This window comes from Olivibacter domesticus, from assembly GCF_900109575.1.
Classification (GTDB): domain Bacteria; phylum Bacteroidota; class Bacteroidia; order Sphingobacteriales; family Sphingobacteriaceae; genus Olivibacter; species Olivibacter domesticus.
Map to the genome: position 1 here is coordinate 1,700,405 of NZ_FOAF01000001.1, position 461,373 is coordinate 2,161,777.

398 protein-coding genes and 3 tRNA genes (2 of these 401 only partly in view) are annotated in these 461,373 nt (G+C 37.4%); 184 read left to right on the forward strand and 217 right to left on the reverse strand.

All coding sequences use genetic code 11. The annotated features are described in order from the left end of the window. Positions 1–415 carry the beginning of a helix-turn-helix domain-containing protein gene (locus tag BMY50_RS07520; RefSeq protein ID WP_093321375.1) on the reverse strand. Its footprint begins 479 nt before the window's first position, so only the first 415 of its 894 coding nucleotides appear in the window; the start codon lies at positions 413–415; its stop codon lies beyond the left edge, outside the window. A gap of 293 nt (positions 416–708) precedes the next feature. Here BMY50_RS07520 and BMY50_RS07530 point away from each other — a divergent pair, with 293 nt between their 5' ends. The 6 genes from BMY50_RS07530 (at position 709) to BMY50_RS07555 (ending at position 5,878) form a co-directional block, all read left to right on the forward strand. After that, positions 709–1,692 carry an aldo/keto reductase gene (locus BMY50_RS07530; RefSeq protein WP_093321379.1) on the forward strand — a complete coding sequence of 328 codons (984 nt, stop codon included), beginning with the start codon at positions 709–711 and terminating at the stop codon, positions 1,690–1,692. Positions 1,693–1,703: 11 nt separating this feature from the next. After that, entirely contained in the window at positions 1,704–2,816 is a 1,113-nt protein-coding gene (locus BMY50_RS07535; protein WP_093321383.1) for an alpha/beta hydrolase, read from the forward strand. Positions 2,817–2,871: 55 nt separating this feature from the next. Continuing rightward, positions 2,872–3,522 (forward strand): flavodoxin, encoded by a 651-nt coding sequence (locus BMY50_RS07540; RefSeq protein ID WP_093321387.1) that lies wholly within the window; start codon positions 2,872–2,874, stop codon positions 3,520–3,522. A 70-nt stretch (positions 3,523–3,592) separates the two neighbouring features. Next, the gene (locus BMY50_RS07545; RefSeq protein WP_202907763.1) at positions 3,593–4,312 is read left to right on the forward strand and encodes a carboxymuconolactone decarboxylase family protein; all 720 of its coding nucleotides are present in this window, start codon (positions 3,593–3,595) and stop codon (positions 4,310–4,312) included. A gap of 5 nt (positions 4,313–4,317) precedes the next feature. Beyond that, the gene (locus tag BMY50_RS07550; RefSeq protein WP_093321390.1) at positions 4,318–5,379 is read left to right on the forward strand and encodes an alpha/beta hydrolase; all 1,062 of its coding nucleotides are present in this window, start codon (positions 4,318–4,320) and stop codon (positions 5,377–5,379) included. Between the two features lie 7 nt (positions 5,380–5,386). Further along, the gene (locus BMY50_RS07555) at positions 5,387–5,878 is read left to right on the forward strand and encodes a cupin domain-containing protein (protein WP_317040814.1); all 492 of its coding nucleotides are present in this window, start codon (positions 5,387–5,389) and stop codon (positions 5,876–5,878) included. A gap of 226 nt (positions 5,879–6,104) precedes the next feature. Here the strand turns inward: BMY50_RS07555 and BMY50_RS07560 are convergent, their stop codons facing one another. The 3 genes from BMY50_RS07560 to BMY50_RS07570 all read right to left on the reverse strand — a co-directional run bounded on the left by BMY50_RS07560 (position 6,105) and on the right by BMY50_RS07570 (position 9,107). Then, on the reverse strand, positions 6,105–7,022 hold the full coding sequence (locus tag BMY50_RS07560; protein ID WP_093321394.1) for a helix-turn-helix domain-containing protein: 918 nt from the start codon (positions 7,020–7,022) through the stop codon (positions 6,105–6,107). A 282-nt stretch (positions 7,023–7,304) separates the two neighbouring features. After that, the gene (locus BMY50_RS07565; protein WP_093321396.1) at positions 7,305–8,105 is read right to left on the reverse strand and encodes an SDR family NAD(P)-dependent oxidoreductase; all 801 of its coding nucleotides are present in this window, start codon (positions 8,103–8,105) and stop codon (positions 7,305–7,307) included. Positions 8,106–8,363: 258 nt separating this feature from the next. Then, entirely contained in the window at positions 8,364–9,107 is a 744-nt protein-coding gene (locus tag BMY50_RS07570; RefSeq protein WP_093321400.1) for an SDR family NAD(P)-dependent oxidoreductase, read from the reverse strand. Positions 9,108–9,214: 107 nt separating this feature from the next. On the opposite strand from BMY50_RS07570, the gene BMY50_RS07575 reads away from it, so the two are divergent. Together BMY50_RS07575 and BMY50_RS07580 are read left to right on the forward strand one after the other, a co-directional pair. Continuing rightward, positions 9,215–9,553: a winged helix-turn-helix transcriptional regulator gene (locus BMY50_RS07575; protein WP_093321404.1), complete on the forward strand. Its 339-nt coding sequence runs from the start codon at positions 9,215–9,217 to the stop codon at positions 9,551–9,553. A 205-nt stretch (positions 9,554–9,758) separates the two neighbouring features. Then, positions 9,759–10,157, forward strand: a complete 399-nt coding sequence (locus BMY50_RS07580) for a hypothetical protein (RefSeq protein WP_093321407.1) — start codon at positions 9,759–9,761, stop codon at positions 10,155–10,157. Positions 10,158–10,253: 96 nt separating this feature from the next. Here BMY50_RS07580 and BMY50_RS07585 read toward each other — a convergent pair whose 3' ends face one another. Next, positions 10,254–10,988, reverse strand: coding sequence for a DUF72 domain-containing protein (locus BMY50_RS07585; RefSeq protein ID WP_093323675.1), 735 nt, complete (start codon positions 10,986–10,988; stop codon positions 10,254–10,256). A 206-nt stretch (positions 10,989–11,194) separates the two neighbouring features. Between BMY50_RS07585 and ligD the strand changes: the two genes are divergently transcribed. After that, positions 11,195–12,151: a non-homologous end-joining DNA ligase gene (gene ligD, locus BMY50_RS07590; protein ID WP_093321414.1), complete on the forward strand. Its 957-nt coding sequence runs from the start codon at positions 11,195–11,197 to the stop codon at positions 12,149–12,151. Here ligD and BMY50_RS07595 read toward each other — a convergent pair whose 3' ends face one another. The 4 genes from BMY50_RS07595 to BMY50_RS28315 all read right to left on the reverse strand — a co-directional run bounded on the left by BMY50_RS07595 (position 12,152) and on the right by BMY50_RS28315 (position 15,070). Next, positions 12,152–13,771, reverse strand: coding sequence for an alpha-amylase family protein (locus BMY50_RS07595; RefSeq protein WP_093321419.1), 1,620 nt, complete (start codon positions 13,769–13,771; stop codon positions 12,152–12,154). Between the two features lie 96 nt (positions 13,772–13,867). After that, positions 13,868–14,065, reverse strand: coding sequence for a KTSC domain-containing protein (locus tag BMY50_RS07600; protein ID WP_093321422.1), 198 nt, complete (start codon positions 14,063–14,065; stop codon positions 13,868–13,870). Between the two features lie 19 nt (positions 14,066–14,084). Continuing rightward, complete coding sequence (locus tag BMY50_RS07605) at positions 14,085–14,882, reverse strand: universal stress protein (protein WP_093321425.1); 798 nt, start codon at positions 14,880–14,882, stop codon at positions 14,085–14,087. Positions 14,883–14,893: 11 nt separating this feature from the next. Beyond that, positions 14,894–15,070 carry a DUF6496 domain-containing protein gene (locus tag BMY50_RS28315; protein WP_202907764.1) on the reverse strand — a complete coding sequence of 59 codons (177 nt, stop codon included), beginning with the start codon at positions 15,068–15,070 and terminating at the stop codon, positions 14,894–14,896. A gap of 290 nt (positions 15,071–15,360) precedes the next feature. On the opposite strand from BMY50_RS28315, the gene BMY50_RS07610 reads away from it, so the two are divergent. From BMY50_RS07610 to BMY50_RS07625, 4 genes are all read left to right on the forward strand, one after another. After that, positions 15,361–16,104 (forward strand): nucleotidyltransferase, encoded by a 744-nt coding sequence (locus tag BMY50_RS07610; protein ID WP_093321429.1) that lies wholly within the window; start codon positions 15,361–15,363, stop codon positions 16,102–16,104. A 2-nt stretch (positions 16,105–16,106) separates the two neighbouring features. Beyond that, positions 16,107–16,844 carry a metallophosphoesterase family protein gene (locus BMY50_RS07615; RefSeq protein WP_093321432.1) on the forward strand — a complete coding sequence of 246 codons (738 nt, stop codon included), beginning with the start codon at positions 16,107–16,109 and terminating at the stop codon, positions 16,842–16,844. Positions 16,845–16,932: 88 nt separating this feature from the next. Then, positions 16,933–17,388, forward strand: a complete 456-nt coding sequence (locus BMY50_RS07620; protein ID WP_139202231.1) for a hypothetical protein — start codon at positions 16,933–16,935, stop codon at positions 17,386–17,388. Positions 17,389–17,472: 84 nt separating this feature from the next. Beyond that, positions 17,473–17,545: transfer RNA gene (locus BMY50_RS07625), tRNA-Gly, on the forward strand. 75 nt (positions 17,546–17,620) lie between these two features. Here the strand turns inward: BMY50_RS07625 and BMY50_RS07630 are convergent. After that, on the reverse strand, positions 17,621–20,677 hold the full coding sequence (locus BMY50_RS07630; RefSeq protein WP_093321439.1) for an AAA family ATPase: 3,057 nt from the start codon (positions 20,675–20,677) through the stop codon (positions 17,621–17,623). Next, positions 20,674–21,897: a metallophosphoesterase family protein gene (locus BMY50_RS07635; protein WP_093321442.1), complete on the reverse strand. Its 1,224-nt coding sequence runs from the start codon at positions 21,895–21,897 to the stop codon at positions 20,674–20,676. The genes BMY50_RS07630 and BMY50_RS07635 overlap by 4 nt, the downstream gene beginning before the upstream one ends. Before the next feature lie 289 nt (positions 21,898–22,186). Here BMY50_RS07635 and BMY50_RS07640 point away from each other — a divergent pair, with 289 nt between their 5' ends. From BMY50_RS07640 to BMY50_RS07655, 4 genes are all read left to right on the forward strand, one after another. Next, positions 22,187–23,020 carry a sulfite exporter TauE/SafE family protein gene (locus tag BMY50_RS07640; protein WP_093321445.1) on the forward strand — a complete coding sequence of 278 codons (834 nt, stop codon included), beginning with the start codon at positions 22,187–22,189 and terminating at the stop codon, positions 23,018–23,020. A gap of 1 nt (position 23,021) precedes the next feature. Further along, entirely contained in the window at positions 23,022–23,411 is a 390-nt protein-coding gene (locus BMY50_RS07645; protein WP_093321449.1) for a DUF1634 domain-containing protein, read from the forward strand. Between the two features lie 100 nt (positions 23,412–23,511). Further along, positions 23,512–24,489 (forward strand): 2-hydroxyacid dehydrogenase, encoded by a 978-nt coding sequence (locus tag BMY50_RS07650; RefSeq protein ID WP_317040815.1) that lies wholly within the window; start codon positions 23,512–23,514, stop codon positions 24,487–24,489. Between the two features lie 117 nt (positions 24,490–24,606). Then, the gene (locus BMY50_RS07655) at positions 24,607–26,349 is read left to right on the forward strand and encodes an aromatic amino acid hydroxylase (protein WP_093321455.1); all 1,743 of its coding nucleotides are present in this window, start codon (positions 24,607–24,609) and stop codon (positions 26,347–26,349) included. 20 nt (positions 26,350–26,369) lie between these two features. Here BMY50_RS07655 and BMY50_RS07660 read toward each other — a convergent pair whose 3' ends face one another. Both BMY50_RS07660 and BMY50_RS07665 read right to left on the reverse strand, forming a co-directional pair. Further along, positions 26,370–27,254 carry a flavin reductase family protein gene (locus tag BMY50_RS07660; protein WP_093323677.1) on the reverse strand — a complete coding sequence of 295 codons (885 nt, stop codon included), beginning with the start codon at positions 27,252–27,254 and terminating at the stop codon, positions 26,370–26,372. Between the two features lie 91 nt (positions 27,255–27,345). Next, complete coding sequence (locus tag BMY50_RS07665; RefSeq protein WP_093321458.1) at positions 27,346–28,347, reverse strand: fumarylacetoacetate hydrolase family protein; 1,002 nt, start codon at positions 28,345–28,347, stop codon at positions 27,346–27,348. 276 nt (positions 28,348–28,623) lie between these two features. Here BMY50_RS07665 and BMY50_RS07670 point away from each other — a divergent pair, with 276 nt between their 5' ends. Then, on the forward strand, positions 28,624–29,781 hold the full coding sequence (locus BMY50_RS07670) for a homogentisate 1,2-dioxygenase (protein WP_093321461.1): 1,158 nt from the start codon (positions 28,624–28,626) through the stop codon (positions 29,779–29,781). A 37-nt stretch (positions 29,782–29,818) separates the two neighbouring features. Continuing rightward, on the forward strand, positions 29,819–30,943 hold the full coding sequence (gene hppD / locus BMY50_RS07675) for a 4-hydroxyphenylpyruvate dioxygenase (protein ID WP_093321464.1): 1,125 nt from the start codon (positions 29,819–29,821) through the stop codon (positions 30,941–30,943). Between the two features lie 78 nt (positions 30,944–31,021). On the opposite strand, the gene BMY50_RS07680 is transcribed toward hppD, so the two are convergent. Both BMY50_RS07680 and BMY50_RS07685 read right to left on the reverse strand, forming a co-directional pair. Next, positions 31,022–31,219, reverse strand: a complete 198-nt coding sequence (locus BMY50_RS07680) for a cold-shock protein (RefSeq protein WP_093321467.1) — start codon at positions 31,217–31,219, stop codon at positions 31,022–31,024. A gap of 243 nt (positions 31,220–31,462) precedes the next feature. Further along, positions 31,463–32,098, reverse strand: coding sequence for a peroxiredoxin (locus BMY50_RS07685; protein WP_093321470.1), 636 nt, complete (start codon positions 32,096–32,098; stop codon positions 31,463–31,465). Positions 32,099–32,339: 241 nt separating this feature from the next. Here BMY50_RS07685 and BMY50_RS07690 point away from each other — a divergent pair, with 241 nt between their 5' ends. After that, complete coding sequence (locus tag BMY50_RS07690) at positions 32,340–33,119, forward strand: DUF3050 domain-containing protein (RefSeq protein WP_093321473.1); 780 nt, start codon at positions 32,340–32,342, stop codon at positions 33,117–33,119. On the opposite strand, the gene BMY50_RS07695 is transcribed toward BMY50_RS07690, so the two are convergent. The 4 genes from BMY50_RS07695 to BMY50_RS07710 all read right to left on the reverse strand — a co-directional run bounded on the left by BMY50_RS07695 (position 33,109) and on the right by BMY50_RS07710 (position 37,466). Then, the gene (locus BMY50_RS07695) at positions 33,109–33,870 is read right to left on the reverse strand and encodes an MBL fold metallo-hydrolase (protein ID WP_093321478.1); all 762 of its coding nucleotides are present in this window, start codon (positions 33,868–33,870) and stop codon (positions 33,109–33,111) included. The genes BMY50_RS07690 and BMY50_RS07695 overlap by 11 nt on opposite strands. Next, positions 33,867–34,085 carry a hypothetical protein gene (locus BMY50_RS07700; RefSeq protein WP_317040816.1) on the reverse strand — a complete coding sequence of 73 codons (219 nt, stop codon included), beginning with the start codon at positions 34,083–34,085 and terminating at the stop codon, positions 33,867–33,869. Before BMY50_RS07700 ends, BMY50_RS07695 begins: the two co-directional genes overlap by 4 nt. A gap of 76 nt (positions 34,086–34,161) precedes the next feature. Then, complete coding sequence (locus BMY50_RS07705; protein ID WP_093321486.1) at positions 34,162–34,812, reverse strand: LolA family protein; 651 nt, start codon at positions 34,810–34,812, stop codon at positions 34,162–34,164. 50 nt (positions 34,813–34,862) lie between these two features. Further along, positions 34,863–37,466, reverse strand: a complete 2,604-nt coding sequence (locus tag BMY50_RS07710) for an FtsK/SpoIIIE family DNA translocase (protein ID WP_093321490.1) — start codon at positions 37,464–37,466, stop codon at positions 34,863–34,865. Between the two features lie 158 nt (positions 37,467–37,624). Here BMY50_RS07710 and BMY50_RS07715 point away from each other — a divergent pair, with 158 nt between their 5' ends. The 3 genes from BMY50_RS07715 to BMY50_RS07725 all read left to right on the forward strand — a co-directional run bounded on the left by BMY50_RS07715 (position 37,625) and on the right by BMY50_RS07725 (position 42,750). Beyond that, positions 37,625–38,359 (forward strand): DUF4397 domain-containing protein, encoded by a 735-nt coding sequence (locus tag BMY50_RS07715; protein WP_093321494.1) that lies wholly within the window; start codon positions 37,625–37,627, stop codon positions 38,357–38,359. A 251-nt stretch (positions 38,360–38,610) separates the two neighbouring features. After that, positions 38,611–40,854, forward strand: coding sequence for a glucosylglycerol-phosphate synthase (ggpS, locus tag BMY50_RS07720; RefSeq protein WP_238383690.1), 2,244 nt, complete (start codon positions 38,611–38,613; stop codon positions 40,852–40,854). 108 nt (positions 40,855–40,962) lie between these two features. After that, on the forward strand, positions 40,963–42,750 hold the full coding sequence (locus BMY50_RS07725) for a DEAD/DEAH box helicase (RefSeq protein ID WP_093321503.1): 1,788 nt from the start codon (positions 40,963–40,965) through the stop codon (positions 42,748–42,750). 114 nt (positions 42,751–42,864) lie between these two features. Here BMY50_RS07725 and ggt read toward each other — a convergent pair whose 3' ends face one another. The 6 genes from ggt to BMY50_RS07760 form a co-directional block, all read right to left on the reverse strand. After that, positions 42,865–44,574 (reverse strand): gamma-glutamyltransferase, encoded by a 1,710-nt coding sequence (ggt, locus tag BMY50_RS07730; RefSeq protein WP_238383691.1) that lies wholly within the window; start codon positions 44,572–44,574, stop codon positions 42,865–42,867. A 24-nt stretch (positions 44,575–44,598) separates the two neighbouring features. Beyond that, entirely contained in the window at positions 44,599–45,603 is a 1,005-nt protein-coding gene (locus tag BMY50_RS07735; RefSeq protein WP_093321513.1) for an NAD(P)H-dependent glycerol-3-phosphate dehydrogenase, read from the reverse strand. Positions 45,604–45,845: 242 nt separating this feature from the next. Continuing rightward, positions 45,846–47,288 (reverse strand): RagB/SusD family nutrient uptake outer membrane protein, encoded by a 1,443-nt coding sequence (locus BMY50_RS07740; protein WP_238383692.1) that lies wholly within the window; start codon positions 47,286–47,288, stop codon positions 45,846–45,848. Positions 47,289–47,342: 54 nt separating this feature from the next. After that, complete coding sequence (locus BMY50_RS07745; RefSeq protein WP_093321521.1) at positions 47,343–50,423, reverse strand: SusC/RagA family TonB-linked outer membrane protein; 3,081 nt, start codon at positions 50,421–50,423, stop codon at positions 47,343–47,345. A gap of 308 nt (positions 50,424–50,731) precedes the next feature. Then, positions 50,732–51,082, reverse strand: a complete 351-nt coding sequence (gene gldC / locus BMY50_RS07750; protein ID WP_093321524.1) for a gliding motility protein GldC — start codon at positions 51,080–51,082, stop codon at positions 50,732–50,734. A 295-nt stretch (positions 51,083–51,377) separates the two neighbouring features. After that, positions 51,378–52,697, reverse strand: a complete 1,320-nt coding sequence (locus BMY50_RS07760; protein WP_093321532.1) for a DEAD/DEAH box helicase — start codon at positions 52,695–52,697, stop codon at positions 51,378–51,380. 169 nt (positions 52,698–52,866) lie between these two features. Between BMY50_RS07760 and BMY50_RS07765 the strand changes: the two genes are divergently transcribed. The 3 genes from BMY50_RS07765 (at position 52,867) to BMY50_RS07775 (ending at position 57,004) form a co-directional block, all read left to right on the forward strand. Beyond that, positions 52,867–54,204, forward strand: a complete 1,338-nt coding sequence (locus tag BMY50_RS07765) for a dihydroorotase (protein ID WP_093321535.1) — start codon at positions 52,867–52,869, stop codon at positions 54,202–54,204. 89 nt (positions 54,205–54,293) lie between these two features. Beyond that, the gene (locus tag BMY50_RS07770) at positions 54,294–55,382 is read left to right on the forward strand and encodes a S66 peptidase family protein (protein ID WP_238383693.1); all 1,089 of its coding nucleotides are present in this window, start codon (positions 54,294–54,296) and stop codon (positions 55,380–55,382) included. 134 nt (positions 55,383–55,516) lie between these two features. Beyond that, the gene (locus BMY50_RS07775; RefSeq protein ID WP_093321539.1) at positions 55,517–57,004 is read left to right on the forward strand and encodes a M14 family zinc carboxypeptidase; all 1,488 of its coding nucleotides are present in this window, start codon (positions 55,517–55,519) and stop codon (positions 57,002–57,004) included. 137 nt (positions 57,005–57,141) lie between these two features. Here the strand turns inward: BMY50_RS07775 and BMY50_RS07780 are convergent, their stop codons facing one another. The 4 genes from BMY50_RS07780 to BMY50_RS07795 all read right to left on the reverse strand — a co-directional run bounded on the left by BMY50_RS07780 (position 57,142) and on the right by BMY50_RS07795 (position 64,337). Next, positions 57,142–58,596: a RagB/SusD family nutrient uptake outer membrane protein gene (locus BMY50_RS07780; RefSeq protein WP_093321543.1), complete on the reverse strand. Its 1,455-nt coding sequence runs from the start codon at positions 58,594–58,596 to the stop codon at positions 57,142–57,144. Positions 58,597–58,719: 123 nt separating this feature from the next. Further along, positions 58,720–61,902: a SusC/RagA family TonB-linked outer membrane protein gene (locus BMY50_RS07785; RefSeq protein ID WP_093321547.1), complete on the reverse strand. Its 3,183-nt coding sequence runs from the start codon at positions 61,900–61,902 to the stop codon at positions 58,720–58,722. Between the two features lie 79 nt (positions 61,903–61,981). Next, positions 61,982–63,115 (reverse strand): dipeptide epimerase, encoded by a 1,134-nt coding sequence (locus BMY50_RS07790; RefSeq protein WP_093321552.1) that lies wholly within the window; start codon positions 63,113–63,115, stop codon positions 61,982–61,984. A gap of 31 nt (positions 63,116–63,146) precedes the next feature. Next, positions 63,147–64,337, reverse strand: a complete 1,191-nt coding sequence (locus tag BMY50_RS07795) for a C40 family peptidase (protein WP_162276556.1) — start codon at positions 64,335–64,337, stop codon at positions 63,147–63,149. A 204-nt stretch (positions 64,338–64,541) separates the two neighbouring features. Here BMY50_RS07795 and BMY50_RS07800 point away from each other — a divergent pair, with 204 nt between their 5' ends. After that, a complete protein-coding gene (locus BMY50_RS07800) occupies positions 64,542–65,567 on the forward strand; it encodes a N(4)-(beta-N-acetylglucosaminyl)-L-asparaginase (RefSeq protein WP_093321560.1) in 1,026 nt (341 codons plus the stop codon). Between the two features lie 131 nt (positions 65,568–65,698). Further along, on the forward strand, positions 65,699–66,418 hold the full coding sequence (locus BMY50_RS07805; protein ID WP_093321564.1) for a copper homeostasis protein CutC: 720 nt from the start codon (positions 65,699–65,701) through the stop codon (positions 66,416–66,418). A gap of 36 nt (positions 66,419–66,454) precedes the next feature. Here the strand turns inward: BMY50_RS07805 and gap are convergent, their stop codons facing one another. Genes gap through pfkA form a run of 3 tightly spaced genes read right to left on the reverse strand, consistent with a single transcriptional unit; the run spans position 66,455 to position 69,295 of the window. Then, entirely contained in the window at positions 66,455–67,450 is a 996-nt protein-coding gene (gene gap, locus BMY50_RS07810; RefSeq protein WP_093321568.1) for a type I glyceraldehyde-3-phosphate dehydrogenase, read from the reverse strand. Between the two features lie 5 nt (positions 67,451–67,455). Further along, entirely contained in the window at positions 67,456–68,304 is an 849-nt protein-coding gene (locus tag BMY50_RS07815; protein ID WP_093321572.1) for a hypothetical protein, read from the reverse strand. Positions 68,305–68,308: 4 nt separating this feature from the next. Then, the gene (pfkA, locus tag BMY50_RS07820; protein WP_093321577.1) at positions 68,309–69,295 is read right to left on the reverse strand and encodes a 6-phosphofructokinase; all 987 of its coding nucleotides are present in this window, start codon (positions 69,293–69,295) and stop codon (positions 68,309–68,311) included. A gap of 317 nt (positions 69,296–69,612) precedes the next feature. On the opposite strand from pfkA, the gene BMY50_RS07825 reads away from it, so the two are divergent. Beyond that, positions 69,613–70,311, forward strand: coding sequence for an NUDIX hydrolase (locus BMY50_RS07825; RefSeq protein ID WP_093321581.1), 699 nt, complete (start codon positions 69,613–69,615; stop codon positions 70,309–70,311). A gap of 55 nt (positions 70,312–70,366) precedes the next feature. On the opposite strand, the gene BMY50_RS07830 is transcribed toward BMY50_RS07825, so the two are convergent. Continuing rightward, a complete protein-coding gene (locus BMY50_RS07830) occupies positions 70,367–71,221 on the reverse strand; it encodes an N-acetylglucosamine kinase (protein ID WP_093321584.1) in 855 nt (284 codons plus the stop codon). A 336-nt stretch (positions 71,222–71,557) separates the two neighbouring features. Between BMY50_RS07830 and BMY50_RS07835 the strand changes: the two genes are divergently transcribed. Further along, positions 71,558–72,148, forward strand: coding sequence for a riboflavin synthase (locus tag BMY50_RS07835; RefSeq protein WP_093321586.1), 591 nt, complete (start codon positions 71,558–71,560; stop codon positions 72,146–72,148). Positions 72,149–72,151: 3 nt separating this feature from the next. Here the strand turns inward: BMY50_RS07835 and BMY50_RS07840 are convergent, their stop codons facing one another. After that, positions 72,152–73,318 carry a tetratricopeptide repeat protein gene (locus BMY50_RS07840; RefSeq protein ID WP_093321589.1) on the reverse strand — a complete coding sequence of 389 codons (1,167 nt, stop codon included), beginning with the start codon at positions 73,316–73,318 and terminating at the stop codon, positions 72,152–72,154. A gap of 228 nt (positions 73,319–73,546) precedes the next feature. Here BMY50_RS07840 and BMY50_RS07845 point away from each other — a divergent pair, with 228 nt between their 5' ends. Then, positions 73,547–74,371: a phytanoyl-CoA dioxygenase family protein gene (locus tag BMY50_RS07845; RefSeq protein WP_093321593.1), complete on the forward strand. Its 825-nt coding sequence runs from the start codon at positions 73,547–73,549 to the stop codon at positions 74,369–74,371. 23 nt (positions 74,372–74,394) lie between these two features. Then, positions 74,395–75,993: an alpha-amylase family glycosyl hydrolase gene (locus BMY50_RS07850; RefSeq protein WP_093321597.1), complete on the forward strand. Its 1,599-nt coding sequence runs from the start codon at positions 74,395–74,397 to the stop codon at positions 75,991–75,993. Here BMY50_RS07850 and BMY50_RS07855 read toward each other — a convergent pair. After that, positions 75,990–76,865, reverse strand: coding sequence for an AraC family transcriptional regulator (locus BMY50_RS07855; protein WP_093321602.1), 876 nt, complete (start codon positions 76,863–76,865; stop codon positions 75,990–75,992). The genes BMY50_RS07850 and BMY50_RS07855 overlap by 4 nt on opposite strands. 225 nt (positions 76,866–77,090) lie before the next feature. Here BMY50_RS07855 and BMY50_RS07860 point away from each other — a divergent pair, with 225 nt between their 5' ends. Genes BMY50_RS07860 through BMY50_RS07870 form a run of 3 tightly spaced genes read left to right on the forward strand, consistent with a single transcriptional unit; the run spans position 77,091 to position 80,391 of the window. Further along, complete coding sequence (locus BMY50_RS07860; RefSeq protein WP_093321606.1) at positions 77,091–78,209, forward strand: alcohol dehydrogenase catalytic domain-containing protein; 1,119 nt, start codon at positions 77,091–77,093, stop codon at positions 78,207–78,209. 4 nt (positions 78,210–78,213) lie between these two features. After that, the gene (locus tag BMY50_RS07865) at positions 78,214–79,014 is read left to right on the forward strand and encodes an alpha/beta hydrolase (protein WP_093321611.1); all 801 of its coding nucleotides are present in this window, start codon (positions 78,214–78,216) and stop codon (positions 79,012–79,014) included. 15 nt (positions 79,015–79,029) lie between these two features. After that, positions 79,030–80,391 carry an MFS transporter gene (locus BMY50_RS07870; protein ID WP_202907766.1) on the forward strand — a complete coding sequence of 454 codons (1,362 nt, stop codon included), beginning with the start codon at positions 79,030–79,032 and terminating at the stop codon, positions 80,389–80,391. A 4-nt stretch (positions 80,392–80,395) separates the two neighbouring features. Here the strand turns inward: BMY50_RS07870 and BMY50_RS07875 are convergent, their stop codons facing one another. The 8 genes from BMY50_RS07875 to BMY50_RS07910 form a co-directional block, all read right to left on the reverse strand. Next, positions 80,396–81,679, reverse strand: coding sequence for an MFS transporter (locus BMY50_RS07875; RefSeq protein WP_238383694.1), 1,284 nt, complete (start codon positions 81,677–81,679; stop codon positions 80,396–80,398). A gap of 108 nt (positions 81,680–81,787) precedes the next feature. After that, a complete protein-coding gene (locus tag BMY50_RS07880) occupies positions 81,788–84,106 on the reverse strand; it encodes a family 65 glycosyl hydrolase domain-containing protein (protein WP_093321617.1) in 2,319 nt (772 codons plus the stop codon). A gap of 57 nt (positions 84,107–84,163) precedes the next feature. Continuing rightward, complete coding sequence (pgmB, locus tag BMY50_RS07885; protein ID WP_093321620.1) at positions 84,164–84,838, reverse strand: beta-phosphoglucomutase; 675 nt, start codon at positions 84,836–84,838, stop codon at positions 84,164–84,166. Between the two features lie 48 nt (positions 84,839–84,886). Beyond that, positions 84,887–86,728: a glycoside hydrolase family 13 protein gene (locus BMY50_RS07890; RefSeq protein ID WP_093321623.1), complete on the reverse strand. Its 1,842-nt coding sequence runs from the start codon at positions 86,726–86,728 to the stop codon at positions 84,887–84,889. A gap of 44 nt (positions 86,729–86,772) precedes the next feature. After that, positions 86,773–87,510 (reverse strand): SusE domain-containing protein, encoded by a 738-nt coding sequence (locus tag BMY50_RS07895; protein WP_162276557.1) that lies wholly within the window; start codon positions 87,508–87,510, stop codon positions 86,773–86,775. Between the two features lie 49 nt (positions 87,511–87,559). Beyond that, entirely contained in the window at positions 87,560–89,152 is a 1,593-nt protein-coding gene (locus BMY50_RS07900; RefSeq protein WP_093321633.1) for a RagB/SusD family nutrient uptake outer membrane protein, read from the reverse strand. A gap of 19 nt (positions 89,153–89,171) precedes the next feature. Then, complete coding sequence (locus BMY50_RS07905; protein WP_093321638.1) at positions 89,172–92,150, reverse strand: SusC/RagA family TonB-linked outer membrane protein; 2,979 nt, start codon at positions 92,148–92,150, stop codon at positions 89,172–89,174. A 291-nt stretch (positions 92,151–92,441) separates the two neighbouring features. Next, positions 92,442–93,461, reverse strand: a complete 1,020-nt coding sequence (locus BMY50_RS07910; protein ID WP_093323684.1) for a LacI family DNA-binding transcriptional regulator — start codon at positions 93,459–93,461, stop codon at positions 92,442–92,444. Positions 93,462–93,588: 127 nt separating this feature from the next. Between BMY50_RS07910 and BMY50_RS07915 the strand changes: the two genes are divergently transcribed. After that, on the forward strand, positions 93,589–93,882 hold the full coding sequence (locus BMY50_RS07915) for a hypothetical protein (protein ID WP_093321642.1): 294 nt from the start codon (positions 93,589–93,591) through the stop codon (positions 93,880–93,882). Positions 93,883–93,933: 51 nt separating this feature from the next. Here BMY50_RS07915 and BMY50_RS07920 read toward each other — a convergent pair whose 3' ends face one another. Beyond that, positions 93,934–95,448, reverse strand: a complete 1,515-nt coding sequence (locus BMY50_RS07920; protein ID WP_093321646.1) for a RagB/SusD family nutrient uptake outer membrane protein — start codon at positions 95,446–95,448, stop codon at positions 93,934–93,936. A gap of 19 nt (positions 95,449–95,467) precedes the next feature. Beyond that, positions 95,468–98,470 (reverse strand): SusC/RagA family TonB-linked outer membrane protein, encoded by a 3,003-nt coding sequence (locus BMY50_RS07925; protein WP_093321651.1) that lies wholly within the window; start codon positions 98,468–98,470, stop codon positions 95,468–95,470. 779 nt (positions 98,471–99,249) lie between these two features. Between BMY50_RS07925 and BMY50_RS07935 the strand changes: the two genes are divergently transcribed. The 3 genes from BMY50_RS07935 to BMY50_RS07945 all read left to right on the forward strand — a co-directional run bounded on the left by BMY50_RS07935 (position 99,250) and on the right by BMY50_RS07945 (position 103,189). Next, positions 99,250–101,730: a penicillin acylase family protein gene (locus tag BMY50_RS07935; protein WP_093321658.1), complete on the forward strand. Its 2,481-nt coding sequence runs from the start codon at positions 99,250–99,252 to the stop codon at positions 101,728–101,730. Between the two features lie 97 nt (positions 101,731–101,827). Then, complete coding sequence (locus BMY50_RS07940) at positions 101,828–102,172, forward strand: hypothetical protein (protein WP_093321662.1); 345 nt, start codon at positions 101,828–101,830, stop codon at positions 102,170–102,172. 30 nt (positions 102,173–102,202) lie between these two features. Then, positions 102,203–103,189: a LuxE/PaaK family acyltransferase gene (locus BMY50_RS07945; RefSeq protein ID WP_093321667.1), complete on the forward strand. Its 987-nt coding sequence runs from the start codon at positions 102,203–102,205 to the stop codon at positions 103,187–103,189. Positions 103,190–103,226: 37 nt separating this feature from the next. On the opposite strand, the gene bshB1 is transcribed toward BMY50_RS07945, so the two are convergent. Genes bshB1 through BMY50_RS07960 form a run of 3 tightly spaced genes read right to left on the reverse strand, consistent with a single transcriptional unit; the run spans position 103,227 to position 105,123 of the window. After that, positions 103,227–103,949 (reverse strand): bacillithiol biosynthesis deacetylase BshB1, encoded by a 723-nt coding sequence (gene bshB1 / locus BMY50_RS07950; protein ID WP_093321673.1) that lies wholly within the window; start codon positions 103,947–103,949, stop codon positions 103,227–103,229. 49 nt (positions 103,950–103,998) lie between these two features. Continuing rightward, a complete protein-coding gene (locus tag BMY50_RS07955; RefSeq protein ID WP_093321679.1) occupies positions 103,999–104,484 on the reverse strand; it encodes a glutathione peroxidase in 486 nt (161 codons plus the stop codon). After that, a complete protein-coding gene (locus tag BMY50_RS07960) occupies positions 104,485–105,123 on the reverse strand; it encodes a DUF4294 domain-containing protein (RefSeq protein WP_093321684.1) in 639 nt (212 codons plus the stop codon). Positions 105,124–105,264: 141 nt separating this feature from the next. Between BMY50_RS07960 and BMY50_RS07965 the strand changes: the two genes are divergently transcribed. From BMY50_RS07965 to BMY50_RS07980, 4 genes are all read left to right on the forward strand, one after another. Further along, on the forward strand, positions 105,265–107,478 hold the full coding sequence (locus tag BMY50_RS07965; protein ID WP_093321688.1) for a RelA/SpoT family protein: 2,214 nt from the start codon (positions 105,265–105,267) through the stop codon (positions 107,476–107,478). A gap of 134 nt (positions 107,479–107,612) precedes the next feature. Further along, positions 107,613–108,116 (forward strand): Fur family transcriptional regulator, encoded by a 504-nt coding sequence (locus BMY50_RS07970; protein WP_093321692.1) that lies wholly within the window; start codon positions 107,613–107,615, stop codon positions 108,114–108,116. A gap of 133 nt (positions 108,117–108,249) precedes the next feature. Beyond that, positions 108,250–109,524: an adenylosuccinate synthase gene (locus BMY50_RS07975; RefSeq protein ID WP_093321697.1), complete on the forward strand. Its 1,275-nt coding sequence runs from the start codon at positions 108,250–108,252 to the stop codon at positions 109,522–109,524. Between the two features lie 3 nt (positions 109,525–109,527). Then, positions 109,528–110,829, forward strand: coding sequence for an anthranilate synthase component I family protein (locus BMY50_RS07980; protein WP_093321701.1), 1,302 nt, complete (start codon positions 109,528–109,530; stop codon positions 110,827–110,829). Positions 110,830–110,876: 47 nt separating this feature from the next. Here BMY50_RS07980 and BMY50_RS07985 read toward each other — a convergent pair whose 3' ends face one another. From BMY50_RS07985 to BMY50_RS08000, 4 genes are all read right to left on the reverse strand, one after another. Then, positions 110,877–111,680: a M48 family metallopeptidase gene (locus BMY50_RS07985; RefSeq protein WP_093321705.1), complete on the reverse strand. Its 804-nt coding sequence runs from the start codon at positions 111,678–111,680 to the stop codon at positions 110,877–110,879. A gap of 54 nt (positions 111,681–111,734) precedes the next feature. Beyond that, entirely contained in the window at positions 111,735–112,382 is a 648-nt protein-coding gene (gene plsY, locus BMY50_RS07990; protein WP_093321709.1) for a glycerol-3-phosphate 1-O-acyltransferase PlsY, read from the reverse strand. 51 nt (positions 112,383–112,433) lie between these two features. Further along, on the reverse strand, positions 112,434–113,294 hold the full coding sequence (gene nadC / locus BMY50_RS07995; protein ID WP_093321714.1) for a carboxylating nicotinate-nucleotide diphosphorylase: 861 nt from the start codon (positions 113,292–113,294) through the stop codon (positions 112,434–112,436). A gap of 98 nt (positions 113,295–113,392) precedes the next feature. Then, positions 113,393–113,788, reverse strand: coding sequence for a DUF4783 domain-containing protein (locus BMY50_RS08000; RefSeq protein ID WP_093321718.1), 396 nt, complete (start codon positions 113,786–113,788; stop codon positions 113,393–113,395). 228 nt (positions 113,789–114,016) lie between these two features. On the opposite strand from BMY50_RS08000, the gene gpmI reads away from it, so the two are divergent. Continuing rightward, positions 114,017–115,537: a 2,3-bisphosphoglycerate-independent phosphoglycerate mutase gene (gene gpmI / locus BMY50_RS08005; protein WP_093321722.1), complete on the forward strand. Its 1,521-nt coding sequence runs from the start codon at positions 114,017–114,019 to the stop codon at positions 115,535–115,537. 88 nt (positions 115,538–115,625) lie between these two features. Then, the gene (locus BMY50_RS08010) at positions 115,626–116,165 is read left to right on the forward strand and encodes a hypothetical protein (protein WP_093321725.1); all 540 of its coding nucleotides are present in this window, start codon (positions 115,626–115,628) and stop codon (positions 116,163–116,165) included. Positions 116,166–116,257: 92 nt separating this feature from the next. Here the strand turns inward: BMY50_RS08010 and BMY50_RS08015 are convergent, their stop codons facing one another. Beyond that, entirely contained in the window at positions 116,258–116,926 is a 669-nt protein-coding gene (locus BMY50_RS08015; RefSeq protein ID WP_093321728.1) for a tetratricopeptide repeat protein, read from the reverse strand. 372 nt (positions 116,927–117,298) lie between these two features. Between BMY50_RS08015 and lon the strand changes: the two genes are divergently transcribed. Then, on the forward strand, positions 117,299–119,755 hold the full coding sequence (gene lon, locus BMY50_RS08020) for an endopeptidase La (protein ID WP_093321731.1): 2,457 nt from the start codon (positions 117,299–117,301) through the stop codon (positions 119,753–119,755). Between the two features lie 41 nt (positions 119,756–119,796). Here lon and BMY50_RS08025 read toward each other — a convergent pair whose 3' ends face one another. The 10 genes from BMY50_RS08025 to BMY50_RS08070 all read right to left on the reverse strand — a co-directional run bounded on the left by BMY50_RS08025 (position 119,797) and on the right by BMY50_RS08070 (position 128,916). Then, entirely contained in the window at positions 119,797–121,230 is a 1,434-nt protein-coding gene (locus BMY50_RS08025; RefSeq protein ID WP_093321736.1) for a Glu/Leu/Phe/Val family dehydrogenase, read from the reverse strand. Between the two features lie 60 nt (positions 121,231–121,290). Next, positions 121,291–121,512 (reverse strand): CcmD family protein, encoded by a 222-nt coding sequence (locus BMY50_RS08030; RefSeq protein ID WP_093321739.1) that lies wholly within the window; start codon positions 121,510–121,512, stop codon positions 121,291–121,293. Positions 121,513–121,670: 158 nt separating this feature from the next. Next, positions 121,671–122,336, reverse strand: a complete 666-nt coding sequence (gene ccsA / locus BMY50_RS08035) for a cytochrome c biogenesis protein (RefSeq protein ID WP_093321743.1) — start codon at positions 122,334–122,336, stop codon at positions 121,671–121,673. 23 nt (positions 122,337–122,359) lie between these two features. Continuing rightward, the gene (locus BMY50_RS08040) at positions 122,360–123,019 is read right to left on the reverse strand and encodes a heme exporter protein CcmB (RefSeq protein WP_093321746.1); all 660 of its coding nucleotides are present in this window, start codon (positions 123,017–123,019) and stop codon (positions 122,360–122,362) included. A 90-nt stretch (positions 123,020–123,109) separates the two neighbouring features. After that, positions 123,110–123,508: a hypothetical protein gene (locus BMY50_RS08045; protein ID WP_093321749.1), complete on the reverse strand. Its 399-nt coding sequence runs from the start codon at positions 123,506–123,508 to the stop codon at positions 123,110–123,112. A gap of 39 nt (positions 123,509–123,547) precedes the next feature. Then, positions 123,548–124,684, reverse strand: coding sequence for a sugar phosphate isomerase/epimerase family protein (locus tag BMY50_RS08050; RefSeq protein ID WP_238383695.1), 1,137 nt, complete (start codon positions 124,682–124,684; stop codon positions 123,548–123,550). Positions 124,685–124,764: 80 nt separating this feature from the next. Then, entirely contained in the window at positions 124,765–125,577 is an 813-nt protein-coding gene (ispE, locus tag BMY50_RS08055; protein WP_093321756.1) for a 4-(cytidine 5'-diphospho)-2-C-methyl-D-erythritol kinase, read from the reverse strand. A 48-nt stretch (positions 125,578–125,625) separates the two neighbouring features. Next, entirely contained in the window at positions 125,626–126,570 is a 945-nt protein-coding gene (locus tag BMY50_RS08060; protein ID WP_093321759.1) for a T9SS type B sorting domain-containing protein, read from the reverse strand. Between the two features lie 10 nt (positions 126,571–126,580). Then, entirely contained in the window at positions 126,581–127,261 is a 681-nt protein-coding gene (locus BMY50_RS08065) for a hypothetical protein (RefSeq protein ID WP_093321762.1), read from the reverse strand. A 32-nt stretch (positions 127,262–127,293) separates the two neighbouring features. Then, positions 127,294–128,916 (reverse strand): immunoglobulin domain-containing protein, encoded by a 1,623-nt coding sequence (locus BMY50_RS08070; RefSeq protein ID WP_093321766.1) that lies wholly within the window; start codon positions 128,914–128,916, stop codon positions 127,294–127,296. 290 nt (positions 128,917–129,206) lie between these two features. Between BMY50_RS08070 and BMY50_RS08075 the strand changes: the two genes are divergently transcribed. The 7 genes from BMY50_RS08075 (at position 129,207) to BMY50_RS08105 (ending at position 136,857) form a co-directional block, all read left to right on the forward strand. After that, positions 129,207–130,028, forward strand: coding sequence for a thymidylate synthase (locus BMY50_RS08075; RefSeq protein ID WP_093321769.1), 822 nt, complete (start codon positions 129,207–129,209; stop codon positions 130,026–130,028). Between the two features lie 12 nt (positions 130,029–130,040). After that, on the forward strand, positions 130,041–130,538 hold the full coding sequence (locus tag BMY50_RS08080; protein WP_093321772.1) for a dihydrofolate reductase: 498 nt from the start codon (positions 130,041–130,043) through the stop codon (positions 130,536–130,538). 276 nt (positions 130,539–130,814) lie between these two features. Beyond that, positions 130,815–133,847, forward strand: coding sequence for a protein translocase subunit SecDF (gene secDF, locus BMY50_RS08085; RefSeq protein WP_093321775.1), 3,033 nt, complete (start codon positions 130,815–130,817; stop codon positions 133,845–133,847). A 215-nt stretch (positions 133,848–134,062) separates the two neighbouring features. Beyond that, positions 134,063–134,497, forward strand: coding sequence for a MarR family winged helix-turn-helix transcriptional regulator (locus BMY50_RS08090; protein ID WP_093323687.1), 435 nt, complete (start codon positions 134,063–134,065; stop codon positions 134,495–134,497). A 24-nt stretch (positions 134,498–134,521) separates the two neighbouring features. After that, entirely contained in the window at positions 134,522–135,526 is a 1,005-nt protein-coding gene (locus BMY50_RS08095; protein WP_093321778.1) for an NAD(P)/FAD-dependent oxidoreductase, read from the forward strand. 73 nt (positions 135,527–135,599) lie between these two features. Next, positions 135,600–135,923 carry a 2Fe-2S iron-sulfur cluster-binding protein gene (locus tag BMY50_RS08100; protein ID WP_093321784.1) on the forward strand — a complete coding sequence of 108 codons (324 nt, stop codon included), beginning with the start codon at positions 135,600–135,602 and terminating at the stop codon, positions 135,921–135,923. 76 nt (positions 135,924–135,999) lie between these two features. Then, positions 136,000–136,857 (forward strand): beta/alpha barrel domain-containing protein, encoded by an 858-nt coding sequence (locus BMY50_RS08105; protein WP_093321787.1) that lies wholly within the window; start codon positions 136,000–136,002, stop codon positions 136,855–136,857. A 74-nt stretch (positions 136,858–136,931) separates the two neighbouring features. Here the strand turns inward: BMY50_RS08105 and rplT are convergent, their stop codons facing one another. From rplT to thrS, 4 genes are all read right to left on the reverse strand, one after another. Then, positions 136,932–137,276 (reverse strand): 50S ribosomal protein L20, encoded by a 345-nt coding sequence (gene rplT / locus BMY50_RS08110; RefSeq protein WP_093321790.1) that lies wholly within the window; start codon positions 137,274–137,276, stop codon positions 136,932–136,934. Positions 137,277–137,376: 100 nt separating this feature from the next. Beyond that, the gene (gene rpmI, locus BMY50_RS08115; protein ID WP_093321795.1) at positions 137,377–137,577 is read right to left on the reverse strand and encodes a 50S ribosomal protein L35; all 201 of its coding nucleotides are present in this window, start codon (positions 137,575–137,577) and stop codon (positions 137,377–137,379) included. A 72-nt stretch (positions 137,578–137,649) separates the two neighbouring features. Beyond that, positions 137,650–138,216: a translation initiation factor IF-3 gene (gene infC, locus BMY50_RS08120; RefSeq protein ID WP_093321798.1), complete on the reverse strand. Its 567-nt coding sequence runs from the start codon at positions 138,214–138,216 to the stop codon at positions 137,650–137,652. Between the two features lie 13 nt (positions 138,217–138,229). Next, complete coding sequence (gene thrS, locus BMY50_RS08125) at positions 138,230–140,155, reverse strand: threonine--tRNA ligase (protein ID WP_093321803.1); 1,926 nt, start codon at positions 140,153–140,155, stop codon at positions 138,230–138,232. A gap of 152 nt (positions 140,156–140,307) precedes the next feature. Here thrS and BMY50_RS28115 point away from each other — a divergent pair, with 152 nt between their 5' ends. Beyond that, positions 140,308–140,469: a hypothetical protein gene (locus tag BMY50_RS28115; protein ID WP_162276558.1), complete on the forward strand. Its 162-nt coding sequence runs from the start codon at positions 140,308–140,310 to the stop codon at positions 140,467–140,469. Between the two features lie 3 nt (positions 140,470–140,472). Here BMY50_RS28115 and xylA read toward each other — a convergent pair whose 3' ends face one another. Continuing rightward, entirely contained in the window at positions 140,473–141,801 is a 1,329-nt protein-coding gene (gene xylA, locus BMY50_RS08130) for a xylose isomerase (RefSeq protein ID WP_202907767.1), read from the reverse strand. A gap of 37 nt (positions 141,802–141,838) precedes the next feature. Next, entirely contained in the window at positions 141,839–143,320 is a 1,482-nt protein-coding gene (locus BMY50_RS08135; RefSeq protein WP_093321814.1) for a xylulokinase, read from the reverse strand. Positions 143,321–143,673: 353 nt separating this feature from the next. On the opposite strand from BMY50_RS08135, the gene BMY50_RS08140 reads away from it, so the two are divergent. From BMY50_RS08140 to BMY50_RS08155, 4 genes are all read left to right on the forward strand, one after another. Beyond that, positions 143,674–144,708 carry a LacI family DNA-binding transcriptional regulator gene (locus BMY50_RS08140; protein WP_093321818.1) on the forward strand — a complete coding sequence of 345 codons (1,035 nt, stop codon included), beginning with the start codon at positions 143,674–143,676 and terminating at the stop codon, positions 144,706–144,708. A gap of 74 nt (positions 144,709–144,782) precedes the next feature. Continuing rightward, positions 144,783–146,078: a TolC family protein gene (locus tag BMY50_RS08145; RefSeq protein WP_093321821.1), complete on the forward strand. Its 1,296-nt coding sequence runs from the start codon at positions 144,783–144,785 to the stop codon at positions 146,076–146,078. Next, positions 146,075–147,172 (forward strand): efflux RND transporter periplasmic adaptor subunit, encoded by a 1,098-nt coding sequence (locus tag BMY50_RS08150; RefSeq protein ID WP_093321826.1) that lies wholly within the window; start codon positions 146,075–146,077, stop codon positions 147,170–147,172. Before BMY50_RS08145 ends, BMY50_RS08150 begins: the two co-directional genes overlap by 4 nt. A gap of 69 nt (positions 147,173–147,241) precedes the next feature. After that, complete coding sequence (locus BMY50_RS08155; RefSeq protein ID WP_093321829.1) at positions 147,242–150,331, forward strand: efflux RND transporter permease subunit; 3,090 nt, start codon at positions 147,242–147,244, stop codon at positions 150,329–150,331. Between the two features lie 27 nt (positions 150,332–150,358). On the opposite strand, the gene mgtE is transcribed toward BMY50_RS08155, so the two are convergent. After that, complete coding sequence (mgtE, locus tag BMY50_RS08160; protein WP_093321832.1) at positions 150,359–151,738, reverse strand: magnesium transporter; 1,380 nt, start codon at positions 151,736–151,738, stop codon at positions 150,359–150,361. A 338-nt stretch (positions 151,739–152,076) separates the two neighbouring features. Between mgtE and BMY50_RS08165 the strand changes: the two genes are divergently transcribed. From BMY50_RS08165 to BMY50_RS08175, 3 genes are all read left to right on the forward strand, one after another. After that, positions 152,077–152,415: a hypothetical protein gene (locus BMY50_RS08165; RefSeq protein WP_093321835.1), complete on the forward strand. Its 339-nt coding sequence runs from the start codon at positions 152,077–152,079 to the stop codon at positions 152,413–152,415. Between the two features lie 200 nt (positions 152,416–152,615). Beyond that, positions 152,616–154,244, forward strand: coding sequence for a SulP family inorganic anion transporter (locus BMY50_RS08170; RefSeq protein ID WP_093321839.1), 1,629 nt, complete (start codon positions 152,616–152,618; stop codon positions 154,242–154,244). A gap of 2 nt (positions 154,245–154,246) precedes the next feature. Then, positions 154,247–154,909 carry a carbonic anhydrase gene (locus tag BMY50_RS08175; protein WP_093321843.1) on the forward strand — a complete coding sequence of 221 codons (663 nt, stop codon included), beginning with the start codon at positions 154,247–154,249 and terminating at the stop codon, positions 154,907–154,909. 85 nt (positions 154,910–154,994) lie between these two features. Here the strand turns inward: BMY50_RS08175 and BMY50_RS08180 are convergent, their stop codons facing one another. From BMY50_RS08180 to BMY50_RS08240, 13 genes are all read right to left on the reverse strand, one after another. Next, positions 154,995–155,921 carry a bestrophin family protein gene (locus BMY50_RS08180; protein ID WP_093321848.1) on the reverse strand — a complete coding sequence of 309 codons (927 nt, stop codon included), beginning with the start codon at positions 155,919–155,921 and terminating at the stop codon, positions 154,995–154,997. 30 nt (positions 155,922–155,951) lie between these two features. Next, positions 155,952–156,446 carry a hypothetical protein gene (locus tag BMY50_RS08185; protein ID WP_093321853.1) on the reverse strand — a complete coding sequence of 165 codons (495 nt, stop codon included), beginning with the start codon at positions 156,444–156,446 and terminating at the stop codon, positions 155,952–155,954. A 179-nt stretch (positions 156,447–156,625) separates the two neighbouring features. Beyond that, a complete protein-coding gene (locus BMY50_RS08190) occupies positions 156,626–157,993 on the reverse strand; it encodes a sensor histidine kinase (RefSeq protein ID WP_093321857.1) in 1,368 nt (455 codons plus the stop codon). 15 nt (positions 157,994–158,008) lie between these two features. After that, positions 158,009–158,695 carry a response regulator transcription factor gene (locus BMY50_RS08195; RefSeq protein WP_093321861.1) on the reverse strand — a complete coding sequence of 229 codons (687 nt, stop codon included), beginning with the start codon at positions 158,693–158,695 and terminating at the stop codon, positions 158,009–158,011. Positions 158,696–158,839: 144 nt separating this feature from the next. Then, positions 158,840–159,145, reverse strand: coding sequence for a 30S ribosomal protein S10 (gene rpsJ, locus BMY50_RS08200; protein WP_093321868.1), 306 nt, complete (start codon positions 159,143–159,145; stop codon positions 158,840–158,842). Positions 159,146–159,214: 69 nt separating this feature from the next. After that, entirely contained in the window at positions 159,215–161,323 is a 2,109-nt protein-coding gene (gene fusA, locus BMY50_RS08205; protein ID WP_093321871.1) for an elongation factor G, read from the reverse strand. A 168-nt stretch (positions 161,324–161,491) separates the two neighbouring features. Next, positions 161,492–161,959 (reverse strand): 30S ribosomal protein S7, encoded by a 468-nt coding sequence (gene rpsG / locus BMY50_RS08210; RefSeq protein ID WP_093321874.1) that lies wholly within the window; start codon positions 161,957–161,959, stop codon positions 161,492–161,494. Positions 161,960–161,978: 19 nt separating this feature from the next. After that, positions 161,979–162,392 (reverse strand): 30S ribosomal protein S12, encoded by a 414-nt coding sequence (rpsL, locus tag BMY50_RS08215; RefSeq protein ID WP_002993550.1) that lies wholly within the window; start codon positions 162,390–162,392, stop codon positions 161,979–161,981. 111 nt (positions 162,393–162,503) lie between these two features. Then, a complete protein-coding gene (gene rimK, locus BMY50_RS08220; protein WP_093321879.1) occupies positions 162,504–163,433 on the reverse strand; it encodes a 30S ribosomal protein S6--L-glutamate ligase in 930 nt (309 codons plus the stop codon). Between the two features lie 92 nt (positions 163,434–163,525). Next, on the reverse strand, positions 163,526–163,966 hold the full coding sequence (locus tag BMY50_RS08225; RefSeq protein WP_093321884.1) for an ATP-dependent zinc protease family protein: 441 nt from the start codon (positions 163,964–163,966) through the stop codon (positions 163,526–163,528). Positions 163,967–164,005: 39 nt separating this feature from the next. Further along, entirely contained in the window at positions 164,006–165,181 is a 1,176-nt protein-coding gene (locus BMY50_RS08230) for an AIR synthase related protein (protein ID WP_093321888.1), read from the reverse strand. A gap of 144 nt (positions 165,182–165,325) precedes the next feature. Next, positions 165,326–167,515 carry a glutamine synthetase III family protein gene (locus tag BMY50_RS08235; protein ID WP_093321894.1) on the reverse strand — a complete coding sequence of 730 codons (2,190 nt, stop codon included), beginning with the start codon at positions 167,513–167,515 and terminating at the stop codon, positions 165,326–165,328. Between the two features lie 568 nt (positions 167,516–168,083). Then, positions 168,084–169,073 carry a cation diffusion facilitator family transporter gene (locus BMY50_RS08240; RefSeq protein ID WP_202907768.1) on the reverse strand — a complete coding sequence of 330 codons (990 nt, stop codon included), beginning with the start codon at positions 169,071–169,073 and terminating at the stop codon, positions 168,084–168,086. Positions 169,074–169,301: 228 nt separating this feature from the next. Between BMY50_RS08240 and BMY50_RS08245 the strand changes: the two genes are divergently transcribed. After that, a complete protein-coding gene (locus BMY50_RS08245; RefSeq protein ID WP_202907809.1) occupies positions 169,302–170,498 on the forward strand; it encodes a pyridoxal phosphate-dependent aminotransferase in 1,197 nt (398 codons plus the stop codon). A gap of 59 nt (positions 170,499–170,557) precedes the next feature. Here the strand turns inward: BMY50_RS08245 and BMY50_RS08250 are convergent, their stop codons facing one another. The 3 genes from BMY50_RS08250 to BMY50_RS08260 form a co-directional block, all read right to left on the reverse strand. After that, on the reverse strand, positions 170,558–171,766 hold the full coding sequence (locus tag BMY50_RS08250; protein ID WP_093321898.1) for a Gfo/Idh/MocA family protein: 1,209 nt from the start codon (positions 171,764–171,766) through the stop codon (positions 170,558–170,560). Positions 171,767–171,772: 6 nt separating this feature from the next. After that, positions 171,773–173,143: a 3-keto-disaccharide hydrolase gene (locus BMY50_RS08255; protein ID WP_093321902.1), complete on the reverse strand. Its 1,371-nt coding sequence runs from the start codon at positions 173,141–173,143 to the stop codon at positions 171,773–171,775. Positions 173,144–173,427: 284 nt separating this feature from the next. After that, positions 173,428–174,672: an ABC transporter permease gene (locus tag BMY50_RS08260; protein WP_093321906.1), complete on the reverse strand. Its 1,245-nt coding sequence runs from the start codon at positions 174,670–174,672 to the stop codon at positions 173,428–173,430. A 253-nt stretch (positions 174,673–174,925) separates the two neighbouring features. On the opposite strand from BMY50_RS08260, the gene queA reads away from it, so the two are divergent. Both queA and BMY50_RS08270 read left to right on the forward strand, forming a co-directional pair. After that, positions 174,926–175,975, forward strand: a complete 1,050-nt coding sequence (gene queA / locus BMY50_RS08265) for a tRNA preQ1(34) S-adenosylmethionine ribosyltransferase-isomerase QueA (protein ID WP_093321910.1) — start codon at positions 174,926–174,928, stop codon at positions 175,973–175,975. 59 nt (positions 175,976–176,034) lie between these two features. After that, positions 176,035–176,730, forward strand: coding sequence for a 2-C-methyl-D-erythritol 4-phosphate cytidylyltransferase (locus BMY50_RS08270; protein WP_093321913.1), 696 nt, complete (start codon positions 176,035–176,037; stop codon positions 176,728–176,730). Positions 176,731–176,732: 2 nt separating this feature from the next. Here the strand turns inward: BMY50_RS08270 and BMY50_RS27925 are convergent, their stop codons facing one another. Further along, positions 176,733–176,885 (reverse strand): lmo0937 family membrane protein, encoded by a 153-nt coding sequence (locus BMY50_RS27925; RefSeq protein ID WP_139202232.1) that lies wholly within the window; start codon positions 176,883–176,885, stop codon positions 176,733–176,735. A 506-nt stretch (positions 176,886–177,391) separates the two neighbouring features. After that, a complete protein-coding gene (gene fbaA / locus BMY50_RS08280) occupies positions 177,392–178,471 on the reverse strand; it encodes a class II fructose-bisphosphate aldolase (RefSeq protein ID WP_093321919.1) in 1,080 nt (359 codons plus the stop codon). A gap of 247 nt (positions 178,472–178,718) precedes the next feature. On the opposite strand from fbaA, the gene accD reads away from it, so the two are divergent. Beyond that, positions 178,719–179,561 carry an acetyl-CoA carboxylase, carboxyltransferase subunit beta gene (gene accD, locus BMY50_RS08285; protein WP_093321922.1) on the forward strand — a complete coding sequence of 281 codons (843 nt, stop codon included), beginning with the start codon at positions 178,719–178,721 and terminating at the stop codon, positions 179,559–179,561. A 48-nt stretch (positions 179,562–179,609) separates the two neighbouring features. Here accD and BMY50_RS28120 read toward each other — a convergent pair whose 3' ends face one another. The 3 genes from BMY50_RS28120 to glmM form a co-directional block, all read right to left on the reverse strand. Continuing rightward, a complete protein-coding gene (locus BMY50_RS28120; RefSeq protein WP_162276559.1) occupies positions 179,610–179,783 on the reverse strand; it encodes a hypothetical protein in 174 nt (57 codons plus the stop codon). An 88-nt stretch (positions 179,784–179,871) separates the two neighbouring features. Continuing rightward, a complete protein-coding gene (locus tag BMY50_RS08295; protein ID WP_093321931.1) occupies positions 179,872–181,008 on the reverse strand; it encodes a cysteine desulfurase family protein in 1,137 nt (378 codons plus the stop codon). A gap of 85 nt (positions 181,009–181,093) precedes the next feature. Then, entirely contained in the window at positions 181,094–182,476 is a 1,383-nt protein-coding gene (gene glmM, locus BMY50_RS08300; RefSeq protein ID WP_093321936.1) for a phosphoglucosamine mutase, read from the reverse strand. Positions 182,477–182,673: 197 nt separating this feature from the next. Here glmM and BMY50_RS08305 point away from each other — a divergent pair, with 197 nt between their 5' ends. After that, positions 182,674–183,255 (forward strand): phosphatase PAP2 family protein, encoded by a 582-nt coding sequence (locus BMY50_RS08305; RefSeq protein ID WP_093321940.1) that lies wholly within the window; start codon positions 182,674–182,676, stop codon positions 183,253–183,255. After that, positions 183,255–183,977: a ZIP family metal transporter gene (locus tag BMY50_RS08310; protein WP_093321945.1), complete on the forward strand. Its 723-nt coding sequence runs from the start codon at positions 183,255–183,257 to the stop codon at positions 183,975–183,977. Before BMY50_RS08305 ends, BMY50_RS08310 begins: the two co-directional genes overlap by 1 nt. Before the next feature lie 25 nt (positions 183,978–184,002). Here the strand turns inward: BMY50_RS08310 and BMY50_RS08315 are convergent, their stop codons facing one another. From BMY50_RS08315 to BMY50_RS08350, 8 genes are all read right to left on the reverse strand, one after another. Continuing rightward, positions 184,003–184,452, reverse strand: a complete 450-nt coding sequence (locus BMY50_RS08315; protein WP_093321950.1) for a MarR family winged helix-turn-helix transcriptional regulator — start codon at positions 184,450–184,452, stop codon at positions 184,003–184,005. Positions 184,453–184,512: 60 nt separating this feature from the next. After that, positions 184,513–185,460: an MBL fold metallo-hydrolase gene (locus BMY50_RS08320; protein WP_093321954.1), complete on the reverse strand. Its 948-nt coding sequence runs from the start codon at positions 185,458–185,460 to the stop codon at positions 184,513–184,515. Positions 185,461–185,465: 5 nt separating this feature from the next. Next, on the reverse strand, positions 185,466–186,065 hold the full coding sequence (gene coaE, locus BMY50_RS08325) for a dephospho-CoA kinase (RefSeq protein ID WP_093321959.1): 600 nt from the start codon (positions 186,063–186,065) through the stop codon (positions 185,466–185,468). 9 nt (positions 186,066–186,074) lie between these two features. After that, positions 186,075–187,022 (reverse strand): CdaR family protein, encoded by a 948-nt coding sequence (locus BMY50_RS08330; protein WP_093321962.1) that lies wholly within the window; start codon positions 187,020–187,022, stop codon positions 186,075–186,077. A 131-nt stretch (positions 187,023–187,153) separates the two neighbouring features. After that, positions 187,154–187,501: a preprotein translocase subunit YajC gene (gene yajC / locus BMY50_RS08335; protein ID WP_093321966.1), complete on the reverse strand. Its 348-nt coding sequence runs from the start codon at positions 187,499–187,501 to the stop codon at positions 187,154–187,156. Between the two features lie 28 nt (positions 187,502–187,529). Beyond that, entirely contained in the window at positions 187,530–188,012 is a 483-nt protein-coding gene (locus tag BMY50_RS08340; RefSeq protein WP_093321971.1) for a DUF1573 domain-containing protein, read from the reverse strand. Between the two features lie 27 nt (positions 188,013–188,039). Beyond that, positions 188,040–188,987, reverse strand: a complete 948-nt coding sequence (gene nusB, locus BMY50_RS08345) for a transcription antitermination factor NusB (protein ID WP_093321975.1) — start codon at positions 188,985–188,987, stop codon at positions 188,040–188,042. A gap of 53 nt (positions 188,988–189,040) precedes the next feature. Further along, on the reverse strand, positions 189,041–190,123 hold the full coding sequence (locus BMY50_RS08350) for a Glu/Leu/Phe/Val family dehydrogenase (protein ID WP_093321979.1): 1,083 nt from the start codon (positions 190,121–190,123) through the stop codon (positions 189,041–189,043). A gap of 197 nt (positions 190,124–190,320) precedes the next feature. On the opposite strand from BMY50_RS08350, the gene BMY50_RS08355 reads away from it, so the two are divergent. Continuing rightward, on the forward strand, positions 190,321–192,108 hold the full coding sequence (locus BMY50_RS08355) for an ABC transporter ATP-binding protein (protein WP_093321982.1): 1,788 nt from the start codon (positions 190,321–190,323) through the stop codon (positions 192,106–192,108). 82 nt (positions 192,109–192,190) lie between these two features. Here BMY50_RS08355 and BMY50_RS08360 read toward each other — a convergent pair whose 3' ends face one another. Continuing rightward, entirely contained in the window at positions 192,191–192,727 is a 537-nt protein-coding gene (locus tag BMY50_RS08360; RefSeq protein WP_093321986.1) for a tetratricopeptide repeat protein, read from the reverse strand. A 210-nt stretch (positions 192,728–192,937) separates the two neighbouring features. Here BMY50_RS08360 and ung point away from each other — a divergent pair, with 210 nt between their 5' ends. Beyond that, the gene (gene ung, locus BMY50_RS08365; RefSeq protein ID WP_093321990.1) at positions 192,938–193,609 is read left to right on the forward strand and encodes a uracil-DNA glycosylase; all 672 of its coding nucleotides are present in this window, start codon (positions 192,938–192,940) and stop codon (positions 193,607–193,609) included. Between the two features lie 98 nt (positions 193,610–193,707). Here ung and BMY50_RS08370 read toward each other — a convergent pair whose 3' ends face one another. From BMY50_RS08370 to pyrF, 7 genes are all read right to left on the reverse strand, one after another. After that, positions 193,708–194,178 carry an Lrp/AsnC family transcriptional regulator gene (locus BMY50_RS08370; RefSeq protein WP_093321993.1) on the reverse strand — a complete coding sequence of 157 codons (471 nt, stop codon included), beginning with the start codon at positions 194,176–194,178 and terminating at the stop codon, positions 193,708–193,710. A 122-nt stretch (positions 194,179–194,300) separates the two neighbouring features. After that, positions 194,301–194,720, reverse strand: coding sequence for a SufE family protein (locus BMY50_RS08375; protein ID WP_093321998.1), 420 nt, complete (start codon positions 194,718–194,720; stop codon positions 194,301–194,303). 20 nt (positions 194,721–194,740) lie between these two features. After that, positions 194,741–195,964, reverse strand: a complete 1,224-nt coding sequence (locus tag BMY50_RS08380) for a cysteine desulfurase (RefSeq protein ID WP_093322004.1) — start codon at positions 195,962–195,964, stop codon at positions 194,741–194,743. A gap of 23 nt (positions 195,965–195,987) precedes the next feature. Next, positions 195,988–197,298, reverse strand: coding sequence for a Fe-S cluster assembly protein SufD (gene sufD / locus BMY50_RS08385; RefSeq protein ID WP_093322009.1), 1,311 nt, complete (start codon positions 197,296–197,298; stop codon positions 195,988–195,990). Between the two features lie 39 nt (positions 197,299–197,337). Then, positions 197,338–198,108 carry a Fe-S cluster assembly ATPase SufC gene (sufC, locus tag BMY50_RS08390; RefSeq protein ID WP_093322014.1) on the reverse strand — a complete coding sequence of 257 codons (771 nt, stop codon included), beginning with the start codon at positions 198,106–198,108 and terminating at the stop codon, positions 197,338–197,340. Between the two features lie 70 nt (positions 198,109–198,178). Continuing rightward, the gene (sufB, locus tag BMY50_RS08395) at positions 198,179–199,630 is read right to left on the reverse strand and encodes a Fe-S cluster assembly protein SufB (RefSeq protein ID WP_093322019.1); all 1,452 of its coding nucleotides are present in this window, start codon (positions 199,628–199,630) and stop codon (positions 198,179–198,181) included. Between the two features lie 187 nt (positions 199,631–199,817). Next, positions 199,818–200,654, reverse strand: coding sequence for an orotidine-5'-phosphate decarboxylase (gene pyrF, locus BMY50_RS08400; protein WP_093322022.1), 837 nt, complete (start codon positions 200,652–200,654; stop codon positions 199,818–199,820). Between the two features lie 472 nt (positions 200,655–201,126). Between pyrF and rho the strand changes: the two genes are divergently transcribed. Further along, a complete protein-coding gene (rho, locus tag BMY50_RS08405) occupies positions 201,127–202,671 on the forward strand; it encodes a transcription termination factor Rho (RefSeq protein WP_093322026.1) in 1,545 nt (514 codons plus the stop codon). Positions 202,672–202,832: 161 nt separating this feature from the next. Beyond that, a complete protein-coding gene (gene pssA / locus BMY50_RS08410; protein WP_093322030.1) occupies positions 202,833–203,540 on the forward strand; it encodes a CDP-diacylglycerol--serine O-phosphatidyltransferase in 708 nt (235 codons plus the stop codon). Here the strand turns inward: pssA and folK are convergent. Further along, positions 203,535–204,029 (reverse strand): 2-amino-4-hydroxy-6-hydroxymethyldihydropteridine diphosphokinase, encoded by a 495-nt coding sequence (gene folK, locus BMY50_RS08415; RefSeq protein ID WP_093322033.1) that lies wholly within the window; start codon positions 204,027–204,029, stop codon positions 203,535–203,537. The genes pssA and folK overlap by 6 nt on opposite strands. A 155-nt stretch (positions 204,030–204,184) precedes the next feature. Here folK and sppA point away from each other — a divergent pair, with 155 nt between their 5' ends. The 7 genes from sppA to BMY50_RS08450 all read left to right on the forward strand — a co-directional run bounded on the left by sppA (position 204,185) and on the right by BMY50_RS08450 (position 211,887). Next, positions 204,185–205,951, forward strand: a complete 1,767-nt coding sequence (sppA, locus tag BMY50_RS08420; RefSeq protein WP_093322038.1) for a signal peptide peptidase SppA — start codon at positions 204,185–204,187, stop codon at positions 205,949–205,951. 168 nt (positions 205,952–206,119) lie between these two features. Beyond that, entirely contained in the window at positions 206,120–207,796 is a 1,677-nt protein-coding gene (locus BMY50_RS08425; protein WP_093322043.1) for a DNA polymerase/3'-5' exonuclease PolX, read from the forward strand. A 17-nt stretch (positions 207,797–207,813) separates the two neighbouring features. Next, on the forward strand, positions 207,814–208,425 hold the full coding sequence (locus BMY50_RS08430; RefSeq protein WP_093322048.1) for a DUF4254 domain-containing protein: 612 nt from the start codon (positions 207,814–207,816) through the stop codon (positions 208,423–208,425). Positions 208,426–208,524: 99 nt separating this feature from the next. Continuing rightward, positions 208,525–209,553 (forward strand): glycosyltransferase family 9 protein, encoded by a 1,029-nt coding sequence (locus tag BMY50_RS08435; protein ID WP_093322052.1) that lies wholly within the window; start codon positions 208,525–208,527, stop codon positions 209,551–209,553. After that, positions 209,546–210,037, forward strand: coding sequence for a SixA phosphatase family protein (locus tag BMY50_RS08440; RefSeq protein ID WP_093322056.1), 492 nt, complete (start codon positions 209,546–209,548; stop codon positions 210,035–210,037). Before BMY50_RS08435 ends, BMY50_RS08440 begins: the two co-directional genes overlap by 8 nt. A gap of 58 nt (positions 210,038–210,095) precedes the next feature. Beyond that, the gene (locus tag BMY50_RS08445) at positions 210,096–210,965 is read left to right on the forward strand and encodes an aldose 1-epimerase family protein (protein ID WP_093322061.1); all 870 of its coding nucleotides are present in this window, start codon (positions 210,096–210,098) and stop codon (positions 210,963–210,965) included. A gap of 88 nt (positions 210,966–211,053) precedes the next feature. Further along, a complete protein-coding gene (locus tag BMY50_RS08450) occupies positions 211,054–211,887 on the forward strand; it encodes a mechanosensitive ion channel family protein (protein ID WP_093322065.1) in 834 nt (277 codons plus the stop codon). 43 nt (positions 211,888–211,930) lie between these two features. Here BMY50_RS08450 and BMY50_RS08455 read toward each other — a convergent pair whose 3' ends face one another. The 9 genes from BMY50_RS08455 to BMY50_RS08495 form a co-directional block, all read right to left on the reverse strand. Further along, positions 211,931–212,215 carry a hypothetical protein gene (locus BMY50_RS08455; protein ID WP_093322068.1) on the reverse strand — a complete coding sequence of 95 codons (285 nt, stop codon included), beginning with the start codon at positions 212,213–212,215 and terminating at the stop codon, positions 211,931–211,933. Between the two features lie 495 nt (positions 212,216–212,710). After that, positions 212,711–214,186: a cardiolipin synthase gene (cls, locus tag BMY50_RS08460; RefSeq protein WP_238383696.1), complete on the reverse strand. Its 1,476-nt coding sequence runs from the start codon at positions 214,184–214,186 to the stop codon at positions 212,711–212,713. Between the two features lie 87 nt (positions 214,187–214,273). Beyond that, on the reverse strand, positions 214,274–215,059 hold the full coding sequence (locus BMY50_RS08465; RefSeq protein WP_093322072.1) for a GLPGLI family protein: 786 nt from the start codon (positions 215,057–215,059) through the stop codon (positions 214,274–214,276). Between the two features lie 67 nt (positions 215,060–215,126). Further along, the gene (locus BMY50_RS08470; RefSeq protein WP_093322077.1) at positions 215,127–217,907 is read right to left on the reverse strand and encodes an outer membrane beta-barrel protein; all 2,781 of its coding nucleotides are present in this window, start codon (positions 217,905–217,907) and stop codon (positions 215,127–215,129) included. A gap of 128 nt (positions 217,908–218,035) precedes the next feature. Then, the gene (locus tag BMY50_RS08475) at positions 218,036–219,910 is read right to left on the reverse strand and encodes a M1 family metallopeptidase (protein ID WP_093322082.1); all 1,875 of its coding nucleotides are present in this window, start codon (positions 219,908–219,910) and stop codon (positions 218,036–218,038) included. A 25-nt stretch (positions 219,911–219,935) separates the two neighbouring features. Continuing rightward, entirely contained in the window at positions 219,936–221,957 is a 2,022-nt protein-coding gene (locus BMY50_RS08480; protein ID WP_093322086.1) for a M3 family metallopeptidase, read from the reverse strand. Between the two features lie 108 nt (positions 221,958–222,065). Beyond that, positions 222,066–222,290, reverse strand: coding sequence for a hypothetical protein (locus BMY50_RS08485; RefSeq protein ID WP_093322089.1), 225 nt, complete (start codon positions 222,288–222,290; stop codon positions 222,066–222,068). Positions 222,291–222,296: 6 nt separating this feature from the next. Beyond that, the gene (locus tag BMY50_RS08490) at positions 222,297–222,683 is read right to left on the reverse strand and encodes a hypothetical protein (RefSeq protein WP_139202233.1); all 387 of its coding nucleotides are present in this window, start codon (positions 222,681–222,683) and stop codon (positions 222,297–222,299) included. 28 nt (positions 222,684–222,711) lie between these two features. Then, on the reverse strand, positions 222,712–223,260 hold the full coding sequence (locus BMY50_RS08495; protein ID WP_093322097.1) for an RNA polymerase sigma factor: 549 nt from the start codon (positions 223,258–223,260) through the stop codon (positions 222,712–222,714). Between the two features lie 400 nt (positions 223,261–223,660). On the opposite strand from BMY50_RS08495, the gene BMY50_RS08500 reads away from it, so the two are divergent. Then, entirely contained in the window at positions 223,661–223,897 is a 237-nt protein-coding gene (locus BMY50_RS08500; RefSeq protein WP_139202234.1) for a hypothetical protein, read from the forward strand. Positions 223,898–224,014: 117 nt separating this feature from the next. Here BMY50_RS08500 and BMY50_RS08505 read toward each other — a convergent pair whose 3' ends face one another. Beyond that, positions 224,015–224,881, reverse strand: coding sequence for an SMP-30/gluconolactonase/LRE family protein (locus BMY50_RS08505; protein WP_093322106.1), 867 nt, complete (start codon positions 224,879–224,881; stop codon positions 224,015–224,017). 67 nt (positions 224,882–224,948) lie between these two features. After that, entirely contained in the window at positions 224,949–225,773 is an 825-nt protein-coding gene (locus BMY50_RS08510; protein WP_093322110.1) for an alpha/beta hydrolase, read from the reverse strand. A gap of 523 nt (positions 225,774–226,296) precedes the next feature. On the opposite strand from BMY50_RS08510, the gene BMY50_RS08515 reads away from it, so the two are divergent. The 3 genes from BMY50_RS08515 to BMY50_RS08525 all read left to right on the forward strand — a co-directional run bounded on the left by BMY50_RS08515 (position 226,297) and on the right by BMY50_RS08525 (position 228,262). Further along, entirely contained in the window at positions 226,297–226,782 is a 486-nt protein-coding gene (locus BMY50_RS08515; protein WP_162276560.1) for an anthrone oxygenase family protein, read from the forward strand. 48 nt (positions 226,783–226,830) lie between these two features. Continuing rightward, the gene (locus BMY50_RS08520) at positions 226,831–227,631 is read left to right on the forward strand and encodes an MBL fold metallo-hydrolase (RefSeq protein ID WP_093322118.1); all 801 of its coding nucleotides are present in this window, start codon (positions 226,831–226,833) and stop codon (positions 227,629–227,631) included. A 289-nt stretch (positions 227,632–227,920) separates the two neighbouring features. After that, a complete protein-coding gene (locus BMY50_RS08525; protein WP_162276561.1) occupies positions 227,921–228,262 on the forward strand; it encodes a helix-turn-helix domain-containing protein in 342 nt (113 codons plus the stop codon). 108 nt (positions 228,263–228,370) lie between these two features. Here the strand turns inward: BMY50_RS08525 and BMY50_RS08530 are convergent, their stop codons facing one another. Then, positions 228,371–228,754 carry a helix-turn-helix domain-containing protein gene (locus BMY50_RS08530; protein ID WP_093323701.1) on the reverse strand — a complete coding sequence of 128 codons (384 nt, stop codon included), beginning with the start codon at positions 228,752–228,754 and terminating at the stop codon, positions 228,371–228,373. 325 nt (positions 228,755–229,079) lie between these two features. On the opposite strand from BMY50_RS08530, the gene BMY50_RS08535 reads away from it, so the two are divergent. After that, on the forward strand, positions 229,080–229,679 hold the full coding sequence (locus BMY50_RS08535; RefSeq protein WP_093322126.1) for a GNAT family N-acetyltransferase: 600 nt from the start codon (positions 229,080–229,082) through the stop codon (positions 229,677–229,679). Between the two features lie 136 nt (positions 229,680–229,815). On the opposite strand, the gene BMY50_RS08540 is transcribed toward BMY50_RS08535, so the two are convergent. From BMY50_RS08540 to BMY50_RS08560, 5 genes are all read right to left on the reverse strand, one after another. Next, positions 229,816–230,265, reverse strand: a complete 450-nt coding sequence (locus BMY50_RS08540) for a hypothetical protein (RefSeq protein WP_139202235.1) — start codon at positions 230,263–230,265, stop codon at positions 229,816–229,818. Between the two features lie 155 nt (positions 230,266–230,420). After that, positions 230,421–231,170, reverse strand: coding sequence for a DeoR/GlpR family DNA-binding transcription regulator (locus BMY50_RS08545; RefSeq protein WP_093322136.1), 750 nt, complete (start codon positions 231,168–231,170; stop codon positions 230,421–230,423). A 5-nt stretch (positions 231,171–231,175) separates the two neighbouring features. Then, positions 231,176–231,835: an HAD family hydrolase gene (locus BMY50_RS08550; RefSeq protein ID WP_093322141.1), complete on the reverse strand. Its 660-nt coding sequence runs from the start codon at positions 231,833–231,835 to the stop codon at positions 231,176–231,178. A gap of 70 nt (positions 231,836–231,905) precedes the next feature. Further along, positions 231,906–233,108: an MFS transporter gene (locus tag BMY50_RS08555; RefSeq protein WP_093322146.1), complete on the reverse strand. Its 1,203-nt coding sequence runs from the start codon at positions 233,106–233,108 to the stop codon at positions 231,906–231,908. Between the two features lie 148 nt (positions 233,109–233,256). Then, complete coding sequence (locus BMY50_RS08560) at positions 233,257–234,009, reverse strand: SDR family NAD(P)-dependent oxidoreductase (RefSeq protein WP_093322150.1); 753 nt, start codon at positions 234,007–234,009, stop codon at positions 233,257–233,259. A gap of 342 nt (positions 234,010–234,351) precedes the next feature. Here BMY50_RS08560 and BMY50_RS08565 point away from each other — a divergent pair, with 342 nt between their 5' ends. Continuing rightward, complete coding sequence (locus BMY50_RS08565; RefSeq protein WP_139202236.1) at positions 234,352–235,230, forward strand: cold-shock protein; 879 nt, start codon at positions 234,352–234,354, stop codon at positions 235,228–235,230. A gap of 196 nt (positions 235,231–235,426) precedes the next feature. Here the strand turns inward: BMY50_RS08565 and BMY50_RS08570 are convergent, their stop codons facing one another. Then, positions 235,427–237,859 (reverse strand): TonB-dependent receptor, encoded by a 2,433-nt coding sequence (locus BMY50_RS08570; protein ID WP_093322159.1) that lies wholly within the window; start codon positions 237,857–237,859, stop codon positions 235,427–235,429. A gap of 143 nt (positions 237,860–238,002) precedes the next feature. Further along, positions 238,003–238,890, reverse strand: a complete 888-nt coding sequence (locus tag BMY50_RS08575; protein WP_202907769.1) for an NAD-dependent epimerase/dehydratase family protein — start codon at positions 238,888–238,890, stop codon at positions 238,003–238,005. Between the two features lie 211 nt (positions 238,891–239,101). Between BMY50_RS08575 and BMY50_RS08580 the strand changes: the two genes are divergently transcribed. Next, complete coding sequence (locus tag BMY50_RS08580; protein WP_093322162.1) at positions 239,102–239,734, forward strand: ABC transporter ATP-binding protein; 633 nt, start codon at positions 239,102–239,104, stop codon at positions 239,732–239,734. Then, positions 239,734–240,861 carry a hypothetical protein gene (locus BMY50_RS08585; protein WP_093322165.1) on the forward strand — a complete coding sequence of 376 codons (1,128 nt, stop codon included), beginning with the start codon at positions 239,734–239,736 and terminating at the stop codon, positions 240,859–240,861. Before BMY50_RS08580 ends, BMY50_RS08585 begins: the two co-directional genes overlap by 1 nt. Positions 240,862–240,884: 23 nt before the next feature. Here BMY50_RS08585 and BMY50_RS28125 read toward each other — a convergent pair whose 3' ends face one another. Continuing rightward, a complete protein-coding gene (locus BMY50_RS28125) occupies positions 240,885–241,052 on the reverse strand; it encodes a hypothetical protein (RefSeq protein ID WP_162276562.1) in 168 nt (55 codons plus the stop codon). 463 nt (positions 241,053–241,515) lie between these two features. On the opposite strand from BMY50_RS28125, the gene BMY50_RS08590 reads away from it, so the two are divergent. From BMY50_RS08590 to BMY50_RS08620, 7 genes are all read left to right on the forward strand, one after another. Continuing rightward, complete coding sequence (locus BMY50_RS08590; RefSeq protein ID WP_139202237.1) at positions 241,516–241,731, forward strand: RNA polymerase sigma factor; 216 nt, start codon at positions 241,516–241,518, stop codon at positions 241,729–241,731. After that, a complete protein-coding gene (locus tag BMY50_RS08595; RefSeq protein ID WP_093322173.1) occupies positions 241,707–242,108 on the forward strand; it encodes an RNA polymerase sigma factor in 402 nt (133 codons plus the stop codon). Before BMY50_RS08590 ends, BMY50_RS08595 begins: the two co-directional genes overlap by 25 nt. Positions 242,109–242,218: 110 nt before the next feature. Further along, positions 242,219–243,193, forward strand: coding sequence for a FecR family protein (locus BMY50_RS08600; protein WP_093322177.1), 975 nt, complete (start codon positions 242,219–242,221; stop codon positions 243,191–243,193). Between the two features lie 94 nt (positions 243,194–243,287). Continuing rightward, on the forward strand, positions 243,288–246,632 hold the full coding sequence (locus tag BMY50_RS08605; protein WP_093322181.1) for a SusC/RagA family TonB-linked outer membrane protein: 3,345 nt from the start codon (positions 243,288–243,290) through the stop codon (positions 246,630–246,632). A gap of 26 nt (positions 246,633–246,658) precedes the next feature. Further along, the gene (locus BMY50_RS08610) at positions 246,659–248,200 is read left to right on the forward strand and encodes a RagB/SusD family nutrient uptake outer membrane protein (RefSeq protein WP_093322186.1); all 1,542 of its coding nucleotides are present in this window, start codon (positions 246,659–246,661) and stop codon (positions 248,198–248,200) included. Positions 248,201–248,321: 121 nt separating this feature from the next. Continuing rightward, a complete protein-coding gene (locus tag BMY50_RS08615; protein ID WP_093322191.1) occupies positions 248,322–250,103 on the forward strand; it encodes a metallophosphoesterase in 1,782 nt (593 codons plus the stop codon). A 270-nt stretch (positions 250,104–250,373) separates the two neighbouring features. Beyond that, on the forward strand, positions 250,374–250,940 hold the full coding sequence (locus tag BMY50_RS08620) for a Crp/Fnr family transcriptional regulator (RefSeq protein ID WP_093322196.1): 567 nt from the start codon (positions 250,374–250,376) through the stop codon (positions 250,938–250,940). A 41-nt stretch (positions 250,941–250,981) separates the two neighbouring features. Here the strand turns inward: BMY50_RS08620 and BMY50_RS08625 are convergent, their stop codons facing one another. Then, positions 250,982–251,983, reverse strand: coding sequence for a S41 family peptidase (locus BMY50_RS08625; protein ID WP_093322200.1), 1,002 nt, complete (start codon positions 251,981–251,983; stop codon positions 250,982–250,984). A 254-nt stretch (positions 251,984–252,237) separates the two neighbouring features. On the opposite strand from BMY50_RS08625, the gene BMY50_RS08630 reads away from it, so the two are divergent. Beyond that, positions 252,238–253,092 carry a retropepsin-like aspartic protease gene (locus BMY50_RS08630; RefSeq protein ID WP_093322205.1) on the forward strand — a complete coding sequence of 285 codons (855 nt, stop codon included), beginning with the start codon at positions 252,238–252,240 and terminating at the stop codon, positions 253,090–253,092. A gap of 9 nt (positions 253,093–253,101) precedes the next feature. Here BMY50_RS08630 and BMY50_RS08635 read toward each other — a convergent pair whose 3' ends face one another. The 4 genes from BMY50_RS08635 to BMY50_RS08650 form a co-directional block, all read right to left on the reverse strand. Beyond that, positions 253,102–254,409, reverse strand: a complete 1,308-nt coding sequence (locus BMY50_RS08635) for an alpha-L-fucosidase (RefSeq protein WP_238383697.1) — start codon at positions 254,407–254,409, stop codon at positions 253,102–253,104. A 325-nt stretch (positions 254,410–254,734) separates the two neighbouring features. Then, on the reverse strand, positions 254,735–255,772 hold the full coding sequence (glk, locus tag BMY50_RS08640; RefSeq protein WP_093322212.1) for a glucokinase: 1,038 nt from the start codon (positions 255,770–255,772) through the stop codon (positions 254,735–254,737). 242 nt (positions 255,773–256,014) lie between these two features. Next, positions 256,015–257,325 carry an alkaline phosphatase family protein gene (locus BMY50_RS08645; protein ID WP_093322217.1) on the reverse strand — a complete coding sequence of 437 codons (1,311 nt, stop codon included), beginning with the start codon at positions 257,323–257,325 and terminating at the stop codon, positions 256,015–256,017. Positions 257,326–257,415: 90 nt separating this feature from the next. Then, positions 257,416–258,915, reverse strand: coding sequence for an MFS transporter (locus tag BMY50_RS08650; RefSeq protein WP_093322221.1), 1,500 nt, complete (start codon positions 258,913–258,915; stop codon positions 257,416–257,418). An 87-nt stretch (positions 258,916–259,002) separates the two neighbouring features. Here BMY50_RS08650 and BMY50_RS08655 point away from each other — a divergent pair, with 87 nt between their 5' ends. Beyond that, positions 259,003–259,389 carry a winged helix-turn-helix transcriptional regulator gene (locus BMY50_RS08655; protein ID WP_093323706.1) on the forward strand — a complete coding sequence of 129 codons (387 nt, stop codon included), beginning with the start codon at positions 259,003–259,005 and terminating at the stop codon, positions 259,387–259,389. A 39-nt stretch (positions 259,390–259,428) separates the two neighbouring features. On the opposite strand, the gene BMY50_RS08660 is transcribed toward BMY50_RS08655, so the two are convergent. Continuing rightward, on the reverse strand, positions 259,429–259,980 hold the full coding sequence (locus tag BMY50_RS08660; RefSeq protein ID WP_093322225.1) for a DUF922 domain-containing protein: 552 nt from the start codon (positions 259,978–259,980) through the stop codon (positions 259,429–259,431). Between the two features lie 152 nt (positions 259,981–260,132). Here BMY50_RS08660 and BMY50_RS08665 point away from each other — a divergent pair, with 152 nt between their 5' ends. Then, entirely contained in the window at positions 260,133–260,963 is an 831-nt protein-coding gene (locus BMY50_RS08665) for an SGNH/GDSL hydrolase family protein (RefSeq protein WP_093323709.1), read from the forward strand. Positions 260,964–260,966: 3 nt separating this feature from the next. Then, positions 260,967–262,178 (forward strand): exo-beta-N-acetylmuramidase NamZ family protein, encoded by a 1,212-nt coding sequence (locus BMY50_RS08670; RefSeq protein ID WP_093322229.1) that lies wholly within the window; start codon positions 260,967–260,969, stop codon positions 262,176–262,178. A gap of 71 nt (positions 262,179–262,249) precedes the next feature. On the opposite strand, the gene BMY50_RS08675 is transcribed toward BMY50_RS08670, so the two are convergent. Continuing rightward, positions 262,250–262,462, reverse strand: a complete 213-nt coding sequence (locus BMY50_RS08675; RefSeq protein WP_093322233.1) for a hypothetical protein — start codon at positions 262,460–262,462, stop codon at positions 262,250–262,252. Between the two features lie 581 nt (positions 262,463–263,043). Next, positions 263,044–263,796, reverse strand: coding sequence for an acyl-CoA desaturase (locus BMY50_RS08680; RefSeq protein ID WP_093322238.1), 753 nt, complete (start codon positions 263,794–263,796; stop codon positions 263,044–263,046). A gap of 201 nt (positions 263,797–263,997) precedes the next feature. On the opposite strand from BMY50_RS08680, the gene BMY50_RS08685 reads away from it, so the two are divergent. After that, positions 263,998–264,480 (forward strand): acyl-CoA thioesterase, encoded by a 483-nt coding sequence (locus BMY50_RS08685; RefSeq protein ID WP_093322242.1) that lies wholly within the window; start codon positions 263,998–264,000, stop codon positions 264,478–264,480. Positions 264,481–264,620: 140 nt separating this feature from the next. Further along, on the forward strand, positions 264,621–267,029 hold the full coding sequence (locus BMY50_RS08690; RefSeq protein ID WP_093322245.1) for an ABC transporter permease: 2,409 nt from the start codon (positions 264,621–264,623) through the stop codon (positions 267,027–267,029). Positions 267,030–267,041: 12 nt separating this feature from the next. Here BMY50_RS08690 and BMY50_RS08695 read toward each other — a convergent pair whose 3' ends face one another. Beyond that, positions 267,042–267,680, reverse strand: a complete 639-nt coding sequence (locus BMY50_RS08695; RefSeq protein ID WP_093322249.1) for a CatA-like O-acetyltransferase — start codon at positions 267,678–267,680, stop codon at positions 267,042–267,044. A gap of 73 nt (positions 267,681–267,753) precedes the next feature. On the opposite strand from BMY50_RS08695, the gene BMY50_RS08700 reads away from it, so the two are divergent. Further along, a complete protein-coding gene (locus tag BMY50_RS08700; protein ID WP_093322253.1) occupies positions 267,754–268,731 on the forward strand; it encodes a helix-turn-helix domain-containing protein in 978 nt (325 codons plus the stop codon). A 7-nt stretch (positions 268,732–268,738) separates the two neighbouring features. Next, entirely contained in the window at positions 268,739–269,176 is a 438-nt protein-coding gene (locus BMY50_RS08705; protein WP_093322257.1) for a DinB family protein, read from the forward strand. A 7-nt stretch (positions 269,177–269,183) separates the two neighbouring features. Here BMY50_RS08705 and BMY50_RS08710 read toward each other — a convergent pair whose 3' ends face one another. After that, positions 269,184–269,861, reverse strand: a complete 678-nt coding sequence (locus BMY50_RS08710; RefSeq protein ID WP_093322261.1) for an ATP-binding cassette domain-containing protein — start codon at positions 269,859–269,861, stop codon at positions 269,184–269,186. 463 nt (positions 269,862–270,324) lie between these two features. On the opposite strand from BMY50_RS08710, the gene BMY50_RS08720 reads away from it, so the two are divergent. The 3 genes from BMY50_RS08720 to BMY50_RS08730 are packed head-to-tail and all read left to right on the forward strand — an operon-like array spanning position 270,325 to position 273,984. After that, a complete protein-coding gene (locus BMY50_RS08720; RefSeq protein WP_202907771.1) occupies positions 270,325–271,794 on the forward strand; it encodes a sensor histidine kinase in 1,470 nt (489 codons plus the stop codon). Next, on the forward strand, positions 271,791–273,290 hold the full coding sequence (locus BMY50_RS08725) for a TlpA family protein disulfide reductase (RefSeq protein ID WP_093322270.1): 1,500 nt from the start codon (positions 271,791–271,793) through the stop codon (positions 273,288–273,290). Before BMY50_RS08720 ends, BMY50_RS08725 begins: the two co-directional genes overlap by 4 nt. 1 nt (position 273,291) lies before the next feature. Beyond that, positions 273,292–273,984, forward strand: coding sequence for a LytR/AlgR family response regulator transcription factor (locus tag BMY50_RS08730; protein WP_093322274.1), 693 nt, complete (start codon positions 273,292–273,294; stop codon positions 273,982–273,984). Positions 273,985–274,350: 366 nt separating this feature from the next. Here the strand turns inward: BMY50_RS08730 and BMY50_RS08735 are convergent, their stop codons facing one another. Next, a complete protein-coding gene (locus BMY50_RS08735; RefSeq protein WP_093322278.1) occupies positions 274,351–276,255 on the reverse strand; it encodes a glycoside hydrolase family 172 protein in 1,905 nt (634 codons plus the stop codon). Positions 276,256–276,554: 299 nt separating this feature from the next. Here BMY50_RS08735 and BMY50_RS08740 point away from each other — a divergent pair, with 299 nt between their 5' ends. Continuing rightward, on the forward strand, positions 276,555–276,845 hold the full coding sequence (locus tag BMY50_RS08740; RefSeq protein WP_093323714.1) for a hypothetical protein: 291 nt from the start codon (positions 276,555–276,557) through the stop codon (positions 276,843–276,845). Between the two features lie 107 nt (positions 276,846–276,952). On the opposite strand, the gene BMY50_RS08745 is transcribed toward BMY50_RS08740, so the two are convergent. Further along, a complete protein-coding gene (locus tag BMY50_RS08745) occupies positions 276,953–277,864 on the reverse strand; it encodes an EamA family transporter (RefSeq protein WP_093322283.1) in 912 nt (303 codons plus the stop codon). A gap of 363 nt (positions 277,865–278,227) precedes the next feature. Between BMY50_RS08745 and BMY50_RS08750 the strand changes: the two genes are divergently transcribed. Beyond that, entirely contained in the window at positions 278,228–279,211 is a 984-nt protein-coding gene (locus BMY50_RS08750; RefSeq protein WP_093322288.1) for an NAD-dependent epimerase/dehydratase family protein, read from the forward strand. 30 nt (positions 279,212–279,241) lie between these two features. Here BMY50_RS08750 and BMY50_RS08755 read toward each other — a convergent pair whose 3' ends face one another. Beyond that, positions 279,242–280,147: a hypothetical protein gene (locus BMY50_RS08755; RefSeq protein ID WP_093322292.1), complete on the reverse strand. Its 906-nt coding sequence runs from the start codon at positions 280,145–280,147 to the stop codon at positions 279,242–279,244. A gap of 6 nt (positions 280,148–280,153) precedes the next feature. After that, positions 280,154–280,732: an O-methyltransferase gene (locus tag BMY50_RS08760; protein WP_093323716.1), complete on the reverse strand. Its 579-nt coding sequence runs from the start codon at positions 280,730–280,732 to the stop codon at positions 280,154–280,156. 188 nt (positions 280,733–280,920) lie between these two features. On the opposite strand from BMY50_RS08760, the gene BMY50_RS08765 reads away from it, so the two are divergent. The 4 genes from BMY50_RS08765 to BMY50_RS08780 all read left to right on the forward strand — a co-directional run bounded on the left by BMY50_RS08765 (position 280,921) and on the right by BMY50_RS08780 (position 283,637). Beyond that, positions 280,921–282,039 carry a Gfo/Idh/MocA family protein gene (locus tag BMY50_RS08765; RefSeq protein ID WP_093322296.1) on the forward strand — a complete coding sequence of 373 codons (1,119 nt, stop codon included), beginning with the start codon at positions 280,921–280,923 and terminating at the stop codon, positions 282,037–282,039. Between the two features lie 147 nt (positions 282,040–282,186). After that, complete coding sequence (locus BMY50_RS08770) at positions 282,187–282,453, forward strand: hypothetical protein (protein WP_093322301.1); 267 nt, start codon at positions 282,187–282,189, stop codon at positions 282,451–282,453. A 267-nt stretch (positions 282,454–282,720) separates the two neighbouring features. Further along, positions 282,721–282,942 (forward strand): hypothetical protein, encoded by a 222-nt coding sequence (locus BMY50_RS08775; RefSeq protein WP_093322305.1) that lies wholly within the window; start codon positions 282,721–282,723, stop codon positions 282,940–282,942. A gap of 209 nt (positions 282,943–283,151) precedes the next feature. Continuing rightward, the gene (locus BMY50_RS08780) at positions 283,152–283,637 is read left to right on the forward strand and encodes a CinA family protein (RefSeq protein ID WP_093322309.1); all 486 of its coding nucleotides are present in this window, start codon (positions 283,152–283,154) and stop codon (positions 283,635–283,637) included. A gap of 39 nt (positions 283,638–283,676) precedes the next feature. Here BMY50_RS08780 and BMY50_RS08785 read toward each other — a convergent pair whose 3' ends face one another. Further along, entirely contained in the window at positions 283,677–284,927 is a 1,251-nt protein-coding gene (locus tag BMY50_RS08785; protein WP_139202238.1) for a carboxypeptidase-like regulatory domain-containing protein, read from the reverse strand. Further along, positions 284,917–285,492, reverse strand: a complete 576-nt coding sequence (locus BMY50_RS08790; protein WP_093322318.1) for an RNA polymerase sigma factor — start codon at positions 285,490–285,492, stop codon at positions 284,917–284,919. The genes BMY50_RS08785 and BMY50_RS08790 overlap by 11 nt, the downstream gene beginning before the upstream one ends. 79 nt (positions 285,493–285,571) lie before the next feature. On the opposite strand from BMY50_RS08790, the gene BMY50_RS08795 reads away from it, so the two are divergent. The 15 genes from BMY50_RS08795 to BMY50_RS08865 all read left to right on the forward strand — a co-directional run bounded on the left by BMY50_RS08795 (position 285,572) and on the right by BMY50_RS08865 (position 305,858). Continuing rightward, positions 285,572–287,455, forward strand: a complete 1,884-nt coding sequence (locus tag BMY50_RS08795) for a YfbK domain-containing protein (protein ID WP_093322323.1) — start codon at positions 285,572–285,574, stop codon at positions 287,453–287,455. 372 nt (positions 287,456–287,827) lie between these two features. Continuing rightward, positions 287,828–287,898, forward strand: a tRNA-Cys gene (locus tag BMY50_RS28130). 181 nt (positions 287,899–288,079) lie between these two features. Beyond that, positions 288,080–288,170, forward strand: a tRNA-Ser gene (locus BMY50_RS08800). 248 nt (positions 288,171–288,418) lie between these two features. Further along, positions 288,419–289,153 (forward strand): class I SAM-dependent methyltransferase, encoded by a 735-nt coding sequence (locus BMY50_RS08805; RefSeq protein WP_093322327.1) that lies wholly within the window; start codon positions 288,419–288,421, stop codon positions 289,151–289,153. A gap of 374 nt (positions 289,154–289,527) precedes the next feature. Continuing rightward, positions 289,528–289,752: a hypothetical protein gene (locus BMY50_RS08815; protein ID WP_139202239.1), complete on the forward strand. Its 225-nt coding sequence runs from the start codon at positions 289,528–289,530 to the stop codon at positions 289,750–289,752. A 292-nt stretch (positions 289,753–290,044) separates the two neighbouring features. Then, positions 290,045–290,878 (forward strand): DKNYY domain-containing protein, encoded by an 834-nt coding sequence (locus tag BMY50_RS08820; RefSeq protein WP_093322337.1) that lies wholly within the window; start codon positions 290,045–290,047, stop codon positions 290,876–290,878. A 147-nt stretch (positions 290,879–291,025) separates the two neighbouring features. Continuing rightward, the gene (locus BMY50_RS08825; protein ID WP_093322341.1) at positions 291,026–291,799 is read left to right on the forward strand and encodes a helix-turn-helix domain-containing protein; all 774 of its coding nucleotides are present in this window, start codon (positions 291,026–291,028) and stop codon (positions 291,797–291,799) included. Positions 291,800–292,037: 238 nt separating this feature from the next. Continuing rightward, the gene (locus BMY50_RS08830; protein WP_093322344.1) at positions 292,038–294,620 is read left to right on the forward strand and encodes a phosphatidylglycerol lysyltransferase domain-containing protein; all 2,583 of its coding nucleotides are present in this window, start codon (positions 292,038–292,040) and stop codon (positions 294,618–294,620) included. A 138-nt stretch (positions 294,621–294,758) separates the two neighbouring features. Next, the gene (locus tag BMY50_RS08835; RefSeq protein WP_093322349.1) at positions 294,759–295,436 is read left to right on the forward strand and encodes a response regulator transcription factor; all 678 of its coding nucleotides are present in this window, start codon (positions 294,759–294,761) and stop codon (positions 295,434–295,436) included. A 10-nt stretch (positions 295,437–295,446) separates the two neighbouring features. Continuing rightward, positions 295,447–296,769 (forward strand): sensor histidine kinase, encoded by a 1,323-nt coding sequence (locus tag BMY50_RS08840; RefSeq protein ID WP_093322354.1) that lies wholly within the window; start codon positions 295,447–295,449, stop codon positions 296,767–296,769. A 132-nt stretch (positions 296,770–296,901) separates the two neighbouring features. Beyond that, on the forward strand, positions 296,902–298,281 hold the full coding sequence (locus BMY50_RS08845; RefSeq protein ID WP_093322359.1) for a TolC family protein: 1,380 nt from the start codon (positions 296,902–296,904) through the stop codon (positions 298,279–298,281). An 83-nt stretch (positions 298,282–298,364) separates the two neighbouring features. Beyond that, complete coding sequence (locus BMY50_RS08850; RefSeq protein WP_093322362.1) at positions 298,365–301,649, forward strand: efflux RND transporter permease subunit; 3,285 nt, start codon at positions 298,365–298,367, stop codon at positions 301,647–301,649. A 4-nt stretch (positions 301,650–301,653) separates the two neighbouring features. Continuing rightward, the gene (locus BMY50_RS08855) at positions 301,654–302,766 is read left to right on the forward strand and encodes an efflux RND transporter periplasmic adaptor subunit (RefSeq protein WP_093322366.1); all 1,113 of its coding nucleotides are present in this window, start codon (positions 301,654–301,656) and stop codon (positions 302,764–302,766) included. A 201-nt stretch (positions 302,767–302,967) separates the two neighbouring features. Next, on the forward strand, positions 302,968–303,354 hold the full coding sequence (locus BMY50_RS08860; RefSeq protein ID WP_093322370.1) for a hypothetical protein: 387 nt from the start codon (positions 302,968–302,970) through the stop codon (positions 303,352–303,354). A 158-nt stretch (positions 303,355–303,512) separates the two neighbouring features. Continuing rightward, a complete protein-coding gene (locus BMY50_RS08865; protein ID WP_093322373.1) occupies positions 303,513–305,858 on the forward strand; it encodes an ABC transporter permease in 2,346 nt (781 codons plus the stop codon). Positions 305,859–305,873: 15 nt separating this feature from the next. On the opposite strand, the gene BMY50_RS08870 is transcribed toward BMY50_RS08865, so the two are convergent. The 3 genes from BMY50_RS08870 to BMY50_RS08880 all read right to left on the reverse strand — a co-directional run bounded on the left by BMY50_RS08870 (position 305,874) and on the right by BMY50_RS08880 (position 307,784). Continuing rightward, positions 305,874–306,053, reverse strand: coding sequence for a hypothetical protein (locus BMY50_RS08870; RefSeq protein WP_093322379.1), 180 nt, complete (start codon positions 306,051–306,053; stop codon positions 305,874–305,876). Between the two features lie 73 nt (positions 306,054–306,126). Then, entirely contained in the window at positions 306,127–306,810 is a 684-nt protein-coding gene (locus tag BMY50_RS08875) for an ankyrin repeat domain-containing protein (protein ID WP_093322383.1), read from the reverse strand. 104 nt (positions 306,811–306,914) lie between these two features. Continuing rightward, a complete protein-coding gene (locus BMY50_RS08880) occupies positions 306,915–307,784 on the reverse strand; it encodes a helix-turn-helix transcriptional regulator (RefSeq protein ID WP_093322386.1) in 870 nt (289 codons plus the stop codon). 140 nt (positions 307,785–307,924) lie between these two features. On the opposite strand from BMY50_RS08880, the gene BMY50_RS08885 reads away from it, so the two are divergent. Continuing rightward, the gene (locus tag BMY50_RS08885; RefSeq protein WP_093322389.1) at positions 307,925–309,307 is read left to right on the forward strand and encodes an amidohydrolase family protein; all 1,383 of its coding nucleotides are present in this window, start codon (positions 307,925–307,927) and stop codon (positions 309,305–309,307) included. Here BMY50_RS08885 and BMY50_RS08890 read toward each other — a convergent pair. The 4 genes from BMY50_RS08890 to BMY50_RS08905 are packed head-to-tail and all read right to left on the reverse strand — an operon-like array spanning position 309,294 to position 315,790. Next, the gene (locus BMY50_RS08890) at positions 309,294–310,100 is read right to left on the reverse strand and encodes an arylamine N-acetyltransferase family protein (protein ID WP_093322393.1); all 807 of its coding nucleotides are present in this window, start codon (positions 310,098–310,100) and stop codon (positions 309,294–309,296) included. The genes BMY50_RS08885 and BMY50_RS08890 overlap by 14 nt on opposite strands. A gap of 16 nt (positions 310,101–310,116) precedes the next feature. Then, positions 310,117–311,505 (reverse strand): efflux transporter outer membrane subunit, encoded by a 1,389-nt coding sequence (locus BMY50_RS08895; protein ID WP_093323719.1) that lies wholly within the window; start codon positions 311,503–311,505, stop codon positions 310,117–310,119. Positions 311,506–311,509: 4 nt separating this feature from the next. Beyond that, entirely contained in the window at positions 311,510–314,641 is a 3,132-nt protein-coding gene (locus BMY50_RS08900; protein ID WP_093322397.1) for an efflux RND transporter permease subunit, read from the reverse strand. 21 nt (positions 314,642–314,662) lie between these two features. Beyond that, the gene (locus BMY50_RS08905) at positions 314,663–315,790 is read right to left on the reverse strand and encodes an efflux RND transporter periplasmic adaptor subunit (RefSeq protein ID WP_093322402.1); all 1,128 of its coding nucleotides are present in this window, start codon (positions 315,788–315,790) and stop codon (positions 314,663–314,665) included. A gap of 497 nt (positions 315,791–316,287) precedes the next feature. On the opposite strand from BMY50_RS08905, the gene BMY50_RS08910 reads away from it, so the two are divergent. Beyond that, positions 316,288–316,917, forward strand: a complete 630-nt coding sequence (locus tag BMY50_RS08910; protein ID WP_093322406.1) for a helix-turn-helix transcriptional regulator — start codon at positions 316,288–316,290, stop codon at positions 316,915–316,917. Between the two features lie 105 nt (positions 316,918–317,022). Here BMY50_RS08910 and BMY50_RS08915 read toward each other — a convergent pair whose 3' ends face one another. Together BMY50_RS08915 and BMY50_RS08920 are read right to left on the reverse strand one after the other, a co-directional pair. After that, on the reverse strand, positions 317,023–317,601 hold the full coding sequence (locus tag BMY50_RS08915; RefSeq protein ID WP_093322410.1) for a phosphatase PAP2 family protein: 579 nt from the start codon (positions 317,599–317,601) through the stop codon (positions 317,023–317,025). 190 nt (positions 317,602–317,791) lie between these two features. Next, positions 317,792–318,364, reverse strand: a complete 573-nt coding sequence (locus tag BMY50_RS08920; protein WP_093322413.1) for a YceI family protein — start codon at positions 318,362–318,364, stop codon at positions 317,792–317,794. 471 nt (positions 318,365–318,835) lie between these two features. Between BMY50_RS08920 and BMY50_RS08925 the strand changes: the two genes are divergently transcribed. After that, the gene (locus BMY50_RS08925) at positions 318,836–320,416 is read left to right on the forward strand and encodes a calcineurin-like phosphoesterase C-terminal domain-containing protein (RefSeq protein ID WP_093322417.1); all 1,581 of its coding nucleotides are present in this window, start codon (positions 318,836–318,838) and stop codon (positions 320,414–320,416) included. A gap of 91 nt (positions 320,417–320,507) precedes the next feature. Here the strand turns inward: BMY50_RS08925 and BMY50_RS08930 are convergent, their stop codons facing one another. Further along, positions 320,508–321,473 (reverse strand): hydrogen peroxide-inducible genes activator, encoded by a 966-nt coding sequence (locus BMY50_RS08930; RefSeq protein ID WP_093322422.1) that lies wholly within the window; start codon positions 321,471–321,473, stop codon positions 320,508–320,510. A gap of 106 nt (positions 321,474–321,579) precedes the next feature. On the opposite strand from BMY50_RS08930, the gene BMY50_RS08935 reads away from it, so the two are divergent. Both BMY50_RS08935 and BMY50_RS08940 read left to right on the forward strand, forming a co-directional pair. After that, positions 321,580–322,572, forward strand: a complete 993-nt coding sequence (locus tag BMY50_RS08935) for an alpha/beta hydrolase (protein ID WP_093322427.1) — start codon at positions 321,580–321,582, stop codon at positions 322,570–322,572. 57 nt (positions 322,573–322,629) lie between these two features. After that, on the forward strand, positions 322,630–323,046 hold the full coding sequence (locus BMY50_RS08940) for an OsmC family protein (protein ID WP_093322430.1): 417 nt from the start codon (positions 322,630–322,632) through the stop codon (positions 323,044–323,046). Positions 323,047–323,138: 92 nt separating this feature from the next. Here BMY50_RS08940 and BMY50_RS08945 read toward each other — a convergent pair whose 3' ends face one another. Then, a complete protein-coding gene (locus BMY50_RS08945; RefSeq protein ID WP_093322434.1) occupies positions 323,139–324,491 on the reverse strand; it encodes a sugar porter family MFS transporter in 1,353 nt (450 codons plus the stop codon). Between the two features lie 361 nt (positions 324,492–324,852). On the opposite strand from BMY50_RS08945, the gene BMY50_RS08950 reads away from it, so the two are divergent. Genes BMY50_RS08950 through BMY50_RS08960 form a run of 3 tightly spaced genes read left to right on the forward strand, consistent with a single transcriptional unit; the run spans position 324,853 to position 332,255 of the window. After that, a complete protein-coding gene (locus tag BMY50_RS08950; protein ID WP_162276563.1) occupies positions 324,853–327,846 on the forward strand; it encodes a SusC/RagA family TonB-linked outer membrane protein in 2,994 nt (997 codons plus the stop codon). A 13-nt stretch (positions 327,847–327,859) separates the two neighbouring features. After that, positions 327,860–329,380: a RagB/SusD family nutrient uptake outer membrane protein gene (locus BMY50_RS08955; RefSeq protein ID WP_162276564.1), complete on the forward strand. Its 1,521-nt coding sequence runs from the start codon at positions 327,860–327,862 to the stop codon at positions 329,378–329,380. 28 nt (positions 329,381–329,408) lie between these two features. Then, positions 329,409–332,255: a sugar-binding domain-containing protein gene (locus BMY50_RS08960; protein ID WP_093322447.1), complete on the forward strand. Its 2,847-nt coding sequence runs from the start codon at positions 329,409–329,411 to the stop codon at positions 332,253–332,255. Between the two features lie 89 nt (positions 332,256–332,344). Here the strand turns inward: BMY50_RS08960 and BMY50_RS08965 are convergent, their stop codons facing one another. The 3 genes from BMY50_RS08965 to BMY50_RS08975 all read right to left on the reverse strand — a co-directional run bounded on the left by BMY50_RS08965 (position 332,345) and on the right by BMY50_RS08975 (position 339,063). Further along, positions 332,345–334,552 (reverse strand): alpha-galactosidase, encoded by a 2,208-nt coding sequence (locus tag BMY50_RS08965; protein ID WP_093322452.1) that lies wholly within the window; start codon positions 334,550–334,552, stop codon positions 332,345–332,347. Positions 334,553–334,768: 216 nt separating this feature from the next. After that, positions 334,769–335,716, reverse strand: a complete 948-nt coding sequence (locus BMY50_RS08970) for an aldose epimerase family protein (protein ID WP_093322456.1) — start codon at positions 335,714–335,716, stop codon at positions 334,769–334,771. Then, on the reverse strand, positions 335,713–339,063 hold the full coding sequence (locus BMY50_RS08975) for a DUF5107 domain-containing protein (protein ID WP_093322460.1): 3,351 nt from the start codon (positions 339,061–339,063) through the stop codon (positions 335,713–335,715). Before BMY50_RS08975 ends, BMY50_RS08970 begins: the two co-directional genes overlap by 4 nt. 115 nt (positions 339,064–339,178) lie before the next feature. Here BMY50_RS08975 and BMY50_RS08980 point away from each other — a divergent pair, with 115 nt between their 5' ends. Then, positions 339,179–340,069 (forward strand): AraC family transcriptional regulator, encoded by an 891-nt coding sequence (locus tag BMY50_RS08980; RefSeq protein WP_162276565.1) that lies wholly within the window; start codon positions 339,179–339,181, stop codon positions 340,067–340,069. A gap of 252 nt (positions 340,070–340,321) precedes the next feature. Here the strand turns inward: BMY50_RS08980 and BMY50_RS08985 are convergent, their stop codons facing one another. Further along, entirely contained in the window at positions 340,322–341,761 is a 1,440-nt protein-coding gene (locus tag BMY50_RS08985; protein ID WP_093322466.1) for a sialate O-acetylesterase, read from the reverse strand. A gap of 539 nt (positions 341,762–342,300) precedes the next feature. On the opposite strand from BMY50_RS08985, the gene BMY50_RS28585 reads away from it, so the two are divergent. The 5 genes from BMY50_RS28585 to BMY50_RS09010 all read left to right on the forward strand — a co-directional run bounded on the left by BMY50_RS28585 (position 342,301) and on the right by BMY50_RS09010 (position 344,722). After that, positions 342,301–342,678, forward strand: coding sequence for an SDR family NAD(P)-dependent oxidoreductase (locus tag BMY50_RS28585; protein WP_262496897.1), 378 nt, complete (start codon positions 342,301–342,303; stop codon positions 342,676–342,678). Positions 342,679–342,740: 62 nt separating this feature from the next. Beyond that, positions 342,741–343,106 carry an SDR family oxidoreductase gene (locus tag BMY50_RS28590; protein ID WP_262496898.1) on the forward strand — a complete coding sequence of 122 codons (366 nt, stop codon included), beginning with the start codon at positions 342,741–342,743 and terminating at the stop codon, positions 343,104–343,106. Positions 343,107–343,158: 52 nt separating this feature from the next. Then, complete coding sequence (locus tag BMY50_RS09000) at positions 343,159–343,734, forward strand: dihydrofolate reductase family protein (protein WP_162276566.1); 576 nt, start codon at positions 343,159–343,161, stop codon at positions 343,732–343,734. A gap of 9 nt (positions 343,735–343,743) precedes the next feature. Then, positions 343,744–344,181 carry a VOC family protein gene (locus BMY50_RS09005; protein WP_202907772.1) on the forward strand — a complete coding sequence of 146 codons (438 nt, stop codon included), beginning with the start codon at positions 343,744–343,746 and terminating at the stop codon, positions 344,179–344,181. Between the two features lie 16 nt (positions 344,182–344,197). Further along, positions 344,198–344,722 (forward strand): hypothetical protein, encoded by a 525-nt coding sequence (locus BMY50_RS09010; RefSeq protein ID WP_093322476.1) that lies wholly within the window; start codon positions 344,198–344,200, stop codon positions 344,720–344,722. Positions 344,723–344,838: 116 nt separating this feature from the next. On the opposite strand, the gene BMY50_RS09015 is transcribed toward BMY50_RS09010, so the two are convergent. Together BMY50_RS09015 and BMY50_RS09020 are read right to left on the reverse strand one after the other, a co-directional pair. Continuing rightward, a complete protein-coding gene (locus BMY50_RS09015; protein WP_093322481.1) occupies positions 344,839–345,528 on the reverse strand; it encodes a response regulator transcription factor in 690 nt (229 codons plus the stop codon). A 42-nt stretch (positions 345,529–345,570) separates the two neighbouring features. Beyond that, complete coding sequence (locus BMY50_RS09020; RefSeq protein WP_093322484.1) at positions 345,571–347,061, reverse strand: sensor histidine kinase; 1,491 nt, start codon at positions 347,059–347,061, stop codon at positions 345,571–345,573. A gap of 178 nt (positions 347,062–347,239) precedes the next feature. Here BMY50_RS09020 and BMY50_RS09025 point away from each other — a divergent pair, with 178 nt between their 5' ends. From BMY50_RS09025 to BMY50_RS09040, 4 genes are all read left to right on the forward strand, one after another. Next, positions 347,240–348,133: a GLPGLI family protein gene (locus BMY50_RS09025; protein ID WP_093322487.1), complete on the forward strand. Its 894-nt coding sequence runs from the start codon at positions 347,240–347,242 to the stop codon at positions 348,131–348,133. A gap of 60 nt (positions 348,134–348,193) precedes the next feature. Then, positions 348,194–350,869, forward strand: a complete 2,676-nt coding sequence (locus BMY50_RS09030; protein ID WP_093322492.1) for a TonB-dependent receptor — start codon at positions 348,194–348,196, stop codon at positions 350,867–350,869. A 47-nt stretch (positions 350,870–350,916) separates the two neighbouring features. Further along, positions 350,917–351,582 carry an O-methyltransferase gene (locus tag BMY50_RS09035; RefSeq protein ID WP_093322498.1) on the forward strand — a complete coding sequence of 222 codons (666 nt, stop codon included), beginning with the start codon at positions 350,917–350,919 and terminating at the stop codon, positions 351,580–351,582. A 135-nt stretch (positions 351,583–351,717) separates the two neighbouring features. Next, a complete protein-coding gene (locus BMY50_RS09040; RefSeq protein ID WP_093322501.1) occupies positions 351,718–352,491 on the forward strand; it encodes a GIN domain-containing protein in 774 nt (257 codons plus the stop codon). A 26-nt stretch (positions 352,492–352,517) separates the two neighbouring features. Here the strand turns inward: BMY50_RS09040 and BMY50_RS09045 are convergent, their stop codons facing one another. From BMY50_RS09045 to fabF, 5 genes are all read right to left on the reverse strand, one after another. Then, the gene (locus BMY50_RS09045) at positions 352,518–354,239 is read right to left on the reverse strand and encodes a M14 family zinc carboxypeptidase (RefSeq protein ID WP_093322504.1); all 1,722 of its coding nucleotides are present in this window, start codon (positions 354,237–354,239) and stop codon (positions 352,518–352,520) included. A 67-nt stretch (positions 354,240–354,306) separates the two neighbouring features. Next, entirely contained in the window at positions 354,307–355,794 is a 1,488-nt protein-coding gene (locus BMY50_RS09050) for an arylsulfatase (RefSeq protein WP_093323726.1), read from the reverse strand. A gap of 45 nt (positions 355,795–355,839) precedes the next feature. Next, positions 355,840–357,909: a sulfatase-like hydrolase/transferase gene (locus BMY50_RS09055; protein ID WP_093322508.1), complete on the reverse strand. Its 2,070-nt coding sequence runs from the start codon at positions 357,907–357,909 to the stop codon at positions 355,840–355,842. Between the two features lie 157 nt (positions 357,910–358,066). Further along, a complete protein-coding gene (locus BMY50_RS09060) occupies positions 358,067–358,969 on the reverse strand; it encodes a LysR family transcriptional regulator (protein WP_093322513.1) in 903 nt (300 codons plus the stop codon). Between the two features lie 52 nt (positions 358,970–359,021). Next, positions 359,022–360,266 (reverse strand): beta-ketoacyl-ACP synthase II, encoded by a 1,245-nt coding sequence (fabF, locus tag BMY50_RS09065; protein ID WP_093322517.1) that lies wholly within the window; start codon positions 360,264–360,266, stop codon positions 359,022–359,024. A gap of 114 nt (positions 360,267–360,380) precedes the next feature. Between fabF and BMY50_RS09070 the strand changes: the two genes are divergently transcribed. Together BMY50_RS09070 and BMY50_RS09075 are read left to right on the forward strand one after the other, a co-directional pair. Then, positions 360,381–360,800, forward strand: a complete 420-nt coding sequence (locus BMY50_RS09070; protein WP_093322521.1) for a winged helix-turn-helix transcriptional regulator — start codon at positions 360,381–360,383, stop codon at positions 360,798–360,800. A 154-nt stretch (positions 360,801–360,954) separates the two neighbouring features. Next, positions 360,955–361,587, forward strand: a complete 633-nt coding sequence (locus tag BMY50_RS09075; RefSeq protein ID WP_093322526.1) for a porin family protein — start codon at positions 360,955–360,957, stop codon at positions 361,585–361,587. 13 nt (positions 361,588–361,600) lie between these two features. Here the strand turns inward: BMY50_RS09075 and BMY50_RS09080 are convergent, their stop codons facing one another. After that, positions 361,601–362,176: a 2'-5' RNA ligase family protein gene (locus BMY50_RS09080; RefSeq protein WP_093322529.1), complete on the reverse strand. Its 576-nt coding sequence runs from the start codon at positions 362,174–362,176 to the stop codon at positions 361,601–361,603. Between the two features lie 463 nt (positions 362,177–362,639). Between BMY50_RS09080 and BMY50_RS09090 the strand changes: the two genes are divergently transcribed. Continuing rightward, positions 362,640–363,461, forward strand: a complete 822-nt coding sequence (locus BMY50_RS09090; protein WP_093322538.1) for a DUF4349 domain-containing protein — start codon at positions 362,640–362,642, stop codon at positions 363,459–363,461. A gap of 20 nt (positions 363,462–363,481) precedes the next feature. On the opposite strand, the gene BMY50_RS09095 is transcribed toward BMY50_RS09090, so the two are convergent. The 7 genes from BMY50_RS09095 to BMY50_RS09125 form a co-directional block, all read right to left on the reverse strand. Beyond that, complete coding sequence (locus BMY50_RS09095; protein ID WP_093322542.1) at positions 363,482–364,606, reverse strand: ABC transporter permease; 1,125 nt, start codon at positions 364,604–364,606, stop codon at positions 363,482–363,484. Positions 364,607–364,631: 25 nt separating this feature from the next. Next, entirely contained in the window at positions 364,632–365,741 is a 1,110-nt protein-coding gene (locus BMY50_RS09100; RefSeq protein WP_093322547.1) for an ABC transporter permease, read from the reverse strand. Between the two features lie 74 nt (positions 365,742–365,815). After that, complete coding sequence (locus tag BMY50_RS09105) at positions 365,816–366,562, reverse strand: ABC transporter ATP-binding protein (protein ID WP_093322550.1); 747 nt, start codon at positions 366,560–366,562, stop codon at positions 365,816–365,818. Positions 366,563–366,583: 21 nt separating this feature from the next. Further along, positions 366,584–367,516, reverse strand: a complete 933-nt coding sequence (locus tag BMY50_RS09110; RefSeq protein WP_093322553.1) for an ABC transporter ATP-binding protein — start codon at positions 367,514–367,516, stop codon at positions 366,584–366,586. A gap of 19 nt (positions 367,517–367,535) precedes the next feature. After that, on the reverse strand, positions 367,536–368,450 hold the full coding sequence (locus BMY50_RS09115; protein WP_093322557.1) for an HlyD family secretion protein: 915 nt from the start codon (positions 368,448–368,450) through the stop codon (positions 367,536–367,538). Between the two features lie 28 nt (positions 368,451–368,478). Further along, positions 368,479–369,840, reverse strand: coding sequence for a TolC family protein (locus tag BMY50_RS09120; RefSeq protein WP_238383698.1), 1,362 nt, complete (start codon positions 369,838–369,840; stop codon positions 368,479–368,481). 250 nt (positions 369,841–370,090) lie between these two features. Next, complete coding sequence (locus BMY50_RS09125; protein WP_093322561.1) at positions 370,091–370,690, reverse strand: TetR/AcrR family transcriptional regulator; 600 nt, start codon at positions 370,688–370,690, stop codon at positions 370,091–370,093. A gap of 202 nt (positions 370,691–370,892) precedes the next feature. On the opposite strand from BMY50_RS09125, the gene BMY50_RS09130 reads away from it, so the two are divergent. After that, positions 370,893–371,492 (forward strand): YdeI/OmpD-associated family protein, encoded by a 600-nt coding sequence (locus BMY50_RS09130; protein WP_093322566.1) that lies wholly within the window; start codon positions 370,893–370,895, stop codon positions 371,490–371,492. Between the two features lie 13 nt (positions 371,493–371,505). Further along, entirely contained in the window at positions 371,506–371,961 is a 456-nt protein-coding gene (locus tag BMY50_RS09135; protein ID WP_093322570.1) for a YciI family protein, read from the forward strand. A gap of 282 nt (positions 371,962–372,243) precedes the next feature. Here BMY50_RS09135 and BMY50_RS09140 read toward each other — a convergent pair whose 3' ends face one another. The 5 genes from BMY50_RS09140 to BMY50_RS09160 all read right to left on the reverse strand — a co-directional run bounded on the left by BMY50_RS09140 (position 372,244) and on the right by BMY50_RS09160 (position 376,563). After that, positions 372,244–372,750, reverse strand: a complete 507-nt coding sequence (locus BMY50_RS09140) for an ExbD/TolR family protein (protein WP_093322575.1) — start codon at positions 372,748–372,750, stop codon at positions 372,244–372,246. A gap of 185 nt (positions 372,751–372,935) precedes the next feature. After that, on the reverse strand, positions 372,936–373,721 hold the full coding sequence (locus BMY50_RS09145) for a cold-shock protein (protein WP_093322578.1): 786 nt from the start codon (positions 373,719–373,721) through the stop codon (positions 372,936–372,938). A gap of 141 nt (positions 373,722–373,862) precedes the next feature. Continuing rightward, positions 373,863–374,693 carry a restriction endonuclease gene (locus BMY50_RS09150; protein ID WP_093322582.1) on the reverse strand — a complete coding sequence of 277 codons (831 nt, stop codon included), beginning with the start codon at positions 374,691–374,693 and terminating at the stop codon, positions 373,863–373,865. Positions 374,694–374,825: 132 nt separating this feature from the next. After that, positions 374,826–375,677 (reverse strand): NmrA family NAD(P)-binding protein, encoded by an 852-nt coding sequence (locus BMY50_RS09155; protein ID WP_093322586.1) that lies wholly within the window; start codon positions 375,675–375,677, stop codon positions 374,826–374,828. Positions 375,678–375,747: 70 nt separating this feature from the next. Then, positions 375,748–376,563: a helix-turn-helix transcriptional regulator gene (locus BMY50_RS09160; protein ID WP_093322592.1), complete on the reverse strand. Its 816-nt coding sequence runs from the start codon at positions 376,561–376,563 to the stop codon at positions 375,748–375,750. A gap of 357 nt (positions 376,564–376,920) precedes the next feature. Between BMY50_RS09160 and BMY50_RS09165 the strand changes: the two genes are divergently transcribed. From BMY50_RS09165 to BMY50_RS09175, 3 genes are all read left to right on the forward strand, one after another. After that, positions 376,921–377,115 carry a hypothetical protein gene (locus BMY50_RS09165; RefSeq protein ID WP_093322597.1) on the forward strand — a complete coding sequence of 65 codons (195 nt, stop codon included), beginning with the start codon at positions 376,921–376,923 and terminating at the stop codon, positions 377,113–377,115. Positions 377,116–377,244: 129 nt separating this feature from the next. Further along, positions 377,245–378,417 (forward strand): HlyD family secretion protein, encoded by a 1,173-nt coding sequence (locus BMY50_RS09170; protein WP_093322601.1) that lies wholly within the window; start codon positions 377,245–377,247, stop codon positions 378,415–378,417. Positions 378,418–378,466: 49 nt separating this feature from the next. Further along, positions 378,467–380,632 carry a peptidase domain-containing ABC transporter gene (locus tag BMY50_RS09175; protein ID WP_093322605.1) on the forward strand — a complete coding sequence of 722 codons (2,166 nt, stop codon included), beginning with the start codon at positions 378,467–378,469 and terminating at the stop codon, positions 380,630–380,632. A 39-nt stretch (positions 380,633–380,671) separates the two neighbouring features. Here the strand turns inward: BMY50_RS09175 and BMY50_RS09180 are convergent, their stop codons facing one another. Then, positions 380,672–381,853 (reverse strand): acyltransferase family protein, encoded by a 1,182-nt coding sequence (locus BMY50_RS09180; protein WP_093322610.1) that lies wholly within the window; start codon positions 381,851–381,853, stop codon positions 380,672–380,674. A gap of 223 nt (positions 381,854–382,076) precedes the next feature. Here BMY50_RS09180 and BMY50_RS09185 point away from each other — a divergent pair, with 223 nt between their 5' ends. Next, on the forward strand, positions 382,077–382,877 hold the full coding sequence (locus BMY50_RS09185; RefSeq protein WP_238383699.1) for a patatin-like phospholipase family protein: 801 nt from the start codon (positions 382,077–382,079) through the stop codon (positions 382,875–382,877). A gap of 36 nt (positions 382,878–382,913) precedes the next feature. Next, positions 382,914–383,435, forward strand: coding sequence for a DinB family protein (locus BMY50_RS09190; protein ID WP_093322617.1), 522 nt, complete (start codon positions 382,914–382,916; stop codon positions 383,433–383,435). Here the strand turns inward: BMY50_RS09190 and BMY50_RS09195 are convergent. Beyond that, positions 383,422–383,901: a DinB family protein gene (locus BMY50_RS09195; RefSeq protein WP_093322621.1), complete on the reverse strand. Its 480-nt coding sequence runs from the start codon at positions 383,899–383,901 to the stop codon at positions 383,422–383,424. The genes BMY50_RS09190 and BMY50_RS09195 overlap by 14 nt on opposite strands. A 99-nt stretch (positions 383,902–384,000) precedes the next feature. Between BMY50_RS09195 and BMY50_RS09200 the strand changes: the two genes are divergently transcribed. Then, positions 384,001–384,570: an AAA family ATPase gene (locus BMY50_RS09200; protein ID WP_162276567.1), complete on the forward strand. Its 570-nt coding sequence runs from the start codon at positions 384,001–384,003 to the stop codon at positions 384,568–384,570. A gap of 114 nt (positions 384,571–384,684) precedes the next feature. Here BMY50_RS09200 and BMY50_RS09205 read toward each other — a convergent pair whose 3' ends face one another. Both BMY50_RS09205 and BMY50_RS09210 read right to left on the reverse strand, forming a co-directional pair. Further along, positions 384,685–385,005: a heavy metal-binding domain-containing protein gene (locus BMY50_RS09205; RefSeq protein WP_093322633.1), complete on the reverse strand. Its 321-nt coding sequence runs from the start codon at positions 385,003–385,005 to the stop codon at positions 384,685–384,687. A gap of 121 nt (positions 385,006–385,126) precedes the next feature. After that, positions 385,127–385,756 carry a hypothetical protein gene (locus tag BMY50_RS09210; protein ID WP_139202240.1) on the reverse strand — a complete coding sequence of 210 codons (630 nt, stop codon included), beginning with the start codon at positions 385,754–385,756 and terminating at the stop codon, positions 385,127–385,129. A 395-nt stretch (positions 385,757–386,151) separates the two neighbouring features. Between BMY50_RS09210 and BMY50_RS09215 the strand changes: the two genes are divergently transcribed. After that, positions 386,152–386,592, forward strand: coding sequence for a nuclear transport factor 2 family protein (locus tag BMY50_RS09215; RefSeq protein ID WP_093322642.1), 441 nt, complete (start codon positions 386,152–386,154; stop codon positions 386,590–386,592). 1 nt (position 386,593) lies between these two features. Here BMY50_RS09215 and nfi read toward each other — a convergent pair whose 3' ends face one another. Both nfi and BMY50_RS09225 read right to left on the reverse strand, forming a co-directional pair. Then, the gene (gene nfi, locus BMY50_RS09220; RefSeq protein WP_093322646.1) at positions 386,594–387,310 is read right to left on the reverse strand and encodes a deoxyribonuclease V; all 717 of its coding nucleotides are present in this window, start codon (positions 387,308–387,310) and stop codon (positions 386,594–386,596) included. Position 387,311: 1 nt separating this feature from the next. Next, positions 387,312–388,520, reverse strand: a complete 1,209-nt coding sequence (locus BMY50_RS09225; protein ID WP_093322649.1) for a DUF763 domain-containing protein — start codon at positions 388,518–388,520, stop codon at positions 387,312–387,314. Between the two features lie 141 nt (positions 388,521–388,661). Here BMY50_RS09225 and BMY50_RS09230 point away from each other — a divergent pair, with 141 nt between their 5' ends. Continuing rightward, entirely contained in the window at positions 388,662–389,117 is a 456-nt protein-coding gene (locus BMY50_RS09230) for a VOC family protein (protein ID WP_093322654.1), read from the forward strand. A gap of 124 nt (positions 389,118–389,241) precedes the next feature. On the opposite strand, the gene BMY50_RS09235 is transcribed toward BMY50_RS09230, so the two are convergent. Together BMY50_RS09235 and BMY50_RS09240 are read right to left on the reverse strand one after the other, a co-directional pair. Beyond that, positions 389,242–390,666: a sugar MFS transporter gene (locus BMY50_RS09235; protein WP_093322658.1), complete on the reverse strand. Its 1,425-nt coding sequence runs from the start codon at positions 390,664–390,666 to the stop codon at positions 389,242–389,244. A gap of 122 nt (positions 390,667–390,788) precedes the next feature. Then, a complete protein-coding gene (locus BMY50_RS09240) occupies positions 390,789–391,739 on the reverse strand; it encodes a TIGR01212 family radical SAM protein (protein WP_093322662.1) in 951 nt (316 codons plus the stop codon). 102 nt (positions 391,740–391,841) lie between these two features. On the opposite strand from BMY50_RS09240, the gene BMY50_RS09245 reads away from it, so the two are divergent. Both BMY50_RS09245 and BMY50_RS09250 read left to right on the forward strand, forming a co-directional pair. Then, positions 391,842–392,027 carry a hypothetical protein gene (locus BMY50_RS09245; RefSeq protein ID WP_093322666.1) on the forward strand — a complete coding sequence of 62 codons (186 nt, stop codon included), beginning with the start codon at positions 391,842–391,844 and terminating at the stop codon, positions 392,025–392,027. Positions 392,028–392,266: 239 nt separating this feature from the next. After that, on the forward strand, positions 392,267–393,067 hold the full coding sequence (locus tag BMY50_RS09250) for a Rossmann-fold NAD(P)-binding domain-containing protein (protein WP_093322671.1): 801 nt from the start codon (positions 392,267–392,269) through the stop codon (positions 393,065–393,067). A gap of 8 nt (positions 393,068–393,075) precedes the next feature. On the opposite strand, the gene BMY50_RS09255 is transcribed toward BMY50_RS09250, so the two are convergent. The 6 genes from BMY50_RS09255 to nagA form a co-directional block, all read right to left on the reverse strand. Continuing rightward, a complete protein-coding gene (locus tag BMY50_RS09255; RefSeq protein ID WP_093322677.1) occupies positions 393,076–394,002 on the reverse strand; it encodes an alkaline phosphatase in 927 nt (308 codons plus the stop codon). Positions 394,003–394,183: 181 nt separating this feature from the next. Continuing rightward, positions 394,184–395,173, reverse strand: coding sequence for an acyl-ACP desaturase (locus BMY50_RS09260; RefSeq protein ID WP_202907773.1), 990 nt, complete (start codon positions 395,171–395,173; stop codon positions 394,184–394,186). A 264-nt stretch (positions 395,174–395,437) separates the two neighbouring features. Then, positions 395,438–396,751 carry a PepSY-associated TM helix domain-containing protein gene (locus BMY50_RS09265; protein ID WP_317040822.1) on the reverse strand — a complete coding sequence of 438 codons (1,314 nt, stop codon included), beginning with the start codon at positions 396,749–396,751 and terminating at the stop codon, positions 395,438–395,440. A gap of 24 nt (positions 396,752–396,775) precedes the next feature. Further along, positions 396,776–398,014: a DUF4374 domain-containing protein gene (locus BMY50_RS09270; RefSeq protein WP_093322690.1), complete on the reverse strand. Its 1,239-nt coding sequence runs from the start codon at positions 398,012–398,014 to the stop codon at positions 396,776–396,778. A 48-nt stretch (positions 398,015–398,062) separates the two neighbouring features. Then, a complete protein-coding gene (locus tag BMY50_RS09275) occupies positions 398,063–400,447 on the reverse strand; it encodes a TonB-dependent receptor (RefSeq protein ID WP_093322694.1) in 2,385 nt (794 codons plus the stop codon). A gap of 182 nt (positions 400,448–400,629) precedes the next feature. Beyond that, complete coding sequence (nagA, locus tag BMY50_RS09280; RefSeq protein ID WP_093322698.1) at positions 400,630–401,742, reverse strand: N-acetylglucosamine-6-phosphate deacetylase; 1,113 nt, start codon at positions 401,740–401,742, stop codon at positions 400,630–400,632. Positions 401,743–401,937: 195 nt separating this feature from the next. Between nagA and BMY50_RS09285 the strand changes: the two genes are divergently transcribed. The 4 genes from BMY50_RS09285 to BMY50_RS09300 are packed head-to-tail and all read left to right on the forward strand — an operon-like array spanning position 401,938 to position 406,728. Continuing rightward, on the forward strand, positions 401,938–402,729 hold the full coding sequence (locus BMY50_RS09285) for an N-formylglutamate amidohydrolase (RefSeq protein ID WP_093322701.1): 792 nt from the start codon (positions 401,938–401,940) through the stop codon (positions 402,727–402,729). Between the two features lie 10 nt (positions 402,730–402,739). Continuing rightward, the gene (locus tag BMY50_RS09290) at positions 402,740–404,584 is read left to right on the forward strand and encodes a flavohemoglobin expression-modulating QEGLA motif protein (protein WP_093322704.1); all 1,845 of its coding nucleotides are present in this window, start codon (positions 402,740–402,742) and stop codon (positions 404,582–404,584) included. A gap of 58 nt (positions 404,585–404,642) precedes the next feature. After that, a complete protein-coding gene (locus BMY50_RS09295) occupies positions 404,643–405,632 on the forward strand; it encodes a glutathione synthetase (RefSeq protein WP_093322707.1) in 990 nt (329 codons plus the stop codon). Positions 405,633–405,684: 52 nt separating this feature from the next. Next, positions 405,685–406,728, forward strand: coding sequence for a ferredoxin--NADP reductase (locus BMY50_RS09300; RefSeq protein WP_093322711.1), 1,044 nt, complete (start codon positions 405,685–405,687; stop codon positions 406,726–406,728). Between the two features lie 72 nt (positions 406,729–406,800). Here the strand turns inward: BMY50_RS09300 and BMY50_RS09305 are convergent, their stop codons facing one another. Next, positions 406,801–407,136, reverse strand: coding sequence for a DMT family transporter (locus BMY50_RS09305; protein ID WP_093322715.1), 336 nt, complete (start codon positions 407,134–407,136; stop codon positions 406,801–406,803). A 285-nt stretch (positions 407,137–407,421) separates the two neighbouring features. Between BMY50_RS09305 and BMY50_RS09310 the strand changes: the two genes are divergently transcribed. The 3 genes from BMY50_RS09310 to BMY50_RS09320 all read left to right on the forward strand — a co-directional run bounded on the left by BMY50_RS09310 (position 407,422) and on the right by BMY50_RS09320 (position 412,162). Then, positions 407,422–409,482 carry an ATP-binding protein gene (locus tag BMY50_RS09310; protein WP_093322719.1) on the forward strand — a complete coding sequence of 687 codons (2,061 nt, stop codon included), beginning with the start codon at positions 407,422–407,424 and terminating at the stop codon, positions 409,480–409,482. A 71-nt stretch (positions 409,483–409,553) separates the two neighbouring features. After that, entirely contained in the window at positions 409,554–411,542 is a 1,989-nt protein-coding gene (locus BMY50_RS09315; protein WP_093322722.1) for a tetratricopeptide repeat-containing sensor histidine kinase, read from the forward strand. Beyond that, the gene (locus BMY50_RS09320) at positions 411,539–412,162 is read left to right on the forward strand and encodes a response regulator (RefSeq protein WP_093322726.1); all 624 of its coding nucleotides are present in this window, start codon (positions 411,539–411,541) and stop codon (positions 412,160–412,162) included. Before BMY50_RS09315 ends, BMY50_RS09320 begins: the two co-directional genes overlap by 4 nt. 73 nt (positions 412,163–412,235) lie before the next feature. On the opposite strand, the gene pbpC is transcribed toward BMY50_RS09320, so the two are convergent. From pbpC to BMY50_RS09355, 7 genes are all read right to left on the reverse strand, one after another. Beyond that, positions 412,236–414,614, reverse strand: coding sequence for a penicillin-binding protein 1C (gene pbpC, locus BMY50_RS09325; protein WP_093322729.1), 2,379 nt, complete (start codon positions 414,612–414,614; stop codon positions 412,236–412,238). Between the two features lie 149 nt (positions 414,615–414,763). Then, entirely contained in the window at positions 414,764–420,271 is a 5,508-nt protein-coding gene (locus BMY50_RS09330) for an alpha-2-macroglobulin family protein (protein WP_093322733.1), read from the reverse strand. A gap of 462 nt (positions 420,272–420,733) precedes the next feature. Next, a complete protein-coding gene (locus BMY50_RS09335) occupies positions 420,734–421,180 on the reverse strand; it encodes a DoxX family protein (protein WP_093322737.1) in 447 nt (148 codons plus the stop codon). Between the two features lie 304 nt (positions 421,181–421,484). Then, the gene (gene cysM, locus BMY50_RS09340) at positions 421,485–422,357 is read right to left on the reverse strand and encodes a cysteine synthase CysM (RefSeq protein ID WP_093323732.1); all 873 of its coding nucleotides are present in this window, start codon (positions 422,355–422,357) and stop codon (positions 421,485–421,487) included. A gap of 37 nt (positions 422,358–422,394) precedes the next feature. Beyond that, positions 422,395–423,204 carry a serine O-acetyltransferase EpsC gene (gene epsC, locus BMY50_RS09345; protein WP_093322740.1) on the reverse strand — a complete coding sequence of 270 codons (810 nt, stop codon included), beginning with the start codon at positions 423,202–423,204 and terminating at the stop codon, positions 422,395–422,397. Between the two features lie 153 nt (positions 423,205–423,357). Next, positions 423,358–425,640, reverse strand: coding sequence for a glycosyl hydrolase family 95 catalytic domain-containing protein (locus tag BMY50_RS09350; protein ID WP_093322744.1), 2,283 nt, complete (start codon positions 425,638–425,640; stop codon positions 423,358–423,360). Positions 425,641–425,672: 32 nt separating this feature from the next. Next, positions 425,673–428,099 (reverse strand): glycosyl hydrolase family 95 catalytic domain-containing protein, encoded by a 2,427-nt coding sequence (locus BMY50_RS09355; protein ID WP_093322748.1) that lies wholly within the window; start codon positions 428,097–428,099, stop codon positions 425,673–425,675. Between the two features lie 313 nt (positions 428,100–428,412). Here BMY50_RS09355 and BMY50_RS09360 point away from each other — a divergent pair, with 313 nt between their 5' ends. Together BMY50_RS09360 and BMY50_RS09365 are read left to right on the forward strand one after the other, a co-directional pair. Then, complete coding sequence (locus BMY50_RS09360; RefSeq protein ID WP_093322752.1) at positions 428,413–429,048, forward strand: hypothetical protein; 636 nt, start codon at positions 428,413–428,415, stop codon at positions 429,046–429,048. Continuing rightward, positions 429,045–429,893 (forward strand): alpha/beta hydrolase, encoded by an 849-nt coding sequence (locus BMY50_RS09365; protein ID WP_093322757.1) that lies wholly within the window; start codon positions 429,045–429,047, stop codon positions 429,891–429,893. Before BMY50_RS09360 ends, BMY50_RS09365 begins: the two co-directional genes overlap by 4 nt. A 122-nt stretch (positions 429,894–430,015) precedes the next feature. On the opposite strand, the gene BMY50_RS09370 is transcribed toward BMY50_RS09365, so the two are convergent. Continuing rightward, entirely contained in the window at positions 430,016–431,116 is a 1,101-nt protein-coding gene (locus BMY50_RS09370; RefSeq protein ID WP_093322762.1) for an NADH:flavin oxidoreductase, read from the reverse strand. Between the two features lie 16 nt (positions 431,117–431,132). After that, a complete protein-coding gene (locus tag BMY50_RS09375) occupies positions 431,133–431,435 on the reverse strand; it encodes an ArsR/SmtB family transcription factor (RefSeq protein WP_093322766.1) in 303 nt (100 codons plus the stop codon). 270 nt (positions 431,436–431,705) lie between these two features. On the opposite strand from BMY50_RS09375, the gene BMY50_RS09380 reads away from it, so the two are divergent. Both BMY50_RS09380 and BMY50_RS09385 read left to right on the forward strand, forming a co-directional pair. Next, positions 431,706–432,158 (forward strand): hypothetical protein, encoded by a 453-nt coding sequence (locus BMY50_RS09380; RefSeq protein ID WP_139202241.1) that lies wholly within the window; start codon positions 431,706–431,708, stop codon positions 432,156–432,158. Positions 432,159–432,410: 252 nt separating this feature from the next. Then, positions 432,411–432,932: a GNAT family N-acetyltransferase gene (locus tag BMY50_RS09385; protein ID WP_093322776.1), complete on the forward strand. Its 522-nt coding sequence runs from the start codon at positions 432,411–432,413 to the stop codon at positions 432,930–432,932. A 243-nt stretch (positions 432,933–433,175) separates the two neighbouring features. Here the strand turns inward: BMY50_RS09385 and BMY50_RS09395 are convergent, their stop codons facing one another. Then, positions 433,176–434,324 carry a lactonase family protein gene (locus tag BMY50_RS09395; protein WP_093322788.1) on the reverse strand — a complete coding sequence of 383 codons (1,149 nt, stop codon included), beginning with the start codon at positions 434,322–434,324 and terminating at the stop codon, positions 433,176–433,178. A gap of 200 nt (positions 434,325–434,524) precedes the next feature. Here BMY50_RS09395 and mnmE point away from each other — a divergent pair, with 200 nt between their 5' ends. After that, positions 434,525–435,910, forward strand: a complete 1,386-nt coding sequence (gene mnmE / locus BMY50_RS09400) for a tRNA uridine-5-carboxymethylaminomethyl(34) synthesis GTPase MnmE (protein ID WP_093322792.1) — start codon at positions 434,525–434,527, stop codon at positions 435,908–435,910. 71 nt (positions 435,911–435,981) lie between these two features. Here the strand turns inward: mnmE and BMY50_RS09405 are convergent, their stop codons facing one another. Beyond that, positions 435,982–437,349: an alginate export family protein gene (locus BMY50_RS09405; protein ID WP_093322795.1), complete on the reverse strand. Its 1,368-nt coding sequence runs from the start codon at positions 437,347–437,349 to the stop codon at positions 435,982–435,984. A gap of 404 nt (positions 437,350–437,753) precedes the next feature. Continuing rightward, a complete protein-coding gene (locus tag BMY50_RS09410; RefSeq protein ID WP_093322797.1) occupies positions 437,754–438,338 on the reverse strand; it encodes a Crp/Fnr family transcriptional regulator in 585 nt (194 codons plus the stop codon). Positions 438,339–438,651: 313 nt separating this feature from the next. On the opposite strand from BMY50_RS09410, the gene BMY50_RS09415 reads away from it, so the two are divergent. Continuing rightward, positions 438,652–439,278 carry a hypothetical protein gene (locus BMY50_RS09415; protein ID WP_238383700.1) on the forward strand — a complete coding sequence of 209 codons (627 nt, stop codon included), beginning with the start codon at positions 438,652–438,654 and terminating at the stop codon, positions 439,276–439,278. Between the two features lie 30 nt (positions 439,279–439,308). Here BMY50_RS09415 and BMY50_RS09420 read toward each other — a convergent pair whose 3' ends face one another. After that, positions 439,309–439,863 carry a hypothetical protein gene (locus BMY50_RS09420; protein ID WP_093322802.1) on the reverse strand — a complete coding sequence of 185 codons (555 nt, stop codon included), beginning with the start codon at positions 439,861–439,863 and terminating at the stop codon, positions 439,309–439,311. A gap of 84 nt (positions 439,864–439,947) precedes the next feature. Between BMY50_RS09420 and BMY50_RS09425 the strand changes: the two genes are divergently transcribed. Continuing rightward, positions 439,948–440,502 (forward strand): DUF5655 domain-containing protein, encoded by a 555-nt coding sequence (locus BMY50_RS09425; RefSeq protein WP_093322804.1) that lies wholly within the window; start codon positions 439,948–439,950, stop codon positions 440,500–440,502. A gap of 294 nt (positions 440,503–440,796) precedes the next feature. Then, positions 440,797–441,738 carry a terpene synthase family protein gene (locus BMY50_RS09430; protein WP_093322807.1) on the forward strand — a complete coding sequence of 314 codons (942 nt, stop codon included), beginning with the start codon at positions 440,797–440,799 and terminating at the stop codon, positions 441,736–441,738. A 56-nt stretch (positions 441,739–441,794) separates the two neighbouring features. Here BMY50_RS09430 and BMY50_RS09435 read toward each other — a convergent pair whose 3' ends face one another. From BMY50_RS09435 to BMY50_RS09445, 3 genes are read right to left on the reverse strand one after another with little or no spacing between them, the layout of a single operon-like run. Next, positions 441,795–442,310: a YdeI/OmpD-associated family protein gene (locus BMY50_RS09435; protein WP_093322809.1), complete on the reverse strand. Its 516-nt coding sequence runs from the start codon at positions 442,308–442,310 to the stop codon at positions 441,795–441,797. 52 nt (positions 442,311–442,362) lie between these two features. Continuing rightward, positions 442,363–443,724 (reverse strand): efflux RND transporter periplasmic adaptor subunit, encoded by a 1,362-nt coding sequence (locus BMY50_RS09440; protein ID WP_093322812.1) that lies wholly within the window; start codon positions 443,722–443,724, stop codon positions 442,363–442,365. Positions 443,725–443,750: 26 nt separating this feature from the next. Beyond that, a complete protein-coding gene (locus BMY50_RS09445) occupies positions 443,751–445,118 on the reverse strand; it encodes a TolC family protein (protein ID WP_093322814.1) in 1,368 nt (455 codons plus the stop codon). 95 nt (positions 445,119–445,213) lie between these two features. On the opposite strand from BMY50_RS09445, the gene BMY50_RS09450 reads away from it, so the two are divergent. Further along, complete coding sequence (locus tag BMY50_RS09450) at positions 445,214–445,822, forward strand: polysaccharide deacetylase family protein (RefSeq protein ID WP_093322817.1); 609 nt, start codon at positions 445,214–445,216, stop codon at positions 445,820–445,822. A gap of 173 nt (positions 445,823–445,995) precedes the next feature. Here the strand turns inward: BMY50_RS09450 and BMY50_RS09455 are convergent, their stop codons facing one another. The 3 genes from BMY50_RS09455 to BMY50_RS09465 form a co-directional block, all read right to left on the reverse strand. Continuing rightward, the gene (locus BMY50_RS09455) at positions 445,996–446,811 is read right to left on the reverse strand and encodes a DUF4249 domain-containing protein (RefSeq protein ID WP_093322820.1); all 816 of its coding nucleotides are present in this window, start codon (positions 446,809–446,811) and stop codon (positions 445,996–445,998) included. 5 nt (positions 446,812–446,816) lie between these two features. Next, the gene (locus BMY50_RS09460) at positions 446,817–449,138 is read right to left on the reverse strand and encodes a TonB-dependent receptor (RefSeq protein WP_377533764.1); all 2,322 of its coding nucleotides are present in this window, start codon (positions 449,136–449,138) and stop codon (positions 446,817–446,819) included. A gap of 154 nt (positions 449,139–449,292) precedes the next feature. Then, positions 449,293–450,231, reverse strand: a complete 939-nt coding sequence (locus tag BMY50_RS09465) for a lipid A deacylase LpxR family protein (RefSeq protein WP_162276568.1) — start codon at positions 450,229–450,231, stop codon at positions 449,293–449,295. 279 nt (positions 450,232–450,510) lie between these two features. Between BMY50_RS09465 and BMY50_RS09470 the strand changes: the two genes are divergently transcribed. The 4 genes from BMY50_RS09470 to BMY50_RS09485 all read left to right on the forward strand — a co-directional run bounded on the left by BMY50_RS09470 (position 450,511) and on the right by BMY50_RS09485 (position 454,926). Beyond that, a complete protein-coding gene (locus BMY50_RS09470; RefSeq protein WP_093322826.1) occupies positions 450,511–451,224 on the forward strand; it encodes a 3-keto-disaccharide hydrolase in 714 nt (237 codons plus the stop codon). Positions 451,225–451,380: 156 nt separating this feature from the next. Beyond that, entirely contained in the window at positions 451,381–452,274 is an 894-nt protein-coding gene (prpB, locus tag BMY50_RS09475) for a methylisocitrate lyase (RefSeq protein ID WP_093322828.1), read from the forward strand. Between the two features lie 9 nt (positions 452,275–452,283). Then, complete coding sequence (gene prpC / locus BMY50_RS09480) at positions 452,284–453,426, forward strand: bifunctional 2-methylcitrate synthase/citrate synthase (protein ID WP_093322830.1); 1,143 nt, start codon at positions 452,284–452,286, stop codon at positions 453,424–453,426. A 48-nt stretch (positions 453,427–453,474) separates the two neighbouring features. Further along, on the forward strand, positions 453,475–454,926 hold the full coding sequence (locus BMY50_RS09485; protein WP_093322832.1) for a bifunctional 2-methylcitrate dehydratase/aconitate hydratase: 1,452 nt from the start codon (positions 453,475–453,477) through the stop codon (positions 454,924–454,926). On the opposite strand, the gene BMY50_RS09490 is transcribed toward BMY50_RS09485, so the two are convergent. Together BMY50_RS09490 and BMY50_RS09495 are read right to left on the reverse strand one after the other, a co-directional pair. Beyond that, entirely contained in the window at positions 454,913–455,422 is a 510-nt protein-coding gene (locus tag BMY50_RS09490) for an FUSC family protein (RefSeq protein WP_093322835.1), read from the reverse strand. The genes BMY50_RS09485 and BMY50_RS09490 overlap by 14 nt on opposite strands. Before the next feature lie 19 nt (positions 455,423–455,441). After that, complete coding sequence (locus BMY50_RS09495) at positions 455,442–456,401, reverse strand: hypothetical protein (RefSeq protein WP_093322837.1); 960 nt, start codon at positions 456,399–456,401, stop codon at positions 455,442–455,444. An 87-nt stretch (positions 456,402–456,488) separates the two neighbouring features. Between BMY50_RS09495 and BMY50_RS09500 the strand changes: the two genes are divergently transcribed. From BMY50_RS09500 to BMY50_RS09520, 5 genes are all read left to right on the forward strand, one after another. Then, positions 456,489–457,208, forward strand: a complete 720-nt coding sequence (locus BMY50_RS09500) for a porin family protein (RefSeq protein ID WP_093322840.1) — start codon at positions 456,489–456,491, stop codon at positions 457,206–457,208. Between the two features lie 146 nt (positions 457,209–457,354). Next, the gene (locus BMY50_RS28135; protein WP_162276569.1) at positions 457,355–457,525 is read left to right on the forward strand and encodes a hypothetical protein; all 171 of its coding nucleotides are present in this window, start codon (positions 457,355–457,357) and stop codon (positions 457,523–457,525) included. A 182-nt stretch (positions 457,526–457,707) separates the two neighbouring features. Further along, a complete protein-coding gene (locus BMY50_RS09505; RefSeq protein ID WP_093322842.1) occupies positions 457,708–458,145 on the forward strand; it encodes a soluble adenylyl cyclase-like protein in 438 nt (145 codons plus the stop codon). Positions 458,146–458,732: 587 nt separating this feature from the next. After that, positions 458,733–459,104: a nuclear transport factor 2 family protein gene (locus BMY50_RS09515; protein ID WP_238383701.1), complete on the forward strand. Its 372-nt coding sequence runs from the start codon at positions 458,733–458,735 to the stop codon at positions 459,102–459,104. 58 nt (positions 459,105–459,162) lie between these two features. Beyond that, complete coding sequence (locus BMY50_RS09520; RefSeq protein WP_202907774.1) at positions 459,163–459,918, forward strand: M15 family metallopeptidase; 756 nt, start codon at positions 459,163–459,165, stop codon at positions 459,916–459,918. A gap of 88 nt (positions 459,919–460,006) precedes the next feature. Here the strand turns inward: BMY50_RS09520 and BMY50_RS09525 are convergent, their stop codons facing one another. Both BMY50_RS09525 and BMY50_RS09530 read right to left on the reverse strand, forming a co-directional pair. Beyond that, on the reverse strand, positions 460,007–460,228 hold the full coding sequence (locus BMY50_RS09525; protein WP_093322846.1) for a hypothetical protein: 222 nt from the start codon (positions 460,226–460,228) through the stop codon (positions 460,007–460,009). Between the two features lie 196 nt (positions 460,229–460,424). After that, entirely contained in the window at positions 460,425–460,826 is a 402-nt protein-coding gene (locus BMY50_RS09530) for a nuclear transport factor 2 family protein (RefSeq protein WP_093322848.1), read from the reverse strand. 194 nt (positions 460,827–461,020) lie between these two features. Between BMY50_RS09530 and BMY50_RS09535 the strand changes: the two genes are divergently transcribed. After that, positions 461,021–461,373, forward strand: partial view of an AraC family transcriptional regulator gene (locus BMY50_RS09535; protein ID WP_093323738.1) — the start only. The gene runs 664 nt beyond the window's last position; the window shows 353 of its 1,017 coding nt (coding positions 1–353); its start codon is at positions 461,021–461,023; its stop codon lies off the right edge, out of view.

A 461,373-nucleotide genomic window follows, 5' to 3' on the forward strand; every position in this document is an offset into this window, starting at 1 on the left:
CCAGAATGATCTTGCGTTCCTGCTCAGACAAATGTAAGGCCTCGCTGACGGCATAGGAAAAAAAGGTGTAATCAGCCATTTTCTTGCCCAGTGAGGTGCCATGTAAAAGATCGGGATGGAAAACGAGCGCTGTGCCTTGTGGCTGATAGTATTCTTCCTTGTATTCACCTATAACCTGTCCGGGAGCCAAGAAGATCAAAGTCCCTTCTTCGTAATCATAATTTTTTAAGCCATAGCGGAGATCGCCGCATTTTACACTCTTTAAAAAAATGGTATAGAAATCGTATTGCAAACGGCGAAATTGACGCGGTTCGGCTTTACCCAGATCAACGATGCTGACCAAGGGATTCAACGTTTCGTTATTATTGAACGCGTTATATTGCTTGATGTTTTTAAAATTTATGATAGCATCCATAAAGCTAATTGTTTGTTATATACAAAACTAATAAACGATGAGCTAAGTTCTTTATCCATAACATGGAAACAGTAATATTGGTATCAAAAACAGTAATCTGTATATTGAATGGTTATAAATCTCTGCCGACATTTGTAACATAACTTTAAAATGTGAAACGGCTGTTCAAGATGCGACTGGAACCGGCTACCGCATAATTGATACCGCAGCCTCTTATCTAAATGAGGCGACCGTAGGTAATGCCATTAAAAATAGCTGAATTTCTAGAGATATAGTCTATAAAAAACAAAATAATGGAAAAACGAAAACTGGGAAATAGCAGACTGGAAGTATCTGCATTGGGATTGGGTTGTATGGGACTGAGCTTTGGCTATGGTCCGGCCACTGATAAACAGGACGCTATACAATTGATCAGAGCAGCATTTGATGATGGCATAACCTTCTTTGATACCGCAGAATGTTATGGGCCATTTGATAATGAAGCATTATTGGGTGAAGCGCTAGCACCCTTTCGTGACCAAGTGGTAATTGCCACTAAATTTGGATTTGAGGATGGGGATTCGAAAAAAGGACTGGACAGTAGCCCTGCAAGGATAAGAGCAGTGGCAGAAGCGTCTATGAAAAGACTTAAAACCGATTACATTGACCTGTTTTATCAGCATCGGGTTGATCCGAATATTTCTATTGAAGAAGTTGCCCAAACTATCGGGGAGCTGATAGGCGAAGGAAAAATAAGGCATTGGGGCTTATCGGAAGCAGGAGCAGACACTATCCGCAAAGCACATGCTGTTCAACCGCTTGCCGCCCTACAAAGCGAATATTCTCTGTTCTTCCGTGAACCTGAAAAGGAAATTATTCCTACACTGGAAGAACTAGGGATAGGTTTCGTGCCATTCAGCCCTTTAGGAAAGGGCTTTTTAACGGGAGCAGTTGACGATAAGACAAAATTTGACCCTACAGATTTTAGGAATATTGTTCCCCGTTTCTCGGAAGAAAACCGTAAAGCCAATCAGTCATTGATAGATTTAATAAAGTCTATTGCTGCCGGCAAAGGTTCAACGCCCGCTCAGACAGCACTTGCATGGTTACTTGCTCAAAAGCCCTGGATCGTGCCCATTCCGGGAACAACCAAGTTGCACCGTTTACAGGAAAACATAGGAGCGGTGGATGTCCGTTTAAGCAAGACTGAATTGAACAATATAGAAGCAGCACTGAAAAATATTGAAATAGTGGGTGCGAGATATCCTTCGCAATTACAGGACAGAGTTGGTAAATAAAATATAACAGTATGGGAAATAGACGTAATAACAGAAAAGTCTGGTTTTTTGCAGTATCTTCAATATTGCTCGGTATCACCTTTTGCCTTTCATCTTGTACCACAAGCAAAGAAAACAACAGTAACAGCTTGGTTATTAAAGAGCAGGGTAGTTTTATGGTTGGCGGCACAAAAACCACTGAAACAGACACATTCGATCTGGACAGCGCTTTGAAACCACAAGGACAAACCTTTCACGGCGATCATGCCTATGCGTTTTATCAAATTCCCGAAGAGGCTCATAAACTTCCACTGGTTTTTCTTCATGGCGCTGGACAGTCCAAAAAAACATGGGAAACAACACCTGATGGACGGGAGGGTTTTCAGAATATTTTTCTTCGAAGAAAGTTTTCAGTTTATCTACTTGACCAGCCGAGGCGTGGCGACGCGGGAAAGAGTTCTGTGGAAGTAACCATTAAGCCTACGGCAGACGAGCAATTCTGGTTCACACAATTCAGGCTTGGTAATTATCCCTACTATTTTCCAAATGTTCAGTTTCCTAAAGATACTACTTCGCTTGAACAGTTCTTTAGGCAGATGACCCCCAATACGGGAAGTTTTGATGCCGGTGTTATTTCAGATGCTGTTTCTGCTCTGTTCAATAAGATAGGTGATGGTGTTCTGGTAACCCATTCACAGGGAGGTGGTCCGGGTTGGATGACAGCTATTAAAAACGATAAAGTCAAGGCAATCGTAGCTTATGAACCGTATAGCGTTTTTATGTTTCCCGAGGGGGAATTACCACAACCGATAAATTCAACCGGACTTTTCGGTGCGTTAAGCGGTGTGGAAATACCCTTGGCGGACTTTGAAAAACTAACCCGGATGCCGATTGTGATCTATTACGGTGATAACATCGCAAAGGAACCAACTAAGGTATGGAACATGGACCATTGGCGCTCTGGCCTTCAAATGGCAAGGCTCTGGGCAGCGGCAATTAATAAACATGGAGGGGATGCTAGCGTAGTACATCTACCAGAGCTGGGCATTAAGGGTAATACTCACTTTCCTTTTTCAGACCTGAACAATGTAGAGGTAGCCGATGCATTGTCCAAATGGTTAAAGGATAAGGGGCTCGACAAGTAATAGGGATACAAAAAAATGATAGCAACTAGAGAATTGCATATAAAAGAAAGACGAGATGAAAAGTTTAACAACACATTGGTTAATGATATGTACGTTCTTGTTTGCAATAACATCCTGTTCGGCAACCGAGCCGCCATCCGCGGCAAAGGAAGAGCCATCAATAGAAAAAGATGATTCTCTGCAAGATAAGAAAATATTGATTGTTTATCTGTCACGTACAAAAAACACCAAAGCTGTTGCAGAGATCATCCAACAAAAAGTGGGTGGCGACTTGGTCGCGCTTGAATTGGAGACGCCGTATCCAGAACATTATCAAACAACGGTAGATCAGGTAGCTGATGAAAATGCCAGAGGTTATCTCCCACCATTGAAAACGAAGATTGACGATATAACAAAATATGATGTGGTCTTTGTAGGATTTCCTACTTGGGGGATGCGATTGCCACCGCCCATGAAAAGTTTCCTCACTCAATATGATCTAAGTGGAAAAATGGTGGTTCCCTTTAATACGAATGCCGGTTATGGTGTCGGTAGCAGCTTTGAAACGGTAAAAAAATTATGCTCACAAAGCAACATTCTTGAAGGCTATTCAACTAAAGGCGGGGTGGAAAGGGATGGAATTTTATTCGTGATGGAAGGAGACAAAGAGAAAGAGGTGCAAGTTGAGGTACAGGACTGGCTAAAGAAAATAGGTTTGGCTAGATGATTTATATTATTAAGTCTGCCTTAACAGAAACTGGTTTGAATATTTAAATATTAATAAAATGGGAATGACCATGAATAAGATTTCAAAACTGATGCTATTTATAATGATAGTCATTGCTACAGTTACCGTGCATGCACAAACAGGTGCAGACCAAAATCTAAGCACGAAGCAACAGGCCATTGTGCGCATTGCAGCCCTCACCGGCAGAGGCAGTCTGGAGCAATTAAAAGAAGAGCTGAATGCAGGGCTTGAAGCAGGATTGACAGTCAATCAGATCAAAGAAGTTATTGTTCATGTCTACGCATATGCCGGTTTTCCTCGTAGTATCCGTGGATTACAGACTTTTATGACCGTGCTCGACGAGCGCAAATCCAAGGGTGTAAATGATGTGATGGGTAATGAAGCTTCTCCTATAGAGGATGACAGTAGCAAATATGATCGGGGTAAAGCTATTCTGGATACACTTTTAGATTCTCCCCAACGCGGTCCCCAAACAGGCTACTCGTCATTTGCACCCGTAATTGAAATCTTTCTGAAAGAACATCTGTTCGCCGATATTTTCGAACGGGATGTGCTAACATATAAGGAAAGAGAGTTGGTAACGGTTTCTGTGCTCGCTGCTATCGGCGGTGTGGAGCCTATGTTACAATCACATTTGAAAATCTGCCTGAACGTAGGCTTAACGGCAGATCAGCTGCAACAGTACGTTGGCATTATCAAAACATCCATTGGTAAAAAAGAGGCGAACTCAGCAAAGTCCGTCTTGAATGGAGTATTAAAAAACAAATAAATCTTATGAAACGGTCATCATTAATAATTGCATTGGCAACTTCAATAATAACAACAGATATGGCAAATGCACAATCAACTCAGAAAAGGTATGAATCAAATCCTTTTACGCTGGTATATGACGGTGCCATTACCAAAAATGAAAAAGGAAAAGTAAACATTCATCCGGTAAAATATAAACTGAACGGTATTGAAATCGCTGCCAATGTCTATACACCGTTAAATTACGATCCGTCAAAGAAATACCCCGCGGTAGCGGTAGCACATCCTAACGGGGGTATAAAGGAGCAGACTGCCGGATTATACGCACAGCGTCTGGCAGAGGCTGGTTATATAACCATTGCTGCCGATGCAGCGTACCAGGGAGCAAGCGGCGGTGAGCCACGCCATACTGATAAACCTCAATACCGGACCGAAGATATTCACGGCATGGCTGACTATATTTCACGATATCCAGGTGTTGATGCCGAGCATTTAGGTGTTTTAGGTATTTGTGGTGGCGGTGGGTATACTTTAAAAGCAGCCCAATCGGATAAACGATTTAAAGCCGTTGCAACCCTGAGTATGTTCAATTCGGGAGAAGTAAGACGTAACGGGTTTCAGAATTCTCAATTAAACACCGTTCAGGAACGCTTAAAACAGGCATCAGATGCGCGTGCGCAGGAAGAAGTAGGTGCTAAACCCGTATATTCAGGTGTGGCAAGTATTACAGATGAAGAAATAGCCAAAACGCCGACCGACCTGTATCGTGAGGGATATGAATACTATTACAGAACCCATGCCCACCCCAATTCAACTTTCCTATATACCACGGCGAGCTTAATGGATCTCATGACATGGGATGCCACCGATCAGATCGAATTAATTACACAACCTTTACTTATGATTGCAGGAAGCAAAGCCGATACGAAATATATGACAGATGAGGCATTTTCCAAGGCAGCCAATGCAAAAAACAAGGAACTATTCCTGATTGACGGTGCTACACACATTCAAACCTATTGGAAACCAGCGTATGTTTCGCAGGCTGTGAATAAATTACTTGAATTTTATAAAACTAATCTATAAAACTTGAATGATGAAATATAATCTTAAATACATGTTACCGTTTGTAGCTGTTTTATTTACAGCATGCAACGGCAACAACAACGTGGAAGAGGCAAAGCAAAAAAACACACTTCTTTTCCCGAAGGGAAATAAAAATACAACAGCTAATTTCAAGGGAGAAGTATGGGTAGCGTCATTGATAGAAGCAGATAGCTTAACTCAAACAGCGGTAGGGAACGTAACATTTGAACCGGGAGCAAGAAGTAAGTGGCACATGCATCCGGCAGGACAAATATTATTAGTAACCAATGGTGTAGGCTATTATCAGGAAAAGGGAAAGCCCAAACAAATACTTCGCAAAGGCGATGCTGTCAAATGCCCTCCAGACGTTCCGCATTGGCACGGCGCAAGTGCAGACACTGCTTTCGTTCAAGTGGCTATAACTGGAAGGGAAAAAGGTCCTACCGTATGGTTGGAAGCTGTTAGTGACGATGTATACCATAATGGTGATAAAGAATGACAGCTCCAGACAGAGAACAGCTAGCGTTTGTTTACAAAAAGCCAAATATGGCTCTCAAAAACATCCGTTCTGTTATCATCTCGTCATAAACGTCATGCTTTATAGTCTTTAACTGTTCATCCGTAGGACTGATACAGGTGAACATAAATTCGAAGCTTGAAAAAGGTACACTAAATTTGCTATCACTTATCTTCACACGGTTACAAAAAACGACCAGAAGTTATACTTAATTAAAAGATTTCCTAAAATCTAAAGGAGATAAGTTTGTTTTTGCCTTGAATAGTTTGGTAAATGATGATGGATGCCCAAATCCCAATTCATACGCAACTTCACTTACTGACAAATTTGTAGTTGATAGTTTTTCTTTCGCTACTTCGATGACTTTCTGATGGATCAGGCTTAACGCCTTTTGCCCCGTTAGGGATCGTACCATATCGCTTAAATAGCTTGGTGAAACATTCATCTTTTCCGCAAGATACTGTACCGTTGGTGTGCCGGCATTCAGCGTCTTGTTGCTGATAAAATAATCATCCAGAATATCCTCCAATGTTTGGACTAAATCACTGTTAATTGATTTTCTTGTAATGAATTGCCTTTTATAAAACCGATTAGCATAAGTAAGAAGTAACTCAATTTGAGAAATGACTACATCCTGACTGAGTTCATCTATTCTATTGCTTAATTCTTCCTCTATCTCTTTTAAAATAGTTTCTATCGTAGTTTTTTCCTTTTCGGATAGATGGAGTGCTTCGTTGGTATTGTATGAGAAAAAGCCATATTGCTTAATTTTTTTTGCCAATGGATAGCTCAATAAAAAATCAGGATGCACAAGCAGGGTGTATAGAGACCATTCTTCTGCAAAGTCATAACTACATTTGCCAATAATTTGATTAGGTGTTATAAAGGTCATACCGCCTTCAGCGTAATCATAATGACACTGTCCGTATTTGGATAAACCACTTAACCCAATGCCAAAAGAAATACGGTAAAAATTCGACAGAACGGAACCTGTAAATTTGTTTTCGGGGGTGCTGTTTTTTGGCCAATTAATAAGACTGATAAGTGGATGTTGGGGTGCAGGAAGATCGTGATCCCGATGTATATCGGATAACGATCTGATATTAATTGAATTTGACTTTTTCATCTGTATATAATTATTTATGAGTGAAGTTTCTCATTGGCATAAATGAGCTCGTTACACTCGGTTTGTTTTTTAAAGGTGATGAAGCTATCATGATTTATTTTTCACTTTTTGTATGTTTTTCAGCAACGTTCAAGAGAACGCTACGCTTAGTTCATTCCACTATGTGATTGGCAAATCATGATGGTTTCATATTGAATAAATTTACAAATTAAACCGATAGCTACGCTACCGGTTCATTATGCTATTTGAAACCACTAGCAGGGCTAGTGAACCTTTATTTAATTATAGCCTGTATCCACCACTAGCCTCGATCACTTGACCGGTTATCCAACCGCCTTGATCAGAAGCTAAAAAACCAACGACTGCGGCAATGTCTTCGGTTTCCCCAAAGCGCCCTAACGCTGTATCTGTTTCGATAGCCTTCACAATATCACTATTTTCGCGAACTGCCGCGTTCATATCTGTACGTGTCCAGCCTGGTGCTATAGCATTTACCGTAATTTTTCTAGCTCCAAATTCGATCGCGAGTGCGTGAGTCAGTGTATTGACTGCTGCCTTTGCTGCCGAATAAATGGGAACGGATGACTGCGGACGTGTGGCCAGACCGGAAGACGTATTAATGATACATCCACCGTCGGAAAGTCTGCTTTGTGCCGACTGAACAACAAAAAACGGAGCTCTTGCATGAACTGCAAACATGGTATCCCAACCTTCCGGCGTTGCGTCTGTAAGGCTTCCCCAACCGGCATTACCGGCATTGTTTACCAGGATGTTCAAGGTATTACTACCTGTGCGTGCAATAAACTCACTATCCAGTTTTTCAAAAAATGCAGGGATAGCATTTGCATCTACAAGATCTGCATGAAGCGCAAAAGCTTTGCCTCCAGCTTTTTCGATACCTGCAATGACTTCCTCAGCCGCATTTTTACCTGAATTGTAAGTAATAGCTACTAAAGCCCCATCTTGTGCAAGCCGTTCCGCTATTGCACGCCCTATTCCACGTGACCCACCAGTAACTAATGCTGTCTTATTGGTTAAAGCCTTTTGGCCGATACCATTTTCTACTTTGTTTTCTTGTGACATATTATTTTAATTTTTTTGTTATGACAAATTTCGGAAGTCACAGGTTCTTACATTTTGCCATATTGAGGAATTTCATTGCCGAATTAAAGATTCTAAAAGATTTTAAATACGGATTCTAACGGATTTTTAAATTGAAAAAATAATACTAATACTCTACATACCAGTATTTTACAAACAAATGACCGGAATATTATATATCTTCCGGTCATTGTAAAATTTTATGGCTATTGCAATATCAAATACTTAACAACATGGGGTTTATTTCAAATGATATTGGATAAATCCACCATCGACTGCAATATCTGCTCCATTGATATATGTTGCTCCTTCTGATGCTAAGAACAGCACGGTATTCGCAATTTCATCGGCCTTGCCAAGCCTTTGAAGAGCTGTTGATGATGCAAGGTACGCCAAAGCTTCACCGGGGGCTACAGAATCCAGACCGGGTGTTTGGATGGGGCCTGGGCTTACAAGATTTACACGTATTTTTCTGTCAGCAAGCTCGTTTACCGCAACATGGGCAAGTTTATTCAATGCTGCCTTCGTAGCAGAATAAGCTGCTGTCGCAATGGCCGCTCCGGTGACAACGCCAGAAGAAGTTAAAATAATTGAAGAGCCATCAGCTAAGTGTGGAATCAGTTTTTGAAGTGTAAAGAAATGTCCTTTTACATTTGTGTTAAATTGCGCATCAAAGTCTGCCTCAGTAATTTGTGCAATTGGCGCAAATATGGCAATGCCAGCATTAAGGTAAAGCACATCCAGTTTCACGCCACTTTCTGCAACAGCTTGTTCCAAAACAGTTATTCCCTGTAGGATGGAAGTATCCGATACTACGATTTTTAAATTTGAACTGTTGATTTCTTCGGCAGCTTTTTTCAGACTTTCTTCACTCCTGCCGGTGATCCATACATTTGCACCTTCTCTGATAAATGCTTTTGCAGTTGCCAGTCCGATTCCCTGGCTTCCACCTGTTATTACTACATTTTTGTTTGTAAAATTCATTTTTAAAATTTTTTAATTTATTTACTAAACAAAAGTAGCATATGTAGATTTATTTTATTTACTTTGTTACCAAAAGTAACAGTAACTTTCGAGTAACTAAGTAAATTATGACAGAAGAACTTTGCCACAAAAGAGACATCATGGCAATACATGACGCGATGGATGTACTCAATGGAAAATGGAAAATCTCCATTATCTCATCGATGTGCTATTACAACGAGAGAAGATTTTCCGAAATACTGAATGACCTGAACGGCATTTCAAACAAACAGCTGAGTAAGGAATTAAAAGACCTGGAACAAAATAAACTCGTTAAACGAACGGTATTAGATACGCAACCTGTAACTGTGCAATATAACCTTACAGAATATGGATGGTCTTTACAGAATCTCATTTATGACCTTGCAGATTGGGGAAAGGAGCATCGAAAGGTAATTATTTCGTAGCCCAATGCATAAAAGAGGTGCTTGCCAGCCATTGTACAAGCTTAGGCATAGAGAATGCAATTATCTAAATCATTTCATTGCCACTATCTGATTGTTCAGCGTCCATTTTTGTCGGTTCAATCGTTTATAACCAGGTGTTTTACCTAGTTGATTTATTTTTGTATGGTAATAAATTAAATATTTTATAATTTGAAAAAATACAAAAATGAAAAAAATAGTTTTAATCTTTCTTCTCGGATTTCTTATAATAAATAAGACCTATGCACAAAAGTATTTCGGAAAAAGTTATCCATCCACTCAAAATGTTGACGAATATTTTGATAGTGCGGATGTAAAAAAATCACACACCGTTATGGGGAAAACTGAGCTTGCACAAGGTTTTCGCTCTTTAGAAAAATCTCAGCAAAAAATCATCGATTTGGCGAAAAAGAAAGGAGCAGATGGTGTTATTTTTTCAATTGAAGAAGAGGTTTATGGCACGGCTAGTTCTAGCGGTGGAAGTGTAAATAACAAAAAGAAGAATAAAACAACCGTCTCTTCAAGCAGCACTACTACCGATTTGAAACAAAAGAAAATTTTAGCAACGTTTATTAAGTACAATTAAGATGGATTTAAAGTAACCATATCTTAATTAGTGGGCATTATTGTTTTTTAGGGTTTTCAAATCCATTGAAAGGTTGGATAGTTCATTTACTCTACATTACAAGTTTATTATTTCATCAATTTTCTGCGCATTAAATGCAGCATAGCCTGATTGATCATTATCAAAATACATATAAACATCTTTCCCTCCTTTTCTCCATTCGTTGCAATGTTTTGCCCATTTTTTTAAAGTGGCAGTGTCGTAACTACCTTGGTATTTATCTCCCGGCCCATGCAGGCGGATGTAAACAAAATCAGCCGTGGTAATTAGGGGTGAAACATGACCGGCTAACTCGTAGATACAAAAAGCAACTTTATATTTTCTTAGTAATGCATAAATGTCGTCATCATACCATGTTTGATCTCTAAACTCAAATGTAAAACGGTAACGCATGGGCAGGTAAGCGAGAAAGTCGGCTAAACGCTCTTTATTGATTTTCCATCTCGGTGGAAGCTGAAATAGTATCGGGCCCAACTTGTCCTTTAAATAATCGGCATGATGGAAAAATTGGTCAATAGCTGTTTTATCGATTTTGAGCTTTTTAAGATGCGTTATATAACGGCTTGCTTTGACGGAAAACACAAATTGAGCGGGCACCCCTTTATACCAATTTCCGAAAGTTTCTTCGCTGGGTAACCTATAAAATGAATTATTAAGCTCGACCGTATCGAATTTTTTCACGAAATACCTCAACTGTTCTGTCTCTTTTGTATCTTCCGGGTAAAACGTGCCGATCCAATGCTTATAATGCCAACCGGAAGTACCTATATGGATTTTACCTTGTTTTGTCATAGGTAAGCCCTTTTTATTAAAATTTGCCTGCAACAACTACTTAAAAGATAAACAATAGCCATTCCAAAAATGTTCTTGGAAGAGTATAACACGAAAATGATTTTAGTCGATAAAGCGAATCTTTATGTGTAGAAAAAGATAAGCGAAAACACTGCTTAAAAAAATAAGTCAGCGCGAAAACAGCTAAAAGCATAACTAACAAGCAAATGAAAACACGTACCAAAACTTCCAATTTTCTACCTGAGGGTACAAAGCAAGTAGAGATGACTGTTGATGGACAGCAATTAAAATTCACCAATCTTGATAAGATATATTGGCCAGATGAAAAAATCACAAAAGGTGATATGCTTAACTATTATGCTGCTATAGCGCCTTATATATTGCCTTATCTAAAAGATCGTCCACAATCGTTGAACCGTAATCCAGATGGAATAAAGGCAAAAGGATTTTATCAAAAGGACGTGGATGGAAAGGTAGCTGATTGGATTGAGACATTTCCTTATGACAGTGAGTCGACCGGTGAAACTATTGATTTTTTGGTTTGTAAAGATAAAGCCACGTTGCTTTATATGGCCAATTTAGGTTGTATTGAGCTAAACCCTTGGCATAGTAGAATAGCTAAACCGGATAATCCTGATTATTGTTTGATAGATTTGGATCCGGATAAGAACGCCTTTGACGAAGTAATAGAAACGGCGCTGATGGTGAAAGATGTATTGGATAAAATTGGAACAACATCCTATGTAAAAACATCCGGTTCGTCTGGTATGCACATCTTGATCCCTCTTGGGGCTAAATATAGTTTTGAACAATCGCGCTTGCTAGCAGAATTAATAGTGGGTATTGTGCAGGCTCGCCTGCCTGCGTTAACGAGTACGGAACGTTCGCCTGCTAAACGGAAAGGAAAGATATACCTTGATTATTTACAGAACCGCCAGGTACAAACAATGGCCGTGGCTTATTCATTGAGACCAAAGCCTGGAGCAACCGTATCGGCCCCGCTGGCATGGGAAGAAGTGAAAAGTGGCTTAAAAATGACTGACTTCACTATTAGGAATATGACAGACCGCGTAGCCGAAAAAGGGGATTTATTAAAAGGGTTACTAGGTAAAGGGATTGATTTAAAAAAGGTATTGAAAAAGTTAGAAGAACTCGACGGATAGTTAAAACAGGGACAGCCAGCAATAAGTATAGGGGGGAAATGTTAATTTTAATAAATGCGTATTTAGATCTATTGTTGCCTCTCCTATCAGCTTATCTGCTGCTTCCGTATCTATTGAAATTTGTGCTTCTGCTACTTGATAAGATAAATTATGCGTAATCAAAAGCCGTTGTTTATCTAATGAATATAGATAAGCCATAACCTGTGGATGATCCGTTTCTAGGAGTTTGAACGTTCCATAATTAAAGGCCAAATGACTCTTTCTCGTTTTTACCATTGTCTTCACTTGCTCTAAAATAGAAGAAGGAATACCATACTGACTACTAACATTAACTGATGGATAACCATAGGTGCCACTATCTATTATTGGCCATTTTAATTTTTGCGAATCAGCATTGGAAAAGCCTCCGTTACTACTAGTATCCCACTGCATAGTTGTACGCACCGTTTCTCTTTCAGGAAGTGCTAGATTATCGCCCATCCCTATTTCTTCGCCATAACGAATTACAGGACTACCAGGTAGAGTAAGTAAAAAACTCATTGCCAAATTGATTCTGGCGGAATGGTTATTTACCATAGCTGGAAGGCGGCGCCTAATGCCCCTATTGTAAATACGCATGTGTTCACAGGGCGCAAAGAGTTCAAAAACACGTAAACGCTCCTCGTCCGTGAGACGTTCTAGATCTAACTCATCATGATTACGAATAAAATTCAGGTACTGATCGGAACCACTGGGAAAAGGGAGTCGCTGGAATGCACGTTCCAGTGGTTTGGCGCAATGTTCTGCCATTGCTAAAAAAAGGTAGTTGTTTAGAAAAAAATTAAACAGGCCATTGATTTTTTTTCCTGCGCCAAAGAATTTAGGATAGTCTTCAGGTTCCACATCTGCTTCTCCGATTAGCACCGCATCGTCCCTATATTGCCTCATTGCCTGCTTCCATATTTCTAAAATCTCGTAACTATTATCCTCAAAACGTGCATTTCCCTTGTTTTTCAGCATATGTGGTACCGCGTCAATTCGAAACCCCGCAATACCAGTTTTCATCCAATAGTGGATGATGGTGAGGATTTCTTTTTGGACAAGCGGATTGGATACATTCAGATCTGGTTGATGTTTATAAAAAGTATGATAGTAATAACTGTTTGCTTCTTCACTATACTCCCAGTTGCTATCTTCTTTTGTTTTAAACACCACATCTTTCCTATCTTTTTCGGGCTTTTCTTTCATCCATATGTAGTAATTGTGGTACGGTGAGTGTTCTTTTATCGCCTGCTTAAACCAAGGGTGTTCTATACTGGTATGATTTACGACCAAATCAATTAGTATGTTAATATTATAGGCACTCGCCTTATCTACTAGTGTCTTAAATTCATTGATTGTACCAAGCTTAGGATCAACCTGATAATAATCAGTTACATCATAACCACCATCTCGGTTACCAGAATAATAAAAAGGCACAATCCATAGACAATTAATTCCTAAATCAGCTAAATATTCAAGTTTTGACATAAGTCCTGTTAGATCCCCCAATCCATCTCCATTACCGTCCTTATAACTGCGAACATCTAAGGAATAAATGATTGCTTCCTTCAGCCAATTTGGCTTATATTGCTTACTCATAAATTAAAAACAGCTGTTTAAAGTTTTTTGTTTTTTACTAACCGAATTAGCCATCCTTTATCACTTCCTAATGTTATACTTGGAAATTAAGGCAAGCTAAAGTTTCCTCTTGAAGCGATAATGGCCTTTAACGCGCCGGTTAAAATAAGTACCTTTTGACTTCACATGTTTCATTTCTTCATAAATGACTGGAGGGACATCATAATAGGCATATATTAACCCCGATACAAAAGTAATTCTTAATACCAATGTGTCCGGATTGTAGGTAAACGAAGCAATTACTGAGGAAGGCATTCTTCAATATTTTGTTACGCTAACTACACTTGATAAAAAGCGTAGGGGTAATAAGTGGATGATTGATAAACTCTTTTAAAATATTTTTGGAAAATAACGTTTCAATAAAACTTTTAGCTATAGAAGTGATTACCAGTAGATCTAGATGATAGGCTGTGATGACGGATTCAACACCAGAAAGGACATCGTCTGCGTGATAGGTAATAAACTTAAAATTGTTTGAACTAACGTTTCCCGCCACATCTAATTCCCACTGTTGCATCTGCGCATTAACCTGCTCAGCATTTTTGGTATAAATATGAAAAGCAATAATTGCTATTAAATGATTAAATAAATCATCAACCACTTGTAAACTTTCTATCTCGCTTGGATGAAAACTCGACATCAAACCAATATGTCTTAAATTTTTTAATTTGTTTATGTCTGGAATAGTCAATATAGGCGTACTGCATTTTTCCATGAGAGAAGAAAGTGGGCCCACCACTGTACTGTATTGCAAATTTTTTATATCGTCATGAACTAAAATAATGAGCGTTATTTCTTCTGTAGCCGTAATATTTACTACCACATCAGAAAGATCTCCCTGAACAGCCTCTCCTTGAATCATGGAATTAGAAAAAATCGTCCTCATAGAGGTTAATAATTCTTCCATTGATTGATCCGGATCTCTTTCACTTGAAATTTCTTCTTGTGAGAAAGGATGTACGAAGTATATTGCCCAACTAAAATTTTGAGCAATGTTTAACACCTCAGTGGCTATTTCTTTCGTTTGTTCAGTGAGATCTACTGGCACTAATACGGTGTTACTTGATATCATAATGATAATTATTACGATTTCTTCTTAGGTACCTTAGCTCCTTCTTTTCTAGCTTCGGATAAACCAATAGCGACCGCCTGTTTTTTTGAAGTCACTTTCTTTCCACTCCCGCTTTTTAACTTACCTTCCTTCATTTCGTGCATCGTCTCTTCGACTTTTTCGCCGGCTTTCTTTGAATACTTTGCCATAACTCTTTCATTTTAATTCAAAATACTGAACAATTAACTTAGGGCATATGTTTTAATAATAATTATTAATAGAGAACCCCTTCCGCATACATTAAATCAAAAAAACGTGCCTTTAAAGAATGAAAATTTTATACCCCAATAGCAGAAAGTAAAAAGCAGATTAGGCCGGAACAAAATATCGCTAAATCTGATGTCTATATGAGCAGATAAGTGCACAGAAAGATATTGGTTTTTTATGATGTGGAACAATTTCTCATCTAAAGCTGTTAATAAACAACATAGAGATTGTTATGATTGAAACACCAGAGCAAAAAGATATATCAAATGCGTTTTTTAAGGAGGCGTTAGAACTACTTAACAGCAGCGGCAGTAATTTCATGCTCGGTGGCGCTTTTGCGATGTTTAATTACACCGGGATATTTAGAAACACCAAAGATCTTGATATATTTTGTAAATCAAGCGAATACCCAAAAATACTCAAACATTTTGCAGCCAATGGTTATAAAACGGAACTTACGGACGTGCGCTGGTTGGCAAAAATTTATAAAGGAGACTTTTTTATTGATATCATCTTTGATACCGTCAATAATATCTGTACAGTTGATGATAGTTGGTATGAACGGGCCGTCATGGGCGAGTTTATTGACGTTCCGGTAAGATTCATTCCTGCGGAAGAGCTAATATGGTGTAAGATGTACGTACAGAATAGGGAGCGGAACGATAATGCCGATATTAATCATACCATTTTAAAATATGGCAAACACCTTAATTGGGAACATCTATTATATCGTTTAGATCAACACTGGCATCTATTACTAGCACAGATACTAACTTTTCAATTTGTATATCCTGCCGATTATACGGATATCATTCCAAAATGGCTTTTTGATGAGTTGATGCACCGAGCAGAAGAACAATATGAATTACCACCACCTGTTGAAAAGGTATGTCGAGGTCCATTAATTGACCAAACCCAATACCAAGTAGATATTAAGGAGTGGGATTACAAAAGCTATACGATAACTACCGTTTAATTATGACTAAAAAAAATCAAAAAAAAATTGCCGCTTTAGCTGATATACATATAAGAACCACGGATAAGGGACGATGGGCAGATTGTTTTACGGAGATTTCAAAAAAGGCAGATATTATGCTTATTTGTGGAGATTTGACAGACACCGGAGATGAGGACGAAGCGCGTGTATTAGCAGAAGAACTAAAATCTTGTAGTATCCCCGTAATTGGCGTATTAGGAAACCACGATTATGAGAAAGGCAGGCAAAAGCTGATCAGGCAAATACTGCAAGAAAATAACATGATTGTATTGGATGGTGAGGGTGTTGTGATAGCGGATATTGGCTTTGCCGGTATTAAAGGCTTCGGAGGTGGTTTTGATAATTATATGCTATCGATGTTTGGAGAAAATGAAATGAAGGCCTTTGTACAAGAAGCTGTCGACGAGTCACTACAGCTTGATCGCGCACTGGCCAGATTAGATCAAGACAATCCCGGCATTATGAAGATCGCATTATTACATTATGCTCCTATTAAGGAAACGGTGATTGGAGAGCCGGAACAGATATATCCATTTTTAGGATCTTCCCGATTGGTTGATCCTTTGCATAAAAGAAAAGTATATGCGGCATTTCATGGCCATGCCCATGCCGGGCAGTTGGAAGGGGTAACTTCGGGCGGTGTTAAAATATTCAATGTGGCATTGCCGGTTTTAAACAATAGAGATAAAAAAAATCCTTTCTATATTTTTGAGGTTTGATTTGTTTTATGGATTGATTATTAAAGCAAGCCAATTAGGCTAATTGATTTGTATGAAACCTTAATTTTATATATGTTTGAGCGCCTCGTTGAATAATTTGATAACATACAAAACATATACTTTTCATACCATTCCTATTCAAGTTGTATTTGAAGAAGGCATAATACGTATTACAAATGATCTGCAACTTTGGATTTTTTACGACCAGCACATCATTGAACGTACAGTTTGGCTTGTCAACAGAATAAAACAAGATTATAACGAATTCTTTGGAAAACCTTTAGCTATTAGCAATCGTTCGTTAGGCCTAGAAATTTGGGGGCATCTTTATTATGAGGTATTCATTTTACGTTTTTCTAAGCTCTTTCGCTTAGACATACGTTCACGTCGCATGAAAAATTTGCTAAAACCGGCGCAAATAATTGACTGCGGGGAGTCCGATAAAGATAGCAATCGAAGATTATGGAACCTTTTAGCACCATTATTCAGCTTTATAGGCAAACTGCTTCCATTAAATATTTCTAAAATAGGATTAAAAGATTGAATATATGAATAGGCCAGGATTCTCCCGTCGCTTATACAAGTCATTTGTATATAAAAACATTTTTTTATAGATTTACAATCTTAAGCGAAAATAGCTCAGTTGGTAGAGCGCAACCTTGCCAAGGTTGAGGTCGCGAGTTCGAACCTCGTTTTTCGCTCTAAGCCCTCTTAATTGAATTAAGAGGGCTTTTTTTTGGAACATTTAATTTAAAGCCGGTACTTACAGCATATTATTAGTACTCCCAATTTCCTTTTACTTGCGTACCTAGCAAAACATCATTTCTAACCTTCAGGAAAACATCTATTTCCTGTTGCAATTCCTCCACATGTGAAATAATACCCACTATTCTGTTCTCTTTACGTAGCGATTTTAACGTATCAAAGGCAACTATTAATGCGTCTTTATCTAATGAACCAAATCCTTCATCTAAAAAGAAAAAATTCTGTTTAGCTTTATTTTGTTGCTGAATCGATTCTGCCAGCGCCAAAGCCAATGAAAGAGAAGCTTGAAAGGTTTGTCCACCAGATAAGGTTTTTGCCAATCTGGATTTACCATCATTTAAATAATCTCTTACTTGAAATTCGTTCTTATCGGTTACCTCTAGTTTAAGCTGCTGTTGCGTAAGTTTATAAAAACGTTTATTTGCCGCATCACATAACTGCTGTAGATAAACCGAAGATATGTAACTCACAAAACCGCTACCCTTGAAGAGATTTTTCATTGTGTTTAAATTAGTGGCCCTCTCTTCTGTTTTATTTAACTCTTGTTGCAACTTCTCTTTCTCCACCAAATAACCTATCTGTCGATCATGTTCGGCTTTTAATTTAACATAGTCGTCTTGCTCATGCTGAACTTTTTCCTTAAAGTCAGCATAGAGCCGCTCTTCTTCTGCAAGGGTATCTTCATCAAAATATTTCCCGGCTGCCTGCTCACGTATTTTGTTAAGTTGCGTTTCGGCGTTAAACAGCTGTTGAAAAAAATACTCTAATTCTTTTCTAACTTCGCCGAGTGAAATATTCAAACTCAAAAGTGATATTACCTCATTAATATCACTAAATTTAGATGCCGTTATAGCATCATTTAATTTAACCTTTACAAAAAGTAATCTTTCGCGTTCTGCTTCTAAATTATCTATAACGGCATTCAGCCGCGTTTCTAACACTGTTTTAACCTGCTGATGTTCTTGTAATTGCTGTTGTAAAACATCGTAACGAGATAAAATTTGATCTGACTCGGTTGAAAGCTCTTCAATAAATGTTTTAAACTCTTCTATATGGCCACTGTATATCGCATCAATTGTAATTAATTTAAGCTGCTTAATTAAAACTTCAAGTGCTCCAGATTTGGATTGTTCTTCTGCAACAATTTTTTTTATCGCATTGTCAAAATTATCTCGCTCCATTTCAGCCTTCTTCAATGCAATTTCATTAGTATTTATTTCATTTTCTATCGATGTAATCTCCTTTTCGATTTCCTTATAATCCTTAAGCGACACTTCGATTTCTTCTGCATTTTCCCGATCATATTTATTCCAAGTAAACTTATTTAAGTGTTCTTTCAGCAATTTGTCTTCTTCTTCATACCGTGCACTTAGCTCGTCCTTTCTCTTGATAAGATCGGACCTTTGTACATTCAATAACTCGTAAATACGTTCAACTTCCTGAATCCTCTTTAACTCAATTCTCAATCTACCTTCTTCCTCCCTGAGATTTTCGTGATGATTCTTCACATCATCGATTGCTAAAATAGTAGGATGTTCAGCACTCCCGCAAAGCGGACAGGCTTCTCCTCTATGTAAAGCTGCTACAAAATCACCTAACTTCATCTGAAGTTGAACATGGCTCATTTCGTTATTTAATTCATCAAGTCTACTTTCTATGTTCTTACTCTTAAGAGCAGACGATGTTTTAAAATCCTGTTTTTCAGAACTATCGGGCAACAATTGATTGATTTGTTCACCTACTTTATTAATTTCTTCTGTTAAATCATTCACTGAAGAAGAATAATGCGAAAGGTTTTTTACATGGTTTTCTTTTTCCCTGAACCAGTTTTTTATTTCGTTTAATTGCGTAATATCTGGTTTTTCCAGCCTTTTCTGGTGGAGGTTTTCTTTAAGTTTGACAGCATTTTTCTCGCACTGTATTTTAGCTTTTTGCGCATCTTCGACAAAGTTTTTACCTTTGCTGATTCTCTCCTTTAGCCTTGTAATAGCTTCTTTAAGTTCAAGAATGGAAACACCAACCCGATAGTCGTCAACTTTTTGCTTTATTTCATCAAGCTTACTATATTTTAGCGTAACGGTTGCATGTTCTTGTTGCAACTCCATTAATTTTGTATCTGATATCTTTAATTTCTGTTGATAATCAACTAAACTTTCTTCTCTCTTCTTTATACCAATCTCGAGCTCATCCAAACGCAGGAGATCGGGTTTGAAATATCTCTCGCAATACTCGTAATCTGCTATTCTATTTTTTAACAAGGCATAGTCGGCAGATTTACCTGTTAATGTAGCATGTAACTCTTCTGCTTCTTTTAACTCTCCGAACAATTTCTTCTGAGTTGTAAGTTCCTGTATTTTAGTTTCTCGCTGTATAAGCTCTACTTTACGAGCATTCAGCTCATTCTTTAGTGCAAGCAACTGCTGCTCAAGGGACTGCTCATACTCTTTCGTTACATTATCAAAAAAGGCTAACCGTCCTTTGAGTAACTGTAGACTTTCATTGTTTTTTCGTTCAAGTGACGAGGTTTGTTGGAAGAACTCATACTTATCTAGTTGAAAAATATCTTTCAACATATCCGTACGCGCTTTATCTGTAAGCTGAAGGAATTCTTGAAATTTTCCTTGCGGGATAATGATTGTCCGTCTAAAATTATCGTAACTTAATCCTAAAATATGTTCAGCAGTGCTTTCCATTATTGGCTGCCAACTTCCATCAATATCTATATATGCTGTTCTCTCAAAAGTGTTTACTTTTTCAAATTTTTTCCCGTGACGCTTACCTCTCACCATGAAGCGATACCTCTTCTCGTCAAAATTGCTAAACACGAAGTCAATAAACAACTCATCTGATTTCAGGTTCATCATGTTGTAGTTTCGATCATCTCTGTTATTTAGCCTTTCAGTTTCTCCGTAGAGTGCAAAGGCTATGGCTTCCAATATGGATGACTTTCCTGAACCGACTGAACCAAATATGCCAAATAATTGCCCTTCTATTAATCGGTCGAAATAGATAGTTTGCTCATTTTGATAGGAGAAAAGTCCTTTGATAGTTAATCTTATTGGTATCATTCTTCTACTTGCTCCGCTTTAATTTCTTTGAAAAGCTTTAATATCTCCTCACTAGGCTGTTGCTTATTTTTATACGCAAAATACTGCACAAACAATTCGTCAATAGGTTGATTTAGATCAATCGATTTACTCTCGCTCGCTAAGCCAGTTATATTACGTACCTCAGGTATAATCGTTACGATCCCTTCGTGGACCTGTAAAAGTGATCTTCGGTCTTCTGCATTCATAAAATCATCACTTACAATGGTCAGTTCTACCCAGCTATTCTGATTTTGTTGTAACCATTCTTTAGCTTCATTGATATCTTCGAACCGCTTCCTGTGTAACGGCTTACCTGTTTGTAACGGTTGTTGTCTAAAACTAGCCTCTTCACCGGGTTTAAGCGTTACAATCACTACATATTTTTGCTGTCCGGCCTCTGCAAAGCTGTAGCTTAAAGGACTGCTACTATATACGATGGGCATTTTCAATTTATCAATCTCTTGATATCTATGTAGGTGTCCAAGTGCAACGTATTGTATCGGTTTAGGAATGTTGGCAGTATATATTGCTTGCGCACCCCCAATATGCAAAATGGGCTTTTCATCTTCGGGCTCTTCTGGCGGCACCTCCCCTTTTTTCATCATAAACAAATGTGCCATCAGAACATTTACGCCTTTTGAATCGCAATACCTTTCTGCAAGGTCCAGCCATTGCCTCCCGAGAAGGTTCCTTAGCTCATCTTCTTCGTTAGACGCTGCAAGAAAGGTTTTCATCCTATATTCATTCGCATAGGGCGTTATAATTAAACGTAGTGGATAGTCGTATTTAGGTAACTTAACTTCGATAAAACCAGGTTCGCTTTGGCTAATAGAGATACCGCAATCCAACGTTTCTTTGAAAAAAGTTGTTTGCGGATAACCGGCGAATAAAATTCCACATGCCCGTGCCAATGAGTCAGGTGCATCTATTCTGTCGGGTGAGTCGTGATTTCCAGCAATTGCCACTACCAGCCTTTCGCCATTTTTTGTGAGTTTTTTTAAGCTCTTGTACAAAAGTTCGGTAGCTTCTGTTGAAGGATTGAAACTATCAAATAAATCACCTGCAACGAGTATTACATCCACATCTTCATCGTCAGCTATAACGATGATCTCTTCTAATACTATCCGTTGTTCTTCCAGCCGCGAAAACTTTTCTAACCTTTTACCTAGGTGCCAATCTGCTGTATGTAATATCTTCATTATTTTGGCATAATAATAATTATAAACAACAAACGAAAATTAAATATAAGAATTGTTTAGGGTTTCCTATTACTTTGGCTATCAAAGATAAAACACTAGTAAACCACTCAATATTATAGTTTTAAAAAAAATAAAAAAAAATAAAAACGAGCCACCAACATGTTAAACTCAATAACTTAAGCACTTACGTATTACAAAACAATCTTTAACAATAAAGCAGTTGCTACCCTCCCTTCTTACATTCATAAAATATCCATTAAAGCCCTATATTTGATTCAAACTCCCATAAATGACAGTTCTAACATTCACCATCATTATGTTTTTTGGAGCTTACAGTGCCGGATTTGTAGGCTCTCTTACCGGATTAGGCGGTGGAGTAATAATCATCCCTCTACTAACCGTATTGTTAGGTGTTGATATTCACTATGCTATAGGTACTGCATTAGTTTCTGTAATTGCTACTTCTTCTGGTTCTGCAGCAGCTTATGTAAAAGAAGGAATTACAAATATGCGCCTTGGCATGTTTTTAGAAATTGCAACAACGGCAGGTGCTGTAGCTGGAGCTTTACTCGCTTCTGTGGCACCTACCCATTTTATTGCGATTTTGTTTGGTTGTACACTCATTTTTTCTGCCATTAATTCGCTTCGGAAAAAAGAGGAGCATAATGTAAAAACATCAAGCAGCTTGGCTACTATCCTAAAACTGCCAAATAGCTATCCTACATCTATCGGTATGATGCCCTATGGAACAAAAAATGTTATCGGCGGATTTAGCATGATGGGACTTGCCGGGGTATTATCAGGTTTGTTAGGTATTGGTTCTGGCGCTTTTAAAGTAATAGCAATGGATAATATCATGAAAATTCCATTTAAAGTTTCTACTACCACCAGTAATTTTATGATGGGTGTAACAGCCACCGCCAGTGCAGTGATTTATCTTCAGAAAGGCTATATTGAACCGGGCATTTGTATGCCCGTAGTGATAGGTGTTTTATTGGGAGCTATGACCGGTGCTAAAATACTGGTAAAAGCGAATCCGAAAAAGCTTCGAATGTTTTTTGCCGTTATTATCATCGGTCTAGCCCTTAACATGATATATAATGGAATTGTAGGTAATATTTGATATGGAAAAAGACCAAATACGAGATAAAGATATTCAATACGTAATAGGTAATCTGTTACGCTATGGTGTATGGATTGCCCTCGGCGTAGCAGCACTCGGTGGTTTAATTTATTTATTTCGGCATGACCAGGAAATAGTTCACTACGGTAGCTTTGTAGAACAAGATATAAATATTTTTGTACTCATTCGGGAAATGTTTCAAGATGTTAGTAAGGGAAAAGGAGAATCGGTTATCTTATTGGGAATTATGTTGCTGTTTCTTACCCCAATCCTTAGAATTATTTTTTCGCTGATAGCCTTTTTATTTGAAAAGGATTATCTTTATGTTGGCATAACGCTGATAGTAATAGGCATTATTTGTTTTAGTGTCTTTTTTGGCTTTGCGCACTAAAATATAAAGTGCTGGAAGTACTGATACGTACTTGATACGAAAATCTTGACACTGACGTCATGATCTTGATACTTGATACCGATACCTCTATATTAAAATAATGATGACTGTATTTATCGATAGAATTATCCCTCAAATTGGCCTGGATTTATTAAAAAAAGCAGGCATTTCATATGAGCAGCATACGGAGAACCGTGAGTTGGCACCTGAAGAATTAATTGAACGATGCAAGCAACACGATGCATTATTATCCGCGGGATGGGGCCCGCTAGATCAATCTTTTCTAAATGCCTGTAAACATCTTAAAGTTATTTCTTTACATTCAGTTGGTTATGACCGCGTAGATGTTAAAACGGCAACGAAATTGAAGATACCAGTAGGAAATACACCTGATGTACTGAGTGAAGCGACTGCTGATACCGCATTTCTATTGATGTTAACAGTATCTCGAAAGGCACTTTACCTACATAAAAAAATAATTAAAGGTGAATGGGGATTTAGCCAGCCAATAGACGATTTAGGCTTTTCTTTAAACGGAAAAACGTTAGGAGTTTTTGGTTTGGGCAACATTGGCTTCGAATTGGCAAAAAAAGCAAAGGCTGCATTCAATATGCCTATCATCTACCATAATAGATCAACTAATGAAATAGCTGAGAAGGAATTGGGTGCAAAAAGGGTATCTTTTGACGAGCTTGTGAAAGAAAGTGACGTACTTGCGGCATTTTCATCGCTTACGGCTGAAACAAAAAACAAATTTAACGCAGATATATTTTCAAAAATGAAGTCGTCAGCCATTTTTATTAATGCCTCTAGAGGTGGTGTGCATAATGAAGATGACTTAATAGCGGCATTGAATGCCAAAACAATATGGGGAGCAGGGCTGGACGTCACAAACCCAGAACCCATGAAGCCAGACAATCCGCTTCTTGAAATGCCCAATGTAGCTGTTTTTCCTCATATCGGTTCTGCGACCGTAGAGGCTAGAGATGGGATGGCAAAATTGGCGGCAGAAAATGTAATTGCTGCGCTAAGTGGCCTAAAATTACCAAATATTGTTAATCCTGAAGTTTACCAATAAATACACCTATAACAGGCTATAAAATCGAAATATTAGGAATGTAAAATTATTTTTATCAAAATTTTAATAAATTAACCGCATCAATTTGGTAAATTTGCTTAAGAAAGCCAATGAACCATGAACACCTACGGTAATCCTATTCTTGAGCAGTTGCCAGATCACCTAAAGCAGTATATTGTTGACCAACATTATGAACGATATACACCAATAGATCAATCGGTTTGGCGATATGTAATGAGACAGAACTATAACTACCTCAAAGATATTGCTTATTATCCGTATATCCCTGGTTTAAAAAAAGCGGGCATAAGTATTGAACGTATTCCAGATCTTCAAGAAATGAATGATCATTTAAAGGAAATTGGATGGGGTGCGGCTACAGTCGATGGTTTTATCCCTCCTGTTGCTTTTATGGAGTTCCAAGCTTATCATGTATTGGTTATCGCAGCAGATATTAGACAACTTGAGCACATTGCTTATACGCCCACACCAGACATTATCCATGAATCATCGGGACATGCGCCTATTATTGCCGAACAAGCATATGCTGACTATCTCAACTATTTTGGAAAAATTGGCGCTAAAGCGATGTTTTCTTTTAAGGATTTTCAGTTATATGAAGCCATCCGAAAACTATCAATTTTAAAAGAAGCCACTAATGCAGCTGCTTCTGAAATTACCGAAGCAGAAGAAGAATTAAAAACTATTCAAGAAAATATGGGTGAACCTTCCGAAATGGCCCTTTTAAGTCGATTACACTGGTGGACTGTAGAATATGGCTTGATAGGCCCATTAAAGGAACCAAAAATATACGGAGCAGGACTTTTATCTTCTATTGGAGAAAGTGCGTCGTGTATGCAACCTGATGTAAAAAAAATTCCTTATACAATAGATGCTGTAAATTACCCATACGACATCACAAAACCGCAACCACAGCTTTTTGTAACGGCCAATTTTGATCAACTGTTAGATGTGCTAAATGAATTTGCAGACGGGATGGCCTTTAGAATAGGTGGCAACGAGAGCATAGCTAAAGCCATTGAATGCAAAAATGTATGTACAGCCGTTTGCTCCTCTGGGCTTCAAATTTCGGGTAAGTTTATAGAAGTGACTAAGGAAAATGAACTTACTTATATACAAACGGAAGGTCCGACAGCATTATCTATAGACGACAAGCAAATAACTGATCATGGTAAGGAATTTCATGCACATGGCTTTGGATCGCCAGTAGGTCTTTTAAAAGACACCTTAACACCCTTAGAAGAATTTACGGATGAAATGCTGGCACGTTTTAATATTTTTGTTGATCAATACACTCATCTTCACTTCAAATCGGGTATAAAGGTTAAAGGTAAAGTTAAAAGCATTAGGAAAAACAAGGGTAAAATTATTCTCATTCGTTTTGCCGACTGTACCGTTGCTCATACAATAACTGCTAAAAAATATTTTGAATCTAGGGATGGCACCTATGACATGGCTGTTGGAGAAAAAATTATTTCAGTTTTTTGTGGCGCTGCCGATAAAAACACCTATGTACAAATAGCTCTTAAATCAGAAGCGCACACGCCAAACCCTATCTATACCGAACAGACAATTCGACTACATCAGCTGTATAAAGAGGTTAGAAACATTCGGGAGTCTAAAAAAAACCTAGAGAGGTTGCCTATTATTTGGAATTTAGTAAGCAGTGCTTATCCGAATGAATGGCTTTGCCCTCTTGAGATTTTAGAATTGCTTTACAAATATCAATTTGATATGAGTACAGCTTCAATTATCAAAAATTATCTTTGTGTTCGAGCAAATAAAAATGTAGAATTGTCCAAACTAATTAATGATGGGTTAGCATTATTAGGTGATTAGTTATAGGGTTTGCAAATAAATCATAGTAATAAAATTTTCCAAGCTGTTTCAGTATCTCCTTTATCTAGAAATTCAGCAGCTTTTTTATGTAGATGTATTTGAAGGCTTGTTTTATCGCCTATAAATGTATTCATTAAATCTCTAATTTCTTCCTCCTGTCTTAATGCGTCTACGGCTAACTCATCCGGCATTTGTTCGACGTTTCCAAGTTGCCCCAAATGATTGCCAGTAAGAATTGAAGAAAGTCTAATTTCTTTGGGCAATTGATCTACGCCCATTCCTCGGTTTTTTAGAGGTTTCGTTACTTCAAATAAACTATCTGCTGATACTCTACAATACCAATTTGCTCCAAGTCTTGCTACTAGATCAAATTTTGCCTGGTTCACGTTACCGTCATCATCAAAAATTGTGTCCTTTACATGCATAAGCATCACTTCGGCTAGTACCATATTACCCGCTCCAGGGTTGTCTCCGAAGGATATAATTTCACGCACTTTACATTCTAATTGAACAGTTGATTCAGCTACCCTAGGTGGTTTTACCATGAGAGATGGGATGGGTGTTAAACCAGATTTCACAAATTCATCAACTCCCTTTTCATATTCGGTACTTGCTAACGACTGTTGTTGTACTATGTTAAAGTTCACGATGTTAATGACTACCTCTGGTACTTCTTTAATATTCTCTAATGTATGTTTTGTAGAGCCATCCCGCATACGGCGTAAAGGTGAAAAAACACATATTGCGGGTTGCTGACTTACGATGTTAAAATAACTGAATGGGCTTAAATTAACATTCCCTGCATTATCTATAGTACTGGCAAAACAAATCGGCCGAGGTGCCACCGCATGTTTAAAAATATTATCAAACAAGGTTGAATTTGGTTCTATCGTTTTTATATTCATCTGTTTATTGCTATTTATATAGCCGCGGTAATTCATGAATCACCAGACCGGCTTTGATGTTCTGTTAAGGGGGACTTTGGTTACGAATTATTTATGTAGGGTTCATGGTAAAAATACCTGGAATATAGTCTTCCTTAACAATATGGTTGGTTAAAACACCAAGACCTGACACGGATAAACTGATTTCATCCCCTGGATTTAGCCATTGTTCCTGATAAGCGGAGTTTTCTCTAACGCCCGTGCCATTTAACTCTAGAAAACACCCTGTCCCAACGGTGCCAGAACCGATGATATCGCCCGGAAAAAGCTCAACACCATAAGAAATACGTTCAATAATTTCTGCGAAGGTCCAATGCATATCAGCTAAATTACCTTTAGATACTTCTATACCGTTTACAGCAGCTTTCATTTCTAGATTAAAGGTATTTCCTACATGTCCGTTTGGACTCGGACAAGCATGTCCCGCTAATTCATCCGTCGTGACTAACCATGGGCCTAAGGCTGTGGCGAAGTCTTTCCCTTTGGCAGGACCAAGGTTCAATTTCATTTCCTGCATTTGTAGCCCCCTTGCACTAAAGTCGTTCATAATCATATACCCACCAATGTAATCATCAGCTACATGTGCCTGAATATTTCTCCCCCGTTTATTGATCACAATAGCCACCTCCAATTCAAAATCCAATTGATTAAAATGATCAGGTAGGCAATGTATTGGCCCTTCTCCATAAACCGCCCTATGATTAGAAAAATAAAAAACAGGAAATTCGTCGAAAGTTGGAATCATGTTTAGGCCTCTATTCATTCTGGCTGTTTGCACGTGTTGTCTAAAGGCGTATGCGTCTCTTAATGAAGGTGGGTGCGGTATAGGTGATAACAAGCGAATAGGCTGCTTTATCCGTTCGGCAAAGTCAGGATCCTCTATTAATCTTTCAAAAATCATATGCGCTCTTTCCATTGCCTTTTTTTCACCAGCTAAAAAGTCGCCCATTTTGGAAGGTATGTGCTTATCACAACTATTTAAATCGTATACAGTATTATTCACGTACAATCCTATACGTTCTTCAAAATTTATTTGATAGGAAACTAATTTCATACTATTGCTCTACCTTTCAAATCTATGATTTTTACAATAAATTACCGTTTTTCCTTGCTATTTTTATTAAATTTGTAAAACCACATAACAAAGCTATTTCTATGGCTACTTATATACCCTTAAGATTATGTTCAATCAGTATTTCATTACTGAAGAGGTCATTATTGATAAAAATAATTTTTGCGCAGTACTGATTCACAAGAAATAGCGTAAAACTTGCAAAGGTTCTGTTGCAGGAGGAAGTTAATAGTCTATTAATTAGATAACGTTAGTATCATGCCAACATATTATAAATTAGGGGAAGTCCCCTTAAAAAAACATACTATTTTCCGAAAACCAAATGGTGAATTATATGCAGAGGAACTTGTTTCAACACATGGATTTTCAAGTTTATATTCGCTAGTTTACCACTGTTATCCACCAACTATCGTTAAGCAGATTGGTGCATCAAAGGATGTAGCTCCGAAAATTGCAAGGGAAAAGCATCTTAAACACACTAGCCTAAAAGGATTCCAGATTAAGTCTGAGTTAGATTACTTAGAAAGTAGAAAGCCTGTTTTAGTCAATAACGATTTATATATATCACTAGCTGCGCCAGAAACCTCTATGGTAGACTATTTTTATAAGAACAGTCAAGCTGATGAAATTATTTTTATTCATAGAGGAAAAGGCGTATTAAAAACGGGTTATGGGGAAATTGAATTTTCATATGGGGATTATTTGGTTATACCTCGAGGTATCATTTACCAGATCACTTTCCAGCATACGGATAATCGTCTGTTTATTGTAGAATCTTTTAGTCCTATACGAATTCCTAAAAGGTATCGAAATGAATTTGGACAGATAATGGAGCATGCTCCTTTTTGCGAGCGTGATATTAGGAGGCCAAGTAACCTGCAAACCTATGATGAGAGAGGTGATTTTAGGGTGTTAATAAAGAAACAAGACATGCTCTATCCTTATACCTATGAAACACATCCCTTTGATTTCATTGGATGGGATGGTTATCATTATCCTTGGGCTTTTTCCATCCACAATTTTGAGCCTATAACGGGTAGGTTGCACCAACCCCCTCCTGTTCATCAGACCTTTGAAGCCGATAATTTTGTATTGTGCAGCTTTTGCCCCAGAATGTATGATTATCATCCGCAATCTATTCCGGCACCTTATAATCATAGTAATGTAGATTCTGACGAGGTTCTATATTATGTAGACGGTGATTTTATGAGCCGCGCGAGCGTGGAAAAGGGTCAGATAACATTACATCCTGCCGGTATACCTCACGGTCCTCACCCTGGAACTGTTGAAAAAAGCATCGGTCAGAAAAGCACGGAGGAGCTAGCGGTTATGATTGATCCTTTTAGGCCCTTAATGCTTACTGAAGATGCTTTGCTAATTGAAGACAATGATTATTTTAAATCATGGAGCAAATGAATGAGCTTATTACTGAAAATGCATAACAAAAAAGACTATGAATACATTTGCTGAGAAAATCGCAAAAGCGCAGGATTTTTTACCCATTAATGGAACAGATTTTATTGAATTTTATGTTGGGAATGCGAAACAAGCTGCCCACTTTTATAAAACCGCATTTGGCTTTCAATCGCACGCATATGCCGGTCCGGAAACCGGGGTACGCGACCGCGTTTCTTATGTTTTAAAACAACGAAAAATCAAGTTGGTATTAACGACAGCCTTGCATTCAGACCATCCAATAGCTGATCATGTAAAAAAGCATGGTGATGGGGTAAAGATTCTGGCCTTATGGGTAGATGACGTAGAAAAATCGTACGAAGAAACAATTAAACGAGGCGCCCGATCCTACCAAGGAGTGCAAACATTAACAGATGCAAGTGGAGAGGTAAAAACAGCCGGGATTTATACGTATGGGGAGACCGTTCATTTATTTGTTGAAAGGAAAAATTACACAGGCCCTTTTATGCCTGGCTATATTGATTGGAAAAGTGACTATCATCCACGAGAAAGCGGTTTATTGCATATCGATCATTGTGTAGGTAATGTAGGTTGGAATAGGATGAATGACACCGTTAAATGGTATGAAGAGGTAATGGGTTTTGTGAATATTCTTTCATTTGATGATAAACAAATAAACACGGAATATTCTGCACTTATGAGTAAGGTAATGAGTAATGGGAACGGCTTTGTAAAATTTCCTATTAATGAGCCAGCTGAGGGTAAAAAAAAATCGCAGATTGAAGAATACTTAGAATTCTACGAGGGGGAAGGTGTGCAACATGCCGCGCTTGCTACGGAGAATATTTTGCAAACAGTTAAGCAACTGAAGGAAAATGGTGTTGAATTTTTGAGTGCCCCCCCACAATCATACTACGATATGCTCCCATCAAGAGTGGGCGAGATTGATGAAGAGATAAAAGCAATTCAAGAGCTGGGAATTTTAGTAGATAGGGATGAAGAAGGTTATTTATTACAGATTTTCACGAAACCTTTACAAGATCGCCCTACTCTTTTCTTCGAAATTATACAAAGAAAAGGGGCACAGAGTTTCGGAGCGGGAAATTTTAAGGCATTATTCGAAGCAATTGAGCGGGAACAGGAAAGAAGAGGTAATTTATAATATGCTACAAAAAACCCGTGCTCAAGAACATTGGGCACGGGTTAAGTTAAACTAATAAATTCTTAAAAAAATATATACCTAGATTTTCTTAACATTTACAGCTTGTTGGCCTTTTCTTCCATCTGCCACTTCAAACTGCACCTGATCGTTATCTTTGATAGCATCAATTCCGCCTTGAACATCTTTAAAGTGAACAAAAATGTCGGTTCCATCATCTTGAATTATAAATCCAAATCCCTTTTGTGCATTGAACCATTTTACTTTTCCAGTTTTCATTAATAAAAAAATTTGTTGTGTACATTGTTGTGGAACCTATTTTGGAATACTTTTGTATCATAACTTAGGAAACACAGGGTTAATTCTTGCTATTAAGTAAAAAACAACCTACATCAACACAATCATGTAATTTAGTTGAATACAGATTAGTTATTTAAACAATATAATATCAAACCTACTATAAAATTTTTAAAATTTCAATGGATTAAGCAAAAAATTAAAATGGTTAATGAATGCTTTAAATTATTTATTTGGTTGAGGTGTTGTACGCAAATAGGGTTTAATCTCCTTAAAACCCTTTGGAAATTTGCTTGGAATATCAGCTGTCTTTATTGCTGGCACTACTATAACATCTTCCCCATCTTTCCAATCTGCAGGAGTAGCAACACTATAATTTTCCGTTAATTGCAACGAATCAATCACACGCAGGATTTCCTGAAAATTTCTTCCAGTTGAAGCTGGATAAGTAATTGTTAACCTAACTTTCTTGTTCGGATCGATAATGTATACAGAACGTACTGTTGCCGTAGCTGATGCATTAGGATGGATCATCCCGTAAGCCTCCGCAACTTTTCTATCCTTATCAGCTATAATGGGAAAGTTAACCTCAACATTTTGCGTTTCGTTAATATCTTTCACCCATCCGTGATGGTCTTCAACACTATCCACACTGAGTGCCAACACTTTGACATTTCGTTTATCAAATTCGTTCTTAAGCGAAGCGGTTTTTCCTAATTCAGTTGTACACACTGGTGTGTAGTCTGAGGGATGGGAATATAGAACAATCCAGCTATCGCCAACATAGTCATAGAAGTTAATATTACCTTCGGTTGTCACAGCATCAAAATTTGGTGCAACATCTCCTAACTGTAAACTCATTTTTTTTCCTCCTTTATTTTATAATGTATACCAAAGTAATAGAGTTTAATTGATATTCCCAAATTTATAATGACATAAAAACATTCACATTTGCTGTATATCAAACGTATTACAATTAAATTACATCGATCGACTTAAAAGGCTTTTTTAGTCATCATTTATTCACATTGACTGGAGACAAGTATATTGCTTGCATCATACATCCGTTTTATCTAAGTTTGCCGAAAAAATTAGATAGACTATGTCGTTGGAGAATCTAAAAATACTTGAAGAGGAAATTGCCCCCTACAAACTGGAAATCGTTAATCACCCTTTATACAAAAACATAAAAAACATTGAGGATTTAAAAATCTTTACGGAATACCACATTTATGCGGTGTGGGACTTTATGTCTTTACTGAAATCATTGCAAATAAATCTAACCTGTGTTGATGTACCTTGGTTTCCTGTTGGTGATGCAGATACAAGATACCTTATAAACGAAATCGTTACGGGCGAAGAATCGGACATTGACCATTTAGGCAATCGTAAAAGCCATTATGAACTATACTTAGAAGCAATGGCTCAATGTGGCGCCAATACTTCTTCTATGTACCGTTTAGCTGAACTTCTTCAAAAGAAGATTCCTCTTGATGAAGCGCTCGAAACTTGTATGGTGCCAAATGCGGCCAATCTATTTTTAAAAAACACCTTTAATGTTATCAATACGAACGAAATCTATATACAGTCTGCCGTATTTACATTTAGTAGAGAAGATTTAATTCCTGCTATGTTTATTTCAATTGTTAAAGATTTAGACAGGCAATTTCCTGATAACGTATCTATTCTTAAGTATTATCTTGAGAGACATATAGAGGTAGATGGTGATCATCACAGTAATTTGGCTTTAGAAATGACAAGTAAATTATGTGGTACAAATAGAGATCGTTGGAAAAAAGCCACACTGGCTGTAAAGGAAGCACTCTCATCTCGTATAAAACTTTGGGATAGTGCTCTGGAAGCGATTTTAACTAGAGCGTAAGCTTTAGCCCATCATATGCCAAAAAGATATTTTCGGGTAACATTGCAGACACCTCTTTATGCAAACCAAGTTTATGGCTAATGTGGGTAAAGTAAGTTCTTTCAGCACCGATCCTTTGTGCAAAAACGATAGCCTCATCTAATGTAAAATGAGATATATGTGGCTCACGCTGTAAAGCATTAACTACTAACACCTTTGTACCAGATATTTTTTCGATGGAAGCTTCAGGCACAGATTTGACATCAGTAAGATAAGTGAAATCTTTAAATCTATAACCTTTAATAGGTAATTTGTAATGCATGATATCTATTGGTTTAATTTCAATGTCCCCTACATAAAATGGGGTATCAAAAACGTCATGCAAGTTAATCTGCGGAATTCCAGGATATTTATGTTCAGTAAAAATATAATAAAATTCACGTTTTAGAGCATCTTGAACCAGGTGATCTGCAAAGACATCAATAGCTGTTCCCTGCGTATAATTAAAAGCACGCACGTCATCTAATCCCGCAATATGGTCTTTATGTGCATGCGTATATAGAACAGCCTCTAAATGTTGCACCTTTTCTCTTAACATTTGATAGCGAAAATCGGGGCCGGTATCAACCACCAAATTTTTCCATTTTACATTAATCAAAATTGAAGAACGCAAACGTTTATCATTTGAGTCTCCTGAGGTACATACTTCACAATTACATGCAATAACGGGTACTCCTTGAGATGTTCCTGTGCCTAAAAATGTAATTGTCAAAGTGTTAATTTAGTTTGTTTGATTGTAAAATAAAGTTGCTTCTGTTTTTCGTCTAATGTTGAGGTATCAGGTTCTATCTCCCGCAAGAGATCTATTAGCGAATTAATTTTAACCTCGATATTTGAAAAGCGGTTCACTACTACCACTTTACTACTTTGCAGCATGCAGGACCCCGTTTTAAAGTTTCCCTTCTCGTATCGTACTCTATACCCCATTCCTTTAAATAAGGATTCCAATTTATCTAAACTGTGCTGTGTAAATGGTAACAATATACTTTTATCTAAATTTTCACTACCTAAGATCTACAACTTCTAACTCGGGGTAGTTTACTTTATCAAATATAAAAGTTTTAGGGGCAATTTTAATATTAGAAACTAAATTTTGGATGCTATAAGTATATTTACTTCCATTTTTGTCGAATACTACAACATCATAAATCTGCTTTGATGCTTGGTCCACTCTCAATCGCACTTTAAAAAATTGCTTCTTAGTATCTTCTGGTGCTAGCTCGATAACGCTCAACTGTTTATTGCCAAGGCGTTCCGTCTTTGTTGATATGTATTTATATCCCTTTTTATAAAATGTAAAAATAGTTGCTGGTGTTAAAGAAGTTGATGCTGTAGGATCAACCTCTGCAACTTGAACTTCTTGCTCTTCTTTTAATATAGTCCACTGTAACTTCCCATCCGAAATAATCTCCTGTTCACCCATTGTTATATGAAATTTATCCGTTTTGGGTTCAACAATTAAAACACCTTTTTCATTTAAGGTAGTTTGTTGTTGATGGTTTACAGCTTTCAGTGTAAAATTAATCTGGGCATTATTAAAAGATTGATAATGCTTGCTCACGGAAGCGAGTAGTTTTTGAGCTGTTGGATCATTTTGTGCGATTGCAGAAAAAGTCCAACATATGATTGTTATAACGATTAATATGCGTTTCATATTTCAAATGTTCTGCTTTATAGCAATTTTATAAAGCAATGAGCAATGTATTACTCTTTTCTATTCAAGGTCTCCAAAAACTGTTCCAATGAATATTCATCAGGATAAAGTACTTCTCTAGCTTTGCTACCTTCAAACGGTCCTACGATACCTGCTGCTTCCAATTGATCTATGATTCTCCCTGCACGATTATACCCTAATTTTAACTTTCTCTGAATTAATGATGTGGATCCCTGCTGATGTAATACAATTAAACGGGCAGCATCTTCAAAAAGAGCATCTCTATCATTTACCAAATCAATGTCGCCTAAACCACTACCTTCACCATTCTCATCTACATATTCGGGCAACATGAATGCAGACGCATATCCACGTTGCGCGCCTATAAACTCCGAAATCTCTTCTACCTCAGGGGTATCAACAAATGCACATTGTATACGTATCAAATCACTTCCTGTTGCCAAAAGCATATCACCCCTACCTATTAACTGATCAGCTCCACCAGAATCTAGAATGGTACGGGAATCTACCTTGGATAACACTCTAAAAGCCAACCGTGCAGGAAAATTTGCCTTTATTGTACCAGTGATTATGTTTACAGAGGGGCGTTGCGTGGCAATTACCAAATGAATCCCTACTGCACGTGCTAATTGAGCTAAACGAGCAATAGGTGTTTCCACTTCTTTACCTGCCGTCATCATTAGATCTGCAAATTCATCTACTATTAACACAATAAATGGCAGAAAACGGTGGCCTTCCTCCGGGTTCAACCGTCTGTTGATAAACTTATTATTGTATTCTTTAAGATTCCTAACCTGTGCATTCTTTAAAAGATCGTATCGTTGATCCATCTCTATACAAAGAGAATTCAGCGTATTGATTACCTTTTTTGTATCTGTGATAATTGCATCTTCCTCTCCGGGAAGTTTAGCTAAGAAATGACGTTCAATAGTCTTAAATAATGATAATTCGACCTTCTTGGGATCTACCAATACAAATTTAAGCTCAGCGGGATGTTTCTTATAAAGAAGCGAAGTTAATATCGCATTAATTCCTACGGATTTACCTTGGCCAGTGGCCCCAGCAACCAATAAATGGGGCATTTTGGCCAAGTCGGCAATGTAAACTTCATTGGATATTGTTTTACCTAATGCAATAGGTAAATCCATGTCTGTATGTTGGAATTTTTCTGTTGCTATCACGGAGCGCATGGCTACCATCTCTGGCTTAGTGTTTGGCACCTCAATGCCAATTGTACCCTTGCCGGGCATAGGGGCAATAATACGTATACCTAAGGCTGCTAAGCTTAAAGCAATGTCGTCTTCAAGATTTTTTATTTTAGAAATTCTTACCCCAGGCTTGGGGATAATTTCATAGAGCGTCACTGTTGGGCCTATTGTAGCTTTAATTTTGTCGATTTCAATATTATAATTCCCGAGCGTATCGACAATTTTATCTTTATTTGCTTCCAGTTCTTCATTATTTACCACAATTTTCCCTGAACCATAATCTCTTAGCAAATCAAGATGGGGATATTTATAGCCGGCTAAATCCAATTTTGGATCATATTGTCCGAATTGTTCAACCAGCGTGTCGGCAGTAGTTAAGGGTTTTTCTTCTTTAACTTTTTCAACCGTAAGATTAGGGGTATCTTTTATTTCATTTTTAAAGATATCCTGTTGAAAATCTTCAGTAGAATTTATTGTTTCCAATTCAAACGAAGGCTTACTGTTAACTGGCTCTTCGGGCTTCGTTTTAGGTTTTACTTCTAAATTCTGTGCTAATTTCGGTTCATCGTCTTTTATGTTCAGGTCGACCTCATTCTTCAAATGATTTTTATGAAAATCAACACTGTAAGGGTCCTCTATCTCTTCGTCTTCGTTTATATCTTCTAATTCATCTTCTTCTCTTTGCAAATTCTCTTCATTTTCTTTATATAACGCTAATTTCTTTTTCTTTTCAGGAAGTTTAAAATCTAAGTTGAAAGCAACAATTAAGGCTGTTAATCCAATGAAAAGCAATAGGCCACCCACGCCAGCTGATCCAATTTGTGCCGACAGAATTTTGTTAGACCAAAAACCAAATTCACCCTCTATAAAATGTGGGTAATCACTTATAAATGCATGAAAAAAGCCAATAGTAATAGAAGTAAATAACAAAAGAAAAAAGCCATATCCTAAAGTCTTATCTAAAGGCAGCAATTTTACTTTGAATAATAATCGGTAACCAATAACAAAAAAGACACCAATGAATAGAAAAGATGCGACACCAAACCACTCGAAAATAAATTGATTTGCAAGTAAAGCCCCTAATTTACCCAGCCAATTTTCTATAATTACTTCTTTAAAACCTAATGTTTCTAACTCTTCACGCGTTTTGAACAATGTGCCCCAACCACCATTTGAGGCAGAGACATAACTCTGATCATTTTGCCACGTGAATAAATATGACGTAAAGGCAATCAAAAAATATAAAGATAACACTAGAAAAAATAGCCCAACAATCTTAATGATCTTGCTTGATTCAAAATTAAGCTTTTTTGACACTGTTTCCTTCTTCCCTGACTTCTCCATACGCGGTGACCTAGAAGCAAGGTTCTTCTCCTTTGCATCGCTTCTCGCTGAATTGGATCTAAATTGATTTCCTCTTAACATTAATTATTGCAATACGTTGGTACAAACTTATGGATTTTTTTGGACGATGACCTACAGGAGGATTTAAAAAAATACAAAACGTTGTAGCACTTTATTTATAGAGACCGTTAAACACACAAACGGGGAATTTAAAACATATTCATAGGTTTATCGATTTCATGAACATTTCGAATTTATTATTAAAGAACTTGAGGTACAAACACATTTATGCATTTGTTGCTGCTTCTTTTGTGTTGCTTCTAAGCGCTTGTTTAAAAGATGATAACGCAGACAATGGAAGTATTCCAGCAACACTAGTTTCCATTGTACACGCTTCTCCAGATGCCGGAGATCTCATTGTTGGAATTGATGGTAGTAGAGCCAACAATCAAAGTTTTAATTTAGGTAATCGTATCGTTTACTTACCGTTTTTTCCGGGTGGACATCAATTTCAAGTAAACAGGGCTTCGGATAATAAAATGCTAGACATTAAAAACTGGAATCTTGAGGGCAGTGTCTATTACACGATTTTCGCTGTAGATAGATTAGACTCTCTAGAATTGTTGGGTGTAAGAGATTTTTACGCTGGTGATGAATTTAAAGAAAATCATGCAAAAGTTAGGTTTATAAACTTATGTCCTGATTCCGTATCGTTCGATCTCAAAGTAAACACCATTGACACCTTACTCGCGTCAAATAAAAAATTTAAACAAAATAGTCAATTTGGTGACATAATAGCGGATGACAAAACATCCTATAATGTACAAATTTTAGATCATGCTACAAATAGACAATTGGCTGTTGAAGAATTTAAACCCGTAGCAGGAAGATATTATACCATAATGGCCGGGGGCCTTATGGATCCGAAAACAGAAGCTCAAAAATTGAGAGTTTTTGTTCTCAAACACGATTAGGTTGATTGATGTCCATCGCATCCCCATTTGATGGACTGCCGCCCTATCCCCTAGGGCGGCTTTTTTATCTTCGTCTTTTTTTGTTACCTTTGCATACTTCAAAACAGATTGCATTATATATCTAGCAATCTTTAAATATTCGTTTTACCTTAAAACTCCACAGAAATTTGAAAAAAATCAGTGTGATTGGAGGCGATAGCTATGCTGCTGCAATAAGAAAATTTAAGTCGAATAATTATATAGAATAGAAAATGATGTTGTTAGCTACTGATCTAGATGGTACTTTTTTAGGCGGAAAAAATTTGGAACGATTAAATCTATATAGACTCATCCAAAGTCACCGTGATATACGTTTAGTATTTGTGACAGGTAGAGGATTAGAGTCTGTTTTACCCCTTCTAAACGATCCAATTATTCCTAATCCGGATTATATTATATGTGATGTTGGTGCAACCGTTGTGAATGGTAGAACATTGGAACCTTTAGAACCTATACAAGGTGACATTGAAAAGAGATGGCCCGGGATTTTTACGCTTAAGGAAAGAATGACTTCAATTAAAGATCTGTATTTCCAAGAGGTGCCTCAACAACGACGATGCTCTTTTTACTACGAGAAAGATACAGATATAAGTGCCATACAAAAAATAGCCGACAACTATGGATGCGATGTCTTACTGTCTGCGGGGCAATATCTAGACATATTACCAGGGGGTGTCAACAAAGGTGCTACACTAAAGCAGCTTATCCGGACGCTTAATTTTGCTGAAGAGATGGTGTTAGTAGCGGGGGATACAATGAATGATTTATCACTCTATGAAACTGGTTTTAATGGTGTTGTTGTAGGTGGTGCAGAAGACGCTTTATGTAAGGCCACGAGCAATATTTCTACTGTGTACCATGCAAAAAATCAAGGGGCTGGTGGAATACTGGAATCAATGCTGCATTTTCCAGCATTTCAATCCTATTATAAAAAAGCCACAAAAAGTGTTACTAATAATAAACAACAAGGTGAGCCTCAGCTATTAATGGTTTACCATCGTCTTCCTTTTGATAAAGAGCTAATTGGTGATAAAGAAGTTAGAGTAGCTCCAAAAAGTCCTAATGGAATCATTCCTTCCCTGTTAGGTTTTTTTGAGAACGGTAGATCAGGTGTGTGGATTGGCGAAGAAGTTAAAAATAAAAAAGGGGAAGATACTCCTAATCAATTTATTGATGAGAAAAAATATCCAAACTTATTAGCATCCACTATCTCGTTAACGAAAAAAGATATTGACCTATTTTACCGTGTATTTTCTAAAGAAGCGTTTTGGCCAATTATTTTTTCATTTGTTGATAAGGCAAAGTTTAATCACAATCATTGGCAGCATTATCTCCATATTAATAAGTTATTTGCGGAACGAATTGCAAAAGAAGCAGATTATGGCGCTTATGTTTGGATTCACGAATACAATCTTTGGATGGTTCCTGCCTATTTACGACAACTGCGTCCTGATGTAAAAATAGGATTTTTCCATCATACTGCTTTTCCACCTGCTGATATATTCAATATCATTCCCTGGCGGAGAGAAATTGTAGGTAGCTTATTGCAATGCGATCTCGTTAGCTTTCACATTCCTCGCTATGTCGAAAATTTTGTCGACGTACTACGGAGTCACGCGCCTATAAAAGTAATCGAGCGAATTAACGCTGCGAAGCAATTTCTTACTTATAGCTGTGCCTTAGGTGTTGATCAAATGACGAAAGAGATCGAAGTAGGAAATAGGCGGTTACGCTTAGGTGCTCAGCCAGTAGGCGTCAATATCAAAAATATCAAGAGAATATACAGTCAAAAAAAGACGCAGCAACGAATAGAAATGCTAAAAAAGCGTACAGAGGGTAAACACATCATACTTTCTGTAGAACGACTGGATTATGTGAAGGGGCCTCTTGAAAAGATAGAAGCATTTGGACAATTTTTAGAAGAATATCCAGAATTTAGAGGAAAAATAGAACTTATAAATATCTGTACGCCACCATCGCAAGGTATGATCGTTTATGAGAAAACACAGAAAGAACTAGAACAAGCGATAGGAAAAATAAATGGTCAATATTCTAGTTTAGAGTGGACACCCATTCGATTTTTCTTTCGATCAGTGCCTTTTGAAGAAGTATTAACGTATTATGCTATTGCAGACGTTGCTTGGATAACTCCTTTAAGAGACGGCCTAAACCTCGTAGCAAAAGAATACATTGCTGTGCAAGGTTTAAACAAGAACGCTAATGGAGCACTTATAATCTCTGAATTTGCTGGTGCTTCTGTTGAACTACCTTATGCAATACTCACTAATCCATATGATATAAAAAGTATGAAAGATAGTTTAATTCAAGCATTAACGATGGAGAATGGTGAACGTAAGTTAAGAATACAGCGTCTTTATGAAGCAGTTAGCTATTATGATATAGAACATTGGGGCAACGACTTTTTGAGTGAGCTTGAGAAAACAAGCAATAGATAAGCTATTTAAAGTTATAAAATATATAATTACTTGCGTTTGGATTTATAAATAATTAAACTTACCTTTGCACCTTCTTTAGGCAATAAAGCCTAACGTTTTTTGAATTTCATGAACCCATTTAGTCAATTGGGAATCCGTCATGATATTGTTAATGCCATTACAGAGTTAGGGTTCGAAAACCCAACTCCCATCCAGGAGCAAGCTATTCCAGTTCTCCTTACAGGCAGCAGCGATTTTGTCGGATTAGCCCAAACAGGAACCGGTAAAACCGCAGCATTTGGCCTGCCGTTGTTAGAATTATTAGACTTTACGCAAAATTCACCTCAAGCTTTAGTGCTTTGTCCTACTCGTGAGTTGTGTTTGCAAATAGCTAATGATATCAAAAAATTCTCGAAAAATATTGGTAATGTGCACGTTGTAGCAGTTTACGGCGGTGCAAACATTAGTGATCAATTACGTCAAATCCGAAGAGGTGTGCAAATTGTTGTTGCTACCCCTGGCCGTATGCTTGATATTATTGGTCGTAAAGCCATTGATTTTTCAGGAGTACGCTACGTAGTTTTGGATGAAGCGGATGAAATGCTCAATATGGGCTTTCAAGAAGACATTAATGATATCCTCTCAACAACTCCCGAAGAGAAAAAAACATGGCTGTTTTCAGCCACTATGCCGACAGAAGTAAGAAGGATCGCAAAGAATTATATGACCGATCCACATGAGCTTACCGTTGGTACAAAGAACACAGGAAATGCCAATATTAATCATGAATACTACGTTGTTAGACCACGTGATAAATATGCTGCATTTAAGCGAATCGTAGATTTTAATCCTGAGATCTTTGGAATCGTATTTTGTCGTACCAAAATTGAAACGCAAGAGATTGCAGAGGCACTCATTAAAGATGGCTATAATGCCGACTCTTTACATGGCGATCTTTCTCAACAACAACGCGACAAAGTTATGAAACGTTACCGTGAGAGAAGTTTACAGCTATTAATAGCTACCGATGTAGCCGCTCGCGGTATAGATGTTAATGATGTTACGCATGTTATTAACTTTTCTTTACCCGATGAGATAGAAAATTACACTCACCGCAGTGGTCGTACTGCCCGCGCCGGAAAAACAGGTGTATCTATCGCTCTTATTACTTCGAAAGAATTAGGCAAAATCCGTCAAATTGAACGAGTAATTGGAAAGCAATTCGTAAAAGCAGAGATACCTAATGGATTTGATGTTTGCGAAAAGCAATTATTTGCCTTGGTACATAAAGTAAAAACAGTTGAAGTAAATGATAACCAAATAGGCCAATATCTTCCTCGTATTATGGACGAGTTTGCTGATTTCTCGAAGGAAGATGTTATCAAACACTTTGCAAGTTTAGAGTTTAATCGTTTCTTGGATTATTATGAGAATGCTCCTGACTTGAACATAAGCGCAAGTGAGTCTCGAGGAAATGACCGAGGAAGCAGAGGAGATAGACCAGATAGATCAAGTTATAATTCAGATTATACACGCCTATTTATCAACTTAGGTTCAGTTGATGATTTTACGCGTGGAGATATGCTAGGATATATTTGCAATAACGCTAAAATCAGCGGAAAGTCTATTGGTAAAATAGATTTAAAAGGGGTATTTACTTTCTTTGAAGTAGAAAATAGCGTTGCTGACAAGGTAATGAACGAATTTAACCAGGTTGACTTTAACGGTCGCTCCGTTAGAATTGAATTAGCTGGTGAACGTGATGGTGGTAACCGAAGCGGAGGTGGTAGAAGCCGTTCTTACAGAAGTAGTGGGAATGGTGGAAGCAGAAGCCGCGATCGCGAAAAAGATGGCGGTGGATTCCGTGACTTTTCTGGCAAACGCCGGGAAAGAAGAAGCGAAAAGAAGCGCTGGTAAAATTAAACAAAAAAAGGCTTTTCTATTGAGAAGCCTTTTTTTGTTTAGCTAAATCCTGTCAATTTTTCAGGACTAGTCAATCTTAACTATTTTAGAGATATCTTACATCTTCCCTTAATATCCTATCGCTTTATCATCACCTCTTACATCGGCTCCGCCAATTAAAGATCCATCTTGATTTACCAGAATAGCATCTACCCTTCCAATACTTGAACGTGGAGTAATCTTATACCCTTTGTTTTCCAAATTACTTCGTACAGAATTATCTATAGCCTTTTCTTCAACAAAGATCTCATCTGGCATCCATTGATGATGAAAACGTGGGGCATCAACTGCTTGTTGGATTTCCATTTGGAAATCAACTACATTTAAAATTGTTTGTAACACAGAGGTTATGATAGTAGAACCTCCGGGTGTACCCAAAACCATAAAGAGATTATTGTTTTTTGTTACAATAGTAGGACTCATGGCACTAAGCATTCGTTTGCCAGGTTCGATTGCATTTGCTGTACCTCCTAATAGCCCATAAAGATTAGGAACACCTGGTTTTATGGAGAAATCATCCATTTCATCATTAAGTAAGAATCCTGCACCTTTAACTACCACCTGAGATCCGTAAGAGTTATTAAGTGTTGTGGTAATTGCTACCGCATTTCCCTCCTTATCAACAATAGAAAAATGAGTTGTTTGCTCGCTTTCATATATATTCGGTTTACCCGCTTTAACTTCACTACTAGGTGTAGCCTTATTAAAATTAATATCTTTCATTCGGTTTAGCAAGTAAGTAGGTTCTAATAAACCTCTGAGTGGTACCTTATAAAAATCGGCATCCCCCAAATGCTCTGCTCTATCTGCGTAAACCCTTCTCTCGGCTTCTACAATTAACTGAATCGTTGAATCCCTTTGAAAACCCCAGCGCTTCAATGGATAAGGTTCAACTGCTTTCAATAAAGAGATGAGCGCTATACCCCCACTTGATGAAGGAGGCATCGAGATAACTTCATATCCCCTATAATTGCCCACGATTGGTTTTCGCCACTTGGCTTGATAGTTTTTTAAATCTTGATAGCTTATTATACCATTTCCTCTTTTCATCTCCTCAAGGAGGAGATGCGCTGTCCGTCCCTCATAAAACCCCGCCCGTCCTCTTTCTTTAATTAGTGAAAGTGTTCGCGCAAGTTCTTTCTGCTGCAATATATCACCCTCCTTCCACTCATCCTTTTTCTTTATTAACGCTGTACCTAAAGGGTTAAAACGTTGAAATATCTCCTTTCTGCTATTTAATTCCTCGGCCTGCATCGCTGTAATAGAAAAGCCCTTTCGTGCTAAATCTATAGCCGGTTGAAGTAGTTCTTTCCATGTCAATTTAGCATATTTCTGATGTGCACGAACCATTCCATCTACGGTGCCGGGAGTTCCTACAGAAAGTTGACCATCCAAACTGAGCCTTTCAATGGGATTTCCAGATTCATCTAAATACATATCCTTTGTAGCTTTGCCTGGAGCAGTTTCTCGAAAGTCCAACGTTGATACTTCGTTTTTAGAAGATCTGTAAACCATAAACCCACCACCGCCAATATTTCCAGCGTTTGGATAAACCACCGCCAAAGCAAATTGTACTGCTATCGCAGCATCAACTGCATTACCTCCTTTTTTTAAGATATCTATACCAACCTGAGAAGCAACTGGATGAGCAGTAACAACCATACCGTTTTTGTAAGACGATGGTGTTTGCGCATAACTGTTAAGAAAAGGTAGGATTAACAGTAATAGTAGATAATTTAATCTGCTTGCACGCATTAAATACAGTAATTTTTGACTCATAAAATTATCGTAATAAGTTAATAATTAGGTTAATTGGTCTGCTAGTAATTTCATTTCTATATGTGGAGAGTGCCTTTCGTATAAAACCGCGTAAACGGCCCTGCAAATAGGCATATCTACTTGATAAGCCTTATTTATCTGATGGATACATTTTGAAGCATAGTAACCTTCTGCAATCATGTTCATTTCCAACTGTGCAGAACGTACCGTGTATCCTTTTCCAATCATATTTCCAAATGTTCTATTTCTGCTGAACTGAGAATATGCAGTAACCAATAAATCTCCTAGATAAGCAGATTCATTAATGTCTCTTCCTATAGGATGAACACTCGCTAAGAAGCGCGCCATCTCCCGAATAGCATTGGAAATCAATACTGCCTGAAAATTATCACCATAACCAACGCCATGGCAAATACCACTTGCAACAGCATAGATGTTTTTCAAAACAGCACCATACTCTGTGCCATAAATATCATCGGATAAAATGGTTTTAATGTAACGTGTATTTAAACAGCTAGAGAATATTTCGGCTGTACTTATAGAAGCCGATGCGATAGTTAAATAAGACAATTTTTCTAACGACACTTCTTCAGCATGACAAGGGCCACTAATTACAGCTATTTGATCAATAGGAATATTAAATGTTGATTGGAGATAATCACCAACGATCTGGTTTTCTTCTGGAACGATACCTTTAATGGCACTGATAATATATTTATTTTTTAACTGCTCTGGCTTTATATTTTGAAGAGAGCCTATTAGAAATGCCGCAGGCACGCTTAGTACTATTAAATCAGCTACATCGATCACATGATGTAAATCATCTGTCACTTGTTCTGCCGGGATTTTAACCTCTACTGCACTCAGATAATTTGGATTGTGATGATAAGTTCTAATAGATGTTATGGCTTCTTTGTTCCGCATCCACCAATATATATGCTTATCTTGCTCATTATCGCTCAGCATCTTTACTATTGCTGTAGCCCAGCTACCCCCTCCTATTACTGCTATCGTCTTTTTTCCTTGCATATCAAAACAACCTCATCTATAAATATGAGCCAAATTAAGGATTTTTTGGCTCATCAAACTTAGATAAATTTGTTTTTATTTACAATTTTATGACAACACCCTGTAAAACAATTTATTCCTTGTCTTTTCGAAACTTAAGAGAGATTCTATATCCTGAAAATCAATATTTCTAATAAGTCCTATCAATTCCTGAGAAATTGGACAAACAAAGTGACCATTGCTCATTCCACAATGTGGATTAATTAGTATCCCGGATTGTTTTGATCAATCGCCTGATTATAGTTTAACTCGGAAAGTGGTATTGGCCATAGATAATGTTTTTCAGCAATTGTAACTCCTTTATTCGCTTGTAAGATCTCCGCCGCTTTACCCGTACGTTTCAAATCAAACCATCGTTTGCCTTCAAATTGAAATTCATAGGCCTTTTCTTGTAAAATAGCATCAATAAAAGACTCTGGCGATAGCGAAGCGGCTTGATAGTCGACAGGAGAAACAGCATCTACCGCTAATCCATAAGAACGTCTTTTCACTTTATTTACTGCTTCCAATGCATCGGGTGTTATACCATTTACCCGAGCATCCGCTTCTGCAAAAATAAGCAGCACCTCTGGGTAGCGGTACAGCGGAAAATCATTAATCGCACCATATTCATTCGCTGCTTGAGGATCTATAAATTTCTTTAATAAGAGCGTATTCTTTCCCATTCCGAAGTCAAGTGGATACCATAAGCTTTTACGCAAATCACCGTTATTCCAGCCTTTATAAAACACGCTCGTACTATCACCATATTGAGCATAAGCTCCTTTATCGCCCAAATAACCCGTCGAGGGATGATTAATAATGAAGGGATAATAATTTCCTTGTTCCTCTCTGCTATACTTAAAATGAAAAATCTCTTCTTTAGTTACCCCTGCGCCAACGCCAAATATTTTCTCAAAATCATCTACGGACTGGATAGGCACGAGTGAAAACAAATTCGAGCCGATAACTTCCTGTGCTTTATCACGCGCTTCTTGATATTTTTGTGTGGTTAGCAAAACGTCGCTCCATAATGTTTTTGCCATCCATATGGTTGGCCTGCCTGGTTGGGCGGCGTTGTTATCGGGTAAATTTGCCTCCGCTTCTGATAAGTCAGCTTCTATCAATGCATATACTTCCTCAACCGTACTTCTAGCAACATTTTGCTCTTCCATATTCGCGTCCGTGCGCAAAGGAATTCCTCCCCAATCACGTACTAAATGAAAGTAGCAAAATGCCCGCATAAATTTTGCTTCAGCAACATAACGCTTAATATCTTCTTCTCCAATCGCATCGCCATTAGGTACATTCTTTATTACTAAATTGGCATTACGAATAGCTAGATAAAAAGACTGCCAGAAATCAGCCACCCTATTTGTATTAACAGCATCTAAGCCTGCAAAATCATTAAATTGTGCCCAGCTACCGCGACCATAAGCGTAATCGGTATGGCATTCAAGTGTCGCATTATAAGAAGCAATACCCTGCGCACCTAAACGTAAAGGTGGAAAAATGGCATTAACACCTGCTTCTGCTTCTTCTGGCGTATTGTAAAAGTTTTCCTCTAAAATCAGTTTCGGTTCCTCGTCTAACGTTTTTTTGCATGCACTTGTCATTCCAAGGATGCACAGAAGTACTACACTAATTCTTAACTTCGAAGATTTCATATATTTTATCAACTGCATATGTATCATATTATTAGGATCAATTTTTAATGAAGTTTAGAAACCAGCCTTTATGCCAAATGTATATGTTTTTGCAACTGGGTAGCTCAAATAGTCGGAACCACTTGATGGCACTTCCGGATCCCACCAAGAATAATCTGTGAATGTTAGCAAATTCTGTCCGCTTACGTAAACCTGTAAACGTTTCAGCCAAGAAACATTTAATTTATCAACAGGTAAGTTGTATGCCAATTGCACGTTTCTCAAACGAAGGAAAGAACCATCTTCAATCCATCTGTCAGAAATATTTGCATTAACCGTATTGCTGATTTTTGGATACTTCGCATTTGGATTTTCGGGTGTCCAATGATCATATAATACATCTTTCACCATGTTCAATCCGGAAGAGTAGTCGATACTACTTCCAATGGCACTGGCATTAAACAAATCATTTCCTACACTCCCCTGAAAGAAGAAAGTAAAATCGAAATTCTTGTAAGACATCGTTGAGTTTAAGCCGTAAATAAAATCAGGATTCGGATTTCCAATAACAGTGCGGTCTTGGTTATTAATGGTTCCGTCGTTGTTTAAATCCTTGTATGCAATTTTACCATCTTCATCATAACCATCTTCTACATAACCGTAAAAAACGCCTCTCTGTAAACCTTCACGTAATATAGTCCTCGAATCATTTACTACGTTAATCTTTAATTCGTCGCCAAAAATATCTGTCCCACCATATAGTTTTATAACTTCACTTCTATTGAAGGCTATATTACCCGTAACGTCCCATTTGAACGCTCCTTTAAAGATATTTGCATTCAAGCCTAATTCAACTCCACTGTTACGAATCTGCCCTACATTCTGGATAGTACTTACATAGCCCATTGAAGTAGGGAGTGGTACGGAGTTTAAAAGGTCTTTCGTATTTTTCCGGTAATAATCTGCCGTGAAGACAAAACGGTTATCTAAAATTCCGAAATCTACCCCTGCATCAAATTGCTCTGTCGTTTCCCATTTTAAATTTTCAGGTAAAACAGTACCTGGAGCAAAACCTAAATAAAGATCTTCTCCGAAAACTGTATATCCTGATAATAAAGGATTGAAAGTGGCATAAAAGTCTTCTACTTGAGTACCTGTTTTCCCCCAGCTTACGCGAAGTTTAAGATCCGAGATCCATTCGGTGCCTTTCAGAAAATCCTCGTTAGACATGCGCCAAGCGAAAGCTCCGGAAGGGAAATATCCCCAACGATATCCTTCTTGGTAACGGGAAGAGCCATCCGCTCGAAAACTTGCTGTGAATAGATATTTCTCGTCGAGGGTATAATTAACCCTTGTTAGATACGACAATAACACGGATTTATTGTAAGCGGAACCTGGAACCAGTGGAACCTGTGCTCCTCCTAAATCATTCCATTCGCTTACGTTACTGATGAATCCCTGACCGCTTCCCATCACTAAACTGTTTGAAAAATTTTGATAGGTTCCTCCTACCAATACAGAAAAGTTATGCCGTTCGTTCAACGTTTTATTATAGTTAGCAGTGGCTTCTACGAGCATACTCTGCTCATTATTAGAGGTCACACTCGCTCTTCCAGTAGAATTTTGAAATTTATTACTTTGATATTGATTAACGCGATCATCTCGATTTTCAATACCCGCCAATAACTTTATGCTCAAATCCTGAATAGGACGATAAGTTAATGCTGCGTTTGCTAAAATTAAATTCGCTTGTGTTTGATTCTTTTCTTCATTAATCCAATTCAGGGGGTTCATAATATCTGGAGAAACGAATGGGTATGCTGATGAAAGCATACGATATGATCCATCGTCATTGTAAGGACTTAAAGTTGGCGGCGCGCCAATTAATGCAGAGATTAAAGAGTTTCCCCGTGCACCACCATTACTATCTTTTCTTCCTGTGATCAACCTGCTTAAAGTGGCATTTGCGTCAACAGTTAATTTATCACTGATTTGGTGTTGAATATTAGAACGAAAAGAATAACGACTGTAATCACTTCCTTTGATAATACCATCTTGATCCAAAACGCTTCCACCTAATGAAAACTGTGTTTTTTCATTCCCTCCGCTAATATTAAGCGATGTGCTTTTTATAGGTGCACTGCGAAAAACGAAATCTTGCCAATCAAAATTTGGCATATTATTAATTTGCTCTTCTGTAAAATAGGGATCAACCCCATCATTTGCTGCACGTAAATTATAGAAAGTTGCATATTCGGGTCCAGTTAGTAAATCCAGTTTCTTCCGTAACTGTTGTACGCCGTAGTTTGCTTCAAAATCGACCTGTGCTTCATTACCAGTGCCTTCAACCCCGCCCTGTTTAGTAGTAATAATTACGACACCGTTTGCTCCCCGCGAGCCGTAGATGGCCGTGGCTGAAGCGTCTTTCAGTATTTCCATGCTTTCAATATCCGCATTGTTGAGTATGGTTGGGTTACTACCAGAAAGGGGAAATCCATCCACTACATAAAGTGGCTCGTTACTTCCCAAAATTGAATTAGCACCACGAATACGAACAGACATTGCCGGGCCGGGTGCACCGGAAGCTTGCGATACCTGTACACCCGGCGCTCTACCAGATAATGATTGTACAGCGTTGCTAGTAGGAAACGCATTGATTTCAGCGGCCTTTACTTGAGCTACCGACCCCGTTAAATCTCGTTTCTTCACACTGCCGTAACCAATCACAACAACTTCTTCTAAACTCTCTTGTGCAGCTTGAAGTGAAACGTCTAATTTTTTTCTACTTCCCACACGTTCTTCTCGACTGCCGTAACCTGTATAGGAGAATACTAGAATGGTTCTTGAATCAACGGTAGCTTTATATCGGCCATTTGCATCTGTAGTGGTACCTGTATTAGGTTTGCCTTTAACCATTACGGATACGCCGGGTAATGCCCCCCCTTTTTCATCAGATACAACACCTGTGATAGTGTCCTGCTTGGAGGTACTTGTTGTGTCTGCAGGTGCATCTTTTGGCACTTCAATTGGTGGTTTAGGTACTTCTTGAGCATATGATGGCGATGTACATGATAAAATTGTCGACAAAACACATACAACGAATATTCCAGCATAATTAAACGATTGCATCGGACTTGATATAAATTTAATCACCATAATTAGAGGTTTGAAAAAAAGATAACATGGTCTATTTACAACAAGAGTTTAACCATTTTTGTATTACCTTAATTTAAAATCATCATTTATTGTAATATTTATCTATACAAGAGGGAGAAAAATATATCTTCCTTACAACAGAGAGCACTTTTCGAAAAAAAAAGATTACATAATTAAATAAAGAAAATAAGAGGTATATTTTACAAGTCAGATTATTATAAACTGTAGAAAAGTAGGGATAGTTTGTAGAGAACAGGAAACAATGAACCACCTACGAAAGGAAGTTCATTGCCTGATGTGTCGAGGTATTATTTCTGGGGTTGCGTTACTTCCATTTTTTCGGCAAAATGAGCACAATAATCGCGCAAATCTCCAATTACTGCTTGTGCGATCGGGTCGCTACCTGCTGCTCTTAAAAAAGAATCTCCCATAGTTTGTAAGGTCTCGTAAAAAAAACGCTTCATTTCATCTAAGGGCATGTCCTTTGTCCATAAATCTATACGCAAAGCATTCTTATAATGATGATCCCATAAGGCAAGGTACATTGCTTTAGAGGGTAATGCCTCTTTACTTTCACCTTCTGTTGACTCCCAAGTAATGTTCTCAGGTATATTAGCGTCGTCTAATTCAATAGTTAATTTAATTTCTGCTTTTCTCACTTTATATTATTTTACTTCTTTTCACTTAAAATAGTTCGTTGTTTCAGGCACAACCATTATTTAATAATCCAAATCACCAACAGTGTAAATAAAATAAAACCCAATTCAACCAACCATATGCGTTTAATGGTTTTAAGGAAAAACCGAAAAAACTGATCGGCAATCACTAAGACAAGTAAAAGTGTTATGCCCAATAAAGTTACTTTCCAGTTTACCGCATCGGAAAGTGTCCTCCACATTATCCAGGCCAATAATAATGCACATCCAATGTTAAGGGGCGTTATACGCATTGTCCTCATCTAAAGCGTTTAGATTTGGTATTATATTTCTTTGTGATCTCCTTCTTTGTTTTGTTTGTTTTTAAATTAGCCATCTTTTTTTCATGGAAAGCGCCTTTAAATTCGGGATTCTCTTTTCGTTTTTGTAAATCGATTTCTTTTGCAATAACTTGTTGCTCTTCGTAAGTGGTCTTTTCTATCACTACTTGCTCAGGAATATCTAATACAGGTATTTTTTGCCTAATTAACTTTTCAATTTTATTAATATAGTATTCTTCTGCAGCATTACCAAAACTTATCGCCACTCCTAGTTTATACGCCCGACCGGTTCTTCCAATCCGGTGGACGTAATCTTCAATAATGATTGGAATATCAAAATTGATAACATGACTTACATCACTTACATCTAAACCTCTAGCCGCTACATCCGTTGCCACCAATATTCTTATGGAGCCTTCTTTAAAAGCATTAATAGAATTAATGCGCGTATTTTGGCCTTTGTTAGCATGAATAACACGGACCTTACCTTCTCCATATTTTCTACATAAAAAGTGGTAAATATTATCTGCTGTTGTTTTCGTTTTGCAAAAAATTATGAGTCTATGAAAATCTTCGTCATCCTTCAACAAGTGTTGTAAAAGATTGATCTTCGTTTTCATGTTCGGCACTAGGTATAACTGCTGGGTTACGGTATTGGCTGGCGTAGCTTGTGGAGCCACTTCTACAATGGTCGGAAAAGCCAAAAAATCGCCTGCAATTTTATGCACCAGTTCACTCATAGTAGCAGAAAATAATAAATTTTGTCGTTTCCGCGGTACTACTTCTAATATGCGATGAATTTTCCCAATGAAACCCATATCCATCATTTTATCGGCCTCATCCAATACTAAAAATTTAAGTTGCTTGGTATTTATGTGTTGATCTAAATAGAGGTCTAAAAACCTTCCAGGAGTTGCTACTAAAATATCTACTCCTCGCTTTAATTCTTCTATCTGTGTTTTTGGGCCTAAACCTCCATATAAAACGACCGTTCTTAAATCAGTATATCGTGCAAATAAACGGATATTCTCTTCTATCTGCATTGCTAATTCACGTGTAGGAGATATAATCAATGCTCTAGCATCATTACCTTGTGCATATTTAAGCTTCATCAAAATAGGCAACACATATGCAGCAGTTTTACCCGTTCCTGTTTGCGCAATGCCCATTATATCTTGGCCAGCTAATATAGGTGTGATGGCCTTTGCCTGTATAGGTGTAGGTTCAGTATAACCTGCATCAGCTATTGCACTCAATATTTGCTTGTTAAACTTAAAGTCATCGAAGGATTTACGCATAGACAACAAAGATAGGGATTTGATCGGACTATCGCCCACATTCTTTCTATTTTACTTCCTTATAACAGACGAAGAATAGTATCCATAAGGGAGGTATCTATCTTACAAAATTGTTTATAAAAGCAATTTTATCTAAGTTTGACTTAATTATCACTGAACATTCGTTTATATGCCATCTATTTTAATAAAATCAGCAACTATTGTTAACGAAGGAACTATTTCCACCGCAGATCTTTATCTTAATAACGGAATTATTGAGATGATATCTAATGAGATTAATCATCCAGCAGATATTGTAATAAATGCTGAAGGACTTTATCTCTTTCCTGGTCTTATTGATGATCAGGTTCATTTTCGAGAACCTGGATTAACTTATAAAGCGGACATCTGGCACGAAAGCCGCGCTGCTGTTGCTGGTGGCACAACGAGCTTTATGGAGATGCCTAATACCATACCAAACACACTTACCCAGGATCTCTTAGAAGAAAAATATAGTATAGCCGCTAAAAACTCCATAGCCAACTATTCATTCTTCATGGGGGCCGCTAACGATAATTTAGAAGAGGTTCTTAAAACGAATCCTGTAAATGTATGTGGGATCAAAGTATTTATGGGATCATCAACAGGTAATATGTTGGTAGATAGCGAGCAAACCTTAGAAAATATTTTTAAAAATGCCCCTACATTAATTGCTACGCATTGTGAAGATGAGAAGACTATAAGGGAAAACTTAGTGAAGTATAAACAACAATACCAGGACAAACTAACCATCGATATGCATCCGTTAATACGCTCTGCAGAAGCTTGTTATAAATCCTCTTCACATGCGGTTGCGTTAGCAGAAAAATATGGAACCAGGTTACATATCTTACATATATCTACTGCTAAAGAAACAGAACTTTTCAGCAACGACATCTCCCTAAAAAATAAGAAAATAACTGCTGAAGCCTGTATTCATCATTTATGGTTTAGCGATGCTGACTATAAAGAGAAAGGCAATTTTATTAAGTGGAATCCTGCAGTAAAAACAAAAAAAGACAGGGATGGTATTTTGCAGGCAGTATTGGATGGACGAATAGACGTCATCGCTACCGATCATGCACCACACACATTCGATGAAAAATCGAAACCATATGCCGAAGCTCCTTCAGGCGGTCCGCTCGTCCAACATGCCTTACAGGCATTATTAGATTTGTACCACGAGGAAAAAATCACGTTAGAACAAATTGTGGAGAAAACAGCTCATAATACGGCAATTTGTTTTCAGGTCGAAAACCGTGGATTTATTCGTGAGGGTTTTTATGCCGACTTAGTATTAGTTGATTTGAATAAGCCCTATACCGTTGATCGTTCTAATATTATATCGAAATGCGGATGGTCGCCATTTGAGGGGCACACATTCAAATCATCCATTACACATACCATTGTTTCAGGAAATTTAGTCTTCGAAGATGGAAAACTTATTGATGATAAACCTGGAAAACGCTTGTTATTTGATAGAAACTAATTACAATAGCTGTTTAGCACTAGCTTAGGGTATGAGATTAATTTTATGCCATTTCATTAAAACGGATATAAATAAGTTAATACGTGGTTATGACAAAAATGCATGAAGACTACCAGAAAATCGACAAAAGAACTTTTTTGCATAACCTGGGCACTGGATTAGCGTGCATGGCAACAATGTCCGTATCTTCCCTTGCAAGAGGTGAGGGACATAGTTATCAACAGGCGATCAAACCAATTTATCTAAACAAATTAAAAAGAGGAGATACTGTCGGTATAATTTGTCCGTCTTCAGCTATTGACGGTGAATTGCCGTTCATCCTTGCTCAAGAAACTTTTGAAGCTTTAGGGTTCAAAGTTAAATGGGGAGAGCATACACACGATAGGCTGGGGCATTTAGCAGGAAACGATGATGGTAAACTAGCGGATCTACATCGAATGTTTAAAGATGACCAAGTAAAAGGAATTATTTGTATGCGCGGTGGTTCAGGAGCGGCTCGACTGTTGGATAGAATTGATTATGATCTTATAAAACATAACCCTAAAATATTTTTAGGCTATAGTGATATCACAGCGCTGCATGCAGCGATACAAAGTCAAACTGGATTAATTACTTTTCATGGACCTGTAGGAACGAGTTCTTGGCCATCTTTTGTTGCTGATCAATTTGAAGCTTTATTTTTTAACGGTTTACCCCCCATATATGAAAATCCATTAAACAAAGGAGATGATCTAATTCCACGACAAAACAGGATTCAGACGATTAATCCTGGTATTGCAAAAGGAAAATTATTAGGTGGAAATTTAACCGTATTAACAACAATTTCCGGCTCACCGTATTATCCTGATTTTAGCAATAGTATCTTATTTTTGGAAGATGTTTCGGAAGAACCCTACCGTATTGAACGGATGCTTTGTCAGTTAAAATTAAATGGGACCTTAGGGAAAATAAAAGGGTTTATTTTTGGAAAATGTACGGATTGCGCTCCAAATGGCGGTTATGGCTCCTTAACACTTGACGAAATTTTAAGTGACTATATTAAACCTTTAGCTATACCTGCTTATCAAGGAGCATTGATTGGACATATTCGAGAACAGTTTATTCTTCCCGTTGGCGCACAAATAACAATGGATGCCGATAAAGGTGTCTTTTCTGTGGATGGGGAGATATTTAGCTAGCAAAAAAGTATTTATTTAGTTTAGGATTGAACGATATTAGATATTGAACAAGGAGATAATTACCTGATTCTTAAATGGCGACTGTATTAATGCAGTAAATTGATTTAAGGACTTTACAATAAATATCATGACTTATGAAAAAACTAAAATTTGGTTTACTATTGCTCACGATTATGGCCTCTTGCCAAGAAAGTCAACATAATTCTAATAATAAAAACAGTTATACACCAGATACTACTATGCTTGCCAAAGCTTTTGAACTTTATAAAGAGTCTAGTCTCACACATCGTAGATTTAAACATGCAGCTATAGAACCATTGATTTTAAAGCGAAAAAATGATTCTATTTTTAAGGTAACTAATTTAGGTCTTTCAGTACAAAAGCGTCCACTTTATCAATTGCGTTATGGAAAAGGAGAAAAACGGATCATGCTCTGGTCGCAAATGCATGGGAATGAAAGTACAGCAACGATGGCCCTTTTTGACATTTTCAACTTTTTGGAGGGCCATAATGATGGATATGACTCTATCCGAAACCTATTAACAGAAAAGACAACTCTATTTTTTCTTCCGATGATTAACCCCGACGGTGCTGAGATCTTCAATAGAAGAAATGCCCTTGATATTGATCTTAACAGAGATGCCCGTGAAACAGCTACCCCTGAAGCAGCTATATTAAAAAAAGCAGCTGAGGTAAATAAACCAGCTTTCGGTTTTAATTTACATGATCAGCATATTTATTACAACGTACCAAGTACTGGCAATCCCGCAACCATTTCTTTTTTAGCTCCGGCCTATAACTATGAAAAAGACATTAATAAAGTAAGAGGTCGTGCAATGCAACTTATTGTGGGTATGAACCAGCTTTTGCAGCAATATATACCAAATGGCGTAGCAAAGTATGATGACACACATGAACCCAGAGGGTTTGGGGATAATTTTCAAAAGTGGGGTGCGAGCACAGTTCTCATTGAATCAGGAGGATACAAAGGCGACCCTGAAAAACAATACATCAGAGAACTTAACTTTATGATTATCTTGAATGCTTTGATAGAAATTGCGCAGGAAAGTTATGAGCAATATAATCAAGCGGAATACGAAGATATCCCCGAGAATTCTTCCAAGCTTTCAGATTTATTAATCAAAAATATAAAAGCGGAAAGGGACTCTGTTGTATATCAAGTCGATTTGGCCATCAAACGTGACGAGGTTACGGCCCCCGACAGTATTTTTTACACACGAGGAAGAATTGATGACGTTGGCGATCTTAAAGATAGTTATGGCTATCGGGAACTAGATGCAAAAGGCCTAACTTTTATGAAGGGAAAAATATATTCTTCCCCAATTAATCACGTGGGAGAATTAACACCACAAAGGGCGATGAACTTATTGCGTCAAGGATATTTAGCAGTAAAGTTGAGAAATGTTGCAGAAAATAAGCACTACAATTTACCTATTTTATTAAGCAGTACGGGCATTCTTTATGGTAACAGTCCGACATTAGGTAGTCAGGCTAATTTCTTTTTAGCAAAAGAAGATAAACCGATGTATGCTATTATTAACGGTTATTTAATAGACCTATCGAAAGAGCCGGAAGAAGAATTTAAAAACTATATTCAATAGCTGCATTGCAGAAAACGGAGCAAATTTATTTAAAACGACGTTTTATAAAATTCATACCAAATAAATAGCGTTCGACTGTTGTATAAATTAATAAGGGGGAAATCCCCCCTATTAAAATTAAAATATTCAATTAATATTTAATATCCAGGGTTTTGCTGCTTAGCAATTTCGGGATTTGCATTAATTTCAGTTTGCGAAATAGGCAAGAGCGTCTTGAAAAAGCTTCTATTAATTGATTTTTCCCTATGCGCAACAGTTATTCCTCCAAAGTCATCATTGAATGTGATTGTTTTATTTAGGCGAATCATATCAAAAAAACGATGGCCTTCTCCAAATAGCTCTTTGCTGCGCTCGTCAAGGATCATATCCAAGGTAACTGTAGATGCGGTTGCTAAAGCTAAATTTGGTGACCGCTTACGAATTGCATTGAGGTAATTCGCCGCTGCAGCTTTATCTGTATAGAAAGCTGCTTCTGCTGCTATTAAGTAAATTTCAGATAGCCGTATTACCTTTATATTCACAGCGGTTGCAGTGGATTTCCCGTCGCCTTCTAGCGAAGTGCTACCACTGTACTTATAACAAGACCCTAAACGTGTTTCGGATGTCTCGTCATAGCTCATTACTCCCCACCTTATGTCATCTGCGTCTTCACCTAACCTAGTAAGAAAGTAATCGCTCGCCATGAACCACCCCATAGCACTAGATGAACCATCCCCTAAACGCCTCAAATAAAAGCCTAATGACTCAGTACCCAAATCAGCTTCGTTCGGGAGTATACCCAACTCAAAAATCGATTCGGAACCAAACTGAGCTTTCCAGGAATTAACCCATTGATCATTTGCGTATAAAGTATACACATTGCTATTAATCAGCTCTTCAGCCGCGCTTAACGCTTCGACATACTTCTCCATGTATAAGTATACTCGCGCCTGCATGGCCTTATTTGCATAATAATTAATAACACCATTAGATTTATCTTTTGATAACAAAGGAGATGCTTCGTTAAGATCGCTGATAATCTGATTGTAATTTTCTTCAACGGTTGCTCTCACAGGTTGTGCCGAAGCCTCTAATGTTGTGGTTATATTCGGAACACCAAACGAAGCCTTATCATCAGTATACGCTCTACCATATAACCGCACTAGGTCGAAATACATTAATGCTCTGGCCGTTAAAGCCTGTCCTTTATAATTACTAAAATCTTCTGAAGTGCCTTCATTTTCTAGTTTTTCAATGTTCTTTAATAGGTTATTTACTTGAAGAATTCCATCATACATTTGCGTCCAAAAGCCAGCATAATCGTTAGAAGAAACAGAATGGTTGAATGTATATAGCGCATCCAATCCCCTACCCTGTGAAGAAATGGTTAGATCTCCGCCTTTTGCATCGCCATACATAATAAAATTTCTGCCATAATAATTAAAACTTGTCATTTTGCGCAAGAGGCCATTCATCATAGCTTTGGCATCTGATGCTGTTTTTATGGCGGTTTCTGAATCTGTAGAATCAGTAGGTTCTACCTCTAAAAAATCTTTGCAGGCAGTGCATGTAAAAATCAGTAACACTATCCATAATTTATGTAATATTTTCATCCGTATATGATTATTTGTTCATCGTTGGTTAAATTTTAGAGGCATTCACGCTGCCTTCGGCGGTATGAGTGATTTTCTCATTGGCATAAATGAGCTCGTTATACTCGGTTTGTTTTTTAATCATTAGAAACTAAACTCAACACCGAATGTATAAATTTTTCCAATTGGTGTTTCCCAGCCCCTCGTACCGTATTGGTTAACTTCTGGATCCGCAATCTTATATTTCGAAAATGTTAAGAGATTTGTTCCATTAAAATAAACCCTTGCACTGGAAACCCCTACTTTTCTGGTGATGGCAGTTGGAATGCTATATGCCAAATTGATGTTTTTTAGCCGCAAGAAACTTGCGCTATGCATCTGGCGGCTACTGTATTTTTGTGGGTCCGTCAGGTCATTTCCATCCAACTTTGGTAAGCTGCCACCTGTGTTAGAAGCCGTCCACATATTGTCGTAGTAGTATTCGGATCGAATTCGTTCCCAATAGTACCCGTCATCCGCCACATCTTTGAACGCTCCATCATAAAGGTAACCACCCAATTTATAGATAAAATTAAAACCGAGCGATATTCCCTTATATTCCACATCAGTATTAAACCCACCATATACCGTAGGCAACGCTGAACCTAAAATTTTATAATTTGCTTTCGACCAATCATTAGTTGCACCTCGCCCATTATACACAAAATCACCGTCAGTTGCATTTTCAGGATTGTTTACGTACCATACGTTTTTTCCATTTTCAGGATCTACTCCAGCCCATTCATAGCCATAAAAACTTAACACCGATTCGCCTTCTCTATAAATATATTGAGCCCTATCGTCATCTCCTGTTGGATCATACCATATAATATCCTGTCCCTTAACATCTCCTTGATTTTTATATAGCTTCGTTACTTTTGATTTGATAAACGAGGCATTCACGCTTGCACTCCATCGCCATTTATCAGATCGAATAATATCATACCCTAAATCTACCTCAAAGCCTCTATTATTAATTTCTCCTACATTCTTTAACGTCGAACTGAAACCCGTTACTGTAGAAATAGGGACATCTTGTAGCAGGTCTTTGGAATCACGGTTAAAGTATTCAACCGTACCATATAATCGATTATCAAAAAAACCGAACTCCAAAGCCAAATTTGTTGTATAACTGGTTTCCCATGTCAGATTCTTATCAGCAATCGTACTAATTGCTCCACCCGGTGACCCCATATATTTATTATCAGTATATTTGGTTAAGGACATCCATCCATAGTCTGCTATCGGAAGCGTGCCATTTACACCATATGAAGCCCTTACACGTAAATTACTTACATAATCCAGCTCTTTCATAAATGCTTCTTGATTAATGCGCCACGAACCTGCTACAGACCAGAAATCTCCCCAGCGGGTATCTGGCCCCAAACGAGAAGAACCATCACGACGATAGGAGGCAGAAGCATAATATCGTTGCGCATAATTGTACTCCGCCCTTGATAATACAGACAACATATTGTACCCCCAGCTATAAGCGCTTGCGTCTAGTACACCGGCGGTGGCCACTGTATGCAAAGCACTCGAAGGAAGATCTGTTCCTGTCGACCGTTGAAAATCCGTTTGATTTTTTTCTACCTCGAAACCCGCTAGTAAACTTAAGCCATGCAAACCAAACTCTTTGCTATAATTAGCTGTAGTAGAAGACACTATCTTTCTGATATTGGTACTCATTTCTGTTACAGAACCATTAGTAGTGGAGCCGTCAAAATGGTTTGCACTATAATAAAGATGATCTTTAATTTCTGCATTATCGAATGAAAATACCGACTTAATATTTAACTCCGGAAGGATATTAATAGTTAATGTTTCATTAGCAGACACCCGTAATGTTTTGGATTTATTCTCCCATTCATTGTTATAGTATTCGGCATTATAAGCATAACTTCCATAGCGATCAGTCCAAGGTTTACCAGTTTTATAGTCAGTAGGCCAATATAATGGCCAAAGTAAATTCCGCGACTGAAGGAAGTAATTAGAACCTGTGCTTCTTGTATCATTGAATCCTTTTTGAGTATTGTTTGATACATTAACATTAGACATAAACTCAATGTGTTTGCCAATTTTCTGTGACAAATTAATACGTCCGGCTATACGGTCATAGTCGTTCACCTTTATCCTACTTTGATCTTTGGTATATGAAAGCGAGGAATAATATTTTGTTTTGTCGTCTCCCCCACTTACAGACAAGTCATTTGTTTGGTAAACGCCTGTTCTAAAAAGGACATCGTCCCAGTTAAAGTATGTACCCTCCCTGTTTACAATACCATCGGTCATTCCTTTAATGTTCACATTTTCGTACAGACCGGTACCGTTTGTTTCAAAATAATAACCATGCTTGTTGAACCGCGTATTTAATTTACTAAGTGCGTCCGCATTCGCGAACGACTCGTCTCTTCCATTGGAGGTGCGGTAATCATGAAACACTTGATATAACATGTTCACTTGTTCTTGTACACCTGCAGTTTCATAGTTATCGGTTGCCCAAGACGGCGTTATGCCAATTGAAGACCTTAGATTTATAACCGGCTTCCCCTCCTTTCCTTTTTTCGTTGTAATGAGAATAACACCATTTGCTGCCCTCGAGCCATATAGGGATGAAGCTGCTGCATCCTTTAACACTGTAATGGTTTCTATATCTGCAGGATTTAGTGAATTCATTACGTTGTTGGAAGTGTAAATATAATCTCCCATTTGCCCAGCATCACCAGAGACAACCGGTACACCATCAATCACATATAATGGTTCATTAGATGCATTCATTGAGCCAATACCACGAATACGGATGCTCGGTGCAGCTCCCGCCTGGCCCGACGAATTAGTTACCTGCATACCTGGTACGCGCCCAACCAGCGCATTTTCAAAAGAAACCGTTGGAATATCATTCACATCGCTTTGTTTAACTACCGAAGCGGATCCTGTATATGTTCCTTTCTTCGCCGTACCATAGGCCACTACCATAACCTCATCCAATGTCTGATCTCCCGTTTCAAGGGATACATTAATAACGGACTGGCTACCAACAGGGTGTTCAAGAGGTAGATATCCTACCGATGTAAAAATGAGAACTGCATTTTCTGGAACATTATTTAATGCGTAATGCCCTTCCGTATTGGATGAAGTACCTTGATCAGTTCCTTTGATTTTTATACTGGCAACTACCGGACTACCATCTTTTGCAGCAGTAACCACCCCCGTCACTCTCCTTTGTTGTTGTGCAAGAGTCGTTAAACTAATTAACAAACTGCACATAATTAGTAAAGATCGTTTCATTTGAATAGTTTAGTTAAGATTGAGAAAATTTAGATCATAATTCAGGTATTATATTATAATTTTTTATATATTATATTACTCATAATGAACGTTTTGAAACACCAACGCCAGGTTCGTTCGGCACCGTTATCTTCCCATTAACTACTTGCATTCCGTGAAACACATCATTTCTTATTAAAAGGGCACCATCTAGGTCTGCCCAATCTACGATCGGAGCTAGCTGAGATGCTGCTGAAATAGCACAGGAGGTTTCCGTCATACAGCCCAGCATCACTTTCATATCTAAGGCTTTAGCCAACTCGGCCATCTTATGTGCTTCGCGCATACCTGTACATTTCATAAGTTTTATATTAATGCCATTATAAACACCATGCGCTTTTTTAACATCCGCTAACCGCTGCACGGCCTCATCTCCTATAGTAGGAATCGGACTTCTTTCCGTTAGCCAAGCATTATCATCTATCTGCTCTTTAGGCATGGCCTGTTCTAAAAAAACCACTCCTCTATCGGCTAACCAATGGGCCATTTCAAGCGCAAATTCTTTCTTCTTCCATCCCTGATTAACATCAACACACAACGGTTTGTCGGTTACCTCTCTGATGGTTTCGATCATCATCTTATCACTATCCAAACCCAATTTTACTTTAAGAATTTTGTATGGCTCTGCTTCACGTACCTTTTGCTTCACTACTTCCGCCGTGTCAATGCCAATTGTATAAGAGGTGTTTGGGGCGGTAGCTGGGTTAAACCCCCAGATACGACACCAAGGTTGCCGCATCATTTTCCCTAACAAATCATGTAATGCGATGTCTACAGATGCCTTTGCCGCGGTGTTTTTGGGCATTAATGTATCCACATAACCTAGAATATCCTCAATTAAAAAGGGGTCGTTAAATTTGGTTAAATCTACTTTACTTAAAAAGCTAAGAACGCTTTCGTGCGACTCACCTAGATAAGGGGGCATAGACGCCTCTCCATAACCTATGACCCCGTCAAACTCCAATTCTGTTAGTACTACCGGTGTGGTACTTCGAGATCCAGCTGCAAGGGTAAATACATGTTTTAACGTTAATGTATATGGTCTGTATCGTAAAATAAATTTACCTAGACGTTGTTCTGTTGTTTTTCCTGTGGCTAGTAAAGCTGCGTAAGGAGCCAATGACAAAGTTGCTGCTAAGGAGCTAGCTTTTAAAAAAATCCTGCGATTGATCATACTTCTATATTAAAGTTTAGATATTGTTTGACTAATTAACACGCTTCACACCCTCGTTACCTATACTCCCCAGGTATCTTCTAGCAGCCACAACTGTACGGCTCTGAAAATCATCGTAATTTGGATCGTTATTTAACATACTGTTAATTCTAACTTTACCGGCAGAATGAATAAATTGCCCCTCACCCATATACAACGCAACATGTGTTACGCGCGCGTTTGGCGTTCTGTGTGCACCACCTGCAAAAAAAAGCAGATCACCCGCTTTTAGATTCTTTAAAGCTTTTGTTATATCTAATTCATCATTTGTAAGGATATCAACTGGCTCCCCTACCAATACCTGCTGAGACGCATCTCTGGGAATAACCAATCCATTCATAAAATAGGCTGTTTTTGTGAAACCACTGCAATCTACTCCCTTTATAGAGGTACCCCCCCATAAATAGGGAACACCAATCATCCTCTTAGCTATTTTAATAATTGACGCTGCCGATGCAACAGTATTTTTCTTCCAATTACTATATTCCGCCATCAGTTCTTTTTCTATAAATCCTTCTCTCCCGTCAGGAAATAGGGCTGCATAAAACCCATCTTTTTCTCCTTTATATGTTAGTATATTTCCTAAAACCAAATCTGATACACGTTGCGACTGTTTGTTTGCCTCACTGTATGCATGGCCATAATCTTCTATAAAGATCAGCCGCTTTTTTTCATTCCAATTATCAATATCTGCTTTACTTTTCAAACTCACCGCTGCATTATCCATCCATCCGATGTAACCATCTGGTGTTCGAATTAAGTAATAGCCTCCCTGTTTTTTAAGAATATCCATTTGCCATCCTAGCAATGCTTGTGAAGCCATTTCCGCCGCATTTTTTGGTTGGGTTCTTATGTTTCCGACGGAAACGTTTACTAAACCAAAGACATATTCACTTAAAGACGTATCAGGCAGTAACCTAATTGATATTGGTGTGTCTAGATTTTTGGCCTTTACACTTTTTATGAAGCTCATAGCAGCGTTTTTGCACGTTGTCTCTAAGCTAAAGACTCCTGATGAATCACTTATCAAAGTAAATATCTCAGTCCTTTTGTCAGGGGCATATGCTTTGGCCACATCCCGAGCAATAGCTTCCATCTTTTTTATTAAAACAGAATCAGGAGCAGCTTCTGAGAGCGCATAACAAATAAATAACTGTAAGAAAATCAGGCAAATTCTTCTCATATCAATTAAGGTGGGCATATATTACACTAATATAGAAGCAAAGATTTCGAAATACAAATATTTATGCGCATTTTAATTAAAAAACGCAAAATAATGCAGTCTAATAAAAAGTCTTTATCGAAGAGAGGGCTTCAAACCTAATTTAAGCTTTGTAATGACTTAATTAACGTATTTTTTTTAAGTTTGCTTTTGAAAACATAACACATGATAAATAGAAGGAAGTTTATTCAAAAAAGTTTACTAAGTACTGCCGCTTTAAGTTTAGGAAACAACCTTTCTGTCAACGGGAAAACAATAGAATCAAAAGGTAAAGTAACGAAGCCTATCGTTATTTCTACCTGGGATTTTGGCATAGCAGCAAACCAGGCAGCATGGAAAATACTAAAGGATAACGGAAGAGCTTTAGACGCTGTGGAAGCAGGTGTTAGAATACCTGAAGCAGACTTAAAGAATGTTACGGTTGGTAAAGGTGGCTATCCTGACCGCGACGGCCATGTTACCTTAGATGCCTGCATTATGGACGAAAATGGTAATTGTGGAGCTGTTTTAGCGATGGAACATATAACACATGCCATATCCGTTGCACGCTTAGTAATGGAAAAAACGCCTCATGTAATGTTGGCGGGTGAAGGAGCCTTACAGTTTGCCTTGGAGAACGGTTTTCAGAAAGAAAATCTCTTAACGGAAAGTGCTGAAAAAGCATGGCAAGAATGGTTAAAAAAAGCAGAGTATAAACCCATTATGAACATTGAAAACCAACATTTTTCCCCAAATAAACTTCCTGGAAATCAATATAATCACGATACAATAGGTATGCTTGCCCTCGATGCTAAGGGGAATCTCAGCGGTGCTTGTACTACCAGCGGAATGGCCTTTAAAATGCACGGCAGAGTGGGCGATAGTCCAATTATTGGAGCTGGTCTCTATGTTGACAACGAAATTGGCGCCGCTACCTCAACTGGTGTTGGTGAAGAAGTTGTAAGAACCGTTGGCAGTTTTTTAGTTGTTGAACTTATGAGACAAGGGTATTCTCCTGAAGATGCTTGTAAAGAAGCTGTTGAAAGAATAATTAGAAAAAAACCTCAAAAAGCTAAAGAAATTCAAGTAGGTTTTTTAGCCATAAATAAAAACGGACAATATGGCGCCTACGCATTACAGAAAGGCTTTTCATTTGCCGTTTGTAATGAGGAAACACAAGATCTACTCATTAAAGGTAAAAGTATATTCTGAAAATATGTTATCTAAAGCATTACATTTTTTTATCAGGTGTGAAGGATGAAATTCGCAACCAATAATGAACAAATACGTCTTGATACTTGTGTCTTATACCTTGATACTAATAACGAATAACGAATATATACATGGCACTTGAAATATGCGCGAACTCGTTCGCTTCAGCTATAGCAGCGCAGAATGGTGGGGCACAAAGAATAGAACTTTGTGAAAATTTAAATGAAGGGGGAACAACTCCATCTTATGGCACTATCAAAAAAGTACGCGAAACAACTCAAATAAAAGTGTATGTATTGATTAGACCAAGAGCGGGCGATTTCCTCTATACACGGGAGGAATTTGAAGTTATGAAGGAGGATATCGTAAATTGTAAAGCGCTAGGTTGCGATGGAGTGGTAATCGGTATCTTAGACGCAGAAGGCAATGTTGACATAGAACGTACGAAAGAATTGGTGAACATAGCTTCTCCAATGGGTGTTACTTTTCATAGGGCATTCGATAGTTGCAATAATGGCTTACAGGCCTTAGAAGACATCATTCACTGTGGCTGTGAAAGAATACTAACTTCGGGCATGAAAAATACGGCTTTTGACGGTCGTGTATTTTTGAAAGAACTGGTAGAAAAAGCTGCAAACAGAATTATCATCATGCCGGGTTCTGGTGTAAATGAAGACAATATTTCAGAATTGATGATTGCAACAAAAGCACAGGAATATCATACTTCTGCAAAAACCCCTGTTAAAAGTATGATGAAATATCAGAATCCTTCAATACAGAATATGGGAGAATTGGTAGAAGTAAGTAACGAGGATACGATCAGAAGAATTGTGAAATTGATAAATAATTAGCTAATTAACCAAATTGGCTAATTAGCTAATTGGCTTTTACAATTTACCGATTTCTTGTACCAGATCAATCAATTTATTTGAATAACCCCACTCATTATCGTACCAAGAAACTACTTTTACAAAGTTGTCATTTAAAGCAATACCAGCCTTCGCATCAAAGATGGAAGTACGTGGATCACCTTTAAAATCTTCAGAAACTACTTCGTCTTCAGTATAACCTAAAATACCTTTAAGTTCGCCTTCAGATGCATCTTTAAAAGCTTTCTTAATTTCTTCATATGTAGCAGATTTTTCTAAACGTACTGTTAAATCAACTACAGACACATCAGGTACCGGAACACGGAAAGACATTCCTGTTAATTTACCTTTTATAGAAGGTATTACCAAACCAACAGCTTTTGCTGCACCGGTAGAAGAAGGAATGATATTTTGATAAGCGCCACGTCCGCCTCTCCAATCCTTCGCAGAAGGCCCATCAACAGTTTTCTGAGTAGCAGTAACTGCATGTACAGTGCTCATTAACCCTTCGATAATCCCATATTTATCGTTTAGAACCTTCACAAGAGGAGCCAAACAATTTGTTGTACAAGAAGCATTCGAAACAATATGTTGATCAGACCTTAACTCCTTGTGGTTAACTCCCATTACAAACGTTGGTGTATCGTCTTTTGCTGGGGCTGACATAACTACTTTTTTAGCGCCAGCATCAATGTGCTTTTGCGCAGTTTCTTGTGTTAAAAATAAACCAGTTGATTCAACAATAACTTCCGCGCCAATATCTCCCCACTTAAGGTTTGCTGGATCCTTTTCTGCGGTAACACGAATAGTTTTGCCATTAACAACTAAATTACCATCTTTTGCTTCAACAGTACCATCAAAACGTCCATGTGTAGAATCATATTTTAGCATGTAGGCCATATATTCCGGATCAACTAAATCGTTAATACCAACAATTTCAATGCCCTCGCGGTTTATTGCTGCTCTAAATGCTAGACGTCCTATACGTCCAAATCCATTAATTCCAATTTTCATTTTAACTAATTTTTATTTAAATAATAATTTAAAAGGTTATGAATAGGCTCTTTAATTACAACACCTACTTCCATACCAAACGTATTGGCAGTTTGCCGTAACCATTCTTCGTATCCGGCAGCCACACTTCCGGTAAAATTTATCTTATTAAAGCCATGTTTGTTCTTTAACGGCACAAAATAAGTTTCAAACAACGTATGAAAACCTTCTAATACCATATTATGAACGAACTCATGGCCTTTTTGTTCTGCAACAAAATCAGCGAAAGAACTCAAGAATAATGCAGCGTTTGGGTTTCTATACACTTTTTCCATTATCTGTTTTCTGTCCAGCGGATAATAACTGACGAATCTATTCTCCAAATCGACAGGTAATGACTCGGAAAGATAACTTCTCAGTAAGTACCTGCCCATCCAATTAGCAGAACCTTCATCAGCTAGGATATAACCCAAACCGTAATTCGATTCGGCGATCCTCCTCCCGTCATAATAGGCAGCATTCGAACCACTTCCTAAAATTCCAACGAGCGACTGTTCATTTCCACCCGTCGCAAGAGCCGCTGCAAGCATATCGTGTTCTACTAATACTTTGCTATATCTAAAAAAGTTTTTAAAAGCATCATAAACGGTCTGTTTTCGCTCATCAGAAGATGCCCCGGCACCAAAAAAATATATCTTTTTTATTCTTTCCGCATAGTTTATCAGGCTGTTATTTTTATTCAGAACCTGAGAGATGTAACGTTCATCATTGTGATAGGGATTAATACCCATCGTTTTAAAACCAGCCACCACCTTCCCTCTTTCGGCTAACCGCCAATCTGCAAATCTCGAACCGCTGTAAACTACCGCTATCATAAAATCAAATGGCTAACACATTTGTCATTTCGATCATATCCTCAGCCAACTTAAATTCTTTGCTCCGCAAAGCTTCCTCTAATGAGGTGGTAACAATATCATTTCCACGTAAACCAACCATTATACGTGTTTGTCCGCGTAATAGATTTTTTACGGCGGCAAAGCCAAGTCTACTGGCTAACACTCTGTCGAAGCTACTCGGCGATCCTCCTCGTTGCAAATGCCCTAAAATAGTTACCTTTGCATCATAGAAATCGAACTTTTCCTGTACTCTTTTTGCCACATTATAAGCCCCTCCATTCTTATCACCCTCTGCAACAATAACTATTGTAGATGATTTTTTATCCTTTGCGGCACTTTCGAGCTTTTGAATAAGCTCATCTATGCCTGTTTCTTTTTCCGGCAGTAAAATAGCTTCTGCCCCGCCTGCAATACCGCAATTAAGGGCAATACAACCAGAATCACGGCCCATTACTTCAATAAAAAACAGACGATCATGAGAAGCTGCAGTATCTCTAATTTTATCAATTGCGTCGATTACTGTATTATTGGCAGTATCATATCCCAATGTGAAATCAGAACCGTATAAATCGTTATCAATGGTTCCTGGTATACCAACAACGGGGATATCAAACTCCCTGGAAAATACCTCTGCTCCAGTAAAGGTTCCGTCACCCCCAATTGCTACAAGAGCATCTATTCCCTCTTCCTTGATATTATTATAAGCTTTAAGACGTCCTTCTGTTGTTCTGAAATCTAGGCACCGAGCAGTTTTTAAAATAGTTCCGCCTAGTTGCAATATATTGCTAACTGAACGACTATCCATAGCGATGATATTTTTATCGATCATACCTTGGTAGCCGTGTAAAATACCGCTTACTTTCTTCCCTTCATAGATAGCTGTCCGTACAACTGCACGGATACATGCGTTCATTCCCGGAGCATCTCCTCCCGAAGTAAATACGCCTATACGTTTGATTGAATTCTCCACTGTAATATTTATATAGGTTTCCTTGATTTATCCAAGTACGAATATAGGGTGTATTTCTTACACTATTGCTATTTATTTGTATTTTTTTTATTTTTTTCCCAAGGTGGATTCTATCCCTCGCGAAAACAACAATATAAAACTAAATAAACAAGATATCAAAGAAGTTTTGCTTTTATCCTTTTCTTCCCTAATTTTGGATACAATAGCTTAAAGTAACATAAAAATGTTTAAGATCAAAACATAGTGATGCAATATTTTGTTAGCTTTAGCATAATTGGAAACTGATTTAAATAGTAAAAACCTTAAAAAATAAAACTTTGCAATCTAATTTACCACATTTACAATCTATATTTACGGCCGACTGTGTGATATTTGGTTTTAGTGAAGGAGAACTAAAAGTTCTACTTATTGAAAGGAACGAATATCCATTTAAAGAATGGTGGGGCTTACCTGGTTTTTTTGTAGAACATAACGAAACTATAGATGATGCTGTAAAGCGTATACTTCTTGAACACACTGGTTTGAAAGGCATCTATATGGAGCAGCTTTATACTTTTGGGGATCTTCAACGACATCCGCAGGGCCGTATAATTACTGTTGCTTATTATGCTATGTTAAGACTAGAAGCGATTGGCAATAACCTTAAGCCATCAACCGATTATGTGAGAAAGGCACAATGGCATCCATTAAACCACCTACCTGATTTAGCATTCGACCATAAGAACATCATCGAGAAGAGTATCGAAAAAATTAGAAGGAAGGTGAGCCACAGCCCAATTGCCTTTGAATTATTACCTGAAAAGTTTACCTTAACACAGCTTCAGCAATTGTATGAGGCCATTTGGGATAAGAAACTCGACAAGCGTAATTTTAGGAAAAAGATGCTTAAATACAATATATTAAAGGAGTTGGATGAAAAGCAAAAAGGAGTTTCATATAGAGCGGCTAAACTCTACAAGTTTGATAAACGTAAATACAATAAGATCTTTAAAAACGAGTTAAATTTCTCAAAATAAAAAAGGGGCTGTATCATAAATAGTTGATACAGCCCCTTTTTATTCAAAACGGAAATTACACGTCAATTCGTTCTTGATGAAATTTAACTAAATCATCAATAGGTGAACGCACTATCCGTCCAAATTCCATATGGAATTCATGTGCTACTTCTTCCAAGACATTTCTAAAGTTATAAGCTACTGAGCCTATACAATTAAAAGAATATTTTTGATACTCTGGATAATGAACAACTAAATTTTTAAAGAAATCTTCAAACGACGTTTTTACTATTCCACGAGAATACTCCATATTGATCATAATATCATAAACAAATTTACTAAAACTTGCACAAAATCTATTTGCCAATGGTTTTGTATAAACAGCATCCATTACATCATCTGGAGTTAATTTAAAGGTATCCCAAAAAACTTCTCTTACATCGCTTGGCATATAACCACGCACATAATCGGTAAGTAGTTTTTTCCCTATATAACATCCACTACCTTCATCTCCTAAAATATATGCTGCAGAATCAATATTCTGAACAATATCTTTCCCGTCATATATACAGGTGTTGGTGCCCGTGCCTAGTATTGCAGCAAAACCAGCCTTATCTTTCAATAAAGCCCTAGCAGCCGCTAATAAATCATGTCCGACAAAAACCTCCGATTCTTTAAAGACTTGTTTGATAGCCATTGCTACTATGGCTGCCTTTTCATCGTTGTGAACTCCTGCACCATAATAATTTACTTCTTTTACTTCACTGAAAGGTAAGTCCTTCGGCAGACCTTTTTTTAGGGAACTTACGATGTAATCACTTGAAACAAAATAAGGATTGTATCCCTCAGTGTTAAAATAGATTTTTTTACCGGAGTCATTAATCAGGCACCAATTAGTTTTGGTCGAACCGCCATCTGCAATAATGATCATGTTATTGGTTTTAGTTAAATATTGATTTATATCTCTTTCATTAAAATTCTTGTGTCATTACATAATTCAAAATAGTAATGCTGAAAATTGTGGCACAAAATACATGTTTCGATATATTAATACAAATAAATAAAGAAAAATAAGTGAATTATTTTTTTGTACTGATTGATAAATCAGTCTAAAAACCATTATATTAAACATAATAAGACGGTTTTTATTGATTTAAAAAAGATACTTTCTATAGTGTACTTTTTACAATTAGTATTCATGATTTTAAAGAAATCATTTCTTTAGTTCCGAAGGTAAACGTACCTTTGTAATTAAAAACGTAAAACAATGTTTACAGGCATCATAGAGACTATAGGTAAGGTCAAAAATATAGAAAAAGAAAATTCTAATCTTCATTTTACAATTGAGTCATCTATATCTGATTCGCTAAAAGTAGATCAAAGCGTATCTCATAACGGCGTATGTTTGACAGTAACTGCTTCTGCCGATGGTGAACATACGGTTACAGCCATTCAGGAAACTCTTACAAAAACCAACCTTGACACAATACAGATTGGTAATGTATTAAATCTTGAAAGATGTACTTTAGTTGGAAGCAGATTGGATGGACATATTGTACAAGGTCATGTAGATCAAATAGCCACTTGCACTTCAATTAAAGATGTTAATGGAAGTTGGTTATTCACGTTTCAATATGATTCAAATTTGGGAAACGTCACTGTTGAAAAAGGATCAATCGCAGTAAACGGAATAAGTCTGACAGTTGTTGACTCAGGAATTAATACTTTTTCGGTTGCCATCATCCCTTACACCTATGAAAATACTTCCATGCGTACCGTTAAAGTAGGCGATAATGTGAATTTAGAGTTTGACATAATTGGCAAATATGTTGCTAGGTTGCTGTCAACAACAAATTAATCATTACAATTTGTTACCTAGCTCTAACATTCGCTGTTTCACAAACTTAATGTACAGTTTATTTTCCTGTCCTTTTGGATTTTCTCGTAGATAACGCTGATAATATTTTTTGGCGGTTTTTACTTGCTTGAGTTTATAGTCATATAGCAGCCCCAGGCTGTAGAATGTGATGGGTAAAACCTTGAATTGTAAGCTATTTCTATAGTCACGAGAAGCGTAGTGGTATTGCCCCGCCTTTTCATGTAATGTAGCTTTTTCAAAATAATAATTTGCCACATTGGGGGAAATAGCTGCTTCAAGTGTCTTTTCAAAATAATTAAGAGCCTGCTTTGTTAATTGAAGCTTAGCATTGCTCATGGCCATATAATATAATTGGGCTTCTTTTAACTCGCCCCTACTTTCTAATGTATTTAGTAAATCTTTACATTTAACATAATTCTTATCAAAATAGTAGGATGGTGCAAGTAGATTTAAAACCATGTCGGAACTATCTCCGGCTTCTAGCAAAATTTCTCCCAATTCAATGGTACTCTTAAACTTCTGTAAGCCATACAGTGCCTGCGCTTTCGCCTTGAGTAATAATATATTTTTAGGATCATTGATTAAAGCAATTGATAAGATAGAATCGGCGCTGCTATATTGCTTTAATGACAAATTAAGCACCGCTAAGTCATAAGCAATATCTATATTTTTAGGGTTTATTCGATTGGCACTCGATAGATAGTTATGAGATACTTCTAGCTCTCCATTTGTTTGTGCAATAGCTGAAAGTGCTCGATAGCTTGAAAGATGTGCACTGTCTAATGCAAGTATTTGTAAGTAATATCCCTTGGCTTCCCTATAATCACCTCGTTGAAAATTGATACTAGCCAAATTTGACAAAACGCCAATGGATCTTCTATCTTTTTCTAACCATTTCTTGTAATATTTCTCAGCTTCGACGTAGTTACTCGCCATCTTATTGCTGAAAGCCAGCCCTTCTAATATTTTGATGTCAGCCGTGTCCTGATTATAAAATTTTGCTAGATAGTCCGCTGCATCTCCAAATTTTTGTGATTGATAAAGCACTATTAGGTGTTTTTCATTAGGCTTTTGATCTTGACAGTAGCTTGTCGTTATAGATAACAGACAAAACACCTTAGCTATTAATAACAGTTTATATCTTATCATATTCCTTTACTTCAATAAAATCTACATAACACATCAAATATAACTAAAAAAACATCCACTACAACTAATTTATTAGTTAATATTAAAAAAACTAAGCTTTAATTGATTATATTAGCATATAGACATATATCACTAATATTATTGGATAAAATAATCCATAAATTCAGCAATTTATTCATTTTAAAAAGCCATTAGCAACACGTACTTTGCTATCTAACTTAACAGATTATGAACGAAATCCATCAATACATTCCAAATCTTGATGATATAAGAACAGTATCGCAGGAACAAGTAGACGAATTCCAAAAGAACGGCCATACGATTACACTCGGGCTTTTATCAACAGATGAAGCAGTAGCATACCAAAAGATTATTAGCGGGGCTGCAGATAAGTTTAACCAAGAGAAACGTAAGTTAAATGAGAGAGATACTTACGGAAAGGCATTTTTACAAATCATGAACTTATGGCGTGTAAATGAGCAGGTAAAACGTTTCGTATTAGCTAAGCGCTTTGCCAGCATTGCTGCTGCTTTGCTACAAGTAGAAAATGTACGGTTGTATCATGATCAAGCATTGTTCAAAGAGCCAGGGGGCGGGCCAACTCCTTGGCATCAAGACCAGAATTATTGGCCGCTTGACACAGAAAAGACGGTGACTATGTGGATGCCGCTAGTGGACATCCCGAACCCGGATATGGGAATGCTTACTTTCGCTTCTGGATCACATCTTAAAGGCAATGTTTTTGATTTTGTTATTTCTGATGAATCAGATGACGCATTTGATCAGTATGTAAGGGATCATCGTCTTCCTATTGTACGACCATCAGCAATGAAGGCAGGCGACGCCACATGGCATACCGGATACACCATTCATAATGCACCCGGCAATAATTATAATGCCATGCGTGAAGTCATGACCGTAATTTATTTTGCTGATGGCGCTAAAATTTCTGCGCCTAAACATAAGTATCAAGAGAATGACTTAAAGCAATGGCTTGGAAGCAAGGAGCCCGGAAGTTTGGCTGATTCTGATTTGAACCCGTTATTGCTTTAATAAATGATTTAATTTATCAATTAATGAAAAAAATTGCAGCTACCCTTCTTTGGCTTTTTTTGTTATCAGTTTTAACGAATACCAAAAGCCACGCGCAGCAAAAAGAGGTAAAAGATGAGGTAATTTATCATGTATTTCAACGTAGCTTCTATGATAGTAATGGAGATTCGCATGGTGATTTAAATGGCTTAAAAGAGAAGCTAAACTATCTACAGAACTTAGGTGTTACTTCTATACTAATGACTCCTCTTTACGAATCTGTTTATTATCATAATTATTATGCAATTGATTTTAAAAAAATAGATCCGAAATATGGTACCCTTGCGGATTATCTAAATTTAGTAAAAGAAGTTCACAAACGGGGAATGAAAATTTACATGGATATGGAGACCCAATATGTTACCGAGGATCATTTATGGTGGCGTGATTCTTTTGGTAATCCGGGCTCTGCATATAGTAACTATATCCTCTATGACGATTCAGCTCAACTTAAACCCTCATCTATTGTTTTCAACCTAACGGAACTACTTGGTTACGATGGTACTACGAGGAAAATAACTACAGTAAACCTCAACAATAAAGAAGTACAGAATTATAACTTACAGTTATTTAAATATTGGCTAGATCCGAATGGAGATGGCAACTTCGACGATGGTGTCGATGGGTTCAGGCTTGATCATATGATGGATGATTTAGACAATAAAGGTATTTTAATAAACTTGTTCAAAACCTTCTGGGTTCCACTATTAACGAATCTTAAGTCGGTTAACCCACATATTAAATTTATGGCTGAACAAGCAGATTGGCTCTCCTATGGAATCGACTACCTTAAACAAGGTGGTGTGGATGCTGTTTTTGCGTTTAGAATACAACAGGCTGTTCGCACATTGGATAAGAAAAAAATCGAAGCTTTCGCTGATACTACATTTAGTAATACACCAAAAGGCAAGGAACAAATTATGTTTATAGAAAACCATGATATTCCTCGGTTTGCAACTGTTGTTAAGGAAAATCCCGGAAAGCTGCGCGTTGGCGCTGCGATTAATTTGCTCATTGGTGGTATACCCTCTATTTACTATGGTCAAGAAATAGGTATGTTAGGGAATGCTCAATTTGGAAAATATGGTAAAATAATTACAGATGCAAATGAAATACCTTCTCGTGAGGCTTTCGAATGGTATAAGGAGATTAACGGACGGGGCATGGCCTTCTGGTATAAAGGGACAGGACCGTGGTGGGACGAATCAAATGTAAAACCAAACGATGGTATTTCCTTTGAAGAGCAAGAACAAGACAAACGTTCGTTATGGAATTTTTATAAATCTTTATTAGTTCTTAGAAAGAGAAATCACGCTTTGATAAATGGCGACTATATGAGCTTTCCAAATTCAAATAGTCAAGTAATATCCTTTATACGTGCTTCGGAAGATGGCCATGCGCTGGTAGTAGTAAATCTATCTGATCAAGCGCAGCATGTTCGCTTGAACTTTTCGTCTGTCAATAAACAGTTAGTTGTTAATCAACTGGAAAACTTGTTTGGTGGAATGAAAGGCAATAGCGTTAATGAAAATGAAATAACACTGCAATTAAAGAACTATGACGTACAGGTATTTAAATTCTAAGATGCATGATTTATTTGTTCAACAAATTTAGTTCTATAATTCAGCGGGCTTATATGCATACGGTGTTTAAATTGCCTATAAAAATGAGACACATCGCTAAATCCGCTTTCGAATGCAATTTCAGAAATCGCTTTATCTGTCTGAATTAATTGATTAGTCGCATAATTTAAACGGTAATTTATTACTGTTTCTATGAACGTTTTTCTCGTTGTTTTTTTGAAATACTTACAAAATGCATTGGGGGTCATATGCGCTATGGAAGAGGCCTCCTGCAGAGACAGCTGCTTTCTGAAGTTTTCAACTATATACGCCATTACTTGGTTGATTCTATGCTGATCATTACTGGCGACACGGTTAATAGAATCGCTCGAAGCTAGTATCGTGAAGTCCTGCATAGATGACAATTGCTCCAATATTTCTAAAAAGGTTATAATTCCTTTCAAGCCGTTTGTTGTTTTAAGCTTAAATAAATGTTTTTTTATCACATTGTTTAATCTGCCATGGAAACTTATTCCATGAGACGCTTTCATCAATAATCTTTTTATTTCCGATAATTCGGCTTTTTCCATAAAATCCGCGCTTATCGAATTCATGGTAAACTGTAGGACTGTAGCTCTTGCCGCTTCGTTTTCTGTCACATAAGTATCTAATTTCCAACAATGAGGTAAATTTGGACCTAACAACACCAGATCACCTTTTTTAAAATCAGACATATGGCTCCCCACATAGCGCTTTCCAATACCGGCGGTTATATATGTTAATTCATATTCTGGATGGTAATGATAAGGTGCATCAAACGCTTCTTTACCGAATTCCCGTAATAAGAAGGTGCCATTACTTTGCTGCAATACTTCTACTGAGGCCTTTAACATAATTGGTTTTTTAGTTCACATTCAAAGATAAAACATCTCCAATGGATAAAAAAGTCCATTAACAAATTAATTTTAACCACCTTGGTATGAAAACAATTGGCGTAATTTGAGCGTAACGAGACCAATATATCTTATGAAGAAGACAAGCAACTTAAGCAGGTTGTTACCTGATTCTTTTATCACCGACTAAAGCACGTCTATGTTAATTTAAACTATCTAATAAATATGTCGATTTACAGTAAGGCCGCCATTACAAATGGACAAGGTACCTTCTCAATAGAAACCATAGAAATAGGTGATCCTGCACCGGATGAAATAATTGTCCGTATGAAAGCAGCTGGAGTATGTCACACAGATTTCGATTCTTTAAATTGGGGAACTCCCTTGGTGCTAGGCCATGAGGGGGCAGGTATTGTTGAAAAAGTGGGACAGGCTATCAATAACTTTTCTATTGGCGACAAGGTAATACTTAATTGGGCCATCCCATGCGGTCATTGTTATCAATGTGCCGAAGGAAATTTACATATATGTGAGAACCATTCACCTGTTTGCGGACCACCAGGTTTCCAGTCGTCTGGCCATGCTTTACCTTTCAATACGCTATGGCAAAATAAACCAATAGCGAGATCCTTCCACTTAGGCACTTTGTCTGAATATGTCATCGTAAAGGAGGCAGCTGTTGTAAAAAACGACTCTATAAATATGTCATTTGCTGCAGCAAGTATAATAGGCTGTGGGATTATGACCGGCTACGGTTCTGTTGTAAATGCCGCTAAGGTCAAACCAGCCTCTTCTGTTGTGGTATTAGGTACAGGAGGTGTAGGCCTGAGCGTCGTTCAAAGCGCTAAAATAGCAGGGGCTGCGATGATTATTGCAATAGATGTAAATGAAAACAGGTTGAATTTGGCTAAAAGGTTCGGCGCGACACATACTCTCTTAACGAATAAGGATGATAAGGGGCTCCTCAAAGCTGCTCTTGAAGTTAAGAAGATGACCGGCAACAGGGGTGCCGACTATGCCTTTGAATGCACAGCTGTCCCTGAACTTGGGGCGGCCCCATTGGCGATGGTGCGCAATGCAGGCACTGCTGTACAAGTAAGCGGGATTGAGCAATCCATTACTTTTGATATGAATCTATTTGAATGGGATAAAATTTATATTAATCCGCTTTATGGGAAATGCAAACCTCATATTGATTTCCCAAAGATTATGCAACTCTATGATTCGGGACAATTACTATTGGAAGAATTAATCTCTCGAACTTATTCGATAGAAAACTTATCGCAAGCATTTAAGGATATGCTAACAGGAAAAAATGCCAAAGGTGTAATTATTTTCAATTAAATATATGTCGTCTTTCAGAACAATTGAAATATCTAACCCATTGTTTGAACAAGCAAACCTTCGTTTTGTAACGGTTAAATCGTCCAATTTAAAGGGTAGAGGGGATATCTCTGTATTTATACCGCCGAAAACAGAGCAATCTGAAAATTTACCGCTTGTATTACTTCTTCATGGTGTGTATGGCAGTGCTTGGAGTTGGCCTCTCGGAGCTGGCGTTCACTTGCAAGCGCTAAAGATGATTCAAGAAAGTCTATTACCCAATATGATAATAGCCATGCCATCCGATGGCTTATGGGGAGACGGATCGGCTTTCTTATCACACCATAAAAGAAATTTTGAGCGATGGATTGTTGATGATGTTCCCAAGGTACTCACCGAGGTCATACCACAGGTAAGTGATATTTCTCCGCTTTTCATTGGTGGATTATCTATGGGCGGGTACGGAGCGCTGCGCTTAGCCTGTTTATATCCCAACCGCTTTAAAGGTGTATCTGCACATTCTTCGATAACAGCATTTGAGCAAATGCGATTATTTGTAGAAGAAGATCTTAAAAAGTTCAATGTTACCGCCGCGCAATATCCAAATATTATTGATGCCATGGTCCTTAATAAGGATAAACTTCCCCCCATTCGGTTTGACTGCGGAAAAGCAGATTTACTTATTGCTGATAACAGAGAATTACACAATCGGATGCTTCAATATAATATCCATCACCAATATTTTGAATATCCAGGAGGACACGAATGGCCATACTGGACGCAGCATATCGAAAAATCGTTGCTTTTTTTTGCCGCGCTCTTATAGTAGAAAATTATGTTCATGAGATCTTATAAAAAAACGAAACCAAACCTTTCTTTGCTCCAATTATGGAATATGAGCTTTGGCTTTTTTGGAATACAGTTTGGTTTTGCGTTACAAACCGGAAATGCCTCTCGCATTTTACAAACTTTTGGCGCTAATATAGAGCATCTTTCATTGTTCTGGCTCGCAGCGCCTTTGGGGGGAATGCTCATACAGCCGCTAATAGGATACTATAGTGATCGCACATGGACACGTTTAGGCAGGAGGCGACCGTATTTTCTTGTTGGAGCATTATTCGCATCTTTGGCAATTGTATTAATGCCCAATGCATCATTGTTTGTTCAATTCTTCCCTCCTCTTCTCATTGGCGCAGGGTTACTTCTTATGATGGATATTTCTATAAATGTGGCGATGGAACCTTTCCGTGCGTTGGTGGCTGACAACCTCCCCTCTTCTCAACATACAATTGGATTCTCCATTCAAACGTTTCTTATCGGTTTGGGAGCAGTGTTAGGCTCATTTCTACCCTATATACTGGCCGAATATTTTGATGTTGCTAAAACAGCTGCGATTGGAACCGTGCCTGATAATGTCATTTATTCTTTTTATGTAGGTGCCTTTCTTTTGCTTTCAACTATATTGTGGACAATTTGTACAACGAAGGAATATACTCCAAACGAGCGGGAACAATTCGTAGAAGGTGGCAAACTTCCAAAACATGAAAGTGTTTTAAGAATATTATCAGATTTTATACATATGCCAAAGGCTATGTTCCAGTTAGGTGTAGTACAATTTTTTTCGTGGTTTGCACTTTTCTCCATGTGGGTTTTCGCTACTCCCGCGATCGCAGAACATATATACAATTTGCCTGCTAATGATACTTCATCAGAAACATATGCTAATGCTGGAAATTGGGTTGGTATTCTTTTTGGTGTCTATAATGGAATAGCTGCTTGTTATGCACTCGTTATACCTAAAATAGCACAGCTAACCAGTAGAAAAATAGCACATGCTATATCTTTATGTGCAGGCGGTATAGGCTTAGTTTCTATATTTTTTATACAAAGCCCAATAGTACTTATATATTCTATGATTGGGGTTGGAATCGCATGGGGTAGCATTTTAGCAACCCCTTATGCTATTTTAGCAAGTTTACTTCCTGCGAATAAAATAGGCGTATACATGGGAATATTCAATTTCTTCATTACCCTGCCGCAGCTCATTAATGGCTTTTTAGGAGGGTATATACTAAAATCATTATTTAACGGAAAGGCCATTTATGCCATCGTCATGGCTGGGATCCTATTCTTTATAAGTGCCATTTCGGTTTTTTTTGTAAATGACGAGCAGCAGAATCATAAATCAGCTAATGTAAAATAAGTTGTCAGTTGGTTTTAACCTTTAAAACTGCGATCGCGGCAAACAACAAGAAAGCACCAGCTAATACAAGAGCGTAAATTGCTTGCCCACCAAAAATATATTTGACCATATAACCGCCAAGCAATCCATTTATAATTTGCGGAAAAGTGATAAAAAAGTTAAAAATCCCCATGTAGACCCCCATCTTTCTTGCTGGTAAGCTTGCCGATAGTATAGCATATGGCATCGATAAGATACTCCCCCATGCCATACCTATACCCACCATTGGCAAAATCAAGAAATAAGCATTCGAAATGAAGAATACAGACATCAACGATACACCACCGCAAACCAAGGAGATAGCATGTGTTTTTTGCTGGCCGTATCGTTTTGCAAGAACAGGTAAAGCAAGTGCATAAATAGCCGACACCGCATTATATATCCCAAACAATACACCTATCCAATTAGCCGCATCAGCGAAACTTGTAGAGGAAGAATCTCCCTGTTTTATTCCGTAAATGTGTTCTGCTACTGCAGGAGTGGTAAACACCCACATAGAGAATAAAGCAAACCAAGAAAAAAACTGCACTAGCCCAAGCTGCTTCATGGCTTTAGGCATATTTTTAAAATCGGAAATAATTGAGGCCAAACCTTTCAACGCCTTTTCTGAAGTTTCTTTTTCTGAAGAAAAAGACGACAATTCATCTGGTGAATACTCTCGCGTACGGATCACTGTCCACATGATGGTTAAAATCAGAACCGTTGCTCCTATATAAAATGAAAAGATTACATTTTCAGGCACATGACCTTTCTCAGCAATTTTTGAAGCCCCAAGAAATTCAGCTAAAATGTAAGGTAACCAAGATCCTGCAACAGCACCGATACCTATTAAAAATGTTTGTATAGAGAAGCCCTTGCTACGCTGACTATTTGGCAGATTATCTGCTACTAAAGCCCGGAAGGGTTCCATTGTTACATTTATGGATGCATCCATTATCATCAACATGCCTGCACCTATCATAAGAGGTGGTAGAACCGTTGTCAACACCGCAGCGTTAGGCATTAAAACCAGTGCTAAGGAAGTTAAAATTGCTCCCGTTAGAAAAAAAGGTCGCCGTCGACCCATTTTTGTCCACGTTCGATCACTGTAGTAACCTATAATTGGCTGAACAATCATACCTGTGAGTGGAGCGGCTAACCAAAACAATGATAGGTGTTCAACGTCAGCACCGAATGTTTGAAGAATACGAGAAGCATTTCCATTTTGTAGCGCGAAACCAATTTGGATCCCAAGAAATCCTAGACTCATATTAATAATTTGTACAGTATTTAAAAGAGGTTTTGGTTTATTGGTCATAATTGATTTCTCGTCTTAAATTTATGAAGATTCTTAATAACGACAACAATTTTAAAGCACTTAGTTTTTACCAATTAAGCTACACTTATACGTTCCTTTTGCTGCCAATTTTATACTTATTCCCTTTAGCACAATGTCCAGTTCTTCATTGGAGTTATTGTCAACCAAAACTTCCTCTTTTGTGACTTTAAAGCGAATTATCTTATTCCTAAATCGGATGTTAAATGCGTATGATATCCATTTTTCTGGAATGAAGGGACTAAAGTGGAGTTTTCCATCACGAACGCGCATACCCGCAAAACCTTCTACAACGGTCATCCAACTTCCAGCCATAGAAGTAATATGCAAGCCATCTTCTGTGTCGTTGTTATAATCATCAAGGTCCAGTCTCGCTGTTCTAAGATAAAATTCATATGCCCGCTTTTCATCTCCAAGCCTAGCGGCGAGAATAGCATGTACACAAGGTGATAAAGAGCTTTCATGAACCGTACGCGCTTCATAGAAGTCATAATTTTTACGAATAACATCCTCACTATAGTTCTCCTCAAAAAAATAAATCCCTTGCAATACATCTGCCTGTTTGATAAAACATGATCGGAGTATGCGGTCCCAACTCCATTTTTGATTCAGCGGTCGTTCAGAGGCCGGTAGGTTTTTTACCAAGATTTGTTCCTTGTCCATATAACCATCCTGCTGTAAGAATATTCCATGCTCTTTATCCTCAGGAAAGTACATATTCTGTATAATATGGTTCCATTTCCCGGTTTCTTCTAAATTAAAGTTCAATTTAATACTAATGTCGCTATACCGATTAGCATTGGATTGTTGAACTAGACCTATAGTGTCTATTGTATATTGCATACACCAAACGGCCATCGTATTAGTGTACCAATTATTATTAACGTTATTTTCGTATTCGTTTGGACCTGTTACCCCTAAAATAACATATTGATTTTTTGCGTCACTCCAACTTACCCGTTGCGACCAAAACCTCGCAATTCCTATCAATACCTCTAATCCGTATTGTTCCAGATAGTTATTATCTCCCGTGTATCTAACATAATTGAAAATAGCATAAGCTATCGCGCCATTACGATGGAGCTCTTCAAAAGTAATTTCCCATTCATTATGGCATTCTGTTCCGTTTATAGTAACCATCGGATATAAAGCTGCGCCATTTGAAAAGCCTAACGCCTGCGCATTTTCATATGCTTTTTCAAGATGCTTGTATCGATAGATCAAAAGGTTTCTGGCCACTTGCTGATCGGCAGTAGCCAAATAAAAAGGTAAACAATAGGCTTCCGTATCCCAATAAGTAACTCCACCATATTTCTCTCCGGTAAAACCCTTAGGCCCGATATTTAGTCGTGCGTCTTCGCCCGTGTACGTTTGGTACAATTGAAAAATATTAAATCGAATAGCTTGTTGGGCGGCTACATCACCTTCAATAAGGATATCACTTTCCTTCCATTTATTTGCCCAGGCCTCGGACTGTTCATATTTAAGATGTTTGAATCCTTTTTTAAAGACACTTTCTAGTATTTTTATTGCATTGCTTTCAAGAAGTTCTTTTGGATGATTTTCCGATGAAAGATTAGCGGCATATTTGTAAATAACTAAAGATTGCCCCTTCTCAAGTTTCACATTACTTTCTTTACTTATGAACTTCTCCCTTTCTATTAGTTGCTCATTTAATTCTGCTTGTTGTTCATCTATATAAATCTCATATTGCATGGCAGTAGTCACCCAAAAAGCGGTTCTTTTTGTTTCAAGTGTTAATACAGCTCCGCTTTTAATATCTTTTTTTGCAACTTCTTTCCAAAACCTCTCGTCATAATTAGCATCTTCATTTCTTACATCCCCGTCGATATAGACACCTAGTTTAACGACTATATTATTATTTAAGGGCCTAATTTCATATCGTAAAGCACCAACCTCATCATCAACAATGCTGCAAAATCGAGTGGCATTTACCTGTATCAACGCACCAGAATCAAATTCGGCCGTAAATGAACGCTTTAAATACCCTTCTTGCATATTTAAGACACGCCGAAATTCACTTACTTTTACAACATTTAAGTCGAGTAATTCTCCGTTAACTTCAATGTTCAATCCTATCCAGTTTGCGGCATTAATTACCTTGTCCGAAAATTCAGGGTAACCATTTTTCCACCATCCCACACGCGTTTTATCAGGATGATATATACCGGCAACATATGATCCCTGCAACATATCACCTGTGTATTTCTCTTCAAAATTGGCACGTTGCCCCATTCTACCGTTACCAATACTAAAAATACTTTCTGAGATTTTGCTTAACGATGGATCGAAGCCTTCTTCGATTATATTCCATTCATCCTTAACAATATAGTCTTTCATTCTTGTAGTTCGTTGCTCGTTTCTTACTATTTATTTGTTACGCTGTGCTTTAATTTTTTAGTCTTCTAACAATTCATTTAAATTATTGATCAGACAATTGGCTCCAGTCAGGCCTGAATATTTACCTATCCCAATAACATACATTCCAGCTGCCCGTGCAGCATCTATACCTGCCTGTGCGTCTTCCAGTACAAGGCATTTAGCCGAATCAATGTTTAAAGATTTCGCGCCTTTAAGAAATACTTCAGGAGCTGGTTTAGAGGCTGTAACCGTATTACCGTCAACTATTACATCAAAAAAGTTAACAATGCCTGTTCTCTCAAGAATAAGGAGTGCGTTCTTGCTCGCCGATCCCAGCGCTATCTTGTAATTGTTTTCTTTTAAACAAGTCAGTAATTCTATTGCTCCCGGTAGCGTGTCTCCAGGTTTCATTTTGTTCACTAGATCTAAGTACCAACTATTTTTTTGATTGGCTAATAGCTCTTGCTCGCGAGCTGTTTTACTAATACCACCCCATGCTAAAATTAATTCAAGTGAGCGAATTCGGCTTACTCCCTTTAACTGCTCATTTTGCTTTTCAGTAAAGTCAAAGCCCAGGGAATTAGCTAATTGTTTCCAGGCTTGGAAATGGAATATTGCAGTATCTACAAGCACTCCATCTAGATCAAAAATTACTCCTTTAACTGTATCAAATACAGGAAATTGTTCTATAAGTAAAATAGGCCTCTTCATATAATATTTGTAATTCTGTCTAAAAAATTTACGCTGTTGTAAAGGGGGCTATTGTAGCTCAAGAACAACTGTTGTTTTTGGTTTAAGTGAAAATTCACGTATGTCAGTATACTGTTTACCACTAATAATATCCAGCGCTTTCTGGCGACCTTTTAAAATCTCCTGGAAACGTTCTGTTTCCAGTTTAATACTTTTATCTTCGGTATTCATAATCACCATAACCGTCTTCTGATCATCATACCTAAAATACACATATATACCACCCTCAGGGACAAATTGCATCATACGGCCTGTTTGTAACACCGCATTGTTCTTTCGATAATTGCCTAATCTTTTCATAAAATTGAACATATCGTTTTCTACATCACTCCTACCTTGAGCGGTGAATTTATTTTGCTCATCTGTATCCCATCCACCAGCAAAATCATCCCGCACTTTTCCATCAGGGTTAGAAAAATTCTTCATTAATATTTCCGCTCCATAGTAAATCTGAGGAATTCCGCGAGTTGTTAACAGCCAAGCCATCGCAGATTTGTATTTATCAATATCTTCTCCTACCACAGAGAAAAATCTACTCATATCATGATTATCTAAAAACACTACGTTTCTCAAAGGATTTTGATATACAAAATCAGTCGCTAACGTGGTGTATAATTTATTTACGCCACCTGTCCAATCCATTTTGTTGTTTAGTGCATCACTAATAGCATACTGAAGTTGAAAATCAGTTACCCCTTGTAGACGTGTATCCAGTTGCTGGTTGATTGTCTTTCCTCCTGTAAAATATGCTTGGTTGGCCACACCATGTACCCAGGTCTCCCCATAATAGGTAAACGAAGGATATTCATTTATCAAAGCCTTCCCCCATTTAGCCATAAAATCTAAATCATTATAAGGATAGGTGTCAATCCTAAAACCATCTACCCCCGCATATTCAATCCACCATATATGGCTTTGTATAATATAATTTTGCACATAGGGATTACTTTCATTCATATCTGGCATAGAAGGAACAAACCAACCATCCGTCATTTTTTTACGATCACTTGTAGAAGCATAGGGATCATAAATCGTTTGATCTTTATAGGTAGTGTTAGTATACCCCTTCCATTGATGAACCCAGTCGGGCATAGGTTTATCTAATATGGTCCAATGATTAAGACCTACGTGATTAGGCACCACATCATGAATAAGTTTCATTTTTCTTTTGTGAAGTTCTGCACCTAACTTTCGATAGTCTTCATTTCTACCGAAACGAGGATCTATCTGATAGTTCTCGGTGTTGGCATAACCGTGATAGGATGCTTGTTCCATATCGTTCGTTAATACAGGTGTCATCCATAAAGCCGTCACACCCAGATCATGCAAATAATCAAGTTTATTGATTACTCCTTGCAGATCCCCTCCGTGTCTGTAATACATGGAGTCACGGTTCACCCCTCTTTCTCGCATTCCTTCTACTACATCATTCTTTGCATTCCCATTTGCAAAACGGTCGGGCATGAGGAGATAAATAAAATCCTGACTATTAACTCCCTGTGCTTTCACTTGATGTTGATCTCTTGATTTTAATTCGTAGCTGTAAGGAGCTAGCTCTTTACCAGCGTTCTCCAATGTAATCTGAAATTTACCGGGTTTAGTGCTTGGCTCAATAACAAGATCTAGAAAGAGATAATTTGGATTTTCCACCTTATTAACTTTTACCAATCTTACACCTGGATAATTTATTTTCACGTCACTATTGGCAATAGCCTTTCCATAAACAATAAGCTGTAGATTAGGGTTATGCATACCGATCCACCAGTTGATGGGCTCAATACGCTTAATTTGAGCATATATATTTGGTAACCAGACTAAACTTAGCAGAAATAAAAGGGTCAACTTCTTCATTAGATCTATGATGTGTTAAAATTATAATATCACTATTGTGTTAGCTAGTTTGCTAGCAGCTCGAACTCAATTGTGTTGTCATTTGTATTAACCGTAATTCTATAATTACCCGCACCAGGCGACTTAAAGTTTCCGCTAGCATCAAGGCTGATCTTCCCACTTCCGGCATCTCCATAAGAGATGTCCCAAGTTGGTGCGGGGGTAATTTTAAATTCTGAATCGGCTTCAGGAAAATTGATTTCTCCAATATAAATGCCATTGCTCATTGCAGACTGCAGTCTTAATGCCGTAACTGGATCCCATCCCTGATAAGCGCCTGGAACATACAGGTAGCTCGCTAATTCATAAGGGCTGGCCGTCAACGTAATCACATTACTGTATAAAGGTGCATTTGGTGCTAAACCAGCATTTAACCGTATATCTACCTTACTTGTATCATGGGGCAAGAAACCTAGGTCAAGAAAGGCCTTGTTTAGTTCTTGAACACTTAATGCCAAAGATTTCGATTTTGTCGTTTTTGTTATCATCCCGGATCTAAAATCATCTCCCGACCTACCTATTTGGATAGTATACGTTAGAATATCTGTACTTACCGAAGGGTCTGACCATTTATAATCAAGTGTATCCCAGCTAAAGTTTACAGCTTCTTCTTCCGCTTCATCTTTAGTTAGACTTACGGTAGTATTAGATGAGACTAGTACAGGAATATTTTTCGCAGTAATAACTACCTTCTGTTCATCTTTTTTACATGAGAACAATGTAATTGATATTACACTTATCATGCTTATCATTTTTATAATCGATTTCATTTTCAAGGTTTTATTGGTTAAACTAATATCCTGCATTCTGAGTCAAATTTGGATTTGAGATGACATCTAATGCTGGCAATGGAAAAATAGTTTTAAAATTTTGAACCCCAGCTCCCGATTGAGTTCCGCCCTTAAAAGGCCATACATAATTGGCATCCGTATATTTTCCAAAACGGATTAAATCAGTTCTACGATAAGCTTCCCAATAAAATTCTCGCGCACGCTCATCAAGAATAAAATCTAAAGAAAGGTTATTGATATTACCGGATGAGTTACCGTAAGCTCGTTCTCGTATTTTATTTACATATTCTAAGGCTGTTGTACTACTTCCCCCTTCGCCGCCTCTTAGTACAGCCTCTGCATAAATTAAATAAGCATCAGCTAAACGAAATAAAGGGAAGTCTACAGAGCATTGTGTGCCGTCATTTGATGGTGCAGGCGCACCATTTACATCTACGTTTCTGAACTTTGTAACGGCCAATCCTTGCGCAAAGGTCGCCACATCATTGATTACCGGGTTTGTGCCAAAGAACATAGCTCTTTTGTCGGTATTACCGGAGATATCGCTGAATTTACCAGGCAAGGTCGATTTACTTCTATTACCTCCCCAACCACCACCTGGAATGCCAAAAGAAGCGGGATTCATCTGACCGTTGGTAGAAGAATTAATCAAAAACGTTGTGCCCCCAAAATTTTGCGTTTTAATCGCATCATAATTGATACTCAAAATGATCTCATCGCGGTTTTGATCATTATCTGCTAAGAATAGATGCCTATAATTGGATTTTAACATATAGCCAGAGTTGATCACCTTACTGGCGTATTCAATTGCCTGTGTATATTTACTATTTCCACTTCCTAAATAAACTTCGGCATTTAAATATAATCTCGCTAATAGCATCCATGATGCTGCCTTGTCTACCCTACCGTACTCATTTTGCTGAGGGTCAGTTAAACCTCCTTCAATCGCCAATAGCTCTGATTCAATGTAATTGAAAAGGTCTGCCCTGCTTATTTGACGCGGTGGTGTTTTACTGATAGGATCTTCTTCTGTAACAAAAGGTGGATTTCCAAAAAGATCCATCAGTACCCAATATTGATAAGCTCTTAAAAACCGTGCTTCTAAACTATACACCCTTATCGCCTCCGCATCTGCACCTTCGATACCGCGACCTGCTAGTTTGTCATCCATACTTTCACGGATGAAATCATTTGCTACCGTAATTTGGTAGAGAGAACGGGCATATAGACCTTGAAGCAGCACATTGTTAGAATTCCAGGTCATAAAATTCAATTCAGGTATACCTGGATCTTGCCATGCACATAGCGCTTCGTCGCTTGCCAATTCCTGGATATTCCAATACAAGCGTAAAAAATCTGAAGTACCCTGATCGATACCGCCAATATCTCCAATTGTAGCGGAAGTACCACCACCGCCAGTCAGCGCAAAGCTTGAATAAACCTTTGCTAGCGATTGCTTATAACCCTGTGGTGTAGTATAAACTACATCTGCTGTTATATCATTGGTTGGTTTTAAATCTAAATCTTTATGGCATGAAGTTAATATTCCTGCTAACAGTGCCATCATTATATATATATTAGATATCCTTTTCATAATTATTTCTTTGGCCTAATTAAAATCCTACATTTAAACCTAAAACAAATGTTCTTGGCCGAGGATAAAATCTGTTATCTATACCCGTTTGAATTTCTGGGTCTATTCCGTGATAGTTGGTAATGGTAAATACATTTTGAACATTGCCTGAAATGGAAAGCTTTGCGGAACTATTGGGTGATAACTTTCCAACATTATAGGTTAACCCTAAATTATCCATCCGCAGGAAAGAGGCATTATACAGGTAATAATCACTTAGCGCATTATTAACAGTAAAGTTGCTATTTAGAAAATCAACAGGCGCGTTATTTACTATACCTACCGGATTTAAAATATTATTTCTATTGGCCATATTTGATGACACATTATCATAAACATAATTACCGATATTGGCTCTCAACACAGTACTCAAGGTCCACTTTTTGTAATGGAGGCTTGTACTAAAACCCATAATATATTTTGGAAGTGGAGATTTGTTGAGCTGTCTATCAAGATCATTGACAATGCCATCGCCGTTAGTATCAGCGTAAACGCCTTCTAATGGCTTACCATTTTCATCATAAACCTGTTTATATAAGCGATAGGTAAACGGGCTATATCCAACAACATGCGCCTGTACATTTTGCCCTGTACCACCCTCAATATATCCTACCTGCGTAAAATAGTTGGGGTTATCAACAGCGGTAAGGTTTGTTACCTCATTGTGATTATAGGTAAAATTAAAGTTTACATCCCAAGAAAAATCTTCTTGTTTTATTGGAATAAGGTTGACATTGAACTCCACACCCCTGTTCTCCATATTGCCTACGTTCGTTAATAGTAAATTACTAAAATTGGTACCTATAGGAATTGGAATAACACTTAATAAATCCTTCGTTTTCTTGTAGTATACATCTATACTACCATTAATACGACCATCTAAAAAACCGTAATCAATACCCCCGTTATAAGTGGTGGTACTTTCCCATCGAATATCTTGATCATAGGCAATAGGTGAATAAGTAGGATAGAATTGGTTTCCAAATTGATATTGTGCTTCATTTACACTTTGATAGTAATTAGCAAGATAAGAATAATTGGCAATCCCATCTTGTTGCCCTGTAACACCATAGCTTAATCTAAGATTTAAGGAAGATAGCGCTTCTGCTTCGGCAAGAAATTCCTCTTTTTTCATCCTCCAGGTGAAACCAGCAGAAGGAAAGAATCCCCACCTGTTATCCGGACTAAAGCGGGAAGAACCATCAGTGCGTGCTGTTCCAGATAGAATGTATTTATCATCCAGCGTATAAATAATTCTTCCATAATATGATATGAGACGGTTTTGTGGTATGTCAAAAGCAAAAGGTGGTGTCGTTAAAACAGACCGATCAGCCCTTAGTGTGGGATAATTATTTGTGGTTGTTTTGTAGTCGTAATAGCCATAACCAGCGGTTATATCAACATTACTTTTTATATCGTCGAAGGTCTTATTATAATTCAAGAAGAACTCCCCAACCTTATTATTGATATCCGTTAGAAATTGTGTAACACGACCTCCAGTAGTGAAATTCATTGCAGCGAATGCCGGAACTTCCGTTCCTCCCTGCCCTCGGGAAATGTCATATCCCAAATTTAGATTTGCATGCAATTCTGGTAAAAAGTGAAAAGAATAATCCAGTTGTAAATTACCAAAACTACGGTTGACTTTACCATGATCCTTTTTAAGATCAATTAAACCGACCGGGTTTCTGGGAGCTAGCGGATGTGGTATAGCACCTTGCATCCACTCGTAATAACCCCCAAATTCATTTTCTTGATTTACAGGTTTTGTTGGATCAAATTGGAGTGCTGCATAAATAGCATCTTGGTTACCAAAATTTGCCTTCTGTAATGACCCTTTTAGATTTAAATCTACTTTTAAATGATTATCAAAAAATTTGGGATTGAGACTAATTGCCGCTGAAGTCCGATTCATATCATCTCTTTTCAGAATGCCTTGCTGGTTTAAATAGCCAAAAGCTACTCGATAAGGAAGTGACTTGTAGCTACCGCCAATGCTTAAATTGTTATCGGTAGCAAAAGCAGTACGAAATATTTCTTTTTGCCAGTCTGTGTTAGCATCCCCAAGCTTCGCTATTAATGAATCCGAACCATTTGCCGTTACATAGTCCCGAAATTGCTGAGGAGATAATACATCGATTGTTCTTCCTACAGTAGCAACTGAATTTTGCGTGCTAAAAGTTATGATAGGTTTACCGGTGGCACCCTTTTTTGTTGTAATTAGAATTACACCGTTAGAAGCTCTCGATCCATAAATTGCCGTGGCATTTGCGTCCTTTAAAACCGTAAATGTTTCAATATCATTGGGGTTTATCAAACTGAGTGGATTAGATGTACCTGGCAAAATATTGTTCCCACTTCCATCTTTAAAGGACGATAAAGGGACTCCATCTATTACTATGAGGGGATCGTTACTTGCATTAAGAGAAGCACCAGCTCTAATACGTATAGTACTTCCCGCACCAGGACGCCCACCCACTGGCGTAATTTGCACACCAGCAGCTTTACCAGAAATAAGTTGATCTGGAGATGTGATTACGCCTTTTTGAAAATCTTTAGATCCTACGGTTGTAACAGATCCGGTTAATTCTCCTTTCTTCTGTGTACCGTAACCGATTACTACCACTTCATCTAATCCTTCAGCACTTGGTTGCAAATATATGACGGCACTTGCTGTACCATTGGAGACTGCTACCGTTTGCTCTTTCGTCTCATACCCTATATAAGAGACGACCAAAGTATAGGTACCGTTGGCTATTGAGCTCATTGAAAAACGGCCTTTATCGTCTGTTCCTACGCTTTCGTTTAATTCTTTGATCAAAACAGAAGCAGCGGGCAACGTTTGATTTTTCTCATCGTATACAATGCCTTGTATACTGCCTGTTTGAGAAAAAGCGAGGGTAGCGATCATTATTAACAATAATGAGAGCACTACACTTTTCATGTAATTTTTCTTCATTGTAAATTGGTTAGCTGTTTGGTTAGAAATATTAATTGGTTATTTTTTATCTTTCATTGTTTAATCAGTGATTCATAGGTTTCGCGTATTAACAGATTATCTCTCTTTTCTTCAGAGCTAAGGTTATGAATATAGTTAGTTGTTAAGTCAGCATCGTTACCGGGAACGTTCCCGAATTATTATTCAGAACTGGGAACGTTCCCGATAATTGATGTAAAAGTATTTCCTTATGGTGATTTTTCCAAGAAAAAAGGTGAAAATATTTCACCGATCTTAGTGTACTACAAACACTTATCTATTGATAAAAGTAGTGGATTTCCGAGGTATTATAATTGATGGAAGATAAATTAATTGCTTTTTGGTAATCACCTCTCTTCTGGATAATGCTTCAAAAAGGACTTCCGCGGCCTTCTCTCCCATTTCGAAAGCTGGTTGTTTAACTGTGCTTAGTGGTGGATTAAGCATATCGGCTATTTCCAGGCAAGAGAAACAAATTAATTTAAAGTCTTCTGGAATGTTTATGCCTTCATTCTGGCATAACCGCAAACTCGCCATAGCGAGGCGCTCAACCGAGGCAAATGCGCCATCGGGTTTTAATCGGTTCATCGCATCTTTTAACGTTGCATAAATCTCATCTTTATCATTTGTACATTCGATAACAAACGTTTCATCATAAGGAACACCAGCATCCTTCAATGCATCACGATATCCTTGCATACGTATTTTGCCAATGGAAATTTTCTTGTTAACCACTAGATAAACGATACGTTTACACCCATTTTCTATTAGGTGTCGAGTTGCAGCGTAGCTGCTATCATAGTCATTTCCAGTTACACACGTTGCATCAACATCTTCATAGCATCGATCAAAAAAAACTAAAGGAACTTTTTTTTCTTTTAACATCGAAAGGTGTGAGTGTTTCAAGCCTTCTCCTGAGGCTGACATTACAACACCCTCAACACGTCCATTGCATAATGCTCGAACAAAAGCAGCTTCTTGGTTCACATCATCTTCTGTTACATAAATAAGTGTATGGTACCCATTGGCGCGAGCCTGCTGCTCAATCCCCTTAATTGCTTGAGAGAAAAAATTGTTACCAAATTCTGGAATAATAATAGCTATTGTTTTACTTTTTGACTCGCGAAGATTACTCGCATAAATATTGGGAGAATAACCTAATGTTTCTGCCATTTGCAGAATACGCTCTTTGGTTTGTGGGTTGATATCATTATTGTTCCTAAAGGCTCTTGAAACAGTAGAAGTAGAAAGCCCCAGCGCTGCTGCTAATTTTTTTATATTTACTTGACTCATACTTCCGTTATTAATATTCAAAGGTAAAGACAAAACAGGATATCCAGAAATTACCCCCGTTTTCACTAATTGCCAAACAAAGCAGTAAAATAATCTGTTGTATACTAAAATCAGTTGAAAAGATCATATGGACAAATTAAAGAAGTTTGACTTGATGGAGAAAATTGTCCGTCAGTTAGAAGATTTAAAAAACAGCCAACAGGCAGTGTTAGAAAAAATAGGTAAAATCGAAGTCGACAACATCGAGTTGGACGACAAAAATTTAGAGAAAGTTTTACCAGAAATTCATCAACGTACTGCGGATAATTTTGATGCCATTGGAGGTTTACTAGATGACTTCACTCAAAAAACAGAAAGTTATGGTGATCAGAACAACATTGATAAACTTCGCGAACAGCAAGAAATCGATAATACTAAGTAATCTAATCCATTAATTCAAGGAGGGTTTAGTTTCCCTCCTTGAAATTAGTTATTAATAACCTGGGTTTTGTGTATAATTCGGATTCCCTAACTGATTAAGTGGAATTGGGAACAACAGATTCTTTGGATCTGATGCCGGTTTTTCTTGCCATTCATCTAAGAATTTTCCGAAACGGATCAAATCAGTTCTTCTGTGTCCTTCCCAGAAAAACTCTCTTCCCAGTTCATCCAATAATAAATCTTCATTTAACTCTGTAAATGCTGTAGCACTTCTTTTGGTTCGCACTTGATTAACTAAATTAAGTGCTTCACCAGATTGCCCTAAACGAAGTAAAGCCTCCGCTTTCATAAGCAGTACATCTGAATAGCGATAAAAAACCCAATCATTGTTCAATAAGCTAGTAGAACCATTTGCATAGTCGATAGGGTATTTAATTACACGTATACCTGCCACTTCCAAATGATTCTGATCTCGTTCAATAATACTTACCTCAGGCGTAAATGCTAACGGGTTCCCCCTACGGTCTGTCAAATTTTCACCATTTTGGTTCACTTGCTGACCCACTAGAAAACCGACACGAACCCCGCTTACACTAGTGACACCAGGGTATTCCCCACCTCTACGGACATCGCTTTCCTCAAATTTGTTATAAAAATCTGATAGCGTACAAAATCCGTTATTTCCTGAAGGGTTCTGATTATAGTGTAATGTTGCTACCCACATATTGGTCATCCCGGTTGCAGAACTCTCACCTCCAATGTTTTCACCCGTAAAGATATTCTCTGTAGTAGATTGCCCGTTATTGGGAGCAAAATTCATAAAATAATTATCGGTCAGAGCATATTTACCGCTGTTAATGATTTCATCTGCCAATCTTACAACCTCCTGTAGATCTTCATTGGCAAAGGTGGGCGATTGACGATTCAAAAATGCACCTTTATTTAGATGGATTTTCATCAGTAACATCTTAGCAGCATCTTGTGAGACTCTATCAACCCGCTCAGTGGGTAAATTATCGCTAACTTCATTCAATTCTGAAATTAAGTAGTCGATTTCTTCTTGCGCTTGTCGCACTCTAGGATTTTGCGTTACATTTTCTCCAGGGTCACGATAAGGTACCTGTCCCCAACCGTCCAAGATCGAAAACTCGGCAAAAGCTCGGAGGAAACGAGCCTGAGCTTCCTGAGAAGGTGTTGGACTATATTGTAAAATATCGGTAGCAGCATAACTAACTCCTAGTACATCTTTAAACACGCTGTGAATACGCGTATGATCTGACTGCCATCGATGTAAATGAAGTGCACGCCAAGCACCATTATCATCCCAATCCCCCCCTCTGGTAGGCACCATGGCTTCATCTGTAGGAAATTCCTGAAGCGCCCACCAGCCATAGGGTCCGTAATAAGGATTACGCATGGCTACATAGGTTGCATTCAATAACGCAGGTACATCGTCACTTCCTACCCCGCCCGAACCAACCTGCCCGTGAAGATCTTCTTCTAATTTAGTACATCCAGTAAATGCACTGACTGCAAATAATAGAATTGCTATATTTTTTAATTTCATGATATCTTGATTTGTTAAGTTATAAAGAGAAGTTAACACCTAAATTAAAAGTTCTTGCAGATGGGTATGTGACATTGTCTATGCCCGCAGAAGGTACATTATTTACCGCTTTACTAACATTAACTTCCGGGTCAAAACCTTTATATTTGGTGATCACAAATAGGTTTTGGCCATTTACAAAAATACCTAAGTTTTTAATGGAGCTACCGATATCGCCGACTCTATAACTCAATGTGGCATTGGCTAACTTCAGATAGCTTCCATTTTCTATGTAACGAGACGATGCCGCTATCGGGTTGGCAGGTGATTCGAGTATACTCGAATTCATTAACTCAGCAGCAATATTTCTAGAACCCAAGTTAGAGATAGGCAATACGGCATTGGCAGTGTTATTATAAATATCTTGTCCGAGTGCGCCGTTAAGATTGGCGGAAAATGAAAACTTCTTATAATCTACTGCCGTGCTGATGCCCAATAGCACTTTTGGATTTGGATTTCCCACGCGATAAAACACAAACCCATCATCTGTATATTGTGAAAAACCTTCATTATCTAAACCTAGATACTCTCGTGTAACAAAAGCGAACAGGGGATAATCATTCTGTATAACCTCTACCGTAACATCGCTCAGCCCTTGTCCGCTTAAGCTGCCTGTTCTGATAATTTCATTTTCTCCTAAATTGCGTACTTTATTATTAACAAAAGTTGCATTCGCTCCTAAATCCCATCGGAAATTATCATTCTCTACGATTACGCCATTTAGATTCAGTTCAATTCCTTTATTGATCACTTCCCCTTGTAAATTTATCCAAGTAATAGAAGCATCGGGAGATGCAGGGTACTGCGGTGTTTGCGGAAAAAGCAAATCAGTTGTTTTTTTATGAAAGTAATCGACCGATCCGCTAAGGCGACCACCAAATAATCCAAAATCAGCCCCAACATTTATTTGCTCATCTGATTGCCAACGCAAATCTAAGTTTTCATTGTTATTTATTGGTCTGGTTTGGCCACCGCCTCCAAATCCGATTGAGTACCGGCGTTGTGATGAACCCGATGGAAATTCTTGATTACCTGTTTTACCCCACCCGGCGCGTAGCTTCAGTTGATTTAACCAAGTAACGTCTGTCAAAAAATCTTCATTCTTCATATTCCATGCTCCCGCAAAAGAAGGAAAGGTTCCATAGCGATTATTTTCTCCAAATCGGGTAGAACCATCAATCCGTACGGTAGCAGTCAATAGATAACGATCTTTAAAATTAAATGTGGCTCTGCCAAAATAAGATTGAAGTTGCGTGGTAGGATCATTAAAGGAATTCAAATTTCTATTTCCGGGCGCGGTAGCTTGCATCACATCGGTATAATCTACTGGGATATCCCCAAAGCCACGTGCATTCATATCTGTTCCTCTATTGATAAAATCCATGTATTCATAACCTATCACAGCATTTAAATTCAGATCTGATGCAATTTCCTTATTAAAGGACAACGTATGGGTCAACTGTTTCGTTATTAATTCATTGTTAGCAACACTCGCATAGCCACCTGGGAAATTGTTTGCAGGTTCTGCCTGAATGCTTGGAATATTGATAAAACTGCGAGTGGATGAACGACGTTCCCCTTTACTATAATTAACACTCAATAACATACGATACTCCAACCAGTCATTGAATTTATAATAAGGTGATAAGCTCGCTAGTATAGTAGATACGTTAGAACGGTCATTATAAGCCTCTGACATAGCCAATGGATTAATGATATTGCCACGTTCAATAGCTAAGCTTCCATCTTCGTTGCGAAGCGGTCGGGTTGGATTCCACGCCAATGCATGTGTTAATAGACTTCCTGTGGCGCCTGCGTCTGTTACAATCGGTGCTATATTTTCATTATTCTGATTGGCCATGAGGCTTACATCCAGACCTAGCTTTTTGCTTTCCAGCATTTTAAAATTACCATTAAAAGCACCGCTATACCGTTTAAAACCGGTTTTTCTAACGATACCTTGTTGATCTTGATAACCAAAAGAAGCACGGAATTTGTTGTCTTCACCACCGCCGCTCAAAGAAAGACTATGATTCTGATTATAAGCAGTTCTTAAAATAGCATCTACCGCATCTACATTGCTCCCAAAATCACCTGTAGTAAATCCGTATTTATTTAAGGCATCACGGTATTGGTTGCCATCAAGGATATCAATCTTACGCATGATATTGCTAATACCAGCAGATGAGTTTACATCTACTTTCAGGGCACCGGATTGACCTCTTTTTGTCGTAATCAACACGACGCCATAAGCCGCTCGTGAACCATAAATAGCCGTTGCCGAAGCGTCTTTCAAAATCTCCATAGAGGCAATATCTGCCGGATTAATAAAGCTCAGGGGATTTCCAGCTGGGCTCGTTCCAATACCTCCGCTCTGATTTGGCCTTGCGGATCTGCCATCCAAAGCAACCCCATCTACTACATAAAGTGGTTGGCCAGAACCCGTTACCGCTGAGTTACCTCTAATTCGAACGGTAGTTGCTCCGCCTGGCTGTCCGCTATTATTGATCATCTGCACACCCGATACTTTACCTTGTATCAATTGATCTGCAGCAACCAAAGGCCCTTTATTAAAATCTTTAGCACCAACAGAAGCTACGGCTCCTGTAAGGTCACTCTTTCTTTGCGTACCATAGCCCACAACAACTACTTCATCTAAGCCTTGTGCATCGGGTTGCATCGTAAAAACTACTGAAGTTGATGCACCGGAAACAGTAACTACTTTTTCTTGCTGTACGTACCCAATATAACTGGCAACTAGTGTAAAACGCCCGTTTGCAAGGCCTGCCACACTAAAGGTTCCGTCTGTATTGGTTCCTACTGATTTTTTTAGCTCTTTAATTTGAATAGATGCACCTGGAAGTGGCTCGTTCTTTTCGTCGAGCACTTTACCTGTTATATTACTGTTTTGTGCATAAACACATAAAGTGCTCAGCACCAAAATAAAACATAGCAAAGAACTGATAAAATTCTTCTTTTTCATTCGACTGGTTTTAATGGTTATTAAATAATTGGATGTTTAATGACATTTTACTGCCATTTTTTAACAGCTGATGAAATTTCAATCATCTGCTACTCAATTTGAATGTTTTTAGGTTACCTCTTTTAGACTACGACACATAATTACTTCTTTTAATTGGTGAAATTTTGGATTAATTACTTTAAAAAAGATTCAACAATGGATAAATTCGATCTATTCGAATAATTTGTATTTCTTTATGCAAATTGCTAAAGTGTTTATACTGGTCTAAGGAAATTTCAAGCTGACTGAAAACGTTCCCGATCCTCGCCGTAAAAATAGAGCTATTATTAAAAAATGCAAAAGAAATTTCAAAGTAAGCGATGGCCTGTGAAAAATTTTCACAGATCATCTACAAAACTCCATCGCTATTTATCACTTTGGAAAATGTTTACACCCTGTGTTTGAGTTATATATTCAGTGGCCTTCAAGGAAATTTGCGTGCACCCTATTGTATTCACTTCTAATAAATTCCTTATTTAACAGGGACTTTATAGGGACATCACAGGGATATAATAGGGACATCATAGGGATAAATACCTATAATGTCTTTGTTATCTCTTATTTAAATATTAATACAGTTATTTTTAAATAAGTAGTTTATAGATGCAAAGTATTAACTTCATTAAGAAGATGTAATACAAATTTACGTACCGCCTTGCTCACACTTTGCTTTAAACATCTTTTTATGTATATTTATATCGTAACCTATTTATTGCATTTGTTCATCATTATTGCAGACTATGAAACTAAAGGCTTTCCTCTCTATTTTAGCTTGCATTATATTTACGGTACTTTTTAATATAAAAATTGGGGATATTCCTCCACTTGGAAAATTTCTAAACCCTTTTAATGGTTTTTGGAAAAATGCTGAGCCTATAAATTCTTTTTCAGAAAACTCCACATTAAAGTTGAAAAACGTACATCAAGATATTACGGTAATGTATGACGATCAACACATACCACATGTGTTTGCTAAAGACGCTTACGACTTATACTTCGCACAAGGTTATATCACTGCAAAAGATCGTTTATGGCAAATGGATTTTCAAACGCGCTATGCCAGCGGCCGATTGGCAGAAGTTGTGGGCGCAAAGGCTATACCGCTCGACAAATATCAAAGAAGAATGGGAATGGTTTTTGGTGCCAAAAAAATGTTAAAAGAGAGCTTGAAAGATCCAAAAAGCAAACTCATTTTAACAGCTTATGCGGATGGTGTAAATGCCTACATTAATAGCCTCTCTCCTGCTGATTATCCACTGGAATTTAAAATTTTGAATTACGCACCAGAACCATGGACTCTCTTAAATTCTGCATTATTGCTTAAGCTAATGTCGGCAACCTTGGCCGGAGGATCAGACGAGCTTTATATGACCAACATACTCAGTACCTACGGACCTGATTTAACGAATAGGCTATTCCCAAATTATCCGACAAGAGAGGATCCTATTATTCCAAAAGGTACTAATTGGGACTTCAATCCGCTACCTGTATCATCTTTCTCTAATAATGAAGTAAAGGAAATATTTGATGCAAAATCTTCTTCTCATCTATCATTACTGGATCAAAACACACTTCTAACTGGCAAAAAAGAAGAGGGGTTGGGCAGCAATAATTGGGCTATTTCATCTGAAAAAAGCAAAACAGGTAAGCCTATACTAGCTAATGATCCACATCTTAGTCTTACTTTACCAAGTATTTGGTACCAAATACAGTTAAAAGACAATAAGAGTAACAGTTATGGTGTTTCTATTCCCGGCGCTCCGTGCATAATTATTGGCTTTAACCAACATATCTCCTGGGGGGTTACAAATGTAGGTTCTGATGTACTCGATTGGTATCACATCACTTTCAAAGACAACGACAAAAACTTTTACCTATATAGCGGAGAATGGACAAAAACTAAAAAAATAGTCGAAGAAATAAAAGTAAGGTCAGGAAAAACTATTTATGATACGGTCTATTATACACATCACGGCCCTGTCAGTGCTTTAGGAATGTCAGAAAGTTCCAATTTAACTGAAAATATTCCGCAAGATGCCGCTCTTAAATGGGTGGCACACTTACCTTCGAATGATCTTCGAACATTTTACGAACTCAATCGGGCAAGCAATTACGATGGCTACAAAAATGCCCTAACATACTTTACAGCCCCAGCACAGAACTTTGTTTATGCAGATAATCAAAATAATATAGCCATAACACCTAACGGCTACTTCCCCTTAAAATGGCGCGAGCAAGGTAAATTTGTTTTAGATGGGAGTACTCGTCGAGACGAGTGGCAAGGTCGTATACCGCCAGCGCAAAATCCAACTATTAAAAATCCAAAAAGAGGCTTTGTAAGCTCTGCAAATCAATCACCTGTTGATGAATCTTATCCCTATTATTTAAATTGGGAGTATGCACCATATGATCGCGGGCATAGAATCAATGAAAGACTTAACGTATTACAACATGCGACAATCGATTCATTAAGGCTAATGCAATTAGATAATAAAAGTGTTCTTGCTGATGATTTGATAGACACACTTGTCCTCGCCACCGAGCAATATGGCTTACTAAAACCTGATGAAAAGATACTTTTGGAAGTATTAAAAAAATGGAATCACGCTTATGAAGATACGTCAAAGGCAGCAACTATTTTTGACAATTGGTACCAGACAATTGAAAAAAATCTTTGGTCACAGCAATTCAATATCGACTCTGCGAAAATGAGATTTCCTAATCGGGATAAAACAGTCAATATTCTCCTCGACAGTGTAACCATCCCTTGGCTTCACAACAACACTAAAGCTAAGCAAAATTCAAAGATTTCGTTAATTGGAAACTCCTTCCAGATCAGCGTGCAAGACTTGAAGAAAAGATATGGATCTTTTGGAAAAGGCTGGGAATGGGGAACTGTTAATAAAAGAAATGTGGTGCATTTAGCCGGTATGAATGGCTTAGGATCTAAAGAATTTACTATTAATGGGTCAGGTAGAACAATAAATGCCATTAAACAAAAAAGTGGTCCTTCTTGGCGGATGGTTGTTGCCCTAGGAGATATTCCAACTGCATATGGTATATTACCGGGCGGGGCATCTGGTAATCCGGGCAGCAAGTTCTATGACAATCAATTACAAAATTGGGTAGATGGAACACTAAAAAAATTATTGTTTATGATTGAAGAAAATACCGAAAACCCACAAATAAAAAGCAAACTTACTTTAACAAAGAAGCGATGAATCGTTAAATGTTTCACCTGATAAAAAATCCATCAGGCGGGCGCAATAGTACCATGAATATATAGTTAAAGAATAAACACAAAACAAATTTATACGGATGAAAATGTTTATCACCTTATTTGTTGCTAGCTTAATTGCTCAATTACTATTACCTTGGTGGATAATTCTACCTATCACCCTGTTCATATCCTATTTTTTCAATAAAAGTCCTTGGTTTTCATTTATAATTAGTTTTATTGCCATATATCTTATGTGGCTATTGTTTAGTACTTACCAGAGTTCGATGAACGATCATATATTGGGCAATCGCATCGGTGTTCTTTTCGGATTATCTCCGAACTTTGGCGGCTGGTTTTTAATGGCTTTAATTAGTGGCATTCCGGGTGGAATAGTCGCTGGTTTTGGGGGATTAGCAGGACAATATATTCGAAAAGCTTTTTAAGGATTATAATTATCTTTGCTGTTGAATATCATGTCAAACATTAACAAAGAAGAAATTTTCAACCTTAGTTCATTTGATCAGTTTGAACATTTGGCGCTTAGTGTATTTCGCAAACAGGCCATTGAAAACCCTGTTTTCAATAACTACCTATCCAATTTGGGTTGTAAACCATCGCTTGTAAAAAAAATCGATGAAATTCCGTTTCTACCGATTGAACTTTTTAAAACACAAAAAGTATTACTAAATGATTTAAAAAGCGAAATAATCTTTACAAGTTCTGGGACTACCGGGATGCAGCAGAGCAAGCACTATGTAAGTGATATAACTTATTATGAAAGAAGTTATCGACAGGCTTTTAATTTCTTTTATGGTAATATACAGGAAATGGCCCTTGTTGCCCTGTTACCCTCCTATCTTGAGCGAGACGGTTCTTCGCTTATTTATATGGTTGATGACCTCATTAAACAAGCGAATCCTTCTTACAGTGGTTATTTCTTACATAACCACCATGACTTATGGCAACGTTTAAATGAACTCCATTTAAATGGTATTCCTACAATTCTTATTGGAGTAACTTATGCATTGCTAGATTTTGTGGAGAAGTATCCGATACAATTTCCTGATTTAATTGTTATGGAAACAGGAGGAATGAAAGGCAAAAGAAGGGAAATGGTAAGAGAAGAACTGCATAAAATATTATGCAATGGTTTTGGTGTTGAAAACGTTCATTCAGAATATGGCATGACAGAACTATTATCTCAGGCCTATTCAAAGGGGAAAGGAATATTTTTTTGCCCACCGTGGATGAAGATTTTAGTTAGAGATATAAATGATCCGTTCGCCATACTTCCAACGAACCGGAACGGTGGAATCAACGTTATTGATCTTGCTAACATCAATTCATGCTCATTCATTGCTACACAAGATTTGGGAATGATAAATGACGATGGCAGTTTTACAATAATAGGCAGGTTCGATCAAAGCGACATAAGAGGTTGTAATCTATTAGTCCAGTAATAGATTACAACCTCTTACATACAATTACGAGACTATTTTATCGTAGATCAAATAAGTTATTTACACCCAATAATCTTTTACAAGTAAAGCCTTCTGCATAGGTAGCACCAATATATTTGCCATACTCGCGTGCTCTTGCCTCGATAATTTCTATAAATGCAGGATTAGAGATATACGTCTGAGGTTCATTTTCCTTATATTCTTCATTAAAAAATTGCGATTTAAAAGCCCGTATACTTTCTATTTTTCTTTCCCAGACATCGCTCACGTCCACTACAATATCAGGTTTAATATAATAATCCTGGATGAGTTGTAGTAAAAGCCTCGGTCGATGTATTTCCTGTTCAGCACCCTCTACTTCTGTCGGAATTTTTCGAAGCCCTGCTAGAAAACAAGCATCATTTATTAAATCACCAGCCCTTCCATGATCGGGGTGTCTATCAAAAAGAGCATTACCTATCACTATTTCCGGCTTATATTTACGTATCGCTTTTATTACCTCAAGCTGCTCGTATTCTTCATTTTTAAAAAAGCCGTCTCTCAGTCCCAGATTTTCACGTACTGCCAAACCTAAAATGGCAGCTGCGTGAGCGGCCTCCTCAGCCCGGCCTTCCGCTGTTCCGCGAGTTCCAAGTTCACCTCTTGTGAGGTCAACAACGCCTACCCTTTTACCTAATGCTACATGCTTTAAAATAGTTCCGGAGCACCCTAATTCGGCATCATCCGGATGAACTGTAATTACTAATATATCTAATTTCACAAAAATTTATTTTAAAAGCGTTCTTGTTACCAATTCATTTTGTCGGAATTTACAATAAGGCCTCAATTTTTCTTACTAACCTACCAGCTAACGGCTTGGTAAAGCTATAAAAATAATCTACCACAACACCCTCTCTGTTGATTAGGTATTTATGGAAGTTCCAAAAGGGTTTGCTGTTGGTTTTTCCATTAAGCCACTTATCTCCAAGAAATTTATAAAGCGGATGCGCATTCTGCCCTTTAACTTTTATCCTATCATAAACGGTAAAACTTAATTTTTGATCTATAGAGCAATACGTTTCCAATGCTTTCCCACTTAGCTGCTCTTGTTGACCAAAATCATTCGAGGGAAAGGCAAGTACTTCAAAACCACGATGATTAAATTGCTTATATAGCACTTCTAATTCTTTATATTGCGGCGTAAACCCACATGCACTCGCAGTATTAACAATTAATAATACTTTATTTTCGTATATATTAAAATCGACCACAGAACCATCAGGTTTCATGGCACAAAACTGATAAATCTTATTCATTTAATAAAAATACCGATTAGCGTTTGCGTGATTTCTGATAATATATTCTATTTCACGCTCCTGATCAGGATCATAGGTGTTTTTTAAATTATGTCCAAAAATTTTAGCTACCGATTGATAGAAGAAGGCCGAAACCCCACCCCTTAAGTCGCGCACTAATTCATAGCTCGAATTTCCAGTTTGCCTATCTATTAGTTTTATTAATATTTCACCTTGGGAAATAGACATTTTTTTAATCTCACGATTGAACATTGTTTTTATCTCCTTCTCACATGTCTTTATTAAACGTTTTTGTTCCTTTTTACCACTTGTTACTGCCAACTCACGTTGTAATCTGTCATATCTATCTTCTGCAAATTTGGCATATGGAAGCACTTTTAAAACGTTGTATTTTAATCTATTATAGCGGGCTCTATCTGCCGGCGTTCTAAAAACTCTTGTATCCGTAATAACCACTTCCCTTAACAATATCCATGGAATCCGTTCGCCATTTATCAGCGTAGTGGGAAGCATAATTGGCGTGGTATTTGCTGTACTGGCTATAGTATTAGTTAAACTATCTCTATTGACCTGCTGTGCTAAGCTCACCTGTCCAAAAAAAAGCAGTAAATTTATCAACATTAAATATAAAATTTTCATAGATTTAGCTCTTACAAAATCACCAATAAAGTTAAGTAAAAAGTATTTACCTAACGAATTTTTTATTAAACCTTTTAAGAGTTTTACGATCTCAAAGGTAAGGAATTAAAACAAAAAGCATATAGATATACATTTACAAACATGAAGGAATTAGTGATAGATCTTGAAGCTGAGAAGAAGGAAATTCTAAAACGCTATCGTGCTTTATTAAGGGCCTGTAAACCGACTTTACAAAAAGGTGATAAGCAGATGATTCGTCGTGCCTTTGATATGGCATTAGAGAACCACAAAGATATGAGGCGGAAATCTGGCGAACCTTATATCTACCACCCCATTGCCGTGGCCCAAATTGCGGCTGAAGAAATTGGGCTGGGCACTACGTCCATTGTTTGTGCACTTCTCCATGATGTAGTAGAAGATACGGAAGTTTCTTTGGAAGAAATCGAACAAAAATTCGGAAAAAAGGTTGCCAAAATTATCGATGGACTAACTAAAATAGCCGGTATTTTTGACCCTAACAGTTCGATCCAAGCTGAAAACTTTCGAAAAATGCTGCTTACCCTTGCTGATGACGTACGTGTTATATTAATAAAATTAGCAGATAGGTTGCATAATATGCGTACCATGGAATTCATGGCTCGGGATAAACAATTAAAAATAGCATCCGAAACAAGCTATCTTTATGCTCCCTTAGCACATCGATTAGGTCTATATGCCATAAAATCAGAATTGGAAGATCTTTCCATGAAATTTACGGATCCTGATACATACAAGTTTATTGCCCGAAAGCTAAATGAAAAAAAGGCCGAGCGTGAACGTTATATTAAGGAATTTATAGGTCCGATACAAGACATTCTAACAGAGCAAGGCATCAATGCAAGCGTCTTTGGCCGACCGAAATCGATACATTCTATTTGGAATAAAATGCGAAAAAAATCTATTCCCTTTGAAGAAGTATACGATCTCTTTGCAATTCGCGTAATAATTGACACCACTCCCGATATGGAAAAGGCTGAATGCTGGAAAGCTTATTCTATTGTGACGGATTTATATCGCCCAAATCCAGATAGATTAAGAGATTGGATATCTTCTCCCAAAGCAAATGGGTATGAATCTTTGCATACAACTGTCATGGGGGCTAAGGGTCAATGGGTAGAAGTGCAAATTCGTACGAAACGGATGAATGAGATAGCCGAGAAAGGATTTGCTGCTCATTGGAAGTACAAAGAATCGAACTCTGACAGCGGGTTAGACCAATGGATTCAAAAGGTGAGAGATATTTTGAGTAATCCTGAATCGAATGCATTAGATTTTGTGGATGATTTTAAGATGAATCTATTTTCTGATGAAATTTTCATATTTACTCCTAAAGGAGCCCTCATTCAACTTCCTTTAGATGCTACGGCATTAGACTTTGCTTTCGAAATACATTCTGACCTTGGTGCAAGTTGTATAGGCGCAAAAGTAAACCATAAGCTGGTACCCTTATCGCATAAGCTTGCTAATGGAGATCAGGTGGAAATTATAACTTCTAATAAACAAACACCTAAAGAGGATTGGCTTAATTTTGTTGTAACGGCGAAAGCGAAGTCGAAAATTAAATCTGCCTTAAAAGAAGAAAAACGAAGGATAGCAGAAGATGGAAAAGAAATACTTGAACGAAAACTCAAATCAATTAAAATCACTTACAATACCGATAATCTAAATAAACTCAGTACTTTTTTAAAGTTGCCATCCACTCAGGATCTTTTTTATAAAGTTGCCAAGAGCGAGATAGACCTCAAACAACTGAAGGAATTTGCAACCGCTGAAAGGTCTGTAGATACATCCAGTGGACCTAGTACACGCATTGATAGCCATGTTGATGGGTTAGTAAAAAAGATTGAAAAAAAGGACAAGGAAACTGTGTTGATTGGTGATGATTTTCAAAAGTTGGATTATACCCTATCTGCATGTTGCAATCCTATACCGGGAGATGACGTATTCGGTTTTGTAACAGTGAACGATGGGATAAAAATACACCGCACCAATTGTCCAAATGCCTCTAAATTGATGGCTAATTATGGCTACAGAATTGTGAAAGCTAAATGGACTTCTCAACAAGAACTTGCTTTTCTAACAGGTTTGCGTATTGTTGGAATAGATGATGTAGGTTTAGTTAATAGAATCACCACCGTCATATCGCAGGATTTTAAAATAAACATTCGGTCAATAACCATCAGCAGTAATCAAGGTATTTTTGAAGGATCTATTATGGTTTATGTTAATAATACGGAACATTTGGATAGTTTGATAAAAAAATTAAAACAGATAAAAGGCATAACAGGAATTACAAGATTTGATTCCGAACAATAAATTTGAATCAGGTTATCTTGCAAATAAAATTATTCAATGATTACTGAATACTGACAATAGCAATACACATGCCTAGTTAATTCATTGCATATCCAAACAAATTTATTTAGCTTTGTACATAATTAAGGATTATCATGTCTACAACAGAAACAACAAGTATGGTTAGGAAAATTTTCGAGGCTTACCTCGAGAATAAAAGCCTACGCAAGACCCCAGAGCGCTTTGCCATCTTGGAAGAAATATATTCAAGAAATGATCACTTTGATGTGGAGTCATTGTATATCCACATGAAAAACAAAAAATACAGGGTGAGTAGAGCTACTGTCTATAATACATTAGAGCTGCTAGTATCTTGTGATTTAGTTACGAAGCATCAATTTGGCAAAAACATGGCCCAATTTGAAAAGTCTTATGGCTATAAACAACATGATCATATTATCTGTATTGAATGTGGTAAGGTTGTAGAATTTTGCGATCCCCGTATCCATCAAATTCAAAGCATGATGGGTGAATTACTAAAATTTGACATTAAACATCATTCGCTCAATTTGTATGGTGTTTGCAGCGATTGTAATAATGACTGCCCTTCAAAAGTAAATCAGGAAACTGGCCGAAATAAAGTGGTAGTTCCTGCCTAAAATGTATTATAAAGAAAAGACATATATCTCGGCCTGATGATTTATCATTTTTATAAGATAATGATAACTATCAGGCAATCTAATTTTAAATCTCCATTATTACAGTTTAATTAAACTACATACAACAAATATTATGAAAGTTGACGTGCTTTTGGGCCTGCAATGGGGCGACGAAGGTAAGGGTAAAATTGTGGATGTTTTAACGCCACAATATGATTTGATTGCCCGTTTTCAGGGAGGGCCCAACGCAGGCCATACCTTAGAATTTGATGGTCAGAAATATGTTTTGAATACTATTCCTTCTGGCATTTTTAATAAAAAAACATTAAACCTTATAGGTAACGGTGTTGTTATAGATCCGATCATTCTCAAAAGAGAACTCGACAACCTAAAGAAAAATGGATTTGATCCAGTTGCCGAAGGAAAGCTTGTAATAGCGCGTAGGGCCCATCTTATTTTACCTACACATCAACTACTAGACGCTGCATCTGAAACTAATATGGGAACAGGTAAAATAGGTTCAACCTTAAAAGGAATTGGACCTACCTATATGGATAAAACTGGAAGAAACGGTATCCGTGTAGGAGATACTACTTTACCTGACTTTAAGGAACGTTACCAAAAGCTTGTTGATAAGCATAAAAATATCTTATCACACTATGGAGAAATTCCTGACTACAGTGAACGTGAACAGGCGTTTTTTGAAGCAATTGATTATTTAAAAACAATTCCGCATGTTGATAGCGATCAATTAGTTAATAACTATTTAAAAGAAGGCAAAAGTGTACTTGCCGAAGGTGCCCAAGGAACGCTACTCGATATTGACTTTGGCTCTTACCCCTTTGTTACATCGTCAAACACTACTACTGCTGGCGCTTGTACTGGACTTGGGGTTGCTCCTAAAAATATTGGAGAAGTAATTGGTATTTTCAAGGCATATTGCACCAGAGTTGGAGGTGGCCCTTTCCCGACAGAATTAGAAAACGAAGTCGGTGAGAAATTGAGACAAATTGGTCACGAATTTGGTGCCACTACTGGTCGATCTAGACGTACCGGATGGATTGACCTTCCTGCATTGCGTTATGCTATTCAGCTAAACGGGGTTACCGAGTTGATCATGACAAAGGCTGATGTATTAAGTGGGTTCGAAGAAATAAATGTATGTACACATTACATTTATAATGGAGAAAAAATTGACTATATGCCTTATGATATTATTTCATTAAAACCAGAACCAGTATTTGAGACCGTTAAAGGATGGAATGAAGACATTACAGGCATTACTTCAGAAGAACAAATCCCTTTCGCTCTTAAGGATTATATCGTGTATTTAGAGACGCATTTGGGTGTAAAGATTAAATATTTATCTGTTGGACCCGACAGGACACAAACACTTCTCTTAAAGTAAACAATGGCAACAAGTAGTCACCATGTTGACAATATTAAATTATTTACAAAGCAAGCCCTTCAATGGGCTTCTTTCTTTAATAGCGCTTGCTGTTTTCATAGTCAGGGGTATAAAAAGGATCCTTATAGTAAATTCGATGTATTAATTGCTGCAGGTGTTAAAGAAGAATTAATAAACAATGGAAGCGACACCACTTTCTCAAAGCTTGAAACGTTCTTGGAAGAGCACTCCGATGAGTGGATTCCTGGGTTCCTCTCTTACGATTTAAAAAACGAGGTAGAAGATCTTTCTACTTCAAAGCCAAATCTACAGGGGACTCCTCTCTCCTATTTTTTCATACCAAAACACCTTATATTAATTAAGGGGAACAAAATTGAGATAAAAAGCGAGGCCCCAACACAATTGTTCAAAGAAATTATCTCGACAATATTTATTGATGGCAAATTGGAATTTAATGGCGAGATTAAAACTGAGATGAATAACGAAACATATACAAGTGTTTTCAATAAATTAATAAAACATATTCATCAAGGTGATATTTATGAAATAAATCTTTGCTTAGAATTTTATGCAGAAAAGGCAAAACTTGATCCTTTACAGGCATTCTGGCAACTTAGCATGATCTCTCCCACGCCTTTTTCCTGTTATTTCAAACAAGGGGATCACTTCGTAATTTCTGCCTCACCTGAAAGGTTTTTAGCCAAAAGAGGTGATTTATTAATATCGCAACCTATAAAAGGTACGGCACCCCGTGGAAAAACACCTCTAGAAGACGCTCTTTTAATTCGTGATCTCCAGCTAAATAAAAAGGAGGTCAGTGAAAATATAATGATTGTTGACTTAGTACGTAATGATTTAACCAAAAGTGCAGCACCAGCAACGGTAGAAGTAAAAGAACTTATGGGGGCCTATTCATTTAAGCAAGTGCACCAGCTTATTTCCACTATCAGCTGCCGAGAGCGAGATGGACTAGCGCTAACTCAAACTATAAAAAACACCTTTCCTGCTGGATCAATGACTGGCGCGCCAAAAATCAGCGCCATGAAATTAATCGATAATTATGAATTTACTAGAAGGGGCCTTTATGCAGGATCTATAGGCTATTTTGCAGCAGATGGAGATTACGACTTCAATGTGGTTATTCGATCGCTATGTTACAATGCTAAAAGCAAGAGATTATCTTTTCTCGTTGGAAGTGCTATAACTGCTGAGGCTAATGCTTCTCAAGAATATCAAGAATGCCTATGGAAAGCGCAAGCAGTTTTAGATCTGTTAAAACCTGATTATAAAAATAAAAATGCATAATTGAAGGCATCCAACTATGCATTTTCTATAGAATAGGCTAATATAATTTATTTATAATGCCTCATAGCCTCTGGTATTAGCTTTTGTATATTAGCAATACGTGTTTGATCACTAGGGTGTGTACTTAAAAATTCGGGTGGTTTACTACCCCCAGCTTTAGAAGCCATTCGTTGCCAAAAACCAACAGCTTCTTTTGGGTTGTAACCAGCCATAGCCATAAATGTTAGGCCCATTCTATCAGCTTCGCTTTCCTGATTTCTCGAATACTTCAATAAGGCAACCTGACTACCTATTCCATAAAGCTGATTAATAGCAAGCTGTGTCAATTGCGAATTCTTCGAAGTAGCCATTCCAACACCTGCACCAACTCCTTGTGCTAACATGGTATTAGATGCTCTCTCTGAAGAATGGCGAGCTATAGCGTGGGCTATTTCATGCCCCATAACAGTAGCTAAACCAGCTTCATTCTGTGTAACCGGTAATATCCCTGTGTAAACAGCGACTTTTCCTCCTGGCATACACCATGCATTGACCTGCTGCTCATCAATAAGGTTAAATTCCCAACTAAACTGATATTGATTAGCATATCCATTCTGTTTAAGATAAGCCTCCACAGCTCTGGCAATCTTATTACCTACATTTTGGACCATCTGCGCATTGGCAGTGCCTTTTACTACTTTTGTTTTTGGACTTTTAAGCAAATCCCTATAGGCTAATGTTGCCTGCTGTTGCATTACCTTGTCATCAACCAAACTTAATTGCTTTCTACCTGTCAACGGAACCGTTGAGCAAGATGCGGCAAATAATAGTATAAGTAGCGAACCAATTACTTTAGTTTTATTCCGACTCATAATTATTGTAGAAATTTAGTGATTTAGTTACAGCAATTGCTGTGCCGATATAGATTATGTATTTGATTTTTTAAAGAGATTTATTTTTGATTCTTTGCCTTTTAACAACCTTTCTATATTCTTCTGATGCGTAACCAATATCAACACACAAATACACATGCCATATAAAAGAAGAGATTTATAAGGTGTATGAAAAACAAATACTATGCTGAATGGAAAAGTAAAACCAGCCAGAATAGACCCTAAAGAAACATAACGGGTAAGCATCAATACACTTATAAACATGCCTACACACAATAAAGCCGCTTGTAAATGAACGGCTAATACCATCCCAAATAACGTAGCTACTCCCTTTCCACCTCTAAACCCGGCAAATAGCGGAAATAAATGTCCCATAACCGCGATGACACCTAGGGCAAGTTGATAGTTTATAAACAATACAGAGCTAGTAGGTCCGGTAACAGAAACACCAATAAAATAAGCAAGATTTGTGGCGGTCCAACCTTTTAAAATATCAATGATCATCACAGCAACACCTGCTTTCCCGCCCAAAACCCTGAACGTATTGGTTGCGCCAGCATTTCCACTCCCATATTCTCTAACATCCACACCATAAAAAGATTGACCTAACCATACAGCAGTGGGTATGGATCCAAATAAATAGGCAACCAAAAGTGCAATAATTGCATTAATTGATGTCATTGGGTACAATGATACTAAAAAGAGCAATCTTATTAGTAAAAAATATTAACTTTAATTAACAATCTGAGCTTTCAAACTCATATCTAGGCTTTTAACAGAATGTGTTAATGCCCCCATCGAAATATAATCAACGCCACAATCGGCAAATTGTTTAGCATTTGAAGGAACAATGCCACCAGAGGCTTCTGAAACAAACTTGCCATCTATTAATTTTACGGCCTCAACAAGATCTTTAAAACCAAAATTATCTAATAAAATTCTATCTACGCTGCCATACACTAGAACCTCTTTTAACTCCTTTATATTTCTTACCTCAATTTCGATTTCAATAGGTTTTTGAAGAGATTTTTTATATTCGCCGGCGGCTTCAAGGGCCTGTTTGATACCTCCAGCATAATCAACATGATTATCTTTAATAAGTATCATATCATATAAACCGAATCGATGATTTACCCCCCCGCCTATCCTTACCGCTTCTTTTTCAAGAAATCGTATTCCAGGTGTAGTCTTCCTTGTATCGAGAATCTTGGTCTTTGTATTTTTTAGTATTTGAACTAGGCCATGAGTTGTTGTAGCAATACCGCTCATTCGTTGCATAACATTTAGCACCAATCGTTCTGCCATCAGAATGGCATGTATATCTCCAGTTACCTTTAACGCAACATCGCCAACTTTAACTTCGGCCCCGTCATGTATAAAAACCTCAATAGCTAATAAAGGGTTAACTACATTAAATATTTCTAATGCCACGGCAACTCCCGCTAAAATTCCATCTTCTTTAATTATAAGTTGGGCCTGCCCCTGTTTTCCTGCAGGAATAGTCGCTAGTGATGTATGATCGCCATCGCCCACATCTTCTTGCAATGCTTGGCTTATGAAAGTGCGTAATTGTTGTTTGTTAATGTTACTCATACTTTAATTGGTTTCAAACCTAGTAAAAATTTCGAGATTTATAAATTAACAAGAATAATATATATTTATCTAACTTATTTTCAGGTGGTATTAAATGCTTACTTTATTTTATCAATTCTAATATCTGTGATCAAAAACTTTGAATTGAAATTCTTGAGAGAGAGAGATACTCTAAATTTCTGCGTAGAAGAGAATATTTCCAGAACCGCATAACGGTTATTAGCATTTGTATCCATTCTGTGAATTATCTTAGCCCCTCTGCAATTATTCTTATCGAAAAAATTTCTTAAAAGTATTTCGGTTTGGTTCTTAGAATAAGTGTTATTATCTTCCAGAATAGATAAACTTACCGTACTCGAAAAATAATCAGAAAGTTCTTTACTATTACCAGTAGCAAAATAATGACTAATGTTATCGATAATATCATCTGCTCTAAGAGCAGCCTGAAGATTCAAATGCGTTAATAAAATTAAAAATAAGTATACATTTTTCATTATCCCTTCCAATGGCAACACTATCAAATCAGCTAAAAATTTTCATCATGTATAATATATAGCACAAAATCTAAACATCGCTTTAATGCCACTAAAAGCATGCCATTTTGTCTATATAAATACACATAAAAGGTACATTTTTCAATATTTAAAAAAAAATAAGGATAGGATCATTTTTTGTATTAGGTTTGTCATTAGTAGTAATATAACATTTAAAATACGTTAAAAATGAAGAAAGCAATGCTCATCATTCTTGATGGCTTAGGATACGGTAAGGATGACAATTCTAATGCAGTGAAAGCTGCGAAGACTCCCTTTTTAGATTACATGCTAAACAATTACCCTCATTCAAAATTAGAAGCTTCTGGCGAAGCAGTAGGATTGCCTGCTGGCCAGATGGGTAACTCAGAAGTTGGTCATATGAATCTAGGTGCAGGTCGTATTGTATACCAGGAATTAGGTCGTATACACAAAGCTGTTGCTGATGGGGAGTTAAATCAAAATTCAATTCTTCAGCAAGCTTTTGATTATGCGAAACAAGCACATAAAAATGTACATTTCATTGGCCTAGTTTCCGACGGTGGGGTACATGCGCATACAAAGCACTTACGTGGTTTATGTGAAGCAGCAAAAAATGCAGGATTACAAAATATCTTTGTTCATGCCTTCTTAGATGGTAGAGATACAGACCCTCATTCCGGACTAAATTATATATCAGATTTAGAGACATTTTTATCAAGCAGCACAACAGGAGAACTCGCATCAGCAATTGGACGTTATTATGCTATGGACAGAGATAATCGATGGGAACGCGTGAAAGAAGCGTATGATTTGTTAGTTCATGGCCATGGCAAGGAAGTTAAGAGCATTAAACAAGCAATAGAACAATCGTACGAAGCAGGTGTCACCGACGAATTTATAAAGCCTATTGTAAAAGTTAAAAGCGATGGTACACCAGTAGCTACAATCGAAGAAGGAGATGTTGTGATATGCTTTAATTTCCGTACTGATCGCGGTAGAGAAATAACACTTGCTCTTACGCAAAAGGCGTTTCCTGAATATAACATGAAACCCCTAAATCTTCATTATGTCACCATGACAACTTACGATGAAACGTTTAAAAATGTAGATGTTGTTTTCCAAAAAGACGATGTTACGGAGACTATTGGAGAGATACTTGAAAAAAATGGAAAAACACAAGTACGTATTGCCGAAACTGAAAAATATCCACATGTTACCTTTTTCTTCTCTGGAGGACGTGAAAAAGAATTTGTAGGAGAGTCTAGAATATTAATTCCATCGCCAAAAGTTGCTACTTATGACCTTAAGCCGGAAATGAGTGCTCAAGGTATTGCAGATGCAATTTGTGCCGATATGGAAACAAATCATCCGGATTTTGTATGCTTAAATTTTGCTAACCCTGATATGGTTGGGCATACTGGAGTATTTAGTGCTGTTGTTAAAGCTGTTGAAACGGTAGATGCCTGTACAAAGCAAGTTGTCGAAAAAGGTATACAAGAAGGCTATTCGTTTATTATTATAGCAGATCATGGTAATTCAGAGTTTATGCTAAATGAAGATGGTTCGCCAAACACTGCGCACACTACCAATTTAGTTCCCTGTATTTTGATCGATAAAGACTTTAAGCATATAAAAGATGGTAAACTAGGTGATATTGCACCTACCATCCTTACTTTACTTAATATTTCAATTCCACAAAAAATGACTGGGGAAGTCCTTGTTTCTTAAAACAAACAATTTGAATTGATCATATAGAAAGCTATTGTAAGCGCGCGATATTCACGACTTACAATAGTTTCTTTAGTTTTATGCCATAATGAAAAAAATTTCGGGAATACTTCTAATTCTATCAATATTGGGATCCTGTACTCCTCAACCGGAAAATAAACTTCGGTCGCATAAGATACCATATTTCGATATTGCTGAATATTTTTCAAAGGAAGCTAAACGATTACAAACAAAAAAGCCGCTAATTAAAAAAATGGTTAGTAAAAACAGGGAGTCTGAGGAAAAGAAAACACGAATTGAAAACTGGAAAAGCGAGTTTGAACTTTTTATTTCTTCCGACATTAATAAACCTGATTGGCTAGCTAGCTATACAATAGATTCTTCTGCGCAAAAAATATCATACTTGGCCAAGGAAGCGAAACTACGTACGAAAGCTATTCAAGTTTACAAAAATAAAAATGGTCATATTGAAAAAATATCAATTGAAAATTCAGATAAAAACTGGTTGTATAGTTCCTCAGAAAAATTAGTTTATTATACTGACTCTCTCTATAAAATCGAGAAAACCCAATCAATTCGTTTAATTGGTATCAACAAATACACCGTTGAAGGTTTCATAGAAAAGTAAAGCATCTTGCAAATCCGTATAATTTTACAAGCATTAATAAAAAAACCTGTGGAAAATATTTCCACAGGTTAAATAAAAATCTATCAGCAAGACTATTTTGACAAGTTTGTTTTATAAATCTTTACTTTCTTAATTTCTTTTGCTAAATCTTCTCTTTTGCTATTCGAGTTTAGTACATGTTGTAAATCATCAATGCTTTTCTGATAAGCTTCTTCAGCCGACGACTTATCATAAACCGCAGTTGAATTAGTGCCTTGCAAAATGCCGAGATCCCTGTATGCCATTCCTCTGCTTTGGTAATATGACAAATCATCAGGATTTAAACGAATTGCGTTACTGAAATCATCAATACTTCCTTGTAGCATTTTACCACGCTCGGCCTCACTCAATTTATTATCAGACTGCACTGCAAGTGTGTTGCGAGCTTTACCTCTCCAATAATAAGCAGAAAAATTGTTAGGACTTTGACTTAATAGTTTAGTAAACGATGTAATTGCTTTATTGTAGTTAGCACATCTGATATGAGAATAACCTAACATGTAAGTTACCAAAGTATCAGGACTCTTAACTTTTTCCAGCGCATTAACTGCAGCTTTAAAGTCTCCGTCCATAATAGCTTTATTACCTAAGCGAACGTAAGGGTTACTAGATGACGATTGTGACTGTGCAGAAGCCGCATTGACAGAAAAAACGAAAACTCCCAATAACACCCAGTGTTTAACTTTACCAAAATTCATAAATTGATTGCTTCTAATGTTCATTAATTAAGTTCTTTTTCAAGTATATTAGATTGTACATGAGTTAAAATGTTACCAATCGTGTTTTAAAGATAGCAATCTAGTTGCCATTCCGCCACAAAACTAAACTAAAAATTGTGTATTTTATTGTGTAAGTATCAATATTATTCATTTACAGCACTTTAAAATTCATCCTCGAAATATAAGCTTATCTAAATGCCGTTAATAATGTGACCTGTAAATATGACATTAGTTAAAAAAAAGGCTGCAATTTAGCGTTTGGCATGGGCATTGTAACATTAACTATTCGATTATTAAAATAAGAGTTCCAGGGAATAGTCTGCCAAATTGGCCATTTGTTCCATACACTAAACAAATAACACATAAACATACCCCATGAGTAAGTTTGATCTTTTTGATTTCAACCATGCATTACCAATCATAAATGAGGATACGGAATTTTTTCCACTGTTTACGCAACAAGACGAGGATGATATGACTAGTGAAGAACTGCCGGAAGTATTGTCAATATTACCATTGAGGAATACAGTCTTATTCCCCGGAGTTGTAATTCCTATTACTGTTGGCCGTGATAAGTCAATTAAACTAATTAAAGAGGCTTATAAAGGTGACAGAACCATCGGTGTTGTATCTCAAAAAGATATGTCAATTGAAGATCCGGCATTTAATCAGTTGCACACTGTAGGTACCGTCGCCATGATCATAAAAATGCTTCAAATGCCAGATGGAAATACAACGGTTATTATCCAGGGCAAACAGCGTTTTAGATTAAAAGAAGAAGTTCAATCAGACCCATATATAAAAGCGAGTATTGAGCGTTTTGTAGAACAAAAGATAAAAAAGGAGAAAGAATTCAACGCATTAATATCTTCCATAAAAGAACTTGCCCTGCAAATCATCAATATATCCCCAAATATACCAAGTGAAACAGGCATAGCGATTAAGAATATAGAAAGTCCATCATTTTTAATAAATTTCATTTCATCCAACATGAATGCCGATTTGACATTTAAGCAGGATCTTTTGGAGATGAAAGATATTAAACAAAGAGCTAACAGGGTATTAGAGCAATTAACTGCAGAGCTTCAACTATTAGAGTTAAAGAATCAGATACAGAATAAAGTCCGTGTTGATTTGGACAAGCAACAACGGGATTATTTTTTGAATCAACAACTTAAAACCATACAAGAAGAACTTGGAGGTTCAACGCCCGATCTGGAAATTGAAGAATTAAGAAAAAAATCGTTACAAAAGAAATGGGGCAAAGATATTGCATTCCATTTCAAAAAAGAATTAGATAAATTAAGTAGAATCAATCCTGCTGCTGCAGACTACTCCGTTCAATTAAATTATCTCGAACTTCTCATTGATCTTCCGTGGAATGAATTTAGTAAAGACAACTTTGATTTAAAGCGTGCCGAAAAAGTACTTGATAAAGATCATTATGGCTTGGAGAAAGTTAAAAGAAGAATAATTGAATACCTAGCTGTATTAAAGCTTAAACGAGATATGAAAGCACCTATTCTCTGCTTAGTTGGCCCTCCAGGGGTAGGTAAAACATCATTAGGAAAATCTATTGCAAAAGCATTAAACAGAAAATACGTTCGCATGGCTTTGGGTGGTGTAAGAGATGAAGCAGAAATAAGAGGACACAGAAAAACCTATATTGGAGCTATGCCGGGAAGAGTTGTCCAATCTATAAAAAAAGCGGGAACGTCCAATCCGGTATTTGTTTTGGATGAAATAGATAAAGTAGGAAATGATTTTAGAGGTGATCCTTCTTCTGCCTTATTGGAGGTATTGGATCCAGAACAAAATAGTGCCTTCTACGACCACTATGTAGAAATGGATTATGACTTATCAAATGTCATGTTTATTGCAACAGCTAATTCGCTAAGCACTATCCAACCTGCTTTATTAGATAGAATGGAAATAATTGAAGTGAATGGATACACTATTGAAGAGAAAATAGAGATCGCGAAGAAGCATCTATTACCTAAACAACGAGAACAACATGGATTAAGTGCTAAAGATATTACACTTAAGAGTAATATCATTGAGAAAGTAATTGATGAATACACGCGTGAATCTGGTGTACGTGGCCTTGAGAAAAGAATCGGTGCCCTTGTTAGAGGAGCTGCTACACATATTGTAATGGAGCACCCCATAGGTCCGGCTATTAGCCAGAAAGAAGTTCTTGATATATTAGGTGCTCCAGTTTACGATAAAGACTCTTATGAAACCAATGACGTAGCTGGCGTGGTAACGGGATTGGCTTGGACGCAAGTTGGAGGAGATATATTATTTATCGAATCGAGCTTAAGTCCAGGGAAAGGAAAACTAACGCTTACCGGAAATTTAGGTGAAGTTATGAAAGAATCTGCAGGCATCGCAATGGCGTACCTCAGGGCACACGCGGCAGATTTTAATATAGATTTTGAGCTCTTTGAGAAATGGGATGTTCATATCCATGTGCCAGCCGGCGCAACACCTAAAGATGGGCCATCTGCTGGCATCACCATGTTGACAGCGCTAGCGTCTTCTTTTACACAAAGAAAAGTAAGAGCAAATTTAGCCATGACAGGTGAGATAACACTGCGGGGCAAAGTACTGCCTGTGGGGGGTATCAAAGAAAAAATATTGGCTGCAAAGAGAGCTAATATAAAAGATATTATCCTTTGTAAATCTAATAAGAAGGATATTATGGAAATAAAAGAAGATTATATAAAAGACTTAACCTTCCATTACGTAAATGAAATGAGCGAAGTGATCGATATCGCATTACTTGGTGAGAAGGTAAAAAAACCATTGGATCTTTCGATCAAGAAATAAAAAAATGCCGCGAAATGCGGCATTTTTTTATTGCATACATTTTAAGGCCAGATGCCCATATTTAAATAAGAAGTGGCAATTTTATCAATAGAACTTACAAATGCCGCTGTTCGTAATGTATCGATTTTATTATTGGCATTTTTTATTCGCCTTATTTCATGATATGACCGAATCATTGTATCTTCCAAACCTGAATTAACCAATTCAAGCTCGGTTGCTCCTTTCACAATAACGCCTCTTTGTTCCGAAGTTAAGGTAACTCCAGTGACCGCCTCCACCATATTAACAATATTACGGTTAGCTGTTTCCTCGTAGCGTTTGTCCATACGACCAAACGCAACATGGGATAAATTTTTAAGCCACTCGAAGTAAGATACCGTAACACCTCCGGCATTACAATACATATCTGGAATTATAATCCCGCCCCTCTTCGCAAAAATCTCCTCTGCCTTTGGCGTTGTTGGACCATTAGCTCCCTCTGCTATAATTTTTGCTTTTATTCGGCTAATATTATCTTCTGTTATTTGATTTTCTAAGGCCGCAGGCACCAGAATATCACATTCTTGCTCTAGACCTATTGCAGGAATAGCAAATTCTTGCTTAGCCTTTTTATAACCCAAAATTGTTCCATTATTTCTTCTGTGCTCAAGAATGGCATCTACATCTAAGCCATCTTCATTGTAAAGTGCACCGTCATACTCACAAACGCCAACAATTATAGCACCATATTCTTGTAAAACTTTTGCGGTATTGTAACCAACATTACCTAAACCCTGTATAATGATCCGTTTTCCTGCTACTCCAGGGGTTAATCCTAAAGATTTCATATCTTCGGCTACCTCAACACATTCTCTAACCGCTATTGCCACACCTCTACCTGTTGCTGCTTTACGTCCATCGATTCCACTTAGTGAAAGTGGTTTTCCGGTAACACTGCCTAATGCATCTAATTGACCAGGATTCATTGTCAAATAGGTATCTGCAATCCAGCTCATTTCGCGCTCTCCTGTCCCATAATCGGGTGCAGGAACATCAATTGCAGGACCTATAAAGTTCTTCTTAACTAATTCAACTGTATATCTGCGTGTTATGGTTTCTAATTCCGCTACAGAATAATCACGCGGATTTATGCAGATTCCGCCTTTTGCTCCACCAAAAGGAACATTTACAATCGCACATTTATAGGTCATTAACGCCGCTAAAGCCATCACCTCATCTTCATTGACCATATCGCTATAACGAATACCTCCTTTTGTAGGAGATTTATGATGGGAATGTTCTACACGCCAAGCGTCTATAACTTCCAATTTTCCATTAGCCCTCTGAATTGGGAAACGAAAACGGTAAACACTGTTACAAGCCTTAATTTGATCCAACAAGCCTCTATCATGATTCGTAAATTGCGCTGCATGATCGAAGAATTGACAAACATCATTAAAGAAACTAAACTCTCCCTGTGACTTATTTGTAGCCATAATGTAATTAATTAGATAATTGGTTCTACTGTTTGTATAGCTTTATTTGCTATACCTGACCTACATTCTTTTTTCTTTTTTTTCTAGTCGGCTAATTTTGCGGTCAATCGTAAAGAGATATGCAATAAATCCTAAAAAGATCACGCAAACTACCGCCACCACTACATAAATCTTTCCCGAACTTCTCAATACATCAGCCATTTCAACATCACCCGACGCCTGTGCAAAACTATGAAAAAAGGATGTCAACCCTAGTAAAAACAAAAGAATTAGCTTCTTCATACCTTTTATTACAAATTATTATTTTATTTTAAACAAAATTCTCAAAATCATACATTTCATATACTTATCGTCAGCTTTTAACAAACCTTAACAAAAGTTAAAAAGGTAAAATTTAAGCGGTTAATTCAAAATTCAACGAGTTTTCTTCTTATAAAACATTATATTAAAGTATCCTCATCTCTTTCCAGGAGTCGATAGCGATAACGAAGCGTCATAATCCATATCCCAATCAGCATCCAACCAATAATTGCCGGATAGAATACCGCCCTCATTAGGCCATCCATGTCCAAATTACTGAAGGCAGGATTTCCGCCATTTCCCGGATGTAGAGAATCTGTAAGGCGTGGTAAAATAAATAAAAGTACTACCATGACAGGAAAGGCAAAAATATTATAAATGGCTGATATTTTCGCGCGCTTCTGCTCCTCATCTAAAGCATTTCTTAATACGAGGTAAGCTAAATACATAAGCGTAGCAATAGCACTTCCGTTAAGCTTGGGGTCATTCGGCCAAGGTTCTCCCCAAGTGACATTTGCCCATAACATCCCTGTAATGAGTCCAAATGCACAAAAAATAATTCCTACATTTACGCTTTCTACTGCTAAAAGATCATGTCTCATATTGCCGGACGACAGGTATTTTATACTGTAAACTACTGATACTAAATACAGTAAAATCATTGCAAACCACATCGGAATATGAAAATAGGTGTTTCGGATAGTTTCATGGAGTATTGGTAGTTCAGGTACGGGCAATAAAAAACCGGCTATTACCGAATATAATACAATAAAAGCTCCTAAAATTTTCCACCAATAAGACTTCATTATGCTATGCTATTTGATTGTTCTTAATCCCGCCAAATGTAAGGAAATAACAATAAAGAAACAGTAATTACAATCAAGTTTATTGCTAAAAGGACTGTTATTTCATTGTAACTAATGCTTCTATCTAGTCCATCCATCGCATTCTTTGACAACTTAATCAGTACAATTAGTAAAGGTATGATCACAGGAAAACTGAGAATCGCCATCAGCGTGCCATTGTTTCCGGCTTTAGCGCTGATACCAGAAACCATTGTAAGCACCGTAGCAAAACTTAAATTGCCCAGCATTACCGTAATAAAATATAAAGTTGGATCTCCTAGTTTATTTTTGAAGATAGTGCTATATACAAAAAATGCCACTGCAGAAAGCAATAGCATCAATAATACATTGTAAATAATTTTAGATAGTATCACTGCTTTGGCACTTACTAACGAATAGTAATACAATTGTCTACCTCTACTTTCCTGAACAAAACTTTTTGTAATAGCATTAATCGCAGCAAAAAGCATAATGATCCAAAAGAGCGCATTCCAGATGATGGGATGAACTGACTTAAAAGCTTGATAACAAACAAATACAGTGGAAATCACATACAGCAAAATGCCATTTAGCGCATACTTAGAACGCCATTCTAAGGTAATTTCTTTTTGTACTAATAGTGATACCTGCTTTAGTAAGTTCATTTTGACAAAGGTACAAAATAGATAAGTTTTTATAAGCCGTTTATAAAACTATATGTAAACTTAAACACTTATCTCTTTATAGCCTTTTAACTATACTTCATCTATCTTTCCTTTCGCTCCCTTGGCAGCACCTTCTGCATATTTTAAGCCTTTCTTAGTAAGTTTTTTTGCCTCTTCTTTATATTGTTTCGCTTTATCCATAGCTTCATGACTAGCATCGTCAGCCAAATTCATTACCCTATGATATTCTTCTTTAGCACGGTTTGCAAGATGCGAAGCTTTTTGTAATCCATCCTCTGCCTGTGCCTTTAATGTTTTGCTAAGGCCATTAACACCATCTACTGCTTTATTTAGTGTTTTCCGACCTTCTTTTGTTCCAAGTAGATAATATGCAGCTGCACCTATTGCTAAACCTGCTAATGCAAAAGCAACAAACTTTGTTGTTTTGCTGTCTGTGTTGTTTATTTTCTTTTCTTCTTTTGTGTTCATATTTCGATAACAACCAGATAAAAAAAAAGTTTGTTTTGACTAAAGGGCATCTATCGTTTTTATTGGGATGTCTTGTTTTACCTCTGATGTAGAAAGTGCTTTTTCTTTTTTATAATTATACCCATCCGCCCCTAAATTCCACAACATCGGGCTTAGAAATAAAATAGCTGCGCGATATCCCTGTAGTGTAGCTCCTAAATTACCCGTATCCTTTGAATTTTTTGCTTCATTCTCTATTTCAAAGGGACCTTTAAATCCTTTTTCCCTTAATTTATCAACAAAAGCACGCCAGTCCATATGATCTGTTCCCCCAAAACCTGGTAGCATTGCCTCGTAGTGGTGTCTATCCCAATCATTAGCTGGTTGACTAACTGTGGCTTTCTTCGCTAGCGATTCTTCCACTTTTTGCATAGGGTACATTCCTCCCCACTCTACTCGACCTTTTGTTTTCAAATTTCTTGTTGTTTTTACATGGATTCTGTGAATACGATTAATGTCACTATTTTCTATAACTTCCACGGGGTCAGTATTTTGCCAAATATCATGAGATGGATCATAAATTTCACCATGCGCAGTACTAGGTATTAACGCATACATAAGCTTTCTTGCTGCCAAAACGGCAGATAAATTATTAAATGTAGAAGTATATGAAGCAGATCGCCAACCTTCCATAGGACAATTCTCATATAAAACAGTTACACCTAAGCTCTCTGCATAACGGATAATAGGATCAAATACTTTCTTATATTCATCCAAATTCTTCTGAAAACCATTCTCGGTTGATCCAAGTTCGTGGTTATAACCGACAAATGTTCCCACTTTAACGTTATTTGCATCCCCTCCTAATAAGTGTGCAATACGTATTAATTTTAATAGATGATTTTGATTTTTAAGGCGCTGTTCAGGATCTCCACCTATCATATTTTCAAAGGCACCTAATGAAAGTTGAAGTTCTGCCTCATTAAATTGTTCGATCAACTTTTTCGCATCGTCAAGAGAAAAGTTATCGTATGGTAGATGTGTCGCAGTATGGTCTTGCCTCGTTCCATCTTTCCGAAACACACAAAGATCTATGCCCTGCGCGCCAACCGTTTTCGCTTTATCTATTAATGCAGGCAGCGCCAGCTTATCAAAAGCTGAACTCATCATCCAAATGGGATTATTTAAGTTATTCATTATTTTTAGTTTTTAAGATTACTAGATATAAGTACAAGATATTTGAAGATCAATAGGAAAATTCGTCTATTCAATTTTCATCAAGCGTTGCCTTTCATCCAATAGACAACATTTTGTATGTCAACGCCTATTAAGTCTACTTTTTTACTAAAAATACCATAAACGGTAGATCCTGACCCGCTCATTGAGGCGTAAAGAGCCCCACTATCATATAAAGCTGACTTTATGCCCCTAATTTCAGGATAGCGGTTGAAAACACCTGTTTCAAAATCGTTAAAAATATGGTCTTTCCACATCTCTACAGGTAATTTAATCTTTTCTTGAAGACTTTTGGTACCAGCCGATGGTCGAATACTACCATAAGCTTCTCCAGTTGACACGTGAACAGGAGGCTTTATCAGCACTAAATGGTAAGCAGCCAAATCAACTTTGACAGGAGAAAATACGTCACCAATGCCTGAAGCAAAAACAGGTTTATTCTTAATGAAGAAACTACAATCTGCACCGAGAGCGCGAGCATAAGTCTCCATTGTTTCATCGTCTAAATTTAGTTCAAAAAATTGCGATAGAAGCTTAATAAGAAAAGCAGCGTCTGCAGATCCCCCTCCCAAACCAGCACCTATTGGAATTTGTTTATGAAGATAGATATGAACTGGTGGTAAATCATAATCTTTAGCCAATGCTTTATAAGCACGAATGCAGAGATTATCCTGATTATCATTAGGTATACCTATACCGGACACTTCCAGTTTCAACGTCTCTGAAGAAACCACTTCTAATATATCATAGATTTTAACTGGGTAAAAAACGGTTTCTAGATTATGATAGCCATCAGGTCTTCTATTTAATATTTGTAACCCTATGTTTATTTTGGCATTGGCAAAAGTAATCATGCCACAGAATTAACAATAAATTTAATGTTATGCAAATCTGTGTAATAACTAATTCACTCGATCACCTCTTTTAAGGGTAATGTATCCCTTAAAATTTTGCCAACTGCCGTTTTCCATTTTTATTCTCAACACATAATAATAGGTAGCTTCATTAAGGTTTTGCCCATTCCAGTCGTTACGATAATTCTTCTCTCGGTACAATTCAGCGCCCCACCTATTAAAAATAAAAAGTTCATTTTCAGGAAAAAGCTCTAATGCAACAATCTCGAAAAAATCATTTATACCATCTCCATTAGGTGTAAATATATTAGGAATACGCAATGCTACAACATCGGTAACTGTTGACGCTGTGTTGTTGCTTAAATTTGGATCAACGAGTGCTGTCTCAACCTCTGCATAGTTTTCTGCTTTTCCCTTTTCAACAGCATTGGTTCTTATCCTTAGCTCTTCACTTCTTCCAGCTGGTAAATCTCCAGGCAGCCAAGTCACCGTATGACTAGATGGTAAATAAGATGCTGTTCCAGCATAAGGCCCCAAGATTTCTTTAAATTCAAGTGAGCTAGGTAAAATATCACGCACAGTTATTCCACTTGCAACATTTTCGCTATTATTTACAATAACTAATTGATAATCGATGGAAGAACCTAAAAGAACCATGGATTTAGAGGCCGATTTTGTAATTTTCATATCAACCTTTTTTTCTATCTCATTTGGATCGATAATAATTTCCACTGGATCTGAAATATCCGATTCACAATCACCATTTAAGGCCATGACAGTGTAAATACCGGCTTCCCCCGCAACAATTTTCTCATTATGACTTCCATTAATTGGCTCCCCATTTTTAAACCAAAGAAAGCTTAATGCCCCTTCTGCGTGCGCATGGAGCGTTACCGACCCACCTTGCACAATGTGCTTAGTAGGTCGGTTTTGCCCCGAGCTGTTAAAGGCAAGGCCGATTAAAAAACAGAATATGAGAAGTACCCTTATCATTTATAACATTTTACAGCGCTTCGCCTGTTACACCAGAGATTGTAATAGTAGGTTTAGCGGGCTTAGCAGTAACGGTAATGGCTTTATCAACAATAGCAGAACAATATCTTAAACCGTCTACCAAATAACCCGCTTTAAGGCGATAGGTGGTTTCGGTCCCTGGAGTCACGGTTTCTGAGGGTTTATATGTTATGGAGGTTGCCCCGCTAATAGCCGTTTCAACTCCAGCATTCACAGTATACCACTGATAAGCAAAGGAGGTATAGGCATCTGTTGAAGTGGTGCTACCAGTGAATTCCTGACTTGATACATCTTCAATACAATAACTTGTTGGCGCTGTAAAATCTACCGCTAAGGCAGCAAATTTGTACACAGGCACTTCTTGCATTTCAGATTCGCAGGCGCCAGCATCTGTCCCCTTACTTATAATGTAATAATAGCCAGAGTTAAGATCTGCCGCCGAAATAATATTGCCATTTAGCACAATACCATCCGTTGGGGTATCGGTCGATGTTGTGCTGTACCGTACTATCCAGTCGGTACCAACAGGTGGTGTTCCCAAATCAAGCGTTGAGCCATCGCAAAATAACTTCACATCGGGAGTTGTTGGCGTTACCTGAGCATAAGCACTTAGGCTGCATACCGCCATCAGCATTAAACTTGTGTAGAGACTTTTCATTGTAGTTTTCATAACATATTGTTTTTAGTGTAAATAGTGTTTGATTAATATTGAGAATTCGTTGTAATGTTTAAATTAGGTGTGCTAGGTTTTGCGTGAACAATGACAGAAAAAGGCACCATAGCACTTTCACAGCCAGTTGTTACGTTTTTAACTCGTAAAGTCCCTGTATAGGTTCCAGCGGTCGCATTAACTGGAATGCTTAACGTGATATTATCTAGCGGTAATATTGCATCAGTCACATTGTTGAAACCTGTGGAAGAACCATTCCAGATGATACTATATTGTGATGGATCATTCGTAGTATTTGTATAGGGTAATAAAGTGCTTGCTTCGCCGCTACATATATCCAATGAATTGGATAATGTAATTGTAGGTAAAGGATTCGCTATCACTGCTATTTTTACCCGTTCGGATTCAGCCGGACATCCGCTGCTCCATGCCGCTGCAACGTAAAAAAAAGCAGTATCTCCAACTGAAGCAGTAATTGGAGGAGTTGTATATTGATTACCTTCTAATAAAAGAGAACCATCATTGACTTGATTATACCAGCGTAATATGCTTTCAGAGCTTGTAGGAGTAGCCGTTAGCAATGCCGTGCTTCCGTAACATACTACTTCAGCTAAAGGATAAACCTTTGGTACATTTGGTTTTGCTGGGGTTCGTTGAATTTCATGAATTCTAAAATCGCTTAACAAACTTACTCCTGTAGCCATGCCTACTTCTATTCTATCAAAGGCAGCATTTCCAGGAACATAAGACACGGTATATCGTTGCCCCGAACGTAGGAGTCCTAGCAAATCTAAAGAGAGTAAACTACCTATGGTTCCTGAGTTGACCAACGTATTCCCATTATATAAGTTTATATTAACATTGTTAAATAAACTCAATTGTAGCAAAGACGGCGGAAGTGAAAATGTAACTGTTGCAGCGTCACCTGCATTGGAAACGTTAGAAAAATACGCAGTCTGGCTAATAGTGTACCCTATACCTAATATGCCTCCATTTAGAGAAGAATATGTATTTAAATTATTATCGACAGCATTTAGCGGATTAGTTACTCCCCCACCCAGTGAAATGCCCGTTCCTCCGGAAGACGTACCTAATACCTCTGCACATGCTCTATTTGTTGGTTCATAGAATGCATAATAGATATCGGCAGTACTGGTTCCAAGCAATGCCGGAGGTGATAACGTGATCCTAACAGCATTAAAGCTGCTACTGCCTGTAACTGCCAAATAGGTTATTCCATCTACCGAGGTAAAAAAAACTGACTGCGATGCTACCAAAGTCCCAACGGTATTAGCATTACTTCCAGCGTAAGTCTGTGCCGTTATACCTCCTCCCAGCAAAGAACTCGCCACATTTATTTTTACAAAAACGGTAGAATTTGCCAAAAAAGTTCTAGTGGAAAAAGTTAACTGCTGCCATGAACCACCAGATACTACTAATGCAGTACTAGCAGTTAATCTTGTGTAATCTGAAAGATTATTTATAGCTACAGAATAGGTTGGATTAGTGACACTTGCACCTGTCCCGGTAGTTCCACTTTGCTGTGTATCTGCATAAACCCGCTGCCCATACCCCTCCTCCTTCACTCCAAATAGGAAAAGCAAGCATAAAGCAATAGCTCTAAAAATAGATATAATACGAACGGTTAAGTACATGTATGCTATAGGCGATTAAGTTTAAATCCAGTAAAAAATGAGGTCAAATAAGTTTAGATACGGAATACAGATCTTTGTCTCTAGTATGTGGCAAATGACGGGAAAAGACTTATTATTCGTATCGTTCAGTTTGTGCAGGATTTGTAGAAAAGTAGACTTGTTAAGTAGTTTAACAATTGGACAGTTAAAGAATTTTCCTGCTAGCGCGACTCAACGATTCCACTATTCAAGTGCTCCACTTTCAACAAAAAATCCCTATCTTTACCTCCCATAACATTTATTAAAAAACTATGCAGCAATACCTTGATTTGATGCGTCATGTATATGAGAACGGTGTAGAAAAACATGATCGTACGGGAACCGGAACGAAAAGCGTATTTGGTCATCAGATGCGTTTTAATTTACAGGATGGTTTTCCATTAGTCACAACGAAAAAACTGCATCTACGATCTATTATTCATGAACTTATTTGGTTTTTAAAAGGTGAAACAAATATATCCTATCTCAAAGAGAATAACGTAAGAATTTGGGACGAATGGGCAGACGAAAACGGCAACTTAGGGCCTGTTTATGGTTCGCAATGGAGATCATGGCCAGCTCCTGATGGCGGGCATATTGATCAGATTACACAAGTAATTCATCAACTAAAAAACAACCCTGATTCTCGCAGAATTATTGTATCTGCATGGAATGTTGCAGAAATCAATAAAATGGCTTTACCTCCCTGCCATGCATTCTTTCAGTTTTATGTCGCTCCACCAAACGCACAAAAGGGGCAAACAAAACCACAGTTATCTTGTCAGCTCTACCAACGGAGTGCAGATATATTTTTGGGCGTACCTTTTAATATAGCATCATATGCTTTATTAACCATGATGGTGGCGCAAGTTTGCGACATGCAGGCGGCAGATTTTATTCATACACTTGGTGATGCACATTTATATAGCAATCACTTAGAACAAACAGCGCTCCAATTAACTAGACAGCCGAAAACATTACCAACCTTGAAGATCAATCCGGAGGTAACAGATATCTTCGATTTTAAATTTGAGGATTTTACATTGCAAAATTATGACCCACATCCCCATATTAAGGCGGAAGTAGCGGTTTAACCATCATAAACCATGACAATATCCATTATAGTAGCGGCGGCTAAAGACAATGCGATAGGAAAAGACAATCAACTCTTATGGCATATGCCTGCAGATCTTAAATACTTTAGGAAAACCACCTCAGGACATACTGTTATCATGGGAAGAAAGACATTTGAATCGGTGGGCAAAGCACTCCCAAAACGTCGGAATATTGTAATAACCCATCAGGCGAATTATGAAGCAGAAAATATAGAAGTGGTTTCTTCATTAGCAGAAGCATTTGCTTTATGTAAAGAGGATGAGGGCGAGATATTTATAGTAGGAGGAGCACAGATTTACGAACAATCCATGCCTCAAACCGATAAAATATACCTCACAAGGATTAATCAGGAATTTGATGGGGCTGACACCTATTTTCCAGAGATTAAAGATGAAGAATGGCAGCTAGAAGATGTAGCGCATCACGAGAGTGACAACGATAACCCCTACGATTATAGTTTCTATGTGTACTCGAAAATCGTTAAATAAAGTTCAATTTTATTAAGGTATAAACCTAAAGATAAGTCGATAAAATGAGTAGTCCTAATGTTTGTTCCACGTAGGACTTGGTGTATTACCGATCAGCGTTTGACAATTATATCTTACTATCCAGGTCTTACTACTCATTCTTTATATCCAAGATGCTCTCTCATAAACAATTTTCTTACAATAAAGCTCTTGTTTATTTAAAATTTTCATAGCTTTGCCGTTCTTAATAAAAATGAAGATAACAATTATTACTATCAATAACAACACTAAACAAAGATGCAAGGTAAAGGCCTAATTAACTTTTTCGTAATACTGATATCGATTGCGTGCCTGTATTCACTTTCATTTACTTTTGTAACCCGTAAGGTAGAAAGCGACGCAGTTGCTTATGCAAAAGGTGACCCCGCTAAAGAACGGGCTTATCTAGATTCTATGGCCACTGTAGACGTATATAATCTAGGATTTGCCAAATTCTCCTATCAATACTGCAAAGAACGCGAATTAGCGTTGGGTCTAGATTTGAAGGGCGGGATGAATGTAACGATGGAAATCTCGTTAAAAGAATTAATCAGCAATCTAGCTGACAATACAAAAGACGAAAATTTCAATAAAGCGTTGGATAACGCTGAAGCGCGTGGTAAAGATAGCCAGAAAGATTTTGTTAGCCTATTTGGAGAAGAGTTTAAGAAACTTAACCCGAATGGAAAACTTGCCACTTTTTTTGCTAATAAGGATAATGCTGTAAATAATATTAATTCTAACTCCAGTGATGCAGATATTTTAAACTTTTTGCAAAAAGAATCTGGAAGTGCTATTGATCGCTCATTTAATATTTTACGCACACGTATCGATAAGTTTGGTGTAACTTCTCCAAACATTCAGAGGCAGCAAGGCACCAACCGCATATTAATAGAACTTCCAGGCGTAAGTGATGAGCAGCGTGTGAGAAAACTGCTGCAAGGATCTGCTAAATTGGAGTTCTGGGAAACCTACGATAATACGGAGATTTTCCCATTATTGGAAAACATTAACCGCACGTTAGCGTCAACATTAAAGAAGAACGACGCAAAATCTGACACTGCAACAAGTGACAGTACATCTAAAGATTCTACTCAAGCAGGTCGTTTGGCTTCTCTTGGTGGCACTGCTAATAAAGCTAAAACGGATTCCTTAAAAGGAGACAGTAGCTCATTAGCACTTCAGCAAGCTAAAAATCAGAATCCATTATTTGCCGTATTAAGTCCTAATGTGGGTCAAGGAGCTCAAGGTCAGCAAGTATTGGGCCAAGGTCCAGTTGTAGGATATGTTCTTCAAAAAGATACTGCTTTAATTAACTCCTATTTTAGCAGCGCTGAAATTAAATCAATTATACCTGGCAATGTAAAGCTTCTTTGGAGTGTAAAACCTGTTTCAAAAGAAACCAAAATGTTTCAGCTATTTGCAGTGAAACCTACAGGTCTGGACGCTGGACCCGTTTTAACAGGTAATGTTATTTCCGATGCAAGAGCTGATGTTGATCAACGCACCAACAATCCTCAAGTAGAGATGGTGATGAACAGTGAAGGCGCGAGAGAGTGGAGAAAAATAAGCGCTGCCGCCGCCGCTGCTAATCCAAAAAAGGCTATTGCCATTGTACTTGATAACACCGTTTATTCAGCTCCCACTGTGCAAGATGAGATTGCTAATGGTATCTCTTCTATAACCGGTAATTTCACATTTGAAGACACACAAGATTTAGCAAATGTGCTAAAAGCCGGACGTTTGCCAGCACCTGCAAAAATTGTAGAGGAAGCGATTGTTGGACCTACTCTTGGTCAAGCAGCGATAGATGCCGGTATCAATTCGTCCGTTATCGGTCTAGTAGTGGTACTTGTATTCATGATTTTCTATTATAACCGCGCAGGTTTGGTAGCTAATATCGCTGTAGTATTTAACGTATTTTTCATTATGGGTATACTTGCGTCACTAGGAGCCGTACTTACGCTTCCCGGAATTGCGGGTATCGTATTAACGATGGGTACTGCGGTCGATGCCAATGTACTTATTTACGAACGTATCCGTGAAGAATTAGCGATGGGCAAAGGGATTAGGCAGGCTATTTCTGATGGCTATAAACATGCTCTACCTTCCATTTTAGACTCGCAGATTACAACCTTCCTAGTAGGTATTATTTTATATCTATTTGGTACCGGCCCTATCTTAGGTTTTGCAACCACCTTGATGATTGGTATTATAACATCCTTATTCACAGCCATATTTATCACACGCATCATTTTCGAATGGATGATTAAAAAGGACATGAAGATTACGGTATCTTATCCTTGGAGTGATCATACCATGAAAAATGCAAATTTTGGTTTTTTCACAAATCGCAAGAAATTCTACGGATTATCCGTTGCTTTAATGCTTATAAGTGTAATATCTATATTCACCAAAGGATTTAGCTTGGGTGTTGATTTTTCAGGTGGGCGCACTTACACTGTCAAATATGAAAAAGCGGTAAATTTAGAAGATGTAAGAGAAAATCTAAATGGAGCTTTCGGTATTACAAGTGAGGTTAAAACATTTGGAACGGAAAATCAACTTCGTATAACAACTCCTTTCCTAATTGACCAAACGGACGATGCTGCGGATAAACAAGTACTAGATAAGTTAAACGAAGGCTTATCAAAAATTCAAGGCAATTCTTATCAGATTGTAAGCTCTCAAAAGGTTGGCCCTACCATCGCTAACGATATAAAAATATCAGCTATTTATTCTGTTATTTTTTCAATAATAGTGATAGCACTTTATATACTGATTCGTTTCCGTAAATGGCAATATAGTATTGCAGCGGCCATATCCATTGCTCATGATGCAATCATATTGTTGGGTATCTTTTCCCTATTTGATGGAATATTGCCGTTTTCCCTAGATATGGATCAGCACTTTATTGCTGCCATACTGACAGTTTTGGCTTATTCAATAAACGATACAGTAGTGGTATTTGATCGTATACGTGAATACTTAGGTATACATCGTGCTAAAGACGAAACAATATCGCATGTTGTTAATACTGCAATTAACCGAACACTTAGCCGTACGATAATCACCTCTTTAACAATAATCTTCGTGATGGCTGTTCTCTTTATATTTGGTGGTGAAGTTATTCGTGGTTTTTCGTTTGCAATATTAATAGGTATTATCTTGGGAACTTATTCTTCCATATTCCTTGCCGCTCCTATTTTTGCGGACCTACAAGGTGATGAGCCTGAAAAAGCAAAAGAGCTTGATGTCAACACAAGTAAACTAAAACCTGCGAAGGCGTAAATCTTAGCTTTATAAGTTGAGCCCATAAAAAAAGCGTCCGGATGAATATCCGGACGCTTTTTTTATGGGAATCATTTCATCCCCCCTATTCGTTCTTAAGAACAAGTAATGAGTTTGCTAAATTTTTACAGCCTCATCAGCTTTACATTTAAATGACTGCGGGAAACTCGCTAAATTTAATTATCATACTTATATTTGTTATACTAAATATTGTTATGCAAAAGGAACCCTATAATATGTATTCATTTCTACTTGACCGAACAGCTCGGCGAGTAAAACAATATGCACAAGCTACTTTTTCTAGTAAAGGTTTCGATATCACCTTAGATCAGTGGATGGTTTTAAAGAATCTTTATGAATTCAAAGATCTCTCTCAAAAGGATCTTGCTGAACGATGTGGTAAAGATCAGCCAACGCTTACAAGAATAGTAGATCTCCTCGCTAAAAAAGGATTAGCGGAAAGACAGATTCATCCAAGCGATAGACGTAGCTTTACTGTTCATCTCACCGAAAAAGGAGTAGAAAAGGTTGAGGGATTATCTCCTGAAATAAAAGAAATACGTACCAAAGCATGGGAAAATCTTAATGAAAATGATTTTAAGCATTTAGAAAGAATACTTAATAGCATTTACAAAAATTTAGAATTTTAACAGATTGTATTTAACTGAATCATCATGATCAAAACAGATATATGTATAATTGGTGCCGGCCCCGTAGGGCTTTTTGCCGTATTTGAAGCGGGTTTACTCAAAATGCGATGCCATTTAATCGATGCCTTGCCGCAAGTAGGTGGTCAACTTTCGGAAATATACCCACATAAGCCTATCTATGATATTCCAGGTTATCCTTCCATCAAAGCGCAGGAATTAATTGATAGACAAATGGAACAGATCGTACCTTTCCATCCTACATTCACTTTAGGTGAACGCGTTGAGGTGTTGGAAAAACAATCAGACGGTTCCTATATTCTCAAAAGTAATGAAGGAACAATTATCCACACAAGTGTTGTTGTAATCGCCGGTGGGTTGGGTTCTTTCGAGCCGCGTAAACCTGAAGTTTTAGGCTTAACCGACTTTGAAGGAAAAGGTGTAAGTTACATGATAAAAAATCCGGAGCTCTATAGAGATAGAAAGGTTGTTATTGCTGGCGGTGGAGATTCTGCTTTGGATTGGACAATCTTTCTCAGCGAAATAGCCGATCATATAACGCTCGTACATCGTAGTGACAACTTTCGAGGAGCACCAGATTCGGCGGAGAAAGTCTTTGAACTGGCAAATGAGGGTAAAATAGACCTCCTGCTCTCTCACAATATTTCCAGCGTACATGGAACGGGCCATCTTACACACGTCAATTTAACCAGTAAACATAAAGTCGATTATACTATAGAAACTGACGCATTGATTCCTCTTTTCGGGCTGAGCCCAAAGTTAGGACCTATTGCTGAATGGGGTTTAGCGATCGATAAATCTGCCGTTGAGGTGAATACAATGGATTATTCAACGAGCATTGAGCGTATTTATGCTATTGGAGATATTAACACTTATCCAGGCAAATTAAAACTAATCTTATGCGGGTATCACGAAGCAGCATTAATGGCGCAAAGTGCTTTTAGACATGTGTACCCAGAACAGAAACTAAGTTTTAAATACACCACGGTTAATGGTATAAATTCATTTTAAGTAAATTTTATAAAAAAACATTACCGGGACAATTAACATCGAATACCTTAATAGTTGAATAAAATGACAAATCATGATTCATATAAGAGTAGAAGATAGGGATGGAAGTGTTCAAACAGTTGAAATTCCTGAAGATATAAATTTAAGCTTGATGGAAGTATTAAAAGCTTCCGAATATAACATACTTGCCACTTGTGGAGGAATGGCGCTGTGCGCAACCTGTCATGTTGAAATATTGTCTAATGGCGGCAATTTACATGAACCTTCTGACGAAGAATTAGATATGCTAGATACATTACCTGATGCCGATACAAACAGCAGGCTTGCCTGTCAAATTAGACTGGATGAAAATCTTGATGGGCTTCATGTAAAAATCAAGGGTTCGTTACAAAGCTAGTCTGCCTTAATATTGGCAATAAATCTCTTATCTTAGTAGCGCCAAAGAACGATTAAATAAACACTGCAATACCAAAATGATAAGAATTACTGAATGCCCCAGGGATGCTATGCAAGGTATGGAACAATTTATTCCAACGTCAATTAAAGTGGAATATCTAAATCTCTTGCTGAAAGTAGGTTTTGATCGTTTGGACTTTGGTAGTTTTGTTTCACCTAAGGCCATACCACAATTAAGAGATACCGCAGCGATCATACCCCAGTTAGACTTATCGGCTACGAATACACAACTTTTAGCTATCGTTGCCAATACGCGAGGAGCTTTAGAAGCGTGTCAATTTCCTGAAATAACATTTTTAGGCTTTCCATTCTCTGTTTCTGAGACGTTTCAACAACGAAATACGAATGCCAGCATAGAAACATCGCTTAATAGAATAGGAGAAATTATTACATTATGTAACAAATATAAAAAGGAACCTTTGGTTTATCTATCAATGGCTTTTGGCAATCCGTATGGTGATGCATGGAGTCCCCAGCTTGTATCTCATCATGCAAAAAAGCTGGCGAATATGGGAATAAAACACCTTATGCTTGCGGATACAACGGGGGTCTCAACATCACACAACATTACTCAGCTGTATGTAGAATTAAATAAAGACCTTACTGATATAGATTTAGGTGTACATTTACATAGTCAAGCATATGCCGTTGAGGAAAAAATTAAAGCCGCGATTGAAAGTGGATGCAAACGTTTCGACACCGCTATTGGAGGGTACGGTGGTTGTCCAATGGCAGAAGATAAACTAACTGGTAATATGGCTACCGAATCGCTCTTGGAGTACCTAGATGCATTTACTTTACCTTACGCTATCGATAAAGAAAAATTCAACAAGGCCAAAATTTTCTGGAACCAACATATTGGGGTTATCAGTTAGGCTTTAGATCGCCAAAAACAAAAAAAGGAGGTCCTAGAACCTCCTTTTACTAATAGAATACGATAAATTAAAATTTATTTAACTGCATCAATTACTGCTTTGAAAGCATCAGGGTTATTTAAAGCTAAATCAGCTAATACCTTACGATTTAAACCGATATTCTTAGTGTTTAACTTCCCTATCAACTGTGAATACGAAATTCCATGTTGACGAGCGCCCGCATTGATACGTTGAATCCATAATGCTCTAAACTCTCTTTTCTTAGTTTTACGGTCACGGTAAGCATATTGCAAACCTTTTTCAACCGTATTTTTAGCAATGGTATAAACCTTGCTACGTGATCCGTAATAGCCTTTGGCCAATTTAAGGATCTTTTTTCTTCTTCTTCTAGAAGCTACTGCGTTAACCGAACGTGGCATATTTATTTAAATTAGTTTGGTAAAAGGTGCTACGTATTCTGAAATCAGTCAGCAGGCTTACAACCCAATACCCGGTTAATAAAATGTGTTAATTAAAATGTTATTTACCGATAGCAAGCATACGTTTTACATTTCCCATATCAGCGTCAGACACTAAACCTGTTTGCGTTAAATTACGCTTACGTTTAGTACTCATTTTCGTCAAGATATGGCTCTTGTATGCGTGTTTTCTCTTGATCTTACCGGTTCCAGTAAGGCTAAAACGTTTCTTAGCACTGGAATTGGTTTTAACTTTTGGCATAATCTTATCTATTTTTATCTTTCTATTAGTTGTACTTGAAACTCTTTTACAGTATTAAATCTGTACGAGTATTTATTTTTTTGGATTTTTAGGCGCCACGGTTATAAACATCCGTTTACCTTCCAGTTTAGGTAATAGCTCTACTTTTCCAATTTCTTCTAAAGCTTGAGCAAATTTCAATAATAGGATCTCTCCTCTATCTTTATAAACAATAGCTCTACCTTTAAAATGAACATACGCCCGCACCTTTTCGCCTGACTCTAAAAACTTTATGGCATGTTTAAGTTTAAAATCAAAGTCATGCTCATTGGTATTCGGGCCAAAACGAATTTCTTTGATTACCGTTTGCTTAGCATTTGCCTTAATTTCTTTTAGTTTTTTCTTTTGCTCGTAAACAAACTTACTGTAATCAACAACCTTACATACTGGGGGAACTGCATTCGGAGAGATTTCAACCAAATCAAGCTCTAACTCGTCAGCTATTGCCAATGCCTGCCTAATTGGGTAAACCCCTTGTTCTACATTTTCACCAACTAAACGTACTTCCGTAGCCTTAATATGCTGATTAATACGATGATCGGGTTCTTTCTTCTTAAAAGGAGGGCGTGGCCCTCTCATTCCTGGTTTTCCTAATGCCAAATTATTTCCTTAATTAAACTGTTATTTCTTCTGTTAATTGTTTACTGAAAGTTTCAATAGTCATATTTCCTAAATCGCCTTCGCCGTGTTTTCGAACAGAAACCGTGCCATTTTCGACCTCTTTTTCACCCACAATGAGCATATAAGGTATTTTTTTCACCTCAGCATCGCGAATCTTTCTGCCTACTTTTTCGTCTCGCAAATCAATCAACCCGCGAATATCGGTATTATTTAACGATTCTAAAAGTTTTTTCGCATATTCTTCATATTTTTCGGAAACTGGTAAAATGATAAATTGCTCAGGAGTAAGCCACAGCGGAAATTCCCCGGCACAATGTTCTATCAATACCGCTACAAAGCGTTCTAGAGATCCAAAAGGTGCTCTGTGAATCATTACAGGCCGATGCTTTTGATTATCGCTTCCGGTATATTCCAGCTCAAAGCGCTCAGGTAAATTATAATCTACCTGAATCGTACCAAGTTGCCATTTACGACCAAGTGCATCTTTTACCATAAAGTCTAATTTAGGTCCATAAAAAGCAGCTTCGCCTAACTCAACAACAGTATTAAGACCCTTTTCTTCAGCAGCCTCAATAATGGCAGCTTCTGCCAACAACCAATTTTGTTCACTGCCAAGATATTTTGTTTTATTCTCGGGATCACGCAATGAAATTTGGGCGGTATAGTCATTAAATCCTAAAGCTTTGAAAACATAAAGCACGAGATCTATTACTTTTTTGAATTCGTCTTTTACCTGGTCGGGGCGGCAGAATAAATGCGCATCATCTTGAGTAAAACCCCTTACACGTGTTAAGCCATGTAACTCACCACTTTGTTCATAACGATAAACGGTGCCGAATTCAGCAAAGCGAACAGGCAAATCTTTATATGAGCGCGGTTTGCATCTGTAAATTTCACAATGATGAGGGCAGTTCATTGGCTTTAATAAAAACTCCTCCCCTTCTTGTGGTGTATGTATGGGCTGAAACGAGTCTGCACCATATTTTTCATAGTGTCCGGAAGTAACATAAAGATTCTTATGCCCAATGTGAGGCGTCACTACAGGTTCATATCCAGCTTTTATTTGCGCCCGTTGTAAAAAGTCGATTAATTTCTGACGCAACGCAGCACCTTTAGGCAGCCATAATGGCAGTCCCATTCCCACCCTTTCAGAAAAGGTAAATAATTCGAGCTCTTTACCCAATTTACGATGGTCGCGCTTTTTAGCTTCTTCGATCATTTTTAAATAATCTGCAAGCTCACCCGCTTTAGGAAAAGTAACACCATAAATTCTTGTTAGCTGTTTCCGACTCTCATCTCCTCTCCAATAAGCACCCGCAACATTGGTAAGTTTAATGGCTTTTATAAAGCCAGTATTAGGAATATGAGGTCCTCTACATAAATCCGTAAAATTACCTTGCGAATAAAAAGTGATAGAACCGTCCTCTAAATCCTTGATTAAATCTAGTTTATATTCATCTCCTTTTTCAGTGAAGTAAGCAGTAGCATCTGCTTTTGAGACCTCCTTTCGCTCGTAGGAGGATTTGGATCTAGCAAGTTCCAACATTTTGTCCTCGATCATTTTGAAGTCGTCTGAAGAGAAGGCACGATCACCAAAATCGACATCATAGTAGAAGCCGGTTTCTATTGCCGGACCAATACCAAATTTTGTTCCCGGGTACAAAGCCTCCAAAGCCTCTGCCATTAAGTGAGCTGATGAATGCCAAAAGGTTGCTTTACCAGCTGTGTCATTCCACGTTAATAAACGGACCTTAGCATCGTTTTCTATTGGTCTGGTAGCATCCCAAACCTGTCCATCTACTTCGGCTGCTAAAACATTGCGTGCTAGTCCTTCTGATATTGATTGTGCGATTTGCAAAGAATTGGTTCCCTTTTCGTATGCACGAATAGAACCATCTGGAAGTGTAATGTTAATCATCTACAACTATGATTTTTAAGTTTTAAATAAAATTTCTACTAATCACCTACCCTGTGATTTTTTTTGAAGCACAAAGATAACAAGATTTATATATTTCGACACCGATTTTTTTTCTGAAATAATTCTTTATTTTCATCCTTTTTTCGAAAATTATGCCGTTTTCGAACCCAGATGAGGGAATAAAAAAGATTTCGATGGATAGGCACCCGCAAGCAGGTGTTAGGAGAGAAAAGAAAGGTTTAGATGAACATCATAACCTGTTCAACAATCAATTAAATTATATTGTGGAACAAAGTTATGATGCCGAATATTAAGATTTAGATATACCGATTAATCAGGTTCTCCAAGTATTCTTGTTGTCCGCTAATTGTTTTAGGCTCGCCTAAGTCTATAGCTAAGTCCCTTAAATCAGTTAATGAAAGTCTTCCTTCCTCAAATGTTTTCCCACTTCCTTGATCGAAGGATTGATATCTTTCTTTTCTTATCTTTTTATAATCCGAAAGCTGCAAAATATTATCAGCTATCAGCAATGCCCTAGCAAATGTATCTGCCCCACCAATATGAGCATAAAAAAGATCTGCCGGATCAGTAGAGTTGCGACGGATCTTCGCGTCAAAGTTAATTCCGCCGCCGCCAAAGCCACCAGCCTCTAAAATTATAAGCATAGCTTCACTCAGTTCATTAATATTATTAGGAAATTGATCTGTATCCCATCCATTTTGATAGTCACCCCTGTTAGCATCTATCGAACCAAGCAAACCAGCATCAACGGCTACTTGAAGTTCGTGCTGGAAAGTATGCCCCGCCAATGTAGCGTGATTTACTTCAAGATTTAGCTTGAAATCGTTCAGCAAATCGTGCTGCCTTAAAAATCCGATTACAGTGGCAGCATCATAATCATATTGATGTTTAGTGGGTTCACATGGTTTAGGTTCAATAAAAAAGGTACCCTTAAAGCCTTGTGCACGTGCATAGTCTTTCGCCATATGTAACATCTTAGCTAAATGTTCCTGCTCTCTTTTCATGTTAGTATTCAAGAGCGTCATATACCCCTCTCTTCCCCCCCAGAACACATAATTTTCACCGCCAAGTGCAATAGTAGCATCTAAAGCTGCTTTTATTTGAGCCCCTGCGTGTGCAACAACACTAAAATCCGGGTTTGTTGCTGCTCCATTCATATAACGTTTATGACTAAAAAGATTCGCCGTACCCCATAATAGTTTTACGCCACTCGTTTTTTGTTTATCTAAAGCATAATCAACTAATGTTTGCAGGCGCTTCTCATTTTCGGCGACATCGTCTCCATAATCTACTACGTCAACGTCATGAAAACAGTAATAAGGAAGATCGATCTTTGTGAAAAATTCAAAAGCCGCGTCCATTTTGTCCTTTGCCCTTCTAATCACATCCTTGTTTTCATCCCAAGGAAAAAACAAGGTCTGACCACCAAAAGGATCGCTACCTGTTCCGTTAAAAGAATGCCAATAAGCAACTGCAAAACGCAAGTGCTCCTTCATGGTTTTACCTGCGACCACGCGGTTCGCGTCATACCAACGATAAGCCAACGGATTATCTGTTTCTAATCCTTCGTAATTAATCTTTCCAATACCTTTGAAGTATTCTTTTTCACCAATAGTTATAGACATAATTTATAATTTTTATTAATCAATTTATAAGCTCTACTTATTTAATGTATTTATTCAGCAAGTTTCTCCAATCGTAATATACCTCTTCATATGTATTCTCTTTGTTTGGTTCAATAATCTTCAATGGTTTGGTATTCGAAAATGCTTCTTGAGGAGATCTGAAAACGCCAGCACCTATTCCAGCTCCTAACGCAGCACCTACACTTCCGTCATTATCATATAATTCAACAGGTACTCCAGTGATGTTTACAAAAATATCAGCGAATAATTCACTTTGGAAAAGGTTGGCTTTCCCTGCTCTAATTACCTTTGGATTCACACCGTTTTCGCGCATAATATCCAAACCATAGCGAAATGCGAATGCAATACCTTCCTGGCATGCTCTAAAAATATGTTTAGATTGATGCTTATTTAAATCAATATTAGATATTAATGCACCTAAGCTTTTATTTTCTAGCATTCTTTCCGCTCCATTTCCAAATGGTAAAATACGTAGACCGTTACTACCTATCGGAGCCGCTAGGGCCCTTTCATTCATCGCTGTGTAATCTAACCCGACACCGAAATGATCTTTTAGCCATCTGTTCAATATCCCCGTGCCATTTATACAAAGTAAAACACCCACCAGAGGCCGCTCTTTGCTGTAATTTACATGAGCGAAGGTATTAATCCGCGATTTCTTATCATATATCAATTGTTCACTTACTCCATAAATAACACCTGAAGTACCGGCAGTTGCGGCAACTTCACCCGGCTCCAGTACATTTAACGATAGTGCATTATTTGGCTGGTCACCTGCTTTGTAGCTCACTGGGATTCCTGCTCGCAACTTCAATTCATCAGCTATAGATTTTGTTAGACAACCATGCTCAGAAAATAACGGTACGATAGATGGAAATAAATCTATTTCAAAACCAAAATAATCAATAACCGTTTCAGACAATTCATTTGCTTTAAAATCCCATAATATTCCTTCAGACAAGGCAGAAATACTCGTCGTAACCGTGCCAGTTAATTTCAGAGCAATAAAATCACCAGGAAGCATTACTTTATGTATCTGCTTATAAATAGCTGGTTCATTATTCTTTATCCAATACAGTTTAGATGCTGTAAAATTCCCAGGTGAATTTAAATGGCTTTTTAGAATAGCTTCCTCACCCAATGAATTAAAAGCCTTAACTCCTATATCTACAGCCCTACTATCACACCAAATGATCGCATCTCTCAATACGTTCAATGATTTGTCAACCATGACTAAACCATGCATTTGATAAGCGATCCCAATAGCGTCAATATCATTAGGGTTATACAATCCACTTTTATTAAGTTTTCCTATCGCTATCTTTGTATGTTCCCACCACATGTCTGGAGACTGCTCAGCCCATCCAGGATGCGGCGAGCTAATCGGTGTCTCTTCTTTTTCTGGATGCTGGCATGAAATAATACATCTTTGCGTGGCAGCATCCACTACCGACACTTTTATTGACGAGGTTCCGATATCAATTCCTAACAGCAGCATATTTTTCTTTGTTTAAATTAGTTAGTGCTAACGTTGGCATAAAAATATAACTTAAGCACGAATATTCCAACTGCAATCTCTATTTTTGATAAATTTATTTTGGATGCCAACAAAATTTATACAGAACTTTAAGAATATCTTGATTGCTGTTGAAAAGCAGTTGTCAAACAACGATTATATTAAAAATTTTCCGGGCATTTCCTTCTATAAATAGTATAACTGAACATAATACACCAAATAGTAAAATAATATTAGCCAACGAATGTTGTAATGAATCATTAATTGCTAAATCATATGAAGTTATAATTAACCTGCGGTGACAGGTTATTAATGAAAAAAAAACATTTATTTCCATGAAGAAAGTAACCATTTTAGATATAGCTAAAGAATTAGATATTACGTTTTCCACGGTTGCAAGGGCGCTTAACGACCATCCTGCAATAAGCAAAAACACAAAAGAACTTGTAAAAGCGGCTGCAGAAAGACTAGGTTACCGTAAAAATAAGATTGCCTCTTCGCTCCGCTCAGGTAAAAGCAACATTATCGGTGTTCTGGTACCCTCCCTTGATGTCAGTTTCTTTAGCTCCGTTGTACACGGTATTGAATCGATAATGAATCAAAATGGTTATTCTGTATTATTATATCAATCGCAGGAATCGTATAAAAAAGAAGATAAGGGTATTGAAACTTTGCTCAATTCTAGAGTTGACGGGGTAATTGCATCAATAGCCATCAATAGAGAAGATAGTGGTACATATGAGGATATAATTAATAGAAATATTCCGCTGGCTTTTTTTGACCGATCGTTAGACGACCTCAACGCTCCTTCAGTAACAATAGACGATTATAAGGGCGGTTATATGGCTACCGAGCATTTAATAAAAGCTGGATACAAAAACATTGTTCATATCACGGAAACAAGAAATTTGGCAATCTTTAAGGAAAGAATGAGGGGGTATAAAGACGCCCTAAAGGCATACGGCCTTCCTTTAAACGAAGATTTGATTCTTAAAGGAAATCTATCATTGGACTTTGGAAAGGAATGTGTAAAAAATCTAACATCAAGAAAAATCCCTTTTGATGCTATATTCACTTTAGAAGATTTTACAGCGATGGGTGTTATACAACAATTAAAGGTACAGCATATCAATATCCCCCATGAAGTAGGTATCATCGGGTTTGCTAATGAAGCTTTTGGAAGTTTAGTTAGTCCTACTCTCTCGACTATCGATCAGCAAACCAACCGTATGGGAGAAGAAATAGCGCTGCAATTTCTTAAAATGTTAAAGGCGGGAGATTTTTACAAATCTGCCCCTCTTAGGATTAAACTTGATCCTATATTAATAATTAGAGAAAGTTCTCAAGGGCCAACATGGGAAAACATTTAATGTAACTCTAATGTATACTTAAACAGTTCCTAATCTAAAGGAGCACATCTTTGCGGCATTATATTAATAGAATAATGACTGCCGTAAAACAACTTTCGTTTCTTCTTACACTTATTATCATCTTAATTTATCATTTAAGTTTAGGCACTGAACTCACTGATACTTTAAGTATTAATGAAAAGGATGCAGAGAAAATTTTCCTAAAAAACAATATCACCCTACTGGCAGAACAACTCCAAATTAATCAAGCGGACGCAATGATTTTACAGGCTAGGGCCTGGCCGAATCCTAATTTATCAATTGACGAAATAAACTTTAACAGAAATGGAACATCAGAAAAAATTCCTCCGCTGATTGGAAATTTTGGGAGAAATCAGCAGTTTACCGTGCAATTAGAACAGCTGATCCACACTGCTAACAAACGAAAAAAGAACATTCGTTTAGAAACCAGTAATAAAGTATTAGCCGAAAATTCTTTCACGGATATATTACTAGCCTTAAAAGCTGAATTTAGGTCTGAATTGGCAGAGTTGACTTATCAACAGCATTTAAAAGGAGATTTGTCTTTTCAACATGATGTGATTATTAAACTTCTAAAGGCGCAATCGTCGCAATTCCAACTTGGAAATACATCACGTGCCGAGTTTTTACGTATAAAAGCTTTGCAAATTTCAATTAATTCAGAGCTAAATGATATAGATGCTCAAATAAATGAAAAACAGGTTAAGTTAAAAACGCTGATGGCCGTTTCCCCGTCCACCTACATAGTAATACAAGAAAGTTCCGATAGTACAGAAATAAAACGACTGCAATCGTTGTCGGTTCAGAAACTGTTAGAAGATGCTGAAAATAACAATACACAGATCAAACTAGCCCATAATTTAAAAGATGTCAGTACTAGTAAGCTAGCTATAGAGCAAGCAAAAAGAACTCCAGACATAACGTTCAGTTTAAACTACGATCGTGCAGGATCAACTATGTTTAATTTCTTTGGTGCCGGTATTTCCATGGACATTCCACTATTTGATCGGAACAAAGGCAATATTAAAAATGCAATATATGAAATACAAAAAGATGATCTTAAACTTCGGGAAAAGAGATTACATATTAACAATCAAATAGTTGAACAATTTCAAAATTTACAGCAGGCCCTTGGTCTCTACAATCAAATTGATAAAGATTACTTGATCGAATTGAAGCAGATACAGACAGCAGTAGCAGATAATTTTATCAAAAAAAACCTAAGTCTTCTAGCATTTCTTGATCTTTTTAACTCCTTCAAGGAAAGCAAACAACTTTACTATCAAGCGATTAAAGACATCAAGATTAAGCAAAACGAATTGAATTATTTAACGGGAATGGAATTATGAAAATAATCAATACAGCAAAAATTATCCTCATTTGTGTGATCGCTGCATCTTGTAAGTCAAACCAAACAACTGATTCCTCAGTGAAACATGAAAAACTATGTCTAGATGCTGAGTTAAAAAAGATTATCGATACAACGACCGTAGCAAAAGCGGAAGGTAATGAGACGCTTAAACTTACAGGAAACGTTAGTTATGACGAGAACAAAGTTTATCGTTTTGTACCATTGTTAAGTGGGGTGATACGTCATGTGCATTTCACCCTTGGGGATTTCGTTAAGAAGGGACAAATCTTGCTTGAAATTCGCAGTGCAGATTTAAACGACATGAGCGCCAACCTTCGAGAAGCCAAGATTAAACTAAAGGTGGCACAACGTCAATTAACTGCAACGCAAAATTTATATGCAGATGGTGTGGCATCAGACAAGGAAGTGTTAGAAGCTCAATCGGATGTTGGCAATGTCGAATCTGAAATCAAGAAAATCGGAGAAAGCCTGGCGATGTATGGTGGTAACATTGAAAGTGGCGTACTAACAGTAAAGGCTCAAAGTTCCGGGTTTATTGTAGAGAAAAATGTTGTAGATGGGCAACAAATTGAAAGTGGTAACGATCCGTTGTTTGTTATTGGCGATTTAAGCAAGGTTTGGGTAATGGCTAATGTTTATGCAGGTAATATCAGCGAAGTTAAGAACGGACTAACTGTGGATATTGAAACAACAGCATATCCTGATAAAATTTTCAAGGGCGTTATTACCCGGATCTCCAATGTGGTAGATGTAAATGAAAAGGTACTCAAAGCCATTATCGCCCTCGATAACCCCGATCAACTATTAAAGCCAGAGATGATGACAACCATCAATGTGCATTTATCACAAAAATCAACCATGGTTTCTATCCCCCAACACGCAGTGGTCTTTGACAACGAAACATACCATCTCATCAAAATTAATAGTGATTGTGATTTACAAATAATAGATTTTGTCCCTGATTACGAAAACAACAATTGCTATTTTACTTCCTCACCTGAGATAAAACCTGGAGATAATATCATTCAAAAGAACAGCCTTCTAGTATACAACAAGTTAATTGGCAAATAAATCGCAAGAGCACCTATAGCCTATTTATAAATCACAGGTTAGTAGACAAAGCATACAGAAATCCAAAAAATGGTAAAATTAGTAGAAAAAATTGTAGGTTTTGCTTTAAAAAACCACGTTATTGTGTTCTTTTTTGTTGCACTACTTGTTATTGCTGGAGTATATGCTTACAAACAAACACCAATAGAAGCTTTCCCAGATGTAACCAATACTAGGGCTCGTGTCATTACCCAATGGCCTGGACGCAGCGCCGAAGAAATTGAAAAATTTGTTACCTTACCTATTAGTAAAGCGATGAATACGATTCCAGGTAAGACAGATGTCAAATCAATTTCATTATTTGGCTTATCTGTCATTACTGTAAATTTTAAAGATAATATTGAAGATTTCTATGCACAGCAGTATGCCGCTAACCGCATGCATTCTGTAAATCTACCCGAAGGTGCAGAGGCCGAAATAGAGCCCCCCTACGGTGCAACCAGCGAAATATTCAGATATGTTATTCAATCAGAGAAACCTGTACCTATCCGTGAGCTCACTTCCCTTCAAGATTGGATAATTGAAAGAGATTTATTATCGGTAGATGGGGTAGCGGATGTAGTAAGTTTTGGGGGCGAGGAAAAAATATTCGAAATCCAAGTTAACCCCTCAGAACTGAGCAACTACAATCTCACAGCATTAGATGTTTATGAAGCGGTCGAAAAAAGCAACATTAATGTAGGTGGAGACGTAATCCAAAGAGGCGAACAAGCCTATGTAGTGAGAGGTGTTGGTTTATTAGATAAAACAAGTGATATAGCAAATATCTTAATAAAGAATGTAAGCGGTGTACCTGTACTGGTAAAGAATGTAGCTAATGTAACCATCAGCAGCAAACCGCGGTTAGGGCAGGCAGGGTTGAATGATAACGATGACTTGATTGAAGGTATCGTAGTAATGTTAAGAGGAGAGAACCCTTCTGCCGTTATAGAAAGATTAAAAGAACGAATAACACATCTAAACGACCGCATTTTACCGAAAGGTATTACGATTCAACCTTTCTTAGATCGCACAGAACTTGTTGATAAAACAATACATACCGTAAGCCACAATTTAATAGAAGGTATACTTTTGGTATCCTTTATCATCTTTATTTTTCTATTTAATTGGCGAACAACAGTTATTGTGGCTTCAGTTATTCCTTTAGCTTTTCTATTTGCCATCCTAATGTTGCGCATCCAAGGATTATCAGCAAATTTAATATCCATCGGTGCAATTGATTTTGGCCTTCTTCTGGAGGGAACAATGGTAATTGTAGAACATGTATTTGTAAGTCTAGACCTAAAAGCCCGACAGTTGGGGATGGAGCGATTCAATAAGTTAAGCAAGGGAGGAATTATTCGATTGAATGCAAAAGGTGTTGCAAAATCTATTCTCTTTGCACAGATAATACTTATTGTTGCTTTGATGCCTATTTTCACTTTTCAGAAGGTAGAAGGAAAAATGTTCTCACCACTGGCATTTACCTTAGGATATGCCTTATTAGGTTCGCTCCTACTTAGTTTGACTTACGTTCCGGCAATGTGCAAAGTACTGCTAAATAAAAACATTGTTGATAGGCACAATCCTATTACAGCATTCGTACGAAAAATCATGTTCGGACTTTATCAGTTCTCACATAAACATCTGAAAACCACGTTAATTGGATTTATTGTACTCTTATTAATAAGTATTTTTGGTTTTGCTAACATTGGAACTGAATTTATACCTAAACTAAACGAAGGGGCAATCTATATACGAGCTACTCTTCCTAATAGCGTGAATTTGGAGCAGTCCGTCAAACTCACACAAGAAATGAAGAAAAAGCTAAGAGATTTTGAAGAAGTAAAATTTGTGCTCACCCAAACTGGTAGGCCTAATGACGGGACAGATCCTACCGGCTTTTTTAATATTGAATTTCATGTACAGTTAAAAGACGAAAGTGAATGGCGTTCACATATATCTAAGGAAAAATTATTAGATGAAATAGAACAAACCTTGGGAGTTTACCCAGGTATTGATTTTGGTTTCAGCCAACCTATTATGGACAATGTAGAAGAATACGTTGCAGGAGTTAAAAGTTCATTGGTGGCGAAAGTTTACGGTAACGACCTCTATAAACTAGAACAAATTGCCGATAGTATTGCGAATGCTATCAAGCCAGTTAAAGGAATAGAAGATCTAAAAGTTTTTCGTAATATCGGGGTACCTGAATTGCGTATACGACTTAGCGAGGCCCGAATGGCTAGATATGGAGTGACGATGAGTGATGCTCAGGCGGTAGTGGAGATGGCTATCGGAGGTAAAGCTGCATCAACATTTTACGAGGGAGAAAAGATGTTTGATATTAGAATTAGATATGACAAACCCTATAGAGATACCGAAGAAGAAATACGAAATATACTTGTTCCATCCATCGAACGAGCGAAAGTACCTCTTTATGAGATAGCTGATATTGGCTATCATTCGGGTCCAGCATTTATTTATAGAGAAGGGAATACTCGTTATATAGCTGTCGGCTTTTCGGTAAGGGGACGTGATTTAGGAGGGACCATTAAAGAGGCACAAGAAAATGTAAGAAAAAAGGTTAAGCTTCCACCCTCCTATAGTTTAGAGTGGGCAGGAGATTTTGAAAATCAACAAAGAGCGATAGGTCGGTTGGCCATAATTGTACCTATCTCCCTTCTTTTAATCGCATTTTTGTTATTTCTTAATTTTGGCAATATTAAAGACACCCTGATATCATTGATAACTATCCCATTCGCTTTTATAGGTGGATTCATTTCGTTATGGGCAACCGGAACTATTTTTGGGATTTCAGCTGGAATAGGGTTTATTATACTTTTTGGTGTGGGTACAATTGATGGAATTATTCTAATATCCGTCATGAAAAACAACCTAATAAAAGGGGAAAAATTAGATACGGCTGTCTCGCAAGGTGTTTACGACCGTATTCGACCTGTATTTATGATTGCCATTATGGGTTCTTTTGGGTTATTACCAGCAGCGCTTTCGCAAGGAATGGGTGCTGAAATTCAAAAGCCATTAGCAATCATGATTGTCGGAGGTCTACTTATATGCATGGTATTAAGTCTCGTTGTTTTACCTCAGATATTTTATTTAGCCTATAAGAAAAAGTAACCAAAAAGAGAACAGGGAAAACCATACTTATAATAGCGTTCCTTTAAGAATAAGCGTCGCCACAGTGAAATAAATCACAAGGCCGGTAACATCCACTAACGTAGCAACAAAGGGAGCAGATGAAGTGGCAGGGTCAGCCCCTAGCCTTCTCAGCAAAAAAGGAAGCATAGCTCCCACAAGTGATCCCCACAAAATAACGCCTACAAGTGAGCAGCCAACCACCAGGCTCAATAAAAACCATGTATCGCCATATTCTCCGAAAAGATGGTAGCCAAATATTCTTAGTAATCCAAGCGTTCCTAAGATAATCCCTAAAATAAGTCCAGAAGCGAGTTCTCTTCTAAATACACGAAACCAGTCGGCCAGGGTGACTTCACCCATAGCCATTGCCTGTATAATCAACGCTGAAGCTTGGGAGCCCGTATTTCCGCCACTGGAAGTAATTAAAGGCACAAAGGTCATTAATACTACAGCAGCCTGTAGCTGCATTTCATAGCCTTCAATAACAGTTGCTGTAAAAAATTGACCAATGAATAATACCATTAGCCATGGAGCTCTTTTTTTTACTAGTTGCCAAACGGATACATCCAAATAAGGTTCATCGAGCGCTTCCGATCCCCCCATACGTTGAATATCTTCCGTATATTCCTCATTCGCTATCCACAATACATCATCAACCGTTACAATCCCCAGCATTATACCCTGTTTATCTGTTACAGGTAAAGCAACCCGATTATTCATTCTAAAAATATTGATAGCTTCTTCTTGCGGGTCGAAAGCATTCAACGCTATCAATCTATTATCCATCAAATCGGCAATTTTTGTTTCCGGCACAGATAATATAATTTCTCTTATACGAATATCATCTAAGAGAACCCCACTATTATCAATTACATAAATTACATCAATTGTTTCTGAGTTTTTACCGTATTTGCGTATATGATCTAGGGCTTGGCCAACAGTATAGTCTTGTTTTACGGCAACATAGTCAGGAGTCATTAAACGCCCCACACTGTCCTCCGGATAGCCTAATAAAGTGAGTGCTTCTTTTCGCTCCTCTTGAGGCATGAGAATAATCATTTTCTTAACCACATCTCCATGCAACTCACTAAAGAATGCCGTCCTATCATCCGGCGGTAATTCGTTAATAAGTTCAGTAATTTTTGGTCCCGAAAGTTTTTTGATTATACGTTCTTGTGTTGGGAAATCTAGAATTCGAAATACGTTTACTGCTCTATTAATACTTAGAGTTTCTATAAAGGTAGCTCCATACTCGGGTAGCTCATCTATTAAGTCTTCAACCTCTGATATATTCAGGTTATCCAAATATTCTTGAATCTGTTCTTTATCTCCCTCCGCTATCAGTAACTCTATTTGTTCTACTAGAGTGTCTAAGTTGTTCTCCATATAAACTCCCTTTAGATAAAATCTTTACATATAAATATATTTGCTGCAAAAGTCGACTTTTTTATTGAATAATATTAAAGTATTTGTTTTTTTTATCAGCCGTTATTAATATATACATTGGTTTTCAAAAAAAGATTTTCATAAGTATTAAACAGCTAACCTTTAGCTATTTAATTTCGGCCAGTAGGCATTCATCCTAATTTCATAAATATCAGTTTCCCTCGATTTTTGTCTCATTTTGGTAATATTTTTGTATCATACATATATCTATTATTCATTTTTCGTTATTTTAGCATCGCAGAGGGTTATATATATTTATAATTTTAAAGAGTTTTTGCATGCACGTTGGTTTAAGAAGAAAAATATTTAGTATTTTATTTTCCTCCATCTTTGTCTTGAAGATGGTGATCTCCGCTGCCCCTATATATGCAGATCTATATGACAGTAAACAGGTAATTGCCGTAATTTTACAATTAGAAATAGAAAACCACTCGGCGAAAACTAATTGTTGTGACTTACCCAGTGAGAATTTCTCAAAAGAAATTGCCACAGTAATTGATTGGAATATATTTCTTACACCCATTAGGTATTTATCAATTAAATCTTACATCGCTGATGATGATATAAGTGTTAAATCTTTTTATCCATCTGTTCCTACGCCCCCTCCAAATTGCTAAAAAGTAATTTTCAAAATAATTTTTCCTACTAAATATAACACCGTATAGCGTATTGGTTATACGAGGTAAATAAGAAACTGGTATACTCCCACAATCAGGATCTTGCTATCGTATAACCAATATTATATTTCGTGTCGTATTGGAAACTAATATTATTTGCTTAAAATAATTATCATTTATCTAACACATTAAAAAAATTTATGCTAGGTACACGTTTTTCAGCATTTTTCAAAGTTGCCAGAAGAGACTTAAAGTACAATTTACCGGCCAGCGTAGTTGTGTTTCTCGTTGCCTTACCCCTTTGTTTAGGGATTGCAATGGCCTCTGGAGCTCCCCTATTTGCAGGAGTACTTACAGGTATCATAGGAGGTTTAGTTGTTGCTTCCATTAGCGGTTCACAATTAAGCGTAAGCGGTCCTGCTGCCGGGTTAACAGTTATTGTTTTTGGCGCCATACAATCACTGGGCTCTTACCATGTTTTTTTATTAGCCGTGGTATTGGCGGGTGTCATACAGTTAGTGCTAGGCATCATCAAAGCAGGAACTATTGGCAATTATTTTCCTACTGCTGTCATTGAAGGCATGCTAGCTGCTATTGGTATAACTATTATACTTAAACAATTGCCACATGCATTGGGATATGATGCCGATTTTTTTGGCGATGAAAGTTTCAAACAATTGGATGGTGAGAATACACTATTAGCGATTAAAGCCGCATTTGGGGCGGTTCACTTAGGTGCTTTTCTGGTAACGGCGATCTCTCTGTTAATATTGATTTATTGGCCGAAGATTAAAAAGTTGAATGCAGTGCCTGCCCCCTTAATTGTTGTCATTTTCGCTGTATTGATTAATATTGCTTTTAAAGGCAGTAAACTCGAAATTAATCCGAAACATCTAGTTGAAATCCCTGTCGTTAACTCATTCGGTGAGTTTTTAGGTCTATTTAAGTTCCCCGACTTTACAGCGATCGGGAACTACGACGTTTGGATCGTTGCATTTACAATTGCCATTGTTGCCAGTTTGGAAACTCTTCTCTGTATAGAGGCCATTGATAAACTGGATCCTTATAAACGGGTTTCTCCAACGAATAGGGAGCTCGTCGCTCAAGGTATTGGTAATATGAGTAGCGGTATGTTAGGTGGACTCCCCTTGACTTCCGTTATTGTACGATCTTCTGCCAATGCCAATGCGGGAGGAAAGACGAAACAGAGTTCCATGTTACATGGGGTCTGGTTACTCTTGGCACTGCTCATCATCCCTTCTATTATCAATATGATACCGCTCGCTTGTTTAGCGGCAATACTGTTGGTTACTGGGTATAAATTGGCCAAAATTCCTTTATTTACCCGCATGTACAAGAGAGGTCTGGATCAATTCATTCCTTTCGTTGTTACTATACTGGCAGTAGTATTTACAGATCTATTAAAGGGCGTAGGTATTGGCATGGTAGTAGCTATATTTTATATTCTGCGAAATAATATGCGTAATCCTTTCGGCTATGATCTGGAAGAATCTAATGGACATAAAAAAATAAAAGTATATTTATCCGAAGAGGTTTCCTTTTTAAACAAAGCTGCTATTCAACAATCGCTATACAACTTACCAAAAGATGTAACACATATTATTGTAGACGGCACGAATAGTCGCTTTATAGATAAAGATGTTGTTCAGGTGATAAAAGACTTTGAGCAGAATGCCATCAGTTCAGGAAAACGTGTTGAGTTGATCGATGTGTACGACAAACGAGAGGTGCCTAACATTCATCATCTATTCAAGAAGGTGCAACCAACAACAAGAAAAAAAAAGAATAAACCAATAAAACAGATTTAAATATGTCGAACAAAGCATTTAAAAATCCAATTTTAGAAGAAACCTTTAATAAAATTAAAGCAGGAAACGACGCATGGGTAAGTGAAGTAGCGAATGATACAACGGGCTTATTCAAAGAATTAGCTAAAAGCCAAAGCCCGGAAATTCTTTGGATTGGATGCGCTGACAGCCGTGTTCCAGCGAATCAAATTACGCATACACGACCAGGAGATGTGTTTGTTCATCGCAACATTGCAAATATGTGCATACATTCGGATATGAACATGTTGAGTGTGCTGGATTACGCTGTAAACGTACTTAAGGTAAAACATGTTATTGTTGCCGGACATTACGGTTGCGGCGGTGTAGCAGCTGCACTCAGTCAAAAGCAATTTGGCCTAATTGACAACTGGCTTTGTCATATCAAAGACGTATATCGTTTACATAAGGGCGAAATTGACGCCATAACAGACGCAACTGCGAAAGTTAATCGCTTAGTAGAATTGAATGTAGCCGAACAAGTATTTAACCTTTGTACATCAACCATCATTCAAAATGCTTGGAAAGAAAGAGATGATATAGCAGTGCATGGTATGGTTATTGAGCTTGAGACAGGCAAGTTAATTGACCTTGATTTAACCTTTACAGAAAGTGCTCAATTGGATGATGTCTTTGCTTATAAATAAGGGGTAATTCTCAGATTCGCACAAAAAATAAGGCCGGTAGAAATAATTTTCTATCGGCCTTTTCAATGGATAAGGGTTAGATCACTTAAAGTAAGTAAAACATTTTTCGATCAACATTTTTTGCGTCATCCTTTTGGTCGTCCATTCTATCGTCGAGCCACATTTGCATCAAATCACGTTCTATCTTAGCGGAGATAGTAGACATCGGGGTATCCGTTGGTTTATTTTCAAAGGGATCTTGAAGATGCACTGCCATCTTTTCGACCAAAAGAAACAACGTGCCTATAGCAATCACCAAAGGGATGGAGATATACCCAAATAAACCAAAAAGGCTAAATGGTAATACAGTAATAAATAAGTAGATAGCCAAACGTATGTACAAGGTATAGGTTTCAGGAAAGACGGTATTTTTTATACGCTCACATTTCCCCATGGAGTCTGTTTGCTTCGTCAAGGTTCTTTCCAATTCAATCTGCTGAAATTGATTTAAAAGCCCTTCATTTGTTGCCTTGTTGATATCCATCCCCTGTAATTTAAGGAGCGCGTTTGGTACGTTATCATAAGCCTTTACAAATTCAAAATCAGATTCAGATAATAATCTTTTAATATCTTTATAAGGGTCTTGCTTCCGCAAAGATTTTGTAAGCGCATAATTCCATGCTATTTGCCGTTTAATTAATCTTTCCTTTAGCTCACCCGTACTACCCGAATCATAAAGATTCCCAATAAAAGTGATAACCTGACGCGCAAAGCTCCTTGAATCGTTCACGATAGCTCCCCATACAATACGAGCTTCCCACCAACGGTCATAAGCCTGATTCGAGCGAAAAGCCAATAGCAAAGAGATTACAGTTCCAAGAATTGCGGGAACGCCACCTATTGGAATATCGAAATTAAAAATTTTCATTTGGTGTAAAACGGTCACAACAATAGCATACATTGCAACCAACGCGCTGTCATATTTCACTTTACCAAGCACGTATCCTATAGGTATATTGTTTTTCAGTAGCATAAGTAAATTCTGTAAGTATTTTTTTAAAATTTATAGGAGCGCTTTTTCCAGTTCTTGAGCGTAAGTGGCTTTTTCCTCTTCCGTCATTTTGCTTCCAATCTTTCTTTTTGATGGAGTCCATTTGTTCCACTTACATCTTTCAATCATCTCAATAGAATTAGAACTGACCTTCGTAATCTTCTGTAATTCGATCGATGGGTCATAAACTATTTCATCGATCCGATTTGCATCCAAAAAATTTCTAAAGAGTGCTATTGTATTTCCGTAAAAGTATTCAAATCGAACTTCTTTAATTCTTGAAAACTCCTTCTGAATGCATTTACAGTAATTTTCAAATGACTTTGGAATCAGTTCGATCTCTTTTGTTCTTTTCGACAAAAGCAACAAATCTGTTATAGAATCAGAAAGTTTCACCGCGCTAAAAAACAGAACGGAAACTTCATCTTCATTGCTTGTAAGAAGATAATCTGTAAAAATATCCAATGATTGGCCTGAAAAATCGGTTGGAATAAGAATTTTCTTCATAAATCTATTTTTTTTTGCTTAAAAAATCAATAAAACCAGAACATTGTTCAAACTCCCACAAACAATTGTTCACTTTATCTAACTATACAAAGAAATAAGGAACTCATTAAAGAAGATTAAAAATAAAATTAAAATGAGATTAGATTTTTGAGAAAAAGATATTATAATTTTTAATATACCTATATATTAGCGATACTTGGCAATATCACTTTAATATCAGTGCCGGTACCTACACTGGTGCGAATATCAATGGTACCTCGATGTAATCGAATGATCTTTTGGGCCAGTGGTAGCCCCACCCCATGCCCTTCATACAAATGCGTATTTGAAGCTCTAAAAAAGGGTTCAAAAATATACTTTTTTTCATCTTCGGGTATACCTATACCTTCATCAGAGACGCTGATAACAATATGCTTATTAGAAGTTTTTAACAATATACTTACCGGTTTATTATCCGAATACTTGCATGCATTCGTAATGATGTTAGCAATTGCTAATTGTAAGAGATGTTCATATCCTTCTACCGTTATTTCTTTTTCATCTTCCGGCAATTGATTAAACTCTAAAATCAATTTGCATCTAGGATTAACTTGATCAGTAACTCCTTTTATATTCAACAACAGTTGATCCATTCTGACCAATTCTTTGGGCTGCTTGTTTCTATCGTAGGCCGTCTTCGCTAAGTATAAAAGGCCACTGATAATTTGTTGAAGCTTATCCGCCTCACTTACTATTATTTGAAAAGATTGTTTCTGTTGCGTGCTATCCTCAGTCTTTAATGCAAGCTCTGCCTCTCCGAATATTATACTAATTGGGGTTCGGAGTTCATGTGAAGCATTACTGATAAAATTACTTTGCGTATCGAAAGCCGTTTCCAAACGATCTAGCATATCGTTAAAAGTAGTGGTAATTTCAGCTACTTCATCCTTTTCATTACCAATAGGCAAGCGCAAGTGTAAATTATCGGCAGTGATTTCCTTCACTTTCCTATTAATCTGTGCAAATGGCCTGAAAATTCGTTGCGAGAATATTTTACCGATAAAGTAAACAATCAAAACAGAAATAACAAAACCGGTGAGAAGAATTTTCTGCAACATCGCCAGTTCCCTAAAACCGGAGGGATCACGTGCATATACTACTACAATAAAATCACCTTTATCGGATGAAAAAAGTTTGCCAGCAAAAAAATCGTTGTGATCATTGTATCTACTTTTTCCCTCACTAAGTATAGCATTAAAAAAAGAGCTGGGCAGTTTTGGCGCCCCCGGCTTAGGAACTACCTTTCCATTTTGCACGCGAAAGAAAAAATCGCTCTCGGCAGGAAGTTTTTCCAAGTAACGGTTACGAACTCTTCTATAATCAAAAATAGTTTGTTCATCTTCCTGCATATAAACCTCAGCACCAATATTTACCCTAGCCTCCAATCGTTTGTAAAAATCCTCAAACGCATATCGCTGGGTAAAATAAAAAATTGACCCCATCAGGAGCGATATCAGCCCGAGTGCAAATCCTAGGAATAATAAAATAAACTTGGTTTGAATCTTCATGATTCCGAATCCGAATTAGGCCTCCTTAATTACATACCCCATCCCTATCATTGTATTGATGAGTTTTATATCGTAGTTTTTATCTACTTTTTTCCTCAGATAGTTCACATATACATCAACAACATTAGTGCCCATATTAAAATTGATGTCCCATACATGTTCTAATATTTCAATTCTTGTGAGCACTTTATTCTTATTTTTCATTAAAAATTCCAGCAACCTATACTCGGTAGCTGTTAAGATGATTTCTTTCCCGGCCCTACTAGCAGTACGTGTATCCATATCCAAAACTAAGTCCATAATCTGAATAACCGATTTCGATTTTAGTGAAAGGGGCGACAGTCTTCTTGCTAATGTTCTTACCCTCGCTTTGAGTTCTTCAAACTTAAAGGGTTTTACCATATAGTCGTCTGCCCCAGAATCTAATCCATCTACCACATTATTCGTCGCATTCAACGCAGTTAACATCAATATAGGTATTTGATTATTTTCTTTCCTTAATAATTGGCAAACTTCCATTCCGCTTATTCCAGGGAGCATGAGATCAAGTATTATAATATCATATGAGGTGGAGTTTACCATATCCAAACCAGTTTCACCATCCAAGGCAATGTTCACATGATATCCTTCTGCGCTAAGCCCTCTTTGAATTAATGATGCCAACTTCGCTTGATCTTCAATAACTAAGATTCTGTTTGCCATGGTTCTTATAGATTTGTGATAAGGTTACACTTCCTGCTAAAATACATTTTTTATTTTATTGTATTAAGCTAGTTGCCTTAGTATTTAAACAAAAAAAGCGGTCATCTCTACAGACAACCGCTTTTTAAGTAAAATTAAAATCAATTACACTTTGATTTCAACTTCAACACCACTAGGTAGTTCAAGCTTCATCAAGGCATCAACTGTTTTAGAGTTAGAGCTATAAATATCTAATAAGCGCTTATATGAGCACAATTCAAATTGCTCGCGTGCTTTTTTGTTCACGTGTGGTGAACGTAAAACAGTATAGATTTTTTTCTCTGTAGGAAGAGGAATTGGACCACTTACTACTGCTCCTGTTGGTTTTACAGTTTTAACGATTTTCTCAGCTGATTTATCTACCAAGTTGTAATCGTACGATTTTAATTTAATTCTGATTCTTTGGCTCATTATATTATGTTTGATTTAAGATGCTTCGTTAGAGCTATTTATAACGTTACATCAATTATTATTCTGCAATTATGCCTTAACTTTACCTTTAGCTTTAGCAATTACATCTTCTTGAACATTCTTAGGCGCTTCCGCATAATGATCGAACTCCATTGTTGAGGTAGCCCGTCCAGAAGTTATCGTACGTAACTGTGTTACATATCCAAACATTTCAGACAGTGGAACCAGCGCTTTGATAACTTGTGCACCATTACGTGTATCCATACCTTGCAGCTGTCCACGACGACGGTTTAAATCGCCCATTACATCACCCATGTTTTCTTCAGGAGTTAATACTTCAATTTTCATGATTGGCTCCATTAACACCGGTCTACATTTTGGTAAAGCTTCACGGAAAGCTGTACGGGCAGCTATTTCAAATGACAATGCATCAGAGTCAACTGCGTGGAATGAACCGTCTACCAAACGAACTTTCATATCTGGAACCGGGAACCCAGCCAAAACGCCGTTCACCATAGCAGCTTCAAATCCTTTTTGCACAGAAGGGATAAATTCACGTGGAATGGATCCCCCCACAATTTCATTAACAAACTGAAGACCACCTTTTTCGTAATCTGCATCAATTGGAGAAACAACCACCTGAATATCCGCAAATTTACCACGACCACCTGTTTGCTTTTTGTACACTTCACGGTGTGCAGATTCTGCAGTAATAGCCTCTTTGTAAGCCACTTGTGGAGCACCTTGGTTAACTTCCACTTTAAACTCTCGTCTTAGACGATCGATCAATATATCAAGGTGAAGCTCTCCCATACCAGAAATTACCGTTTGGCCAGTTTCTTCATCTGTTTGTACGCGGAAAGTAGGATCCTCTTCGGCTAATTTGCCTAAAGCAATACCCAATTTATCCACATCAGCTTGTGTTTTTGGTTCGATTGCTAAACCAATAACGGGCTCTGGAAATACCATCGACTCCAATACAATTGGATTTTTCTCATCACAAAGTGTATCACCAGTTTTAATATCCTTAAAGCCAACAACTGCTCCGATATCTCCTGCTCCAATATTCGGAATAGGATTTTGTTTATTAGCATGCATTTGAAAAATGCGGGAAATGCGTTCCTTATTATCAGAACGGGTATTGTACACATAAGAACCCGCCTCCAAATTACCGGAATAAACCCGAATAAAGCATAAACGACCAACAAAAGGATCTGTTGCAATTTTAAAAGCCAAGGCCGAGAAAGGCTCAGTCACTGAAGGCTTACGACTGATCTCCGCATCCGTACGTGGATCTGTTCCTGTAACCGCTTCTTGATCCAGAGGAGAAGGCAATAATTCCATTACCAAATCCAACATCGTCTGTACTCCTTTATTTTTAAAAGAAGAACCACAAACCATCGGAACAATTGCATTATCTAAAACTGCTTTACGCAAAGCGTCTAATATTTCACGCTCAGAAATAGAATTTGGATCATCGAAGAACTTTTCCATTAAAGATTCATCGTATCCAGCAACTGATTCTAATAATTTTTCTCTCCACTCAGCTACTTCATCAAGCATATCATCTGGAATTGGAACTTCTGTGAAGGTCATTCCTTTATCTTCTTCATTCCAAACAATACCACGGTTGTTAATCAAGTCGACAACACCTTTGAAATTATCTTCTGCACCGATTGGTAATTGAAGAGGAACAGCATCAGATCCTAACATTTCCTTTACTTGTTTTACAACTTTAAGGAAATCAGCACCAGAACGGTCCATTTTATTAACAAAGCCAATACGAGGCACTTTGTAGTTATCTGCCAAACGCCAGTTTGTCTCCGATTGAGGCTCTACACCATCAACAGCAGAGAACAAAAACACCAAACCATCTAATACGCGTAATGAACGATTTACCTCCACCGTAAAATCAACGTGGCCAGGTGTATCAATTACGTTTACTTGATATTTATTATCACGGTAGTTCCAAAACACAGTTGTCGCAGCTGAAGTGATGGTTATTCCTCGTTCTGCCTCTTGCACCATCCAGTCCATCGTAGAAGCACCTTCGTGCACTTCACCGATCTTATGATTAACACCGGCGTAATATAAAATACGCTCAGTTGTTGTGGTTTTACCAGCATCAATGTGAGCGGCAATACCAATATTTCTTGTGAATTTTAAGTCTCTTGACATTTCTTTATAATAATCCCTAAAGGTACTTTATAATTTTAGAAAATTTTGATCTACTATCTGAAGACCAAAACACGTATGCTTCAGCATAAAAAATGGCACAGATTAAGAACGTACACGTTTCCTGCTACTGCGGTGTGTCCATCCGATATCTGTGCCATCATCTTAAATTTAGAATCTAAAATGAGAGAACGCTTTATTAGCTTCTGCCATCTTATGGGTGTCTTCTTTCTTCTTTACAGCTGCACCTTCTCCTTTTGAAGCAGAGATGATTTCTCCTGCTAACTTTTCAAACATAGTTTTTTCACCACGTCTACGAGCATAGCTGATCAACCACTTCATTCCTAAAGCGATTTTACGTTCAGGACGAACTTCAGTAGGTACTTGGAAGTTAGCGCCACCAACACGGCGTGACTTTACCTCAACAGCCGGCATCACATTGTTCAGTGCTTTTTTCCATGTTTCTAAACCGCTTTCACTAGTTTTTTGCTCCACTAGATCAACAGCATTATAAAAGATTGAATATGCAATGGATTTTTTTCCATCGTACATCATGTTGTTCACAAAACGTGTAACCTGAACATCGTTAAACTTTGGATCAGGTAAAATGATTCTTTTCTTTGGTTTTGACTTTCTCATCTTATTTTCCTCCGTTTAATTATTTCTTTTTGCCTTTAGCAGGAGCTGCAGCAGCTTGTCCTGGTTTTGGTCGTTTTGTTCCATACTTTGAGCGACGTTGATTACGACCAGCAACACCAGAAGTATCTAATGCACCACGAATGATGTGGTAACGTACACCAGGTAAATCTTTTACACGACCACCACGTATCAATACGATAGAGTGCTCTTGTAAATTGTGTCCTTCACCCGGAATATATGCGTTCACCTCTTTACCATTGGTTAAACGAACACGGGCAACTTTACGCATGGCTGAGTTTGGTTTTTTAGGGGTAGTGGTGTATACACGTGTACACACGCCTCTTCGCTGTGGACAGCTGTCCAACGCTGGTGATTTACTCTTATCAACCAGAGCTACTCTACCTTTTCTAACTAATTGTTGAATAGTAGGCATTTACTGTTTTTTAATTTGCTTTTTCCTATTTCTTTTAAAGTCCGCAAAAATATAAAAAAGAATCCGATATTCAAAGGATCTTTCCATACAAAAAATAATTGGGCAACTCTATTAAAGTGTTTGGCCAACCTTACTTTTCTTTTTTCTTTCTTTTGGCTGTGCCTTTGCCATATGTTTCTTCTCTAAAAATTCGATAATGGTTAAAGCAATATCTTTTCCGGTAGCTTTCTCTATGCCTTCTAGCCCGGGTGACGAATTTACTTCTAACACCAAAGGCCCTCTATCAGATTGTAACATATCCACTCCGCAAACGGTCAAGCCAAGTTCAGCCGCTGCTTTGAGTGCTGTCTCTCTCTCTAACTTTGTAAGCTTAATAATTACTGCAGAGCCACCACGATGTAGATTAGATCTAAATTCCCCTTCTTTAGCCGTTCTTTTCATAGCTCCTACTACTCTACCGTCTACAATAAGCACTCTAATATCCGATCCTCTGGATTCTTTTATATATTCCTGAATAAGAATATTGTTTCCAAGTCCATAAAAAGCTTCTATAACAGAACTGGCAGCTTTCCGGGTTTCGGCTAGTACAACACCTATTCCTTGAGTACCCTCTAATAACTTAATAACTAAGGGTGCACCTCCAACCATTTTTATGAGATCGTCAACGTCTTTTGTTTGCCTTGCAAAGCCTGTTATAGGCATCCCAATTCCTGCGCCCGACAAAATCTGCATACACCTTAATTTATCTCTTGAACGAGTGATCGCCTGACTTGCATTGGTGGAAACCACCCCCATAATTTCAAATTGTCTGACAATAGCCGAACCATAAAAGGTAACCGAAGCTCCAATTCTAGGTATGATAGCATCTATATTTGATATGTCTTGCCCCTTGTAATGAATACTTGGTTCGCCCTGTTTAATACCTACATAACATTGTCTATGGTCTATTACAACACATTCATGTCCACGTTTCAATGCCGCCTCAACTAAACGTTGAGTAGAATACAGGTTTTTATTTGTTGAGAGTACTGCAATCTTCACGATGATATTCTATTTTCTGATAAGTCACTTTAAGAACATTCTTCTCAACAAGTATCCTTACCATTTGTTTATAGATAAGTTATTATGATTTTTTATTGGCCTTCTCTAACGGTCGCTTTTCTTGATATATTAGCTTTAGAAACATCTACCAGAAATTTTTTTCTTATAAAACTTCTACCTAGTAAAACCGGATATTCCATATCCGATCTATCCCGAAGAGAAATTTCTATTTCATAGTTTTTATTGAAAAGAAATATGTTGGTTTTGATAATAAATCGATTCTCTTCATAACCGAAAGAATTTTTTATTTTTCGCTCTTTATGAAAAGGTAGGGTAAAGGCAGCACCATAGCCCGCATAAGTATCATCCAATGGCTCAAAACGGACAAAGCTCTTCCTTCCTATTTTAATAAGCTCTATTGATTTGCAGTGTAAAACAGACGTTTTGGCACCTGTATCAACCTTTGCCGGAACATTAAAAAGCTGAAAATCTGTGAAATCTATAATTTCCTTCCAACCTATGGTTTTTAGCATAACTATTTTCAGCTATGGTTCTTTCTTATTGGCTTGCGCTTAATTGTAAACAAATTCACCAAACGCTGACTTAATGGTCACTTGCTTCCTATCGGCGGCTTCTACACGTCCTACAATTTGCGCATCTATCTGAAAACTTTGTGAAATTTCTACGATATGTTCTGCTATTTCTTCTGGAACATATAATTCCATGCGGTGTCCCATATTAAACACTTTATACATTTCTTCCCAATCTGTACCTGATTCTTCCTGTATAATTTTGAATAACGGAGGTAACGGAAATAAATTATCTTTAATTATATGAAGATTTTCAATAAAGTGTAAGACCTTTGTCTGTGCACCACCACTGCAGTGTACCATCCCATGAATATGTTGCCTATATTGGTCTAAAATTGATTTTATTACCGGAGCATAGGTTCTTGTCGGTGAAAGCACTAGTTTCCCAACTGTAATATCTTCATTATCAATCCGTATAACATCAGTAAGCTGTCTGCTACCAGAAAACACCAACTCATGAGGAATAGCCGGGTCGTAACTCTCTTTGTATTTTTCCGCTATATTTTTGGCAAAAACATCATGCCTAGCAGAAGTCAAACCGTTGGAACCCATACCTCCATTATAATTACGCTCATAACTCGCTTTACCATAAGACGCCAGTCCCACTATCACATCTCCTGCCTGGATACGATCGTTTGATATAACATCAGTCCGTTTCATTCTACAGGTTACGGTGCTATCAACAATAATAGTTCGGACGAGATCTCCCACGTCCGCTGTTTCTCCACCTGTAGAATAAATGCCTATGCCCAGATCACGAAGCTCTTGAAGTATTTCCTCTGTACCGTTAATGATCTCAGCAATTACCTCACCGGGTATCCTATTTTTATTACGCCCAATCGTTGACGAAAGTAAGATGTTATCCAGTGCTCCAACACAAAGCAAATCATCTATATTCATGATAATCGCATCCTGTGCGATACCTTTCCAAACAGAGAGATCCCCTGTTTCTTTCCAATAAACATATGCTAAAGATGATTTTGTTCCGGCCCCATCTGCATGCATAATGTTGCACCAATCTTCGGATCCGCCTAGCATATCAGGTATAATTTTACAAAAAGCCTGCGGGAACAAGCCTTTATCTATAGCCTTAATAGCATTATGCACATCTTCTTTACCGGCAGAGACGCCTCTTTGGTTGTACTTTAAATCTGACATATTGAAGGCAAAAGTAATTAATCCGGGCGAAATTTCAGCTACCTTCTTAAATAAATAAAGTATTTACTACTTAGTCAGAATGTAAAAAAAATCCCCAAAAACATTATAAGTTTTTGGGGATACTATTAAAATATACCGTTGTTATTATTTAACAAAAAGTAATTCTCGCAATTTTGGAAGAGGCCATTTACGATCATCAACAATTTGTTCTAATTTATTGATATGGTAACGGATCTTATCAAAATATGGTTTTACACTTTCATCGTAAGCAATAGCTTTATCACGAACGTTTTCCAAAACATTAGCTTTCTTACGTTCTTGTCGCATTGCCTCAGCTTCTTCGATGATAACATTTATATGCTCACCAATGCGTTCTAATAGATCAGATTGCGATTTAAATGAAGCAGCTTTTAAACCTAGTTCCTTTAAGCCTTTTACATTTTCAATCAATTCATTTTGATATGTTATGGCTACCGGAACGATCATGCTGTTAACAATCTCGCCTATTACACGTGCCTCGATCTGTATCTTTTTAAAATAATTTTCTAGTAAGATTTCATGACGCGCTTCCCCCTCTCTTTTGTTTAATACACCAAGTGATTCAAACAATTTCTCTGTTTTCTCCGTTACATATACATCTAAAGCCCTAGGTGTAGTTTTGATATTAGACAAACCACGTTTAGCAGCTTCATCTTCCCATTCTTTACTATAACCATTACCTTCAAAACGTATTGCTTTCGAATCTTTGATGTATTTGCGAACGACATTTAATAAAGCAAGATCCTTCTTAGTACCTTTTTTAATTTGCTTGTCTACTTCAATTTTGAATTGAATCAATTGTTCAGCAACAATCGCATTCAATACTGTCATTGGACTTGCAGAATTTGCAGAAGAACCGACCGCTCGGAACTCAAATTTGTTTCCAGTAAAAGCAAAAGGTGAAGTACGGTTACGGTCAGTGTTATCCAATTGCAGTGTAGGGATTTTCGGAATACCGTGCCATAATTGACTTTCGGATTTCACTTTCTTCGCAACTCTAGCAGTTTCAACTTCATCCAAAACAGCGTTTAACTGACTACCTAGGAAGATAGAAATAATTGCAGGAGGAGCTTCATTCGCACCCAAGCGGTGATCATTACTTGCTGTTGCAATAGATGCTCTTAATAAATCTGCATGCTCATAAACTGCACGAATAACATTCACAAAGAAAGTTAAGAACATTAAATTGTTCTTCGGAGTTTTTCCAGGAGCTAACAAATTGATTCCTGTATTAGTAATTAGTGACCAGTTATTATGTTTACCAGACCCGTTAATATCGGCATAAGGTTTTTCATGACTAAGTACTTTAAAATCATGACGAATAGCAACCTGGTCCATTAAATTTAACAACAACTGGTTGTGATCAATGGCTAAGTTAATCTCTTCATACATTGGAGCACATTCAAATTGAGAAGGTGCCACTTCATTATGTCTAGTTTTTAAAGGAATACCTAATTTTAATGCTTCTTGCTCTAAATCCACCATGAAAGCTAAAACACGTTCAGGTATAGCACCGAAATAATGATCTTCCAATTGCTGTCCCTTAGCTGACATATGACCGAAAAGCGTTCTTCCAGTAAGTTGTAAGTCTGGACGAGCATTGAATAACGCTAAATCAACTAAAAAGTATTCTTGCTCAATTCCTAAAGACGCAAAAACTTTTTCCACACTTTTATCAAAATACTGAGCAACATCTACCGCTGCCTTATCGAGTGCATTCAAAGTTTTTAATAAAGGAGCTTTATAGTCTAGCGCCTCACCAGTATAGGATAAAAATACAGTCGGAATGCACAGCGTTTTGCCACCGCCTGTTTCATAAATGAAGGCAGGAGAAGAAGGATCCCAACCAGTATATCCACGCGCTTCAAACGTATTACGAATTCCTCCATTAGGAAAGCTTGAAGCATCAGGTTCTTGTTGTACCAGAGCATCTGCAGTAAATTTCTCAATAGCTACGCCGTCACTGCCAGGCTCAAAAAAAGCATCATGCTTTTCAGCTGTTGTTCCAGTTAATGGTTGAAACCAATGCGTATAATGACTAACGCCATTGCTGATTGCCCAGCTTTTCATTGCCTGAGAAATATGCTCAGCTAAATCGAAATCAATTGCCTCACCAGCATCAATAACACTTGTAAGTCTAGCATACACATTTTTTGGCAAATAATCTTTCATCTTCTTAACGGTAAAGACATTTTTACCAAAGTAGGAAGATGCTTTTTCACCAGTAGCAGTAACCACTGGTCTTTTGTTACGAGAAATAGCAGACTCTACTGCATTAAATCTAAGGTTTGACATGCTTTTTGTCCTGATTTTATTGTTTTTTATCCTTGTTTAGTGATTACGCTGTAAAAATCATCATAATTTTTTGAAATTTCCTAATATTTATTCAAAAAAAATATCAACAAAGTAAATATTACGGTTAAACGTTACGAAAATTAACACGTATAAATTTGAGACATAGAAATAACAATGGCCCCCAATGGAGCAGTGGCTCTATCTTTAAAAGGAAAAAAGAATTAAATACTGAAGAAAATACAAATGAAATTAACTACAATAACCCAAGGCATAATATACAATGACAAAGATTATAATAGTAGACAAACAACCTCCTCCAAGTTTTTTTGCGGTGAAACCTGCAATTAGGGCTCTAAAAAATTTATTCATTTTGAAGCAAATTAATTAAACAATTAAATAACCATCAAAGAGATAATAAGTTTGATGAGTAGCTAACATTATCCCTAAACCACATTTTTCATTGGTTCGTATACCTGTTTTAGGAGTTCCAGGCTCTTTAAGACAAAGAACTTTCCCTTAAGAGGGGAAGTTTCTGGTAATCATTATATTTTTTTAAGGAAAAAATCAGTTAAGATGTTGATCGTTGAAAATGCTTTTTATTTTTCACAACAATTGCAGCATCCCATTGAATGTCTATCCTTTTTTCCTCACTTCTAATGGGGCAGTTTTTCATTCTGCAATAGTGGCAACATTCAGGTAAACAAGGATCTGCATGAATGAATAACTCAGTATCTCCATGCACATACCTGTTTATTAATTGGTCCACCTCGGACACTTCTTCATGCACCTTTATTAAATTATAATAATTAGGTAAGGTTATATGACAATCTATATGAAGCTCATGTCCATAACGCTGAACACGCAAATTATGTACATCAATCCATGAATCTTTTCTATACTTGTTCAGTACCTTCGCGACTTTATCTATTAATTCAAAATCGGATTCATCCATTAAACCACCAATTGATTTCCGCAATAATTTATAACCACTATATAAAATATATCCCCCTAAACCTAAAGAAAGTATCGCATCTATTTGATGTATCTTCGTTAGGTATAGCAAAAGTAATCCGACTAATAATCCGAGTGTACTGTATGAATCAATCTGCAAATGTTTACCATCAGCAATAATCGTAAGTGAATTCAAGTTCTTTCCCTGTTTTACCATGTAAGTACCCAAAGAAAAATTGATCACTCCGGTGAAAGCAATTATTCCAATACCTTCTATTAAATTTTCAATTTCTTCTGGAAAAAAAATATTGTAAACGGCTTTACCTACGATTAGTAATCCAGCGATAAATATGAGTCCACCTTCTAAGAAAACAGAAAAAAACTCAACTTTGCCATGACCATAGGGATGATTTTCATCTTTGGGCTGTGCAGATAAGTGTATACTATAAAAAGCAAATCCGCTCGCAACGACATTCACAATGCTTTCTACAGCATCTGTAAGAATGGCATTCGAATGCGTGATGAGGTAGGCCGTAAACTTAAACAGCATCAAAACGATCCCCGCAGTTAATGAATATAGGATAATTCTTTTTTGCTTTTTCACCATGTCGAAAATTGATAACAAAGGTAGAAAAATAAGCAGCAACCAATAAGCAAAATAATTTTACGTTTATACTACCAAATAAGTAATATCATTAATCTTTATTCAACAAATAATAAAAAAAATTACGCTTTTATTACTTATATCACTATATTTAAAAAATTTTAACAAAAAGGTATTTATAAAATTTAAATTAGTAAAATTTTATAGTAGGTTTGTACATAAATGGACACAATATCAGAATTATCAGAAAGGATAAATAACCTATCGGAATCGGCTACTTTGAAGATGACCAAGTTAGGTAGGGAGTTGGCTGCCCAGGGCGCCAATATTATAAGTTTAAGTGTAGGTGAGCCTGATTTCAACACACCGGATCATATTAAGCAAGCAGCTAAAAAAGCACTTGATGAGAATTATACACGCTACTCTCCTGTACCGGGCTATCCGGAATTGAGGAAAGCGATCGTACAAAAGCTAAAGCAAGAAAATGGTTTAGATTATGATATTTCTCAAATTGTAGTATCCACTGGAGCAAAACAATCACTTTCCAATGCTATTCTATGCGTTATAAATCCTGGTGATGAAGTAATTATTCCAACACCCTATTGGGTTTCTTATTCTGAAATGGTTAAATTAGCGGAAGGTGAATCCGTTTTTATTAATACGAGCATTGAGAGCGATTTCAAGATAACTCCTCAAGAGCTTGAAAATGCCATTACAGAAAAGACAAGGTTATTTATGTTTTCTTCACCTTGTAATCCTACCGGAAGCGTTTACAGCAAAGAAGAATTGGCAGGTTTAGCTCGTGTATTTGAAAAGCATCCTCAAATTTACATCATATCTGATGAAATTTATGAGCATATAAATTTTAAAAGTAAACATGAATCAATTGCCCAATTTGATAGTATTAAGGATAGGGTTATCTTGATCAACGGTTTCTCCAAATCGTATGCAATGACCGGCTGGCGTTTGGGTTATTTGGCGGCAAGCAAAGAAATTGCAGCGGCCAATGATAAATTGCAGGGTCAAACCACTTCAGGCACTTGTTCAATCGCTCAAAGGGCCGGTATTGCGGCTTATGAAGGGGGACTGGAAAGCGTTCTAGAAATGAAAAAGGCTTTTGAACGACGTAGAACGCTTGTTTATAACGCCCTCAAAGAAATAGCTGAGGTAAAAGTTAACCTTCCAGAAGGTGCGTTTTATTTTTTTCCAGATGTAAGTGCCTTTTTTGGGAGAAAAGATTCAAATGGTAATGTCATTGCGAACTCTTCGGATTTGGCTTTATATCTTCTAAATGAAGCCCATGTTGCTACTGTAGGAGGAGATTCCTTTGGAAACAATGATTGTATTCGGTTATCTTATGCCGCCTCTGATGATCAATTAACTGAGGCATTAAGACGTATTAAGGCTGCGCTTGAAAAACTAGTTTAATAAGTCCAATCAATAGACATAAAGAAAAAGGCCGCATTTAAACGGCCTTTTTCTTTATCTTAAAAATCATATTCTTTTTTCCAGTATTCGATTTTATTATCATATATGGCACTATTAGCCAATGCTACACAGACAGCAGCGCTTGCGCCCCTTCTTACATTGGACGTAGGTAAAGAATTGTTTTGTATTGCTTTATAAAAATCCTTTAAAGCATACCAAGTTCCATCCTTCGTTGGTTCATTTAGAATAGGAACACCACCATCTTCGTTCCAAACTATTTTTGTAGCTCCACTTACACCATCAACAGTTTGTAGTTTTTCTTTGGTTTCTTTTTCAGGATAATACAAACCTGTATTCGTCAACAGAGAAACCGTACCATGTGTACCTTTAATCTTAAACAGATAGCCATCTCTAGCATTACCACAGGTTGCGCCAAAGTTCCCAATCATTCCTACTTTATTATACCTAAATGCAACCTGGATATTGTCGAACGTTTCCCGCCCATCTCTATATACATCTATCCCCCCTACACCCATGATTTCATCCGGATGTGTATCAAAGGCCCAGTTAATAAAATCGATTTGGTGAGAAAGCAATTCAGCAGCTAAGCCGCCTGAAAACTCTTTATACATTCGCCAATTAATTTGCCTTTCTAAATTTGGCTCGGGAACAGTTCTTCGCCAAGTTCCATTTCTATCCCATCTACAGTCGACTTGCGTCACTTTTCCTAAGTAACCGCTATCAATCATTTCCTTTACCTTAAAATACAAAGGGGAATAACGGTATTGATAACCCACCTGAACCGTTTGTTTTGGATGTTGATCTGCTAACGCAACTAGTTTTTGGGCTTCATCAATAGTAAATGTCATCGTTTTTTCGACATAAACATGTTTGCCTGATTCTATTGCGTCTTTTGCAATTACAAAATGTTCACTCAAGGGAACAGCAATAAAAACAGCATCCAACTCTTTATCCTCTAGCATTTTGCGATGATCAGTAAATGCTTTAGCCGCAGCAGCCTCTCCAAGCATCTTTCTCGTTTCCGTTAACCGAAAATCTAGTACATCGCAAAAACCGCTAATTTCATACAGTTCTGGTAAAGATTTTATTACTGACAATACACCTTTCCCCCTGTCTCCACATCCTATCATACCAATCTTAATAGGCTTATTTGCTAACCAATCAACTGCATTGGCAGATGCCGTATTTAGCATAAATAACCCCGTTCCCAACACTCCACCTTGTTGCAAAAATTTCCTTCTATTCATCTTAATCTACAGTCTCTTTATCTTGATGCTTCTAAAACTCACATCATTACCATGATCTTGAAGTAAAATATGACCTTTGTCTGCCTCTCCAAAATTTGGTTTATCCTTAAATTTACTTAACGAAACTAATTTCTTAAAATCTTCAGAACCTCTTACGTATTCTAATACTTTGACACCATTTAAGTAATGCTCTACTTTATTATCTGGATAAACCACTACTCTTCCATTATTCCATTGCCCAATAGGTCGCATAAATCTTTCTTGTTTATTTGAAGTAATTAAATCATATAAAGAAGAAATCGTTCTATTGCCATCGCGTCCCAGCTTTGCATCGGGATGTTTTTCATCATCCAACACTTGATATTCCAAGCCAAGTGCTGATCCCTTATTTTGCTCGCTCAAGGTAACAAAATATTTTAACCCACTATTCGCACCAGGTGTCAGCTTAAATTCAAAGGAAAGATCAAAGGCACTGAATTCTTCCTTCGTAACAATGTCTCCTCCATTTGTCGATTCACTCCCATCATTTCCCAAGACCCTTAATTCACCATTTGCTACCTCCCAGCCTTTCGTTGGAAAACTATCTTTATGTGCTCCTACCCAATTGTTGTTCGATGTTCCATCAAACAATAGGGTATATCCATTTGATTTTTCATATTCGGAAAGATTATTTGGATTTAAATTTACAACATAAATCTGATTTTCCGTTTTTTGAGGTTTCAGATTTTCTGTTTGAATTTTAATATTTTTAAAATATACTTTCTTCCCTTCTTCTCCATCTTTACCTATTCCATGCACCTGCAGGCCAATAAATCCAGTATTATCAATCGTATCGATCACATAGGAAACAGGAATATCATTAATCCAGGTTTTTGTTTCATTCCCAATACATTCAATTCTAAAATGGTTAAACTCACCCTTTTTAAAGGCGGTTTTTGCCGATGTGTTTAGTTCAAGAGGATAGAGCCAATTTCTTCTAGCCTCATCATAAACACCACCGGTCCATGCCCTATCACTCGGATCTATTTCTATTTGTCGCCCGTAAACTTTTCCCTTCCCCTCATTCGCCTCCAAATCTATATGGCTGCGTGTTTGAATGCCGGAGTTATTATGATCACCTTCAATTTTAGCATCTAATTCTAAAATAAAGTCGCCATATTCCTTCTCAGTTACTAAAAAGGTATTCCCGGTATTTTTAACCGTGGTTCCCACTATCATACCATCTTCAACGGAATAAGTAGCATCACCGGCTACTTTCTTCCAGCCATCTAATGAGTTACCATCAAAGATATTATCATTATTATCGCTTTTCGTTTGACATGCACTTAGAAGAAATAATCCGCATAATGCGACTAAACCTGTAGTTGTTTTTTTCATATTTTAGTATTCTTAGTTTTGAGCTTGCTATCTAATGTTAAAAAGTTCAGCATAACAGATCCCGTTATATGTTTAGTTAACACTAAGCTCCATTTAATTTTTAGAAAGTATTTACTCCATTAGGTTATGTTAGCATCAGATCTAAAACATTAAAATCTTTTAGAAATAAAACCAATATTAGGAAAATATTGAGAATATACAGACATTAAAGCTGCATTATTTACGAAAACGATGTAGTAATAATCCTGTTATAATAAATCGACTTCGTAAAATAGTAGACTATATTACTTACTTCTTATTGCTTCAACAGGATCTAATCTACTCGCGATTACTGCGGGGATTATTCCAGAAATAAGGCCGATGGTGGTTGAAATAAAGATAGCTAATACAACTTCATCAAGATGTACTACAACCCCTATTCCCGCTGCAATTTTTAAGATAAATGCTAGCCCATACACCACAAAAAGCCCCATTAAGCCCCCTATAAGGCACAGCGCTACAGCCTCTATTAAAAATTGAGAAAGAATAAAAAAATTCTTTGCCCCCAAGGATTTCTGTATACCTATAATATGCGTACGTTCTTTTACAGATACAAACATGATATTTGCAATACCAAAACCTCCAACTAATACGGATAAGATGCCAATACAAAATCCTGCTGTATTAACCATTTTAAACATCGTGTCTAATTGTGCGGTTATGATCGTGGTTTGATTTAACGCAAAATCGTCCTCCTGTGTGGGACTTAGTCTATGTATGGATCGTATAAGCCCCCTTAACTCACTTTCCACCTCATCCAGCGAAACACCATCAATTGCATTAACAACAATAGAGGGACCAAAACTTCTTACGTTAATAACATTACGAGCAAAATTCAGGGGTACTACTGCGATATTATCTAAAGACACATCAATTAACATCCCCTCCCCTTCTTCTTTAAATACACCGATAACTTTCAATCTCCTTCCTAAAGCCTGAATAGTCTTGCCTATCGGATCCGTGTGCGGAAACAGGCCTTTTGCAATGGTAGACCCTATAATTGCAACTGGAGTTCCACGCTCAGACTCTCCATCTGTAAAATATCTACCGGATTGAAACTCTAAATTCCTGATTTTATAAAAATCTTTTGACACGGCACTTATATATACATTTTCAACATTATTGTTTAAGTATTTAAGTGTCTTGTCTGAAACACCTACATCAAGTGCTATTCCATCAGCCAACGTTGTTCGTTGTTGAAGTAATTCAAAATCACGTATAGTAGGCTCGGGTCTGTTCACATATTTCCACCAAGGGTAATCACCACCTCCGCCCCATGGCCATTTTTGGACATAAATAGATCGACTTCCTAACTTTTCTACACTACTCTCGAGATTGGCTCTTAATGTATTAACAGCAGAGAATATGCCTATGATTGTCATAATGCCGATAGTTACTCCCAGCAGCGAGAGAAAAGTACGTGTTTTATTTTCACGTAAAGCGGAAAATGCAAACCGAAAGCTTTCTAGAAATAGTTTCAGAAAAATCATACAAACATAAGACGCCAAAAGAGGACAAAGGTTACAGCAATTTATTTTTTTAACGACAAAAGCCGTTAAAAAAATATACTTAGATTTATACGAATAGGCAGTATTATATTCATCTTTTTTTTGTAAATTTGCGCGCTAATTTATTAGCTTACAAAAAACTAGGGACAACATTTTTCTCCCACTTTTGTTATATTCTGTGGATCAAAAAGATCTACATACATAAAAAAACAAGATACATCTAAAATACACAAACATGAAGTTATCTCAATTTAAGTTTAATCTACCTGATTCTTTAATTGCCCATGAACCTTCCGAGACAAGAGACGAAGCACGTTTAATGGTTCTTGATCGTAAAACTGGTGCTATAGAACATAAAATATTCAAGGATGTATTGAACTATTTTGATGAGCATGATGTCATGATTCTCAATAATACGAAAGTTTTTCCAGCAAGACTATACGGTAATAAAGAAAAAACAGGTGCCACGATAGAGGTATTCTTATTAAGAGAGCTAAATAAAGAATTACGTCTCTGGGATGTTTTAGTGGATCCTGCAAGAAAAATTCGGGTAGGCAACAAGCTCTACTTTGGTGACAATGATTTATTAGTTGCTGAAGTTGTAGATAATACAACTTCTCGCGGAAGAACAATCCGTTTCCTTTTTGACGGTACAGATGACGAGTTTAGAAGAAATATAGAAATTTTGGGTGAGACACCATTACCTAAATATATTAAACGTAGACCAACTCCAGAAGACAAATTCAGGTATCAAACAATTTTCGCAAAAAATGAAGGTGCTGTTGCAGCACCAACAGCTGGTTTGCATTTCAGCAGAGAATTAATGAAGAGACTTGAGCTCAAAGGAATTGAATTTGCTGAAGTAACCTTGCATGTAGGGCTCGGCACATTTAGGCAGGTTGAGGTAGAGGATTTAACAAAGCATAAAATGGATTCAGAGCAATTCATTATTGAACAGAAAGATGCAGATGTTGTAAACAAGGCGATTGCAGATAAACGACGTGTTTGTGCAGTTGGAACAACGTCAATGCGGTCAATAGAGTCGGCAGTATCCGCTAATAAAACATTAAAAGCTGCGAACGACTGGACAAGCAAATTTATATTTCCTCCATATGATTTCAGTATAGCAAACAGCATGATTACCAATTTTCATACTCCAGAATCTACATTGCTTATGATGATTTGCGCTTTCGGTGGTTATGAAAATGTTATGAATGCCTACGAAATTGCTGTAAAAGAGAAATATCGCTTTTATAGTTATGGCGACGCCATGTTGATCATATAATAATTTTTTAGGATAGATTTACAACTAGGTCTATCTATCCTATCTAATTTTTATCAGTTATGGCTAACAATTATGCTATTATAGTGAGTGGCGGTTCGGGAACACGTATGCAGAGTAAAGTTCCCAAACAGTTTATGTTATTAGATGGTTTACCAATTCTAATGCATACTGTAAGAGCATTTGCTAATAATCAGGCAAAACCAACTGTCATTCTCGTATTGAACAAATTATACAAAGAAGACTGGGATAATTTATGTAAGGAATATGCATTCGATACTCCATATAAGGTAGTATACGGAGGAGCAACCCGATTCGATTCGGTTAAGAAAGGTTTAAATTATCTATACGATTCTTTTAAAGATATAAATCATTCCCATATAGCCATTCACGATGGTGTGCGTCCTCTTGTTAGTCAACAGCTTATAACTGATGGTTATACGCAATTAGCTAATCATCAAGCACTCGTAAGTGCTATCCCCAGTAAAGATTCGATAAGAATTATAGATAATAATGAAAAGGAAGCATCAACAGCTGTAGACAGAAGCACCGTATTTTTGGTTCAAACACCCCAATTTTTCTCAGGGGAAGTTCTATTGAAAGCTTATGAACAAGAATACAATGAACGGTTTACTGATGATGCTTCCGTCGTTGAAAATGCAGGTTATCCCATTCGAGTAATTCCTGGGGATCATCGAAATATTAAAATAACATTTTCAGAAGATTTATTATTAGCAGAAGCATTGATTAGGTCTTAACACTAGGCTGCCCCTCTTATAATCCTGAGTAATATTGCAATAACGGCGATTACTAATAACACGTGAATAATTCCGCCTTGTGCGTATCCCCCAAAAAAGCTAATAGCCCAGATAATAACTAAGACCACTGCAATCAAATACAATAGATTTCCCATAATAATAGTTTTAATGTTTTTAATTGATAAATGTTCAGAGAAAACATTCAGTATTTCTCCATTAAATTCTGTTATATAAAGAGATTTCAACGCTATTTTGTTTTATTTTTTTTTCTCTTACACAAAGTGTTGGTGGACTTAACTAATAACCTGAAGTCGATTATTCTTTATGAGCTCAGAAATTCAATAGCAAAGCCAGGTAAGGCACCTTTGCGCAGGCCTATCGGGATAAGACAAGTGAAGGTAACGCAACCTGGAGAAGCTATTGGATTAGCTTTTCCCATTTTCTCACTTTGAAACAGCCATCTTCTTCCTGAAAACTCCTCGAAATAGCCCGCTATTCCTTCGTCCTTTTCAGTTGAATCTTACCATTTCAAAGCGTTCTGAACCGAAAATAATAATCGAATTCAGGTTAATAAAAGGGTGTAAATTAATTCGGGAGAGGATTCAAAAAAAAACGGCCTGTCAAAAATCAACAAGCCGTTTTTTAATATGATAAAAATTGTTTAAAGTTTCTCGTTCACATTGATGCAGTTTAACTCTTCAAAAGCCTGCTTCAATCGTTTTACAAAAGTATCTTCGCCTTTTCGTAACCACACACGCGGATCATAGTATTTTTTATTAGGGGCATCCTCTCCTACTGGATTACCTATTTGGCTCTGCAAATAACCTTCATTTGCTATATAATAATCTTTAATACCTTCCCAGAATGCCCACTGCATGTCTGTATCAATATTCATTTTGATAGCACCATAGGAAATAGCCTCTTCAATTTCCGCTGGAGAAGAGCCCGAACCACCATGAAACACAAAATTCACAGGTTTTTCAGCCGATAAGCCAAACTTCTCTTTGATATAATCTTGTGAATTTTTAAGAATAACAGGTTGCAACTTTACGTTGCCTGGTTTGTATACGCCATGAACATTACCAAATGCAGCAGCAACTGTAAATTTGTCACTCACTTTATTTAATTCTTCATAAGCGTAAGCTACTTCAGCAGGCTGTGTATAAAGTTTAGAGCTATCAACATCGCTATTATCAACACCATCCTCTTCCCCACCTGTCACACCCAATTCAATTTCAACAGTCATTCCAAGAGGTTTCATACGTTCAAGATATTTTTTTGATATCTCAATGTTCTCTTCAATAGGCTCTTCAGATAAATCCAGCATATGCGAAGAAAATAGGGGCTTGCCGTGTTGCGCGAAAAATTTCTCACCGTGGTCCAATAAACCATCTATCCAAGGCAATAATTTTTTAGCGGCATGATCAGTATGTAAAATAACAGCCACACCATAATGTTCTGCTAATAAATGTACGTGGTGAGCTGCAGAAACTGCACCTAGAATACAAGCTTGCAATTTTGAATTATCTAAGGTTTTACCCGCATAAAATTGTGCACCTCCGTTAGACAACTGAATAATTACTGGAGAATTAACTGCTTTTGCAGTTTCCATTACCGCATTAATGGAATTAGTTCCAATAGTGTTAACTGCAGGAAGAGCGAATTTATATTTTTTCGCTATTTCAAATAATTCTTGTACTGCATCTCCGTGCACAACACCTTTATAACCTTTTAAACTCATTTGTAATATGTTATTTAATTTTTTGATCCCCGAAAGTAGGTATTTTATTTAAAATAAGCTACTTTCATCCGCAAAATAATTTCGCGTAATGGTAGTCTTCCTACTATTAATTTGCTACTCCTAAGTACCATTCTGTTTATATTTAAGGATTTGCTTACTTTCATACGACATCAGCTATAATCTCGTTTCACAAAAAGCCACATTTTATACATTTTTTTTGTTTCTTTGTAGCTCAAATATTTTTTGAATGGCTTGGTTTAAACGAGATCGTGCCGGTATAAATACGGCAACAGAGAATAAAAAAGAAGCGCCAGATGGCCTTTGGAATAAATGCCCATCATGCAAAAAACCACTCTTGAAATCCGAACAAATTGAAAACAAGTATGTTTGTCAATATTGCGGTTATCATTTAAGGATTGGATCTGCTGAATATTTTTCTGTCCTTTTTGATGACAATCATTTCACAGAACTTTTCGGCAACCTCAGATCAGGTGATCCACTCAATTTCGAAGACACAAAGAAATATACGGAGCGTATAGCCGAAAGTTATGCAAAAACAGGCTTAAATGATGCGATAAGATGTGGTCATGGTAAAATTGAAGGGCTGGACACAGTAATCGCTTGTATGGATTTTACATTTATCGGCGGGTCAATGGGCTCGGTAGTAGGAGAAAAAATAGCAAGGTCAATTGATTATTGCATAAAACATAAATTTCCTTTTTTATTAATCTCCAAATCAGGTGGAGCCCGTATGATGGAAGCAGCATTCTCGCTCATGCAAATGGCGAAAACATCGGCTAAATTGGCACTGTTAAGTCAGGCTAAAATACCTTATATATCCTTACTAACAGATCCTACAACTGGTGGTGTAACAGCTTCTTATGCAATGCTTGGAGATATAAATATTGCAGAGCCAGGTTCTTTGATTGGTTTTGCAGGCCCCCGTGTAATAAAGGAAACTATCAAAAAAGATCTTCCCAAAGGCTTCCAAACTGCAGAGTTTGTATTAGAGCACGGTTTTTTAGATTTTATTGTTGATAGACGGGAAATGAAGCATAAGATTGCGACATTTTTGAAAAACATTCAGTAAAAAAACAAAAGCCTGATAATTATCAGGCTTTTGTTTTTACTATTTGTGTCATTCACGATCTCTCGTAGTAGGCGAATCAGCTGAAAAAGCTGGCCCTTTGTTTTTTCTATGATGGTCTTTATCGGAAAAACTGCCTTTATTTACTTCGACAACTTTCTTCTTTCCATCTTTCTCAGTTATAATCTCTTTGTCACTTTTTCTATCTTTCAATTCATCACGCATAACAACCTCCATCAATTAAATAAAACAAAATGGTTTTTGTAGAATAACAAAAGCTAACCTTGTTTTGTTTGGAAAATTATATGGCGGTTTATACTTTTTCTAAGCAAACTTCCTTCAATTTAGAAATAACAAAGTCGACCTCTTTCTTTGTATTGTATTTGCTGAATGAAAATCTCACAGAAGGGTTTTCGGGTTTTACTCCTATTGCCGTTAAAACATGCGAACCTATATTTGAACCAGAGCTGCAAGCACTACCGCCCGAAGCAGAAATACCCGCTATATCCAAATTAAACAATAACATATCTGCCATATCAGTAGGCGGAAAAGATACGTTCAAAACAGTATAAAGACTCTTCTCAAGATCTTGCTCCCCATTAAACGATATACCAGGTATCTGTTGTATAAGTTGCTCTCTCATATAATCTTTTAAACCCTGTATATATGTTCGATGTTCATCCATATGTTCATAAGCAATTTCAAGCGCTTTTGCTAAACCAACAATACCGTAAACATTTTCTGTACCACCCCGCATATTTCGTTCTTGAGCCCCCCCATGAATAAAGGGTTTGATTTTAACCCGATGATTGACATAAAGAAACCCAACACCTTTTGGTCCATGGAATTTATGCGCTGCTCCAGCCAGAAAACTCACATTAAGATTGCTTAGATCATGTACAAAATGTCCCATAGTTTGGACGGTATCTGTATGAAAAAGAGCATCGTAACTAATACATAGATTAGATATTTTCTCTATATCAGCAAGTGTTCCTATTTCATTATTTGCGTGCATCAACGAAACGAAGGTTCTCGGGTTCTTCTTAAGCAGTTCCTCTAGCTGCAACAGATCAACATGTCCCAATGTATCAACATTTAATAGATCCAGTTTTATGGAACCCTCTTTTGCCAGTTCTTCCAATGTATGAAGAACAGCATGATGCTCTAGGGGAGAACTGATAACATGCGTAATCCCGTTGTCTTTTATCCCTCTTGTGATGGCCGTATTATCTGCTTCAGTACCACCCGAAGTGAAAAAAATTTCGGCAGGAGATACCTTTAACAAAGATGCTACCTTTTTACGGGCAGTTTCTATGATCGTTCGCACTTTTCTACCGTCGGCATGAATGGAAGAAGGGTTTCCATAATTTTCTCGCATTACAACCAACATTTCTTGTAACACATCATCATCTATAGCTGTAGTTGCAGCATTATCAAAATAAACACGCATGTACAAAATTACTAAGTAATCACCTAAATAAAACAATTAATCGCATTTCTTTCACAGCTATGACAACTTCTTGTTCACTATAAATTTATTGGATAATCGTTTCAATTTCTGCAATAATTTTATCCGCCAATATATCGGCCCGATCTTGCGTTGGGGCTTCAGTATAAACTCTAATAATGGGTTCTGTATTTGATTTACGCAAATGCACCCATTCTTCCTCAAAATCTATTTTCAGTCCGTCTATAGTGCTATGAGGTATTTTCTCATATTTCTCTTCCATCACCGCAAGAAGTTTATCAATATCAAGGTTTGGCGTAAGTGTTATCTTCTTTTTAGACATAAAGTAAGACGGATAAGTACTTCTTAGCGCAGATATACTCTTTCCACTCTTAGCTAAATGTGTCAGAAAGATCCCAATCCCTGCAAGGGCATCTCTGCCATAATGTGTAGCAGGGTATATCACCCCACCATTCCCTTCGCCTCCAATAACGGCACCTACTTCTTTCATTTTAGTAACAACATTTACTTCACCTACTGCCGCAGCATAATAGGTACCACCATGCTTTTCGGTTATATCTCTTAATGCACGGGTAGATGAAAGATTAGAGACGGTATTTCCCTTTTGGTATTGTAAAATATAATCTGCTACCGCTACCAGGGTATACTCCTCGCCAAACATTTCTCCATTCTCCATTACAAAACAAAGTCGGTCTACATCTGGGTCAACAGCAATGCCTAAGTGTGCATTTTTCCGAACAACCAACGATGATAAATCTTTTAAATTAATTGGTAATGGCTCTGGGTTGTGAGGAAAATCGCCATTAGGAGTACAATACAATTCGTGCACTATATTTACGCCAAGCGCTTTAAGCAACGCTGGTACGAAGATGCCACCTGTAGAATTTACCGCGTCTACTACAACTGTGAAGTTTGCGCTAGCAATAGCTTCTCTATCTACAAGTTCTAAAGCCAGAACTTTGTCAATATGTTTTTGAAGATAGCTATTGTCTTCAAAAACTTTTCCAAGTCTATTTACTTCAGAAAAATCAAAATCTAATTGATCGGCGAGTGCTAATACTTCTTTTCCTTCCTCATCGTTAATAAATTCACCATTTTTATTGAGTAATTTTAATGCGTTCCACTCTGCCGGGTTGTGACTCGCCGTAAGGATAATCCCTCCTGCTGCCCCCTCATCGGGTACAGCAAGTTCAACAGTAGGTGTCGTAGATAAACCCAGGTCAATAACGTCTATTCCTATACTTTGCAGCGTGCCGATAACAATATTACTGACCATTTCTCCCGAAAGCCTAGCATCCCTACCTACAATAATTTTTTTATTATCTCCTTTTGCAGTGATAAACTTACCATAAGCAGCGGTAAATTTCACAATGTCCAGCGGTGTTAATCCTTCGGCAGGTTTACCGCCAATCGTTCCCCTTATGCCTGATATAGATTTAATTAACGTCATTTATTAATTTATTTGTGATGAGCCGTAAAAATAACACTTTCATTGGAATAATCTTCTTTTTAGTAACAACGGCGCTGTTGTATTAACCTGAATTAGTTTTACTTTTGATAGACAGATATTCATGTTTACACGATAAAACAATAGTAAAGTTTATCGGGTAAACTGTATATTTGCAACCTTATTGAATCTGGAAAAATATGCTAACATCTATATTGCATTTTGACACTGATTTATTCTTATTGATTAATCAGGATATGGCCAATACATTCTTTGATTGGCTTATGCCTCATCTCCGAAATCCATTTACTTGGGCGCCATTATATCTTTTCATAATAATTTTTTCGATTAGAATGTATAAAAAGAGAGGTGTTATTATGATATTATTTCTCCTAGCTACATTTGGTGCCGCAGATTTTCTTTCGGCCTCTGTCATTAAACCAATAGTGAAGCGTGTGAGGCCGTGCAATGAAATCACACTTCAAGGAGAAGTAATGAATAGGATACGATGTGGGAGTGGTTATAGCTTCCCTTCCTCTCATGCCAGCAACCACTTTGCTATGGCTCTATTTTTGATTATGGTTTATAAAAAAAGATGGAAACACATCGTATGGCTTGGTTTTCTGTGGGCATTTTCCATCAGTTTTGCCCAAATATATGTAGGCGTGCACTACCCTCTTGATGTTCTGGGAGGCGCTCTTTTTGGGAGTTTAATTGGATACCTATTTGCCAGCGTATTTCTTCGAATACAACCAGAAAACGAAAAATCATTGGCGCACTAATGACTATACTGATTATTATTACGCTATTTCTTTCTGCCTTCTTTGGAGGTTTGGGGGTGTTTTTTATAAAACGGAATGACACAAGCCTATTAAAACTTATTCTCTCTTTTAGTGGTGCCTATCTGTTTGCCATTACAGTACTGCACCTGATTCCGGAAGTTTATGTCCACAGCCAGACATCGAATATAGGTATTTATGTTCTTATTGGATTTTTATTTCAATTGTTATTGGAACAATTTTCAGAAGGTATTGAGCATGGACACATTCATAAACATGCAGACACTTCAGCGAAGTTTCCACTTGGAGTTATGATCAGTTTATGCCTTCATGCTTTTCTCGAAGGGATGCCTTTAGCCAAAGGTCATCAGCGGGAATTGCTTTTTGGTATTGCCATACACCATATACCTGCCGCTTTCGCCTTAGGAAGTTTATTAATTCAATCACCACTTCGAAAATCTACCATCATCATATCGCTGCTTTTCTTTGCCCTTATGTCGCCACTAGGCTTTATATTGAGCAGTGCTATAAGTAATGGTGGAATCGGAAATATTGAAATATATTTTGATAAGATGATGGCAATAGTCATTGGTATTTTTTTGCATATATCCACTACGATTTTATTTGAATCCTCTTCAGCAGATCATCATCACTTTAACAGAAAAAAAATCATTGCGGTATTGCTTGGGATAGGTATCTCGTTTATTAACTTTTTATTTCATTGAGATACCGTCATTGATAGTCAGTTTGCTATCCTCTCATTTTATCTAACAAAAAATTCAACTGCCTACATTCGTCATCAGAAAGATTTTTCTCTAAGACGTTTAACATAGACATTTGCTGGTCCAATCTTTTTAGTATTTCGAGTCCTTCATTCGTAATATAGATATCCACGGCTCGTCTATCCTTGTCGCTTGTACACCGAGAAACTAAGTTCTTTTTCACCAGCCGGTCTACAATTCTACTTACATCAGACATTCTGTCCAATAAACGCTCCTTGAGTAAATTAATTGTTGTAGGTTTAGCATTCCGACCACGTAATATGCGCAAAATATTATATTGTTGTAAAGTAATCCTTTCTTTATCTGTACGCTCCTTTAATAAAGCCTGAATAAAATTACTTGTATAGATAATATTGAGAGACGCTTTATGATATTCATTCTCAAATTTATTCGTTACTAGTACATCTTCTATCTTCATAACCTATCGTTAAATCAAACACGAATATATAGTTAAAAATTTTTATCTGAAAGATTTCATTTATAAGTGCTTAACCAAAATACTTCCTTCATAAAAATCGGCCAGGTATTTTCCGTCACCATGAAGTGTCCAGATCTCCTTTGGCATTACAGTTTTTATTGTTTCAATTATATCATACCAATCCACGTGATCAGAAATAAAAAGTTCTATACCATTTCTATTTTGTAATTTTTCCCATCCCGAAGCAAACACCCTAACTACATTTTTAGCTCTTACATAACTATTAAAGGTAAGAGGAGGTACCAGATATATTAAATTTTGTTGATTATTCTTCACCATTTTGCGACTATAAGGAAGATAATTCCAATCCTTAAAACCGTAACTTTCGTATACCTTATGATAAGGTACAATTGAATGATGTAATAAAACTATTTTTTGCGGACAATATTTATTAATCAATGCCGTCAAACGCTGTGCTTTACCAAGTGAATAACAGCCCAGCATAATCGTATCACTGATCGTGTTTAGTTTAAGAATTTCTGTTATATCATCGGGATGTTTTATTTTAGGGTTAGCAAAAGTGCTCTCGGTGATTAAAACATCCGCAGGTAGTAAGGTCAGAGGTTCACATGTTGCATCGGCCTGTACTTTATAATCGCCAGTATATAAATACCGTGTACCTTCATATTCCATTAAAATCAGTGCAGAACCTAGTATATGACCAGCTGGCAAAAAGGTAACTTTAACATTACCTACCCATAAAGCATTATCATAAGAATAAGTAAAGAAATGATTTCCAGCATTTTTACCTAAGCGATATTCCATTAAAGATCGTGTTGGCGCAGTACAAAAGACGTTTGAGCAGCCAGGGCTTATATGATCGCCATGTGCATGCGATACAATGACATTTTTTACTGGCCTAGATGCATCAAGATAAAAATCTCCGTACGTACAATAAAGACCATTTTCATTACTTTTTAAAAAATCTTCTAAAATATCTCCCTTCATCTTTGTTAGCTCGCAATAAGGCTCAAAAAGTGATCATTTAACCGTAAGACTTGGGGAATCAAAGCGTGCTTATCATCATTTACAATTATGAAATCGGTTAGTTTTTCTTTTTCCTCATCTGTCATCTGCTTATCCATTCTCGCTTTCACTATATCGCCTGTTACATTATCTCTCTTGATAACTCTCTGCATTCGAATCGAAGCAGGCGCAGTCACCAAAATATTAAAATCCGAAAGCTTATAACTATTGCTTTCAAATAAAAGGGCCGCTTCTTTAAAAATCAGGGCCGTTTGCTGTTTTTCTGCCCAATTCTGATAAGCTTTAATAGTGGCAGGGTGAACAAGGCTGTTTAATACGTTCAATTTATCTGCATCATGAAAAACGATATCCGACAATAACTTTCTATTTAAACTACCGTCATTAAAATAAGCGTTTTCCCCAAAATGCTGTTTAATACCCTTAACCAAACCAGCATCTTCTGTCATTACTTTTTTTGCTTCATCATCTGCATAAAATACGGGGTATCCCAACGTTTCAAATATTCTGCAAACAACGGTTTTACCACTTCCAATTCCGCCCGTTACGCCAATGTGAAACTTTTTCATGTCTATCTATTATTTCCAAAGTAAAAAGTCCACATTCTGTGGCTCAGACTTTACAACTTTAACAAAATCAGGGTTTTTAGTTATAATCACCGGTAGGTTTTGTATATGATTACTTCTCCAATCGTCTAAATTTATTACGGCCTCAAACATGTCTTTATTGATAGTCTCATATTTAGCCAATGAAACTATAACCGTTAATTTCACCTTCTCAGGAAGTATTTTTACGGTACGAAAAGACTTCCTATTTTCTGCTTTTATCGGTACTTCAATAACCTTTTCTGTTACTTCTCCAACAGGAATTCTTATATCAACCGTTGATGGATGTACATTTATGTTTGCTTTCTGGCTTCTTTGCAAAGCCACTTTCGCTACTATATCATTGCTCACGTTATCTCTACGTAGTGTGTCGGTCGCCCAGCCGTCAATTAGCACTAAATCTTCCAATGGCCCGGTAACTGTTACAAATTTAGGCTCTACCGCTATTTCTCCAATAATGTCGTATTGTTTCTTAAAGTGTAAGTTCTCAGATAAATTAACAGTAACCTTTTTGACATCTTGTTTAGAAAAATTAAAAAAAAGTGTATCAGGAGAGATAGAAACAATACTTTGGTTTGCACTAAACTGTCTATTTATGTAACCCATTTGATTGGAGAAAACAACCCAATCGCGTGTTTTTAGACCACTAAGATCTACTTCAATATCTTGAGGTTTTAATCTTAAATTTGAAAAGAGAACTTGCCAACCGGTTCCTTTCACCTGCATACTTACTGTATCTGATTGCAATGGATGGAAAGCCCTTTTAGGTGGTATATTAACGTATTTAAGAGATGCATTAACATTATACAGATATTGATTAGACAAGGCAAAAAGACTCCAAACTAAAAAGGAAACAAGTAAACAGACTGCGAAAAGGCTCAGTTTTTTTTGTTGCTTCTTACTCAGATTAAATATTGCCATCTTAAATAAAATAAAAAACGCTTAACAAAAATAGCAAGCTCTTTATTTTTTGCCAATTTGGTTAAGCGTTTATTATAAAAAACTATCTAAGTTATTTTATGAATCTATGCTAGATGAAGATTAAACATGTTTTATTTCTTTTCTTCTATAGCACCGTTGCTTGCTTGCTTTGATGCATTCGCTGCTTTAGACGCATCTAATGAAACGGCTGCTTTGTCAAATTTTATTCTTGTGCCGCTACCAACGTCAATTATTAAGGTATTTTCACCTACCTCAACAATACGTCCATGTATACCTGCAGTTGTAACAACCTTATCATTAACCTTTAACTCTTCGATATACTTTTTATGGTCTTTTTGTTTTTTCATTTGTGGGCGTATCATAAAAAAGTAAAACACTACCACAATCAAACCCATCATAATGAGGGATTGCATTCCTCCTCCTCCGCCCATTTGTAATAAAACTGTTGCTGTTGTCATGAATCTCAATATTAATATAAACTGGTTTTTATTCTTGCACTTCGCCTTTCAAATGTAACATGCTTTGAGCAGGTTGTGCATTACTATATACTGTAATAATTTTATGTTGGGTTCCCCTCTGCCCTGCACTGTTAAAACCAACTTCTATCGTTCCCTTTTCACCTGGTTTAATAGGTTTCTTATTAAATTTTGGCGTTGTGCATCCGCATCCAGCTTGTACATCGCTAATAATTAACGGAGATTTTCCGGTATTAGTAAACTCGAATGTATGATCGATTTTCTCGCCTTCCTTTATTTTGGCAAAATCGTAGGTGTCACTACTGAATGCTATTATAGGAGCATTTGCTACGTCTGCAGAATCCGGAACCATCTTATTTACGCCCGTATTGTCTGTTGTGTTCACATTCTCGAGAACGTCCTCTCCAGCACTTTTTTCTTTTTCTTTCGGATTGTTGTTGCATGCAGCAAAAATCAAAGCAGCAACTGAAAATGTTAAGAACTTAGCCTTCATATAAAATTAAATTTAAAAATTGCGTTTTTAACCAATAAGACCCCGTCCGAACTTCCTTATTTTCCCCTCTTTTTGAAGTTCTATCAGAATTTTGTCTAATATACCATTAATAAACGAATTACTTTTCGGAGTACTAAACTCCTTTGAAATCTCTATATACTCATTGATCGTAACTTTTACCGGTATAGAGGAAAAGTTTAATAATTCTGTAATAGCCATCCGCATCAGTAAAGTATCAATCAAAGCTATTCTATCAGCCTCCCAATTTTTAGTTTTACCCGATATATATTTTTGATAATCTTCCCCATGCCTTGTGGTCAACCTAAATAAATCGATAATAAATTCTTTATCATCATCCCAGTTAGGGCAGAGCGCTGCTAATTGGTTTTTTTCTGGGTCTTCACTGTTAAAGTTTTTTAATGTTTTAGCCAGTAAAGCTTGCAGTACATCTTTATCTGTTGCCCAATTCATAAAACGTTCCTCAAAAACCTGTTCAATGGCTGGCGATTTTAGAATAATCTTCTTAAAGATAAATTTCACAATATCTTTTTCTGCTTTCAAGGATCTATCTTCACTTTCTAAATAAGCAATATATTCTGGAGATGGTTTTAAAATCTGAAAAATGCTTCTGATTAATTCCCTGTCAAAAACCGCATCTACCTTATATTTTTTTGCTGAGTCTATATACTGTTCATTTTGTCTTAACAGTTCAATGAACGTATTGTTGGCAAGACGCGTGTTAGTATTAAGATCCTTTTCAGTTGGAAGATGCTTATTCGCTCGACCTTCGGCATCCGTTAATGTATAATCTCCTACCTCTGATAATAAGGCTAAGACCCATATATACATTTCATAGACCTGATCAACACTTTTCAGCAATGATTTTTCAAAATTATTAACATTTTTATCTTCCGATTGATGATAAGCGTAGATTGTTTGCAGAACTTTTACCCGGAGGTGCCTTCTATTTAACATAATTACTTAAAGAACGATTTTATATTTGTTGTGGAAATAACCCACTTGTTTTGTTAATTCTGTTTAATTTTCTTAATGAGTGCGATGCGCTCTTCTGCTATTTGCATAGCGGCTTGGTGCGTGGTTATCTGTTCTCTTCTAGATTTTTGTAGTACGGAACGTGTTACCTCATAAATATTTTCAGTTAAAGCAGCACTTCTCAATACATTATATCCCGCAATTTCTGCATAGCAACTCAGCAGGCCACCAGCATTAATCAAGAAATCCGGTGCGTATATGATACCTTTCTCAAGGAGCTTTATTCCATGTACATGATCGTTCTCTAATTGATTATTAGCAGATCCGGCGATGATCTTACAGCGCATCCGTTCAATGGTATAGTCGTTAACAGTTCCCCCTAAAGCACAGGGAGCATAGACATCCAAATCCATGTCAAATAAATTATTATGCGCGATAGCCTCTGCTCCATATTTATTAGACACTTGTATCATTCGATCTTCTATAATATCACTTACATAGACTTTTGCATTTTCTTCACGCAATAAAGAGACCAAATGCTCACCAACTTTACCAGTTCCCTGAACTGCTACGGTTCTTCCTGCCATACTGTCTGTACCATACAACTCTTTAACAGCAGCTTTAATACCATAATAAACGCCTTTTGCTGTGAATGGAGCTGTATCTCCACTTCCACCTAAAGACTTAGGTAAACCAACGACATGATTGGTTTCCATATGAATAAACTCCATATCCTTAGATGTGGTTCCCATATCTAAGGAAGCGATGAATGAACCATTCAATTCCTCAACAAATTGGCCTAATCTTCTTAAAATGACCTCCGTTTTTTGCGTTCTATGATCGCCAATTATCACGGCAGTCCCTCCACCAAGATTCACGCCGCTGATTGCCGACTTATAAGTCATCGCTCTTGAGAGTCGAAGAACATCATCTATTGCTTCCAATTCAGTTTTATACGGCAACATCCGAACCCCTCCTATTGCGGGTCCTAATGTAGTGTTATGAATAGCAATAATCGCTTTTAAACCAATGGAATTATCTTGACAGAATACAATCTTTTGATGTTCAAATTGTTTAAGCAAATCAAACATGTGAGGATATGAAGTTTCGGAAGACATATATTACTTGTTTAAGTACCGGCATTTCACGGCAAAAGTACTAATTTTATCTTCTTTTAAAATCATTTCCAAAAAATAAAACACTGCATTTTTGCCATTTAATTATAAAAATTCCGCCAAAGCTTTAATCTGCAAGCGAGCTAGGGCACACTATTTTTATTTTGTTAACTTTGGATTTGAATAATTAATGACCATTAATGAAGCATCTAGCTTACCTCAATAAGTATTTCTTTAAATATCGCTGGCACCTATTACCAGGTTTTATTTTTGTGGTAATATCCAATTATTTCGGTGTGGTACCAGCTCAAGTCATACGCATAGCCTTTGATCTAGTAAAGGAAAATATTGCTTTATATAAATTATTTTATGGCTTTGAAAGACAAACACTCGTATATGATATATTTGGATACAGTTTATTGCTATTTGGCAGTATAGTATTGTTGTTGGCACTTATAAGAGGTTTGTTTCTTTTTTTAATGAGGCAAACTATCATATTAACATCTAGACATATAGAATATGATCTAAAGAATGAAATATATGGGCATTATCAACAATTAGATATGGCCTTCTTTAAACGAAACAATACAGGCGATCTCATGAATAGAGTAACAGAAGATGTTAGTAGGGTCCGTGCTTACCTTGGCCCGGCCATCATGTATTCGATCAATACAGTTGTTCTTTCTATCATGGTTATAGCAGCAATGCTGAGTGTAAATCAACGACTAGCTATTTATGCCTTGTTACCGATTCCAATTTTATCTATAGTTATTCTGATCGTTAATAAAATAATTAATAAAAGAAGTGAAAAAATACAGGAACAGCTTTCTGGTTTAAGTTCTTATGTACAAGAAACTTTTTCGGGTATAAGGGTTATTAAAACCTATAATCGGGAACAAGAAAAAATGAAGAATTTTGCGCAGGAAAGCACCGATTATAAAAACGCATCTCTTTCTTTAGTTCGGGCACAGGCTATATTTTTCCCACTGATCCTTTTATTGATTGGGCTTAGCACCATTATAACAATTTATATAGGTGGCATTGAAGTTATGCGAGGGAGTATCACCTCTGGGAACATTGCAGAATTTATTGTATATGTCAATCAATTAACATTTCCGGCCATGTCATTGGCTTGGGTTACTTCTCTCATTCAAAGAGCTGCTGCATCACAGAAACGTATTAATGAGTTCTTAAACACAACTCCTGCTATTCTTTCAAATGACAAACTAGGAGAAAGGCATGAATACACGGGTAATATCATTTTTTCAAATGTTAACTTTACGTACCCAGATACAGGCATTAATGCGTTAAAAAATATATCGTTTCAATTAAGTCCTGGCAAAATACTCGCGATTATAGGGAAAACCGGTTCAGGAAAGTCGACTATAGCCCGTCTCCTTATGCGCATGTATGATGCGCAAAGTGGACAAATATTAGTTGATGGTATCCCGATTAATAAATTGAACTTAAATAGTTATCGCAGTCAAATCGGATTTGTACCTCAGGAGGTATTTTTATTCTCAGATACAATAGCGAGAAACATTGCTTTTGGAAAAGAAAACGTTGATATGGAAGCCGTAATTGAGGCGACTAAAAATGCTGACGTGTATGACAATATAATTGAATTTGAAGAGGGTTTTGAAACAGCGATTGGCGAAAGAGGGATTACCTTATCTGGCGGGCAAAAACAACGCATCTCGATTGCCAGAGCACTTATTACCAATCCAAAAATTTTAATCTTTGATGACTGTTTATCGGCGGTCGACACTAAAACAGAAGAGCGCATTTTGAATAATCTGGGTACTGTTATGCGTAACAAAAGTGCTGTTTTTATTGCCCATCGTGTTTCTACTATTAGAAATGCTGATCATATATTAGTTATGGATCAAGGAAAAATAGTTGAACAGGGGAAACACGATGAACTCCTTGCCGCACGTGGCAGTTATTTTGAATTATATGAAAAACAACTTTTAGAGGAAGAGGTCTAGGATTCTGAGTTATAAGTTACCAGTTGTGAGTTGCGAGTATTCGTATACTTTGCATCCTACACTGATTGTAGCCCAGTCACCGTTACCTAAATTTCATTTGCTGTTTATCTAGCATCCCCATTTGATCTTTCATCATCTTTATTTGATCTGCTAACAGCTTATTTTTATCCGCCTTTTTGGCCTCTTGTAATAATTGAGTTGCTTCACGCTTATTTCGTTTCGCCATAGCAATACCTGCCAAACTCAATTTAGCAAGCGCTACATTATGATCCATCTGCATACCTAATGTTAAAGCCTTCTTGAAATATTTCTCTGATTGCAATGGCGCAGTGCGGGATTCTATTAATCCAATCAATAAATGGTAATACCCATGCTGTGCACGTATAAGTTGCCTTTCGTAATTGGTTATTTTGTTTAACCATTGCTTCGCCTTATCCATATTCTCTTTGCGCAGATAAAATTGTGCTATTAACATGTTTTCATTGAAGAAAAACGTAACGAAAATAACAATAGCTATCAATAAAGCTAAAATCCCCCATCCCCAATGTCCAAAAACAAATAGGCTAACAGCTCCTCCCAAAAATACAAAAGCAAGAATTATACGAACAAAATTTGGCATACGTTTCTATTCCGATTATTTTTAATTATAAAATGTTTACAAATATCCGTTAATTTATGGGCTTTAGCAAAAAGTTTCTACATACAATTGAAATATTTTAGGGAGATACAATACCCCACAAAAGTTTGGCTAAATAATAGCGCGAAACGTAATTTCGATTCATTTATGAACATTCGTTTCCGAAAATAAATTTATTTACTAAGTTTGAGCATGAGCATAACCCTTGAAAAAAGTTGGAAAGAGGTTCTGGAACAGGAATTCTCAAAACCGTATATGGATAAACTAAGAGCCTTCTTGAAACAAGAACAGGCTCAATACCAGGTGTTCCCTCCAAATAAGTTAATATTTAATGCATTTGAACACACTCCGTTCGATCAAGTCAAGGTTGTTATCCTTGGACAAGACCCTTATCATAATATTGGACAAGCGCATGGGCTTTCATTTTCGGTTCAACCTGGCATAGCAATTCCGCCATCTTTGAGAAATATGTATCTTGAATTAAGTACCGATATTGATGGCTTTAAGATTCCGCATCATGGAACGTTAACCAAATGGGCTGATCAAGGCGTTTTATTGTTAAATGCTGTTTTAACTGTCAGAGCCCATACCGCAGCCTCGCATCAGAAAAAAGGATGGGAAATTTTTACGGATATGGTTATCAAAGAACTTTCACAAAAGAGAGAACATATAGTATTTATTTTATGGGGGAATTATGCTAAGCAGAAAACAAATTTAATTGATAGTTCCAAGCATTTAATAATCACCTCAGCTCACCCATCTCCTCTCTCGGCACATAATGGTTTTTTTGGAAGTAAACCTTATTCAAAAACCAATCAATATTTAATAAATCATAATGAAACACCAATAGATTGGTCACTCTAAGAACTCTTAGGCGGCTATCATAGATAGCCCTCCTTTAAATTTATCTATTGACAACAACAATCAAACGCACAGATGACATTCTTTATCGTAGTCCTATTTTAGTATTCCATAGGTACAATGGGCTCTTTTTTGGAAGTAGACATAATCATCATAGTCTGAAAAGTTTTAACACAAGGTATTCTGCTTATCTTTTCCATGATTAGCCTCTCATAAGACTTTATGTCTTTCACATATACTTTCAGCATAAAATCACATTGACCCGTTACATGATGACACTCTGTAACTTCTGGAATACTTTTTATAGCCTCCACAAATTCAGGGATTGAATTATGTGTATGAAAATCAAGTTGAATTTGAATAAAAGATTTTATCCCAAGTCCTAATAATTCTTCATCTACCAATGCATGATAGCTCTTGATAAATCCTGCGTTTTCAAGCTTACGAACGCGTTCTAATGTAGGAGCAGGAGATAGCCCGATATTTGAAGAAAGTTGTAAATTAGTTATTCTACCGTTTTCCTGAAGTAATTTTATAATCTTCAAATCAATTTTATCTGGTTCAAAAGGCATAGCTAACAGTTTTTAAGTAAAGTTAGCAAATAACCAAATAAAATTTTACATTTCAGCACATTTTATTTCAAAAATTATGAATACGTTCTTTCCCAGTAATTGTCAACAAATATATCTTGGAACTATACCTTAGCACTTAAAGCCATCGCATAGAGTTTCATTTGCTTAACCATTGAAACCAAACCGTTTGCTCTCGTTGGCGACAAATGTTCTTTTAAGCCAATTTCATCAATAAAATAAAGCTCTGAATTAACAATATCTTTCGGTTGCTGATTAGATAAAACTTTAATCATAAGGCTTACTAGCCCTTTGGTGATAATTGCGTCGCTATCTGCGGTAAAAACAACCTTGCCATCTTGGTAATCCGCATGGAGCCAAACACGAGACTGGCATCCTTTAATCAATAAATCATCCGTTTTATAAGCTTCATTAATTAAAGGCAATTCTTTCCCCAATTGAATAATATACTCATACTTTGACATCCAATCTTCAAAAAAAGAAAAATCTTCAATCAATTCATTTTGTATTTCCTTAATTGTCATTTTAAAATCACTCCTTCAAATTACAACAGCATGCTGGCCGCTTTTTTAATTGCCAGTACCAATGTATCTATTTCTTCTTTCGTGTTGTACATAGCGATCGATGCACGTACTGTTCCAGGAATGGCAAAACGCTCCATTAACGGTTGAGTACAGTGATGACCTGTACGCACGGCGACTCCCAATTTATCCAAAATCACGCCAACGTCATATGGATGAGCACCATCAAGCAAAAAGGAGATAACACTAGATTTTTCTTGTGATGTACCAATAATCCGAATACCTTCTACATCGTTCAATGCTTTCGTGGCATACTTCAGCAATTCCGTCTCGTACAAAGAGATATTATTCAATCCAACTTCATTAATGTAATCAATAGCATTAGCCAGACAGATGCCAGCCTCAATGTTCGGTGTTCCTGCTTCAAATTTAAAGGGCAGCTCGTTATAGATAGTCTTTTCAAATTTCACCTCCTTAATCATGTCTCCACCACCTTGATAAGGTGGCATCAATTCGAGCCATTTTTCCTTACCATATAAAACGCCTACACCCGTTGGGCCATACATTTTATGTCCTGAAAAAACGAAAAAATCAGCATCTAAAGCCTGCACATCAACAGCAATATGTTGAATAGCCTGTGCTCCATCAATCAATACCGGAACTCCATATTCATGGGCTAATTTGATAATTTCTTTAACAGGATTTATTGTTCCCAATGTATTAGAAACATAGGTAACAGCAACCATTTTGACGCGATCATTCAAAAGCGACCGGTAAGCACTCATATCCAATTCACCATCATCACTAATAGGGATCACTTTGAGTGTTGCATTACGTTCTTCACAAAGCATCTGCCACGGCACAATATTGCTATGATGCTCCATGGCAGAAATGATAATCTCATCACCCGCTTTTACAAATTGTTTCCCGTAGCAGGATGAAACTAAGTTTATACCGTGCGTGGTTCCGCTCGTCATAACTATCTCATGCTCATGAGCAGCATTAATATAGTGTTTAACTTTCTTACGGGTTATTTCATAGGCATCTGTAGCTACTTGGCTTAAATGATGAACGCCGCGATGTACATTACTATTTTTAAGTGTATAATAGTCAGTAATTGCGTTTATCACAGCTAATGGTTTTTGGGTTGTCGCCCCATTATCAAGATAAACCAAAGGCTTTCCATTAACCGTAGTTTTCAAAATCGGAAAGTCTGCTCTTATACTATGAATATCGTAATGTGTCAAAACAAGATAATTAAAATATGGATTTACTGTTCTATTATTAGCCCCTCTTCAATCAAATGATCTACATACTCTCTTATTGGTTCACTGCTGAATTTTTCGGTTACATCAAATGCAAAAGCATGAACTAAAAGAACGCGTGCCTTTTCTTCACTTATACCTCTGGCTCTTAAATAAAACAATGCATCATCATCAAATTGCCCCATTGTACAACCGTGACTACATTTAACATCATCAGCGAAAATCTCTAATTGTGGTTTACTAAAAATCGTCGATTTCTCTCCAATGAGCATATTATTATTTTGTTGGAAAGCATTCGTTTTTTGCGCGTCTTCTCTGACGAAAATCTTACCATTAAATACGGCTGTAGATGTATTTTGGGTAATATTCTTATACCATTCGTAACTTTCACAATGTGGTTTGCGATGATCTACAATTGTGTGATTATCTACCAATTGATCCTCCGCTGTCAACGTAATTCCATACAAATGGCTTTCTACTGCACTATCATCCAGTCTAACATTGATGTTATTCCGGATGAAAGCCGAGCCGGGAAACGTACAATTATAGTTATTGTACAAGCTATGTTTTTTCTGATGAATTTCAGTGTGATTTAAGTAACTAGATTGTGAATTGGCAGTCTGTAAATAATAATGTTGCAGATGAGCGTTTTCTTCAAGCACAACTTCACTTACAGTATTATTCAAGCTTAATCCAATATCGTCGGTAATAAAAGATTCTAAAATTTCAGCCTTAGTATTATTTCCTAGTAGGTATAAATTACGTGTTTGATTAAAAATTGTTTCACTTGAAGACGCAACATGAATAATTTGAATACTTCTCCTGAGTGTAATATTCTTTTCAATTTCGATAACTAAACCTCCTTCATGAAGCGCAGTATTTAAAGCAACTAAAGGGTTGTCCGTTTTATCTGCATATTGAGCAAAATGCCTAAGCGACAATTTATGCTGGTGTATATCTTCAATTGAATATATAGAAACCCCTTGCTCGTCCACAACATCTGAAAGATCTGTTCTAAAGTGTCCGTTAACCAGTACAAGCTTATAAGGGTTCAGCCCTTTAATGAAAGCCTTTTCTATTGAAACACTCTTGCCGGGGAGATTGTCACGCAACAAATAATTTTTACTTAATAATGGTTGTAAATTGGTATACTTCCAATCTTCATCCTTTAAAGTAGGAAAACCTGTTTCTTGAAAACGAGCAAACGCGTTTCTACGTAAACTAGCTAATGGCTCTAAATCGCCTTTTATAGCTAACCCGTCATCAAAAACGGTAGTTAATTGATGATATAATGAACTCGAAACTTGTGTAATCATTTGTTAATAGTCATAAAATGGATGAAAAAATGTAGTCGATTAAATGGCAGCTCCTTCTTCTGCATCTACACTTTCTTTCAACCAATCATATCCCTTTTCCTCTAATTCTAACGCTAATTCTTTTGTACCTGATTTTACGATACGTCCCTTATATAATACATGAACGAAATCCGGCACAATGTATTCTAAAAGTCGTTGATAATGTGTTATTACAACGAAAGCATTATCTTTTGAACGCAAATGGTTCACACCATTAGCCACAATTCTTAACGCATCGATATCTAGCCCGGAGTCTGTTTCATCTAAAATAGATAACTTCGGCTCTAGCATTGCTAATTGAAAAATTTCATTACGCTTTTTCTCTCCACCAGAAAAGCCCTCATTTAGTGATCTATTAGCCAGTTTGGCATCAAATTCAACTAATTTTTGCTTTTCTTTCACCTGCTTCAAAAACTCCTTAGCTTCCATAGGCGCTAAACCTTTATAAGCTCTTATTTCATTCACAGCTGTTTTTAAGAAATTTATATTTGAAACACCGGGAATTTCAATAGGATATTGAAAAGCAAGAAAAAGACCTTCCCGAGCCCTGTCTTCTGGTGACAATTCTAATAAATCCTTTCCTTCTAAGGTCACTTCGCCGCCGGTAACTTCATAAGCGTCTCTACCTGCTAAAACAGATGCCAGTGTGCTTTTACCTGAACCGTTTGGCCCCATGATTGCATGAACTTCACCCGCTTTAACTTCTAAATTTAACCCTTTTAAAATTTGTTTATCATCTACAGATGCCTGTAGGTTTTTTATACTTAACATACGATCAATAATTCAAATCTTGTTGATTTGGTGTTTATGCTTTTTATTTTTATATATTACGTTAGGCCAGCTATCCAACACTACCCTCTAAAGAAATAGCCAACAACTTCTGAGCCTCCACTGCAAATTCCATGGGCAACTGATTTAATACCTCTTTTGCATAGCCATTCACAATTAGCTCAACAGCTTTTTCAGAATCAATTCCTCGCTGGTTAAGGTAGAATATCTGATCTTCGCCAATTTTAGAAGTGGTAGCCTCATGCTCCAACTTAGCAGTCTTATTCTTAGCCTCAATATAAGGAAATGTATGCGCCCCACAACGGTCGCCTATCAATAGCGAGTCACATTGCGTAAAATTTCGCGCTTTTTCAGCTCCTTTACCTATTTGCACTAAACCTCTGTAGCTGTTTTGGCTAACGCCTGCGGAGATACCTTTCGATACAATCTTACTTCTTGTATTTTTTCCTATATGGAACATTTTACTTCCTGTATCCGCTATTTGGTGGTTTCTTGTAAGCGCTACCGAATAAAATTCACCAATTGAGTTATCACCTTTCAATATTACACTTGGATATTTCCATGTAATTGATGAACCCGTTTCTACTTGTGTCCACGAAATCTTACTATTATCCCCTCTACAAATACCTCTTTTAGTAACAAAATTGTAAATACCGCCTATTCCGTTCTTGTCTCCTGGATACCAATTTTGTACAGTACTGTACTTGATTTCTGCATTATCCAAGGCAATGAGCTCTACAACTGCAGCATGCAACTGATTCTCATCCCGCATGGGAGCAGTACATCCTTCCAAATAGCTAACATAGCTTCCTTCATCAGCTACGATAAGTGTTCTTTCAAATTGTCCCGTGTTTTGTGCGTTAATACGAAAGTAAGTAGAAAGCTCCATTGGGCAATTCACACCCTTCGGTATATAAACGAAGGACCCATCTGAAAAAACAGCTGCGTTAAGCGCCGCATAAAGGTTATCTGTTTGAGGAACTACTGTACCCAGATATTTTTTTACTAACTCAGGATACTCTCTTACAGCTTCGCCGAAAGAACAAAAGATAACGCCAACTTCTTTAAGCTTCTCGCGAAAAGTCGTCTTAACAGATACACTATCAAAAACCGCGTCAACAGCCACTACACCTGCCAATATTTTTTGCTCATCTAATGGAATGCCTAGTTTTGCAAAGGTTTCCAATAGTTCAGGATCCACTTCATCTATGCTGTTTACCTTTGGTTTTTCTTTAGGTGCAGCATAGTAAGAAATGTCTTGAAAATCCACTTTTGGATGTTTAAAATTTTGCCACTGTGGCATTGACATCTTCTCAAAATGCTTCAACGCCTTTAATCTCCATTCCAATAACCACTCAGGTTCGCTTTTCTTTGCCGAAATAAAACGCACAGTATCTTCAGACAAACCTTTCTTGGCTATGTCCATCTCTATATCAGTAGTGAAACCGTATTTATATTCCTCTACCGCAAGCTCGGTCAATATATTATCGTCTTTGGTGCTCATCTCACATTAAATTTACACAATCTAATAATCATCTGTATTTGGTTAACGATTGTATACTACATAATTTGCAAAGTTACAATTTGAAGCGCAATTAATCGAGCTTTTCCTTCGCTCTTTTACCTATTATTAATAATCTAAATGTAAATTAATGACCATCGTCATTTTTTCCAACGGTTAAATTATTATCCTAGCTTATTATTCCTGCTTTAAGAAGCTCTTCCTGCATCTCTTTTTGCAAAGACAGGGATTCGGCTCTGGCTTTCTCCGCAAAATCCTCCCCTTCACTTGCATATATAATTGATCTCGTAGCATTTACAAGTAAGCCACAGTCCTTATTTAAACCATAAGTGCATACTTCCTGTAAATTACCGCCCTGCGCACCAACACCTGGAACTAGTAAAAAATGGTCGGGCGCATGTTTACGTATATCCTTAAAAAATTCGCCTCTTGTAGCGCCAACAACATACATAATATTATCAGGCCTGCCCCAATTATTTACCTTTCTTATCACTTGCTCAAATAGATGCATCTCATCATGATCAGTCAAAAATTGAAAGTCTAAGCTGCCTTTATTCGACGTTAATGCTAATACAATTGCCCATTTATTTTCATATTTAAGAAAAGGAGTAATAGAATCTTCGCCCATATACGGCGCTATAGTTAATGCGTCAAAATCAAAACCAGAATCATTAGGTGAGAAAAAAGCCTTTGCATACATATCCGACGTATTTCCTATGTCACCTCGCTTCGCATCAGCTATACTCAAACAGGTTTTGGGAATGATTTTTAAAGTACGCTGCAAACTTTGCCAGCCCTTAACACCTCTACATTCGTAAAAGGCGGTGTTTGGTTTATACGCCACGCATAAATCAGCAGTAGCTTCTACAATACGTTTATTAAATTCAAACACAGGATCTTCATAATCCAATAAAAATTTGGGTATTTTTGAAATATCCGTATCTAAACCAACACATAGAAAAGAACGTTTTTGCTTAATTTCGTCAATTAGCTGCTTACGAGTCATATTAGGGGGAAATGTATTTTAGAATATTGAAAAATAATGCAAACTTAGTTAAAAATGACTTGATAAACAATTCAACTTAAACTTCGCATATCCATTGTAATATTTTATACAGATTTTGACAGTAATAATTTACACTAATACCAATTTGACAACATCTAATATACAAGTTTATCAGGCTGTTAAGCGCTACATCAACACCTAGGAGTCTATTAGAAAATTAAGTTTATTTTAGAGAGAAGAAGAAAAGCACGCAAAAATAAAAAGCATTTTTTTTGAGTTTTTTTTTGAAATATCAATTCTTATGCATACAATTGCAGCGGAATCTCAAAATTTATCCTAATCCGTTGGGGAGAATCAATAAATTCCTTAAGCGATAAAATAATAAAAGCTGATCAATAAAGTTTTTATTATATGGATGGATTTCTGTAAAAACACAAGCAAAAAAAATCCTTATTACACATAACGACATTTGATGAATATTAATGAATTGAACGCTAAGCTCGTGTCAGAGCTACGTGAAATTGCAAAATTAATCGGCATCGCAGACGCTGAAAAGTTGAGAAAACAAGAATTGATCAACAAAATAATTGCAACCGAAAACGACAAACCTATTCAAGAAGAGGAATCGGAAACTTCCGAAAAGGAAGAAAATGGTGAAGCTAAACACCGCAAGCGAGTTAGAACAACCTTAAAACAGGCGGAACCAGTAGAGATACGAAAAAAGAACGAGAAAGAGTCAATTTCTATCAGTCAAGAGGAGGTAACTCCAAATAAAGATAGATCCTCTTCATCTGATAACCGTTCGCAACGCCCAAGAACGGGGAGTGGCCCAACAAATGCTACAACAAACCCAGCTAAAACAGACTCTCAAGCACCTTTACCTCCAGCTTCAAATCTCGACTTTGACAATGTTATCGTAAATGAGGGAGTGTTGGAGATAATGCCTGATGGCTATGGTTTTTTACGCTCATCGGACTATAACTATCTCACATCGCCAGATGATATTTATGTTTCTCAATCGCAGATTAAGCTTTTTGGATTAAAAACTGGAGACACCGTAAGAGGCAGTATCCGGCCGCCAAAAGAGGGAGAAAAGTATTTTCCTTTAGTTCGTGTAGAAGCTATTAATGGACAAGTCCCTGCGGAAGTAAGAGACAGGGTTCCATTTGACTATCTAACTCCTTTATTTCCAACAGAACGCTTAAGATTATTTACAGACGTAGGTAATCACTCTACGCGTATAATGGATTTATTTACGCCAATAGGTAAAGGACAACGTGGTTTAATTGTTGCACAGCCAAAAACGGGTAAAACAGTCTTATTAAAAGAAGTTGCAAACGCAATTGCAAAAAACCATCCAGAGGTATACCTAATCATCTTATTAATTGATGAACGCCCAGAGGAGGTAACCGATATGGCCAGAAGTGTTCGGGCCGAGGTAGTATCTTCCACATTTGATGAGCCCGCTGAACGCCATGTAAAAATTGCAAACATCGTACTTGAAAAAGCAAAACGCATGGTAGAATGTGGGCATGACGTTGTCATATTATTGGATTCTATTACGAGGTTAGCCAGAGCTTATAACACAGTTGCACCCGCTTCTGGAAAAATTTTATCAGGTGGTGTTGATGCGAATGCTCTCCATAAACCGAAAAGATTCTTTGGAGCTGCCCGTAATATTGAACACGGTGGGTCTTTAACGATCTTAGCTACTGCATTAACAGATACAGGTTCTAAGATGGATGAAGTGATCTTTGAAGAATTTAAAGGTACAGGTAACATGGAATTGCAGCTTGATCGTAAGTTATCAAACAAACGTATCTTCCCTGCTATTGATATTACTGCATCCAGCACCAGAAGAGACGACTTGTTAAATGACAAAGAAACGTTGCAACGTATATGGGTTCTTAGAAACCACTTAGCAGATATGAACTCTACCGAAGCGATGGAGTTTTTGCTATCGCAAATGAGAGGCACTAGATCTAATGAAGAGTTTTTAATCAGTATGAATGGTTAAAAGCTATTAAAGCCAATACTAAAAATTATACCATATAATTGTTAGCTTTGCGGTTTAAGTGCACAAGCTACAATAATCAATACGATTTGTGAAAGCTTTCTGACCTTAAAAGGCAGAAAGCTTTTTTAATGAGGCTGATTAATACTTCAAATACATAAAGAATGAAACAACATATACCAAATGCTATTACCTGTCTTAATCTGTTTTGTGGATGTGTAGGTACTGTATTGGCCTTCAATGATCAACTGATAGATGCGGGATATGCCATTGTACTTGCTGCCATTTTTGATTTTTTTGATGGTTTTCTTGCTCGTTTATTGAAAGTAAATTCGCCAACCGGAAAAGAACTCGATTCTTTGGCCGACATGGTAAGTTTTGGGCTTTTACCATCAATAATTATTTTCCAAATGCTGGAATTGACTCCAGCTGTTGAGTATGGCGGAAAGTGGGTAAAATACATCGCATTTCTCATCGCTATATTTTCTGCTTTACGCTTGGCAAAATTTAATCTTGATACCCGCCAAGGTACCATATTTATTGGTTTGCCTACTCCTGCATGTGCCCTATTTGTACTTTCTTTACCTCATATCGCCCTGAGCAAAGATCCTATAATCAGTGCTTATGTACAAAACCCTTTAATCCTTCTGATACTAACATTAGCATTAAGCTTTCTACTAGTAGCAGAAATACCACTGATGTCACTCAAATTTAAAAACTTCGGTTTAACGAATAACCTTCACCGATATGTGCTCATAGCTGCTGCCATTCTACTGATAGTTTTTTTTCAACTCACCGCTATTCCTTTAATCATTATCCTCTACATCGTCTTATCGCTCGTACAATTTAACAAATTAAGTCAAGCTTTATAAGAGAGAGGCATCAATTGCTTGAACATCCGAATGGTCCACCAGCTTTTTCAGTAGATCCTCGACAGAAACGCTAAATAGTGGGTGTATAAAGTTTGGAGCAATTTCAACTAATGGAACTAAAACGAACTTACGGAGGTGTATAAAAGGATGTGGTATTTTTAGGTCGTCGGTGTTAATAATCATATCATCATAGAATAAAACGTCAATATCAAGGCTTCTTGCCCCCCACTTAACTACTCGCACCCTACCCAAATCTTTCTCAATTTCCAACACATGCTTCAACGTTTTTTCAGGATTAAGAGTTGTTTTTAACATCAACACCTGATTTAGGTAAGCGGGCTGCTCCACTCCACCCCATGGGGCGGTTTCATATATTTTTGATTTTAAAATAACTTCACCAACTTTATCACTAATAAGAGCAATCGCCTTATTGAGTATAGCCTTTCGATCACCTAAATTCGAACCTAAAATAAGATAAACAATATGCATACACAAAGATACATTCGTTTCTCCTAACAGAAACAACACTTAGCTGTCATTTTTTATAAGTACGTATTGAACTTCAACTTCCGTGTAACAAAATGCGCGTTCACTTGTCTTATATTTGTTTAGTAACATAGAAATTTTAACATCAACAACCATACATGAAACAATTTTTCAAATTTGTTTTTGCCTCCATGCTCGGGGTATTTTTATCAACGATAATTTTCTTTTTCATTGCTATTGCCATTGTGGGTGCCTTAATTAGCACAGCAAGCTCTGAGAAAACGGTAGAGGTAAGCGATAATTCCGTCTTACGGATTAACCTTGATTATGCCATTAAGGAACGTACAGAGAAAAATCCGTTCAATAATGTGAATATCCCCAGCTTTAGCTCTGAGAAAACTATCGGTTTAGATGAAATATTACGAAGAATCGAGGCAGCAAAAAAAGATGACAGAATTAAAGGGATTATATTAGATATTAATGGTGTTGGAGCTAGTTTCGCAACGCTCCAAGAGATCAGAAATGCGCTACTGAATTTTAAACAATCTAAAAAATTTATTACCGCCTATAGTGAAGGTTATTCGCAAAAAGGCTATTACTTAGCATCCACTGCAGACAAGGTATACCTTAATCCGGAAGGTTCAGTAGATTTTAGAGGATTAGCTACACAACTTTCCTTTTTTAAAGGTACCCTTGAAAAACTAGGAATTGAAGCGCAGGTGATAAAGGTAGGCACTTACAAAAGTGCAGTCGAACCATTCATCTTAGATAAAATGAGCCCAGCTAATGAAGAACAGATAAACTCTTATCTTAATTCGGTTTATGATTATTATCTCGAAAATGTTTCAAAATCCAGGAATCTGCCAATAGATACACTCAGAGGCATTGCAAATAGCTATGAAGGTCGTGACGCGAATTTAGCATTACAAAGCAAACTGGTTGACGGACTAAAATATAAAGATGAACTCATTGATGAGCTGAAATCTCGGTTGAAGATTGATAAAAAGAAAAAAATCAAAGCTGTCAATATTGAAGATTATTCTGCCCCCGTTGGTGAAACCAACACCTCGCAAGAGAGAATAGCCATCGTTTATGCAGTGGGAGATATCGTTTCAGGTGAGGGGTCTGATGAACAGATAGGTTCAGAACGCATTGCCAGAGCTATACGTGCTGTTCGTGAAGACGACAAAATAAAAGCCGTGGTATTTCGTGTAAATTCTCCCGGCGGGAGTGCACTGGCGTCAGACGTTATTTGGAGAGAGGTAGAATTGACTAAAAAGGCCAAGCCAATTATCGTTTCAATGGGCGATGTAGCAGCGTCTGGAGGTTATTACATAGCATGTGCGGCAGATTCTATTTTTGCGCAACCAAATACCATTACAGGATCAATAGGCGTTTTTGGTATTATTCCAAACTTACAGAACTTCTTTAATAATAAGCTAGGTATTACTTTCGATGAAGTAAAAACTGGAAAGTATGCAGATCTTATGAGTGTTAATCGGCCACTTACAACAGATGAACGGGATTTAATCCAACAAGGAGTAAATAAAACATATAATACCTTTACAAAAAAGGTGTCTGATGGACGAAAAATCAGCCAAGCTAAAGTTGATAGCATAGGGCAAGGCAGGGTTTGGACCGGAGCTCAAGCCCTACAAATAGGACTAGTGGATAGACTGGGTGGTTTAGAAGATGCGATCAAATCTGCCGCTAAAAAGGCAAAAATAAAGGATTATAAATTGATTGCTTACCCTTCGTTAAAAGACCCATTTGAGTCCCTATTAAGTTCATCAACCGATAAAATGAAAAGCTGGGCAATTAAACAAGACTTAGGAGAAGGTTACACCTTATACAGACAGGCGAAAAGTGTATTAGAACAGAGCGGTATACAGGCTAGACTACCTTATATTCTTAATATACAATAGAATATTGGAAAACGATTATTAAGGCTCAGACATTGTCTGGGCCTTTTCTATTATGATCGTAAATATTATATACTCCTCATCTTTTGATTGGATTATAATGGCAATTTATCTAAGTTTGTCGACCGGTTTGACATAAACAACGAGCCATTACCATTAATAATATCCTTTATGGAAAATAAGATCATATCCCGTAAGTTAAAATTGTTATCTCAGTTGATGGAGCTCCATGGCGAAAATTCCTTTAAAACAAAGGCTGTTGCCAATGCCTCTTTTAAACTCGATAAATTACCCTTTAGAATAATTGACAAAACGGAATTAGAACTTAGTGAACAACAAGGGATAGGTAAGAGCACAGCAGCTAAAGTTTGGGAGCTGCTTAATACGGGTTGCATAAGAGAATTAGAAGACTTGCTTTCAAGAACACCGGACGGCATATTGGAAATGCTTACTATTAAGGGCTTAGGACCAAAAAAAATTGTTATAATTTGGCAAACCTTGAACATCGAGACCATAGGTGAATTATATTATGCATGTAATGAAAATAGATTGATAGAAGCAAAAGGTTTTGGATTAAAAACACAAGAAGAAATAAAAAGGGCCATTGAATTTAATATGGCTAGCCAAGGATTTTTTTTGTATTCCCAAGCAGAAAAAATTGCCACCCACGTTGGCAAAGAATTGGAAGAACTACTCCCAAAAGATTGCTTATTACATATTACAGGAGATTTTCGGAGAAGGGTTGAGATACTAAGTAGAATAGACTTTATTACAACAGCTACTGAAAAGGAGCTGTTAAATGGTATAGAACATCTTGCATCCCTAATAAAATTCGAACAAAAGGATGGTCACATCCAGACGATTCATGAAAGCGGTTTACCGATATATTTCTTTATTAGTAACAATACTACTTTTCAGCGCGACCTATTAATAAGCACAGGAAATGAAGACCATCTTAATTTGCTCAAACAAAAACTGGATGGGGATATTCCCGATGGTCAAGATGAAAAGGAGATCTATCGAAAAGCTCATCTTGATTTTATTGAACCAGAACTAAGGGAAGGATTGGACGAAATAGAAAAGGCATCACATCATACCCTGCCTAATCTAATTAACTATACTGATATCAAAGGCACTCTGCACAATCATAGCACATGGAGCGATGGTGTTCATACGCTAGAGGAGATGGCTCGGCATTGTAAAGAAACTTTAAAGCTAGGTTATTTAGGAATTTGCGACCATTCTCGTACAGCTGTTTATGCTAAGGGTTTAAAAGACGAACAAGTTTTACAGCAATGGTTAGAAATAGAAGAGCTTAATAAAAAACTCACCCCTTTTAAAATATTTAAAGGTATTGAGTCTGATATATTAAGTGATGGGTCTTTAGATTACCCCGAAGAACTCCTCAAGGGCTTTGACTTTGTAGTTGCTTCCATACATTCAAATTTAAAAATGGATGAAGAGCGGGCAACGACACGCCTTATAAAGGCCATTGAGAATCCCTATACTACCATTTTAGGACACCCGACCGGCAGGTTATTGTTGAGCAGGAAAGGTTATCCTATTAACTTCAAAAAGGTAATTGATGCATGTGCTGCAAATAAAGTAGTCATGGAGATAAATGCCAACCCCCTTCGTTTAGATCTCGACTGGCGATGGCATCGTTATGCCTTAGAAAAAGGTGTACTATTGTCAATTAATCCTGATGCACATCGAACTGAAGGTTTGAAAGATATGTATTATGGCACATTGATTGGTAGAAAAGGCGGACTAGAAGCGGTTCAATGTTTAAATTGTTTCAGTCTCGAAGAAATAGACCACTATTTTAAAACACGTAAGCTTCTCTAAAATAATTATCTTTGACTATGATTTCTGAACAAGCCAACAAGATTTTCGATCAAGCCATAACTGATTACCACGTTCATAACTTGATAGATGCGCAATTAAAGAACCCCTACAGCAAGCATTCGTTGGAGCATCTTTTATATTTAAAATGTTGGATAGATACGGTACAATGGCATATGGAAGACGAAGTACGAGATCCTTCTATTGATCCTGTAAAGGGATTGTTATGGAAGCGGAGAATCGATCAGTCAAATCAGGAACGCACCGATACGGTAGAATATATTGATAGTTATTACCTTGATAAGTTCAAAGACGTAGGGCCTTTGCCAGATGCAACAATCAATACGGAAAGTCCTGCTTGGGCAATTGATAGGCTGTCTATATTAGCGTTAAAAATCTATCATATGCAATTGGAAGCTACCCGGTTGAGCGCTAGCCCAGAACATCGCAGTCAGTGTAACGCAAAGTTACAGGTGTTATTGGAACAACGAGCAGACCTGTCAGGCAGCATTGACCAATTGTTAGACGATATATCAAGCGGCAAGAAATATATGAAAGTATATAAACAAATGAAAATGTATAATGACCCTTCGCTAAACCCAATTTTATACGCAGAAGATCCAAAAGTGTAAACAACTTGGGCTCCATTTTAAAAAATCACAAATAAGATTGAGGAGCTTAAGGAACATTATACATAAAACGCTAACAGTATTACCATAGCAAGCGAATCAATGGAAGAGAAATGCATTTTAGTTTTCAGGTTTTCGGCAATGGGAGATGTTGCAATGACAGCGCCGGTATTACAGCAATTATGTGAAAATCATTCCTCAATTAAAATTGTGATGGTCAGCAGGCCATTATTTAAACCATTTTTCGAACATATTCCGAATCTTGTATTTCATGCAATTCATCCAGATAGCATCCATAAAGGGTTGAAGGGGCTTTATAAACTATTCACCGAATTAAAGCAATATAATCCACATGCTATAGCAGATCTTCACGATAACTTAAGAAGTAGAATTTTATCCTTTTACTTTCGTTCTACCGGCGTACAAATAAAACGGATCGATAAGGGACGTGAAGAAAAAAGAGCACTAACTAGAGCTAACAATAAAATTCTGAGGCCCTTACAGCTAACGGTTGATCGCTATGCGGATGTATTTTGCGCGTTAAATTATCCACTTTCTCTGCAACATACATTAAGGAAGCAAAAAAGGCCCATCCCTCCTCTTTTTCATTCTTATTATGAGAATAAGCGATCACCAATAATTGGCATTGCGCCATTTGCCCAACACATTTACAAAATGTATCCATTAACCTTAATGGAAGATGTTATAGCAGATTTAAGTAAAAGCTATCAACTTTTTATTTTCGGAGGTGGGGAAGAAGAAAAAAAAATTGCGGGAGATTGGGAAAACAGATACACTTCTGTAACCAGCGTAATAGGCAAAATAGATTTAGCTCAAGAATTAAGTTTAATCGCTAATCTTGATCTAATGCTCAGCATGGACTCATCAGGCATGCATTTAGCCTCATTAGTAGGCGTTAGAGTCGTGTCAATATGGGGGCCTACACACCCGTATGCTGGTTTTCTAGGTTTTGGCCAACTCGAGAGCGATTGCCTACAGATAAACCACCCAGCCAGACCCAATTCTGTTTATGGAAACAAACCATGTTTATGTGATAATACACCATGTATAGAACTTATTCAACCAAAATTGGTTATAAATAAAATAAAACAATTATTAGAACATGGCTAAACATCTCTTTCTTATTCGTCATGCCAAGTCAGATTGGAATTTTGACCTACCTGATTTTGAGAGACCACTAAATTCACGTGGTCAAAAGAATGCTCCCTACATGGCTAAAAAACTGGCTGAACATGAGGTACAACCACAGTTATTAGTAAGCAGTCCCGCAAATCGGGCCTTAAGTACAGCTCAACTTTTTCAAGAAGAGTTAACGGAACAGCATTTGCAAATTAAAGAAGAGAGCGCTATTTACGAAGCCAGCACGCCAACGCTTTTAAAAATAATTAATGGCTTTGACAATCGATACAGCAGCATCGCCCTCTTTGGACACAATCCTGGTTTAAGTAATCTGGCACATTATTTAAGTTCGGCGTTTGAATACGATATGCCAACATGTTCTATTGTGCATATTCAATTTGGAACAGATGATTGGGCCGAGATAAGTGAGGATGCTGGTGCTATAGTCTGGTTCAATTACCCAAAGCTTGCTTAGATTAAAAGGCTTTATTATATTTACCTGTCTATAAAAATATCTATCCAGTTTATTGAAAATGATTGAACTAAGCAATAACAACATTAAAGTTTGTATAAACAAAAAAGGCGCCGAGCTATCCTCTTTTTATCAGAAAAACTCTTCACTCGAATACGTCTGGCAAGCTGATTCCGAAATCTGGCCCTGGCATGCACCAAACTTATTTCCAATTGTAGGTGGTTTAGTTGACAATGAGTTACATGTGGACGGTAATGCTTATTCGTTACCACGTCACGGTTTTGCAAGGCATTCAGATTTTATATTAATAGAATCATCAACTACGCATGCTATATTTTCGCTCCGGTATAATGCGGAAACTTTGACGTCCTATCCCTACCATTTTGAATTTCAACTAATTTATCACCTCCAAGATTCAACGCTTACATGCACATATAAAGTCATCAATTTGGAGTCAAAAATAATATGGTTTTCTCTTGGTGGGCACCCCGCATTTAATGTTCCTTTTTTTCCAGATGAAAAATATGAAGACTACTTTCTTGAGTTTAATGAAGAGGAGGTATTATTACGACATCATTTATCAGCTGCTGGATATTTCAATGATGAAACCTCGTCCCTTACACTAGACAACAGAAAATTATGGCTTAAGTCGGATCTTTTCCAACATGATGCACTCGTTTTCAAGCAATTACACAGCAGAGAAATTAGTTTAAGAAGTAAAAATCACGCACATAGCTTAACAATTTCATTTCTTGACTTCAATTCGCTTGGAATTTGGGCGAAACCCGATGCTTCTTTTGTTTGCATTGAACCATGGTTAGGATATGCAGATCGGGAAAACAGTAAAGTGTCTATTCAAGAGAAAGAGGGTATTATCTCGCTTTTACCAGGGCATGTTTTTGAAGCAACGTACTCAATTACGGTAGAATAGTAATCGCAAAATAATTCAAGTCGCCCCATTATACGATGGAGCCAAAGCACAATCGCAAAAGACACAGACTATAAAATCAGAACTCGTTATGAATAAAATAGAAAACTCACTCGAAAGTTTGATCGATGCATTTATCCTCCGGTTACCCTCCCTACTCCTGGCAATCGTTACCTTACTAGTAGGTATATGGCTTATAAAAGTATTAATGCGATTCCTTCACAAAAGATTTACAAAAGGAAAAATTGATATCTCATTAGCTGAATTTTTAACAAGCATCTTTAGAGTAATACTTTATATACTTCTATTTCTTAGTGTTGCCTCCACATTAGGGATCGAAACAACATCTTTTGTTACCATGTTAGGGGCAGCGGGACTAGCAGTAGGCTTAGCCTTACAGGGAAGTTTATCCAACTTTGCCGGAGGTGTGCTAATTTTACTATTTAAACCTTTTCGCGTTGGTCACTTCATTTCAACAAGTAATGATGTTTCCGGAACTGTGCTAAAAATAGATATACTTTATACAACGCTAAAAGCGGGAAATGGTACAACAATATACGCTCCAAATGGGCCTTTAGCGAATGCTGTTATAAACAATGTATCTGACAATTCAACGAGGCAAGCAGAATATAAAATTGGTATATCTTATAATGCAAATATAGATACAGCTAGAAAAATTATTCTAAGCGTTTTGGAAAGTGATGAATCTATATTGAAGGATCCAAAGCCAGCAGTACTTGTAGATTCGCTTGGTGACAATGCGGTAGTATTGGTTATTAGAGGATGGGTTGACAATAAAAATTTCTGGCCAACCTATCATGCAAATTATCAGAAAATTAAAGAAGCACTTGACGCGAATGGTATCAATATGCCTTTCCCTCAAAGAGAGATACATGTTATTTCCACTCCACCCAATAATGAATAAACCATTTTGATAATCTGCAAATGAAGATGACCTTAATAGGGCCTTATTTAAAACGAACTTTTAATTTATGCACTGATCGTGCAGATCTTTTCCTACTTGGAAGCACCCAAGTAGCAAAGTGCTTCGGCTGACTTGCTCCGTTGCAATCCGTGGCTGTTATGCCGGGCGCAAAAGAAGCACCCTTTCCGCATGGCCATGCTTCGTTTGTCTTTTGCTCTTTTTTCGTCAGCTTCGCAAAAAAAAGAATTATAGGCATATCAGCTTCCGATTGCTGCCTATACAAGCCTATGCCATTTTCGTTCTTAGGAACGTCCGTGTTTACTCGCAACGGCTCTCCGTTCTACTTTAAATCCGCCTTAGTCAGCTGCGATTTGCAGGTGGATGCACAGCCGTTGTAGCAAAGTTCCAAGCGAGGAGTCTTTGCTCCACTTTCTGCGGAAGAAATTTCTTAAAAATTGACTAAAGAAAAAGTTCCTATAATATTAACATCCTACACAGGATAACAGCAACGCGGTTTTCCCTGAAGTTTTGCTAAGCTATCAGGTTTTTAGTCCTTTGTGTGAAATTTACTTATTAAGGTATTCTTCAGCTTCCAAAAGACAAAAATAACTGTCCATTGAAAGAAGTGATACAAAGTAAAATTGTGTTTAATTCTCATAATTAACAAAAATTATTACTCGTATACAATATTAAAAATTATTCATTAACAAGGTATTATCTGTATATTAAATTTTAACGACTATCAGGTACATATAAAAAGTGTCATCCGCTGTCGTTAAATTTTCCATCAAATTCTCTCTTTGTCCCAACCTTCTAAAATCTACTACAATAAAGGAGAAATCATTCGGGCCGATTTTTCAACTAATCTCCGCCATCTTGCCCGGTCCGCCCACCGCAAGCCGTCTATTTCCTCTGCGTCTAGCAGATCCCTGTTGAAAACAGCCCGCAAATCTTCTGCCACTAAGTGGTCAAGAATTAGTGCCATCACTTCAAAGTTCAGATCAAAACTGCGCTGATCCATATTTGCAGTGCCTACAATGGCTAGTTTATTATCAATTACCAAGCTTTTAGCATGAATAAATCCCTTTTTATATCTAAATATTCTAACTCCCGCTTTTAATAGGTCGCCATAATAAGAATGCGCGGCAGCATTTACAACACGCGAATCGGAGACGTAAGGCACCAACAATTTCACATTTACGCCACTCATAGAGGCAATAATTAAGGCATCCATTAAACTTTCACCAGGAATGAAATAAGGAGTTGTGATTAAAATTTCTTCTTTTGCTGTATCGATCGCTTTCAATAAGGTAAAAAGGATAGACGGAGAAACAGAATCTGGCCCACTCGATACAATTTGAACTAAGCTATTTTCATACGTATCTGAAAGTTCACAAAAAAAACGTTGCTCTGGAACAAGCTTATTAGGACTGCAGAAGTTCCAGTCACAAAGAAAAATATATTGTAAGTATAATGAACCCGGCCCATCAATTCGTATGTGTGTATCTCGCCAGTATACCTCGTTCTTGTTTATTGGGTCATTTACGTACCTATCTGCTACGTTTATACCTCCAACAAAAGAGGTACAGGCATCTATTACTATTATTTTTCTGTGGTTACGGTAGTTTAATCTATTTGCTAATAACAGAAACGTAATTTTATGAAACGGAAAAATTTCAGCCCCTGCCTCTTTTAATTCGCCTGCTATTTTTTTTTCTAACGATCTACTACCAAAATGATCATAAATGAACCTAACCTCTACTCCTTCTTTAATTTTCGCTATTAACGCATTTTTAATTGTGTTTCCTATACGATCGTCTTCAAAAGTGTAATACTCTAAATGAATATGATTCTTTGCATGCTTAATTGCCGATAAAATTTCTTTAAACGTATCCTCTCCATTGATCAGAATCTTGATTTTGTTATTAGTCGTTAGCGGACTCATCGAATCTTTAAGGATCATGTGAGCCAAACCCTTATAATCTGAACCGTATCTTCCACTACTTTGCAATGCATCATAAGAAGATTTATAAATCTCTTTCCTTAGACGTTCCTGCATACCTTGATCTTTGATGAGCTTTTTACTATACATGCTCTTGTTACGGTAATTTACGCCAATAGAAAAATACAAGATGATACCTGCAACTGGAACAAAAATAGTTAACAATAAATAAGCAAGGGTCTTGGTACTGGAGCGCGTTTCATAAATAATTCGAAGGCACACTCCTGCTACGAGGATTACATATAAGATTTCCAGTACAATTAACCAATCGAAAGAAGGCATATTAAATTCGATCATTTTGAATAAATATACCGACAAGTTTCAAGAAACAGAAAGAATTAGCGCAGGTTTTTCAATGTACGCTAGTAATGGAAGGAAGCACTGCTATAGCATCATTGCCTTAAATACTTCCTGCGCATACTCGCCCCAATCTTCCATACTTGATTTTAAAGAATTGAGCAGTCCTTCATTATTAACTTTCTTTGCCTTTTTTGCAGGCGTAATTGTTGAAGGTTGCGTCGGCACGTCGTTCACCTTCGATGCAAACCAGGTAGTATTCTCATGTGGTAGTGCGAGCCCCAAAATCATTCCTGGTAGTCCAGTAAAAGATTCTGGTCCGCCCGAAACGGGTATCTGGTCAGTATAGAATGCAACGACATAGATAGAATCCATTATTAAGGCATTAGCCCTTCGACAGTCATACCCCGCAATCTCACGGGTTTCGCTGGTAATTTTCCATTTAATTTTCCTTAAGGTGTCCTGCACTAAGAAGACCTCCTCATATATATTCTTTTCGCTGGTAAATGTATTTGCTTTAAAATCGGTGTAGATTGTTTTCTTTAAATCGACAGTTGGGTCATTACCAAAAAAATTGTTGGTAGGAACAGCTTCTACTTCCACTGGTTTATACAAAGAGGCATCCTTCGAAAACGATAAGGTATTCTTAACTGTTTTAAATTGAGGTTGGGATTTTTTATATTGATCATAAACCTGTTGCATCCAACTGGAATTATTCTTGGTAATGCGCTTGGCCAATTTCGCATACATATTTACCTTTTTCTCGTATTCAATAGTGCCACTATTAACAAATCGAACATTCTGTCCGTATAAGGAATGGCTCATTATTAAAAATAAAAAAGCCAGTTTTACTATTATAATTTTTCTTTCCATCAGTTGATTACTTAATATTTTTACTTCCAAAGTCAGCTGAAAAACGTTTATATCACCGCGTTACACTTTAAGGTTTAGTTCCCATTTTGTTAAATTCCCAAATAACGGAAAACATAAAATATCTACGTATGGTAGTATAACTGCTCTGACTGATCGTATTATTAAACGCACTTCTATTAAAGCCCACATTCTGATTCAGTAGGTCATTACCTGAAATTGTAAAGTGAAGGTTCTCCTCCTTGAAGAATTTCTTCGTGATATGGGCGTTTAAAATAAAGCGCTCAAAATTTTCATCGAAAGATTGTGTAGCCTGCGTGTACATATAATTGCCGTCCGATCCAATCTGAATTTTTCCAGGGAGATAAATATTAAATCCTGCATTTCCATTTAATCCCCAACCGTTGTTATTGAAATCCGGTTGCAAAGAAGATTCCGAAGTGTTATAGCTTGGCCCGATACTTAAATTAAAATCATACTTCTTTTCTTTATATTTAGATACGGATAGCTCACCGGAATAATTATAAGATTTTGTCTGGTTAAGGTCATTGTTGGTTAGATTATAATAAACGTTACCATTAGTACCAAGGTTCAATCCTACCTGTAAATCTAATTTCTTGATCTTTTTTCCAGCATACATACCACCATAAAAATTGGCAGTATTTTTATCTTTCAAGTTATCAGAACGATAGGTACTAGCACCGGAAGCATCCGTAACTGTATTACTTACAATAGGATTAGTGGTAAAAGAATAACTCCCGTAAAAATTGATATATTGATTACTCAGCACTTTATAAGAATAATAACTCATATTAAACCTATTGGTGAAAGATGGCTTTAAGTCAGGATTTCCCAGCACAATATTCAATGGATCGGTATTCACCCGTACCGGTTGAATTTGATTAATATTGGGTTGTGTATTATTTCCGTTATAACCAATTCTGATTGATTTCTGTTGAGAAAATTTATATTGATAGTTTATCTGCGGATTAAAATTCGTGAAATTTCTTGTAAATAAGTTATCTGTATATTGATCTAATTGTTTAAACTTAACATCGCTTACCTTCGCGCCAAAATTGACATCCGTCTTTGCTGTTTTATAATTAAATATCGCGCCTACCTGGTTGGACGTTTGATCGAGTTTATAGTCATTGCTGTACAAACTATCCAATATGTTATAGTTGCCGTCTGCCGATTGATTGAACGATTGGCGATTAGAATGTCCGCTGTTAATAGTAAGGCCGTAATTCAAAACAACAGCAAGATTTTTAACTAAGGGTTCTGTATAAGTCACATTAGATCGGAAAGCATTATTTACAACGTCGTTTGTCTTATATTGGTCGTCATTTTGAACACTATCTATCACGCCATCCGTTTGTCTATTAAAATAATTAGTACTAGAATGTAGAAACCCATTTGCTTTACTGGTATTGGAAGATTGATTTAAATTAACGGAAAATGATCTTCCCACTTTCTTAAACTTTTTAGTGAGCAAAGCACTGGCATTGAATATCCGATCATCAACACTGTTCGTAATACTTCTTTCATTATTGTTCAACAACATACCATCACCATTTCTACTCTCTGATGTATAATTATTCTCCGTATCACTATTCTTCAGCGTTCCGTCAACAGTAATTCTTAAATTGGTAGTCGAGTCCAACCTAATATCATATTTGGCATCCAGTTTATGCCTGAACATATGGTTATCAAATCGTTCATCTGAACGATCATTAATTACCCCGCTGGGTAAATTCCTTTGTACAATATTGCTTCGGGTACCATCCACATCCAAGGTGCCAATTTTATAATTTGTATTGATCGATTGTTTATCACTGTTCCATTTATTATCATAGTGTACACCTCCCGTTCTTGCCAAAGGAATACCTTGTCCATTATATTGTCCGTTGAAAGATTCCAAATCGTCCCCACCACTGGAAAAAAACATTCCACCGTCATCGGAAAGTTCCAAACTCGATGATCCGTACTTATCTGAATCTCGCCATCCAAGTCCAACCTTCCCAGTGTTTCCAATAGTACCGTAAGCCGACATCTTTTCTTTCCCCTTAAACTTATTGATCATTGCCTGACCCTGATAGAAGTCTTCCGTTCCGACCCCGGCGTCCACTTTCCCGAAATATCCCTTTTTGCTATCCTCCTTTAATTGAATATTAATCGTTTTAGCCTTTTGTCCATCGTCTACGCCTGTAAAAGCAGCTTGGTCGCTTTGCTTATCATACAACTGTACCTTATCTACCATATCACTTCGAATATTTTTGGTTACCAAGGTTGGATCATCACCAAAAAATTCCTCACCATCTACAAGCACTTTATTAACAGTTTGTCCCTGAGCTGTTATTTTTCCATCCTTATCAACCTGAATACCCGGCAATTGCTTTAACAGATCTTCTACCTTAGCATTAGGTTGTACTTTAAAGCTAGCAGCGTCGTATTCAGTGGTATCACCCTTGATGGTAATAGGCTGTCTACCGGTAATAATAACTTCCTCCAGCAATTGAGATTTAAGAAATAGATTTAAATCACCAAAGTCAATTTCCTTTACAGAATCTAACGTAAATTTTTCCACATAATCAGCATATTTTGGATACGTTACCAATAAAATATAATTACCTTTTTCTAAATCACTTAACATAAATTTACCTCCGTTCGCCGCTCGGGTATATTTATAAAGCATAGAATCTTGAGCATTTAAAATACTAACAGAAGTATTATTTAATGTTAAACTGGAGGATGTGTCTGTTACAACACCTTTTATTGAATAATCGTTCTGTGCAAATGAAGTTAGGGAGCACAAGCCCAAAAACACCAGGAATAGGAATAGTCTCTTCATATTATTAGGTTCTGAGCCCCTAAAATACAACTAACTATTAGTTATTTTACAACAATGACAAACTTTAACATTAATTAACAAAAAAATTAAACAACAGACTATTAAAAACGTCCTTCTTTAACTAAATATTAATTTAAAATAAATAAATTATCCTTTTCGTACTGATCTGGTATATATGTACCGCCTAAAACAACTTTTTTTATTTGTTTTTCTGAGCTAAATGGAATGTTAATTTCACTTTCTCCTTTTTCCCATACCACGATGGATTGTTTTATATTTTTCACTGTACCATCTTTGAAATAAACAGCTAAATGTACAGGGAGAGGTTTGTTACTTTTATTTTTAACTTTTATTGAATAGGAGTGCTTATCTATCTCATCAACACTGATTATACCCATATCTGTTATGCCGTCTTCAAAAAACCATTTCTTCCAAAACCAATTTAAATCTTTACCACTGGCATAATTTATACAATTAAAAAAATCTAAGGGTTGCGGATGTTTCCCATTCCAACTTTTAATATAATGGTGCAAAGCGGTCTTAAACAATTCTTCTCCTAAAAACTCTTCAACAAATAAATAACCAAGTGCTGGTTTGGGATACGAATTAGTAAATTTACCAGCACCCGTCAAGGCAGTAGTCAACGTCATAATAGGCGTATCATCTTCAAAACCAGATGTCTGTGCCGTTGGTTTTACCCCGTAATCGTCAATATAGGTACTATCAATAAATGCCGATAGCTTCCATTCTCCAATAGTTGCCCAGCCCTCATCCATCCAGCCATATTTTGTTTCATTGGTTCCCATATAAAAGGGAAACATTGTATGAAATATTTCATGAGAAGTCAAGGTAATACCGTCTTCTCGCGTTTTTGTAGGATTATCATTTGCCATCATAGGGTATTCCATTTGGTCTAATCCGTCAAAAACTGTCATATGATTATATGGAAAAGGCCATGACGGAAATTTAAAACTCATCCCTTCAACAGTTTTTTGAGCGAAATCAATTACCTCATAATAATCCTTATGCTTGGGGTTAAACACCGCATCTACTCTGGTTCTGCGCCCTGTTAAGGAATCTACTATTAAACTCGTTGATTTCCATACATAATGATCACTTAGCGCAAAAGCAAAATCAACTACATTCTTGGCCTCAAACTTAAATACGTTGCTTTTTTCTTTTACAACACCATGTGATTTGATAGCCTTTTCAGAAATTATATCAACTATGGTATCTGACTTTTCCGCTTCGTCAATTAAGTCGTTTACATAACCTTTAAAAACTTTTTTCTTATTGGTGAGATCACCGGTAGCCCAAACAGTATAGTTTCTTGGAACCTTTATTTCAGCCTTAAAATCACAAAAGTCATTATAAAATTCTTCTTCTCCTGTATAAGCGTATCTATTCCAACCATCAATATCGTCGTAAACCGCAATACGAGGAAAAAAATAGGCAATAAAAAAAGAACCATCATCTACTTTACCCGTACGTAGATGTGATCCTTCATTTAAAACATATTGATAGGTGATTTTAAAAGTCTTTTCCTTTCCAGGCATTAAACCTTCAATAGCGATCCTCATATTAGTCCCATCGATAACGAGGTCGTTTAACCGCTGGTGTTCCCCATCCACTTCTGCTCTTTTTATATACACGCCGTCACCTAGGTCTTTTTTGGCTATTTTTGATTTTCTCGGCACCCCTTTTTTGTAGATATTCGGATATAATTTAAACCATATTTCATGCAAGGTATCAGGACTATTGTTTTTATACACAATCTCCACCGTGCCTTCAAGTAAGCGTGTGTTAGGTTCAAAATTTATTTTCAGCTTATAATCAGCTTTATTCTGCCAGTACTTACTTCCCGGAATACCTTCCATTGTTCGAGTATTATTCAAAACCGCCTGTTTGAACGAAGTATCCAACGGTAGCTGTAGCTGTGCAACAACAGTCGAAACGATGAAGAGCTGAGTAAAAAAGAGAAAAACCTGCCTGATAAACCTCATTTTAAAAGGGAATTATACGTTAGCATTATACCAATCCGGCCCGTTTCAACAATGCATCTACAGCAGGTTTCCGTCCTCTAAAATCAATGTATAATTCCATAGGATCTACAGTCCCCCCTTTGCTCAGCAATGTTTTGAACTTATCAGCTGTTTCAGCATTAAATATTCCTGTCTCCCGAAAATAATCAAAGGCATCCGCATCGAGCACCTCTGCCCATTTATAAGAATAGTAGCCAGCCGAATAGCCTCCCGGGAATATGTGAGAAAAGGAAGGACTCATTGCACTTCCTTCTACAGTAGGATAGAGTTGCGTTTCTTCGATAATTTTCTTTTCAAATTCTTCTACGGAGTCCATCGTACTAAAACGGTTCGTATGATATGCCATATCTAACAGACCAAAGCTTAACTGCCGTAAAGTCTGATAACCTTCCATAAAATTTGACGAGGCAACAATTTTATCTATTTCTTCCAGTGGTAAAATTTCACCTGTTTTATAATGTTTGGCAAACGTAGAAAGAAAATCTTTGTCATAGCAAAAATTCTCCATAAACTGTGATGGTAACTCCACGAAGTCCCAATAAACATGCGTCCCAGAAAGACTTTCAAATACAGTATTCGCCATTATACCGTGCAAGGCATGGCCAAACTCATGAAATAGAGTAGTCACCTCATTAAAGGTTAATAGCGAAGGCGTATCGGCAGAAGGCCTTGAAAAATTGCATACAATAGAAATATGGGGTCGCATATTTTTGCCTCCAACAACTGATTGCCCTCTATAAGATGTCATCCATGCACCTGCACGTTTTCCTTCTCTAGGATGCCAATCGGTATAAAGTAATGCCTTGTGTACTCCATTTTCCAGTACTTCATATACTGTTACCTCTTCGTGGTATTTCTGGATATCTTCCCGTACCGAGAACGTCAGTCCGAACAACCTATGTGCTGCGTCAAAAGCTGCGTCAAGCACCTGATATAGTGAAAAATAGGGTTTTAAGGATTCATCAGAAAAATTAAATTTATCTTCTCTCCACTTTTCAGCATAATAAGCATGATCATAGGGCATCATTTTGTCGATGCCATCTTTTGCTGCAAGCAGACTCAATCCGTCAACCTCCTGTAGAGCAAAGGGTTTAGCTTTTGCCAGGAGATCATGAAGAAAGTGATCAACGTTCTGCGGATTACCTGCCATACGTTCTTGTAACACAAAGTCTGCATGACTTTCAAAGCCTAAAAGTTGAGCACGCTCCTGCCTTAATTGTACAATATCCTTTACATTTTTTTCGTTATTATACTTGTTTTGCTGAAAGGCTTTTCTCGATGAAGCTAGATACAAATCCTTACGTAACTGCCGATTAGCAGCATACTTCATAAATGGCACAAAACTAGGGTACTGTAAGGTGAAAACCCAGCCTGTTAAATTACGTTTTAAAGCCTCCTCTTTTGCCGCGGTAGCAATGGAAACAGGTATCCCTTCCAACTGTGCAATATCAGTAAGGTGTAAGAAATAGTCGTTTGTTTCCTGCAGTACGTTTTGCGAAAAACTAACCTTTAAAGTAGACAATTCCATGTCTATCGCACGTAACTTTTCTTTTTCTACATCTGTTAATAATGCACCGTTTCGCGTAAAGCTTTTATAGGTTTTATCCAATAATCGGTATTCTTCGATCGTTAACGAATCTTTTTCGGTATTTTCAAATACATTTTTTACTCGTTGAAACAGCGCTTCATTAAGGGTTATATCATTTCCATATTCAGCCAACAAAGGAGAAACTTCTTGAGCAAGCTGTTGTAAATAATCATTTGTCTCGGCCGAGTTGAGATTAAAAAAGGTCTCCGTGACTACTTGGAGTTGCTTACCTACCTGTTCTAACGCTACAACTGTGTTTTCGAATGTTGGTTCTGCTAAATTGTTTACAATCTGATCTATTTCATTTTTGGCAAATTCAATACCATGCAAAATAGCCGGTTTAAAATTTTCTTGTCTTATATCTTCAAAAGGCACACTTTGAAACGGCGTATCAAAGTTTTTTAATAATAGATTGCTCATTCGCTGTTTGGTTTTATTTTTCAATTTTTTGAAAACCCTTATAATAAACACCAAACTTAGAGAAATTGATCTTATTATACAATTTGTGATTGAGTTAGCGCTGAGCGACTACAATTCATACTCCATATGTTCACAATAGATGCCCTCCGTTCTTAACATGTTTTCTATCGTTTCCGGGAGTATATTTAATGATACTACCCGTAATATCCTATCGCAATCGTCTAAATCAAAACTCCAGTGTTTGATTAGCTTAATTGATTTAAACAGCGCAGCAACTTGCTGCACATGTTTTTGAGCGTCTACACTCGTTCTAAAAATTAATATCTGATTCATAGCAATTTAAATAATATTTGAATCCTTTGTATTATCATATTGAGAATTATTTTTATCATCTTGACCGCCTTCATCATTCCAATTACACCATCTCTTTTGCATATAGCCTTTGAATTTTTCTCTTTCTTCTTCATTCCACTGATTCATATTCTTATGTCTATTTCGCCCCGCCCATGGAGGCCCCTTCCGGCCGCCACCCCCAAAGCCAAATAAAATTTTACATAAGAAAAACAGCGTCATTGCCTGCCAATAACTTAGTTCTTTCGTTCCTAGTACATCAGGTAGTGTATAGTTCCATAGGAGCATAACTATTAAACTCACCAAGAACACAAAAGCGATTCCCGCAAGTGGAAAAAAAACAAACCGCATTTTACTTCTAAATATCCTTTTCATTATTACGTTATATTTAATACTACATTTATTATTTATCTATCAACTCTTTATATAAAACATTTAATTGCTTTCTTAAATGAAGCACTGCATAGTGTTTTCTCAGTACTAATTTATTTACTGGCTCACCAGTTAGTTTGGAGATTTCTGCAAAGGGAATATTGTCGAGTTCATGCCATATAAACACATCCCTTTGTTTAGCAGGCAGCTCTTCAAGAGCTATAAAAAGTTGCTTCCAAACTAAACGATCGTAGTAAACTGTTTCGGGGCTTTCTTTTGTGATTAACTGGTCATCCCCGATTTTTGTATTGTTGTCTTCATCTGCAAGATCAGCATCCCATGCTACTTCTTTTTTCTTTCGATGTTTATCAATGATCTTATTTTTGGCAACCCTATACAACCAAGCACTTATCTGTTCAACTGGTTGAGAATTTACTACCGCACTTAATTGATACCAAACATCTTGTAAAATATCCTCCGCATCCGCCTCATTATTTACACGTTTACGAATAAAGCCAAGCAATTCTTTTCCATACGATTTTATGGAGGTTAAAATTTTGCTTTGCTTTTCTTCAGTCATCTTTATACGATCAAATAATAATTGCTTCTAATAGAGTAGACGAATAGACAATGTAAACATTTCAAAAAAAATAATATTTTTTGAAATAACAGAATAAAATCCACATAAAAACCAGTATATAAGTCAGTTATATACTATAAGATTTTTGATAAAGCAAGTTTCTCAGAAGGCTCAGTTAGAATAGCTTTATTTATTTCTTGTTGTCGAATGAAAAGGAACTTTTAATTTATTCAACTTCTTTTTTCCGCAAAAAGAAGTAAACCGAACGCAGTGAGCTCCTATGAACACCTTCAAAAGCAAACAACGAGTGAATATTCCCCTGTAGACAGCTGCTACACGGTAGTGCATCCACGTGCAAATCGCAGTTGACTAAGGCGGATTTAATTAGAACGGAGAGCCGTTGCGAGTAAACACAGACGTCCCGAAGTACGAAAATGGCATGGGCTTGTATAGGCAGCAATCGGCAGCTGATATGCCTATAACTCAATTTTTTGGCGAAGCTGACGAAAAAAAAGCAAAAGACAAACGAAGCATGGCCATGCGGAAAGGGTGCTTCTTTTGCGTTCGGCATGACAGCCACGGATTGCAACGAAGCAAGCCAGCCGAAGCACTTTGCTACTTGGGTGCTTCCAAGTAGGAAAAGATCTGCACGATCAGTGCATAAAATAAAGCTTCTTTTATTTAATAAATTTACGTTAAAAAGAAAATGTCATTTCTATGATTCCCTAATTTAAGATTCAATCTAAGGGCTTAACTAGTTTACGCCTTTAACACGCATTTTCAATGTGAACACTTTGTCGCTTGCAGTAATAAACAAAAGGTTTTTTTCTTTCCCACCAAAACATAAATTTCCGGTCCATTTTGCTGGTATAGCAATGTATTCAATTTTTTCACCCCTATTATTGTAAATAGTTATTCCGTTACCGGTGAGATAAAGGTTTCTCTGATTGTCTAAAGTCATCCCATCAGAGCCCTGATTTACAAACAACTGTTTATTCGTGAGTAAACCGTTTTTTGTGATAGCATACCGATACGTTTTATTATCACCAATATCAGCGACATATAACCACTTACCATCCGGCGTTCCTATGATACCATTAGGTTTTTTAAAGCTACTATCCAACTGTATTAGTTTTCCATTCTTACGATATAGATATAGGGCCTGAACGTTTAAATCTGGTTCTTTCCTTGTCCAATAGTCTCGCTGATAATAAGGATCAGTAAAATAAATATTCCCATCAGGAGCAACCCAAACATCATTTGGGCCATTTAAAAGAGTATCTTGATAATGCTCCACCAGTTTTTCCACTTCTCCACTTTTAATGCGCCAAAGCTGATTATTTTCATCTGCACATGCTATTAAATGATCGTCTTTCGTGAAATATAAACCGTTCGCTCTACCAGCATTTTCCATATAAACTGACAATCTTCCATCAATGCTGTACTTCCAGATTTTATCATTTGGTTGATCTGTAAAATAAACATTCCCTCTCCTATCCGCGGCAGGTCCCTCTGTAAAAGCAAAGTCTTTAGCAATCAATTCCAACTTTGCCCCTGGAGCTATTAAACCAGGCTGACTACTTAAAAATAAAAAGGCAATAGAAAATATAAAATGACTCATAATGTTCGCCGACTGATATTTCTTGTTTTACGTTATACTGATCTTCCATACAAAGAAAGAACATACACTAATTCTTTAAAATTTCTTTTGTCCGATGATCTATTTCTTTGATCAATAAGGGGAAAGCGGGAAATGTCATATTATGCCCATATCCTCCTAATTCAATTAACCGTGTTTGTGAATGCCCAACAAGCTTCATCATCCTTACCATATAGGCATTCTCCTCATACCTACCCAAAAGCTCCTGCTCGCGATCGCCCGTAATCAATAAAAGAGGTGGTGCATCAGCCCTTACATGAAATAAAGGGGCATACTGGTCTATTGTTGGTTGTGTCTCTTTGAGTCCCTGCTCTTTTCGTATGGTGAAGTGCGTTATTGTTTGACCACTAAAAGGAATTAGTTCAGCTATTCTATTTGCGTCTACGTCGTATGCTTGCAGATAATGCTTATCAAGCGTCACCATCACACCTAAGTACCCGCCAGCAGAATGTCCGGAAATAAATATCAGTTGTTCATTACCGCCAAACTCCCGAATATGTTTAAAGGTCCAGGCTACAGCAGCAGCAGCATCTTGTATAATTTCACTTCCTTTGGTTTTTGGAGATAACCTATACCCTACTCCTATCACTGCCATTCCTTTTTCCTCTAACGCTTTTGGTATTTCCTTTTCTCCTCCCGTTAAACCTCCGCCATGAAACCAGATAACAGTAGCGAAATCCTTTTTATTTGTTGGGTAATAAATATCGAGTTTACATCTTTCCTTCTTATAAGCTTCGGGTGTTGCCTTATTCTCATAATAAGGGACATCTACTTGGAGTTTATATTTCAGTTCCTGAGCTAATAAGATATTAGAAGAAAGTACGATGATCAAAATAAAGAGGATCTTTTTCATTGTCTATTTGTTGTTTTATTGGTGTTATTTATTAATTCTTGCGGTGACCAAATGGAACCTTTCGATGATTATCGGATGTTATATCTAAATTTAGACTGCTCCATTTCGAACCGATGCGTCAGCTACTGTTGACGTGTACCTTTTTTCCGCAAAAAGGTACCCAAAAACTCCTGGCTGCAAATCTTCTTTCAAAGTTAGTTATTTTACTTAGCCTCTACTACCCGAAGCTTTGGAGGCCAGCTTTTAGCTGACGAACAGCTGTTACCAGAAACCTTCCGTGCCAAGACATATAACGTCATTAACACTCCTTTGTGTTTGTTAAAAAACTGTCAGCTTGCAGGGACGCTCTGATTTCTGTCATTGTGAAACCGAAGCGTTGGCTTATAACCCGGCGTGGAGCAATACAAATGCTATCCAAAAAACTAAATTACGATAATTTTTAATAACTATTATTTGTCGGTTTCATTCTAGTTATCGTAAGATAATGTCTATACCTTTGTTATAAAAAATTATGAAATTCAAGATGAACTACCTTCTAACCACAGCCTCTCTCCTAAGTACTGCGCTTATTGCAGGCTTATTCTTTAATTGGAGTAATACAATCATGCCAGGTTTAAAGCAGCTCTCTACCAGAAGCTTTCTAGAGGCGATGCAGTCTTTAAATCGTATTATTTTAAATCCAAGCTTTCTTGTTACTTTTTTAGTTCCTGTAGCTTTACTTCCGCTAAGTTGCTATTTTCAGTTTAAAGAAAGTGTCGGTTTAAGATTTTATTTCTTATTGCTTGCCTGTATACTTTATATATTCGGAGTTTTTTTAGTTACCATGGTGGTCAATGTGCCAATAAATGATTCGTTAGATAAATTGGATATCTTAAATGCAAATGATAACGATTTATTGCATCAACGCCTTCAATTTGAAAAAAGGTGGATCCCCTTTAATTCAATAAGAGCGATATGTGCTTTCCTCTCTTTATTATGCTTAATAATTGCCAAAATAGAACATGAGTAATTACTTAAGATATTTTATAATATAAAGCACTCCTAATAGTTTAATAAAATGAAAACAACAGCATATTTATGTAACACTTGTGGCGTTCAATATGAACCATTAATAGAGGAGCCGGCAAATTGTAAGATCTGTCAAGATGAACGACAATATGTTAACGTCAATGGGCAAAGTTGGACAAGCCTGCCATCCATTAATCAACAACATAAAAATATTATCGAAAAAGTACGGGATGATCTTTATGCACTGTATACCACCCCTTCTTTTGGAATAGGGCAACGCGCACATTTACTCCTAACACCTTATGGTAATATCCTTTGGGATTGTATAAGCAATTTAGACGAAAGCACTATAGCAATCATTAGGCTATTGGGCGGCATAAAAGCCATCGCAATTTCTCATCCTCATTATTATGGCACAATGGCCGAATGGAGTCAAAGATTTGATGATATACCTGTTTATATCCACGCAAAAGATCGCGCATGGCTTACAAGAAAAGACTTCAATCTAGTTCTCTGGGAAGAAGAAGAGCGAGCGTTGTGGCCGCAAATTAAGCTTATTAATTGTGGTGGTCACTTTGATGGAGGCACCATATTACACCATGCAGATGAAGATGGCACACTATTAGTAGGTGATGTTATTCAAGTTTGCCCCGATCGTAGGTCTGTCTCTTTCATGTATAGCTATCCAAATTATATACCCTTACGTAAAAGAGAAATACTGAGAATACAACAACTACTAAGTCCTCTCCATTACAGATATATGTACGGAGCCTTTGGGCACTATCTCAAAGACAATGCAAAAGATATTACCGAATATTCATTAAAGAGATATTTACGAATTTATGAATAGCTTACGAACTAGAATGGTCATTAACATGTAAGTTTCCGATTTATCATGTCAGAACCATCTTCCTCTTCTATTTGACGAAAGTCCCAGCTTTAAATTTTTATAAACCAAAAACAAAAGCCGTTCAAATTCCAAGATTAAGCATAATTTCAATAGTCTATTGATTTAGTAGACTATTTTATTTATGTTTGCTTTTGTTGCGGCGATAGCGAACATAAGAGTACTAACAATAGGTACAGCATGAGGGTATTTTTAATAATAGTGGTTTATGAGAATTTTAATACAGAATCCAATGAAGAATAAAGAACTACTCTTGCTCATCAAAAACCAGAGAAGGGTTAAGGGTCTCTCCCAAACAGATATGGCAAAAAGACTAAATATTGTTTTGAAAACTTATCAAAATATTGAAAGTGGGATAACTCGCCTGGATATAGATCGTTTAATGCAAATTGCTCAACTAATTGATTTGGATTTAGCCACTGTATTCCAATTAAACAGGGAAAATACAATAGAGCCAAGTAATGAAAAAGAGCTCTATAACAGGCTCATTACTGAAAAGGAATATTATATAGCAAAGCTTGAAAATGACATCAAATTTTACCAAGAAATTTTAAAAGAAAACAAACATTTCTAAGAATAGGTTAAACACGACCTTGAATTCCCAAAATAAAATAAAGGGCTTTTAGTCCAATCCCTATTGTAGAAAACTGAGTACCGAATGGTACTCAGTTTGACATGTTTTTTATAGAGCAGAAAATGTCATTGATTTCATTTGGCTGCTATTTACTGCCAAAATTTGATTATATTCTTCTAATAAATTGATGTACTTGTCTTTCCAGTAGTTGATTTTCTGTCTTTCTTCAAACAAAAGCTCGCTGTTTAATAATTTATGGTTACTAAAAGCATTTTGGAACTCTTCTGAAGAGAATAGTTCAGGAAACTCATTTGAAAAATCATGCTTTAACGCGCAACCGATTTTGAAAATAATATCAGGTTTAAATTTCGGCTGATTAAACCAATTGTAAATAGATCGCCTATTCACTTTCATTAAACGGGCCAATTCGCTAATGCTATAACCATTGCGTCTTATTGTCCTTTCAATAATCTCGCCATAGTGCTTATCCATAGTTTTTCTCATTTTTTGGTAGTAATTAAAAAACTTTATACAAAGAAACTATACAAATAGCACATACGCTAGAGGAAAAATCACAAGAATGAACAGGAAATTTCCTGTTTTTGCATATGAAGCTTTTTTGACTTGATGCAAATTCGTGTGAAATAAACACTTTTACTCATCTAATAAAAGAGACGTTGGGCAGGTACCGCCATCGATGTTTTATATGCGAATTCACACAATACCCTATACATCTTAGTATATAAATCCTATATTAGCATCTTCCAATTAAAATATTCCAAAGATTAACATTTAATTACTTTATCAATTAACTGAGATGATCAAAGCCCACAAGAAGGACAAAGATTTGGTTGTAAATTTACTCAGTCATTCCTTTAAAGACAACCAAAGTGTTGCCTATATAGTAGGTAAAAGAAACGACAAGCAAAAACGCATTCGAGCATTAATTGATTATTCTTTCGAGCTCTGCTTTCTTTTTGGTGAGGTATGGCTGTCTGATGATAAAAAAGCATGTGCATTAGTTCTTTATCCACATCAAAAAAGAACCACATTAAAATCCACTTTGTTAGATATAAAATTAATTATCCGGGCTATTGGCTGGAGAGGTGCATTAAAAGCTATTAAACGGGAATCTAAAATCAAGGGTATCCAATCAAAAGAAGAAATGGCTTACCTTTGGTTTATCGGCGTTCTTTCAGCAGAGCAGCACAAAGGTATCGGAAGCGCTCTATTAAAGCAAGTACTAGATGGAGCAGCAAATGCAGGTTTATCTGTATATCTAGAAACTTCCACTCCTAAAAACATTCCTTGGTATAAAAGTTTTGGTTTCCAAAATTATGGATCTATTAATCTAGGATATGATTTACATTTCATGAAATGGGACCCTATAGCGGAAATCACGCATACAGAGCGCTGATCCCCTTCTATAACCGATGATTTAGCGCGAAAAGTACTTTTATAATATCCCATAATCCTATAAGTCTATCTTTAAAAGCGGGAAGGATTAAATTGCCTGTTAAAAACTTGACAGCACTGCGTCAATCTAAAAAAGCTTAATAAAGCTGATGCTCCTGCGAAATAAAGACAATTGACAACTCTCCTTTCCCATCTATATATGTTAATTTAGCAATAGCAAATTGTGCAAAAACATCCATTTCCGCTCCACATAACTTCTCAACATGTTTTAGCAATGCTTGATAAGGGATTGACTCGACGGAACATTTCGGGTTGATATCTGCCAGCATTTCACAAAAAACACTAAGTGGTCTGTCACATTCCTCAGACGTCTTCACCCAAAAAGGTAAGCGTCTTTTTTTTGGTTTTAGATCTACAGGCCTCCAAAGCGATTGCAATTGAAAAGAATAAATTCTGTAATATAAGCAATAAGTTACTTTTTCTGGTTTCTTACCCAGATATCTCCATATCCGCCAATTTGAAACGGTTCGGAGAACAAATTTATCCATCATTGATTTTTCCTTTGATACGTTTTTTAATGCTTCCATGAATGCCAGATTGATAATCATCTTAACATTAGTCGTATTCAAAGAAAAATAAGGAAACAACAATTGAAAATTTATTGGCTCTTATTTGAAGTCGTGGTATATATACTCGTTAGGATAATATTATTTAATTAGGTTTTATGAAATGTATTGTATTGTTAGACCAATTGTATTCCAGTATTCCTAAATGCGTCCAGTCTTTCGTTTTCACTTGGTATATCAGTAATCATTACCGTGATATCAGCAATACCGCATATTCTGAAGTGGTCCGTGCTTCCTAATTTTTCACTATTGCTGAGTGCAATAGTATTCAATGATGCGTGTAGCATTGCACGCTTCACTTCCCCATCCTCGCGTATAGCAGCAGTAATTCCAAATTTACTGTCTGCTGCACAAGTACCCATAAAATAAAGATCGGCTACATATTCTCCTACTTCCCTGCAAGTCCGAGCACCTGTATTTGTTTCCATTATCCTATTATAAACTCCACCTAATACGACTACTTCGATTCCCTTATACTTGGCCAATATAGGAACAAGCGCCTGATTATTGGTCACTACGCGAAGTTGCACATCCGCAGGGAAATGACTTGCTATTGCGCAAACAGTAGTACCACCGTCCATAAAGATGGTTTGACCATTCTTTACAAATTGCTGCGCTTTTAGCGCAATCACATTCTTACCCCCAACAAGATAGGCTGTACGATCCTGAAAACTTAGTGGGTTCTTTGAACGGGGAATAGCTCCACCCCGTACTTTTGATAACAGACCATTTTTGTGGAGGATTTCAATATCCCTTCTTACAGTATCTTCGGATATCGCTAAGTCTTGCGCCAATAGTTCATACGTAACTATTTGCCTCTTTGCCAGCGTCTGCAAGATATAATCCAAACGTTCTTCTTTTAGCATCCTTTCTACATCTTAAAAAATCCATCACCCAATAGCTGCGGCAATTCGTTCATTTTATCGAACACGACAGCACCTTTCTCTGCAAGCGCTTCCCTATTATAGCCATTTGTTAATGCAAAAACACGAAAGCCTCCCCTAAGCCCTGCTTCTACTCCTGCCAAACTATCTTCGATCACGATACATTGAGAAGGTAAAAAGTTCATAGCGCTAGCAGCATGCAAAAATATTCCAGGATCGGGCTTCCAACTGCCTATTTCGTAGGAACTAAATATTCTCGCAGCTTCAAAGAACGGCAGTATACCAGTAAGACGGAGATTCAATTCAATTTTCTCACGCGGGCCGCTAGATGCGACACAATAAGTCACATTAATGGATTGTAATAAATTCACTACGCCCTCAATAGGTTTAACCTTCTTTTTAAATTCGTCATAAGCACGCCGCCTAAAATGCTGCTCAAAGTCGTCAGGAAAAGAAGTGCCTGCAATCGCTTCCAGCATCTTTATCGTCTCCAATATTTGCCTACCACTAAACAACTTAACAGCCTCTTCGATGTCGATCTTAGTTTCAGGTATTGCTGCCATTTCCAGTAGTACTGAAATCATGATCGTCTCCGTATCTACTAATACCCCGTCGCAATCAAAAATGATACATTCGATATTTTGCATATTGTAAAATAAATTCTCTTGTCTATTTTATTTTCTTGTTCAGACATCGCCCATAATAATTGGTATCCCTTTAACAAGCCGTTGCGTGTTTAACACTTTTTGATACATGTGGCGTTCTTATTGCATACATCAGAGCGACCAATAAAAGTAGCAACCCAATAAAACCTAAGGCTACCGACAATGATGAATGATAAGCAATAAAGCCCAATAATGCAGGGCCAACCAATTGCCCAGCATAGCCCATAGTAGTGATCGCGGGAATCGTCACAGTAGGTGAAACCCCCTTCAATCTTCCACCTTCACTAAAAAAAACTGGGACAATGTTAGCAGCTCCCAGTCCTAGTAACACAAATCCTAAAAGGGCCGTGGCAATCCATGGCGTAAAAACAGCTAAAAAAAATCCGGCAGCCCCTAATAGGCTACCACCGATAACTACTTTTCTACCATCTAATCTTGCAACTAAATGATCTCCTATCAAGCGCATAGTTGCCATTGCGACAGAAAAAGCAGCGTAACCTGTTCCGGCTAATTCTGATCCGACTCCTCTATTTTCGCGCAAAAAGATAGCACTCCAATCGAGCATAGCACCCTCAGCAAGAAATACCGCAAAACACATAAAACCCAAAAAAAGAACACTTCCCTTTGCCCAGGTAAATGCACCTGCGCGCGTTACTTCTTCGTTTGAGGAAAATCCTTTAATAGCATCTTGTTCAGCAGATGCCGTGAAAAGGCTCTTGTATTGCGATATAGCAATTATGATCAATAACAGCGAAATTCCTATTGCAGCAATGACTGGTGCTAATCCAAATTTTATCAAAAAGCCTAAACCTAAAGATCCCAATAAACCTCCTACGCTAAAGAGTCCGTGAAAGGAAGACATAATATGTTTACCATAAAGATTTTGCACATGCACAGCGTGCGCGTTCACTGCTACATCAACCGTACCAACAGCAGCTCCAAAAATAAACAATACAATCCCCATTGTTATTGGAGAGGTCATAGTTAGGAGTAAGGGCAATGTAAAGGCCATAGTCAAGGAAGAGCATAAGATTACTATCCGACTACCAAAACGCCCTGTTAATACACCGGTGAGCGGCATCATCGTAATGGCTCCCCCACCTAAAAGAAGTAGTAGCAATCCCAGATCCGCATCATTTAGTCCCAATCGATCCTTCGCATAAGGTACCATCGGTGCCCAGCTCGATATTCCAAGTCCACAAACCAAAAAAATAAGCTGCGTCGCTCTTCGACCTTTGAGTATAAAATTTTGCATATCTTGAAATTAAAATTCACGAATGCAAATAAATGCATTTTTGCATGAAATTGCAAAATAAAAATCAATTTGTTGAAGAGCTATCCAAATGGTAAAAAAATCAGCATCCAAAAGCGCTTTTGTAATTAGGTATCGATAACGGCCTGATTTAAATCGCAGTATAACCACCGTCGATTAAAAAATATCCCCCCGTAATGAAAGAAGCTTTATCTGAACTTAAAAACAGCACCAATTCTGCTACTTCTTCCGGTTGCCCCAAACGACCTATCGGATGTTTAGCTTTAAGACCTTCCATTTGTTCTTCACTTAAGTGTTCGGTTAATAGAGGCGTTTCAATATATCCTGGACCAACGGCATTACATCTAATATTTTTACTACCATATTCTGCTCCGATATTTTTGGTAATACCTACCACCCCATGTTTCGAGGCTGTATAAGCGATAGATGACGGAGCCGCAACCGTACCATGTACAGAAGCCATGTTTACGATTACGCCTCCACCGTTTTTTTCCATCGCTAGTAATTGGAATTTACAACCATAATAAACACCATTAAAATCTACATTTATTACTTTATTCCAATCATCTATCTCATAATCGGCAGCCAATGCGGCAGGGCCGCCAATGCCAGCATTATTACAGGCTATATCTAATTTCCCAAATTTTTCAATAGTTTGTTTAACTAACAATTCATTGCCTTCAACAGTAGATGTATCTGCTTTGATGAAATACGCTTCTCCGCTTAATGTTTCTATCTCGCGTACTGTCTGATTACCGCCATTTTCATCAATATCAGAAACGATCACCGAAGCACCTTCTTTTGCATAGGCAATAGCCACTGCTTTTCCAATACCGGATCCCGCACCGGTTACAAGCGCAACTTTATTTTTAAGAATACTCATGACAAATTATTTTTGTGTAAACAAATCACTTATTGCTAAGTGTTCATTGTTGAAACAGCTTGTTAGTTCTTTTGTTCATTTTTTTCAGAAGATTCGTAGAAAGATTTCCTTCATATCAAGAAGCCATTAATTTTTATCCTGGTGAATAAACTATAAAACAACAACTATTGAGTCATTCATTTGAATAACAATAATAAATAAGCAAATAAAAACTGGTCTATATATTGATTAATGTTACTTTTCTGTTAAGAAAAGGTGTATTTATTCATTATCAATGAAAAAACAACAAATAAATATTCTTTTCCACAAATTATTCCTAAATAATCCTTATTTTTATCAGCGTTGAATCGTAATCAAAAATCCAAGGCCATGTTCATCGGTGCTGTGAAATGGTTTGATAATCAAAAGGGATTCGGGATGCTAGTGTTACCTACCGAAGAAACCCTATTTCTACACGTTCGTGGCTTTGCCTCTACTCCATCAACTGTGCAAATTGGTGATGTTGTGATTGGAGAGAAAAAACCAGATAAAAAAAAGGATGGTTTTGTAGGACACAATTGCCACTTGGCAAGCAACTTAAACGACTGGTTAATAACCATGAGCTTAATTGACCAACCTCATACCGTCAATTTAAATCCTGAGGTAAAAAAATTCAACTCAAAAAGGGAGGCTCCAAGATCTAATCTGCACCACAACTTACTCCAATTGGCTGCAAAACAAATATTAAAAGATAAGGATATAGAAGAGATATTCAGAACTGCAATACACTATCATGAGCATCACTTACCTCCTTCACAATTTATTGCTTACGCAACACTTTTAAATCATACGATCAAAGATTTGCTGGATCCAGAAGCTGCAGAACAATTATTAGATAGAATATTTAAATCTTTTGGGGCGTCACTTAATCCAGAAATGTTATTTAAAGTATGGAAAAATCGTGCCTTTAGATTCATCGGTTACCTAGGAGATGGAGATTTCGAGATCCCTGAAGAAGTACTAGGCCTTTATGCTACAGAGATAGGACACCGGGAATTAAGCCGGATTAAAAGCTATAGTTTTGGCCCTGCGTTTTGCGCTGATATGGTTGAAGCCAATTTGGACGGGCTGGATTTTAAGAATCAGGAAGAAATGCAAGAGGCCCTGTCATATGTTGAAATCCTTGATGGTGAAGAGAAAATCAGATGGGAAAATTATATCAAAAGTAATTTAGAAAAATAACCGTTTAAAAACAATTAGCCTAGACCCCTGCTTATTCTACTAATCTATTGCCGTGGTGTTGATTCTTTATAAAAAGAAGTGTAGATACCGTATGTTGTATTTAGGTATTAAACCTCTTTAAAAGAAATACCCCGCATCTGAAATATTAATCGATACGAGGTATTTTAGAAAGAAAACTGATTTTGATCCTTCTTATTTATTGAACGAATTTATAAGTTAAACTCAAGCGAAAGTTTGTTGGTAAGTCATAAATCCAATTATAAAAGCTAGCGGCAGCGCTTGGATTTGTCGCGATACTCCCGGATGTATATAATTTTCTATTCAACAGATTGTTAACCACCCCAGACACCAAAAATTTCCCTCTTTCATAAGAGATTCCTGCATCGAAGCGGTAATAATCGATAAAATTCGGCTTTGTTTGATTTGAACCAGCAAAACGATCAATCATCATTTGGTATCCACCACTTAAACCAAAGCCATTTAAGGCCGACGACGTATCGTGAAAGCGGTAGCTTAGCCAGCCGTTAGAAATATGTTTAGCAGTACCATTTAAATAGGTTCCCGTTAAATTCACACCTGCTGCATTTGTTTCATCCTTCGTTACCTTCGGTTCAGTATAAGCATAATTAAAAGTCAATTCAAGTCCTTCCGCCAGTTCTCCTGTCACATCCAATTCAATCCCCCTTGAACGGATTTCACCAATCTGGATTCGATAATTCTGCGGATTACCTTCTGCAAAGCGTGGATCGGCTGTTAAAACATTTTTCTTCGTAATCTGATATACTGAAAGGGTGCTGTTCCATTTGCCGTTAAGCCAATCCTTCTTTAAACCAAACTCAATATTATTACCCTTGATAGGCACAAATTTATTACCATCCGCATCTTCTCCAGCCTGTGGCAGAAAACTCTGATCAAATAAACCATAGCCTGTAAAGTTCTCCGAAAACGAATAGCTGAGACCAAAACGAGGGGTCACCACATTATCTTTTAAATCACTATCATTGTTTTTACCTACTGTAACGGCACGTGTAAAGCGCGCAGCCAACGTTAACCGTAGTTTCTCATCTAACATGCGTAACTCATCCTGTACATAAATGCCATTATAAGACACATTGGTAGCATAAGCATTGGAGCCCGACCGCTCTTTTATACTTTTACTGCGATCGAAGGTTGGAATACTATCCATTGGTATACCATACACCGGATTATAGATATTAAAGGGTTGGTTGTCTCCTAAATTAAGACTCAAAATACCTGAACTACTAAAATCTCCCCAGGTTTTCAATTGTCCCATATCTAATCCACCAATTATATGGTGCACAACGCTACCTGTCACAGTGCTTCCTTGTATCATAAACTGCGCAATTTTATTGGTCGCTAATTCGTCACCGATATTATAAGCACGAATCATATTACCGGCATCATCTATGGAACTGGGCCAAACCGTCCCTCCTCCATTTAATGAATAGTTGAAGTAAGCACCTTTCGCACTAAACTTCCAATTTTCATTAATTTGGTGATCGAGATAAATATAGGCATTGTGATCATTTAACATACGTGGATCAAGTGCTGGGTCTCCCATGAAAAAGCTGTGAGGAACATCTCCAAAGCCTTTCCTCGAGAAGCTGTAATTGCCTAAAGCCTGCGCTTCTACATGCTGGTGAGTGTATTCTGCGGTGATGACAGTTGCACTATCTATCTGATAACTGATTACAGGAGCAATTACATAGCGCTTATTATAATTATATTTGTTATAGGAATCTTTATCCTGTGCAGCCAAATTTAAGCGGTATAAAAAGCGTCCGTCTTTTGATAGCTTACCGTCGAGATCTATTGCTACTCTGGCAGTATTGTAAGATCCAGCAGAAAATGACACAGAACTTTTGTTCTCGCCCGTAGGTTTTTTCGTTACCACATTATAAATACCGCCAGGTTCACCATTAGCCATCATGAAGCCGGCTGGTCCTTTTACGAACTCTACACGCTCCACGGTTGACATATCGTCGGCCAACGGACCCCATGGCATTTTCACATTAATACCATTACGGAATGCCGGAATACTCGTACCGCGCATCGAGATATTTGCGTACTGGCTATCCCAATGACCACTTCGTATAGCACCGCTCACATTTCTCGTAATACCGTCTACCATGTCAAAGACTTGCTGCTGTGCGATGATTTCTTTTGTTACGACTTTAATATTTTGAGGAGCTTCTAATAATGGTCCTTGCAGGCGTAAAGATCCTGACGGTTTATCTACTTTATAATGGTTTTTTTGTGTGGAAATCACAACCTCTTGCAATCTTGCATAGTCTTCCTGAAGAGAGAAATCTGTAATGACGGTTTCCTTGACTTCAATAATGACCGACTTAAATGCGGTGAGTAAACCTACTGCTGTCGCTTTTAAAGAATAAGTGCCTTGGGGGATTTTGTTGATTTTATATTCTCCCAACTCATTTGTTTTGGCACCAAAAGAGGTACCGTCTAACGTGATCGAAATACCTTCCGCAGGTTTTCCGTCAGAAGTTGTAATACGGCCTTTTAGGTTACCATTGACCTGCTGGGCCATGATCGGTGTTGCGTATAAAAAAGTGGCAATTAGCGTAAAAATAAGATAAAGTTTTTTCATTTTTATTGATAACAAGTCTAAATAAGCTGCAAATAAAAAAGAAAAAACTTAAACCACCTAATTATTTTGATTAATTCTAAATAACAAAAAACCGCAAAGATCATTTAACCTTTGCGGTATTATTTATCAATTTTAGATGCCGACTAAATAAAATCGTGTATGGAGCTATATTTTGGGGCCCAGCCAAGTTCTAAGCGTGCTTTATCTGCACTGCATATGCTATTAGAAGCCAACGCAAAATAAGCACCTTCTAAACCAAAATATTTGACTCCCTCATCTATTGTTATGGATTTAGTAGCCTTTACACCCATTCGGTCACTAATCGTTTGTGCAATATCTTTTAGTGATGAAGAACCATTTTCTGCATAGTAATAAGCACCTGCTTTCGCTTTTTCCAATGCTAATAAATAAAGATTTGCCAAATCTTCGATATGCACGTTAGACCATATGTTTTCGCCTTTTTCAATGTATATTCCTGCTCCCTTTTCTTTTGAAACTCTTTCTAACATAGGTACCTGAATACTCTCTTTTTTCAGCCCAAAGCCTTCACCATAAATCATAGTAGGAACAATAATAATACTTCGCACACGATTTTTAGCAGCAAGTAAAATATGATTATTAATCTCCATGCGATGCGCCTTCTCAAAACGAGGTTTTAGCGGAATATCTTCCGTATAAACAAAATCATTTTTCTCACCATAATCCTTGTTTCCTAAAATACTTGATCCCGATGTATAAATAAATGTTTTACCCGTCCCTTTTAATGCTTCTAAAAATGTATCCACTGCATAGGGATCATCTGCATCTGCAGCGTGGATGACGGCATCTGCTTTAAGTGATTCAGCTTTCAGCAATGGCGCATCTTCTAAACTGCCTTTCACTGGAAGAATACCCAGTGCTTTTAATTTATCTGCATCAGCGTCCTTTCTAAATAGTCCACTTACCGTATAACCGCGTTTGATTAATAAAGAAGCAATAGAACCTCCGATATACCCTGTAACGCCTGTTATAAATACTTTTTTAATATTCATGATATAGTCCTTTATAAGGAATAACAATATTTGGTAATTTGTTTTGCAAATATCAGAAGAATACAACTATTACTGAAATAACATAAATCATAATAATAAATCATAAAAATAATAATAAGCTCAAAACCATCCCGGCTGGAATATAGCCGCCTACTGTAACAAAATATCTTCCCACCGCTCTAAATTGCAATAATCAGCAAAGAATTTAAACATGTTACATTTTAGCAATTTCAGCAAATCCTATGGTGCTAATACGGTTCTCCGAATTAATGATTTCACCATCGAACCGGGTATTTATTGGCTTCATGGGCCAAATGGTTCAGGAAAAAGTACCTTGCTAAAATCTATTGGTGGTCTTTTATTTTTTGAAGGAGAATTATTGCTTGACTGTATAAATCTAAAACGCGATAGCACAAATTATAAGCGGAAGGTGAATTTTGGAGATGCTGAACCAATCTTTCCGGAATTTTTAACGGGGACTGAGATGATATCCTTATTTGAAGAAGCGAAGAACGCTCCAGCCAAACAAGTAGATGATTTAATTGAGGGGATGAACATGCACGCTTATCTACATGAACCGTTGGGAAGTTATTCTAGTGGCATGCTTAAAAAATTGTCGTTGGTACTTGCTTTCGTGGGAAACCCTAAGTTAATACTTTTAGATGAACCATTGAATACAATTGACCAGGCATCTTTAGCAGTACTTTATCAGTTTATAAAAGACAAACACGAAGAAGGAGAAATCAGCTTTTTACTGTCATCACATCAGCCATTGGATAAACAGGCGCTACCGCAGATCAAAGAGCTATTAATCGACCAGCGAACTATTAACCTCTTTAATTGATGTTGTCTACACAAACAAAAATATTAACGAAAACCTTTGCCTCAAGCTTCTTCAAAGCACATGCTGGTTTTCTATTTTTTTTATTTGCCACCCTAATAAGTTATTGCTTCTTCATCAAGACCCTTGGTAAAGTAAGTCCTGAAGAGGCTACCTTTTTTAATCTTGCCATTACCTTGACTATTTTGAGTACACCAATCATGACTGTTATTTTCTTTTTAGCATGCATCATTTATACGCTTAAAAGTTGGCAGTATATAACATTACAACTTCAATCTGTTCAAAATGAGTTTTTATATTATAGTATTGCTGCCGCGAGTAAATCGGCACAGTTAAAAAGCTGGTTTATCGTACAACTTAGAATATTCTTACCGATATTAATTTATGCAATATATTCTGTAATAGTGGGTATTGCTTATGGCTACTATTTACATTCCCTCTTTGTTATCTTTTTTATAATACTTCTTACGGCAGCAAGTTCATGGTTCTATGTGCACATAACTAACAAATTAAATCATATAAACAATATTTCTGTTCTTATAAAACTTGTCAAGAATTGGAGAAAACCCTTTTTTACACTCTACACATTTTATGTATTTAATCAATCAAAAATAGTTTTTCTCATTACAAAAATTAGTTCGTGGTTATTAATAATGGGCATTTTCCAGGTGTTTTCAGATCTAAAAAACGACATCAGAGTGCCATTCCTTATTATGCTCATGGTTATTATTACGCACACTGTTTTAATTTACAACGAATATCGATTCAACACCAATTATCTTTCTTTTTCATATAATTTCCCTATTCCTAAAACGACATTATTCTTTGGATTTACCATCAACTACTTTCTCCTCTTACTTCCTGAAATAATGTGGTTTTTCACACATTATAGTTCTCTTTCAGCATTGGGCATCACACTGTGGGGATTTAGTTTAGTGATGTTGCTACGCAGTTTTCTTTACCGTACCGGATTAAAAATAAAGACTTTTATAAAGACCATATTCATCTTATTCTTTTTTCTTCATTTTGTCATTATGTATCAACTGGTATGGACCATCCTTCCAATCAGTTTGGTTTTATCATACGTTACCTTCAGTCGAAATTACTACTATAAAACCATATTGGAATAGGTCGCATCTTAGCACAAACAACATTATTGAATACAAAATTCACAATTTCCCCGATCAGCATAAGCACTTCCCCGATTGGAATCGTTGCGCTCCCGGTCAACGATGGCACAATGCATACCAACTTTAGTCTGAAGTAGGTCAGCATAACAATAAGACTGATCAGGAACTACCTTAAGCTGATCAGAAATCATCTTATTCCTGTAGTGTTTAGCTTCAAGTAAATCAGGCCTGCATCATTCCTACCTGAAATTCATACAATGCTGACCAGCATTGCGGTGAAGTCGACTAATATGGTTTTATTTCTATTCAGAATTAGGTCAATGTTAACCGGAATAAGCACAAAGTAAATCAGCATCAAGGTAAACCTGATTGGGAATGTCATCGGGTCATTTAGAATTGGCACTCAGCTGATCAGGAAAGCTATATTCCTGACCGGCATTGCCTTTCCCCTTATTGAAACCAAACTGTTTCTCATTAGACCTGTCGTAATATTAATTGAATTTATCACAAAGTCGGTTGGAACCATATTATTCCCTAAAGGGATAAGCACGATGACAATAAAAACAAAAGTAAATCCAATCGGAAAAGCAATACAGTTGATCGGAAAAATAGCTGCAAAAGCTTAACATTAGGATAACATCTAAAAAAATACATTTGCCTACAGGTATAATGTTAATGGAACCCCTGTACGGCCAAGATTTAATTACACGCATCAAAGAAGGAGACGGGTCCGCTTTCGAGACCTTATATCAGCAAAACTGGCAACAGCTATATGTTTTCGCTGTAAAACGTTTGGACGATGAGGAGGAAGCAAAAGATGTGGTACAGGAAGTATTTATTAATTTATGGGCAAAACGCCACAATATTTGATCAATCAAAATGTAGGTGGCTACCTGATGCAGATGACCAAAAACGAAATCATCAGAAAGGTACAGCAAGCGCTTCGCAATCAGGAAAAAACGGAACAGTATAGGCTTCATATTATTCCGTCACTACTTCAGATCTACGATCGCCTTGATTACAAAGAACTTGAGAAACATCTTCAAAAAGAAGTAAGCTCTCTTCCCAACCGTCAGCAACAAATTTATAAGCTGCATAATGAAGAAGATCTCAGTATAAGAGAAATCGCAGAAAATTTGGAAATTTCAGAACAAACAGTAAAGAATCAGCTCGTAACTGCCAACAAAAGAATAAGGATAGCTCTTAAGGAGGCCCTTTTACTAATAATTCTTCATCATATACAGTAATTGCTCAACACTTTCATATTAAACACATAATTTCTTAATAATTTCATAACCAAGTTCAACTAGTACCTTTTTCTTCTCAGACACTCATATGACTGTTACAGCACGTCAATATGGAAGAAAAAGAATTAGATGCACTTTTAGAACGATACTTAGCCGGTACAGCATCCGAGCGGGAAAAAGCCATTATAGAAGCCTGGTTTGCAGAAGTCAATGATAAACCTTTTATACTTAATCCAGCACAGTTAATTCCAAGCGCTCAAAAAATGTTGGAGGAGATTGCCCGGAAAACAAATTATACACAAAAGAAAAGAAATATATTCCATTTAATAACAACCTGGAAAATAGCGGCTTCCGTCTTGTTATCCCTTTTTGCTTACTTCGCATTTCTATGGGTACAGCAAAAAAATCAACCTATTTCCAATAAAACCAATACGAAGTATTTCTCCTATCATACAACACCTGGCCAAAAGGCTAAACTAACGCTTCCCGATAGTAGTATTATCTGGCTAAACGGCAACTCATCTATACGATATAGCAAAAATTTAACAGACACTGTGAGAGAAATTTTCCTTGATAAAGGAGAGGCATTTTTTGCGGTAAAGGAGGAAATACAGCGTCCCTTTATTGTCCATACCATGTACATAGACACAAAAGTACTGGGTACTTCCTTCAATATCCGAGCGCTCGATTACGAGGGCAACTATGTATTAAGTGTGAGTACAGGTGCTGTACAAGTCAAAGAAAGAAAAGGCAAGGAACGTATATTAGGTAATTATACTGCTGGCAAACAGTTAAGTTATGCGGTATTAAATCAAATTTATCACGAAAAGCAAGTTAAGGTAAGCGACTTTATTGCATGGAAAGAGCAGGTGCTTGTTTTCCGAGATGCCTCTTTCCTAGAGGTAAAGCAGCAGCTAGAAGATTGGTATAATATTAAAATAACATTCACAAGACACCAACCCAAAAATATAGCCTTCACCGCCACTTTTAAAAATGAATCACTACACACAGTATTACAAGCACTCAGTAAAATAAATCCATTTACTTACACCATTAACGACAAGGAGGTACTCATAAAACACTGAAAAAAATCAACCAAAATGAATAAGCCGGAATTGCGCTAACAACTCCGGCAGTCTGTTTCCAATTGCTTTCAAAACATTAAAAACATATAAATATATGGTAAAAATTTTAAAAGGTTATTTTTTATACGGCCTACTCATTATGAAAATTTCGTCATTAGCCTTTATTATTCTAACGCTCACTGCTGGCACACTTCTCGCCAAAAAAGGCCATGCCCAACAGCTGAGTGACGTACAGATACACATGAGCGCACCACAACTGACACTCGATGAAGTATTGCAATCTGTACAGGAGCAAAGCGGTTTTACGATGATGTATAACCCAAAAGCTATCAAAAGCAACAGAAAAATAACGTTAACTACCAAACAGCAAAATGCTGCCGACTTATTAACTTTTCTTGCAGAAAATTATGCCTTAACTATTCAGCAAAATGGGCAGTATATATACGTAAAGCCCCTTGCCATACCTGCTATTATAAGTGGCACGGTAACCGATGAGTCTGGAATTTCTCTTCCTGGAGCAAGTATTCGGGTAAAGGGCAGCAATCAAGGGTCAATGGCTAATGAACAAGGGCAATTCTCCCTTTCCTTAAAGCCAGGCACTTATATCGTCAACGTTTCTTACATAGGGTATCAATCACGTGAATTCGAAAACATTGTTCTCTCAGAAAATCAACGATATACACTCAATCCCGTTCTAAAAGGAATGGGAGTGTTAAAGGAGGTTGAAGTGAGTTATGGACAGCAACGCCAACGTGAAATTTCCGGATCTATAGTGGATCTTGATGCCAGTAGTCTTCAAAGTATGCCCGTGGGTCAGTTTGCACAGCAATTACAAGGAAAAGTAGCAGGTGTACAGGTGGGGCAACCAAATGGACAACCGGGCCGAGGTATGGAATTCCGCATCCGGGGTGCTGCTTCCTTATCGTCAGGCAATCAACCTTTATTTGTAATTGATGGAATGCCCATCACAGGAAGTATTAATAATATCAATCCGGCAGAAATTGAATCGTACACCATTCTAAAAGATGCGTCAGCCAGTTCTCTTTATGGGTCGAGAGCAGCCAATGGTGTAGTACTAATCACTACAAAACATGCAAAGCCTGGTGACGCGAAAGTGGATTTTAACAGTTTCTACGGCGTTCAGAAAATCCCGCAGAAAGGGATTCCGAAAATGATGACAGCCCGGGAATTTGCTCAGTTTCAAAATGAATATTTCGAAGATCGCGTTAAATACGAAAATTACAAAGGCAAACTTGACCCTGTCTATGAAAATCCCGATCGTTATGGTGAAGGTACCAATTGGTTTGATGTCTTAACACGTACAGCACCCATTCAGAATTATGACCTAACGATTTCTTCAGCACGCGAAAAGTCGTCCTCCACGGTCGTAATGGGTTATCAAAATCAGCAAGGTGTTGTGATCAACACAGGGACTCAATTATTCTCCCTGCGCTTTAATCAAGATTTGCGCTTAAATAACGACAAGCTCAAGCTAGGTATCAATTTTGCGCCGAGTTATCGTTTAGATCACAATAATCGCTTACAAACAGAAGGTGTGGGTGGTTTGATCCAAAAGGCATCAGAAGCGAGTCCGCTCATTGCGCCAATAGATGAAAATGGAGAAATGCCATTATATGTTAATTCTCCAGGCATGGTAGCGAACGTAAATCCATACAAGCAGTATATGCTGACAAAGGACGATTATAAAACCACCCGTATGTTGGGCAACGCCTATGTAAATTATGAGATCGTCAAAGGATTAAGCATTAAAGGAAATCTCGGATTAGATATGGGCGCTGAGACCCGGAACCGATTCATCCCGGCGTCCATAACAGCCAGTAATATTGCTACCGGCTCAAGCAGTTCGGTAAGTAACTACAGCTATACGGCCGAAACTTACCTGAATTATAACAGACGCTTTGGCGATCATTACCTAGAGGCCTTAGTTGGTTATTCAGCACAACGTTTCAATCAAGAAGGTAATAGCCTTACTGGTACCAACTTTCCTAATGATGATGTTGAATGGATCAGTGCTGCACCTGTTATTAGTGAGGGCAGCAGCAATACGACAGCCTACTCTTTGTTATCCACTATCAGTCGACTTAACTACCACTATAAAGGAAAATATTTATTATCCGCAGCCATGCGTTATGATGGCTCTTCCCGTTTCGGACAGGACAAAAGATACGGTGTATTCCCATCCATATCTGTCGGTTGGGTAGTAAGTGACGAGAATTTTATGAGGAATTGGCAAGCTATTGAACTGTTAAAAATAAGAAGCAGCTACGGCATTACAGGGAATAATAACATAGGAAACTATACCCACATAGCTAATATAGGCAACTACAATTACATTGTAAACGGCACGTTAACGCCAGGTTTAACAATTAGTAGTTTAGGGAATCCTGAATTAGGATGGGAACGAAACAAACAGTTCGATATAGGTCTTGACCTTTCACTCTTTCAAAACCGTTTGGCCTTTACATATGATTATTATCACAAAGTATCAGACGGACTTATACAGGCCCGCCCTATTCCGCAAGCATCTGGTTTCTCAAGTGTTATTGCTAATATTGGGGTACTTAAATTTTGGGGCCATGAGTTCAGCATACGCAGTAACAATCAATTTGGCCAACTTACCTGGTCGTCCAGCTTCAATATTTCATTTGATAGAAACAGAATCCAATCGCTCGTAAGTCCAGGTTTTTTACGTCGTAACAACACCATTAGCTCCGATTATTACCGCAACCAAGAAGGGCAGCCCTTAGGAATGTTTTATGGTTTTGTATTTGACGGCCTGTACAAGGATGAAGCTGATTTTGAAAACACAGCTAAACACGTCAGCTCTAGTGTAGGCTCTATCAAAATGCGAGATATAAATAGTGATGGTATTATTGACGATAACGACCGCACGTTTATTGGTGATCCAAATCCTGATTTCTTATTTGGCTTCACTAACGATTTTAGTTATAAGAATTTCGATCTGGGAATAGCCATCAATGGTTCTGCCGGTGGTAAAATCATTACCCCTTCTAAGTGGGCTTACTTAACCAATCTAGATGGTGCTCGTATGATTTTAGCTGCAGCGAAAGACAGATGGCGTTCACCCGAAAACCCAGGATCTGGCGTTTACCCCCGTACCATGACAGGTACCACCGTAATGGGTAGAAATGTAAACAGTCAATGGGTAGAAAGTGGATCCTTCTTGAAGGTAAATAACATCACCCTTGGTTACCGTTTCAATATACAGAACAATAAATTATTAAACCAATTGCGTGTGTATGCCTCTGTTCAAAACGCCTTCATTATTACCGGTTACACGGGTATAAATCCCGAGGTTAGTTTAGACGGATTAAACGGCACAAGTATCGGTATAGATGAAAACGCCTATCCTGTGCCACGCACCTATTCATTGGGTTTAAGTTTAACAATAAAATAATTAGACAAAAGTTCAACATAAAGCAAATGAAAACATTGAACATTTTAATCGCCCTATTGCTAGTTGTCTTATCTTCCTGCAAGAACAATTACCTAGACCTTGTTCCGGAGGACCAGCCTTCGGGCGCTACCTTCTATCAAACCGAAGAGCAGTTTAGACAAGCACTTACGGCAGCATATACGCCCTTACGTGATCTCCTTGTAAATGATTTCTATACCGCTGAAATGCGATCTGATAATACGCACTACGAATTTCTCTCCAACAACCGGGGCACGGCCTATGTGTTCCGCGAAAATATAGCCGACTTCCTTGACGAGCCAAGAAATGCCTATGTAAATGCAGTGTATTTTCATTGTTATAAGAGCATTTCCATGGCCAACATAGTATTGGATCGTATCGGCTCCGTAAATTTAAGCGAAAGTGCCCGAAATGATATCGAAGGACAAGCTAAATTTTTGCGGGCATTTAATTATTTTAAGCTGGTCCGCTATTTCGGTGGTGTACCGCTGTTCCTTCATGAGGTGATCAAAGCGGATGATGCATTTCTGGCTCGATCTACTGCTGAAGAGGTATATCAACAGGTTATAAGTGATGCTCAATCCGCCGTCAATCAGCTGAGTGCGCCCGATAAATTCCCGCAAAGTGGCTTGGCGACCAAAGGCGCGGCCATTATGCTGTTAGGCGAGGTATACATGACACAGAAAAAATATACAGAAGCAGTTGAGCAGCTTAATGGTCTTACAACCATGGGATACGACCTGTTACCAAATTATGCAGATGTATTTTCAACAGCCAATAAAAACAGCAAGGAGTCAATCTTTGAGGTACAATATCAGCAGGGCTTGCAAGGCGGACAACAAAGTAATTTTATTTACTCTTTTCTACCTCGTTGTTTAAATACAGGTTTAATAACCTTTGGCGTTGCAACAAATAATACAGGTTCTGGCGGTTGGAACACACCCACGTCAGATATAATAGCTGCTTATGAAGTGGGCGATAAACGTAAAGATGCTTCAATTGGTATCGCAGAAGGAAGTTACAATGCCAGTTTAAATTTCCAGCTTAGTGCGTATAAAAGTATAGAGAATTATCAAGCACCTGACGGTAAAGTAGGTGTTCCATTTATCAAGAAATACTTAAATCCACATGCAGATAAAAATAATACGGACGATAACTGGCCGATCTACCGTTATGCAGACGCTCTACTTTTACTAGCAGAAGCACAAAATGAGGGAGGAAATACTGCCAGTGCATTGGAATATTTAAATAAAGTGCGAACGAGAGCGGGTTTAACTCCCATAACAGGAACTAATTCAAGTACGCTTCGCAACATTATAGAACACGAAAGACGGGTAGAGTTGGCTTTTGAAAACCATCGCTGGCATGATCTTGTACGTACAGGCCAAGCATTAACTGTAATGCAGCGCTACGGACAAGAGATTAAAAAGCAGTACAGCTATTTATTACCAAGCGCTTACCAGATACAAGAGTTTAGGCTTTTATATCCTATTCCTCAGTCGGAAATAGAGCTAAACCCCGCGCTAACACAAAATCCGGGGTATAACTAGTTGTTAATTGCTAGTTGTCAGTTACTAGTTGTTGGTATGATAGATGGTTACCACTTCGCCTGCAGATTGAATTTAGAAATGAATGTAACGTGGTCATTCGCAAGTTAATACTCAAATCATTATGAAAATAAAACATATTATAGGTTTCTTTTTAGTATACAGCTGTTCAAGCTTAATGGCATTTAAAAGTGCATCCAATGATGAAAGGCAAAAAGGTAAATCCTTTTCGATAGCTGTTATTCCTGACACCCAATACAACACCAAAGAAAGCCAGGGAGGAAGCAATGCGTTGTTTGAAGCGCAAACGCAGTGGATCATCGAGAATAGAGAGAAAGAAAATATTGCTTATGTGATCCACCTGGGTGATATAACGGATGATGGTGATAGTGCTCCGAAACAATGGGAAAATGCTGTAAAGGCAATGTATCCTCTTGAGAAGCCACAGCCGGGTCTTCCTAATGGTATTCCCTATGGCATGGCGGTAGGAAACCATGATCAATATCCAAGTCAATTTGCCATTAGCGGAAAAACGTATTATTACAACAAATACTTTGGTATCGACCATTTTAAAGGCCGTCCGTACTACGGCGATCATTATGGTGAAGACAATGATAGCCATTACGATCTATTTTCCGGCGGGGGAATAGATTTTGTGGCGATCTATCTAGAGTTTGATGCCTTTGATGAAAACATAGATGCCTTGAATAATTGGGCTGTTGAGGTATTAGAGAAATATGCCGATAGAAAGGCTATTATTGTGAGCCATTATCTTATAAGCAACAATAAATTGGCGGGCACTAATTTAGCCGGTGAAGCCTCTTTCGGTAAACAAGGGCAACGTATTTACGATCGCTTGAAAACAAAACCTAATGTCTTTATGATGCTCTGTGGACATGTGGGTGATAATGGTGAGGGATTTAGACAAGACACCTATGCCGGTAGCACCATTAAAACCTTTTTGTCCGATTATCAGAGCAGACCTATGGGTGGTAATGGATTGATGCGTTTAATGACTTTCCATCCAGATCGCGATATTATTCAGGTTAAAACGCTTTCTCCATACCACAAGACTTACGAGCGTGACGGAGATAGCGAATTTGTAAAGCCATTGTTCAGAGAGGCTGCTGCAACAAGGATTTTTGATTTCAACAATGACGGTACCAGCGAAATGGCAAGCTTTGAAATGGGTGCTTGGCAAATAGGTGACACGGCAATAAATTTTGGAGGTAAGGAGGACATTGCTGTTCCCGCAAATTATTATGGGGATGGCAAAGCGTCATTGGCTGTATTTCATAAAAAAACGGGTTCCTTTGAAATTCAGGGAAAGGAAATAGCACCTCTCGGAAAAGTAGGTGATATACCCGTACCAGCAGATTACGATGGAGATGGTATTACCGATTTGGCCGTATGGAGACCCAGTAATAGTACTTGGTATATTCAGGATAAAGAGCCCCTTAAACATGGTTGGACGGAATCCATCCCTGTTCCGGCAGATTATGATGGTGATGGTAAAGCTGAACCGGCAATCGTACGTCTCAGCAACTATACCTGGTATATTAGTGAATTGGGTAACGTTCCTTTTGGGCAAACAGGTGATATACCGATACCGGCAGACTATGACGGGGATGGTAGAGTAGATATCGCCGTATATCGTCCGTCTACAGGTGAATGGTTAATACATGGTAAACCAACCATTAAACTGGGAGATAAGCAAAGTTTACCAGTGCCTGGTGATTATGATGGCACAGGAAAAGTGCAAGCGGCCGTCTTTGACCCAGCCACAAAAAAAGTACACACTGCTAGTGGAAAGGAATTAGTATTTAATGCATCGGTTGAATCAATTGTAAACCTTCCTTATGCAATTAAACGTTTCTATTTAGCTGGGAATAAATATGTGGAATAGGTATTATAATGCCCTACCATCTCTGTAATTTTAGAGATGGTAGGGCATTTCCTTCTCATCATCTCAAAAAGGAAAACGCATAGTAACTATCTACAAGTAAAATTAAAAAAGATGAATTTATAGATAGAAGGGTAAATTCACAGTACCAACATTTATGAATTTACCCTTTTAATATAAGGACATATATTCATTTTACAAATGAACAAAAAACATAAATAATGTAGATAAATGTAATAGTTTTGCGATACCTTTAAAACAACGCTCCCAGTAATGGAACAAATTCGTGAATATTTTGAAACATTAGTTAGGTTAACCGATAGAGATTGGCATATTTTTTCCTCAAAACTTATTCGACAGGAATTTCCTAAAAAAACCTTGCTCTTGAAAGCTGGACAAACGGAAAATCACCTTTCCTTTATTGAAAAAGGTATTATCCGCTTTTATATTCCGAAAACAGAAAGTGAGCTGACTTTTGATTTTGTATTTAACAACGCATTCGTTAGCGGCTACAGCTCATTTTTAACGCAAACACCTTCAACCTATCACGTAGAAACACTTACCGACACCGTACTATGGCGTTTGACGTACGATGACCTACAACATATTTATTCAGAAACCCTTATTGGAAACACCATTGGCAGATATGCCAGTGAAGGTCTATTTTTAGAAAAAGCCAAAAGGGAACTTTCATTTCTAAATGAATCAGCGGAGCAGCGATACCTTAAATTGTTCAAAGAGCAACCGCATTTAATCAAACAAATCCCATTAAAATACTTATCGTCTTACATAGGCATAACGCCACAGGCCCTTAGCAGAATTCGTAGACGGGTTACCTAAACTGTAGCCATTAACTTGGGCGAGTTTCCAGCAGCATAAAATTACTTCCCCTCTACCCTATCTTTTTCGATAAGTTTACGCGTTGCCTCTAAAGCATCCCCTTTACCTGTTTGTACATCAGGAATTACGCCTATACCTTCCCAACCTTCATTTGAGTTGGGGCCAATAACCATCTTAAATGGAACGAAGGCAATAAGATTGCTTTTCAATGGAACGAATGTACCTGCAATACCAGCGCCAGCAGTCGTATCACCCACAATGGTTGCTCGGCCTAATTTCTGCATGGCATAAGCTAAGCCCTCAGATGCCGATCCAGTGCCTGGTCCCACCAAAATGTAAACCTTCGCATCTGGATTTCTTCTGCCAGGAACGTACGAATAGGTCCACTCCTGCTCATCCATCTTACGATCTTTATAGAAGCCATTTAAATAAAACTTTTCATTCCCAGCCTCATAAAAATAAGAAGCTATGAACCGCCCCATATGGCCAGTACCTCCGGGATTATGGCGAATATCCAGAATAACATATTTACTATAAGCAGCCATATTCATAGCAGCCGCAGCCATTTCAAATGCTTCTTGATTACCCCAAAAAGGCCCAGGAATATTAATATACGCTGTAGAGGTCTCACCATTTATTTCCACGCTTTTGAAACCATAATTTTGTTTCTTCATTCGAGCTAATTCTACATTGTCTTCAGACCTTCTTTTTTCGGGAGTGGTAAGCCTTCTGTAGGTGTCTTCATTTCTCATAACTCGTAAGTGCACATCTTTATGTATTTCACGTAAATCATGGGTAAGTTTAACTGCCAAACTATCTTCAGACAAGTTTTTATATTGTCCCTTCACTTCCTTCTTTAAAAGGGTCTTTTTATATTGCTCAGCTATCTCAGGAAAAGGATAAACTTCGGTTAGTTTGGCGGCAAGTTTTTGTACGATATCATGTGTATCAATATCATTAAGCTCCTGAGCTTTAATCGAAAAGGAACACACAAGAAAAACTATTAACAACGCTGGTGTAAGCTTTAGATAAGATAAATTCATTCAAAAATTTAATAAGTGTATGCAAATATAAGTACGGAATAAGCTACAAAACAGTATATGGAGTAGTTTAACATTGTATTAACAAGAAAAATAATCGTAAGTTAATCAAGGTATTGCCGAAATACAATTCCTACAACCTTTCGTTAGGTTGCATTAGGAAATATTTTTAAATTTGAGAAGCATTATTCATACTCCAAAAGTAAACCTATAAAAAATGAACCGTCCATCTGACCGATGGAATCAATTATTAACAGATGAAAAAAATAATAATGATCCTATTCCTTTTAACGAGTTTAACTGCAAAATCGCAAACGAACATAAACAGCGTACCGTTTACCTTAATGGAATCGGGTCATATCATCATTCAAGCAAAAGTAGATGGAGTAGAAGGAAAATTTATTTTTGACACTGGCGCCGGCCATAATCTATTATTTAAAAAATTTGCCGAAAAATTGAATCCAAAAAAATCGTATAACTTTTTCATTGCCCACCGCGCTACCGGTGAAGCACTAACGGTACTTATTCATTATGCTAAAGATTTAATTATTGGCAATCAGCATTTTAAAAACCAATTATATAGCACTTTCGATTTGGAATTTGGAGATATCGATGGCTTGATTTCTCTTCAGGCCTTTCAAAACACACCTATCACGATCGACTATGAAAAACAGACCCTATCATTTGATGAGTTAACTGCTGCTGACAAAAGGAAGTATATTGATATTCAAATTGCAAACTACGCAGATAAAGCCCTTGACATCTTTACAAATGTTAAGCTAAACGACAAAATCAGCGCGCAAGTGCTCTTAGACGCCGGCGCCGGTAAGAATTCTTTTTGGCTGAACGCCAGATTTATGGAACCGCTTCAGTTAGATAGCACGCAATTTGATATTCAGGACAGAAAAAGTGAATTTGATTCCACTAAAAGCAATAAATTTCTAATAGGCACTATTGCATCCATTAAAACCGAAAATGATCTCGCCAAAGTGGTAAACCCAAAGACATTCTTTGTAGAAGGATTAATTTATGAGGGAAAAACCAGCATTGAATGGCTTGGAAAGAAAATCTCCATTAGCTTACCTGAAAAGAAAATATTTATAATAAAATAACACTACCTATCACTTTGCCCCATCCATAGTGTTTTTATTTTCTTTTGTTTGTGCTGATTTTTTGAAGGTGGCATTTTCAATTTTAAAAACAACCGCATTTGGCCATTGGTTATTTGTATAAAGTCTTTGACCATTTACGGCGCTGATGGTTAAACCAAGCTTGGTAGGTGCCGCTATTAAATTAGCTGGGTATCCTTCACGATATTCCACCAATTCACTTTTATATCCGAGAATGCTAACCTTGGTGTCCTCATTTGCCTCTATCATTGGCAACACAAACGCTCGCCGTTCACCATATGCCCAATCAGATGGCGTTTTACGGGTCACAAAGGCATAGATTGCATGATCATCATTCGACTGTGTAAACCAAATATTTTTATCTCTAATAATCGGCAAGGGTTTTACCTTATAAATCGATTCCCGATTAACAAAATTCCACAGCGCCACCTCCCTTAACAAGTTTTGCTGCTCAATCTGTATCTCTCCATCCGGCTTTGGCCCTACATTCATAAGGAAATTCCCACCTTTTGCTCGAATTTCTATCAACATATCAATAATTTCTGTGCCTGATTTATGGGGGTCATTGGTAGGTTTATATTGCCAATCTGTACCCATGGTATAGCAAGCTTCCCAAGGTCTTGGCAATGGCGCATCCGGAATATTCTGTTCGGGTGTTTTCATAAGATCCCGTGTGATCACAAGGTCTGGATTGAGTGTCCAGGCGTATTCCCGAAGCCCATCTCCCGGGCCATCAAAAAAGAGAATATCGATATCCCCGTAGTTGGTCAGCAGCTCCTTAATTTGTGCTTTATCATAGTCAAAGAGCGCCTTATTGTTCTTTGGGTAATGCATGGGGTGTTGCAGACGCCCTATAGGAAGCTTTTGCTTATGAAAAAAGTAAAAATCTTCTGGCGAAAAATAAATACCAATAGCGATGCCTTGTTTACGGAATGCCGATATCACTTCACGAACAACATCTTTGTTTAAAGGGGTGTTCATGACATTAAATGAAGTAGTTTTAGTATCAAACATACAGAAACCCGAATGATGCTTAGCCGTGAAAACCACATATTTCATTCCTGCTAATTTTGCAAGCCTTGCCCATTCATCGGGATTAAATTTTGTTGGATTGAAAAAACTGGGTAGTTCTTTGATGTATCGTTCCACATAATCGTCAGAAGCCCCTGCAAGCGAATGGCTGATTACGGTTCCTAAAGACACATCTACATTCCAATGAATAAACATACCAAAGGCCAAATCTTGGAACCATTCAACACGTGCAGGTTTATTATCTTTTTGCTGTGCCCTCGACGGCATGGATAGACAAAAAACAATAACTAGAACGAAACATGATGTTAAGAACATCTTCAATAATTGGGGACACTTCATTTCTGCAGTATATATCATTGGTTAAGAGAAATTCTCAAAAAATAGAGAACCCCATAAAAAACGGGGTGATGGTAAAAATAAACAAATTGATCTGCAATAAATTTAGCTATTTTAGCTTTTTATGCTGTTTAATTGGTATTTTTTTATTCTTATCGAATTCAGCGAACAGATTGTCTTATCAAAATTTCATTTCTTTTTATCGCGTCGGAAGTAGAAATAAACCTTGCTTCCAACCCGTAAATACAAGAAAAATTTACACGGCACCATAGGCACCATAATAGGCAGCGCCTACTAATGCTGCTTTGCTGTTTAAAATTATATAAATAGGTACATCTCCCAATAATAATTCCATCCGATCACTTTTCTGAAACTGTTGATGAAATAATTCGCTACGCAATAAGGGATATATTTTCGGTGGGATACCACCCCCTAGAACCAAACCTCCTGTCGCTTTTAATTTTAGCACTAAACTAGTAGCCTCTCTTGCTAAATAGGTAATATAGTTCTCCATTGCAAGTACGCAGCCGTCATTTAATGCACGCATTGCGGTATGGCTAATAACCGCCGCCGGGTCTTCAGTTTCCAATTTTTCGCTAAGCCATGCCGGTTCCTTATACCCTTTCACATCACGTAGAAATCTATAAATATTGTATATACCAGCACCTGAAAGAAGATGTTCCCAACTGACTATTTCATATTGATCACGTAAAAAGCGAAGTAATTCAATATCTAAATCATTACGCGGTGAAAATTCACTATGCCCACCTTCAGTAGCAAAGGGCCGATAAGCGCTCCCATCCCAAAACATGCCCGCTTCTCCTAAACCCGTCCCTGGTGCTAAAACGGCCATATTCCCGTTTGCTACTTGTTTGCTATTATAGATATAAGCTAGGTCATCATCTCTCACACCGGCCAAACCGTAGGCTGTTGCTTCCAGATCGTTCAATAAATAAACCGCTCTAATACCGGTTTTTTGTTTTAATTCGTCCGTATTTAAGGTCCAAGATAAATTAGTTAGTTTAACTGTTCCGTTTACTACTGGGCCTGCTACCCCAATGGAAAGAACATCTGGTAAATTGGATTTATTTTCTTTGAGAAATAGCTTCACTATATCATAAAAAGAGGAATGCTGCTTTGAAGAAAATGTGGCATCTTTTAATGGTTTTAATTTTCCATTCGCTGTTACAAATAAACCAAGGCTGGTTTTAGTTCCTCCAATGTCTGCTGATAAAACGGTAATTGTTTCTTTAATCTTTTTATTTTTCGGGAAAAACAGTGGGAATGAAATCATCGTATTTATGTCCTAATTTAACATTTAGTAAATCTACAAGGAAATAGTATGATATGTTTGTATCTTATGTAAAAAAGATAAATTATTCCAAATAAGGCCCGTTAAAGTCGGGAAGACTTCACATTATTGGCACATAAGTTAGGAGACAATTAATTACAGCATTTTCCAATGGAGCAAACGCGGCCTCTAAAAAGACAGCGTTTGCCTACAATATGTTGTACTTTCAAAATTCGCTAAAGCAATTAGTTCACAGCATTATAATATTTGACAGAAGATCTTCCTCTAGCCGTTGGTAAATCCAAATTCAAATATTCTTTTACAAATACGGTTACATCTCTTAGATCTAATTGCTTGATTTCCAATCCCTTTTTTATATTTGGTGCTATAGCAATAAAACCCGTTTGAATATTCCTTGTGTTAGGAAAATAACCGTGTGTTCCCCCCTCTCCGGAAAGTATAGCCTCTCCGGTCACTTCTTTGCCAAAGGCCGCTCCTGATAAACCTGAAAGCGCAAAAGAGACATGTGGGTTAGCACCTATTTCTTTCATTTGCGCAGCGTCTACTATCCGGAAATATTTTTTCTCTTCCGAAGGCAATGATTTCAGCATTTTCAACACTTGCTTCTTAGTTTGCTGGTCGTGTTCATCTCTTAAAAAAAGAAAGGCAGCTCCTCCTACCTGGAAAAATCGGGCCTTCCAATTACTTTCATCCTGCGGATCTAATAAACCCGCTTTCGCCAGCCAAACGTTTGGATTTATTGATTTTTCCACGTTATAAAATCCATGGTCGCCGGTAACTATGAGCAAGGTGTTATGCTCCATTCCTGCGTCTTTAATGGCTTGTCTAATGATTCCGATGCTCCTATCCGCTTCATGTATTGCGTCTTCTACCATTTGCCCTTCCCGTCCTACGGTATGCTCTGCATGATCAACTGAGATAAGATGTATGGTCATTAAATTCGGTTTCTTGTTGCGGATGACCCAAGCCGCAGTTTGCGCATTATACTCGTCTTCACCCCATTTAATCTCCTGCTTGCCTGAAAAAACCTCTCTTCTAATAGTATCCATAATCCCCTTAGGCCATGCATACTTTTCTCTGACTTCTTCGCCCATGCTTCCTATATCGGAAATATTAAAATCAATGGGTGCTCCCGCCGAAGCTGGCCACATTAAAGAAGCTACTTTTAAACCGGCAGACTTTGCTGCTTTCCAAATAGTTGGCGATGTTATCTCATTAAAATTCCAGTAAATTTTCCCTGTTGTGCTATCTGGCTCAAAAACACCATTAAAATAAATACCGTGATCTGCCGGCTGTACACCTGTTACAATAGTTGTATGGGATGGGTATGTGACAGATGGGAAAACGCTGTTAACACCATAAGCATGAACACCTTCTCGTAGCATTTGCTTGAGATTTGGGGTATTCCATTTATCTTCAAAATAAAAATCAGGACGAAAACCATCAATGGTTACCAGAATAACGTGCTTATGTTCTTGTGCTTTTAGTGTAAGTACTATGAAAGAAGCGAAAAGAAGAAATAATTTTTTTTTCATTATGCAATTTTGGCTTTTTATTTAAAATTCTCGCAAGTTATAGTTTACGGTATTACGCTAATATTAAATTTTTCTTTTGCTATTTATTCGTTACCTACTAAATCCATTACGATTCGTACTTGGCAATAAAAATAAGATGAAGCCCACCAAAATTAATAGCGCAATATTCGCTATAGTAGCTGTATGATATGCCTTTAAATAATTGGATGTGGTAAAATCATCTCCGAGCACATGAAAAAATAGACCGCCAACAATACCTACACCCAAAGCTATAGCTATTTGCTGAAAGGTTAAATATATACCGGAAGCCGCTCCTGCTAATGAAGCTGGAATACTTTTCATCGATATAGTGAACATCGTAGGCAATACCGAACCGCACCCTAAACCGTAGACAAATAAAACGGGTAAGGTAAGCGCCGTGCTGACCACATGAGACTGTAAAACCACCAAATGAAAAACAAGCGATATGATCATAATTCCTATACCACTTAGTAATACATATTTGCCATAATGTGGCACCAACTTAATGGAAATAAAAGAAGCTACTACATACCCTACTCCTTGAAAAACAAAGTAAAAACCACTTAGCGAAGAACTGATTCCTAAACCTGTTTGTAGCTGGAGCGCATTGATAAGGAAATACGAATCTTGAACCATATAATAAAATAGCGCTGCACATAACCCAATATTAAAATTTCTGTTTTTAAAGAGTGTGATATTGATTAACGCATCCTTCTTTACAGCTAATCTTTTCCGTTGATTGTATAAGAATGCTAATAACGTTAAAAGTGACAATACGAGCATTACAACGCTCCAGTTTGGCCATCCCAATTCTCTCCCCTGAATGATGGGATAAATGAGTGAGATGAGTGAAAAGATCATCAAACCTAGTCCGATAAAATTGAAACCTTTCCAATGTTTTTTACTTATTTCTGCTTGACCAGACCTATTGCTGTTTATTTCCGCTGAAGCTAGAGGTGCTCCTTTATTATCCACCATTACATTCCCTTTTGTGCTCGCTCCTTCCAGAAATTTAAATGCCAAAAGAGCAGAGAGAATACCTATCGGAAGGTTAATCAAAAATACTAACCTCCATCCTTCGATAAAAAAATGTGTGTCTGGTAAAATTCCGCCAAGAAATTGGCCTATAACAGATGCCGTGCCTGCTATACTTCCGTAAATACCAAGTGCTTTCTCACGCTCCTTGATATCTGGAAAAAGTATCGGTATAAATGCAACCCCTTGTGGAACCATAAACGCCGCACTGATACCTTGTAATAAACGCCCAGTATTAATTTGTAAAGCGTTTTGTGATAAACCACACATACAAGAGGCCAATGTAAAAATCAGTATACCTGTGATAAACACTTTCTTTTTACCAAAATAATCTCCTGCTCGTCCACCTGTAATAAGGAAGGCGGCATAGCCAATAACATATAATACAATGACCAATTGTATATCACTATCGGTGCCCCTTATACCCTTTTTAATGGAAGGAATGGCAACATTTACAATGAAGAGATCTATGACCGACAAAAATATTGCGGACGAAACTATTAAGAGGAGGAACCATTTACTAATCCTTTTCATGTATTTTACCTTATTTATTTATCTTTATGGAGCTAAGGTGGCCGCTTTCATTCGCCTCCACAAGTAGTTCGGTAAATGATACTAGGTATGAAAAACAATACTATTATTGATAATGAGGGCATTGAAAATCCTGAAAAATTAAATCTAAAAGAAAATAACTGTGCTGTGACAAACGTGTTTAAAGTGATTGGTGGCAAATGGAAGGTTTTACTCGTTAACGCAATATACAATGATTGCCCAAAAAGGTTCGGTGAACTCAAACGTGAAATGGAAAATGTGATTACACAAGCTACACTAACTACCCAATTAAGGGAGTTAGAACGGGATGGGATCATTTGTCGGAAAGCTTATGCGGAGTCACCTCCAAGAGTTGAATATAAACTTTCGGAACTTGGAAAAACATTGATTCCTGTAATCAGATCACTTGAGACATGGTGGGACGCTTACTCCAAATGCGTAAGTGAACAGAAGTAGGTTGATTAAAAAGAAATAGCAAGCGACGGAAGATGCTATTTAAATGATTTCACTTTCCTTTAGATAACCATCTTGGTAAGCTTTTTCTATTAACATGTTCCAGCGGTCTTGATTTACGCTATCTAACATATGCCTTGTTTCATTGTCGTACCTTAACTCAATACGCTTATAGTTTTCGAACAACTGGTTGAATAATTGGTTGGCTTCCTGTTTATAATTCTCGGTATACACATAACTCCGCAGCGTTCTAAGTAAATCTTTCTGCATGATGGCTCCTATTTGAAAGTGCTTTTGTTCGTGTGATATTAATTCTTTCATATGCTCCAAGTTCCTTATATTATTCCTTTTTATCCATGAAGCCTTTTCGTCAAGCTTCAAATTCACAACAAAGTCAAGCGTAAAATGGCCATTAACATTTCTCACTTGATAGCTGTAACCAATTCTCCATTGTGTTTGAGCCAAAAACGGTTCAGGTAAGGTTGGTTTGCCTTTAAAATCTTCTACTGTTAAGGCGCGATAGCCCTGTCCATACAATATGTTGCTTGCATAAATAAAGCAAATGAAAAGGATAAGAGATAACTTAGGGCTCATGTGCTTTTTATCAATTAATACTTGGAAAATAAAATCTTGCTTATAATGTAATTACCTTTAGCTGTCCTTATGGCTTATACTTTATAGACATATTTATGGATAAGTTTGAATTATTGTTATCTTGCTCATTGTCCAATTTAGTAAAACTTTTTATGAAAAAAATTTTAATTCTGCTAACCTTAACCTTTTTTTTAACCTCTTTTACTCCCAAAGAGATCAAGTGGATAGCTATTGGTGATTCGATCACCTATTTAAATGATCATTTAGATGAAACGGGCAATCGGGTTACAAAAGGCTATATGACAAGAGTAATAGAAAAAAAGCCAGCATTACAGTACCTAAATCAGGGCCATAATGGTTGGACAGCCGTAAAGATTGCCAAGAACATTGACCAACTTGGTTTGACAAAGGCAGATATTTATAGCGTTTTTCTAGGAACAAATGACTGGTGGGCAGGGCTTCCTCTTGGTACGATCAAAGACTACACAAATGACAAGGGAAATGCTACAGTCTATGGGGCCTTCAGAATAATTGTTAACAAAATCAAGCGACTTAATAATCAAGCTGAAATTGTACTTATTACGCCTATGCAACGAACAGATTTTATATATATAGGCGACATGCATAATAATGCATGGGGTTCTTATAAAGAAAAGGCGGGACAATCACTTGAACAGTTTGCTGAAGCTATAAAAACTATTGGCAAACAGGAAAGTTTTCAAGTGATTGATCTGTATCATAACAATCTTTTAGCTTTGCCGAAGCTGGTCAAATACAAGCGCCTAAAAGATCCTCTGAGCGGCAGTTACAATAATTATAAGTACCCGACCTACACGACTATACCATTTAATCCAGCTGCGGACGAATATCCTTATCCCATCGACGCCATTGATATGACATATGATGGTTTACACCCGTCTGATAAAGGCAATCAGTTAATAGCTGACGCGTTATTAAAAGTATTTAAAAGAAATAATCAGTAAGATATGATTCATAAACCTCTCTTTCTATTCGTCATCTCGCTAACCATATTTCAGTTAAGCACTGTTTATGCACAACAGAAAAACAGGTCTGAAGCGATCATAACAGGCGCTGATCAAGTGGAAGCTTATCTCCCATACTTAAAAAATAAAAAAGTTGGAATGGTAGTCAATCAGACATCTATCATCGGCAAAAAGTTGAGCGTGGACAGTTTACGATCATTAGGCATCAATATCAAGTCCATTTTCGGACCGGAACACGGATTTCGTGCAAATGCTAGTAATGGCGCCAAAGTAACAGACGAGATCGATCCGGAAACAGGTATTCCTATCATTTCATTATATGGAAAAAAGCGAAAGCCTTCGAAAGCTGATGTGGATGCTATAGATATAATGGTTTTTGATATTCAAGACGTAGGTTGCCGGTTTTTCACTAATATCAATACCCTGGCCGATGTCATGGAGGCCTGCTCGGAAAACAATAAAGAATTATTAATTCTTGATCGCCCAAATCCGAACGCTTATATCGATGGTCCTATATTAGACATGAAGTTTAAATCTGGTATTGGTAAATTTCCAATACCAGCTACACATGGCATGACCATTGCTGAATTTGCGCAGATGATTAACGGAGAGGGATGGCTGTCTGCTAAAAGGAAATGTAAAATTAAAATCATACCTGTAAAAAATTACAACCATGATTTATACTATGAACTCCCAGTTAAGCCTTCGCCTAATTTAAATTCGCAAGCGTCCGTTATATTATATCCGTCACTATGTCTGTTTGAAGGTACGATTATAAGTCAAGGCCGAGGTACTTATATGCCTTTTACGGTGCTTGGCGCACCCGCACTTAAAGGAAAATATCAATTTTCTTTCAAGCCTGTAAGTATCAAAGGCATGTCCGAACTACCTCTTCACCAAGATGAGGAGTGCTTCGGACTTGATTTAAGAAACGAGAATTTAGATTCTCTGCACGCGGCTGGCCGTATAAATCTACAATGGATGATTGAATTTTATAAAGCTTATCCAAAAAAGGAAAAGTTTTTCGATTCCTCACAGAGCAAAGCCATGGGTAAAATCGAAAACTTAATAGGTAACGATCTATTTAAAAAACAGCTGACAGCCGGAATGAGTGAAGAACAAATCAGAAAAAGTTGGGAACCAGGTTTAAATAAGTATAAAAAAATGAGAACGAAATATATAATATATCCATAATACGAAACGAACTATTTCAAATCACTCATTAAATTGGAATGATTTGAAATAGACCTCAAAGAGGAATAGGCTTACTTTGGCAGAGCAAATTCCACATCGGTAACACAATGCTCGCAAACGCTTACATCTTCATAAAATTGTTTTGCATTACGGGTCGCGTCTTCGCTATTAGCATAATAACCAAGGTAAACTCTCCTCACTGGTAAAAACTTGCAACCATCTGCATGTATTTCATGCACCCCCGATGGCTGAGGTTCTTCATTTAAATAATAGAAGTTAGGCATATATGTGGTGTTAGGTTAATCTGTTTAAATATCTATCGAATCTACATTTTGCTTGATTTTTTTAATTGTTTTATTCTTTATGATAAGTGAATCATAAAAATATCATCTATTAGAATTGGTTTCCTTGTTTAATCTATTGCGATGCTCTTCTAAGTACGTTTACATAGGTTTTAATAAAAAAACTAATACAGTCAATTACTCCAAAACACCATCATCAACAAATTTTCTTTTATTTCACACATCAGTACTCACTTTTTCACACATTAGAACGAAGTAATTCCAAATATTTCTAAAGTAAATTTTTAACTTTTATTCTGAATTATTGTTTAATGAATGATTTAGCTTGATTAACAGGTCTAATTTAAGGATGATGAATAAGATTTACAAATGTTTTAAGAATATTTAACATAGCGATTTCCATGTAGCACTGTGAAATATGTTAACTGTATTTCTTATCAAACGCTAGAGGGTGCAAAGGGCAAGTAGGTTGTGATGATTAGGAATATTTATGAGGTTGTTTCGCTGAATTTTGAGTACCTTTTATTGAAAAAGGCACTCATCACTGATGGTTGGTATAACTGTTAACCTACCGTTTCGGCTATCGGCACTGGTTTTTGAATTTCAATAATCTTTAACCAATTCAACAATAAGATCACTGGGTAAATTGGATCCAGCTCATGCCATTTTCTACCAAAATTAACCGATGATGGGTATTTATGGTGATTATTATGATATGACTCACCTAACATCAAAATATCTACAGAAAATAAATTTTGGGAAGTATTATTAACCTTAAAGTTTGTATAGCCATATTTATGTGCGAACCAATTAATGATAGCTCCATGTAAAGGGCCCATAATGATAACCAAAGGGAATAGTAAAAACCACCATGCTGACGTGGCAAATGTTAAAAAAAACACGAAATAAGCCAATACCCACAATAATCTTGACAGATTGGAATTTGCCCACTTTTCAAATTTTCGCCATTCTGGAAGGTTCTTTTGAAAACGGCTTTCTACCGGCACCTTTTCTTTTACAATTTCGGTATAGATTTTCTTTGTGCGCCACATCATACTAAAGATATTTGATGAAAAGCTCGGCGAATGTGGATCTTTTTCAGTATCGGTATACGCATGGTGCATGCGATGCATGATGGCATAAGCTTTAGGGCTTAAATAAGATGAACCCTGAGTTATATAAGTGAATAGAAAGAAAAAGCGTTCCCAAAATTTGTTCATTTTAAACGAACCGTGAGCAGCATATCTGTGTTGAAAGAACGTTTGTGAAAAAAGGGATAAATACCATATCCCAATAAAGAATAAGAGAATAATCATTAAATATAAATAAAAACAAAAGGCGCAAGATAACCATTTTAAAGTTAAAAAAAGTTACGCTCGTTATTTTATATACAATATTTGATAATTTTGCGAATGGTAAAACGTATTATATTACGCAACAAACGTCACATTTCTATGGTTGCACCATTTTAATATAAACTTATGCGCAAGATATCCATCAACAAATAGTCAGCATCTATGTTAACACATGCAAAATCGACACAAAAAATCCGATTTAGAGACTGTGATCTCTTTGGTCATTTAAATAATTCTAGTTATCTAGACTATTTTTTAGATGCAAGAGAAGATCATTTAGCAAACAATTATGGAATGAACCTTTCCGAATTGTATAAACAGGATCAAGCCTGGGTAGTAGGTTCGCATGAAATCTACTATCTTCGTCCCGCATTTTACGGAGAGATTGTCTGTTTACTATCTGCGCTGGTAAAGATTTCACAAGACCGACTTGTCGTAGAAATGATTATGACAGATGAGAAAGTGCAACAAATAAAAGCTATTACCTGGTCGAATTTTTTTAGCATAAGCATCAAGACGGGCACAAAAAAGAGCCACTCGCAGACATTCATGGACTTCGGTTCTACTATGCTCTTAGAAGACATCAATTATAATGACGGTTTAGACAAGAGAATCAAAGCGCTGAATCGTATCATTAAACGTTAAATAAACGCTACGCGTGATAATACTAGTTAATATTCCCTTTTGAACCGTTTTGAACAATAATGAACCTTAATTGAATGGGTATTCCTTTTTCTGTTTAATAATTTGCGTTACATAAACAAGAATTATTAAAAAGTAGAACTATGATCAGGAATTATCTTAAGATTGCTTGGAGAAATATTGTCGGCCATAAAGCACATAGTTTAATCAATGTGTTTGGGCTCGCATTGGGTATCACCTGTTATCTATTGATATCTTTTTGGGTAAGAGATGAAACCAGCAAAGACAACTTTCATCAAAATGGAGATCTATTATTTACTACTTATTATTCCACCATCGCTGATGGAAAGGCGGAAGGGATGTATGCAAGTCCTCGCAAATACGACGATAATCAAGTCTCAATGATCTTAAAAGATGCCAAAGAGGCAATTCCTGACATCAAGCATCTTTGTTTTTACATCACCGGTTATGAGCTGCCATGGGGTCATCCGGAAACATTTCAAGTGGGCGACAAAAAGGTAAAAATGGAGGGGTCAAGAGCAAGCGGCGATTTTTTTAAAATGTTTAACTACCCACTCATTGAGGGTTCAGCTGAAACGGCGCTTCAAGATATGAGCGGAATTGCCATCTCCAGGAAAATGGCCGAAATATTTTTTGGCAGTCCGAAAGAAGCTATGGGAAAAAACTTACGGTTTGAAAATAAGCGCGATTTTATTGTAAAGGCAGTATTTGAAAATCTTACGACAAATAGTTCGCTTAGATTTGATTTTTTACTCAATTGGGATGCGCAAGAAAAACTATTAGAATGGGCTTCTGGTAACGTTTACACTTATTTACAGCTGAACGAAAACGCCAGCCCCATAAAGGTTCAAAGGCAGTTAAACCAATTTCTTGAAGCGAGGTTAGATAAAAAAGTAGGCGTAAAATTTAACGTCGGTCTACAACGTTTTGGCGATCAATATCTATATAACCATTTTGTAAATGGAGAACCACAAGGCGGTCGTATTGAATATGTGAGAATCTTTAATGGTGTAGCCATCTTCATTCTACTAATTGCATGTATCAATTTCATGAACCTTGCTACTGCAAGATCGATAAAAAGAGCTAAAGAAGTTGGACTACGTAAGGTTGTTGGCTCAAACCGCACCCACCTTGTGATTCAATTTTTTAGCGAATCAATTTTATTTTGCTTATTAGCTAGCCTCCTATCCCTTCTATTCTTATTGCTTGCCATGCCTGCGTTTAACTACCTAACAGAAAAACAGATGAGTTACCCTTTTGCACAACTATCATTTTGGTTAAACCTATTTAAATTGACTTTGGTTACAGGATTTATTGCAGGCATCTATCCAGCCCTATATCTATCCTCCCTCAAGCCTGTGCAAATCTTAAAAGGAATCCTCAAATCTCAAAAGGGAGCCGTATTATTCAGGAAAGGAACGACAATTTTTCAGTTTGTACTTTCCAGTATGCTCATAATAGCTACTATTGTTATTTCCCGTCAGATGAACTTCATCCAACACACTAATTTAGGCTATGATCGTGAGAATCTGGTGTGTATCCGTATAGAAGGCGAATTAGCCACTTATAATAAGTATCGTTTATTTAAAGAGCGTGTTACAAACATGTCCGGGATAGAAATGGTTGATCGCACTTCTGAGGCGCCGCATGAAATGGGTTTCGAAGTGATAGAGCCCATTAATTGGCAAGGAAGACCGGCCAATGCTACAGTCGCTTTTAAGCCCGCTTCTGTTGGTTTTGATTTCACGAAGCTTATGAAATTGGAGATTGTTGAAGGACGAGATTTTTCAAAAGAAATTAGTACGGACTCGGCCGATGCTTTTCTGATAAATGAGGAAGCAGCAAAACAAATGGGACTGAAGGATCCCATTGGCAAATGGGTATCCGCATGGAATAAAAAAGGACATATCATTGGCGTTCTTAAAGACTTTCATACAGCATCGCTTCGAGATCCTATAAAACCCGTGATTATAGATGTGAAAGAATACGAATATTTCGGTTTTATCATGGTGCGGACTAAAGCTGGACAAACTCGTAATGCACTGGCTAGCCTGGAAAAAGTTTATAGTGATATGAATCCCAATTATCCATTTTCCTACCAATTTATTGATAAGGAATATGAAAACCTCTACAAGAGCGAGTTAAGTACATCAAAACTCACCATTGTCTTTTCCAGTCTCGCCATCATCATATCCTGTCTTGGTTTACTAGGTTTAGTCATGTTCGCCGTTGATCAACGTGTAAAAGAAATTGGTGTTCGCAAAGTGTTAGGTGCGTCAGCGAGTGGTATTGTTCAACTGCTATCCAAAGATTTCATAAAACTTGTTTGTATTGCGTTGCTTGTTGCCTTACCAATTGCTTATCTATTAATGAGCAAATGGTTAAACAATTTTGCTTATAGCATTAAAATACAATGGTGGATGTTTGCCTTGGCTGCCTGTTCTATGATACTAGTTGCCTTAGGTACTATTGCCCTTCAAGCAATCAAAGCTGCCATTGCTAATCCAGTTAATTCGTTGAGAGATGAATAGCGGTGTATTTGGTTAAGATTCTAGGTAATACTGAAAAAGAGAAATAAACTTTCCAACATCTATTCCATCACATAAACCGTGATGAACATGAATAGATAAGGGCAAAAATAATTGACTTCCATGTGCTTGGTATCTACCAAACGTAATTTTTGGAATGCTGTCATCACCAATCGTATGTTGCGCATGTTGCATTTGACTAAAAGCCAGGTAAGGCATAACAGAATAATGTATGACATCCTTTTTATTACTATCTGTCTTCAATCCCTTTTTATTCTTTTCTTCATTTATCTTAATTTTGGCTGAGTCTTCAAATTCTCTAAATGTTTTAGCGTAGTTAAAATAAGCAAAGCCGAATGTCTCATCTGGTCTTAGTACTGTTATCGAGCCATCCACCTCTCCATACTCCAGTATCTCATTCCCTTCTATACGTAATCTAAAGGCAGACAATTGATTAATAGCTTTTAAGGAATGATATAAATAATAATAAAAGAAAGAAATACCGTAAGTTTTGCAGTAATGGTACGATTTGGTACAGTTAATTTGAGTGCTTAACCCCCAAAAAGGAGCTTCAAATCCATGAAAAAATTCAAAGTGCTCTTTTCGCTTCCAACTTGTTTTATTCAGGATTAAGTATGAATTTTGTTTTTTCATGCCGCAAAGCTATTCTTTCACTAAAGAAAGAATCATGCAGCAATGGATTATTAACTAGCAAAAAAGGATTTTTATGTATAAAATGTACGGAGATGAATTCACTGAGTTGGTGAACAGAAATTTTACCGATAATTTTGGTATACAAGAAAATTCAATTGAAAAAAATGGTTTCTTTAGCTGTCAAGCAGCAATCATAAAATCTGAGGCCTACAACGTTTTACACTTCAGGTCATCCTTTCAGACAGCTTTGGAAGTAAATAATTTTAAAGATTTTAATCATACCAGTTTCCATTTTCAACTTAGAGGTCATTCTGATGCAAACATTTCAGGTTTTAAACACGCCCTGCCCCTTCAGCAAGGGGATTATAATGTTATGAATTGTGTTGATCCGATCAGCAACTTCAAATTTCCCGAACAACCAAACTACGCTTATATCTGTGTCGGTGTTAATCCAACTCATTTAAGCAAGCTGCTGGAGCATTGCGGAATGGACTGGAAAAATCTAGCAGATGATATTCAGTTTAAACGTCCTTTTGCTCTTTTAGAGAAACCTAGACAGTTTAGTATGGATATAAAATCTATTCTGGGCACCATTATCAACCCGTCTATTGCAGATTCCCTAAAAAAATGTTTTTTAAATAGTAAAGTAGATGAACTTATACTACTTACCTTAGATGATACGCTTAAAACACAAAATGATGGTTTTAATAAGATACTGAGTAAACGTGACACGGCATCTTTGTATGATCTGAAACAATTTCTTGATACGCACTATTTGGAATCTTTCACACTCTCTCATCTCGCAAGGCAAACAGGTTTAAATGAATTCAAGTTAAAAAAGGGTTTTAAATTATTATTTAATTATACAGTTTTTGGCTATATTCATTACTTAAGAATGCAACATGGCATGAATTTACTTAAGGAGCAAGAACTACGCGTTAGTGAAATAGCGACCTTACTTGGCTATTTCTCGGATGCATCCTTCAGCAGGGCCTTTAAAAATCATTTTGGCTGTAAACCAACAGATTTAAAAATTAATGTAATAAAATAGCCTTTATATGGAGCAAACAATTCAGCGCCTCGAATTTTTATGTGATACCATCCCGTCTTTATTACATAGGCTAGATGAAATAACAATTTCGTTTAAACCTTCCCCGAATAAATGGAGCAAGAAAGAAATTATCGGCCATCTTATCGATAGTGCGACCAACAATCATCAACGTTTCATAAGAGGGCAATTCGAAGATCTTCCTCGCATTGCATACAACCAGGATAGCTGGAATACTTATAGTTATCATCAGCTTATTAAAACTCATCAATTAATTACCTTCTGGGAAACCTACAACCGACAGCTATTGGCTATTATAAAACATATTCCTGAAGAGCGTTTATCTCGACAAGTACATACAGGACAAAAGACTCATTCACTCAAGTTCCTAATAAATGATTATATGGAACATCTCGAACATCACCTAAAGCAACTAGTTTCTTATTGAGTACTACTCAATGTTCAAAAGTACCTGCAGGCACATACCCCAATGCTTCCAGTTCCTGATGGTTTGCTATATTCCGACTTACCCCGTTAGTAATAAGCATAATTTGTGTGCTTATTTGTATTATATTTCGGTAATCATGATCTGTTAAGATAATCCCTTTATCTTTTTTAGCGTCGCTTATTACTTCCTTGATCATTTCCTTGTAAATCGGTTCAATGCCCGAAAATGGCTCATCAAGCAACACAAATAGGGCATCAAGTTGAACAACAAGTAAGACCTCCAAATATCTCCGTTCACCCCCTGATAATGTGTTAACCTTTTGTTTAAGTTTGTTTTTGATTCTGCTATCTCCCTTCACGCTCGTTCTATTCGTTGCATTTTGTATCATCACATCTATTACCTGTTCTACTAGAGAATTTGAGGGTAAAAAGCCATGTTGAGGAAGATATCCAATAAGTTTAGATTGATAAGGCTTATTATAGACAGTGCCGTTGATACGAATACATTTATTTAGCGGTATCAATGTACCAAAAATGATCTTCATTAATGATGATTTACCACTACCATTACGCCCCAGTATGCCTATTATATCACCCGTTCTACAATTCATATAACAATCAGTAAGCAACTGGTTTATATTATCAAAAGATAATAGCACAGAATCTACTTGCAGTTCATTCATCATATTTAAAAAAAAATAGAATTCCCAATGTATAAAAATATCGCGATTAGTAGATTGGCCAAGGCTCCGAAGCCGAATAAATGCATCTTTGAGTATCCCAGGTTATAATAAAAATAATAGACTGGCTTTCTCATTAATTCAAAATAAAACAACGATAACGCATAGCCAAATGTTGTAAAATTAACAATGAATATGAGCAATAGGTCTTGAATAAGATAGATCCCCAGCAACGTAAAACATAAGGAAAACAAAAAATTCAGTGGAAAGATCTGCTTATAGAAAAAAAACAATGTTCGCATCAGTCGTAACGCTAATTTCATTGTTAAGATATACATTTTTTATTTTTTTCACTCCTTCTTTAATTAGATCTTGCGATAAATTGATCATTCACCCCATAAATAAATCGATTCATCCCATTTTATTGCGCTTACTACTACTAATGTTTAACATTGTGAAAATTTAAGTTATGAAGCTAAGACGAATAGAAGCGATTGTAGCGAGTGCTATTACACTTTTTGTTATCGTAATAATATACGGACAGCACACTAAAAATTGGGAAGAAAAATCATCCTATTTTTTGGCCAAACCTTTTATAGAAAAAGGATTAACCTTTAATTTTTATCAGCATCATCTCTTACCTCTAATACTATATGTTTGTTTATTTTACATGGCTTTTTTGATATTCAATAATTGGATTATCCCTAAATTTATTGAGACCAGAAGATTTGAAAAAGCGCTCGTCACATCTTTACTAATCATTTTCTTATTGTGGTTTGGTTTTGCATTTTGTGAATGGGCTAGACATCTGTATAAGCAACATGCTATTTGGTCCTATTTCGGTGAAGATAAAAGGGTCGCCACTCCGCTGTTCTTTTTAGTTTTATTTTTAACAATTTATACATTAATCAAGGCAGGAATAATCTATTTATTTAAACAAAAAGATAACCTTACCTCACGTATTGCACAGGAGAGCCTGATAGGCAGCTTGAGCATTGCTACCATCTTCTCTTTAATGATTGGTCTTAATGGTAAGATGGCATTCTTTTGGCTGATGATGTCCACATATTTGTTTATTATGTACTGTATTGAGGTATATAAGCTTCTTCCCTTCTGTACTAGATACAACTACAACTTAAAAAGGTATTTATATATTAGAATACCTTTATCGTTATTGGTTTATTTACCTTTCGGCACCATTTTAAGTACAACGTTACCCATGAATTTTCAGGCCTTTTTGGTCATCTGGGTTTGCACCAACGTAGTGTCAATACCTGTTATAAGATATATCTATCAACAGAAGCTAGGAAATATGGCTAAGCTTCTTAATCTTGAAACTGCCTTAGGTGAAAGCACTGCAAGTCTTAATTTTTTACGTTCACAAATCAATCCTCATTTCTTATTCAATATTCTAAATACGCTATACGGTACTGCTCTAATAGAAGAGGCAGAACGAACGGCCTCAGGCATTCAAAAATTGGGCGATATGATGCGTTTCATGTTACATGAAAACACGCAAGACAAAATTCTCTTGGTGCGTGAGGTAGAATACCTCTACAACTATATAGATCTTCAGAAACTACGGACGGATACTTCTAAAAACATTAGGGTTGATCAGAATATCCAAGAAGTAGACACGAACTATCATATCGCTCCAATGCTACTAATTCCCTTTATAGAAAATGCCTTTAAGCATGGTATAAGTCTAAATGAGCGTTCTTGGATTAAAGTCACTTTATATATAAACGACAATAAGCTTTTCTTTGATGTATACAACAGTATTCATCAAAAGCCAAGCTCCGACCTTGAAAAAAATCATAGCGGTATAGGCCTTCAAAATGTAAAACAACGGCTTTTACAAATATACCCTGGGCAACATGAACTAATAATTCGTCAAACAAATGAAGAATATTTCATTCATTTAACCTTAGCATTATGAAATTAACAAACGTCTTCTTAGCTATTTTTTTTGTCCTTTTTTCACTTGGATGTTCAGCTAAATTTCATTTGAGCGGAAAAATAAGACAAAATTCTTCAGTTATTCTGAAAGTCAATATACCGACCATTTATACACTTAACGAAGCAAATAATCTGATTATTACACTTAACGAAAAAGGTAAATTTAGTCTGGATCTACCTATAAATGAGCAAAAATTTGCATACTTCTTTATTGACAATAAATCGTATATACTACTATTACAGCCCGATAAGGATCTTTATTTAGAAATTGATGACACAAACCGTACAATTTTAACCTTTACAGGAAGCGCTGCTCCTGTAAATCAAGTATTATATACCATTGATATAAATAGGATTCCATTTTTCATGGAACGAGAAAATGAAACATATCGATATGCAAAAACTAAACCTGACGAGGTCCAAGATTTGGTTGTGTTACCTTGGCTAAAAGAAAGAGAGCAAAAACTAGATATCATTGAAAAAAGCAGTCTTACTACACCCGATAAAAATCTACTTAAATCTGAAGTCTATTATAATTCTATCAATTATCTAAGCGATTTTGTGAGGGCGATTGTCCGTTGGAAACAAAGCGAATGGAGAAATTTCATCATAAACTTATGCGATTCAACCTCTGCAAACCCAATTGTTGATAATCCAGGCATTCAATATTATATCTTCATTGATAAATACATTAGCTATATGGAAGCCAAAGCCTTTAATCTATATAGCCAAGACACTAGCATGAAGAAGTTAAGGTTTTTTAATTTGAGCATAGACAGTGGCCGTACATTGGCAAACGAGAAGGGTGAAATTTATCTCTCTTGGTTGGCTGTACATCAAAATTTCCTCAACGATATTGCCGAAAAATATCTGGCACAACAAATAACAGATCAATATCAATATAAAGAATTAAAGCCGTTTAAGAGCTTGATGAGCGAATTTAATATTTATTTCCCTAAAAGTTCTTATATAAAAGAATTACAACGCTATGATATGGACCTTCATACTAAATTGACACATAACCTAAATAATAAATCAATTGAAATAGTGGATAATTATGATACGGTAAAATCGATCTATAATGTTGTAAATAGTTTTAAGGGTAAAGTAGTATATCTTGATATTTGGGGTACTTGGTGCGGGCCCTGTAAAGACGAATTGAGGTATGTTCCTGCACTAAAAGAGAAATTTAAGAATGAAGAGTTAATTTTTCTATATTTAGATATGGATAAAGATGCTAAAGATAAAGAATGGCAAGATTTTATAAGAATAAACGAAATGACTGGTGTACATCTGCGAATGAATAATGAAAAAATTAAAGCAATATGGCAAGAGCTTCTACCGAATCAAAAAGAAATTCATGGGCAATATCCAAGTTATTTCATTTTTGATAAAGAAGGTGATTTAATCAAAGAAAAAGCCAAACGCCCAAGTGATGGAGAAAAATTATATAGCCAATTAAAACAATACTTATAAAATGATTCAAGCCATAGCTGTCGATGATGAGCCTATTGCGTTGGAGGTGATACAAAAACTTGCTGAAAAGGTTTCTTTTTTGCAAATAAAAGAGACCTTCACAAATGCCTTTCAGGCAATGGAATATTTACAGGTAGAGAAAATCGATTTGCTCTTCCTGGACATTAAGATGCCGGATATTTCAGGCATCGAATTCTTTAATAGCCTGCATATTAAACCACTGGTCATTTTCACAACGGCTTATGGAGAACATGCACTAACTGGTTTTGAGTTAGATGCAGTAGATTACCTTTTAAAACCTTTTTCTATTGCACGATTTATAAAGGCTTGCAATAAAACAAGGGAAATTTTGCAGATAAGAAAAGGCGGATTGGAAACACCAAACTTATTGATAATCAAAACGGGTTATGGACAAATTAAAGTTAATTGCATAGATATCTATTACCTGGAGGCAACGGGTAACTACGTGACTTTTATAAATAAAGATCAATCAATTATTAGTAGAATGACACTTACGGAATGCATTGATCTCTTACCCAAAGAACAATTTATCCGTATACATAGATCCTTTATTATAAATATAGATGCTATAGATAAGATGGAAAGACACCAAATTACGATTAATGGATATATACTACCCATTGCTGCCTCCTATAGAAAGTCTTTGATTGAATTGTTTGAAAGAAGCAAATAATTTATTTAAACCTGCGGATCCGACGTAAGGTCTCCTTTTCAACACCTAGATAATTGGAAAGTCAATATCTCCAATTTATCCATCAATCAACATTTAAGGCGTTTTTTTGGGCTCGGTTTAACTCTATTTAAAGGAAAAATATAATAAATATTGTTATATCTCAATAAAGGATTTAAAAGATTTCTAATCATTAAAAAAAGCAAAAGCCCTGCTTTTTGGGATTGCAGAGCCTTTACCAAAATCAACCTAAACCTATAATTTTAAACAGTTCTTTGTTTTTTTTGTTTTATCTATTTCTATTTTTATAGGAATCGAAAGACACGCCATCTTCTTTGAGAAATATTAATAAAGATGAGAAACGAATTGTTAGTCATTCCTAACTAAGATCAGCCGCTCGATTTTCAGCACATTTTTCACGGAACTATCTCCTACATGAAAAGTGATAGCGTCTTTAAAATCATCCAGATCGATATTACAGAGATAATGAAATGCCTCTTTTTTTGCTACGGAAGCATGGGCGGACAGCGTATCACTTACCTGTTTCTGCCTTTGCCATATCGTAAATTCAGCACCCTCGGGTATCCTTTCCAAGTCGGCAAACAATTTATATCTGCCTCTAGGTAAGGTACTCAAGTCCACTTTAAGTTGTCCACCATTTGTAAATTGCCATTCGTTCCCATTTATTTTTACCTGGCCGCCAATACTATAGCGCATCAATTGAGGGTAGACCATCATAGTATCTGGTAAATAAACGCTTGTTACTAAATTGGATGGCTCTTGTGTTTGCTTTGCGATAGCCGCATCAGCATAGTAGAGGGCAAGTGAGGTGTAATTTACCGGTTTGTTATTTCTTTCGGGCCCGTGTTCGATGGTATGTAAAATTTCTTTTGTAAAGGGCATCTTATCAGTCAAAAATAGACGATATCCGCCCGTTCTAGCATAAGGCAATGAATAATCAAGCGAACCATGTAAGGGCAAACTCATTTTCCGGTCCCAACGATCTAATAATGCATACCATCCCCCATTAAAGTAATCTTCAGAACCAGTGCCATGTAATCGCATTTCTCCATCTATTTCTGTAACATCATCCCCTTCAAAAAATAGCGTCATCCCTGGATCTAAGCCTTGCGCTTGTAGCAATGTACCCACATAATGTCCTTTGCCTTTACCTTCCAAAAACACATGGGGTTTACCTAATGCTGCGTGCTGATTATCATGCCAAAAGGCATAGAACTTCCCTTCTGTCCGCGGTTTACGCTTTTCATGATTTACATAAATTTCGGCCTTAACCCTAACAGGTTTGGTAGATAAATTGGATGTTCTGTAGCGCAAAGCTATTTCAGCTCGGCGATCAAAGGGCATTGGGAAATAGCAATAATTGACACCATTAGATGATCCTAACAACAAACTTTGCATAGAAGTTTTTCCGAAAGCATATCCAAAAAAGTCAGCCACCGGCGCGTTAATCGCAGGCATTGTTTCATTATCCCATGTGGCTAACAAATCTATTTGTTTATTTAATCCTTCGAAAGCGTCGGACGGACTCAATTCAAATCCAATAATCCTCCCCCCTTGTTGAAAATCAACAAGTTTAACCGTTTCACCAGGCGACAATAATGTGTCTATAGTAATATGTTTAATGCTTTGAGTTAGCTCAGTTTTCACTTGTTTCCACTTCGCCTCCACCTGCTTTAATGCATTTTTTGCCTGTTCATCAAACGGTAGCCGAAAGTTTTCAACCTGCATATTGTTCGGGTAGGTGTTGTATTGTATTTGGTAAAATTGTAATTTCTTACCTCTCAAAATGATTTTGCAGCCCTTGGCATATGGAATAGGAACATAAGAATAATAACCGCCTATTTCATTGCCGCATAAAGGGTTTACAAACGGATAAACTTTCCCGGAGAACAAATCTTGAAAGCTTATAGAAAAATTTGCTTTCTCTGAATTTCCGAAATAAAAATCGAGGGTATCATTTGTCGGTGTAGGTGTCCAAATCCGATTGATAACGCCATTACCTTTCGCTTCAAATAGAACCAATGTACTATCTACATTGCGTTTGATATAAGAATATTTGCCACTAAAACCATCATCGTTCCCGCCCGTTCTATCATAAGAAGAAAATTGCCCGACGGTGGCTTGGCTATAGCTTGGCAAATCTTTAATATCATGCAGCTTATCTAATTCCGTAACGATATTTATTTTTTTCTGCTGGGCGTATCCCAAAATTAGCAAAAGTTGCATGCCGATTAACAGTGTTGCTTTTTTCATAATTAGGCCTTTGTAGGAGTATTTAATCGATAAAGCAACTAATATAGTAAAGACAAGCGATTTAGAGAAATTATTTATTTAAGACATTAGTGGCTAATCTAAATTTGCATTTTGGTATTAAAAAAAACGGCTTATCAGCTCGATAATAGCTGAAAGTGGCCTCATAAACATTTGGCTAATAACATTTAATTATTTATAAATAATTGATTTTACCCAGTATTTTACAAAATATTGTAAAATTTATGTGCACCGGCTTTTCGTCATAAAGAATTAGTTTTACGACAGTAAAAATGACTAAAATGGAGAACTTCGTTGCCTTAAAAGATTTTCATAATCATTTGAAGAAATATTTCTTAAAACATCCAGAAAAGTTACCGCAGGGGATTAACACTGGTGGTTTAATCGTCAAACCGATACAAAGCGCATGGACAGATAACCGCCTTGAAAGCAATCATCAATATATAAGATACATAGATGTCATGTTCGCCGGGAACGAGAGTACGTTGGACAATTCTTTCCATAGCTTTATAATAACTTATTCGAAAGATGATAGTATTCTTGATGTCATGAAAATGGAATTCGTTAAATAATCTTCCAAACCTAATGTTGAAAAGCCCCAAATGGGGCTTTTCGTTTCTTTACCTGTTTACTATTTTCTTAATTACAAACACTAATAACTGGAGGTGAATTTTCACGCTTAAATTATTTTGTATTTAAGCGGATTATCAGCTTTCCAATTTGATAAGTTCATCCATATAATGGCTAGGAGCATCCATGCAACCCCAAACCACTGCAAGAAACTTATCTCTTCATGTAAGAAAAAATGGGCGCTAACAACAGCGACAGGTAATTCTGCCGTCATTAGGATGCTGCTTAAACCTATTCCAATTTTTGGAATCCCCTTGGCAAATAAAACAGGCGGTATAATTGTACCAAAAAGTGCAAGAAAGGCAGTCCATTTAATTAACCTCCCATCAAAATAATTTGCGTAAAGAAGATCTTCAAGATTAAAAAATAAAATCCCAAGTGCTGAACCTGTCATGATGACTGCACTTTTATAAATAGTAGGCAAGCCCTTTCCTACTCTACTATTGGCTACAATATAGCAGGCATACAGTAAGGATGATAACAAGGCCAAAACTATCCCTTTTAAGGAAAAAACCTGTGTGCTTTTGCCTAACGCTCCACCAGCCATTAAGGTTCCACAAAGTATTAAAACAGCAATTATTATATGGCCTTGTTTAGGTTTTACTTTAAAGCATAACCATTCAACTAATATTCCTAACCAAGTAAACTGCATCAATATTACGATGGCTAATGATGCATTAATATAATATACCGAGCGGTAATAAATATATGTTGTTAATCCGATTGCTACACCTGTAAGTAGAAGGGTATACAAATTTTTAAACGAAACAATAACCGATGGTTTATCTGTCCGCCCCTTTTGAAGATAATGCATAAACCACAAACATATCGCCCCAATGAAAGCTTGAAGGAACGCTATCTGCGAAGTGTGATACCCTTCCTGATAGGCCAATTTAACAAAAGTAGAAAGAACACCGAAGCAGCAAGCCCCAGCAAAAACGATAAAAAAATATTTGAACATAATGTCCTTGTTGCTAACATGAATAATTTGATTGATAAAATTTGATCACAAAGCAATTTTAGAAAAAGGGAATCCATAAGCCTATCTTGAAACAAGCCTTGAAAAAATGAATTGCTTTGTTAGTTAAGCAACTGGAGGGGGAAGAACATTAAAAGTTGTAAACTTGCTCATTGAAATAAAACGCTTAACTCAAATTAAAGTAAATTATCTTTTATATGCAAATTTGAATCCGCATACATCATAGACCTTCAGCCAAGTTATCTCGATTCTGTATAGCTAAGTGCTGGAAATACCTTATTATTGTAATCAAATTTTGTGTAAGCTTAGCATTTGGCAGCTTTTATTTACATATTAAAACGTAAAATGAAAATTTTAGTTACCGGAAGTAGCGGTCATTTAGGGGAAGCTTTAGTTAGGACGCTTAGAACAAGTAATCATGAGGTGGTTGGCATTGACGTGATTCCTTCTGCATTCACAGACAAAGTGGGGTCAATTGCTGACCGACAATTTGTTAAACAATGCATGAAGGGAATAAATGCAGTTATGCATACAGCCACTCTTCATAAGCCCCATGTTGCCACGCATAGCAACCAACAATTTATCGACACCAATATTAGCGGAACACTTAATTTACTGGAGGAGGACCTAGCTGCTGGAATAGATGCTTTTATTTTCACAAGTACTACTAGCACCTTTGGCGGCGCAATGGTACCAAGAAAAGGTCAACCCGCGGTATGGATAACGGAAGAGGTCGTTCCTATTCCAAAAAACATTTACGGTGTCACTAAAACTACAGCCGAGAACCTATGTGAACTATTCTCTAGGAATCACAGTCTTCCTAACATTGTATTAAGAACTTCGCGATTTTTTCCAGAAGATGATGATCAGGAACAAACAAGATTAGCTTATGAAAATGACAATACAAAGGTCAACGAATTGCTTTATAGACGCGTAGACCTAATGGACGTTGTAAGCGCTCATTTAAAAGCTTTAGAAAAGGCTTCGTCAATTGGCTTCGGAAAATATATTATAAGTGCCACTACGCCATTTACCTACGATGATTTATCCGAGCTGACATCTGATGCTCCCAAAGTCGTAAAAAGATTGTACCCCGATTACGCTGAATTATTCAAAGATAAGGAATGGAAGATGTTTCCCTCTATTGAGAGAGTATATGTAAATGAACGGGCGAGAAAGGAACTCGATTGGCAACCAAAGCATGATTTTCGTTATGCACTTGACTGTATAAAATCGGGCATAGATTATAGAAGTGCTTTATCAATTAAAACAGGATCGAAAGGCTACCATACAAAGAAGTTTGAAAAGGGCCCCTATCCTATTAAGTGATGTTATGACTTAAATAGTAACCTTAAGCCTTTATAACCAAGGGGTTTCATATATAGCTTTATAATTTGCTTCTTCTATAAACTCAATGCCCATACTCTTCAGAAAAATAGTTTTTCCAAGCGTTCTGTTATCGGGTTTATCTACATGTGTTGAAATATACCAACCTTTTTTTGCCTGCTTGTTAAATTGCTTGAAATAACGCGCACGCTCGATAAGCAGCCATCGTAAAAACACTTCATTTTCATTGAGTCCTAAGCCAATAATACATAGTGATTTCTTAAAAATGATATCAAGCCACGTTTGCTGTCCGTTCCAGTTTCCATTATTCTTTATGTTAAATAATCGCCCCTTACCTTTATGTAAATAAGCTCTCGCCTTTTCAACACTCCCCATATACTGAGAAAGACCAAGACGGATACTCCTTGGATATTGCGTAATGCCATTGATATACCATATACCAAAACCGCTCGTCGGACTTTCGAGCGCTTTATCCCCAAAATAAGCCTTCCAAGGATAATAGTCGGTAAAGCCTTCATCACTCTTTAAAAAACGTTGTTTTAGGTTTAACGATCGAGGAAGCAATAAATCAAAATTGGTCGTTAAGACAGGGATATCCAATTCCTCAAGCTTTTTTGCAAACCGACGATGATGATCGAGGTAGCTCCATTGATCAAGAAGTTTTGCCGCTTGTTTTTGAATAGAATAATCAGCAGCAGAATAATCTGACTTAGAAAGATCTAACAAATCGTAAAACTCTGTAACCGTCACTCCTTCGGGCATTTTACTATAAACACCCGGATTAAACGTTTTCCATAAATCAATTAATAGGTCATCCCATGAAAACCCACCCTTTTGCTCTAAATAACGATTTATACCATTTCCAACTATTATGGCTATATCGTCTTTGTTGCTTTCTATAAGTTGTTTTAGAGCCATTTTACTTTATTTCTTTACGGCAATGATAATCCCCGATGCCCACATCAGTTTTGTTATCGCTAAATTTTCTTTTTTTTCAAGATCTTTAATAAGGTTCAATGCTTTCTCCTGGTGTCCCTCTGGCCAATTAGCCTGCGGAAGCATATCATCAATGATATAAAATCCACCCGGATTCATCATATCCAATACTTCGTCCAAAAGCAAATATTTACCATGCCATGTATCAGCAAAAATATAGTCGAACCGCTGATTTCTATTTTCTTCAATCCACACAGCCCCATCGTTTAAAACAAGCTCTAGACGCTTGTCTCTACTCAGAAAATTCGAAGCGATATTTAAAAACGCACTATCATTATCAATTGAAACCAAAGAGGACGCTTGATCCATACCAGCCAAAATCCAAGTAGTAGACAACCCCGTCCCAGTTCCTAATTCAAGAAACTTTGCAGAAGTCTTGCTACTAGCAAGTGTTCTCAGTAAGGAACAGGTAAGGACTTCGGAGGCCATAGAAAATCCTGCCTTTTTAGTTGCTTCTAAAATAGCTGTATAAGCACTCGGAAAAGGTTGATTTATTTCTTGATTCATATATATTGAATTAAACATACGGAAAAATTAGCTGCATTGTCCGGCAAAGTGAAAATTACCAAATAAATCATCAAATAAATAATAAAAGTCCTTATTCTCAATATTTGTACAACGAAATTCACAAAAAACGTAAACATTACGCTTAAATTTTTGTTACTTAGTGACTACTAATTAATCTTAAACGAATTATGAAATCACGCCGAGACTTTATCCATAAGCTTGCTTTATCTGCAGCAGCGATACCTTTTTTTCCATCACAATTTCCATTGCACGATTTAAATCCTCTTAACAACAGCCAAGAAGGCACGGTCTTAAGGGTTGCTATCATGGGATTAGGGGGCTATGGAACACGTGTAGGTGAGGCTATACAAGAATGTCAGCGGGTTAAACTTGTTGGAGTTATTAGTGGCACCCCAGCTAAAATAAAAAATTGGCAGGCGAAGTATAATATACCGGAAAAAAATTGTTACAACTATGAAAATTTCGATAATATAAAAGATAATCCTGATATCGATGCAGTTTATGTAATTACCCCAAACGCCCTTCATCATGATCAGGTAATTAGGGTCGCTAAAGCTGGTAAACATGTTATATGCGAAAAACCGATGGCCCTAAATGCACAAGAGGGCAAAGAAATGGTAGATGCCTGCAAAAATGCCAATGTTAAATTATTGGTGGGATATCGTATGCATTTCGAGGCTAAAACATTAGAAGTGGTGAATATGCGTCAAAAGGGAGACTTTGGTAAAATTATGTTCTTTCAAGGTCTATCGGGATTTAAAATAGGTGATCCTAACCAGTGGCGATTAAATAAGGCCTTGGCTGGTGGAGGTGCAATGATGGATATAGGTATTTATGCCTTAAATGGCGCACGCTATATGGTTGGCGAAGAACCATCCTGGTTAACCGCCCAAGAAACGAAAACGGATATGGTAAAATTCAAAGACGGTGTGGATGAAACCATTCAGTTTCAGTTAGGTTTTCCAAGTGGCGCAGTAGCTTCCTGTTTATCAACTTATAATATGAATTACCTAGATCGCTTCTATTTAAATGGGGAGAAGGGCTTTGCTGAGTTACAGCCTTCAACTGGGTATGGTCCTATTGAAGGACGTACACACCTTGGAAAACTCACTCAACCACATACGACACATCAAGCTAAACAGATGGATGAAATGGCAGGAATTATTTTCGATGGTAAAAAACCAATTGTGCCCGTTGATGGCGAGGAAGGATTAAAGGACCTTAAAATTATTGATGCTATTTATCAAGCTTGCAAAACAGGAGAAAAATTGAAATTAAACAGCTAAATTTATTATTTTTTTGATCTAATAAATTGATGATAATGAAGTGTTTTCATTTTTTTATCTAATAATTAACCAACTTAAGAGCATTTTTCATCAAAGGGATGTTCTATATGTGCTACCAATTTCGTATTTTTAGCAGGTCAATTTAATATGAGAACACCCAACGAATCATTCGATAACGGTTTATTACATCAGGGGCAATTGCTTCGGATCACCTACAATAATATAGATCATCAATTCAGAATAGTTAAACCTTCACACATTAAAGTATCTACTAATGAAATAGAAATTCAGTTGGATGGTTTTAATAAAATACTTCAACGAGAAGGGAGAAATTGGGTTTTTGAAGATCCAGATGCAGATCAGGATTTTGCAAACGCCATTGGAAGGCTGATATGCTTGAGATATAGGCTTTAGATTTTTGTATTTATTCATATAAGTGCTATAGAGGTCAGTATAGAAATTTTTGAAATTTCACACTATTTCATATCTCTCCAAAGCACCGACCAAAAACACTTTAATTTAGTTAGAATAGCCCATCTATTCTATAAATGTATAACGGAAATACAAGTGTCTACTCATTTCTTCATAAAAAATGAGCATTTAATTGATTAAAATTAGCATTGCTTATCTATTTTTTATTTCTTAATTTCAATTGTTAAAACCAACCAACTTAAATACACTATGGAAATTAATCTAAACTATCTTAGCGATCTGCTAAAAATTGAACTTAAAACGGATAATATTGGAGAAATTCCATATTTAAAATTAGATGAAAAGTATGTTATTACTGAACATTTTTTAACAAAAGAACTTGAGCTAAATAACTTGGAAAACTACGAATGGCATTGCTTGTCTTTTGACGAAATAAGCAATATTCTAAATTTCCAACCATTAAATGGGTAGTATCTTTTGTGAGAATTAGTCCTTGTAATTAACTGAATAGCGCTCAACAGTTACACGTGTGCTGAGCTTAGACGGTCTGCCGCCATATTTCTAATCTTTTTATCCTAACGATTCGGTGTAATTCTTAAAATTATCTAAAATAGCTTGCCTAGGTCTTAGATAAACAAAACGACCCTTCCAGCGTTCTTACTAAAATACACTTTTAATTTATGACAAATCTGGATTCTGCTGCTATTGAGCAATGCGATAAATTATTATCAGACAAAAAGTTAACAATTGCTTTTGTAGAAAGTGCAACAGCGGGGAGTTTGTCGGCGGCATTCGCTAGACTTCCCCATGCCGGGTCTTTCCTAAAAGGCGGCATCGTTTGCTATGATGCGTGTGTTAAAAAAGATCTTTTAGGTATCTCAAAAGAGCTAATCGAACAATATACACCTGAATCCACAGAGGTCACCAGAGCATTGGCAGTAAAATTAAAAGAAATTATTTCCGCTGATGTCATCGTGTCAGTTACAGGGTTAACAACACCAGGAGGAAGCGAAAATGAACAAAAACCGGTTGGAACGATGTTTTTTTGTATTTTAATTAATGGCAAAGCAACTGATAATAAAGTAATCTTTACCGGTTCCCAGGATATGATAATAAGTAAAACAATTGAACAGATCAGTCTCTCGATTATTAAGGCACTAGCTTAATAGACTTAAACACCCCATATTGCCGGCCTCTGCAATCAACTAATGAAAGTTCACATCCAATTTGACTTCTTCATTAGATCCGCGTCCCTCGCCTATCCATCTTGATCCGGTATAAATTAGTTTAATCGCCTGCTGATTAGCGTCTTCATCTAAGCCCCGTATGACACGTATGTTTATAGGATTTCCCTCAGTATCTACTTGAAATATCACGGTCACTTTTCCGCTGTTACCATATATATTGTTGATATGCAAGTATTTTTTGTAAGCTTCCCAGCCAATAGCTGGCTTCAGCGTTTGCTTTGCTTTCGCATTGTAACCAACCACCATCACCTCATTAAGCGAAGTATTATTCGGTTCTAAGGCTATTAAGACACTGTCTCTCGCCCGCATATTAATTTGCTGACGCTCATATCCTGCCATGGAAACCGCCAGTTGTGTAGAATCGGAAGAATGTGGTAGGCTGAACCTTCCATTACTATCTGTAACCCCCATAGCTTTATCTGCTAATAAGACATTTACCCCCGGTAGAGGTTGATCCGTTTCCTTATCTTTTACCATCCCTTTTATAGCATTTGGCTTACGCAGGATTGCTGCTCTTTTGCTTATTGAATTTGCTTGTGCAGTGACGTTAGTATATAAAGACTCCGCCGATGGAACGGGAGAAAGTTTATGCTGTATTGTTCGTTGTTTTGCATCGGTACTTGCCATTAAACCAGGAGAATCAGCTTGTGCGGTTATCTCCACCTCTTGACGATCTATCGATTTAGACGGTGTATTTTCGCCTTTTATGGCGCTTCGAGATAACACTTTTGGTTTATTGGGTGGGGCAGTAACGGCTGGGGACTTTTTTGAGGGTAAGGCCGCAATAAGTTGCGAGCTATCCGATTGCTTAGGAGACACCTCGATTGATGCACGATTAGTATCTTCTCCTTTTGCTGGTGTATCCTGGAAAACAAGCGTCTCTTGGTCCAAAAGTCCGTCGTTTTTCGACGTGCGGAAGATCCACAAGCTAACTACCGCTACAAGGACAACTGACGCCGCTATTAGCCAAGCTCTCCAAGCTACAACTTTTCCTCTTTGCTTATTGGACACACGTTGCCTGATGAGTTGGTCAATAACGGATAGATTAGTCTCATGCATTTCTTCATTGCCGCTTTCCATTCCTATCATCATATCCATTAGCAAAGGATCTTCTTGGGCGCGTTTCTCAAGCATATGCATTTCATGAGCGGATAATTCCCCTTTCAAATACTTACGAATCAACAATATGTCAGGATGGCTATTCTTCACGATTTTTGTCCATACAAATTTTTAAATTCCTCTTACCATTTTGGATATAACTTTTAACTTCTTTCAACGTGTACCCTGTTAAATCAACTATCTCTTTATAACACTTCTCATTCAGGTAGAATAAATCTACACTCTTTCTTTGTTTTTCAGGAAGCTTTTCCATACACTTCTCAAGAACAATAAACGACCGTTCTTTATTGTCTCCAGACTCATGATGACCGTTTAATGGAAATTCCACAAATTCATCTAATGATATATATTGCATTTTTTTTGCTGAGCGCAATTGCATCAGGCAATGATTACGACTGAATACATATAACCAGCTACCAAATTTTTTAATTTCCTGCTTATTTACCTTTTGTATCAATTCCTCAAAAATTTGCATCACCGCATCTTTACTTTGTTCACTATCTTGTAAATATCGGTAGCAAACATAATAAACCATGGAGGCATGGGCCTGAAATAATTCTCCCAACACAGATAAATCTTCCGTTTGACGATAACGCTGTAAGAGCATTTCATCGTTTTCAGTATCTGATTGCTTATAATTATTAAACCCACTCATTTAGCTGATCAAAATAATTTTTTTTTCTTGATTATGGAAATATAAACAAAGATGCATCCTTCGCAAAAATTCAATAATTATGAAGACGTATTTTTCTCTAGTTATGCTACTGCTAATCCTGGTAGGATTCAGAGCTGATGATTATCACACTACAAGTGGCACTGTTTACGACACAGAAAACAATAGACCACTACAAGGAGTAACCATAAAAGTCGAAGGGACCCATATTACTACAACTAGCAATAATAAAGGTAAATACATGCTAAATGTTCCTAACGGCGCCACACACCTGTTATTCTCCATGATAGGTTTCGAGTCGAAACGCGTAAGAATAGAAAAAACAAGCTTACTGGACGTATGGCTTGATCCTTCCAACGCATCGCTAGAAGAAACTGTAATAGTTGATGCGTCAAAGGCTCGCCGATCTAACATGCGTACAGCAACCTTTATAAGTGCGCAAACCAAATCAATACCTCGTGGAGGACTTGTTATAAATAGGCATTATCCCACATATCCTAGTACAGAATCATACAAGAAAATTTCGGAAAATGGCTTTATAGATCCAAAACAAGAGCCTCTTTCTACGTTTGCGATAGACGTAGATGCTGCATCGTATAGCAATGTAAGAAGGTTTATAAACAATGGTCAACTGCCACCGAAAGATGCTGTAAGATTGGAAGAAATGATCAATTACTTCCAATACAATTTAGCAGCTCCTAACAATAATGATCCCGTAGCGATACACACCGAGCTGTCGTCTGCTCCATGGAACGTAAAGCATCATTTACTCCGCATCGGTCTAAAAGCAAAAACAATGAAAACGGATAAACTCCCCCCTTCTAATTTTGTGTTTCTGCTAGATGTATCAGGCTCAATGAGTGATTTTAACAGACTACCTTTGGTAAAAACTTCTATGAAGTTGCTGGTAGACCAGTTACGCGACAAAGATCATGTAGCAATTGTGACGTATGCAGGAAGTGCTGAAATTAAGTTAACAAGTACTGCTGGAAACAATAAAATAAAAATTAAAGATGCCATCGACGCATTGGAAGCAAATGGGTCCACTGCCGGAGGTGCAGGTATTAAATTAGCTTATCGATTAGCAAAGGAAAGTTTTATCAAGGAAGGAAACAATAGAATTATACTCGCATCAGATGGTGATTTCAACGTAGGCCCTTCTAGCGATGCAGACATGGAAGAATTGGTTGCCAATGAACGACAAAGTGGAATAAGTCTTTCAGTACTTGGTTTTGGAATGGGAAATTTAAAAGACAGCAAGATGGAAACACTTGCTAATAAAGGTCACGGTAATTATGCTTATATAGACAATTTAGCGGAAGCCAGAAAAGCGATGGTTACCGAATTTGGGAGTACCTTATTTACCGTGGCCAAAGATGTAAAAATGCAAGTTGAATTTAACCCTGCAAAAGTACAGGCCTATCGTTTATTAGGTTACGAGAACCGTTTATTAGAGAAAGAGGATTTCAACAATGATCAAAAAATGGGAGGAGACATGGGCGTTGGGCATACTGTTACCGCTTTGTATGAAATCATTCCTGCCGGCATTAAAGATGATTATGTAGGTAACGTTGATCCGCTTAAATACCAAAGTCCTAATAAAAGCACTGTGATCTCCAATTCTACTGAAATGGCCACCATTAAATTCAGGTACAAGAATCCCGAAAGTGAAAAAAGTAACCTAAAAAAGCTATCAATAGCTGCAAAGCCTGTTAGCTTCTCAGAAACAAGTGAGGACTTTAAGTTTACGAGTGCTGTTGCAGAGTTCGGCTTATTACTCCGCAATTCGGCTTATAAACAGCAAGCAGCATACGACGGACTCATCACGCGCGCCAAAAAAGCTAAAGGTATTGATGAGGAAGGTTATAGAGCAGAATTTATTAAATTGGCTGAAAACACGAAACTTCTTGCGAAAAGCAATGATATAACGCAAGGCAATAATTAACAATTTTCTTACCGCTTTATTGAAAAAATAAAGCGGTAAGATTTAATCACCTTGAAACAACAATATCTATTCCTTTAGATCTCACGGAATTATTGTTCCACCAGATCAATCAAATCTCAAGGATTTCTCCAACACAAGTTAAAATTAATACCATTAAATTTTAGCAACATATATCAAGCTAATAATGGTTCTATTCTAATCATAATCAGACATATAATTAATCGTTTATACAAAAAATCCCAATGAACTGAATTTAATAGGTCATTAAAAAACTCCTTTAACCGCTAAAAAACAAATATTTTCCCGTGAATTGTGCTAGAATTGTGCATTGGCTGCACAACTATAATTACTAAATTTGTATTGTAAATTAAAGGTCGGATGGCCGAGCGGTTAGGCTGAACTTCGCAAAAGATCATAGAGTGGTTCGAATCCACTTCCGACCTCCTTTTTAAATCAACATTATTAGAACCTACCAACGGCGCTAGTTTGTTTTTTTTTGCAAACTGATTATTAGATACTTGCAAACAATTCACCTCAAATAAGTAAAGATTTCATTTTAATTTTTGTCAATAACAATAAAGCTGCTATTTTTGCATTCCTTTTTAATCGAGTAAAAAAGATTTTGGAGAGTTGTCCGAGTGGTTTAAGGAGCACGCCTGGAAAGTGTGTATACCTCAAAAGGGTATCGAGAGTTCGAATCTCTCACTCTCCGCCAAAGAAATGATCCCGCCTTCAAGCGGGATTTTCTATTTATGGCGTTTGCCAAACCTATGGTTTGAAGCAAACGAGACATCAATAGAAAATGAACGAACAACGTGAGTGAGCATTTCTTTGAGCCACCCCACCAAGAGATCACCGAGCGAAGCGGAGGTAAAATAACTCCCGTAGATAACTAGAAGCTCTTTTGTTATTTATCGTGCGAAATCAATGTACTTTTGTTATATTCGATAATCTACAAGCATCATGAAAGAGAATAAATACGATGAACCAGCTTTTTTTGAACAGTACGGAAAAATGAACCGTTCAGTAAAAGGGTTGAGTGGTGCAGGTGAATGGTATCTTTTAAAAGAGATTTTGCCGGATCTTAAAGGAAAAGATGTGCTCGATTTGGGATGTGGGTTTGGATGGCATTGCAGGTATGCCACCGAAAAAGGGGCTGCTTCCGTAACAGGTATTGATATTTCTGAAAAAATGCTTAAAAAAGCAAAGGAGATCAATCATCTGCAAGGGATTAAATATGAAAGGACAGCACTTGAAGATGCTGTATTTCCAGCGAATCATTTTGATGTTGTATTCAGCTCTCTGACCCTCCATTATATAAAATCGTATGATGCGCTTATTCGCAGCGTTTACCAATGGCTTAGACCGGGGGGCTCATTTGTGTTTTCAGTTGAACATCCTGTTTTCACTGCTCAAGGCATGCAGGATTGGATCTATAACGAAACAGGAGATAAATTATACTGGCCGGTAGACAAATATTTTTCCGAAGGGCAAAGAGACACCTCCTTTTTGGGCGAGCATGTAATAAAATATCACAGAACAATTGCCACTTATCTGAACGAACTTTTGAAGGAGAATTTTAAGCTTACAGCCGTTGAAGAACCAATGCCAAGCGAAGAAATGCTGAAGCATATTCCTGAAATGAGGGAAGAATTACGCCGTCCGATGATGTTGCTGATCGCAGTAGATAAATTATAACGATCTTAGGAGACCCGTTTACTTCCTTAACGGTTCGGGAACTTCTCTCTTTCAAATAATTTTTGAAATGTATATTCTTTCTCGTTAACCTTAAGTCTGAATATTCTTTCTTTCCTAAATCTTCGATAGAAATAATCAAAATTTCTCGAATCTGGTTCTATACCCTCAAATTTACGCACAAAAGACCTTAGGTTGGTTTCAAACAATATTGCTTCACCCCCTAAAATAACAATATATAACGCTTTGAGCCCTTGCAACATAAATACAAAAATACGTAGTATTTATACGACAATATCTATATTATGTTGTCATCACTATTTGATATACAACATTGTATTTATATATTTGCAAAATATAAATATCCAGATTTTCCCATGCCTATTTTTAGACTAGCCTCCAAATTAGGACTTCCAGTGAATACAGACAATATTGGAGAGTTACCTATAATTATCATTAATGCACATATATTCATATCACAGAGTGAGACAGAGGGCTTGTTTGATATTAATAACACCTGCATGATGGAATGGTATTCTGTAACAGAGGAAATTGCTACCCTACTCTACCATTTCAATCAAAATCAAATACCTACACCATAGCCGTTGGGAAATGTCAGCAATTCCTGACACATGACGGGAAGTAAAAATACTGCTTCAAAAATCACAATTGTTGGTGTAAGTGTCCTCTATATGCGAAACAATACTTACGCATATTTCACTATTTGTGAAAATGGCACATTCAGCTCCCTCAGAAAGATAAATCCGGACTATTCTGAGTATAAACGTCTACAAAGAAACTACAAGAAAAATTTATATGAATTTAATTTGGTTACTTAGCCTAGGTTCTCAATTTTAATAGTAGTATTACCGATCACTAACAGTCAAAACTTAAATGAAATCTTATCAAGTTATTGAAATAAATCCACCCTACGTGATAATAGAAAAAGACGGCGCTATTTACAGCATTCCTATCGAGGCAGATATTGAAAGCTGGCAACCGCTATCGCAAAATTATTCCAAAGATAAAAAACACATTTATTTCTGTGCTTCAAAAGTATTCAATAAACATTTACGCTTTTTAGACTTGGAAACTTTAGAGGTTATTTTTGAACACCCATCTATTACGTTAACTTATTTCAGCGACGCTCACGGGGTATATATAGACAGTTTTATGGGTAGCTTCACTTCGTTAGAAGGTGCCAATCCCGTTACGTTCAAAATCACAGATAAAGACAAAGGCTTTTCCTCAGATCAATTTGCAGATTATTACTTTCATGAACGCCTGCCATATCGTATAGCGTACGCAAAATTTTTAAATGAGCACTACGCTATTGCCAATGAAAAAGTGTACGCTGGCTATATCAAGGAAATTGAAAACGTTGATCTTAGCACATTTGAGGTAATAATTCCAAATTTAATAGAGAATGTGGCTAAAGATAAAAACCATATCTATTTTAGAGATAAGGTGGTTGAACAAGCCAATCCAAAGACTTTCAGATTTGTTGACGCCTGTATTGCGGCCGACAGGCCTTACTATTTAGACTGTTCCATTGATTTTTATGCAAAAGATGATACCCACGCCTATTTTGTTAGAACAATAGCGCGGGATTTTAAAGTAATCAAGACCAAAAATTTGAGTAATTTCGATTTTAAAGTGATTAATGAACGTGGATATGCATATGATCAACTCAATATTTATTCACAAGGAAAAAAGGTGAAGAGATAAAGGTCCGCAATCAACATCTTTTGGGTACAGGTTTAACGTTGCCGGATCTCCAAAAAAAATCAGAAAAATTTTCGGGTTTTATTTTAATTATGATAAATTTATGATAGAAATTGCCTGCTGAAAGAATCAAATAGATAGCTACTTTTTATGAACATGGAAGTATATGCCCCTTCGGCTTCGCTTAGTCCTTACATAAAGACTTATCTTTTTCTTGACGCTCAAAATGAATTGCTTAATCGGATCTTACCTGACACCTCACTTGTGATGGCCTTTAGATATAAGGGGCATGTGAGCTACCAAACGGCACATGGCCAAATCGCCTTACCATCCTCTGCTATTTCCGGCTTAAGAAAATCTTTCCGATTAATTAATTACGCTCCTGACACCAGCAACCTATTGGTAATATTTAAGGAGGCTAGTGCTAAAATGTTTATCCGAGAGCCACTTCACGAGCTGTTTGACGACAGTATATCCCTCACCGACCTTACAGGCTATCAAAATCTAACAGCTTTCGAAGAGCAGTTAACTTTCGCAGATACTAACCGGCAAAGAATAAATTTGCTTGAAAAGTTTCTACTATCCAAGCTGATTTTTAGCAAACCTTACGAACTTATTTTTACGGCATTGCAAAGAATTCATACTGCAAAAGGCGTATTACGCATTAAAGAATTAGCGGCTAGCCTTTTTATAAGTCAAGATGCCTTTGAAAAACGCTTTAGACGCATGGTCGGCACCTCTCCTAAACAATACTGCTATATTGTACGTATGAAAGCCAGTGTTGATGATGGTTTGAAAAGAAGTTTATTAAGCGAATCGGCATTTAATGCGGGTTACTTCGATCAAGCTCATTTCAACAAAGACTTTAAACTTTTTACCGGACAAACACCTACTGACTTTCTAAGCTCCCCAGTTTTTTGGTAGTTGATATATTTGCTATAGATAAAATAGACCTGCACATCATTCCACCCACTGGGAACTTTTAGTTAAAATTCAAATCATTTCTGTTACAACATAATTTTTATCGTTACAGAAAACTTAGCATTATATTAAAATGTAGTTCATTATATTTTGCAAATTTCATCTTTTAAAAGTTCTTTATGTATTTTGCATAAAAAGTGAAGGGCAACATTAACGTATAAGTCTTATTCTTAATTGTTTAATGAGAAATCTGAAGATTCATTTAAAAGAACAACATTATTACTTTAAAGAAGTACTCGCATTTTTATTTATAATGCTTGGTATTTATTTTTTAAGGCAACAACGTGAGGAGCTCTTTAAGGTTAAGCAAACTATCGCATTAACGCATCCATTTTGGCTTTCATTAGGAATAATATTAGTGGGTATCTATATTTTGCTGCAGGCGATGATGTACGTCCATAGCTTTAGATCGGTAGGAAAAGATATTTCTATTAAATTAGCCATCCATCTATTCCTGAAAAGAAATCTTGTGAGCGTCTTTTTGCCAGGAGGGGGAGTGACTTCTTTAGCGTTTTTTACAAAGGAAATAGAAAGAACCGGTGTCAGTAAAACGAAAATCAATTTTGCTTCTTATATCTATGGCATTATAGGCATTGCATCCATCATTGTGATTTCGATACCTGTTATTGCATTTACAACATTAACCAATAAAGCCATTGGAGGCGAATGGGAGACAATTACCATATTAACCATTTTATTATTACTGATAGCTTTTATTGGTAAATCCATCTATACCCAAGGATATATTTATAAGCTTATTGTACGTTATTTCCCTGCCTTTGAAACGATTGTTGAAGAAATTCAGCGTGGAAAATTCAGCAAAAAACATTTACTGTATACTTTGCTTTATTCCACCTTTATAGAGCTTGTAGGTATCATGCATCTGTACATAGCTATGGAGGCAATCGGTATAAATGGCAATATCACAGCCGCTATAGTGAGTTATGTCATCGCCACTCTTTTCTTATGCATATCACCTTTTATGCGAGGTTTGGGTGCAGTTGAGATATCGATGGTATATATTTTAAGTAAATTTAACATAGATAAGACGCTCGCTATTTCGATTACTTTTCTTTATCGCCTATTTGAATTCTGGCTCCCACTGGTTGCTGGTTTAGTTAGCTTTCTTTTTCAAAAAGGTAATCTTATTTTGCGCGTTTTCCCATCTGTCTTATTATTTGTTTTGGGAATCGTCAATATTGCATCTGTACTTACGCCCGCAATCGCCAGTAGATTAAAAACACTACATCAGTTTATTCCGAACGATACCATACATTTCTCCAATTATATGGTGCTACTCATCGGTTTTCTTTTAATGATCTGCTCTGCGTTTTTAATAAAGGGTTTGAGAAATGCCTGGATTATAGCCCTGTCATTAAGTGCTCTATCGCTCATAGGGCATATAACAAAAGCGATTGATTATGAAGAAGCCTCTCTCGCGCTATTTACATTGATCACATTAATTGCTACCTACAAACAGTACTATATCAAAGGAGACAGAAAACTTCAAAATTTCAGCGTAGGCACCTCATTTATCATTATTATCTCTGTACTCATCTATGGAACAATTGGGTTTTATCAATTGAAATCCAATCACTTTAATGAAGATTTCACGTTAGGTGAATCTATTATTAACACGTTCGCCTGCCTAGTCTTATTAGACACCACTTACTTAAATCCGCAAACTGAATTTGCAAAGTTATTTATATATTCTATTAATATTTTTGGCATTACGGCCATTCTACTACTATTCTATTCCTTTGTGCATCCTTATATATTCGATTTGGCCCATAATGAAGAAGAACGAGAGAAAGCAGATAACTTAGTGCAGTTATACGGCAAATCTCCTGTTGATTATTTTAAAGTAGCGCATGACAAGTTTTTTTTCTTTAGCGCTGAACCTGCGGGAATGATATCTTACAAAATCGCCAATAGTTATGCCATTGTATTACATGAACCTATATGTGAAACAGATGATTTTGGCAAAGGAAAAATTATAAGTTCATTTGAAGCATTTTGCCAACAAAATAGCGTAAAGCCTGTCTATTATAGAGTGGACGAGGAAAATCTACCATTCTTTACAAGCATGAAAAAGAAAGCGCTTCCGATAGGCCAAGAAGCTATAGTAAACCTTAACGATTTTACATTGGAAGGTAAAAGCAATAAATCTTTAAGAAATGCATTGAATAATGTTCAGAAAAAAGGTTTTATAACAAAGATCTATCTACCGCCTATCAAGGATGGATTGCTACAAAAGCTTAAATATGTTTCGGACGACTGGCTTCAAAGCTTAGATCGTGAAGAAATGGTTTTTTCACAGGGGATGTTTAACGAGCTGGAATTAAAAAATCATACGATCATTACCTTAGAAAACAATGATGAGAAGGTACTTAGTTTCTTAAATATTATACCTGATTATGTCCCTGGAGAAATTACATACGATCTTATTAGAAAAACTGCTGATGCTCCTAATGGCAATATGGACTGCCTTATAGTAGCACTTATTGCGTATGCTAAAGAAAATGGATTTCAAACGCTTAACATGGGGTTAGCACCATTTTCTGGTATTGGTAAACCCGAAGATATTCCGCAAAGAACTATTAAATTTGCATACGAAAAATTACAGCAATTTAAGCATTATAAAGGTTTAAGAGACTTTAAAGATAAATTTGAGCCTCAATGGCAAACAAAATATCTTGTATACAACAACGACTATGATTTATTACATATTCCTTTGGCATTGAATAAAGTCATGCGTACTTGATTGACTTCCTAATAAAAATTTTATTTTACTTCAAAATTTTTACAAAATTGCCTGTTAATTTGCTTCGTTTTAGCAAATTGTGCCTGATGTCGGCATATTTAATTCGCTAAAACCTAATTCAATTTAAAGAAGTGCTTTATGAAAATATTAGCTATAGAAGACAATAAAGAACTCGCCAGTAGCATATACGATTATTTGGCACATGAAAATTATATATGCGAATTGGCTTATAGCGCTTCAGAGGCACGCGAAAAGTTGTTGTTTTATTCGTACGACTGTATTGTGCTCGATATCATGCTCCCCGATGGAAATGGATTGGAATTATTGAATTTTATGAAGTCCGAACATATATCCGGCTCCATACTCATTGTATCTGCAAAGGGAGCTTTGGATGACAAAATACAAGGATTAGAAAGCGGCGCAGACGATTATTTAACAAAACCATTTCACCTACCCGAATTACATGCACGCCTTCGGGCAATACATAGAAGAAAAAACCTTGAAGGCAATAATATTGTTTCCTTTAAGGAAATAGCCCTTAACACGAATACTTTTGAATTAAAGATCCACGGTAAAGACTTAGATACGACAAGAAAAGAATTTGAACTACTATTATACTTTCTAGTAAATAAAAACAGGGTATTATCCAGGCAGGCAATTGCTAATCATCTTTGGGGAGATTATACGGATAATCTCAGTAATGTAGATTTTGTATATCAGCATGTAAAGAACCTTCGAAAAAAGATTAATCAAGCGGGCGGAGCAGATTACATTGATACCATCTATGGGTTAGGCTATAAGTTTAATACCCACTAATATTAAATAAATGAAACTGGCAGATAAATTTACACTTTGGTTTCTTGGCATCATATTATTGGTAACACCCATTAGTATGTTTACCACATTGAGCAATATACGGAGCCGTATTGATAATTCTGAAATAGAAAGGCTCAAAGCCGTTAACAATGAGGTGGCCGAGCAATTACGAGACGGAATAGCTCCTGATAAATACTCGCAAGGAAGACCAATCATCATTCTAAAGATCGACAAAGCCCTTCCTAAAAGTGAGGTTCAAGTGGAAAAGCAACGATGTGATGGTGCGACAGCTTTAAACGAATGCCGTATTACAGTAAGCTCCTACTACAGCATAAATGAGACCAATTACCAGGTGTCATCTTATAACTACGTCACACAGTCGGCCCATATTTTAAAAGGTATGCTTTTCACGGCCATTCTTAAAACAATGATAATTGCTTTAATAGTTTTGCTTACGGTACGGTGGGTGTCAAAAAAAATTCTTTCCCCATTCAATCAAACATTAAACAGTATTCAAAAATTCAATATTAAAAAAAAGCAACCTTTAGCTTTAGCAGAGACAAATACCAAGGAATTTCAAGCGCTTAACCAGTTTCTAAAAAAAATGGCCGATAAGGCTGTGATCGAATATGGTTTAGTTAAAGAATTCAGTGAGAATGCATCGCACGAATTACAAACCCCATTAGCTGTGTTGAGAAGCAAACTTGAGCTCCTCACCGAAACAGATATACAAGTTAATCAGGCCTCCCTGATTGCCGATATGCAAAACGCTATAGAAAAACTTTCCCGCATAAACCATTCGCTATTATTACTTACTAAATTAGAAAATCAGGAATTTGAAGCCACCAGCGAAATAAACTTCACAAATTATGTGCAGGAGCTCCTCGCCATTTATGAAGACCGAATTGCCATAAAAGAGTTAACCTTAACAAGCAATATCGACGAGCAGGTATACGTTAAAATAAATCCTACATTAGCAGATATGCTTTTTGACAACTTATTAAGCAATGCTATCAGACATAATGTAAGAAATGGCACCATACATTTGCGACTTAATAAAAGAGGGATTGTCATCAGCAACACAGGACCTTTTCCTGTATTCCCTACGGAAGAACTTTTTCAACGATTCAAAAAGAGCAATCAGTGTAACAATAGTGTAGGTTTGGGATTATCTATAGTAAAAAGGATTTGTGAGTTGAACAATTTTAAGGTCACTTACATTTATGAAGATAATTTACACATTCTTAAGGTCATATTCTCTGAAGATCAATCAATAGGAGAAGATAAAGAAGAAAAAGAGGGGTATACAGACAATCAAATTGTTACAATCTAATTAGAATTTCATTACAAAAAGAGCTGATTTCTTCAAATTCTCTTCAAAATTAATAATCAATTTCACAAAAGATAATAATTGAGTTTAATATATTTTGTGAAAGTTACATTTATAACTGTAAAATGGCATTCCATGTTATGTCTTTTACTATTAGCGTTTACTCTTAATCTTCAGGCACAGGAACAATTATCATTAAAAAATGCCTTAGACATTGCGGTTAACAATTATGGTACAATTAAAGCAAAGGCTAATTATGCAAATGCATCACGGTCTTCTGCTACACAGGCAAAAAGAGACTATCTACCAAATCTCGTTCTTTCCGGACAACAGGATTATGGTACAGTAAATGGTCAAAATGGCCCTTTATACGGTTTTGGTGGATTTGGTGTTGCTTCTTCAGGCCTTCCTCTTCCTAATCAGAATTGGAATGCAGCCTTTGGATCACTTTACCTAGCCAATGTTAATTGGGAGTTTTTCTCTTTTGGCAAGGCAAAAGAAAGAATCAAAGTAGCAAAAGAAATTGCTAGCAGAGATGATAGGGATCTTCAACAAGAGCTCTTTAATCATCGAGTAAAAGTAGCTGCTGCTTATCTTAATTTATTAGCTGCTCAGAAGCTCACACTATCTTATGAGAAAAATCTAAATAGAGCGGATACTTTCAGAAGGGTTGTCGTAACGCGGGCATTAAATGGCTTGATTGCTGGGGTTGACTCTTCTCTAGCAAATGCAGAAGTCTCTAATGCAAAAATTGCTTATACGAAAGCAAAAGATTTTGAACAACAACAAGGCAATAACCTGGCTCAACTAATGGGTGTTCAGCCTACGGATTTTTTGCTAGATACTGTTTTTATATCGAATGTACCCCAAGGCTTGGAACAACCTATTGATACAAACTGGAACAATCATCCAGCACTGCAATGGTACCAATCACGCTTACGTGTAGGGAAAGAACAGACCAAGTATTTAAAGACATTGTACTACCCGTCGTTCTCGCTCATTGGCATATTTCAAACAAGGGGTTCAGGCTTCAGTAGTACTTATGCAACCAATCAAAGTGCTTATACGCAAAACTACTTTGACGGCATCAAACCAACGAGGTCTAATTATCTCATTGGAATTGGCCTCACATGGAATATCACCCAACCTTTCAGAGTTTCGCAACAGGTAAAAGCACAACAATACACTAACAACGCGTTAGATAACGAATTTGAATTGGCCAATCAGCAATTACATGCGCAATTGGTACTTGCTGAAACCAAAATTCATAATGCGCTGAGCAATTATAAAGAGGCACCAACGCAGGTAAAAGCGGCTTCTGATGCCTTTTTGCAAAAATCGGTTTTATATAAAAATGGATTAACGAATCTAGTGGATGTTACACAAGCTTTGTACACGCTCATAAGAGCAGAAACTGATAGAGATATTGCCTATAATAATGTGTGGCAAGCGCTACTTTACAAAGCCGCAGCCTCAGGCGATTTCGGGTTGTTTGTAAACAAAATAACGCCTTAACTAGACTTAGTTTCTATTAAGTTTATAAAATATCATATCCACTTATATAAAGTCTCTCAGTAAAATATTAAATAAATCGACATATGAATTTGATCCGCTTTGCATTACGTAAACCTATAACCATCATGGTTATTGTAGCAGGGCTATTTTTCTTTGGAATAAAAGCAGTTACTTCCATCAAGATTGATATTTTCCCTAAACTGGATATGCCTGTAATTTATATCTCACACCCTTTTACAGGTTATACTCCAGAACAAATGGAATCCTTTTTTGCAAAAAATTATGTCAATATCCTATTGTATACAAATGGTTTAAAAAGCATCGAAACAAAGAACATTCAGGGTCTTACGTTGATGAAATTAAATTTTTATCCAGGCACGAATATGGCACAGGCGGCAGCGGAGCTTTCTTCGTTTACCAATCGGATACAAGCCATTTTCCCACCGGGTTCCAATCCTCCTTTCATTATACGTTTCGACGCTTCTACCCTACCCGTTGGACAACTTGTTATCAGTAGTAAAAAAAGGAGTAATAATGAGCTCGCAGATCTTGCAAACACCTACGTTCGTTCTTCCTTTACATCTATAAGCGGCCTTGTAGCGCCTCCGCCTTTTGGAGGAAATATACGAACAATTGTAATCAAGGCGGATCCTGCTTCGTTACGCTCACACAACATGACCCCAGACCAATTAGTGGAGGCCTTAAAATTAAACAATCAAACAGCACCATCGGGAAATGTTCGCGTGGGAGATAAAAATTATATAACGCCGACAAATACAACCATTAAGGATGTAAAAGATTTTGAGAATATTCCGCTCTTTAAAAATGGGGTTCAAAATTTATATTTGAGAGATGTTGCTACAGTGGAAGATGGTGCTGATATAACATCAGGGTATGCCTTGGTTAATGGCAAGCGATCTGTTTATCTAAATGTTGCAAAAAGCGCAGATGCTTCTACCTGGGAGGTGGTGAAAAAGCTAAAAGAAGCAGTACCCAGAATACAGAGTCAATTGCCGGAAGATGTGCAGGTAAGCTATGAATTTGACCAGTCGGTTTATGTAATGAACTCTGTAAAAAGCTTATTAACAGAAGGCGCAATAGGTGCTATTTTAACGGGTTTAATGGTCATTTTATTCTTAGGTGATATACGCGGTGCACTGATTGTAATTTTAACAATTCCAACATCGATCATAGCAGGTGTATTATTTTTGAACCTATTTGGGCAAACTATTAATATCATGACTTTAAGTGGCTTGGCCCTCGCTATTGGTATTTTGGTTGATGAGAGTACCGTAACAATTGAAAATATACACCAGCACCTGGACATGGGCAAACCTAAAGCCCTTGCCATTTGGGATGCCTGTAAGGAAATTGCGTTCCCCAAACTCCTTATCTTATTCTGTATACTGGCGGTATTTGCTCCCGCTTTTACAATGGGTGGCATACCCGGATCGCTCTTTCTACCGCTTGCGTTAGCCATCGGATTCAGCATGATCGTCTCTTACTTCCTTGCCCAAACATTTGTTCCTATAATGGCCAACTGGATTATGAAAGTAAAACATCATAAAAAAGAAAGTGGAGCAGATTTAACAGATGCAGAAGAATTTGAAAGGGCGGGTTTAACCGCAGATGATAAGCATGCGCAAGCTGAGCAAAAAATCGCGTCGGTGACCGCAATAGACAGAAATCATGATGGAAAAGTCAGCTATTTTGAACGAATTAGAATACGCTACCTTCGTTTTATCGAACGGCTGATGCCTTACCGCAAAGTGATCGTAGTTGGCTACATTATAGTTATTTGCGGTTTAGCAAGCATACTCATGATGCAAATTGGGCGCGATGTGTTACCTAAAGTCAATGGAAGCCAATTTCAAGTACGCCTGCGGGCACCAGAAGGAACCCGCATCGAACAAACAGAAAAAAGAACGAATCAAGCCATAAATTTGATAAAAAAACTCGTTGGTTCAGAGAATGTCTCCATTACATCTTCTTATGTGGGAATGCACCCCTCTTTGTTCTCTACAAGCCCTATCTACCTTTGGATGGCAGGCCCTCATGAAGCCGTTGTGCAGGTGGCACTGAGTGAACATTATAAAACGGATCTTGATGAATTGAGAGAGAAAATACGTACCACCTTTACGAAGGAATTGCCAGATGTTAAAACTTCTTTTGAACCAATTGAGTTAACGGACAAGATCTTAAGCCAAGGTTCGCCAACTCCTATTGAAGTACGATTTTCAGGGCGCAATAAAAAGCTAAGTGAAGAATACGCACAGAAGCTTATGAAAAAACTCCGCGATGTTTCCTATTTAAGAGATGTCCAACTAGGGCAATCAACCAAATATCCATCGATCAATATAAACGTTGATAGACAGCGAGCTGCGCAATTGGGGGTAGATATGAATGATGTATCTAGAACGCTCATCGCATCTACATCTTCTTCCCGGTATACCGATAAAAATATTTGGATAGACCAAAAGGTTGGGAATAGTTATAGTGTACAGGTACAAATACCGGAAGCCAAAATGAATAGCATGGATGAAATAAGTGAAATACCCTTACTTAAAAACAGCTCGCGTCCGGTTTTAGGAGATATTGCAACCATAAATCATGGCACTACTTATGGTGAAACAGACAACCTCGGGGCTATGCCTATGCTTTCGGTTACTGCTAATATCAATGAACAAGATTTAGGTACCGCCGCAAAAGAAGTACAAAAAGCCATTGCTTCACTTGGAGATTTGCCAAGAGGTCTTGATGTCGAATTAATAGGCTTAAGTAATACGTTAACAGAAACGATGGATAGTCTAGAAAGTGGTTTGGTAGTAGCAATCATCGTCATTTTTCTTATGCTCGCCGCCAATTTCCAGTCTTTTAAAGTATCTGGAATTGTACTTGCAACTGTTCCAGCTGTAATATTAGGCGCAATTGGTTTGCTGTTATTAACTGGATCAACCTTAAATTTGCAATCGTATATGGGCATGATTATGTCGGTAGGTGTATCGATATCCAATGCAGTCTTATTGATCACGAATGCGGAAGAAATACGCAGAACAACGGGCAACGCCCTTTCCTCTGCAACAGGAGCAGCCTCCCTGCGGATGAGGCCTATTGTAATGACAGCACTGGCCATGGTAGTTGGTATGATTCCGATGGCGAGTGGACTGGGTGAAGCTGGTGACCAATCTTCTCCCCTCGGCAGAGCCGTTATCGGTGGGTTGATTGCCTCTACTTTTGCGGCTTTATTCATTTTACCATTGGCTTTCGCATGGGGGCAAGGAAAATCGTCTACGCAAAGCGTATCATTAGACCCTGAAGACGAAGAAAGTATTCATTATATCCCTACAATAGCAAAAAATAAAAATTAAAGATATGAACACTAATAGAAATTTCTTGTTATCCTTCTGTTTATTAGGTTCTGTTTTCCTCCTTTCAAGGTGTGGGACACCGGTACAAAAGGCCGAAGCTGAAAATAAACCGTCATCTAAAGAAGAGCCGGCCATGGAAACTTTTAAACTTACTACAGGGGAACTGTCATCAACGATAAAAATTCCAGGGGAATTAATCGCATTTCAACAGGTTGATCTTTATGCTAAGGTGAGCAGCTTTGTAAAAAAACTCTATGTAGACGTAGGTAGTGTAGTTACAGCAGGCCAGCTGTTAGCAACCATGGAAGCACCAGAACTCAATTCGCAGCTAGCGGGAGCTGAATCACGTTTAAAGTCCCAAGAAGCAGTATATCTGGCAAGCAAAGCTACTTACCAACGCTTGCTTGAAACAAGCAAAACTCCCGGCACTGTATCGCAAAATGACCTTGATCTTGCACTTGCTAAACAGAACTCTGATTTAGCTCAGTTCCAAGCGGCCGAAGCAGCACATCGTGAAGTGGGTGATACTAGAAATTATTTAGAGATCCGAGCCCCCTTTTCTGGGATCATAACGGCAAGAAATATAAGCGCAGGAGCATATGTTGGTCCATCTGGAAAAGGCTCTGAAGCCCCGCTATTTACTTTACAAGAACAAAACAAACTTCGTCTTGTTGTGAGCGTTCCTGAGATGTATACATCCTATCTAAATCAACACAATGAAGTAAACTTTACAGTGAAGTCGTTACCAAACGAGACTTTTAACGCAAAAGTAGCGAGATTAGCAGGGGCCCTTGATACTCGACTTCGTTCACAACGAATTGAAATGGATGTAAACAATGCTAACAAGGTTTTGCTTCCGGGCATGATAACTGAGGTGGAGATACCGCTCACTGGAGAGGAACACACCTTCGTTGTTCCCTTGGAAGCAGTTCTTAATTCCACTTTGGGCACCTATGTCATCAAAGTGGAGCATGACAGTACAAAATGGATTCCCATAAAAACGGGTCGACAAGCGGATGGTAAAATGGAGATTTTCGGAAACCTCAAAGAATCCGATCAACTAGTAAAATTAGCGACTGAAGAGGTAAGGGATCAAGAACCCTTTCAAGCCAATTAGCGCTTAGCAATTAAGAAAAAAAATTCAGAACATATCCCTAAAAGGTCTTCCTGGAAGTTTTTCTAGGAAGACCTTTTTTATTTACCACCTGTTGCTATTAGCGCTTATATTTGCCTTATTATTTTGGATATAAATAATAATAATCGAATACATGAATCCATATACCTAATTTAGGTTATCTAAATACACATAACAATTACCATGGGAGAGTCATTTATACTGAACGTTGTTAAAGAACCTCTACAATCGCTTATGGAAGGAAAAAATACTATTTCCAACTTGCTAAACGCACTATTTATGAATGGTACTGAAGGCGCATCTAAGCTCGTAACAGCCCTGATAGGATATCACTGGTTTGAAGGAGGTGCGCCGGATTATAAAAACTTGCAAATTACCGATTGTCAGATTGATACCTTAACATTACGGGGCTTCATGCACATTACATATCTTCTTGAACGAACGTTTGGTTGCGCTGACATACAAACTACACAAACAGAAAATCAAAAATGGCATTTTACAATTGACACAGCATCTGCGGTTATTATTTTTGAAGGACCCAATGACCCAAACCGGCAGGATGAAATTTAGCGAACTCGTTATTTTGTACGCAACCGTACATGTAATTGTATCAGAACCGAACACCAAGTCAAAGCATAAACCAAACAACACTCTTTAAATCAACTTTTTACAAACATGGCATTAAGATAGTAAATAGGTAAACGTAGGATATCACATCAATAGCGTTTATGATTAAAAACTATTTTAAATCGGCCTGGAGAGCGCTTCTCAAAAACAGAACAGCGAGTGCAATAAATATCAGCGGACTGGCTGTTGGTCTAGGTATTGGCATCATTGTAATCATATGGATAACGCATCAATTCAGTTACGATAAATTCCATAAGAACTATGCTAACATTTATCTGTTGATGACAAAGTCAAAGACAAACGGAGAAATTGGAATAGGTAAGGAAACTCCTGCCCCCTTAACAAAACAAGTTTTAAACGAACTCCCTGAGATAAAGACGACAGCGAGAACGAGTCAGCCAAACCAGCAATTACTTAGAGTAGGCGAAAAAAATATTTATGAGCTAGGGATGTATGCTGAACCCACATTCTTTGACATGATGACATTTAAAACGTTGGCAGGAGATCCACGAGTAGCGCTCAATCAATCAGGCTCAGTCGTAATAACAGAACGGACTGCAAAAAAGCTATTTGGAGATGAAAACCCAATAGGCAAATTAATAGACCATAACAATAGCCAAGTACTAAAGGTGGAAGCCGTCATTGCTGACGTACCCGAAAATAGCACCAATCAGTTTGACGTGGTTTTTCCTTTTAAAGATTTTGAACGCGAGAACAGTAATTGGATAGAGCGGTGGGATTATTATATCATAACAACCTGGGTGCAAACACTACATCGAACCGATCATACACTACTAGATAAGCGCATCAATGGACTCTTTCATAAAAAGCAGAAAGAAACTGGTTCCCTGTTCACATACCCTTTAGCCGACTTAAGACTTTACAATGAATTTAAAAATGGAGAACCGAGCGGTGGACGGATTTATGCAGTAGTTCTTCTTGGTGTAATTGGGTTATCCGTATTATTAATAGCTTGTATAAACTTCATGAACCTAACAACTGCTCAATCACAACGACGCGCCAAGGAAGTTGGTGTAAGAAAAGTGGTAGGCGCAACACGTTGGCAAACGATTTTCCAGTTTCTTACAGAAGCCTTCTTGTTAACCTTGGTGGCCACTGTGTTGGGTATTTCTATAGCAAAAATTGGCCTCCCACTGTTAAATGAAGTTACCACAAGTAACATCCCTTTTGATCTCCTAAAGGGAAATATTTGGCTAATCTTCATCCCGTTAATTATTTTTACCGCACTGGTTGCAGGAAGCTACCCCGCTTTTTTTCTCAGCAAATTTAAACCAACGGATACATTAAAAGGTATTTCTGCAGGCAAGAACAATAAATTTTCGTTACGCAAAGTGCTCGTAACCTTTCAGTTTATAGTTTCCATATTTTTGATCATTACCAGCATTGTAATTTTTAAACAGTTGGAATTCTCCAAGGGCCGACCAGTAGGTTATAACCCCGACAATCTGATACAAGTTGTAGCACATGGTGAAATGGCCGAAAAATTTACAGTAATGAAAAGTGCACTTCTCCAAATCCCGGGAGTCAGCAATGTTACCGCTGGAAATGACAATCTACTCCAATTTGGCGGGTCGGTAACAGGACTAGGGTGGACTGGAAAAACACCCGATCAAGATTTTTCTATCACGATGACAAGTGTTCAATTTGATTGGATAAAGACAATTGGAGCTAAAATAGTGGAAGGTCGGGATTTCAATGAAACTTACGGTAGCGATACAGCATCCTGCTTAATTAATGAGGCCGCTGTAAGGAAAATGGGACTAAAAGCTCCTGTTATCGGTAAAATTGTAGGCGATAAAGAAGTCATCGGTGTTGTGGGAGACTTCATTTACAACAATCCTAATAGTTCTACAGCTCCAATGATTATTAACTATGGTGCTAATCCTATGTCCAACTTTTTTGTACGAATAAGTGAGCATGCCGATAGGAAGAAAATACTACAGGAGATTGAACAACTAGTGAAAAGACAAAACCCAAATTATCCTTTTGAATACCGCTTTATAAGCGAAGAATATCAGCGTAAATTCGACAATATGTATACTGCGGGGAAATTGATCAATACCATTAGCGTACTAGCTATTATTATCTCTTGCTTAGGACTATATGGATTATCGGCTTATGTAGCAGAAATAAGGGCCAAAGAAATAGGCATCAGAAAAGTACTAGGAGCCAATATTAAACAAATATGGTCGTCATTATCAAGAGATTTCCTCTTACCGGTTGGGTTAGCATTTTTAATTGTTACGCCTATTGCCATTTTCGCAATGGACTTAGTACTTTCCAACTGGGAGCATCACGTCAGTCTTTCTTGGTGGATATTTGCCCTAGCTGGTTTGATAGCACTAACCATATCCGTACTAACAGTAAGCTACCATGCCATTAAAGCTGCGCTGGTAAATCCAGTGGAATCGCTTAAAACAGAGTAAATTTCAATATCGGGATCAAGAAGAAAAACCTCTCGGATTTCTACTAATTTTGGGAGTATCATGCTTTCGCGGATGTTTACTATCGGAAAAGCTTTCATCTCTGCCTTTTAATTTACTACGGGTAGCCGCAGACATTTTAGTTTTGTTTGTAACCTGATCATCCTTCTTTGCTGTTTCTTTTTTCTGTGCACTCATAACATAATACTATTTAGTTATTTAACAATCAATTACTTAAAAAAACAAAGAAGACTACCTATTGTTTGTATTATTATCCTTTTGCTCCGGCTGCCTCCAATATTTTCAGGAGTGCTTCTTTATTGTATTTACGCGCCAACTGTAAAGGCGTAAGCCCATCCTTATCAGGTATATTAATATCGCAACCACCTTCAATTAGATAATGAAGTATTTGTTGATATTTTTCGCTTCCATCCGTCAATACTACTACCTCTAAAACGGCTGTCCAACCTAAATAATTAACGTGATCCTTTGGAAAATCTTTCAGACTAAGCAAGTATTTAACCATTTCCGGATGTCCCTTTTCGGCTGCAGGAATCAATCCCGTTCCACCGAACCTGTTTAGCAAATGGAAATCGGCTCCAGCCATAACGCATAGCTTTGCTATTTCTAGGTAACCACTTGCTGCTGCATATAAGAACGGAGAGTTCTTAATATCATCTTGGGCGTTTACATCTGCGCCAGCCTTTATTAACATGTTAGCACATGAAATATGATTACCGTAAGTTGCACACATTAAAGCGGTTCGCCCATTATTATCTCTTGCATTTATATCTTTTACTTGCTTGATATAAATTGCTACTTTTTCATCTAAACCTGCTTGCGCGGCATAAATTAATGCCTTTTCCATATCATCCATTTGCTTATTATTTATGGCACTCCTGCTGGCCGTTTGTATGGACAGCAAGAGCATACCGATCATTATTATCCTGTTCATCTTTATCTATTAACAATTAAAGGCAAATTTCATTGATTTATAGATTAATTTCTTATACTGAAACTATTGATTATTGTTTAATTCGTAACATCTGGCATTAAGGGCTATGATGTATGCAAGCTGGCAGACCGAAATACAGACGGTGAAACACCCGTGTGTTTTTTAAAAAAATGAGAAAAATAAGCTAGCTCATTATAGCCAAGAAAGAAAGCAATCTCCTGTATATCCATGGTGGTAATAGCAAGCATCCGCTTTGCTTCTAGCAGCCTCCTCTCCCTGATTAATGTTCCTGCTTTCTGGCCTAATACTTTTTTACTGATGGTATTGAGATAGCTTGGTGTAACCAATAACTTATCTGCATAGAACTGTACATTACCTGCTATATGATAAGACGTTTCCAATAGCGTTTTAAATTTCTCAATTAAACGGTGTGGGGCGGGTAGTATATCGCTGTGACTCCATTGATTATAGTGCCACCTCGATAATAAGCTCAATATAATGGTTAATCGGTGATTTAATATACGGGTACTATATACTTCCTTTTTTTTAATCTCTTGCTGTATCTGGCTAATCTCGTTAGAAATTAATTTGTACTGATCTTCCAATATATCTATAAAAGGATTATTCCCTGGCTTGAACATTGGCCATTCACTCATCAATACATAATTAGTAATAAAACTTGCTTTAAAGAATAGTTGGAAACCAGTCGTTTGTTCACTCATATTCCAAAAGTGCGTTTGCCCTGGCGCGACAAAAAATATTCTCCGATCATGCACTGTATAATCTTTCGCATCTATATTATGTATACCATTTCCGGATGCTATACATAAAACCAGATAAAAATCGTGTTTATGTGGATTGGACAATTTATTCTTTCCCTCCTCTTGTTGTTCAAGTATTACTAAATCTGAGAAATCAGGCTCGATAATATCTTCTATTTTCAACAACGGTATTGATTTAGTTGTCTTTTTCATAACACTACGGAATTATTAAACAATACAAATTTATAAAGATCTGGTCTATTATGCCTCCATAATTTTGTTGAAAATAAAACTAGATTTGTTTTTTTTATAACAGTTTATTGAAGAAAATTTTTAATGCATTCATTTGTGTTATGAAAAGAGCACTTCCACTTTTAATGTTCACAATGTTTAGCCTTTATGCCTTAGCGCAGCAAGCTCCTTCCATTGATCTTATCATCAGTAACTGCAAAGTCATTAACATGGCTGACGGATCGATAACGCAAGGGCAAAGCGTCGCTATAAAGAATGGAAAAATTATTGACGTTCATTCTGACAAGTATATCAAAAACAAATATCAAGCTGCTCAATATATACAGGCCGAGGGCAGATATGTGATGCCTGGATTATGGGATATGCATATGCATTTCGGAGGAGGAGATAGTACCCTTCATGAAAACAAAAATTTTCTTGCTCTATACCTCGCGCATGGCGTAACCAGTATTCGGGATATGGCGGCTGATATAAGCAAAAGTGTAGTAAAATGGAGAGATGAAATAAATAATGATCAGCTGACTGGGCCGCGTATTTTTACCTCTGGACCCAAATTAGAAGGGTACAAACCTATATGGAAAGGTGTGTTACAGGTGGGCACACCCGAAGAGGTTGAAAGTGCTTTAGATTCGCTGCAAAAATTAAATGTCGATTTTGTAAAAATTACAGAAAACACCTTAAAACCTGATATTTACTTATATGCATTAAAAGCTGTTAAAGCACGCGGGCTGAGGAGTTCAGCGCATATTCCGTCTTCTTTAACATTAAACGAAGTAATAGATGCAGGATTAAATTCGGTAGAGCATCTCGGTTACGCATACAACGCTGGGATTCCCAAAGCAGCCACTGCTTCGAAAGCATCACAATTTAATGCAGAATATGCGAAACAGCAATACAGATATATGGCTAACCATCATGTGTTCATTACGCCGACTTTATTAGGAAGCTATATTATTTCACATCTTGATGAAGACTCCCATACGAATGATGCCTATTTAAAATATATTGGTCGCGGAATAAAAAACACGTATTCATGGCGTGTAGATCGAGCTAAAAACATAAGCGCAGAAGCGAGTAAACAACGCCACGAAAACTACGATAATGTTAGCAAAATACTTCCTCTACTTCAAAGTGAGGGCGTAAAAATAATGGCGGGTACAGATGCAGGTTATTTAAACTCCTTTGTTTATCCAGGTATCGGCATACACCAAGAATTAGCGCTCATGGTGAAGGCCGGATTAAGTCCGCTGCAGGCTTTGCAAGCATCAGTAGTAAACTCACCTGCATTTCTTGGTTTAACAGAATATGGATCGGTTGCGAAAGACAAACGTGCCGATTTAATACTTTTAGATCAAAATCCCATTGAAAATATTGAAGCAACGCAAAAGATACATTCGGTGATTGTTAAGGGAGTGGTGTTTGACCGTCGTCAACTAGATAAATTCTTAAAGGACGTAGCAGATCAAAATGTTAGCGGTCTATAACCGCTAACGCTTCTTCTAAATTATGAATTGAACTGGTACAAATTCCAAATACCTCTTCCAATGTTTTGATAATCTTCTCTTTATTAGGCAATTCAAAGGATTCCTTTCTACCACTGTTATAACGAATATTTAGTATATTGTTGTTTAGCGAATAGCGTCCGTCGTCGTCTACTTTTGTTGCAATCAACTGCTTGGTAAAGTGAGAATCTGGATGAGTGGATACATACCAATTAGCAACTTTATAGTCGATGGGTGCAATAATCTCTGTATAGAAATGGTAAATCGGCCGCCATTCATTTTGTTGCAATACCTGTAAAATATAATATTTTTCCTTCTGTATAATTCGAAATATGCCGTGCTGAGTCTCCTGCACAATATCTGGAGAGAATAGCAGGGGTGCTGTTAAAGTCATCGCACCAAAGCCAACATCCGCAATGTACTGTTGACCGTCTAGCAATATTAACAACAGCATATGGGTACGGGCCGGAACGGTGGTTAAATCATTATTCCAAACCACCCTACCCCATAGCCCATTCACGTCAAACCCTATTGCTGTTAGTACTTCCTTCAACAACGTGTTTTGCTCAAAACAATATCCTCCTCGTTCGTCTTCAACCAACTTTTCGAAAACATCTTCTATATTTAAGCTTACGTGCCTACCTGTAAGCGGATTTAAATTTTCAAAAGGAATATATTTTGGATGTAACCGGTGTATTTCCATCAATGTTTCTAATGTAGCCTGAACCGGTCCCTTATAATGTATCCGGTCAAAATATGCTCTTAAATTTATCATAATATTTAATGTCTGCTTAATTCCACCCGCCACCTAAAGCATGGTATAAGGTTATGACTGACTGCCATTTAAGCCATTGATCATTTATATGATCTAATTGCGCAGCCAGAAGATTCTGCTCTGCCAATAGCACATCTGTGTAATTGGTGTAGGAGCTATAATTTAACAGTTTTTTATTATAATCTACTGCTTTCTGTAACGCTTTTAATTGCTTCGTTCGTATTTCTTGCTGTGTTAAAGCTGTCTGATAAGCATACAAAGCATCTGAAACTTCTTTACCAGCTTGTAGAACAGACTTTTTAAATTGAAAGTATGCTTCTGTTTTTTTTATTTTCGAAATCGATAGCTTTGTTTTATTAACACTTCTATTAAAGATTGGTTGTGTTAATCCTCCCATAATATTGGCAAAAAAACCCGACGGCGTAAACCATTGCTGTAAATCATAACTTGTATATCCGGCTGAAGCTGTAATATTAAATGCTGGGTAAAAATTTGCCCGAGCTGCGTTTTCATCTTCAAGTGTCATACGAAGCGCATATTCAGCTATTTGTAAATCCGGCCTATTTTGCAAAAGTTGAGAAGGAATTCCAATCCGCAAATCAGTATTTAAAGACTGGTGGGCCAATGTTTGTCTTTTTATAGGTGATGATGGCATAGCTAACAACAAACTCAACGCATTTTCAGCTTCCCTAATTTCTCGTTTAATTGCTGGAACAGCAATTTCCGCGGCATAGTAGTTTGCCTCACTTTGTACAACATCGGCTCCATTAACAACATTTGCTTCTTTCAAGGAATTCATCGTCTTCATGTCTTTCTTTCGATTGCTGACCGTGTTATTTAATATTATCAACTGTTCGTCGAGTGTTAATAGTTTATAATAAGTCTGTGCTATCTCTGCAATTAACTGTGTCTGTACCGCACGTTTAGCCGATTCCGTTTGTAGCAAGGCGGCCAACGATTTTCGCTTTGCGCTTTTTAGTTTTCCCCAAATATCCGCTTCCCAGCTTGCATTTAAACCTACATTATACTGTGTAGCATTGTTTATTATTCCGTACCCTTGAGGAAACGCAAGCCTTGACTGTGTCATGCTAGCTAATCCGCTAATTTCTGGCAAAAAGGCTGCTTTACTTTGGAACAACAAAGCACGGGCCTCCTCGATATGTTGTACGGCTATTTGAATGTCTAAGTTATTTTGAAGTCCTATTTCAATAAAATTTTGAAGCACAGTATCAGCAAACATGCTTTTCCATTGAACTTGCGCCATTGTAGTAGTATCTCCTTCATACATTGTACTTCGATATAGATGATCAACATTTATTACCGGACGTTCATATTGTTTTCTTACGCTGCAACTAGTCAAAATGAATAGTATATTGAATAGCCATATATATTTATGTTTAGCCATAATTTTAATTATTAAGATTTGATTTGCCACTAATTTTTTCATGTAGGGCTTGAAAAATGACAAATAGCGTAGGGATCACGAATATTCCAAAAATTGTTCCTATCAGCATGCCTCCAACCGCAGCCGTTCCTATAGAGCGATTGCTTAATGCACCAGCACCTGTAGCCACCATCAAAGGCAATAAACCAAAAATAAATGCGAAGGAAGTCATGAGAATAGGTCTTAACCTTAGGGTAGCTGCTGTAACAGCGGCCGCTACCAAACTCTTACCCGTATTCCTATACATTAAAGCAAACTCTACTATCAGAATGGCATTCTTAGCCAGCAGTCCAAGAAGCATGATTAAACTAATCTGCAAGAAAATATTATTGTCTAAACCAAATAAGCGGGCAAAAAGGAATGCTCCGGCTAAGCCTATCGGTAATGACAAAAGGATTGATAACGGTAAAATATAACTTTTATATTGCGCGCTCAATAAGAAATATATAAATATTAAACTCAAAAAGAATATTAATACCGTCTGCCCGCCACTATTTAATTCTTCTCGACTCAGGGCGGAAAACTCATAACTATATCCTTGTGGTAAAGCGGTTTGCGCTACTTCTTGAATAGCCTTGATGGCGTCACCCGAACTAAAACCAGGCTTTGGGGAACCGGTTACGGTTGCTGCTGTATAGAGATTAAAACGGTTGACAAACTCAGGTCCGTAGGTCTTCTTTATACTAATAAATTCCGAAACTGGTGTCATTTCATTATTAGCTGTACGGACAAATATTTTGTCGATCGATTCTTTATTCACCCTTTGATCTATTTCCGCTTGAATCATCACTTTATATTGCTTACCGAAACGATTAAAATCTGAAGCATATATCCCTCCAAGGTATCCCTGTAAGGCAGCCAAGACGAGTGCTGGCGACAATCCTGCTTCCGTAACCTTGGCTACATTAACGTTCACTTCATATTGTGGAAAACCAATATTGAATGGAGTGGCTGCGTATTGGATTTCCGGCCGCTGGTTTAAGCCACCCATAAATTGCCCAATAACCTGGTCAAACTGCCGATAGTTTCCGCCAGTTTTATCTTGAAGCTGAAATTCGAAACCGTCATTATTGCCAAAACCTTGTAAAGTTGGTGCGGCAAAAAATATTATCTGCGCATCTTTAATACTTGCTGTCTGCATAAACAATCGTTCAACTACGCGCTCAATATGATGTGCTTTTCCCTGTCTATCATCCCAATGTTTCAGTCTAATAAAAATGGCGGCATAGGAACTTCCTGTACCACTTATTAAATCCATTCCAGCTAGTCTGGAGGACAACTCTACCTCAGGCATCGCTCGAGCAATGCTATCAACCTTGTCTGCAATTTTTTCTGCATGCTGTAAAGTGGTAGCTGGAGGTAGAATGATATTACCATAAATTGAACCACTATCTTCATTGGGCACAAAACCCGTGGGTGTTGTTTTTATTAACAGTGTAAGTACCAAAGAGGAAAACACTACAACGGCGATAATCAACCATTTTCGTTCCACAAGAAAGGTTATTGCAGTTTTATAACGTTTTACCATTGCGTTAAAAACAGTATTAAAGCCCCTATAAAATCGCTGTAAAAATGAATCCTTTTTTTGCAGATGGTTTTCGGCGGGCATTTGCAGAAAAAGTGCACATAAAGCCGGACTTAAGGTCAAGGCATTAACAGCAGAAATGATAATAGCTATCGCTAATGTGAGGCCAAATTGTTTATAAAAAACCCCTACTGAACCGGTAACGAACGTGACAGGAATAAACACTGCCGCCATAATAAGTGTAATGGAGATAATGGCTGTGCTAATCTCACTCATTGCTTTTACAGTGGCTTCCTTAGCAGATGATGCTCCATCATCTAACTTCGCGTGCACCGCTTCTACCACTACGATGGCATCATCAACTACAATTCCTATAGCCAACACTAACGCAAATAAAGTTAGCAGATTGATTGTAAAACCAAAAAGCTTCAAAAAAAAGAACGTTCCAATAATGGCTACCGGTACCGCAATAGCCGGTATTAAAGTAGACCTGAAGTCTTGAAGAAATATGAATACTACTAAGAAAACAAGTATAAATGCCTCAATAAGTGTATGAATCAATTTGGTAATAGATGCGTCTAAAAATTCGTTCGCATTGGAGTAAATACCAAAACGCATACCCGGTGGGAAATCTTTAGATGCCTCTTTTAATACTTCTTCACATTGCTTAATGATGTCATGTGCATTGGAGCCCGCTGTCTGGCTTATAGACACATAAGTAGCATGTTTACCTTGCGCAGTCATACTACTCGCATAAGAAAGTGCCCCAAGCTCGATGGTAGCTATATCTTTAAGTCTTAAAAAATGTCCATTTTTATCGCCTTTTAAAACGATATTCCCAAATTGCTCGGGTGTTTCCAACCGGCCCGTGTATTTCAACACATATTGATAGGTCTGTTCACTGTTTTCTCCAATTTTACCTGGAGCGGCCTCCAAATTCTGTTCATTAAGCGATCGGATTACATCAGATGGCATCAATCCATATATAGCCATTACGTCAGGTTTTAACCATATACGCATGCTATAATCCTGTCCGCCATAAACAGTAGCGTCACCTATTCCATCTATTCGTTTAAGTTGAGGCATTACATTAATTCTTAAATAGTTATCTAAAAATTTCTGATCGTATCTTCCGTCGTCGCTATAGAGTAAAAAGCTGAAAATTTCACTACTTAATCGTTTAGTGGTTGTGATACCCGTCTTGATCACTTCAGCCGGCAATAAACTCGTTGCTTTAGCCACCCTATTTTGCACATTTACAGCCGCCATGTCTGGATCAGTACCTTGCTTAAAATTAATTGTGATAACAGCGCTTCCATCGTTGCTGGCTTTGGAGGTCATATAAGTCATATGTTCAACGCCATTAATTTCTTCTTCCAACGGAATGATAACACTTTTCATTACCACATCGGCGTTGGCTCCTTGATAAGTTGCAGCAACCTGAACAGTGGGAGGAGCTATTTCGGGATATTGAGAAATGGGTAACGTTATTAAACCTAAAATCCCCAACACAACAATAATAATGGAAATCACTGTGGATAAAACAGGATTATCTATAAATTTCTTTAACATAAAAATCAATTATAATGACAACTATTTTTTTAGTAATGGTTTTATTTTTTCCCCATCTTGTAGCCCCATAATCCCTTCCAAAACTAACTGGTCAGCAGCTTGTAGCCCTCTCTTAACTACATACTGATCTTTTAATGGAAGTTCCATGATTTGTATTTCTCTACTTTTTACGACTCCTTGACTATCAACCGTATACACAAACAATTTGCCTTGAATATCTTGCGCTGCCTTGGCAGGAATGACTAGCGCATCCTTAATTTCAGCGGGAATTTTTAGCACAGCACTTGCTCCGCTCTTTATTAAAAATGCGGGGTTGGGAAATGTTGCTCTTAAATTAATCGATCCAGTTTCCGTATTAATTAACCCTCCTATTGTTTCTATTTTTCCACTTTGTGGATATTCGCTTCCATTAGCTAATATCAATCTCACTTTAGGTAACTTTTCGAGCTTCTTTTCTAGATTTTCTCCTTCAGGAGAACCCATAAAATCCAAAAACTGGCGTTCGTTAAAAGAAAAATAGGCGTGTATCTTTCCAATATTAGAAACAGTTGTTAGCGGCTGTGGAGAAGTATTACTTACTAAACTCCCTATTTTATAGGGTAAATTTCCTACAACTCCGGATACCGGGCTATTGATAATTGTATAACCTACATTGGTTTTGGCATTTATTAAGTTTGCTTTAGCCTGTTGCAATGCAGCCTCTTTTGTCGCCAATAAATTCGCTGCTTGTTCTAACTCATATTTGCTTATAATATCTTCATCCACTAAGGGTTTCGTTTTGTTATATTGCATACGAGCTGTATTTACCTCAGCTGCTGTACTCGCTATAGCGGCGCTTGCTGTACGCACTTCCTGCTCATATTGCGGCGCGTGAATTTTAAATAAGGCCTGTCCCCTTTTAACTTGCTCACCCTCATCAACATAAATCTTTTCTACAAAACCATCCACTTTGGGTCTAATCTCTATATTTTGCTCTCCTTTTAAGGTTGCAGGATACTCTTGATACACTTTTATAGATTGTAAATGCAAGGCACTAACAGGGTATTGTTCTAAATTATCCGACTGTTCCTCTTTTCCTGAGCTTTGTTTGCAACTAGGTAAGCTAAGAGCAACTATTACCATTAACCAATAATCTATATATCTTTTCATCTGTAAATAATTTTTTATCCATCGGTCAGATGGAGCTTACCATGTTGAAAATTTACATTTCCTTGTGTGATAAAAATGAAATTTTAAACATGGACGGTTCATTTGATATTATTTTAATTTCTTTTTCTTTACTATATGGCAAAAGATATCCCCTTTCAAAAAAATTCCTTTTTTGAATCGCAATAGCTTTGCTATTTCGTTTATAAAATATAAGGTTGACCTACTAAGAAGTGAGGTGCACTAGCTAATTTCTTCTTCAATCATGGTGTTAGATCTTTTTTCTTCTGTCAGAACACTGATAAATATTTTCGTCTCAACTTTCACCATTTATTATTTATTAACACGAAGGTATAGCATATTCTGACCAGCGCTGGCACCCAGATTGTACAAAACCGATAGTCCAGGATTTATTAATGTTGTTTCATAGGCAATTATTTTAATTTATGGGTCAAAGTTAGTACATTTGCTTATTAAACCAAGTAATTACTTTGTTTATTATGAGTCATAATTTAGAAGATTACGATAGCGCCTTATGGCTGCTCAAGAAAAAAGGGCCTCAAATATTGGCTAATGTGGCTTCTGAGCTACAAATCACTACTGAAGGAGCGCGGTTTAAACTACAAAAACTAGCTACTGAAGGTCTTGTTACATCCACTACTAAGGCCAAAGGACGTGGCCGTCCTCAACAGATCTGGACATTAACAACAGCTGGGCATGCTCGTTTTCCAGATACACATGCTGATCTTACTGTCAAGTTAATTCAGCTTATTCGCACAAGCTTAGGAGAACAGGCATTACAAACTGTTATTGATGAAAACGAAAAAAGCGGTACTTTAAAATATATGGATCTTCTAGACGGTTACAGCGATTTAGAGAACAAAGTGAATAAATTAGCAAAAATTCGTAATAAAGAAGGGTACATGGCCGAATATCAAAAACTTGAAAATGGCTATCTATTAATTGAAAATCACTGCCCTATTTGCGCTGCGGCACAAACTTGTCAAGGTTTCTGTCAATCTGAACTCAATACTTTTCAGAAGGTGTTGGGAGAAGGCGTAAACATAGAACGTGTTGATCATATACTCGCTGGAGCTAGAAGGTGTGCCTATAAAATATTTGTTAATTAAGAAAATAGTTGAATAGGTAAATCGTGAAATTTAAAGCTAGTTTTAGGGTGTGATCATTAATTTCGGCCACTCCAATAACTAATAACCAACAACAAATAACCAAAATCATGGCCTCATAAAGCCCAATCCAAATGCTGTACCAGCACCTAACACAGCTCCAACAGCAACATCAGAGGGGTTATGCACACCCAAATACATTCTTGAATACCCTACGGAACCGGCCCAAATGAAAGAAGGAGCTATTACATACCATTTCGGATAAGCATGCGATAAAGCTGTTGCCGTACTAAATGATGCGGATGTGTGCCCTGACGGAAAAGAATAACTAGTTGGTTCATATACTGCTTTAAATCCGATGTGGGCAATGAAAGGTCTTGGGCGCTTAAATATTTTTTTGAGCGCAAAATTCAGTAAGGCTGTAGTGGCAGTACTACTTGCGACATAAGCAGCGTTCTGACGCATTCCTTTATTACCATCTATAGCTCCAGCTACAAAAAGTCCAATTGGAATGGCAGCATTGACATAATTATTAGCATCAGAGATAACCCGCATAACCTTGGTTTGTTGCATGGTACGTTTTGCAGCTAAACTTTCTAAAATCCTTAAATCTATTTTGTCTATCGCAGATTGTGCATCTACAGTGTTATAAGTGAAAAGAATAAGGATAAAGGCCCAGACTTTCATCAAGTAAAGATTTAAATCTCAAACATAGCCAAAAATCGGGAAAAGATCATATCGTATAAATAAAAAAAGGTCTTCAATCGGTGAAATTGAAGACCTTTAGCTAAGCAATTATAAAGCTAAATTATGACCTAACGATCATTTATAAAAATGCTGAGACAAAATAATTTATAATTATCGATCACCTTAAAATCTATTCTACGCTAAATTCACCATCGGCAGTAAGTTTTACTTGCTCCCCTAACATCTCTGCCGGAAACTTAGTACCAATTGCAAAATCGGATCGGTTCAAACTGCCTGACACATTAAAACCAGCAACCTGCTTTTTACTCTTTGGATTCGTGATCGTCCCTCTATGCCACAATTCTAATTGAATGGGTTTAGTAACACCATGCAAGGTCAGGTCACCGGAAAGTTTATATCTCCCCTCACTAATTTTCTCAAGGCCAGTGCTTTTAAAAGACAATGTTGAAAATTGTTCTACATCGAAAAAATCTGCACTTCTTAAATGTTTATCACGCTGTTCAATACCTGTATTGACAGAAACCGCTTTTGCAGTAAAATTAAATACAGCATCGCTAAAATCATCTTTTGTGGTGGTTAGGCTCGCTTCAAAATCTGTAAATGCGCCTGAAACAGTGGAGATCCCCATGTGGGTAACATCAAATTTAATTTGCGTATGTGCTTTGTCGGCTTTCCAGATCGTTTGGGCCAGGCCTGGTAAGGATATTGCTGCTAATAGCAGGAGAACTAATAACTTTTTCATAATTTGTTGTTTACTGATGAATGACAAGGATTATTTATATTCAATAATATTACTCAAAAGAAATCATGAATCGTTAAATAAGACAAATAATGTTTTCATTTTGTTTAAAACTTCTTGTAAACAATATCCAGAATAAAAGCAACGAGAGTAGACATAAACAAAAAAGATCTTCAACCGGGGAGATTGAAGACCTTTAACTAACCAATTATAAACCTAAATTATGATGACACAAAGATAGTGTACAAAAAACACTAAGACAAATGGTATTTGTAATTTATTTGTCATTTACTAAAAATTAAACACATAGGTTCTTGCCTTGTTATATTCGTTTAACATTATTACTAATCATTGTTAACCTTTTCATAAAGTTGAATTAACAATCTAAAAACACGATAATGCTATCATTGCACCCAATATAATAGACGGTTATCTTTTAATACATTGTTTTAACATTTCACACCCATTATTTGCATGAAAAAATCTAACTTTTTATTTTTCACCTCCCTTTTTTTTTCCTCACTTAGTTACGGACAGGAGTTCGTTAAAGGTTATGTATACGATGATGCTAATGGGAATGGGAAAATGGATAAAAAAGAAATTGGTTTAGCACAAGTGTCTGTCAGTAACGGAATTGAGGTTGCTCAAACGAGCGACAAAGGTTATTATGAATTACCTGCGAGAGAAGATCAAGTAATATTCGTGATCAAACCCACCGGGTATCAATCACCGCTTAACGAAAACAATTTACCCCAAAACTATTACCTTCATAAACCAAACGGTTCGCCTGCCGACTTCAAATATAAGGGTGTATCCCCTACTGGGCCGCTACCTAAACTTCTAAACTTTGCTTTAATCAAGCAAGAGGAAAATGATAACTTTAAAGCACTTATTTTTGGCGATCCACAACCTTATGATGAAAAGGAAATCGAGTACTTCTCTAAAGGCATAGTATCAGAAGTTGTAGGAATTAAAGGAGTTGCTTTCGGTTTAAGCTTGGGAGATTTAGTAGGAAATGATCTTAGCTTACACAGTCCTTATATAAAAGCGGTAAAAGAAGTTGGTTTGCCGTGGTACAACTTAATGGGAAACCATGATATGAATTTTGACGCCACCGCCGACTCGTTATCCGACGAAACGTTCGAAGCTAATTTCGGGCCAGTCAATTATGCATTTAATGTAGGAAAAGCACATTTTATTGTGCTGGATGACATTCTTTATCCTGATCCACGTGATAACAAAAGTTATTGGGGAGGCTTTCGCGAAGATCAGTTACAGTTCATTGAAAACGATTTAAAATATATTGACAAAAATCATTTGATCGTGTTGGCTTTTCATATTCCTTTAATGCATCACGAGGAAGACGCCTTTAGAAATAACGATCGCCAGCGCTTGTTCGACTTGCTGAAAGACTTCCCTCATACCTTATCTCTATCAGCCCATACGCATCTACAACGACAAAACTTCTACACCAAAGAAGACGGTTGGCAACAAGAAAAGCCACACCATGAATACAATGCAGGTACTACTTCGGGTGATTGGTACTCGGGTGAATTGAACGAGCAAGGCGTTCCTATCTCGACTATGCGCGATGGTACACCGAAAGGCTATGCTTTTATTACTTTTAAAGGTAATGAATATAGTATTGATTATAAAGTTGCCGGAAAGCCTGCAGATTACCAGATCGAACTTTTCGCACCAAAAATCCTGCCCCGTAACAAAAGAACGTCTGCGGGTATTTACGCCAACTTTTTTATGGGAGCCAAAGGTGATGATGTTCTGTATCGTGTAGACAACGGTCCTTGGAAAAAAATGGAATATGTAGAAGGGGCCGATCCAAACTTCTTGGATATTTTACATAAATACGACCATAGTAAAATACTTTTATCTGGTAGGCGTCCGTCCAATCCCGAAGACTGCACGCATCTCTGGCGGGGAGTAATACCCACAAAATTGACTGTTGGTGCGCATCAGATAGAAGTGAAAGCAACTGATCGCTATGGAAAAATCTCAACGGAAATAATAAATTATGAGATAGCAGAACAGGCAAATTAAAATTAATTGAATATACAAAAAAGTAGAAAATACACTAAAAGTAACTGTAATTCATTATAGTTTTTTTGAATAGTAAGCAAGTTATTTTCAATTATTTATTACTTATCGATTTGAAGAAATAGGGAGAGTCATTCCATTTTATTTTCTTATATGGAAATGCCGTTTTGAGATTTTCTGGAAGATTATTCCATATAACTTGGCTCATTTTCTCTAATAAAAGTTTGCGCGAAAAGGAATCATTTACGACAAGGCTGATTTCCCGAACGGGTTGTGGGTCCATAAACTTTTTAAAAAGCGGATTGGGTAATTCATGAAGAATAGATAGTTCTGGGATGATGGCAAAGCCCAAATTTGCTCTTACTAGGTTTTTTAACGTTTCTATTGTACGGATGTCATAGGAATAATTAGAAGACTCATTGGTATAATCTATATCACAAATAGCCAACATCTGCGCATTATAGCAATACTCATCATGCAATAATAACAACGAATTTGCACCTATATCTGTCATTTTATACAATGGTTCATTCGCTGCTGGATGATCTGCATGCAGAAACGCAATAAAAGGTTCGTTAAAGACGTGAAATTCCCTTAAGTTTTTCTTACCTGTTGGTGTTGCCATCAGTGCAATATCGATTATTCCAGCTTCTAAATCATTCATTAACGATAAGGTAGAACCTTCCTTAATAGTAAGATGTAGTTGAGGAGCTATTTCCCGCATCTTCTGAATAAAATCGGGTACTATATACGGAGAGAGGGTGATGATGACTCCCAAATTTATATTACCCGCCAGTGTATTTTTTTCACTAATAATAAGGTTTTGCATTTCATCAACCTCCCTCATTATCTTTTTTGCTTTGTTGATAATCTGTTCTCCGAGTATAGTAGGTTTTAACGGCACTTTATTTCTGTCAAAAATTTTCACGCCGATTTCCTCTTCTAAATTTTTTAATTGAATGGTTAAGCCTGGCTGCGATACCATACACTCCTCTGCTGCTTTAGAAAAATGTCGCTCCTTATCTAAGGCAATTATATATTTAAGCTGTTGCAAAGTCATATTATAAATAAATTTTATAAAGATAAAAAATTATCAATTTGAATTATAAACAAATGCACCCTACTTTTGGTTCCATAAATAACAAGAAGCATTAAAAAGTAAATTTATGGAAACTTCAAACATCTTTGGCCAAATCGACCCTTCCCTTGCCGGAAGCTATAGCGTAGAAAAAGAAACACATGAATTCTTAAAAGCTGTCCATGGAAATACCGGGCCTCAACTTTATGAATTGTCTATTCAAGATGCTCGCCAAGTACTCATCGATGCCCAATCAACAACTGTCGAAAAATTGCCTGTCGACACGGAAGAAAAAAACATAGAAATAGACGGAAAATCCATTTCCTTACGCATTGTCAAGCCTAGTGAAACGAAAGGAAATCTACCCGTATTGATTTATTTCCATGGAGGCGGTTGGGTACTAGGTGATGCTTTTACACATGACCGATTGGTGCGAGAACTAGCTGTTGGGGCAAATATAGCAGTCGCCTTTGTTAATTATTCTCCCTCTCCTGAGGCCAAGTATCCGACGGCAAACGAAGAGGCTTACGCCGCTACTAAATGGATAAAGGATCATGGAGCATCTTTTGGACTTGACACCCAAAAAATTGCTGTAGGTGGGGATAGTGTGGGGGGTAATATGGCCATTGCGGTAACACTGATGGCGAAAGAACGTAAAGGTCCAAAAATAGACTTTCAACTACTATTTTATCCTGTAACAGATGCAGCATTCAACACAGCCTCCTACCAACAGTTTGCTAATGGACATTTTTTAACGCTGAACGCGATGATCTGGTTTTGGGACAATTATGCACCCGACAGAAGGGTACGTGATCATATTACGGCCTCTCCTCTCCGCGCCAGCTTTGAAGAATTGAAGGAACTCCCGGAAGCATTGATTATCACGGCAGAGAATGATGTGCTACGAGATGAGGGAGAAGCCTATGCAAAAAAACTCAACGCCGCTGGAGTAAAAGTCACTAGCACCCGTTACCTAGGAACCATACACGATTTTGTCATGCTGAATCCAATAACGAATACACCCGCGCCAAGGGCAGCAATCAAACAGGCCATCAATGCATTAACAGAAAAACTACATTAACATAATACAAGCGAAGGCAATAATTCATTAAATTAGTAACATTATAAAATAAAAATCATGAAATTTACAAGAAAAGCAAATGCCAATTGGAAAGGTACCGGAATGGAAGGTAAAGGTACCATTAGCACACAAAGTAATACACTCGATAACGCTCAACTTTCTTTTAAAACCCGTTTTGAACAAGGTGTAGGTACGAACCCTGAAGAGTTGGTGGCCGCCGCACATTCCGGATGTTTTACTATGCAGCTTAGCTTCTTGCTTAGCGAAAAAGGGTATACACCCGGTAATTTAGATACGGAAGCGCAAGTTACTTTTGAAGATGGTTCTATTACCAATATCGCTTTGATCTTAAAAGGAGAAGTAGAAGGAATTACCGAAGCAGAATTTAAAGAAATCGCCCAAAAGGCTAAAGAAATCTGTCCAATTTCTAAGTTACTGAACACCAATATTACGCTTGATGCGTCCTTGGTATAAATGAATCTAAAGCACAGCGTTCCCCTATTATCGCTGTGCTTTACATCTATCCACAATTTGAAATATCGAATTCCCTCTCTTAATTAAGAGCGTCAATGCTCAATTAATTGTTGTTCTAGTTGTTCCAAGGTTTGTCCTTTTGTTTCTTTCACCTTGCGCTTTACAAAAAGAAAACCCAACAAACAGATACCCGCATAAAGATAAAATGGTCCGTATGTTCCTAACACTTCAGCTAGAACTGGAAAGGTAAACACCAAGATAAAATAAGCAATCCAAAGCGATACAATAGCTACCGAAGAGGCCAACCCACGTATCCTATTCGGAAAAATTTCCGATATCAACACCCAGGTTACTGGCGCCAATGATGTTGCATACATGGCAATAGCGATCAATACAAAAGCGGAAACCAAACTTGGCGCCGCCTGGCTTTGAAGTAAGTATGCCAATACTATATATACGATTGATAATCCGAGTGAACCGATGAGCATCAGTGGACGCCGACCCAAACGATCAACTTGCCACATGGCTATCAGCGTAAAAACTAAATTGACTAAACCAATAGCTACCGTTTCAAATAACTGTCGATCTAAATCAGCACCCACTGACTCAAATATGGTTGAGGTATAATTGAAGACAACGTTAATACCGCAAAGTTGCTGAAAAACAGCAAGCGTTATTCCGACAATCACTGCTGGACGAACTCCTTTTTCAAAAACTGCCTTAAAAGATTGTTTAGTAGTCCCTCGAAGCGATTGCTGTATATCGCGACAGGTATCTTCTACAAACACTTCGCTACCAATATTATTTAAGACCTTTTTTGCCTCTTCTGCTTTCCCTGCTTTAAGCAACCATCTTGGACTTTCAGGCAACCAGATTACACCTAAAAAAAACAACGTTGCGGGGAGCGCCCCTAACCCAAACATCCAACGCCAAGCATCCGGACCGTTATCAGCAAGGGTGTAATTCACTAAATTAGTGGTTAGAATACCTACAACAATAGTCAACTGGTTAATCGCAACATTACGTCCACGGATATTTGCTGGAGATACTTCTGCAATATATAATGGACTTAGCATGGAGGCCATCCCCACACCAATACCTGCTGCAAAACGCATGACAACAAACAGGGTGAGGCCAGATGAAAAGGCCATTCCCAATGACGAGACAGCAAAAATAAATGCGGCAAGCATCAAACCTGGCTTACGCCCATAGCGTTCTGAGAAACCTCCTGCTATTAAACAACCTACTATACAGCCTAGGGCCAATGAACCGGTAAGAAATCCCTCCCACCAAGCATTTAATTCAAATTCAGGACGAAGAAAAGGTAAAGCACCAGCTATTACGGCAAAGTCAAAGCCAAACAGATACCCTCCAAGAGCAGAAATAAAGGAAATTCCTAGTATATAAGCATTTTTAAACGTCACTGATTGTTGCGTAGCAGTCATATAGATACAGTAGCTATAGGTTTATCATTAGAAACAAAGATTCGAACTTTGCCTAAAAGAAAAAATGGAAAGTATTATGAAAACAATAGACTATATTACGATTCATCATTAAAATTTCACAGGAAAGCAACCACGATCAGTCTCTAATTTGTATTTGTAATATAATCCATCTTTTCCCTATTATTCTCTATTTAAGGTAAGCTCTTCGCTTTCTACATTTGCGGTATAACCTACTAATTATTAACCAATATAAACATTTATGAAATACTGCAATATTATAAAATGCCGATTTCCATGTTTAGCCGCCTTAAAATACAAGGTGTTTATTTTTTTATTTTGTTGTATATCCTTTCAATCGATTATGGCCCAGCAAAATCAGAAAAATATAAATGGAGTTGTTAGCGATCAAACAGGCAAACCGTTAAATGGTGTTTCCGTAGCCATTGTGGGAAAAGCCGGAAAAGGAACCTCCACTAACAAGGAGGGGGTTTATCAAATTCCTGTTGTTTTAGGCGATAGGCTACGTTTTACTTTCGTAGGGCATCAAACAAAAGAGATATTGATAGAAAAGTTCGATGCACTGAATGTCCAATTAAATGCAGATAACCAAGCCCTAGATGAAGTGGTAGTGGTTGGATATGGTACGCAAAAACGATCAAATATCACAGGTGCTATCGCGTCCTTATCTGCTGATGATATTGTTTCTGAAGGATTTAATAATATTGGGCAAGCCATTCAAGGTAAAGTTGCAGGTGTACAAATCGAGTCAGGCGGTGGCAACCCTGGTTCAGGTGTGCGCGTGCTTATTCGTGGAACCGGATCTTTAAATAACAATAATCCGCTCTACATCGTCGACGGGGTGCAAGTAGATAACATCAACAATATTGCTCCCAATGATATAGCCTCAATGGACATACTGAAAGATGCTTCCGCTGCCGCCATTTATGGCTCTAGGGCAGCAAACGGAGTGGTGCTGGTTACAACTAAAGGAGGAACTACAGGAAGCAACAATATTTCTCTTTTAGCAAACTATGGTCTACAAAATTTGGCCAAAAGACTCGATGTGCTAAACGCCGCGGAATGGGCGCAAGTAAGTAATGCAGCACATGATAATGCAGGTTTGGCCCGTCTGGATATTGCTAATAATTATGCTGAACTAGCGGACGTAGATTGGCAAGACGAGGTTTTTACGACTGCACCCATGCAAAACTACAATCTGAACGCGAATGGTGGAGGTGAAAATTTCCACTATAATATATCAGGGGATTATTTTGGCCAGGACGGGATTGTACGTAAAACTTATTATGAAAGATATAACCTACGGATTAAGACCGATTTCACCAAAGGTCGCCTTAAGGTTGGCGAAACGGTTATACTATCGAATGAAAAGTGGAGAAACATGGCTAATGGATGGGGCGGACAAGGAGGAGGGCCTGTTGGTGCTTCACTGAAGATGATTCCCGTATTTAATGTCTATGACCCCACAGCGGAAGGTGGATATGGTGGCGCCTACGGCCCTGTTATGAATGTGGCCAACCCGGTTGCCCAGCTCAATCTCGAAAAACCAGAAGTTTATGCAACGAATGCCGTCATTAACGCATATGCCCAGTTCAACATATTAGAGGGGTTAAACTATAAATATAATGCAGGTTATACACGCACTTATGGCCGAAACTTCACCTACCAATATCCTTACGAAGTAGGCACGCTGTTTATCAATCGCATGGCGAATCTGAGCGAAAGTAGAAACGAGAAATCTACTGTATTGCAAGAACATACCCTTACCTACGATAAGGACTTTAATAAGCACCAAATACAAGCGATGGCTGGGTACACCTATCAGAATACCAACTATAGATCATTAAGCGGAAGCAAAAGCGGAATGCCTCGTGGAATTGAGGTAATAGATGCAGGTACTACGAATACAGTTGCTGGATCAAATGCTTGGGAAAACACCTTGATATCTTATTTTGGAAGAGCTATTTATACCTATGATGATCGTTATACGTTAACGGCTATTTTACGTAGAGACGGTTCCTCAAGATTCGGCAATGCTTATAAATACGGGAATTTTCCATCTGTAGCTGCTGCATGGAATATTTCAAACGAGCCCTTCTTTAACCATTCAAACACCGTACTTACCACCTTAAAGCTACGTGCAGGGTATGGCGAATTGGGTAACCAAGAGATAGCAGATTACCAGTTTTTAGCCAATATTAACCCTAACATAAATTATGTAATAGGTGCCGATCAGCATTTGATGCCAGGAGCTACTCAATTAGCATTTGCTACCCCTGATATACGATGGGAAAATTCAGTCACCTATAATGCCGGATTAGACATTGGACTGTTTAACAACAACTTATCGATAATTGCCGATTACTTTGTTAAAGATAGTAAAGATATATTATTACAAGTACCTATCCCACTTTCGACAGGTGCAAGTGCTCAAAGTCCCTATCTGAATGCCGGAAGTATCCGCAACCGCGGTTTCGAGGCAGATATCGCTTATAACAAACAAGAAGGCGACTTTCATTATGGCGTCAATGCTACATTTTCTACCGTCAGCAATGAGGTACTCGAACTGGGAACCGGCTCCCAGCAGATCTTTGGAGGACGCCCTACTCATCATGGAGCGAATGCGACCGTCACACAAGCGGGATGGCCTGTTGGTGCCTTTTACTTAATAAAAACAGCGGGCATATTCCAATCGCAAGAAGAAGTGGAAGCTCATAATGTAAATGGGCAGCTCATACAGCCAAATGCAAAACCGGGTGATATCCGTTTTACCGACGCGAATGGCGACGGGAGAATAGATCAAAACGACCGACAATATGTTGGAAGTCCGGCACCTAAATTTAGTTTTGGGTTAGGAGGAAATGCGCAGTGGAAAAACATTGATATTAATCTTTTCTTTCAAGGTACTTACGGAAATAAAATCTACAATGGTTTGCGGCAGGACTTAGAAGGCATGAGCGCCGAATTCAACTATGCAAAATCTACCTTAAATGCCTGGACACCCGAAAATAGGAATACCGATATACCTCGAGCGGTCATCAACGATCCTAATTTAAATTCGCAAACATCCGATCGGTTTCTCGAAAATGGTTCATATTTAAGATTAAGAACCTTACAAATGGGATATACCTTCTCTGAAACGCTTTCAGAAAGGTTAAAAATCAGTAAGTGTAGAATTTATGTGAGTTTTGACAATCTCTTTACTATCACAAAATATAAAGGGTATAATCCCGACTTAGGACGAGCCGGATCGATTTTAGACAGAGGGGTGGATTATGGTCATATTGCTTACCCTTTGGCCAGAACATCCATGTTGGGTGTACAGATTTCATTTTAAAATTCTTAACATTATGATACGTGGAATTAAAAATAAAAACATATTAGCAACATTGCTGCTGTTTTTAGTTCTTTTTGTAGGCTGCACCAAGAAACTGGAGCTAGAAAATCCAAACTCCTTAACCAACGAAAATTTTTGGAAAACAGAGGGCGATGTATTAAGTGGACTTGCAGCCACTTATAAGGTCTTTAAGGATATAAACGGAGGCTTCTTCGGTGTTAGAGGTGTTGAGCTTACCAATGGAAGAGGAGACGACTTTTTTATACGCAATGATGTCCAAGCGCTTTATCAGCTTTCTACTTTTACAAATAATCCGACAACGCAAACACCCCGCGACATTTATGCTACCGGCTTTAAGGCAATATTTAGGGCAAATCAAGTGATTGAAAATACACCTAAAATAGAAATGGATGAAGCAAAAAAATCGACTTTAATAGCGGAAGCGAAATTCCTTCGTGCCTTAAGCTATTTCCATCTCGTAATAAACTTTGGTTCTCTTCCTGTTATCACCATCGTGCCTCAAAACCGAGAAGACTATTTTGTTAGTGCCTCTCCTGAAGAAGATATTTGGAATCTTATCGTAAGCGATCTATCCGAAGCCAAAGAAATATTACCGCTCGAATATCCCAGTGAATCTGTAGGTCGTGCTACCAAAGGTGCGGCGATCGGTATGTTGGGAAAGGCATATCTTTACATGGAACGGTGGACGGATGCGGAAAGGGAATTAGATATTGTTACTAAGGCCCCTTTTAGCTATGACCTACTAGCTGATTACGAACATAACTTTATGGCCGAATTCGATAACAATAAGGAATCGTTATTTGAAATACAGATGCAGAATGTGGGTGGTCCTAGCCCGTGGGCGGGAGAGAACGCAAATGAATCGCAAGGTACAACTGTTGCTCAGGAGTTTGCCCCAGCGGAGGTTGCAGGTTGGTTTGAAGCTTTCCCCACCAATAAAATATTTGAAGCATTTCAACAAGAAAAAACAATCGATAATGACTTTGACCCGAGAATGTATGCTTCGCTCGTTTGGAATTACCCGAATGCTATGTATTATAACAAACCATTCTCTACTTTTAAACCGCAATTCGGCTTTCATTCGATGATTAGAAAATACCAGAATTGGAGGCAGAACGATGAAGGTATATTTATTTCTGAAATTAATGAAAAGGTGCTCCGTTTTGCTGATATTCTATTAATGCGTGCGGAAGCGCTCATTAACTTAAATAGATCTGCGGAGGCTTATCCACTGATAAATCGTGTAAGACAAAGAGCTAATTTAAAACCTCTTACGGATGGAATGACTGATGCAGCATTGAAAAATGAGCTGATACATCAACGGATGATTGAATTTTTTAGAGAAGGCTTGCGGTTTTATGATCTCAAAAGGTGGGGTTTAATTGAACAGGAAATAAAAAACAGTGATAAGGAGGGACGACAGTTTTTAACCTTGCCTAAGCACGCCTATTTTCCTATTCCGCAACATGAATTAAATACAAACCCGAATATGACTCAAAATCCAAACTGGTAGCATTTTAGGTGCCCTTAAATTTTATGATATGTTAAATAAAGCTAGCAAATTATTTCTTATTCCCTTACTTACACTTTTTATCGGTTGTAAAGGTACATTTAATCCAAAGCAGGAAATTGATTTACATGGAAAGTGGCGCTTCGCCATGGATGAGAAAGATGAAGGTATTGAAGGCAAATGGTATGAAAAAAAATTGGATGAGGAAGTCACACTACCAGGATCAATGACTACCAATGGTAAAGGCAAGGAAGTGGATATCAATACGCCTTGGACAGGAGGCATTAATGATTCAGCTTGGTTTACCGAGGCGGAATATGCTCCCTATAGAAAAGCAGGAAATGTTAAAGTTCCTTACTGGCTTCAACCTACAAAATATTATAAAGGAGCAGCATGGTACCAAAAGGATGTCGACATACCAGAAAAAGGATATGAAAATGGAGCTGAATTGTTTATTGAACGAAGCCACTGGGAAAGCACTGTTTGGATAGATAGTAAAAAGGTAGGCATGAAGAATAGTTTAGCAACAGCCCATCGTTATGACCTGACAGGCTTATTAACGCCAGGAAAACATACAATAACGATACGTATTGATAACCGTGTAAAAGATATCGATGTTGGTCCTAACTCCCACAGTATATCCGATCATACCCAAAGTAATTGGAATGGAATGATTGGTAAATTATATGTTGAGCCTTTAGAAAAGATACAAATAACTGACTTACAACTATTTCCAGATGTTCAGAAAAAAGAAGTGCTTGCCAAATTTAAAATAACGAACAAAGGAGCTGCGCGGCAGGCTCGTATCCACCTACAAGCTGCATTAAAACAAAAAAATAATAAAAGCATAAACGATTTAACGCAAGAACTAACGATCGTGGAAGGCGATAATGCGTTAGAAATAGCCTATCCTATGGGAGAGCATCCGGCTATTTGGGATGAATTTAATCCAACGTTATATGAGATGAATGCCCAATTAAATGTAGGTGACTCCATTGCAGACCAGCAACTGAAAGTATTTGGCATGCGGAATTTCTCGACCAAAGGCAGGCAGATATTATTAAATGATAAGCCTGTGTTTTTTAGAGGAACCCTTGAAAGTGCCATTTTTCCAAAGACAGGCTTCCCTCCTACAGACATCACATCGTGGGCTGAAATTTTTTCTGTTTGCAAAGATTATGGGTTGAATCACATTCGTTTTCATTCTTGGTGTCCACCAGAGGCTGCATTTGATGCAGCGGATAGCTTGGGCATGTACCTTCAGATAGAATGTAGCTCTTGGGCCAATCAGGGTTCAGGTCTAGGAGACGGTAAGCCTATCGATCAGTTTATCTATGATGAAAGCGAGCGCATTGTTAAAGATTATGGCAATCATCCTTCCTTCTCATTGATGGCGTATGGCAATGAACCAGGAGGTAAAAATCACAAACAGTTCCTAACCGAGTTCGTAAAATATTGGAAAAAAAAGGACGGCAGAAGACTCTACACCTCGGCAGCAGGATGGCCAGCAATACCTGAAAATGATTATAATGACATCCCTGAACCGAGAATACAAGGATGGGGTGAAGGGCTCAATTCTATTATCAACAAAGAGATCCCGCGTAGCAATTATGACTGGTTTGACGATATTAAGCAATTTAACATCCCCACCATTAGCCATGAAATTGGACAGTGGTGCGTATATCCTGATTTCAAAGAGATAAAAGAATACACGGGGGTACTCAAGGCCAAAAATTTTGAAATCTTTAGAGATAAATTAAAGGCCAACGGAATGGCTGATTTAGCAGAGAAGTTTTTAATGGCATCCGGTAAATTACAAGCTTTGTGCTATAAAGCAGACATAGAAGCAGCTTTAAGAACACCAGGCTTTAGCGGCTTCCAGCTATTAGATTTGCATGATTTCCCTGGGCAGGGCACTGCTTTAGTGGGCGTATTAAATCCTTTTTGGAAAAGCAAGGGCTACATCGATGCAAAAGGCTATAGCGAATTTTGCAATAGCACTGTACCACTAGCGCGTTTTCCTAAGATGAACTTTTTAAATAACGAAGCATTTAACGTGCCGATTGAAATTGCTCATTATGGCAATGCACCCTTACAAAATGAAACACCTATTTGGACCATCACTGATAAAAGCGGAAAAGCCTATGCTACTGGAGAGCTAAAAAAGGGAAGTATCCCAATTGGACATAATTTCTCCCTCGGTAGCGTTAGTGCCGACTTACAACATATTAAACAGGCTTCTCAATTAACATTAAAGGTAAGTGTGGGAGATTTTACTAATTCTTGGCATTTTTTCGTATACCCAAGTCATTTACCCGCTCCCGGCCAAGAAGTATATGTAACGCAACAACTAGACGAGAAGGCTAGAAAGCTGTTAAATAACGGAGGGAATGTTTTATTAACCCTCAAAAAAGGGGCCCTAAAACCTGAAAAGGGAGGAGATATAGCCGTCGGGTTTTCTAGCATTTTCTGGAACACCGCATGGACAAAACAGCAACCGCCCGTAACCTTGGGTATCTTGTGTAATCCTCAACATCCTGCGTTAGCCAATTTCCCAACTGAATACCACAGTAATTGGCAATGGTGGGATGCAATGACACATTGTAATACTATCAAGTTGGATGCTGTTGATCCGTCAATCGACCCCATTGTAAGAGTAATAGATGATTGGGTAACTGCTCGACCACTATCTTTGTTATTTGAATGCAAAGTGGGTAAAGGCAATTTACTCGTGTCGGGAATTGATTTCCTGACAGATATTGAACACCGACCTGAATCAAGGCAACTTTTGTATAGTTTAACAAACTACATGAACAGTCAAAAATTTAATCCCAAGACAAAGGTCGACGAAAAAGTAATCAGTAATCTTAGTAATTAAAAAAAAACTACCAAGCACCATCATTGGCAACAATTGATGGTGCTCCTTTTTAACTAGTCAAACACAAACCAGAACGCCTTCGGCGCCTGTTAAACTCCATTAGCAGTCACTTTCAATACTACGCTTTTTCTGCTCGCTTTTAGTTGCGGATTAAAGCCTACCTTCATTAAAAAGTCGCCAGAATACAATTGATTCTTATCAATTGGAGACACTGATTGATCGTATAGATTAATTTCTTCCAGTCGGTATTGTTTGTTAGGATCCAGTCCTTTTAATTTAATCGGGCCTGCTGTGCCAGTATTATAACGGTAATTGACAAGGTAGTTAAATAGGAGGCCTGTATCTTTATTTTTGTTGACGTATAAGATGGATGCATAATCTTCCTCTCTGGGGTTTGCCAGCCTAAACTGATCACCATGCCAAATTACATCTTTTAACTGATTATAATTTTGAACTGCCTGTTGGCAAAATTGAAGGTCTTTCTCCGGGAGCTCGCTCACGACAATATCAAAACCCATTTTTCCCATCATCGCTACGTCAACCCTGAACTTGATAGGTTGTTTGCCCCAGTCCGTTACATGGTTGGAGCTGGCTATGGCTGGGTAGAAATATGAATATTCGTACTGCATAAAAATACGTTCCAAAGGATCTGTATTGTCACTTGGCCAATATTCAGTAAAATATTGCAACGACCCGTAATCTACTCTACCACCACCTCCTGAACAGAGCATCATAGGTATCTTCGGATATTTTCCCCTAATTCTTTCCAGTACTTTGTATAATCCACGAACATAATCGACGTAAAAATTGGCCTGCTCTTTCAAGTATGGCGAATGCGCATTGTAAATGACTGCGTTACAATCCCACTTCACGTAGGCTAAACCAGGGTTTTTAATAAATAAATCATCAAGTGTTTTAAACACGAAATCCTGCACTTTTGGGTTGGACAGATCCAGTACCAGCTGACTACGAAAATAATACTCTGGGCGGTTTTCCTGTTTCACAACCCAGTCAGGATGCCGTTCATAAAGCTCGCTCTTAGGGCTGACCATTTCAGGTTCTACCCAAATGCCAAATTTCACATCATTGCTCGAAGCTTCTTTAATCAAAGAAATCAATCCATTCGGAAGCTTTTCCTTATTTTCTTCCCAATCACCTAGCGAAGAAGTGTCGCCGTTTCTCGGATACTTATTACCAAACCACCCGTCATCCAATAAAAATAAGTCAACACCCAACTTTTTTGTATCCTTTAGCAAGGAAAACAATTTATTTTCGTTAAAATCAAAGTATGTAGCCTCCCAGTTGTTCAAAAGAGTTAAACGCTCTCCTTGGCCATCCAATAGTTTATATTTCCTCGACCAATTGTGCAAATTTCTACTTGCTTCCCCGGTCCCATTATTCGACAGCGTGTATAGAAATTTAGGCGTAATAAACTCCTCGTTTGCTTTCAATACGTAGTTAGATGCATGATTATTCATACCGGCTAATATTCGTAAATTATCTTGAGGATCTAGTTCAAAGTCGAGCTTAAAATTACCACCCCACTCTAAACCACCCAGCAACACACTTCCTACATCTTCATGAGAAGGTTCATTAAAGGACAAGATAAAAGCAGAAGGTTGAAATAAATTAGCTCTAGTACCCAATTTACTATCAATCGTTTTAATGCCATGTGTGAGTTTGGTTTCCTCAGGCTGCATTTCCATTGCCCAATCACCATGATAGTGTTTAAGCCAAAAACTTTCTGCCTTGATATTCAAATTGGCGGAAGCATATTTTGTTAATTCAATTGTTCCCTTTTCTTGGTGTTTAATTACAGCCCATTGCTCTATTACATTTTCGGCGGCATATACTTGATAGTAAAGATCTACTTCAAGGGCATATACAGCATCTTTTACGGTCACCTTAAGTTGGGTAACATTGGGTTCTATTTCTCGTTGTTGATGTTTGACATATTTTAAATCTAGCGATTGGTTGCCATCGGCATGAATAACGCTAATAGCAGGCTCTAATAGATTACGAGATCCGGAAGCAGTGTAGGCTGCCTTATACATGCCTGTATAGTCATCCGCTTGCTTATACGCTGATGCCAGCATGTTGTATTCTTGCTTATTATGAAGCTTGGGGCCTAAATAGGCCATATTAACATCTTTGTTTTCTTCGATTTGCAATACTAATGCTTGATTTTTGGTTTCCAAAACCAATTGCTCCGTTGTTTTCAATTGCAAACCATTCGACTGAGCGCTCACAAAGATATAGCAGCAAATCGCTAATAAGGATAGAATGGATCTCTTCATATGATGATGTAATTGTTCTTAGGTGTTTTTTGATTAGTAACCAACTCGATCTATACTAGTCTGTACTACTATCAAGCAAAAGTAACTATTCCATAGCAATAAGTAAAACTAATTTAGAATTAAAGAAAATCCATTAGAAAATTAGCCAACGAATTTCCCTTTTTATTCATTCTACCAAATGATTCGTTTGGTATTTTATTAGGTCAAAAAAGCGCGTTAAACTATACTGAATTTATAACAAACGGAATGACTATACCTTTCTGATGGCTTTAATATTGGCGAAGGAAATGCTTTTTTATTTGGGGCATCAGGAAAATGCTGTGGCTCTAAACATAATGCTTGATAAGGCTGGAAGGGATCTGATAAATAGTTTCCAAAATACAATTGCATTCCTGGTTGCGTAGAACTAATCTGCAGACATCTTCCGCTAAGCTTATCCATGAGCGTCGCCATCAACTGTAGTCCACGCTTATCACCAAAAACGTAGTTCACCGTATCAAACTTCAGCATAGCAGCGTTTAGAAGGCTATCTTTCCTGAAATCAAAAATTGTATTTTCTACTGATGCAATACTGCCTATCGGAATATTATGTTCATCAGCCGGTGTGTAGTATTCGGTATGAATTTGCAAATGATGGGTACGAATGTCCGACGAATCGGATAAGTTAAAATAGCTATGGTTACATAGATTAACGATGGTTGTTTTATTAGTGGTAGCTTGATAGTGAATCCATAATTCGTTATCGTTATTTAGCAGAAATGAAACGATAACATTTAGCTTACCGGGATATCCTTCCTCATTATCTGAGCTGGTATAGGCAAGATCAACCCTATCGTCCGTCTGTTTAACTATTTGCCAAAGCTTTTTACTAAAACCTGAAAATCCACCATGTAAATGGTTGTTCGCTGCGACTTCATTAACAGATAACTGACAACATTTATTATCAATCGTTAATTTACCTGCCTTTATTCTATTGGCATACCTACCAATTGTTGCCCCAATATAATAGGGATCAGGTATGTAATCAGGCAGAAGTAAATATGATAAGACAACATTTGTTAACTTGCCATTTCTATCCGGCACCAGTAATTTAGTAAGCGTAGCTCCCAGATTAGTAATCCCTACCTGGATTCCACTCTTATTCTTTAGCAGAAGCTGCTTCATATATTTATGCCGGTAAGCTGTTTCAGAAAAGGCACCATTTTTTTATGTATTCTAGCGCCCATATGGCTGTTGTTCAACTGAAGAACTTGGTCGAAATAAGCGACTGCTTCTGCTATATTACCAAAACCGAGCGCTGCAAGTCCTATCATATATAAACAATGGATATGATTTTTAAATGAAAGATCTTGCTCAAAGACCAAGAGATCAGGCAGTGACACGGCCATATAATCAATTGCAATGGTGTCATGTAGGTGCTTATTACCAAAAGCTAATAGCTTGTTAAAAATCCGATTTGCCTTATCACGCTTGCCCAATTTCAGCCAAGCTAGCCCCTGATAAAAAATCTTGTCCGGTTGTGGATCATTGTAGAAAATGGCTTGTACAGGTTCCTCATCACCGTTGGTAGCCAACGTCAGTTGTTGATTAGCTTTTTCGTCTTCTCCAAGTTGTTCATATGTCAGTCCCTCTAGGTAGTTTACATCATTTTCAGCGGTGTTCGGCAACTTTCCTTCTCCTAAATTATATGGATATTTTTTCAACACATGGAGGTAATTCAGTGCATTCAAAGCATCATTATTTAAAAGTGCGGCTTTAGCAAGTTCTTGTCCCGCTACTAAAAATTGATCTGTAACCTTTCCCTCTCCGCCTTCCCACGGATGAAATTGTCGCATATTTAATAAGCTATACGCTTCTTCATTTCTTCCCAACAAATTCAAAAGGGTGATACGTTCTAAAAATAGGTCATCACGATCTTCTACCAAAGGCATATGCATTTCCAAAAAGTCCAACCTTTTCTGCGGGGCGACCTGCTGTAATTTATATAATTGATCTAGCTCCATCAATACTCTCGCATCCGTACTATCCAATAAAAATGCTTCTTCCAGCATATCCTTAGCCTTTCCATACTCCTTCAACTTATTATAGTAAGCTAAAGCAAGGTTTCTTTTCACAGTTGCAAAATGAGGGTCCAACTTTACAGACTCCTCCCAGCAGGAAATGGCCTTTTGATGCATCCTTTTATCGTACCAATAGTTACCAAGGTAGTAGTATGCTTTCGCGTCAGCGGAATTAAGTTGAATGGCTTGCTCCAATACGATCATATCCTCAATCCTGTTAGGGAAACAATAATCAGGTGTGCATGATGATGCTTTATCAAAGTAAGAATGAGCCGCTGATAATGTTCCTTTGGTCCATAAGATAGCACCTATATGGTAATTCAATAATGGGTTATTTGCTGCGGAAGCTGCTATCCACAACAAAAAATTGAAGGCTTCATCATAACAACCTGCTTGCTTATAATCAAGTGCATATTCAATAAAAGTATCGACTCTCCCATCCATTAAGGATACCGCGTGCTGCCGAACAGTTATTGCTTCCGCTGTTTTGGATAGCGTCGACAAGAGTAGGTGCTTTTCAAAATAAACACTGTAATTAAATGGATCGAGTGTAAGCGCCTCATCAGCACATCGCAAGGCCTCTTCATATTTTTCTAATTTTCTAAGTATAAGCACCTTAAGATGTAATATTTGACCACTTTTCGTATTTCGATTCAGCGAAGCCTCTGCATGTTCCAGCGCCAACTGATAGTTTTCTTTCTCTACATCAATTCTAGCAAGCATTAAATAGGCACAGTCTTTCCATGCAGCACTCCATGTCGCTTTATAAAATAGCTCATATGCCTCAATAAGCTTATTATTGAACTTTAGTGTGAGTCCAAGATTATACAACACCTCACTATCATAAGCATTGACATTACGCATAAACAGGCGCTCCTTTGCTTTGCGGAAATACCCTTCGGCTTCTTCAAACATACCCCTTCGTAACAACCAGAGGCCCATCGCATTATTGTTTCGTAAATCACCCGCGTCACGTTTTAGGGCTTCTCGGTAATAAGCGGTTGGATCAAATGTTGCATGTCTATATTGTTCTAAGTGCAAGCCATGCAAATAAAGTTCTTCTGTGTTAAGTACATCAATGGGACTAGGTGCTGGGCTTGCGGGAGGAGGTATCTCTCTTTCCTCTTCCTTCTCTGGCTGATAACTGATCAACAAGTTTTCCTTGTTGTTATATATTTCCAGTAAATAGTCGTGTAGGGGCTGGTTCCCAACCCCTGCCGTAATTGTTTCTATATATACCTCTGAGGGAGATAAAGAACACGTTCTTTCTATAAAAGGAGTACTTCCACGTTTCAGAACAATATATATGTTCTTGAAAGTACTGGTAGCGTACACCCCTAATGTGAGCTGTCCATCTTGCAGGTCCAGATGTACCGCAACATTTTTATTGGCATTTTTCACCATACCAATGGTGTTATATGGCATAAAATACTGCACAAATGACTTTTCTTCATTGGGCTGTAACCAAGAAAAATCTGGCTGATTATCCGTATAAGCCCCTGTCATTAGCTCAATATAAGGCCCATCTTCATCCGTAAGATTGCGATCCCAAGCTTGTCCGAAGTCCGCATTTCCCCACGTCCACTGTTTTTTACCCGGAACGGTATGATGATTTGCAATGTGAAGCATACCAGCAGCGGTATCATACTCGTAACCTCCCATAAAATCATACTTTGAGTTAACGGCCATAAAGGAGGTGGGTACAGGGATATTTTTATAACGGGAAATATCTGTTCCGGGCGAATAATCCATTTTATAATACACTCCTTTTGCAATAGGAAAGGAGGAAACATCTCGCTTACCGTGATCAAATACGGCGTGCACATCAGGCGGAAAAATTGATTGATAAAAATCATTCACCTTAACAGCTGGATTCGCCCACCATAGAAATGTTTGAGGAAATAGGGTTCTATTGGTTAGATGTGCTTCGATTTCTAAATAAGCCTTCTGGGGATATAATGTGAAGCCTACTTTGGCCTTTGTACGAAACATCACTTCTACTTCATTAATCCAAATCGTTTTCACACCCATACCACGCTCTTCAAGCGTATAATCAACCGGTAGAAAAGTACTCGGACGATGATGTTGTGGCCAGTTAAATTCAATTCCACCGGAAATCCAAGGCCCTGTCAATCCCACCAAGGCCGGTTTGATCACCTGATTGTAATAAACAAAATGTCTTTTCTTTACCTTATCATAAGCCATTTGTATTCTACCACCCAACTCAGGCAAAATCATAATTTTCAGATAGCTATTTTCCAAGAATACTGCGTGATATACCCTGTCTTCTTTCTCATTCGCTATTTTCTCAATTACTGGATATGGATAAACAACACCGCTACTTCCCTGGTACACCCTTTTTTCTAAAAACATAGGATTTTTTTCCGGCTTACCAACGCTATAGGTAGGAATGGTTATCTCCTCACTCCAAATATTTACATCTGTATGCATAAGTACGATAATGGTTTACATAGCAAAAGTAGTTTTTGTTAAATAGATGAAAATGGAGAAATCGTTTTTAACAATGGATTATTTTCTTAAATTGCTCCACCAAACAACCTTTATAATGAGAAAGAAAGAAGGCTTTGAAGGGGAACGTGCCATTATTATACCTCCTAAGATTATTAAACAATATCGGGATAAGCCAATAACAAAAGAATTTTATATTACGGACATTGGCTATTACCCAAAAGCAAAGCACCATTATAGGGATCGACCTGAAGGAACGGAAGAACATATTATAATCCATTGTATTGAAGGTAAAGGTGTCGCGATCATAAACAACCATAGCTTCGAAATCCATCCTAATGACTTTTTAATTATTCCATCTTCTATCAAGCACACCTACCATGCGGACACTATTTCCCCTTGGACGATCTATTGGGCCCATTTTAGCGGACTTCAATCCGATATCATAAGTGCGTGTTTGTACAAAAAGATGCTAGCGCAGCAAAACAGCATCATGTACAATGAAAAACATCTCGAACTATTTAATACTATCTACAGTACCCTTCAGCAAGGCTATAGTCGAGAAAACATGGAATTTATAGCTCTTACACTCCCATACTATTTTAGTGCTTTTCTACTCCATGATCGGTTTAATTTCTCTCAAGGTACGCAAACAGAAGACCCGACAGATCAAGCGATTATATTTTTAAAAAATCGGGTTAACGAGCCTATAACATTAAAAGACATAGCCGAACATGTGCATCTTTCTATTTCGCACTTTTCCAATATCTTCCATAAAAAAACAGGCTACTCGCCCATTGAATACTTTAATCACTTGAAAATCCAAAGAGCTTGCCAGCTCCTTCAATTCACCGATAAAAGAATTTTTGAAGTGGCCCTCGCTATCGGACTTGAAGATCCTTATTATTTTTCGCGGCTCTTTACTACACATATGGGTATTTCTCCAAAAAACTATCGCATGAGATGGTCACTAAAACCTAAACTGTAAATGAACATTCAGTCCCTATCTATTCAATTCTTAGTTTTAGCTACTATGAGCTTTTTTTATTTTTGCTGCGATTTGTAGAATTTATTTATTATTTTTATAACACGCAAACCTTAAATACTAAGGAAAAGAAAAAAGGACAACTAATCAACCTTTATATAAGTCGGCCGAGTGTTACTACTCGGCCTTTTTTGTAATTATTTCTTTCAATTCTCTATCGACGCACAATAAATCAACAATGTATTTGAATTGCTATTATTCATTCCAATTATCTGTTCTAAATGGGGCAGCCGGCAAACCTTCCACATTAAATAAGACAACATTTGGGTTATTTGCCCAGGCATAACGAATAGCCACAGGCTCTTTCACTTGCGGACTACTTACCACCATTCTATTTCCATGAATTTTAGCATCCGCCCAATAGAATTTATGATCATTGCCAGCTACCGCGAAGGCATGACTGCCGCTATTTCCATTTAAAACCAATTGGTTCTCAGTCCCGTCAAAACGAAGTAATACTTCGCCCTTTTTTATTTTATAGGACTTTAAAGATGGGCCACGACATACTGTTTTTTGTTGATAGGTATTTTTTAATGCTAAAAGAGCTAAGCGTTTTCCTACATCTTGCTTATTTTTTGGATGAATATCATCGGCATCCCCAATATCCATAATTACAGCCATGCCCGTGTTTGGTAACTTAAGTGCATATGTTTGTGCTTCTCGCAACATTGCCCAATCGGAGGCTACTGGCGATTCTTCCTTTTTCTTATAATTAGCCAACTGAACAAAGTAAAATGGGAAGTTGCCTATCCCCCATTTGTTCCTCCAATCTTTAATCATGTCTGGAAATAATGCCCGATAAGCCATCGCTCTACTAGCATTTGATTCGCCTTGATACCAAATAGCACCTTCAATGGGAAAACCAATAAAAGGTTCTACCATCGCATTATATAATGCTGTGGGTTGATTTCCATTTTTAACATCAAATAAACCTCCATCTGTGGTTTTCATTTTATCGTAGGCTTCTTTTAATTCCTCATATTTAGTGAGTGTTTGTTCACTCATCCATGCCTCAACATAGGTACCACCCCACGAACTATGTATTAACCCTATAGGGATATGTGTTTTTTCATAAATTTCCTTAGCGAAAAAGTAAGCAGTTGAAGAAAACTCAGGAATACTCGTTGGACTGCACGTCTGCCATCCACCCTCCCAAAGCCTTGCTTCGTCGGTTGGTTTTTGCCCTGCAGTATGTAGTACTTGTAACAATCGTATATTTGGATAATTTGCCTTTGTAATTTCCTGCTCATAGTGCTCTATTTTCCCCCAACCTGCCAAAGGCATTTCCATATTCGACTGCCCTGAACAAAACCAAACATCTCCAATCAAAATATTATGCAGCGTCAGAACTTCGCCGTCAGAAATCACCACTTCATATGGTCCACCATATTGAGGTGTTTGAACGATCACCTTCCATGCACCTGTAGCATCAGCAGCTGTTTCGTAATTCTTTCCATCCCACGATGTCGTAATAACTACAGAAGCAGATGAATTTGCTTTACCTGAAAAAGTAACCTTCGTTTTTTGCTGTAATACCATATTATCGGTAAAGAAATTTGGCAATGTGATTTTAGCTTGAATTGATTGGATAAATAAACAACAGATCAGTGCCGTCAGTTTAAAAGATGATTTCATAATATATAGTTTAAAAGTTGTCTTCGTGTATATTGGCCTTTTGGTTCTTCGTACAACAATTTTATTAAGTTTAGTTGCTACCAAAATAAAACAAAATTTTCAATATCTAAACGTCATCGATCATTCGGTATTTATAGTTCGAGCGGATCATCTAAGATTCTTTTTTGATGCAAATACGAAAAAAACTATCAAAACAGGTGGTTTATTAATACTAAACTATTATTTTATATATCTATTATTCAATTATATAAAACATTTAACTAAATAAAAAAATCATATTAAATACGAGCATATCACTTAGTCGCATATGGCCCTTTAATTTGTCGTTTCTTCACTCCATCATTTAAAATATTTAGGCCTAAGTTTGTATACATTAACAGACAAGCTACCTGGGAGTATAGCCGTGAATCCAAAAGATTCTCGTCACCCATATAGAGCGTATTCTTTATTTATTAAGAACCTCTAAGGCCAAAAAAAGCCTCATACATAGAGCTTAATGTTAAAAACATCAGACTATCTAATATAAATACGCTGTTATTATGTTATTAAAAGATAAAAATGCAATTATCTACGGTGCTGGAGGTTCTCTCGGGAGCGCCACAGCTAAAGCATTTGCTCAAGAAGGCGCCCACGTATTTCTAACAGGCACCTCTATTCATTCACTTGAAAGAGTCGCAGATGAAATAAAAAGAGCGGGCAATAAAGCAACGGTTGATTTGGTAGATGCCTTAGACGAGACATCTATTAAAGCTCACGCAGAAAAAGTACACCATTCTCAACAAAAAATTGATATTACTTTTAATGCGATAGGCTTACAAGATGTACAAAATATCCCACTGATAGACATGGAATTAGAAGACTTCATAAGACCTATCACAAGAGCTATGAGAACACAATTTTTAACTGCTAAAATGTAGGATCTATCATGAAAAAGCAGGGATCTGGCGTCATCTTATCGATTACTGCTACTCCTGGGGGAATGTGCTATCCCAATGTGGGAGGATTCGGCCCGGCATGTAATGCGATCGAAGGTTTTTCTAAGAATTTAGCCGCAGAACTCGGTCTCAACGGTATCCGCGTTATAACAATTCGGTCAGCAGGATCTCCAGATTCACGCCCCTTCCAAGAAGCGTTGGATCAGAATAAAGAAATGGCCGATACATTCATCCAGAAATTAGTCGAGGACACCATGCTAAACAAACTCCCTTCAACAAAAGATATCGCAAATATAGCGGCATTCCTAGCCTCCTCTCACGCCTCCGCAATAACAGGAGTAACGGTCGACGCCACAAGTGGAACAACAAGCGGATTAAATGCAAACAAGACACCTATTGCTTTTATTTAGGTTAACTATTATAAATGATACACCATCAAGATCATTAACAAAAAAATTATCAATGAGAAAAATAATTGTATGTAACTGGGTATCCTTAGATGGATTTTTTTCTGGACCTAAAGGCGAAACGGATTGGTTCTATTGGAACGAGGAACTTGAAGCGCACCAGCATAATTTCTTTAAAGAAATTGATACTATGCCATTTGGAAGAATTACTTACGAGATCATGTCGAGCTATTGGCCAACACCTGCCGCCTCACAAGAATCGCCTCTTATAACCAATTTTATGAATCAGACGAAAAAAATAGTATTTTCTAAGAGTCTTAAAAAAGTACAGTGGGACAATACCGATCTAACAGCTGATCTTATATCATCGAACATCTTAACACTTAAAGAATCTGCTGGAAAAAACATCTTGATTTTAGGGAGCGGGAGCATCGCCTCTCAACTACTTACCCTTGAGTTGGTAGATGAACTTCAACTACTCGTCAATCCCATTATCCTCGGCCAAGGTAAATCAATGTTTCAAAGCATGCAAAAGAGAACACCAATGGATCTCATAGAAAGCAAAACCTTCGGTAATGGCTTAATGTTATCTAAATACGCAAAACAAAATACTAATAAATATAAATTATAAAGTACAATTATGGCTACAATGATGAATCCTTATTTAAACTTCGATGGCAAGGCCGAAGAAGCTTTTAATTTTTACAAATCGATCTTTGGCGGTGAGTTTTTAGGCCCCATTAATAAAATGAAAGATGCCCCCGGCACAGAGGATCTTCCTGAAGACGAAAAGAACCGTGTCATGCATGTTTCATTACCTATTGGCGGAGGTACCATTCTAATGGCTTCTGATATTTGCCCTTCAATGGGTCACAAACTTACTGTAGGGAATAATGTCTATGTTTCTTTACATCCAGACAGCCGTGAAGAAGCTGATCGTTTGTTTAATGGTCTCTCTGATGGTGGAACAATAGAAATGCCTTTAGAAGACGCCTTTTGGGGAGATTATTTTGGAAGTTTTACGGATAAATTTGGTATCAAATGGATGATCAATTATAATCCAAATCAAAGGAAATAGTTAAAGCACAATTCGAATGGAAAATATTAAAAGCAATTTAGTAAAAGTGCTTATTCCCGGTTACCGTATGCATAGTCAGCTTTTTAACAATGTAATCGATGGAATTAGCGTAGAAGATACTAAGCAACGGATTAATGGACGAACAAACCATGTGTTGTGGATGGTGGGTAATCTTGTAAACTGCAGGTATTGGTTGGCCAATGCTTTGGGTCTATCTGAAAAGGATCCCAACGATGCGTTATTCGCTGACGCTAAGGCACTGGATGAAAGTTTTAACTACCCACAGCTTGACGAATTAAAGCTTGAATGGCATAAGATCTCTCCTATTCTTTTTAACAAACTATGTAATCTGACAGATGAGGAGCTCCTGCGCAATTTTTCTATGGGGATGGGGACACCTTTTATTGAAGAGAATTATTTAAATGCAGTGGGTATGTGTGTAGATAGAGAAGAATACCTTATGGGACAACTAGCATTGATGCGAAGGATACTGGGATACGATGCCATGAAGTATAACCTTGATGCTAACATCAATTATTAAAAAAGGAATGACTGATACAATAAATATCAGTCATTCCTTTTTTAATAGGAAGACATTGTCTTATATCAATAATGATCCTTTACTTTATATTAAAATGATTATATAACTAATAATCATTAATTTATAATAAGCTTATAGCCGATACCGCGTATATTTACAATCTCGATATTTCCATCTTCCTTCAAGTGTTTTCTAAGTTTGGTAATAAAGACATCCATACTTCTGGCATTAAAAAAATTATCCTCTCCCCATAAAACCTCGAGTGCCGTCTTTCTATTCAGCACATCATTTTTATTTTCAGCTAACAGCTTTAGAAGAACCGATTCTCGAAAAGAAAGCTTGGTAATAGTTGAACCACATATGAGTTCCTGATTTTGGTTATTAAATGAAAATTTTCCAATTTCAAAGCGCTCATTTATTGAATCCTTTTTTATGGGGGGAAAGCGATTTAAAAGTGCATTCATACGCACAAGCAGTTCTTCCATGCTAAAGGGTTTTTTAAGATAATCATTACACCCCAGCTCAAACCCTTTCACTACATCTTTCGTTAACGATTTGGCTGTTAGAAAGATTATAGGCACTTGTACATCAATCTTCCGAATATCTTCTGTTAAACTAAAACCATCTTTAACGGGCATCATGACATCCAGTATACATATATCCGGACTTAACGTACGAAAAGCGGAATAGGCTCTTAGGCCGTCCTGCACAAGCGTGACTTCAAAACCTTTTAGTTCAAGGCTTTCCTTTACAATTTTACCTAAAAAGGGCTCATCTTCCGCAATTAGAACTTTTAGTGGTTTCATATAGTTAATATTGAAGTATTATCTAATCAGATGGATATATGGTTAAGCATTTAATGGTTTCACGGGCAATGTAATGGTAAATACGCTCCCTTCGTTGAGCTTACTTTTCAATTTAATCGCTCCTCCGTGCATCTTAATAATAGTGGAGACATAACTTAAACCCATGCCAAAACCTTTTACATTATGAATGTCGCCAGTAGGTACACGAAAAAAATTCTCGAACACCTTATCTTGATAAGCCGTCGGAATCCCAATGCCATTATCACTTACTGTTATCTGTAAATGATGGTCGCCTTCACACTTACACGATATCTCTATAACAGGTTCATTATCAGAATACTTAAGACTGTTTTCAATGAGATTATAAAACACGTTGGCCATATGATCCCGATCTAACATCACTTCTGGCATATCTTCGGAGGTGATCACCCGAAGCTTCGCCTGCCTATTTACTAATTGGGGTTGCATAGTAGTTACTACACTTTCAATCAACTGGGGTATATCCGTTTGCTGAAGGGAGAGATCTATTTCACTTTTCTCGAAAGCTGCCATTTTTAACACCTTGTCAACCATGGCGGATATCCGTTTCAATTCATGTTGACATATAGCTAAATATTCTTGAGAACGCGTTAGATTATCCGATATCTCCCTATTTTTAAGTGCTTCGACCGCCAATGAGACGGTCGCAATTGGCGTCTTGAATTCATGCGTCATATTATTAAAAAAATCATTTTTGATATCAGATAATTTTTTTTGCTGAAAAATCGTGCGCAGCATATATAAAAAGGCCCATGACGTTATACCTATAATAATAACCGACGCAATCAGTACCCACTGCATCTTTCTGAGGATAAAAAGAATATTATTGTTTAACGAAAAATCAAGGTAAAATGGTTTCAATACGCCTATTTTCAGCTTGGTTAATTTTGGTGAAAGTTGTTGGAATAATAAACTATCTGTAAAATAGGCTTCTCCCAAACCACTAAGGTTAGAAAATTTCAATGCATAAGGTGCGTTTATGCCATTAAGTAACATTAGCGAGTCGATGTCTTGTATTAGGGGCTTCGCAATATTGCGAAATGCCTGTTTACTGTAATAAATGTCTTTTACATTAAAGATTTCCGTTTTTTTAAATTTAGTACGCACCTGATCATGCTTAATACTATCTGTATCATGAGTCACTATTGAAAATTTAATGGATCTTCTGCTTGTATCATCTAAATTTAGATCAGGCAGTTCCGGCAGATCAGCGGCTGAATTATTAAATGAAAGGAAAAAGCTGTCTGTCTTACCACGCTCTAGCCCAATGATTCTTTTACCCATATGAAGACTATCTACGGGGACTCCCATTTTCTTCATATCTGTTTTGACATATTTTTGTCGTAGCGCTTGCATTATCTTTGCCACCTCCTTATCAAATTGCTCCGCACTCAATTGATAAGAATTATATAGCCAATACCCCTGTAACAGAAATATGCCCAGCAATGAACAGCTCACAATGATAACAATAAAACGGATTCTCTTTAATAGCATTACACAAAGCTAAGTTTAATTAGCACTACTGCCTACACCATTAACACAAGTTAGTACTAATTAACAGTATTTAACGTTGAGACTTCGCCTTAACAGTGTTTAACATTCATAAAGAGCTTATACTCAATCCACCTAAATACCTTAGTGGCTATAAAGATTCACCTAAAAAATTTAATTTATGAATAAGAAATTTCTTTTGAAAACAGGTTTATTATTAGGCATTACCTGCTTTAAATTTCCGCTTTACGCACAGGAAGAAGAAAAAGCTTTAGCAAGCATTGTTTACGATTTTGTACACATCACAGATACAAATCAACGGCAACATCCGAAAAAAGAGACTATGATTCTCTACATGGGCACCGACAGAAGTGTTTTTAAAAGCCAAACACTTGCACTCAAATTGGAGGAGATGAAAAAGGAAATGGACGGAAACCTGCCGGACGGAAAAATGGGAAAAAACCGTATTTCCTTCAATGCGCCTAATATTTCGAATGAAGAGTTGTTCTTATTTCCGCAGGAAAAGAAAATAATAACGGTGGATAAAATAGGAATGACGGACTACCTCATTCCGGAAGATTTCCCAACTATTAACTGGGAAATAACTGATGAGACAAAGGTAATTGGTGGTTATACTTGTCAATCAGCAAAAGGTTCTTTTGGCGGAAGAAAATACACGGTTTGGTTTACTACCGAACTCCCTTTCCCCTACGGTCCATGGAAATTACGTGGATTACCCGGGTTGATTCTTCAAGCTTCCGATAGTAAAAATGAAGTTTTGTTCAATTATGCAGGTTTTGATAAAATTGATAACACCGAGCTGACAATTGTCCTTCCCAAAGATGCCATAACGGCCAATCGTCGTGATTTTGAAAAGGCTAAAGCGGTTCAAGAGAAAAATTTCATGTCGAACTGGAAAAATACATTGCCAGCTAACTCGAAAGCTAAAATCGTTCTTAAAGATCAATCTGGTCGTGAACTGTCGGAAGACGAGATGAGGGCAGCAATGGAAAGAAGGGCAAAAGATAAAAAGAATCAATTAAACAATCCACTCGAGTTAGACCAAAAACAGTGATTTATTGAAATAATACCAATGTGTGGTGGTCCCTACATTAAAAAAACTTACTAGCTCTGAATGAAACAAGCATTATTGATCATCTTTTTATTTACTGTTGCTGCCGCATCTGCTCAAACAATACAAATTGCCGGCAACTTAAAAACTACTACGGGAGAGGCTGTACCCTATGCCAGTATAACGTTAAAGAATAGCCTTCAGCATATTATTACTTATACAACAAGTGATGTAAACGGTCATTTTAAGCTCAGTGTACACGATACTATCAATATACAGGGCAAAACAATCGAAATAAATCATTTAGGTTATAAAAAAGTAAGTACTGTACTGCGTTCAGGGCAAACATTATACGACATTATACTGGAGGATAAAAAAATAAACCTTGCTGAAGTTGAAATAAAGAGTCCCCCGAAGATACGTTCGAAAAATGACACATTGAGTTATGACGTTGGCTCCTTTACAAAATCGGAGGACAGGTCGATAGGTGACGTATTAAAACGTATGCCGGGAATTGAGGTGGAAGAAAGTGGTCAGATTAAATATAATGGAAAAAATATAGCTAACCTATATATCGATGGAGATGACCTCTTGAACGATCGATATAATGTAGGGACCAAAACCATTCCACATGAAATGGTAAAGGATATTGAAGTATTGCAAAATCATCAACCCATAGAAGTGATGAGGAATAAAAGCATAAGTGACGAGGTAGCGATCAACTTAAAGATTAAAGAGGAGGCTAAGCTTAAGATGAGCGGGCAGGCAAAAATTGGTGGAGGAACGCCGAATCTATACGATTTAGAGTTAAATAGCATCCTTTTTAATAAAAAACACAAAATGCTCAATGTCGCGAAGGCTAATAATATTGGAATAGATTTATCCACAGACCTTACCGCGTTCAATGCCAAGAACATGCTTCAGGCCATGGACAACAGACGCCCCGCAGAACTGCTTTCATCTGGAACAGCTTCCACACCGGGATTGCCAAAGGAACGTTATTATTTTAACGAATCGGCATCACTTAATGCAAACAATTTAACCAACCTAAAAAATGGTTTTCAGTTAAAGTCGAACATTGGCCTATTTATCGATAACAATCATCTAGACTATAATAGTTGGAACGAGGTTTATCTTAACAACGATACCATTCGCTATAGTGAATCCCAAGATATTTCAAAGAAGCCTTATTTAGCAAATATTTCGCTCAACCTTAAGGCTAATAAAAAAACATATTACTTCAATAACACCCTAAAAGTTGATTTATCCGGTCAAAAGGATGCATCTTCTTTAAACAGCAATAATCTAAATATTGGACAGCTATTGCGAACAAATACATATGACTTTTCAAATACTCTGAACTATATCCCAGAGCTGAAGAACAAAAATATTTTAAGCGTTAACTGGTATATAAATCATTATAACCAACCTCAATCGCTCGCAATAACACCTGGAATGAATGAAAACACCTTCAATGACAGCATTCCATTTCAAGGGATCAATCAATCAACTGAAATCCCTACATGGTTTAACAATGTTTCCTTCGGCTACAGGCTTCCCAAAGGCCTGATTAAACAGAACTATCTGGTTGGCCTCATAAGTGAGTGGCAACATTTAAAATCTGACTTAGAGTTAACGCAGGCGAATGGCGAACAAACATCATTTGCGAAAAGTCAAAATAACGATTTATACTGGAATCGTCATCGATTTTATATCAATCCATCTTATGAGTATGAGCGTGGTCCATGGGAAAGTATATTATCCATTCCTCTTGCTTTCCAAGGCATCACCTATAGTGATGAAAATTTCACCCTCCAAGAACAGCATAAGCGATTTTTATTTAACCCAAATTGGCTGCTAAAATATAGTGTTAATAGTGAAGACTATATTGCGACGAATTATTCCTATAGCAATCAGATAGGGAATATAAACGACATTTATCGAGGTGCTATCCTAACAAACTACCGTAACCTCCAAACAAACCGTACAACACTGCAAGAAAAAGACACACATAACGTAGACGTGCGTTATAACTTTCAAAGAAGTATCAGCATGCTTTTTATGAATGTAGGGGCTAATTATAGTATCGTATCGGCTAACACCATTAATTCTTTAGAAATCACAGATAATCTATCGCAAACTGTTCAACTGCCTTTCGCTAACAGCACAAATACATTCAGTGTGAACGGCGGTATTAGTAAATACATTTTTGCTTTGGATCTCAATGTAGGATTAAGAAGCTCCTGGAGCAATACGCGTTATAATCAGTTCCTTAACGACCAGCTTTTACCTTTTAACAATATCTCTTTTGTCTTTAATCCCTATTTCGAAACCAGGCTACTAAATCAAATTTCATTAAAATATGAGGGCAAAGGAACTTGGACTACCAGTAAATTAATTTCCGATAAGGTCAATAACTCATTTCCTAATAGGCAAATTAATGTATTAGATCAATCTTTGGGGCTCTCATATGCACCTACCAAAGACATGTTTATGAAAATAAGTGGAAGACAACTGATGACCAAGCAAAAAAATATGGAGAAAATTGATTATTTCTTCACGGATCTAAGCATCCGTTATCGGATAGATAAGTGGAAAGTGGATTTACAATTAGACGCCAACAATCTTGCAAATATAAAATCGTACGAGATGTACAGTTTATCAGCAAATGAATTTGCTTATAGCCATTATCAATTGCGTGGAAGAACCTTCTTATTCAAATTGACAGTTCGTTTATAAGGATATATTAGTATATTCGATAACCGTTTAAATTAATAAGTTAGGTTATGGACAATGAATTATTTACACTGGTTGACAATTATATAAGTAAACTTGTCGCTGTAGAGGATGACGTTTTACAGGGCGTAAATACCTCAATAGAACAAGCAGATATGCCACAAATTAGCGTCTCTGCTAGTCAAGGAAAATTCCTACAGCTATTAGCAAAATTAACACAAGCACGGAAAATATTAGAGTTGGGGACCTTAGCTGGTTACAGCACTATTTGGCTCGCGAGGGCACTCCCGAATAATGGCAAACTAATAACGATAGAATATAGCGAAAAACATGCGCAAGTAGCTTTAACGAATATTAAAAAAGCCAACTTACAAGAGATAGTGGATATTCGTGTAGGTAGGGCATTGGATATATTGCCTCAAATAGAAAAAAAGAACGAAGGGCCTTTTGATCTTATATTTATAGATGCTGATAAGCCCCCATATCTTGAATACTTTGATTGGGCCATAAAATTAGCGAGACCAGGCACTCTTATTATCGCCGACAATGTGATCAGAGAAGGGAAAGTATTGGACGCTAAAAACGCCGATGAAAGGGTTAAAGGTGTTCAGCGATTAAATGAATCTTTAAGCAAGGATACGCGCGTATTTTCTACCATTATCCAGACCGTTGGAACGAAAGAGCACGACGGGATGATTCTAGCAATTGTAAATTAACTGTTCGCAAACGAACGATTGATGTTCGATTGTGAACGCTTTGTATTCCACCAAATGTAGGTAGTGGTGGTTTAAATGTTATTTTAATGCGATGGCAGACTTCTTGTACAGCTAATTATAAAACAACAATTAGCCATGATGAAATATTACTTTCGGTCAGCACTTTATTCGCTATTTTTACTCGTTTCAGTTTCAAAATCAATTGCGCAAAATAAGCAAACCTCAACTCTTTCCCCTTTCGAAAAAGTTACAGTAAGCCCTCATATAAAACTATACTTGGAAGAAGGAAGCGAAGAAACGATCACTATTGAGGAGAACAAGGTACCGCTCGAAAAAATAAATATAAAAGTTGAAGGAAAGAACCTCCTTATCTATTTAGACGATGCAAAAATCACGACGAAACAAATAAAACAAACAGAGAATGGTCATACGCAATCGGTACCCATTTACAAGGGCACGCAAGTAACTGCTCATGTTACCTATAAAAGGCTAAAAGACTTATCGATAAGAGGAGAAGAAACAATTACATGTTTAAGTCCCCTAAAGGAAGAAAAGTTAACAGTTAATCTATACGGCGAATCTAACCTTCTGATTGACAGTATTGAAACGAACGAATTAAAGGCTACGCTGTATGGAGATAACCATCTTACGATTGACAAGGGTTCGGCTGTTTCTCAACTATTTAAGTCGTACGGTGAAAGTGAGATAAACGTACAAAATTTAACAAATGAATTTTCAAAAGTTACCGCCTACGGAAACAGCACCTTTAATTTGAACACGAAGAACAAAATAAAAGTTTGGGCTTTTGGCGAAGCACGTATTAACTATTTAGGGGATCCAGAAATACAACGTTCCATTACCATAGGAGATTTAAAAATAGTAAAGTTAACGAGTCCCCCACTCCAATAGCCTAATCAACATATTTGTAAAGAACGCTAAATCAGCCTCCCAATCGGGTAGCGGAGATGAGACTTTTCGTAGTATACGGAATGCTTGTAAATCCAATCAAGCTGTGCTTTAGCATCCTTTTCTAGCAAGGGGTCTTGTCTTTTGGCTTCAATAAATTTGCGGGAAAGCGCTTTATCTTTATGTAATATCCGAGCAGCCTCGTCTTCAAAGATATATGCCGAAAAATATTCCTTTTGTCCCAAAATGGCATCAAAAAAGTTCCAATTAAAATAGGAGTCGACCGCCTGTGGTTCGAGCGTCTCGATAATAAACCTATTCATTTCCTGATCCGTCTGTACCAATACATCTCCTGCATAGAAAGGAATATCCATTTGTTTTGTTTCCAGCTCAACTTGACTATGAAGATAATGCCCTTCAAATGGAGTAGAGATTGTTTTAAAATCTTTGATATAATACATCTCAACAGTTAACATGGTGTCCTGCTTTATCCTTTCCAGCTTCACTCCATTCAATGCTAAGAGGTCTGTAATTTTTTCATAAGCTTGGGGAATTATGTAAGCCTTCGGTTTTTGTATTTGAATGGTAGGTTTATAATGATCATACAATTTAATTTCGCGGTTAGTTGGTTTTTCCCGATTATAGTACATCCTTTGTTGGTTACTTACCTCACTTTGTTTATACTCGGCTTCATAACCCAGAAAATTGATTTTGTTATACGTGGTGGTATCAAGCTTCCATTCTAGTGGAAAACATTCCTGTTCTTTTACCGATTTTTTTGCAGCTGCCCTTACCTGTAATAAGCGCTCACCTTGTTCTGAAGTTATGTCAATGAGGTCTTGCATGAGGGCATAAGTAGACATTACACGCTGCTTGAACGGTTTCCACATATGTGTTTCAGGCATATAAGCAATTGTATTATGTAAGGCAGCGTATCCGGTGGAGTATCTTGGATTCTCCAGAAACGAAACAATACCCGATTCAGGATTTTCACCACGAAAATCGACGTAAGGCACCAAATTGTAGCCTTTTTTTTCCATACGGCGATAAAGTTCTTTGGTGTAATTTTCAGTCATATAAGTCGCTAACACATGATTTAATTTATCACGCTGAGTATCTATTAGCGTCATAACATACTGATAATCGGCACCATTACTTGAGTGATTATCCATAAAAACATCGGGGTCCCACGTGTTAAAAATTTCCTGAAAAGCTTTGGAATTATGTGTGTCTGTCTTAATAAAATCACGGTTAAGATCGAAGTTTTGCCTATTCCCTCTAAAGCCGTAACTTTCTGGTCCATTCTGATTAACACGAGAAACACCTCGATTCAGCATGCCGTCAATATTATATACCGGTATAAAGCAAAGCACTACATTTGTTGGAATCGCATTATTTTTCAACAAATCTCTAATGAGCATCATAGAAGCATCAATACCTTCTGGTTCGCCTGGATGTATTCCGTTGTTAAAAAGAATAATACTCTTATTTTTTTTACGAATAGCGCTTGGATCAAAATCGCCATCATTTGATAAAACCATTAATTGTAGAGGCTTCCCTACATCTGTCACACCATACGACAATAGCTTGGCTTTCGTATATGTTTTATCTATCGATTGATAGAATTGCTGTACTTCTTCGTAAGTGGCCGTGCGATTATGATGACTATCTAATTCAAAAGCTATCTGCTGGGCTTCTCCTAAAAAAAAGGACAAAAGAAATAGCACCAATAGTGTTAAGGACTGGTTCATTTATATTATTTTGGTCGTAAAAGTAACAAATCACACACTAAACAGCTAAAGAAGCAATAAAATCTTGCTATTTTTTCTTTGGAAGTTTACTACTGATAAATTCCCATTCTAAAATATGCGCTGGTTGATGTTCTTTTTTTACAATTAAATCTAATTGCTCAATTATTTTCGGATATTGAGATGCTAAATCAGTCGTTTCATTTCGATCCTTTTTTAAATCAAACAGCATCCATTTACTGCCGGCACCCTCGCGAACGTTTAGCTTTACACCTTTCCAATCTCCCAAACGGATCGCTAATTGTCCGCCTTTTTCGGGATACTCGAAATATAGATATTGATGTTTTTGCTGTTGGTTTTCCTTGCCTATGAGGGTAGGTAAAAATGAAATTCCGTCTGTGTTGCCGGCATCTTGCCCCGTGAGCTCAGCCAAAGTTGCCATTACATCATATTGAGCAGATATATGTGTATTTATACTATTAGCTTTTATTCTTTTGGGCCACCTAACCAAAAACGGTTCTCTTATGCCTCCTTCAAAAACGTCCATTTTTAAACCTCGCATATTCGACACACTATTAAAAAACCGATAATCAACCCCTCCATTGAAAGTTGTACCATTGTCACTTGAAAACATAATGATTGTATTCTCGTCCAAGCCTAATTTCTTTATATGTTGCATAATAAGGCCTACCTGTGCATCTAAAAATGAAATCATAGCCGCATAAGTTGCTCTAGGGTATTTGGTACTGGCGTATCCTTTTTGTCCATAATAAGGCTGGTCATCAAACTTATCTTTATATTGTTCTATATATTCTTCTGGTGCTTGAAGGGAAACATGTGGAATAGTATAGGGCATATAAAGAAAAAAAGGTCTGTTTTTATTTGTTTGAATAAATTCTAGTGCTTTTTGAGTCATTAATTCGGGTGCGTACTCCTTGCCTTTAAAATAATTAAAATCATCGTCTGCTGCTCTTGCAGAATCTATTGTTTTGTGCACAAAAATTACTGGATTATCCAATTTTAGGCTTTCATCATTTTCCCACAAATGAGTTGGATAAAAGTTATGTGCCTGTTTTTGGTCGAGGTAACCAAAATAATAATCAAAACCTTGCTTGAGCGGAGAGCCCGTAGTGTTATGCATGCCTAAGCCCCATTTACCGGTCAATGCTGTAACATATCCGGCTTGTTTCAACATCTTGGCCACTGTATAAGTGCCTTCAGGTAAAGGCATCTGCCCACCTTCCAGACTGTCTGGAAATCCACCCATTTCATAATTACCTCTTATGTATGAATGTCCTCCATGCTTGCCAGTGAGTAACATACAACGTGCCGGAGCACACACCGGTGTACTTGTATAATGATCGGTAAACCGCATCCCTTCATTGGCCATTCTATCCAAATTAGGTGTTTTAATTTTCTCCTGACCGTAAGGTCCAATTTCAGCATAACCCAAATCATCAGCATATATGTATATAATATTTGGTCTTTCCGCCGAATCTGCAGTTGCATCCTGCGCAAAAATTGCTGCTGAATAGATAAGTAGTAATATACTTGGCATAACATATTTAAACAACATAAGATTTATTTATGAGAAACAATAGTATTAATGATATAAATCAACCGCACCCCAATCCTCTCCTTCTTTCTTCCATTCAAGTTTAGTCGCTAACGAGTTGTTACCCGTAGTTTTTTGCAAATAAATTTTAATTGGATGGACTCCCACTTCCAAAGGCACTTTGTATATGATTTTTTCTCCTGATTGATAACCAAAATCAGCATCGATGGCTACTGTCTCGTAGATGCGGATAAGGCCTTTTCCATGTGTCGTGAATGAAAATTCATAAACACCACTTTCAGGAACATTTACATATCCATTATATAAAATGATACCATTATATTTCAATGCATTACCATCAATAACAGTACTTACCCCTTTACTATCTTCTTTTAGGCCGAACTCCGAGATCAAATAAGGAAAATTACCGGTAAACAGTTTATAGCTTAAGCCCTTAGAAAGTTTTTTCGGTTTCACTAGTGAAGGCACCAGATCATTATCGTATGGCCTTGGGGCAGCGGTATCTGCACGATGCCATTGCAGCGCTTTCATTTTAAATTCTTTCTGAAGCGACCGCATATTACCGTTCGCCAGATTTTTGCTTTGCTTCGGGTCTTTTACTACATTGTATATTTCAAATGTATCATCAGCAGACTGAATATTATACCTTACTCCCACCATATCGCCTATCCTTAGCATCTGCATCTGTCCTCTTTTTTTACCTCGGCGAGAAGGTTCAAAGGCTTTGAAATCGGGCGTAGCCCCTCCAACAGCATACTCTACATAAATATTACTTTGAATTGAGGATTTTTCTCCTTTTAATGCGCGAAGTAATGAACGGCTATCCGTTCTTGCCGGAGAAGGTAATCCGGCGGCATTAGCAAAAGTAGCCAACCAGTCTGACAGCATACTTGGCTCATCTATAGTTGATCCAGCTCTTATTTGACTTGGCCATAAAGCAATCACAGGCATCCGCAAACCTCCTTCCCAGCAGTCGCGCTTTATCCCATCAAAAGGACCGTAGCTGGCAAAAAAAGTAGGTTTATAGGGCACAAAATCTTCAGGCAGGTAAGATTCTATGGATGGTCCATTGTCAGAAGAAAATACAATTAGCGTATTGTCGTCAATATGAAGGTCGTCCAAAAGCTTCAAAATATCTCCTATACCATCATCAAGTCTTCTCACGGCCGTTGCATAACGTTTGTAAGTTTCAGGCCATGGTACATCTGAGGTAGCTGGATCGTTATCGTCATCATACATAGCATCCGCATAATCAGGATGGACAAAACTATCTGGCCGACCGCTAGCCGTGTTTATCATATTTCCAGCACTTCCTAACCATTGAATGCCGCCATTCAAACCTCCTCCCTCTGGATACGCTTGGGTAGGAAGTTCTAAAACAGCATGTGGCGAATCATAAGCCAAATACATAAAAAAGGGCTGGCCGGCATCTGTTCCTTCTTCATGCTTTTGAATCCAACGTTTAGCGGATGCCGTCCACAAATCAGTCGTATAACATTTCGCCAACAACTTACTTACCTCGTTGTTATTTTCCCAAACCTGTTTCTTACCTCTATAAATTCCTTCAAAAGGATAATGCTCATGTCCATCAGCATGTCTCATATATCCATAATAAAAATCAAAACCCCTTTTTAATGGATGAGCAGGCCAATTTGACGCTATACTCTTTTCACCCTGTAATCCCCATTTACCAATTGCAGCAGTAGCGTAACCGGCATGTTTTAGCACATTAGCTATTGTGTAATTGTCTTCAAGCGCTTTATCAAATTGATTATCTCTAACATGAGCATTACCTTGATTCATACCGGTCAAAAAGGACGCTCTTGAAGGTGCGCAAACTGGTGCGTTACAGTACTGGTTAGTAAGTACTACTCCCTGTCTCGCCATTTTATCAAGCGATGGTGTGAAATGAAATGGTTTGGATTTATCTTGTTGTTTCTTCCGAAGATTTTGATAGAAAACACCAAGATCGCCATAACCAAGGTCGTCCACCAATATAAATATGATATTTGGCTTCCCCTCTTTTTTTGGCTCCTGGGCAAAACCTACAACCACCATCAAAAGTAAGATGCCGAGCAACAATACATTTTTCATCATCTTTATATCATTTATTTTTGGTATCGAAATAACAATGCGCTAATATGATTTCTTAGGTATAAGAAGCAAGTATTACTGATAAAGAAACAATGTTAAGGTTTACTATTCTGAAAACCAAACTTGACATAAACGCAATCGGTTGCGATAAAATATGCCGTTAATCTCCCATTTCTTGTTTTTCAAAAATCTCTTTCACTTGTTGGATCTCTTTTTCATACATCGTCTTCTTTCGGGTCCCAAAGTACAGTATATTTTCAATAATGGGTTTTCCTTCCCATACAAGCCTAAGCTTTCCCGACTTAATTTCTTCGCGACATAAAAAATTTGGAATAATAGATAAACCATCTCCGTCACTAAGACATCGCACAATGGAGCAAATGTTTGGCACTATATAGTTAGGTTTAAAATCAGGATGGTGCTTGAAGTTTAACTGCCAAAACTTTTTAACATTTTCCATATCCGCTGCAGTGCTATACCAAGTTTGTTCCTTAAGCCATCTCTCACCACCGTCGAGATCATCTCTCAATAATAACTGTTCAAGTTTTTTGGTATCTGTATTAGCTCCTGCCACCAAAACAATCCTTTCTTTAGAAAAGGGCACAAATTCCAAATTTTTCTCTATTCCTTTTTGAGGAGTGATAATTAAATCTAAAAGACCTTTATCAAGATCTTGAATCATTTGCGGGTATTCGCCAAATTTAATAATTACATTAAACGATAAGGATGATATATGTTTTTCAAGCGTAAATTGGAAAGTTTCAAAACACATACCAATACTTATCGTTGCTCTATCAAGCTTAGAGCTGCGATGAAACAGTTGTTCAGAAGTTTCGAGCTTAAGGAGTGGTTCTAATACAAAATTATACAAAACCTTTCCTCTTTCCGTGGGGACCATCCTTTTTGCAGAACGATCAAAAAGCTTATAGCCGGTGTACGCTTCTAAGGAATTCAAATGTAAACTCACTCCCGGTTGGGAGATATATAAAGACTGCGCCGCCCCAGTAAGCGTACCTGTTTCGTAGATTGCCTTAAAGGTTCTAAACCATTCTAAATTAAGCATATTTGTATTATTAAAATAATACAAATATATATCATTAATAACTAAACCTAATTTATTTTAACTTTTTAAAAACGACGATGCCATTGTGTCCTCCAAAACCAAATGTATTACTCATCGCAACATTTACATCTTTTGTTAAGGCTTTTAGTTTAACAATTTTTAAATCTGCGGGTATGGTATCATCTGGGTCTGTCAGATTGATTGTAGGCGCAATAATTCCTTCTTTAATGGTCATCACGGAAGCAATTGCCTCAATGGCGCCAGCTGCACCGAGTAGATGGCCGGTCATCGATTTGGTAGCACTAATATGTAGCTGAGAGCTGTTTTCTCCAAAAAGCTTCGTAATAGCTTTCAACTCACTCATGTCTCCAACAGCTGTAGACGTGGCATGTGCATTCAGGTAATCTACATCTTCCGCCAATAAGCCTCCGTCTTTAAGTGCTAAACGCATGGCGTTATAAGCACCTTCACCCTCTGGATGTGTAGATGTCATATGATACGCATCAGCAGTCATAGCGGCTCCAGCTATTTCTGCATATATCGTTGCGCCTCTAGCTAAGGCATGTTCATACTCTTCTATAACCAAGGCTCCTGCCCCCTCTCCCATTAAAAAACCATCGCGGCCTTTGTCAAATGGCCTACAGGCTAATTCAGGAGCATCGTTCCTAGTGGTCATGGCTTTCATCGCGCAAAAGCCCCCTATGGATGCTTCCGTAATAGGTGCTTCTGATCCCCCAGTAATCATCATCTTGGCCTTTCCCCAACGTATATAGTTAAAAGCATCCATAATGGCTGTATTTGAAGTAGCACAAGCAGAAACCGTTGAATAATTTATACCTTTCAGACCATATTTAATAGAGATTAATCCGGAAGCCATATTAGCTATCAATTTTGGAACAAAAAACGGACTAAAGCGGGGTGTAAAATCATTCATAGTATACTCCTTTACCTGTTCCTCGAAAGTAAGCATCCCTCCTTGTCCGGTTCCCCAGATAACACCAACATCATAAGCGTCTACTGTAGAAAAATCTATCTGCGCATCTTTTATTGCCTCATCTGCTGCAATAAGAGCATATTGCGTAAAGGGATCGGTTCTTTTGATTTCGGCTCTATCCAACCAATCATCTGCCTTAAACGCCTTTAACTCACATGCAATTTGTGTTCTAAATTTCTCCGGGTTGAACCTAGTTATTCGTCCTGCACCATTTTTTCCTAACTTAAGGTTTTCCCAAAAGCTTTTTAAACCTAACCCCACGGGAGTTAGCGCTCCCATACCTGTTATTACTACTCTTTTCATAATATATCTTTGCAAGGTACTATATTTATCTTTATCTTTCTACTTGTTTTTCACAAGTAGTTGCAAATATACAGCAAACCACTCTATATTTGCAAGTAGTTAAAAATTCTTACTATGAGATCTGATTGTCCGCTAAATTTTGCTATAGAAATATTCGGTGATAAATGGACATTATTAATTATTCGTGATTTAATATTTTTTGACAAACGCTATTATCAGGAATTTTTGTCGTCCCAAGAAAAAATATCAACTAACATATTGGCGGATAGATTGACCGCACTAGAAAAGAATGGCTTTGTAAAAAAGGAAAGGGACGAACACCATAAACAAAAAATTATTTATCGATTAACAGAAAAAGGCATTGACCTTGTGCCTATGCTCATTGAAATTGCTTTATGGTCCGACAAGTATGGAGAAAACTTACCTCAATACAAGAAAGACTTTATATTGAAAGAAGTAAGAAAGAATAAAACGACTGCCGTAAAAAAATTAACGAAAGATCTACATAAAAGGCACATACTGCTGCAAACATGACAGCGCACCCCCTAGGGTCATGTTCTACTATTCGCGTTTCACTTTCCCTTAAAATACGATTTAACATTTTTTAAGATTAGGAAGCCTTAACCTTAAAACTAATTAACACTTCTTTAGTTAGTTTTGGCTGCAATGAATAAAAGAAAAGAAAATTATGAAAAGATTGATTATTTTATGGCTAGTTTTTGGATTTGTACATCAAACCTACGCACAAGATTGGAATTTCCGTTATGGATTAAAATTGGGACTAAATGCTCCTTCTTATCATTTGTCTAACATAAATACCGGAACCTCAAGAGAAGCCTCAAGAACTTATGGTCTTTCTTTCACAGGGACTATAGAAGCCGCTCGCAACAATTACTTTGCCATCCAATCGGGCTTGTCTTTTCAAATGTTGGGATCGCAGCTTGATTATTCTGAATTCGGCAACACGCCCGTAACACAGCGCACTTTTTGGTTACAACTACCTGTCAACTTCGTCGCAAAACTTCCACTAAGGGATTCAAGCAACTTTTTTTTAAGTGCGGGGCCCTATGGTGCCATGGGCTTTTTTGGCGTCAATAGTTTTACCAGTAATTACCAAGGTTCACGTGAAGATTTTAGCTTTGGCAATGATGGCACCCAAAATCGATTTGATTATGGATTAAACTTAAGTATTGGCTACCATTTAAAAAGAGGATATAGCCTAGCTGCTGGGTATATGATGGGTTTAGCAGATTTGTCAACTAATTCAAGATACGAACAACGTAATAGGGCATGGAACATTTCCTTTGGGTACACCTTTTAACATTGGTATTAACCTAAATTCGATTATCACTTAGCTCGCCATTAAATATCACTTCATATTTACTGTCTTGCAACATCAGATTTTTCTTTAAAATGAGCACATTATTGCAAAAAAAACTGTCCTCATAATTTATCAATTGAAATAGCTTTTGCACAGCAGGCTTGCTTTTGTTGTCTATATCTCTGGCAATGGTTAAATGTGGGTAAAAATTTGTCTTTTTAAATTTAAATGTTGCCCGTAAAGATTGATGTAAAGCTATTATCTTTTCCGGTTTAGCTACTTTAACGCATACGCTAAAAGAGACATTTCCATGCGTCAGATACTCGATACCATTTAAAGGTTGGTGAAAACTTGTATGTGCAGCGATTGCCATAGACACCTTCCTTTTTATGATTTCATCGTTATCCGCTGTTTTTATTTTGTACAACGAGATATGCGGTACAGCATATAGGTTAACGTCACTTAACTGTATTTCAGTATGAAGTCTTTTTTTTTGATCAACTATCCAATCACGTATTTTTTTTGCAGGTGAAATTAAAATAAAATAGGTTACTTCTTCGAACAGCGTCAATTGATTCTTGTTTTTCATTCGAATAATTGTTCTTTTAATGGCAATGAAGCTTGCATAAATTATTCATCGTTTTCTATATATGGCAATTTATGCAGGTTTCATCAGCATAAATTGTTTTTTTAATTGCGATGAGGCTTGCTTGAGCTGTTTTATTAATAACCTTTTTGAATGGCAACTCATGCAGGTTTCATATGTCTTGTTCTACAATTTAATTATTAGAGCCAGTTTAAATTTAAATGTTTATAGCATATTTTTGAGCGAAACGAGGCATATTTTCTTGAGGCACCTTGCCTCTATCTCAAGAAAACATAACAAAATCGCAGCCAAAAAAGAGCACAAACAAATTATTGGATGAATTTTAAACAGGCTCCCAAGTTAGCCATAAAATTAAATGGTTTTAAGGGTTACCTTATTGATAAAAGCGGAATCAATTTATGGAATTTTGTAAAAACAGCATTCCTAAAAAAGACAATTTTTTAAAATGAAAAATAAAAACTGCACCCTAACAAGCTTGCCAAAAAGTTATCTTTTTATTTTTTTGGTGCTCCTACTTACCGCTTGTAACAAAAACTCAAGTAAGGAAGCCGTCACTAGTGGTGCTTCCCCAGAAAGTATTCTTACATCAAACGAACTACCCGCCGTTCAAGCAGAACCGCTAACACGAAAGCTTATAAAAGAAGGCAGCATCACTTTTGAAACAACGGATTTAATTCAAACAAAGAAACGTATTGAGCAAGCTGTCAAAAAGCATAATGGCTATATATCTTCTGAAAATGAGCATAACCTTTCGGGTAGTTTAAGCCGTACATTGACGATTAGAATACCTGCCAAACAATTTGATGTATTTATAAACGATGCTACAAGTGGCATAGAAAAATTTGATACGAAAGACATACAAGTGAAGGATATTACTGAAGAATTTGTGGACCTTCAGGCGCGGCTTAGTACAAAAAAGGAGCTGGAACAACGATATCTCGAACTACTTAAGAAAGCTAACAAAATAGTAGAAATTTTGGCAATTGAAAAGCAGATAGGCGACTTAAGAGCAGACATTGAAGGAACGGAGGGACGTTTACAGTATTTAAACAATCAATCCGTTTATTCTACCATCTCTATTACTTACTATAAATCTATCCCTAAACAAACGGCATTTACTAACAAATTCAAAGAGGGATTTTCCAACGGTTGGCAGCATTTCATGTGGTTCATTGTTGGCTTAGTAAATATATGGCCTTTCATTCTGGTGATGAGCGTATTAATCTTCCTACTGAGACGTTGGTGGCAAAGAAGAAAGGTTAATTAGCGAATCAAAATATTTGCTAATTAACTTGTTTTCTTATAATTCCAAATGGCCCAGCCATTGAGCAAACCCGCAAAACCAATAAGATATAGAAATTCCATTTTAACATCGGAAAATCCGCTACTCTTTAAAATTATCATTCTTACCACTTTAACAAAGTGAGTTACCGGTGTTAAATTAGAAAAAACCCGTGCCCAATGAGGCATACTATCAGTTGCCGTAAAAAAGCCGCTCATTAACATAAAAATCATCATAAAAAAGAAGGCTACAAACATAGCTTGCACCTGATTATCGCTATAGGTAGAAATAAGTAGACCAAGGCCGAGCACAGCGATCAGATAAATAAATGCAAATGCATATAACAACCATAGACTTCCTTTAGGGTATATATCATAAACAAAACTGCAAACACCTAAGCCCACCGTGAAGATGATCATTCCAATGATCCAAAAAGGGATCAATTTACCAGAAATAAATTGCCATTTTTTTATTGGCGTTACATTAATCTGTTCGATGGTACCTATTTCCTTTTCCCTTACTATGTTAAGTGTTGTCATAAAGCCACCAATTAGTGTAAGCAAGAGCACCAATACCGCTGGAACTATATTGAATTTATATTCCTCTAGCGGATTGAACCAACTTCTTTGTCGAATTTCAATTGCTCCACCTTGGTTCGTATTATTAGCATTTATCTTTTGTATATTAAAATCTACTTCATTATTAAAGTCTGCGATCACCATATTCAAATAGCCACTGCCAATCCCGGCTTTTGTCCCATTAATTGCATCTGCATAGACGCTCAATTGCTGTTTGCCGGCTCTTACTAAGTTGCGTTCAAAATTGGGTGGAATTTCCATCACCACATCAGCCTCTTCTTTTTCTATATGTTTAATGGCCTGCTGATAATTCGGATCGACACTTATTATGTTAAAATAGCCTGAAGAACTTATTTTGCTGACAAGTTTTTGCGAATAAGAGCTATGATCGTTATCTACAATCGACAGATTAATACTCTTGATATCAAAATCCATTGCCAAGGGTAAAACTACCAATTGAATCATGGGCATGGCAAACATCATTACTAAGATAGATTTATCGCGAAAAATCTGGCGAAACTCCTTTTGCAATATAAATCGAAGTACTTTCATAAGCTAATTTTTTCACCTAAGGGTTTTATAACCTAACTTTAAATTTCTTCAGTGCGATGCTTAACAATCCTACCGTCATGCCTGTCAACACCAGTGTTTCCTTCCAGACATAACTGAATCCCAATCCTTTTAACATCACCGATTTGACTGCCAGATAATACCACCTGGAAGGGATAAAATTTGAAATAACCTGAAAAATTTTAGGCATATTCTCCAATGGCATAATAAATCCTGTAAATATTAAGGTAGGTAACATCATTCCCATTAAAGAAATCAGCAAGGCTGTTTGTTGCGAATTGGTAACATTTGAAATCAGCAGTCCCAAAGAAAGGCAGGTGATAATAAATAATGTACTTTCCAAGTACAATAACAACAAGCTCCCGCGCACCTCTACGTCGAGCACAAACACAGCTAATAATAAAATTAAAGTAAAATTGGCGAGCGATAATAGCAAATAGGGTATGGCCTTAGCTATCAATACAAAAACAGGTTTAAAAGGAGAAACCAGTAAGACTTCCATCGTTCCCATTTCTTTCTCCTTCACAACCGAAACGGAAGTCAAAGCGGTGCAAATAATCATCAGTATCAAAGCCATCACTCCCGGAATAAAATTCAATGAACCGTTACCTTCCTCATTGAAGAGCATACGAACTTCGGGCTGGATGCTTAATAGCGCTGGCACCTGGTCCGAAAGGGCTTCCTGCTGTTGAAAATCAACAATAATGGCAGTAAGATAGTTCGTTATTGTTTTTGATATATTCGGATCCGATCCATCTGTGATTACTTGAATTTGGGATTTCCCGCTGTGAAGTAAATCACTGCTAAAATTTACAGGAATTATTAATGCCCCCTTCACCTCTCCTCGCTTAAATTCCTGCTCGATCTCTTGATAGTTCAGATTCACTTGCTCTACGAGTAGATATTCAGAGGTCATAATTTTATTAATGAGTTTTTGGCTTTTAACATCTTTCGAATAATCAGCAATAACTAGGTGAATATTTTTAACTTCACTTGACAAAGCAAAGCCAAATAAAATGATCTGCACGATGGGAAGACCAAACATAATCAACAATGTTCGGCGATCACGAAAAACGTGATAAAACTCCTTTTTAATAAATACGAGCAATTGTTTCATTTCGTAGTTTTTAGATATTGGCACAATTACACCAAAAAATCGGTTAATCAGCTAATGAATGATTATCAGTCGCACTAGTTATCACTCCGCTTGGCTCCTCTCGCCAGCAAATAAAAAACTTCATCCATCGTGGTAACTTGATGTTTTTCTTTTAGATTTCTCGGTGAGTCAAGTGCCTCTACTTTTCCATCCACCATAACGGAGATACGATTACAATACTCCGCTTCATCCATATAATGTGTGGTCACAAAGATGGTTATCCCACTCGCTGCAGCTTCATAAATCATATCCCAGAACTGCCTGCGTGTCACAGGATCTACTCCTCCAGTTGGCTCATCCAAGAATACAATTTTTGGCTGGTGGAATATGGCAACAGAAAAGGCCAATTTTTGTTTCCATCCGAGAGGAAGCTCTCCTACCATTTTCTTTGCTTCTTTCTGTAGGCCTAATGTATCTATCAATTTTTCGGTTCTCCTTTTTATCTCCTTCCGTTCCAATCCATAAACACCGCCAAAAAATTCGATATTCTCTAAAATCGTCAGGTTTTCATACAGCGAGAACTTTTGACTCATATAACCAATATTCTTTTTAATCTGCTCCTGTTGTTTATACACGTCGTAGCCTGCTACGGTAGCTTCACCGCTTGTAGGAAAAGATAGACCGCACAAAATGCGCATGGCAGTAGTTTTTCCTGCGCCATTGGCGCCTAAAAAACCGAAGATTTCCCCCTTCGTAATATCAAAAGATATTTCGTTTACGGCGGTAAAATCGCCAAACCTTTTGGTTAAATTCTTGCAAATAATAACTTTCTCTTGATCCATTCTAAGTCTTAGTTCAACCAATTACACCTTTGCTTCCTTTTCTCCCATTAAACGAATAAAGCTGTCTTCAATCGTCGCTTTAATTTCCTTCACTTGAATTTCAACATGTCCCTTTTTCTCCGCAATTTCATTTAGCTTAGAGAGCCCATCATGCACTTTATTATGGAGGGTAATATGTAAATATTCTCCGAAGGCATAACTACTTTCAATAGCTTCGTCCGAGCGGTAGTCGAGCAATAAGCGATAAATTTCCCTAGATCTTGCAGCATACAATTTAGTCGGGTATGCCTTCATAATATTTTCAGGAGCATCAACTGTCATAATTTTACCATCTTGTATGAGCGCAATTCGTTCGCAAAGTGTTGCTTCATCCATGTAAGGGGTAGACACTAGTATCGTAATTCCCTGACGTTTGAGTGTCTTCAACATTTCCCAAAACTCTTTACGAGAAACCACATCTACTCCCGTGGTAGGCTCATCTAATAATAACACTTTTGGTTTATGAATCAGGGCACAACAAAGCGCCAATTTTTGCTTCATTCCTCCAGATAACTTCCCTGCCCGACGATTGTTAAAAGGTTTGATCTGATCATAAATATCTTTTATAAGCTCATAATTTTCTTCTATAGTTGTACCAAATACCGTTGCAAAAAAATTCAAGTTTTCCAAAACGGTTAAGTCTTGGTATAAAGAAAATTTGCCGGGCATATATCCAACACTGGCCCTTATCTCTTTATAATCTTTTACAACATCGAAGCCAGCAACGCTTGCCTGTCCCTTATCTGCTAGCAAAACCGTTGTTAAAATTCGAAAAATAGAGGTCTTGCCTGCTCCATCAGGTCCAATTAATCCAAATAATTCCCCTTCTTTAACAGTAAATGAAACGTCGTCTACCGCTTTTACGCTTCCGTTGTTATACGTTTTAACAATATTTTGAAGTGTTACCGTTTCCATGGGCGACTAAAATTTTCTATCATTTATTATTGTTTTCACCTTTCAATACAATCTGGCCATACATCCCAATCTTCAAGTAACCATCATTCTTGACACGTACTTTTATAGCATATACTAAATTGGCTCGCTCATCTTTCGTTTGGATAGTTTTTGGCGTAAATTCAGCTTTATCACTTATCCACTCTATAACACCTGCGTATTCTTTAAAAGTATCTTTACCTTGATCGATTTGTACGCGTACAGGCTGACCTACTTTTATATTCGAGAATTTTTCTCCATTGATATAAGCCCTTAAAATAATACTAGATATATCTGCGATACGGTAAAGAGGTTTACCTACTGTTGCCATTTCATTCTCTTCAATATATTTAGTCAGAACCGTACCTTTTACGGGATTTATTATTTTGCTTTTCGCGAGCTGATCATTCAGCTGTTCAATTTGCGCATATAAGGGGTTAGTCTCCTCTTGAAGACTAGTAGAAGTAATGCCTAATGAAGATTGTTGGGCCGTTATCCGCTTTTTTATGATATTCATTTCTGCCGTAGCGTCGTCCAGCTGCTTAGGTGTAGCTGCATCGGCCTTCACAAGATTCACAAGTCTTTCCTGCTCCCTTTTAGCATGTCTAAGTTCTTCCTGTAAGGCAGCCATTTCTGCGGCGACATTTGGCCGCTTGCTAAGTACAGCCATTGCCTGTGCTTCAAGCTGTTTTTTCTTAAGATACAGCTGGATAGTATCAATGTAACCTACATCTTGCCCTGTATTAAGCGCTTGGCCTTCTTCCAAAGAAAGCTTTTTTATAACACCATTTGCTTCTGCTGAAACAATCGTTTCTACTGCTTCAAAGGAGCCCGAAGCATCATAAGGAAGCTTATCATCGGTACAGGATGTATAAAAGAAGGTGAATAAACTAAATAATAACACAGTCGTTCTCATTTTTTTTAAAATTTAAGATGCTAATACATTAATTGCCTTGCGTATACTTATTGTTGTATTGAGATAATAAAAGTTGAATTTCATGCACAATTTTATTCTGCCTTGCTTGATCTTCCGCATTAACTTCCCGCAAATAATCACTTGTTGTAATGACCCCATTTTCCAATTGCGCGATGGATGTATTTTTCACCTTTTCACGAAGTGCGATAATTTCATCATCCGACTTTAACAAATCGCTATACTTATCGATCACAGCTTGCTCTTGCTTCGTTTGATAATTTGTATTAAATAAAAATGTTTCTTTATCGACCATTATTGCTATTCGGTCATTTTCGAGAAGGGCCTTCTCTTTCTTCTGTGTATATAAACCTGCTATATTCCAACGAAGACGCACACCACCTATATAATAAGTTTCGAAGCTAGGTTTTAGAATATTCAGGGCCGGCCTACCATAACCACCTTGGAAAAAGAAATCTAATTTGGGTCTGTTTCTAGCACTTATCGCATCCTCTTGTACATCAAGGTTATGTAGCTGATAATTAAACAATGCTAATTCAGGCCTGTTAATGGCAGAAGTAGATAAAATTGGCGTGGGTCTGATGAAGACAATCGCCGTATCTAAGGGTTGATGCATAAATAAACCTAACATTTCGACATAAGCCTTGCGCGTTGCTTTCATATCAATTGCCTGTTGTAGAGCGTTTAAATGCTCAGCTTTCAATACATCGACGTTGCTTTTAAGCGCCGTTCCATTGTTAACAGCTCCTTGCATTTTATTTATTCCCAGGTTGATATCCTTTATCAACAATGAATTTTGACGCAATTGTTCTTGAATCAATAGAATCCCAAAGAACAATTGATTTACGCGTTCCTTCAACTGATACAATTCTATCTCCAAACGTTGCTCTTCAATAGCCGAGACTGTCCGATGAGTCTCTTTTTGCTGTTTAATGTCGCCTCCGTCATAGATAGATTGATTTATCTCGCCGTAGATTTTATATTGGTCCTTCTTTAACTGTGGTACTTGAATACCAGGTACTGAAATGGGAATTTCCGTAACCGCAGATTGATAAGTGGCTTGCCCATTTATACTTAATTGAGGCAGATAACCTTTTTCTGCATTTTCAATAGAATACGCTTTACTTTTATTGATCAAAGCACGTTTTTTTATCAAAGGGTAATTAGCTTTTGCTTGCTCATAACATTCATCCAATGTAAGGTCTTGCTTATCCTGAGCAACGGCAGTTATTGCTTGCATTAAAAAAAAGCATGTAGCTAGCACCAATTTCATAGCAGGTGCATTACTTTTCTTTTTTACCGACTGGTTTATTTGCTTTGGGCTTACTCCTCTTAAGAAGCAATCTGATTTCCACCAATTTAAACACTTCAAGAAACATATGTTATTCATATTTTTTAATCATTTGATTAGTTTATAGACAACATTCAACTACCCTTACACACTTCTATATTTGCTCTCTTTTCTATTCGGAAAGAACCTATCGCACTTCCTTTCACAAAGTTATAACTAATTTTTAGATTTAAAAATTTATTCTAATCATTTGATTAAAAATAGATTGTATGCAGCTATCGTTTATCTTTTGTAAAAAAGAGGAACAAATTTAAAATAAGGTATTGGTTACTTACTTTGTATTTAGTATACTATTAAACCAAATGGGGATCAGCTTTTTCCGCTCAATAATAAATTTCTTGAATTTTTTATCTTTCATCGCATCTATCTGACTAATAACGGGCTGTGCCAGTATCGGGAAGATGATCATACTTAATAGATTCAGTATAAAATGGAATACATTTATATCCGGACGGACTTCGTTTAATTGTCGAAAAAATACTGATTTCAATAACCTGCTAGAAATTCTATCACTAAAAAGCGCTGGATTATTTTTGATTTCACTTAATACAAATATTGGTAGATCAGGATTAGCTAAAAGCATATCAATATAGTCATTAGCCACCGCGGTTACCTTTTTTTCTAAAGAGGTAGATTCATCATCAAGCAGTCGAATAATCATTCCAAAAAACTGCTCAAATTTTTCTTCCATAATAATATGGAATAATTTCTCCTTACTTCTAAAATAGTAATTTAACAATGCCAGGTTAAGACCTGCTTCTTCTGCAATATCACGCGTCCTAGTAGCTGAAAAACCCTTTTTTGTAAAAACAATTCTAGCTGCTTCCTTAATTTTTTCTTCCGTTGAAATATCCTTTTCTTTTTTTTCCATTCTCTTATGGCTATTTGCCTACAAAGGTATAAAACTAAACAATCATTTTAAAAAATAAATTTAATCAACTATTTAAAACAGGCATCAATTGACATAGCATATCACTTGTTCGATTTAACTATCAACATCATCACTTCATTTTCAGCACATTAATCATTGGTGGAAATTTATTCATATATTAGTTATATGAAATGTTTCAACCATGGAAGCTTTTAAAACAGCAAACGATTTTTACAATGCGCAACAACAATGGCATGAAGAATTAAAGGTTTTACGAAAACTAATTTTAAGCGCAGGCTTAACAGAAGAGATAAAATGGGGTGGCCCCATTTACACGCATAATGGCAAAAATATTGTCGGTTTGGCTGGTTTCAAATCTTATTTTGGCATCTGGTTTCATCAGGGCGTTTTCTTAGAAGACAAGTATAAGTTACTGATTAATGCCCAAGAAGGAACAACAAAGGCGTTAAGGCAAATGCGTTTTACCTCTATAAAAAAAGTTGATTTGCCCATTATCTTAAGTTATGTAAAAGAGGCTATTCTTAATCAGGAAAAAGGTTTAGAAATGAAGGCCGATAGGAATAAACCTATTCTTATCCCAAATGAACTTGCACAGCTTTTTAAAGAAAACAAAATACTGCAACAGCGTTTCTCTCAGTTTAAAAAGACTCAACAACGAGAATTTGCTGAATATATCAGCACAGCCAAACAAGATAAAACCAAGCAGGAAAGGCTGAAAAAGATTATTCCGATGATTGAACAAGGTCTGGGCTTAAACGATAAATACCGTTTTAATCAATAAATTAACATGACTCATGAAAAGGTTATTATTCCTCCTATTTATGCTTATGGGATTCTTTGCTAAAGCACAGACAGAAAATCCAAACTATGATAAGGTGCTAGCAGACTCATTAGGCGCCGATGAATATGGTATGCGCCCGTATATATTTGTTATATTAAAAACAGGCACCCATGTAATAGACGACAAAGAACAAGTTGCCACCATTTTCAAAGGGCATCTCGATAATATTAATCGTCTCGTGGGACTGGGGAAATTAATAGTCGCCGGTCCTTTTAAAAAAAATGAAAAATCATATCGAGGCTTGTTTATACTAACAGTCAAAACAATAGATGAAGCAAAAATATTATTAGAAACCGATCCTGCAATCAAAGCAAAGTTGCTAGCGCCCGAACTTTATGAATGGTACGGTTCAGCAGCGCTGCCACTCTATCTAAATGCTTCAAAGAAAATAGAAAAAAAGTCCTTTTAAATTAGTCGTTATAGCATGTGATATTTAATTGTTCATCAGCTGAATTGCAAAAGACACTTGAGAACATTTGACTTGATAATATATGAAATAAAAAGGTTTTTGCTAATACGTTAAAGCAAAAAAACCCAGCATTTGGGATGCTGGGTAAAAACATATGTTTTTATCAACCTAAACCTATTGTATACAATAACGGTCAACATTTGAGAATATTATACGCAACAGATTTTTTTTTAAAAAAAGATCTTTCATCTCATTTAACTTCATTTTACCTCTTCTATTTTTTTAATAAAGCGCCTTCTCCCGTAAAAGCTGGATCTCCTCTTCACTAATTTCTCCCATCATATACTGTTTCACATTATTAATTTTCATTTCGTCTAAAATAGCTACTAAGTCACTGTAATCAGATCTATTACTGGGATGTATTATAACCATTAAACCTTTTAAGTTATCGTCTTCTTGCGTAGCGATTTTTTTCATTTTGTCTTCTATTTCCAATCTTATCCCCTGTTTTCCGTGTGTCGTAATTTGTGGCATTTCTATGGGTTGGTCCAGCCTTCCCCAATACCATACAATTTTATTATCTGCCCCTAATAACACGGTCATCGTACGGCTGTCGGAAAAGGGTGTTAATTCAGTTGGATCGGAGACATCTGGCATCGTCACATCCATTGCTTGCGGCTGGTTTAAACTGGTAGTTAGCATAAAAAAGGTAATCAATAAAAAAGCTAAATCTACCATGGGGGTAAGATCAACCCTAGGTTGCAATCTACCTGTAACTAATTCTGCCATAACGTTCGAAGATTAATAAATGATTTATATTCTTTTAACAGTAGATGCTAGCGAACATAAAATTCCATAAAGGGTAAAGGTTCGTCGAAATCCTTCCGCTAAATCACAATATAAAGTAATCGTAAGGTAATAGGTAAACGAGTTAAATTTTTAAACAATTGGAAAAGAATTAACCAAGAGTTGATTTACTCTTTGAAAAACTTAACATGGTTTATCATTTCTAATTTTTTAATTTCCTCTGTAGTCAAATCTTCAGATTCTTCTAACTTTTTCTTAATAAGCTCATTACAAAAAATTTCACCGTAACTATACGTATGGATTCTCATAAGCTCAGATACATTGAGTTGATCAGCAAAATTCACTAAAATAGCTTCTGGAATTTCAAAGTCGTCCGCATCAGTATGGCCTATATAAGCAAATTTCATCGACTTCCATACCTCAAAAAGTTTTGATTCATTCACATTTTCCCCGAAAAAAATAAAAATATGCTTTAAAAGCTCGTTTCGCTTTTCTAATCCCATGCTTCTGGTGAACACCTTTTCTATAAACTCGCAATATTGAATAAATTTTTTATCATGTAGTTTATCTGAAAAGTATTTCGTGACCGCATTAAAAATCTGTAAGGTAGATTTTCCATTTAAGTATTGATAAGCAGCTATTTCTGCAAGATGATTGTTTGAATGATGAGGGAAGTCTTTTGAAGCAGCGGTTTTCTTAAACGGTAACCGCTTCAAGGCTAAAGCGATTATGAGGTCCCAATCCTGCTCGTCCCCTAACATGCGTGAATGTATGGCAACCATATTTTGGCTCTTGGGATCTGTTCTCTTCTTAAACAGGATGGTATGCCTATTTTCGATGCTTTTCGGTTTAATTTTGAAGCTTTTTATATGCACAAACACCTGGCCATCAACAGTATCTGCGACGCCGAAACCCTTTGTATTATTGAACCATTTTATCACACCCAATTCCATAGTGTCGATTTAAAGGTTTAAGAAGTCTAAAAGAACCAATCTTGCAGAAGACAAGGTAACTATTAAATTTCAAAAACCCAAAACAATCAGGAAAGAATATGCACAAAACAAGTTGTATTACAACACGTTGAAGCAAAAAAACTACACCCCATTGATCAGTTCATCTGCTTCTTGATAAATTTTTTCTAAACGTTGCGATGTAATACCAAGATGTTCCAATGTATGAGATTTCTTAAGAATATCTTTCACCAAAATATTTCCCGACGATAATAATCGATCTTTTTCTAATTTATTGATAGTTGTTAAACAGGTCAAAGGATAAAGCCCCATGCTATCTACTCTTCTTTTAATACTGCTTTCTAGTGGATAATCCCATGAAAGTAAACGGATCTTATAACAATTTGCAAAACTAATGGCATCTTTCGTTAAATAGGCATTTGTCACAAGCCAAGGTTCCGTAAATTTAACTTCTCTATTGAAAAAAGAAAAGGATTTATCCTTCAAATCAACAAATCGCGATAAAAAATACATAGGATTTGTTACGTCAACTTTTGCGTCAACAGTATTTCTAAATTTGCACTCTATCAACAACATCTCTCCTTCTTTTTGTGCAATTACATCTACTTCATGATTTACGGCTCTTCCTGCTAACATGAGGCTGGTCTCTGTTTTATAACCAATATGCTCAAAAAGACGGCCTATCCATTTTTCAAACAAGTATCCAGTAGGTCCTAAGTCCCTCAATGCCTTTTTTAAACTATAGCGCGCTGCCAGGGAACTACGTTCCTCCTTTAACAATTGAAAAGCAAGCTTATAAATTTGTTTTGTAGAAATACCATCGAAAAGAGCGGTATTCATTTTCTCCCAGACAATAGCTACTGTTTCTTGAGATGCGCCTGATTTTAACAATGACCCTTTCAACCTATTTATATCAAAATCAACTAATTCACCAGAGTACTTTTTTATTTTCATATAGTCCTTTTTATTAAATATGGGTGTAAATTAATAAATTGCAGACTATAAGCATGGAAAATAATGACAGATAATATAAATCTTATCTGTCAAGTGAAAGAACCTCCAAAATAGACTCTCTATAAAACACCGTTAAGGCATCTGTATATATTCAATTAAGCTTTTCCTCTTCTTTCCAATGATTCTTTCAAGGCTTTTATCAGTTTGTGCAAATTCATTAGCTTTAATGCCATCGGCCATACTTAAATAAAATGCTCTTTCTGCCTCAGGCATATGAAGCTCGGCTAGCTCCTTTTCATAATCCTCGTTTTTGATATTAAAATAGGTTGAATTTAATCCTTTTTCCTGGTTTAGCAGTTTTGCTATACCGTCAAAAGTGAAGGCCTCTTCGCCTGTGATACTATAAATGTGACTTGTAATGGTGCTTTCAGTGAGTGTGTTACTTAATGCTTCTGCTATATCTTCTCGGGAAACAAAACTTATTTTTCCGTTTTCTGCGGGGTAATATATCTGTCCGTCATACAAACCATTTCCTATAAACAATGGAATGGTTTCCATATACATGCTATTACGGAAAATGGTATACGAAATACCAGAATCCATGATCAATTGCTCTGTATGTGCACATGTTTTTGCTGCCATGAAATGGGCCTGTGAACCTGGACTGAGTGTACTGGTGTACATAATATGTTGCACACCTGCTAGTTGTGCGGCCTTTACAACATTTTGTTCTTGCTTCGTTCCCACATCACCGATAGCAGTGGTCGAAATCTGTAATACTCTTGTTATTCCTTCAAAAGCATTGTTCAGTGAATGCGGATCTTCATAATTAGCTTCCCTTATAATGATACCCGTATTTAAATAATCAGCGATCCTTTCCTTGTCCCTTACTATTGCTACAAGTTGTGTAGGTGCTACTTTTTTTAACAACAGAGAAAGTGTTAATTTTCCTAAATGGCCGTTTGCTCCTGTAATTGCTATCATAATTTTTTTTTTGACAGCAAATCTACTGCCCAGCTAAGCGTCTAAATAGAACAAACCCGACAAGGCCCCTTTAAATAAAAATCTGCGGAAAATTAATCACTAATTCTTCAGAATTCCTTAAATATTGATTTGGTGTAAGCGATGTAAACTCTTTAAATGATCTTATGAAATGCGACTGATCGGCGTAAAAATTCTCATAGGCTACATCTGTTAACTTGCTATAATTTTCACTCCTCAACATGTTTAACGCCATTTGAAATTGAGTTATCTTGGCGAATGATTTCGGGGATATACCAACTTGTTCTTTAAATTTACGTTCAAGCGTCCTCTCTGACCACCCGAGATCTTGCTGTAATTGTTTTAATGACAAGTTCTTGCCTATACCTTTTATGTTCGCAAGTGTATATTTCATTTTGTTGTCTACTCCGCTATTATGAAGAAGAATCAATTTATATAAATAATCACATAAGACCTCGATTCGCTGTGAAACACCTGATAAATTCAAAAGACGTTCAATTAAATTATATTCTTTTAAAGTGGAAAACAGTGTTAGGTCTAGACAGTTATCCGTTAATTCCCACGCATCTAAGCCAAATACCGATTTCAGTGCGTGCGGATAAAAATATACGCCTATTGCCTGAAAACTGGCGGGTGAAAGAATTTGAGAACAAGTCGTAGTTTGACCATAAAGATAAATAATTGGCAGTTGTTTTTCATCCTGATAGGCAAAACCATCCATGGAAACTTGAAAGATCAACCCTGGCGACCCGTCAGCTACGGTAGCGAATTTCAGCGGATTGCATTGCCCTTTTGCACTATCCAATGTCCAGAAATATTTAACATAATCCCTTAGGCGAGCAGGCGGAACGATATATTGATAATTCATTTCCTGACTGTTTTTCTTAACGAATAAATATAAATATGTTTCATCAATATAACAAACGTTCTTATCAAATGGAATTATCAACCCAACGAAAAGTAATATACAAAAAAACTGAACAAAAAGACCAAGCCCCACCACTCTTTCCCTTTTTCGCAATCAAAACAGGCTTAAACATGCATTTTTGCAGCAAAAACACCTTTTTTATACTCATTTAACTAGTTGAACATAACCTATCAACGGCTGTAGATAACAAAGTCTGCGCCTATTAATTATATATATTTGTTTAAGTGTTTGGCCAACACAGGCGCATCCTGAAAAGCCTTAAAAGAGTAAGGACCACAAATAAAAAATCTCTTTGTTATGAAAAAATTGGATTTAAACAAATTAGGGGTAGAAGAAATGAACGCTACTGAATTAAGAACTGTAGAAGGTGGCGGTCCTGTAGGTGATTTATTAAATGTAATCGTTGGTGGTGTTGGTACTATCGCCAATGATACCTTCGGATTCTTAAACAAAACTTTAGTAAATATCTTCAAAACACTTGCTTCTTTATAAGCATTGACCTGTTTGAACAAAAAATTAACAGTTATCCCCAAAAAGGATAACTGTTATTTAGTTTTTGAGACGCTATAAAACACAACCAGTTAATGTATCGCTATAGTACATCATTTAACTGAATATATTATGTCATTACCGGCTTATTCCATAGATACGATTACTAACACGAACATCGTTTATTTATCCCGTGTCAAAAGATCAACCCGGGTTATATATATCGGTATATTATTACTTCTCATATCTGCTCTCATAGCACTCCCTTTAATACGAACCAACATCAGTGTGAAAGGTTCTGGCCTTTTACAATCATCCATTGAAAAAACTGAATTAACGATCCCTATAAACGGCAGATTAATATATTTCAATGTAAAGGATAATCAGAAAACCAACCTCGGGGATACGCTACTTATTATTGACGGAGCTTCCTCCAATCAGCAAAACGTATTAGTTAAAGGTAGGCAACAAGAAATAACTTCATTTATTAGAGATTTAAACATATTAATAAATAAAGCTAGCTCGGAGGATTTCAACCCTCCCACCCTTCATGCAGGACAATATTATGCGATTTGGCAACAATATACACAGGAATTAGAAAATACAAAGATTGCACGCGATCAAGCAGAAAACACGTTCAATAGATACAGTAAACTATACCGAAAAAAAATGGTATCCTCTGCTGAGTACGACAAGTATGACTTCGAGTATAAGCAAGCATCAGCAAATTATGCCATGATTTCAAAACGTTATAAGGCCCAATGGCAAACAGAAATTAACCAACTGCAAAACGAATACCGTCAGTTATCGAGTCAACAAATTGAAATCAACGAACAAAAGAAACAATATATTGTAACTGCACCTATAGATGGTTCCGTGCAGAATTTAGCTGGTATACAAAAGGGGGCCTATGTTTTTGCAAATCAAAAATTCGCAGAATTATCGCCAGACACTACCCTTTTAGCTTTCTGCTATATTAAACCATCAGATATTGGTCTCATAAAAAAAGAACAGGAGGTTCGTTTTCAGGTCGACGCCTTCAACTATAATCAATGGGGTCTGTTAACAGGGAAAGTTATAGATATATCGGACGACATTGTGATGTTAAATGACAACCAGCCTGTTTTTAAAGTGAGATGCTTATTGAACAGTGATCATCTAACGTTAAAAAATGGCTATAAGGGCTATCTAAAGAAAGGGATGAACTTCACCGCTCGGTTCTCGGTAACGGAACGGAGTCTATTCCAATTGCTTTATGACAAAGTGGATAACTGGCTAAATCCAAACATAAAGACAACCTCTTAATTTTTATTGCTAAAATAAGGATAGTAGGCGATTAACAAATGACAACAGCATGGGCAAGAAAGTTAAACAAAGAGATATAACTGATTGTGGAGCAGCCTGCATAGCTTCCGTTGCTGCCCACTACAAACTAGCTATTTCTGTAGCTAATATAAGGCAACTTGCGAGCACCGATAAAAAAGGGACCAACATACTTGGCCTGTTGGAAGCCGCCGAAAAATTAGGATTTGAGGCAAAAGGTGTAAGAGGATCTTTTGAAAGTTTATTTAAAATACCTAAACCCGCCATTGCACATATAGTAGTTGAAGGAGTTTTACAACATTACGTAGTAATCTACAAGGTAAGCAAAAGATTTGTCGAGGTGATGGATCCCTTGGATGGTATGACTCATAAAAAATCACATGAAGATTTCAAAAAGATCTGGACAGGTGCGCTCGTTCTGTTAATTCCCTCCGAAGCCTTCCAAAAAGGAAAAAAGACGGCCTCCGTGCGAAGTCGATTTTGGAATTTAATGAAACCTCAAACAAGCACACTTATTCAGGTATTATTTGGGGCCATTATATACACTATACTTGGACTCTCCACCGCTGTTTTTGTACAAAAGATTGTAGATTTTGTGTTGGTTGATGGCAATATTAATTTGCTAAACCTTATGAGTATTATGATGATCGTAATATTAGGTTTTCAGCTATTCATAGGAGCAACAAAAACAGTCTTTACGCTAAAAATGGGTCAGATTATTGATTCCCAACTTATCTTAGGCTACTACAAACATCTTTTAACACTCCCTCAAAAATTTTTCGATACCATGCGTGTCGGAGAGGTTATTTCCAGAATAAATGATGCTGTAAAAATAAGAGTGTTTTTAAATGATGTTAGTGTAAATTTCCTCGTAAACATCTTCATTGTTACCTTTTCATTTCTGATGATGTTCACATATTATTGGAAGTTAGGTCTACTTATGCTTACCGTCATTCCACTGTATCTTTTAGTATATTTCATTGCCAATAAGCTCAACAGAAAAGTGCAGCGAACACTTATGGAAGATTCCGCAGAGCTGGAATCTCAATTAGTAGAAAGCCTGAATGCGGTTCGTACCATCAAACAATTCGGCGCTGAATCTTATGCGAATGAAAAAACCGAAACTAGATTTGTCAAATTATTAAAAACAGGTTATCAATCAAACCTAAACACACTTTTTGCTAGTACTTCATCTGAATTCATATCCCGCTTAATCACCATTGCTCTCCTATGGGTAGGGGCTACCTATGTATTAAAAAATCAAATCACACCTGGAGAACTTTTATCGTTTTATACACTTATCAGCTATTTTACGACACCTGTCACTGCTTTAATAAACATGAATAAGACGGTGCAAGATGCTGCTATTGCCACTGATCGATTATTTGAAATTTTAGATCTTGAATGTGAAGAGGATAATAGCGATATCGAACTGACTAAAGACAAAATAGGTGATATTCAATTTAAAAATATATCTTTTAGATATGGAAGCCGAGCGAATGTTTTTGATGATTTGTCTCTCAATATACAAAAAGCAAAATTTACGGCAATCGTCGGCGAAAGTGGTTCAGGGAAATCAACACTCATTTCCATTTTGCAACATATTTATCCCGTACAAGGGGGAACGATAACTATTGGAAAATATGATCTAAAGCATATTAAAAATGCTTCTCTACGGCAAATCGTTTCTGTTGTACCACAACATATTGACTTGTTTTCAGGGAATGTTGCATCAAATATTGCGCTTGGCGATTATACTCCCGATATGCAAAGAATTATTGATATTACTACTCAACTCGGAATAATTGACTTCATTGAATCTTTACCTCAAGGATTCTACACAAACATCGGCGAAAATGGTTTATCCCTATCTGGTGGTCAACGACAACGAATTGCGATTGCACGAGCGCTGTATCGTAACCCTGAAATATTAATTTTAGATGAAGCTACCTCCTCTTTGGACTCCACTTCAGAAAAATTTGTTTTAAATACGATCGATCATTTAAAAAGAGATAACAAAACAATTATTGTCATAGCGCATAGGTTAAGTACCTTATATAATGCCGATAAAATTATTGTATTAGATAAAGGAAAAGTAATTGAACAAGGAACCCATCAAGAATTGCTTTTGACGGATAATTCTATGTATTCAAATTTATGGAAGCTGCAATCGCAACAATTAATTCTTAAGAATTGATCACTGTCAAAGATCAAGTTATTTTATAACTATTTTTGCTTATTGGATTAAAATTGGCTCATCAACTATAGGTTTTTGCATTTTCTTGCGTAATATTTTATTCTTCCACCTCATAAAAGGGTGTTCTATTATACGATTTAGTAATAAAGCAACCAAAATGGAGATAAAGGCACAAATCAAAACGCGCCAATTACTATTGCTCGGAATGCCTAAATGATCAAGCGGTCTTTGCAAGAGATGATTTAAAAATTTATGACATAGGTAAACGCCATAAGAAAGGGCGGCGATAAGGGTACTTAGTTTCCATCTGAGACGGTATAAAAAACAAGATGGACACAACACCGCAAGCACCATGAAGCCATATGATACAGCGATCAGCGGATATCCAATTAGCGTCGGCCAAAAATCTAACCTATCATTTTTCAAGAAAAAATAAGCTATTGTAATTAATATTACTCCTACTATAAATAACCTATTCCCCCATTTTGCCAATCGCTTCTTTACTTCTGGATAGAAAGTTAAAAGAGCCGCAATGCTAACACCCACTAATAAACCATCCAAACGATTGTATGTCGGGTAATACACCCATTTATTATAAGTAACAAATCTACCTTCAGTTATACCGTGATCATAATATGGTTTCATAAAGTAAAGCCAACTTAAACCTCTCACTATTGCGCAGGACAGAAACAAAGCAACTAAGATATAAACTGCTTTTTTTTGATATTTCCCACTTAATACAGCGGTTATTGTTAGTGGTAACAGTAAATAAAACTGTTCTTCGATGCAAAGTGACCAAGCATGTGAAAAGGTGCCTTCGTTTCCAAAATCGAGATCGAAATTTTGAGTGAACGTCATAAATTGCCAAAAGGGAGCTATACCATCCCGTTCTCGAACGGTGGGAAACAGGAAATAAATAAATACAACAAAAAAATATGCCGGCAGGATACGAAAGAACCGGCTAATATAGAAGTGTTTAAAGTTGATAGTATGATCATGCTTTACCTGCCGGAATAATTGCTCGCCAATTAAATAACCGCTAAGCACAAAGAAAAGGTCTACGCCTGTCCACCCAAACAAACCAACTACATCCACCCATTGTGGACGTTCATAAGCTCTATAATGACACAAAAAAACCAAGATAATTGCAATAGCCCTTAAGTGGTCCAAGCCAGCCAAGTGCTTTCCCTCTGTGTCAGTTAATTTTTTCCAGTACAACATCAAATCATTTATAAATGGTCTTCATACTTATTAATCGTAAATACGACATGCAATTTAACCTTTAGAAATTAATCAAGCAAGACATATACTTTTATTATGTATTTATAGATGTAACACTATCCTTTTGTACTTTATCGTTATATTAGCATAATATGAGTAATGTAACTATAAAGACATTTTTAAAAAACAGCTAGTCCTAACTATATAAGAAAAACAAATGAAAATGCCCGTGTCTTTAGTATTATCTAGTGGTGGTGCGAGAGGGATCGCTCACATTGGTGCTATCAAAGTGTTGGAGGAACAAGGATATAAAATTAATTCCATTGCCGGCTCATCTATTGGTAGCCTTATAGGCGGCTTACATGCAATGGGAAGATTAGACGATTTTACTGATTGGTTACAGACATTAACGAAACGAGATGTTTTTAACCTAATGGACTTTACGTGGAGTAGTGCAGGTGTCATGAAAGGAGAACGTGTTTTTAATAAAATAAAATCATTTATACCTGATATGCTTATTGAAAATATGCCTATCCCATTTGCTGTAGTATCAACGGATATTTTACATCATCGAGAAATTGTATTTACCACAGGCAGCTTTTTTGACGCTGTTAGGGCTTCTATTGCTATTCCTGGTGTATTCACTCCCGTAAATTATATGGATAACACACTTGTAGATGGCGGTGTGGCTAACCCTCTCCCTCTTAACCATCTTCAGCACGCCCATGCTAAGCCTGTAATTGCGATAAATCTAAATGCACCTGAAGAAGACGAATTTTCTTTGCTTAAGGCGAGCAACAAGTACGGTGGCTACCTCACAATGACGCAAAAGGCCGTACTCACCATGTTAGGAAAAATAACAGAGCTATCCATTGCCCTATATAAACCCGATATAGTGGTTGATATTCCAAGAAACGTTGTGGGAATATGGGATTATCACAAAACAGAACTTCTCGTTGAAGTAGGCAGACAGAGGACGTTAAAAGCGTTGATAGATTACAAAAAACAGCTAGCGGCCTCTTAATGCGGGGCCTAATATACTCAAAATCGTACTATTAAAATGGAAAAATTAGAGGTTTGGATGCGTGGTCCTATCAAAGATATACCCGATCTTTTACAACCCGTAGCACATGCGCTTTTGCAGGTAGACGAAGAATTATTTGCATTATTTGAGAATTTTCCAAGAGAAAGACTGTGGTTACGCCCAATGGGATTGGCCTCTATTGCATTTCACCTTCAGCATATTCCTGGGGTTATTGATCGAATGCTCACTTACGCAGCGCAAAATCCCTTATCCGAAGAACAACTCCGCTATTTAGAGCTGGAAGGAAAAAAGGACGATCGCATTGATGGTATATATTTATTAAACCGCTTACATCAACAGATAATAGTCGCTATAGAGACGTTAAAGAACACAAAAGAAACAGCATTGTCAGCGCATCGGACACTCGGTAGGAAAAAAATTCCAACCACATTAATAGGCCTTTTATTTCATGCGGCAGAACACGCACAAAGGCATGTTGGCCAAGCTATTGTTACAAGAAAAATTGTATTAGCGGATCATCACACTAATTCCGAATGATATCAGTATCAGGAGGCACGCAACCTTGAAACCGGCACATAGTCATGATTTGCCCCTTATGATGAAATTCATGGGTAATCACATGGGTGAAAATTTTTATCGCTCCTAAGCATATCTTTTGCCCACCTAATAATCTTCCATGAAATTCATTGGATTCATATCTGTTTTCCAAAAACGTTAAAAATCGATCAACAATTTTATCAACCTGATCATAAATTTTAAAAATATCAATAATTTTACTTACTTTGCCCACATCCCAGTACATATGCGTTTCCTTTAAAGCGAAAATAGTAAGCCAGTATACATATGTATTAGCGGTATGAATTAATAAATCACAAGGAGATTTGTTATCAAATAGTGCCACAGAATCCTTGAACTTAGCCTCCAAATTTTCCTCTATAAATACGAGCATTACCTTTCTCGCCCGCACAATCTCTTCATACTGTTTTACAAATATATCTTCCATAATCAAAAAAATTATTCGCTCATATAGGCGGATTTAGCAGTAATGTACTGTATTACAAAAGGATATTTAACCTTTAAAGATACCCATAAATTGACAAATATGATTAAATATAATCCATTCTTCTTTATACTTACCGGAGGCCCAGGATCTGGTAAAACATCTCTTTTAGAAGAACTTAAAGAGAGAGGCTATACAATCGTTCATGAAACAGGTAGAACTGTTATACAGCAACAGGTAGCAATCAATGGAGACGCTTTGCCATGGAAAGACACCCGACTTTTCGCACAACAAATGTTAGCTTCTGATATAAGCAATTACCTTCTTCACGATGGTGCTACAAGCATTATCATATTTGATCGAGGTATTCCTGATGTATTAGGATATGCTTCACTAAGCGAAATAGATCAAGTTGTTCCTTATAGAAAACAGGCGAGTCAGTTTCTGTATAACAAATATGTATTTATATTGCCTCCCTGGGAAACCATTTATGTAAATGATAATGAACGAAAACAGGATTTTACAGTGGCCACTAAAACCCATAAAGTCATGTATGAAACATATAAGAAACTTGGATATCATTTAATTGATCTTCCAAAGGTCAGCGTTAGTAAAAGAGCCGATATCTTGATAAAAATAGCCGAATCGATCATAAAAACAAAAGGCCTCTAACCGGGGAGATTAGAGACCTTTAACCAATTATAAACCTAAATTATGATGGTACAAATATAAGGGCTGCGCCTCTGAACACCAAATATCCATCAATATTTAACAATGTTTTAACATTTACTCAAGCACAACGGCTGTTCCACTGGCCGTCACCATTAACATACTACCTCCACTCCCTACCGTTTCATAGTCCAGATCAACTCCAACAACTGCATTGGCGCCCAATGATGACGCGTATTGTTGCATCTCAAACACTGCAGTATCTTTTGCTTCACGTAGTACTTTCTCATAAGAGCTCGATCTACCACCTACAAAATCTCGAATCCCTGCAAAAATATCTCTAAAGAAATTGGCTCCAATAATGGTTTCACCACTTACCAGTCCTATATATTTTACTATTTTTTTGCCTTCAACATTAGGCGTTGTCGTTACTAGCATACTTTTTCCTTTTTGAAGTTAGATGAGGCAATCTTTTTAATTGTTACATGTTATTTTAAAAAAAAAGTGTCATCCTTTCTTTATCTGGATGACACCTTTGTTTTTTTGAAAATTTACTTATTTAAAGGCTAATTTTTTTTGCTTCCTGTAGTTTTCCTGCATAGTAAATGGCCGCTTTCTCATTTTTAGAATTGCTTTCCAGTAACATTTTTTGCGACTCTTCTATTTTGCCTGCTAACTTTTCGAGGGAGGGTGTACTTTCTTCGTTAAGCTGTTTTTTGCACTTTGCCTTAAGATATTTAAGCTGGCGTGCATGCTCTTGTAACTCTCTCTGCATATTGTTAGCTAATGCTTTTTGTTCCTTCAATTCGGCTGCTGCACGATTTTTATGTTTACGAGCATACTCTTTCTTTAGTCGTTGAACGGCCTTTTCAGATTCGGCATTAGTTTTGCCATTATTTGTATCATTATTCAGCAAGCCATAAAAATATTCGTAATCTTTGTCTATCTCGGTATGATTTCCTTTAGAATTACGGATCGCCTGTTGTGCTGTTTTAAATTGGGACTGTAACATTTCCAAATTATAAAGTTGCACTTCTATTTTCTGTTTTAATTCTTCTTCATAATTGGTGTTTGTTTTTGTATTTGCTACCGTAGCGGTCGCACTTAATTTATTACTTAACGTACTACCATTGGCCTGTGCACTTACTAAGGATGTACCTAAAAGTGCGGCAATTAATAAAGTTTTCATTTCAATAATTTTTAATGATTCCTTCTTAATTATCGAAGGAATCGATCCCATTTAATTAATTCTTTATATTTGTTGCCGGCCGGGCATTATAAGCGTATAACGAATCTTTATCTCCTCTCTAAGCTGTTACGCTTTTATACATAAGACGTCACTATCAGAAAAACGTTGCAAGTTTTAGTTATTTTTTTCGTACTTTTCTACCAACGGTATGTTTTTCCCTACCAACCCCTCAGAAGAATCTTCCTAATTTTTTAAAGTGATTTAATATTTATGTTTATTAGTAATTAATGATAGCTCTCTAAGAGGAGCATATAAGATATTTTACAGACCTTTCGATTTGAAATACGAACAAATATCCTTATGTTTGGGTTATAAACTTAAAACAATCGAGATACATGTTCAAGCAAAAAGTTGTCCTTTTATTAGCCATGATGGTAACAGGAACACTCGTACATAGCCAATCTTTAACAGAAAAAAAATTACTAAAAACCGTAGATGAACTTCGGCAAGCTATGCTTAATGGCAACAGAAAAGCGTTGGACGCTATTGCAGCCGATAATCTAAGCTATTGGCATTCTGGAGGAAATTTAGAAGATAAAGCGACCTTTATTGAAAGTTTAGCAAGTGGTAAGTCGGATTTTGTTACACTTGATTTGACAGATCAAACTACGACGATATCGAATGATGTAGCTACCGTACACCACATATTAACAGCTAAAACGAATGATGGCGGAAAACCTGGTAATGTAAGAATAGGCGTATTGCTTGTATTTCAAAAGTACGGTGAAGATTGGAAATTATTTGCACGACAAGCTTTCAAATTACCAACACAATAAATCAAAATAGTGTTTGCTGATTGATGTAATGGAACCCTTCTTTAAGTTGTCCGGTCCTAAATAAATTGACATGCTCATGGGCTCTTCTAGTAGGTTCTAATAATCGATATTTTCCCATACAGTGCTTGGCAATTTGTAAACATTCATCAAAATCCATATTATTTCCGGGTGAGACAAATACCGGACTAACTTTATCTTTAGTGCGTAATACGAAACCTAAAAGTTCATCCTTTGCTCGAAGTGTCGCATAAGCCCCTTTTAGCAAAGGGGGTTCTTCATATTTACCATAAAGTTTCTTTTTGGCGCACCCCATTGTTGGTATGGACACAAGTGTCCCAAAATGCGCTGCTATCCCCATTCTTCTTGGATGGGCTATACCATGCCCGTCTACCATAATAATATCTGGTTTTAATTCAAGTTGATCTAACGCCATCATTAAGGCCGGAATTTCCCTAAAAGCTAAATAGCCTGGAACGTACGGAAAAGTTGTTTTGCTTTTAATTAATGAATAAGCTATCGGTGTAAGTGTTTGATAATCTAGCAAAACAATACCAGCGTAAATCACCTCACTAAATCGATTGAGAGAAATATCTGCACCACCTATAATATGTATCTCTTTTTTTAGGGAAGAAATATTTAAATTTTCCCTTAATCGTTTCTGAATGGAAGTTGCCTCAACTATGCTCAATGAATCATAAAAAGAAGGAGAAATTTGCATCTTAGTTAAACAGACAAAGTTGCGTATTTGTTTCTTTTGGGCGAGTAGACCTACCATATACCGTACGCCCTCCGTATTTCCATGAATCGGCTCTTTCTCGCGCTATCACTTCTTCAAGATTGTTGTTTGGCACAAATGATCGTTCTCTTTCTAAAGAGACTTTCGCTAGGTTTTTAATTGCTTCCGACTTCTCTCTAAATCCAATTTTTGCTTTTTCTAACGCTTTCTGCAATACCATTATTGCCTCGTCGTAAGTATTAGTAGGTACTGGAAAAGGATGACCATCCTTCCCGCCATGTGCAAAAGAAAACCGGGCAGGGTCATCAAATCTACTTGGCGTACCATGAATAATTTCACTAACAAGTGTAAGCGACTGAATCGTTCTCGGACCAACCCCCTCTAACAACAATAATTGCTCTATAGTATTAATATCTCGTTCCTGCGCTAATGTCAATATAGCTCCTAACCTTTTTAAATTAACATCTTTAGTCGAAACTTCGTGATGATTTGGCATAATAATGCTTCTTGCCTCCTTAAGTATATATGCCGGGTCTTCCCTACTTATTGCCAAAATCCCTTGTTGTGTACTGCTGGCTTTCCTATCGGTAAGATTCAGTATTTGTCCTTGATTTTGACCATAAATAAAACTATGTGGCTCCTCTACGAAGGATTTTATTTGTTGAGAATGCCAATGGTAACGTCTTGCCATTTTACTTTTTGTATTCATACCTTGCTGAATAACGGACCAGTCGCCATCTTTACTTAAAATGAAAGAGTGTAAATAGAGCTGAAAACCATCCTGTATAGCTGTGTTATCAACTTTTGCTGCTAGCTTGCTATTTCTAACCAGTATATCACCATTAAGTCCAATTTGGTTAGCTATTTTAATAAGCTCATTTGGTGTTTGTAGCGAATGTTTACCCCTACCTCCACATATATAAATGCCCAACTCGGTTGAACGTCTGTTTATCGAGCTTTTTAAAGCTCCCATCACAGACGTGGTAATACCGGAAGAGTGCCAGTCCATCCCTAAAACACAACCTAAAGACTGAAACCAACAGGGATCGCTCATTTTGCTTAAAAGTGCTTGCCTCCCATATTCTATAATAATTGCTTCAACAATTGCCCCTCCCAATGAACTCATCCTTTGTGCCAACCATTTGGGAACATGTCCATAATGCAAGGGTAAATCAGCATGGCCATTTCTCATAATAAATCAAATAAACGAAAGCAATTTACTAAAAAAAATAGCAAATATAAAATTGTTATTTTTATTTTTATATTGCACCATTCAACTATCTATGTATAAAAAATAAATAATTTACATCAACTAGTAAGAAGATTTATCTAAATGAAATTATTAACCACGTTATTCTTTAGTGCAGCTGTTTTTCTTTCTTTAAATAAGATACAAGCGCAGCAAAAACCAGTCTTAAAATTAAACCATATTGCCATTTATGTGGAGAACCTAGAGAAAAGTACTTCTTTTTACAAAGATGTATTACAATTAGCTGAGATCCCTGAGCCCTTTCACGACGGTTTACATACTTGGTTTACCCTTGGGGGAGCTGGAAACCTACACCTCATCCAAGGAGCCAAACATGGGGTCGAAAGAGAAAAAAACGACCATCTTTGTTTCAGTATCGAAGATATCGAAGCATTTATAAAAAATCTTCAGAAACACAGCGTAACATATTTTGATTGGCCAGGAAATAAAGGTAAGGTTACTACGCGAGTGGATGGCGTACATCAAATATATTTCCAAGATCCTGATGGTCATTGGATTGAAATTAACGATGAAGCCTAGGTTACTGTTAGTTATTTGTTATTGGTTGTTCGTTATTAGCTAGGACTCAAACAAGAAAGTCAGTACAACAAAAAGGCCAATTAGCTTTTGACTAATTGGCCTTTTTTATATCAACTAATTATTATTAATGTCCTCCTGCTATTGGCCCCACATGTTCGATATTTTTAAACTTTTTAGAGCAATAAATCCCAAAAACAAAAATATAAATGTAACAAACAATAGGCAATATTAACGACAATTGAACGCCAATCTGATCAGCCAATGCACCTTGTATAACTGGTATAATTGCTCCTCCAAGGATTGCCATAACAAGCAGGGATGAGCCCTGGCTAGTATACTTCCCTAAGCCAGCAATAGACAAGGTGTAAATATTCGAGAACATAATGGAATTAAAGATACCTATTCCCAAGATCGAATACATCGCGTACGCGCCCGTATTTATTGTACTTGAAGCAAGCAATAGTACATTTATACCGGCAAATATAGCCAAAGTTCTAGCTGGGGCAGCTTTACCGATCAAGAAACCTGCTAAGTTTAGTACAATAAATATCAAAAAGAAACTGACCTGGTCAAAAGTTAATTCCACTAAACTAAAAATTAACAGGAATACCAATGTAGCCGTTCCGATCATATAGATGATTTTCTTGCTAAAATTAATGTTGTGATTTAAATAAATAGCACCTAAGAACCTGCCAATCATTGCTCCTCCCCAGTATAAAGCAAGGTAGTTTTTACTTACAGATTCTGTCAGTCCCATTATTTGCTCTTGTTCCAAAAAGCTAATGATAAAGCTACCGATAGCTACTTCAGCACCAACATAGCAGAATATACCTAAGACGCCTAAACGTAAATGCACAAACTTTAATGCGCCCAAGCCCTTCACTTCTTTCTCTTCTTCTGACATTTCAAAGGACGGTAGTTTAACAGCCGAAATAAACACGGCTACCAACAATAAGATTCCCGCGAAAATAATATAGGGGATACGTGTTGCTTGTGGACTAATAGTACCACCATTAGAGAAAAATTCGAAAATCAAATGTCCGCCTAAAACGGGTGCAATAGTAGTACCTAAAGAGTTAAATGCCTGCGTCAAATTTAGTCGACTTGAGGCACCGTTTTCTGGGCCTAATAGAGAGACATAGGCATTTGCAGTGATCTGCAAAATTGTAAATCCTAGTCCAAGAACAAACAAAGCCGTTAGAAACAATCCATACAAGGAAGAAGTAGCTGCTGGCCAGAATAATACACAACCAAAGGCTGATAATATAATTCCTGCGATGATTGACTTCTTATAGCCAATCTTATTGACAGGATCACCCCATTTAGAGGAGATTATAAAATAAGCTAACGATCCTATGAAATAAGCCCCAAAAAAACAAAACTGAACCAACATGGATTCAAAGAAGGTCAGATTGAATAACTGCTTAAGATAAGGAATAAGAATATCATTCATGCAGGTAATGAACCCCCACATAAAAAATAATATTGTTAAGGTGATTAGCGGTATAACATATCGCTGGTTGTTCGAGGTGGTTTGGATATTGCTCATGAAAATACGTTTAATATAGCCTACATTCAATCTTAGTTGAAAGTACGGCACGAATATACATTTTTGAATTTAAAAAAAATTCAATTATGCCTAATATATCAATTTAAAACGTATTAGCAGATCTATTTTGACTGAAATTGCGAGCCCTGAATCGCACCGCGTCGCTCCAGTTCTTTATCAATATATGTTTGGATACTGGATTTGCCCAGCCCCCAATTAGGAGCAATCAATAACTCCTGATCTGCCAAACCAAAAAGACGTTGTATAATAATATCCGGCCTAAGAAGGGGAATAAAAGCACATAAAAACTCGGTGTACTCTTCTAAGCTAAATACATGAAATGGATTTCTTTTATACTGCACCCCCATAATCGATCCTTCAACAATATGGAGGTGATGTAGTTTAATGAATTTAATCTGAGGAAACCTATTGATTTCGTCAGCATATTTTAGCATCATTTCTTTCGTTTCCCAAGGAAAACCAAAAATAGTATGAACACAAATATCTAAAGAGCTATTTTGAACTAAGTTAAGTGCTTTTTCTAATTCTCCGTGTGAACAACCTCTGTTAATTTTCTGGAGTGTTTCATCATAAATAGATTCCATGCCCATCTCTAAGTCAACATCGTATCTATCTGAATAGCTCTCTAAAAGTGCTATTTTTTCAAAATCAATACAATCTGGCCGTGTTCCAACAGAAAGGCCAACTACATGCTCTGGAGCAATGCTTAACGCCTCATCATACATCGCTTTCAGGTAATGTACCGGTGCATAAGTATTCGTATTCGGTTGGAAATAAATTACAAATTTCTCTGCACGATAACCATTAACTGCTCGCTCTATTCCCTGTTCCACCTGTTCACGTATAGTAGGCAGTTTCCGCGCACTGTCGGGTGTAAAAGAGTCTACATTACAATAGGAACAGCCACCAAATCCCTTGCTTCCGTCACGATTTGGACAAGTAAAATTACCATCTACGATAATTTTGAAAACCCGCTTATCATGATACTTTTTCTTAAGGTATGCACCATAATGGTTATAGGGTTTAACGCCCGAATCTAGTAATGTAGCCATAATTCCTGCAAAGGTAACTATTTGGAATTATAATAAACAATCAACTAGCTAAACTGTTAAGATAGTGATAGTCAATTCCACTAACGATAATCGGAAGTCGATATGAAAAAAGGACAAAAAGTAACTGGTACACAAGATGCCGGAAAAAATGTTTTTATGGGAGGTTCCACCTCTGATAAATCGTTTAAAGATCAAAAAATACTTAAAAGACATCAAGGGCTGCCTAACGCTGGGGGTCGTTCTCCAGATTCAGGAGCGAGAACAGACAATGAAAAGAACAAAAATTAATTAACCTTATTTATCCACAAGATCAAGTAAGCCAAGCTCCTTTACTAAAAGGAGTGATTATTTACTAAATTTGCCGTTAGTTCCAACTATCAAACAATAATGGCAAGAAAAACGCAAAGACAGACGGGGAGTATTAACGATATAAAATGCTCTTCGAAGAAGTATTCTATTAAAGATAATAATCCCCGTCCATTAGATACTTTATTATCCACTTCACACCTAAGAAAATAAGCTTAAAGATGAACGCTTTAATAATTGGCTGTGGTTGGGTGGGTACTATTTTCGCGAAAGAACTTCACCGCTTAAACTACGAAGTGCACGGCACAACTACATCCGCTGAAAAAGCTTACCGAATGGCTTCTGTCGGAATGATTTCGTATGTTTTAGATTTCTCTCAGGAACATCCCCCACTAGACCATATTTTGACTTCTATTAATTTCGACCTTATCTTAGTGAGTGTACCGGCAAAGAAAATAGAGACATATACTAGCTGTTCAGCTAAATTTGAAAGATTAAGCACTTTTCTTCAGACATTAAAAAGTAACTGCGTCATTTATTTGAGCTCCGTTGGCATTTACCCTGCTTTGAACAAAATTATCCATGAATATACCGTTCCTGCAGATCAACTAGATACAAAGTTATATCATGCAGAATTTATACTTTCCTCTAAATTGGAAAAGCTAAATATTCTACGATTGGGCGGCATCTTTGGCGCTGATAGAATTCCAGGCAAACATTTTAGTGGCAAGGTATGTAAAGTAGGCAACCAACCTGCCAATTATATCCATGTGGACGATATTTGCAATATACTGCTCACACTCCGCAAACAGGAAATACAGAGAGAAATACTTAACGCTGTGTCACCATCACATCCATTAAAAGCAGCTATTATTAGCGCGATGGTTGCTAAATACGGTTTCTCGCCACCTATAGCATTTGAGGATACGGAAGCGGAAGAGCAGAAAAAAATAGTTTCATCGGAGAAGCTTATAAAACGATTAAATTACACCTTCCTATACAAATCACCTACAGACTATTAAGCATCGTTTTATTTCATACCAAACGCGCTTAATACAGCCTTACCCCTCCAAGATTGTGGTGTATCTAATCCTAATATCCAAGCGATGGTGGCGGCCGTATCATACGTAATGATTACATCTTTTATCTCATGTCCTTTTTTTATTCCAACGCCATTTATCACCCATGGAATCTGCACTTCATCTAGTGATTTTCCACCATGCCCTTTATCTTTCCCTCCATGATCGGCAGACAATATGATGATTGTTTCATCCGCTATCCCAGCGGCTTTTACAGCATTTACTATTTCTCCTATCCGCTGGTCTACTTCCTTAAGTTTAGTATAATAAGCAGGTGTTCTATGCCCTATTTCATGCCCAGTATGATCTGGTTCATCGAAATGAATAAAGGTAAATAAAGGCTTCTCTTCTTGGATCACTTTGACGGCCTCTTTCAAGCAAAGATCCTCATTATCATTCGTAGGAATAACCTTTGTGATCGCATCTTTTTCGATTAGGTGTCCTATTCCAGGCCAGCTATATACCGCAGCAGTTACTGACTGTTTTTTTTGCTGCCTGATTACGCTAAAGATACTGGGGAACAGCTTATATGTTGTAGTATCCGCTGACGGAATTTCAGGTGTTTTACTTCCCCATTCTGTATAACCGTGTAATGTGGGGCTGGCTCCCATCAACATGGAAGCCCAATTGACTGCACTGGAAGATGGCAGAACAGAACGTGCTTTTAGAGACCATGCGCCTGTTTCCATTAATTTTTTAAGATTGGGCATGTCAGCTTCAGGCAAGGCGTAAGCACCAAAACCGTCGCATCCAATGAGAACAATATGTTTTGCCTTGCTCACCTGAGCATTTATCGGTAATGCTATAGCGAGCAAAAATAATGTATAAAGGAGTTTTCTCTTTGAGACGATGTTAAGATATTCTCTAATCTGTACCATATTCCTAGCTAAGCTAATTGTCTTACTTAAATACGTTAATGACGCTAATCTAATACTTTAATATTACTTAACAAAGTTTATTATATTTAAAATTAAACACAACCGATTGCTTAAAATTTATGGCAAAAAAAAGCCTAAAAGTGAATTTCTTTTAGGCCTCTCTTCAATAAAATATTTAATATTATCTTCCTCCGTGAATCCATTTAAAGCTATAATGTTTTTCGGGGTTTTTCATACGGTCAGCTATGCGAAGTAAGCGATCAGGTAATCGCATTAAGTAATCTCGTGCTTTCTCACCCGCTTCGTTCAGATTGGTCATCGCATCCACCTTCCATTCAGTTAACAACTCTTTCATAATATCTACATAATCAACAGCCGTATAAACACCCAACCGTTGAGCAGCATCTGAAAAATGCGAAAACAATTCACTTTGTGGTTCACCAGATTCACGTAAAAAATGTGCAGGCATCACGATCTTCTTTTTCATCATATCTTCAAAAGCGACAAGCACCTCGCTTGCATCCACTTCTGCTGCCTTTGAAATAAATGATATATAAGCTTTTGCATGGCGAGCTTCGTCAGAAGCAATCACTCCACACATTTTAGCTAACAACTTATCTCCAGATTGTTTTGCCAATCCAGCCACTCTTCTATGTGATATATTAGTAGCAATTTCCTGAAAAGAAGTATAAATAAAATTGCGGTAAGGATCCCTGCCGGTACCAATATCAAAACCGTCTCGTAGCAGGTATTGAACAGAAATTTCAAACTGTCTCATATCTACCCTTCCGGATAAGAATATGTATTTATTAAGTAGATCACCGTGGCGGTTTTCCTCGGCAGTCCAAGCTCTCACCCATTTCATCCAGCCCCCCTGTTCGTGCTTTTCTACATCATCAACCATCGTCAACCACGATTCGTAGGTTGGCAACGCTTCTTCAGTGACCGTATCCCCAATTAATACCGCCACTAAATCATACGGTAACTCTTTTGCGCTGTCCTGTAGATCCTTAATCTCTTGAAAAAATGTATCTCTTGAAGCATCTGGCAAGAAATCAGCAGGCTGCCACATTTCTTCAACAGGCTTTAAGTACTCACTCATCTCATTGAGCATGTACGGCTCAAGATAGCTCATCACTTCTTTTCTCGATCCCTCGTGTATTGGTTGCATGGTATTTTCCATATATAGTGACAAATATAAGTATATGGATATAAAATAACGATTGACCTATCAACTTACATTTTAAACAATATACCTATTTTAAAAATCAACAATCTATCTGTCAATATGTTGTATGAAAAAATCAGTTTCGCTTAAAATTAAAAAGTGTAGAATATCATTTTTTTATTCCTAAAATTGGCCCTTCTTATAAAAATCAACTCGGCTGTCATCTCAAAAAGCTATGTTCATTAAGCAAAGATCAGCAAGTAGCTATCATTTTAATTTGCTAATATTCAAAACTGGCCTGTATGATTTAGGAATAGGTTGCTTTACGTTTTTTTCTGCATGAAGTTTATCTCGCATTTCAATACTCGATAGTTTTTTTTCCTTTTCTGCAATTGTTTTTTTGTTCTTTTTACCTTTTTTTCTTTTTCCCCACCAAATTATGAAACCCGTTATGGGCAAACTAGCACCTATTAGTGATGCGAAGAAAGCTATTACTTTTCCAGGTAGACCTAAAATGGAGCCTACATGGATGTCATAATTCATTTTTCGTAACTTAACGCCGAAGGAAGCATTTTCAAAATTGGCGCCGTAAACTTCGTGTGCAGGCATTTTCGCTAATGTATGTTGATCAAAAGAATAAGCTACATGATCGTAATATTTACCGGCGCTCGGATAGATCGTAATATTAATGAGCGACTTTGCTTTGCTTGTGTCCGGGAAATTGTAATAAAAACCTTCTGCGTCTGGATGTTGTGATAGCACTTTATTCCAAGCTAAGTCCATTGCTTTTTGAGGCGTATAATGTTTTCCTAATTGAAGTGAATCAGATTCATGGCGAGCAAAGTCGGGAATTGATTTTCCGCCAGACGTACTCCAATATAAACCCTTGCTGAACCATTCTATTCCATATACCATACCCGTACAAGCAATAGCAAATACAATGAGTAAAGAATAAAAACCGAGCACATTATGTAAATCATAATTAACGCGCTTAAATGTTCCCTTCCATTTTATTAAGAAACTTTTTTCGCGCGTACTTTTAGTCCACTTTTTTGGCCACCATAAAACCATTCCCGTAATAAGTGTTATCACAAAAATCAATGTACTATAGTTAACAATGGGCCGGCCTATCTCCCATGGTAGCCATAGAAATCGATGCCCATTCAGAATAAATCTAAAAAAATCGACCTCACCTTGTTTTCGCTCATTTACACTGATTATTTCGCCTGAATAAGGATTGATTCTAAGTGAAGTCCCTCCTCTTCGTCCTTCACCAAGTCCAAGATATATTGCTCTTCCTTGTTGATAAGTGGCATATGCCACCTTTTTTTCTGGAAACTTTTCTTGCGCTATCTTCTGAAGTTGCGAAGGCGACAGCACCGGTTTATCTTGATAAGCTATCCTCGTTTCTGGTTCTAAAACATAAGCGGTAATTTCATCCTGAAACACCCAAATACATGCCGTGATACAAACGATCACCATAATGATACCCGTAACGAGGCCCAGCCAAAGATGCAACCAAGCAGAGACACGATAAAAAAGTGATCTAGATGTCGATTTTTTAGGTATGTTATTCATCATACAACAATTGCACGTTACAAAATACTAGTAGTTTAATTTATGAATGGCCGTAATCGTTCCTCCCTCCACTTGCAGCCCTTTTTTTGCGGTTCCCAGATTCGCATCGAACACATAAATATAACTTCCAGCACTCGCTGAGGTAATACCTATATATCCACGTATACCGTCTAACGGTGCGTAATTATTTATTGTCGTTACACTTGTAATATCATCTGGCGTACCAGTAACCCATCTAAAGGTTTTATCCAACACGTCTACAACAGCAAATTTTCGTTTTGATCCAGTGACACTATTGGGTTCAGCGTACATGTTTAAAATAAATTTATTCTCGCCCAAGTAAGTCCAAGCAGCTATATGATGTCCACCAGAAACCTCTTGCACATTGAAAAAATAATTCAGATCAAATGCCGAAGTAGTTCTATTTATACGCACTATTGCAGAAGGATTTTTGGTTGTAACCACCGAATTATTTGTAGCAGCGGCTGGTGAAAATGCATAGACTTCCCCGCTTTCCGTTTCAACCAGTCCGTTATTAAAATATGCACCAATATAACTTGTACGATTATCGCGTATAACCTTTTCCACCTTTAGTTCAGGATAAGAAAGTACTGCTACCCAGCTACTATCAGGATAGGCTGTTCCAAAAGCATCACCGCAGCAACCTTTAATACTCATATAAGGTGCAAACACCTTATTCCCAACCTGCGTTGCCCATGTAAAATGCGCCCGTTCTCCATTTCCTGCCAATTGTACAATATTTATTTGCTCTTCACCAACTACCCTATATTGCCTTGCGTCTACGCGATACATTTGAGAAAACTCATTCCCAGAACGCGGCACTTTCATAAGAAGAATATCATCCTCAACAGGTGCAAACACTTGTACCGTTTCTGATTTAAAATCGGAAACCTTTACAAGCTTGCCGAGCGAATCCATCCGATAGGTTGTAACAGCACCTGGATTTCCTTGCCCATATAATAAGCTGAAGAATCTATTCTTATGCGTAACATAATACCTATAAGACCCATCTTGTTCAATACCGTTGCCTTGTGTGGTAATTTTTCCGTTCTCCAAGTCATCTGCCAACAATAAATAATCGGCAACTCCTTGGGTTCCTACAGGAGTTGCTGTAACCACGAATTTAGACTTACCTGTCAAGACGTCCTCACCATCGTTAATAGTAAAATATTCCAAGGGCTTATCACAGCCAAGTATCGCCACAGCTGCGATCACTGATAAGAAAACTTTATTGATCTTTCTCATGATATTTTTTTGATATAAAATCAACCGTACGAATAGCTGATTATTTTTTTAATAGTTATTTAAAAAATAGCGCAACTTTAGATAAAATCCGCGACCCGGCTTTTGTAAGGAGAAATTGTCATATAATCTATTGTCAACAATATTCTTACACTCAAAGGCTATATTATATTTACCATCATTCATGGTGTACATCACATTGACATCCTGATTCCACTGTCTAGGTATATCACGCTTTGTGAGCTCGTCTCCCTGGCTTGGCCACGATAAATAATAAGCATGCACATACAAAACATTATAGCCAAAACTTAGTACATTCCCTTTCTTACCAACATTATTAAAAAACAAGGAAGCATCGGCATTGCCAAACAGATACGGCATATTAGGTATGCGATCTCTGTAGAGCGGGCTTTCCATTGTATAACCGTCTTCGAATTTTGTATTATTGCGAAGATTTTGATAGGTCATATTAACCCCAGCGGTAAATACTTTCTTGAATGAATACCTGATTTCTCCATCAACTCCTAAATTGGTAACGTCTGCAAGATTTCCCATCACCTGTTTTGTTTCGTTGGGGTTTAGCCGGGGCCTTATAAAGTCGGTTGCATACCTATAAAGCAGATTTCCATCTATACTGAAGTGATGTATATGGTCAATATGAGTTTGGTAGCTAAAACCAACATTAATATTATCGCTCTTTTCTGGTTTAAGATCTATATTACCTTCTAAATTGATTAGGTCGCCAAATAACTCATCCGTTTCGGGCAAACGATAGCTTTTTTCATAAGAGGCTTTTAGTTGAAAAGAAGGCGTAAGAAAATAACTAGTTGCCAAACCATATCCTAGTTTATTGAAGCTACTTTTTTGCTCGAGGTATGCCACGTCTCCCCATCCTCCACTTGGATTATAACTCTGGGAATACTTGTTCTGCTGAGAGAAGTATTTGACAAAAACTGATGTATTCCATTTTTCATTTGCTGCATACTTATAGCCTAACCCCATTATATTTTTAATATTCTTACGAGGTTGATCATATTTAGTATTCTCCGGGAATAATTGATCCGAACCCGTTCTATTAAAAGTACTCAATACATTGTTAAAGTTGAATGCATGTTTTTCGTTGATGTTATAGGAAAGATTTGCTGTCGCGATTCCATTATTATTTTTATACTTATACATCGAACGTTCCCGCTCACTTCCTTCGCCGGCATACTCCTTCACCTGTTGCAACCAATTATAGCGGCGGTAAGCTGTATCTATATTTTGTTCCTCTCCTAAATTGATGTTTCCAGTGATCCTTAAATCTAACCCGTCAACAAATAAATTCTTTTTTAAATATTTTAAGCTCGGCATTACAATATTTCCCTTTCTGTGCCAAGCACCGAAAACGCTCTCCATTCGAGCACCTGTCTGGACCTCCGCATAGTTCTTGCCTAGGGTAATCCCCAATAAAAGCTGATCGGCATACTTCTTATCTACCACACCCACATTGGCTATCACGGTTTCATTGTGATAGTTATCGTGAAATCGCTTTACTTTTATATTTTGGTAAACTTGCTGCGTGTACAAATCGGCTTCGGTTACTGTTACCTTATAATCATTATCCGAGTAATTCTGAAAAGCATTCAATCTAAAGGTAAGTCCCGATCGAGCAGTGTAAGCTAAATTTACTGCAGATCTGTGGGTATTAAAGGACCCAAATGAATAAGATGCATCAATATAATTTTGACGATTACTAGCCGTTACGATATTTACCGCTCCTCCCAGGGCATCAGATCCAAGCCATACCGGTACAACGCCCTTATACACCTCCACGCGCTCAGCCAAATTGATCGGAATATTATTTATCTGAAAGGAAGAACCGAAATTATCCATTGGCACCCCATCGATAAAGAATTTTACCTGCTTACCTGTAAATCCATTTAGCGAGAAATTGAAGCTTGAACCTACACCCCCATTTTCCCTGACCCTCACCCCAGAAACACGATCAAGTGCATGGGATAAGTCAAGCGTAGTATTATGTAGCTTACTGGCGTCCAGTGCCGTAACATTATAGGCTTGTCTATTTACTTCTTGCTGCTCTGTTCTACCGAGTACAGCAACCTCATCCATTTGGTTTATACTTTCCTCTAGTATAAAATCTACCACCACCTGATCATTCGAATGAATCGAAATAGACTTTTCCTCTTTTTTATACCCTAAAGCGGAAACGGTTATTAACTGTTTTCCCTCCTTTAGGTTTTTTATTTCATAAGTACCCTGATGATTACTTGTAGTTCCAGTGCCGGCTCTGAGGTAGACGGATGCTCCTGAAATAGAGCGCCCGTTTTTGTCTTTGATATTTCCGGAAATAGATCCTGATAAAGACTGTTGGGCATAGCTTGAAAAAAAACAGACACATAAGTATCCGTACAGCAAAATTTTCTTAATTTGCATCGCTTTTAATGTTGACTAAGTGTTAAAAGTTTCCCTGACAAAAAGTTAGGTGGGCTATACAGGTACGAACTGTATGGCCCTTTTTGTTAGCGCAAAGATAACATCTTATTTAGATTAATTACAAATAATTTCAAATTTAAAAAAATATTGCTTTTATGGCCTTCTTTGCTTGTAGGCAAGGGTTACAATAAATCCAATACTTCAAAATGATTGAGTTCATTATCAAACAAGGTAAACTTTGCTGGGTAGTTTGCTGCTAATTTTCCTATTGTATTAGACAAACCAAGGGCTTTAGCCGGTCTTATTGTGGCCATTTCAACCGCTTCTTTTACAGTCAGGTTTAATTCGTTTACCGCATTTCGTACCGCATCGGGAAGCGATATGTTTGCACCGGCTAAATTTCCATCACTATTTATATATTCATCGTTTATCAATTTTGCATCAAACTCTTCCCACGTAAAGGAGGTTTTCTTTTTCCTCAAAAAAAGTGCATCCGAAATAAGAAACAGTTTGTCTTTTTTAATTTGATGGGCAATCTTTGCAGCAGCGAAGTCAACATGTCTACCATCCAAAACAATTGGTGCATAAACATCCGGATGGTCAAAGGTGGCGCCCACCAATCCGGGAGCTCTATGTAAAAAAGGTGACATTGCATTGAATAGATGCGTCACCTGCTGAATTCCAAGGCTGAAAGCGCTACTTGCCTCTTCATAAGTAGCATTTGAATGGCCGGCAGCCAAGGCAACCCCACTTTTCAATAAATATTTCAAGGTATATTCGTCAAACATTTCGGGTGCAATTGTCATTTGCAAAATCGTACCATTCGCATACTCAATCAGCTCTTGAATGAGCTCTTTATTTGGTTTCTGAATATATTTAGTGAGGTGTGCTCCCCTCTTTATCGGGTTTAAGAAAGGACCTTCCAAGTGCATTCCCAATACACCACTTTTTGGATGCTGTATACAATAATTTTTAATTGCATCAATTCCTCTAAAAATATTATCCTTAGAAGATGTTATCAGCGTAGGAAGCAGATACCCCACACCATCTAACGTGCTTGAAGCCTCCATGTCTGCTATACATTCTTCTGTCGGATTGGCTGTAAAATGATAATTTGCGCCCCCATTTAACTGGATATCAAAAAAACTTGCGCTAATATTTTCGACCACTTCATCCGCACTTGATTGATATCCCGAGCTTATATTTTTTATTTTGCCGTGTGCACATGTGATAATTTGATTTTCCAGTACATCATCTCCAGTGTATATCTTGTGGGCGAATACTTTAAATTCCATTGTAAATGTTTTTGATTTCAGTAAAGATAAAAGCTTCTATTGAAATCACCTAAATCTAAAGAAAAGACATCTAAAACAGCTTTTGCATGGGGTATATAAAGCAATCTGCTTTAAGCAAACAAACATGCGGTCTTCATGTTTATATGGATGGTGAATAACGCAGGATCAAGACATATAAAAATGACTTAAAGAAATATGGAGGATCGACTATTAATTAAGGCACGAAACAGTCCTATCATTGCTACAGCAATACATGACGGCCATTTTATTCCAAAAGAATTCCTTGATAATATGTCGCTTGAGGAACATGAGCGCAGCCACGAAGAAGATCCTTATACCGGTTTTATGGCAGATCTACCCGTTAACACAGTGATTGCTGAAAATTCCCGCTTTTTAGCAGATTTAAATCGCCCTAGAAATAAATGTATTTATAAAACACCTGATGATGCTTGGGGACTAACCGTCTGGAAACAACCGCTCTCAACACAAAAAGAGCAGCAGCTGCTTGATTATTACGACACCTTTTATACAAAAATAAAGCAACTGCTGGAAAACATAATAAACCAACATGGCTGCCTCTTGGTACTCGACATACATACTTATAATTATAGGCGACAAAACCCGCAGGAGAAAGCGTCTAAACAGCAAAATCCAGAAATCAATATTGGCACAAAAAACAACCTCCCCCATGCCCGTGCATTAATAGACACCTTTATTGATTTTCTTTCTCAAAGCAAAATCTATGGACACAGACCCGATGTTAGAGAAAATATAAAATTCCAAGGCGGTGAATTTTCTAAATGGATAGCTAACTATTACGGTCAATATGGTTGTGTACTCTCAATAGAATTCAAAAAAACATTTATGGATGAATGGACAGGGCGCGCAAACATAAAACACTTAATGGATATTCAGGCTACGTTAAAAGACAGTATTCCATTATTAAAAAAAGAACTTAAGAAGTTTAAAAGCTTAACAGCTCTATAGCAGCATTACTATGGTAGAAAAAAACGAAAAGCTACTGAATCAAATACTTGACAAATTAAAAAAAGGCGATCCAATGCGCGTGTCTTTACCGCACAAGGGCATTTTAAAAATGGATAAACCTGTGCCCTTTTTAATAGTTTATCGTATCCCACCCAATGGAAAAGATAATTTCACTTATAATTTGGGTCGTACAGAATCTTCTTACTTAATAGCTCCAGAAAGTGAAAAAGGTACTATAGAACCGTTTATAAAAGCAATAACTAACTACCTAGCAGATTATTTTGGCAGCTTTATGTTAGTAGAAGTATGGTTGTCACCGCAAATAGCCGATTATGATTTCACTATTCATCTTAATCAAAAAGGTGCGCTGAGCATGGCAACGAAGCTCACAGACGAATTAAGCAGCTTACGTATAGGAAACAAATATATTTCGGCCAATCTTGATAAGCAGAAAACTGCCGTAGCCCCCCCTTATTACCCACCTTTAATTGATAAAAAGGAGGGTAATCAATCGGGCATTGTACAAGTTGGCATAGAAATAGCGCCAAATTTTAACGATGCTGTAACAGGAAAACCTTATCCCTTGTTTACAAGAGAGTTGCGAACCTCTTTTGGGAAAGCACTGCGGAAAAGCCTATTTGAATTTGTAAGAACAAATACCTCTTATAATGCTACCCATTTTGAAATGTTGGGCACCACCATACTCGATGATAAAGTATGGGAGATAGATAACGAATTAGCAGAATATAGTAATTTATTTGATTTTCTCTTGCTGGTCACTCCTATCAATGTAGCAGATGCATGGAAGAACTTTTCAAAAAGTAATTACCTTAAAATGCCGGCATTTCACTATAGGCCAATGCCGATAGAACCTGAATTAATTAAACGCAAAATATATAACTTACCCATAGAAGACATCTCCGATCCTACAATAGCTTTTCTATTTCGTGATAAAAGAAAAGAAATTGATAGGATGCTTAATATGATGTTAGAAAGAGAAAAACCTGATTTTATGCACAGCAGTTTACAGCTGTTTGGCAATATCGACGAGCATTTATTAGATGTAGCTAAAGCTATTTTAGTTGCTGCCGAACCGAATCCGGAAAAAGAGAATGAGGAGTTGCTAAATGCGCAGGAGTTTGCTTCAATGGCCGAGATGGAGCTAAACTGGCTAAAGCAGCAAGATAACAATATTCTTACGGCTGTTAGAGTACGTGATGATGTGGAAGGCATCATGGTATCTAGAGGAACACTGAATATAAATAAAAATTATACGGTACCTAAACGCAGAGCCATTGCCTTAATTCAGCATGAAATAGGTACGCATGTAGTTACTTACTATAATGGCAAGGCGCAACCTTTAAAGCTATTTTATATTGGCGTACCGGGATATGAACAATTACAAGAAGGCCTCGCTGTTTTTTCAGAGTATCTTTGTGGCGGACTAACAAATGACCGCTTAAGAATCTTGGCTGCACGGGTTGTTGCTGTTAATAATATGATTTCTGGCAACTCTTTTGTTGATACGTTCTTTTTATTAACAGATAAATATCAATTCACACCCGAAACAGCCTTTCACGTCACCATGCGTGTTTATAGAGGCGGGGGGCTCACCAAGGATGCCGTTTATCTAAAAGGACTTTTAAATCTCCTCGAATATATTAAACAAGGAAAAGAGTTAGCTCCTCTATTGATCGGAAAGATTCGACAAGATTATATTCCAGTTATAAACGAGTTAACATTTCGCGGACTTTTAGCCAAAATACCCATTACACCGAGGTATCTAAGTGCACCTTATTTAAAACCTATGAACAATATAAAAAAAGGAGGAAATATTTTTAGTATGCTGAACTAGCTTCTCAAATCACTAGATTAAATAAATTAAATAATACACTAAAAACCATTTGGCCCCCATGAACATTGTCTTTGTCGTAAATCAAGTAATGAAAGAAACTCCCGAGTATACTACCACGGGCTTAGCTTTACAGGCCCATAAAATGGGTCATAACGTTCACTATATGGGGATAGGAGATTTAGCTTATCTCGAGAGTGAGGCCATGGGTGGATTGGCCCGCAGCGTGCCTGACAAACAATTCCGAACGCCGGAGACCTTTATCGAGGCGGTAAAATCTGTTGAAAAGATTAAACTTGAAGGCCGCGATATAGATGTATTGATCCTTCGTAATGATCCTTCGGCAGATATAGATAAGCGACCTTGGGCGCAAAATGCGGGCATCGTTTTTGGGCAGCTGGCACAAAAACAGGGCATCGTTGTTTTGAATGATCCTACGAGCTTATCACAGGCCTCTAATAAAATGTATTTTCAGTATTTTCCTAAACAAGTCCGCCCGAAAACAATCATTACGAGAAGTGTAGCTGATATTGAAGATTTTTATAAAGCCAATGGCAGCAAAATAATTTTGAAGCCGCTACAAGGTTCGGGGGGACGGAATGTGTTCTTAATTAATAAACAAGAAGTCAAGAATTTAAACCAAATTGTAGATGCCATTTGCCGTGATGGCTTTGTTGTAGCCCAAGAATACCTATCAGCTGCTAAAAACGGGGATATCCGTTTATTTTTATTAGACGGCGAGCCGATTGTTGTAAACGGACATTATGCAGCAATACACAGACAACAGAAAAAGGGCGAGATAAGAAGTAACATTCATCAGGGTGGAAGCGCAGGCAAAGCAAGGATAACTAAACGTATAAAGCAGATCATTGATTTGGTGGGGCCTAAGTTAAAAGAGGACGGAATGTTTCTAACTGGGCTTGATATTGTTGGAGATAAATTGATGGAAGTGAATGTATTTAGTCCAGGGGGACTGGTACATGCTTGTGGATTATACGGTGAAGACTTCTATACACCGGTGATTAAGGCCATCGAGGCGAAAGTTAAATAATTTTGACAAAATTCAGCTACCTTCGAATAACAGAAAGAAGCAATACAATACAGTGATTCACATCTATAGGTTACGAATAAAAAAAATTATTGAGGAAACGCAGGACGCGAAATCGTTTATTTTAGAAAATTTAGATAAAAAAACGCTGCATTATCATGCAGGGCAGTTTTTAACGTTATTATTTGAACAGACAAACGGAACTGAAGTCAGAAGAAGTTATTCTATTAGCTCTTCCCCGGTACTTGATAAAGAGCTTGCTATTACTGTAAAAAAAATAGCAAACGGAGAGTTCTCGAGAAGGCTAGCAGACAAAGCGAAAGTGGGCGATATATTAATGAGTATTGGCGCATCCGGTTTGTTCACTTTACCAACTACTATAAAATCTAACGATCGCTTTTGTTTTATGGCAGCGGGTAGTGGTATAACACCTATTTTCTCCCTTATAAAGACATTATTACATAACAACCCGACCACCTCAATTCTACTAATATATAGCAATACCAGCCAAAGCTCAACTATATTTTTTAATCAACTTACGGAGCTAAGGGAATCATTTCAAAATCGTTTTGCCATTGAGTTTCTTTTTAGTCACTCAACGAAAATTTTCGAAAGTCGACTTACCCATTCCGTAATCGATCTATTAATTGATAGATATGCCCTTTACGAACATAATAACACAATTTTTTATTTATGTGGACCATATGCATACATGCGTATGGTTTCTATAAAATTACGAGCAGACGGCATTGATGCTGAAAGGATAAAGAAAGAGTTATTTATTATAGATACACCTTCATTTAAATTAGTCGAACCGCCCGACCAAGAGGCTCATGAAGTAACCATATTTCTAAACAAGCAACGATACTCCATCGAGGTAAAGTATCCTACATCCATCTTACAAAGTGCGAAAAAGCGGCAGATTCCTATACCTTACAGCTGCGAAAATGGACAATGTGGTGCTTGTGCGGCGCTCTGTACCAAAGGTAAGGTTTGGATGAGGTATAATGAGGTACTCGGTAATAAGGCATTAGCTGAGGGCTATATTCTTACATGTACAGGTTACCCAATTGATGGACCTGTTGAATTAACTTTATAAATAAATGATATAACAAATCACACACGAGTTCCAAACACCTCATCATAGTTCTTTGCTATGTCAGATTCACTATCAGTGAACGGAAGTTTTGGAAAATAGATTGATAACAATTACCCCTGCGATAATAAGTAATATACCCAATATCGCTGGTAAATCAGGTACCTGTTTAAATAGCAAAATACCTGTAACACTTATCAGAATGATGCCCACACCTGACCAAAGCGCATAAGCAATCCCGATTGGCATTGATTTTAACGTCAAACTTAAGAAATAAAAAGCCCCAACATACCCGATAATAGTAATCGCTGTAAATAAAGGTTTTGTAAATTGTTCAGAAGTTTTCAAAGAAGTAGTAGCAATTGTCTCTAACAGAATAGCGACCATTAAAAACAGGTACGATTTGTTCATAACAAGCAGTTCTTGTGTTCAAATTTAAGTAAACAGCCTAGAAGTATAATGAAAAAAGGCAAGTAAGATTTCTCTATACTTGCCATGGTTTTTCATGTGTGTTTAATCTATTCGATTTAACCCAACAAAGATACAATTTATTATGCATACATAAAAATAGTTGTTTTCAGTGATTTTCAAGATCATAGACCTTGTTTGCATTATACTTAGTGTAAATATTATGCGGATGAAATAGTATCTTTACGCCCTAGACATCCTACTTTATTCAATACTTTCTACTAAAAAATGATAAACATAAAACGACTTTTCCAGCTTAGTTTATGTTTTCTGCTCCATACATTAGCTGTTGATAGCAGGGCGCAGAACATCAGCGATTCTCTGAGTAATGAGTTAAAAAACAAGCAGCTAAAGCCCGGCGAAAAAGTAATGATTATGGGTAAATTAGCCCATAGACTATATTTCCAGAACGAAGAAAAGCAAGCCGATTCCTTATTGCAACTAGCACTTCTCACTGCTAACACACTAAAAGACGGTCAATACAGTGCTTATATTTATGCCATTAAAGCCTTTCAAAGTCGGATCACCGAAAAGGATAAATCGATCACAAGAGAACTACTTGATAGTGCAACTTTCTTTGCTAAGAGAACCTCCAATAATACCATCAAAGGCTACGTTTTTTATTGTAGTGGGTGGATTGATAGCAGAGATGGAAAACCGAATGAAGCGATCAATTTTTTTCTAAAAGGAATAAAAATATTAGACAAAGAACACACCTTACAAGATTTAAAATATAAAGCTAATATCTATTCTGAACTAGCTGCGATCTATTCGGAATGGGAAGACACTGAAAATTTTGGAAAATACGTGCGGATGGGGCTTTCTAATGCATTAGAAAGTCACGATATAGACAATAAGGCTTCTTCTCAACAAATGCTTGCCAGCTATTTTGAACAACGCTATCTTAAAGACAGCACTGATAGAGCACTACTAGATTCAGCGCTGTATTATAACAAAGAAGCTATTGCAACCATTCGAAACAATACAGAACGTATAAGACTTCTTTCTCAATTACCATTTACTGCTATGAATGTTGCCAACTTGTACGCACAACATTTCCCGCCAAGCTATCGCGATAGTATTCATATGTATCTCGATATAGCTTTACAAAAAGGGATAGAAACAAAGCAATACACAGTAGTGGCCAACAGTTATGGAATGATGAGTGATTTGGCCCTTGCAGAAAACAAATTAGATGAAGCAGAAAATTTACTCAATAAAGCCGCTGGCGTTATCACGCAAGATAACATGCCAGATCAGCATACCTTGTCGCAAGTATTTCTAAATTTATCTAAAATTGCTGAACGAAAAAAAAACTATAGATCGGCCCTACAATATTACAAGCAACATAGTGATGTTCACCAATCCATTTTTGATGCAGAAAAAATGCGTATTGGTAAAAGTTTGGCGGCTAAGTATGAAGCCGAAAAAAAAGAGCAACAACTGGCCACGATGCAGCATAAAATCGGCTTATCGAAGAAGCTAAATACTGTTTATTTTGTGTTGGCCATTACCTTTCTTTTTGCGCTGCTACTACTGTATTACGCCTACCTCCAAAGAAATAAAACGTTAAAACAACAGGGGCTTGTTCACCAACTGGAAATTGAAAAAATAAACCAAGAACATCGAATATCCTTGCTTTCTGCGATGTTAGAAGGACAAGAAAGCGAGCGGTCAAGACTAGCACGTGATTTACATGACGGACTAGGAGGGTTAATTTCTGGTATAAAATTAGATTTAGCTGAACGCACAAATTCATTAACATTGCAAGAATCAAAATCGATCTTCATACCTGTCTTACAACACATTGATGATGCTATTCAAGAGCTACGTAGAATTGCACACAGTATGATGCCAGAACTATTGCTTAAAGCAGGTTTATCAGAGGCCTGTAAGGAGTATTGTAGAAATTTAAAGAAAGCGCATTTTGAGGTTGTTTGTCAGGTATTTAATTTTAAGGGGATGGATAAAGAACGGGAGGTGGTACTTTACAGAATCATGCAAGAATTACTAACAAATGTAGTTAAGCACGCACATGCCAAAAAAGTATTAGTACAGCTTCAGCAAAGCGACGATTTAATAAACCTTACCGTTGAAGATGATGGAAGGGGTTTTGATCTAAACGACGAAAAGAATAAACAGGGTGCAGGATGGAGAAATATACAATCGAGAGTTCAATATTTAAAAGGGGTCATCGAAGTATATTCTGACTCCAAAAAAGGAACAACTGTGACTGTAGAATGTAAATCCAGCGAGAAAAAAAGAGAAAAATTTGCGCTCACTCCCTGAAAATAGGGGTTTTACTAATTGGCAGCGCATTCTTTTTTGAAAACTGGTAACTTGCAACAAATATCGGGTTCATGCTAAAGATAATTGTTTTATGGTTGTTAACTATCATCCCTGCATTTTCCTCAGGCCTACAAAAACAGTCATCCTCCCTGGTAGACAGTTTACGGAATGAACTTAAGTTTGCGACATCAGACACCACAAAATCACATTTACTTGTAAGCATAGGCAATCAACTCAGTTCTTCCGATAGCTTAATAGGCTCGAAGACCTTACAAGAAGCTTTAAAATATGCCATCAAGTCAGGAGACCCATATTATATAGCAAATGTATATACCGCTATTGGTAGATTTAATCAGTTTTATAACATTATAGATAGGGCAAAAAGTTTTTACAAAAAGGCAGAAATACTGTTGACTAAAGATGCTGCTAATACGCGCAATCAGAAGCTATTATTACTCATAAAACAAAATTATTTAAGTTTAAGAGCAAAAGAAAACCCAAATGAAGCATTGAAGGAAGCACTATCGCTAATTCCATTAGCAGAGAAGGTGGGCGATCAGGTAACCTTAGGAAATATTTACAATAATATAGGTGTCTGGTTTATGAACATTTCGGCCTACGAAAAAGCAATCGACTATTTCAAAAAAAGTGTTTCAGTAAAACTAATTGAACCGCGGCAATATGCACGCTTCGCCTATTCGTTTATTAATCTAGCCGCTTGCAATTATCGCCGGGATCGGATAGATTTAATGCCCCCCTACCTTGATGAAGCAAAAAAAAATATGTTGAAGGCCAATGATCGCCAAGAGGTTTGGGCATGGTATTATAACTACTGTGGTCTTTATGCCTATGAAAAGAAGCAATACAAACGAGCAGAAAAGGATCTTTTGAATGGCCTGTCCATTGCGAAAAAGGAGAATGACGCACTCGCACAAAGCAATTTGTTAGGCACATTGGTTAAAATTAACCAAGCAACAGGTAATTACCCTCTTGCCCTAAGGTACGCAGAAGCGAACTATCATTTGAGGTTAGATGCTAAGAATAACTATTTAGGTATGCTTGAAAGCATTGCTGAAATTAATGGAAAGCTTGGCCGCTATAGGGAAGCTTATCAAGCCATGCGCACATACACCGTATTATCTGACAGTATCCAAACATCTGAAAAGACTTCTAACCTGAATGAAATAGCACAAAAATTTGAAGCTGCTGATAAAGAGCGGCAAATACTTCAATTACAGCATGACAATGAAGTTAAGTCATTTGCGCTTCAAAAAAACGGCCTTTATACAGGTCTATTAACAGCGGTGTCTCTTCTATTGTTAACCTTAGTTATCTTGTATTTTCAGTTTAATCGTCATCATAAAAAGCAATTAAGGCAGCATAAACAACTCCATCAATTAGAGATGGAGAAAATTGGTCAGAAAAACAAAATCTCCCTCCTTTCTGCAATGCTTGATGGACAGGAATCAGAAAGAACAAGAATAGCTCGTGATTTACATGATGGACTTGGGGGATTTTTATCGGCCTTGAAAATTGAACTTTCAGGCACCTTTAAAACAGATGTAACAGATCAGCTCCTTGCCACAGATACGTTAAACAGAATAGATTATGCCGTTGACGAGTTAAGGTTTATATCGCAGAATCTGATGCCTGAAACGCTCATCAAATACGGATTAGGAGAGGCAATTAAATCGTATTGCGCTCGAATGCGTAACAAGGGTGTACAGCTCTTATGCCAGCTATTTCACTATAGCAAGGATCTAAGCCAAGATAAAGAACTGATTTTATATAGGATTATGCAAGAATTGGTAACAAATGCCATTAAGCATGCACAGGCGACAACTATCTTTGTACAGCTTTTGAAAAGTGATAACAAAGTGACCTTAACAATAGAAGATAATGGAAAAGGCTTTGACAAAAGCCTTTTACTAAAAAACCGAGCCGGTAGCGGATTAACAAATATAATGTCAAGAATTGAGTATATCGACGGTGAGCTTGACATACATTCTGAGCCTGGCAATGGAACAACTTTCACCATAGAATGCATTATAACATCATGATAAAAGTTATTATAATCGATGATCATCCCATCGTGATAGATGGACTTCAGAATTTATTTTTCAATCATGCCGATATTGAATTAGTCGGTGCCTATAAAACGGGCCAGGAGGCACTAGATGCCTTAAAGAAGCTGGAAACCGAGGTTATTCTGCTGGATATAAATTTACCTGACATGAATGGCATTAATTTATGTAACGATTTGAAAAAACTCTATCCTCAATTAAAGATAATAGCCCTGAGTTTACATAACGAACACGCGGTTATTCGAAGTATGCTGCAAAATGGGGCACTCGGTTATGTCATCAAAAATGCTCCTGGCAATGAGATTTTGGAAGCCATTCATGAAGTAGCTCGTGGGCACAAGTATCTTTGTTCTGCCACCCGTGCTACCATGACAAATGCCGAGGCAGACCAGCATATAACGGTTCCACTTATTACGAGAAGAGAAAAGGAAGTGTTACAGCTAATAGGTAAGGGATTAACCACGCAACAAGTTGCCGATAAACTATTTATTAGTCCTCATACAGTAGAAAGCCACAGAAAGAAGTTGATGGAAAAGTTTGAAGTGGGCAATATCATCTCGGTCATTAAACTCGCTACCGACTATAGACTGCTGTAGTTGGAAGAGCCCTTTTACAATTAACAAGACTCAACAGCACCTAACAGACGAGTCTTGTTAATTGTAAAATAACCTATTCGTTAATTATTTCTATTCTCCGGTTAATTTCATATCCGGCCTCATCCGTTACAGTAATAAAATACAAGCCTGACTTCACTTTAAGTGGCATTTCATGAAAAGTCTGCGTAGATCCTAAAAATTCATTATTTGCATACCAAAACAACTTCATTTTAGGTTGGGTATGCGCTACTTTTAATATAAAAGGCTGTACCTCACCGCTAAAATCCTTCGTTAGGTATATCTTACTATCAAAATCTTTCGGATAAATAAAGTCCATGCTTATACTGGAGGAAATAATGCAATCCTCTCTGTACGGAGGTAACACCTGGTAATCCGCATGTTTACTCTTATAATACCACTCCATCACAGGAGGCAAAACAAACCATACCTTATTAATAATTTTATCGACAGGTTCGCATCCGCTGTTCACCCTATATCGTTCAGTTTGATCTAAATGTATGAGCTGATGGTATGAACAGGTTTTTGTGCGAAGACCATTTACAGGAATCAATGCTTTTATTTTGGGACAATTATCTTGCGCTAAACTTCCACTTATGGCACAAAGGTCCTCCTCCACCAGGTTACCGAATGGTGTAACAAACCAGCTAGACCTTGGCAATAACCTAAATACATCAAAGAGCAATGGTGCTGCATTTCCTACACCTGTAAGCTGAGGCCTACCCTCTCCTGTGGCATTACCCACCCATACCCCAACAACATAATCTTTCGTAGTGCCAATAGCCCAAGCATCCCGATTACCAAAACTAGTTCCTGTTTTCCAGGCAATTTCCAAAGCAGAGTCATAAAATCTCCAAGCTTCATCACCTTCTGGTCGGTTTACTTCCTTCATAGCATTGTATGTTAACCATATCGATCCGGCGCCCAATACAGGCTCTTGCTGTTTAATACTGCCAAAATCCAGCTTCGTTTTGGCATAAATATTTAAATCCGAAAATTCATTTGCTCTGTATGCTTCTTTGGTATTATAATAATTAAGCGTTGAAGAAAGATTAGCATACGTTTTGCAGAGATCCCAAAGATTAGACTCGGCACCTCCTAAAATAAGCGATAATCCATAATGATTAGGATGCTTATTAATGTTTTTCAGACCAAAATGTTGGAGTTCCTCATAAAACTTATAGATCCCATATTGTTGAAGCATCAGCACACTGGGTATATTTAACGAGCGGGAAAGTGCCATATGTGCTGGAACCGCTCCATCATACGTTCGATTGAAATTTTCCGGACTATAACCCGCTATCTGCGTAGGCACATCTGCAACCAGTGTATTAGGCAATATTTTCCCATTGTTTAACATGCCTGCATAAAGCAACGGTTTCAGGATGCTGCCTGTACTCCTTGGTGCGCTTATAATATCAACATCCTTTTGATGCCACTGATCGGTTGGAGCATTACCTACATAAGCAAGCACGTTCCTACTTTTTACATCTATTACCAAAACGGCCAAATTATAAACCTCATTTTGCTTATACTGTAAATAATAATGCGACGCTAATTGGTTTACCCTTTGCTGTAACTCCATTTTAAGGGTCGACTGTAGCCGTTTCCCCTCGTTGGTTTGCGTTACTTTACTTAATAGATGAGGTGCTATTTGTGGTAAATTAAAAGGTTTTTGAGGTAAGGCCTCTTCTAATGATAGGGCATAAGTAAGCGAGTCTATTATATTCCTCTCATATAGTTTGTACAATAGGCCATTACGTTTCTTACGCAGAACAGATTGATTTTTACCTGGATATATTAAACTAGGTGCGTTTGGGAGCACTGTTAACGTCGCTGTCTCCGCCCATGAAAGCTGATTCGGCTTTACGCCAAAATAACGCCATGAAGCCATTTCCAGACCAACTACATTCCCGCCAAAGGGAGCATGCGCACTGTAGAGGTTCAGTATTTTATCTTTACTATAACGTAACTCGAGTCGCGTAGCCAATATCAGCTCAACAAGCTTTTCAAAATATGTCCGCCGCTTATGTTCTCTCGAGAGGCGGATTACCTGTTGTGTTATGGTACTTCCTCCCCTAACAATTCTTTTAGCCTTATTATTTTGCATAAAAGCCTTCACCATCGCCACTGGATTAAAACCTAGATGGTGGTAAAAATACTGATCTTCGTAATTTACAATACAGTGCTTAAATTTTTCCGGTATCGTATCCTGTTCTGGAAATCGCCATTGTCCATCCCTTGCTATTTTCGCCCCCAGCAATTCACCTTCTGCACTCTCCAGTACAGTAACATAAGGCGTGTCGAATAAGGTTCTTGGAAGACAGAAATAGTATACTCCTAATATGAATAACATTAAGATGCTTTTCACTTTGTTGTGAAACATCCAATTTTTAAGGATATTTAATTTATCTTTTAGTTTTTTCAGTAACATTTATTTATGATGCTCCGACGGCTTAATCAACATCAAGTCGATCTGACTTTCGCTAAAGATTCAAACCCACATAAAATTCCCTGATGATACTTAAATTTTATCGTTCATCTATCCACTTGATCTTACAACTGGTAACGCACAACGCACAACTACCTGGCCACCTGAACCCACTGTCCTTTTGTTCTTACCAGGAATGAGTTATCATACATCGCTTCACATTGAATGCCAGGCAAATAATATCTCCCTAAATAAGAAGCATTCAGTAGAATTTGGAAAGTACGACTTTCACTGCCATTCAGCGCAAAATAGAAGGAAGTTCTGTCGTCTCTAATATCCATATAATCAGCTTTATTTTGTCCGAAAGCGCCATAATCTGTGTAGCGTGTATTTACAATTTCCCATCCCGAAGGGATAATCTGCGTAAGTGCAATGTTTTCTACGCGATCTAAACTTTGGTTTTTCACCGTGACAAATGCAATAAATTCGGTTCCTTGGTTAAGAGACGTAATATCTATTGCATCCCCTTTTCTATTTTTAAATTGCAGAGTAGCACTCAAGTTGCGTTGTATTACCTGTTCTCGGCCAACCGGAAGTACGCCACTATTCAACACCTTTACATAGATTGTATTTTTATCTTTATTCTTCAAGACAATGCTATTAGCTCCTGTTTTTACCTCTAGCTTCCGATCTGCAAAAGCTTTTGCTGTTTGAATCTGTTGATTCTTACCATTAGCTGTATACTGTACATTCACCCCCTTGCCTCCATTCATTTTTGCAAATCTTGATATTGCATATAAGCTATAGGAAGTAGTTTGCGTACTCATCCACGTGCCTGATGACAGATCTTTTGCAATCTTCGTGGCCAAAGGAAATGCTTTCGCCGTTTGCTTCAACAAAAGCAAGGTTTCCAGCGCCATCGCTCTATTGCGTTCCGGCGAACCGTAGTAGAAATAACTATAAGTACTATTGGTATTATCGATACTACTTTTACTTAACAAATCATTACCTGCATTTTTTTGTCCCGCAATGACATATGCCGCCGCCAACCGTAAGCGCGTTTCGTTAGAAATACCCACCGTTTCACGTAAACGATTCATGGAGGCTAAATCGGGAGATCCCGCTAAAGCAAGCGTATACAAACGGTATGCTTGCGCGAAATCACTTCCTTGATGTGTTTCTATTCGCCATTGCTTCGAAGCTTTTTGTTGATAAGCGATCCACTTACCCTTAAAGTCAACAGGCAATATATACCCCTTTGCTTCCGCTTCGATTAAGAAGTGCCCCGCATAGGAAGTCGACCAATCATCAGCCACAGTTAATCCAGACCAATAAGCGAACCCACCATTCGTCAGTTGAAAATTAGCTAACTTATTAATACCAGCAACCACATTTCGTTGAATGCTTTCTTGCTTGCTCTTATCTAGATCTATCACATCATTGATATACAGCTGTGGAAAAACACTCGAAGTAGTTTGTTCTAAACAACCATGTGGGTATTGGATCAGGTAATTCAAACGGCTATTAAAATCGATAGAAGGGAAGGATGAGACCTCTAGTCGTGCTGCGTTGCTACCGGTTACGCCAAAAGTTTCCCAGTTAATTGTTCTTTGTTCATTCGCTTTCAACACCAGTTCTTTATAGTCATTAGTAACCGGATTAGGATTTGTAATATCTATTTCCACCGGATAAGAAGACCTCTCTTTGCCGGAAGTAGCAATTACTTCTATTTTGCCAATGCCTGTACCATCCCCTACTTCCAAATCAAAGTAAACCATCTTTTCTTCCGGTTGAGCAAAACTTACCGTATTGGTATTTCCACCTATAATTTTGAGTCCTTTACTTGTTTTGACTTCAACGGTAGCATTTTTAACGTGATTCTCCATAGCAAACAAGGTAACAGGCAGAGTAACCTTTTCAGATGGAGATATTTTTCTTGGTAAAGACGCCAATACCATTAACGGACTTCGAACAGGACTCGCTTTTTCTGTACTGCCATAGGCGCTCTTGGTTACATCTCCTGCCACTACCATTGTTCTAACAGATCCAATATAATTGGGTATCTTCACCTTATGGGTATTACTTCCATTCTTCGGAAGATTAAAAGGGCCTAAATAGATAACTACAGGTTTAAAGCGATCGGCATTTTTTGCTTCTCCTCCACCAATATCTTCGTCTCCACCAATGCTGAACACCTGATTAACCTTTCCACCATATGCACCAATTACATCATTATACACATCCCAGGTTTTAACGCCTAACGCCTCTCGCGCATAAAATTTATTCCAGGCATTCGGTGTTTTAAAACGCGTAAGATCTAGCAATCCTTCATCTACGATAGCCACAGTGTAAGTCATGGCGCTACCCTTCTTTTCTTTAATATTGATATTAACTGTTTGCTCCGGTCTGAGCACATCCGGCATTGAGAGCAAAGGCTCTAAAATCGTTTCCTTATCTAACACCTCAACCGGAATGATACCATACAGCCGGATTGGCGCATCGTTTAGCGTAGATGCATGTGGTTGTAGCAATGAAATATTAACATACACATTGGGAGCCATTTTGGCGCTAATAGGTACTTCTAATTGTGTTTCTCCTTTTTGAGTTTCTACCCAATGCGTTTCTATTACCTGCGATCCATTTTCAATAGATACCAAGGCCCTACTTCCCACACTTGAAGGGAACGAAATTTTCATTTTTTCTCCTACATTATAGCTTGTTTTATCTGTCGAAAACACCAGCATGTTAGCGTTGGTCCCATCTGTGTTCTTGGTTTTGGCCGACCAATAAGGCCAATCTATCAAGACCGTTTCCCCAGTAGCATGTCCTCCATCCAAGTCTGTTACATGAATAAAATACCTGCCCCAATCATTTTCATTGATGGTAAATTGTATGCTCGTTTTCCCATTTGCGCCAGTGCTCACTTTAAAACTTTCGGCAGGTGTTTTACTTGACGCGGCACTAAAACTAGATAAGTTATCATTTGATGCATCCCACCACCAACGCCATTCAACTTTATAAACCTTCACTTCAATATTTGCAGTGGCTTTCGGTTTTCCATGTTCATCCACAGAGACGATGTCAAAACGATTTAACTTGCCTGTCTCTAGCATGCCATACTTATTTGGCTCAGGTGATTTAAGACCTAAATAGGTATGATATGGTGAATACGTAGCGGCTGCTACGTCCGTACTGAAATCACCGCCATTTTCATAAACCTTTGTTATAAACGCTGCTTTTAACATGCCCGGAGCTTGCCCATGGAGTTGCGGCTTAATGCCTATGGTTGCCTTTCCAGCTTCATCTAGATTACCCGAAAATACATTGATTTCTTCTGTACTAAAGTTACGGGCCGGGTCATCAAACACATAATTGTTGAACCCTTTGAAGCTCGTTTTCATCTGGTAAAACTTTGCCTGCATTTCTGCTTTGAGATTTTTGGCAATCGCTCCATGTAACCAAAACACGGCTATCTGATCCGTCGTGTTCTGATTGGCAGATAATATTTTTCCTGCCAGATTGTTTTTAATCTTCAGCCTATTAGGCTTAATTGTTTCTACTTTAATTTGTTTATAAAATTTAGCCCCGCCAACACTTATCACCGCTTCCCAATTGCCCGTTGGTGCTTCCTGTTTAGTAGGTACTGTAAAACTATAGTGATTATGCTCATTGTATTTCTGCACCTGTTGGTTAACCAATTTACCATTAGGATCTGTTAGGCGTAACTTTACTGGATGTGTTGATGGCAGTTTATTAGCCTGGTCATTTAACATAAACGAAAGGTGCAGGGTATCACCAGGCCTCCAAACACCACGCTCTCCATAGATAAACCCTTTTAAACCTTTTTGTAATTCATTGCCTGAAACATCAAAATTGCTAAGCGACAACGAAAGTCCTTCATCCAGTTTGACATAAGTACTATTATTACCTTCTTTTACAACAACAAAATAACCACGTTTTATATGCTCTAATGTAGCAGTCCCCTCCTTATCGGTATTTATTTCACCGACCTTTTGCTTTTGATAATCGTACAAAGCAATTACTGCCCCTGCTATTGGTTTAGTCGTAACGATATTGTTTACTGCAAAGAAGTAACTGCCATTTTTACCCATTTTAGCAATCACGCCTAAATCTGTAGCCAATACATTAGTTGATACTTTATTATCATAATAATAATAGGAGTTCGAACAAGGGTCTTCCCTTTCTTGCCAGTTATAATCATCATAATAAGGGTAATCTCCATCTACATTGCCCCGTTCATTCTCCTGTTCCTCTTCTAAATCTACTTCATCATTTGTATCTGGTTCATCTACAGGCGAGGTGTTACCGCATGGATAGATAGAATATGCCTTCTTATAACTAAATTCCACATGATAGATCGCTCCGGGATCTGGTTTTATCAATTCAGATAAGTCTAAGGCAAAAACATTCCATTTTCCATTATTATATAATTTATTCTGCGTTAAGGCTAATCTTTTTTTGGCAATTGGTAATGCCACCTTTCTCAGATTATAGTTCCCATTTATTTCATTATCTTGTAGGAACTGTAAGATGTTATCTTGATAAATCTTATAAATCTTTACATCTATGGCTTTTAAATTTGCAGCTTCAAAGTTGATCTTCAGATTATTTGAGCTGGGCAGCAGCGTACCGTTTTTAAGCATACGAACGCCTGGTTTAGTCTGCTCAAATATTATTTTTTTAGCATAGCCTTTTTTCAACTTCTGTCCTTCAGTATTTTCAATACCTTGAAAAACTTCCAATAGACGCTCTCCTTTGATGATATCTCCAGAAAAAACCTTTAGCACATTTCCATCAACGGCATAGGTAAGGTTCCGTGCAGAGTCGATTGTCACCAAACCCTCAAAATTCTGGTTTTTCTTAAGCGGATCAGAAAAATTCACCAGCAGCATTTGCCCATTATCTTCTGCTATAGATGTTTTTAACACCTTAAAGTTACCTTTAGCGGCAATGTCAAAAGTCTCCTCCCCCTTTTGTTCAATATCCAAGTCATCACCATTCCAGGCTATCTTAATTTTACCATCCGTTTTTGGCCTTCGTATACTATCGATAATAAAGCGGAATTCCGATCCAGATTTTACAGCGTCAAAACGAACAGGTAGGCGTTTACCTTCTTGTTCAGCATAAACAAGTTTAGCAGCTGATCTAGCATCTAAATTATCGCTGGTGCGAAGTGTAGCATTTAGGAACTGCCAGTCTTGATTATATGATTGCAGTTCTTTTGTGACCACTACAAAGTCTTGCTTAATGGTTTTTACAGTAAAATTGAAAGTGGCCAGCTCTTTAGGGACATCGATAATATCGCCGAGGTTTAGAGAGACCTGATATTCGGTATCCTGTTTAAGGCGTTCCTTCGGTTTAAAAACCAATGTGTTTTGAGAAAGAGCAATGACTTTCCCTTCCATTTTCGGATTTATTTTGAAAAGACTTTTATCTAATTCCTGATTCGGGGTCCATTCTTTTTTGTTGAATGCTAACACCACACGAACGTCCGATTCTGATGAAACAACTCCCGAGGTAAATTCAATAATGTACTTCTTGAACAAAGAAAAGTCTGAGTTAAAATCACCCGCATTTTTTTTATTACAAGAAAGCATTAGAAATGCCAAACAAGCTATGAGGTATTTAGTTCTTTTCATCTGTTTATTTTTTTGTTTATTTATTCATTATTGCGTGCTTCTAAAGGCATTATTCAAAAGTATTTATTTTCAAAGGCATTCATGAGCTCGGTTCATGCTGCCTTCGGCGGTTTAGTGGTCAGATGGAGCCTTTGATGAATAAACCCCGAAGGGCTCATGAACACAAAAGCCAATTAAAATTTGTGAATAAATAATTATTTTTCATGAGGGCTAAAGCCGTTATCGATCTTCTCGCTACTATTGAAGAACTAATTTTATTGCGGAAATAAAAGAGTTAAGGCAGCAATATACATAGACCCCAATTTATAACCCTCCTTTGTTTCATAAAAAAAGCCACCTCCCGTAGAAGGTAGCTTAGTCCATGTTATGAAATTATATTATTAAAAATCATTTTAACAGCTTTATTACAATCAACAAAGCTAAAACAAACGCCGTTCATAAGAAATACCTGAAAATAGGTATTTAAAACCAACGCTTGGATCCTGGTCTTCTCATTTCATGATCTAAAGAATAAGGGCCAGATCCAATAACGAAGAACACTAACAATAATATGAGCGCTACAAGCGATAGCCAAAATTCCGAGTTCATGAAGCTAAATCCGTTTGTAATATTTACAAAAAAGACAGCTCCAAAAAGAATGGGTAATTGAAAAGCCACAGCTACCCTTGTCACCAGCCCAAGCGCAATAAATATTCCACCAACTAAATGCGCGAAAGCAATGTAATGTACCGCAGACCATATAGATAATTGAAAATTCGTGCTTTCCATTAGCCGAGCTACAGAATCAGTATCCGCAATAAAGCTTACGCCTTTTGCAAAAATCACCACACCTAATATAATGCGCATTATATCTAGCCAGCGGGGATGATGTCTATCACCCCAAAGTTCTATCCTATGGATTAGGTTCATGATAACCTCCTTTCTAATTGGTTATATAAAGATAAGGAAAATAAAATCGGAAAAACGAATTTATTTGAGTTAAGTTATTGGTTGTTAGTTATTGGTTATTGGTTTGGTATCGAGATATCAAGATGTAAGTAACAAGTATCAAGATTATAGGAGTTACGAGTTATCAGTTCCGAGCTGTGCGTATAAAGTACCAGTTATTCTTGCGTCAATTACCGATCACTGCCCAACGATTTAACCAATATCTACTCGACTATTTAACTACTCAAAACTATTTAACTACTCAACTATTTACTATTATCCCAATTTACCCAAAAAGATCGCTGCTTAAATAGCGATCACCTCTATCACAAGCGATGAAAACAATTAAACCAGATTCCAACTCACTGGCTATTTGCAGTGAAGCAGATAGTGCCCCCCCCGTACTCATTCCCACAAATATACCTTCTTCCTTGGCCATTTGCCTGGCTTGAAAGGTAGCATCCTGTTGTGAAATATCTATTACTCGATCTACCCGTTTTGGATCATAAATTTTTGGCAGGTACTCTATTGGCCAGCGCCTAATCCCTGGAATAGAAGATTCTTCCGTAGGTTGGCAGCCAATTATCTGAATAGCTGGATTTTTTTCCTTCAAGAACATAGAATTGCCCATAATACTTCCTGTTGTACCCATTGCACTTACAAAATGAGTAATCTGTCCGTTGGTATCTTTCCATATTTCCGGACCAGTAGTATGGTAATGCGCTAAATAATTATCGGGATTTGCAAACTGATTTAAAACAAAATAACCTTTTTCAGTGGCCTTTTCTTCTGCATAATCCCTACAAGCCTCTATAGATTCAAGAAGCGTTACTTTTGCCCCATACGCTTCCATGGTTAAGGTACGCTCTCTTGTTGAACTAGAAGGCATTACCAACTCAATTTCTAGGCCATATATCGCTGCAATCATGGCAAGGGCTATCCCTGTATTACCACTAGTTGCTTCAACTAAACGGGTTCCTTCTTTAATTTCCCCACGCTCCATCGCACTCTTTATCATATTAAGGGCAGCTCTATCTTTTACGCTTCCACCGGGGTTATTTCCTTCAAGTTTGACAAAGATACGCACCTTTGGGTTTGGATTTAAGCGTTGAAGTTCTACAAGCGGAGTATTCCCTATATATGTTATAATATTTCCCATCATTTACTGTTATTTAAAACTGCATCTCTTTGAAAGCTTATGCTCGGTTCGGCTCTATGACTTTTATAGTTGATTGGTGATATACGGTAGAACCTGGCGGAACACTTTTTGTAATCCAGACATTTCCTCCTATAACACAATCATGGCCAATAACAGTATCTCCTCCCAAAATTGTAGCACCCGCATAAATAATTACATGATCCTCTAAAGTGGGATGCCTCTTGGTATTGGCCATAAACTTTTCAACACTAAGGGCTCCTAAGGTTACCCCTTGATAAAGCTTTACATGATTTCCTATTACAGTTGTTTCACCTATTACAATACCGGTTCCATGGTCTATATACAAATATTCACCAACCTGAGCACCTGGATGAATATCAATACCTGTAAGAGAATGCGCATGTTCTGTAAGTATACGCGGAATAAGCGGAACTTCTAATTTTAGCAGCGCATGTGCAATCCTGTATAATGAAATGGTTAAAAACCCAGGATAAGTACGTATGATTTCGAAAGTGCTGATAGATGCCGGATCACCATTTAAAATAGCTTCGACATCGGTATTCATGATCCTATATAATTCGGGCACATCTTCGAAAAAACGTCTCGCAATAGATTGATTATTACATTCTTTACAAGCTTTTGTTGCGTCCATAAGTCGAACCAGCTCATTTTCCAACTGAAGAAAACGGGTTCTTATTTCACTTAAGGTATAGCTAGGAGAAGCCACCCGCTCAGGATAAATTAAATCCAGTAGATTAAATGCCCATTCTGCTATAATCTTATTAGAAGGGACCGCCTCTACATGCCGCTGCTTTTCGTATAAATGCTGAAGAAATTCTTCGCCCATTTTGGTTTTATTAGAATAATAGATTTTATTCTGTAAAGGACGGAAATTTATTGCATTTCTTCTAACACTTTTGTTTGTTAAGTATAATATTTGTATTTTTTTCTCTATTTGCACATAAATGCACTACTCTTTTATTGGAGATTTTAATAGAAATCAGTCTATGCCCATCAGCTCAACTGTCTCATTTTTGGTTGTTTCAAACTGCAATAAATCACCCGATAATACCTCTGCTTTCCTGCCATTCCGCGTTAATTGCACTTTTGCAGATTGCCAAGGATTTTCCATCTTACAATTTCTTCCTTTTTCACTAAATAGCCTCAAGCTAGTAACATACTTGTTTTTTAAAGAAGCGCTTACCAAAAATGCGCCGTAGGCCCTCAGGTTCACAAAACTAGCATCTTTGTGCCTGTTCCAATTTGGAAATAGTCGTAACGTCCCTTCATAACTTTGAAGCAGCATTTCATTGATAGTCAACGGAACGGCAGTCAATGTTTCGATACCCCCTCCAGCAGCATTAATCCACAGATTAGGATAAGCATCTACCGCAATACGATCTTTCAATTGTTTTAATATTTCTTCATTGTCATAGCCAACCCGAACCGCTCCAGGGAAACATGTTTCTACACCATTTCCCAAGGTATTGCCCCAGGTTCCTGGTTCGCCCATATCCTCTTTCCAATGCGCAACATCGCCTAGTAAAATAGTATTGAGTTCTGGTGTGCTTAAAGGCCCCGCAACACCTCCCGGTAAAATTAAACCATGTATAGAGACACGTTTCAGGCCTCGGGCTTGCGACTGATGTGCTGAAGGACTGCTCTCTACATTTTTCAAGCTTGACCGGCCATCAAGCTCTCCAAGCGGAAATCTACTTAAATGTGTTAGTATATGCTGCCATTTCTTTCTTCTTGCCTCATCTTCATTCAAAAAGACACTTACATCCATTATACCTTTAAACAGCATTTTCACTAAACCTAAAGAGAGAGTTGAATTGACATCTCCTAACTGATCACGCCATAGTCCTTTATTTTTCAGGTTAGGCATTACTTCATTATAATGGTCCATATAAATCACATACCTCCCCTTTTCAAAGGCCAAGTAATCTTCCCAAAAATCAGCACATGCCAGCATGTATGGATATATTTTTTGTGCGTAATCTTTGTCATAAGTACTATAGAACCTCATGAGCATATTTCCGACCCCGAAAACAGCATTTATTTTTTGACCTAAAAATTTAAGCCCTCCATCAATTGTATTTTCGGTTGTTCCATAACGTTTTTTCATCTCTTCGGCTGTTAGGGGCCAACGTGTTGTAACCAACCCCTTCGGGCCAATACCTACAGGATAATAAAGACCTCTTGTGTGCAGACGTTCCATTGCATGTACTCGTCCGTGAGCCATGTAATCCAACAAGGGCTGATCATAATTCTCTACTTGATTAAGGTGATTAGACGAATAAGATGCCCAATAGGGTGCCTGATAGTTATAATTTAAGTGATAATCACCTCCCCAAGCAGCAGAGTCTTGTGTAACAAACGGCCCCCAAATACCAGGTGCAAACTTTCCTGCCCTTGACGAGCAAGCAAACAAATATTGTGAACCATAGTAGTATTTCTCAAGTGTTGTGTCTCCAATCGCTATGTGAGAACCTCGCCAAAATTGTTTCCACCAGTTCAAGTGTTCATTTTTCATGCGCTGTATGGTTTTTGCGTTCATCGCCTGTGCACTATTAATGGCCTCTTCTAGCCAATCCGAATGGTCTTGATTCGTAACCAACGTTACAGTAACCCATGTTTTCTTACCTGGTTTTAGCTTAAGCCACTGATCTTGCGCTAGCTCAGCTCCAACAGTCTTCATAGCCAAAGCAACATGAGCAGGCCATTCCACTAGTGCTGTCTTCTCAAAAGAACGACTAACCCATTTTACATCACCACTATTTCCAGCGGCTAGCAAGGAGGTATTTCCTTCTTTCGCCCATAGTTGAAGATTTACCTTGCAGGCCTTATTAGCAGAGATCTCTATGACAACACTATTATGCGTAGCAGCAACCCAAGCATCAAGGTCGACTTTTATATTCTTCGTTTTAAACTCCGCTTCGATAATTCCCTTCTCCAGCACCTGCTCCGCATAATAAGAAGCACCATCCAGTTCAGCAATTGAAATATTCAGTCCGCCCGGTAAAGCAATCCCTCCACCGGGATATACGGGATAGGCACGCCAAAAATCATTCTTTCCAAAATATAATGTTAATCTATCTGGTTTACCACCTAAGGTTAAACCAATATCACCATTCCCAGCTAATGGTGCATCTGGTGTTTTAGAAGTTGGTACTCTTTGCGGTGCTGAAGTAAATATTGCCTTATAATCAGCAACCTGTGCTGTTGCACATAAACAACTAACTGCAACGAAAGCGATTAAGATAAAGTACGTTTTTAACATGACTTAACCATTCTATTTATATATTGCACCATTTAACGAACTACCTCAAGGTTACCATCAAATTTCATTTTCTCACCTTTACCTAATGTCAAAGAGATTTTTTTATCTCCGTAAATTAATTGAGTAGGCCTTCCTAAAGTGGAAACGATGGTCAATTCTTTGAGCGAGCCATTTTCCCAACTTATATCGACTTCATAACCACCTCGACTTTTAACACCACTTATTTGGCCTGTATGCAATGATTTGGGTAAGGCGGGTAATAATTTTATCATATGATTATTAGAAAACAATAACGCTTCTATCATTGCCGCACTAAAACCAAGATTTGCATCAATTTGAAATGGAGGCCATTTTAATGCGCTTGTTTCCGTTGGAATATAATCATCGTGATAAGTGAAAAGGTTTTCTCCTGTTTTGTGTTGAAGGAGGAGATTTAAGCACTCCCATAAACTTTCGCTATTTTGAAGGCGTGCATAAATATTGGCCATATGCGCTAAAGACCAACCTGTTTGCGAGCTTAACCCTACAACCAGCCGCTTATCTACAGCCGTCTTAAAGGCCTTTAAAAGTTCCTCATCATTGGTTTTGCTGATTTCCAATCCGGGAAATAGGGGATATATATGCGATTGATGCCGATGGTGGTAATTATCTTTAAAATCAGGATGCATCCATTCCCTTATCGCACCATCTTCATTTACCTGATAAGGAGGGATTTTTGCCAGCATCTCTTTCCATTTCACAACGTGCTCTTGTTCAATATTTAAATATTGACATGCTTCCAACAGGTTGTTAAGTACTTCCTTCATAATAGCAAAATCAATAGTAGCATTGATACTTGCTTGGCCTTTTTGTCCACCAGCAATATTTTCGGGCGAATCGGAGGGCATCATCATCAATTTTCCCTGAGCATCCTCCTGTACAAAATCTTCATAAAACAGTGCCACCTCCTTCATAAATGGAATCGCACGTTCCTTTAGAAATACTTCATCACCTGTATAAAGCCAATAATCATAATAAAATTGGGCAATCCACCCCGCCCCACCGGTCCAATTCACATCTTGGGTAAGGGCCTTTGTTTTTAAACCATAACCCGGAATCATCCTGATTGGAAAAAGGATGCCCCTTGTTCCAAAATATTGCCGGGCATTTGTTCTGAAGTCGGGCATTGCACCTTCTATCAAATTAAATACCGACAATAATAATTCAGGCATATTGCCTTGCAAAGCTTGCCAGTAGTTCATCTGTAAGTTTTCGTTAAGAAAAAAAGAACCCTGCCAGGGAGGTGAATAGAGGCCATTCCAAACACCCTGTAAATTCGCAGGCAGTCCGTTTGGATTTGTACTTGCGATCAATAGATATCTTCCATAATTAAACATCCGTTCGGCCAAAGCGGTAGACATGCCCCTTATTTTAGCATCCTTCAACAGTTGTTCATTTGATAATAACCTGTCCTTGCCCGCTGCCAAATCTAATCGCACTCGCTGAAATAATTCTTTATGAATCTTTGTATGTTCCTGTAATAAAGCATCGTAGTCGGTCTTCATGAATGCGAGCGACTGTTTTAATTGGTTAAATTGATTTTGGGCATTTCCTTCATAAAACATCTTCATCAACACCACTATGTTGTCTGCCTTCGTAACTTGGAGCATATCATCATGCCCTGGAGACTTAACAACTTGCATGTTACCATTTTCGGCAACAATCCGCACCACCATCCCAAATGCTTGCCCATCATCATTACGTGAAGCCTTTATAAAAATGTAGCCTTCAGGACTTGCTACAGCGGGTGAAAAGGTGAGTCCTATTTTCTCTGGCGCTGTTAAAACACCCTTGTTATAGGCATCTTTAAGATCATGTGGTTGCAACGCAAAATTCACCGTTAAACCCTGTCGTTCGGATGCCGATAACCTAAGAACAATGGCATCATCCGTACGAGAGACAAATAAAGAACGATCGAAATTAGTTGCTCCTTCTTGCCACGAAACGGAGGCTTCTCCTGTTTCAAAATCTAATTGGCGCCTGTATTTTTGCGGCACATCCTTTGACCGCTGTTTTATTTTTAAATCGAACCCAGGTTGGAATTCACCTGTTGAACTTGTAGCATAGCCACTTTTCTTAATTTTATCCAGGTAAAAATCTTCTGCTTCCTTGTACTTACCTTCAGCCATCATCTTTCTCATTACGAGAAGGTTGATAGAGAAATTAGGCACTTGCTTATTTAAATGATTTTTACGATAAAAATATCGCTTATGATTAAGCATGACTGTTTCATCCGATATATTCCCATAAAGCATGGCTCCGACATCACCACTCCCCGCAGGTAAAGCATTATGCCAGTCGGTAGCGGCCTGTTCCATATACATGCCATAGTAGGAATTTTGATCGGTCGATGCCTTGCTTTGAAAGGTAATAAAAATGAGAAAAAAGAAGAAGTACCAGCATGGTTGGTTTACAGTCATCACGGCTATACAAGATTAAATTTAAAAAAACACATATGAAGTAGTCTAAAAAACATCATTTGACCATCATTTTGAGCAGAGTATACCGCTCCATTTCGCTACGCTGCTGTCGAGGTGATAAGAAACGACATTTAGACAGCACTTAGTTTATAATTATGAAGCAAATCTACGAAAAGCCAATTGCTGCAAAGGGGTAAAAAATGGTCAATTTATATGTAAAAACTGTTCATTCTGCTTATGATCAGTCTGTTAAAAACTGTTAAACAACTACTTAACAATAGTTTATGATTATATATTTGAAAAAAAACCAGTCATGATACTTTGCCCTCCTTTCTTTTTCCTGACATCTCTTTTTATATTCTTAAGCTATCATCAACTTAATGCTCAATATATAATCAATAAAAATCAAACCAAACTAGTGCCTTATAAGACCTTTGAATTTGACACGCTATCCAATGGCCCTATTGTATCTCGCTATCTAGACACACTACAAAATAAGCAGAAAACAATTTTACTTAATGAGGTAAATATTTATTCCAGACCAACCTACAAAACAGATTCTTTATCACTTAGAAAAGACTTTTCTCCTGTTTTCAACTATAGAAGGCCAACATTTACCTCCATTTTTTCGAACACTTCTTCTGCCAGAAGTGCTAATAGTACATCATCTATACTCACATTAGACGTATTGAGGGTCGTCTCGCTCTTTGGAAAGAAAAAAGATAAAACATATAAACTACAGCAGCTTTTAATAGAAGAAGAGAAAGAACGTTACATTGATCATATCTTTTCAAAAAGCGAAATAAAAAAGCTCACCCATTTAACGGACGACTCTCTCACGTTGTTCATAGAACAGTATAGAGCGGGTATATACCCGCTTGAAGATCAATACAACCGTCTTATGTATATCAAAAAATCATTAGCTGAATTTAAGAAGAAAACACCATGAAAATTTTTCCATTACTACTATTAATTTGCCTGCATTGGGCATGTTCATCGCGCCCGGCGGCAGATCAAGCGACCTCTAATAAGCAAGTAGACACCCTCAATATCTATTCAAAATCGGTACAAGACTCTTTCTTTGTAAGTATCCAATTACCGTCAGAATATACAGACTCTACCAGCAAAAAATACCCTGTTGCCTTCGTTCTAGATGGCAATTTCTACTTTCCCACATTAGCACCACTCGTTAAACAATATGAAATAACAGGACTTCTACCGCCTATTATTTTGGTTAGCATCGGCTATAGAAATATCATGGAAATGGATTCTTTGCGAACAAGAGATTATTTATATCCAAAAGCGCTTCCGGCCGACGAGGTTAGTCTTTCGGGTGGAGCAGAAAAGTTCCTTCATTTTATCAACCAAGAGTTATTGCCTTTGGTAGATAAAAAGTACAGGACAAAACAAGTCGACAGGACCATCCTCGGACATTCATTCGGTGGTTATTTCACCCTTTTTGCTTTGCTTCAACAAATAGAAACAAACAATACGCATTTTCAACATATTGTAAGTGCCAGTCCAACGCTTTGGTATCACGATGCTTACTTAAATAAATTACCATCGGCTTTAAATACGAGTCGACTCTCAGATTCTTTATCAATTTTTATAACGGCTGGCAGTTTGGAAGACAAGACGTGGACCATTGCTCCTATCGAACATTTGGCGCAGCAGTTAACGAAAACAACCAATAAGAGAATAGGTCTTAAGCATATTTTATATAACGAGTTGGATCATATGGATACTGGACAACTAAGTTTTATTAAGGCCTTGCAAAATATTTATATAGAATAAGGAATTTAAATTCTTTTGCGTAAAATATAGGCAAAAAAATATCCGAGATGACCAACCATAAAGTAATTGATTGATCATCTCGGACTTATAGAAAGACCCAAATTGCCTTTTTTTGAAGTATTTTACACCAATTGAGCAAGTGCTTCTCTCGAGAAACCTTTTAATTCCGCTGAGCGGTCATCCCTTATCTTCTGTGCCCAGTTAGGATCAGACAGCAAAGCCCTACCAACCCCTACTAAATCAAAATCACCTCTATCAAGTCTACGGGTGAGTTCTTCAAGAGAACTTGGAACAGAGCTTTCGCCTCGGAAAGCTGCAAGGAACTCTCCCGAAAGACCAACAGATCCGACTGTTATAGTTGCTTTTCCTGTAATCTTTTTTGCCCACCCAGCAAAATTAAGGTCCGATCCTTCAAACTCAGGTTCCCAGAAACGACGTTGAGAACAGTGAAAAATGTCTACACCAGCATCGGCCAAAAGCGTTAACCAGGCATCCATTTCCAATGGCGTTTTAGCTAGTTTATTATTGTAATCAGAGGATTTCCATTGTGACAAACGTAAAATAATGGTAAAATCTTCGCCAACCTGCCGCTTAACTTCCTTAATAACGTCTACTGCAAATTTAGAGCGCTCTATCAACGTTTTCCCACCATAAATATCGGTACGGTCGTTCGTTGCCTCCCAAAAAAATTGATCGATAAGATACCCATGTGCACCATGTATTTCAACACAATCAAAACCCAGACGCTTAGCGTCAGCTGCAGCACGGCCATAGGCTAAAATGGTCTCCGCTATATCCGTTTCATTCATCGCCTTACCGTTTGCAAACCCAGGTTTATTGAAACTAGAAGCACCTTCAAATGGTTCAGCGGGATGCCACCCAGAATGATGATTTTCCATGATACCCATATGCCAGATCTGAGGTCCCATAGCACCACCAGCGGCGTGCACTTCGTTAATAACATGTTGCCAACCCGCCAATGACTCTTCACCATAAAAGTGAGGTATATTGGGATCGTTTGATGACGCTACCCGGTTTATTACCGTACCTTCCGACAAGATCAAGCCAACATCCCCTGCCGCCCTTTTAGCGTAATAAGATGCTACATTTTCCGTAGGCACTCCGTTAGGAGAAAATGAACGGGTCATAGGAGCCATAACGATCCTGTTCTTTAGATTTAGTGATTTTAGCTTAAAAGGTTTAAACAAATTTATTGTACTCATACGTTCTGTTTTTATATTATAATGTAGATTTTACAAGATCACTTAAGGCTTCAAAAGCTTTTTCATTCCGCTTATAATAGGTCCACTGTCCTATTCTTGTCGACTGCAAGAGACCTGCCTTCATAAGTATGCCTAGGTATTCAGAAACGGTCGACTGTGTTAAGCCGCATTTCTGTTGAATTTGTCCAACACACACACCCACCTCATGAAAATCGGCATGTTCCTGTGGTGGAAAATACTTTTCTGGTTCCTTAAGCCATGCCAGGATTTGGAGCCTTGACTTGTTGGAAAGTGCTTTAAAAATCTCTAACTGATCCATGCAACAAATGTATATCGATTTTTCCCGATATCCCAATTAAGAAATAAATCATGACGCTCACTTGATAATTAGTCGTTTACATCAGTGATAATTTTTCACGAAAAAAAATCTACCAGTAAACCAGTAGAAAAAAACACTGATATTCCGGAATTGTAAGGTTTTTTGGGTCTATATACCTTTGGAACAATCTTTATGAATGGTTAGAAGACATTTTGAATGGGATGTATTCAGGAGATTTGGAATCGAAAAATTAAACTTATTAAAAAATCTATGAAAAAATTTTTAATTACTTGTTTTATTGCTGTAAACATTTTAGCGCTAGGAGCTTGTTCGGATAAGGATGATCCAGAGCCAGGAATGGAAACAAAAACTGCAAAATTTACCATTACAGCTGAGGGTGTAGGGGAAAATGAATTAGCAGATTTCACATTTGTAGGGTCAACAGGTACCCAAGAAAATAGTATCTGGAAAGTGGATGGAAATGTTAGAACGAATGAACCACTTGTAGACTTTGATGCTGCGAGCTTTCCAACCAAAAAGACATATGTTATTGAATCGAATATGCCAATTGTAACATGTTCCGCTAGTATCAGCTGTCTAAATTTTGATAACATACCAATTAAAATCAGTTACAAGGCTGAGGTTAATGGCAAAGTAGTAAAGGAAGAGAGTCAAACTATTTCTGGTGAAGGCGGTAAATACAGTATTCAATATCAATATTAATCTAAAAATCTAGTGGGTACAGAGGTTAGCATGCCAGCTACCCTTCGCTTTATATTGAATAGAAAAGGCTAGACATAAAACATCTAGCCTTTCTTATAATCAGAAAAAACAGTAATTAATGACTTATCCTTTACATCGAAGAAGTCATTGTAATATAAAATTATCTGCTTATCCCCAACCATCTGTTATTTACCTCGAAAATTCATTATCTTCATGGCTTAACACTGCGTGTGCTTTTCCAATTGATATAATATGCAAGAGAATCCAAACGCTGAAACGATCGAGACCAAAAGATTGAACCTATCTGAAGTAAATTTCACGCATGCAGCTTTTATTTTTGAATTATTGAATACACCGGGATGGCTCGCATTTATCGGAGAAAGAAATATCAAATCACTGGAAGATGCAGGTAACTATATTCAAAAAATTCAAGAGAGCACCATCGTTAACTATTGGGTTGCTAGCTTAAAAGAAGGGGGTGCACCGATAGGCATCATAACCTACATCAAGAGAGATTATCTAGAACATTGGGATATAGGTTTTGCTTTTTTGCCAGCATATGGAAAACTAGGATACGCCTATGAGGCTGCAAAAAGAATATTAAAGGAGGTTTTAAAAAATCCATTCTCCAACTATATTGTTGCAACGGTTATACAAGAGAATACCCTTTCTATTAAACTATTAGAGAAATTAGGATTAACTTTTCAGGAAGAGATTGAACGCGACGGCAAGTTATTGTGCCTTTATGGGAAACATATCGATAAACTAGCTTGAGCGACGGATGGCTAAAGATTCAAAATTTGCGCAAGCACGTGAAAACACAAGCGAATTTGGTCATGCGAGCCACATGGCCAAATGTATTCGTAACGCGGTACGAGTAGCATTGGGAGAGCTGCACTACTTATTTCACGACACCACCTTGGTGAATCGTCTTACTAAACGCGTAAAATGCAATGGACGTAATAAAAGTTTATAACAAACTTTAAGGATAGAGGCGAGCAATCAAAAAGAAAGATATTATTTCTTTATAGCTACCATTTTCAAGCATACCGGCATCGGCACCTTGATTTCTTCTCCAGTTGGCCTAAGCGCCCCTGTATCTGGATTACGCTTAAACAATACAATATTGTTTGTATCCTGATTTGCTGCCAACAGGAAATTACCAGAGGGGTCAATCATAAAATTACGCGGTGTTTTACCTCCGCTTGATTGTTGCCCTTTATATTGAAGTTTTCCACTCGTATCAATAGCATAATATACGATATTGTTCAGATCACCTCGGTTAGAAGCATACAAGAACTTACCGTCAGGCGATACATGGATATCGGCACCGGATATAACGCCTTTAAATCCTTCTGGCAACGTGGAGATTGTTTGCATCTCGGTCAGCTTTCCATTGCTATAATCGTAAGCAGTTACTTTTCCGTCCAATTCGTGTATGAGATAAACCCATTTACCATTGGGGTGAAAAGTGATATGCCTAGGTCCGGAGCCAGGTGAAAGCGCTACATGAGATGGACTAGCTTTTTTCAGTGGCAAGGCAGCCTCCACATCATATTTATAAATCTTAACTTGATCAATACCTAAATCGGGTACATACAAATATTGGTTATCAGGCGAAAATTCCGTACAATGCACGTGGGGTTTATCCTGACGGCTTTTATCAACACTAGAACCGGTATGTTGTATGGTTTGCAGCGGAACGCCTACCCTCCCATCTCCCGCTATAGGTAATACGGATAAACTCCCACTGGCGTAATTGCCAACCAACACATGCCTACCGTTATCATCTGTATTGATATAGCAAGGACCGTTACCTCCTATCGCTTCATAATTCAGGAATGTTAGCTCGCCAGTGGCATGATTCAATTCAAAAGCACTTACACCTCCTTTTCTATCCGATCCAGTTTCGCCTACCGCATATACATGTGTTTTATCAGGTGCGATCGATAAATAAGATGGATTGTTCTTACTTTTAGCGGTACTTACATGTCTTACAGTACCCAACTGTGGATCAAATTTGTACACATAAATACCTTCGCTCTGTGTTTTCGTATAAGTCCCAATCAATAAATACTGTGGAGTTTCTGGCTTCATCGTATCTTGGGCATCCACCAGCCATGGTAATGGCAAAAGTATAGCAAGGAGAAATAGTAGTTTATACATCGGTCATTTTGTTTCGAGAATAAAAATAGGTAAAATAGCTGGAAAACAGCTATCAATAACCATTAATTCGTTTATGAAGAGGGGCTTTTATTATTCGTACGCAAGCCCCCTCCCTTGCATTACATGACGAGAGGGCAGTCTTTGCCATTTGGGCAAATTTATCCGACAATCATTTATTTAAAAAACTTATCTTTGTATATATGTCATTAGAAAGCTTGCAAGCAGAAAACACAGACACTATTGTTGCCTTAGCAACACCGTCTGGAAGTGGTGCTATAGCGGTTATACGCTTGTCTGGTCCAAACGCGTTAACTATTGTAAATAGCGTTTTCAAAGGGAAAGATCTAAGACAACAAGCAAGTCATACCATTCATTTTGGAACGATAAGAGATGAGGGCGATAAAATTATTGACGAAGTACTTGTATCCTTGTTTATAGCGCCTCATTCCTATACAAAAGAGCATGTAGTGGAGATCTCCACGCATGGCTCCAAATATATTATTGAAAGTATCATAAAACTGTTCATCCGGAAAGGTGCTCGTGCCGCAAAAGCCGGAGAATTCACGTTACGTGCTTTTTTAAATGGCAGTATGGATCTTTCACAAGCGGAAGCCGTGGCCGACGTTATTGCTTCCAATTCCGCTGCTTCCCACCAGGTAGCCATGCAGCAAATGCGTGGTGGCTTTTCGAATGAGTTAAAACAACTACGGGAGCAATTAATACACTTTGCCTCGATGATTGAGTTAGAACTCGATTTCTCAGAGGAAGATGTGGAGTTTGCTAATAGGCTACAGTTAAGAGATCTTGTTTTACAAATAAATAAAGTATTACATCGATTAATCGTTTCTTTTGAACAGGGGAATGTGCTAAAAAATGGAGTGCCCGTGGTAATAGCTGGCAAACCAAACGTAGGTAAATCAACCCTATTAAATGCCCTTTTAAATGAAGAGAGAGCTATTGTCTCCGAAATTGCCGGTACCACAAGAGATACGATCGAAGATGAAATCAATATACAAGGGATAACTTTTCGATTCATCGACACCGCTGGTATTCGGGACACTTTCGATATTATAGAAGCAAAGGGAGTGGAACGTACACGTCAGAAGATGTTACAAGCCAGGTTGATTATTTATATGGTTGACCCCGTTCAAGATGCATTCGATGAAGTAGCTATACAGGTTGCCGACATCATTACACTTCAAATACCATTTGTGTTGCTTATCAACAAAAAAGATTTATTGACTGCCACGCAGTTGGAACAGTACCAGCCATTTAATCCTATATTTATATCGGCTAAAAATGAGGAAGGTGTGGAAGAGCTGAAAGAAGAGCTTCTCAACCAGGTAAGTTTAAAGGATATCAGTGTGGATGATGTATTGGTTACGAATATACGCCATGTAGAGGCACTTCAAAATACGCAAGCATCGTTAGATAAGGTCTTAAATGGAATAGACAATCCCATTACATCCGATTTTTTGGCATTGGACATAAGGCAGGCGCTTCATCACCTAGGAACGATCACAGGCCAGGTGAGTACCGATGATTTACTCGACAATATCTTCAGTAAATTCTGTATCGGTAAATAAACCTATCAAACAACTAAAAACACCGACCCTGCCGGCAGGAACTCTAAAAGCAGTCTTTCGTGCACTTCTGATCAAAATTTAAATCCTAAGAGCGAACTGATAAAAAAACCATCTTTATGCTGTGGTATCACGTCATTGATAAAATCCCCTGTCTTAAAATATTGCACGCCAGCACTGTAGCTTAGAAACCTGTTGATCTGCCAGGATACCGTAGAAATATATGCTGTGCCAATATATCGGCTGTCTGAATTTGAGGAACCCAGGCTAAGCGTACCATCTGGGCGATAAATACCGTCGTGCAGGGATTGCCGCCAGGAGAAGACCGCCTCTAAGGAAAGTAGCACTTTTCTAGCCGGGCTCCAAGTCAGATTGGGATGAATAGAAAGCAGGTTTCCCGGGCCAGCCTGTGGGTTCATACCGAAATAGCCGCCGTTCGGATATAAGGCGTTAAATGTACCCAGTTTACCGTCGCCCTTGGTATCGTCGCCTGAAATAAAATCGCTCCGGAGCTTGACTGTCGGTGCTCCATTCAGGTTAGCAAAGCGATAACCGATATCCATTGAACCGCCCCAAGCGCGGATATCAGCCGCGCCAAACTTGCCCAGCTGGTAACCGATCTCAAAATTGTAGAGCAGTTCATTTCCGTTCGCCCACAATCGAGTACCGACGGTATGGCGGGTTTCAGTGGCAACACCATCATCAAACCCGGCCTCAGCTCGGTCGATACCCATATAATAGAGGTCGATATTGAGCATTTTAGCCACAGCATGTGTGCTGTAAATACCCCAAAGGCTCGATTTTCGATTAATAGGATTATCAAACACACCGGTCTTTACGCGGCCAGCCGCCATGACGAAAGCATCCACATTCCATTTTGGGGAAGTATATGCAACCTTGCCTCCGTCGAAATATAAACGAAGATTGGGGCCTTCGCGAACATCGAGCAGCCGGCCGCTACCGTACTGCAATTCCTGGCGCCCTAACCGAATGGTTACCCTATCATCCATTCCCTTGTAAGGGATCAGGTCTATGAAAAGATTCTGAACATTCAGTTGATCTTCATCGATGGGCCGCGGTCCGTTCTTTCGCCCGTTCTCCAAGCCGCTTCTTAACTGCCCGAAGATCCTGATCCTGTCACTTAGATGCAGATCGGCATGCAGCTGATACCGCTGTAGCAAGAAAATATTTCTGCCGACATTCCTTGCACCCCAGTCTTCGTGCTGTGCCCGATCCAATTCAGCCCGTAGCTCGCCACCGAAGGATACATAGGTTTTACCGCTTTTCGACAGCGGCAGGTATTTCAAGCTGTTGTAAAAGGTCCGGGTACTATCCTTCAAAGCTGAATAATCTTCATTAAAACGTAACAGTTTGAAATTTTGGGCATAGGAAAATTTTGCCAATATTAAGAGACTTACTAGTAATACAGTTTTTAGTTTCATTAGCCATATATGTTATTGATTGATCTCTTGATCCGTTTTGGTTGGGATCGTTTTCTTTTCATCGTGCATCGTTTTGATTCCCAAAGGAGGGTTCACACCGTTCGCATATTTACATCCCGTTCAAATCATTTTTTTCAGCTTTTTAGAACGGTAATCAATGGAAATATGGATCCCGTGTACTACATGAACATCGTTATAAGATGCCGCACAAATCTCGACAATCGGGATGCAACAGAACGTAGATATTTGTAGGAAAAGTAAGTAGACAAATGTCTACTATTTTAATTGAGGCAAGAAAATAGAGGGGGGCTAAACAACTCTTGCTGGCGATTGTCACGGCATCAACTATCCATTTGGCGATAGGCAGAAAAATATTCTGCCTATTAAGACAAGAAATAACAATGTTATTTTAAATTGTGTCGGCGTTTGACACGGCTTAACGTATCTTTATTGATACCGAGATAAGAAGCAATGATATGTTGAGGAAAACGACTAACAAGCTCGGGATAACAATGAGCAAAATCTATATAACGCTTTTCAGCAGTGAAACTTATTGCCGCTGTGAGGCGTCGTTCATTGGCCATGATGTTACGTTCGTCGAGCTTGTTCATCATTTGCCGAAAGGCAGGAACCTTTTTCTCCAACTCCTTAGCGTTATCTAAAGTCATACAAAGCAAGTCGCATTGCTCCAAAGCATCGATATGGAATCGGCTTGGCGTTTGATTTATAAAACTTTCACGGTCGCCCATCCACCAATCCTCGATCCCAAGCCTCACAATATGTTCCAGACCCTTATCATCAACGAAATACATCCGCATCGCACCTTTTACAATAAATGCAAATTTCTTACAAACGTCTCCGTCCTGTAAAATGTATTTCCTTTTTCCTAATCTGATTGGCTTAAAATTCTGCTTTATCAATACCTTATCCTCCCCTGTTAATGGTTGTGAGCTAAATTTTCCCAGATAATTAATGTAAGCGTCGTACATATAACCCTTGCGTCTATTTTAAGTAGTAGAAGAATATTTGTGTTGTGCTAATATACGATAATTTGAAATTTATTACTAGATCCGTCACTAAAAACACAACACAATCAATTGAATTTCTGATCGTTACAATTTTAACCTTCCATACTCGATCGTCACCTTAACCGTATTTTGTAGACAAATATCTACGTTATTTTGCCTGTACACTTTCTTTACAATTTGGCAGATTCGTGCCTCTTTTGTTAAAACAATATCATTCTCGGTACGGAGTAAAGCATTTATCTTATATTTGTATAGGTTGATTGCACTACCAATTATGAAACATCTACTATCAATCCTATTATTTGCCTGCTGCAATATTAGTTGGGCGCAACAGATGGACGAGTTAAGAACCGACAGCACCTTAGCCATCCCTCAACTGCAATTTGACGCCAATGGAGAGCTAAAAATTACTGCATCGGCCACTTCTTCCCAGAGCGATTTTGACTTTTTAGTAGGAAAATGGAAAATGTATAACCGCAGGCTGAATAAGCGGCTTGAAAACTGTAAGGACTGGACAGCGTTTGTATCCTTCGATGAAAATCAGAAAATATTAAGTGGCACGGCAGATATTGACACCTATTCCACTACTGAGATGCCCGGGCTGGAAGGTAAACATTTTGAAGGACTCACGCTTCGCCTTTTCAATCCCCAAACGAAATTATGGAGCTTATATTGGGTAGCCAGCAATGTGGGTGTACTAGACCCTCCGGTGGTAGGTTCATTTGAAAACAATGTTGGTCATTTCTTCACAAACGACATTATCAATGGAAAACAAGTAATCGTAATGTTCCGGTGGGATGCACGTAATAAAGAGCGCCCTGTCTGGAGTCAAGCATTTTCTCCCGATAAGGGTAAGACCTGGGAATGGAACTGGTATAATGTTTCAGAGCGGATTAAATAACCTACATCGTTCGATTTTACCGAAGACATATTAAAGCACGATTATCCGCGTGTCGGAACTCCATTTGTAATCTTCAGCACATATATATCCCCGTAACCATAGTTGGTTTTTAATTTTTCTCAAGTAAAAACCTTTAGGAAAATCCTCTTTGTTGGATAATGGTTTCGAAAAGATCAAGATAGAATCCGGTGGGTGTTGATTTTTTGAATCCTTAATGGAATTAATTTGATCTGTATATGCCAACCTAATATATGGCGCTAACCCAGCTGGGCAATGTTTGAATCCGAAATCAACGATAGCACCAGCGATTTCCATATAATTTACAGGTATAGAGAAATTTAAGTCCGCCAGACTTAATTCGGTTACGACTATTTTTGAATCTTTTCGTTCGAAATTAAACTGCAAATTATCCAAAAGCGTAAGCGCGTAATTATTGAGAAGTATTTGATTTTCTGATAATAATTTGAATAAGGATGTTTTATCGAGAGATTGATAAATAATTGTTTTTTTGCTTATTGCCATTTCCGTATTGCGTTTTTCACCCAAATATACATCGGATTTCAGTTTCAAAAAAAGTGCAGGCATTTATGAATTTTAAAGGGGAAAAAATAGTGTCATATATGTTGCTTTTTTACTAGATTTGATAGTAAGTTACCTAAAATTAAACCTATGGATCAGGCAGAAAAGACCATGCTGGATAATCTGTACAAGAATACTGGCAAGACACTGGAACAATGGATAATCATTGTAAAACAAAAGAATTTTGCCAAGCACGGAGAGATCCTCAAATTCTTGAAAGAAGAGCATTCCTTTACACATGGTTTTGCTAATCTTGTAGCGCTTAAATCGCGAGGTACTGATGCTGGTTCTGTGGAAAATAAGGATGAGCTGATCGCGAAACAGTACAAAGGAAAGGAACATTTAAAACCGTTGTACGATAAATTACTTACCGAGATATTAAAATTCGGGAAAGATATTGAAGTTGCTCCTAAAAATGCGTATGTGAGTTTGAGGCGAAAAAAGCAATTTGCCATCTTACAAGCGGCCACCAAAACAAGATTTGAAATAGGGTTGAATCTGAAAGGCCAGAAACCTGAAGGAATATTGGAAGCAATCAATACCCCTAATGCCATGTGTTCGCATAAGATTAACCTCAGCGACGAAAAGGACATTACTCCCGAAATCATCAATTGGCTAAGGGCCGCTTACCAAGAAGCACTATAATTTAAATGATCTCTTTGGTTACATAAATCTAAGTCATTTATTAGTTAAATGGCATACGCAGCTATTACTCAAAATTAAAATTTCACTAACAATTGAATGCATAAAAGTACGCCAGTTAGATTTAAAATATTGTTAGGTGCTACCACCAAAGCCTGTTTGAATCAATCAAATAAATGAACAGACTGAATATATTATCTTATTCGGGACAATCTTACATTTAGCATTAATATTTTCAGCTATTCTGGAATTCCGAAAACCAAGAAAAGAGTAGGAATTATTAAAAAAAACTTTATTATGGGCGCATTTTCACCTTCTCAGCTTTCTTATTCGTATCCGGATCTTATTAATCCAAGCTTTATTGCGATGGAAGAATATGCAGCAAGGGTCATAGATGAATACACGGAAATTGACAACCGGTTGAGAGAGAAGATTAAGCAAGCAAGCCCAGGAGAGTTAATTGCCAAATTCTATCCTTTTGCAAACTCAGAACAAGTCAATACGATAATCAGATACCTGGTATATACTTTTGTGATTGAAGATACATATTCGATGCTGCCGTTTAATATACTGCAAGATAAGTGCAAGCGAGTTAATAGTTTCATTAGTGAAAACATTGTTCAGCAAAACGATGAAATGGTTATCAAGCAACTTAATCGTTGTTTGCAGGATACCGAAAAGCTACATGCCTCCCCTCAATGGTTGGCAAGATTCAAAAAGCATAACCATGAATTTATAGACTCGATCTTAACGGAGACCACCTATTATAAAGAGGGTATTCCAATCCGCTATCCTAGCATCGAGGAATGTATAAAATATAGAGAGGACCAAGTTGCAGGCTACCCATTTATCGATTATGTTGACCTAACGTTGGATACGGCTCTACCGGAGATGGTATTTCAGCACCCCCATATTCAACGTTTGTGGAAACTAATCATACATTTTATTATTTACGTGAACGACTTATATTCAATAGAGAAAGATATTTATAATAAGGAGATCATGAATGTCTCCTTGGTCATCCAACATATAGAAAAATGCAGCTTGGAAGAAGCTCAGTTCAAAACCCTTCAAATGCATAATGAAGCCCTCGAAGAATTCGAAAGATTATGCTCCTCTCTTCCGGATTTTGGTAAGTACAATGACCAAGTAAACATTTATATTGAACGTCTACAGCTGGTTGTTCAGGGTAACCTTTCCTGGCACAAGATGTCTCGGCGCTACTTTGAATATAGGTAAAATACATTACAGCTAATCAAAATAGTTTAGCTACAAATATGGATGTATCGATTAATTCAGATACCTCGCCTCGCTTTGTCCATTCGGATCATGGCACCAAAATTCAATTGCTTTTCCATCGCTTCTAAGGTGAGAGCTATTCTTTTAGCCCTGGTCTCTTCTGCTTTTGCTTGGTTTATCCAATTAATAAAATAATGTTGATGTGATTTGGCCAATGCCAAAAAACGCTCCATCCAGATTACTTCCTCGCCTAAACAGATTTCAAGATCTTCGGGCATTTCAATTTTAAAATCTTTGTCTTCTTCCAACATCACGGCTACCTGTGCACCTTCTTCCTTTTTAATTTTCTTCCTTAATGTAGCCTTTAATGCTAAAATAAAATCACCCTCCCCCATTGGGGTGAGGGCTAATCCTTTCACTTCTTCCTGATCTATCTTTCCTTTTACGCGAAAACTCTTCCGATAATCTGGTTTAATCTGCCCTGCTAAGTCTTTTGGGATTTCTATGTAAGACCAGCCAGATTTTTCTCCTTTATTACCAAATTTAAGTATCTCTGCGCTAAAGGTTATCATATTCTAATCGCAACAATTTCCAATGTTATCTATAGATGGTGATAAGGTAAAATTAATTTACTTTCTCTTTCGCTACCTTCTCCACTACATCACCATCTTTTAACGTTTTACTGATGGCATTAAATGGTCGGATTACCACTTCTTGTCCGTCTTTCAGCCCCGTCAATATTCTGATATACGTATCATCCTGAATGCCGGTGGTCACTTCCACCTGTTTCACTTTACTTGTTTTCGCATCAAACACAAATACATATTCTTTAACATTCGTTTTAAATCCATCGTCCTTCTTTTCGTCATTTGCTGTACTGTCTTTTTTAGCGGCAGCATCTTCCCTGGTCGTAACCGCTTGGATTGGAACAGATAAACCATTATCCTTTTCGGTATGGATGTCCACCGTAGCCGACAGGCCCGGTTTAAAGGGCGACGGATTGGGTCTATCCGGTTTCAACAAGTCTTCGTAAGAGCTAGGTAAAATACGTACCTTAACCGTAAAGTTAGTTACCTGATCAGTTGTAGTCGTCGTAGTTGTAGACGAAGATGCCAATGCATTAGCGGAAGAAGAACTGGCAATTTCTGTCACCTGCCCTTTAAACTTTCTACCACGAAAAGCATCAATTTCAATTTCTGCTGTATTGTTTAAGGAAACGCGCGTGATGTCACTTTCGTTGACGTCGACATTTACTTCCATCGAAGATAAATTAGCAATCCGCATAATTTCGGTACCTGCCATTTGCGCGGTACCAACTACCCGTTCGCCTTGCTCTACACTCAGTACAGATACTACCCCATCTACCGGCGCATAAATAGTAGTCCTTGCAAGGTTATCGCCTGCTTCCTTCACTGCTGCTTGCGATTGATCGATGCCATAACGGGAACCGATTACATTTTGTCTTTGTGATTCTACACTTGCTTTTGCGCCTTCATAATCCGTTCGCGCCTTATCATATTCAGCCGCTGAAATAACTTTTTTATTGAATAACTGCTCACTTCGCTTGAAAGTCGCCTCCATAATAGCTAAAGTTGCTTCGGACTGCTTCAATTGCTGTTGTGATGAACCAAGGGCAGCACGTTGGCTATTCAAAGAAGCTACCGCTTTGTCATAACCAGATTGTAAGATATCGGGTTTTATTCTACAAAGTATCTGTCCTTTCTTCACCACTTCACCCTCTTTTACATTCAATTCCACGAGTTCACCTGAAACTTCCGAACTTAATTTCACCTCCCTTTCAGGCTGTACCTTCCCACTGGCAGAAACGGTTTCCTGCACCGTTCTCTTTTCTACCTTTTCAGTGGCTATTTGTTCAACCTTGGGGCCCCCTATCCAACCAAGTTTGCTGGCCACCACCACTAAAACCAGTATGACAACGGCTCCAATGATTATATATTTTAACGTACCTTTTTTCTTCTTAGCCATGGTTATGTATAATGTATTTGTTATTTTTAATTAAAGGTGATGGGCTTGCCTAAATAAAAATCGATTACCTTACTTTTAAAAATAAGGTCATATCGTGCCTGTATATAGTCAAATTGGGCCTTATTCATAGCCGTTTGCTGCGTAGACAACTCTACTGCATTGGCAAGCCCCACGTCGTACCGCTGCTTCAATACCTCAAAAGCATCGGTAGCCGACTTGAAATTCTCCTCTGTTGAATAGTATTTCTTCTCCGCCGTACGTAAATCCAACACCGCTTGATTCACTACCTTATTTAGGTTATTCTTTGCCAATAGCTCATCATTCAAAGCACTTTCATAAGATATTTTTGCTTTTCGAACGGCAATGTTTCGCTGATAGTTGTCAAAAATTGGGATACTAAGTTGTGCAAAAATATTGGTGTTTCTATTTCGATCTAATTGTCTACCAAAGCTGATAGGAGTACGTATTATTTGATCGCCAATAATTTGATTATCAGCCGCTTGTGAAGAATAATTAGTCCCATAGCCGGCGCCTACAGATAATTGCGGATAAAAACCTCCTTTACTAATGTCTATATTTTTCTTGGCCACCATTGAATTCAGTTGGGCCACCTTTATATCCGGGTATTTCTGTACAGCACTCTGGTAAACTTCTTCAGCTACATACGTGGAAACCAATTTTTCCACATCAGGCAAGGGTGGCTTTTCCAAGACAATATCTGTTACCGGATTCATTTCCATCAATTGTTTTAAATCTAAAATGGATAGATCATAAGAATTTTGCGCCGTCGTTAAACTCAGTTCATCTGTCGCCAACTGGCTTTTTGCCTGTGATAAATCGGCCAAGGTTTTATTCCCTACCTCATAATTAGCCCGTTGTGCTTCTAACTGTGTTTTTGACAGGGCCACCTGTTGCTGTGCGGCAGTGGTCAAATCTTTATTCGTGATGGCTTCTAGGTATTTAGTAACAACGGATAGTACTAAGTCATTCTTCACTTTTTCTATGTTACTTTCATTTGATAATAACTGATATTTATTGGCCGAAATTTGATTGATCTTCTGAAAACCACCAAATAGTACCACACTACTGGATAAACTTGCACCCGCAGAAGTAACAGAAGTATTACTAATTAATGAACCAGCGGTCTGGTCAAAGCTCAAGCCCCAATTTTTTGAACTTTGAACTTGTCCACTTAAGGAAGGAAAAAGTGCCATCTTTGCTTGCAGCACATCCTCTGCACTCAGTGAACTTTGATACATGGCTTGTTTCACTTGTAAATTGTTTCTTAAAGCCTGATCGAGCGCCTCACGTATGGTAATGGTTTTCTGTGCATTTGCTACGAGGGAAGATAAAGTTATGCAGGATAATAAACCGAGGCATTTAAAAAACTTCATGTGGGGTTTATGTTGTATCATCTAGTAAATATTATATCAATTGCTTTTTTTTCTTTTTTAAGTTTACCTTCGCATCATCAAAGGCTCTGCTGCACATGAACATAGTAAAATCTCCCGTATGGTTACATTGGCTTCTCCCTCATCTCACCTGGCACCATAGTCGCCACGAAAAGATCATTTATTTAACCTTTGACGACGGACCTATACCCGATGTTACACCACAGGTATTAAATATCTTAAAAAAATACAACATTCAGGCAAGCTTTTTTTGCGTTGGCGAAAACATTGTTAAGTATCCTGAAATTTTTGAGCAATTAAGAATTGATGGTCATCGAATAGGCAATCATACGTTCAATCACCTTAAAGGGTGGGGCACCTCCCTTAAGAAGTACCTAGAAAATGTAGAAAAATGCCATCAATATACCCAGTCTAACCTATTTAGACCCCCATACGGTAAATGCACACCTCAGCAATTCAGAAAATTAAGAAAGCAGTATAAAATTATCATGTGGGATGTTATCACCTACGACTTTGACACGCAACTTTCACCTCAAGATTGCTATAATAATGCTATACAATTCACCACAAATGGTTCTATTGTCGTTTTTCACGATAATGTAAAGGCACTTCCGCGATTACTGTATGCTTTACCGAAAGCCATTGAATACTGGCTGGCAGCGGGTTATGAGTTCAGAACGCTATAAGTTAGTTATGAGTTACCAGTTGTGAGTTGTGAGTGCTAGTTATTGGTTATTAGTAGCAAGATGTCAGTATCAAGTAGCAAGATTTTTAGTTGACATTTTCACCAGTCATTCATCGTCCATCATTCATAAATCATCACTCATCATTAACGTTAAAGCTTTCCACTCAAAATTTATCATTCAATTACGGTAGATGCTCTTGTAATTCCATGTGCACTAAAATACCCTAAAGCACCATTACTGAAATTCGATATGGGGTTAGCGGGAGCGGCTGAACCTGGGTTGTTCGATTGAATACCGTTAAAGTAATTATATACCGCCTGATCAATACATTGTTGCTCTACCCAAACGGAGTCACCTCTAAAAAGATCAAGATCCTCATTATATAGATTTCGTTGAACTTTCTTTCCGTCGTTAAACTTATCATTATAAGCAAATACATCGGTAATCGCTTTGCCATTTACCGTTAACAGATACCTGTAATAATTCTTTTCATTGGGGGGATCTTGAAATACTATGCTTACTGTTTTCTGATCTTCCCCAAAAAAACTATCGGTTACGGTACCTATGGAATCAATAGAGATAGGTGCTGGCATAATGGAACTTGCCTGATAACTGTTGTCAGCCAACTCTACCGTCAACGTATATTTTCTTCCTGGGCTTGCACGGTAATTATTGATTTGATATAAACCCGGACTGACCTCGGTAAAAGAGCGTTCAGCCTTTGTCACAACTGAACCATTTGAACTGGAAACTATTTCTTCTAAAATTTTTACGGTAGCACCCGATTGTGGATTGTCTGTGCTATTAGAAGCGAAGGGAACGGTCTTCGAGATACTAACAAAATGAGTAGTTTCTGTATTAGACACATTACCTTCAATTACCAACACTTGATCGGCATCCTTTAAATCGATATCAATAACCTCCTCACAGCCGGCAAAAGCAAACAAAAGAAGGCTCAATGAAAATATAAATAGGTTATTTTTTATCATGTGTTTTAAAATTTAAAGTTCCAGGTCACAGACGGGATGATCCCAAATAGTGCTACTTTGTAAGCTTCTGTGACATTTGGATCGTTTTTGTTTTCTCTAAAATCTATAATGTAAGCGTTCTTTCGATTGTAAGCATTATAGATACCAAAGGTCCAGCTCGATTTAAATCGTCCACCGGGTTTCGACTCTAAGGTAGCGCCTAGATCCAAACGGTGATAATCGGGCATTCTATAACCATTTCTTTCTGTGTAATACCAGGTTGACTTCCCGCCTATACTATACTTACCACTCGGGAAAGTTACTGCATTTCCTGTATTGTAAATAAAGGTTCCTGATACGCTCCATCTTTTTGAAAGCTGGTACATACCTACAATAGCCACATCGTGGATACGATCTTGTCGGGCAGCGAACCATTGGCCATTATTGATTTCATCAAACCTCCTCTTACTCCGCGAAAGCGTATAACTGATCCAACCATTCAACCTTCCTACCCGCTTCTTTAAATACAGTTCTAAGCCATATGCCTTTCCTTTTCCGTACACTAATTCTGCTTCCACATTTTCATTTGCCTGTAAGTCGGCCGTATTCTTATAATCAATCTGGTTCTGCATATCTTTATAATATACTTCTACGGAGAACTCATATTTATCATCATTAAAATTACGGTAATAGCCAAGTGCTCCCTGATCTGCAATCTGTGGTTGTATATTGTTACTACTTAACACCCACGCGTCTGTAGGCAAAGTGGACGTAGTATTTGTTAGCTGATGTAAATTCTGCGTATTCCGATTATAAGAGGCTTTGATGCTACTTTGTTCATTTAAGCGATAGTTCGCCGAAAACCGAGGTTCCAGATTAAAATAACTGGTAACAATCTTTCCTTTACCATATAAAGTCGATCCGGCAACATCTCCCTCGGCATCATAAGTTCTAAATTCTCCTGGACCAAGTAATAAATAGGTATTCAATCGCAATCCATACAGAAAACTCCACTTACTCACCGGTTTCCATTCATGTGATATATAAGCCGCCAGCTCTGCCCCTTGTCGATTTTCGATTTTCAAAGAGTTGATATCCGAATTTTCGGAAGCATCGATACCTGCCGGAGAAATTTCTTGCCGTGATAGATTTAAACCAAAACGGATATTGCTTTTATTACTGGCAAAATAATGAAAATCTTGTTTCAAGTTCACATTTTGAATACGTGAGGCAATCTGAAAGTCATTGTCGTCATCCGATATATCTACATTGTATTTAAAATCACTATAAATCAACGATGTATTTGAAAACAGCTTGCTACTAAAAACATGGTTCCAGCGCAAGGTTCCCGTCACATTACCCCAATCAAAACCAAATTCGTTTGAATAGCCTAACACATCTTTTCCAAAATAGCCCGATAAATAAACCGTATTATTCTGATTCAGCTGATAATTAGCCTTTAAATTCAGGTCATAAAAATAAAGAACACTGTTATTCACAGAACTGTCAGAAGAAAGTTTCAAAAACAGGTCGGCATACGTACGCCTACCACTTAACATAAAAGAGCCTTTGTTTTTCGTGATGGGCCCTTCCACCTTTAATCGAGAGGCAATGAGTCCAATGCCCCCATCCATTCCAAACTGCTGATTATTGCCATCTAACATGTTTACATCTAACACCGATGCCAGTCTGCCACCATATTGCGCTGGCATACCGCCTTTGTACAAGTTCACATCCTTGATAGCATCTGAGTTAAAGGTGGAAAAAAAACCAAGCAAGTGAGAAGCATTATAAACCATTGCTTCATCTAATAGTACCAAATTCTGATCAACCGTCCCCCCTCGTACAAAGAAGCCGCTGTTTCCCTCTCCGGCGGCTAAAACGCCAGGAAGCAATTGGATCGTCTTCAAAACATCCCGTTCACCAAATAGTACCGGAACATTGCTAATTTCCTTCATACTGATTTTATTAACTCCCATCTGCGGACTTTCAATCTGTTCTCTGGAAGAAACGGCATTTATTTCTACCTCATCTAACTGATTGTTGGGATCCAGTGAAACGTCCAAGCGCATATCTTTGTTTAGGTCGACTTTTTGCTCGTGAGCATTGTAGCCGATAGAAGAAATGCGAATAGTGTAACTTCCCTTCGGCGCGGAGAGTGAATAAAAACCATAGTTATTGGCACTAACGCCAGATGATGGCGCCTCCAGCACCCTCACACTTGCACCAATCAATGTCTCACCATTCGATGCATCGCGTACGGTACCGCTTATCGTAACTTGTTGGGCAAAAGAAAATTCAAAAAGAAAGAGACTTAATAAGGCGGGTAATAAAAAGAGTTTCAAAATGGTAGCTATTTAAATATCAAGGTTATACTTTTAGAATATATCAATTTAGTATTTAATTAAACGTAAGCGAGCTTGCAACAAATATGCTTATAAGTTTAATAAATAGACCTAAAAAACTGCAAAAAGTTACAGTAATTGATAATAAATCCTTCGCCTACAACATATAGCCAACCGTAATGGCTCCATACTGGTGCGCAGTGGCATCACTTTCCACTTCTTTCGTATTAAACTGAAGATGGGCATCAATTGTAATACGGTTTTTGGCATAGGTAAACCCGACCTGCTGACTGAACATCCATGGTTTTATGTCGAAAACCATTGGTCCTTTATCATGAAGTAGCATTCCTCCTTGTATGCTTGCATCATATACTCTATAAAACAGCACTGGCTTATAATAAAAATAACGTTCTTTCTCTACCTTTCCAGCTCCGGCATTTAACCTACTGCTATGATATGCTGACCTATACAGGGGATTGATTTTTCCCATTCGTATGATAGGCCCGACACCTACATAATTTTGGTTTAAACCTGCCGATATCTTTGTACCGATCTGTAGATCCACCGTTCGTTTTTTATTTCTCCAGAATAATCGATGATAATTGACCTTGACATCCAAAACAAAATTATTATTAAGCTGGTAGTCCCAACCACTAATATGATAAAATCCAAAAAGGTTATGAAATGCTTTCTGCAGCGGTTCTCCAAAAGCTCCCTTACCGTAAAGCCCCGTTTCTACTGCCATATTTAGTACGGATTCATTTTTATAGAACCGTGACTGTCCGCCCCTTAAATATAAATAAGCAGTAAACGGACGATCCATCAATGCTACCTCACTAAAACCATTATATGCGTTATAGAGTTTATGGCCCAAAGACAAGCTCCAGATCTGTTTCACCTGATTTCGCTTTAAGGCACGATCGTTTCTTAGATGCCGGTAATTAAAGGAAATGCCATTGGTGTAGTACTGATCTTGATTAATAAACAAATAGGCGTCATTATCGCTATTGATAGCAAATTCACTTACCTGAGCTTCACAGTTCAAGGATGGAAAGAAACAAAAAAAAACACTTAAGCCTATAACTAGCTTAAACATTTGGTTGACTGTAAAAAATCTCATGACCCCAGCACCAAACATATATATTTTAAATGCTTTTTGATTGGCTAAAAATTTTATACCTATAATTTTTACACGAAAATGACCACTCCATAAATTTGAAAAATCAGCACTAAATCTCTCAAAGCTTTTACACAAATCTTTATGGAAAGGATAATAATTTACATGATAAATATCTATATTGCACCATTAACATTATACATCGCCACTAAACGATTGTGGCGTTAACTAAAATAACATCAAATACTAACAAAACAAATGAAAACTATTTCACTAAGCATCTGCGCCTGTTTCCTATTGGTGAGTGCGGCATTTGCACAGAAGCCAAACACCTTAAGTAGTAAAGAAAAGAAAGATGGCTGGGTATTACTTTTTGATGGAAAAAGTACGAAGGGATGGCATACTTTCCAAAAAGACAAAGCAGCAGCGGCATGGGCCGTACAAGATGGTGCCTTGGTATTCAATCCAGCGGCTGATAAAACAGAAAGAGGAGATCTAGTAACAGATCAGGAATATGAAAATTATGATCTAACAATTGAATGGAAAATAAGTGATGGCGGAAACAGCGGTGTAATTTTTGGTATTAATGAAGATCCAAAATATCACGCCACTTATGAAACCGGTATTGAAATGCAGGTATTGGATAACATCAATGCAGGAGATAGATTCATCCCTGATCACCTTGCAGGTTCCTTGTATGATTTGATAGGCGGACCAGACGTATCTAAACCTAAAGCTGTTGGCGAATGGAATGAAGCGCGTCTCTTGAATAAAGATGGCCAGATAACCCTTTGGCTAAACGGCGTTCAAACGGCTACTATTACCAAGGGCAGTGAAGAATGGAAAAAGCTTATTGCGGAAAGTAAATTCAATGGTTGGGAAGGTTTTGCAAAATATCCAAAAGGTAAAATTGCTTTACAAGATCATGGCAATATAGTATCTTATCGGAATATAAAAATTAAACAACTTTAATGAAGAGGGTTGTCTGAAAAGGTCGTCATTTCGAACTTTTTAGACACCTTTTATATAAAGATCTTTTATTGCAAAGCCACATTACCCTAATAGGTCTTGTGGCTTTCATTTTTAACCTGCGATGAATAACATCGTCAATTTCATACACAGAAAAATATGTCAAACAAACATTTATCCGCCGGAGCTCGTTTTAAAGACGCTATGCAAACCAATAAACCGTTGCAGATAGCTGGCGCCGTTAATGCCCACCATGCGTTACTGGCAACGCAAGCGGGCTTTCAGGCTATTTATCTGTCGGGCGGTGGTGTAGCTGCTGGTTCATTGGGCATTCCCGATTTGGGTATTACCACGCTAGAGGATGTGTTGATTGACGTTAACCGTATAACCAATATTACGGAAACTCCTCTCCTGGTAGATGTAGACACAGGCTTTGGTCCCTCAGCTTTTAATGTAGCCAGAACCGTTAAATCGCTTATAAAAGCAGGGGCTGCCGCGTTACATATAGAAGACCAAACGGGCGCAAAAAGGTGTGGTCATCGACCTGGAAAAGAAATAGTGCCTTTGGAAGAAATGGTAGATCGTATAAAGGCTGCGGTAGATGCACGAATCGACGACAACTTTGTAATTGGTGCCAGAACCGACGCTTTGGCCACAGAAGGCCTGGAAAAAACCCTTCAGCGGGCTATCGCGTATAAAGATGCGGGTGCCGACTTTATATTCGCAGAAGCTGTAAGAGAATTGCCCTTATATAAAGAATTCGCTGCAGCCACCGGCCTTCCCATCCTCGCAAACATCACAGAATTTGGCATGACACCTTTATGGACCGTCGAAGAACTCGCTAGTGTAGATGTCCGTTTAATTTTATATCCCTTATCAGCGTTTCGAGCGGCCAACAAAGCCGCCCTTCAAGTATATCAGCATTTGTTAAAAGATGGTACGCAGCAAGCAGTAATAGACAGCATGCAAACGAGGCAGGAGCTTTACGACAGTATAAATTATTATGCATATGAAGAGAAACTTGACGCTTTATATGCTAAAAAGAACCAATAAGCTTTAAACATGGAAAACCAACATTTTAAACCAAAAAAATCAGTCGCCCTATCAGGGGTTTTAGCTGGAAATACAGCACTTTGCACAGTAGGTAAAAGCGGCAATGATTTACATTACCGGGGTTATGATATTTTAGATCTAGCTGCAGGAGCCACTTTTGAAGAAGTAGCTCATTTACTTATACACGAGAAACTCCCCAATAAAGCGGAGTTAAACATATATAAAACCAAACTTAAAACACTTAGAGGTTTACCCATCATAGCTAAAAAGGTGCTCGAACAGATTCCAGCTGCCGCCCATCCCATGGATGTTTTAAGGACTTATACCTCGCTTTTGGGCACTATATCTCCCGAAAAAGAAAATCATAACTTATCAGGCGCTCGTGAAATTGCCGATAAGTTGATGGCTTCCTATTCTTCCGCATTGCTTTATTGGTACCATTACGCACATAATAGTAAACGAATTGAAGTAGAGACAGATGATGACAGTATTGGAGCCCATTTTTTACATTTACTTCATGGCAAAAAGCCTATTGAGTCGTGGGTGCGTGCGATGCAGATTTCGTTAAACCTTTATGCAGAACATGAATTTAATGCTTCTACTTTTACAGCAAGGGTTATTACGGGCACTGGTTCGGACATCTATTCTGCCATCACGGGCAGTATCGGTGCTTTGCGTGGCCAAAAACATGGAGGAGCTAACGAGGTTGCTTACGATATACAGAGCCGATATGCAGACCCCATAGAAGCCGAAAAAGACATATTGGAACGATTAGAGAAAAAAGAAGTAATCATTGGTTTCGGACATCCCGTTTACACTATTTCAGATCCTAGAAATGTCGTTATAAAAAAAGTGGCGCAAGAACTTTCCGAGGAAGTAGGCGACATCAAACTCTATCATATTGCAGAACAAATTGAAACACTTATGTGGAATCAGAAAAAGATGTTCCCTAATCTCGACTGGTTTTCTGCAGTATCTTATCATATCATGCAAATACCTACGTTATTTTTTACGCCTCTCTTCGTTATTTCCAGGGTAAGTGGCTGGAGCGCCCATGTTATTGAACAGCGGCAAGATGGAAAAATAATCCGTCCCAGTGCTAACTACATCGGGCCAGATAACCGGCCTTTTGTACCACTGAAAGAAAGATAAACAAGAACAAAAAACCTGTATATAGATCTTAAAAATTTAATTTAATTTATGTCATCCCATTATTCAAACGAACGTTCATCGGTAGACCAAGTTATTGTGGATATTGTTGAATACGTATACGATTATACCATCACCAGCGAACTAGCCTTAAAAACCGCTCATTATTGTTTTCTTGATACACTCGGTTGTGGATTCGAGGCACTCACCTACCCTGCCTGTACAAAACTTTTAGGCCCGGTTGTGTCTGGCACCATTGTGCCCAACGGGGCGAAAGTTCCGGGAACTCCTTATCAATTAGATCCTATAGAGGCGGCTTTTAATATCGGCAGTATGATTCGTTGGCTCGATTTTAATGATACCTGGTTGGCAGCAGAATGGGGTCATCCATCGGATAATCTTGGAGGTATATTAGCGACAGCCGACTGGATCAGTAGAAGGGCAATTAGCGAGGGCAAACCTCCTCTTCTTATAAAGGATGTTTTGGCAGCAATGATCAAGGCACATGAAATACAAGGTGTAATAGCCTTAGAAAATTCATTTAATAAAGTGGGGCTCGATCATGTAATACTTGTTAAAATTGCTTCTACGGCCGTTGTGGGACACTTGTTAGGATTGTCGCGCGATGAACTGGCAAACGCTATATCCTTGGCTTTCGTAGATGGCCAAGCGCTACGTACTTATCGGCATAGCCCTAACACAGGCAGCAGAAAATCATGGGCGGCAGGAGATGCTACAGCTAGGGCAGTACGCTTAGCACTTATAGCAAAAAAAGGGGAAATGGGTTATCCCTCCGTTCTGACGGCAAAAACATGGGGTTTTTATGACGTATTATTTAAGGGAAATAGCTTTCAATTCCAGCGCCCCTATGGTACTTATGTAATGGAGAATGTATTATTTAAGATTTCCTTTCCGGCCGAATTCCACTCGCAAACAGCAGTAGAAGCAGCTATGACCATACATCGCGAATTAACAAAAGTTGGCAAAGTGGCTGATGATATACAGCATATCCAAATCCGTACGCATGAGGCTGCCATCCGCATTATTGATAAAAAAGGACCTTTACATAATCCCGCCGATCGTGATCATTGTATTCAATATATGATAGCTGTGCCTATTCTATTTGGGCGGTTAACTGCAGCCGACTATGAAGATAAGGTAGCCTCAGATATACGTATCGACCAACTTAGAGACAAAATGAGCACGGTGGAAGATTTAGAATTCACGAAAGATTACCATGATCCTAACAAGCGGTCTATCGCAAATGCACTAACAGTGACATTTAACGATGGCACAAAGTTGGACGAAATAGTTGTTGAATACCCGATAGGTCACAAGAGGAGACGAGAAGAGGGAATCCCTTTATTAATTGATAAATATAAAATTAATTTAGCTAGAATCTTTTCTGAAAAAAGTCAGCAGGAAATATTAGCAAGCTCTTTGGACTTTCAGCAATTAACCAACAAACCGGTTCATGAATTTGTAGATCTTATTTCCTTTTAAACCAATATTGTAATTTATAGTAAAATTTGGCCCATGCTACCTTGGTGAAAACCAAGGTAATGCATAGGGAAACAAAACATCCCAATAACACACATCCCACTCTTTCGAGTGCAACAACCCAATCTTTATGCTGGTTTTCCTGTACTAACACAATGATTACGGCTGCTAACGCCGGTCTTATTGTATTCTCCAATTTGAAGATAAGTCCAAGAAAAATAGTTAATACAACGCCAGAACAGAATAATATGGCACCATGGATAGGCATAAAGTAAACGAACATACCAACACTAGAACCTAAGAAATTAGCTTTTATTCTATCAAAGGCCAATGTTTGGTCATTATCAGGTGTAAATACTAATACAGCTGAGATAATGCTCCAATAAAAGGGGTATTCAGGAAAAGCGGCATAGAAACCATAACACACTAACACACCGATTACGCATTTAATTATATATAATATTTCCTGGGAAGAAATAGAAAGACGCAAATACCGCATTTTGCAAAGATCGTAGATATTATTCAATTCCACGCACACGTAGCATAATCAAGCTTGTATGCGGAATTCCTAGTGTAGTACCTGGTTTAATAGTCAATAAATTTTTCAAGTAAACATCAATTATACCTGTTAAAACACGCTTTCTGGATTCAACAAACTCTTCACTTGTAACAAATTTTCCTAAATGTACCTTACCCGTTCCGTCAACCAACACTGAAAAAGGAAAATAAAAATCTTTGTATGCTTTATGGATCGTAATATCATATTCTGGATAGAGATATTCGTATGCAGCACTTTGATTTAATCGTTCCGATTCTGAGAAAGTCCTTCTTTTTACTTTAATATTTGGGTTATTCGGAATTAACTGTACCGGATTCCTTGCTGCAAAGGCGCTATCAATAACTGTTGGATGATTGTTAGCAATAGCAGCTCGCCAGTTAATAAAAGCTGTATCGTTGGTTCTTGGTTTTCTCAATTCCTCAATCGTTGTTTTAAGGCTATCTTTGATAAAACGCTTGGAGTAAAGTTTCATGTATACGTTAGATCTGGCTTCCTTGACATGTTTGTTCACCACTGTTAAACGCTGCAGTAATAGACTGTCTTTAGCAAGACTTCTTACTCTAAACCACTCTCTTCCAAAATGAAATATCGAGTCTCGATCATAGTAAATAGAGTAATGCAACATGGCATTGCTATCTGGACTAAAAATTTTCACCGAATCATTACTGATAAAATTAACATGCCAGACAGGCTCCTGCTCAAACCCTAAGGTATCAAACGCTAAACCGTTATCAAAGGATCTTCTAGCTTCAAAGAAATCGATTCCTAGAATGGGGCTGAATGATGGGCGATTTCCGTCAAATTCCTTTTTCTCATCCTTTTTAGATTTTGCAGGAGAGGAACATGCCATAAACCCAAAGAAACCTACTACTAATAAAAAAACGATATCTCTTAATTTCCCTATTGAATACAACCGCATAGGCGCACAAGATACATATTTTTAAAAAAAATGCACAAACAAAAAACATCATTGTAATGTTAACTCTTTACAATAATTCACATAAAAATGTTTAAAAAAACACTACTTCCTTTACTTTTATTCTTCAGTACTATCGCAGCTGCACAACAAATATATATCGTTCCTCAAGTCGGTTTAAACGTTAATACCTATAATTTTGATGAAACTTCATCTAATATTAGTGATCAACGATTTTCGCCTGGAGTTTCGGCTGGTGTAGGATTTAATATTGCACTAAATGAAATGCGGACTTTTATTATACAACCAGAAATTAATTATAGTTTGCGTAATAACCGGACAGATAATATTGCAACCGCCTCGGGCCAACAAAATGCGGAAACTATTACCCTAAACCAACGAAACACGATGCATTATATAGAAATCCCATTACTTGCACGTTTGGATTTCGGTATAGATACACGCTATTATATAAATATTGGACCTTCCTTTTCCTACGCACTAAGTGGTAGGGAAAAGCTGGAAAGCAACGTGTCGGCAATAGAAAGTTATAACCGCAAGGCCGACTTTGATAACCGCTTTAATCGTACTGATTGGAGCGCCGTTATTGGTGGCGGAATAGAATTTCCTTTTAATGATGGTTTTTTAGTAGTGGATGCAAGATTTGCTTGGGGATTCAAAACACTTTATAAAAGTAGAGAAGTACAAGGAATTTCGGAGGATGGCAACCCAACCACACTAACCGTTGCCCCAGAGGGAAAAAATAGAATATTCACCTTATCCATCGGATATGGCCTGCCATTAAACTAGTCCTGTTTTTTTATTTCGTGTAAGAAATGAGCTTATTCGTCAAGGCTATAGGGCTATATGTGTAATATTCTTCTTTGTCATAAATTCTTTAGCTATACTTGGACAAGTAAAATTTACTCCACAAAAACAACACAATCTTTACTCATATGCCTAACATTAAGAACCACCCCGATTTGGAATTCCTCAGGAAGAGGAGAGACAACATTAAACATGAAATTCAGCTCCTTGAAATGGCCATTATGTCGATGGAATTTAAGGGGGTAGCGCCACCGCCAGACCCCATTTCACCTATAAAACGAGATGCTTTCTTTAATTAAAGACTAATTTGTAGCTACCTGAATTGCTTAATCTATTCCATAGGTTTTTATAATTTTTTCACCGTATGTCACCAATAAAACCATGTGAATCCCTTATCATTTTGATTCTTAAATATTTAAATATTTTTGAATATTAAAATTAAGTTATATTTTTGTTTAGTGTATTCAATATAAAGGCAAAAATGAAAGCAGAAAACATAACAGAAAAACAGGTAGTTGAGTTTTTAAGACAACGGCAACAGCAGCTGAAAGATGAACTTAGAAGTATTGAAATAACTATCAATACAATCACTCAATCTAAATCTGCTGGCTTAACTGGTCAACCTCTTGGAGAACAAACTGAGGAAGCACCGAAAAGAAAGAAAGAGGGGAAAAAAGTGCTTATACCTCAAGAAAAGTTTAATCCAAACAGTAAACTTGATCAAAAAATCAGCTATGCTTTAACTCAAATTGGAGCAGGATTTAAAGATGAAATATTAGATGTGTTAAACAAGGCACAACCAGAAGTTGATCCATACAAAGTAGAAAAAGCCGTGGCAGTACGACTATCTTATTTATTAAAAAACGACTTCATCCAAGCTACTAAGTATGGTAGAAGCTATAAATATAGCCTGAGATAACAGGCTATATTTATAAGATTAATTTAATTAAAGCATATAATTTAGTCCTTCTTTTCTTATCACCTATTAAGATCACGAATGGACAAGCCCTTAACTAGATTTTTTAGTCCGTTCACGAAGTAGCTTTAGCATTTGTTTCAGCTCATTTGACCATTTCATGCCGTAGCCAACCGCATACAATTGTTAAATTGATTCTGTAAAGTAAATATGCTACCTGGAACTATACTTATACCTTGCGTGATAGCTTTATTATATAATTTAATGACATAGGATAATTGCCCTAATGACAAATCCTGTGATCTCCGATTGGGAGGTCTAGGGGCTCGATTACGCATTATTATCCTACTCCACACATATCCTGCCACTGACGGATAACGTTTTAAGTATAAACATCTAATAGTCATGCAGGGAAATGCCATACGCTTGGCTGACAAGGAAATTACAAGTAGAAAAACTAATTTTGTATTCGCAAACAATACTTGCCACAGCGATAAACATCTATAGAAAACTTGGCTTTAAAGAAGTACCTTTAGAAACAGGTATTTATGAAAGAGCCGATATTAAAATGGCGTTATCAATAAAGTAAAATGATGAAAGAACAGCAACCATTTTCCGATTTTGCACAACAATGGATTCAAGATTGGAACGATCATAACTTAGAAAATATTTTATCTCATTATTCGGAAGAAATACAATTTACTTCGCCAATTATCCAGCAATTAGCCATAAACACAGGCGGTAATTTAAACGGTAAACATGCGCTGAGAAAATATTTCTCAATCGGATTGGAAAAATATCCTCAGCTTACTTTTCATTTAATCCATGAGTTGATTGGTTTAAATTCCGTAGTTTTATTTTATCAAAGTATCAATGATTCTTATTCGGCAGAATTTATGGAGTTTGATGAAAAGGGTAAAGTTAAACGTGTTTGTGCGCATTATACCTCTTCAGTTAAATAAAAAATGAAAAAAAAATGGACACCTACCTGGCGAGTAAAAATTGAAGAATAAAACAATTATGATGCCTTTTTTAAATATTCGTTTCTCCTTCATCCACCGCTTAACATTTGCTTTCAACAAAAAACTGAAATATAGCTGGATAGCATTATTTCCTTTGTTCTTCCTCGATTGTAGCCCCAAAAGACACCCAAAACTGACGACGTCACCCCTTTCCAATTTTGTACATATAGAACAGGTTATTCCAGATGTCTTGTATGAGATACGATATGCCGGTAGACATAACTTTATAGGCAGACCTATAGATGGTTATAAAAAAAGTACTGCTATGCTCAGTGTCCCGGCCGCAGACTCACTAAAAAAGGTTCAATGCTATTTAAAAAAGCGTGGATACCGAATTAAGATATTTGATGCTTATCGGCCACAACGTGCTGTTAATCACTTTATACAATGGGCAAAAGTAAGCGACGATACGCTTATGAAAAGGGAATTTTACCCTCAAATTGACAAAAGGGACCTCTTTAAGTTAGGATATATAGCAGCAAGATCTGGCCATACGCGTGGGAGTACGGTAGACTTAACTATTGTAGATATCAATACAGGAAGAGAAATAGATATGGGCAGTCCTTTCGATTTCTTTGGAAACATCTCTCATCATGGCAGCCGTCAGATAAATGCGGAGCAACAAGCGCATCGTCTCCTTTTAAAAGAAGCTATGTTACAATTTGGGTTTAAAGCTTTACCGGAAGAGTGGTGGCACTATACGCTGGTAGAAGAGCCTTATCCAACAACATATTTTAATTTTGAAGTAAAATAACGTTAATAATTGTTATTTCAACGTTTGATACCTATTAAATTAGCTCGTTGCTGTCAATATGAATCTCGCACAACAAACTTAGGAAAGACTAGTTCTGCGGAAAACTTTTGAGTAAGATTTTCTTTAAATTTCCTTCATTCAATGGTTCCCAACTATAAGTAGATAAGTCGTTTATTTCTAATTCCTTTGTAACAAAATGCTCTGTAATAACGAACTGCTCATTCACCTGAACATAAGGTATCTGAAATAGATTATCCGTTTTAATAGCCAATTTTAACACTGTACTTAAATTTTTTAAGTCCGTTTTCATAGGTGATCGTTTTTATATATGTAAAAATAAACAACCCCCTCAATGAACGCAAATATTAATGAAATATACCTGAATTCAGGTATGAGAGCCAAGTCAAAGGATGGCTCTCATCTGAACAGTAACGCAGACAATTGCTTGATAGGATTAATCACTTTCGACATTAAAGATCTTTTGAATTGCCTGGTTTAAGTATCCGTTAATTTGATACCCAAAACAAATTTTCGGCATTCACATCTGTTGAGTATACGGTAACGCCAACAATCTGTCCATCCTTTACGGTATACACATCTATATTATCCACGGCCAAACTGGCTCCATCTGGACGAACCGCTTGCCAACTCAATAAACAGGCCACCTGATCACCATGAGAGGCAATTGATTTCACTGCTGTTAACTGTAGCGTATTAGCAGATATTTCGAGCATTTTACCCACCATTCCAAATACTTCTTCACGCGTATTTTTAATACCGGAAAGAACATTATTACCTGGTTGACTCCATTCAACTTCAGGATGCACTAATAAATTTAACGATTGAAGATCCGTTTCCTTAACAGCCGTTAAGAATTTGTTTACTGTTTCCTTTACTTGTTGTTCCATTTTGTAAGTTGTTTAATATAACACTCTATTAACTGTTTGATTGTGAGTAAAAATTATCACCTAATCATCGTAACAAAGATCATTCTTCATCCGAAAAAACAGGTTATCAAAACCCGACAATGACTTATCTTATCACGACACGTTTGACATTACTTAAATAACTCGTTTATATTTGTATGCTATATATAGATAAAATGAAAACAGATTATCAACCATTTATATCGGCCCTGTTAGCCTATGCCGTTCAAAGAGACGTTCATCCTGAAAAATTATGTCGACTCGCAGGTATAGCGTTTGATAAATTGAAAGCAGGGAATCTAAAGAGCATTCAACAGACACAAATGGATCATTTATGGTTAAATGTTATCAATTTAACCGGCGACCCCCTCTTTGGTTTACACTTCGGCGAATCTCTTCAGCTCTCAGCGCTAGGGGTTGTTGGCGAAATCATCAAGAGTAGCACGAACGTAGGAGAAGCCCTGACAATCGCCTCTACACTTGTTCCCTTAATCACTCCGATGATCGGCATTAGCATAACACATAATAA

Coding starts and splice junctions, on each gene's coding strand:
- BMY50_RS09070 (WP_093322521.1), top strand. CDS start 360,381: ATGAGATCTGATTGTCCGCTAAATTTTGCTATAGAAATATTCGGTGAT.
- BMY50_RS09465 (WP_162276568.1), bottom strand. CDS start 450,231: ATGTTTAAGCTAGTTATAGGCTTAAGTGTTTTTTTTTGTTTCTTTCCA.
- BMY50_RS09445 (WP_093322814.1), bottom strand. CDS start 445,118: ATGAAGTTTTTTAAATGCCTCGGTTTATTATCCTGCATAACTTTATCT.
- BMY50_RS08740 (WP_093323714.1), top strand. CDS start 276,555: ATGGAGAACTTCGTTGCCTTAAAAGATTTTCATAATCATTTGAAGAAA.
- BMY50_RS08485 (WP_093322089.1), bottom strand. CDS start 222,290: ATGAATCAGATATTAATTTTTAGAACGAGTGTAGACGCTCAAAAACAT.
- BMY50_RS07530 (WP_093321379.1), top strand. CDS start 709: ATGGAAAAACGAAAACTGGGAAATAGCAGACTGGAAGTATCTGCATTG.
- glmM (WP_093321936.1), bottom strand. CDS start 182,476: ATGACGTTAATTAAATCTATATCAGGCATAAGGGGAACGATTGGCGGT.
- BMY50_RS09285 (WP_093322701.1), top strand. CDS start 401,938: ATGGAGGATCGACTATTAATTAAGGCACGAAACAGTCCTATCATTGCT.
- rpsG (WP_093321874.1), bottom strand. CDS start 161,959: ATGAGAAAGTCAAAACCAAAGAAAAGAATCATTTTACCTGATCCAAAG.
- BMY50_RS07585 (WP_093323675.1), bottom strand. CDS start 10,988: ATGACAAAACAAGGTAAAATCCATATAGGTACTTCCGGTTGGCATTAT.
- BMY50_RS07845 (WP_093321593.1), top strand. CDS start 73,547: ATGAACGAAATCCATCAATACATTCCAAATCTTGATGATATAAGAACA.
- BMY50_RS08305 (WP_093321940.1), top strand. CDS start 182,674: ATGCTAACATCTATATTGCATTTTGACACTGATTTATTCTTATTGATT.
- BMY50_RS09250 (WP_093322671.1), top strand. CDS start 392,267: ATGAACGCTTTAATAATTGGCTGTGGTTGGGTGGGTACTATTTTCGCG.
- BMY50_RS09525 (WP_093322846.1), bottom strand. CDS start 460,228: ATGAAAACGGACTTAAAAAATTTAAGTACAGTGTTAAAATTGGCTATT.
- BMY50_RS09005 (WP_202907772.1), top strand. CDS start 343,744: ATGGCTACAATGATGAATCCTTATTTAAACTTCGATGGCAAGGCCGAA.
- BMY50_RS08650 (WP_093322221.1), bottom strand. CDS start 258,915: ATGAAAAGGATTAGTAAATGGTTCCTCCTCTTAATAGTTTCGTCCGCA.
- BMY50_RS08710 (WP_093322261.1), bottom strand. CDS start 269,861: ATGATGAATGAACTGCAAGTAGATTCTGTGCTATTATCTTTTGATAAT.
- BMY50_RS08135 (WP_093321814.1), bottom strand. CDS start 143,320: ATGCTGCTGTTAGGAATTGATATCGGAACCTCGTCAATAAAAGTGTCG.
- BMY50_RS07840 (WP_093321589.1), bottom strand. CDS start 73,318: ATGATAAGATATAAACTGTTATTAATAGCTAAGGTGTTTTGTCTGTTA.
- BMY50_RS08960 (WP_093322447.1), top strand. CDS start 329,409: ATGTTAAATAAAGCTAGCAAATTATTTCTTATTCCCTTACTTACACTT.
- BMY50_RS08620 (WP_093322196.1), top strand. CDS start 250,374: ATGGAACAAATTCGTGAATATTTTGAAACATTAGTTAGGTTAACCGAT.
- BMY50_RS08235 (WP_093321894.1), bottom strand. CDS start 167,515: ATGTCAAACCTTAGATTTAATGCAGTAGAGTCTGCTATTTCTCGTAAC.
- BMY50_RS08585 (WP_093322165.1), top strand. CDS start 239,734: ATGTTGTCTACACAAACAAAAATATTAACGAAAACCTTTGCCTCAAGC.
- BMY50_RS07640 (WP_093321445.1), top strand. CDS start 22,187: ATGACAGTTCTAACATTCACCATCATTATGTTTTTTGGAGCTTACAGT.
- BMY50_RS08595 (WP_093322173.1), top strand. CDS start 241,707: ATGGGCAAAACGCCACAATATTTGATCAATCAAAATGTAGGTGGCTAC.
- BMY50_RS08450 (WP_093322065.1), top strand. CDS start 211,054: ATGAATAAAATAGAAAACTCACTCGAAAGTTTGATCGATGCATTTATC.
- BMY50_RS08145 (WP_093321821.1), top strand. CDS start 144,783: ATGACTGCCGTAAAACAACTTTCGTTTCTTCTTACACTTATTATCATC.
- pyrF (WP_093322022.1), bottom strand. CDS start 200,654: ATGACTCGTAAGCAGCTAATTGACGAAATTAAGCAAAAACGTTCTTTT.
- BMY50_RS08770 (WP_093322301.1), top strand. CDS start 282,187: ATGAGAACACCCAACGAATCATTCGATAACGGTTTATTACATCAGGGG.
- BMY50_RS09180 (WP_093322610.1), bottom strand. CDS start 381,853: ATGTTGTACTGGAAAAAATTAACTGACACAGAGGGAAAGCACTTGGCT.
- BMY50_RS07815 (WP_093321572.1), bottom strand. CDS start 68,304: ATGATAGCGGTAGTTTACAGCGGTTCGAGATTTGCAGATTGGCGGTTA.
- ung (WP_093321990.1), top strand. CDS start 192,938: ATGAGCATAACCCTTGAAAAAAGTTGGAAAGAGGTTCTGGAACAGGAA.
- BMY50_RS09210 (WP_139202240.1), bottom strand. CDS start 385,756: ATGAAAACTTTATTAATTGCCGCACTTTTAGGTACATCCTTAGTAAGT.
- BMY50_RS07605 (WP_093321425.1), bottom strand. CDS start 14,882: ATGATATCAAGTAACACCGTATTAGTGCCAGTAGATCTCACTGAACAA.
- BMY50_RS07680 (WP_093321467.1), bottom strand. CDS start 31,219: ATGAAAACTGGAAAAGTAAAATGGTTCAATGCACAAAAGGGATTTGGA.
- mnmE (WP_093322792.1), top strand. CDS start 434,525: ATGTCATTAGAAAGCTTGCAAGCAGAAAACACAGACACTATTGTTGCC.
- BMY50_RS08955 (WP_162276564.1), top strand. CDS start 327,860: ATGATACGTGGAATTAAAAATAAAAACATATTAGCAACATTGCTGCTG.
- BMY50_RS09040 (WP_093322501.1), top strand. CDS start 351,718: ATGATGAAATATTACTTTCGGTCAGCACTTTATTCGCTATTTTTACTC.
- BMY50_RS07665 (WP_093321458.1), bottom strand. CDS start 28,347: ATGAAATTAGTTTCCTATCAAATAAATTTTGAAGAACGTATAGGATTG.
- BMY50_RS09010 (WP_093322476.1), top strand. CDS start 344,198: ATGGAAAATATTAAAAGCAATTTAGTAAAAGTGCTTATTCCCGGTTAC.
- BMY50_RS08070 (WP_093321766.1), bottom strand. CDS start 128,916: ATGTACTTAACCGTTCGTATTATATCTATTTTTAGAGCTATTGCTTTA.
- BMY50_RS09260 (WP_202907773.1), bottom strand. CDS start 395,173: ATGCAACCAATACACGAGGGATCGAGAAAAGAAGTGATGAGCTATCTT.
- BMY50_RS08320 (WP_093321954.1), bottom strand. CDS start 185,460: ATGAAGGGAGATATTTTAGAAGATTTTTTAAAAAGTAATGAAAATGGT.
- BMY50_RS09045 (WP_093322504.1), bottom strand. CDS start 354,239: ATGAACCAGTCCTTAACACTATTGGTGCTATTTCTTTTGTCCTTTTTT.
- BMY50_RS09435 (WP_093322809.1), bottom strand. CDS start 442,310: ATGATAACCTTTAGCGCAGAGATACTTAAATTTGGTAATAAAGGAGAA.
- BMY50_RS07890 (WP_093321623.1), bottom strand. CDS start 86,728: ATGAAGAAGTTGACCCTTTTATTTCTGCTAAGTTTAGTCTGGTTACCA.
- BMY50_RS08425 (WP_093322043.1), top strand. CDS start 206,120: ATGGAAAATAAGATCATATCCCGTAAGTTAAAATTGTTATCTCAGTTG.
- BMY50_RS09225 (WP_093322649.1), bottom strand. CDS start 388,520: ATGAGAAATGGCCATGCTGATTTACCCTTGCATTATGGACATGTTCCC.
- BMY50_RS09170 (WP_093322601.1), top strand. CDS start 377,245: ATGTCATTACCGGCTTATTCCATAGATACGATTACTAACACGAACATC.
- rpmI (WP_093321795.1), bottom strand. CDS start 137,577: ATGCCAAAAGTTAAAACCAATTCCAGTGCTAAGAAACGTTTTAGCCTT.
- BMY50_RS08370 (WP_093321993.1), bottom strand. CDS start 194,178: ATGCCTTTTGAACCAGATAAAATTGATTTGAAGATTATAAAATTACTT.
- BMY50_RS09160 (WP_093322592.1), bottom strand. CDS start 376,563: ATGAATTATCAATATATCGTTCCGCCTGCTCGCCTAAGGGATTATGTT.
- BMY50_RS09140 (WP_093322575.1), bottom strand. CDS start 372,750: ATGGCAGAATTAGTTACAGGTAGATTGCAACCTAGGGTTGATCTTACC.
- BMY50_RS07580 (WP_093321407.1), top strand. CDS start 9,759: ATGAAAAAAATAGTTTTAATCTTTCTTCTCGGATTTCTTATAATAAAT.
- BMY50_RS07800 (WP_093321560.1), top strand. CDS start 64,542: ATGATAAATAGAAGGAAGTTTATTCAAAAAAGTTTACTAAGTACTGCC.
- gap (WP_093321568.1), bottom strand. CDS start 67,450: ATGAAAATTGGAATTAATGGATTTGGACGTATAGGACGTCTAGCATTT.
- BMY50_RS08515 (WP_162276560.1), top strand. CDS start 226,297: ATGAACTACCTTCTAACCACAGCCTCTCTCCTAAGTACTGCGCTTATT.
- BMY50_RS09440 (WP_093322812.1), bottom strand. CDS start 443,724: ATGGCTAAGAAGAAAAAAGGTACGTTAAAATATATAATCATTGGAGCC.
- coaE (WP_093321959.1), bottom strand. CDS start 186,065: ATGAAAAAGTTTCACATTGGCGTAACGGGCGGAATTGGAAGTGGTAAA.
- BMY50_RS08855 (WP_093322366.1), top strand. CDS start 301,654: ATGAACACTAATAGAAATTTCTTGTTATCCTTCTGTTTATTAGGTTCT.
- BMY50_RS08730 (WP_093322274.1), top strand. CDS start 273,292: ATGATTCAAGCCATAGCTGTCGATGATGAGCCTATTGCGTTGGAGGTG.
- hppD (WP_093321464.1), top strand. CDS start 29,819: ATGAATACATTTGCTGAGAAAATCGCAAAAGCGCAGGATTTTTTACCC.
- BMY50_RS07945 (WP_093321667.1), top strand. CDS start 102,203: ATGTCAAACATTAACAAAGAAGAAATTTTCAACCTTAGTTCATTTGAT.
- BMY50_RS08315 (WP_093321950.1), bottom strand. CDS start 184,452: ATGAAGATAGAAGATGTACTAGTAACGAATAAATTTGAGAATGAATAT.
- BMY50_RS08175 (WP_093321843.1), top strand. CDS start 154,247: ATGTCGAACAAAGCATTTAAAAATCCAATTTTAGAAGAAACCTTTAAT.
- BMY50_RS08505 (WP_093322106.1), bottom strand. CDS start 224,881: ATGAGTCATTTTATATTTTCTATTGCCTTTTTATTTTTAAGTAGTCAG.
- BMY50_RS08720 (WP_202907771.1), top strand. CDS start 270,325: ATGAAGCTAAGACGAATAGAAGCGATTGTAGCGAGTGCTATTACACTT.
- BMY50_RS08465 (WP_093322072.1), bottom strand. CDS start 215,059: ATGGAAAGAAAAATTATAATAGTAAAACTGGCTTTTTTATTTTTAATA.
- BMY50_RS08440 (WP_093322056.1), top strand. CDS start 209,546: ATGGCTAAACATCTCTTTCTTATTCGTCATGCCAAGTCAGATTGGAAT.
- BMY50_RS08895 (WP_093323719.1), bottom strand. CDS start 311,505: ATGGCTAAACATAAATATATATGGCTATTCAATATACTATTCATTTTG.
- BMY50_RS09275 (WP_093322694.1), bottom strand. CDS start 400,447: ATGCAAATTAAGAAAATTTTGCTGTACGGATACTTATGTGTCTGTTTT.
- BMY50_RS08560 (WP_093322150.1), bottom strand. CDS start 234,009: ATGAGTATTCTTAAAAATAAAGTTGCGCTTGTAACCGGTGCGGGATCC.
- BMY50_RS08645 (WP_093322217.1), bottom strand. CDS start 257,325: ATGAAAAAAAAATTATTTCTTCTTTTCGCTTCTTTCATAGTACTTACA.
- BMY50_RS07920 (WP_093321646.1), bottom strand. CDS start 95,448: ATGAAATTAAAAAATATAGCAATTCTATTATTTGCAGTCAGTGCATTT.
- BMY50_RS08765 (WP_093322296.1), top strand. CDS start 280,921: ATGAAATCACGCCGAGACTTTATCCATAAGCTTGCTTTATCTGCAGCA.
- BMY50_RS07560 (WP_093321394.1), bottom strand. CDS start 7,022: ATGAAAAAGTCAAATTCAATTAATATCAGATCGTTATCCGATATACAT.
- BMY50_RS09215 (WP_093322642.1), top strand. CDS start 386,152: ATGTTCAAGCAAAAAGTTGTCCTTTTATTAGCCATGATGGTAACAGGA.
- BMY50_RS08695 (WP_093322249.1), bottom strand. CDS start 267,680: ATGAAAAAACAAAATTCATACTTAATCCTGAATAAAACAAGTTGGAAG.
- BMY50_RS09395 (WP_093322788.1), bottom strand. CDS start 434,324: ATGTATAAACTACTATTTCTCCTTGCTATACTTTTGCCATTACCATGG.
- epsC (WP_093322740.1), bottom strand. CDS start 423,204: ATGGGCGAAGAATTTCTTCAGCATTTATACGAAAAGCAGCGGCATGTA.
- BMY50_RS08150 (WP_093321826.1), top strand. CDS start 146,075: ATGAAAATAATCAATACAGCAAAAATTATCCTCATTTGTGTGATCGCT.
- BMY50_RS07535 (WP_093321383.1), top strand. CDS start 1,704: ATGGGAAATAGACGTAATAACAGAAAAGTCTGGTTTTTTGCAGTATCT.
- BMY50_RS28590 (WP_262496898.1), top strand. CDS start 342,741: ATGTGCTATCCCAATGTGGGAGGATTCGGCCCGGCATGTAATGCGATC.
- nagA (WP_093322698.1), bottom strand. CDS start 401,742: ATGGAATTTAAAGTATTCGCCCACAAGATATACACTGGAGATGATGTA.
- BMY50_RS09060 (WP_093322513.1), bottom strand. CDS start 358,969: ATGCTTAATTTAGAATGGTTTAGAACCTTTAAGGCAATCTACGAAACA.
- rpsL (WP_002993550.1), bottom strand. CDS start 162,392: ATGCCTACTATTCAACAATTAGTTAGAAAAGGTAGAGTAGCTCTGGTT.
- BMY50_RS08885 (WP_093322389.1), top strand. CDS start 307,925: ATGAAAAGAGCACTTCCACTTTTAATGTTCACAATGTTTAGCCTTTAT.
- BMY50_RS08905 (WP_093322402.1), bottom strand. CDS start 315,790: ATGAAAAGATATATAGATTATTGGTTAATGGTAATAGTTGCTCTTAGC.
- BMY50_RS09500 (WP_093322840.1), top strand. CDS start 456,489: ATGTTTAAAAAAACACTACTTCCTTTACTTTTATTCTTCAGTACTATC.
- BMY50_RS07780 (WP_093321543.1), bottom strand. CDS start 58,596: ATGAAAATATTACATAAATTATGGATAGTGTTACTGATTTTTACATGC.
- BMY50_RS08435 (WP_093322052.1), top strand. CDS start 208,525: ATGGAAGAGAAATGCATTTTAGTTTTCAGGTTTTCGGCAATGGGAGAT.
- BMY50_RS08625 (WP_093322200.1), bottom strand. CDS start 251,983: ATGAATTTATCTTATCTAAAGCTTACACCAGCGTTGTTAATAGTTTTT.
- BMY50_RS09115 (WP_093322557.1), bottom strand. CDS start 368,450: ATGAGAACGACTGTGTTATTATTTAGTTTATTCACCTTCTTTTATACA.
- nadC (WP_093321714.1), bottom strand. CDS start 113,294: ATGAGTAACATTAACAAACAACAATTACGCACTTTCATAAGCCAAGCA.
- BMY50_RS07655 (WP_093321455.1), top strand. CDS start 24,607: ATGAACACCTACGGTAATCCTATTCTTGAGCAGTTGCCAGATCACCTA.
- BMY50_RS07940 (WP_093321662.1), top strand. CDS start 101,828: ATGAAAATGTTTATCACCTTATTTGTTGCTAGCTTAATTGCTCAATTA.
- BMY50_RS09150 (WP_093322582.1), bottom strand. CDS start 374,693: ATGAAAATAAAAAAGTACTCTGGTGAATTAGTTGATTTTGATATAAAT.
- BMY50_RS28120 (WP_162276559.1), bottom strand. CDS start 179,783: ATGCGTGATGAATTGAAAGATAGAAAAAGTGACAAAGAGATTATAACT.
- BMY50_RS07770 (WP_238383693.1), top strand. CDS start 54,294: ATGACAAAAATGCATGAAGACTACCAGAAAATCGACAAAAGAACTTTT.
- rho (WP_093322026.1), top strand. CDS start 201,127: ATGAATATTAATGAATTGAACGCTAAGCTCGTGTCAGAGCTACGTGAA.
- BMY50_RS07790 (WP_093321552.1), bottom strand. CDS start 63,115: ATGATCAATCGCAGGATTTTTTTAAAAGCTAGCTCCTTAGCAGCAACT.
- BMY50_RS07870 (WP_202907766.1), top strand. CDS start 79,030: ATGAGATCTTATAAAAAAACGAAACCAAACCTTTCTTTGCTCCAATTA.
- BMY50_RS07600 (WP_093321422.1), bottom strand. CDS start 14,065: ATGCCTTCCTCAGTAATTGCTTCGTTTACCTACAATCCGGACACATTG.
- BMY50_RS09195 (WP_093322621.1), bottom strand. CDS start 383,901: ATGGAAGATATATTTGTAAAACAGTATGAAGAGATTGTGCGGGCGAGA.
- BMY50_RS08550 (WP_093322141.1), bottom strand. CDS start 231,835: ATGCAAAATATCGAATGTATCATTTTTGATTGCGACGGGGTATTAGTA.
- BMY50_RS08190 (WP_093321857.1), bottom strand. CDS start 157,993: ATGAAGATTCAAACCAAGTTTATTTTATTATTCCTAGGATTTGCACTC.
- BMY50_RS28125 (WP_162276562.1), bottom strand. CDS start 241,052: ATGATTTCTGATCAGCTTAAGGTAGTTCCTGATCAGTCTTATTGTTAT.
- BMY50_RS09315 (WP_093322722.1), top strand. CDS start 409,554: ATGCTAAAGATAATTGTTTTATGGTTGTTAACTATCATCCCTGCATTT.
- BMY50_RS09290 (WP_093322704.1), top strand. CDS start 402,740: ATGGTAGAAAAAAACGAAAAGCTACTGAATCAAATACTTGACAAATTA.
- BMY50_RS08075 (WP_093321769.1), top strand. CDS start 129,207: ATGCAGCAATACCTTGATTTGATGCGTCATGTATATGAGAACGGTGTA.
- BMY50_RS08525 (WP_162276561.1), top strand. CDS start 227,921: ATGAAGAATAAAGAACTACTCTTGCTCATCAAAAACCAGAGAAGGGTT.
- BMY50_RS09495 (WP_093322837.1), bottom strand. CDS start 456,401: ATGCGGTTGTATTCAATAGGGAAATTAAGAGATATCGTTTTTTTATTA.
- BMY50_RS09470 (WP_093322826.1), top strand. CDS start 450,511: ATGAAAACTATTTCACTAAGCATCTGCGCCTGTTTCCTATTGGTGAGT.
- BMY50_RS08670 (WP_093322229.1), top strand. CDS start 260,967: ATGATTCATAAACCTCTCTTTCTATTCGTCATCTCGCTAACCATATTT.
- BMY50_RS08760 (WP_093323716.1), bottom strand. CDS start 280,732: ATGAATCAAGAAATAAATCAACCTTTTCCGAGTGCTTATACAGCTATT.
- BMY50_RS07545 (WP_202907763.1), top strand. CDS start 3,593: ATGAATAAGATTTCAAAACTGATGCTATTTATAATGATAGTCATTGCT.
- BMY50_RS08880 (WP_093322386.1), bottom strand. CDS start 307,784: ATGAAAAAGACAACTAAATCAATACCGTTGTTGAAAATAGAAGATATT.
- BMY50_RS08700 (WP_093322253.1), top strand. CDS start 267,754: ATGTATAAAATGTACGGAGATGAATTCACTGAGTTGGTGAACAGAAAT.
- rpsJ (WP_093321868.1), bottom strand. CDS start 159,145: ATGAGCCAAAGAATCAGAATTAAATTAAAATCGTACGATTACAACTTG.
- BMY50_RS08065 (WP_093321762.1), bottom strand. CDS start 127,261: ATGAAAACTACAATGAAAAGTCTCTACACAAGTTTAATGCTGATGGCG.
- fusA (WP_093321871.1), bottom strand. CDS start 161,323: ATGTCAAGAGACTTAAAATTCACAAGAAATATTGGTATTGCCGCTCAC.
- BMY50_RS09205 (WP_093322633.1), bottom strand. CDS start 385,005: ATGCTAGTAACGACAACGCCTAATGTTGAAGGCAAAAAAATAGTAAAA.
- BMY50_RS09145 (WP_093322578.1), bottom strand. CDS start 373,721: ATGGAATTGGGTGTGATAAAATGGTTCAATAATACAAAGGGTTTCGGC.
- BMY50_RS07740 (WP_238383692.1), bottom strand. CDS start 47,288: ATGAAATCTTCGAAGTTAAGAATTAGTGTAGTACTTCTGTGCATCCTT.
- BMY50_RS08350 (WP_093321979.1), bottom strand. CDS start 190,123: ATGTCTTCCGAAACTTCATATCCTCACATGTTTGATTTGCTTAAACAA.
- BMY50_RS08970 (WP_093322456.1), bottom strand. CDS start 335,716: ATGAAGCAGCTTCTGCTAAAGAATAAGAGTGGAATCCAGGTAGGGATT.
- BMY50_RS07685 (WP_093321470.1), bottom strand. CDS start 32,098: ATGAGTTTACAGTTAGGAGATGTTGCACCAAATTTTGATGCTGTGACA.
- BMY50_RS08915 (WP_093322410.1), bottom strand. CDS start 317,601: ATGAAAGTCTGGGCCTTTATCCTTATTCTTTTCACTTATAACACTGTA.
- fabF (WP_093322517.1), bottom strand. CDS start 360,266: ATGAAAAGAGTAGTAATAACAGGTATGGGAGCGCTAACTCCCGTGGGG.
- BMY50_RS07555 (WP_317040814.1), top strand. CDS start 5,387: ATGATGAAATATAATCTTAAATACATGTTACCGTTTGTAGCTGTTTTA.
- BMY50_RS08865 (WP_093322373.1), top strand. CDS start 303,513: ATGATTAAAAACTATTTTAAATCGGCCTGGAGAGCGCTTCTCAAAAAC.
- BMY50_RS08295 (WP_093321931.1), bottom strand. CDS start 181,008: ATGCGTGTTTATTTTGATAATGCTGCAACTACAGCTATAGATGATGAT.
- BMY50_RS09365 (WP_093322757.1), top strand. CDS start 429,045: ATGAAAATTTTTCCATTACTACTATTAATTTGCCTGCATTGGGCATGT.
- BMY50_RS09305 (WP_093322715.1), bottom strand. CDS start 407,136: ATGAACAAATCGTACCTGTTTTTAATGGTCGCTATTCTGTTAGAGACA.
- BMY50_RS09125 (WP_093322561.1), bottom strand. CDS start 370,690: ATGGAAAAAAAAGAAAAGGATATTTCAACGGAAGAAAAAATTAAGGAA.
- BMY50_RS09095 (WP_093322542.1), bottom strand. CDS start 364,606: ATGAAAGTACTTCGATTTATATTGCAAAAGGAGTTTCGCCAGATTTTT.
- lon (WP_093321731.1), top strand. CDS start 117,299: ATGAGTAAGTTTGATCTTTTTGATTTCAACCATGCATTACCAATCATA.
- BMY50_RS07980 (WP_093321701.1), top strand. CDS start 109,528: ATGGCAACAAGTAGTCACCATGTTGACAATATTAAATTATTTACAAAG.
- BMY50_RS09135 (WP_093322570.1), top strand. CDS start 371,506: ATGAAAAGGTTATTATTCCTCCTATTTATGCTTATGGGATTCTTTGCT.
- glk (WP_093322212.1), bottom strand. CDS start 255,772: ATGATTTCATTCCCACTGTTTTTCCCGAAAAATAAAAAGATTAAAGAA.
- BMY50_RS09360 (WP_093322752.1), top strand. CDS start 428,413: ATGATACTTTGCCCTCCTTTCTTTTTCCTGACATCTCTTTTTATATTC.
- BMY50_RS08940 (WP_093322430.1), top strand. CDS start 322,630: ATGAAATTTACAAGAAAAGCAAATGCCAATTGGAAAGGTACCGGAATG.
- BMY50_RS08255 (WP_093321902.1), bottom strand. CDS start 173,143: ATGAAAAAAACAACTACAGGTTTAGTCGCATTATGCGGATTATTTCTT.
- BMY50_RS08890 (WP_093322393.1), bottom strand. CDS start 310,100: ATGATAAATTTAAGAGCATATTTTGACCGGATACATTATAAGGGACCG.
- BMY50_RS09075 (WP_093322526.1), top strand. CDS start 360,955: ATGAAAAGATTGATTATTTTATGGCTAGTTTTTGGATTTGTACATCAA.
- BMY50_RS08655 (WP_093323706.1), top strand. CDS start 259,003: ATGAAAAACAATACTATTATTGATAATGAGGGCATTGAAAATCCTGAA.
- BMY50_RS08835 (WP_093322349.1), top strand. CDS start 294,759: ATGAAAATATTAGCTATAGAAGACAATAAAGAACTCGCCAGTAGCATA.
- BMY50_RS08240 (WP_202907768.1), bottom strand. CDS start 169,073: ATGGTGAAAAAGCAAAAAAGAATTATCCTATATTCATTAACTGCGGGG.
- BMY50_RS08310 (WP_093321945.1), top strand. CDS start 183,255: ATGACTATACTGATTATTATTACGCTATTTCTTTCTGCCTTCTTTGGA.
- BMY50_RS08665 (WP_093323709.1), top strand. CDS start 260,133: ATGAAAAAAATTTTAATTCTGCTAACCTTAACCTTTTTTTTAACCTCT.
- BMY50_RS07895 (WP_162276557.1), bottom strand. CDS start 87,510: ATGATAAGTGTAATATCAATTACATTGTTCTCATGTAAAAAAGATGAA.
- BMY50_RS07575 (WP_093321404.1), top strand. CDS start 9,215: ATGACAGAAGAACTTTGCCACAAAAGAGACATCATGGCAATACATGAC.
- BMY50_RS09265 (WP_317040822.1), bottom strand. CDS start 396,751: ATGATGAATAACATACCTAAAAAATCGACATCTAGATCACTTTTTTAT.
- BMY50_RS09320 (WP_093322726.1), top strand. CDS start 411,539: ATGATAAAAGTTATTATAATCGATGATCATCCCATCGTGATAGATGGA.
- BMY50_RS07550 (WP_093321390.1), top strand. CDS start 4,318: ATGAAACGGTCATCATTAATAATTGCATTGGCAACTTCAATAATAACA.
- queA (WP_093321910.1), top strand. CDS start 174,926: ATGAAGTTATCTCAATTTAAGTTTAATCTACCTGATTCTTTAATTGCC.
- BMY50_RS08540 (WP_139202235.1), bottom strand. CDS start 230,265: ATGGAAGCATTAAAAAACGTATCAAAGGAAAAATCAATGATGGATAAA.
- BMY50_RS09420 (WP_093322802.1), bottom strand. CDS start 439,863: ATGCCTGCACTTTTTTTGAAACTGAAATCCGATGTATATTTGGGTGAA.
- cls (WP_238383696.1), bottom strand. CDS start 214,186: ATGATCGAATTTAATATGCCTTCTTTCGATTGGTTAATTGTACTGGAA.
- mgtE (WP_093321832.1), bottom strand. CDS start 151,738: ATGGAGAACAACTTAGACACTCTAGTAGAACAAATAGAGTTACTGATA.
- BMY50_RS09380 (WP_139202241.1), top strand. CDS start 431,706: ATGAAAAAATTTTTAATTACTTGTTTTATTGCTGTAAACATTTTAGCG.
- BMY50_RS08680 (WP_093322238.1), bottom strand. CDS start 263,796: ATGATTATTCTCTTATTCTTTATTGGGATATGGTATTTATCCCTTTTT.
- BMY50_RS08705 (WP_093322257.1), top strand. CDS start 268,739: ATGGAGCAAACAATTCAGCGCCTCGAATTTTTATGTGATACCATCCCG.
- BMY50_RS09020 (WP_093322484.1), bottom strand. CDS start 347,061: ATGCTATTAAAGAGAATCCGTTTTATTGTTATCATTGTGAGCTGTTCA.
- BMY50_RS09450 (WP_093322817.1), top strand. CDS start 445,214: ATGAACATAGTAAAATCTCCCGTATGGTTACATTGGCTTCTCCCTCAT.
- BMY50_RS08875 (WP_093322383.1), bottom strand. CDS start 306,810: ATGAACAGGATAATAATGATCGGTATGCTCTTGCTGTCCATACAAACG.
- BMY50_RS08475 (WP_093322082.1), bottom strand. CDS start 219,910: ATGAGGTTTATCAGGCAGGTTTTTCTCTTTTTTACTCAGCTCTTCATC.
- BMY50_RS07745 (WP_093321521.1), bottom strand. CDS start 50,423: ATGGTGATTAAATTTATATCAAGTCCGATGCAATCGTTTAATTATGCT.
- nfi (WP_093322646.1), bottom strand. CDS start 387,310: ATGCAAATTTCTCCTTCTTTTTATGATTCATTGAGCATAGTTGAGGCA.
- BMY50_RS08495 (WP_093322097.1), bottom strand. CDS start 223,260: ATGACTGAAGAAAAGCAAAGCAAAATTTTAACCTCCATAAAATCGTAT.
- BMY50_RS07805 (WP_093321564.1), top strand. CDS start 65,699: ATGGCACTTGAAATATGCGCGAACTCGTTCGCTTCAGCTATAGCAGCG.
- BMY50_RS09520 (WP_202907774.1), top strand. CDS start 459,163: ATGATGCCTTTTTTAAATATTCGTTTCTCCTTCATCCACCGCTTAACA.
- BMY50_RS09035 (WP_093322498.1), top strand. CDS start 350,917: ATGGACAATGAATTATTTACACTGGTTGACAATTATATAAGTAAACTT.
- BMY50_RS07570 (WP_093321400.1), bottom strand. CDS start 9,107: ATGAATTTTACAAACAAAAATGTAGTAATAACAGGTGGAAGCCAGGGA.
- BMY50_RS07830 (WP_093321584.1), bottom strand. CDS start 71,221: ATGATCATTATTGCAGATGGCGGTTCGACCAAAACTAATTGGTGCCTG.
- BMY50_RS08105 (WP_093321787.1), top strand. CDS start 136,000: ATGATAAGAATTACTGAATGCCCCAGGGATGCTATGCAAGGTATGGAA.
- BMY50_RS07630 (WP_093321439.1), bottom strand. CDS start 20,677: ATGATACCAATAAGATTAACTATCAAAGGACTTTTCTCCTATCAAAAT.
- BMY50_RS08030 (WP_093321739.1), bottom strand. CDS start 121,512: ATGAAGAAGCTAATTCTTTTGTTTTTACTAGGGTTGACATCCTTTTTT.
- BMY50_RS09430 (WP_093322807.1), top strand. CDS start 440,797: ATGGGCGCATTTTCACCTTCTCAGCTTTCTTATTCGTATCCGGATCTT.
- BMY50_RS09505 (WP_093322842.1), top strand. CDS start 457,708: ATGAAAGCAGAAAACATAACAGAAAAACAGGTAGTTGAGTTTTTAAGA.
- BMY50_RS08095 (WP_093321778.1), top strand. CDS start 134,522: ATGATCAAAACAGATATATGTATAATTGGTGCCGGCCCCGTAGGGCTT.
- BMY50_RS08355 (WP_093321982.1), top strand. CDS start 190,321: ATGAAGCATCTAGCTTACCTCAATAAGTATTTCTTTAAATATCGCTGG.
- BMY50_RS07690 (WP_093321473.1), top strand. CDS start 32,340: ATGTCGTTGGAGAATCTAAAAATACTTGAAGAGGAAATTGCCCCCTAC.
- BMY50_RS08630 (WP_093322205.1), top strand. CDS start 252,238: ATGAAAAAAATAATAATGATCCTATTCCTTTTAACGAGTTTAACTGCA.
- BMY50_RS08480 (WP_093322086.1), bottom strand. CDS start 221,957: ATGAGCAATCTATTATTAAAAAACTTTGATACGCCGTTTCAAAGTGTG.
- accD (WP_093321922.1), top strand. CDS start 178,719: ATGGCTTGGTTTAAACGAGATCGTGCCGGTATAAATACGGCAACAGAG.
- BMY50_RS09105 (WP_093322550.1), bottom strand. CDS start 366,562: ATGGATCAAGAGAAAGTTATTATTTGCAAGAATTTAACCAAAAGGTTT.
- BMY50_RS08925 (WP_093322417.1), top strand. CDS start 318,836: ATGAAAAAATCTAACTTTTTATTTTTCACCTCCCTTTTTTTTTCCTCA.
- BMY50_RS09230 (WP_093322654.1), top strand. CDS start 388,662: ATGAAATTATTAACCACGTTATTCTTTAGTGCAGCTGTTTTTCTTTCT.
- BMY50_RS07985 (WP_093321705.1), bottom strand. CDS start 111,680: ATGAGTCGGAATAAAACTAAAGTAATTGGTTCGCTACTTATACTATTA.
- BMY50_RS08755 (WP_093322292.1), bottom strand. CDS start 280,147: ATGGCTCTAAAACAACTTATAGAAAGCAACAAAGACGATATAGCCATA.
- BMY50_RS09455 (WP_093322820.1), bottom strand. CDS start 446,811: ATGATAAAAAATAACCTATTTATATTTTCATTGAGCCTTCTTTTGTTT.
- BMY50_RS08950 (WP_162276563.1), top strand. CDS start 324,853: ATGGCCCAGCAAAATCAGAAAAATATAAATGGAGTTGTTAGCGATCAA.
- BMY50_RS08775 (WP_093322305.1), top strand. CDS start 282,721: ATGGAAATTAATCTAAACTATCTTAGCGATCTGCTAAAAATTGAACTT.
- BMY50_RS08580 (WP_093322162.1), top strand. CDS start 239,102: ATGTTACATTTTAGCAATTTCAGCAAATCCTATGGTGCTAATACGGTT.
- BMY50_RS08975 (WP_093322460.1), bottom strand. CDS start 339,063: ATGCATACAGATGTAAATATTTGGAGTGAGGAGATAACCATTCCTACC.
- BMY50_RS09110 (WP_093322553.1), bottom strand. CDS start 367,516: ATGGAAACGGTAACACTTCAAAATATTGTTAAAACGTATAACAACGGA.
- BMY50_RS08330 (WP_093321962.1), bottom strand. CDS start 187,022: ATGGCAATATTTAATCTGAGTAAGAAGCAACAAAAAAAACTGAGCCTT.
- BMY50_RS09295 (WP_093322707.1), top strand. CDS start 404,643: ATGAACATTGTCTTTGTCGTAAATCAAGTAATGAAAGAAACTCCCGAG.
- BMY50_RS07735 (WP_093321513.1), bottom strand. CDS start 45,603: ATGCAAGGAAAAAAGACGATAGCAGTAATAGGAGGGGGTAGCTGGGCT.
- BMY50_RS08820 (WP_093322337.1), top strand. CDS start 290,045: ATGAAATCTTATCAAGTTATTGAAATAAATCCACCCTACGTGATAATA.
- pssA (WP_093322030.1), top strand. CDS start 202,833: ATGAAACAACATATACCAAATGCTATTACCTGTCTTAATCTGTTTTGT.
- BMY50_RS07595 (WP_093321419.1), bottom strand. CDS start 13,771: ATGAGTAAGCAATATAAGCCAAATTGGCTGAAGGAAGCAATCATTTAT.
- BMY50_RS08910 (WP_093322406.1), top strand. CDS start 316,288: ATGAGTCATAATTTAGAAGATTACGATAGCGCCTTATGGCTGCTCAAG.
- BMY50_RS07880 (WP_093321617.1), bottom strand. CDS start 84,106: ATGAAAGACTATATTGTTAAGGATGAATGGAATATAATCGAAGAAGGC.
- BMY50_RS08615 (WP_093322191.1), top strand. CDS start 248,322: ATGAAAATAAAACATATTATAGGTTTCTTTTTAGTATACAGCTGTTCA.
- BMY50_RS07865 (WP_093321611.1), top strand. CDS start 78,214: ATGTCGTCTTTCAGAACAATTGAAATATCTAACCCATTGTTTGAACAA.
- BMY50_RS07765 (WP_093321535.1), top strand. CDS start 52,867: ATGCCATCTATTTTAATAAAATCAGCAACTATTGTTAACGAAGGAACT.
- ccsA (WP_093321743.1), bottom strand. CDS start 122,336: ATGAAGTCTTATTGGTGGAAAATTTTAGGAGCTTTTATTGTATTATAT.
- BMY50_RS07975 (WP_093321697.1), top strand. CDS start 108,250: ATGAAAGTTGACGTGCTTTTGGGCCTGCAATGGGGCGACGAAGGTAAG.
- BMY50_RS07715 (WP_093321494.1), top strand. CDS start 37,625: ATGAACATTTCGAATTTATTATTAAAGAACTTGAGGTACAAACACATT.
- BMY50_RS09335 (WP_093322737.1), bottom strand. CDS start 421,180: ATGAACCTAATCCATAGGATAGAACTTTGGGGTGATAGACATCATCCC.
- BMY50_RS07960 (WP_093321684.1), bottom strand. CDS start 105,123: ATGAAAATTTTATATTTAATGTTGATAAATTTACTGCTTTTTTTTGGA.
- sufD (WP_093322009.1), bottom strand. CDS start 197,298: ATGATTACACAAGTTTCGAGTTCATTATATCATCAATTAACTACCGTT.
- folK (WP_093322033.1), bottom strand. CDS start 204,029: ATGCATATTGTTTATCTTATTTTAGGTTCGAATTTAGGTGATCGAAAG.
- BMY50_RS09025 (WP_093322487.1), top strand. CDS start 347,240: ATGAATAAGAAATTTCTTTTGAAAACAGGTTTATTATTAGGCATTACC.
- BMY50_RS08155 (WP_093321829.1), top strand. CDS start 147,242: ATGGTAAAATTAGTAGAAAAAATTGTAGGTTTTGCTTTAAAAAACCAC.
- BMY50_RS08690 (WP_093322245.1), top strand. CDS start 264,621: ATGATCAGGAATTATCTTAAGATTGCTTGGAGAAATATTGTCGGCCAT.
- BMY50_RS08510 (WP_093322110.1), bottom strand. CDS start 225,773: ATGAAAAAGATCCTCTTTATTTTGATCATCGTACTTTCTTCTAATATC.
- BMY50_RS08845 (WP_093322359.1), top strand. CDS start 296,902: ATGTTATGTCTTTTACTATTAGCGTTTACTCTTAATCTTCAGGCACAG.
- BMY50_RS08850 (WP_093322362.1), top strand. CDS start 298,365: ATGAATTTGATCCGCTTTGCATTACGTAAACCTATAACCATCATGGTT.
- nusB (WP_093321975.1), bottom strand. CDS start 188,987: ATGTTAAATAGAAGGCACCTCCGGGTAAAAGTTCTGCAAACAATCTAC.
- BMY50_RS07900 (WP_093321633.1), bottom strand. CDS start 89,152: ATGAAAAGGATATCTAATATATATATAATGATGGCACTGTTAGCAGGA.
- secDF (WP_093321775.1), top strand. CDS start 130,815: ATGCAAGGTAAAGGCCTAATTAACTTTTTCGTAATACTGATATCGATT.
- BMY50_RS07970 (WP_093321692.1), top strand. CDS start 107,613: ATGTCTACAACAGAAACAACAAGTATGGTTAGGAAAATTTTCGAGGCT.
- BMY50_RS08340 (WP_093321971.1), bottom strand. CDS start 188,012: ATGAAGGCTAAGTTCTTAACATTTTCAGTTGCTGCTTTGATTTTTGCT.
- BMY50_RS09370 (WP_093322762.1), bottom strand. CDS start 431,116: ATGAGTACAATAAATTTGTTTAAACCTTTTAAGCTAAAATCACTAAAT.
- BMY50_RS08180 (WP_093321848.1), bottom strand. CDS start 155,921: ATGCTACTGAAAAACAATATACCTATAGGATACGTGCTTGGTAAAGTG.
- BMY50_RS08060 (WP_093321759.1), bottom strand. CDS start 126,570: ATGATAAGGGTACTTCTCATATTCTGTTTTTTAATCGGCCTTGCCTTT.
- xylA (WP_202907767.1), bottom strand. CDS start 141,801: ATGTCTATAACTATTGGTGAAAAAGAATACTTCAAAGGTATTGGAAAG.
- BMY50_RS08080 (WP_093321772.1), top strand. CDS start 130,041: ATGACAATATCCATTATAGTAGCGGCGGCTAAAGACAATGCGATAGGA.
- BMY50_RS08230 (WP_093321888.1), bottom strand. CDS start 165,181: ATGTCAGATTTAAAGTACAACCAAAGAGGCGTCTCTGCCGGTAAAGAA.
- BMY50_RS08750 (WP_093322288.1), top strand. CDS start 278,228: ATGAAAATTTTAGTTACCGGAAGTAGCGGTCATTTAGGGGAAGCTTTA.
- BMY50_RS08840 (WP_093322354.1), top strand. CDS start 295,447: ATGAAACTGGCAGATAAATTTACACTTTGGTTTCTTGGCATCATATTA.
- BMY50_RS09100 (WP_093322547.1), bottom strand. CDS start 365,741: ATGAAACAATTGCTCGTATTTATTAAAAAGGAGTTTTATCACGTTTTT.
- BMY50_RS08010 (WP_093321725.1), top strand. CDS start 115,626: ATGAAAAAAATTTCGGGAATACTTCTAATTCTATCAATATTGGGATCC.
- BMY50_RS08735 (WP_093322278.1), bottom strand. CDS start 276,255: ATGAAAAAAGCAACACTGTTAATCGGCATGCAACTTTTGCTAATTTTG.
- BMY50_RS09530 (WP_093322848.1), bottom strand. CDS start 460,826: ATGGAACAACAAGTAAAGGAAACAGTAAACAAATTCTTAACGGCTGTT.
- BMY50_RS08045 (WP_093321749.1), bottom strand. CDS start 123,508: ATGAACACAAAAGAAGAAAAGAAAATAAACAACACAGACAGCAAAACA.
- BMY50_RS09240 (WP_093322662.1), bottom strand. CDS start 391,739: ATGGCTACATTACTAGATTCGGGCGTTAAACCCTATAACCATTATGGT.
- BMY50_RS07935 (WP_093321658.1), top strand. CDS start 99,250: ATGAAACTAAAGGCTTTCCTCTCTATTTTAGCTTGCATTATATTTACG.
- BMY50_RS07875 (WP_238383694.1), bottom strand. CDS start 81,679: ATGAGTCTAGGATTTCTTGGGATCCAAATTGGTTTCGCGCTACAAAAT.
- BMY50_RS28115 (WP_162276558.1), top strand. CDS start 140,308: ATGCCGTTTTCGAACCCAGATGAGGGAATAAAAAAGATTTCGATGGAT.
- BMY50_RS08050 (WP_238383695.1), bottom strand. CDS start 124,684: ATGAATAACTTAAATAATCCCATTTGGATGATGAGTTCAGCTTTTGAT.
- BMY50_RS07905 (WP_093321638.1), bottom strand. CDS start 92,150: ATGAAGAAAAATTACATGAAAAGTGTAGTGCTCTCATTATTGTTAATA.
- BMY50_RS08490 (WP_139202233.1), bottom strand. CDS start 222,683: ATGAAAAGGATATTTAGAAGTAAAATGCGGTTTGTTTTTTTTCCACTT.
- BMY50_RS08015 (WP_093321728.1), bottom strand. CDS start 116,926: ATGAACATTAGAAGCAATCAATTTATGAATTTTGGTAAAGTTAAACAC.
- BMY50_RS08685 (WP_093322242.1), top strand. CDS start 263,998: ATGTTAACACATGCAAAATCGACACAAAAAATCCGATTTAGAGACTGT.
- BMY50_RS07760 (WP_093321532.1), bottom strand. CDS start 52,697: ATGCGTAAATCCTTCGATGACTTTAAGTTTAACAAGCAAATATTGAGT.
- BMY50_RS08870 (WP_093322379.1), bottom strand. CDS start 306,053: ATGAGTGCACAGAAAAAAGAAACAGCAAAGAAGGATGATCAGGTTACA.
- BMY50_RS08100 (WP_093321784.1), top strand. CDS start 135,600: ATGATTCATATAAGAGTAGAAGATAGGGATGGAAGTGTTCAAACAGTT.
- BMY50_RS08725 (WP_093322270.1), top strand. CDS start 271,791: ATGAAATTAACAAACGTCTTCTTAGCTATTTTTTTTGTCCTTTTTTCA.
- BMY50_RS07910 (WP_093323684.1), bottom strand. CDS start 93,461: ATGAGTCAAGTAAATATAAAAAAATTAGCAGCAGCGCTGGGGCTTTCT.
- BMY50_RS07565 (WP_093321396.1), bottom strand. CDS start 8,105: ATGTCACAAGAAAACAAAGTAGAAAATGGTATCGGCCAAAAGGCTTTA.
- rplT (WP_093321790.1), bottom strand. CDS start 137,276: ATGCCACGTTCGGTTAACGCAGTAGCTTCTAGAAGAAGAAGAAAAAAG.
- BMY50_RS07705 (WP_093321486.1), bottom strand. CDS start 34,812: ATGAAACGCATATTAATCGTTATAACAATCATATGTTGGACTTTTTCT.
- BMY50_RS08965 (WP_093322452.1), bottom strand. CDS start 334,552: ATGAAGAGATCCATTCTATCCTTATTAGCGATTTGCTGCTATATCTTT.
- BMY50_RS07795 (WP_162276556.1), bottom strand. CDS start 64,337: ATGAGAAGAATTTGCCTGATTTTCTTACAGTTATTTATTTGTTATGCG.
- BMY50_RS08140 (WP_093321818.1), top strand. CDS start 143,674: ATGAAGAAAGTAACCATTTTAGATATAGCTAAAGAATTAGATATTACG.
- BMY50_RS09375 (WP_093322766.1), bottom strand. CDS start 431,435: ATGGATCAGTTAGAGATTTTTAAAGCACTTTCCAACAAGTCAAGGCTC.
- ligD (WP_093321414.1), top strand. CDS start 11,195: ATGAAAACACGTACCAAAACTTCCAATTTTCTACCTGAGGGTACAAAG.
- pbpC (WP_093322729.1), bottom strand. CDS start 414,614: ATGTTACTGAAAAAACTAAAAGATAAATTAAATATCCTTAAAAATTGG.
- gpmI (WP_093321722.1), top strand. CDS start 114,017: ATGAAGAAAGCAATGCTCATCATTCTTGATGGCTTAGGATACGGTAAG.
- BMY50_RS09255 (WP_093322677.1), bottom strand. CDS start 394,002: ATGGTACAGATTAGAGAATATCTTAACATCGTCTCAAAGAGAAAACTC.
- BMY50_RS08360 (WP_093321986.1), bottom strand. CDS start 192,727: ATGCCAAATTTTGTTCGTATAATTCTTGCTTTTGTATTTTTGGGAGGA.
- BMY50_RS08225 (WP_093321884.1), bottom strand. CDS start 163,966: ATGCTAAAAACCATAGGTTGGAAGGAAATTATAGATTTCACAGATTTT.
- BMY50_RS09155 (WP_093322586.1), bottom strand. CDS start 375,677: ATGATAGCAATTACAGGAGCAAACGGCCATTTAGGAAAATTAACACTT.
- BMY50_RS09425 (WP_093322804.1), top strand. CDS start 439,948: ATGGATCAGGCAGAAAAGACCATGCTGGATAATCTGTACAAGAATACT.
- BMY50_RS08930 (WP_093322422.1), bottom strand. CDS start 321,473: ATGACTTTGCAACAGCTTAAATATATAATTGCCTTAGATAAGGAGCGA.
- sufC (WP_093322014.1), bottom strand. CDS start 198,108: ATGTTAAGTATAAAAAACCTACAGGCATCTGTAGATGATAAACAAATT.
- BMY50_RS07645 (WP_093321449.1), top strand. CDS start 23,022: ATGGAAAAAGACCAAATACGAGATAAAGATATTCAATACGTAATAGGT.
- BMY50_RS08270 (WP_093321913.1), top strand. CDS start 176,035: ATGGCTAACAATTATGCTATTATAGTGAGTGGCGGTTCGGGAACACGT.
- BMY50_RS09015 (WP_093322481.1), bottom strand. CDS start 345,528: ATGAAACCACTAAAAGTTCTAATTGCGGAAGATGAGCCCTTTTTAGGT.
- BMY50_RS08555 (WP_093322146.1), bottom strand. CDS start 233,108: ATGCAAAATTTTATACTCAAAGGTCGAAGAGCGACGCAGCTTATTTTT.
- BMY50_RS09235 (WP_093322658.1), bottom strand. CDS start 390,666: ATGAGCAATATCCAAACCACCTCGAACAACCAGCGATATGTTATACCG.
- BMY50_RS09050 (WP_093323726.1), bottom strand. CDS start 355,794: ATGCCAAGTATATTACTACTTATCTATTCAGCAGCAATTTTTGCGCAG.
- BMY50_RS08090 (WP_093323687.1), top strand. CDS start 134,063: ATGCAAAAGGAACCCTATAATATGTATTCATTTCTACTTGACCGAACA.
- BMY50_RS09385 (WP_093322776.1), top strand. CDS start 432,411: ATGCAAGAGAATCCAAACGCTGAAACGATCGAGACCAAAAGATTGAAC.
- BMY50_RS09515 (WP_238383701.1), top strand. CDS start 458,733: ATGATGAAAGAACAGCAACCATTTTCCGATTTTGCACAACAATGGATT.
- BMY50_RS09415 (WP_238383700.1), top strand. CDS start 438,652: ATGAAACATCTACTATCAATCCTATTATTTGCCTGCTGCAATATTAGT.
- BMY50_RS09485 (WP_093322832.1), top strand. CDS start 453,475: ATGTCATCCCATTATTCAAACGAACGTTCATCGGTAGACCAAGTTATT.
- thrS (WP_093321803.1), bottom strand. CDS start 140,155: ATGATTAACATTACACTTCCAGATGGTTCTATTCGTGCATACGAAAAG.
- BMY50_RS07855 (WP_093321602.1), bottom strand. CDS start 76,865: ATGTTAAAGGCCTCAGTAGAAGTATTGCAGCAAAGTAATGGCACCTTC.
- yajC (WP_093321966.1), bottom strand. CDS start 187,501: ATGACAACAGCAACAGTTTTATTACAAATGGGCGGAGGAGGAGGAATG.
- BMY50_RS08530 (WP_093323701.1), bottom strand. CDS start 228,754: ATGGATAAGCACTATGGCGAGATTATTGAAAGGACAATAAGACGCAAT.
- BMY50_RS07635 (WP_093321442.1), bottom strand. CDS start 21,897: ATGAAGATATTACATACAGCAGATTGGCACCTAGGTAAAAGGTTAGAA.
- BMY50_RS07775 (WP_093321539.1), top strand. CDS start 55,517: ATGAAAAAACTAAAATTTGGTTTACTATTGCTCACGATTATGGCCTCT.
- BMY50_RS07700 (WP_317040816.1), bottom strand. CDS start 34,085: ATGGGGTATAGAGTACGATACGAGAAGGGAAACTTTAAAACGGGGTCC.
- BMY50_RS07860 (WP_093321606.1), top strand. CDS start 77,091: ATGTCGATTTACAGTAAGGCCGCCATTACAAATGGACAAGGTACCTTC.
- BMY50_RS09190 (WP_093322617.1), top strand. CDS start 382,914: ATGGAAAAATTAGAGGTTTGGATGCGTGGTCCTATCAAAGATATACCC.
- cysM (WP_093323732.1), bottom strand. CDS start 422,357: ATGGGAAATATTATAACATATATAGGGAATACTCCGCTTGTAGAACTT.
- BMY50_RS08535 (WP_093322126.1), top strand. CDS start 229,080: ATGATCAAAGCCCACAAGAAGGACAAAGATTTGGTTGTAAATTTACTC.
- BMY50_RS28585 (WP_262496897.1), top strand. CDS start 342,301: ATGTTATTAAAAGATAAAAATGCAATTATCTACGGTGCTGGAGGTTCT.
- BMY50_RS07540 (WP_093321387.1), top strand. CDS start 2,872: ATGAAAAGTTTAACAACACATTGGTTAATGATATGTACGTTCTTGTTT.
- BMY50_RS07925 (WP_093321651.1), bottom strand. CDS start 98,470: ATGAAAAAGAAGAATTTTATCAGTTCTTTGCTATGTTTTATTTTGGTG.
- BMY50_RS07670 (WP_093321461.1), top strand. CDS start 28,624: ATGCCAACATATTATAAATTAGGGGAAGTCCCCTTAAAAAAACATACT.
- BMY50_RS09080 (WP_093322529.1), bottom strand. CDS start 362,176: ATGAAAAACAAGAATCAATTGACGCTGTTCGAAGAAGTAACCTATTTT.
- ggpS (WP_238383690.1), top strand. CDS start 38,611: ATGATGTTGTTAGCTACTGATCTAGATGGTACTTTTTTAGGCGGAAAA.
- pgmB (WP_093321620.1), bottom strand. CDS start 84,838: ATGAAGAGGCCTATTTTACTTATAGAACAATTTCCTGTATTTGATACA.
- BMY50_RS08635 (WP_238383697.1), bottom strand. CDS start 254,409: ATGCCGTCGAGGGCACAGCAAAAAGATAATAAACCTGCACGTGTTGAA.
- BMY50_RS09030 (WP_093322492.1), top strand. CDS start 348,194: ATGAAACAAGCATTATTGATCATCTTTTTATTTACTGTTGCTGCCGCA.
- BMY50_RS08375 (WP_093321998.1), bottom strand. CDS start 194,720: ATGACAATTAAGGAAATACAAAATGAATTGATTGAAGATTTTTCTTTT.
- BMY50_RS08985 (WP_093322466.1), bottom strand. CDS start 341,761: ATGAAATCATCTTTTAAACTGACGGCACTGATCTGTTGTTTATTTATC.
- BMY50_RS09185 (WP_238383699.1), top strand. CDS start 382,077: ATGCCCGTGTCTTTAGTATTATCTAGTGGTGGTGCGAGAGGGATCGCT.
- BMY50_RS09350 (WP_093322744.1), bottom strand. CDS start 425,640: ATGTTAAAAACGTACTTTATCTTAATCGCTTTCGTTGCAGTTAGTTGT.
- BMY50_RS09270 (WP_093322690.1), bottom strand. CDS start 398,014: ATGAGAAAGATCAATAAAGTTTTCTTATCAGTGATCGCAGCTGTGGCG.
- BMY50_RS07850 (WP_093321597.1), top strand. CDS start 74,395: ATGAAAAAAATTGCAGCTACCCTTCTTTGGCTTTTTTTGTTATCAGTT.
- BMY50_RS09165 (WP_093322597.1), top strand. CDS start 376,921: ATGAAAAAATTGGATTTAAACAAATTAGGGGTAGAAGAAATGAACGCT.
- BMY50_RS08165 (WP_093321835.1), top strand. CDS start 152,077: ATGCACGTTGGTTTAAGAAGAAAAATATTTAGTATTTTATTTTCCTCC.
- BMY50_RS08430 (WP_093322048.1), top strand. CDS start 207,814: ATGATTTCTGAACAAGCCAACAAGATTTTCGATCAAGCCATAACTGAT.
- BMY50_RS07955 (WP_093321679.1), bottom strand. CDS start 104,484: ATGAATAAGATTTATCAGTTTTGTGCCATGAAACCTGATGGTTCTGTG.
- BMY50_RS08980 (WP_162276565.1), top strand. CDS start 339,179: ATGAGAAAGAAAGAAGGCTTTGAAGGGGAACGTGCCATTATTATACCT.
- plsY (WP_093321709.1), bottom strand. CDS start 112,382: ATGACATCAATTAATGCAATTATTGCACTTTTGGTTGCCTATTTATTT.
- BMY50_RS08445 (WP_093322061.1), top strand. CDS start 210,096: ATGATTGAACTAAGCAATAACAACATTAAAGTTTGTATAAACAAAAAA.
- BMY50_RS27925 (WP_139202232.1), bottom strand. CDS start 176,885: ATGGGAAATCTATTGTATTTGATTGCAGTGGTCTTAGTTATTATCTGG.
- BMY50_RS09330 (WP_093322733.1), bottom strand. CDS start 420,271: ATGAAAAGAACTAAATACCTCATAGCTTGTTTGGCATTTCTAATGCTT.
- BMY50_RS08040 (WP_093321746.1), bottom strand. CDS start 123,019: ATGAACTTACTAAAGCAGGTATCACTATTAGTACAAAAAGAAATTACC.
- BMY50_RS08795 (WP_093322323.1), top strand. CDS start 285,572: ATGAAGACGTATTTTTCTCTAGTTATGCTACTGCTAATCCTGGTAGGA.
- BMY50_RS07615 (WP_093321432.1), top strand. CDS start 16,107: ATGACTAAAAAAAATCAAAAAAAAATTGCCGCTTTAGCTGATATACAT.
- BMY50_RS28315 (WP_202907764.1), bottom strand. CDS start 15,070: ATGGCAAAGTATTCAAAGAAAGCCGGCGAAAAAGTCGAAGAGACGATG.
- BMY50_RS07660 (WP_093323677.1), bottom strand. CDS start 27,254: ATGAATATAAAAACGATAGAACCAAATTCAACCTTGTTTGATAATATT.
- BMY50_RS07915 (WP_093321642.1), top strand. CDS start 93,589: ATGGACAAATTAAAGAAGTTTGACTTGATGGAGAAAATTGTCCGTCAG.
- BMY50_RS08610 (WP_093322186.1), top strand. CDS start 246,659: ATGAAAACATTGAACATTTTAATCGCCCTATTGCTAGTTGTCTTATCT.
- BMY50_RS07650 (WP_317040815.1), top strand. CDS start 23,512: ATGATGACTGTATTTATCGATAGAATTATCCCTCAAATTGGCCTGGAT.
- BMY50_RS08570 (WP_093322159.1), bottom strand. CDS start 237,859: ATGAAAAAACTTTATCTTATTTTTACGCTAATTGCCACTTTTTTATAC.
- BMY50_RS08600 (WP_093322177.1), top strand. CDS start 242,219: ATGGAAGAAAAAGAATTAGATGCACTTTTAGAACGATACTTAGCCGGT.
- BMY50_RS09490 (WP_093322835.1), bottom strand. CDS start 455,422: ATGCGGTATTTGCGTCTTTCTATTTCTTCCCAGGAAATATTATATATA.
- BMY50_RS08825 (WP_093322341.1), top strand. CDS start 291,026: ATGAACATGGAAGTATATGCCCCTTCGGCTTCGCTTAGTCCTTACATA.
- BMY50_RS09410 (WP_093322797.1), bottom strand. CDS start 438,338: ATGTACGACGCTTACATTAATTATCTGGGAAAATTTAGCTCACAACCA.
- BMY50_RS08185 (WP_093321853.1), bottom strand. CDS start 156,446: ATGAAGAAAATTCTTATTCCAACCGATTTTTCAGGCCAATCATTGGAT.
- BMY50_RS08860 (WP_093322370.1), top strand. CDS start 302,968: ATGGGAGAGTCATTTATACTGAACGTTGTTAAAGAACCTCTACAATCG.
- prpC (WP_093322830.1), top strand. CDS start 452,284: ATGGAAAACCAACATTTTAAACCAAAAAAATCAGTCGCCCTATCAGGG.
- BMY50_RS09130 (WP_093322566.1), top strand. CDS start 370,893: ATGGAAGCTTTTAAAACAGCAAACGATTTTTACAATGCGCAACAACAA.
- BMY50_RS09055 (WP_093322508.1), bottom strand. CDS start 357,909: ATGATGAAAAATGTATTGTTGCTCGGCATCTTACTTTTGATGGTGGTT.
- BMY50_RS08815 (WP_139202239.1), top strand. CDS start 289,528: ATGCCTATTTTTAGACTAGCCTCCAAATTAGGACTTCCAGTGAATACA.
- BMY50_RS07965 (WP_093321688.1), top strand. CDS start 105,265: ATGAAGGAATTAGTGATAGATCTTGAAGCTGAGAAGAAGGAAATTCTA.
- BMY50_RS08250 (WP_093321898.1), bottom strand. CDS start 171,766: ATGAATAGAAGGAAATTTTTGCAACAAGGTGGAGTGTTGGGAACGGGG.
- BMY50_RS08745 (WP_093322283.1), bottom strand. CDS start 277,864: ATGTTCAAATATTTTTTTATCGTTTTTGCTGGGGCTTGCTGCTTCGGT.
- BMY50_RS08260 (WP_093321906.1), bottom strand. CDS start 174,672: ATGATTTTTCTGAAACTATTTCTAGAAAGCTTTCGGTTTGCATTTTCC.
- BMY50_RS08170 (WP_093321839.1), top strand. CDS start 152,616: ATGCTAGGTACACGTTTTTCAGCATTTTTCAAAGTTGCCAGAAGAGAC.
- BMY50_RS08920 (WP_093322413.1), bottom strand. CDS start 318,364: ATGAAAAAGTTATTAGTTCTCCTGCTATTAGCAGCAATATCCTTACCA.
- BMY50_RS09000 (WP_162276566.1), top strand. CDS start 343,159: ATGAGAAAAATAATTGTATGTAACTGGGTATCCTTAGATGGATTTTTT.
- BMY50_RS08520 (WP_093322118.1), top strand. CDS start 226,831: ATGAAAACAACAGCATATTTATGTAACACTTGTGGCGTTCAATATGAA.
- fbaA (WP_093321919.1), bottom strand. CDS start 178,471: ATGAGTTTAAAAGGTTATAAAGGTGTTGTGCACGGAGATGCAGTACAA.
- BMY50_RS07785 (WP_093321547.1), bottom strand. CDS start 61,902: ATGAAACGATCTTTACTAATTATGTGCAGTTTGTTAATTAGTTTAACG.
- BMY50_RS08780 (WP_093322309.1), top strand. CDS start 283,152: ATGACAAATCTGGATTCTGCTGCTATTGAGCAATGCGATAAATTATTA.
- BMY50_RS09310 (WP_093322719.1), top strand. CDS start 407,422: ATGATAAACATAAAACGACTTTTCCAGCTTAGTTTATGTTTTCTGCTC.
- BMY50_RS08000 (WP_093321718.1), bottom strand. CDS start 113,788: ATGAAAAATGTATACTTATTTTTAATTTTATTAACGCATTTGAATCTT.
- BMY50_RS09090 (WP_093322538.1), top strand. CDS start 362,640: ATGAAAAATAAAAACTGCACCCTAACAAGCTTGCCAAAAAGTTATCTT.
- BMY50_RS08660 (WP_093322225.1), bottom strand. CDS start 259,980: ATGAGCCCTAAGTTATCTCTTATCCTTTTCATTTGCTTTATTTATGCA.
- BMY50_RS08935 (WP_093322427.1), top strand. CDS start 321,580: ATGGAAACTTCAAACATCTTTGGCCAAATCGACCCTTCCCTTGCCGGA.
- BMY50_RS09405 (WP_093322795.1), bottom strand. CDS start 437,349: ATGAAACTAAAAACTGTATTACTAGTAAGTCTCTTAATATTGGCAAAA.
- BMY50_RS09200 (WP_162276567.1), top strand. CDS start 384,001: ATGATTAAATATAATCCATTCTTCTTTATACTTACCGGAGGCCCAGGA.
- BMY50_RS08675 (WP_093322233.1), bottom strand. CDS start 262,462: ATGCCTAACTTCTATTATTTAAATGAAGAACCTCAGCCATCGGGGGTG.
- BMY50_RS08805 (WP_093322327.1), top strand. CDS start 288,419: ATGAAAGAGAATAAATACGATGAACCAGCTTTTTTTGAACAGTACGGA.
- BMY50_RS08025 (WP_093321736.1), bottom strand. CDS start 121,230: ATGGCTACAAATAAGTCACAGGGAGAGTTTAGTTTCTTTAATGATGTT.
- ispE (WP_093321756.1), bottom strand. CDS start 125,577: ATGATTACTTTTGCCAATGCCAAAATAAACATAGGGTTACAAATATTA.
- BMY50_RS08830 (WP_093322344.1), top strand. CDS start 292,038: ATGAGAAATCTGAAGATTCATTTAAAAGAACAACATTATTACTTTAAA.
- prpB (WP_093322828.1), top strand. CDS start 451,381: ATGTCAAACAAACATTTATCCGCCGGAGCTCGTTTTAAAGACGCTATG.
- BMY50_RS07835 (WP_093321586.1), top strand. CDS start 71,558: ATGTTTACAGGCATCATAGAGACTATAGGTAAGGTCAAAAATATAGAA.
- BMY50_RS08790 (WP_093322318.1), bottom strand. CDS start 285,492: ATGAGTGGGTTTAATAATTATAAGCAATCAGATACTGAAAACGATGAA.
- sufB (WP_093322019.1), bottom strand. CDS start 199,630: ATGAGCACCAAAGACGATAATATATTGACCGAGCTTGCGGTAGAGGAA.
- BMY50_RS08945 (WP_093322434.1), bottom strand. CDS start 324,491: ATGACTGCTACGCAACAATCAGTGACGTTTAAAAATGCTTATATACTA.
- BMY50_RS08575 (WP_202907769.1), bottom strand. CDS start 238,890: ATGAATATTAAAAAAGTATTTATAACAGGCGTTACAGGGTATATCGGA.
- BMY50_RS08900 (WP_093322397.1), bottom strand. CDS start 314,641: ATGTTAAAGAAATTTATAGATAATCCTGTTTTATCCACAGTGATTTCC.
- ggt (WP_238383691.1), bottom strand. CDS start 44,574: ATGAGTCAAAAATTACTGTATTTAATGCGTGCAAGCAGATTAAATTAT.
- BMY50_RS08470 (WP_093322077.1), bottom strand. CDS start 217,907: ATGAAGAGACTATTCCTATTCCTGGTGTTTTTGGGCTTGTGCTCCCTA.
- BMY50_RS08195 (WP_093321861.1), bottom strand. CDS start 158,695: ATGGCAAACAGAATCTTAGTTATTGAAGATCAAGCGAAGTTGGCATCA.
- BMY50_RS09245 (WP_093322666.1), top strand. CDS start 391,842: ATGAAAAAAGGACAAAAAGTAACTGGTACACAAGATGCCGGAAAAAAT.
- BMY50_RS07610 (WP_093321429.1), top strand. CDS start 15,361: ATGATTGAAACACCAGAGCAAAAAGATATATCAAATGCGTTTTTTAAG.
- sppA (WP_093322038.1), top strand. CDS start 204,185: ATGAAACAATTTTTCAAATTTGTTTTTGCCTCCATGCTCGGGGTATTT.
- BMY50_RS08545 (WP_093322136.1), bottom strand. CDS start 231,170: ATGCTAAAAGAAGAACGTTTGGATTATATCTTGCAGACGCTGGCAAAG.
- BMY50_RS07710 (WP_093321490.1), bottom strand. CDS start 37,466: ATGTTAAGAGGAAATCAATTTAGATCCAATTCAGCGAGAAGCGATGCA.
- BMY50_RS28135 (WP_162276569.1), top strand. CDS start 457,355: ATGCCTAACATTAAGAACCACCCCGATTTGGAATTCCTCAGGAAGAGG.
- BMY50_RS08605 (WP_093322181.1), top strand. CDS start 243,288: ATGGTAAAAATTTTAAAAGGTTATTTTTTATACGGCCTACTCATTATG.
- BMY50_RS09175 (WP_093322605.1), top strand. CDS start 378,467: ATGGGCAAGAAAGTTAAACAAAGAGATATAACTGATTGTGGAGCAGCC.
- BMY50_RS07725 (WP_093321503.1), top strand. CDS start 40,963: ATGAACCCATTTAGTCAATTGGGAATCCGTCATGATATTGTTAATGCC.
- BMY50_RS09355 (WP_093322748.1), bottom strand. CDS start 428,099: ATGACTGTAAACCAACCATGCTGGTACTTCTTCTTTTTTCTCATTTTT.